Origin of the sequence: Pandoraea sp. PE-S2R-1 (assembly GCF_002179865.1) — a bacterium.
GTDB lineage: Bacteria > Pseudomonadota > Gammaproteobacteria > Burkholderiales > Burkholderiaceae > Pandoraea.
The window spans coordinates 402,146-789,884 of the sequence record NZ_NGUR01000009.1; the positions used below are offsets into that span (position 1 = coordinate 402,146).

Below are 387,739 nucleotides of genomic sequence, written 5' to 3' on the forward strand. Positions count from 1 at the left end.
AAGTCATGCGTGAAGTGATTCTGCCCGCGAGCCTGCCGCAGATTCTCTCGGGCATGAAGATCATTCTCGGCCTGTCGTGGACGTGCGTGATCTCCGCCGAACTCGTCGCCGCGCGCGAAGGGCTGGGCTTTCTCATCATGAACGGCAAGGAGTTCTTCCAGACGGAAGTCGTCGTGCTCGGCATGGTGATGATCAGTGTCACCGTGTTGGTGACGGACGTGGTGTTTCGCGCCATCGAGCGCAAAGTGTTGAGGTGGCAGGCATGAACGATCGCATCGATTCGAAGGTTTCTCCGTCCCCGTCCCCATCCTCGCCCGCCATCGATCAAGGGCAGACGATGATCGCCATCGAAGGGATCTCCAAGCGCTATGGCGACTTTCAGGCGCTGGAGCGGGTGGACATGAACATTGCACGCGGCGAGTTCGTGGTGCTGCTCGGTGCCTCGGGTTGCGGCAAGTCGACACTGCTCAACCTGATCACCGGTTTCGACGAACCGACCACCGGGCGCATCGTCGTCGCCGGGCGTGAGGTCAAGGGCATCGATCCGCACTGCGGCATGGTCTTTCAGCAATACGCCCTGTTCCCGTGGCTCAGCGTGCTGGACAACGTGGCGTTCGGCCTGAAGATGAAGGGCATCGACAAGGCCACGCGCTATGCCACCGCGCGTCGCTATATCGAAATGGTCGGCCTCACCGGCTTTGAAGATCGTTACCCCAAGGCGCTGTCTGGCGGCATGCGCCAGCGTGTGTCGATTGCCCGCGTGCTCGCCAACGACCCCGACGTGATTCTGCTCGACGAGCCGTTTGCCGCGCTCGACGCGATGACGCGTCAGGTGTTGCAGGAAGAGCTGTTGCAGATCTATCAGAAGAGCGGCAAGACCATCGTGTTCATCACGCACTCGATCGACGAAGCGCTGATGCTCTCGACGCGCATGGTCATCATGAGCGCACGCCCCGGGCGTGTGGCTTGCGATCTGCCCAATGACCTGCCGATGCCGCGCAACGCGCAGGTGCAGCTTTCGCCCCGTTACAACGAACTCAAATCACAAATCTGGAACACCGTGCAAACGGAGGTCATGCGCAGTCTGGAGAGTCGCGCCGCCTAGGCGGCCTACCCTCACAGGCCTATCCGGCCAATCCTGCCAGTCTGGCCTGCCGCGAGAATCCCCATGCATGCCCGCATACGTATAGTCATGTCTAATCAAGTCAACGCCTCCCGATCCGCTCGCAGCAGCTTTCCCGCCTATCAGGCGGGTGCCGGCTGGAATGCTCTGCTTCCCGCCCGTGTCCCGCGCACGCAACCGCCCGTCGGGCGCAGTTTTGACGTCATCGTCATCGGCGCCGGGTTCACCGGTCTGGCTGCCGCCCGGCGCGTGGCCGAACTGCGGCCCGAGGCCAGCGTGCTGGTAATCGACGCCACCACGGCCGGCAACGGTTCGTCCGGGCGCAACTCGGGCTTTCTCATCAACCTGCCGCACAACACCGGCATGGGCGGCCACGGCAGCCCGGTGCAGGTGGCGCGCAAGCAGATCCGGCTTTACGACATCGGGTTGAAGTGGTTGCACGAGTTGATCACCACGCACGGCATTGATTGCGGCTGGAACCCGGTCGGCAAATATCACGCGGCAGCGACGCCCGACGGCGAGCAACGTCTGCGCGACACGCTGGCGCAGTATCGCGAGTGGGGCGTGTCGTTTCGCGAACTCTCTCGCGACGCACTGCAAAGCGAGATCGGCACCGACTATTACGGCTACGGCTATCACTCCGAGAACAATGTGTTCGTGCAGCCTGCGGCGCTGGTGCGCGGGCTGGCCGACACCTTGCCCGCGAATGTGCGTCTGTGGGAGAACGAGCCGGTGGTGGCACTCGACGGCAACGGGCCGTTCACGGTCACCACAGCAACGACCCAGTTGAGCGCGGGACAGGTGATCGTGGCTAACAACGGCTTTGCGCGAAAGCTGGGCTTGGCGCGCGACCGTGTCTTCACCATCTACACCTATGCCGCGATGACCCCGGCGCTGGCGGCGGACGAACTGGCAAAGCTCGGTCCGGCGCAGGAATGGGGCGTGATTCCGGCCAATCGTCTGGGCACGACCTTGCGCAAAACGCTCGGCGGCCGCTTCGTTGTACGCAGTGCCTATTCGTACGAGAAGGAACGGCCGATGGCCGATATAACGGCCATGCTGACCGACGCCTACCGTCGGCGCTATCCGCAGATGGCTTCACACAAATTCGAACACGTGTGGGGCGGCGTGACAGCGCTCACCCGCAACGGTGCGCTGTACTTCGGCGAAGTGCGCAAGGGGTTGTTCACGTCGCTGGGTTGCAATGGCGCGGGCGTGCTCAAGGGCAGCATGTTCGGCAAGCTGCTGGGGGAGATGGCATGCGGACACCAATCGCCTGAGCTTGCCGACGCGTTGGGGTTCGAGCGTCCCTCGTGGCTGCCGCCCGAGCCGATCCGGCGCGTGGCGATTGTCTCGGCGATCCAGTATCAGAAGCATCGCGCCGGGCTGGAGCGGTAATCGAGCATTGGCGTTCGGCGGTTGCCCGAACGGGGCAACCGCCGGGCCTGCGCGACCTCCAGGCCGCGGTGAGCGTTACGCCACTTATAAAACGTTGCGTCCGAAACGTTGCGTTTCCGCAAAGATTGGCGACCGTCTCGCCTGCGCCACTTTTAGCGCAACATTAATTTTCATCCCGTCAAATTACGACCCTTTTACAACACTACTTTTCCCATATGGCTACCACCATATTTCCAGCCAAATCATTGCAATTACAAAGGCAAATTTCACAAGATAGATCAAAACCACGATATAGCGTTGACTCAATCAACCGGGCTCCAGTAGCCTGAGTTCGCCGGATCCATTTAAGGCAATACGCTTCTGGTGCGATTTGGCGGTCGCCGCTGTCGACATTGATGGCGGATCATGGTTTTATTCTATGAGGTGATTTATGAATGGAATTATTTCCCTTGACACTCTGCGTTCGGCCCTAGCCCAAAAAGAAGTTCTTCAGAAGATCTTCGAATACGGCAGCATGTCTGACTGTGATTTCCCCTCGTGCGCGTATCACCCGCCCCAATAATTTAGAAAATAAAGGCTGCCAAATTGGCAGCCTTTTACTTTTTTCATCTCAAAGGGATCTATGGCGATCAATAAAAATGTTCGAGAATTTCCCTCGGCATCTCTTACGAATCATCTTCATGCCAAGCTAGCGCATCTACCTGATATTGAGCAGAACATTCGCATTGATGAATGCTTGAAATTTTTATTTCTCGCATCAATTCGGATGAAAAATCATAAAACCACATATGCTATCGTCAGTAAATCTATTGACGAAGTATGGCATGAATGTATTCTTCAAACTCAAGACTACGCGCTTTTATGTGAACGTCTTCCGGGGAAATCCTTTATCCATCACAGCTCATCGCCGGGCGGGTACCCGGACCACGTAATGAACTACGGAGCGGATGCCGCGGCGGATGAGCAAGTGTGGTGGCTCAAATACTACTATCTCCACTTTGGCGAGCAGACGGCCGCGTCGGCCAAGCACTGGATCGGGGTGGCATTTCTGATGGATACGTTTGACCTGTCAATTGACGACATCAATCGCGTCGCCAGCGGGGAAGTAGTTCAGAAATCGGGGATCCCGTGAGGCATATCTGCCTTGGGCCGTTCGCTGTTCATCCCGATCGTCCCGATCATCTGGGAGTGGGTTCATCCATACGGCGATGGACCGTTACAAGACTCAGTCATGTGTATGGGGCAGACATTGTCTTGGTCGGACGCGTGCATCTCCGGGAGCTTCATGACTTGCTCAGCGCCTGCACTAGCGTGTTGCCAAAAAGCGTGAGCGATACCCCGACGAGCATCACCGCTGCGCCCGCGAGCTTGATCGCCGACACCTGACGCGTTACCACGCCGATGAGTCCGAAGTGGTCGATGGCGAGCGACGACAACAACTGTCCGGCGATGACGAGCGCCAGCATGTTCGCCAGCCCGATGCGGGGCGCGAGCAGCACGGTGCAGAAGATCGCCCCCGCACCCAACAGCCCGCCAGCGAAACGCCACACGGGTTGCGACGGCACGCTCGCAATGGCAGCGGCAAGGCCGCCTTTGCCAATCGCAATCGCGGCCAGCGCCACCGTGCCGATGGCAAACGAGACGAGCCCCGCTGCTACCACGTTGCCGCCAAGCCCGCCGGCAAGCTGGCTGTTGACGGCTGCCTGCACGGAAATGGCCGAGCCCGCAGCAAACGCCAGAAGAAACAGAATGAGGTTCATAGTCGCTGACTCGTTTGCCTGACGCTCATGCCTGCACCAGTTGCGGCGGCGTATCGGCAAAGATGTCCGGCGCGTAACCGACGCGTGCGAACAAGTGCGTGCGCGACGCTTCCGTCGCGTGCTTGAGCGCCTGCATGTCGAGTCCCAGCAGCTTGCCGCCCGACTTGCGAATCCGGCCACCAACGATGACTGTGTCGACGTTGCTGCGCTCCGCCGCGTGAACGATGGTCCCGATGGCGTTGTTCGACGGATAGAGATTGATGTCGTCGGTGCGAATCAGGACAAGGTCCGCCTGCTTGCCCGGAGCGAGTGAGCCGGTCGCGTGCGACAGTCCGGCGACGCGGGCGCCGTTGATGGTGGCGGTCTCCAGAATGCTGCGCACCGACACGGGGGCCGGCGCCGAGGCATCGCCTTGATATCGACGGTGCTGCGCCAAGCCGCGCTGCATGACATAGGCGGCACGCATTTCACCGAACATGTCGCCACCGTACGACGCCTCGACGTCGATGCTGATGGCGGGCGCGATGCCGTGATCGACGGCGCGCTGATAGACCGTCAGCCCTTCCTCAAGACCGTACTGTGCGTCGGAGCGCGGGCAGACGTTCACGTTCACACCGGTCTCGCGCAAGATTTCCCATTCTTCGTCGGTCAGCCCGGTGCAGTGGTTGAAGATGTTGTCCGGCCCGAGCAGACCTTCGTCACGCAACTCCGGCAGCAACTTGCCCATGTCCGCCCCCAGAAACTCGGTGACGATGCGCAAGCCCAGACGGCGCGCTTCGGCCCATGTGTCGCGATCCCATTGCGACATCATCGCCATGGTGACCAGCGCGTTGTCGTCTTCGAAGCGCTCCTGCTTGAGTCGTGCAAGGTCCTGCGGCCAGTGTTGCGCCCATGCGCCGGCCAACGGTTTGCCCGGGGCATAGACGGCGCGAATGCCCGCATCCTGAAGCGCGTCGATGGACGCATCGGAATGCGCCGGGCTGCGCGCGTTGTGCGAGTTGTCGACGAGTGTCGTGATGCCTGCATCCAGTGCGCCGAGCGCCGTCAGGAGATTGCCGACGTACATGTCTTCCGGGCGGTAATGCGTCGCCACGGAGAAATGGGTCGAGCGCAGATAGTCGAGCAGCGTCGGTGAGTTCGGATCGAGACGACGCAACTGGCCTTCCCACGCATGGCGGTGCGAGTCGACGAAACCCGGCATCGCGATCATGTTCGACGCGTCGATGACCTCGGCGCCCTCGACCACCTCCCCGCTCAAGTCGGCCCCGATGGCGGCGATGCGTTCGCCTTCGATCAACACATCGCCGCGCGCCAGATCGCCCACGGCGGCATCCATGCTGACGATGGCGGCTCCCTTGATCAGAAGGCGTTTACCGGCAGCGACCGGCGCGAGCGGTGCCACGATGTGACGCAAGACATCCCACGACGTCGAAGGGTACGAATTGGCTGACATTATTCTTCCTGAGCGAATAATCGGCACGAGAGCGATTTCATCGTCAGGCGGTGGCACCCTGTGTGACTGGTGGCGGCCTGCCGGAAGCGAAACCCTGTCTTGCCTTTGAAGGAGGGCGCCACCGGGAATCGGACGGCGGCCCGTGATGGCGACAGGGTTCAATGTAAAGACCGGCGTGTGGCGCGACAATCACCTATACTTTTCATACTTTGTGAAGCTAGGAATACATAATGCGAGGCAGCGAATTTGCGGACATCCGGGCGTTTGTGACGGTCGCCGAGCAAGGCGCGTTTGCTCGGGCGGCGAATGCGCTGGCCGTCTCGCCGTCGGCGCTCAGTCAGACGATCCGGTCATTGGAGGAGCGTCTGGGCGTGCGTCTCTTCAACCGGACAACCCGCAGCATCAGCCTCACGGAGGCGGGCAACGCCTTGTTCGAGCGCATGCAACCGTTGCTGGCCGAGTTCAACGCTGCGCTCGACGAGGTGAATCACTATCGCGACAGCCCGGCGGGCACGCTCAAGGTCTGCGCGCCGCAAATGGCCATCATCCATTTGCTTCAGCCGATGCTCGGCGTGTTTCAGGAGAAGTACCCCGACGTCGTGCTCGATCTGACCAGCGACGAGAGCCTCGGCGACATCGTTGCGCGCGGCTTCGACGCGGGGATTCGACTCGGCCGGCACGTGGATCAGGACATGGTCGCGGTGCGCGTTGGCCCGGACCTGCGGCAAATCGCCGTCGCCTCACCCGAGTATCTGAGCAAGCATGGCCGCCCGGAAACGCCGCAAGACCTGCACCGGCACAAGTGCATCAACTGGCGTCGCGCAGGTCAGAGCGGTGTGTACAACTGGGAATTTGCGAAGGACGGGCAATGGTTCGACATTTCCGTCAAAGGCACGCTAATCGTTAACGACTGCGCGGTCGCCCTGCAAGCGGCGCTCGACGGTCTTGGCGTGACCGTCTGGACCGAAGACTGGATGAAACCGCATTTGCAGTCGGGCCGGTTGGTGCCGCTGCTTGAGGCGTGGTCGCCGCTGACGCCGGGCTTCTATCTCTATCACCCGAGCCGCGTGCGCATGCCGGCGGCACTGCGCGCATTCATCGATGTCGCGAAGACGGTGTCGATGGAAATGGCGCAGGCCAACCGGGCGCCGGTCGCCACCCCCTGAAGGCTTCGCGACCGGATCGCTTATAGCGACATCAGGAATCGCAACAGATCGGCGCGTGCCTGCGGCAACATGGCGCGAAACCGCTCTCGTGCGACCTGCCCTTCGCCGCCGTGCCACAAGATGGCTTCCTGCACCGTACGGGCGCGGCCATCGTGCAAATAGGTCGCGTCGGGATTCACCAGCGCCGCCAATCCCAGTCCCCACAACGGCGGCGTGCGCCAGTCACGCGGCCCGGCGAGAAAGTCCGGACGGCCATCTGCCAGCCCCGGCCCCATGTCGTGCAACAGCAGGTCGGTGTAAGGCGATATCTCGCGATTGGCCATGGCAGCCAACGGCGGGAACGCCCCCGTGCGCACGCTGGGCGTGTGGCATGCGGCGCATCCGTTCTGCGCGAAGAGCCGCTCGCCGCGCTTGACCTGCACGTCATCGATATCGCGACGCGGTGGCACTTCCAACGTGCGCTGGAAGTATTCGATGGCGTCGAGTTGCGTGGCGGTCAGATCGGACTGGCCATCGGTCGGGGCCGCACGGCACGCGGTCTGCACTGCGGGACAAGTCTTCTCGGGAAACAGTGGCGACGTAATGCCCAGATCGCCGACGAAGGCGCTTGCGATCTGTTGACGTATCGACGGCTGATTGGCCTTCCAGCCGAAACGCCCGACGACCAGCCGCTTGGCGGCCACGTCCCACACGCGATTGACGCGCCCACGCACGCTATCCGGCAAACGGCGAGCGGCCAAGGCGTGCAGTGTCGCGTCGTCGATGGCTTCAAGCCAGCCGAGTCCGTAGACCGGAGAACCCACCCGCGCCGATGTCATCGTGCCGTGCCCGAGCGGTCCGAACGCCAGATCGCTGAACACGAGTTGCGGCACGCGCAGGCGAACCGTTTCTCCGCCAGCCAGCCGCTCGATCCGCTCTGTGTAGCGCACGCGCACCTGCCCTTCTGCGGGTACGCCCGGAATGGCCTTGTCGCCGAGTTGATCGCCGTAGTTTGGATGCTCGCGCGGGGCGCCCGTCGGCGTACTGCCCGGCACGCTCAAACGTACGAGCAGGCCACGAGGCGCTTCGTCCGGGCCAAGCGGCGCGTTGCCGCGTCCGAACTTCACGTGACACGCGATGCACGATATCTGGTTGTAGACCGGACCGAGTCCGGCAATACGTCGGTCGGCTGACGGATATACCACCCAACTCTGCCGGAACTGCGAACGCCCTTCGGCAAATTGCGCGAGTGACGCGTCGTCGTCCACCACGGACGCCATCGGCATGCCGAACGCTTCGCGTGTCACGGGTGCCGCCGTGGGCGCTGTGATGGGCGCGGCAACGGATTGCGACGCGGCATCGAGCGGCGTCAGACTGCCTGCAACGCCCGTCACACTCACCATGCTCGCCACAATTGCCGACAGACGTCCTCGCCACCGGCGTTGCCCTGCCTGCGCTACTTGCCTGAACATACTGCCCCGTCGGCGAGCCATTCACGCACGTGTGCCGTGCGAGCGTTCAATGCCTGCGACCAAGTCGCCTCCAGCGCACTGGCCTTCGTCTGTGCAGCGGGGTCTTGGCGTCTACGGTCGAACGTTGATCGCAGCGCCGGATCGGCGGCCGTGCTGGCGTCGATCGGCGGCTGCGTCAGCAACGCGCGCGCCTTCTCGAGACACACGGCATCGACGCCCGCCACCGGCTTCACGGTACCGTTGCCTTCCGTGCCGGCGAGTTGATGCCAGCGTGTCCAGAGTTCGGTCAGTTCGGCCTTGCGACGCGTGAGGAATACGTCGAACAGCGCGTTGTCGAGTGAATAGCGCGCGAGGCCCAGCGTCTCCTCATACGTCACGCCTGCTGTGGCCGCGTTGGCGGCAAACGGGTCGTACGTCCCCTTCGGGGCATCGCGATACACGCTCGGGCGTACCGGGAGCTTGCGCACGTCCGGTGCGAACAGCAGCCGTTGCCCGGCGTCGGATAGCACGAAGCTGACAAACGTGCGCGCCGCGCCGAGGTGCGGCGTATCTCGAAGAATGCCGATGTGCGCCGGCGAATAGCCCGTGCCCGGCGGGTACACAAAGGTCAGCGGCGCACCATTCGCAATGGCGGAACTCGCGAAAAAGTCGATGGTGACCGCTACCGAAATCGGCGTACGCATGCCATGCGACAAGCTGGCGAACGCGCCGCCTGTCTCCGCGAAGACGAAGTTCGCCCCCGCCTCAGAGAGCAATGCCCAGCCCTTGTCCCAACCTTCGGCTTGCAGCACGACGTCGAGCAACGTGGGCGCGAAACCCACACGGCTCGGCACCGGGAACATGATGTGTCCGCGATAGCGCGGCTGCGTGAGGTCCTGCCACGTTGTAGGTGCGGGCAGGCCCTGACGGGCGAGCGCCGCCGGGTCGAGCATGAAGCCAAACCCGGCAATTTCCGACGCGACGAATCGCCCGTCCGGATCGGAGATGCGGAACTTGCCGACGTGAGACGGCAAGCCCGTGAGATCGACGTCGAGCTTGCGCAGGGAACCTTCCTGCCCGAGATCGGCGAAGTTGCGCACGGCGGGTGACCAATAAACGTCGACCCCGCCCTGCTTCGGGCCTTGCAGGTAATCGTAGGCATCGCGATGCTGACGCCACAGAATTTGCAGCGCGATCTCCGGATGCTGCTTCTCGAATGCACGCTCGAAGGTCGCGACCACCTCCTCCGGATAGCTCGTGAGCACCGTCAGGGTTTCGCGTTGTGATGCACTCGCGGCCTTCGGTGGCGCGACTGTCGCCGGGGCGTCGGCCGCATGGGCCGTTGCCATGACGCCGCCCGACGTCGAGAGTGTTGAAAATGCCGTGATCGCCGCGAATGCTGCCAATGCGAACGTTCGAATCGTCTTGCCTGCCACTGCCTGCATACCCTGCTCCATCAGAACGCGTAATTCAGATTCACGTAGTAGTTACGACCGGCTTCCGGGTATCCCTCGGTGTAGGCGTAGTTGCGATCGAAGATATTGCGCACGCCGAATTCCGCCGTCACGTTGTGCACCACTTTCCACGCGAGTTTCGCGTTGGCGATACCGAACCCGGCGGCCACGCGACGCCCGTCGCTCGAGCTGACACGCGACGATGTGAATTCCGTATCGCCGCTCACCGCGACCTTCGAGGTGATGTTCCACTTGCCATACAGGAACAGCTTATGGCGCGGCACATCGGTCAGCACAATCGACGGATCGCTGCGGTTCTGACGATTGATGTACGTGTAGTTGCCGCCGACTTCGATGTCGTCGCCGATCTGACTATTCACCGAGGCTTCGATACCCTGCGCCACCACATGCCCGACGTTCTGCATCTGCGTGCACGGCGGGCTGCTGCAAGCGCTGGCCGGAAGCGATGCGGCCTGAATCAGGTTACGGATATCGCTGTAGAACAAGTTCACCGCCCCTGTGGTGCCCGGCGCGATGCGCTCGCTGTAGCCGATTTCCACGTTGGTGGCGTGCTCGGGGCGCAGGCTGGCATTCGGGATAGCCGTGCCCATGCGATACGAGTAGCGATCCTTGATCGTGGGGAAGCGGCTCTTCTCAGCGACGCCGAGGTGCAGCTTGCCGGTCGGCGAGGTCTTGTACACCATGCCCAGTTGCGGATTCCACGCGTCGACGTTGTCTTTCGGGAACCCGATGATCTGGTTCGCGGCATTGACGTCTTCAGCACGCCGCGTGATGCGCTTGTCGTAGCTCACGCCGCCTTGCACGGCAAACCGGTCGGTGAATTCGTGGGTGTCTTCCAGACCGAACGACAGCGTGGCGTCTTCGAAATGCTGGTCCGGTTTGCCCGGATTGATTTCGTGGTGGAAGTCGTTCTTGATGTGCGCCGCGAACTTCACCGTATTGGCCGTGAAGAGCTTGGTGCCGACTTCGGCGCTTGCGCCCCACGTGTGATCGTCATACGACGAGTTGGACGACGACTTTTTGAGCTGCGTCGAGTACGTGGCGTCGTCGTACATGCTCAGACCGTTTTTGTAGCGGTCGTAATAGGCACGCACTTTCAGGTAGCTGTCGCTGCCCAGTTGCGTGCGCGAGATGTAGTAGAGGCTTTCCTTGTCCCAGTACGGCCAGCGCCAGTAGCGCACGTTCTGCGTGGGGTCAGTGCCGGCGTAAGGCGGGTTGCCCTTGCTGCCGACCTGATTGATGTAGTTCAGCGAGTATTCGTCGGTCGCGTTCGGCGTGAAGCCAATTTTGACGTTGATCTTCTTGTCGCGATTGTCCGAGTTGTTGCGACGCCCCGGGGCTTGCGCGGGGGCACCCTTGAACGCATCGGACAGCGTGTAGAAATCGCGCTCCAGATAAGAGCCGCTGACTTGGAAGTACCACAGGCCTTGATTGCTGCCGAGGTTGAAGTTGCCTTGATAGCCGTTGTTGGCGAACTTGCGGTCGAACACGAGGCCGCCGCCGATGTTGCCTTCGAAGGTGCTTTGCGGACGGCGTCCGACCAGATTGATCACGCCGCCCAGCGTGTTCGGACCGGCCAGCACGGTACTGTAGCCCTTCTGGACTTCGATCGCGCCGATGTCGAAGGTGGTGAAGCGTGCGAGATCGACGTAGCCGTCGTACGAGACATAGACGGGGATGCCATCGATGAGCACCGGCACCTGACGCATGTCGAAACCGCGCACGTACACCATCTCTTCGTTGCGCGGCCCGACCTTCGAGATATTCACGCCGGGCATCATGTCGAGGGCGGCGCCAACCGTGACGCGGTTGGCCTGCTCGATCTGGTCGGCGTCGAGCGTTTGCGTGCCGATCGGCATGCGATCACTTTTCGCGGTCACGTCGACGCGGCCCAACTCGAATACCGGTTCTTCTGCGGCATACCCTATGGTCGACGACATCGCTGCCGCCACCATCAACGGAAGCTTACGCTTCGACAACTTCTTCATCGTAAAACGCACTGCTTTGTCCCCTCTTCGTTTTGTTGTTAGTCGTTATATATCGACTTATATAACGATAGTCGCGCGAAATGCCGGACGCGAAACGACGCGCCAGAACCCTTCAGGGTCCGGTGGTGGCAAATCGGGAGCGGATCGCGCGGACGCGGTTGCGCCGTATGAAACAAACAACGGCGGAGGCAGCGTAGGGGAAAGTAAAAATCTTGGCAAGCGAATGACGACCTATGTTCATCATTCATCCGCCGTGATAGTGGTTTTCGGGACGGTCGTCAGGCATGCCAAGTAATTAACAAGGCAAGGCGGTCCGAGGTGCTGAGGCGATGGCTCGGGCGATGCAACCGGCTCATGGGGTGGATGACGCCCGGGTTGCACGCGTTGCAACCCGGCTTGATACACTGGCCGACTGCGGCGCCATGCCGCACTTCACTCCCCCACTCGGACAGGATCACAGGATGTACATCGTCGAACTGACTTACCTGCAACCCACGAGCGCGATCGACGTGCAACTCGTAGCGCATCGTGAGTTTCTTGCCACGCAATATGAGCGCGGGTTGTTCATCGCGTCCGGTCCCAAGAACCCGCGCGACGGCGGCGTGATCGTCGTCTCCGGCAAGGTGTCTCGCGCCGAGCTCGATGCGCTCATCGCGCAGGACCCGTTCCACATTCACGGTCTGGCGGACTACCGCGTTATCGAATTTTCGCCGGTCAAATCGCACCCGCAAGTAACCGACCTGCTGTGAGGCAGCCCCGCTGACCCTGCTGAGTTTGTATCGCTATGTATCCGACGCGGGCACGGACACAAAGCGTTGCCTGCGAGCGCTGTGCAGACACATGGCCGATACAGCCGCTTAGTTCAATGCGAGAAGTCGATGTTGCAAGGGCCGGGACGTTCCCGGCACGGACATCGTTTTCGCGTCGATCCATGGCGCATTACTCGTTACTCAGTACTTAGTACTCAGCGGAGGCACCTCATGACCCAACTCGACAAAGTTCTCTACACCGGCCGCACCCACACCACCTCGGGCGGCCGCGACGGCACCGCACGCAGCGACGACGGACGGCTCGATATCGCCCTGTCGTCCCCCGGCACCAAGGGCACCGGCACGAATCCCGAGCAATTGTTCGCGGCTGGCTGGTCGGCATGCTTCATTGGTGCCATCGGGTTGGCGGCGCAAGCTGCCAAGGTGGCGCTGCCGGAAGATTTGTCGGTCGATGCCGAGGTCGACCTTGGCCGTGTGGGTGATGGGTATGCGCTGCAAGCGCGTCTTAATGTGAGCATGCCCGGCGTGCCGCGAGACACGGCGCAGGCTTTGGTGGATGCCGCGCATAACACCTGCCCGTACTCGAAGGCCACGCGCGGGAATATTGGCGTGACGATTACGCTGGTGTGATGTGGGATCGTTCGGTGCTGTTTCCCGTTGAGTGGTTGATGGGGAGGTGGCACCGGACGGTTTTATTGCGGCGTTGTTAGAAACACAAAGGGCGGGACGACATGAAAAATATGTCGTCCCGCCTTTTTTGTTTCGGGTGGCTGCCGCGTGAGCGACAGCCATGTCTTGCGTTTCGAAACCTTTGGTTGCTCACGCACCCTTATACAGCGTCATGTTCAGGTGATCGATCTGACCTGACGTTTCAGCAGCCACGAGCTGGTTGTGGACCTGCGAAGCGCTCAGTGCCGGACCGTTTTCCGGCGTCCAGTGTGCCGCTTGCACAGCATTGCCAGTGCTCGTGAGTACGTCGTTCGTGCCAGCAGCAAACGCCACACCTGCGGTGCCAAGGGTAGCGAGGGTAACAGCGATCATCAGTGCTTTCATGGTGATTCTCCAAAAGGTTCAAATAGGGCAACGCGCGGATCGTGGGCTGCTTTGCGATGCCACCGCATCGATCCGCCGTTGTTGCTATTTAAACTTCGGGAGGTATCTGCCGTTTGTCTGGGAAGGTGTCGGGTGTGATTGTATGTATCGCCGAGGGGTGGGATACGTGGAGATACAAAGTTGGGGGAGATTGCTGTCAGGCTTAAAGTGCTGGAATGGCAATGGAGTTCGACCGGTTGAATCCACAACCAAGAGCAGTCCTCCAACAGCGCCCTCCATGTTACGCGATGTACTCTAATCCTGAGGACGAACATAGAGGCGAGCGGACACTGAGTTCCCCCGGTGCTCGAAGCGAATTTAGTCTCGGGTGGGGAAATCTGAATTCCGTAGCACCATGCTCTGTTGAGTGCCGTCGCTCCGTTACAAAACAATCATCTTGCGGACTGTAGTGACGATCTCATTGATCCTCTCTCGATTCTCATCGACCCAGAAGGCTATACGATTCATTCGCCACTATTACATAACGAAGAAGGATCCGAAGTTTGGATTCAACAGATGGACTCGACCGAACTCGTTGCATACAGCCTGAATTTCCTCATTTGGCCAGCACTCCATCTCGTTTACTCACGCGACACATGTCCGGCGCAAAGCCTCGTCGGCAGTGTATTCGTCGAAATGGTCGAAAACATACGTGTCGTCTCGCTCTTCGTGGTCTTCCAGCATATTACATAGCCGGTTGTGCACCTTGTTTTACGAAAAATGGCTGCCACATCGGGAAATCAACGGATTGCAGCCGTCCCGACTATCTCCTGTCTTCCCTACGTAAAGTCGCATGCGCGCTTCCGCTTTTTCGACCACAACGCACACAGCCAACCGTAGTTTAATAGTATATTTTTCACTGAGAAAGAAAAAACCATTATTTATACCCCTTATCGGAACCGCATTAGATCCATACGGAGAGTCGGATCCGCTTGACAATGATTTCTCCGAAACATGCATGGTCAGCCGTTGGCTCGCCGCCAAACTCTAGGGTTGCAGAGAAGCTCCGTTCACGCGAGTAGGAAACAGGAGATCATCGCATTGACGCGCAAGGTGTGTGCATGTGCACTCCAATTTATTCGGAACCCTATCCACCCAGAAAAGCCACATCGTCATCAAAGTTGCTTGGTACGCCGCGTCAACGTACAATGCTCAAAAAATTTTCGCACAGAATAATTTTCGTGTTTTCGGGGACGTTATGGACTGGCTTACTCACGTCGTTGCATTTCTCGCCGGGTTAGGTGGTGGATGGAAGTTGAAATCGGTCATTAAAAGTAATTCATCAAAATCGCGCCGAACGACTATTGTTTCCCAAAAATATAATCAGGCTGGGGGCGATATCGTCGGCGGCGACAAAACCACGAACAGCCGCGAGTAGATGTCGTGAACTTCGTACGCCAAAACAATAACTCTGTTGACGGCGATCTGGTTGCTGGCAACAAATCAGAAACAACCTTCAACTTCATCAACGCGCAGACCATCGACGAACTCACGCGTCTCTACGACACGATGAAGGGCGACGGCGTCGGCGAATCTTCCGGTGGAACGTTTTGCGAGCAGCTCGAGCATTACCTTGCCGCCAGCACCGACGGCGACGTGCGTGGGCTTGAATCCAAGCTTCGAGAAAGCGGGAGAGAGGACCAAATCTCAGCCGCGATGCGGATGAAGGAGCAGGCCACTAAGGCAGTTATGCGACATCAAACGTCGCGGACGGCCCAACGCATTTACACCATCATTCTGGACGAGTTGTACACAAATTTCTCGCTCACGGTGGCCCCTATAATTCAAGCGGGGGCAACCAGAGTTGACGTGGACCAGCGCATCCACCACCTATTGCAAAACACGAAGATAATGCTAGGTGAGAATGTGCTGGAAATCAGTGTGAGGGATCTATGGGCCCTTCTATACTTTCTCGGCGGAAATTGTCACATTAGGTGGGATAAATGCTAATTTATCACCCCGCGTATGACGCCTACCACTGCGTCTTCCGCATGCTCGCCGTAGCGGAGAACGTTCCAGAACTGGAAGTGGAAAAAGCTCGACTACTCGACTTCTATCTGCTGTTCCCGTCCGCCGTCAGTGCCGTACGACTCCCTCCCGTTCTCAGAGAAGCGCGCAAGGCTGCAAAGTCATTTGCCAACGAGTACCACGACCCCTTGAGTCCGGCGACGACATTCCGCGAGTTGCGTCACATTCAGGAATCCGCACTCAAATGCATAGCGGCGTCCGGACTGATTGAAGTGAGTCGACTCGAGGCCGGATTTGTTAGGCGTACCGAGATACCGCTTCCCGATGAGCTTCAATTGCGCGTTGAAGAGTTCTTGGAACAACGTCAGCCACTTGCCCAAACAATACTTTACGGCCTGAGCGCGATCCCGCTGCGCGGACATGATGGCCTAAAGCACCGTACCGCGCTCATGGAATACAGATATGACGTTGCTTAAACCGACTCTGCAGGTCAAGCGCCTTGTCGTACTTCAAGGGGGACACCACGCATTTGATTGCGAGTTTCACCAAGGCGTAAATGTACTTCGCGGTAGAAACAGTTCCGGCAAGACCACAATCATGGATCTGTTGGCATTCTCCCTTGGCGCCGAGAACATTCGGTGGAAGCCGGAGGCGCTACTCTGCACTCAAACCATTGTTGAGGTGCAACTGAACGAAGGAGTCGCGTGTCTTGGTAGGGAGATCAGCGAAGAAGCTGCGCGTCCCATGTACATTTTTTGGGGACCAATGGAGGCAGCCCTTAGGGCGGGAGGCCACCAGTGGGAACGCTACTCCTTTCGACGAACAGAGAGTCAAAGTAGCTTCTCACAAGCCATCTTGACCGCGTTGGAGATGCCCCTGGCCAAGGGCGACGGGGCGTCCAATCTAACCCTTCATCAATTGCTGCGCGTTCTGTACGCGGACCAGCCCTCGATTCACAGTCCAATCTTTCGTGACGACGTGTACGATAGCGCCCTCACGCGGGAGATGGTCGGTGGCTATTTGTCAGGAGTATATGACGATGAGCTCTATTCCTCTCAACTCAAGGTTCGCGAACTCGAAACGCAACTAAGCAAGTATGAATCTGAACTTAGGGGAATCTACAAAGTGCTTGGGAAGTCCGGTCAGACTCCCGACCTTCAGTTCTCCAGAGACCGGATTGAGGAACTTAACGTCGTACGAGACAAACTAACTGCGGATATTATCAAGCTAAAAGAAGAGCGGACTCTGCCCCGAAAGGAGTCGAACCAGGCGCGCACGAAGGCCGACGATCTTCGCGCCAAGATGAATGCAGCTCGGAAAATGCAGTCGTTGCTCAACGACCAACTCGCGTCGGTCGAACTCGATCTGGGTGACTCACTGCTGTTTGTTCGAGAACTCGAGGCAAGAATCCTGAATCTCGACGAATCGAAGGAAACCCGAACTTACCTTGGCAACCTGAAATTCAGGTTCTGTCCAAGCTGCCTCACTGAGCTAACCGATGAGCGCGTGGCGCAACATCACTGTCACCTTTGCACAAGTGCACTCGGAGATGGCCGCGCAGAAAGTCAGTTGTTGCGAATGCGGAATGAACTCTCGATTCAGTTGAAAGAGTCAAAGACATTAATTGAGACCAGGACCGCAAAGGCCGACGAACTACGACGTGAAATCCCTGCCCTTACGGAACAGATTAAACGTTACGAGCGCGAATATGCGACGGTGGCCTCTTCTTGGTCCAGCGACGTCGAGACCGTTATTGAAGAAATGTCGCGCAAACTTGGCGTACTCGACGAAGAAATTCGACAAGCACACGAGCACCAGAAACTCGCGGCGGTGATCGCTGACTTACAAGCGAACCGCGACACGTTGATGTCCGATCTAGCAAAATTGGAGGACCGCATATCCTCGCTGAAGCAGCGGCAGGTGGCACGGCAATCGGAAGTTGATAGAGCTGTGGAAAACAGCATGATTCGCTTGCTTAAGCAAGATTTGCCGTTGCAGCCAGAATTCGTGAACGCGAGGAAGGTCACATTCTCGTTCCACAACAACACGGTTTACGTGAACGACACACGCAATTTTTCCGAGAGTTCGGCTGTTGTCCTGCGGCACATCTTTCATTTGGCCCTCCTCACCACAAGTACTCAAAAGGACTACATGCGCGTACCTCGCTTCATGATGCTGGACGGGATCGATGACGGAGGCATGGAAAAGAACCGAAGTCATAAACTGCAGGAAATCATCGTGAACGAGTGTGCGAACTTCAAGGTGGACTTCCAACTTATCTTCGCCACATCCGACATCAGCCCCGAACTCGAGGGAACGGACTTAGTTGTAGGCCGACCGTTCAACCCCCAAGCTCGCTCCCTCGAAATCAAAGCTCCTTAATATCCCGCAGAACTCCGACCACTTGAAACCGATTGATCGACGGGGATAATCCGTATATGTTTGGTTCCATGAGCGGGGATGCCATCAAGTGGGGCGCGTCCCCGAGCGGCAATCTCATGAGTTCCAAACCCTGCTTTCTCTTACGGGTACTTTCACGAATACGACGAAGGATCCGTATTAACCTAATAGTTTAAAACCATCACGTTAAGTCGCTAAGTTGGGGGCCATCTTTTGCTTCCCCTCGCCTTCATGCTGCTTTGTGTGGCAGTCGAGTTGCACCTCCACTTTGTCGCACAGGCTATGAGCGTGCCCAATCCGTTGATGTTGGGCACGCTCATAGTGCTATGTCTAATGCCGACAACCACCGTTGCCCGCTTTGACGCTCGGAACGTGTCGCGCCCCTACTCCACCCTCAACCCATGCCTCAACCGCCCGGCACGCTTATACGCTTTAACCACCGTACTCACATCACACGACAGCACACCCTCCAGCGCGCCAATTCGCTCGGTCGACACCGTCCACAGGTCATGGATGTCGTGGCACAACACGTGCCAGAACAACTGCGTGTTGCCACTGGTACCGAACAAGCAACGCGTGTGCTTATCCTTCGCCAGTTCCATCGCGATGCATTCAGCTTGCCCGGGACGTGTCTGCACCGACAAGATCGCTTCAACACCGTAACCCACAAGCGAAGGCTCAAGCTCAACGCGGAACGTCAGCACATGGCGTTCAACCAACCCGCTGATCATTCGCTGCACCTTGGGCTCGCTAACACCGCAGGCTTCCGCCAGCACGCCCAAACTGGCCCGTCCGTCTGACGCCAGCACCGCCAGCAAACGTGTCTCTTCGGCATTCAGCTCGAAGCGTCCATCACCCGGCGGCACAGGTTCCACTGGTACCGAGCCGTCAATGCGCCAGCGGCTTGCGCGCCGGAACGAACGCAGCACGATGCGTGACTCCACCTGCCTTAATCCCGGCACCTGCGGCAGCACCCGCACCACCAGATCTGACAACTGGTCCTGACTCTGCGTATTGATCTCAGCGAACAAGTCCGACGCGCCAGTCGTCGCCAGCACCACCTGTGTCTGCGGCAGACTCGCGAGATGGCAGGCGACCTGCTGCTCCTTGCCGTTTTCCACCTGTAACCAAGCGTGCAGCACCGGGCCGCTGCCGCCCGCCACCGGGTCCAGTTCGCCGATCACCTTGGCATAGCCACCTTCCATCAGTCGCTGCAACCGACGCGACAGCGTGCGCTCCGGCACGTCGCAGGTAGCGCTCAGATCGCGCCACGTCCCGCGCGGGTTGACCTGCAACGCCGCCAGACACGCCAGATCGGTGGCGTCGATCTCGACATTCCCTTCTTCTGACAAAGTCTCCACACGATTGTCCATATTCGATGTAGCATTCATACTAAATGTCGATATTAAACGTAATTTGGCATTTCAAAGACAAAATTCAACAACCGAACAGAGACAAGGGCTCCTTCCATGACCCAAGCAACCTCGATGGCTCCCCCGGTGCGGGCCGAGGCATCCAACGCACGCAAGATTGCCGCGGGCAGCATCGGCAACGCCGTGGAATGGTTCGACTGGACCATCTATGCGTCTTTCGCAGTGTTCTTCTCCGGGCAGTTCTTCCCGAAGACCGATGAGACAGCCTCGCTGCTCGCAACCTTCGCCATTTTTGCCGTGGGCTTCTTCATGCGCCCCGTCGGCGGCTGGGCACTGGGCATCTTCTCGGACCGCTACGGTCGTAAGGCTGCGCTCGCGGCCACCATTCTAATGATGGCCGGCGGCTCGCTGATCATCGGCATCACGCCGACCTACGAAACCATCGGCCTCGCCGCGCCTGTGCTGCTCGTGATCGCGCGACTGATCCAAGGCCTGTCGCTGGGCGGTGAGTATGCATCGGCTTCGACGTTCCTTGCCGAGATGGCGCCCAACCACCGCCGTGGTTTCTTCTCCAGTTTCGCGTTCTTCAGCTCGGCAGCCGGCATCCTCATTGCCTCGGCCATCGGCTGGGCGCTCACTACCTATCTCTCCATCGATCAGATGAAGGAGTTTGGCTGGCGCATCCCGTTCCTGCTGGGCGCGCTGGGTGGCTTGGCCGGCATGTGGCTGCGCACCTCCATCCCTGAGACGGAAGCCTCCGCCGAGCAACTCAAGCAGCAACCCGTCAAGCAACCGCTGCGCACGCTGCTGCGCGAGTACCCGCGCGAAACGCTGCGCATCATCGGTTTCTCCGTGCTGACGACGTTCGCGTTCTACTTGTTTGTCGCCTATGTGCCGACCTATGCGATCCGCGCGTTGCACGCCGACTCCCGGGTCGCCTTCGGTGCCAACACCATCGCGATGATCGTGTTCATGCTGCTGCATCCGCTGCTCGGCATGCTCTCCGACCGCATTGGCCGCAAGCCGCAGCTCATCGTGTTCGCCGCTGGCTACCTGCTGTTCTTCTACCCGGTCATCACCAGCATGCAGCCGACGTTCGCCTCGATCTTGGCGGTGGAGTTGTTCGGTCTGGTGTTGTACGCACTGTATACGTCGATCGCGCCCGCCATCATGTCGGAACAATTCCCGACCCGCGTGCGCGCCGTCGGTATTGGCGCCCCGTACAACTTCATGGTGGCCCTGCTGGGCGGCACGACGCCTTACCTGCTGACGTGGCTGCAAAGCATCGGCCAAGAACGCTGGTTCTTCTACTACGTGCTGGCAGGCGCAGTCATCACGCTGCTCACGTTCATCCGCATGCCGGAAACCAATGGCCGGCCGCTGAAGTAACGCGACCATCGCGAATATCGCGACGCCAGCCTTCCGCCCGTCGCCCCGCTACACCGGGGCGGCGGGTTCCGATTTCATGCCAATTGTTATGCGCGAAACCTCCGCCCCCCTTCATTTCCAAAGCGCCCTGTCGATCGCCAGCCAAATCGCCAGCGGACAAGTCACTTCGCGTGAAGTTACACAGCACTTCCTTGATCGCATCGCTCGCGCCCACGGACTCAATGCCTTCACGGTGGTATTCGCCGAACAGGCACTGGCCCAAGCCGATGCCGCCGACGCAGCGCTGCGCCCCGGCGGCCCCGGCCCGAGCAGCGCGCTGCACGGCGTACCGGTCGCGATCAAAGACAGCATCGAAGTCGCTGGCAGCACGGCCTCGGCCGGCTCGCTCAGCCGATTGAACATTACCAGCGACATCACAGCTACCGCCGTGCAGCGCATGAGCGCCGCCGGCATGGTCATTCTGGGCAAGACCCACATGACCGAGTTCGCCTTTGGTCTTGCCGGGCAGAATCCCACACGCGGCACGCCGTGGAACCCGTGGGACGCCACACAACATCGCGCGCCGGGCGGCTCATCGTCCGGCTGCGGTACCGCAGTCGCGGCGGGTCTGGCGCCCATTGCCGTCGGCGGTGACACTGGCGGCTCAGTGCGCGCACCCGCCACGCTCAATCATCTGGTTGGCTTCAAGCCGTCCAGCGGCGTGATCAGCGGTGCGGGCGTCGTGCCGCTCGCACCAACATTGGACGTGCTCGGACCGATCGCACGCAGCGTCGCCGATGCACACGCACTCACCGCCATTCTGGCTGGCCCGGACGCCGACGATGCGCTATCGCAGCAGATTCCCTCAGCCATCAGCGAAGGCCTGCGCGACGCGTTGCCCATCGTCACACCACAAACGCTTCCCGTGCTGTATGTACTAGACCCACGCGCCTTCCCGGCAACGCTGTCGGGGGGTGCGCAGCGTGTCTGGGACGATGCGCTCGCCCGCTTGACCTCGGACGGATGGACGTTGCAATTCTGGACGCCACCGGCAGGTCTGGACATCGGCGATCTCTCCGAAGCGAACTCGGTGATCCTCGGCTACGAAGGTTTTCAACTGCACGGCCATCTGGCGGAAGACGCCACGCAGCCACTGTGGGACGTGGTACGCCAGCGCATTCTGGCGGGCGGGAAGATTCCCCGCGCCGAGTACGAACAGGCGCTTGCCCGCCGCGCGCGGGTGGTTGCTGCATTCACCGAGGCCATCGGCCCCGAAGGGATGCTGCTGCTTCCGGCCACTGGCCACGGTGCCCTGCCACTCGACCCGGCCGATAGCGCCCACGTCAGCATCGGCCGCTTCTGCCGCGCGGGCAATTTCCTTGGTACGCCCGCCATTGCGCTCCCCGCGGGCTTTGACGACAGCCGCATGCCCGTCGGCGTGCAACTGATGGCACCGCCACTGGCTGACCGTCAGTTGTTGGCTGCCGCCGCCGCGCTGGCACCCGCATTGCAAGCTCCGGGGCCGGTCAATCCCGACTTGGGGCACTGGGGGCTGTAAAGAGAACCACTGATTCGATCCAAAACCGGTCGAAACCAGCGCACCGAGGATCCGGACGACGGTAGGCGTCAACAGACGGAACACTCGGTGCGCCAGTCTCCACGGGGCCTTCCGGTCGATCGACAGCGCAAAATACCCCCCGGCTCGTCACTCGCACGACCACAAAAGCAGCGCCCTGCACGTCCAGTCGGCTATCATGCCTATCCTCTTCGAAGTAGCCCCCTATGATTTCCGTCCGTAATGTCACGCTGCGCCGCGGCGTCAACGTCGTGCTCGACCGCGCGTCCGTCACCTTCACCCCCGGGGAAAAGATTGGCCTTGTCGGCCGCAACGGCGCCGGCAAATCGTCCTTTTTCGGCCTGCTCAACGGCACGCTGCACGAGGACGGTGGCGAGTTTTCGATCCCCGCCGCATGGAAAATGGGGCAGGTCGCGCAGGACATGCCCGAGACCGAGCAGAGCGCGACGGACTTCGTCATCGAGGGAGATACCGTACTGCTGGCCGCGCAGACCGAAGTCGCCGAGGCGGAAGCCAGCGACGACGGCATGCGCATGGCGCACGCCTACATGGCGCTGCACGACGCTGGCGCACACGATGCGCCTGCACGCGCCCAAGCACTGATCCTTGGCCTCGGCTTCAGCGATGCGCAGCTCAGCCAGCCGGTGAACAGCTTCTCCGGCGGCTGGCGCATGCGTCTGCAACTGGCGCGCGCACTCATGTGCCCGTCCGACTTGCTGCTGCTCGACGAACCGACCAACCACTTGGACCTCGACGCCCTGGTCTGGCTGGAAGCGTGGCTCAAGCGCTATCAAGGGACGTTGGTCGTGATCAGCCACGATCGCGAATTCCTCGACGCGGTGACACAAGTGACGGTGCACGTCGATAACGCCAAGCTCGTGCGTTACGGCGGCAACTACAGCAAGTTCGAAGACATGCGCGCCGAGCAACTGGTGTTGCAGCAGGCTGCCATGGCCAAGCAGGTGGAGAAGATCGCCCACCTGCAAAAGTTTATCGATCGCTTCAAGGCGCAGGCCTCGAAGGCGAAGCAAGCGCAGAGCCGTGTCAAGGCGCTCGAACGCATGGAGAAGATCGCGCCGGTGCTCGCCGACGCCGAGTTCACCTTCGAGTTCAAGGAACCGCTCAACGTCCCGAACCCGCTGCTGTCGATGATGGACGCGAGCTTCGGCTACCCGGCACCGACCGACGCACCGGCCAACACGCCGCCGACGGTCATCGTCAAAGGCATCAACCGCTCCGTGCTGGCCGGGCAGCGCATCGGCATTCTGGGTGCCAACGGCCAAGGCAAGTCCACGCTGGTGAAGACGGTGGCGCACCAACTGGCCCCGATTGCCGGCGAAATCAGCGAAGGCAAGGGCCTGAACATCGGTTACTTCGCCCAGCAGGAACTCGACGTGCTGCGCCCGCTCGACACGCCGATGGAACACATGATCCGCCTCGCCCGGGATACGCCATCGCACATGCGCGCCCCCGGCCAGAGTGGCACCGAGCAATCGCTTCGCACGTTCCTCGGCACGTTCAACTTCAGTGGCGATATGGTCCATCAGGCGGTCGGCACGATGAGCGGTGGCGAAAAGGCACGCCTCGTGTTGTGCATGATCGTGTGGCAGCGCCCCAACCTGCTGCTGCTCGATGAGCCGACCAACCACCTCGACTTGGCCACACGCGAAGCGCTCGGCATGGCACTCAACGAATTCGAAGGCACGGTGCTGCTGGTCAGCCACGACCGGTCGCTGCTGCGTGCGGTGTGCGACGAGTTCTGGCTCGTGACCAAGGGCGGCGTCGAACCCTTCGACGGCGATCTGGACGATTACCAGCAGTTCCTGCGCGACGAAGCCCGCCGCATGCGCGAAGAGGCAGCACTCGCCTGAGTTATCACGCCGCTGGCAGCTTCCGCAAGGAAGTTGCCAGAGCGCTCGCCCCCACGACTAACCGCTAGAATTACGGTTTTAGCCGGAAATACGTCCATGTCTTTTGCCTCACTTGGCCTGATCGATCCGTTGCTGCGCAATTTGCAGGAACGCAACTACCAGACACCTACGCCGGTGCAGGCCAAGGCGATTCCGGCTGTGCTCAGTGGCAGTGATGTCATGGCTGCGGCACAGACGGGCACGGGCAAGACAGCAGGCTTCGCACTGCCGCTGTTGCAACGGCTGGTGCAACACGGCCCGGCTGTCGCAAGCAATCGCGCGCGTGTTCTGGTGCTGGTGCCCACGCGCGAACTCGCTGAACAAGTGCTGCAAAGCTTTGTTGAGTACGGCAAGGGCCTCGATCTGCGATTTCTGGCGGCTTATGGCGGCGTGAGCATCAACCCGCAGATGATGAAGCTGCGTAAAGGTGTGGACGTACTCGTCGCCACGCCCGGCCGTCTGCTGGATCTGAACCGCCAGAACGCCGTGCAGTTCGATCAGGTGCAAACACTCGTGCTGGACGAAGCCGACCGCATGCTGGATCTGGGCTTCGAGCGCGAACTCAACGCTGTCTTCGCTGGCCTGCCGGCGAAGCGCCAGACGCTGTTGTTCTCCGCCACGTTCAGCGACGAAATTCGCACCATGGCGGCCGGCATTCTGCGCGATCCGATCAACATCAGCGTCAGTCCGCCCAATGCAACGGCCAGCAAGATCAAGCAATGGGTCGTGCCGGTCGACAAGAAGAACAAGCCGGACCTCTTCATGCATCTGGTGGCGGAGAACAACTGGCAGCACGCGCTGGTGTTCGTCAAAACCCGCAATGGCGTGGATTATCTGGCGGCCATTCTGGATGAGGCGGGCTATTCAGTGGACACCATCCACGGCGACAAGCCGCAGCCCGCGCGCATGCGCGCGCTGGAGCGCTTCAAGACAGGTGAAGTGTCGATGCTGGTGGCCACCGATGTGGCCGCGCGCGGTCTGGATATCGATGACCTGCCGCTGGTGATCAACGTGGATCTGCCCATCGTCGCGCAAGACTATGTGCACCGTATTGGCCGCACCGGCCGTGCGGGCGCCAGCGGCGTGGCGGTGTCCCTCGTGTGTGCCGATGAAGCGCCGCAACTGGCTGCGATCGAAGCATTGATCCGGCAGACTCTGCCCCGCGAAGAAGAACCCGGCTTTGAAGCCGAACACCGCGTGCCGCAAACCAGTGCGACGGGCGAGATCATCAAGAAACCCAAGAAGCCGAAGAAGCCCAAGGTGCTGCAACCGCTGCCGAGCGCCAAAACGGCGCCGAGTAAAAAGCCGCGACCACAACTTGGTCAGGGTCAACGCAAGCCGGGCGCAGGTCCACGCAAACCGGCTGGCAAACCCGCAGGCGGCCGCGGCAAACGCTAACGCCCCGACCACCGAATACCCTGACTAACGCAACGAAAGCCGCGCTTCCAGCCCCCCGCCTTCGCGATTGCGCAACGTGAGCGTCGCATCCATCGCCTGCGCCAACTGCCGGGCGATGGCCAGTCCCAGCCCGGTGCCCCCCGTACTCCGGTTGCGCGACGTCTCGATCCGCACGAACGGCGCGAACACGGCTTCGAGCATCTCGTCCGGAATGCCGGGGCCCTTATCGCTGATTACGATGTCGACACCCTGCGCATGCGTCGAGACTTCCATCTGCGCGTCACCGCCATACTTCAGCGCGTTATCGATCAGATTGCCGACGATGCGGCGCAACGCCTGCGGCCGCGTCACCATCGGCCGGCCAATCTGGCCAGTTAGCGTGACAGGTTCCCCCGCGTCGACGTAGTCGTACACGAGACTTTCCAGCAACGCATCGAGGTCGACCTTGCACGGCGCTTCCGACGCACCATGCAACGTGCGCGCATACGTCACGCCTTCCTTGACCAGTGTTTCCATCTCGCGCAGATCTTGCTGCAATCGCACGGCTGACGTCTGATCGTCCATCGTATCCACACGCAAGCGCATGCGAGTGATCGGCGTCTGCAAATCGTGCGAGATCGCCGCGAGAATCTGCATGCGCTCGGTCATGTAACTGCCGATGCGGTCCTGCATCGCATTGAACGCTCGCGCCGCACGTGCGACTTCAGATGGGCCCTTCTCGCTCAATCGGTCCGCGCGCAAATCGGGCCCTAACGTGTCCGCCGCTTTTGCGAGCGCGTTCAACGGCCGTGTCGCTACGCGCACCGCCATCCAGCAACATGCGGCAATCATGAGCAGTTGCAGCACCAGCACCGCAGGCAACCAACCGGAAAGCGGCATCGTTGGCATCGGCAGCACGTCAATGGTCAGCGGCGAGCCATCCGTCAGACGCAGATGCACTTGCAGCCGGTCCGGGTCGCCGGGCACGCTATTGACCGTCAGCGGATACGAAACACCAATCGCATCGTCGATGACGCGCGCGACCTGCGCAGCCAGTTCGCTATCCGGATGACCACCCGGCACACCCTGCCCCAACTCGAACTGATAGCTGCGGCGAGCCAGTCGCGGCAACCACTTCGCACGTTCTGCCGGGGGCAAATGATCGAGCAGCGCCACCGAGCTGGCCACTTCGCTCTCGATGTAAATGCTCATCATGTTGTTCGTCACGCGATTGCGCTCGGTCATCGTCAGCCAGAACGAAAGCCCCTGCGCCAACGCCAGCCCGACAAAGAGAATCAGCGCAAGGCGCGCGAACAGCGAACGCGGCCAATGCCAGACGGCATGGCGAATCGAAGTCGTTTGGGTCATTCCGGGGCAGAAACTACAGTGACGTTCGCGCAGAATACATAGCCTTCGTTGCGAAGTGTCTTGATATAGCGGGGCTCACGAGCACCGTCACGCAAGCGCTGCCGCAAACGGCTAATCAGCAGATCGATCGAGCGGTCGAAGGCATCGGCTTGCCGCCCTTGCGTGAGGTTCAGCAACTGGTCGCGCGTCAGCACACGTTGCGGGTGATCGAGCAACACGCGCAGCAGCCGGTACTCCGCGCCGCTGAGCGCCACCTGCGTGCCGTCGGTATCGAGCAGATGGCGTGCCGTGGTGTCGAGTTGCCACTCGCCGAAGCCCAACACTTCAGCCGTCTCGGTGATCTGCATGCCCGGCGGCAGCATGCGCGTGCGGCGCAGCACCGACTTGATGCGGGCCAGCAATTCGCGCACGGCAAACGGCTTGGCCAGATAGTCGTCGGCCCCCATCTCGAGCCCGACAATGCGGTCGGTCTCCTCGCTGCGCGCCGTGAGCATCAGCACCGGCACGGCGCGAAACTTGCCCGCGCGCAGTTCCCGGCACAGCACGAGGCCATCTTCGCCGGGCAGCATGAGGTCCAGCACGATGAGGTCGGGTGCGCCATCGGCCAGCACCGTGCGCATCTCGCGCCCGTTGGCGGCGACACTCACGCGCATGCCGTTCTTTTCGAGATAGTCGGCGAGCAGCTCTCGAATACCGCGATCGTCGTCGACGATCAACACATGATCGATCTTGTCCATGCGGGCGATTATAGCGACGAGTTTTCGGCCGGGTTGCCGTCGGCATCACCGGTCGGATCCAGCGGCAGACGCCGACGACCGCGCTCAGGCACCGGCTGCATGCCCCGGCTCGCGGGCGCAAGGTCACATTGCAGCGGATGCGCAAGTTCCGCGCAAACGCCACCCGCCAGAAACGCGAACAGACTCAGCAAGCGTCTCATGCGTCCTCCACCACCGAAAGCGATTGGCCATCGGCTACGGACGCATCGAGCGCGTACGGATCGATCCCCTCCAAGCATCCGATGTTCACCCGCCACATGCCGGGCATTGTGCGCGACGCATGGAAAGTGTAGATGCCGCAGTGCTTGCAGAAATAGTGACGGGCCACGCGGGTGTTGAACTGATAGCAGGTCAATGCATCCGCGCCGCTGAGAATGCGCAGGCTCGCTTCGGGAAACGCCGGCGACATCAGAGCGCCCTTGCGACGGCAAAGGCTGCAATTGCAGCGGGCGGCCGGCTCGACCGGTGTTTGGACTTCAAAACGGACGGCCCCGCAGTGGCAGGACCCTTGCAGCGGTTGGGACGACATCTCTTGCCTCCTTACATTGAATGGGGAAGGTGCGCTCGCAGCGCACTCGATGTCTGCTTTATAGCCCAATCGGAAAACCGGTTTGTATCTCTGTGTATCTGGCCTGTATCCCGATACATGACATTGCAGGAACGTGGTCTGACGCACACATGCCGGATACGCCCGGGCGGTGAAATGGCGTCACTGATTCTTCTGAATCGATGCGCTGCCATCCACGGTGGCAGTCACCTCATCCCGACTTACCCCGGAGACTCACGCCATGCTATCCCTGCTCAGAAGCGCCTTTGCCGCCCTCGCCCTCACCGGCCTCGCCGCCTGCACGCCCTCGGTTGCGGGCCCCGCACGCAACACCGTCGCGCCGGAGTTCACCGGCATCGACACGTGGCTCAACAGCCCGCCGCTCACGATGTCGCAACTGCGCGGCAAGGTCGTGCTCGTCGATTTCTGGACCTACTCGTGCATCAACTGCATCCACACGCTGCCGCACGTGCAGCAGTGGTATCAGAAGTACAAGGATCAGGGGCTGGTCGTCGTCGGCGTGCACACGCCGGAATATGCGTTCGAGCGCGACACCGGCAATGTGCGTGATGCCATTCGCCGCTTCGGCCTCACGTACCCGGTCGCGCAAGACAATCGCTATGCAACCTGGAAAGCCTACGACAACCTGTACTGGCCGGGCTTCTACCTCATCGACAAGACGGGGAAGATCGTCTACACGCACTTCGGCGAAGGCGATTACGACAAGACCGAGGCGGCCATCAAGGCGCAACTCGGCGCAGCGCAGTAAGTCGCACCGCGCCGATGGTCAGGCGGCGGGTCCCTCGGCCGGCCAGCCGCCGTCACGGCACATGGCGTCGAAGTTCTGCGCCAGATCGGCGAGTGTGATCGCGCCAAGGCGCGCAATCAGGATGGCCTCCGCGTCGCGCAATGCGCCGTCGAGCGCCGCATTCACGGCACGCTCGACGGCGCATTCGGGGTTGTCGCTCTCGACGCCGATGGCGAACAGGTGCGGGCCGCCCACGGCGCGGTGAATATCGAGCAGCGTGATGTCGCGCAAGTCGCAGGCAATCGACCATCCGCCGCCGTGACCTTTGCCCGAGCGAACGTAACCGGCGTCGCGCAGACCTGCCATCGTCCGCCTGACCACCACGGGGTTCGTGCGCAACATCTGAGCGAGTTGCTCGGACGTGAACGGCGCGTCGTGCCGTGCCATGTGCAACAGCACGTGCAACATGCGGGAGAGTCGGCTATCGCTTCTCATCGTGCCCTCACGCGTCAAGTGCCTGACGGGCGTACCAGCCGTGAATCAAGCCGCTTTGGAAACACCGCACCGGCGCGTCGAAGCCGCCCGAGGCAATGATCTCGCTCACCACATCGGGCGGCACCACCGCCACCTGCCGGCCGTACATTTCGCGCGAGCGCTCACGCATCTCCGGCGCCACCGACAACATGTTGAACCACACATCCAGCAGGCTTCGGCCGGGGTCGGTGGTCATGTCGCAAGCCAGATCGGCACTGGCCAGATAGCCCCCCGGGCGCAGCCGCTCGGCAATGCCACGGAAGAACCCCTGCCGCGCCGTGGGGTCGGTCACGAACTGCGACACCAACAACGATGTAGCCGCGTCAAAAGGCTCACTCGGCGGCAACGTGTCGAGATAGCCACGGTGAAAGACGCATCGATCGGCTATGCCCGCCGCTTCCGCCTTCTGACGAAACACATCGAACATCGGCCCAGACGGCTCGACCGCCGTAAAGCGCCAGCCGGGATTGCGCTCGGCCAGATGAAGAATCTCGGCGCCAGTCCCCGTGCCCACGCTCAACACATGCGCATCGGCGGGGAGCCCGGCAAACACGTAGCCGATGACCAGTTGCATCGCCTCTCGCAACGGCAACATGGCGCGCCAGGTGTTGTCGTAGTTCGCCGCGTGCTGATCGAACATCGCAATCGTCGCTTCCTGATTGGCCTTGTGATCCACGTCTTGCTGCATTGTCTGGTCCATTTCGCCCTCGCCGTGCGGTTTACGTAACTTCTAATGTTGCATAATGCCACGCACCGATCATCCGAAGCAAGCGCGCCGTCCATCAAACGTCATGCAAAGGATTCACGCGCAAGTGAATCGATTTCATCAGGCGAACCCTAAATAACGACTGCGAGATGTCGATAAACCGTATGGGCGCTCCGTTTCCTTACCGGAGCTTACGAAAACCGCACCATCACGGTGAGGCGCGCTGAGACGAGGCGCTTCCGACGATCCCCCCCAGATGACGTCACTGACTTCCCTTTCGGGGCTGAATGCCACGAATGCACTGAACACCCTGAATATTGGCGCAGTCGCTTCCCGCTCGAACGCGGCCGCCGTCACGGCGGGCCCTCAGGATGCCAACGCGTCTTCCGTGCCCGAATCGACTCGCGTCACCATTTCCCCTCCCCCGTCGGCGGCCAACTGGCCGACCTACAGCCAACCCGTCGCCAATGGCGCAACGCTGCTCTGGCAGCAGGTGCCCTCCGATTCGCTTTCCCTGCTGATGTCGGGCAACGTCACCACGTCCGCGTTGGGCAATCGCCTCGAAAAGTTGGGTTCGGGAATGTTGAATGCCATTGCGAAGGGCACCACGTCCTACACGCAGACGGTGATCCGTTCGACCTCGGCCGTACCGCCGAGCGACACCGATCTGGCCGTGCAGCAAGCGCAATTGCAGGCCAACGCCGACAATCGGTTCGCGCTGACCATCACGACCGCAAGCGGCGCCAAGGTCTCGGTAAGTCTGGGCAGCAACGACGACGGGTTGTCGGCGACGTTCTCGGTCGCCAACGGCACGCTGACCGACACGGAGCGCGATGCCATCGGCAAACTCGCCGACGCGTTCCAGAGCGCCGTGACCGGTCTGGCCAAGCAACCGCCTACGGTGGATTTCAGCGGACTGACAGGTTTCGACACCTCGGTGCTGACGTCGGTCGATCTCAACGCAACACTGGACGCGAACCGTACGCCGCAAACCTTCGCGTTTCATGCCGACGCGACGCAGCGCTCGCTCAGCGCAAGCGGCGCGGTGGGCACGTTCGATGTGAAGGTCGACCTGACGAATCTTCAGGTGATCGGCAGCAAGCAGGCTCAGGCCGAAGCGATCGACGCGTGGCTGACCCGCTTCGACACGGCACAGACGCGCGGTAACGGCGACGCGGCCACGATGGCCATGTTCAAGTCGGCCTTCTCGGCGATGAACAGCAACTACCCGCCTGCCCCGCCCCTGCCGCGCATTCCCCTGAGCGGCACCGATCGCGCCACATTGAGCGGCTTGGCCGACTTCACGGCATCGATCTCGCAAACGCAGCACTCGCCCAACCCGCTGCACCGTAACGAGGTTGACGGCTTCGATTACAAGATTTCGCAGCAGACGGCGATCGGCGGGAAGGACATGCTCAACCGCACGATCAAGCAGCAGACACAGGCCGATTTGAGCGCGAGCTACCATCGCTCGTTGTGGGTGGGCGTGCCGCTGAACCTGACGACGGACCCGAAGACGCAGAATTACGAATACGTGACGGTGAAGGATTCGGCGCAGAGCGTCACCGACATCGGCTATCGCGACGGCTTGCTCGACCACGCGACGGCCAGCCGCTCGGCCAGCCAGTCGAAGAACGTCAAACGCTATGAACTGGCCAAGCTGGTCAGCGACGTGACCACGCCCGCATCGGCATCGCACATCAGCAACCTGACGTCGTTGCTGCAATCGGCCATGCAGCGCGAGGCAGGCAAGTCGGCAAATGACGTAGCCAACGTCGAGAATGACAACGCCTCGCGTCGGGCAGCTCAGGCACTCATCTCGCTCGAAATCGACCCGGCGAAGATCTCGTAAGACCTGCCGGGTCTGTCTGATGCAGTAGCGGACGAAGGGAAAACAGGGGAACGGAAATCGACTTCCGTCAGTTCCCCTGCCCTTGAATCTCCGCAGCAGGCGCGGCTGCCACGGCACGTCCGCGATACCACACGAAGTGCACCACCGACAGCGCGATGATGAACGGCACGCCGTAGACCAGCGTCATGCGGAACTCGTCGGTGAAATACGTCGTGACGAGCGTCGCCAGCATCAACACCGCCCCCGTGAGACTCGCATACGGATAACCCCACATGCGAAAGCTCAGCGTCTTCGCCTCATGACGGCGGCGGAAGTACAGGTGCGTGACGAAGATCATCAGCCACGTGAACATCGCGCCGAACATCGACACCGACATCATCAGCGTGAACGATGCCTGCGGCGCCATGACGTTAAGCGCAACGGCGAGCGCAATACCGATGGTCGAGAGCAGGAGTGCGGCCACCGGCACACCGTTGCGGCTCACTTCACCGAAGCGGCGCGGTGCATAACCGGCACGCGACAGGCTGAACATCATGCGCGTGGTGATATAGAGCTGACTGTTCATGGCGGAGAGCGCCGCGACCAGAATCACCAGATTGATCACCCCGGCGGCACCCGGGATATGCGTGGCGGCCATCACCTTCACGAACGGGCTGCCATCTTCACCCGCAGCGCTCCACGGCACAATGGCCAGCGTCAACGCCAGCGTGAGCAGATAGAAAAACACCAGGCGGAACATGGTCGCGCGAAATGCCTGCGTGATCGCGCGCTGCGGATCCTGCGCCTCGCCCGCCGCCACCGCAATCATCTCGATGCTCAGATAGCTGAAGATCGACACGATGACGGCCACCCACATGCCCCACGCCCCCTTCGGGAAGAACCCGCCGTGCGACGTGTAGTTGGCGATACCGATGCCGCTCTCGGCCGGTGCGCGAAACACCACGTAAGCGCCCAGCATCAGGAAAGCGACGATGGCCACGATCTTGAGCATCGAGAACGCATACTCGACCGCGCCGAACACTTTCACGCTGGCGGCATTGATGCCGATAAGCCCCGCCGAGAAACCGACGATCCAGTACCAGCCCGGCACTGCGGGAAACCAGTACTTCATGTACACGGCGATCGCCGTGACTTCCGTGCCCACGGCGAACACGATCGACGACCAGTACGCGTAACGCACCAGAAAGCCGGCCAGCGGCCCGATGTAGTGTTCCGCGTAAGCGCCGAACGAGCCCGACGTCGGGTGCGCCACGGTCATTTCCGCCAGACATCCCATCAGCAACAGCGCAATCGCACCGCCGATGGCATAACTGAGCAGCACGCTCGGTCCGGCGAAGCCGATGGCAAACGCGCTGCCGAGAAACAGCCCCGTGCCGATGGCGCCGCCAATGGCGATCATCGACAACTGGCCGCTCGTCAGGCCGCGGTGCAGGCCCTTCTCCCGCTCGACAATGCTGTCGAAGCCCGGTTTGGTTGTACTCAATTTCGTCTCCTGTTCTTCTGTCTTTCAGTACTCACGCCAGTGCGGCGTCAGGTTGTTGCGTGGCGGGCTGTCGCATCATCGCTAAGGAATGCGAACAAAATTCACCCACTACCGTGCTGGCAAGTCTAGTCAGCCGTTTTCGCTATGTACAATCAAGAAATCATCGGTGGGTATGGGGTTTGGGAATAGCTGAACGCCATGGTTTTCGTGGATGAAACTCCGCCATCAGAAGCTGTGCTCGATACCCACACCCACGCCGCGATAATGCGTGCCCGGCGGTGCGTTGCCGCCGTTGCCGGAGATCGGTCTCGGTGAGAATCCGTAGCTGCCCCACGCGCGGTTGATCACCTGGTAATACGCCACGTACACATCGGTACGACGCGAAAAGTCGTAGCGATAGCCCAGATTCATTTGCGTGGCCCCCAACCCGTCGGTACTGCACGCCCCGCCGCCGCTGCGCGAACACGCGCCGTCCATCGCATAGCCCCCGCCGATCCAAACGGAATGCTGGCCGCCGCCGAACCAGTGCTGCACCATCGCGTAGACCGCATCGCGCCGGTAGCGATTCAGGTTGCCGACGGTGCCGTCGTCGGTGCGATACGTCAGGCGGTCCCACCCGGCCACCCATTTCGTTCCCGCATAGGTGAACGTGATGAGCACCTTGTGCGCGTCGTCGGTCGAGCCCGTCGCGCGCGAACCTGCGTTGGACGGATTGCCCGATGCCGGAGCGCCCAGCCATGCCAGCCCGAAATAGTCCTTGTGCAGCTCATAGGCGTAGCGCACACGCAGCGGACCATTCAGGTATTCGAGACCGGCACCGAAGACCTGTGGCGAGATCTCGCCCGCAGGCGTCGTCACCTTGCCCTGCGACGGCGAGTACGAAAATCGCAAATGCAGCCCGGCCCAATCCGGCGTCCAGTACTGAATGCTGTTGCCCTGACGACGGTTGAACGTCGCATCGGCCGCGTTGTTCACGCGCCCGGATTGCGTGGTCGTGTTGGGCACGTTGAACCCGGGATTGCTCAGAATCGTGCTCAGATCGCCCGTGTACGGATTGCGCACGGGCGAGCCGACCGACAGCGTGGACCATTGATACGGCGTATCCCAGTTGCCGAGAAACGCCGTGCCGAACGGCCCCGCCAGCCCCACGTTCGTATTGCGACCCGCAATGGAGACGCCCGCCGCTTTGCCGTCGATGGCGACCGGCGTCTCGATCTGCCAGATCGCCGAATACCCGTCGCCAAGATCTTCCTTGCCGCGCATGCCGAAGTACGAAATGCTCGACATCATGCGTGTGCTGGTCGCCTCGCCGACATTGATGGCCCCCGCCGGCGCTTGCGTCGGACGTGGCGTCCCGGCGGGCACATGGCGCCCGCTCACGCTGACCCCATCGGTCATGGGCGTGAGTAGCCCGTAAATCTGCACCTGCGCGTGCGACATCTCATACACGCTCATGCCGAGCACGACACCCAGCACACGCGCCCCCGCGTGCCCGGCCATGGCCCGTCGCCGCGTCGACTGCCGGCCCGGCCTTTGAGAAAACCGCAACGCGCCGCGCATCGCCGGTCAGCCCGGCAGCGCGAAACCGCACGCCGCCAATTGCGCGTGCAAGGCCGCGTGTTGTGCTTCGCTCAACGGCGAGAGCGGCGGGCGCAGTTGGGCCCACGCGGCATCGTCGCGCTGTGACGCGAGCACGGCTTTGAGCGCCGGAATCATCGGGAACGATTGCACCACGCTGCGCACGGCATCGGCTTGCGCCTGCAATGCCGGACCGTTGTCGCCGGACCATTCGCGGCACAGTTGGCCGATGATGGCCGGATTGATGTTGACCGTTGCCGAAATGCAACCCTTCGCGCCCTTCGCGGAAGCGCGCGAGACCAGCGACTCCGACGCGGGGAAAATGCCGAAGCCCGGGAAGGCATCGAGCATCGCGCTCAGGTTCTGCCAGTCGCCCGAGCTGTCCTTGATGCCGACGACTGTGCTCGGGAAATCACGAATCAGGCGCTCGATGACCGGCAGCGTGATCGGCACGCCCGACAGCGCGGGGATGTGATACAGGTACAGCCGCAAACGGTCGTCGGCCACGGCGTCGATCACGCGTGCGTAGTAGCTGTACAGACCGTCGTCGGTAATGCCCTTGTAGAAGAACGGCGGCAACATCAGCACGCCGGCGCAACCGCGCGCCACGGCGTGACGCGTCAGCGCCACCGTTTCCGGCAGTGCACAGCAGCCGGTGCCCGGTAGCATGCGTCGCGGGTCCAGCCCCGCATCGATCAGATGATCGAGCAAGGCCATACGCTCTTGCGTGCCCAATGAGTTCGCTTCGCTGTTCGTGCCGAACGGGGCGAGCCCGACGCCGTGAGACAGCAACCATGCGCAATGCGCGAGAAAACGGGGGGCATCCGGCGTCAGATCCGCGTGAAACGGCGTGACGACGGGCGCAAACGCCCCGGTCAATGCTTGATCGACCATGACAGTTCCTTGGAGGTAGGGAGAGAGGTGTTGCGCTGCCTGTGTGCTTGCTACCGCTGTTTCATCACGTCAGGCAGACGCGGACCGCATCAAGGCGATGGGTTGAGTTCGTGCAGGAATTGCAGAATTTCGCGACCGAGGGCGTCATCCCCCGTATCGATGTGGGCAACGACCGACGTGTGGTTGTGATCGCGCACCTGAACAAAACGCGGTGCGCGCTTGTCACGTTGCGACAGTCGATGGCAGAACTCGAGCGCGTAGGTATCGAGATGGGGATTCTCGAATTCCGCGACGACAACCATCACGGGCACCGGCAGTGCATCGGCATGAGCCATGGGCGCGTCCGCCTCATGACGCGCCGCGTCAGCGCCGTAGTACGCCACCACACCCGGCGCATTCGGGTTGTCGGGCAACACATCGGCACGCAGGCGCGCACTGATCAACACCGTGCCCGCCACTTCCGGTTGGGCCGGACGCAGACGCGGATCGCACAGATAGCTGGCCACATGCGAGCCACCCGCCGAATGGCCGATAAGCAGAATGCGCGACATATCGGCACCCGCTGCGCCCGCGTACTCGCCGATGTGACGATGCACCCAGCGCATGGCGTCGGCCACGTCCTGCGCGCCACCCGGGAATGCGGCTTCCGGCGCCAGCCGGTATTCCACATTCACCGCCAGACAGCCATGACGCGCGAAATAGCGCGGTACGTTGCCATAGATCTGCGTGTTGGCATTCATGTCCCCTCGCACGAACCCGCCGCCGTGCACGAAGACGACGATCGGCATCGGCGCATCGGGCATCGGGTTCGGCCGATACACGTCGAGCCGATGCCGGGCATGCGCGCCGTAAGCTACGTCGCGTACGACGTCGTAGCCATCGGTCGCTGCGGCGTCGGCTTTTTCAAGCAGCGGCGTATAAGCGTCGAGTACCGCGCGGCGGCCGGCAGCAATATCGTTTGTCCACACAGGCCCAAGCGCGCGCATCACCTCGCGCGCGATCTGCCAGTCGGCCACCGGGGGCGTTGCCTGCGACATCAGTAGACTCCCATCAATTGCGAGAGCTGCGCGATGTAGCCGGCGTAGCGCGGGTGCTGTTTGATCGTCTGCGGTGCGCGCGGGCGCGGCAGATCGATCGTCACCTCTTCCACGATCTTGCCGGGACGCGCCGACATCACGATAACGCGATCGGACAGGAATACCGCCTCTTCGATGCTGTGCGTGACCAGCAGCACCGTCTGCCGGTGCTCCTGCCAGATGCGCAGCAGCTCGACGTTGAGGTTGTCGCGTGTGAGGGCGTCAAGCGCGCCGAACGGTTCGTCCATCAGCAGAACCTTCGGCTCAAGCGCGAGAATCTGTCCAATCGACGCACGCTGGCGCATGCCGCCCGACAGTTCGTGCGGATGGTGATCCGCGAACTGCGACAGGCCTAGCATTTCCAGCAACGCGGCCACGCGCGGCTCGCTCTTCTCCTTCGGAATCTTGCGCAGGCTCGTACCAAGCAACATGTTTTGCCGCACGGTCAGCCATGGCAGCATGTTGCTCGTCTGGAACACCACGCCGATCTCCGGCACCGGGCGCGTCACGCGCTGCCCCGCCACGCGAATCTCTCCGCCGTCGTGCGGCACCAGCCCCGCGACAATGCGCAGCAGCGTGCTCTTGCCGCAGCCGCTCGCGCCGAGAATCGACACGAACTCCTGATCGGCGATGGACAACGACACGTCGTCGAGAATCCGGACCGGTGCCGATTTGCGCGCCTTGCCCGCGAAGGTCTTGTCGATGTGGCGAATCTCGATCATCGCCTCATCGGTTTGGGCCGCCGGTGCGCGACCGGCATCCACCGAAGGGGCGGCCTGCGCCGCCGTGTGCAGTTTCGTCACGGTATTCATACGTTGATTCCTCGCCACCAGACCATGCGTGCCAGACGCTCGATCACCCAATACAGCACCACGGCCAGCAGCGTCACCATCAGGATCGCCGCGAACATCACATCGGTACGGGCCGCCGCCGAGGCGAACACGATCAGATGCCCCAGCCCTTCTTCCGAACCGATGAACTCACCAACGATGGCGCCGATCACCGCGAGCGGCATGGCGATCTTGAGACCGTCGGCAAACGCGGGCAGCGCCGCCGGCAGATACAGCCGCCAGAAGGTGTCCCACGGGCTGGCACCCAGTGCCCGGAAATGCTCATCGAGGTTGCGCGCGACCGAGGCAAGGCCACCCATGGTGGCGACCACCACCGGGAAGAAAGCGAACAGGAACGTGGACGCCAGCTTGGACGCGAAGCCGTAGCCGAACCACACGATCATGAGCGGCGCGAGCGCGATCTTCGGCATGCTTTGCAGCGCCGTGACGAGCGGGTAAAGCGTGCGGCGCGCGAAGGCGCTGTAGCTGATCACCACGCCAATCAGCAGGCCGCCCGCCACCGCCGCCACGAAGCCCGTCAGCACTTCAACGGTGGTGACCCACGTATCGGCCAGCATCTGCGGATGGATTTCCCAGGCGGCGCGAAAGATCGCCGACGGTGGCGGCATCAGGTACGACTGCACCTTGAAGTACGACACGGCCAGTTCCCACAGGGCGAGCAGTACGCCCCAAAATACGATCGTCTGTGCGATGCGTTTCATGTGATGTCTCCTCCAGATTGCCGGCGCGTTACGACTTGCCGCCCGACTTATCCTTGACCATCCCCGGCGGGGGCGGCACCACAAAACGCTCGAAACGGAACCGGTCGAAGCTCTCGATATTGCGCTCCCACACCTTCGCTTCGTACGGATGCTCGGCGTCGATCTGGGTCATCTCGCAATACAGCTCGACGTTGTTGCCGTCCGGGTCCTTGAACACGAGGAAGTAGTTCGCGCCCGGGCCGTGACGGCCGATGCCGCGCACGATTTCGACGTTGTGCGCGCGCAGCACGTCGACGGCTTTCTCCATCTCTTCCACACTCTCGACGAGGTACGAGAAGTGCTCCATGCCCGGGCGGCTGTAGCGCGGCAGGTCATCGATGTCGGGCGAGTTCTTCGGAATCTGCGAGAGCGCCAGATCGTGGTGATCGCTGCCGGCACGCAGAAAGACCATCTGATCGTCGATCCAGTCGGACACGGTCAGGCCCAGCACTTCGGTATAGAACTTCACCGACTTCTGGATATCGCGCACGACCAGCACCAGATGGCCGAGACGCTTGGGTTTGAGGCTTGTCATCTCCACTCCTTGCTTTGCTTCTAATCGGGGGCTTGCGAAGGGTATTACGGTGTTACGAGAGGCTTTCTGCGGCGCCTCACTCGACGAACTGATTGGTGTAGATGTCGGTGGCCTTCAGCGTGGGCGGCAGGTTGAACGCGTCGCGCACGAACTTCGCGGTGGCCTCCATGCGCGGCACGGGCACCCAGCCGGGCTTGTGGCCCTTGGTTTCCGCATCGCTGCCCAAGCCGTTGATCTGCTTGACCTGTTCGAGCATGACCTGCTTGTCGAGCATCGGGTATTGCGACGCGATGATGCCGGCGGACTCTTCCGGGTGCTCACGCAGCCACGCGTAGCCGCGATACGTCGCCTGCACGAAACGGCGCACGACGTCGGGCTTCTGCGCAATCATCTTTTCGGTCGTCACGAGGCCGTTGCCGACCATGTCGAGACCGAAGTCGCGATAGCGCAGCATGCCGATCTCGCGGCCCTGTTTGGCTGCCAACGCGCGCAGCACGGGCAGGTTCGCCCCTTCCCAGCACTCGGTCAGGTCGATTCGGCCTTGCAGGAACGACGGATTGATGGTCGACGGATCAAGGCGCAGCAGCTTAACCGACGTCGGCGGCAAGCCATTGGCCTTCAGCCATGCCGGTACGATGTTTTGCAGCGGCGATGCCCCGCCGCCGCCCATCGTCAGGCCCTTGAGGTCAGCCGGTTTGGTAATCGTGCGGCCGGGTTTGACGAGATAGCAGATCGCCCCGGGCCAAGCCACGTTGACCGAACCGACCATCACCGTCTTGCCACCCTGCGCGCGATTGAGCATCACACTGATCGGGTCGCCATAGCCAAAGTCGAACAGTCCCTGATCGACTTCGTTGACGGTGCGCTGACCGCCATGACCGGCGATGGCCGAGACATCGAGCCCGGCCTCGCGGTAAAAGCCCTTGTTGATGGCGACCAGCACGCCACCGGTACTGCCTTGCGGCAGCCATGAGAGGTTGAACTTCACTTTCTCCTGCGCGGCGACCGGCGTCGCCCACAGGGCGCCAGCGCCCACGGCACCGATGGTTCCGATGGATCCGAGAGTTCCGACGCACGCGAGCGCCGTCCACCAACGCTTTGCCCACTGCCACTGCTGCATTGCTGCCTCCTCCTGGCCGCCGCTCTAGCGGCCTTTGTTATTTGCGCTGTGCCACGACGCGGTTCTCGATAGCGCCAATGCCCTCGATGCCCGCCACCATGACGTCACCCGCCTTGAGATACACGCCACGCCCCATGCCCACGCCGGTCGGCGTGCCCGTAGCGATCAGATCGCCGGGCTTGAGCGTGAGGATGCCGGACAGGTAAGCGATCTGCTCCGCAATGTTGAAGATCATCCCTGCCGTCGTGTCGTCCTGCATCGACTCGCCGTTGACCGACAGCGTCATGCGCAGGTTCTGGGGATCGCGAATGACATCGCGCGGCACAAACCACGGCCCCAGAGGAGCGAAGGTATCGAAACTCTTGCCGCGAAACCAGTCGTGCGTAAACGGATAGTCGGTGCGGCGGTTGAGATCTCGTGCGCTCACGTCGTTGATCACCGTGTAGCCCGCGATCCACTCGTGGGCTTGTTCCACCGGTACGTGGCGGCCCGGACGGCCAATCACCACGGCCAGTTCGACCTCCCAGTCGACGCGCTCGGCATTGGGCGGCAGCACCACGTCGGTGTTGGTGGCCGTCACGCTGGTCTCGGCTTTCATGAACATGTAGGGCGAGCTTTCGCTGCGCGGCGCGAGCTTCGTGCCCATTTCGGCCGCATGTTCGTAAAAGTTCGACGCGGTGGCGAAGATCCGGCCCGGCTGATACGGCACGCACAGGCGGTATTGACTCGTTTCCAACGCGCTGACCTTGTTCACCACACCAGCATCCAGCGCCTGACGTACAGCCGTCATCACGGTCTCGCCATGCACATACCAGTCGGAGAGCAGCGCCGTCAGATTCTGCGCCGCCAGTGCGCCGTCGTCGTTACCTGCGCCCGTGTGGCGCAGCACGGCTTCCAGATCGTACAGGCGGCCATGTTGCACCAGTGCCGTACGGCGATCAGCACCGGCTCCCGGTGCCAGCGATTCATAAGTTGCGATACCAAACCAAGTCACACCTTCCTCCTATCTCTTTACTGAAATTCGATGTCGCTTACGCGCATCGGTTGTCTTTTTGATTGCTCTATGAACATACAATACATAGCATATGTATACATGGCAATTAATTTGTATTTTATTTTTCAACTCTTCCCGACGCAGCAACCAAGCAGCGATTAATTAGCGAACAAGGCACCCATGAACGACGCTCCCCTGATGCTCAATCTCATCGCACTGGCCCCGCAGGCACGCGCGCAATTGCTGGCCGCCGGCGTGCGGCTGCACGACGTGAACCCGCGTGCGCTGGCGGCTTCAAGTGCGCTCGCCCACGCCACCGATGCCGCCGATCGCGCTGCCATCGCCTCGGCGCGTCTGGTGCTCACCAACGGCACGACCGGACTCACCGCCGCACAGATGCAGGCGCTGCCGCAGCTCGAACTCGTTTGCGCCTTTGGCGCCGGGTTCGAAAACATCGACGTGACCGCCGCCACGGAACGCGGCATTGCCGTCGCCCATGCGCCCAACACCAACGGCGAGACGGTGGCCGATCACGCCTTGGCCCTGATGCTCGCCGTGTCGCGCGGCCTCGTGACCCTCGACCGCGCCGTGAAAGCCGGTGGCTGGGAGTCGCATCGCGCGCCTCGTCCGACGCTCAACGGCGCGCGACTCGGCGTCGTCGGTCTCGGCAACATCGGTCAGGCGATCGCCCTGCGCGCGGCAGGCTTCGGCATGTCGATCAGCTATCACACCCGCACGCCACGCACGGACGGTCCAAGCCACGCATGGCAGCACTACGCCAACGTCAGTGAACTGGCCCGCGACAGCGACTTCCTCGTACTGGCCTGCCCCGGCGGCCCCGCCACGCATCATCTGGTCAGCACCGAGGTGCTGGCGCAACTCGGCCCGAAAGGCTTTCTGGTGAACGTGGCGCGTGGCAGCGTGGTCGATACCGTGGCGCTGATCGAAGCGCTGTGCGACGGCGTCATCGCCGGTGCCGCGCTCGACGTCTACGAGACCGAACCCGAGGTGCCGTCGGCACTGCGCATGCTCGAGAACGTCGTGCTCACGCCGCACATCTCAGGCCGCTCACCTGCGGCGTTGCAAGCGCAGATCGACGTCCTGCTGGCCAACGTGCGCGCCCATCTCTCTCGTCTGCCGTTGTTTGCTGCGGTGAACACCGTGCGCGGTAACAGAACGTCCGGATAAAAAAATAAGCGGGCAACCGGGAGACCATCGGAGGTTGCCCGCCTCAACACTTCACCTTGGAGGTCCTGTGAAGTCGCCAGCGGTGGCGGCACGCATTGGCAGACTTCGCCAGCGCGTGCCGCAGCGTCACGCCAAATCACACCAGTTCAATCAAACTGCGCTTACCGTGCCGGCCAGGGTTTGGCCGGGGCACCCATCACCGGCTCGCCCAGCAGCGGGCTCGACAGTGCATATGCGCCGTTTTCGGTGAAAGCCCACATGATGTTGCGGTCGTACTCGGTGTACATCGCGAACACGCCCTTGCCCAACGTGTACACAGGCAGCTCGGTTTCATCGGCCAGGCCCGGCACGAAGTAGCCCGCGATGGTCGGCTTGGCCGGGTCCTTCACGTCGAAGATCTGCACGCCTGCGCTATAGAACGAGTACGGCACGATGCCCTGACGCCACGTCCCCGGTTGCCCGATGGAGTTCGAACGCTTCGGACCGTAGTTGCCGCCGCGCTGGCAGAAGCTGGTGAACGGTGCGCCTTCGGGCACCTCCGGCTCCGGCAGCTTGGCCGCGACCTTCATCTTGGCGGGGTTACGCGCGTCGACGACGAAGATGTCCTTGTACGGCTCGTAGCAATCGCGGTTCATCGGGTAGCCGCTCGTGAGCACGTAACCGGTGCGCTCGTACTGGCTGACGTCCGCGTTGTCGTATTCGGTGCCTGCGAAGCTCGGGGCCGTATTCACGTTGCCGAGTACCTTCGGATGCGCCGGATCGGCGAGATCGAACGACCACAGTCCCAGACCACCCATCGCACCGAAGCCCACCTTGCCGCCCTGCTCCAGCGGTTTGGGCAGGAAGATCGGCATACGCGAGCCCATCCACGACGTGCGATTGCCTGCGCGCGCATTCTGGAGATATGCCTGCTCATGCTCGGCGTTGCCGAGGATCTGGCCGGGCACCGAAATCTGCGAGACGAACTTCGGGTTGGCCGGGTCCGACATATCCCACACTTGATAACCCGGCGAATACAGATAGTTCGGGTATTCGGAGAGCGCGTAGCTGTCGTCGGGTGCCGCCGACAGAATCATGTACTTGCCGCCGTAGAACTCCGGCGAATCGAGCGAGCCCGAACCGCGTTGCTCGCCCACCGGCGCATTCGGACGCGTGTAGTCGGTGGTGCGCGTGGCGATCAGCTTCCAGTCGGACGGCAGCGGGCCGTTCATCTCGAAGACCTTGAAGCCCTTCAGATCGTTGTAATTGCGCTGTGCGGCAACCTTGTCCGGCTGCTTCGACTTGTCGGTCATCAGGCCATAGCGGCCGATTTCGAACGACGCGACGAGAATCGGCTTGCCGAGCTTCTTGTTCCAGACGATGGTCGCGCCGCCCAGATAGTCGTGCACGTTGTTCGGGTCGAACTTCTCGCTCGAACCCTTCGGGCCCCACACGCCACCCTTCGAATACACGACCTTGCCGTTGGCCGGATCGGTCACGTCCATGATGCGCAGGTAGTCGCGGTCGTGGATGTACAGATAGCGCTTGCCGTTGAAGTCGGCGATGTTGTTCCACGCATGGAACGGCGAATCCACGCCCGGGTAGAAGGCGAGCACCTTCACGTTCTTGGTGTAGCTCTTTTTGTCCCAGTACGGCAGCTCACCCGGGAATTTCTGACCGGTGTGCACTTCGGGCGTGGCCTTCGGCCAGATGAACTTGCCGGTGGCCGGGTCCATGCCGTAGTCGACGCCGGGCTTGAGCGGCTTGGGGGAGCGATCCGGGGTCAGGCGCAGCCAGCCGGCCAGATACGGGTCTTTCACGTTCGGCGTGCCGGGCGTGCCCGACGGTTGCGCGTCGGCTTGTGCTGCGGGGGCTGCATTGGTCGCGGCAGGTTCGGACTCCGGTGCCGATGCGTGGGCAGCGAGCGTCATCGTCAGCGCAGCGAGTACCGCCGTGGCGGTGAGCGATACGCCGAGTGTGGGCTTGCGAAACATGTCTTCCTCCTTCGTTTCAAAGTCTTCTCGCCGGCACAGCGCGTGCCGGCGGCGTGGATTCTGGTGAATTCAGATACGTGGATCAGAATGCGTGGCGGATACCCAGTTGCACACCCGACGGATTCTGATTGCCGTTCGGCGTGACCTGGAACGTCACCGGGTAATGCACCGTCGTGTCGTTGCTGTGCTGCACGTGCGCGTAGGTCGCGTAAAGCGTGGTGCGCTTGGACATGCCGTACATGTAGCCGATCACGAAACCGTTGGCGTTCGAGAGCGCCTTGTTGTCGTCGTCCTGACGGTGGACAAAGCTCGCGTAGAAGCGATGACGGTCGGTCAGCGCGTAGCGAACCCCGGCCTGTACGTCCCAGCCGCGCACGTTGAACGCGACGTACGGCGGGTACGCGTAGTAGCCGTTGTACGTGTGATAGATCAGGGTCGGCTCGACACTGCCGAATTTGTAGGTCGCGGCAAAGTAGTTATCGCGCGACGAGTGAATCTGGCTCGGCGAGTAGATGTCGCGCGTGTATTGCAGCTCGCTCACGGCGCCGAGGAAGATGCCGCCGTTGCGGTACTCGACGGCGGCCGACAGGAAGCGCCCGGCGCGCGTGGTATCGCCCACGCCCGTGGTCGCCATGAAGCGCGCCATCAGGCCGTTCCAGCGCGGCGTGTTGTACGAAATGGCGTTGTCCACGCGGTACGACGCGTAGAAGAACTCCATGTTGTTGACCATACTGAAGTCGGCCGCCCAGCTCGGGTCGGCATAACCGGCAATCCAGTACGACGGCGTGAATTGGCGGCCCAGCGAGACTTCACCCCACGGGCCCTTGAGGCCGACAAACGACTGACGCGCCTGTGCCGATTGGGTGCCGTTGTTCGCCGAGAACATCGGCTCGTAGGTGAAGAAGGCGCGATTACCGCCGCCCAGTTCTTCAAAGCCGCTCAAATTGAAGCGAGAGTTGTTCAGACCGCCGCTCGACATGCGGGTGACCTTGCCGCCATTAGCGCCCGATTGCCACAACTGCTCGATGTTCAAGTCCACAAAACCCGAGAGCGTGACGCCTCCGGAAGATTGCGCGTATGCGCCCCCTTGCATTGCGCCCAGTAGCAATGCACCTAACACTCGCTTCTTCATGCCGTCTCCTGAGAATTCTCGTTTTATTTGCGGCGCCCCTTGTTGGGTGTCTGCCGCTCGCCCGTTGTATGTATACAATCTTTCGAATGATTATACATAGCAAAGAAATTGAATTTCTACCGCTATTTGTTTATACAAACGAGCTGTTTTTTTATAGCGGGTTACCCCTGATATGCGGTGTCCACCGCCGGCACACCGTGGCCGGCGGGGAAATGGCGCCCCAAAACAAGCGGCGCGTGATGCGGATCAAAGACCCTTGCGGTCGGCTTGCAGACCCTCGTGACGCAGCTTGGGCGCGTCGTCTTTGCCCGTGCCGTCCTTCGATGCACCGCCCCAGCCGTGGGCAGTCACGTCGAAGATCACCCCGTTCGTGTCGAAGAACTTGACCTCGTAGAAGATGTTGCTTTTCACCGGCACTTCGCCCATGTAGTAACGCCCGCCGGCCGCTTCGATCTTGGTGCGCGTGGCTTCGACGTCGTCGACCCAGATGCCGATGTGATGCAGGCCAACGAACTCGCGGCCGCGGTCGCCGGCGGCTTCATCGTTCTTGTAATTGAGCAACGCGAGGTTGATGACGCCGTCGGACAGGTACACGCCACGGGCGAGCGACGAGTCGGTTTCGCCAACTTTCTTGAAGTCGAACGCCTGCATGTAGAACTCGGCCGCCTTCCAGGGGTCGGGCACGGAAAGCGCGATATGACGCAGTTTGGCCATGATGGAATGTCTCCTTCGTATCGATAGGTCACGTGTGTGACGAACAGAGGCTTGCCGGGGGCCGGCAAACTCACATGTATACTATCTCAGTGAATTGCATTCCAAAATGCATTTTTGAATACAACATTGCGATACCGATCAACAAAATCTCCTGCCATTCCCTTCGAATGGGGCGTCAGGCCACAACTTCGGGAAAAAATACCCTTATAATCCGCATGTATACAATCCGAGCCAATTCAAGTCGATTCAAAAAATAATGCACGTCCACGCAACGAGATAACTAACCATGGCCGAAACCATTGCCGCCCGAATCTGCCGGGAGTTGACCGACGAGATCATCGACGGTCGCCTGCCGCCAGGACGGAAGCTGGAAGAAGTTGTGCTGGCCGAACGTTTCAAGGCCTCGCGCACGCCCATTCGCGAAGCCCTGCGCGAGTTGAACGCGCGCGGCCTGATTGAACTCACGCCGCATAAGGGCGGGGTCGTCGCCAGTATCAGCGTCGACGATCTGTCCGACATGCTCGAAGCGATGTGCGAACTCGACGCGCTGTGCTGCCGTCTGAGCGCCCAACGCATGAGCGCCATGCAGAAGAAGCAGTTGGAAATGCTCCACGTTCAGAGCAAGCAATGCATGGATGCCGGTGACGAAGCCGGGTATCTCGCGCTCAACCGCGAGTTTCACCAGTTGCTGAGCGCCGGTACGCAGAACAAGACGCTGATGGCACTGATCGACAGCCATCGCGAACGTCTGGCGCCGTTCCGCGCCGCGCAATCGGATGTCGAGGAACGTTTCACCGTGTCCTTCGACGAGCACGAGAAAGTCGTCGAAGCGGTGCTCGCCTCCGATGCCGAGGGCGCCTATAACGCCATGCGCAGCCACACCGCGCGATTGAGCATTCATGTGCTCGACCGCCTGCAACACAACCGTAATTCGTAAGCCTTCATCCATACCCGCCCGGGCCGCATCGGTCCGGGCGGCGTCGTTTCAATCCGCCGTTTTGTAGTTTTTGACGGATCGCACCTCACGACGCGCGAAGCCAACGTTCTCAACGTATTGCTCGCAAACGTCGCCTATGAGTCTCAGCGCAGTGCAACGCCGATAGGTTGTCGCGCCCTTTCCCGCCTTCTAGCTTCCACAAATGAAACGCGAGGCATCGCTTTTCGCCGCGCGTCGTGCCCGTCGCCTCTCGGACTGACGGCATCTCGCTCTACCCATTTGTGGAGACTTATATGTCTGAAGTTACTGATGTACTCGTCGCGATCGACACCAAGGCGGTTCTCGATCGGTATGGCCGGAACAGCAGCATGTCGAATCCGCCGTTGATCGACGCCAAGCACGTGTTCATGATCGTCACGCAGAAGAACGTTGTCAGCGGCCAAGCCGGCGGCGAGCTTGATGTCGCCGCACGTATCGGCGACGTGATTCGCTGGCGGGAAAATTCGCTCTCGCTGGGCTTCGAAGAGTCGTGCATCTTCTACAAATTCGTGAGCACTCAGGTCAAGTTGATCTCCGATCCCTCGCCGCGCGAGGCCGAAGTCAAAATTCCCGTGCCCAATCCGGACGACCCGTCCAAGCCGAAGAAGCAACAGGTCTCGAACTACTTCTGGTCTTGCGAAACGCTCAAGACCGGCCGTGTGACGTATCACTTTCAGTTTCAAATTCTGGATCGCAGCGGCAATCTCTGCGGCTGCTATCAATGGGATCCGTTCATCAGCATTCGTAACGACTGAGCGCGCTGACTGAACCCCCGCTCCTCATTTGGCGGCGATCCACCGCTCGGTGGATCGCGCGACCTCACGCCCCACGGCAAGGAATTCACGATGACCAAAGACAAGCCGCCCCACGCGCGCGAGGCGAACGCCGCCGGTGCTAACGTATTGCTCGTCATCGATACCGGCGCGCTGCTCGCCGGGGAATCCGAGCCCGCTTGTTGCTACGCACTATGCAACGGCCTGGACTCGCTACTGACAAGCAACGACGGGCAACTTCATCTCAATGCCGTGGCCGGCGCACAGGTACGCGTCAGGTGGTCGCCGACCGCCGTACGCGGCGAGCACGCCGTACTGCTCAACTTGCAGTTGGCCAACGATGACGTGCTGACGAATCTGACACTGCAAAGTCACCCCGAGGCCACCGTCCTAGTGCCGCAGATGGGAGAACCGGGCGAAATTGAGGCGCGTCCCGCACACGATGCGTTCTGGCAACTCGACGTCGCCGCCGAAGGCAGCGTGGAACTGACGCTAAAGGCCATCGTGACGGATCGCGACGCGGAAATCGCCGGTGCGTTCGAATGGCCACTGAGCATCGTCGTCGGCTGAGGTCATCGCCCGGGAGGTCCGGGCATCACTCAACTATTTAGAAATCGAATGCCCTGCATTTTGATATTTAATTTGTCGATGCGCGGTCCGTTCGCTATCTTGTAAGTCTTTCCCCGCACTTCACGCCCCCACGCGACCCCGCGGCGCTATTGCGCCAACCCCAGCCAACCTGAAGGAAGGCAGCGCCAGCGAGGCCCCGGGCAGCATAGAGGCCGCTCCATGACTCACCGCGTTTTCGTCGGCGCCGTTGGTGCCGACGGCAATCCCCTCCACCTCGCCACTCGCGACGGACGCTTCACGTACGTCGGCCCGCAAGCCCCCGACACCGGCGGTGCTCAAGTCATCGATCTGCAAGGCAAGCTGGTCTTGCCCGGCTTTGTCGACGGGCATATCCATCTCGACAAGAGCTTTCTCGGTGACCGCTGGCGACCGCATCGTCCGGCCGCCACGCTGCGCGACCGGCTGGCCGCTGAAAAAGAGGAAATCGCCGCCGCCGCGCCGATGACCCAACGGGCCGACGCGCTCATGCGCCAGTGCGTCGCCTTCGGCACCGTGGCCATGCGCTGCCACGTGGATGTCGACGCCAGCACCGGCCTCACGCATCTGCAAGCCGTCATGGCGATGCGCGATCAATGGCGCGATCTGCTCGACATCGAACTCGTGGCCTTCCCGCAAGCGGGCGTCATGACCTGCCCCGGCACGGCCGAGGTTCTCGAAGCCGCCGTTCGTGAAGGCGTGCAAGTCGTGGGCGGTATCGATCCGACCACGCTCGATGGCGACGCTCAAGGGCAACTGAGCGTCGTGTTCGGCATTGCCGAGAAGCACGGCACGAAGATCGACATTCATCTGCACGAACCAGGTGAGACGGGCCTCGCGCAACTGCATCGCATCGCCGCCCGGACGCAGGCGGCAGGCTTGCAAGGCCGTGTGTCGGTGAGTCATGCCTACGGGCTGGGCGATATCGGCCCCGCAGAACTCGACGTGATCGCCCGTGCGCTGGCCGATGCGGGTGTCTCGATCATGACCAACGCCCCCGGCGACCGCGCTTTCCCGCCGATTCTGCGGCTGCGCGAAGCGGGCGTGCGGGTGTTCACCGGCAACGACAATATTCAGGACAGCTGGTGGCCGTACGGCAACGGCGACATGCTGCAACGCGCGATGCTGATCGGCTATCGCTCGGGCTTCTATACCGACGAACACCTGCAAGTCGCACTCGATATGGGCACGTCTGCCGCCGCCGCCGTGATCGGCAAGGCCGACTACGGTCTTCGTGTGGGCAGTGAAGCGAGCTTCATCGTGTTCGACGCACCCAACGCTGCCGCCGCCGTTGCCGCCGCACCGGCTGCCCGCGCGGTGATTCGTCACGGACATTATTGGGGCGGCCCGGCGCAACTCGCGCTGGACGCCGCCCTGTTGAAGGACACAGCAGGGTCCACCCCGACCTGACTGTCATGCGCGGTGCCGGGCCTGCGCGAGGTCATGGCACCGTTGGCGTTCGTCGCGCCGAGGTGAAGCACACTGCGCGCGCCCCCAGGCGCAGGGTGTAGCCGAGGCAGTCGAAGACGAGCGATGGGGAGAAAAACTAGCGTTATCAGGAGCCACTAGCAATGTCGAAGACCACGTATTACGCGCCGCACGGCGGGCATCCGGCTCAAACGGAACTGCTCACCGACCGCGCCATGTTCACCGAAGCGTATGCCGTCATCCCCAAGGGCGTGATGCGCGACATCGTGACGAGCCATCTGCCGTTCTGGGACAACACGCGCCTGTGGGTGCTGGCCCGTCCGCTCTCGGGCTTCGCCGAGACGTTCGCGCAATACATCATGGAAGTGGGCGCCGGTGGCGGCAGCGACAAGCCTGAGCAGGACGACAAGGCCGAAGGCGTGCTCTTCGTCGTCGAAGGCGAGATCACGGTGACGATTCAGGGCAAGGCGAACACGCTCACGCCGGGCGGCTACGCATTCATCCCGCCCGCCACCGACTGGCAACTGCGCAACCAGAGCCAGAGCACGGCGCGCTTCCACTGGATTCGCAAGCACTATCAGGCCGTGGAAGGTCTGCCGTATCCGGAGCCGTTCGTGAAGAACGAGCAGGACGTGGAACCGATTGCCATGCCGGGCACCGACGGCCGCTGGGTCACCACGCGCTTCGTCGACATGCAGGACATGCGCCACGACATGCACGTGAACATCGTCACGTTCCAGCCGGGCGGCGTGATCCCGTTTGCCGAGACGCACGTCATGGAGCACGGCCTGTACGTGCTCGAAGGCAAGGCCGTCTACCGTCTGAATCAGGACTGGGTGGAAGTGGAAGCCGGTGACTTCATGTGGCTGCGCGCGTTCTGCCCGCAGGCTTGCTACGCCGGTGGCCCCGGCCCGTTCCGTTACCTGCTGTACAAGGATGTCAACCGTCACATGAATCTGACGCTGGGCGCACAGCCGCGTTAAGGATCATGCGGGATGGAGCCGTCGCAAATTAGCGGCACATCGCGATGGATCAGGCCGGTCGGCGACACGCCGCACCGGCCTTTTTTCATGCATTGCGGCACTACTTCGCGGATCGTGTTTTCGATTCCAGCATACCGACCAGCACCTTGGCGAGTGCCTTGACCATCGCGTCCGCCGTGGGTCGATGAAAGATCGCCAGCTCGAACGTGTCGACCACCGGCAGCCCCTGTGCGCGCCCCAGCACGACGTGGCCCGGCAACACCGCGCGCGGCGGCACCAGACTGACGCCCATACCGTCGGCCACCGCCCCCTGAATGCCGCTCAGGCTCGAACTCGTGAAGCTGATGCGCCAGTTGCGGCCCATGGCTTCGAGTGCGTTGATCATGTCGTCGCGATACAGGCCACGCGTCGGAAACGTGACGAGCGGCACGGGGTCGAGTTGAAACGAGGGATGGGTCGCACTGTCGATCCACGCCAGCTTTTCCGGCCGGCATGCCACCGATTCCCGGCTGTTGCGCCGCTGTTTGACGAGCACGAGATCCAGCTCGCCGTGATCGTAGCTGCCGAGCAGATCGCGGCTCAGGCCGCTCGTAACTTCGAGTTTGACTTGCGGATACTGCCGGTTGAAACCCGCAAGTACCTGCGTCGTCGCCCCCGTCGCGAAATCCTCCGGCACGCCGAGGCGCACCGTCACGGCAACCACGGCCCCCGAGAGCGCTTCGAACATCTGATCGTTGAGCGCAAGCATCTGACGCGCGTAGCCGAGCAGCATTTCACCGGCATCGGTGGCGTGGACTTCGCGGTTGCCGCGATCCAGCAGCTTGTGTCCGACCATGTCTTCGAGCCGGCGCACCTTCTGACTGACGGTGGACTGGGTCGAGTGCAGCCGTGCGGCAGCCGTCGTAAAACTGCCGCAGTCAGCCACCATGATGATGGAGCGCAACAGATCCAGATCGAAAAGCGGTCGATTCGATTTCGCACTGCCGGGCATAGTTACTATTTGAATTGTCGATGGGCAGTCGATCTTGTATCACGCACGACAGGTGCCCGACAACTGGGGTTTCACGGCGTTGTCGGGCACCCTTTCCTGCGATTTCCGCTGAATTTCGAATCGTACGGCGTTACACCCCCAAGGCACGCCCGTCGCTGCGCGGGTCGTGCGCCCCGCTCATCTGCCCTTGCGCGCTGATACGAATGGCGCCGGGGTGCCCGGCCAGTTGGCTCTGCGCGGGCAACGGACTCATCTCATGCCCACGCGCAGCAAGGTCCGTGAACACGCCCGTCCCGGCATCCTGTTCAAGCTTGAGGCTATCGCGGCTGTCCGAGAACGTTTTGCCCAGCAGAAAGCGCGGGCGGCCGAGCGCGGTCAGCGGGTCCATGCCGTAGTCGATCAGGCGGGTGAGCACTGCGGCCAGCGTCTGCGGCTGACCGTCGGCACCCTGTGTGCCATAGAGCAGGTGCGGCCGCCCCTGCTTGAGATACATGCCCGGATTGAGCGTGTGGAACGGGCGCTTGCCGGCACGCAGCACGTTCGGACTGCTCTCGTCGAGACTGAACGACGCGCCCCGGTTGTGCCACAGCACGCCCGTGTCACCCAGCACCACGCCGCTGCCCCAGTCGAAATAGACCGTTTGCAGCATGCTCACGCAGTTGCCCTCACTGTCTGTGGCGCCGATGTAGACCGTATCACCCGTCTTGTACACATGCGGCCAAGGCATCGCGCGATCCATGCGGATGCTTCTCGCGTGGGCGTCGAGCGTCGCACTTGCCAGCAAACGATCGACCGGCACATCGACAAAGTCCGGGTCGGCGACATACCGGTTGCGGTCGATGAAGGCAAGCTTCACCGCTTCGACCAGCACGTGGTAATAGTCCGCGCTCCCCTCCGGCATCGATGCCAGATCGAAGCGATTGAGAATGCCCATGATCTCGAGCGTCGTCACCCCTTGCGTGGGCGGACGCAGTCCAAGCAACTCGCCGTCGCGATACGCCACGCGCAGCGGCACTTCCTCGCGCGCCTGCGTCTTGGCGATATCGTCGAGTGTGAGTGGTGAGCCGACGCGTTTCAGTCCCGCCGCGACGCGCGCGGCCAGATCGCCCTCATAGAATTCGCGTCCACCGTGGGTCGCAATGCTGTCGAGACTGCGCGCCAGTGCGGGCTGAACAAACTGTTCTCCGGCTTGCGGAATGCGGCCATTCGGCATGTACACCGAGGCGAAGCCTTCCCAGCCCGACAGTTCGTTCGCACGCAGCGTCTGCCAGAATTGCTGCGACGGCGTGACCGGAAAACCATTGGCCGCGTATTCAGTCGCACGCGAGAACAACGACGACCACGCCTGCTTGCCGCCCCATTGCGTGCGGCCGAATTCGAACGCCTTCTCCCAGATCGCGACGGTGGCGGCCGTCGTCAGTGCCGCGCCGGGGCCGCGCACGGGGATCTCCCCGCGATAGGCCGGCAGCTTTGCCGCCGATTGCCCGATGCCGGAGAGCGTGCGCACGTTGCCATCGCGATCGCTGATGACCATGAACGCGTCACCGCCCAGCCCGGTGAAATGCGGATATGTCACGCTCAGCACGGCACCGATGGCAATGGCGGCTTCGATGGCGTTGCCGCCTGCGCGCAACACTTCAAGACCGGCCTCGCTGGCCAGTTCGTGCGGGCTGGTGACCATGCCGCGCGTCGATTGCGCGAGACGCGGATCGCCACGTGTGGCGGATGCTGCGGACGCCGCAGTTGCCGGTGCTGCCGTAGCCGCCTCGGCGGTCGCAGCGGTCGCAGCGGTCGCGGCAGTTGCGGCATTTGCGACGGGCAACACTGCGCTGCCGGCCAGTGCCGCCGTGCTCATCAGAAAATCGCGGCGCGTGGTCCCGCCGTCCCCCGTCATGCCCGAATGTGTCGCTGACAGCCCTGCGGCCGTTGCCTGTGTCGTCGACGGCCTGGCGGCCGTTTTTCCTGCGAACGTCATACCCCCTCCCTGCGTGGTGTTATCTCGCGGCGAGACGCGCCCGACACCGGCAAGCGCCCCGCCGCCACATGCGATGGCATGCAGACTGATGTGCTTCAGTCGTCTGCCTCAGTCGTGGGCTTCAGACTTCGGCCTTCCAGCCCTTCCAGTTGCGGTGATGCGTGACTTCCGGGGCCGAGTAGCGCTCCTTCACCCACGCGTACACCGGGCCGAGCGCGTTCATGGCGATGGCCGCACCGAGCGCCGCCATCGGGTCTTGCGGCACGGGACCGAAGCCGCCGAACAACGTGGCGAAGTACGTGGCAAAGCCGAAGAACATGCCCGGAATGAAGTTCAGGCCCGGGAACACGCGAGCGAGCGCCATCATCGTGCCGTTACCGGTGAAGAGAATCACCATCTCGGCCAGCACGAGCGTGTTGCCGGTGAACTGCGTCGAGGCCTGTTTGAAACCGAGCACGATCAGGAACGCGAAGAACGACCCGACCGGCAACGTGGCCCAGATGCGTTTGAGATTGACCAGACTCGGCCCGCCCATGGCGAACGTGGCGGCCCAGCTGATGAAGATCGCCCACGGCGGCAGGTGCAGCGGCAGCATGGCAATCGGGATGGTCGTGACAGCAAGTAGCGAGGCAACAACTTCCGCAGGCAGCTTCTTCATGATTGTCTCCTTGAGTTTTATAAGCACTTCATTGCGCACAACAACATGAATGGCGGTGGATTTCGCAGCGATGCTCCGTCACCACCGTGATGCGCCCGCGCTTGATCACCCATGAGCGAGGCGGGATATCGAGCAGCGCGTCGGCAACTTTGTAGGTATCGAGAATGACGAGGTCGGCCTGCTTGCCCACGGCAATGCCGTAGTCGTGCGACAGACCGATGGCGCGCGCGGCGTTATGCGTGCCCATGTCGAGGATGGCCTGCTGATGCTCCGGCACCCCGAACTGCGCCACGTGGGCGAGCAGGTTGCCGATGAGCAGCATGTCGGCCTTGCCGAACGGCGTGAACGCGTTGCGCACGTTGTTCGACGAATACGCGACGTTCACGCCTGCGCTGTGCAGTGCCTTGACCGGCGTGAGCCCGCGACGCTGGTTCTGCTGGTCCTTGCGGCCGCCCAGATAAAGGTCGGTGGCCGGCAGCGTCACGATGCTGATGCCGGCGAGCCGGATCTGTTCGATGACGGGCGCGAGCGTGTCGTTGTCGAGCGCCCCGAGACTCGTCACGTGACCGAGTGAAACGCGCCCCTGATAGCCCGTCTCGATGGTTTTCTGCGCGATGTAAGAGATGGCGGCGAAGCGCTGATCGCTGGTGTCGTCGGCAAAATCGGCGTGCATGTCGACGGGCGCATCGAAGCGTTGCGCCAGCTCGAACACGATGTCGATGTGGCGCTTGGTGTCGTCCCAGTTCAGTTCGTTGTACGGGCACCCGCCGACCACGTCCGCCCCCATGCGCAGCGCGTCGATCATCAACTCGTAGGTGCCCTTCGACTTGAGAATGCCCTCCTGCGGAAACGCCACGATCTGCAAATCGAGCAGGCTGTTGTACTCGTCCTTGAGCGCAAGCAGCGTCTCCACGCCGATCAGACCCTGAATCAGATCGACGTCCGGGTGAGCGCGCACGGCCACCGTGCCGTGCTTCACCGCCATGTCGAGCACCTGACGCGAGCGGTCGAGCACGTCTTCGCGCTCTTGCTTGCTCTTGAGAATGCCGGTCACGCGAATGGCTTCGTCGAGCGTGCCGAAGCGCGCCGGCAGGCGGCGGTGCAGCAGCGCCTTGTCCAGATGCAGGTGAGCTTCGATGAGACCGGGGATCGCCGCCCGCCCCTGTGCATCGATGATCTCGTCCGCCGAGGCGTCGATACCGGGCTCCAGCGCAACGATGCGCCCGCCTTTGATTGCTATGTCCACGAGCGGCGCTTCATCGCGCACGCACACGTTGTTGATCAGCAGGTCCACATGCATGGTGCGGTCTCCTCAGGTCTCGAATGTTGTCGATGTTGTTGTTGATAGGGATGCAAGTGCGGTGTAACGGCGGCCGGGGTGGCATTCGGCATTCGCCCCGCGGGGCGGGACTGGACTGGCCTTGGTTGGTTTGTACTGATACTCAGGTTATGGGAGTGCCTCGACGCGGGGCATCGGGATTTGCTGGTTTTCGTCTAAGAATTTCCCTAGACGCGGTGCAGCATTGGTTTGCGAGGGCGTTTGCGAGGCAAATGGGCGTGCATACGCTGGCCGCCGACGGAGGTCGGGGCAACGTAGCAATGCGTTGGAAACGTACGAACAACGCCCTCAGGCGTCGGTGCCGGCGACGATCAGCCCGTGCTCGATGGCGTAGTGCACGAGCCCGGCGGTGGAGGCGATGTCCATCTTGGTCAGTATGTTCGCCTTATGGGTACTGACCGTCTTGCTGGAGAGCGACAGGCAACGCGCAATGTCGTTGATGCCGCTGCCCTCGACGAGCATCTGGAATATCTGGAATTCACGCGCGGTGAGGCGCGTATGCGGCAGCACTTCCGCCGGTTGCTGCAACTGGCGCACGAGCTTGTCGGCCACCAGCGGCGAGACGACGGTGCCACCGCGTGCCACGCGCCGGATCGCTCCCATCAGTTGCTCCGACTCGGCGTTTTTCGTCAGATAACCGGCGGCGCCCGCCCGGATGGCCTGCACCGCGTATTGCGACTCCCGGTACATGCTCAACACCAGGATCGGCAATGCCGGATAGGTCGCCTTGATCTGCTGGATCAGCGCGATGCCGCTCTTGCCAGGCATCGACATATCGAGCAGCAATACATCGACGGTGGTCAGACGCAGGCGGTTGAGCACGTCGGTACCGTCGACGGCTTCGGACACCACGCACATGTCGGGTGAGGTCGAGATGATCTTTTTCAGGCCGTCGCGAATGATCGCGTGATCGTCGGCGATCATGATGCGCATTACCGTGGCACTCCGTCAGCGCCTGCCGGATGCTGCGGGATGCGCGCAACTACACGCGTGCCCTGCCCCGGCTGACTGTCAATCTCGAACGCCCCGCCGAGCATCAGGGCGCGCTCACGCATGCCCATCAGGCCCAGTCGCTGGCCATGCCCTGCGAGAGCGGTGTCCATACCGCGACCGTCGTCCGCAATGGTGACGTGACAGTGGCCGTCGCGCATATCCAGCGTGACCGTCACCTGCGACGCCTGTCCATGGCGGCTCGCGTTGGTCAGCGACTCCTGCACGATGCGGAAGATGGCCGTGCTGCATTCGCTGTCGAGCCCGGTCGTCACGTCTTCGGCCATATGCAGCGCGCATGGCAGGCCGTGGCGCTGCGTGAACGATTCGGTGAGCCATTCCAGCGCGGCATGCAGGCCGAGTTCGTCGAGTACGGCCGGACGCAGGTCGGCGGCAATGCGATGCACCGCGTCGATGGTGGCGTCGACCAGTTCCTTGAGCATCTGCACATGGGCCGGTTGATCGGGCGGCACGGTGCCCGGCTGGGCTTCGAGGTAATTGAGGCCGAGACGCAGTCCGCCCAGCCATTGCCCAAGTTCATCGTGCAGCTCGCGCGATAGCCGGGTGCGCTCGGCTTCCCGCACCGATTGCAGGTAGGCCGAGAGTTGCCGCAGTTGGGCGCGGGAATCCAGCAGCGCCATTTCGGAGCGCTTGCGGTCGGTGATGTCGCGAGAGATGCCGACGGTGCCCACAATGCGGCCCTGTTCGTCGCGCACGGGCATCTTGACGGTATCGAACCAGCGCGGGGCGCCATCGGCACCGGGGCGGCTTTCCTCGTAACGGCGCCGCACGCCGCTCACGACGACGGCCCGGTCGGTCGACAGATAGACGCGCCCCCAGTCGGACGACCAGACTTTGTCGGGGGTGCTGCCGATGATGTCCTTCTCGGGACGGCCGCAAGCGGCCATAAAGGCGTCGTTCACGAGGATATATCGCGACTCGGTGTCTTTGAGCCACGCCTGATCCGGGATATTGTTCAGTATCGCCCGGTGCAGTTCGCCATGCGTTTCCACTGCGTCTCCTCGCCGGGCCGCCCTCATGGCGGCCACTCGTCTCCTGTGGGAGCGTCCGGGCGCTGGCTGAGGGGCTTGCGAGAGCTGGCCGTCATGCCGGCGCCGGTCTGGCTTCAATATATCCAGACCCGCGCTCGCGCGCGCCTCTAGTTTTCCCGCATATCAGGATGTTGCGGTGTTTCATGACTTATTGTCATGAGCCGTAAAGCGGTATCCAATCACCGCTGGCGATGCATTGCCAGACGCCCAACGGAGGCAAACGATGACGAAAGTTCGCGTTAACGGTTTCACCATTTCGCTCGACGGCTACGGCGCCGGGCCCGATCAGGACATCAACAATCCGCTCGGTATCGGCGGGACCGACCTGCACCAGTGGCTGTTGCCGACACGCACCTTCCAGCAGAAGTTGTTCGGTAAGGACGGCGGGACCACCGGCGTCGACGATGAATTCGCCGCCCGAAGCTTCGAGAATGTCGGCGCATGGATTCTCGGGCGGAACATGTTCGGCCCGATTCGTGGCGACTGGCCCGATCTGAACTGGAAAGGCTGGTGGGGCGACAGCCCGCCGTATCACGTGCCGGTTTTCGTCCTGACCCATCATGCCCGCCCGTCGCTCGAGATGGCGGGCGGCACGACATTCCACTTCGTCACAGGCGGCATTCACGAGGCACTGGATCGTGCACGCGAGGCCGCAGGCGGCAAGGACGTGCGCATCGGCGGCGGCGCGGACACCCTTCGGCAATATCTTCGCGAGGGTCTTATCGACGAGCTTCACATTGCCATCTCGCCGATCTTGCTTGGCCGTGGCGAGGCGCTGTTCGAAGGCCTTGATTTGCGAGCGCTGGGCTACGAATGCGTGAAATCTGTCGCCTCGGAGAAGGCCACGCACGTCGTGCTTCGGCGACAGACGCCCGCGAAAGGCTGACCGGTTGAAGGCGGACGTGCGGGCCTGATGCGCGGTCAGCGAGACTCACGCGCCTCTCGTCCGCTGGATCCTTACCCGGGATATCCCCGGAACAGCCCGCATAGCCGGAACACATCCTCCGTGTACGGCAGGTCTCGGACCTTGCAATAGCGGCTCGCGAGTTTCATCAGTTCCTTGATGTCGCGCCCGCTCGCATCGGGATATCGGCTGGCCAGCACTTCAATCAGCCCGTCGTCGAGATACGCACCGACCTGATCCGCCTGCATGCGCCACAAACGCCGCGCGTCGGCGGGCGATGGTGTCTCGTAGTGAATCGTCGCGATGCAGCGCGAGAGAATCGCGTCGTCCACGTCGCCGATCCGGTTGGTCGTCATGAACAGCAGGCCGTGGAAGTACTCCAGCGAGCGCAGAAACTCCGCCACGATGGCGTTGTGTTCGAGATCGTTATCGCGGCGGCGAATGTAGACGTCGGCCTCATCGAGCAACAGGATCGCGTTCCAGCGCATGGCGCGGCGCAGAATGCCCATGAGCGTGGCGCCCACCGACGCCGCCGTCGTGCCCAATTGCCCCGAATGCACGCGGTACAGCGGCTTGCCGACGACTTCCGAATAGATCTCGGCGGTGAGCGTCTTGCCCAGCCCCGGCGCGCCTTGGCACAGGATCGTCGCGCCGCCCGATTTGCCCGGCACGAAGTCGGGCATCATCGTGTCCATGTTCGACGTGAGGATGTCGATCAGATCGTGATGATGCGCGGGCAGGACCAGCTTGTCGCGCAATGCCGGCTGGTATTCGTACTCGGTGATGTTCTGCACGTGCACCCAAAGATTGCGGTGCCAGTCCAGATGGAAGACGTGCACATAGCAGTGCAGCGGAATGGTCTCGAACGCCGAGGCGATCTCGGCATTGCGCCAGAAATCCGCATCGCAGGCCATTTCGAAATTCCGCTCCAGCCGCTCCTCGTCGTTCACGCATTTGGCCGTCACGCCCTCGACCACACGCACCAGTTCGGTGACGCCTTTCGGATCGACGGAAAACGCCGCACGGCGCATTACGAACTGCGCACCGAATGCGCGCTGCAACTTGAGAAAGCGCTGCGCGTGCTGCTCGTATTCGTGTTTGAACTCCGCACATTCCTTGTAGAAGCCGAACTCGGCAAGCAACTCGGGAATGGTTCGATTGACGATGTCGTCGCGCGTGAACACGAGCGAGGTCGTCATGCCCGAGCGACGCGGACGATGTTCCGACGCATTCAAATTGGCCGATTGCATCGTGTTGGCCAGCATGTCCAACACGACATACGGCGAGCCCTGCTCCGGCTCGACATAACGCAGGCGGCGCACCAGCCACGGCAACAGCGCACCGTCTCGATGCCGCTGATACAACCAGCCGTCAATGACGTCACGTGCGAGATAGGCGACGAGCCCCGGCACCAACTTGTCGAGGCTCGGAATCACGCGTGCCTGCGGGGCGTTGTAGACGTTATCGAGCGCCAGCATCTGGAACATCAGGGCGCGCTCGTTCTGCGATTTGCAGAGCACGTAGAGCGTGTTGAGCGACTTGGCGTCGAACCATTCGCTCGACACCAGAATGTTGCCTCGGCACACGCCATAGGCGGTCATCTGTTTGCCGAGCGGTGAGTCGGTACCGATCAGTTGCAACAGCGGATGAATCAACGACTCCGGAATTTCGAAATCCATGTACGGCACTCCCCGTAATGCGTGGAGCCCGCGCCCGCATGGCCTGTCGGCCGCGTGCGATCAGGCGAGGAAGAAGTCGATGGCGCGTGCCACCACACCCGGTTCGATGATGTGCAAGCCATCGAATTCGACATACTCGACGTCGTAGCCTGACGCCTTGAGCTTGTTGGCGTTGTTGCGCCCGCTCGTGGCGATCGGCAGTTGTTCGTCGATCAACCCGTGGGCGATGAACACGCGCGGCTGCCCTTCCTGCACGAAGATCGACATGAAGCCGCCGGAGAACGCGATGACGTGACTCGCGATATCGCCATTGGTGACGCCGATGGAAAGCGCGTAGCTTGCGCCGTCCGAAAAGCCCGCAAACGCGACGCGCGAGGTGTCGATCGAATAGCGTGATGCGACGATGCCGAGGGCTTGCTGCAAGCGTTCGAGATCGGGGCCGTTGCCGCCGATCACGATGTCCCATGTCGGAAACGTGGAATGCGGCGCGAGCACGAGAAACCCGTGACGGTCGGCATGCGGCTCGATGAACGGCAACACCTTCTCGGGAAAGCCACCCGCGCCGTGGAACATCACGAAGAGCGCAACGGGTTTATCCTTCGGCAGATTGGGTGGCACATACAGCACCGCGTCACGCACGTCGCTCAACCCAAGGGGATGACGCCCGGGCGGTAATGATTCAGAGGGTGATGAAGACGCGGCGAGTGCCGACGCCGGGGTGGCTGAATTGGCTGAAGTGGCGTCGTCTTGCGCTGACGCCGCCAAGGGACGCCCGGGCGTGAATACCCCGGGCGACATCCGACCGAACAATGCGGGATCGAACATGGCGCAGTGAGTGTCTCGTGATCGTTAAAATTATTGATATATTGTATATCATCAAATTTAACGGCTGACACGCGATATTTGGGCTCAAACGGCCATGTAGGCGGACAATCCGGCCACTAATGCGTCGAACGTGACCTTGCAACGCGGGCTCTGGCGCAGGTCTTCGTGCATGGTCACCCAAGTGACGAGCTTGAAGCGGAAAGCGTTGGGCAGCACGCGCACCAGTCGTGTATCGCGCCGCGCAATGGGCACCTGACAACCGCCGATGCCATACCCTGCCCGGATCATGGCCAGTTGGGCCAGATCGTTGTCCGCGCGAAATGCAAACGCGTCGCGAGACCATTCCGGCACCCCCGCCGTCGCCGCCCGGATGAACGGCGTCACGCTATCGAAGCCGATCAGCGTGTGGTTGGCCAGATCGGCCAGCGTGGCCGGCGCACCGTAGCGGGCCAGATAGTCGTCGCGCGCATGCAGGCCGATGTCGATGCTGCCGACGCGACGCGCAATCAAGGCATCTTGCTGCGGCGGCGCCATGCGCACCGCAATGTCGACCTCGCGGTGCAGCAGATCCTGTATCCGGTTGGTCGGCACCAGTTCGACCGACAGCAGCGGATGCGCGCGACGCAGCGCCGTCAGCATGGGCGGCAGCACTTCTACCCCGACCACTTCGCTCGCGGAGATTCGCACTACCCCGTTCACGCCATCGTCGCGACTCGCCGCCGCGCGTGCGAAGGCCGACGCCGTGTGCTGCATAGCCTGCGCATGCGGGCGCAACGACTCTGCCGCGTCGGTCGGCATCAACCCCGTTTGCGAGCGCGTGAACAGCGTCTGGCCCAGCGCCTCCTCCAGCGCAGCAATGTGACGGCCGGCAGTGGGTTGCGTGATGCCGAGTGCGCGTGCGGCGCCCGAGAGCGACCCTTCGGTCAGCACGGCAAGAAACGTCCGGCAGAGATCCCAACTGAGATTTGATGTCATACAAAAATGTATAGCCGATGGACGGATTTAGGCAATTTTATTTGAATCCGTTCGCGCGGAGAATGGCTCCATCGACAACGTTTTGGGAGCGACATCATGAACCACGAGAAAGCGTCACGCGCATTGGTGCTGGGGGCAACGGGCGGAATCGGCGGCGAAGTGGCCGTGCAATTGCTGGCGGCCGGCTGGCGCGTTCGGGCCATGCGCCGTGGCGGTGCGCCGCGCAACGATGCGCCGGATATCGGCATTGAATGGACCGATGGAGACGCCATGAATGCCGAGGACGTGCTGGGTGCCGCGCGGGATTGCGACGTGATCGTGCATGCCGTCAACCCGCCGGGCTATCGCAACTGGTCGACGCAGGTGCTGCCTATGCTCGACAACACCATCGCGGCTGCCACGGCGCATGGCGCGACCATCGTGCTGCCGGGCACCGTCTACAACTTCGGGCCGGATGCGTTTCCGGTATTGCGTGAAGATGCCGAGCAACACCCGCTGACGCGTAAGGGCAAGATTCGCGTGGAAATGGAATCACGTCTGCGGGCTGCCAGCCGTCAGGGTGTGGCGACGATCATCGTACGCGCCGGTGACTTCTTCGGGCCGCACGCAGGCAATAGCTGGTTTGGTCAGGGGCTCGTCAAGCCGGGGCAGACAGCCAAGATCGTGCAAGTGCCGAACGCGCCGGGTGTGGGTCATCAATGGTCGTATCTGCCGGACGTGGCACGCACGATGGTTGCGCTGATCGAGCGCCGGGACACGTTGCCGACGTTTTCCAACTTCCATATGGCCGGCCATTGGGATAGCGACGGTTCACAAATGGCGGGAGCGATTACACGCGTGATGGGACGGTACGGCGTCGACGTCAAATCACGCCGCTTTCCGTGGTGGGTCGTGTGGGCCGCCGCGCCGTTCGTCACGACGCTGCGCGAGTTGCTGGAGATGCGTTACCTGTGGTCGCGCCCGGTGCGCATGGACAACACGCACCTTCTCAATGCGCTTGGGCGTGAACCGCATACCCCGCTCGATGAAGCGGTGCATGCGACGCTCAAGGGGTTGGGGTGTTTGCCGAAGAATCACCGGTCGGCAGCCGCTTGAATCTTCAGACGCACTTGTACAAAGGCGGTACTCGATTCGCCGGCACAGGCTCGTTGAGTACCGATATTCACTCCCCATCAATTATCCAAGCATCATATTGCATAATTTTCCTCACTCCCCTATGCTTTGGCCTACCCACAAAAGCCGAGCCTTTTCCGCCGCAGGAGTGATTTGGATGTTTGATTCGGTCGATGCCTTTGTCGTCTTCAAATGCGTAGTGATCCTCGGCCTCGCGCTCTGGTCAGCGATCGCGGCACTCAATAATCTCGTCGCATTCGGCGCATCCAGCGGGGCCATCGGCAGAACCCTGAGCATGGCGCCACTGCGCGAGGCGCCCGCCATCGACATCCCCATAGTGCGCCGCGCAGTCGATGCCAAAGGGCTGGCCGTAATGGCCCTGATCGTGATGATTGTCTTGCAGGGGATGGCGGCGATCTGCCTCGCCTATGGCGGCATGCAGCTGGCCGTTGCGCTGGCGTCCGGAGGGTCGGACGCCGCTGGAATGCATTGGGGAATGTTCGGACTCACGGCACTGGCTGCCGCTTGGCTGCTGATGATGATCGGCGGCCTGTGGTTCGGGTACTGGATTCGTCAGGAAGGGCTGCAACTCACGCACATGATGTTGCTCGTGCTGACGATCGCCGCCGCTGCCCTGCTGCGGATGTAAGCGACAGCGGCGCCAGCTGCGCGCCGCATCACTGCCGTATCTTCAACCGCCCCGCTCACCACCCAGCAATCGCGAGATGCGTTTGGCGGCGTCGGTCAACGCGGCCACCGTCTGAGGATTCGGGTGCGCCGGCAGATAGTGGATCGAGCCCACGATCGCGAGCGTGCCGAATAGCGACCCATCGTCCTGCACGATCGGCGCGGCCAATGCATTCACGCCCAGAAAAACCTCTTCCGGCGCATCGGCCCAGCCGCGCTCGCGCACCAACGCCAGCTCATGCGAGAGCCGCATCGTGTCGGTGATCGTATGCGGCGTGCAAGCATCGAGCGGCCCGGCCAACACGGCATCACGCCGTTCGGGTGCACCAAACGCCAGCGCGATCTTGCCCTGCGCCACGCTGTGCAGTTTGAACTGCGTGCCCGGGTGCAACAGAATCTCCAGCGGACTGCGACCGCGCATCACGTCGAGCACCACCACATCGGTCTCGGTGAATGAGCTGATGACGATGGTCTGGCCGACCGCATCGCGCAATTCCTCCATGACCGGACGCGCCAGCCCGACTACGTCGAACTGTTTGACCAGTTTCTGACCCAGCAGGAACAGACGCCAGCCAATGCGATAGCGGCTCGAGCGCGGGTTCTGCACCACATAACCCTCTTGCCGCAATGCCGTCAGATGCCGGTGCACGCGCGCCTTGGGTACACCGAGCGCTTCGGCGAGATGCGTCACGCCGCACTCGGCGTTGCGCTCGGCCAGCAACTCCAGAATGCGCAGCGAAATGACCGAAGTCGACGACGTGTTGGGTTCATCGCCGGCAACACCCGTCATCGCACCGCCCTGCTCGGGCGGGCGCGTCGATTGCGTGCTGCGCGGCGTCGACATGACGTCTGCCGGAGTGTCCTTCGATCGTTTCACTGCGTGTCCTTTGTCACTGTCGCGTAGCGGCTATTGCGCGTCGAGCGAGATGAAACGCTCGCCGAACACGTGATAGCGCTGCGGCTTGTTCTTGTTCGCGTCTTCGGGGCGCACGTACCGGATCGAACTGCGATTGCGGCACGCGCGCGGCAGGATGAAGCAGCGGATGAACGTCGTATCGCGCGCTTCGGTCGTCGGTGCCAGCACCGGTGCATGGCCAAGTTCCAGCCAAGCCTCGCCCGCCTTGTGCGTGTGCGACGCACCGAGCGTCTCGATCGTGATCTCGCCTTCGAGCGTGCATCGCACACCGGGGCCCTGATGCACGTGCGTATGTGCCACGCCGCCGGGGGGGAATTGTACCTTGTCACAGCGCATGAGCCAGCGTTGGCGCGGGTCCAGCTCGATCGGCGCATCGAGCTTGAGCGTCGACGACGCGCCCGGTGCCGAAGCGATTTCTCCCGGTGTCGGCGCGTCGCCCGACATCAACTCCCAACGCCACAACGTCACACCCTCGCCACCCGCGATCAGCGCGACATCGTCCTCACCCAGCCACGCGGTTTCCGCCACGTGATGCTGCGCGCCCGTGTCGAACTCGATCGCCACATCGCCACGCACGACGTAAATCGCCCGACGGGCCGCCGGCAGATACACCGGGGGATGGTTCGGCGCAATGACATCCTCATACAAACGCAATTGAAACGGCTTCACTTCTCAATCTCCTAAGACCTGCCCGCCAGACAACCCGTCCGCGTGGCGCTGAATTTTTCTGAACCCTGACTGCTCCACTTTCGGAACAATCTTCGCATTAAGTATCGATTATCGATACGCAAAGCACTATTTATGGTTTACAACGAGACACCACGTCGAAGCGACCTGCTACCATTCAAACGAAATCATATCCATGCGTATCGATAGTCGATACACGAGACATGACATTAGGATGAGTTTCATGAAGGAGACAAGAATGGACACTGGTACGACCGCCCTGAAACCGGCGGGCGCAGCGGGCCGGGCGTGGTATCGCGGCGCTAGCCCGGCGCAATGGCGGGCATTCGGTTCGGCCTATATCGGCTGGATGCTCGACATCATGGATCTGATGCTTTTCGCGATGGTGATTCGCTACATCAGCGTCGATCTGCATTTCGACAAAGGCGTCGCGGGCATGATTGCCTCGCTCACGCTGCTGGCAACAGCGTTCGGCGGCCTGTTCTTCGGCTTTCTCGCCGACCGTATCGGCCGCACGCGCTCGATGATTCTCTCGATCCTCTGCTACTCCATCGGCACCGCGTTGTGCGGCTTCGCCGATTCAGTCACGCAGTTGCTCGTGTTCCGCTTTCTGCTGGGATTGGGGATTGGCGGCGAATGGTCGGCCGGCGCAGCGCTCATTACCGAAACGTGGCCTGCCGAGCATCGCGCCAAAGTCATGGCGTGGGTGCAGAGCGCGTTTGCCGTCGGGTATGCGGTGGCGGCCATCGTCGCGGCGGTGATCCTGCCGCACTTCGGCTGGCGCTGGGTGTTTGCCTTCGGTCTGTTGCCGACGGTGCTCGCGTTCTGGGTGCGCCGCCATGTGGAAGAGCCCGCGATCTGGCGCGAACAGCGCGTGCGTCTCACGCTCGGTCAGACGCTCAGCATGTTGTTCGGCCCCTATGCCCGCAGCACTTTCGTCGGACTCGCCTTCACGGCGGCTGCCATGTGCGGCTACTGGGGCTTGTTCACGTGGATTCCGGCGTATCTGTCGACGCCGATCGATCAGGGCGGCCCGGGCTTCGACCTGATGCGCTCGACCACGTGGATCGTGATCATGCAGATCGGGGCGGCAGCGGGCTTTGTGTGCTTCGGCTACATCGCCGACCGCATCGGTTGCCGCAAGTCGTTTCTGCTTTTCTTCCTGGTGTCGGCGGTGACGGTGCCGCTGTACGTGGCGATTCGCGAACCGATGCTGCTGCTCGCCTTCGGCCCGGTCGTAGCGTTCTTCGGAACGGGGTTCTACAGCGGCTTTGCACCGACCTTTGCGGAGATGTTTCCGACGCAAGTGCGTGCCACGGCGCAGGGCTTCATCTACAACACCGGGCGCGCGGCCAGTGCGCTGGCGCCGGCTGCCGTCGGTCTGCTGTCGCGCGGTGAAAACGTGAGTGCGGCCCTCGGCGCGACGGCCGGGTTCTTCCTGCTCGCGGCCATCATCGTCTACTTCTTCCTGCCGGAAAGTCACGGCGAAGCCTTGGCCTGACAAGTTTCGTCTATTCAACTTCAAGCGACTTCGCGCGCCGACGGCTCAGATTGCCGTCGGCGCGCTGCCGCTTCTGCACCACTTCCCCCAACCTTGCTTCACACCGATAGTGGCACCGGCAGATGGATCACCGATGTGCAATCGGAATACAGCCGTGCCACATCCTCGGCACGCAGATTCAGCACCGCGCGCTGATTGACGTAGCCCTTGTCGGTAATCTCCCCTTGCTCCAGCGACGGCGGCGACGAAAGAATGGCGGCGCGTGCGGCACGTTGCGACGTGCCGGTGTCCTCCGCGAGTCCCGCAAGCGCCTGCTGTATCAGCGCACGTACCGCTTCGTGTGACGCCAGCGACTTGCCCGTGTGCTGCGCCGTCGCATCGCCTGCGGTCTTGCGCAGCGCGGGGGACGGGAAAATCAGCAGACCGATTTCGTCGCGGTCGTGACCGGTGATCACGACGTCCGAGGCAAACGGCGCGAGTGCGGTCACGGCGCGCAACCGCAATGCGCCCACCGACACCCACGTCCCGCTCGTCAGCTTGAAGTCTTCCGACACGCGGCCATCGAAGATCACGCCCGCGTTTGGATTGCCCGGGTCGCTCAAACGCCCGGCATCCCCTGTGCGATAGAAGCCCTCGTCGTCGAACGCGGCGGCGGTGGCTTGTTCGTCGCCTGCATAGCGGCGAAACACCGACGGGCCGCGCACGCGCATTTCCAGCTTGTCGCCATTAGGCACGAACTTGAGTTCATTGCCCGGTGCCGGGACACCGATGTTTCCCGCCCCCGGAATCGGGAAATGCACGCTGGTGATGAGCGGTGCGGTTTCTGTCGCGCCCCACGCCGAGGTGAAGAACGGCAACGCGCTGCCTTCGCGGCAATGCCTTGCCGCCAGCCGCTCGAAACGCTGCCACACCGCAGGCGGCAGGCTCGCCGCCGCGTAAAACAACACTTGCAGGCGATCGAAAAAGCGCGCGGCGAAATCGTCGTCGCTTTCCAGATACGGCGCGAGCGCCTCAAACCCCTTGGGCACGTTGAAGTGCAGCGTCGGCGATACGTCGCGCAGACTCTCCACCGAACGGCCGATCAACTCTGGCACAGGGCGGCCATCGTCCACATAGAACGCCCCGCCATTGCGCAGCGCCATATGAAAGTTGTGATTCGCGCCGAACGTGTGACTCCACGGCAACCAGTCGACCACCACCGGTGCGGCGTTGTCGATGAACTGCCAGCACTGCGCAATCATCTGTTGATTCGCCGCGAGCATGCGGTGCGTGTTGACAACGATCTTCGGCTTGCCGGTCGAGCCCGACGTCAGCAACAACTTGGCGGTATCGTCGGGCGTCACTTGCGCGAAGGCGGCGTCGAGTGCGGCAGTGGCGTGCGTCGACGACAGATCGTCGAAGCGCAGCCACCCCGGGCGCGCGTTGTGGGTGGCGACCACCGGGCAGCGCACCGGTGCGCCGTCGAGCGCACGGGCGTACGTCTCGCCATCTTCGACATAGATCAGTGCCGGGTCGAGCCGCGCCAGAATGCCGTGCAACTTGCTCATGTCGCGGGCGATGCGCGAGTACGCCGACGACACAATGGCTGTCTGGCGCCCCGCCATCATCGCGCCCAGCACCAGCAGGGCATGGTTCACGCTGTTGTCCGACAGGATCACCACCGGCCGGTCGCGGGGCACGTCGAGATCGAGCAGCGCCTGACCGATACCCCGTGCCGCCGTGAGGGCTTCGCCGTACGTCACCCGCCGCCACAACCCACGCGCGGCATCAGCGCCGCCGAACCATCGCTCCGCCACGAACGTCGCGTCTGGCGTGCGCCCGGCCCATTGCACGAGCCAGTCGGCCGGGCTGCGCGAGAATTCGCCCAGCGTGGCGCGTGAGCGGATCACGAAGCTGCCGTCCGCCCGCATGTCGCGCTCGATGTCCGGCGCGGCGAGCCGGCGCTGCTGCACGTTCAGTCGATCGTCCACTTGCCGCCCTTGACCGTAACCAGCACGCGACCGTCTTCGCCATACGCCGAATGGTCTTGTGCGTTGATGTTGATCATGCCGTGCGTGGCCGCCAGCCCGCGCGTCTGTTCGATGGCCGTCACCAGTGCATCGCGGAACGCCTGCGTGCCCGGTTGCGCCTGCTTGGCCGCCATGGCCACCGCGTGATCGAGCACCAGATAAGCGTCGTATGCGTAGCCCGCAAACAGGTTGCGCGACCCGGCCCCGTATTGCGCTTCGTAGCGCTTGGCGAAGTCGGTCGCCACGGCCTTGCCCGGGTGATTGCCGGGCAGTTGTTCGGCGACAAGGATATTGCCCACCGGCAGGATCACGCCTTCGGCACTTTTGCCCGCCACGCGCAGGAAGTCGTTATTGGCGACGCCGTGCGTCTGATAGATCCGTCCCTTGTAGCCGCGCTCGCGCAAGGTGCTCATCGGCAACGCGCCGGGCGTACCGCTCGCGGCGATGATCACGGCATCGACGTTGGCCGCTTGCAGCTTGAGCACCTGCGCCGTGACCGACTGGTCGTTGCGGCCATAGCGCTCAACCGGCGCCACCTGAATCTGCCGCGCCGCCGCCCGTGCCTGAATGTCCTTCAGCCACGCTTCGCCATACGAATCGGAGAAGCCGATGAAGCCGAGCGTCTTGACCTTGTGTGCCTTCATGTCGTCGAGCACGGCATCGGCCATCACGGCCACCGACTGCGGCAGCGAAAAGACGTAGCGCATCTGCGCTGCACTCGGCACGAACGGGCACAGCCCCAACTGCGGCGTGCGCGTGTCCAGCGCCACGGCCGCCACCGCCAGACACGCGGGCGTCGTGGACGAGCCGATGATGGCGTCCGCCTTGTCTTCGGTCGCCAGACGGCGTGCGTTCTTCGTCGCCATGGTCGGGTCGGTGGCGTCGTCGAGCACGATATAGCGCGCCGGCACACCGCCCAATGTCTGCGGCAACATGCTGATGGCCTGCTTCTCGGGAATGCCCAGCGATGCGCCCGGCCCCGTCGTCGACAACGTCACACCAATGGTGACGGCGGCCGGTTGTGCATGCGCCAGCGTCGGCGCAGCCAACGCGGCGACGCATAGCGACAGTGCGCTCAGCGAGAACGCCAACGAGAACGCCGACGAAAACGAGTAACTGCGTGTGAACCTGTTTGCCGCCATGTGACATGTCTCCTTGTCTTGTATTTTTGGGGCCGTACAGCGTGCGACGCGCGACGAAACATCAACGCACGGCAAACTCCGGCAACACTTCGCGATTGCGCGGCAGGCCCATGATTTCGCGGGCTTCGGCCGGGGTCGCCGGTTCATAGCCCATCTCGCGAACGAGACGCACGACGCGCTCGGTCAGTTGCTGGTTGGTCGCGACCACGCCTTGCTCGTAGTACAGGTTGTCTTCCAGTCCCACACGGACATGGCCGCCGAGCAGCAGCGAATTCATCGCCGACGGCAGTTGCGCCGGACCGATACCGCTCACGCAGAAGATGCTGCCCTTGGGCAACAGATCGACCATCGACTGCAACACGCGCGGCGTGTACGGCATGGCGTTCTGGAAACCGCGATGCACGCCCAGCACCAGATTCACGAAGAACGGCTCATCGTCGAAGCCGGCTGCCGTGAGCGTGGCCAGATCCTGCACGATGTGCGTCGGGCTGAAGACTTCCCACTCGGGTTTGATGCCGCGCTTCTTCATCTCGATGGCGAGATGCTTCGAGCGCTCGGGCGAGGTATGCATCAGCAGCTCTTTGCCGCCGAAGCTCGCGATGATCGTGGTGGCGTCCAGCGTGCACATCTCGGCGCCGGCATCCATGCCCTTGAGGCGCTCTTCCCAGAGGATTTCCCAGTAGCCGCTGTCGTGCTGGCCGATCATGTCGCCGTGCACGCCACCGCCGGTGGAGTTGTTGATGACGATGTCGCACTTGTCGCGAATGCGGCGGTTGATGTCGCGATAGATCGCCGGGTCGCAGGTAGCGCCGTCGTCGCCCGGACGCCGCGCATGGATCGCCACGACGCTGGCACCCGCGTTGTAGCAGTCGTAGACATCGCGCGCGATCTCGTCGGGCTGCGTGGGCAGATGGGGGTTCTGCGATTTGTACGCCATGCCGCCCGTGGGCGCGATGGTGACGATGACCTTCGGTTTGCTCATGCCTGTCTCCTGATGTGTACGGGCGCGACGGCTTCGCGAGGCAGCCCGGTTTACGGCTTATCGTTTTTTGACCGACGACGTTCGACTTGCGACTTATGGCTTGTTGGCGAGAATGCCGAGAATGACCGCGTCGCGTTGCGCTTCGATGCGCGCGTTGCCGCGTCCGGCCAGTTCGGCGTCGACACCAGCAACGATGCGGGCCTTGAGCTCGTCGGTCAGCGTTGGCTCGCCCAGATCGGCCCACCATGATTCGATCGGCGGCCCGAGATGTTCCAGCAGATGACCGATGCCGCCTGCGCCGCCCGAGAGATGCAAGTTCAGGAACGGACCGAACGCTGCCCAACGCAGCCCCGGGCCGTAGGCGATGGCGTCATCGATGTCGGCCACCGACGCCACGCCGGTATCGACCAGATGAATCGCCTCGCGCCAGAGCGCCGCCTGCAAGCGATTCGCAATGTGGCCCTTGACCTCCTTGCGCACGTGGATCGGACGCTTGCCGATCGCGAGATAGAACTGCATTGCAGTAGCGATGGCCTCGGCCGACGATTGCTCTCCGCCAATGACCTCGACCAGCGGGATCAGGTGCGGCGGATTGAACGGATGGCCAAGCACTACACGTCCGGGGTGCTGACACACCGACTGCACGCGACTCATCAGCAAACCCGACGAACTCGATGCGATCATCACCGACGGCGGCAGCGCCGCGTCCATGCGGCGAAAGAGATCCTGTTTCAGGTCTTCGCGCTCCGGGCCGCTCTCCTGCACGAAGTCCGCGCCTTGCAACGCCCCTTCGAGGGTGTCGTGAAACGTCAGGGCGTCGCGTGACGCGTCGGCGACGAGGCCGATGCGAACCAGCGTCGGCCAATGCGCGTCGACGGTCTCGCGAAGCCGCTCGCGCGCGCCGGGCGCCGGGTCCCAAGCCGACACGCGCAGGCCGCGCGCGAGAAAGTAAGCCGCCCAGCTCGCACCGATCACACCGGTGCCGATGACGGCGACCTGTTCAATGCTGTCGTATTTCACATTCGTCTCCTGAAGGCATGCCGCCCGGGTTTGGGCGGCTCGGCAGGCGTCAGCGTCATGCGCCGCCGAGGAATCGTTCCATCCGCTCGCGCGCTTCCGGCGTGGCAAGCATCAGCGCACTGGTGACTGACTCGGTGAACAAGCCGTCGGCCATCGACATGTCGTGAATGCGCGAGAGTGCGTGAATCGTCGCCCAGTTCGACAGCGGGCTGTTGGCCGCCGTCTCGCGGGCGAGTTGCGATGCGAGCGCGAGTCCTGCTCCCGCATCGACCAGATAGTGGCCAAGGCCAAGCCGTTCGCCGTCCACGGCGTCGTAGCGGCGGCCGGTCAGCATCATTTCCGTCATCCGGTCAGGACCAAGAATACGCGCGACGCGTACCGACGCGCCGCCGCCGACGAAGATGCCGCGCTTGCCTTCAGGCAATTGGAAAAATGCGCTGCGCTCGATGACACGCACATGGGCGGCCAGCGCAAGTTCGAGGCCACCGCCGATCACCGCGCCTTGCAGCACCGCGACGATCGGACGGCCACCGAACTGCATGTCGTGAAAGACCTTGTGCCAGCGCTGGGAGACACGCAGTACGTCAAGCGGATCGCGGGTGCTGTTCTCCGCCAGATCGAGCCCGGCACAGAAGTGTTCGCCGGCGCCCGTCAGCACAACGGCACGCACGCTGTCGTCGAAATCGCGAAAGGCCGCGTCCAGCGAATCGATGGCGGCATTGCACAAGGCGTTGCGCTTGGCGGCGCGGTCGAGTTCGACATACGCGATGGCGTCGTCGACGCGCACTCGCAGGTGGGGATAGGTCATGTTTTGCATCAGCTCCAAATCGTGAAAAGTATCTTATAAGATATTTTTCATCTTGCGCGACTTGTGCAATGCAATTCAGGGTTAACAGGGATCATTTCGCCTATTAGGCAATTTAATGCATTTTCAGGCAACGTATGCACGTCTTTGGGCAACATCACGCATCGCCAGCGTGATATCTCATAGTATATTTATCGGAAATTCCCAGAGGGGCTATCGCCCCCTTATCTAGCCATGGTCAAACGCCTGTCCGACGCTGCCGAAACTGTTGATGCCAGTGACGCCGCTGTCGACGCCACCGTCGCGTCGCGGCTGGCTTCGTTGGCGCAGCGGGTGCGCACGTTGCGCGCCCAGCGCGGCATGACGCGCAAACAACTCGCGGCGCAATCGGGCGTCTCGCTGCCCTATCTCGCGCGCGTGGAAGCCGGCACGGGCAATGTGTCGCTCACCGTGCTGCACAAGCTGGCCGACGCCTTGAACGTCGCCGTCGAAACGCTGGTCGCCGAGCGCATGGCCTACGACGGCGATCTGTTGATGCTGGTTGAGTATCTTCGCCAGCAATCGCCCGAGGCACTGTCCCGCCTGCGACGCCAGATTGTGACGCCCGGCGCTGTCGGCGTGCCCGCACGCGGCCACCGTATCGCGCTGATCGGCTTGCGCGGCGCGGGCAAATCCACACTCGGGCCTCGACTGGCAGCGTCCATTGGGGCACCGTTCATCGAACTGGATAAAGAAGTTGAGCGCGAAGCGGGCATCGCCATCGGCGAAGTCATCACGCTGTACGGTCAGGCGGCCATGCGCCGCATCGAGCGCCAGTGCATCGAGCGAATCATTGCCGGGCACGAGCATGTGGTGCTCGCCACCGGCGGCGGCATCGTCTCCGAAGCGGCTACATACGAGCGGGTGCTGCGAACATTCAGAACGGTATGGATGAAGGCCCGTCCCGAAGTGCACTTCCAGCGCGTGATGCAGCAGAACGACGCCCGTATCGCCACCGAAGCCCTGCGCAAAGAAGCGCTCGACCATATCCACCGCATGCTCGACGCCCGTGAGGCCCTGTACCGGCTGGCCGATGTCACGGTGGATACGTCAGACCTCTCGCAAGACGACGTGCTCGCAACGCTCACGCAGCAGTTGGCACCGGCGCGGGCGGCGTGACGCGCAGAAACGAAACATTCATCGCGAAAATTCTTCCGCTTTTCTCCCGGCACGCCGAATAGAGGGTATCGACACTCTCTGATTCGTGAGACGCCATGACCGACGGCCTTCGCAAGACGCTTCGCCAACAACCCCAATACCGCCTGCTCGACACCGCCATCGACAAAGCCATCGCGGCGTTGGCGCGTGAAACGTCCGGCGTCGCCGAGGCACCCCATAGCGCTGACGCGCCCGCCCTTGCACTCGCACAACTCGCTCTCCTCACGCTGGTTCGCCTTCAGGACATGATCGGCTCCAGCGCCAGTGCACCGCCCGCGATCCACCTCACGCCCCGCGAAACCGAATGTCTGCAATGGGCCGCTGCGGGCAAGACCGCTTGGGAGACCTCGCGCATTCTCGCCATTTCCGAGCGCACGGCGACCTTTCATCTCACCAATGCGGTCAAGAAGCTCGGCGCCACCAATCGCCGCGCCGCCGTCGCCCGCGCCATCGGGCTTGGCTTGATCGCGCCGTAATGTCCCACGCGCCGCGCCCGCCTCACCCGTATCGCCTGTCACGCCTATTGCGTCGCCCCGTCATTCCCGATTAGAATAAATAAGAATCATTATCATTCGCAGAGAAGCGCAATCCCGCCGTTGGCTGGCCGCGCAAGCGGTCTGTCCCGAGCACGCTAAGGCGTTGTCCGAGGCATTCGCGCCATGCGAACACGGGGAATCATGGAAAGTCATTTTCAGCGCGAGGTGAGTGCGCTCTATAGCGATCATCACGGCTGGCTGCGTGGTTGGTTACGCAAGAAACTGGGCAGTACGCTCGACGCGGCCGATCTGGCGCATGACACCTATCTGCGCGTGCTCTCGAGCGGACGCGCGCCGCAACCCGAAGACTCCCGCCGCTATCTCGCCCGCATCGCCAACTGTCTGGTGATCGACCTGTTTCGCCGTCGGGATATCGAAGCGGCCTATCTGGAAACGCTGGCCGCCCTGCCGGAGCCAGTGGCGCCCTCGCCCGAGACCCGTGCGCTCGTGCTCGAAGCCCTCATTGAAATCGACACCCTGCTCCACCGCCTGCCGACCAAGGCGCGCACTGCCTTTTTGCTGTGCAAGCTCGAAGGGCTCGAATACCGCGAGATTGCCGAACGGTTGCAGGTCTCCGTTTCCTCCGTGGAGAAGTACATCGCACACGCCCTGCGCGAATGCTATGCCGTGCAATACGGGAGTGACACATGAGCGCAGGCCGCCCGGCTTCTCCAGCATCCGCCTCGCAGCAAGCACCTCAGGCACCGCTCTCCCCCGAAGTGATTGAACGGGCCAGTGTCTGGCTGGCGCGGCTCTGGTCCGGTTCGGCAAGCGCCGACGATGTTGCCGCGTGCGACCGCTGGCGGGCCGCACATCCCGATCACGAGCGCGCCTGGCAACGGCTCGGCGCCATTGGCCGCAAGTTTGAGACGGTGCCGTCACGCGTCGCGTTCGACACGTTGACCGCCCGCCCCACGCCACGCGTCTCATCCGCCGGACGCCGTCGCGCACTGCGCGTGTTCGGCGGTTTCCTCACGCTCGCGGGCGCCGGTTATGCGCTCCAGCGGTCTTCCGTCTGGGAATACGCCGCCGCCGATTACGCCACCGGGGTTGGAGAAGTTCGCAGCCTCGTGCTCGCCGACGGCACGCGTTTGTGGCTCGACACCGCATCGGCGGTCGACGTTCGCATGACGCCCGGCGAACGGCGTATTACGTTGCGACGCGGACAAATCTGCATCGAAACCGCCTCCGGCGCTTCGCACGTGCCACTGATCGTCGCGACGCGCCAAGGCGAAATTCGCGACATCGGCACCCGCTTCTCGGTACGGGACGAGGGCGAGCGCACGCAGGTCGCCGTCTATGACGGCATCGTGCTCGTGCGTACCGCCGAGACCGGTCGCACGCAGCGACTCGATGCCGGACAGCTCGCACGGTTCTCGGCGGATGCGATCGACCCGCCCGAAGCCGCCAACGCCGACGCAGACGCATGGACGCGCACCCAGCTCATCGTCGAGCGCATTCGCCTTGGCGATCTCGTCGACACGCTTGCCCGCTACCGGCATGGCGTGCTGCGCTGCGACGCCGCCGTCGCCGATCTGCGCGTGAGCGGCGTGTTCTCGCTGGCCGATACCGACCGCGCGCTGGCCAGTCTGGCTGTCGGCCTGCCGGTCGAAACGGTGTATCGCACCCGCTACTGGGTGACCGTCAAGGCGAAGTAGCGGGTACAGCAGGCGGTGCAGCAGCGGGAGCGCCGCCTCTCAAAAAATATTTCAACTTTTTTGCATTTTCGATTGCGGGTTTGCCGATCTCGTTCGGAATACCAAGCATGCACCGGCGCCAACGTGTGACTTCGTGTCACCGCAACCGCCGCCGGTATCCCTTGATCCGAACCAACAGGCATGCCGATGTTGATTTCCGAAGCCGTTCCCTTGCGCCCTACCGCCTCTGCCGCCGCTCTGCGTCCGGCGATTGCTCTGCTCATCGCCTTTGCCGCCGCCGGTGCTGCCTCACACGCAAACGCCGCCCCCGCCGCGGCGCCGTCGGCTCAAGCCGCCTCCGAGGTGCGACGCGCTTGGCAAGTCGCCCCCGGCACGCTCGACGCGGTGCTGAACCGCTTCGCCAACGCAGCCGGCATCGAACTGGCCGTGGACGCCTCACTCACGCAAGGACGGCAAAGCCCGGGCATCAACGGCGACTACACGCTGAACGACGCGCTGCATCAACTGCTCGCGCCGCATCAGTTGCAGGCGATGCGCGGCAGCAACGGCGTGTACACCCTGCGCGCCGCTGCGCAAGACAGCGCCGCCGCGACGCCCGGTGCCGAAGGCGGCGTGCTGCTGCCGACCACTCATGTCGTGGCGCAGGCGGTCGGACTCCCGGAAGCCTATGACGGCGGTCAAGTCGCGCGCGGCGGCCGCCTCGGCCTGCTCGGCAACAAGGACTACATGGACGTGCCGTTCAGCATCACGTCCTACACCGCGAAGACGATTCAGGACCAGCAGGCGACCACGCTCGCCGATGTGCTCGATAACGACCCCTCGGTGCGCTTCACCACGTCGAGCGGCCACATGTACGAGAACTTCAGCATTCGCGGCTTTCCGCTGACGGCCGACGAAGTCTCGCTCAATGGCATGTACGGCGTGTCGCCTTACGGCCACCTGCCGGTCGAATTCATCGAACGCGTGGAAGTGCTCAAGGGCCCAAACGCGCTGCTTAACGGCATGTCGCCGTCGGGCGCTGTGGGCGGCGCCATCAACGTGGTGACGAAGAAAGCCGAGAGTGCGCCGCTGGCGCGCATCACGGCCGACTATCTGTCCGACTCGCAGTTCGGCGTGCAGGCCGACGTCGGGCGCCGCTTCGGCAACAACGAGGAGTTCGGCATCCGCTTCAACGGCTCGCTGCGCGACGGACGCACCACGCTCGACGGCCAGAACAAGCAACGCCAGTTCGGCTCGCTGGCCCTTGACCTGAAAACCGACCGCGCGCGTTTCGGCCTCGATGTCTACACCGACACGGAGAAATTCAGAGGCGGCAGCCCGTGGATGGCAACGTTCGCGACCAAGGTTGTTGCCCCGCCCTCGGCCGGCACCAACGTGCTGCGCGGCGAGTTCGGCGATATCGAAAGCACCGGTGTGCAACTGCGCGGTGAAGTGGACGTGACCGACGCCATCACGGCATACGCCGGCATCGGCGCGCTCAGCTACCGCTACTCCGGGTTCATTACCGGTACGCGCACGGGCCCGATCAAACCGGACGGCAGCTACACCGGCGCCACGTATTTCCAGCGCGGCTGGACCGACACGCTCTCGCTCGATGCCGGTGTGCGAACCAAGTTCCGCACCGGGCCGGTCAAGCACGAACTGACACTCTCGGCGACCTCGCTCGATATCACGAGCGGCAACGTCTTCACCACGAGCGCCAACTACAACTCGAACATCTACGCGCCAGTCAATCCGGCGCTGGCCAAAGACCCGGGCAGTGCGCCCAAGACGTCGACCACCACGCTGTCGAGCTTCGGGCTGGCCGACACGATGTCGTTCTGGCAAGACCGCGTCACCTTGATCGCCGGGGTGCGCAGTCAGCGCGTGCGGGCGCAGGCGTTTGCGGCCGCTACCGGCAAGCAGACGTCGAGCTATGACGAGAACGCCATCACCCCGGCGTTCGGTGTTGTGCTCAAGCCATTCGGGCCGAATGTGTCGCTCTACGCCAATTACATCGAAGGTCTCACGCAAGGCGGCATGGTCACCGACGTGAGCGCCGCCAACTACGGTGAAATCTTTGCGCCGTACCGCAGCAAGCAGGCGGAAGTCGGCGTGAAGTGGGATGCCGGCAGCTTCTCGAACACGCTGTCGTTCTTCCAGATCACCAAGCCGAGCATGATCAAGGACGTGGCGACCAACACCTACAACCCGGACGGCGAACAACGCAACCGGGGCGTGGAATGGAATCTGTTCGGAGAATTCACGCCGCACTGGCGTGTGCTGGGCGGCGTGGCGTACACCCGTGGCGAGCTGACCAAGACAGCCGGCAATCTCTACAACGGCAACACCCCGTACGGCGTGCCCAAGTGGACCGCAAACCTCGGCACCGAATGGGACCTGCCGTGGGTGCCCGGCGTAACGGTCTCGGGCCGCATGATCACGACCAGCGCCCAATACGTGAACTCGTCGAACACGCAGCGCATCGGCGGCTTTACGCGCTATGACATCGGCGCGCGCTATGCCACCCGCGTGTACGGCAAGGCCGTCGTGTTCCGTGCTGCCGTTGAAAACGTGACCAACCGCATCGCGTGGTCGGGCACGTTCAACGACGGTTACGTGATTCAGAACGCCCCCCGCACGGTCAAGCTCTCGACCAGCATCGACTTCTGAGGTTCGACATGACTCATCCGACACCTTCGACACCTCAGACACCTCGTGCAGCGCAGGCCGCCAGCGCCGCTGCCGCACTCTTCCTCTCGCTCGCTGTCCATGCGACGCATGCTGCACCAGTGAACGTGGCACCAGCCCCGCCGCAAGGCGCCTGCGCGGGCGACCCGGCAGCGCCCAAGTATCGACTTGGCCTTGTGAGCCCGCGTCTGCTGGCACTGAATGCGACGCTATGTGCTGGCGGCTCCGGCGCCAATACGGATGCCTTCTGGCAGGACGTGAGCATCAAGGGAACGCCACTGATCGAGACCGTGCCTGCCGGTGCAGTCACCGGCGACGAACCCGCCTCGCTGCTCGGCCGCGAGACCGAGAACACATCGCTGGTCACGTTCCTCTGGCGCGGCCACCCGCGCAGCGTACGCATTCTCGGCGCGCCGTCGGGTGATTACGACGACATGCGTCAACTCGGCAGCAGCGATGTCTGGTATCGCAGCTACGTCGTGCCCGCCAGCACACGCCTCTCGTATCAGCTCGCGCCCGACGTGCCGGACATCGAGGGCACGGCCATGGAACGCCGTCGCGCCATCCTGAAGACCTTGCAGGTCGATCCGCTTAACCGTCATCCGTTCGAAGTCGAGAGCTTTGACGGCAAGCGCAACACCAAGTCGTCGGTCACCCTGCCCGGCGCGCCGCCGCAACCGTGGATCGCACGGCGTGACAACGTGCCGGCCGGCACGGTGCAGGCGACACGCTTCACCAGCGCAGCACTCGGCAACACACGTGACGTCTACGTGTATCGGCCGGCAGGCTATCGCGCCGGAGATGAGGCGCAAGGCCTGCTCGTCGTCTTCGATGCGCACGCCTATGTGAACACCGTGCCCACGCCGGTGATTCTGGACAACCTGATTGCCGAAGGCCGGATTCCGCGCACGGCCGCACTGATTGTCGGCGTCATCGATGGCAACACACGCGGCAAGGAACTGCCACCCAACCCGGCGTTTGCCCGCTTTCTCGCCGATGAGTTAATGCCGTGGGCGAAGGCGCAAGGCGTGTCAGCACCCGCAGCGCGCACGGTGGTGGCCGGATCGAGCTACGGCGGCCTCGCGTCGGCGTGGGCGGCGTCACAGGCACCGCAGTGGTTCGGCAACGTGTTGTCGCAGTCGGGTTCGTACTGGTGGGCGCCGTCGCAGGGCGATACGGCCACGCGCGAGACGGGCTGGCTGATTCGTCAGTATGCGAATGGGCCGAAGCTGCCGGTGACGTTCTATCTGGAGTCGGGGCAATTCGAAGACCGGCGTGGACCGACCGGCATCGGCACTTCAGGCCGGCACATGCGCGACGTGTTGCGCGCCAAGGGCTATCGCGTGATGTATGCCTCGACGCCCACGGGCCACGACTATTTCCACTGGCGGGGGTCGCTGGCCTGCGGGTTGATGGCGCTCATCGGCACACCGGCCACGCAAACGGCATTGCATGCCGCGCCGGAAGCACCGGGGAGTCTCTCGGCGGTCTGCCCGATGCAATAAGGATGCAAGCACCGGGGCGATCAATCGCCCTTGGTGCTTGTCGCCCGGGAGGAAACGCGGGGCTTGGCGCGTGCCAGTACCTGCGGCTCATGTGCCACGCGCCGCGTGCCTGCCAGTTTCATCAACCGCCGGAACTGCGGGCACGCCAGATGCTCGGTCGCCGGGCATTGCGCGGCGTGACGCAAGCCGTCGCGCAACGCGCTCAGCCGCCGGATCGTGCGGTCGATCTCGTCGGCTTTCTCTTGCAACCGTATCCGGTCGATGCTCGCCTTTCCCTTGGGCATCAACATGCCTGAAATCTCATCCAGCGAGAATCCCGCCGTGCGGCCCAGTGCGATCAGCGCCAGCGTCTGAAGTACCGAGTCGTCGTACTGACGGCGCAAGCCGTGACGGCCCGTCGCGGCGATCAATCCCTTCTCTTCGTAGTACCGCAAGGTCGACGGCGGCACGCCCGCACGCTCGACCACTTCCCCAATGTCCAGTGTCATGTCAGTCACTCCGCTTGACCTCAAGTTGACTTGAGTTCGTATAGTGCCTCAATCACGGCGCGCAGGTTGCCGCCGTCTCAACGCCTACGAGAGAGAGATTTCAGACATGACTTCAACTTGGCTTGCGCTGGCTGTCCAAGCCGCAGCGATCGGCGTGCTCGCCACGGTGGCGGTGGACTTTTGGGCATGGCTGCTGCGCCGCCTGTTTGGCATGGCATCGCTGGATTACGCCATGGTTGGGCGCTGGCTGGGGCACATGCCCGCAGGGCGATTCGCGCACGCGGGTATCGGGCGAGCTACACCGGTTGCCGGGGAACGCGCGCTAGGCTGGTTCGCGCATTACGCCATCGGCGCGGGCTTTGGCGTGTGCCTCGTTGCGCTGACCGGGCCGGGCTGGCTTCAGGCGCCGACAATCTTGCCCGCACTGGCTTTCGGCATCGCTACCGTCGCCGTGCCGTTCTTCGTCATGCAACCCGCCTTCGGCGCTGGCGTGGCCGCATCGAAGACACCCGCCCCTGCGCAGGCACGTTTGCGCAGCCTGATGACCCACGGCGTATTTGGCGTCGGGCTGTATCTTGGGGCGCAAATCGTTTCGGTCGTGGCGGGCAACTGATGGGAGAGCGCCGCATCGAAATAAGGCGACGCGCTTGAGCTGTCACACGCGCCGTACTATAGTGGCCGACGCTATGTCCCGCTTGCCGGGGGCATGGCGCTTCACCCCAATAAGAAGGCCACTACAAGGATTGCGTCCGCCATGGAAACCACCGTCATTTCGAGCTGGAAGGATTTCATGGAGTTGTCCTCCCGTTTCGAAGGGTGGGCCTTTCGCGGCCAGCAGGACGCCCGCTGGCATCCGCAAAGCTCGCTGTCGCGGTATCTGCACGCCTATGTCTCCGACAAGGAGCAATGGCGCAGCCGCGAAGCCCGGGCGATTCGCATCTTCCGCCGCAAGGCGCTCAACCACGTCAAGCTGCCGGAGATGCTGCACGACGACCTGCGTTGCCTCGGCCTGATGCAGCACCACGGTGCGCCGACACGCATGCTCGACTTCACCAAATCGCCGTTCGTGGCGGCCTTCTTCGCACTGGAGCGCGCGACGAGCGACGCGGCCATCTTCGCCCTGAACACGCCCGCGCTCTATGACGACAGCGCCCGGCCGCGTCATGCCCCGTGGCTCACCCGCGACACGATCGACCCGCGCGTGAAGGGGAATATGGAGAAGTACTTCCTCAGTAACGACAACGAGGTGGTGTGGTTCGGCGAGCCCGAAGAGATGGATGGACGGCTGATCGCGCAATCGGGCACGTTCGTCGTGCCCGGCGTGATCGACCGCCCGCTGCATCGCATTCTCGATGGTTACGAGAGCGAAGAGCCGTTGCTGCGCAAGATCGTGCTGCCCGTTGCACTACGGGCCGAAGCGATGAAGTGGCTGTACCGCATGAACGTCACCAACGCCTCGCTATTCCCCGATCTCGACGGACTGGCCCGCTCCATCGCCATCGAGATCGAGATGGTCTGGCCGACGCAGACGCTGGGGTAAGCCGCCTCACTTACTGGCGCATACCGATCGCCAGACGGTTGAACGCGCTCATCAGCGCAACGGCGAAGCTCAGATCGGCGATTTCGGCATCGCTGAAATGCGCCTTCAGCGGCGTGAAATCTTCATCCGGCGCATGGGTATGCGCCACATCCACCAGCGATTCGGTCCACGCCAGCGCGGCACGCTCGCGCGCGTCGAAATGCGAACTCACACGCCAGCCGGCCAGACTGTCGATCTTGGCATCGGCCATGCCGTCCGAGCGCAGCGCCTTCGAATGCATCTCCAGACAGAACGCACAGCCGTTGATCTGCGAAATGCGCAGGTAGACCAATTCGACCAGCGGCTTGCCCAGCGTGCTTTTCGACAGCGCTTTCTTGGTGGCGGCGAACCCCTGATAGGCTTCGGCGGACAGGGTGTAATACGGCAAACGAAGGGTGCTCATGACTGACTCCAAGTGGAATTTGCTTGTCGCGGTACCCATACTTTAGGAAAATCATGTCCCATCGAACAGATACAAGAATTGACTGATCGACTAGGACATCGCACATGGAACTGCATGAGCTGACTGAGCTGACGCCGAGCCGGGAGCAGGACGCCCCGATTTATCTGCAACTCTACCGGCGCTATCTCGACGTGATTGCGGCTGGCAAGCTGCGTCCGGGTGAGCGCGTGCCTTCCGTGCGCAGCCTCGCCAGCGAACTGAATCTGGCGCGGGGCACCGTCGAGCTGGCCTATCAGATGCTCACCAGCGAAGGCTATTTCACCGCGCGCGGCGCCGCGGGCACTTTCATCTCGCCCCGCCTTGAAAGCCTTGGCGAGCCCGGGCCAGCCACCGCGCCACCGCCGCCCGCCACTGCTGCCAACACCGCGCCACGGAGCGCACCGGCGGTCGCGACACCCCGCCCGTTCCAGTTGGGCTTGCCCGCGCTCGATGCCTTTCCGCGCAAGACGTGGTCACGACTGGCAGCCCGCAATGCGCGGGTCATGGATACCGCCGCACTGATCTACCCGGATATCACCGGCTACGATCCGTTGCGCCGCGCCATTGCCACCTATCTGGGCATCTCGCGTGGCATTGCCTGCACACATGAGCAGGTCTTTGTCACCGCAGGACACCTTGGCACGCTCGAAATGGTCTGCCGCACGCTGCTGAGCCCCGGCGATACCGGCTGGTATGAAGACCCCGGTTATTTATTCGCGTGGCATTTTCTCGAACGCGCCGGTATGCGTCTGGCGCCAGTACCGGTCGATGAGGAAGGTCTCGACGTGGCCGCAGGCCTCAAGCACGCGGGCAACGCGCGCTTTGCCGTGGTCACGCCCACGCATCAGAGTCCGACGGGCGTCACGCTGTCGCTGCCGCGTCGGCTCCAACTGCTGGAGTGGGCCAGCCAGCGCGACGCGTGGATCGTGGAAGACGACTACGACAGCGAGTTTCGCTACCACGGCCGCCCCCTGCCCGCACTCAAGAGTCTGGACCGCGACGACCGTGTGCTCTACACAGGCACCTTCAGCAAGGTGTTGTTCCCGGGGCTTCGGCTGGCGTATCTGGTTGTGCCTGCATCGCAAATCGACCGGTTTCGCGATGCGGCGAGGCACCTGCCCGGCCCGGGCTCGATTCTGTTGCAGGCCACTGTCGCCGACTTCATGGCACAAGGCCACTTCGCCCGGCACTTGCGAAAGATGCGTGCGCTCTACGGCGAGCGGCGCGGCTTTCTCGTCGACGCGCTGTCGCACGTGTTTGACGACACGCTCGGCGTTGCGCCGCAAGCGGGCGGCATCCATGCCTTGGCCAGCCTGCCACGCGGGCGCAATGACAAGGCGCTGGTGGCCGCCGCACAGCAACACGGACTCGCGGTACAGGCTGTCAGCAATTGGCAGATGAGTGCGGTATCAGGGACCTCACGCGCCCGTCTTCCGACGCGCTCGGGTCTGCTCCTCGGCTTCACCAACATCACCGGCCGCGATGTCGCGATGCAGCTGTGCGGGCAGTTGCTGGCGGCCACCCGGGGTGTCTGACGCAGCGACATCGCCTTATTTCCCCATTTCGACTTTTGCGGAAACTTCGCGGGCTTCGCTGAGATGGTGGCGAATTGTAGGCAACGTCTGACGTGCGAATCCGCGCAAGTCTGAGTCCTGTCCCTTATCCGCTTCGAGCGAAAAAAGCTGGACGGCCTGCTCGTGCGCATCCGGCCCCGCCAGCGCCATGTAGGCCACATCGAACGCGTGTCCCTTCTTCTGCTTGAGCGCCTCGATGTCGGGATTGACGGCGGTGTCGTTGGGAACGCTCACGCCCTTCTTCGCGGCGAGTTGCCGCAGCGCTTCATTCGCCTTGCTATGGTCGGAGACCATCTGCTGCGCGAAACGTTTGACGGCGGGGTTGGTGGAGCGCTGCACCGCGACCTGACTGGCCTGCACTTCGGCCTTGCCTGCTTGCTGCGCCTTGTCGACAAACTCGGCGTCAAGACCGGCGGGCGGCTGCGCGGTGCGTTGGGCTTGTGCTGCGGCGTGTGTTACGTCGACGCCGCCACCAGCGACGCCAATCTCATCGCCGCCGCCCTGTGCGGGCTCTCCTTTCGGTAGTTCCTGCGCAAACGTCCACGTACTGAACAACAAGGTTGCGGCGGCGAGGCACGCGCCGGACATGTTGAGGTGTCGTGTCTGCATTCTGTCCTCCCAAGGTTGACGACAACGGATGGCGACGATAGATGCCCGTTCGACTACGTATTCAACGGCACCGTTCGTCATCACGTGATCGAACTTTTCTATGCAGTGCCGCCCGCCGCTACAAAGTTTCAATGCCGGGTCGTGCCGGCGCTGGTTGCCGGGAGACGCGTCGCGCACTGTGATCTTTTACGACGACGCGCTTGACGTCACACGCGCGCTGCGTATAGAGTCACCGCATGACGAATTTCAGCGCCCTTCTCTTGAACGCAGTAAGCGTTGCCGCCACGCGGCAGCCGGGCGCGTTCGTCAAAGCTAAAAAACAGTCGCTCAACTGACCGGAGCGTGCTGTTCCGTCAGTTGAGCGACGGAATAGCCACGTGGACCCGGCAGTCCCGCCCGCGCCCTTGCGCACCCCGCCCGCCTGCCCTGTAATTCCCCACGCGTCTCGCGATTCACGTCGTCCTGCTGAACGGTTTGCCGTACAGGTCATCACACGTTTGTCGTTTTGGAACTGTCAGGAGACATTCATGCAGGACACGCCGTCACACACATCGCACGCCGCTACCGGGTCGGCTTCAAATCCGGCTTCACATCCGGCCTCGCAATCCACGGCACAACTCGCATCACGCGGCCAAACGCCGGCGTTTCGCGGGATCTGGGTGCCGCTCGTCACACCTTTTCTGCCCGGTAGCGCGAACACCGCCGACGCGCCGGTCGACCACGCCGCGCTGCGCCGGCTGGTCGCCCACTATCGCCGCTCGGGGATTGCCGGTCTGGTGATCTGCGGCACGACCGGCGAAGCTGCCGCGCTTGACGACGCGGAGCAACTCGCCGTGTTCGACACCGTGCTGACCGAGGCGGGCGACCTGCCCGTGATCGCCGGACTCGCGGGCAATCACCTGGGCCACACGCTGGCACGGCTGGATGCCTTCAATGCGCTGCCGCTCGCGGGCGTGCTGGCGCCTGCGCCGTATTACATCCGGCCGTCGCAGGCGGGGCTCATCGACTGGTTCCACGCGCTGGCTGACCGCTCGCGTGCGCCGCTCGTGCTCTACGACATTCCGTATCGCACCGGCTCGACGCTAACGCTCGACACCCTGCTGACGCTGGCGGGGCATGGCAACATTCGCGGCATCAAGGACTGCGGTGGCAATGCCGCCACGACGCAGGCCCTGATCGCGGACGGACGCTTGTCGGTACTCGCTGGTGAAGATCACCAACTGCTCTCGACCCTCTCGATGGGCGGCCACGGCGCGATCATCGCGTCGTCGCATTGCCGTCCGTCGCATTTCGTCGCGCTATATCGTGCCGTGCAGGCGCAGCAACTCGATGTAGCGCGGGTGCTGTTTCATGCATTGATGCCGGTGGTGCGGCTGCTCTTCGCCGAGGCGAATCCCGGTCCGGTGAAGGCGTGGCTGGCGCGCGAGGGCTTGCTGGCCGACGTACTGCGTGCGCCGATGACCAGCGCGTCGCCCGCACTGGCACAGCAGTTGGTGGATGCCGTGGCGGCCGTCGATGCGCAGTTCGGGGCAGGCGCTGCGAACGCTGCATGACGGCGGGTGAGTGACCACGGACAGGTGAGCGGCGGCAGGCGGGCTTACGAGCCGACGGCCTGCCCGGCCATCGACTTCACCGGCGCGCTCGTGCCCCACTGCACCACGAGCATGCCGGCGACGATCAAGCCAACGCCGGCGATACGGGCAAGGTTGGCAGGTTTCTGCGCCAGCCCCATCAGTCCGAAGTGATCGATGACGAGCGACGCGACCACCTGCCCTGCCACCACACAGACGATGAAATTTGCCGCGCCGAGCCGGGGTGTCAGGATCAGTGCTGCCGTGATGTAAGCCACCCCGGCGATGCCACCGATCCACAGCCACCACGGCCCGCCGGCCGCCTTGCCGAGATCGGGCACGCCGGCGCGCATGCCGATCAACACCGGCAGGATGACGATCAGGCTGACCAGCAACGATGCCACCGTGGCCCACAACGGATGACCCAGCGCGCGGCCGAGCGCTGCATTGCTGCCTGCCTGAAACGGCACGACGGCACCCGCCAGCATGGCGACGACCAGCGGCAACAAGACCGCAGGCGATAACGAGGGAGCGAAAGATGCGTTCATGAAGTGACCTCCTTTGGCGTAAATCATGACTTGCCTTGAGGGTGCATCATCCATTCCAATAATGGAAATTCGAAATTCGTACGCAAACTATTCGCCATATGGATAGCCAATGGATGACTTGCGCAGGATCGACCTCAACCTGTTGTTGACGCTGCACGCGTTGCTCGCGGAGCGCCACGTATCGCGCGCTGCGGTTCGGCTGCACCGTAGCCAGCCAGCGGTCAGCCATGCGCTCGGGCAGTTGCGCGTGATCTTCGACGATCCGCTGCTGGTGCGGCGCGACGGTGCTCTGGCGCTGACTGCCCGCGCGCAGGAACTGCAACGGCCACTCGATGGCGCACTTGCCCAGTTGCAGGGGCTATTGCACGCCCCCGCATTCGACGCCCGGCGCGCACGCCGTACGTTCCGTCTCGCGTTGTCGGATTACGGTGCCCGGGTAGCACTCCCGGCGTTGACGCGTTGCCTGCGTGAGCAGGCACCCGGAGTCGATCTGGCGGTCTCGCAGACGAGTCGCGAGGCGATGGTGACCCAGTTGCTCGATGGTGAAATCGATCTGGCGCTCGGGGTGTTTCACGATCTGCCGGACGAGTTGCTGGCGCAGACGCTGTTCGACGAATCGTTCGTCTGCGTGGCCGACCGGGCCACCCTGCCAGCGCGCGGCGCACTCACGCTCGATGCGTGGCTGGCACGGCCTCATGTGCTTGTAGCGATGCGCCCGGACACCGCCAACGAAATCGATCTGGCACTCGCCGAGCAAGGGCAGACTCGCCGCGTCGCCGTCGCGATGCCGCATTGGAGCGTTGCCACCGAATTGATCGCCGGTACGGATCTCGTGCTCACCGTCGCCGAGCGGGCCGTCGCACATCTGCGTCACGACCGGCAGTTGAGACGCTTCCCGCCACCGTTTCCGATTCCGGCCTTCGCGTTTCAGGCGGTCTGGCACACACGACGCGATGTCGACCCCGCGCATCGCTGGCTGCGCGAGCAGATCGCGACGATTTGTGGCGACAACGCTTGATCCCTGAGGTCAGGCTTGCGCTGTCAGCGAGGTCACAAGATCGAGAAACGCCCGTGTTTTGGCGGGCGGATGATGACGCGACGGATGGTAGGCATACAGCGGAAACCGTTCATCGGGCCAGTCGGGAAACAGGTCGACCAGTTCGCCGCTCTGAAGCCAAACGTCGGTGCCGAACCCCATGACCTGTGCAACGCCGTAACCGGCAAGACATGCACTCAGCAGCGTGCCGGCATCGTTGACGACGAGTCGGCCGTGCGTCGGAACCACTAGCTGTTTGCGCTTGCGGTGAAATTCCCACGGATACGGCCGGCCGGTTTGCGGGTCACGGAATTCGATACACGTGTGCGCATCGCCCGACAGGTCTTCCGGTTTGAGCGGACGGCCACAACGTTTCAGGTAACTCGGCGCGGCCACCGTTCGAATCGGCGTATCGAGCAGCTTGCGCGCCACGAGCGTCGAATCGGGCGGGACACCGAAACGCACGGCCAGATCGAAGCCGTCGGCGATCAGATCGCCCAGACTGTCGCGCGTGATCAGTTCAAGGCGAAGCGCTTCGTGCTGCGCGAGGAACGCCTCAAGGCTCGGCCCAAGGATCAACCGCGAGAAGAACGGGTCGATGTTCACGCGCAATCGCCCGCGCACGGCAGTGGCCCCGCCCGACGCGGTTGCCACTGCATCCTCCAGCCCTGCCAGCAACGGCGTGACCTGCGCATAGAAGCGCCGCCCTTCGTCCGTCAACGAGACCACCCGCGTCGTTCTGTCGAATAACCGGATGCCCAGCCGCGCTTCGAGTCGTGCCACCGCACGACTGACGCCCGGCTGAGACATATCGAGACGTTCGCCCGCGGCGGCAAAGCTCCCCGCCTCCACGATCGCTACGAAAACGCTCATGCCGTTGAGCATGCGTTCGTCGAATCCTGTCATGTCGTGGCGCCTCCACCTGTCGCGTTTCATGCCATTTTGGCATGAATCAAATGACACTCATGTTATCGCGAAATGTTATGCAGGTACCGACAATGGCGTCCAACGCGGTGTGGACCGCAGTTTTCAGAGGATTTGAGATGTACGCCATTACAGGAATTACCGGACAAGTCGGCGGTGCCCTCGCCGAAACGTTGCTGGCCCAAGGCGAGGCAGTGCGCGCCGTGGTGCGCAATGCCGCCAAGGGGGCGGCGTGGCAGGCGCGCGGTTGCGATGTCGCACTTGCCGATATGACGGACGCCAATGCGCTCACCCGGGCCTTTACCGGTGCAGAGGCGGTGTTTGTGCTGCTTCCGCCGACCTTCGATCCGTCGCCCGACTTTGCCGAGTCACGTGCCGTCATTACTGCGGTATCGAAGGCGCTGCAAGCGGCGCGTCCCGCGCGTGTCGTCTGCCTTTCGACCGTGGGCGCGCAAGCCACGCAAACCAGCCTGCTCTCCCAGTTGTCGGCATTGGAGCAACACCTCGGTGCCCTGCCCCTGCCGATCACGTTCCTGCGCGCGGCATGGTTCATGGAGAACGCCGCGTGGGATGTCGCGCGCGCCCGCACTGACGGTGTGCTCGAGAGCTATCTCACGCCGCTGGATCGCGCGATCCCGATGGTGGCGACCGCCGACGTCGGCAGCACGGCGGCTCACCTGCTGTGCGAGCCGTGGGAAGGCAAACGCGTGATCGAGCTGGCTGGCCCCGCGCTGGTATCGCCAGCGATACTGGCCGACGCGCTGGGTCTTGCACTTGGCCGCCCCATCGAAGCCCGCGAAGTGCCGCGTGCCGAATGGGAAGCCCGCTTCAAAGCGCAAGGCATGCGCAACCCGATTCCGCGCACGCAAATGCTCGACGGCTTCAACGCGGGCTGGCTCAGTTTTGAAGGCACGCCGCGTCAAGGCACCACAACGCTCGCCGATGTGGTGAATTCGCTGGTGACTTGCCACTGAGTTGCCATTTCGCTGACACTGAGGGCACTGCAACGCCGCGCGGGACCAGGATTCAACACCGTGGCCCGCGCGGTGTGCGCTCAGGGAGCTGACGATATGGCAAACGGCAAGCACCGCAAAAAGCACAGTTGGGCCACGCCGGACGAGCGAATGGCGCGTCTGACCAGCGAACGGGCGCGCAAGATGGCGCGCTCGCCTCACGCTTACGTCCGTGGCAGTACGATCCGTTTTTATGAGTGGCTAAGCAACGCGGACGTCAATTTGCCGCAGGGGCCGGCCATCTGGATCTGCGGTGACTGCCACACTGGCAATCTCGGGCCGCTGGCCAACGCACGCGGTCATGTCGAAATCCATATTCGCGATCTCGATCAGACCGTCATCGGCAACCCGGTTCACGATCTCGTGCGGCTGGCGTTGTCACTGGCGAGCGCCGCACGCGGCTCGTCCCTCTCCGGCCTTACCGTCATCCATATGCTCGAAGCGCTCACGCACGGCTACGAGTCGGCGTTCGAGCGCGGTGATGCCCCGGATGACGAGAGTTCGAACGGGCGCAAGCGCAACGGGAAGCGCGCAGGCAAGGCGAGCAGCAAGTCCGCCAAGGGCACGAAGAACGCCGCCGCCGAAGATGACTACGAACGCCCGAAAGTGGTCGATTTGATCTTGCGGCAGGCAACCAAGCGCTCGTGGAAACATCTGGCACTGGAGCGCATCGAGGATATCCGTCCGACGATTCCGCTCGGCCGGCGATTCTGGCCACTGAGCAAGACCGAGAAGAACGAGATCGACGCGCTCTTTCAGCGGGAAACCATCGCGCGTCTCGCGACCGATTTACGCGGGCGCCCAGACGACGGCCATGTCGAAGTGCTCGACGCCGCGTATTGGGTCAAGGGGTGCAGTTCGCTGGGACGGCTGCGCTACGCGGTACTGCTGGATGTGGACGGTGGTGTCGTGCAAGGCGACGACCTCTGCCTGATGGATCTGAAGGAAGGCGTAAAAGCCGCCGCGCCGCGCTACCCCGGCGTTCGCATGCCGCGCGACAACGCCGAGCGGGTTGTCAAAGGGGCGCAGCATCTCTCGCCGTTTCTCGGTGACCGCATGCGCGCGGCGCGCATGATGGATCGCTCGATCATCATTCGCGAGTTGCTGCCGCAGGATCTCAAGCTCAGCATCGAAACGCTCACCGTCAACGACGCCGCCGAAATCGCGTACTACCTCGCGCACGTGGTCGGACAAGCCCACGCGCGGCAAATGGACGATGCCACCTGCCGCTCGTGGCTCACTGAACTGCAACGCAACCGCTCGAAGTCGATCGACGCGCCCGTGTGGCTTTGGAACAGCGTCGTGCAACTGATGAGCGAGCACGAAGCCGCCTATCTCGAACACTGCAAGCGGGTGATTTCAGGCGAGACCTGATGCATCACGGCAAGCCGTGATACGGATCAGAACATCGGGTTGCCGCTGACCGTCTTGGCGGGCACCTGCTGCGACACGTCCCAGTGTTCGACGATCTTGCCCTTGTCGAGCCGGAAGATGTCGACGATGGCAATCGGCGCGTCGCCCGGGTGCGGCACCTTGCGCACGTGCAGAATCACGTAATCCCCGTCGGCGAAGGCGCGCACGATATCGCTATGCGAATCGGGCTGGTTCTTGCGCAGGAAATCGAGAAACTTGCCGAAGCCTTCCACGCCGTCGGCCGCGTTCGGATTGTGCTGAATGTACTGCGCGCCCAGATACTGGCGCGCCGCCTCGAAGTCCTTGCGATTCAGACCCGCCTCGTAGAACGCGAGGACGGCCTGTTTGTTAGCGGCCATCTGGGCAGCGGACACCGTGGGGACCGGCGTAGCAGACGGGTTGAGGCCTTCGGCACCGGCCGCCGACAACGCGGCACCGGGCACGGGCGGCATGCCTTCTGCGGCGTGGGTGACAGGCGTCAGAACGACGGCGGCAGTGGCGAGCAACGAAGCGACAATGGTTTTCATGATGTCGTGTGTGGCGTAGGACGTCAGTGATGTCGTGATGTCAGGGGTGAAAGAAGCTAACGGATTCGGGCATGACTGACACGGCTTGGCGTGGCCGCGTCAACTCAACAGTTCATAGGGGCCGCCACGCGCGAGTGCTCGCTGGTAAGCCTCACGTGAATGAATGCGCTTGAGAAAGTCTTCGATGGCCGGCCAACGGCCCTTCGCGTCGCCGCGCGCGGCCGCAGCCTCGAGCGGGAAGCTCATCTGGACATCGGCCGCGCTGAAGCTGTCGCCGACGAACCAGCCGGTCTTCGCCAGTTCGTCGTTCACATAGCCGAAGTGCAGCGCCAATTGCGGATCGACAAAGCTCGACTGCAACGTGCCGCTGATCTTGCGGGCGATGGGACGGACGAAAAACGGCATGGGCGCGCTTGCGATGCGCAACGCCACGAGCTTGAGCAGCAAGGGCGGCATGGCGGAACCTTCGGCGTAGTGCAGCCAGTAGGTCCAGCGCAGGCGTTCGGGGGTATCGCGCGGCGGGGCCAATCGCCCTTCGCCGTAACGATCGACCAGATACTCGATGATGGCGCCCGACTCGGCCAGGGTCAGGTCACCGTCGGTGAGAACCGGCGACTTCCCGAGCGGGTGGACCTGCCGAAGCTCCGGTGGCGCAAGCATCGTGTTGGGGTCGCGGGCGTAATGGCGCAGTTCGTACGGCAGGCCAAGCTCTTCGAGCAACCAGAGCACGCGTTGCGAGCGGGAGTTGTTCAGGTGATGGACGGTGATCATACGTTCGGACTCCGGCGGTTGATCCGAACGCCATTGTCGCCGTATTGGCGGATTTAGGGGTAATCTTGCCCATCGGCTCCGTTGCTGGGCCACACACAGCCTTACGGAACCCGGTCAAACGCTCTAAACGCTCTAAACGCTCTACTAGCACTATTCGCCCTGTTCGGGCTATTCGAGCTATTCGAACCGTTCACCCGCGTTCAAGTCACTACCAAACCGTCATCCCACCAAGCTCATGGACAGAATCGATGCGATGAAGGTCTTCGTCGCGACCCTCGACGAAGGAAGCCTCGCCGGTGCCGCCCGCCGCCTGGGGCGCTCGGCCGCCGCCGTGAGCCGCGCCATCGCGTATCTTGAAGCCCATACCGGCACGGCCCTGTTACATCGCACCACGCGCACCATCCGGCTGAGCGCCGCTGGCGAGCGCTACGCCGCCGCCTGCCGGCGCATTCTGCTCGATCTGGACGAAGCCGACGTGCTCGCCGCCGGCGAGCGCTCCGCCCCGCGCGGCTTGCTCACCGTTGCGTCGCCCTTGGCCGCCGGCGAGACGCTGATGCGGGAGATCGTCGATGCCTTCATCGAACGGTATCCGGCCGTGACCGTGCGGCTTGCGTTGAGCGACGTTCCGGTCAGCCTGATTGATGAAGGCATCGACGTGGCGCTACGCGTGGCGCATTTGCCCGACTCATCGCTCGTCGCGACACAGGTTGGCGAAGTCCGACGGGTGATTGCCGCGTCGCCTGACTATCTTGCATCGCACGCGCCTATCGAGACACCCGCCGATCTAGCGAAGCATCAGATCGTGTCGATGACCTACTTCGGGATCGACTCGTGGCGTTTTCCGGCGAGCGGGCGGGCGTCGGTGCCGCAGGTGGTGCAGTTCACGCCGCGACTGATCGTCAATTCGATTCGTGCGGCAATTGCGTCGGCCGTGGCCGGCCACGGTGTGGCGCGGATGCTGACTTATCACATGGTCGACGAGATCGAGCGCGGCACGTTGCAGATCGTGTTGCGCGAGTATGAGCATCCTCCAATGCCCGTGCACGTCATCACGCCGCAGGGGCGCCTCGCCGTCCCAAAAGTGCGCGCGTTCGTCGACTTCGCCGTGCCGCGCCTGCGTAAGCATTTCGTGCGCGTGCACAAGGTGGCGGAGAAAGCGTAACGGCGATTCGTACGCCGCGCGGAAGAATGACTTCCGACGCGCGGCCGTTCTCCGTCGGGCTCGCGGCACCTACACTGACTCCATCGCTTTTGCGCGTGGTCCGGCATGGGACATGAGCCACGCGCGCCCCGGAGTCCACATGCAAAACGCAACGCTTGGCGGCACGTCAGCCGCCCCCTTCAATGCGTGGCGTGCCACGTTGTCTGCCGCCAGCGCAAGTCTGATCGGCATCGGCTTCGCCCGCTTCGCATACACCGCCCTGCTTCCTGCGATTATTGGCGCGCACTGGTTTGCTGCGTCGACGGCCGCTTATCTTGGCGCGGCCAATCTCGGCGGCTATCTCGCGGGGGCGCTCGGTGCACGGGCGCTTGCGCGCTACGCACCGACCGTCACGATCCTGCGCGCGATGATGCTGCTCACCGCTGTCGCGTTTCTCGCGTGTGCGTGGCCGCTGTCGTTTCTGTGGTTCTTCTCATGGCGCTTCGCATCGGGTTTCTCCGGCGGCGTGCTGATGGTGCTGGCGGCACCGACGGTGCTGGGTCATGTACCGCCGTCGCGGCGCGGCATCGTGAGCGGCGCAATCTTTGCAGGCATTGGGCTGGGGATTGCGGCGTCGGGCACGTTGGTGCCGCTATTGCTGCGACAAGGTCTGTCGCAAACGTGGATTGGGTTAGGCGTCGTCTCGCTCGCGCTTTCTGTTGTGGGATGGCGCGGATGGCCGTCGGGAACGCCCGCCGTCGCGGTGGCTCCCACTGCGCATGCACATCGTCGGCCGGCTAGTTCACTGACACTGCGCGCGTTGTATCTGGAATACGCGCTGAATGCCGTAGTGCTGGTGCCGCACATGATCTTTCTTGTGGATTACGTGGCACGGGGTCTTGGCAAAGGGCTGGATGCCGGGGCGCACTTCTGGGTGCTGTACGGGCTGGGTGCGATCCTTGGGCCGATCTTTGCGGGGCATCTGGCGGACAGGATCGGGTTTGGACGAGCGCTGCGGGTCGCTTACGTTTCGCAGATTGTTGCGGTGTTGCTGCCGGTGTTGGGGCTTGGGTTGCCGGGGTTGATTGTGTCGAGTCTGGTGATGGGCGCGTTCACGCCGGGCATCGTGCCACTTGTGCTGGGCCGCGTGAATGAGCTGCTGGTACACCACCCTTCTGCGCAAAAGGGCGCGTGGAGTACGGCGACGACGAGCTTCGCGACGTTGCAGGCCGGGGCCGCTTACGGGATGTCGTTTTTGTTTGCCGCGACGCGGGGCAACTATGCGGTGCTGTTCGTCGTGGGGAGTGCGGCGATGACGGTGGCGTTGGTCGTGAATCTGGTGGCTGCGCGGCGGGATGGCAGATGAGGTATCTCGATCGTCCGGCATTCGTGCAAATCGTGCGTACGTCGGTATAGCCGAAAAAAAAGCCGCTCACGGGAGCGGCTTTCAAATGAATTTGTACGATACGGTCGAACCGCAATCTGTCGATCACGCGCTCTCACTGACAATGCAGATCATCGCGTGGCGCGCCTGCGGTACGGCAAAACATGATGACGTTGGGCGGGTCGCCTTGCGGCGTATCGAAGGTGATCCCTACGGCCACGTTCTGACGCGGCTGGGCAAGACCAGCGTTATGCCATTGCCCCTGATGCTTCACCCAGACGAAAGAAACGAACCCGCAGGCGTTGTGATACCCGTAGACGAGAATGAACTGGTTCGAGCCCGTGTATTTATAGCTGGCGCTTTCCATACCGGGCTGAATACATACCGCAGCTTCACCCGTACTGTTGGTTATCGGAAGGATGGTATTTCTTTCGCAGTTGGGGCTGGTGCAGCCTTGATCCATCTGCGGAATAATGCCCGCGTCATCGACGCCGTAACTGGCACCGGCCCAAGCTTGGCCAGACAAGCCGAGTCCGGCAGATAAAACCAACACGACGAACACCCGCAATAGATATGCATTCATGTGACAAGGGCTCCAAAGGTGGATTGCCTGTCGCAATTCTAGTCGCGAGTTTCGGGGCGATGTATCACCTAATTGGGTGACGTTAATCATCGCATCTTTACCGTATGAATCGAATGCTTTCGGTTCGTCAGTCGCGATTAACCGAGCATTTTTTCGACAGATGAAACACTAGACGTATCTGCTCGCATTGCTACGTTTTGATCGATAAGACCATTCATTTATTAACCGCTAGTTGGCGTGCCATGAAGCAAAAAATAGTAGCATCCCGAATCCCGTTAGGAGGAATGCCCCAACAAACTGAGATTGGATGATAGCTCGCCATCCCGGGTAGCCATATAGTACCGACTGAGAAAATCGAGTCTTTCCAGGCAGGCGAAAGAACCAAGTTCGCCATGTATCTGTGATCAAGAGCAGGCCACCAGCAATGAGAAATAGCGAAGCAACACGAATCCCATTGAACTGAATCGGGATATCAAATACACGCGCAACAACAAGCGCGAGTAAGCTTATCAGTAAAAATCCGAAGAGGAATCGACAGAGCAACGTCAGGCTCGTCTTGAGCCACTTTGGTGAGTTTCGCTCACCTAGAGGCAGGGGTGTCCATTTCATTTTCTTCTATCAAACGTTTAAGGGCCACTAGCTTGACACTAACCGGACGCTTTGTTACCGAAATGCCTGCCGGATTCCCAGCGCGATCATGAGTCCTCCACATGTGAGGTCGATCCATGCCTTCGCGCGGCGATACGCCGTCGCAATCGTCGCATGCGATAGCACGAGCGCAACGGCGCCGTACCAGCACGTCGCTGAAACACCGACCGTCACCAGCATCGCGAAGAACGTCTGCGTGGAAACGTGGGCGGGCACCGCTGAGGAAAACACCGCCGCATAAAAAGCGATGGACTTCGGGTTCGCGATATTTGTCGCGACACCTTGCAGGAACGCGCCGCGAAACCGAGGCATCTTCGGTGGGTGACGTGCTTCCGAGGGAGTTGCCCGCGCAGACCCAACGAGCCGCAGCCCGAACCAGATCAGATAGGCCGCGCCAACAAGCCTGACGCCGACAGCAAGCCATGGGAACATCGCGAACACCACGCCGATACCAAGAATGGCGCATGTCGCCCAGAACAGATTCACCGTCACGATTCCAGCGACAAGCGCGAGTGCATCGGAGCGTTTGCCGGTTACCGCCTTGTGCGTGATTGCGACGAAGTTCGGCCCGGGGATGACGGCGCTAGCCGCATAGACAGAAAAGACTGTCGCAATAACAGACCAATCAACCATTTGTCGCCTCAGTGGTTTGTGGTTGTGTAAAACGCGGTGCTGCTGCTTCAGCCCGTATTCTGCGTCAATTCACAACTGGCCGCTCTTTGCCGATCTTTGAGCGCAATCCCCTCATCAACGCCTACTCGGATCGATCACTCAAGCTCGCTCACGGCAAGGTCGAAACCTTCGTCGAGCCATCCGGTAACACCGCCGATCATCACCTTCACTGGCCGTCCCAATTGCGCCAGCCGAATGGCGCCTCGTGTTGCGCCATTGCAGTGCGGTCCCGCGCAGTAGGTGACGAAGAGTGTGTCGTGCGAATAATCGGCGAGCTTCGACTCGATGATCTTGCCGTGCATTAAGTTCACGGCGCCAGGAATGTGGCCGCGAGCAAACAGCGCCGGACTTCGAACGTCGAGCAACACGAAACCGGGTGATCCGCTGGCCAGTGCACTGGCAACATCGGAGCAATCGGTTTCAAATTGCAGTGACGCGCGAAAGTGGGCAAGTGCCGCGGTGCTCTCGGCGGCGGGGATGGCAGTAACGGCGTTATTTTCGCTGAGGGTGGACATAGGTTTTGTCGAAGGAGGATGCGGTACCCGTGATGCCCGGGTAGCGCGATTTGGGAACCCTCATTTTGCCGTCGCACTATCAAGCCGATAAGTGTCGCAAATGACAATATCCGGTAACATTACGCCATGGAAAATCGTCTCGTCGTTGCGTTGGCTTATGACCGGCTCTGTACTTTCGAATTTGGCTGCGTCACCGAATTGTTCGCACTGGAGCGCCCCGAACTCGGCGTCGACTGGTACCGCTTCAGCGTTTGCGCTATCGAGCCCGGACCGCTGCGTGCGGCCGGCGGCATCACCGTCACCGCGCCCTACGCGCTCAAGCGACTCGACAGTGCTAACACGATCGTGGTGCCCGGTTGGCGTGACCCGGACGAAGTGCCGCCTGAGGCGCTGCTGAAGAAGATTCGCGCAGCCCATCGGCGCGGCGCACGTCTTTGCTCGATCTGTTCGGGGGTATTTGTATTGGCGGCGGCCGACGTGCTCGACGGCAAGACGGTGACGACCCACTGGCGCTACGCCGAGAAACTACAGCAGCGCTACCCGAAGTTGCGCGTGCAGTCGGATGCGCTGTATGTCGACGAAGGTCAGATCATTACGTCGGCAGGATCGGCGGCGGGACTCGACATGCTCCTCCATCTGGTGCGACGGGATTACGGAAGCGCAGTCGCCAATCGTGTTGCCCAGCGGCTGGTGGTGCCCCCGCACCGCGAGGGCGGTCAGGCACAGTTTGTACCGCGACCAATGCCGCGCGACGAAAGCGGTCGTCTGGCGAAGTTGATCGACTGGGCACGCCAACATCCGGCCTTACCGCACACCCTGCGCTCGCTTGCCGAACGTGCGGCGATGAGTCCACGCACCTTGCAACGGCATTTTCAGGACGCTACCGGCATGGCACCCTACGAATGGCTGACGCACGAGCGCGTGGCAGTGGCGCGAGAGTTACTCGAAGCGCAACCGTCCATGCCGATGCTGCGCATCGCCGAGCTAGCAGGCTTTGGGTCGGAAGAATCGATGCGCAGACACTTCCGACGTATCGCCCATACGAGTCCGGCCGCCTATCGGGAGAAGTTTGGTCATGACGCGCGGACGCGGAAGGTTTGATGGGTAAAGGCGTACGTTGTCCGGCGGGCGATTCCGACCCAAAGCTTCCTTTCGGCGAAGCCGAAAACTGCCATTCAACGCTTGCGTCATGGGCGTCCTTGCGAAGCGGGCGCATCCCCTTCAATCGATTGTTGGGCGGCTGCTGGAATCGGAGGGCTAGGAACGAGCCCGTGGCGGGACATGACTGCCAACAACTTCTGGCGGTCTGGCGGCCCGCCGGCATTCACAACTCCCTGTACATCCAGAAAGTATTGCGCACCCAGGTCAGGGGTAAGGACGATGAGTGCCTTGGCAGTGGCTTGATGAGGGTTGCTGAACGCATGGACGGAGCCCTTGGGTGTATGCATCCACTCACCCGGTGCCAGATCCCTGACTACACCGTCAACGGAATAGCGGATGAGCCCCTCCAGGGCGTATACGCATTCTTCATTGTGGGTGTGACTATGTGGCGGCGGAACGTTTGCTCCCGGGGCGATAGTCAACTCGAAGACGCCCATACCCCTCGTGGCGGATCCGTCTATGAGATAGCGTATTGTCAGGCCACCAATTGTGATTGGCTCAAGAGTGGATGCGTCTGTGCTCATCGCGAATACTCCGAACAGGAAAGGTGTCATCTGCGGAGGCGCCGGGGCAACAATTCGGAGATGCCTGGCTACCAAACTTGGCGCGCACAGCGGACTCGATAGGGCAATCATACTGTCTGTAGCCTAGCGCACAAGTATGTGCGACTGCCCTCGGAAGAGACACCCCGACTCCGCTACGCCGTTACCGTTTTTATTCCCGGTAAGCACGAGGGTCAGGTCCAGATCCGACTGCCCCGGTACTGCGCAGCCACGTGCGACGCTACCGTAGAGATATAAACCATCCAGCAGGTCATCCAGTGCTGATGGAATCGATTCACAAGCATCCGCGACAAGGGCTTCGAACGCCGGTTGAATCGGACTATCGCCAAGCACTCCGATTGTCAGTACGGGATGAGCGTCTTTCACGTTTTCCATTGGTATTGATCAATGCCTTAGTCCAAAAATCCTACTCGCGCCGAAACCGGAGGATCCCCCTTCCAATGGGATTGCCCTCCACCATCGGGTTCGGCATCCACGCCGTCCAAACTTCGAGCGTATCGCCAGTGAGCTTGTACAAGCGCTCCTGCTCGGTGCCGTTCCACGCCTCATTCCAAGATGCGTCAATCTTCGTGATGAACCGGTCCGCTTCCACCCGATACCGCCCGGTATAAGCCATCGCCGTAAGGAAGAGCCCGGCCAGTTTTTCATTGGAAGTGCCCGGCTCCCGCGACTTTGCCGTGATCAGCACCATCATTCGCCCATCGGCACCGAACATTAAGTACCCATTCGGATCGGCGCCCCACGGTTGAGCGCGTTCTCTTGAATCCTGTAGTTCAGTTTCAAATGAAACCAACTGCCAAGAACCGTGAAGCTTGGTGTCGAACTCAGACATATTCCCTCCCATAGTCACTCGCTCAATTTACTCACCCGTCGAACGTTGGGCAAGTTGCCACGCGAATCGGTAATCTATAGGCCTTCAACGACCGATAAAGCCCCAACAGTCTGCTTCCATAGAAGCAAACCACACCATGACAGAGCCTCGTCTGACATTCCTTGACCAGAACGAATGGGAACATTGGCTGACGCAGAACGGCGACACCTCTGCCGGGATATGGCTGCGCTTCGCCAAAAAGGGCGCCGGCCGCCCTACCGTGACTTACGAACATGCGCTCGAAAGCGCCCTTTGTCATGGTTGGATCGACGGTCAAAAGCAGACGGAAAGTGATGAGTATTGGCTGCAACGCTTCACTCGACGCACCACAAAAAGCATCTGGTCGAAGATCAACACAGCGCGAGCCGAAGCGCTGATCGCCGCAGGCAGAATGCTCCCTGCGGGCATGCGCGAAATCGAGAAAGCAAAAGCGGATGGCCGCTGGGAGGCTGCCTACACGTCGGCCAGAAACTCCGTCGTGCCGGACGACTTGCAAGCCGCATTGGATGCCAACCCCAAGGCCAGCGCGTTCTTTGCGACGCTGAGCGGCCAAAACCGCTACGCCATTCTGTTCCGGATACAGAACGTCAAAAAACCCGCAACACGCGCACGCAAGATCGACGAGTTCATCGGGATGCTGAATCGCGGTGAAACCATTCATCCGTAAGTCAGAATCCCGGTCGCCGCGTTTATTCTTCTAAACAACGCTCACCGCCACGCCGCACTCAACATCACCGCCCCCGACACCACCAGCATCGTATCGAGCAACCGTTGAAACACCTGCGGCGACAAACCCAGCACGAACCGCTTGCCCAGCAGCGTCCCAGCCATCAGCGCCATGCCGACGATCAGGCCGTTGGCCCACGCCTGCGGCGGCAGCGCGCCAAGGTCGGAGAACATCAGCACCTTCGCCACGTAGATCAACATCGAACTGGCGGCCTCCGAGCCTAGAAACCCTCCCCCCGACAAACCGTACGCCGCAAACGCCGGCACACTCAATGGCCCCGTCGAAAGCACGATGCCGGTGAGAAAGCCAATGACCGCGCCAACCACAGCCAATTGCCAGACGCCCAGCCTGAACTGCCGCCGACGCAGCCAATGCCGCACGGGCACCATCGCAATGAAGAACGTGCCGAGCGCGATATCGACAGCGGTGGCCGGCAAACTCCACAGGGTGCGCGCACCCAGTGCCGCCGCCGGGGCCCCCGGCAGGGAATAGGCCAGCACAGCGCGCCAGTCGATCTCCCACCACCATGCAAGCACCTTCGAGACATTGCCGATAATCGCCGCCACGGCCATGATCGGCACGGCCTGCTTCGGGCCGTACGTGTACACCAGCACCGGCAGCAACATCATCGACGAGCCCGTGCCCACTACCCCGCTCACCGCCCCAGCCAAGGTGCCGACCAGTGCCACCATCACCATGCCCCACGCGTGTCCTGCCACGAGTCCTTCGAACATGCCCGCTGCCATCCGTGTCTTGTTGTTCGCAATCCGGTAACGATAAAGCATGATGATTCATCACACCATCGACAAAATGACAGCATTTCCGTGATAAAAAGTCACAGTTCGGCCCGATGGCTACCCTCCTGTGAGCTCACGATGTCTCGCCGCCAATTGCCCCCGTTGAATGCCCTGCGCGTTTTCGAGACCGCCGCCCGCGCACCCAGTCTGAGTGCGGCCGCGCAGGAGCTGTCCATCACGCACGGTGCCGTGAGCCGCCAGATTGCCCTGCTCGAAGACTGGCTCGGCCAGCAGTTGTTTGTGCGGCAAGGCCAGCGCAACGTCGCCACCGATCACGCCCGTGCTTTCGCCGCTGAAATCAGCGCAGCGTTCGACCGTATCGGCGACGCCGCGCTGCGCTTCGGCAAAGCACCGCAGACCCGTACCGTTCGTGTGAATGCGCAGACGACGCTCGCGATGCATTGGCTGATGGCGCGGCTGCCCGCCTTTCATGCCGCACACCCGGACGTGCAAATCGTCGTGACGACGTCGAGCAGTGCCGATCCTGCGTTCCGGAGCGGTTTCGACGTGGCCATCCGGCGTGATCCACCACCGGGGGCTGAGTGGCAGCCTTACGAGAAAACACCGTTGTTCACCGAGCGCGCAAGTGTCGTCGCGTCGCCGTCGCTATTGCAGACGCAGCCGCTTCGACGGCTGAAGGATCTCGCGAAGCACGCATTCGTCGCCACGCAGACGCGGGTCGGGGCTTGGGAGGATTGGTTGAATGCGGCGGGTGTGCCGGAGGTGCGTCCGGTGCGCTTTCATCGCTTCGATCACTACCACGTGAGCTTGCAGGCAGTGATCGACGGACTGGGTATCGGCATCGGTTGCACCCCGACACTCGACCGGGAACTGGCCAGCGGCCGGCTCGTCATGCCGTTTCCGGAGATTCAGGCCGGAGGCGCAACCTACGTCACGCTCGTGCCGCGCGATGCCGATAAGTCACGGCCGTTGCACGACTTTCTCGCGTGGGTTCATGACGCCGCCGCAGGACAACCGGCGGCGTGAGCCCCCCGCGCTCCCACGCCAAAGTCCAAAGCGCGCAACCTTACGTCCCATCCCCTTCACGCCATTTTCCGGGCGACACCCCGAAGGCGCGCCGGAAATATCGGGTGAAGTGAGACAAATCGTTAAACCCCTGCGCGAGCGCGACTTCCGTTGCAGAAGCCCCGTTACGCAGCGCCGGTAACGCACGCGCGACGCGCAGTTGATTGCGCCAGGCATGCGGCGCCAACCCCGTTTCCCGCGAAAACAGACGCGCCGCGTGAAACGGTGAAAGCTCCACCGCCTCGGCGAGTGCAGTCAACGTCAGCGGTTCCGTCAGGTCAGCCGACAGCCGAGCCTTCATCGTCTCGACACGCACGGCGTCACGATGAACCGGCAGGGTCGGAATCCGCAACTGCGCATGGCGCGAGAGCATCATCGACACCGCGTCGACCAGCGCATGTTCGGCGGCGAGTGGATCGGCCTGTGCCTCAAGCAGACGATGCGCCGCCAGCAAGCGCTGCATGGCCTGCGCATCACGCACGACGTTCTCCCCGAACCACGGCAGCGCCTCGTCAGGCGAGGCCAGCCCGGCAACCGGACTCGCCAGTTGCTGCTGCACCCCCTTCACGAAACCGACCGGCAGATAGAACACGCGATAACGCCAGCCGAAGTCGGTCTCCCGCGCGCCGGTATGCACTTCGCCCGGGTGAATAATCGCCACCGAGCCGGCATCGGCCACGTGCTCGCCGCCCAGATAGTCATAGCGTTCGGCGCCCGCCACGATGCACGCGAACGTGTACGCATCGTGCCAGTGCGGCGCGAAGGTGTGGTCGTTGTACTCGGCCGTCACCATATCGCCATCGGGCACGAGCGACGAGCGCCAGTACACCGGGGCATTGCGAAATGGCTTGGTGGGCCGAGAAGGCGGGACGGAGCGGAAATCCATCCCGCTACTTTACACCGGAGAGCGTCGACCTCGCCCGTATGACCCCGTCGCCATCAGCAGCTCAGAACGGGCAAATAACACCCCCGGATTGCCTGCCCCAACAGGCCGTCCGATCAGACGTCAGCCCACATCCGCAGCAGGTTGTGATAACTGCCCGTCAGTTGCACGAGCGAATCGCCGTCAGCGCCCTGCTGGGTGAGCCGCTGGATCGCAATGTCCATGTCGAGCAGCACGCTGCGTTGCGCGTCGTCCCGAATCAGGCTCTCGATCCAGAAGAACGAGGCGAGCCGCACCCCTCGTGTCACCGGATTGACCTTGTGTACGCTCGTCCCCGGATACAGCACCATGTGACCGGCCGGGAGCTTGACGGCGCGCTCGCCGAAGCTGTCTCGTACCACCAGTTCGCCGCCATCGTAGCTGTCCGGTTCCGCCAGAAACAGCGTCGCCGACAGATCGGTGCGTACCCGCTCGCGCACGCCCTTGATGCCACGCACGGCATTGTCGACGTGATAACCGAACGCCTCGCCGCCTTCGTACCGATTGAACAGCGGCGGATAGATGCGGCGCGGCAACGCCGCCGACATGAACACCGCGTCCTGACTCAGGCGGCGCAGTATCTCCTCGCCGATACGCCGCGCCCACGGGTCGTCTTCGGCCAGTTGGCGGTTTTCCTTTGCCTGCGCCGACTGCATGCCGGCTGTGGCCTTGCCGTCCACCCACGACTGCGCCTGCAATTGCTCGCACAACTGGCGCGCTTCGTCACGGCTGAAAACGCCGGGAATCTCGATCATCATGTTGCTGCTCTCCTGCTATCCCACGCGATGGCCCCCGCCGCTAGGCAAGCGCCATCGCACTCACTACGTGGTCAAAACACGCTCAAAACGCAATATCCGCGCTCACCGTCACCGTGCGCCCTGCCCCGGGCACGCCGTAAAGCTGGAAGCCGTCGAGCGACGCCCCGATGCGCGAGAAGTAGAACTTGTTGAACACGTTGTCGAGATTCACATTCACGTGCACGTGACGGTTCACGCGATAGCGCGCCGCCAGGTTGTGCACCCAATAGCTCGGCGCCTTCTCGCCATCCTTCACGTAGATGGCATATACGCCCGACGGCCCCTGCGCGTAGCTGCTGTTGTTGTTCTGACCGCCCACGTAAGCGTTGTCGGTGTAACGGCGACGGCCCACATACTGCACGCCGTAGCTCAGCGACAGATCCGGCGTGACCTTGTATGACGTCCACAGCGAGCCGCTCCAGTCCGGCACGTTGGCCGCTTCCGCGCCCTCGTTCGCCCCCTTGGTGATGCGGCTCCACATGCGCGTCACGCCCGCAAACACCGACCACTTGTCCGTGATGTTGCCCTGCATGCCGAGCTCGATCCCGTCAACACGCTTAGCCGGCAATGCGCGCACCGGCGACGTGTCGTCGCTCGTGTATTCCCATGAATTGCTCAACTCCGTGCGGAAGAGCGCCGCCGTCACACCCAGCGCACCGCCCGCCAGATCCCACTTGGTCCCCAGCTCATAGGTCTGCGACGTGGCTGGGGTGTAGTTGTTGGTCGTGGCAGTCCCGTAGATCAGGTTGTTCGTGCTCGCGCCAATGGCCGTGGGCTGGGTGGCGCGGCTGTACGACACATAAATGCTGCCCGGCTCCACCGGCTTGTAGACCAACCCGGCACGCCCGCTCCACGCGCCGTCGGTGCTCGACGTGGTGGCGCCACCGCTCGCTGCCGTGGTTTCGGCGCGCCAGCGGTCATAGCGCAACGAGGTCAGGACCTGCCAATGCTTCGAGAGCGTGATGGTGTCGCTCGCAAACAGGGCGGCGTCGTTCACGACCGAGCGGGACTGGTTCGTGCCTTCCATCGACCACGTGCCGGCGAATGCATTGGACGGGTTCGCCATATTGAAGAACATGTCGCCCGCCGGCACGTACGCCGCGCGCGGCAAGCCGCCATAAGTCTCGCGATAGAACTCGAAGCCGGTCACGACGTCATGCTTTAACGGCCCCGTGTACGCGGTGAAACGCAGATCGGTCTGATTGTCGAGAATCTGATACCGCGTGGAATTGCCGAAGTTGCTGCCGCGCAAGATGCCGTAGCCCGGCGACGTCAGCCCGTAGTTGGTATAGGCGTTGACCCCGCCGATGTTCGACAACGGGCCTGCGCCGCTGTACCCGAGCGTGGCGCAGCGCGTGCCCGTGCAGGTCTTGCTGCCATCGGCATTCGCGGCGAAGAATCGGGCGGGCGAAAGCACCGAGAAGTTGTCGGTCTGCTGCCAGCGCAATTGGCTGCGCACGCGCGTGGTGTCGTTGAAGTCGTGCTCCACGCGCCCCGACAGCGACGTGCTTTCCGTTTGCTGGGTGTAGATACCAGCGGCACCGTACCAGTTGCTGGTTTTCACCCCCGGCATGACCTGCCCGCCCGTGCCGCGCTGAATCGGCAAGCCGGTGTCGGGCACGTTGTTATCCTTTTGATGGAATACGTCGAGGAACACGCGGGTGCTCGTGCCCAGCCCCAGACCCAGCGACGCGGCAAGGCCGTAGCGGTCGTTGTTCACCTCATCGCGCCCGGCCACGCCGTTGTGATGCGACATCAGGTTCAGGCGCAACGCCGTCGAGTCACCCAACTGCTGGTTCAGATCCGCCGTCATGCGGCGGTAGCTGTCGCTGCCCAGTCCGAACGACGAGCGGTAGAAACTACCCAGTTCGGCCTCTTTCGTCACGAGATTCACCGAGCCGCCGAGCGCCGCCACGCCCGACTCCACCGAGCCGGTGCCTTTGTAGACTTCCACCCGGTCGATGTCGAAGGTGTCGTTGCGACTCGATAGCCCTGCGTCGCGCACGCCATCGATGGTGATGCTCTGCTCTCCCGAAAAACCGCGAATCGAGAACAGATCGCCCCAGCCCAGATTGCCCTCGCCCGACATGAAGGTGATGCCGGGCACGTTCTTGAGAATGTCTTGCAGCGACTGCGCGTTCTGCTCGTCGAGCACGGCTTTCGGCACGACAGTGATGCTCTGCGGAATATCGCGCAGCGGTGCGGTGTACTTCGACGACGAGACGGATTCGGCCTTGTAAGGGGCATCGACGGTCGCAGTGACCGACGTCGCGGGCAACATGACGCCGCCGACGGCCGCCGGCAGAGTGGCAGCAGGCGCAGCAGGTGCCGACGTGCTGGCGTTGCTACCGGCCTGCGGTGTCGGCGACGCTGGCGATGTTTGTGCGGCAGCATGGAGCGACGCGACGGCGAGTGCCGCGGCTAGTGTTAGTCGCGTATTCAGACGGGAATTCGACGGGTTCAGGTACTTCATCTGGTGTTGTGCGTTATGAGATGAACAGGCAAAAAGCGTCCCCGCCCGCGAGCGGCGCGAATCAGGTATCGCGCCTCAAGCGGGTTTCTGACCCTCTGGGTCAACATTGGACAGACAGGAAAGATCGACGCGGCCGGCGTGGCGCTATGGCTGGGCAGGCGTGAGCCGGACACGCCGGTGCGAGAGACCGGCGGGCCGCGTCGGGGTCACGGATGCGCGTCTAGACCGGCGTCACGACGTCATCCACGATCAGTTGCGGCAACCCGCGCGAGCAGCGCTCCACGCGCGCTTGCACGTCGAACACTTTTGCGATGGCCTCGGCAGTGACGACATCGCCGACGTCCCCGGCTGCGACCACGCGCCCCTCGCGCAGCAACACGGCGGCATGCGCGTGACGCATCGCAATCGACAAGTCATGCATGACTACGACGGTCACCATGCGGCGCGCTGCCGTCTCCCGTGCGATCAGCCGCATGACTTGAAACTGGTGATGCAGATCCAGCGCCGAGAGCGGTTCGTCCAGCAGCAAGATGCGCGGCGCGCGAATGAGCGCTTGCGCCAACCCGACCAATTGCCGCTGACCGCCGGAAAGTTCGTCGAGAAAGCGCATTGCGAGCGCCTCCACGCCGAGTTGCGTGAGCAATGTCATGACGACGGCCGGCGTAGGCGCCATCGCACTCGTGGATTCTCGCGACGCATGACGCGCACCATGCCCAGCTGCGAGTACTGATTCCAGCACGCGAAGGTGCACGCCAGCTGGCAACGCCTGTGGCAGATAGACCACGTCACGTGCCGGTGCGCGGCCGGTGCATCGATGTAATACGTCATTGCCGAAGGTCACTTCGCCGTGCCCCGAGACCAGCCCGGCCAGCGTGCGCAGCAACGTCGACTTGCCTGAACCGTTGGGACCGAGCAACGCCGTGACCGAACCCGCCGCCAGCGCGGGGAGCGACACGCCGTGCAGGATGTGACGGCGGCCGATCGACACGTCGATATCGCGCGCCGACAGCGCAAGAGACTGCGCGCTCGCGTTCATAACGACCTCCCGCTGGCACGCACGACAATCACGAGGAAGAACGGGATACCCACGAGCGCCGTGACGATGCCGACCGGGATGATCACGCCCGGCAACAGCGTTTTCGATGCAATCGACGCGAGCGACATGACGAGTGCGCCGACGATCACGCAGCCCGGCAAGTAGAAGCGATGGTCTTCACCAAATAACCCCCGCGCGATATGCGGTGCCACAAGGCCGACGAAACCAATGGTGCCAACGAACGAGACCGTCAACGCCGAGAGCAGCGACACGCGCATGAGCGTCATGAGACGCAGACGTCCCACACGAATGCCGAAACTCGCCGCACGCTCCTCGCCCAATCGCAGCGCGGTCATGGCCCATGACTGACGCCACGCGAACACGGCCATGATCGCGAGCACGGCGGCAAGCACGCGCACCTGCGTCCAGTCGCTGCGCGTGAGGCTGCCCAGCGTCCAGAACACGAGGCCCTGCAACGCGTCTTCTGTCGCCACAAACTGCATCAGCGACACCAGCGCATGGAACACGAACACGAGCGCAATGCCCATGAGCACCACACCGGACGTCGGCAGCCCGCGCCAGCGCGCGACACCGTCGAGAATCAACGCCGACGCCAGCGCAAACAGAAACGCGTTGACCGGCACGACCCAGCTATCCGGCACACCGGGCACATGCAGATTGAGCACGATGGCCAGCGCCGCACCGAACGCGGCTGCCGCCGACACGCCCAGCGTGTATGGGCTCGCGAGCGGGTTGTCGAGAATGGTCTGCATCTCGCCGCCCGCCAGCCCCAGCGAACCGCCGACGAGTACCGCCATCAACGCGTAGGGCAATCGGATTTGCCAGACAATCACCTGCGCATCGGGGCTCGCCGTCGCAGGTGCGACAAGCGTGCGCCAAAGATCGCGCCAGCCCAGTGCCGACGGCCCGTGCGTGAAGTCCATCGCCAGCGCCAGCACGATCAATCCTGCGAGCGCGACCAGCCACAGCGCGCGGCGCAGATTGAGCTGGCGATAGCCGCTTGCGATACGGGCTTGCAGCGCGTCTTCCGCGGCCAGCTTTGCCGAGGTTGCGGGCACGGGCGCCACGTTCATCTCATTCGCCACGTTGGACATCTCTCCGGCCAGACTCACGGCTTGTCTCCGTCGACCCAGTACGTGCCGTGATACGGCACCGCCAGAAAGCGCTGGTGAATTTCGGTGAACGTGGCGTTGGCGTCGATCTGCGGGAAGCGTCCCGGGTAGAACCAGTTGAGCATCGCCTCCACGGCCACGATGTTGTACGGCGAATCGTAGAAGTTGTGCCAGAGGCCGTGCGTGCGGCCTTCGCGCACTGCCTTGATCGACGCGATGCCCGGTGTCTTCACGAACGCATCGAGCGATGCCCGGGCGTCGGCTGCCGTCGTCTCGGCGCCTACGTGAATGCGCAACTGGCTCGCATTGCCGCGCGTGCCCGTGCCGATGTAGACATCAGGCTGGGCCGCCAGTACGTGTTCCAAGTTGAGGTCGCCGATCACACCCGGCAGGAGATCGCCCGCAATGTTCTTGCCGCCGGCGGCATCGACGAATTCGCCGATGTTGCCGCGTCCGACCGTATGGCAGCAGCCCGGCCACACCCCCGCGAGCATCTGCACGAATACCTTCGGGCGCGCGTTCTCCGGAATCGTCGCCACCGCGTCGCGCACGGCCTTCAGATGCGACTGGTAGAGCGAGATGTACGCCTCGGCCTGCGCCTCGCGCTGCATCGCCTTGCCCATCAGGCGCAGGCTCGGGACGGTGTCTTCGAGCGGCTGCTGACGGAAGTCCACGAAGATGACCGGCACCCCGGCGGCGGCGAATTCTTTCACCAGCGCGTTGTGACGCCCGGGGCCATGACCGCCGATGCTGAAGATCGCAAGATCGGGTTTGAGGGCCAGCGCTTTTTCCGCACTGACGGTTGCCTCGGACGACTGGCCGATCTTCGGAATCGTGTCGATCTGCGGGAACACCTTCTCGTACTGCTGCCACGTTTGCGGGTCGAGCGACTGCAACTCCCCCTGCCAGCCGACAATGCGCGCCAACGGCTGCTTGCCTTCGAGCAATGCCACGGCGTAGAGCAAACGCCCCTCGCCCAGCAAGATGCGGTTGACGTGGTCGGGCAGTGTGACCTGACGCCCCGCCATGTCGGTCACGGTCTCGCCAGCCTGCGCGGGGGACGCAATGACCATCGCAGCAAACGCCGTGGCAAGGGTTGTAAGAAGGGTCGAGGCAAGCACAATCGTCGCAGCGCGCAACGAACGCATGAACTCAAGGGAAAACTTCGGCATAACGGTGACACCTGGCGTTGAATTAATAACAATTCTCATTTCCATTAAAATGTAGCGCCGGGGTGTGTTGGCTTCGTGTTGACGGGATGTCGTTATGTATTGGTTTGTATTGAGATGTATCGGTGTGTGGGCGGTGAGCGCAAAGACAGCGCGCGCCGGTAGACTGCCATTCTTTGTCGTGTTGCCGTGATGCCCTCCGCTCTTCCGCCCAGCGCGACCTCGCGCCCTGCCGCCCCCGCCCCCCGCTCCCGTTTGCTGGTCGTTGACGACGATCCGCAGATTCGCGATCTGCTCTCCGATTACCTGCGCGAGTCAGGCCTCGATGTGCTCACCGCCGCCGACGGGCAACAAATGTGGGATCAGTTGGCGCAGACCAGCGTCGACGTGGTCGTGCTGGATCTGATGCTGCCCGGTGAGGACGGCCTGTCGCTGTGTCGTCAGTTACACGCGCGCGGCGATGTCTCGGTGATCATGCTCACGTCGCGCGGCACCCTGCTCGACCGCATCGTCGGCCTCGAAGTCGGTGCCGACGACTACCTGCCCAAACCCTTCGACCCGCGTGAATTGCTCGCGCGCGTAAAAGCCATCTTGCGACGGGGGCCGCGTTTGCCTGCGGGCGGTGGGGGTCATGCGCCGGCGTTGCCGCAAGCCTCGGCGAGTGGCGCAGGCCTCCAAACGACGCCCGTTGGCGCACCCGCCGCTCCTGTACCGCCGCGCGCGCAAGCCGCGTTCTTCGATTTCGACGGCTGGCGGCTCGATACGCTCGCGCGTCAGCTCATCTCGCCCGAGGGCCGCGTGATTACGCTGGGTGGCTCGGATTACCGCACGTTGCAAGCGCTCGTAATGCATCCGCATCGGCCGCTCTCGCGCGACTTTCTGCTCGATTGCGCCTTCGGGCGGCACGGCGCGGCCAACGACCGCGCCATCGATGTCTGCATCAGCCGCCTGCGCGCGCATCTCGATACCCGCGCGCGGCCTTCGCCGCTGATTCGAACGGTGCGCAACGAGGGCTACATGCTCGCGGCAGACGTGGTGAGTGCCAGTGTCTGACTTGCCACACAAGACGTCTGCCCTGCGCGACACGCCCACGCTTGGCCGCGCACGCCGCTATTTCCACTGGCTCGGCTGGCCGCGCACGCTCTCCGGCCGGCTCGCGCTGATTCTGGTGGTCGGCATGCTCGCGACGCAGTTGGTGACGGGCACGGTCTGGTTCGACGCCCGCTATGGCCGCGTTGCCGAAGTGCCAGTGCGGACCGGTGGCGCGCGCATCGCCGACGCGGTCAAACTGTTCGACGTAGTGCCGGTGACCGAGCGTGTCGCGCTGGTGGAGCGTCTGCGCGCAGCGGGTATCGACGTGCGGCCGATCGATGTGCCCACGCCCGCGCACGCCATGGAGCATTTCTCGGATGATTTGTTCGACGGTGTACTGCGGGCGCAACTCGGCCCCGATCACCCGTTCGTTGCACGCCCTGTCGTGCTCTACGACGACGCGAGCGAACCACTCACGCTCGCCACCCTGCTGCGGGCGCACGCCCCGACCGCGCATCTCGCTGCCGACGTGAAACTTCGCGACGGCCAGTGGTTATCCGTTGCCGTCGTGGCCGGACAAGCGGGTCTCGATCTGCGCCCGGGGGCCGCGTTTGCCGATTACTTCGTGCGTATCTATCTGATGCGCATTCTCGCGGTGGTACTCATCGCCGTGGTGGCCGTGCGGATCGCCCTGCGACCGCTCGCCCGCTTGTCGGCCGCCGCCGACCGGCTTGGCCGGGACATCCACAGTCCGCCGCTCGACGAGACTGGCCCCGCCGAAGTGCAGCGCGCAGCGCAAACGTTCAACGCCATGCAGCGCAGCCTGATCGACGCCATGCAGGCTCGTACGGCGTTTCTCGCATCGGTGTCGCACGATCTGCGCTCGCCGCTCACGCGATTACGGCTGCGCGCGGAAACGCTCGCCGAACCGAAGCAACGCGAACGCTTTCGTCACGATCTGATGGAGATGGAAGCGATGATCGCCGCGTCGCTCGATCACGTGCGTGGCGTGCCGAGTGGCGAGGCGTTGCGCGATGTCGATATCGACGCCCTGCTTCGCGCCGTCGCCGAAGACGCCCGCGAGACGGGTGGCGACGTGCGGGTGCGCGAGCAAAGCACAGCCGGTGTCGCGGGGCTGGTGCGCGGCTATCCGCGCACGCTGCGCCGTTGCTTGCAGAATCTGGTCGATAACGCCGTGCGTCATGCCGGCGGGTGCCGGCTCTCGGCCGATCTGTCGCCGCAAGGCACACATCTGGAAATCGTTGTCGATGACCGGGGGCCCGGCATTCCGGAGGCGGAGCTGGCCGCAGCGGTTGAGCCGTTTGTCCGGACCGGTGCGGCGCGCCATGACACGTCGAGCGCCGATGCCGCGACGCTCGCACCCGGCGTGCAGGAAATGCCGGAAGGCGTCGACGGCGTGGGCCTCGGGCTGGCCATCGCCCGCACCATTGCGCAAGCCCACGACGGCACGCTCATGCTCTCCAACCGTCCCGGCGGCGGACTGCGCGCCGTGTTGAGTCTGCCGATCAACGGACCTGACGCGGGCTGATCTGTGCGCGACAGCACGCGCGTTCAGAACTGAATGGTTGCCGTGATGGTGTCCTTGTAGGTATCCGGCGCGGGTGTCGACGGTTGCGGAAGAATTCGGCCGTAGATGGGAATCGATACCAACGCCCCGGTGCCGGTGCCAAGATATGTCGACGTACCGCCCGTGCCATCACCCCAAGCCGCGGCATACGTGTTGTCCGTATATAGCTGGTACGGAATGGTCGCGCCCAGCGACTGACCCTTCATGGTGCGCGCCCCGACTTGCCCGCTTACGCCGCTGCTCAACAGAATCTGATAGGCGTCGTTATTGGTGCACTGGACGCCGAGTGAGCCTTGCGCGGTCAGCGTGTTGCGCAACGTGGAGGATGGCCCGAATGTGAGGCCCGTCGCGTTGATCGTGCAGTTGTTCACGACCGTGACGTTGACGGTGAAAGCGTTGGTGGTGCCGTTCGAAAAACCCGTGCCGCCACACGCCGGTGCAAACAGCAGGTAGAACTGATAGGTCATCGTGACATCGCTGCCGGGATAGGTGGTCGAGTAGACGGTGTTGCTGTTTCCCGTCGTCGGCACGGTGGTCTGGTTCGCCCCGATTCTGGCGTAGATGTTGATACTGGTGCTGCCCGTATAGCCGAGGATCGAGTTGCTGTAAGTGGTCGATAACGCGGTGGATGGCGTGTTTCCCCACGGTGTGGCGTAGCCGCTGTCGGTATACAAGTCGTAGGCGATAGTGTTGGGTACGTTGCTGTTCGACAGCGACCGCGGCGTTGCCGCCGAAAAATTCACGCAGATTTTTACGTTCGGCACCAGATTCACGGTGGGCCACGTGCACGTGACCAGCACCGTGCCGGTCGTCGACACGGCGGCACCCGTGATCGGACTGAACGGCGTGAATGCGACGCTCGGCGCGCCCAACGAGCAGCTCTGTGCTTGCGCCGACGGCGATGCGAACAGGGCCGTCATGATCAGGATCGTGAGCAGGAGAAAGCGCTTCATCGGGCTCGCCTCGGCAGTGTAGGGGGCGCAACGATGGCCTCGGGGGTGCAGACCAGCGGTCCGATACGGGCCATGGCGCCTTGCGCGACAGGGTCGTAAGTGAAGGTCACGTCGCATGCGCCGTTATCCTGCGACACCACGAGCGTGTTCTCAGGCAGCAAGCCGTCGATGAACGTCTGGCCGTCGTAGCCGACGATCATCTGCGCACCGGTCTCGCGGTGCGTGACCCGCGCGCCCAATTGCAACGGCGCGCCATCCGGGCGCACCAACGTGATGAGTGCAGCACGGTAGCGATGGACCGGGAACGAGACCAGCACGCCGCTGCCCGTCTCAGGCACCACCGAGCGCGCCGTGGGCATGATGCGCATGTCGGCCGGCAAATCGGTCGTGTCGACGCTGAGGCGATTGGTCTGATAGCCGTTGAGATCGGGAATAACGAGACTGCCGCCACTGTTGGTTCGTCCGACGGGTAATTGTTCGCGCAAGACGGGAACGTCGGCATCCGCATCCGTCTTGACCAGCGCAAAGCTGTCGAAGATGCGGCGCGCCGGGTAGACGCCACCGTCCATGGCAACGAGAGCACCGGTCAGCCCGACGCCGACGCGCGTCTGGCCGTCGTAGGTCTGTGCCAGCGCCGACGCCTGCCCGTAGCGGCCCAGATACTGCGCCTGGGCCTGCCCGATGCGCACACTGTCGTTGACACCCCCGAGCACGTTCCACCCCCACCCGCCGCCGTAGTCAGGCGTATGCGTCGCGCCGGCAAGCGCCTGCGTCGCGCCCTGCTGGCGAGCCAGCGACACGGAGCCCACGGTGTTCGGGCCCAAGGTGAAGCTGAACATCGCAAACACGCCGTAGCTGCGACGGTTGGCCATATCCCGATACGCGCCGACATTGAGCGAGCCCGTCGAGCGCACCGGCCACGAGACGTTCGCCGAAATCACCCGGGACGTCGGGAAATCGGGGCCGCGCATGCCGATGTAGCTCAACGACAATGTCCGGTTCTCCCAGAACGGTGACGACACCGTGACGCGATCCATCGCGGTCGGCACGGCGGAGCCGCCCAGTGTGGCGAGGTCTCGGAAATCTCCGGCGGTGCGCTGGAACAATGAGTCGAACGAGAAATTGCGCGACAGATACTGGTAGCCGATGCCGAACTGGCCACCGTTGCGCCGCCCCGTCGATCCCGACAGCGACCCGCTCAGCACACCGTAGCCGGAGAGGGAAACCAAGGCACCCACCCCCGCATTCGCGAGGCCGGAAGACCCTTCCGCGTGATATTCCGTTGTCAGGAGATCCGACACGCCGTAGCGATACGCGGCCGACGCCGCAACGCGATGTTCATAGCCCCATGAGCGAAAGCCGTAGTCCGCACGCGGGGCGCCCACTTCGAATGAGTAACTCGACAGGCCCGCCGAGAGCATGCGGGTATCGATGTACAACGGCACGTTGACGACGCTCTCGCGCCCGAGCGCGTCGCGCGTGACGACGCTCGCCTGAAGGTTGCCGATCAGCCCCGGCGCTTCGCGAATCACGAAGGGCCCCGCAGGCACGTTGCCGCCAAAGCGCCGGATGCCGTCGAGATAAACGTCGACGGACGACGGGACTGCGGCCGATCCGCCAAGGGACGGCACCGGGAACGTGACGAGGTCGGGCCGCAAGGCGAAGTTCTTGCGCCATTGCACGCCCGCCAGACGAACCGAGCGCGACCAGGCGAGCGAGCCGGAGATCGTGTCGCCGAGTTGCAAGGTCGTCATCTCGATGGGATTGTCGTGACGCCAGTACGTGTCATAGCGCAGGTAGGTCTGACTTTGCGGCCAAGTGTCGAACACGCCCGTCTGACTGAATACGCCGCCCGGATGAAAGAACCGCAACTCCGTCCAACTGGACGCACGTGTCATGCGGTCGCGCTCGACCAGCGCGTCATAGTTCAGCACGAAGCCTTTCGACGTCATCGCATTCGCGGCGCGCGGCGTGACACGTCCGATCTGGAACGGCACGCGCAGGGCATCGGGCACGGCGATATCGATGCTTTGCCGCGACGCGTCGTAGCGATATTGAACGCCGCCAATCGTATCGAGCGGCACCTGTGTGTCGCCCGAGATGCTCAACTGGCTAACGTCGATGCCGAGCGACTGCAAGTCGTCGGCCGCCGCGCTCAGACGCCCGTCGCGCATGATGAAGTGGGCGATGGCGCCGGTGGCGGCGCCGTTGACCGACACGTCGAGATAGTAGTCACCGGGGGTACCGTCAGTTGCCGATGCCGGGGCCAAGGGTGCCAGTGCACCCGCGAACAGACTTGCCACCCACAGGGCGGCCTGCCGCTTGCGACGCAGGAGGCTCGCGCGATTGCCGCATCTCGCGAATAGGCGTGACGTGGCAGCCTGTACTGGCGACACAGCGGCAAGGGTCGAGACCGTGGCCGGGGCAGTCGTGAGGGCGTTCGCGTCAAGACGCGCGCGCTCACGGACCGCCATCGATTTGGACGACGAAGCGTGTGGGAACCGTATTGATCGCGGCGTCGATCGCGAGCGGCTGCGCCGGCGCTTTGTCGACCGGCCACGTGACGTTGAACACGCGCCGCTGCCCCGCAAGTGCATAACCGAGCAGACCATCGGTCACGGGGTGCGATTTGCCGGCGGCATCGACAAGCCGGGTCGCACCGATCTGCGCGCGCGTGCCGCCTCGGTTATCTGCTTCCAACTGCCACTTGCCGTCGATGCGCTTGAGTGTGAAGCGCAGGTCGGGCTTCGGGGGGGATGTCGCCGGAACCACGAATACAGGGATCGAATAGCGCATGCGGATCGAGATGCCGCTCTGGACCGGCTGTCCGGGCTCGGGTAGTTCATCGACGAGCAGCCGGAAATTCTGTTCGGCTTGGGGTGACGCGTTCGCCACACGCACCAGCCGAATGATCTGCGAGCTGCCGCCGTCGATGCGCAGAATCGGCGGACTGGCGGCGATGGCATCGGTTGGCGTGAGCTTGTCTTCCCCGTCTTCCTGCGTCCAGGCATAGATCCGAACCTGTCCGTAGACGGGCGTCTCGCCCGGATTGCTCAACGTCATGCCGATGGCATTCTGCTTGGCCGAAAACTCCACAGTGACGGGGGAAATTTGCAGCGTGGCAGAGGCCGCGGACAGCGAGACGAGCGCGGCGGCACACCCGCCGGCGAGCATCGCGCCCCAGCGCAGGCGGAAACCTGTCATCGACCGTCCTCCGCTAGAAGTAGACGGTCGCGGTGATCGACGAGCTGTACGTGTCCGGCTGAGGGATTGCGCCCGCTGACACCGGCAACTGGCCATAAACGGTAAATGCCTGTGCACTACCGTTGCCGGTGCCTGCCTGCGTATTGGTGCCTTGCGTGGTACCCCAGACCGTCGCATGCCCCGAGTCTTGATAGAGCCCGTACGCGATGGTTGCCGCGTTGCCGTTGATAGCCCCGGAGAGTACCCGTGCAGTTACTGTCGAGCCGGTACCTGAACCCGCGCTTAACCCGACGTTGTACGGCGTGGTGTTCGTGCAGGTCACAGAGACCGTCGACGTGGCGGTCTGCACGGTGTTCAGATTGGATAGCGACCCGAAGCTCATTGGCGTGGCAGTAACCGAGCAGCCCGCCGTGATGATCAGCGTGACGGTAAACGTGGCGGTAGCGGTGCCTGTGCTGTAGATAGCCGCTTGCGCAGGCAGCGGCGGGACAAGCAAAAGGCTTGCCATGAGAAGGGTAATGCGCGCAGCTGGTTTATTCATCGTCGGTTTCTCGCAAAACGTCGGAAGTACCTAGCGGGCACAAGGCGATGCAGCTGCCGATGCCGCACACCACTTGTCACACATTGTGTATCGCACTACGTAACGCATAGTGTACATCGCACTACTTAATTTGTGTCACTTGATCATTTGACGTATTTAAATCGCGACGAATTACACGTACAAAATCTGTCGGTTGCTGATCCGAAATTCCAAATCACGCGTTGGGAATACACGCTCTAGAATTTTTTATTCTCCGATTAAATTCCGAGACAGTTAAAAGTCCAAAAGGCGATAAGCGTTGAGGAACATTTCGAGTTCCTCTTCCAGCGTCTCCCGTCGGCGGTGAGACGACCTGATCGAGTCAACACGCCCCGTTTGCTTACGTATTGACCTGCCGCCAACTCATACGAAATATTCATAAATTACAACGTAACATTCATTTCACTTATGCTGCGTCGCGCCATAAACTCCGGGTATTCCCTCACCCCCAAGCGGAAGTCGCAGCATCATGAATTCGAGGCAAGTCGCCCAAACCCCCGCCCATACGCCGCCTCCGGCCATGCATCGGGTCACTGAGCCCCATCAAGTCGCCGCCCCCTCACTCGCCACGCTCGCCGCCGTCACGTTGCTGACCGGTGTCGGTGCGGGCGTCGCGGGCACCCTGCTCGCCGCCCTGCTCCACGTCGTTCAACACTTCGCGTTCGGTTACGCGACCGACACCGTTTTTGGCGCGCAGAGCTTTTTGAGCGGCGTGAGTGAGGCGTCTCCCGAACGTCGCTTTGCCGTGCTGACACTTTGCGGCGTCGTTGCCGGTCTCGGCTGGTTCGCCGTATATCGGTTCGGCGCCAAACTCGTCTCGATCAAGGAAGCCGTATCACGCGGACGAGCCATGCCGGTCGGCAGCACGCTGGCGCATGCGTTGCTGCAAATCGTGACCGTCGCGCTGGGCTCGCCGCTCGGGCGGGAAGTTGCACCGCGTGAGCTCGGTTCGCTCATCGGCGATCAGTTGGCGCGTCGCGCAGGCCTCACGCCCGAACAATGCCGCCTCATGGTGGCTTGTGGCGCAGGCGCAGGTCTGGCTGCCGTGTACAACGTGCCGCTCGGCGGCGCGATCTTCGTGCTCGAAGTGCTGCTTGGTACCTTTGCGTGGCGCGCCGTGTTGCCCGCGTTCGCGACGTCGGCCATCGCCGCCGCTGTCGCATGGATCGGCATGGGCGCCGAGCAGCAATACACGATTCCGGTATTCGATGTGAGCGCTCCGCTGATCGTCTGGGCACTCGTTTGCGGCCCGCTCGTCGGTGTCGCCGCGTGGGCTTACGCCCGGCTGACCGAGAACGCACGCGCAACGGCACCGCGTGACTGGCGTCTGCCGGTGTTCGCGCTGGCGAACTTCATGGTGTTGGGATGGGTGATTGCGTGGTATCCGCAGTTGCCGGGCAACGGCAAGGGACCGGCCGGTCTGGCGTTTAATGGCGAACTGACGATCGCGCTCGCGTTCGCTCTGCTCGCACTGCGGGTGGTCTTCACGTGGAGCAGCCTGCGCGCTGGCGCAGCCGGTGGCTTGCTCACCCCGGGGCTGGCCAACGGCGCATTGCTCGCCGTGGTGCTGTGCGGCGTGTGGAATGGCGCGTTACCCGAGGTGATGACCGTGCAGTTAGGCGCGGCGGCATTAATCGGTGCCACGGCATTTCTCGCCGTCTCGATGCGCATGCCGATCACGGCCGTGGTGCTCGCCCTCGAATTCACACACGTGAATCAGGACTTTCTCGCCCCGATGTTACTGGCCGTGGCCGGGGCCGCTTGCACGGCCCGCTGGATCGATCAGCGCGTGGCCACCACGAAGAGCCGCGGGAACGGCAGCAGCACCGTGCCGTCGGCGAGCGCCGGGTAAGCCTTCGCAATCTCGTCGGTGTAGCGCGCGAGAAACGCCTCGCGCGATGCATCGTCGAGTTTCGCGAGGAACGGGCGCAGCGCACTGCCCTTGAACCACTCCGCTACCGCCGGTGCCCCGCCCGCCAGCGGGTGGTAGTAAGTGGTGCGCCATACGTCCACGCGCGAGCACATCGCCTTGAGCAACGGGTAATAGAACGTCGCACCATTGCGCGCGGTACGCTCCACCCCCTTCAACGTTGCTGCCCACGGGCCGTCTGCGGCCACTTCGCGCATCAGACGGTGCGCAGGCTCATCGAGATTGTCAGGGGTCTGCACGGCCAGTGAACCACCCGGGGCGAGGCGCTCGATCAGGTGCGGATACAGCGTCTCGTGATCGGGCAGCCATTGCAGCACGGCATTGGCGAGAATCACGTCGAACGGGCCATCCTGCCAGCCCGCAATATCCACCACGTCGAATCGAAATTGCGGCAGGCGTTTGCGTGCGGCGTCGACCATGTCCTGCGAGCTATCGAGCCCCAGCACGTCGGCCGTCGGATAGCGCTCAGCCAGCACTTCGGTCGAATTGCCCGGGCCGCAGCCGATATCGGCCACCTTGCCGGCTTGCGCATTCGGAATGGCGGCGACGAGGTCGCGCACGGGGCGCGTACGCTCGTCTTCGAACTTCACATACTGCGAGGCTTGCCACGCCGGATTCACGGGTTTGGCCGAATCCGGCGAGGTATTGGACGACGAGGCTTGCGTCATGACTCACTCCATCAGAGACACAGAGAACAGGTCGTCACGATATCAGTTTGCCGCCTGCAACGCCTCCACAAACACACGCAAATGCGATGCCTCGGCGTCGGTGATCGCCCAGTACGTCATGCCGTCCCGGCGCCAGCGCGCGATGGTGTAACCGTCGGCACCGGTCAGGCTCGGTGCGGTGGCTGTCTTGTCGCGCGCGGGGAAGACGTACAGATCGATCGGATGCTTGTCGGTGTGATACACGAGCACGGCAACTGTGCGGCCGCCCACGTAATCGAGCCGTCCGCCCGCGAGCGGGAACCCCTTCTCAGCAAGATCGACAACGGGCGGTGCGTAATCGAGGCGGCCGTTGAACCACGGTTTAACCGTGTGCTGATCGGTCGAGATCACATCGATCGGATGCTGCGAAAGCAGCGCGCGCACATGGCTCGCGACAATCTCCTGCGGTTGCAGCCCCGTGGCGGTCTGCACGCTTGCCGGTTCCGGCGGCGCAGGCGGACGCGCGACGAGCAACGCCATCGCCACAGCCATGCCGCCAAGAATCGCCCCGCCCGCACCGCCGAAGAACCAAGGTGCAAGTCGAAAACCCCACCCCGCATCGGAGGTGTCTCGTGGACGCGCCGGTTTCGTTGGTGTCTGCGATGACGGGGATGCATGCGGCGATTGTGGTGAAGGCGATGGCTGAGCCGCCTTGGGGGATTGCGGCGGCGACACACGCGCATCGGCACGCTGTTCCGCATGCGCCAGATCCGCCTGAATACGCGCACGCAGCGACGACGGCGCGGCATGCCGCAACGAACCGTCGCGCAGCACGTTGCCAAGCGTGGTCTCTGCGCTCTGCGCCGACGTGCGTTCCGAGTGGGTACCACTCACGGAACCCGCCGGATCGGTGCGCTCCGCAGGATCGCTCGGATGGGTAGGATCGTCAGGCTTGTTCATCGCGTCCTCCGCGTGGATTGCCGCCCAGGGGCAGACGTGTGACTTGTGCGGTCGACCGGGATGCCGCGGCGCGTCCGGCGTCCTGCTTTGCGCGCACGGCAGCGGCCAGCATGTGCCTGCCCCGCGCGAGCCGCGACATCACGGTGCCCGCCGGTACGCCAAGAATGGTTTCGATCTCCCGATAGCTCAGGTCCTCCATCTCGCGCAGCACGAGTACCTCGCGAAACACGACCGGCAACGCCGCCAGCGCGTCGCGCACCATCGCACAATCGTCGCGCCGCACTGCCATCAACTCCGGGTCGGTGCCGCTGGCGTCGTCCCATCCCGGCAACCGGGTATCGCCATGCAGACCGTGCAGCGTCTCGTCGAACGGTGTGCCATCCGCCGCATCGGAGCGCCGCCGCCACTCGGTGAGCCAAGTGTTGCGCACAATCGCCAGCAACCACGCGCGGGCATTCTCGCCCCGAAAGCCGTCGAAGAACCGCAACGCGCGCAGATACGCCTCCTGCACGATGTCGTCGGCGTCGCTCGCGCTGCCCGAGAGCCAGCGGGCAAGGTTGTATGCCGCATCGAGATGCGGCAACGCCAGCGCTTCGAAGCGGCCCGCAGGATTGGCGGCGCGCCCATCCGACGGATTCAGCGAGTCTGACGGGTCTGGCAGATCGGTGTTCGGGGCATCGCTCACCGGGGTCTCCCGAAGTCGGGCACGTTTGTCATGATCCCTATGACCGGCGTGTCCGGGTTAGCCGCTTTGGCAAAGGACGCATCTGCTGGATGGCATCCATGGCATCCATGGCGTCCATTGAAACACATCTGCGCTACGCCGCTCGCGCAGCGCGCCAGCAGCTCATTTCACGACGATCACGCCAGTCATGTGCGGATGGATCGCGCAGTAGTACGCATACGTGCCCGGCTTGTCGAACGTGCGCACGAACGTGTCGCCAGTGTCGAGCGCTGCGGAGGCAAACTCGCGCGGATTCGCCTGACTGGTGACCGTGTGTGGCTCGTTGTCGCGGTTGACCCACGTGATCTTGGTGCCCACGGGAACGGTCAGCGTGGCGGGTGCAAACGTGAAGTTGTCGATACGCACCGTGTTGGGATCCGATGTTGCCGTCGTGGCGCCCGCTGACATCGCGGGACTTGCCGGCAAGCCGACGACGGCGCAAACGGTGACGAAGCCCGCACAAAAACGGCGCATGGCATGGGATGGCAAACGCATGATGGCTCTCCTGAATCGATAAACGGACACTGCCCGGGCAGTGTCACGACGCCAATGTCGTGTCGGCAAGCAACGGCGTGCCGTCGAGCGCGGTGAAGTCCACGCGCCGGATACCGAGGGTCTGCCGCAACTGCGCAGGGTCGACCTGCTTGGGGCCCGGGCCGGGGCCGTCACCCGGCGCAGGCTGCGGGAACGCGGTCGACATGGCGGTCTGCATGCGCACGTTGCCTTCCACTTTCTGCAACACCTGATGGATATGCCCGTTAAGCACAGTCACGGAGCCAAACGGCCGCAGCAGCGCCAGCGCGCGATCGCCGTCGTCGGTGCCCCAGCCCCACGCCGGATAGACCGTCCACAACGGCATATGGGTGAACACGACGAGCGGGGTACTGTGCGAGCGGCCCTTGAGATCATTGGCGAGCCACGCCAACTGCGTGTCGCCCAGATACCCCATGCCCCCGGCTTTCAGGTTGAGCACGTTCACGAGCGCGACGAAATGCACGCCGTTCTGATCGAAGCTGTACCAGCCGAGGCCACGGGTATCGGGGGAGAAGCGCGCGAAGAATGCGCGGCCATCGTCGCCGATGACGTCATGCTCGCCGGGCACGTAATGGGTCTCGAGGCCGGCGCCGGTCACGATTTGCTGTGCGGTGTCGAACTCGGCGGGGCGGGAGAGATGACTGACGTCCCCGGTATGCAGCATGAAGGCCGGACGTTGCGGCGCGCTGCGAATACGATCGATCGCCGACTGGAGGGTCGACGCGGGGTCCGGGTTGGGTGCCTTGTTGAAACCGATATGACTGTCGCTGATCTGCACGAACGACAGCGCGTTGCCCGCAGGCGCATCGGTCGCGGCGAGCGCCTGCGTTCCGAAGGAAACGCCGCGTGGCACGCCGCCGTCGAGCGTCCACAGAATGCCCGCCCCGGCCCACGCGAGGCAGGCCATCGCACGGCGACGGGACATGCCCGGCGCATCCGATGGCGCGGCAGGCTGCCCGTTACGTGTGGCCGCCGCTGCCGCGCCGTCGGCGCGGGTGATGCTCGTTGGGTCCGCCGTCTCGGCGTTGCCGTCATTACCGGCCCCTTGGTTCGCTTCGTCCGTCGTTCGATCGCTCATGACGCACCTCCCTCGCAATACTGGCCGGGGCGCATCCATCACGATGACGGACATTCGCAAGTGCCGGCACCTGTATTACGGGTTGACGCGTCGATTTATTCCCGAGAATCCTTCTTCGAAGAACCTGGCCCCGCCGTGCGGGCGTCCGGGAGGCTCGGGTTGCACCGGTGACGCGGGCAACAATGCCGCGCCACGCTTGGCGTGCGGCACCAGTGTCTGCGCAAACGCCACCGTCAGACACGCCTCGCTCGGTCGCAGCGGCATGTGGTCCTGTTCGTCGGCCACCGCCTCACGCAACAGCGGCATGGGATCGACCGACCGGCCATGACGGCGCAGTTCGAAATGCAGATGCGGCCCCGTCGCCATCCCAGTACTGCCGACTGCCCCGATCACCTGCCCCGCGTTCACCTTCGTGCCGACACGCAGATCGCGCGATGTCGACGACAAATGGCCGTAGATGGTCTCGCTGTTGTACCGATGGTCGATCACGACATAGCGGCCGTAACCCCGGCGCTCGAAGCCGATGAATTTGATCACGCCCTGCGATGCCGCCTTCACCTGCGTGCCCGCGGGGGCGACCAGATCGACTCCCGTGTGACCGTGCCAGACACCGCGCACCGGATGACGACGGTAACCGAACGCCGACGAGACGCGCACGTACGACACCGGCATCATGAACTTCCTGCTCGCGGGCGTGGCATGCGCATGCCCCTTGTGCAGCGCGGATGCGGCATGCACGGATGTCGCCGAGACAAGCTGATGGCTCACCCCGCTCGCCGGCGGTCCGAAAAACATGGACATCGCCTTGTGGCACAGGGGAAGCTGCGCACGCCCGGCAGCGACCGCATGCGGCATCGGCGTGGCGTGCGCAGTCAGCCGCTGATGCCAGGGCATCGCGGGAATGTCGCCAGCATCAGCCAGCACGGCACCCGGCAAAGCGAGCGTCGCGCACAGGCCAACGCCCACGGTCAAACGGCCAAACAGTCCGAAATCCATAGCATGCGGTCTGAGAACAGTAGCAGCGCAGTCTACGAGGGCTGTTGGCGAGAAATGATGGGAAAAGACTCAAATGGCACGCAGGTTGCGTGCCATTCAGTGATATTTGGGACAATTCGCGCGCGATGAGTGACCTAACGCGAGTGCCGGGGGAAAGGACAGGTCAGCGGCGGGTGAGTGACGAATGACGGGCAGGTTAGCCGCGTGTCGTCGTGCGAGTTCGTTTGACGGCGTACATCGCTTCGTCGGCGCGGTCCATCAGTGCCGTCATTTCGGTGCCGTCGTCAGGCAGGATGGCGATGCCGACACTCACGCCCAATTCGAGCGCATTGCCTTCGAATTCGAACGGCGCACCGACTTGCTGCATCAGACGCTGCCGATGCGCCTCGGCATCTTCTCGCGAATGCAGACCCGGCAAGATCATGCCGAACTCGTCGCCACCGACGCGGGCCACCGTGTCCGAGCGGCGAGCCGATGCATGCATGCGCTCGGCGGCCGTACGAATGGCCGCGTCGCCCGCGCGATGGCCATACCGATCGTTGATCGGCTTGAGGCCATCCATGTCGATATTGAAAATGCCCAGCCGCTGCGACGAGCGCATGGCCAGATGAATCGCCTGACGCAAGCGATCGTAGAACAGTGCGCGGTTGGGTAAGCCGGTAAGTGCGTCGTGCGTGGCTTGCAGGTAGAGCTGACTCGTCTCGTAGCGCGCCGCGTGGAACATGGCGGCCGCGATGAGCTCGCTCATGAGTTCGAGCGTGCGCACATCGGCGTCGGGAAATGCACTCGGCGTGGGCGCGAATACCTTCAACACGCCCACGGTGGTGTCGAGGTGTCGCAACGGCGTGACGATCATCGAACGCAACCCCACGCGACGGCAGGCCTCACGGTCCACGCGGGGGTCAGTCTCCGAGTCGTCACAGCGCAGAATGCTGCCGGTCTTGACGCATTGACCGGAGAGCGAGCCGTCGCGAGACAACCGCATGCCGAGCAGATCCGAGGCCACGCCCGACGCGGCGCGGTACACCATGTCGTCGCCCTCGGCCAATTCGACCACGGCACCGTTGGCCTGGGTCAGGTCCTGCACACGCTCGGCAACAAATGACATCACACCACCGAGGTCGAGGCCGAGCTTGGCGATCTCTGTCTGCGCACGCACGATCTCAAGCAGGGTGGCACTCTCGGGCATCACATTGGCGACGGTCTGGCTCACTACGCGTCCTGTTCATCAAAGTACGGGAAACCAAGAATGTACCATCGGGCCGCGTGCTTACCCAATCGGTTCGGCTCGAGATATTACGAAGGTTTACGCCGCGCCCGAGGCGATTTGCGACGGCGTGCGCCCCAGAATGCGCCGCGCGGCGGGACCGCTCACGTAACGGTGCAGCCACGCCCCGAGGCCGGTGCAAATGGCCACGACGGGCACGTAGACGAGGAACGTCCAGCGCATGTCGCCGCCCATCAGCGCGAGATACGCCGGCGTGACGGCCAGCACCACGAACATGTGGCTCAGATAGATTTCATAACTCCATCGACCCATCGCCGTGAGCCAGCCAAACCCGCGCGGCATGGCACGGGTCGAGCCATGTGCGGCGGCAAGCCAACACGCGGCGCTCGCGCAGAGCAGCAACATGATGTGGTCGTGCAGCAGCCGCCCCAACACGTCGCCATAGAACACCACCGCGAGCAACCCCGCTACGGCCAGTCCTCCCACGACGCGCGCCAACACGCGTGGCAGCGTCACGCGCTGCATGAGCAGTGCCGTCAACACCCCCCACGCGATCGCCGCCATACCGGGCAGGTACGCCTTCTCCTGCCAGATTTCGTTGCCTTGCAATGCCGCACGGGTCCACGGCAATGACAGGGCCAGTACGATCAGTGCCAGCACACGCCACGGCCCGCGAACGACCAGACAAAACAGCGGGAAGGCCAGATAGAAACACTCTTCGATCGACAGCGACCACAGCACATCCCACGCGCCGGGCAGCCAGTTGGTGCGCCCTTCGTACCAGTTCAGTGTCATGGTGAGCGCCGAGGCCAGCGCGCCGCCCAGCGTCTGACCGGGCTTGTTGATGATGAAACCGGGCACCGCGAGCCAGTGCATCACGGCAAGGACCGCCAGCAGCAACAAGAGCAGCGGGAAGATGCGCACCGCGCGCAACGCATAGAAATTGCGCCAGCGAAAAGCGTCGAGCGAGCCGTAACGCTCCAGTGAACGCCGCGTGATCACGAAACCGGAAATCACGAAGAACACGAACACGGCCTCGTAGCCGTTGAAACTCAGACCGTCGATGATGCGCTTGGGTAACACGTCGCCCAACAGGCTCGGACCGAGCGGCAGGCGAAATCTAAGCGCGAGGTGATGCACCACGACGAAGAGGATGGACAAGCCGCGCAAGAGGTCGATGCCATCGTTGCGGCTGCGCAGCGGCAGCGGTCGCGAGGGCGGCGGAAGTGCCGTCTTGCTCGCTTCGTTGAACATCATGAAGTCTCCTGATTCGATGCGTCGGGGGCCACATCAGCGGGCATCGTACTATGGCCGCTGATGCGCTGAAACCCGTCGGATTCATGAGGTTGCCACGACCGCGCGGCCGATCGCCGTAACATTCGCAACCTGCCTGAGTACGAATCCGTATCGGCGTTCGAACGAATTGATCTGCGACGAGTCGGACGCGAAGCCAGCTGCCTTGACCGGCGGCACTGTGGTCCGAGCGCAGCGTCACGCGTAAGATAATGTTTTTGCCCGAAGCCCCCTGCTTCCGGGCCGCTTTTTGGTCGTCAAGTTGAACTTCTGGATCACCATCACCAATTTCGGTAGCGCCGCAGTGACCGTGCCTGCGGCGGCCGCCCTCACCGTCTGGCTGCTCGCGGCGCGCGCGTGGCGCACCGCATTCATCTGGGTCGCGCTGTTCGGCGCGGGCGCACTCGTCGTGGCGGCATCGAAGGTCATGTTTCTCGGCTGGGGGCTCGGGGTGCGCGAGCTCGATTTCACCGGCGTGAGCGGCCACACGATGCTGGCGGCGACGGTTTATCCCGTGATCGCGTGGCTGTTGCTGCGCCGGCTCGCGTGGCCGTGGCGCGTGCTCGGCATGGCGCTCGCCAGTGCCGGCAGTGTGGCCGTCGGGGTGTCGCGGGTGGCGCTCTCGGCGCACTCGGTGTCGGAAGCCGTCGCGGGCTGTGTCGTGGGCTTCATCGTCTGCGCAGCGTTTGCCTGGCTGACCCGCCACGACGACGCCCCCAATCTCAAGACGTTGCCGATGGCCGCGAGCCTCTTCGTACTCGTGATGTGGCTGCACGGCGAGCGCGTGCCGACGCAGCGCTGGATTACCCACATTGCACTCAATCTGTCGGGACGCGATCACCCGTTCCGCCGGGCCAGTTGGCACGCACGCAAGCCGGTCGTGCCGCCGGTGACGCCGTCGATTACACCGTCGACTGCGCCATCCACCACGCCGGGGAAAACCTCGACCCCTGTGGCGCCTGCGGCCGCACGCTAACGCACTCGCGGCCTTGCATTGCTCGTCGGAAAGGAATTCACTATGGCCGTGGACCGCGTGTGGCGGCAGGCATGGCAGGTGTGGCGGAAGTGGCGGGCGTGGCTACTGGCGCAGGACAGCGGCGAGAGCGTCGCCGCGTCCTGACCACCGGGGCACGATCTTGGCGATGCGCCCGGAACTTACGTGCTCGAACGATGAGCGTGGCCGCCGCGCTTGGGCGGCACGCGCCCATTGAGCGGCGACTGACTCGACACTGCCGCTTCGGTCGCTTGGGCGGCTTCCGTCGACATGCGGCGCCACGCGTCCATGGTGCCCTGCGTGGCCTCGTTGAAGGCCTGGAACCACTTCTGTAGCGGCGCCTCAACGGCCTTGGCCGCTTCGCCGGCGGCGGTCCCCGCACCGATCAGATCGGGCAGCGTCATCGCGCCGGCCATGCCGTGCTGCAACTCCTCGCCCGTGGTACGGCAATGCTCGGCCCACAGCAGTTGATTGTTGGCACATACGGCCAGCCACTCGCGCCAGAACTCGTTCTGTTGCGCGAGCTGGCCGTTAAGCAGTTGCAGATGCGCGGTCATCAACGTGTTGAAATCCTGTGCGCCGCCGAGCGTCTTGGCGGCTTCGGCATGGGCCTTGAGCAACTCGGTATCGCGCTGTGCCTGCAATTGGTGCATGCGCTGCGCAGCTTCCAGCATGATGCCGTAAGCCCCCAGCGTGTTTGCCGTGCCGAGTTTGACCAATGCCAATGCCGGGTTTGTTTCCTTGGACATCTTGACTCTCCTGAATAAACACCTGTGAATGTGAGCACGGCGCGTGCGCGACTCACTCCATGTGCATACCGCCGTTGATTGCCAGATTGCTGCCAGTGATAAAACCCGCGTCGTCGGACACGAGAAACGCGACCAGCGCCGCCACTTCATCGGGACGCCCGAGCCGGCCCACCGGAATTTGCGGCAGGATGCGCGCTTCGAGCACATCTTGCGGCACCGCCGTGACCATCTTGGTGGCGAGATACCCGGGCGAAACCGTGTTGACCGTCACACCCGACTTCGCGACTTCCAGCGCCAGTGACTTGGTAAAACCGTGCATGCCCGCCTTGGCGGCGGCGTAGTTCGCCTGACCAAACGCACCACGGCTGCCGTTCACCGATGAAACATTGACGATGCGGCCCCAGCCGCGCGCGACCATGCCGCTGAAGAGCGGGCGCGTCATGTTGAATACGCTGTCCAGATCGGTGCGCAATACCGACTGCCAGTCTTCCGGCGTCATCTTGCGCATCGTGCTGTCACGCGTGATGCCCGCATTGTTGATGAGAATGTCGACCGGACCGGTGTCGGACTCCACCGCTTTCACGCAGGCCTCGCACGACGCGTAATCGGCGACATCGACACGATAGGCTTCAAAATTCCGCCCGATTTCCCGCATCCGGGAAACCCAGCCCTCGCAATCGTGATTCTGGGGAGAACAGGTGACTGCCACGCGATATCCGGCGTCTGCCAGACGCAGGCTGATCGCTTCACCCAATCCGCCCATGCCGCCTGTCACCAAAGCAATACGTGTTGTCATAGCTATCCGTCTCTCGTTAACGTTGTGGATCGTTAAACTTCGGATACATTCAGCATAGCCGGGAAAAACCGGCCCGCTGGCGCATTCGACGCCTCGGCGTGCCCTGTGCTTGACCTCGCGCAAAGCCGCGAAAAATGGTGATCAAGCGGTATTGCCGACTTCTCGGCATGCCGGTCTTCGTGATTCGCCGGACCGCCGCATCTCGTGACGTCGCCAGTCGTTGCAACTGGCTCGAGTGCGACTCATCGCATGTGACAACGTTCCTCGATTGCGACAATTTGTCTCCAACCGGGGGCCCGCTCGGGGGCCTCGCTGCGGCTCGCCATCATCAGCTTTTTTGCATACGATGAGTGACCGCGCCTTAGTGCTCGTACGAGTGATCGTACTCCAAAACAATTCGCCGGTTGACCTTTCACCGGCCCCGGTCAACATTCCCAATGGGCGCTCCCTATCGATAGTCACAGGGGGCACCGACGCCCGTTGCAGGCCGCTCGCAATCCATATATCATCGCCCGTAGATTTAATTTGGATCTTGCTGATTTGACTGGTGATTTGCCCGTGCGAGCCACGGGCGGCGCCGGTCGGACGGTCGACGACCGGCCTGAATTCACGCCAGATGCCCCCGGATTCCTCACCTTGTGACACCTTGTGAGTTACGCGCGCATGTTGCCTTCTCTGCCTGCCAACGCTTCTCGTCGCCGCCGGTTTGCCCTGGCGCTCACCACCACGGCCATTGCCGTCGCCGCGCTGGCCGCCTGCTCGCGCAAGGCGCCGCCCGAGCCACCGCCGCGTCCGGTGGTCGCGATGGCGGCGAAAACCGCCGAGCAGACGCCCATCGCGTCGCTCCCCGCCCAGATCGAAGCCCGCTACGCCACGCCGCTGTCTTTTCGCGTGGCCGGCAAGATCGTTGACCGCTCGGTACGGCTCGGCGATGCGGTGAAAGCCGGTCAGGTCGTCGCGCGTCTCGACCCGGCAGATCTGTCGAAGAACGCCGCCAGCGCGCGGGCCCAGCTCGACGCCGCCCAGCACCAGCTCGACTATGCGACGCAGACCGTCACGCGTGACCGGGCGCAGGCGAAAGAAAGCCTGATTGCCCCCGCCCAGTTGGAACAGTCGGAAAACGCTTACGCGAGCGCACTCGCGCAGCGTAATCAGGCGACCCAGCAGGCCGCTTTGGCCGGTGACCAGTTGAGCTACGGCAATCTCAAGGCCGATCGCGACGGCGTGATCACCGCTGAGCAGGCCGATACCGGACAGAACGTCAGTGCCGGCCAACCGGTGTATCAACTCGCATGGACGGGCGACGTCGACGTGATTGCCGACGTGCCCGAAGTCGCGCTCGGTGCATTCCGCATCGGTCAGATGGCGACCGTCTCGCTGCCGGCCATGCCGGGCAAGACGTGGCAAGCCCGGGTGCGCGAAGTCGCCCCGGCGGCCGACCCGCAAAGCCGCACGTATCGCGCCAAACTTTCGCTGCTCTCCCCCGGCCCCGATGTGAAGCTCGGCATGACGGCGAACGTCGCCTTTGCCCAGCCGCTGCCGGGTAGCGGCGCGGCACCTGCCGCTGCGGCAACGCAGGCGTCTGCACCGGCGGCTGCCGCGCCGTCCACGGCCAGCGGTGCCGCTGCGGCCGGTAGCGCCGATACGGCCGCTGCCACCGCCGCCATCCCCGCAGGACCGGCGATCACGCTGCCATCCACCGCCCTCTTCCACGATGGCAATCTGCCCGCGGTCTGGGTGGTCAAGCAGGACGACACGCTGGTGCTGCGCCGCGTGAAGGTCGCCCGCTACGGCGAGCGCACGGTGACGGTGGCCGGTGGCATCCAGCCGGGCGAGCGCGTCGTCTGGCAAGGCGTGCATACCGTGACGGCCGGCGAAAAGGTTCGCGTGGTGGCACCGCTGCACCCTGAGGACTTCGCGTCATGAGCGCGCAGGACGGGAAGCCGCCCGTGCCCCAGACACCCGACACCCCGCCGCCCGCCGAGCCGCACGATTTCCGCCACGAAGAAGGGAGCTTCAACCTTTCGGCGTGGGCGCTGCGTCACCGTGCGCTCGTGGTGTTTCTCATCGCGATGGCGACGATCTTTGGCATTCTTGCCTACTCGCGTCTCGCGCAGTCCGAAGACCCGCCATTCACCTTCCGTGTGATGGTGATCCGCACCTTCTGGCCTGGCGCCACCGCCAAACAGGTGCAGGAACAGGTCACCGACCGCATCGCCCGCAAGTTGCAGGAGATGCCGTCGATCGACTTCCAGCGCAGCTATTCGCGCCCCGGCGAGTCGTTGCTCTTCTTCTCGATGAAGGACTCGGCACCCGCCAGCGAAGTGCCGGAGGAGTGGTATCAGGTTCGCAAAAAGGTCGGCGACATTGCCTACACGCTGCCGCCCGGCGTACAGGGGCCGTTCTTCAACGACGAGTTTGGTGACGTCTACACCCACATCTTCACGCTCGAAGGCGATGGCTTCGGCCCTGCCCAACTGCGCGACTACGCCGACGCGCTGCGCACCGTGCTGCTGCGCGTGCCCGGTGTTGCCAAGGTCGATTACTTCGGTGATCAGGACCAGCGCATTTATGTCGAAATCAGCAACACTCAGCTCACCCGCCTCGGTATCTCGCCGAACCAGATTGCCGAAGCGGTCAATGGCCAGAACGCCGTCTCGCCTGCGGGCACCATCGAAGCCCCCAATGATCGCGTCGTCGTGCGTCCGAGCGGCCAGTTCCGCAACGTGCAAGAGCTCGCCGACACGCTGATCCGCGTGAACAACCGCACGTTCCGGCTCGGCGACATTGCCACGATCAAGCGCGGTTATGTCGACCCGCCGGTCACGGAAATGCGCTTCGCCGGCAAGCCCGTGCTCGGCATCGGCATCACCATGCAGAAGGGGCAAGACGTCGTCCACCTTGGCAAGGCGCTGGCCAGCACCATGACCGATCTGCGGGCGCAGTTGCCCGCCGGGCTCAAGCTCACCGAAGTGGCGAGCATGTCCCAATCGGTGTCGCACTCGGTCGACGACTTCCTCGAAGCCGTGGCCGAAGCCGTGGCCATCGTGCTGGTCGTGAGTCTGCTGTCGCTGGGATTCCGCACCGGCATGGTGGTGGTGATTTCGATTCCGGTCGTGCTCGCCGTCACGTCGCTGTTCATGTACATCTTCGACATCGGCCTGCACAAGGTGTCGCTCGGCACGTTGATTCTGGCGCTTGGCCTGCTGGTCGACGACGCCATCATTGCCGTCGAAATGATGGCCGTGAAGCTCTCTCAGGGCTGGAATCGCAAACGCGCCGCTGCGTTTGCCTACACCAGCACCGCGTTCCCAATGCTCACCGGCACGCTCGTGACGGTGGCGGGCTTCCTGCCGATCGCGCTGGCGAAGTCGAGCACCGGCGAATACACACGCTCGATCTTCGAAGTCTCGGCCATTGCGCTGCTGGCGTCGTGGCTCGCGGCCGTGGTGCTGATTCCGCTACTCGGCTACAAGCTGCTCCCCGAGCGCAAGCGCGAGGCGCATCATGGCGACGATCACGAGCACGAGGTGTATGACACCAAGTTCTACAACCGCCTGCGCGGCTGGCTGACGTGGTGTATCGAGCGAAAAATTGTCGTGCTGGTGATTACCGTCGTGCTGTTCCTGATCGCGATGGCGGGCTTCTCGCTGATTCCGCAGCAGTTCTTCCCGAGTTCGGACCGGCCCGAGTTGATGGTCGACCTGCGCTTGCAGGAAGGCGCGTCGTATCAGGCCACGCTGCGCGAAACCGAACGCCTCGAAAAGCTGCTCGAAGGCCGCAAGGAAATCGACCACACAGTCAGCTTTGTCGGTACGGGCGCGCCGCGCTTCTACCTGCCGCTCGATCAGCAACTGCCCACGCCCAACTTCGCGCAACTGGTCGTCACGGCCAAGTCGGTGGAAGACCGCGAGGCCTTGGCGCAGTGGCTCGAACCGAAATTGCGGGAAGCCATGCCGGGCGTGCGCACCCGCCTCTCGCGTCTGGAAAACGGGCCGCCGGTCGGCTTTCCGGTGCAATTCCGCGTGAGCGGCGACGACATCGGCACCGTGCGCAAGATCTCCGAGCAGGTGGCCGACGTGATGCGCGCCAACGGCGATACCGTCGACGTGCAATTCGACTGGGACGAGCCGTCGCAACGTTCGGTACGCTTCGAAGTCGATCAGCAGAAGGCACGCGCGCTGGGCGTGAGTTCGTCGGACATCGCCAACTTCATCGCCATGACGCTCACCGGCTACGACATGAGCCAGTACCGTGAGCGCGACAAGCTGATCGCGATCACGCTGCGCGCACCGAAGACCGAACGCATGGACCCCGCCAAGCTCGCCACGATGGCAATGCCGACGCCGAACGGTCCGGTGCCGCTGGCGACGCTCGGCCACGTGGTCGACGATCTGGAATACGGTGTGATCTGGGAGCGCGACCGTCAGCCGACGATCACCGTGCGCTCGGACGTTCGCGCCGGCAAGCAAGGTATCGATGTGACCGAGGCGGTCTACAAGAAGCTTGGCGACATTCGCAAAGCCCTGCCCGTCGGATATCGCATCGAAATCGGCGGCTCGGTGGAAGAGTCGGGCAAGGGGCAGTCGTCGATCATGGCGCAAATGCCGATCATGATCATCGTCGTGCTCACGCTGCTGATGATTCAGCTTCAGAGCTTCGCACGCACCATGCTGGTGGTGCTCACCGCGCCGCTGGGCATGATCGGGGTGGTCGCTACGCTGCTGCTGTTCGGCAAGCCATTCGGGTTTGTGGCCATGCTCGGCGTGATTGCGATGTTCGGGATCATCATGCGCAACTCGGTGATTCTGGTCGATCAGATCGAGCAGGACGTGGCGGCCGGCCATCCACGCTTTGACGCCATCGTCAGCGCAACGGTACGACGCTTCAGGCCGATCACGCTGACCGCTGCGGCGGCCGTGCTTGCCCTCATCCCGCTGTTGCGCAGCAACTTCTTCGGCCCGATGGCGACCGCGCTGATGGGCGGCATTACCAGCGCCACCGTGCTGACCGTGTTTTTCCTGCCGGCGTTGTATGCCACGGCGTTCCGCGTGCGGCATGACGAGCGCGCCTCGCATGCGCCGGCGGGTTCGAATGGCCCGAATGGTTCGAATGGCCCGGGTAGCCCGCCCGCCAGTGCGCACGACAACGGCATTCCGCAAGGAGACCGCTCATGACCCCGCGATTCACTTTGCGATCGACATTGCACTCGGTATCGCGCCCTGCATTGCGCCGATATGCCCCCCTCGCCGCCCTGCTCCCGTTGTGGCTCGGTGCCTGCTCGTTCGCGCCGAGCGACAAGCCGCCCGTCATGCCCTCGCCTGCGCAATACGGCACCAACACCTTGCCTGAGCGCACGGTAACGGCGCAGGGCACGTCGCAACAGTTCGACGTTGGGGCGGCACCGGTCAAGGCCTGGTGGCAGGCCTACCGCTCGGACAAGCTCAATGCGCTGGTGGAAGAAGGCTTGCGCAACAGCCCGAATCTGTCGGCCGCCGATCATGCGTTGCAGGCCGCACGCGAACAGTTGAAGGCGCAGATCGGCTCGTCGCTGTTCCCGTCGATCGACATCGGTGGCGAGGCGGCGCGCGAGCGCAATCTCGGCATCCCGACGTTCGGGCCGCCCACGGCGCTCTACAACATGTTCGTGGGTCAGATTCAGGCGCGCTACACGTTCGACTTCTTCGGGGCGTCGCGCTTTGCCAATGCGTCGCTGGCAGCGCAAGTCGATCAGCAGGCATTCCAGTTGGAAGCGTCGCGTCAGGCCTTGGCGGCCAATATCGTTGCCGGGACCATCAGCGCGTCGGTGCTCGGTGCGCAGGTCAAGGCCACGGAACGGCTGGTCGATCTCGCACAGGCCGATGCCAACGAGATGGCACGCCGCGAAGTCCTCGGTGCCGTGTCGCGTTCCGACGCGTTGTCGTCCGCCCAGAATGCCGAGTCGCTTGCGGCGTCGCTGCCGGGCTTGCGGGCGCAGTGGCAATCCACCCGTCATGCGCTGGCCGTGCTGCTGGGCCGCACGCCTGATCAGGCACCCGATGATTTGCCGTTGGGCGAACTGCGCGTACCGCAATCGGTGCCGGTCGCTGTGCCGTCGACATTGCTGCAAACGCGTCCGGACATTCAGGCGGCGGAAATGGCGCTCAAAGCCGCATCGGCCGAGGTTGGTGTGGCGACGGCGCAGATGTTCCCGAGCCTGTCGCTGACGGCGTCGATGGGCAAAGGCGGCTTCAACTGGCCGACGGTGATGTCGAACGCCGGGTCGCTGTGGAGCATTGCCGCGTCGATCTCGCAGCCAATTTTCCATGGTGGCGCGCTACTCGCCCAGCGTCGCGCGGCACAGGCCACGTATGAGGCCGCCGTCGATCAGTACAAGCAGACAGTGCTCACCGCGTTCAAGAACGTGGCCGACACCCTCGCCTCGCTCGACGCGGACAACACGTCGTTGCGGCATGCGGATAACGCGAGCGCTGCGGCCGAGCAGGTGTACCGCGACACGGCCGCGCGCGTCAGGCTGGGCGCGTTGCCCACGTCGGCGGCGCGGGGCCGGGAGCAGCAGTACTGGAACGCCTATATGACGACAGTGCGTGCAACCGGCGCGCGTTTGTCGGATACTGCGCTCCTGTTTTATGCGATGGGCGTGCCGCCCGAGCCAACGGCCGACGCTGCCAAAACTCCCGCTTCCCCGACACCGGTGGACGGGGCAAAGGCTGGCGCGGTGGGACAAGCCGAGGGACAGGCACGCACGTCGCAAGACGTTGCGAGACGATGACTGCCACACCCATAACGCGGGGCCGACGCCCCAAACACCTGCCCGATGGCCGCGCGGCGCTGCTTGCCGCCGCCATCGAGGCTTTCGCGCAGCTTGGCTACGACGGCGCGAACCTGCGCGGGATTGCCCGGGCAGCGAAGGTCGACGCCAGCCTCGTGCGCGTGCATTTCGGTTCGAAGGAACAGTTGTGGCGCGCGTGCGTGGACACGCTCGAAGCGGCGCTCACCGAGCCGGCCGAACAGATGCGCGCACTGTCGCTCGACATGTCCCGCCCGGTCACCGACCGGCTGAAGGAAGCGATTGCCATCGTTGCCGCGCACGCGGTTAGCCATCCCGAACACAAGCAGTTCATCGCGCAGCACGCGGCGGAAACCGGTGAGCGCGGTGCGACGCTGCACCGCCAGTTGGTGATGCCGGTCTACGACTGCATGGAGCCGCTGATCGTGCAGGGCATGGAAGCGGGTGTGGTGCGTGCCGAGCATCCGGCCATGTACTTCTGCCTGCTGGTGCACGCGCTGCACCCGCCGCCCGGCTCGCCCGTGCTGATGCAACTGATCGCGCCGCAAGTGGGCGGCGAGGCGTTCGGCCCGGCACTGATCAATCAGGTGGAAATGTTGTTCTTTGCGACGCCGAATGCTGCCACGCCGTCAAAGGCGTAATCCGGTCAGCCGACGCCAACTGGCATCGGCTGACGGTTCTCACTGAGTACAACGCGCTACCGCACCGCCGCCCCCGGCGGCAAGCCGTCCGCTGGCGCGTCAGCCGTGGTTGTCAGCACCACGCCACGGCGCTCTCGGCCAAAGCCGATCATCACGGCGATCACCACCGCCACCGTCCCCGCGACAATTGCCATCGCCAGACCGAAATTGCCGTCGTGCGCTTTCGCGATGGAGGTCTGCAAATTGGCATTCACCGACGCAAACAGATTCCCCAGTTGATACACCAGCCCCGGGAACGTCGCGCGGATCTCGTCAGGCGACAGCTCGTTCAAGTGCGCCGGAATCACGCCCCACGCGCCCTGCACCGAAATCTGCATCAGGAATGCGCCGACGGCGAGCAACACTGCACCGCTGGAGAACGCCCACAACGGCAGCACCGGCAGCGCAATGAGCGCGGCAATCACGATGGCGCGCCGCCGTCCGATCTTCTCCGAAATGGCCCCGAAAAAGAGCCCGCCGATAATCGCGCCGATGTTGTATGTGATGGCGATCCAGCTCACCGTGTGCGGCAAGAACTTGTGCTGCACTTGCAGGAAGGTCGGATACAGATCCTGCGTGCCGTGCGAGAAGAAGTTGAATGCCGTCATCAGCACGATGGCGTATAGCGCCAGCTTCCAGTCCCTCGCCAACACCTGAAGCAGGTTTGCGCGTGGCGTCGCCGCCTGTGTCGTGCCCTTCTGCCACGCAGGCGACTCGGGGACATGCCGCCGGATATAGAACACCAGCAATGCCGGCAACACACCCACAAAGAACATGCCGCGCCACCCGATGCTCTCGTAGAACAAGCCGTAGACGACAGACGCGAGCAGATAGCCGCTCGGATACCCCGCCTGCAACAACCCCGACACAATGCCGCGCGAATGCGTCGGCACACTCTCCATCGTCAGCGCCGCGCCCACGCCCCACTCGCCGCCCATCGCGATACCGAAGAGCGCGCGCAGTATCAGCAGTACCGTGAGACTTGGCGCGAACCCCGAGGCCAGCTCCAGCAACGCATATAGCAAAACGCTCGCCATCATCGCCGGGCGTCGGCCGAACCGGTCACCCAGCCGCCCGAAGATCAGCGCCCCCACCGGGCGCATCGCCAATGTCAGCAGCAGCGCAAACGCCACACTGCCAAGTTCGGTGTTGAACTCCTTCGCGATGTCCTTCAACACGAACACCATCAAAAAGAAATCGAACGCGTCGAGCGTCCACCCCAAGTAGCTTGCCGTTACCACATGCTTCTGTTGACTCGTCCAGGCCATGGTGTCTCCTTCGTCGGCGGCAATGTGTGCGACGAAACCCACTCTACTCCTCAATTTGCGGACACGTAAAAGACCCCCTGCGTCGCTTCGGAACCCGCATGAATACGGGCTCCAGCCTTGATTGACGGGGGTTTCACCTGTTGTAACGTTTTGCTGTGCAGCGCAGCAAATTGACGTGATTTCAGCGCAACGCGCGCTGCACCACAGCGATGATGGCGACGCCCGCGCAGACGAAAGCGAGCAGCGCAAACAGGTTGCTCGCCGCAAGCAGTAACGACTGCTGATCGATGAGTTGCGAGAGCCGTGCGAGCTCAGCCGCATCGGTATCGGGGGGCAGGGAAAACGGCGTGATGTTGCCGACCAGTTGGGTGCGCGCCATCGCCTCGCCGTACTGCAACCAGAGACTCGCCACGCCGGTGCCGCCCGCCGTCACGATCTGCCGCACGATGTTCTTGAACTGATAGGCATGAGCAAAATCGTCGACGGTGAACTCGCGATACGTGAGCCCCGCGACCAGCGCCAGAATGAACGGCGTGGTCATCTGTTGCAGCAACATTGCTTCGAGCACGAGCGGTAACGACACGCCCGGCATCATGCGCTGCGACGCCAGCCACGCGGCCGCAGCAAACATCACGTAGCCGAGCGCAATCCAGCGCCGCTGTCCGACCAGATGCTGGTTCCCATAGGTGAACGCCGTCATGGCGGCAAAGCCGATAAGCCCTGCCACCGTAATCGCCGTCCCGGTCGACTGAAAGGTAAAGCCGAGCCCCGTCTGCAACGTGGTCGGCAGCACGTAGTTCCAGAGTCCGTTCAGGAAGTAATACAGCGCATAGAAGCCCAGACCGACCAGATAGCGCCGACCGATCAACCGCTTCGGATCGAGCCACGGGTCGGGATGGCGGTGCTGATGCAGAAACACGCAACCAATGAGCGCCAGTCCGATGATGGGCGTGAGCGCCACCGACGGTGAGCTGCGAATCTCGTAAAAACGCAGATCACCAAGGCCGTGCAGCAGGACCAGCGCGCCCGCGCCGAGAAACACCACGGTGACCCAGTCCATGCCGCCCACATCGAGCTGCCATGGCGCGAGCGACGCTTCGAGCCGACGTGGGTAAGTTAGCGCCACGAGCAGCAGCGTCGCCAGCGCAAGCACGACCTGCACCACGAAGATGACGCGCCAGCTGACATCCTGCATCAGCATCGACGTGACCCACGGCGCCAGCGCGGCAAGCCCGATACCGCCCGTATTGAAGCCCATGAACAGCGGCTTGCGCTCTTCGCGCTCGGCGGCCAGTTGGATGATGATGCGCGAGGCGGAAAACAGGCCCCCTGCGCCGAGCCCTTGCACGGCTTTGGCCAGCGCCAGTTCGGTTGGGGTATTGCTGAGCGCGCACAAACCGGCGCCAATGGCCGCAATGATGAGCCCCAGCAGTGTGAAGCCGCGATAGCTCAGGTCGCGTGCAATGCGGCCGAGCACCAGATTGGCGACGGTCGCGGCTGCCGCGTACGCGGTCAGACTCCAGAGAAAGTCTTCCGGCGATGCGTGTATGCCGCCCCGGATGTGCGTGCCGCCAATGCCCATCATCGACGAGGCGACGAAATCGACACCGGTCGAACAGCCCAGCGCGAACGCAAACAAATACACCTGCGGCGCAGAAAGCTCGGGGTGCTTCGACAACAGCGGGCGGCCGGCACGGTCACTTGCCATCGCAGCTCCTGGGGCCTGTTCCGGAAGGGGGACGCAACGTCATCTTACCGGTATCGGACGGCCCGCAGACGGTGGAATGCGGGTGGAATACGCGTGGAATGCGGGGGCAATGCCGGTGCAATGCATTACACTGGCGGCCAAACTCCAACGCTACTTCCACATGTCCGAAGCAATGACTCCTACCACTGTCATCCTCGGCGCCGGTCAAGCCGGCGGCGAAACCGCGCTCGCGCTGCGTGCGCTTGGCTACACCGGCCGCATCGTACTCGCCGGCAGCGAGACCCATCTGCCCTATCGCCGCCCGCCGCTCTCGAAGGCGTTTCTGGCCGGTCAGGCCGACGAAGCCAGCTTGCTGATCCGCCCGGCCGACGCCTGGGAGAAGGCAGAGATCGACGTGCGTCTCGGCGTCACGGCCACTGCCATCGACCGCGCGGCACGCACCGTGACGTTCGACGACGGCCAGACGCTTGGCTACGATCATCTGGTACTGGCACTGGGCGGTCGCGTGCGCCGTCTGCCGATGCCGGGCGGCGACGCCGCCAACGTCTACTACCTGCGCGACATCGCCGACGCCCAGCGTCTGCGCGAAGCGCTCACCCCCGGCAAGCGCGTGATCGTGGTCGGTGGTGGTTATATCGGTCTGGAAGTGGCGGCAAGCGCCGTCAAGGCTGGCACGACAGTCACGGTGCTCGAAGCCGCGCCGCGCCTGCTCGCGCGTGTGGCCGAAGCCGATCTGGCCGACTTCTTCGCGACGCTGCATCGCGAGAACGGCGTGAACGTGCAAGTCGGTGTCGGTGTGTCTGCGCTCGAACAAGACGCGAACGGTCAGGTCGTGGCCGTGGTCGCCGGTGAGCAGCGTCTGCCCGCCGATGTGGTGGTGGTCGGCATCGGCGTGCTGCCGAACGCCGAACTCGCGCAAGCCGCCGGCCTCGCCGTGGACAACGGCATCGTGGTCGACGAATTCGCCCGTACGAGCGATCCGGCCATTCTGGCCGTGGGCGACTGCGCCCATCACGAACACCCGGCGCTGGGCCGCCGTATTCGTCTGGAATCGGTGCCGAGCGCGAGCGAAATGGCCAAAGTGGCCGCGAGCGTCGTGCATGGCGATGCCCCGAAGGCCGTCGCCACCGCACCGTGGTTCTGGTCGGATCAGTTCAACGCGAAGTTGCAGATGGTCGGGATGACGGAAGGCCACGACGCCGTGGTCGAGCGCCGCCTGCCGGACGCTCAGGGCGCGGCCGTGTTCATGCTGTTCTATCTGCGCGACGGCGCCGTCGTGGCCGCCGCCAGCATCAACCGCGCGCAGGAATTCCTCGCCGCCCGCGAGCTGGTCGGCCGCCGCGCGGTGATCGACCCGGCCCGTCTGGCCGATGCCGCCACGCCGCTCAAGACACTCGTCGCCGAGTTGTCGACGGCCGGCAATTCAGCCGCCTGACCTGAATCGCTTCAGGTCTGCGCGGCCGGGGCAACGTGCGGCGCTTGCGCCGGCAATAGCAGGACCGGCCTGCCCGCGTGGCGGGCCGTATCTTCCGCCACGCTGCCTAGTGTGAAGCGCCGAAAACCACGTCGGCCGTGGGTGCCGAGCACGATAAGATCCGCATCGGCGTCCCGGCCCGCCGCGATGATCTGATCGGCCACCCCTTCGCCCACCGGCTCAATCTCTCGCATTTCCACTTCCCCCGGCACTTCCGCTTCATGCATGCGCTGCGTAGCCCACACACGCACCTGCTCGCCCACCGCGCGCACGGCTTCGAGCATCGGTTCGGGGTCGAAGCCCGCCAGAAACGGTCCGGGCAAGTCCAGTACGTGCACCACGCGCAATGTCGCGCCATGGGTGCGCGCCAGCGTCAGCGCATAGTCGAAGGCACGCCGCGATGTCTCGCTCGCGTCGAGCGCCACGAGCACGCGCTCGTAATGACCGCCCGCGCGTAGCGGCAGATGCGCGCGCGCTTCACCCGCGACCAGCATCACCGGCACCAACGCATTGCGCAGAATTTGTTCGGCCACGCTGCCGAGCATGGCGCGTCGCACCCCGCTACGCCCGTGCGTGCCGACGATGATGATGTCGGCCGCCCATTCGTTGGCCTCGCGCGTCATCGCTTCGGGCACCGTTTCGCCGGTCGTGCGCAGATCCAGCAGATGCGCCTGCGCATCGAACCCTTCTTCACGCAGGTAGAGCACGGCGCGCGCCAGATGCTCTTCACCCTCACGTTGCATGTCGCGGCGCACCTGTTCCAGATCGATGAGTTTGCCGAACGCAGACGTCAGCAGATTGACCGGATCTTCCACCGTGTGAATGACGCGGATCGCATCGCCGCTACGCGCAAAGGCTGCCGCCTCGCGTAGCGCGCGACGCGACGACTCGCTGCCGTCAGTGGCAAGCAGAATGCGTTTGGTCATGAGCAGCCTCGCTGGAAAAGAGAGAGGGGACGTCGTGTGGCGCCCGCCGTTTCAGCAGGCAAACCACGCGACGTCCCCTCCACTATACCGCCCGATAGGTGACGAATACCACCCGTTACGGCTGCGTCACCGTGCCGCATCTCCCCAGCGATAGGCCAGCGAGGTGTCGTCGAGTTTCGCCTTGAGATCGGCGTCGAGCTTGTAGTCGATGGTGCCGAGCGTCTCGGTCAGTTGGTCCACCCGGCTCGCGCCGATGATGGCGGAGGTGACGATCGGATTCGCCAGCACCCACGCCAGCGACAGACGCGTGAGCGATTCGCCCGATTCCTTGGCGATGCCCTTGAGCGCTTCGATGGTCGCGAACTCCCGCTCGTGCCAGTAGCGCTGCTGGTACATCGCGCCCGCCTTGCCGACCTTCTCCGTGAAGCGCCCTTCGCTCGGCGTAGCGCCGTGCTGGTACTTGCCCGTGAGCAGACCACCTGCCAGTGGGTTGTAAGGGATCACGGCGAGGCCTTCTTCGCTGGCCAACGGCAGCAATTCGCGCTCGATCTGGCGGAACAGCAGGTTGTAACGCGGCTGCACCGACACGAAGCGCGCCACGCGCAGCACATCGGCACGGCCCAACGCCCGCGCGAGCCGGTACGCCAGATAGTTCGACACACCGATGTAGCGCGCCTTGCCCGACTTCACGATGGTGTCGAGGGCTTCGAGCGTCTCGTCGATGGGGGTGTCGGTATCGTCCGAGTGCAATTGGTAAAGATCGACGTAATCGGTGCCCAGACGGCGCAGCGACGCGTCGATGGCATCGAGCAGGTGCTTGCGCGACGCGCCCCGGTCCCACGGCGACGGCCCCATGGACCCACACGCCTTGGTCGCGACGATGAAGCGGCTGCGGCGGCCCTTGAGCCAGCGCCCGACGATCTCCTCGGTGCGCCCGCCCAGCGTCTCGTCACTCCCCAGCGGGTAGACGTCGGCGATGTCGATGAAATTGACACCCGCCTCGGTGGCGCGATCGAGAATCGCGTGGCTCGCATCCTCTTCGGTTTGCAAGCCGAAGGTCATGGTGCCCAGACAAAGGCGGGAAACGTTCAGGCCGGTGCGGCCAAATTTGGTGTATTGCACGGTAACTCCCGGAAGCATCGGATCGAGGGGTGACGCGAGACTGCGCTGCCCGCCCGAACGGGCCAGACGGACAAGACAAACAAGACGCACAGTATGCGCGATTCCGCTAAAACACGTCAGGCCACCTGTCGGGTGGCCTGACGTGTCCTGCACAAGCGCGCATGCCGCGTTCCCGCGACGCTCGCACCACCCGCACCGATGCCCGGCGGCTACTCCAGCGACTTCAGATCGAGCCAGACACCATCGGCACCGCGAATCAGCATCTTGCTGTCGTACTTCATCACCGTCGTCTGCTCGTTGGCCGACACGAAGGCGGTTTGCGGCAAATCGTTTGCATATTGCGCGAGGTCTGGGGTGCCGGCGAACGGGTTGGTCGCCACCAGATGCGAGACCAGCGTCATCAGCGCGAGATAGCTCGTCGGCGTGGAAATCGTCACGGGGGTATGCGGCCCCGCACCGCCCGCCGTGGCACTGTCGCCGAAACCGACCAGCTTCACGGCGACCGGCACATGCGTGATCTCCGGCAGTGGAATTTCACGCATGCCCGAGATTTGCAGCTTGCTGCCCCGAATCGCCGCACCGTGTTCCGGCACGAACACCACCACGGCCTTGCGACCCGACTGCGCAATGGTGTCGATGAACTGACTGAAGTCGTCGAACATCGCCTTGGCGCGCAGCGGGTAGCTCTGCACGCTGGTGAGTTTGGAGCCCTCCAGCCGGTTGCCGTCGTGCAGCGAGATCGTGTTGTAGTACAGCGCCACGCGCTTGTCGGGCATGGCCGTACGCTGTTTCCACCATGCTTGCAGCACATCGCCGTCAGAGTGGATCGGCGTCTCGTCGAAGGCGCGCATCGACACGCGCGCATGCGTGTTGTCGAACGGCGTGATGCCCTGCACGTTGAAGTTGTCTTTGACTTCCTGCATGAAGTTGTCGAAGTGCCCGTCGTGATTCATCGCGAGCTTCGGCGTAAAGCCGAGGTTCTTCAGATCGCTCATCACGTAGCACTGCGGACCGGCCGGATCGTACAGCGCCTTGTGCGTCGGCTGGCCGCAGCCTGCGCGCAACACGCGAATGGCCGCCGGGCCGCTATAGCTCGCCGCCGAGTTGAAGTTCTTGAACACGAAGTCAAAGCGCGAGAGCAGCGGCTGGTTGTCGAGATTGTCGACATCGAGATCGTCCTGCGCGAGCGAGCAGATGTGCAGGAAGATGATGTCGAAGTCCGGCCCTGCCCCCGCTTGCGCGGGCAACGAGACCGAACGCGTCAGCTCGCGCGCGTAGAACGAGTTGAGCGCCGCGTTCGGGTTCGCACCCGGCGGCACCTCGCCATCGCCCACTACCACGTCGTTTGCACTGCCACCGGCGGCACCGGCGGCTCCCCCGCTGGCCGTGGCACCTGCGCCCACCGCCGTGGTACCGCCCTGCGCGGCGACGACCGGCGCCACCGACACCAGCGTGCCCACACGCAGCACCCCCGGCACGATCAACAGCGCCAGCAGCACGAACGTGGTCACGCGCACCCATCGGTTCACGATCCAGTACGCCAGCACCAGAATCGCGAGCAGCAACCAGTCGCGGGTGGACACAAACCGGCCCAGCAATTCGATGATGTACGAGAAGCGAAATTGCAGCAGCGCGGGCAGTTGCTCGATGAACCGTGCAAACGGCGGCAGGTTCGAGTCGTAGTACAGCAGACCGGCACCGACCGGCACGGCGATCACCTGTCGCAGGATACGTGCCCATCGCGGGCGCAAGCGAATCGCCAGCAACACCGCGAAGATGAAGTTCGGCACCACGTGGAAGCCGATGATGCCAGCCCACAGCAGCGCCAGTTTCAAGATGAAGTAAAGATTCCAGATGCCCATTGTCAGGTTCCGTCCCTAGGTTCTTTCTTCGCTCGATTAGGCATGCATTACGCCTGCGGCGTGCTCTGCTGCGAACGCGTACGTGCACCGCGCAGCCGGTTCTGCCAGCGCGCCACGAGCTTGCCCAGCAAATAGTTCGCCAGCACCTGATAGCCGCGCAGGCCCATCGCCAGCATTTCGAACAGTGCCTTGATCGGTTCGTCGCGCGTGCGCTCGGCGTCCCAGTCGCGCCACGCGTCGGCGCGCCCGAAGGTGAATTGCACGAGATGCTTGTCCTGCTCCGCCGTGAGCGGCATGAACGACAGGAAGAGGTCTTGCGAGAGCGAATTCACCACGCTCACCGGAAACCCGTATTCGTGCTCGCCGCGCGACAACGCCACCTGCGCCTCGGTGCCGACCGGCAAATCCAGCGCCACAGGCATGTGCAGGGCCAGACCGCCGCCGGAAAAGTCGCGCGTGTGGCAGGCCAACGTGCGGCCGTCCGGCAGATACAGCACGGCAGGAATGCTCATCGTCACGCGGTGCGTGCGGCGCACTTGCCGCACTTCCGTCGCCACGGCCACCGCAGCGCCAAGCACCGCCAGATTGAACGACACCCATGCCAGATTGAAGACCAGCGCGCCGGTCTCATGCGACGGGCCATAGAAAAAGCGCAAGATGCCTGCGAGAAAGCCCAGCACGTTGAAGGCGAGCAGCACCATGTACGGCTTCGAGATGCTCCAGTCGAAGAAGCTCTGCTCGATCAGCCCGCCCTTGGCCGTCACGTTGAACTTGCCGTAACGCGGGTTGATGAACGCGACCGTCGTCGGCAGCGCCACGTACCACGCAAGCACCGCTTCGTAGACATCCGACCAGAACGAATGACGGTACTTGCCCTGTATTCGCGAGTTGGCGATGTTGGCGTGGGCAATGTGCGGCAGCACGTAGGCGCAGATGCTGAGTGCCGCCGCCTGTACGATATGCAAGCCGAAGAACAGGTAGCAGATCGGCGCGAGCAGAAACACGATGCGCGGAATGCCGTAGAAGAAGTGCAGCATCGCGCTCGCATAGCAAATGCGCTGACCGAACTTCAGCCCACGCCCGAACAGCGGATTGTCGACGCGGAAAATCTGCGCCATGCCGCGCGCCCAGCGAATGCGCTGGCCCACGTGACCCGACAGCGATTCAGTGGCCAGACCCGCCGCCTGCACCACCTTGAGGTACACGGTGTTCCAGCCGCGACGGTGCATCTTGAGCGCCGTGTGCGCGTCTTCGGTCACGGTCTCGATCGCCACACCGCCGACTTCGTTCAACGCGGTACGGCGCAACACGGCGCACGAGCCGCAGAAGAACGCCGCATTCCAGAAGTCGTTGCCGTCCTGCACGATGCCGTAGAACAGGCGGCCTTCGTTGGGCACCGCTCCGCGCGTGGCGAGATTGCGCTCGAACGGATCGTCCGAGAAGAAATGGTGAGGCGTTTGCACGAGCGAACAACGCGGGTCTTTGATAAATGACCCCATCGTCGTCTGCAAGAACGAGCGCACGGGAATGTGATCGCAGTCGAAGATCGCGATGAAGTCGCCCGTCGTCTTGCCCAACGCGTGATTGATGTTGCCCGCCTTGGCATGCTTGTTGTCCGGGCGGGTGACGTAATGCACGCCCGCCTGTGCGGCGAACTCGCGCATTTCCTCGCGCCTGCCGTCGTCGAGCAGGTAGATGTTGATCTTCTCGGGCGGCCAGTCGATGCCACACGCGGCGTAGACCGTCGGGCGGACCACATCGAGCCCTTCGTTATACGTCGGGATGTAGACGTCGACCGTAGGCCATTCGCGCATGTCGGGCGGCAGCGGCGTAATGCGCCGCTGCAACGGCCAGATCGTCTGGAGGTAACCGAACAGCAGAATCAGCCACGTGTACATTTCCGCCGCGACGAGGATGTAGCCGACCGTGGCCTCCGCCACCGTATCGAACGCCAGCGACTGAGTCAGGCGCCACCACACGTAGCGCACCGTCGAGATCAGCGACAGGCCGATGAGCACCAGCACCGAGTACTGGCTGTCAAGCCGGCGGAACACGAGCGCGAGCGTCAGCGTGCAGATCGAGAACAGCAGCTGCTCGAACGGATCGAACGGCGTCGTCACGATCCAGAGCACCCCGAACAGGCCGAGCAGCGCCACCACGGCCGACGTCACCCGCCACTCCATCACCGTTTCGAGTTGCTTGTCGAATCGGTGCGCCAGTTGCGCGGGCGTGTCGGGGGGAATGCCGAACAGTGTTTGCACCAGCCATAGCCGGAAGCGCTCGTTGTTGTTCCGAAACGCGAGCCACGCGACATAGGGCGGAAACGCCGGGCGCTGGTCGGCGCGCCGCCACAGCATTGCCCGGACAAGTTGCCAGAAGGTGGCATCGGCCGGTACCCCGACGCGACGCGTCAGACGCTCGTTGCCCCACGCGAAAGCCCGGCCGAAATAGTCGGCCCTGCCCTTGCGCGCCGGCTGAAACAGGATGCGCAGCCACCAGTCGCGCCATTGGTCGAGCTGGCGCACGTCGAGCCGCATGGCGAGGCGCGCGATGACGTGATCGGCCATCTGCGATACCCGCAGTTGCTGACGCGGCGAACGCAGGGTGGCAGCGAGCATCCACTGCATGGGCCCCGGCTCACGCCCGTCCGGGCGGCGCGGCAGCCGCAAGCGAATCGCGAGCGTCTCGCGCCCCAGCCGGAACAGCGTTTGCAGTGCGTCGCTGATCATGGCGAACCCTCCTCCACGCCATCGCTCGTACGCGCCGTTGCGCGCAGCAGCCATGCGGCCAAGTGCAGGATGTCGAGCGCCGCCTGCGAGCCTTCACCGTGCGTGAACAACGGCAGACCGCCCGCGGCCGCCGTGCCGACCGCATCGTCCCGGTGAATTCGCACCGGCACGATCGCGTCGCCGCCACGCGACTGAATCATCTGCATCAGGTCGGTGCCCAACGCCGAGTTGGCCGCAGCAAAATTCGCCACCATCTGACAGCCGGGGCCGCCTGCGGTCATGAGATCGGGTTGTGTGACATAGCCCGTCGTCGTGACCGGCACCACGCCGAGCACGAGATCGGACGCAGCGATGGCGGCCTGCGCCGTGACGCCCGGCAGGCGCGATGTATCGATCAACACGCGGGTGCCATCGGGCAAGCCGAGTGCATCGAGTTGGCGGCGCAGCCCGGCAGGCTCACGGCGCAACCACTCGCCAAACGCGGCCACCTGCGCAGCAGACGCCCGGCCTGCGGGCAGCAACGGCACTTTGGCCGGCGTGTCGGATAGCAGCGAACGCCAGCCCGCCGGCGCTTCACCGAGCGTCAGCACACCTTTTTCGCTCGCAGCGCTCAGCCCGAGCAGTGCGCCGAGACTGTTTTGCGCATCCAGTTCGATGACGGCGACCGGGTGTTCGCCCTGCGCGAGTTGGGCCGCAAGGTGAGCGGTCACCGTGCTGCGACCGGCGCCGCCCGCGCTGGAGACGACGGTGATGAGCGTCAGCATGCCGCCCCCTTTGCCGAGCGGGCCGCCGGGTTGGATACCAGTGCGGGCAGAGCGATGTCGCTAGAGAAGTTGACCATGGCTCAATAGCTCCAGATCGGGCGCACCGGCGACGGCGGCATCGGCACATCGCCGCGACGCGCATCGAAGTGATAGCGCATATAGAGGAGGAAGCGATTTGGCGCGTAGTAATCCGAGCGCTCGAACTGCACCTGTCCACCGATGACCCAATGGCGGTTGATCCAGTATTCTGCGCGCCCCAGTATCGAGAAGCCCACGCCGAAGCCGCCGCCCGAGCCGTAAGTCAGATTGCCGCTGGCGGCCTGAATGGCACCGTCGGTCGGGAAGTACGGCATCGACTTTTCCTGACTCTGCGAGAACGAAACCGAGCCGCGCAGGTAGTACGACCAGCGTTGCGTGCGGCCATACCATTCGAGCGGCAACGTGAGCGAGACGTAGGTCTGCGGGCTGTAGTAACCGCCCATGCCGTACGTGTAGAAGCGTTCGTTCTGCGCGTAGCTGTCGAAGAACAGCGTGAGGCCGGTGTTCATGCGCATGTCGCGCTTGTAGATCAGCGGCAGATCAACCCCTGCGCGCGCCGATACCTCGGAGTTGTTCAGCACGTTCTCGCCGGTGAGCCGCGCGACGCTCGCTTCGCCGAACACGCCCCACTTCGCAAAGTCACGCGAGGCGTGGAAGGTAATGGCGTCGCGCCGCACGCCGCCCCATTTACCGTCGCCGAAAATCTCCGGCAACGGCAGATACGAGCCCGCATACGACACCATGCTGCCCGTGACCGGACGGCGCGACACATCGACCCAGTAGTTGTAGCGGCCGAGATTGCCGAACAACCGCACGCCACCGGTCACATAAGACACCGGAAAGCCGATCGGCGTGTGCCCGATGTCGGCACGAATCCAGTCGTTCTCATAGCCCAGCATCAGCGCTTGTCCGTGCGCCTTTTGCCGCTTGCTGCCGTAATCGGTCAGCAGCCCCGGGTTCGCGTTGCGGAATGGCGTATTCCCCAGCAGCGGCAGCGTGCCGATCTCGGATGTGCCATTGAGCGGCAAGTCGCCAGAGTCGGCGCTGACGTAGTCGGTCTGGGCGAACACGTGGCCGTCGTAACCCACAGCGTACTGACCGTACAGCGGCACGGCGCGGGCATTGAACATCGAGATGCCGCCGTCGCCCTTCTTCGTGTCGATTTCGTACCCGGCCGCGACGTAGCTGTTGCGCCGCGATTCCAGCGAATCCATGCCCGACTCTGCCGACGTCATGCCGTCGTAGCCCGGCAGCGCCCCTTGCACGATCTCTTCCTTGCGGGCCTCGTCGTACCAGCCCTTCGCCTCGTTGTAATGGCGTTGCGACTGCGCGATGCGCCCGCGTTGCACTGTCACGGACGGGTTGTCCGGGAATTGCGTGCGCAGTTTGTCGTTCAGGGCGATGGCCTCGTCGTAGCGTTCCATCGCCGTCAAACGGCGCACGGCGGCGAGTTGCGTCCAGACATCGTCGGGCGGTGCCTCGGCCAATGCGCGGTCGAGTTCGCGGTTCGCCGCGTCGTCGTCCTGCATTTCGTAAAGCACGCGCACCAGCGACAGCCGGGCGTCCTGATTGGTCGGGTCTTGCCGGATCTGTTCTTCGGCGATCTTGCGTGCCTCGTCGAAGCGCCGTTCGTCGAAATAGATATCGCCCAGCGTCGACAAGGCGCGCTTGTCGGGCGGGTTACGGGCGAGCAACGGTTCGAGTGCCTTCTGCGCGGTGTCGAAGTCGCCGAGTGCGCGCGCACGGTCCGCCGTACGCAGGGCCAGACGGTCCTGCAAGTCTTGCCACTCTTCGCGTTGATCGGAACCCAGTGTTGCCGGGTCGATGCCTGCGAGAAACGTGCCGAGCTCGGTGTCGCGCTCGGCGGTGTTGAGCAATTCGGCATAGCGCAGCTGTGCATCGGGTTGCGGCTTGTCGGCGTGTGCCGCCAGCCACTCGCGCATGAGCGCCAGCCCCTGCTCGGGCTGTCCGGCAGCCACCCGCGCGCGCGCCACTTCGCCAATCAACTCGGGATCGTCGCCGGCCATCGACAGGGCTTCGCGATATTGGCGCTCGCTCTCGTCGTCGTTGCCGGCAGCATGCGCTTCGCGCGCGAGCCGGGCGGCGTCGCGAATCGCGAGGGTCGTCTGAAGGCGGCGAATCGACGGCGACGCATCGGCGGCAGGAATCTGCGCCAGCGCCGCGCGGGCGCCCGCCTCGTCGTCGATCACATTCAGATAGATCGCCGTCGCGTAGTGCATCTGCGCGTTGTCGTCGGCAGACAGTGTCTGGCGCAGCCCCTCAGCCATAACTTCGCGACCGATTTGGGGCAGGCGCAGCTTGCGATACAGGCTGGCGAGCGAATAGCGCGTCCACGCGTTGGTTGGGTCGAGAGCCACGGCGCGCTCCAAGGCCGCCAGCGCCGGGCCGTTGTGCCCTTCGGCGATAAGTCGCTCGGCGTCGTCGGACAGCGCGGCCGATTCGGCTTTGTCGAAACGTGCAGCGTCTTGCGGAAACCGTCGCCGCAGATCACCCAGCAGTGTCGCGAGTTCCGTACGGCGTTGCTGCCGCGAGTACAGCGTAATCATGCCCCGCAGCGCCGTGTCGTTATCAGGCTCGATCTTCAGGGCCTGCTGAAACAGCCGCTCGGCATCGTCGTCGCGTTTCGCGTCGAGTGCGATGTCGCCTAGCAGAGCCAGCCCGTCCGGGTTGGCCGGGTCCGCGGCCAGCGCGCTGCGCACCAGCCGGTCGGCGTCGTCGAGCCGCCCGGCATCGCGTGCATCGCGCGCGTCGGACATCGCGCCCCAGAACTGCGAGGTCTTCAGCAGACTGCGCCATTTGCCCGCGTTATCGGGGTCTTTGCGCATCGCCTGTGAAAACAAGTCCTGCGCGGCCTTGTGATCGCCCTGCCGCATCTTCACGAGGCCGAGCGAGCCGAGCAGTTCGCCATCATTGGGACGCTTGGCGCGCGCCGCATCGAGTGACTTCTGTGCGTCGCCAAGGCGGCCTTGATCGAGCGCCGCGATGCCCGCCTGACGCGCCTTGTACGACGGGTCGTTGAGCATGCGCTGGCGAGCAGTCTGTTGCGCCCCGAGCTTGTCGTAGGCGGCGCGGATATCGGCGTCGTTCGGTGCCAGCGCGAGATAGCGCTGATAGAGCGGCAGCCATGCAAGGTTGCCGTCCGCTTTGGACAACCCCTTCTGCCAGAGCGGCAGCAACGCATTCAGATCGGCATCGGGGCGCGCGGCCAATTCGGCCACCATGCGCGTGCCGGCCAACCGGCTCGCCGGGCGGTCGATCAGCAACTCGGCCAGCGACTGCGATGCGCGGGTGTCGTCGGGCGATGCTTTCGCGAGATTCGCCAGCCCCTGCTGGGCGGCCGGCCAGCCATTGGTGGCGTTGGCCTGCGCACGGTAGTACTCCACGCCCAGATCGCCCGTCGGCGGACCATCGGGGAAGAGCGCCTTGTACTCGGCAAACGCCGCGTCGGCCTGACCGCTGCGTTGCAGCAACCGGGCACGGGCAATGCGCGACTTATCAGTTGTGTTGATGCGAATGACGTCGGCGAGCGCCTTGGTGGCGGGCGCGTTCGGGTAGCGCGCACGCAAGCGTTGCAACGCCTTGTTCGCCTCCACCGCGTGGTTCTCTTCGATATCGATCTGACCGAGCAACGAGAGCGCGTCCGGTTGATCGGGCTGCACGAGCAACGCCTTTTCGAGCGCTGCGCGCGCCAGATCGTTGCGATGACGGGCATGCCAGAGCGTCGCACTGGATAGCAGATTACGGACGTCTCGATTGGCCGCTACCGGCGGCGTCTTGCCGGGATTGTTCGGGGCCGGCGCAGCGCGCACGCCAGCGTCTGCTGCCATCAGCAGACAAGCCAGACAGGCGGAGCGAATCAGCGTGTCGCGCAAGCGCCCTCCCATGGCAATTGCAGCGTGCCGTCGGCAGCAAAACGGAAATGCCCGGCCTGCCAGCCAAGACCGAACAGGGTCAGCACCGAGCCGTAGTAGCCCGCCGGCGATTGCGCGTCGAGCGATTGCACCCGCGCGATCTGCGCTTGTGCACCGGCCGTGTCGCCCACCGCCTGAAGCAACGGCACGAGCGCCGCCGAGAAGCCGCTGGGGCCATCCTGCTTCGCCGTGCCGTCTCGCGTGTTCACACGCTCGGGCGGCGCCCCATGCGTGGCGACGTACTTCAACATGCCGCCGAACGTGTTCTGCAACGCGCGAAAATCTTCGCTGCCCGGCGCGAGCATGCCTGCCCACAGATACACGCGGATGGCGTTGTAGCTGCCCTCGCCCTGCGTTTCCGGATCGATCTGGAAACCGTGTCCTGTCCGGTACATCGCCCATTCGGGCGCGAAGCCCAGCGGCGGTGCCGTCAGCGTGATCTGCTTGAGCGACGAGGGAATCAACTGCGGCCAGCCGCTGTCGGGGAACATCCCCGCAAGACGCCGAACGACCTGCATCGGCACGTAGCTCGGGTTGAGCCGCCACAAGTCCTTTTCGGGATGGAAGCCGACCGGCGCGGGCAACAGCGTGCGGCCGAGACCGGGCACGAAGTCGGTTTCCTCCGCCGCAATGCGCCGTGCGACCAAGGCACCGAGCGCGGTGTACCGGCGAACGTTCCACAGGCGTCCCGCTTCACCGAGCGCGTAGGCAATCCACATGTCGGCGTCGCTGGCGGGGTTGCTGTCGAGCACGCCCCATTGGCCGTCGTCCTTCTTGCCCCAGAGCCATGCAGGCAAGTGCGCCGTGAGGTCGCCCTGCGCGAGGTTGTTGATGGTCCAGTCGACGACCTTGTCGAACGTGGCACGGTCGTTGGCGATGAGCGCGAACATCAACGCGTACGCCTGCCCTTCGGAGACGGTGCGCTGATCGGCCATGCTGTGATCGACCACGCGGCCATCGTCGGAGAGGAAGCCGGCTTTGAAGCGCGTCCATGCGGGCCAGTCGACCGGCGGGCAAGCGCGCGACGCGGCGGGGGCGGACGCGGGCATTGTGCTGCCCGCCTTGCCAGTCTTGGCCGGTGCAGCACTCGCCACGCCGGGCAACGCCGCGACCAGTGGCAGCACCTGCGCCACACCGCCGGCCGCGAGCGCGCGCAGCACGGCGCGACGGCGCCGGCCGTGGGCTTCAGCGCGTTTCATTTACTTCTCCAGCCGGCGTGCGGCGCGGCGTTGCAACCACCCGAAGCATTTGAGTGCGATCGCAAACGCCGCCAGCAGCGCCGCAATACCCACGAGAATCGGATGGCTCGAGAGGTGGTAGCGAATACGTGTCCACCAGCTCACGTCGCCGACAAAATACGTCTGCCCCAGCCGGAACGACTCGACGCGCGAGCCATTCACCACCGCGAGGTCACCATGAATCGCCGCGCGCTGCACGTCGTCGTCCACCATATCGACCACGCCGAGCAGCGCCTTGTTGCTGGTCGCATTGATCGCCACCACCGAACGCGACGCGCTCACCGGCGATTCGAAACCGACCAGCGCCGCGAGCGGTCCGTCGGATTGCGCATCCATGCGTGCCGGGCCGACGCGGCTGGCCGCCAGCGCCGAGCCGGTGGCGCCGTCACCGCGATAGCCCTGCCCCTGACTCGTCATCAGACGGCGCGACTGATCGATGAGCAGCGGGAAGCCCTTGCCCCATTTCGCCAGCAAATCGCCCGCGTCCTTGCCGCCCACGATCAGCAGATCACGGTCCTTGAAACGATCGGTCTGCGTGGTATCGAGCACTTCGAAGCGGTCGGCATAGACACCCGTCGAGCGGCCGAACTGGCCGAGCGTCGTGAACACGGTTTCAAGCTCAGATGCATCCGGCGTCTTCGACGTGATGATGGCCGTCTGCGCCAGATCGGCGTATTTGGTGAACGGGAAACCGCTGCCGACGAAGAAGCTCAGATTCGGCATCTCGGCGTAATGCGGCAGCCCGCTGAAGTCGATGGTCGAATCGGCATCGATGGCCGAGCGCGCGGCGTTGGTGATCGTCTGCGCGCAAATGCCTTCCTTGTGCGGCTCCATCGCGAACTGGAACGACAGCGAGTTGCGCGAGGCCACCTGGAACGCGGGGATACGCACGTCCTTGCGATCGGCCATGGTGCCGTCGGAGAGCAACTCGACCAGCATGTGGCTCTTGTCGTTACTTGCACCCGCGGAGCGCAGGCGGTAGGCACGCACGAACTGGTCGTTGATGGCCACGCTCATCGACGAGTCATCGGGCTTCACCGGCGGCGTGTAGCGATACTTGAGATCGAGCGGCACGCCCGTGTTCTGCCACGTCAGCAAGTCGGCCGGGAGATTGAGCTGAACGCGGATCGGCCACGGCATATAGCCGTTGCCTTGCAGATCGGCTGGGTTGTCGACCAGTTCGCCAAGCTTGACCGGACGGTCCGTGCGCACCCAGCGCGGTGCGTCGTAAGCCGGACGCGGCGGCAGCGGTTCGAGCGCCGTGATGCGCGCCGATTCGCCGGAGAGCGCCGCGCGGCCGGAGACCAGCGCCAGCGCGGCCGTCTCCAGATCCTTGGCGTCACGCCCCTGTATGACCAGCAGCTTGAGCGACGGATTGTTCGGGTTCGACATCATGCGCAACGTCGGCGCATCGACCGTCGGCAGATTCAGCGCGGCCGGGCGCGTGTCGTTGGTTGCAAAGACGATCGCGTGCTTGGCCGGCAACTCGTTGATGTCGACCGGGAAGCGCGTACGGCGATAGTCGCCCAATGCGCCCGCCCATGAGGCCACCACGCCGGCGGCATGTACGACGGCGAGCGACGGCGGTGCGCCGAACATGAACGGGATCGAGAGATCGCGATTGTCGTGGCGATCGAAGAACGGCGTGGGCAGCGTCGAGAGGTCGTTGCGCAACGTCAACGGCTGCGTGCTGGTGACGACCTCGCTTTGCGGACTGATATCGGTCCACAGGCTGGAGTGCATCGGATCTTCGCACTCCATCGTGTAGTGACCGATGAGTACGAGCCGCACACGATTGAAGCCGGAGAGCAGACGCGGGTCGAGCGGGATCTCGCGCACCAGATTCTTGCCGCCGTCCTGCTTATTGAAAGGCAGCGTCGCGATCAACTCTTCGTTGAGATATACCTTGAGTTGCGAGAGATCGGGAATCAGTGCGGGCGAGTAGGTATAGCGAAGTCGAAGCAATGCGGACGCGACCGTCTGATCGAGTCGAATGCCGAAGTTCACGTCGCCCGAGCCTTCGGTGCCGCGCAAGCGCAAGCCGGTACGCTGCCCGAGCTGAGCGAACGTCACAGTGCGCTCGCTCGTTCCCGGCGCCGGTGGCGCGAGCACGACCGATGCAACGGAGGTATCGGCGGCCGTTGCCCCTGAAGCCGGGGCTGGCGGCGATGCAGTACTAGTTGGCGTTGGGGCGTTTTTACCCCGCGTTGCCGGTGTTACGGTGGGTGCAGCTCCCGCAAGCGTGATACCACCGGGATCCATGGTTGCCAAGACGAGCAAACCGATGGTTGAGACTTTCCAACGAAGCGACCAAGACCGACGAAGTTGCATGTTAGATGCCTCATCTGTTTCTTGTTCTGTGATCGCCAATTCACAACGAACCTCGCCCGGTCGACCCGACGTCTCACCACGTCGTTTTCGAACAATCCACCTACCACGGATTGCCAGGGTCTCGGCGGGACAGCGCAGCCCGTCTTTCTGGAAATGGCACGTTGCGTCATGCTAGCCTGCCTCGGTGCCGGTTACAAGCTGGCGTCACTCCACGGGTGTCGTGTCGCAGGCACAGGCACTGGTCATCGCGGACGGCCGGTCACCATGGCAATTGCGGTTCTCGCAATGCACCGTATAGAATGCCCGGCATGAGCCAGATCGATACTTCGCCCTCCACTGCAATGTCCGAAGCGGCCGATGCGCTGATCGAGCGTCGCAATCCGTCCGACATCGATCGGTTGCGCGAGACGATCGGGTTCGACGTGCTGCCCGCCTATCGCGACGAACAGGCCGTTGTGGGCGCTCAGCAAGCCCGCGCCCGCTGGCCGCATCTGGTGGCCTTCGCCGATTCGCGCGCGGCCCCTTCGTCCGCACACCCGGCACACGCACTGCCCCCGTCTTCCCCGCCGCCGTCCTCGCCCTCGTCAGTTTCACCGCTCAGCGCGGGCTGATCTGACATGCGAGACGCCTCCATCGTTGCCGCGTTCGACTTCGACGGCACGATTTCCACGACCGACAGCCTGCGCGTCTTCGTACGCCGCACGGTAGGCACACCCCGCTTCGTGCTCGGCGCCCTGCTCGCTTCGCCATGGCTCATCGGCGCGGCACTCCATCTGATCGATCGCGGCACGGCCAAGGCGCATTTTCTGCGCGCCGCGCTCGGTGCCCGCCCCCAGACGCAACTCGACGCGGAAGCCAAACGCTTCGTCGCCGACGGCTTGCCCGCGCTGGTGCGCCCCGAAATGCTTGCCCGCGTGCGCCAGCATCGTGCGATGGGGCATCGCGTTGTGCTGGTGAGTGCGTCACCCAGCCTTTATCTGCGCCCGTGGGCCGCATCCGTCGGCTTTGACGCCGTATTGAGTACCGAGCTGGCGTTCGATGCCAATGGCCGGTTTGCCGGTGAATTCGCCAAGCCGAATTGCTGGGGGCCGGAGAAAGTGCGCCGTCTGGAAGCCTGGTGGGACAATGCACCGCCACGCGTCCTCTTCGCCTACGGCGACAGCCGCGGCGATAAAGAGATGGCCGAGCGTGCCGACCACGCGTGGATACGCGGGCAAGGCAAGCTCATGCCGCTCATGGACGACGACACGCCGCCCGGCGTGGCCTGAGCGCGTCACCGCCTGCCGACGCGCCCACTCATGCCGACGACACCCGAACCCGGTCGCCGCGTCGCGTGGATTTCACGGCTTGCGCGGCTCGAGCCCGTTGCTTTTTCCCGCTGGGACGCCCTGCATGCGGCGCTGTCCGTGGCCATTCCGACGGTCGTGGGGGTTGCGATCGGACAGGGCGCCAATGCCTCGCTGTTTGCACTAGGTGCCCTGCCCGCCATCACCGGCGACCGCACCGGTCCATACCGCGCCCGCGCCCGTTCGATTCTGCTGACCGTGGCGACGGGCGTTGCCGGGTTCTATGCGGGCATGCTCATCCACAACGTCGGCTTGCAAAGCCATTGGCTTGCACATGTCTTGCTGCAAGTGGCCATTCTGCTGCTGAGCTTTATCGGCACGTTCGGTAATGTGGCGTCCGCCGCCACCCTTCAGGGGGCGGTCTATCTGATCGTCGGCTGGGGACTCGCGCTACCGCCGCCCGAGTGGCGCGCACCGTTATTGCTGGCGGCGGGGGGCATCTTCAGCGTGATGCTGATGGCGGTTCACTGGTTACGGCACCCGGGCGCCGCCGAGCGCGACGCCGTGGCCGCCATCTATCAGCAACTGGCCAACGTGCTTGATGCGAGTGGCACGCCGCGCGTACGACTCGCCCGGCGCTCACTCGAGAATGCGATTGCGGCGGCCTACGACACCTTGCTGACGGCCAGTGCGAGCACCACCAGCGGTTGGGATGTGCTGGAGCGGCGTGCCGCGCAGATACTGGCAGCAGAACCCATCACGGCAGCGGTGATCGGGCTGGCGCAGGGCGGTCAGCCGTTGCCGGCGCCGCTCGGCCGTGCCCTCTATGCGATGGCGCGCAGCATTGCCGGCGACCGGCCGGTCAACGTGAATGCCGCAGCCGATGCCGCGACTGACAATCATGCGCCTACGCTGGCGGCTGCACTGCATCGCGCCGAACCCTTGCTGACCGGCGCCGTCCACGCCGCCGAGCCGCCGCTCGTGGCACTTGCGCGCCATCAGGCGCGGGCGCCCGCACATCCGCGCTGGATGCCGAAGTGGCCGTGGCCCGACGTGTGGCGCTATCTCGTGCGCATCGGGTTGTGCGTGCTCGTCGCGCAGATCTTCATTGCCGTGGCCGAGTTGCCACGCTCTTATTGGGTGCCGCTGATCGTCGTGGTGATCTTCAAGCCCAACTACGGCTCGGTGTTTGCGCGTGCGTTGCAGAGCGGCGTGGGCAGCATCGTCGGGGTCGCGCTGTCGGCGGCGGTCGTCGCGATTGACCGCAACGGTCTGGTGAGCTTCGCCGCATTGATTCCCCTCGCGGCATGTCTGCCCTGGGCATTGCGTCGCAACTACGGATTGTTCAGCGCACTGCTGTTGCCCATTCTCATGCTGGTGATGGGTGCCTTGCAGCCGGGGAGTCAGGACATTGCGCTCGCGCGCTTCATCGACGCCGTGGCCGCGTGCGGCATCGTGCTGCTCGTGGGCTATCTGCCGTGGGCGAAGTGGGAGCGACGCCAGCTCGACGAACGGGTTGCCATTGCACTCGACGCGCTGGGCCGCTATGCCGCGCTGGCCGATACGCAAGATGCCGACGCCGCGTTTGCCGCCAGGCGCGCCACTTACAAGGCGCTCGACGATGCCCGCGTCGCACTGCAACGTGCGTTATCCGAGCCGCCGCTGGTGAGCCGTCGTGCCGCGCGTTGGTGGCCGGCGCTCGTCTCGCTGGAACGGGTGGCCAATGCGATCACCGATACCGTCCCGCATGGCGACGATCACGACGCGGCGGTCCATCCGGCGGCGGCCGTGCTCACCCATATGGCGGCGGTACTTCGCCACGGTGGGCCCGCGCCAGACCTGCCGGCCGCCCCGGTGCCGGGTATCGACCGAATACTCGATGAGGCGCTGCGCGAGGCGATCGGGCTGCTGTTCACCCCGCCTGCCGACGGGAAAACTGCGTCATAAGCGGGGCATGCTGGCGCGTCGCTTTGACCGGCGAATCGCCAACGCAGGCATAATGCGCACTTCCGGCGCGTACCTGCGTGGCCTCAGAAGGCGCTCGTGCGATGTTCCACAGCGCCCTGTGACACCCCCGCCGCACCCCCGCCACGCGCCGCCACGCTTTTCAGAAGACTACGCATGAACACTACCCCGACGCTCGCCTGGACCGAAGACGGTCGCCCCGTCACCGCCCGCTGGCGCTCCGAAGCCGGCGTGATGCCGCCGCGCCGCGTCGAAGTCGTCGACGACACCGTCAATGCCGACGATGCCTACCACTTGGCCTGCGGCGGTACGGCCCTGCTGTATCGCGGCGATTACCAGAACGCGCGTCAGTTGATGCAAGCCATGGCGCGCCGTGTCGACCGCCCGGCACATCGCCCACGCCGCAAGCCGTCTGCCAAGGACGCCGCACCCGTCGTTGCCAGCCCGGCCGACGCGTTCCACAAGCACCGCATGGCACAGGCTCAGCGCGCCCGCATTCTCGGCATGGTGCTGATTCCCCTCGACGCCGACTACGGCATTCCGTTGCGCCGCGCGCCCGATGTGCGCGAAGCGTGTGCCGAAGCCTGGGGCGCGCCCGACGAACAACCGTCCGTGGCGTCGCTGCGCGAGGTGCTCGGCCTGATCGGTGCCCATGAGTGGCGCAAGAAAGGCGTGGCCATCCCTGCGCTGGGCAACACGATTCACCCGTGGTACGGCGTGTTCTCGCCGGTGCGTGGTGAATACCTTCAGTTGATCGAACAGGCACCGCTGCCGAACACGACGCTCGCGTTCGACATCGGCACCGGTACCGGCGTGATCGCCGCGTTGCTGGCACGCCGTGGCGTGCAGCAAGTGATCGGCACCGATCGCGATCCGCGTGCACTGGGTTGCGCGCGCGAAAATATTGCGCGTCTGGGGGTGGAGCGTTCGGTGAAAATCGCCGACGTGGATCTGTTCCCGGAAGGCCGCGCGCCGTTGGTCGTCTGCAACCCGCCGTGGCTGCCCGCCAAGGCCAATGCACCGATCGAGCATGCGGTCTACGACCCGGACAGCCAGATGCTCAAGGGCTTCCTGAACGGGCTCGCCGCCCATCTGAGCCCCGGCGGTGAGGGCTGGCTGGTGTTGTCCGATCTGGCGGAACATCTGGGACTGCGCACCCGCGAGACCTTGCTGTCGTGGATTCACGGCGCCGGTCTGGTCGTGCTGGCCCGTCACGATATTCGCCCGAAGCACCCGAAGACGGCCGACGCCAACGATCCGCTGCACGCCGCGCGCCGCGTCGAAGTGACGTCACTGTGGCGTCTGGGCGTGCGTCCGGCCTGAGTGTGAGTGTGATGCTGCCCGCTCCTGCGAGATCGGGCATGCCATCAACGCGTGGGCGTGACGATCAGGGCGTTGGGGATGTCTTCAGCGACTTGGGAGACTTTAAATAGGCGGCAGCCCCGTCGCCCGCCACGCAGGCGCTGGCAAAGCAAGCCGTGAGGAGATAGCCCCCCGTGGGGGCTTCCCAGTCGAGCATTTCCCCCGCGCAGAACACCCCAGGTAACGCACGCACCATCAGGTGATCGTCCAGCCCTTCGAGGCGGACACCGCCTGCGCTGCTGATCACTTCCGCAATCGGCCGCGGGCGCAGCAGCGTCAGGGGTAATCGTTTGATACCGGCGGCGAGCGCCGCCGGATCGTTGAACGTCTCGCGCGGCAGGCACTCGCGCAACAATCCCGCTTTCACCCCCGCAATGCCCAGCCGGCTTTGCAGATGACTCGCCATCGAGCGCGAGCCGCGCGGGTGCGCCACTTCGTCGGCAACGCGTTGTGCCGTCCAGTCGGGCAGCAGGTCGAGAAAGACCTGCGTGCCATGCGTCCCGTCAGTGCCGTCGTTCGTGAGGATGGCATCGCGAATCGGAGCGGACAACGCGTAGACCAGACTGCCTTCCACGCCGTGTTCCGAGATCACAAACTCCCCTTGGCGAGTGGTGCCATCCGGCAGCGTCATCGTCACCGACTTGACCGGTTCCCCTGCGAATTTGCTGCGCATGTGCGGCGTCCAGTCCGCTTCGAAACCGGTATTGGCCGGCAGTAACGGGGCCACGTCGACGTGGCGATCGCGCAGCCACGGCACCCAAGCGGCATCGGAACCCAGTTGCGGCCAACTCGCCCCGCCGAGTGCCAGCACAACGGCGTTGGCGCTGACATGACGCTCGCCATCGGGCGTGGCGAAACGCAGATGTTGCAAGCCTGTCGCAGCAGCGTCGAGCGTGTTGTCGACTCCGTTGTCGGTCTGCCACCCCAGCCAGCGATGCCGTACGTGCAACCGCACGCCTGCGGCCCGCAACCGTGCCAGCCACGCGCGCAACAACGGCGCGGCCTTCATATCCACCGGAAACACGCGGCCAGACGTGCCGACAAACGTATCGATGCCCAAGCGGTGTGCCCACGTGCGCACATCGTCGGCGCCGAAGCGTCGCAACCAACTGCCGACCGCGTCGGCGCGAGCGCCATAACGAGCCACAAACGGCTCGGCGGGCTCGCCATGCGTGAGGTTCATGCCACCTTTGCCCGCCATCAGAAACTTGCGGCCTACCGAGGGCATGGCGTCATACACGTCGACGCGAAAGCCAGCCGCCGACAACACCTCCGCCGCCATCAGACCCGCCGGACCTGCGCCGATCACGGCAACGTCGACTGCGTCGGCAAGCTGCGCGCCGGAGGCAGGCAAAGCAGCGGGGAATGTCGTCGGGTCGGCAGGTACAGTCATGCGGAATCGGTCGGTTGGCGAAGGAAAGTGGAACGCGAAGTGCGGCGAAGGTCGGCATTGTCCCATATCGAACCACTGCGCTGAAGGCCGCCGGCGTGTGCTGCGAAGTCGATCAACCCGCGATCAACCCGTGATCAACCCGTGATCAGCCCGTGGGCGACCGGCTTCACCGGGCGACTCGCATCGCGTTACAATCGCTCCCCCGCCGTTGCTCCACCCCGCGCTACCGGTCGCTATCCGTCGTTACTCATCGATATCCGCCGTTATCAGCCTTTCCCAGCCCGCCGTTTACCGTTGCGGGATGTCATTGCAGTCATCGGAGCCCCCACATGTCGTCTGACGATCAAGCGTCCATGGGACGTACCTCCTACGCCAGCTTCGCCAAGCGTTACTCGGAAATTGCCGTCGCCAAGCCGCACAACGCCTTGTACGAGCGCCCTGCCACGCGCGCATTGCTCGGCCCCGTTACCGGTTTGCAGGTACTTGACGCGGGGTGTGGCCCCGGCATCAACAGTGCGTGGCTGGCCGAGCAAGGCGCGACCGTGCATGGTTTCGACGTCACGCCGGAAATGATCGAACTGGCGCGCGAGCGTTGTGCCGGGTTGCCAGCCACGTTCGAGGTGCAGGATCTGGGTACACCGTTCACCGGCATTGCCGATAGCCGTTTCGATGCCATTGTCAGCGCGCTGGCGCTGGATTATGTGGAAGATCTGGCGCCGACGTTCCATGAGTTTGCTCGGGTTGCCCGGCCGGGTGCAACGCTGGTCTGGTCGATGGGGCATCCCATGCGCGACTGGATCGACGAGCGGACGCGCCGCAACCGGCCGTACTTCGACATCACAAAGTTCGGCATGTACTGGAGTGGTTTTGGCGAGCCGAAGCCGTACGTCGAGTCATATCGCCGCCCGCTGGCGGGCATTCTCAATGCAGCCGCCGACGCGGGCTGGCGAATCGAGCGCATGGTTGAGCCGCTGCCGCAGCCGGAAATGGCGGCGGTCGATAAGCGATTGTTTGACGAACTGTCGGAATCGCCGGCGTTCATGTGCCTGCGGGCACGTCTGGGCGAATAACACGCTCGTGCCGCGTCCCGAGCGGGTGGCGGCTTCTCACCTTCAGGCTGTGATCGATCAGCGCGATATCAGCGCGATATCAGCGCGATTCAGGTTGTTCGTCGCGTGCGCCCCAAGGGATGAGCATGGTGGCCATCAGGGTCGCGCCGACGATGACCGAAGCAACGCCGTAGTGGGCGATGTTGGGGAGATCGAAGAGCAGACCGTGGATCGTAGCGAACATACCGCCAAGCATCACGAACGCTGAGATAGCGGCAATGACGACGCGGGTATCGGAGCACATACGTCACCTCACAGCGAGTCCACGCCCGTTGCGAAGCGAAGAGGATCCGGCGATCGTGCTGCCCCGGGGGCGATAAACCGTTTCCGAGGAGTGGGTAGCGTCGGAGGGCTTCGACGGCGTCCCTCGTTTCCAGTGTAGGACGCCGAACGCCAAATAGTTAACCGCCCTGAAAGGGACATCCAATGATTGGAATGTCAACTGCCGTTGGCGAAGCGCTAAGCGCTAGGACGGCAGTGCAGCCGCAGGAATCTGGGCTTGCACGGCAGTTGTCAGGGGGTGAGGAACCGAGCGCAGATCAGGCGCTATTGCCCTTGCTTCTCGCGTTCCTCGTCGCGCGGCCACGGCGTGAGCATGACGACGATGAAAAGGATACCGAACAGGACGGTCACAACGCCGCCGTGCATCACGTGCGAGCGGTCGTAGAGCAGACCGTGGATGGTGGCGAATGCGCCACCGAGCGTCATGAAGGCGGCGATAGAGGCAATAACGACGCGGAATTCGGAACCCATGGCGACTCCTTAGGGTGATCGGCGATGGCACCGCGGATGTAACGCTTTTAGCGGCAACACCAGTGTACGCCGAACCCGAAAGCAAGCCTATTGAGTCGTACGCCTATACAAATCCGAATTTGACCGGGATCAAGGTCACTGGCCGGCATTGCCGTGAGTGACCTTGCCGGGCGCGGCTGCCGAACCCGCCACCGGTGCGCCGAGGTGAGCGCGATGGCGTGGGCAGCCGTTCGCCCTAGCGGCGAGCCTCTTGCCGCTTGGCTTCCCTCACCCAGCGAAAGTGGCCGCTGCGCAGCAGCACCGGGCCGACGAGGCCCATCGAGAGATAGCGCCGGGCCAGCGCTTCGATATCCGTTCGCCCGTGTTCGAATGCATGCAACAGGTCGTCGGCCCGTGCCGAGTAGGCACCGAAGTGGTCTTCGAGGGCCTCAGCCGACACCGCGCAATCGATCTGTCGCCCGTTCACCCGTACGGCGAACTCGATCGTCAGATCTTCGTAATTGAACACGGGGCCGTATTCCGGAAAATTGATTGGCATGGCGGCACCCCTGGTTGGCGAAATGACGCGATTGACGTGTCGGCCGACACGTTGCATCCAGCATAGTGCATCGCTGGCCAATGCGCGAAACGTCTCGCTTATCGGTTCGTCACTTCCGATTTAGGAAGGTTCAGGCCCGTCTTCCCTTGAAGTAGTTACATTAAATCATCGACTTAATTCTCTGATTCAATGTAACTATCCGCCGCACCCCTCGTCCGCGTTATTTGCCGGACTTCACCCCATCCACGAAGGCGACGAAGCCCGCGAGGAAGTCACTCAACTGTTTGCGCACCGCGTCGTCCTGCAAATTGCCGTCGGCATCCACCACCTTGTTCGCGTGCGAGACCAGCAATCGCCCTTGCCACCATGGCGTGGTTTGCAGGGTGCGCAGTACCGGCAACCAGGCGTTCTGACTCAGGATCGTGCCAAAGCCGCCGGGGGACGCGCCCATCAGTGCCACCGGCTTGTTGCCGAACACCCGTGCACTATCGGCAGGTGGCCGCGATAGCCAGTCGATGCCATTCTTGAACACCCCGGGAATGCCGTTGTTGTACTCCGGCGTGACCAGCAGCAGACCATCGGCTTGCGCGATGGCGTCCTTGAGCGCGGTGACGGCCGCAGGAATGCCCTCGCTGGCTTCGACATCGCCGTCGTACAGCGGAATGCCGTGCAGTGTGTGGACGTCGAGCGTAACGCCGGCGGGCGCCACCGCTTTGGCGGCATGCAACAGCGCCGTGTTGTATGAGCCCTTGCGCAGGCTGCCGGACACTCCAACGATTTTGGTCATCAACGCGACTCCTTGGTCTGGGGGAGAAATGCGAAAAAATACGTCAAGCGTTCCGCTGGAACGCGTAGAGACTGCCAACGCCGAGCAGCGCGGTGAGTTCATCGAGCGCCGTACGGCATTCGTCAAGCAGCGCCGGGTCGGCGAGATCGCCCACAGCCAGCCGGTCACGGTAGTGGCGCTTGACCCACTCGGTCAGCACCGCGTAACGCGCGTCGTCGATCCAGAGTGTCGGATGCGTCGCCGCGCGCTCTGCCTCCGTCAGCACCACCCGCAGACGCAGACACGCCGGTCCGCCGCCGTTGCGCATGCTTTCGCGCAAATCGAACACATGCAACTCGCGAATCGGCCCGCCTCTCGCCACCAGCGATTCGAGATAGCGCCACACGGCCGGACGCTCCCGGCACTCTTGCGGCACGACCAGCCGCATGCCACCGCCCGCCTCCGGCGAACGCGCGAGCAATTGGCTGTTGAACAGGTAGCTGCCGACCGTGTCGTCCATCGACACGTCGCCGCTCGACACTTCCACGACGTGAAGCTCACTGCCCTGCGCGGCAAGCCGCGTGCGCAGCGTCGACAACACCGCCGCCTGATCGAGGAAGGCCCGTTCGTGACAGAACAGCACGTTGCCGTTACCCACGGCAATCACATCGTTATGGAAGACGCCCGCATCGATCGCGTCCGGGTGTTGCTGGGCGAACACCACCGCATCGTCAGCAAGCCCGTGCAAACGCGCAATGGCCTGACTCGCCTGCAACGTCTGCCGTGCCGGGAATCGCTGTGGTGTGGGGGCGCTGGCGAGATCGTCGCGACCGTAGACGAAGAACTCGACGCCACGCTCGCCGTAAGCCCCGCACAACCGCGTATGGTTGGCCGCCCCCTCGTCGCCCAGCGACGGCCAGCCCGGTAATGCGTCGTGATGCGCAAAGCGGCGCTCATCCGGAAACGCGGCACGCAGAATGCGCGAGGTGGTCTCGTGCTCGATCGCGCGATGCAATTTGCTGCACAGATTGGCCGCCGTGAAATGCACGCGCCCATCCGCCGTGTCGGCCGACGGGCTCACCGTGGCCGCGTTCGCCGTCCACATACTGGCCGCGGAACAGGCCGCCCCCAGCAACCCCGGCGCGGTCCTGGCCACTTCGTGAATCACCGAGTGGTCATCGCCGGAGAATCCCAACGTGCGCAGCAACGCCACCGACGGACGCTCCTGCGGCAGCAACACACCCTGTGCGTAGCCAAGATCGGCCAGCGCCTTCATCTTGGCCAGTCCCTGCAATGCGGCCTCACGCGGATTCGAGACCCGGTTGGCGTTGTTCGCCGACGCCACGTTACCGAACGACAATCCCGCGTAGTTATGGGTGGGGCCAACCAATCCGTCGAAGTTGGCTTCGATGGCAATGCGCGTCATGAGCAAGTCCTGAAGAGGCAAGAAGCGTGAAGAGAATTCGAATTTGCGAAGATTGTCGCCCAGCCAAAATCACGCGGCCGCAAAGTCCAGCCCGGGGCTCAACTGCGCGGGCAGGATCGCTTGGGTGGATTCCATCGACGCCATCGGATACGCGCAGTAGTCGGCGGCATACCACGCGCTCGGCCGATGATTGCCCGAGGCACCGATGCCACCGAACGGTGCGGCACCTGCTGCCCCCGTCGTCGGACGGTTCCAATTGACGATGCCCGCGCGAATCTCGGCAAGAAACTGGGCATAGCGTGCCGGATCGTCCGACACCAGCCCCGCGGCGAGCCCATATCGCGTGCGATTGGCCAGTGCGATGGCCTCGTCGAACGTGTCGTAACGCAGCACCTGCAACAGCGGACCGAAGTATTCCTCGTCCGGTAATGCGTCACGGGCCGCCAGCGCCGTTACATCGATGAGGCCGGGCGTGAGACGCGCGATACGACTGTCGGGCTGCGCCAGCGGCAAAATGGCCTTGGCCCCCAACGCCATCAGGTCGGCTTGCGCGGCCGTCATCTGCCGCGCGGCCGCTAACGACACGACAGCGCCCATGAACGGTTGTGGCTCGGCGTCATAACGTCCCACGCTGATGCGTCGCGTGACAAACGCCAGACGCTCGATGAGCGCGTCGCCAGCTGCCCCCTGTGGCACGAGCAAACGCCGCGCGCAGGTGCAACGCTGCCCGGCGGAGAGAAAGGCCGACTGGACGGTGATATGAACGGCAGCATCCTGCTGCTGTGCCTCAGCGGACACGTCGACGATCAGCGGATTATTGCCGCCCATCTCCAACGCCAGAATCTTGTCGGGTCGACCGGCGAATTGCCGATGCAGCGCGCGCCCGGTGGCCGAACTGCCCGTGAAGCAAACGCCATCGATGCCCTCATGCGCGGCGAGTGATATGCCCGTGTCACGACCGCCCTGCACCAGATTGAGAACGCCGGCCGGCAGCCCCGCGTCGATCCAGCAGCGCAGCGTGCGCTCGGCGACACCCGGGGCCAGTTCACTTGGTTTGAAGACGACCGTGTTGCCCGCCAGCAGCGCGGGCACGATATGGCCGTTGGGCAGATGGCCCGGGAAATTGTAGGGCCCGAAGACTGCCATCACGCCGTGCGCGCGATGACGCACCACGTTCTCGCCATCCGGCGCAGCACTGCGACGCTCGCCGGTACGCTCGAGATAGGCCTTCGCCGAGTGACCGACCTTCGCTGCCATGGTCGCTACTTCGGTGCGGGCCTCCCACAAGGGCTTGCCGGTCTCGCGGCCGATGGCGTCGGCCAAGGTTTCAGTCTGTGCGGTGACATTGGCGGCGAACCGCTGCAACACCGCCAGACGGTCATCGACACTGCGCCGCGACCAGTCGCGTTGCGCGCTTCGGGCGGCGTGTACGGCGGCGTCCACGTCAGCGGCGTCAGCAGCGTTGCCGCGCCAGACAACATCGCCCGACATCGGGTCCAGTGACCGGAATTCAGCGCCGTTGCCCGCACGCCAGACACCTTCGAGATACAGATCCGCCATGAGCGACATTCCTCGATGCGACGCCCGATCGTGCGGCGTGCGATGCGGATCATGATGACACGGATTCGTCTGCCGGAACACTGCGCACGGCGCGCAACATCGCGCAAAGCCGCGTCGCACGGGCCTGTACGATGTCACACTGCCGACACGGAATCGACACGCATAGAATACGAATCTGTTGAAAGCCGCCTGCGCTGCGTCTGCTCGTTTGCCCGTTTATTCGTTAACCCGGTGATGGCGACGTTTCGCCGCGAGTGGCTGTTATTCGTTGTTACCGAGGAGATTTTCCCTATGACCGACGCCAATCGCTCCGCCCTGCGCCATTGGCTCAGCGACATTCGCGACGACGCCCCCGCCGCGCGTGAATCTCGCGAGACACCGACCGAAGGGATCGATGCCAGCGGCGTGCGCTGGAAGCGGCACGCCGAAGGTGTGCTCGAACTCATCCCCGCCGACGCCCACGCTGCGGCAGCCGTGCGCTTCGACGCGGTGCTCTCGTGCGGAATTCACGGTGACGAGACGGCGCCGATCGAAATCGTCGACGGCATTCTGCGCGACATCGCCGATGGCCGGCTCGCGCTGCGCGAGCGCGTGCTCGTCATTCTCGGCAACCCCGACGCCGTGCGCGCCGGTAAGCGTTATCTCGAATACGATCTGAATCGCCTGTTCCAGGGCGCCCACGCCAAACGTGCCGAATCGCCCGTCGTGCAGCGAGCCCGCGAACTCGAAGTGATCGTCGCGCAATATTTCGCGGGGGATGACGAAGGCACCGCCACGCGTCGCCCGCGACGCCACGTGGATATGCACACGGCCATCCGTGCTTCGCTGTTCCCGCGCTTTGCCGTCGTACCAGGCACGGTTGACGTGCCGCATACCGACGCATGGATCGATACGCTTGCTGCGGCCGATATCGACGCGGTGATGCTGACCGATCAGCCGTCGGTCACGTTCTCGTACTTCACATGCGCAAGCTTCGGCGCTGAGAGTTGCACGTTGGAACTGGGCAAAGTCGAGCCTTTCGGACAGAACCGTCTAGCGGATTTCGCAGGCATCGATGCCGCGCTGAGACGCTGGCTTTCGGGGGGCGAGATGGACGCGCGCGACGACGGCGAAACCAAGCAGGCGCAGCGCTTTCGCGTGGCGGCGGAAATCGTGCGCCGGACCAATGCGTTCGTGCTCGACGTGCCCGCCGACACGCCCAACTTCACGCCCTATACGGCGGGGACTGTGCTGGCGCGCGACGGCGAAAACACCTACACGGTGTCACATCCTGTCGAGCGCATCGTCTTTCCCAACCCCAACGTCGCCAATGGGTTGCGCGCGGGGGTGATGGTGGTGCCTGCGTAAAACGATGGCGGCGTGATGCCTTGATAGCGTGATCACACGATCGCGCAGTGTCGTGACGGGTGACACGCGCCGCCTACGCAGACACGCGCATTAACGGTTTTAAACGCCTGTCCGGCTGTCGTCGCGAGGAGCGGTTCCGCGTAGCATCGCCCGCTTCTCGTCTTTTACAGGGCCTGACGGCCGGTGCGGCCCGGAGTGCCGGGCCGGTGACGTCGGCCGCCGACTTCATGCCCTACACAGCGCCGTTCCCCACACAACCCTACCGGTCGTCCGCCACGTCCCGCGCAGAGCTACGAATTGCGATGCCACCGGAAGGACACGCCGTGTCGCTTTTGGCCGAAGACTTGTGCGAAACGCTGAATGTCCCGTACCCCCGATACCACGCCGCGCAGAGCGACGCACGCTTTGTTCAACTCGACTTCGATGTGTGCGGAACGCTGAAACCGGTGCCCGGTAACGCTTTCTCCGCGCCCGGACAGGCAACCCTCAAAGAGGCCGATCGGATTTTCCAGTTTTTCTGGAAATACGTGGACGAAATGCTGAACGAGAGCACAGGCGAAGCCGCACCTTCGCGAACGCCGAAGCCTCCCTGGGAGAGTGCCAACCGTATTCATTTGCAGAACACCGCTCTGCTATTGGCGAAACGCGGCGTGCGTTGCGAGCAAGTGGCGCCCAAGTTTCTGGCACTTCTTAAGAACATCCGGTCCGACAGTTTGTGGCTGTGCCTGGCCCGGGGCATCGGTCGCGATGCCGCCCCCTTTGCCGTGGGGTCCGTGTTCGCCTCGATACTCGCGACGGCTATTGGCCCCTACGTGGGTTCCGTCCTCGCCGGAAGGCTGGCGATGCACGTTATCAGCGGTCTGGTCATCATGCTGACCAATACTGCCGGTGCGTCCCTGTTCGATACCGCCTGTCCATCGCTGCGGGAAAAGCTGGCGCGAACGACACCGGCCCCCGGACTGGAGCATCTGAATTCGTCCCTGCACGCCCCATTGCGGGAACTCATTGTGTCCTGCGCGTCGTACGCGGGCTGCTATGGCCTGATACGCAATCCGCTGCGGTTGCTTATCGAGAGTCAAATTCCGAGTGTCATGGCGGGACCATGGAAAGATATCGTTCACGCAACGATGGAACTCGCGCTCGCGATGGTAGGGGTGCCGCTGCGTGCAAGTCTCGATCACTTTCGGGTGTCGAAGAACGATGCTGCGATGGAGCTGCTGTTGCAGGCCGATCTCGCCGATTTGCTGATGGATCGGGCGGACGACACGCAAACCGCGTCGTTCTGCGCGGCACTCAGAGAGCGCTTCTCCAAAAGCTTCTGCTCAAGAACGACTGCGCTGCTCGGCGCGCTTCTCACCTTCGCGTTTGCCGGCATCGAATGGAGCGACGATGTGACGGCGCGTGCCAAGACTATCAACGGCGAGCGCACGCTGCTGAATCAGATGGACTTCGTCTACCTCTACGCTGCCATCGGCGGGCTGCTTCAGGTCGCGCTGGGCGAAGCGAGAAGCAACGACATCAAGACAGCCTACTTGCAGCGCGCGCCCGATCAGCGCAGCCAAGCGGCCGACGTCGAACACGGGCCCTCCCCTGCGGTGACCGGTTCACAGGAGCCGCCGCGAACCAGCACCGGATCGCACGACTCAGGCATTCAATGCTTCCAGTGCGAACTGCAAGCCGCGGCCCGGCGAGACGGCAACTGGCCGCCGCAAGGCAGTCGGCAGCGAAGCAGCCTGTCGTCCAATTCGGTGTTCGAATCGCCGTCGGCCACGCCACCGGACTCCCCCCACGATGTGCCCTGGCGCAGCGCTGCGCCGCTGCCATCACCGCACCCGAACCACCTGGCCCACGTACGACGCGCCAGCGTCATGACGGCCCCGCGCGTCCAACCCGTACGGGAAACCGTAATCTCCATTCCGGACAGCCTCGGTCACGACAACCGATCGCATTGCTGATGACACGGCAAGTGCGTTGCGCAACAGAAACTTCACGCGCCCTCGCCGCCCGAGGCGCGGTAGACTGGCGCCAAGTCACGCACGCGCAACGCACTTGCCGTACCTTTGCCCGCGTGGCATCTTGCTTCCAAGGCGTACAGTCTGCGTATGACATCAATGCCTGACGCGCCAGACGGCGCGGTTTCCCCCACCCCGGAGTGCTTATGCTATCCATGACGCCGAGCGAACTCGCCCGAAATCTGTTGATCATCCTGGTACTCAGCCTGCTGATGATCGGCACGTTGTGGGTACTGCTACCTTTCCTGCCCGCCTTCATCTGGGCCGTGACCATCGTTGCGTCGACATGGCCGATGCTGGTCGGCCTGCAACGCCGGCTCTGGGGACGTCGCTGGCTGGCGACCACGGTCATGATCTTCGGCATGTTGGTCATCGTCGTGGCGCCACTCACGGCCGCCGTCGGCACGCTCATCGGCCATGCGTCCGATATCAGCGAGCAGGTGCAATCCATCGGTGCGCGCGGGTTGCCGATGCCGCCGGACTGGCTGTCGCACATTCCCGTCATCGGGCAACGCGCCAGCGAAGAGTGGCAATCGCTGGCGGCCGCCGGTCCCGGCGGGTTAGTGGCAAAGGTGCAGCCCTATGCCGTCAAAGGGGCAACCTGGGCATTCTCGAAGCTCGGTTCGGTCGGCCTGCTGTTCGTCCACCTTGGCTTGACGCTCATCATCTCGGCCATCCTGTTCATGCAGGGTGAACGTGCCGCGCGGGCCTTGATCCGTATTGCCCGCCGGCTGGGTGGTGATCGCGGCGAAGAGGCCGTCAGGCTCGCCGGCATGTCGATTCGCGCGGTGGCGCTGGGTATCGTGGTCACGGCGGTGACGCAGTCATTGCTGGGAGGCCTCGGCCTGTGGGTGACCGGTGTGCCGTTGCCGGGCTTCCTGACCGCGCTGATGTTTGTCTTCTGTATCGCGCAAATCGGCCCGTTCCCGGTGCTGCTGTCGAGCGTGGCGTGGCTCTACTGGCAGGACAGCCCGACGCTCGCGACGCTGTTGCTCGTGCTGTCGGTCATCATCGGCATGCTGGACAACGTCATGCGCCCGATGCTCATCAAGCGAGGCGCCGATCTGCCGATGACGTTGATTCTTGCCGGGGTGCTGGGCGGCATGCTCAGCTTCGGTATCGTCGGGCTCTTTGTCGGCCCGGTGATCCTCGCCGTGACCTACACGCTGCTGATGGCGTGGATTAACGAAGGGCTGAATCGTCCGGCTACGGCCCCCAGCGGCGCACCGCTGAAATCGCCCGCTGCGGACGCCGACAAGCCCGCGTGAAGGCGTCGGAAGGTGCCCTCGACAGCCGTCGGGTGGCACCTTTGCGATGACACTTGAGTCACCGGTTTTTCGGACGGCTTAACCTGTCGCGACGCCCATGTTCATGGCTAAATGTCTCCCATGCACCTTCGTCGGGAGACACCAGATGGGCAACGCTTCGCCAACTACCCCAATCCCCAGCAACACAACCCGCACGCCCGCAAAACGATCGCTGCGCGTGCCACGGCGCGCGCGGCTGGGCGATATGCCGCTGCTGCGGCGCGTCGGCAACGAGCTGGCCTACACGCCGACGCGGTGCCGCATTCAGGCTAGCGGCATTCCGCTACGCCGCGACCCGTGGTGGGAGCGGTTGCCCTCGGCAGCCGCCCTCGCCGCTGCCGCGGAAGCTCAGCGGGCCTTTGCCGGCAAGATCTTGCCGGAGACTTCGCCGAAGCCGACGCGGTAGCCGTCGCCCTGACACCAACCCGCCATCACGACCGTATCGCCGTCTTCGATGAAGCTGCGCTTGGCACCGCCGGCCAGCGTGAGCGGGTTTTTGCCGTTCCACGTGAGCTCAAGCAAGCTGCCGAACGAATCGGGCGTGGGGCCGCTGATCGTGCCGGAGCCCATCATGTCACCCACGCGCACGTTGCAACCCGACACCGTGTGGTGTGCGAATTGTTGCGCCATGCTCCAGTACATGTAACGGAAGTTGGTACGGCAGATCGTCGTCGCCTGCGTGTCGGTCTCGGCTTGCAGCAGCACTTCGAGTTCGATGTCGAACGCATGCTTGCCTTGCTGTTGCAGATACGAGACCGGCTGCGGATCCTGCTCGGGGCCTGCGACGCGGAACGGCTCAAGCGCTTCCATCGTCACCACCCACGGCGAAATCGACGTGCCGAACGTCTTCGCGTTGAACGGGCCCAGCGGCACGTATTCCCACTGCTGGAGGTCACGCGCCGACCAGTCGTTGAGCAGCACCATGCCGAAGATGGCGGCTTCGGCGGCTTCCACGTCAAGCGTGTCGCCGAGTGCCGTCTCGCGACCGACGATGAAGCCGGTTTCGAGTTCGAAGTCGAGCTTGCGGCAGGCGTCGAAAATCGGACGCGGCTGGTCCGGCAGCTTGATCTGTCCGTTCGGGCGATGAATGTCCGTGCCACTGACCACGATCGAGCTGGCGCGGCCGTTGTAGCCGATCGGAATTTCGAGCCAGTTCGGCAGCAGCGCGTTCGCCGGGTCACGGAACATGCTCCCCACGTTGGTAGCGTGCTCTTTCGACGAGTAGAAGTCGGTGTAGCCCGGTACCTGCACGGGCAGATGGAGCGTGGCGTCAGCGAGCGGCACCAGTGCCTGTGCACGCAGGGCGGCGTTATCGCGCAACGCGGCATCGCCGTCGGCCGACAGCAGTGCGCTCAGGCGCGCACGCGTGGCTTGCCACGCCGGGCGGCCGAGGGCCACGAACGCGTTGATCGACGGCTGCGAGAACACCGGCGTGGTGTTGCCCGGCATCGCGGGCGTCAAGAGACCGGCGGCCTCGAGTGCGGCGAGATCGAGCACTTGATCGCCGATCGCGACGCCGACGCGCGGGGTGGGTTGCGCCTGCGTGCTGAACACGCCGTACGGCAGGTTTTGCAACGGGAAGTCCGTCGCGCCGGTGTTGGCGGACGCGACCCAGCTTTGCGGGAGATTCGACATGAGGCAATCCTTATTCGTGGTAATGCGCCGGCCCACAGCCGCGCAGTCGTGCGCGGCGTGGGCCGTCTTGGGGTTTGGCGAAGTCGCGACGCGGGTCCGCTTACTTCTGATTCGGGTTGAAGTGCTTCTTCAGACCTTGCCAGCAGGTGTAGTAGTTGTCCTGCAACTGCTTGGTCTCCAACGCAAAGCGCGTGGGGCGAATGACGGCAGGTGTCTCGAACATGAACGCCATCGTGGCATCGACCTTGTGCGGTTTGCTCGTGTCGGCGGCCGAGGCTTTCTCGAACGTATCGGCATCGGGGCCGTGGCCCGACATGCAGTTGTGCAGGCTCGCCCCGCCCGGCACGAAGCCTTCCGCCTTCGCGTCGTACACGCCATGGATCAGGCCCATGAACTCGCTCGCGATGTTGCGATGGAACCAAGGCGGACGGAACGAGTTTTCCATCGCCAGCCAGCGCGGCGGGAAGATCACGAAGTCGATGTCATCCACGCCCGGCGTGTTGCTCTGCGATTGCAGCACCAGGAAGATCGAGGGGTCCGGATGGTCGAAGCTGATCGAGCCGATCGTGTTGAAGTGACGCAGATCGTATTTGTACGGTGCGTAGTTACCGTGCCATGCCACGACGTCGAGCGGCGAGTGGCCGATATCGGCGCGCCAGAGTTCGCCGCCGAATTTGGCGACCAGTTCGAAGTCGCCTTCCACGTCTTCGTACGCCGCTACGGGCGTGAGGAAGTCGCGCGGATTGGCCAGACCGTTCGAACCAATCGGGCCCAGATCGGGCAGGCGCAGAAGTGCCCCATAGTTTTCGCAGACATAGCCGCGCGCAGTGCCGTCGAGCAGCGTCACGCGAAAACGCACGCCGCGCGGCACGACCGCGATTTCGTACGGCTCGACGTCCATCACACCGAATTCGGTCGCCAGACGCAGACGGCCTTCCTGCGGCACGATCAGCAACTCGCCATCGGCGTTATAGAAGAACCGGTCGTCCATCGACTTGTTGGCGGCATACAGATGGATGCCGCAGCCGCGTTGGGCGTCGGGGCTGCCGTTGCCGCCCATCGTGACCATACCGTCGACGAAGTCGGTCGGCGTAGCGGGCATCGGCAGCGGGTCCCAGCGCATCTGGTTGGGCGGTGCCGGCACGTCGTCGAACCGGCTCAGCCAGCGCGATTGCTCGATTTCCGTGAACGGCTTGTGCATCGCGGCCGGGCGAATGCGATAGACCCACGAGCGGCGATTGTGGCCGCGCGGCGCCGTAAATGCCGTGCCGGAGAGTTGCTCTGCGTAGAGCCCGTAGGGCGCGCGCTGCGGGGAGTTCTGCCCCACGGGGAGCGCGCCAGGCAGTGCCTCGGTCGCGAATTCGTTGAGAAAGCCGGACAGGTAACCCAACTCCCCCTGAATCTGGTCTGCCCGCTTAATGGAATGGATGGAATGCATGAAATGCCTCGTCTCCTGTTATCGAATGGGGCCATTTTCCGACATGCGTTCGTCTTTTGCGATATAAATAGGCGAATCCACTATATTCATAACGCGAATACTGTCATCTCATCATGATTTCTTTGCGCGACGTCGATCTGAACCTGCTTGTCGTCTTTCATGCCGTGCTCACGCATCGGAGCATTTCGCAGGCCGCCCGCGAACTCGGCCTGTCGCAGCCGGCTGTCAGCAACGGACTCGCCCGGCTGCGCCACACGTTCGACGACGAACTCTTCACCCGAACCGGCAACGGCATGCAGCCCACGCCGTTTGCGGAGGCGCTGGCCGAGCCGGTGTCGGCAGCGCTGGCCGGGATATCGCGCGCGATCAATCACCGAGAGGCCTTCGACCCCGCGACGAGCCAACGCGAATTCACGTTGGCAATGACCGACGTCGGCGAGGTGTACTTCATGCCTACGCTGATCGATCTGTGCACGCAGTTGGCGCCCGGGGTGCGGTTAAGCACCGTGCGTACGGCGCTGCCCGATCTGAAAGAAGCCATGGCGGCTGGACGGATTGATCTCGCGGTGGGGGCATTCGACGACCTGACCGGCCCGTTCTTCCAGCGGCGGCTGTTTCGCCAGCAGTACGTGAGCATGTTCCGAATCGGCCACGCGCTGGACCGCCCTGATGCCGGATTGGCAGAGTTTCAGGCCGCGCGCCATCTCTTCGTCACCACCGGCGACAACCCCTACGCGCGCGTCAACCAGTTATTGGCGCAAGCGGGCTTTGGCGCCGACGCCAACTTCTGGGTGCCCCACTTCATCGCCGTACCCTATGTCGTGAGCACCAACGATCTCGTCGTCACTGTGCCGCAGAAGTTCGCCGAGCGGGCCGCCGCGCCCTTCGGGCTGCACTTCGTCAAGCCGCCCGTGCGTCTGCCGGCGTTGCAGACCAATGTGTTCTGGCATCGCCGCTACCATCAGGACGTCGGCAATCAATGGCTTCGTCAGCTCATCTCGGAGCACTTCGTCGAGTAGAGAGAAGCGTGGGCTGACGAGCCGGCCATCAGGCGTCGTCGACAATCGCATGGCCTTGTGCGCGCAACCAGTCGTTCCACGCGGTTTCCAGCACTTCGAACGAAGCGCCGATCTGCCCGGCCGATGCTTGTGGCGCGAGGTGTTCGAGTTGCGCTGCGTGAGCTGCCAGCGAGGCCAGCCCGAAGGACATGAATCCGCCCCGGAGCCGGTGCGCAGAGTGGCGCAGTGCATCGCGCGACACATTGGCCAGCGCCTTACGGCAGTCCTCGATGTCCTGATCGCTGATGCGGACGAACGCATCGAGCATGTCCATCAACGGCACGCCCGTGTCCTTCGGAAACGTGGCGGGGACTACCTCAATGGGTGTTTGCGCGGTCGTCAGCACCGACGAATCGACAATCGCAGGCAGCGGTTCGATCTCGCCACGCAACGACGGGTAGCGGGCACGCACGAGATCGATCACACGCAGCAGCGAGCCCGAGTCGACCGGTTTGTAGACCACGGCATCGAACGGGGATTTCGGGTCGCGGTCGATGCGCAACGTCACGTCGGCCGTCGCGACAATGACCGGCACTTGCGGCGCGCGCGCCTTGATTTCCGTGGCCAGCGTCTGGCCGGAAATGTGCGGCATGTTGGCGTCGGTGATCACGAGCATGTGCGATTCGCTATCGAACGCATCGAGGGCTTCGCGCGGGTCGTTATAGCAATCAACCATCGCACCCAGCCCTTCCAGTTGCCGCGAGAGCAGCATGCCACTGATCGGATGATCGTCCGACACCAGCACATACCACCCCGCCAACGGACGCGCCCCCGGCTGTGCGCTGGTGCTGCGCGGCAGATCGGCCGACGCGGCAAGCCCGGGTTCCGGCGAGACGCCGAGGGCTTCCCACAGACCGGCCTGATGCAGCAACGCGACATCGCGCGGCCAGGCGCTTGCCTTGCTCGCCGGGCCCTCGTGCGGGGTCGGCCGCAGCAGATAGACTTCGGCGCCGGCCATGCCACGTACCGGCCATTCGTCGGCAAACATCAGCAAACCGGCATCGCGGGCGCGGCCATCGCCGGTCGACCACGCCACCGCGTCGTCGTAACGCACAGGCGTGTGGCCGGCAAAACGGATGAGCGCTTCGAGATACGCGTGCCGGCGCGCCAGCCCGCTCACGTAGGCAAACGTCTTGCCGGTTTCCGCCACGATCGGCGGCTCGGTGTTCGGTGCCCACGGCAGATGCAGCGTGAAGTGCATCGTGGTACCCCGTTCTTCCACGCTATCGACCTGCAAGGTGCCGCCGAGCATCGCGACGAACTGGTACGAAATCGCCAGCCCGAGCCCCGTACCGTGCTGCATGCCGGGTTCGTTCGTACTTTTGCCGAACGGGCGGAAGAGATCCGGCAGGTCGCCCGCAGCAATCCCCGCGCCGCTGTCACTGACCGAAAACGCCACATCACATCCCTGCGCATCGGCGCGTGTCATCTGTGCGCTGAACGCGACATGACCTTGCGTCGTGAACTTGATCGCGTTGCCGACGAGATTCGTGATGACTTGTCCGAGGCGGAGCGCATCGGTGTGCACGGCGCGCGCGAGTTGCGGATCGATCATCCAGTCGAGCGTCAGGCCCTGCAAACGTGCCCGGCCGGTGAACGACAGCCCGACCGCCTCAAGCTCCTTGAGCAGCGAGAAGTCGCGCGAATTCAGTTCGAAGCGCCCCACTTGCATGCGCGAATAGTCGAGCAGATCGTTGATCAGGTCGAGCAGATTGCGCGTCGAACTCTCCATCACGTCGACGTAATAGCGATGCTCGTCGCCAAGCTTCTGCGCACTGAGCAACTCCAGCGATGCAAGCGTGCCGTACAACGGCGTGCGCATCTCGTGACTGACCGTCGTCAGGAATACATCCTTCGCCTTGTTCGCGTTCTCCGCGGCCAACCGCGCTTTACGCTGTTCGAGTTCAAAACGGCGTTGCTCAGTCACATCGGAGAGTGTGCCGATCAGCACCGATTGTTCGCGAAACACGGTGTCGACAAAACTGACGGCGTAGTGGCGCTCCCCGGCATCGTCCGAGACACTCAACAAACGCCGCACCGGACGTGACACTACCCCACTGTGCAGTTGGCGGTACATCCGGGTGAGTTCGCCGTCGCCGAGCTGCCGCAGCAGATCGACCGTGCCGGCGTAGGCCGGATTGCTCATCACAACAGCCGGCTCGAACGGATCGATGATCGCCATGCCCACCGGCGCCGTCTCGATGAGCGTTTGCGTGAACGCATCGCGCTCCAGCAGCGCCGTGGTGCGCTTGCGTGCCGGCTCGATCACACGCTTGCGGATATAGCGCATGGCGGTGCAAACCCCTGCCGTGTACAACAGCAGCAGTAACGTTGCGACGATCAGCAGCGTGGCGTTCCCGAACAGCAACTCGGCGGGCGCCACGGCATAGCGCACAAACCACGGATTGAACGGGAGATGGCGTTCAAAAACGATGCGTTGCCCGTCGGTGCGAAGCGTCATCTGCGAGCCGCCGAACAGCGGCAGCGTCGCGAGCGTTCTCATATGACGAGGTGTGGGCAGCGGTGTGCCGGCACTGGCGACGATGATGCCTTCCACGGAGACGAGTTGAAGCGTTTCACGCGTCTGATCGAGATTGCGCATGCGCGGCGGAACAATCAGTTCCGGCGACATGCTGGTGCCCACGTAAAGCACCACGTGCCCTTCCAGATCGCGGATGGGCACGAAGCTCGACACCGTCTTCACGTGTGTCACCGGGTGTTCGTAGTTGTAGGTCCAGAACGGACCGTCCTCTTGCCCCAGGGCTCTCGCCTGATAGCGCTCGACCTTGTTCATCTCTGCGAGCATGATCTTCGTGTCGCGTTCCAGATCGGCAGCACCGAACGATTCACGGCCGAGCGAGGGACGATACGCGGCGAAAGCGCCATCGGGAGAGATCAGGAACGTCTCGTCCTGCGAGTCGAACGGACTCCAGAAATCGGCATCGAGCACCATCAGCCGTGCCGTCAACCGGGACAGCATCTGAGCGCGTTCCGGAGAAATCTCGGCCAGCTTGACGATTTCGAAATCGCCATCCCACGCCACCCCGCCGATGCGTGTCGCCGTGCCCGGCTTCAACCCGTTGAGCGGTTGCAGCACGCGATCCGCCAGCAGGCGTGTGGTGCCGCCGGCGGGTGCCGAACTGGCCTGTACCGTGCGCGACATCGAGCGCGCTTGTTCATTGAAGACTTCGAGATCGCGAATCTCACGCGAGACCGCCGCGAAGAACGACTCCGTCTTCTGGCCGCCCTGCCAGAGCGCACCAAAGACGGCGTAAGAGATCGCCGCCGCCCAGACGGACAACCCGAACAGCAATGCGAGCACGCCCCCAATACGCAGCAGGCGGCCCGCGACGGCAATATCACGCGTCATCGTCTGAATAGGCATGGTCGCGAATGCTCGACGTCGCACGGACTCAAGCGGCAGTGGGCGCGTCGACCTCGCCTTCACGCGTGAGTTGCAGCGGACTCGACGCGTGCAACTGGAACAGTTCCATGTCGTTGCGACAACCCAATTTGCACATTGCCATTCGCTTCTGGTTGTTGATCGTCTTGGCCGAGCGCTTGAGCGCTTCGGCAATTTCGGAGACGTTATTGCCGCTCAGGTACATACGCAGCACCTCCATTTCCTTCGGTGAGAGCGGACGGCGTGTGGTCGGTTTGCGGCGCGACTGCTCTTCCAGAATCTGCTCGGCACGCCCGCCGAGATAGCGCATGCCGCGACGGCAACGCTCCACGCACACCGTGATTTCGCGCAGATCGTCCGACTTCGTCATCACACCCAGCACACCGCAATCGTTCAGCGCGTGAATGATCGCCGGCTGCTCGATCGACGTGAACACGATGATCTTGATGTCCGGATATTTGCGGCGAACCCGCTTGATCATGCCCAGCCCATCACCAAACACACCCCCGGGCATGCAGTAGTCGGTGATCAGCACGTCGACGGAATTCGTCTCGAGCGCCTCGAACAACTGCGTTGAATTTGCGACCGGCGGCAACACGTGGAAACCGGGATCTGGTGCGAGCATCTCACGCAGCGTCGAGGAGACGATCGGGTGATCGTCGGCAATCAAAATTTTTACCATCATGTGCGGAATCCTTTTAAAAGAAGTCAGCCGTGGGCGCGCGCGATCGAGCGCCGCGTGTCTACGCGTCATGGCTTCCCAAAAGAGGAATGTGTGACGAAGCGGCACACAAAAAGATGACAGAAGCGTCACCGCAATGCAGTTGACGAAGGTCAGGTGCGGTGGCCGGTACCGGGGTGTGCGTCCGGCGATCCTTCGGCTCCCCCGCGATCCTGCTATCCCGCAGTTGCCGCCGCAGGGGCCGGTGTTACCGACGTGCCATCGACCGTCGTCCACGACGAGCACGTCTTGTATCCCGTAAGCCGCATTTCACCGCTGCCGATTACCGGCTTGATGCAGTACCGGATACGCACGCCACGCAGACCGGCGGAAGGCATCATGTCTCGCGCCCGGCCGACAACGCGAATACGTGTCGGTCCGGCCGCGGCTTCCCACAGATGCACACTGTCGGTCTCAGGCCAGTCCGCCATCCAGCGGTAGGTGCCGCTGACAACGCGCCCCACCTGCGGCGTGCCGGTCATGCCAACCGCTGCGGCAACGGGGCGCATGCGCGCCGTCACCTCACGCGGTGCCGTCTCGGCGCGCGACAGCGTCGCGCCTTCGAGCGTGTCATGGTCGGCATAAGCCTGACTGACACCTGGCGGTTGATGCTCGCTACACCCTGTCAGCAGCACAAACAACAACGTTCCGGCCAGCCCTGTCAGCGTGCGCCGAATCGGCACGTTGCATTCGCGGCGTTCCGGCGTGAGCGCAAAGCCAATCCGTTGCGTCGTTGTCATTAATTCAATCCCCCGTCGTGCCGTCGGCAAGTGGCTCACCTTTTGCCCCCGTCGACGACCGGGAGAAATATAGGATAAGTCCACAATGTTCGGACGTATTAGCATTAGTTATAGGAAACATCCCAAGGCCAAATAGGCGGACAACCCCGCGACGCCCAAATAAAGCCCGCACAGTGCGTCAGACCGTATGCGGCAATGACGCACCCCACGTAGCGCGAGTGCTTACCGGACGCTGTGATTGACAGGCGTGCGCCGTAAAGATTCACTCTGACGCACTACACGAGACAGGATCGCCATTCGCGTACGCCGATGAAGCGTCGCTTCCGGACAACGAAAATTCACTCGAAAAGCGTTGCGATTTTCGAGGGATCCATAAGCAACGATATCGCGGCACCCAGATGTGACGACTTGTGCCGATGAGGGGACTGTCGATGATGTTCGCGAGCGCACGCACGGCAGAGTGCGACCGCCCTCGCGAACCGGCCGCAAGAATCAGCCGCCGAATGCCTTGAAGAACATGCCGGCAGCGACGAGGGCCATCAGCACCGAGAAGAGTTGTTGCAGCCGGGCTGCGGCCAGACGGGGGGCGAGCATGCGGCCGATCACCATCCCGGCGACGGCACCTGCCACAAACAGCCAGCCTTGCGTGCCCGGGTGCATGCCATGCCACCACGCGTTCGCGACCGTTCCCGCAGAGATCAGTGCGATGACGAACAGCGACGTCGCGACGATGCCGTGCACCGTGATATCGGAAAAGCGGCGCAATGCCGGAACGATCACGAAGCCGCCGCCCACGCCGAGCAATCCGGACGCGAATCCCGAGACCGCCCCGATGGCGCCAAGCGTGCTGGCAACACGGCGAGTCCAGTGCAGTCGTCCCGTTGCCGGATCGAGCCGGCACGGTGGTGGCAACACCACGCTGCCCGCAACACCGCCTTTGCCTCGGGAGGCACGGTACATACGGGCGGCCACGATCAGCATGGCGAATGCAAAGAGACCGACAAGCCAGTGTTCGGGCAGCCGATGCGCGACCCAAGACCCCAGCGGGGCGACACAAACACCGATGCCGGCCATCAGCAGCGCGGCCCGATATCTCACAAGACCGGCGCGCAGCCCTTGAGCGCTGCCGACGGCTGCACTGGCACCGACCGCCAGCAACGCCACGGGGCCTGCCTGAGGCACCCCCCATCCGAGGCCGAACACTAGCGCAGGGACGGCAAAGATGCCGCCGCCTGCGCCGGTCAAACCGAGCACGAGCCCTACGGCGGCGCCAAGGATGGCGGCCGTTGGTGACGAACTCATTGAGGCGAGCAGCATGGGGTGGATTCCGGCGTCGGCGATCTGGATCGCATCCAAATCACTATTGGTCATATGCTTATGACCAATGATTATATAGAAGCCGCCGGGTAACGGAAAGTGCGGCGATGCGCAGTGAACCGCGAGGGAGAAGGCAAGCGGGTGCTGCGTGATCCGAGAGGTGTGGGGGGGATGGGGGGATGCGGGGGATATGGGGGTGGTGCGAGGGGTTAGGTGGGAAGTGCGAATGGCGGTGGTGGGGAGTGACCGGAGCCCCTCTCCGAGGCGAGTTGAACACTGTCTGAGCAGCGGAGAGGGGCTTCGGTCGGTCCTGGGGGGAGGTGTTGGGGTGTTGAAGGGGGAAGGAAATCAGGCGATGCGAAATACGGAAAGAAAATCAGGCGGCTGAAGCGCCCAGCGGTGCCGAAGCGGACGAACCGGAGGCCGAAGTCCATTGGGCGGCCAACACGCGAATACGAGAATCCGGGGCTTGGCTAAGGAATTCAGCGGCTTTGACGAGAAAAGCGGGTGTCGCCGTCTCCGGCACGTGGACAAGCCAAGCCAGTGCCTGATCGAAAGCGCCCTGCCCGATCAGTAGACGCGCGACGTTGAACTGTCCGCGAAAATCACCGCCTTCGGCGGCCTTCCGGTACCAATCGAACGCGCACGCGATATCGCGTGGCACTTCCCAACCGTCCTCGTGAAAACCACCTAAAAGATTCTGCGACTTGGCGTGCCCCATCGCGGCGGCCTTCTGAAGCCACTCAAGCGCAGCCCCGCGGTCTTGCGGACCGCCACGCCCGAGACTCAGCAGCGTCGCGAGGTTATACATGCCCCACGGCTCATCGCGGCGGGCCGACTGACGGTACCAATACAACGCCACCTCGTCGCTCGCCGGAACGCCCCAACCATTCTCGTAGCAGCGCCCGGCCATGTTCGCGGCCATGCCGTGCCCGGCGTGTGCCGCGCGCTTGAAGCCTTCGAGCGCGGCCGCCGCATCACGCGTCACGCCGCGCCCATCGAGCAGCCACTGTGCATAGACCACCTGCGCATCGACGTGCCCCGCCTGCGCGGCCGCGGCCAGCCAGGCGGCCGCCGTTTCTGGCGGCCCCGCGAGAATGTCGCGAACCTGCGCAGGCGTGAGCGACGCAATCTGCGCCGGTTCAATACGCATCATTAATAGCGTGCCGTGAGCGAGACAATCGCGCTGCGGCCCGGCGCCATCGACGCATAGTGCGCCGGATAGGCCTGATCGAAGTAACGGCGATTGAACAGGTTCTGCACGTTGAGCTGTGCCGACAGATGCTTGTTGACGCGCCACGACGCCATCGCGTCAAAACGCCAGTACGCCGGAATCTCGCGCAGGTTCGCCGGATCGCCAAACACGCTCGACGTGTAGAACGCGCCGCCACCCACCGTCACCGACGGAATGATGTCGTACGTCGTCCACAGGCTGAAGCTGTTGCGCGGCGTGTTCGGGAACTGGTTGCCGTTGTTCGAGATCGCCGTGCCCGTGCCGTTGTCCGTCAGCTCGCTCTTCATGTACGTGTAGCCGCCGAACACCTGCCACTTGTCCGTCAGCTTGCCCGCGAAGCCCAGCTCAAGGCCCTTCACGTTCTTGCCGCCCACCATGGCATACGTGTTGTCGGCCATCGTCACGCGCGCATTGCTCGTCTCGATGTAGAACAGTGCCGCCGTCAGCAGCAGACGCTCGTTCAGCACATTCCACTTCGTACCGATTTCATACGAACGGTTCTTCTCCGGGGCGAGATCCGCCGCGTTCGGGCCAACACCGCCACGGCCCGGCGTCAGACCTTGCGTCTCGCTGCCTTCGCCCAGCAACGCGCCGGCCGGCGTCGACGACGTCGCGTACGACGCATACACGCTTGCGTAAGGCAGCGGCTTGTACACCACACCGGCCTGCCAGTTGAACAGCGTGTCGTCACGCGACACCGACTTGCCGCCGTTGGCGCGCGTATCGGTGAAGTCCGTCGAATAGCGGTCCACGCGAGCGCCGAGGTTGATCTGCCATTCCTTCGACAGATCGATCGTGTCGAAACCGTAAATCGCCGCCGTCAACGTGCGCTGGAATGCCGGGTCGTCATTCAGACGAATGCTGCCGGTCCACGGATCGTACGGATTCGGGTTGTACAGACTCGTGCAGTTGTAGCCCGATGCTGCACCCACCCCGCGCAGGCACGAATTGCCCGTGCCCGAACCGCTCCCTGCGGCCACCGTATAGGCGTCCTTACGGCTCGATTCGCGCGAGAACTCGGCGCCCACGTTGAAGCTGTGCTTGAACTGCCCCGTATGGCCTTCGCCGAACAGTTCCGTCTGGTTCGCAATGCTCCACACGTTGCTGTCACGCGTGTTCGCGCGGCGCCAGACCTTGCCGTTGGCCACGTTGCCCTGGCTGTCGTCCGGCTGCGTCCAGATGTAACTTTGCGACGACTTCGTGTAGCGCGTCATGTTGCGCAGCGTAAGCGTCGGCGTGATGTCGTGCTCGATCTTGATCGTGCCGATGTCCGACGACGTCGTGCGGAAGTCGCGATTGTCCAGCCCGTAGAAATTGTTCGGATTGACCGAAGCCGGCCCCGTGCGGCGCCCCGGTGCGTAGTTGTACGGAATGCCCGAATCCGGCAGACCGTCCGATTGCATGTGGTAGTAACTCGCGACAATGCGTGTGGGCGTACCCAGTCCGAAGGCGACCGACGGTGCAATCCCCCAACGCGAGTCGTAAATCGCATCGCGGCCGGCCACACCGGCGTCGTGACCCATCAGGTTCATGCGGAATGCCGCGTGATCGCCGATCTGCCAGTTGCCGTCCGCCGTCATACGCTTGTACTTGGCGTTGCCCAGGCCCACCGTGCCTTCCGCAAAGTTGCCCAGCTTGGCTTCCTTGCTGACGATGTTCACGCTGCCGCCCGCACCGCCGCGACCGCCGTAGGCGCCGCTCGCGCCCTTCACGACTTCCACCGACTCGGTGTTGAACATTTCGTGCGTCGTGGCGCCCACGTCGCGCATGCCGTCGACGAACAGGCTGCCTTGCGTGTCGTAGCCGCGCAGGAACGGACGGTCGCCGAGCGGGTTACCGCCCTCGCCCGCGCCGAACGTGATGCCGGGCACCGTACGCAGGGCTTCCGTAAGCGTGCTCGACCCCGTGCTTTGCAGCAGAGTTTCCGGGATGACCGTGACCGAACGCGGCGTGTCGACAATCGGCGCCGTGAATTTCTGCGACGACGAGTAATCGACCTTGAAATTGTCGCGATTGCCTGTGACGTTGGCGCTCGGGAGTTGCACGTCAGTCGACGTGCTCTTGGCGTCGGCATCTGCGGCCATGGCGCCTTGCGCACTCAAAATTCCCACCAATGCTGCGCTCAACTGCGAGCGACGCAGCGTCATCGGTCCCACTTGCATCTTGGATTCCCCCCTGGAGATCGCTGGTTGTCCGCGATCCGTCTCCCAGTCTTGCTTTGTCGTTGTTCTGTACTTGCCAGGTGCCTGAAAACGCGGACGACGTTGCGTCACCCCCGCCTGATCCACTGCCCACTACCAATTACAGCCATCGAATCAATGCAATACCGACCACGAATCGCATTTCGTAAATACGAATTATTCCTATTTTTAACACCAGTTGCAAATGATTTGTAATATTTCCTGTAATACGCGTTACAACTGTTGCATCAGGAACAAATGAGCGCAGAAGGCGTGGACACGCCGGCGATCAGGCGATATGGGCCCGCAAGGGGCCGGAGGAAGGTCTGCGGAGGAAGAACGCGCAAAGCGATGGACGGCAAGCGAAGCGGGCCGCTGGAACCTCAGCGGCCCGGGGTGAGCCGGGTCAGTCGAGTCAGTCGAGTCAGTCTTTCGGCAGCGGCTCGGTGAGCAATGTGCCGGCCGGCGGGACAGTGGCGCCCTCGCCGGTTACGGTGGCCGCCGCCGACTCTGCGTCGAGTTCGGCCAGAATGTCACCGGTGTGCTCCCCCGGTGCGGGCGGCTCACGATGCGTCACCGGCCCATGGCCATTCATGCGGACCGGCGAAACGATCGTATGGGTGGTCTCGCCGCTGGGCAGCACCATCGGCCGAACCCAGCCCATATGCGCAACTTGCGGATCGGCGAGCACGCGCGAATACGTGCTGATGGGGGTGCACGGCACGCCGACAGCGCTCAGACGGGCAAGCCAGACCGCACGATCGTCGTGCATGAAGACAGGTTCCAGCACATCGCGCAGCACGGCCTGATGACGGGCGCGCTCCCGTGCGTTGGCAAAGCGCGAGTCGTCGAGCAGGTCCACGCGATGCACCAGCGCACAAATGGCCCGCCAATGTGCCTGACCGTCGAGATCCATGCCGAAATACCCGTCTTTCGCACGGAACGTCGGCCAAGGTGCCGCCGGGCCGCCAAAACGGGCATCGTCGGCCGTTCGCGGAATACCGCCAACGGCTTCCGGTTCACTCGCGGCGTTCGCTGCTTCTTCACCCGCCCGCAAGGCAGCGATCGCGAGCGTGGCACCCAGCATCGGCACGTCGATATGCACGCCGCGCCCATGCTGTTGTGCGGCCACCAGCGCCGCCGAAACAGAAAACGCGGCATACAGCCCCGCCGCCAAGTCCGCGACAGGCAAATCGCGCGGCGCCTGACGCCCGGGTGTGGCACCCAACATGCCGCGCAAGGCGTCAATGGCAGGCACGCCGGGATGACCGGCCGAGCGCGGGCCATCTTGCCCGAATGCGGAAATGGAAACGTAGACCAGATGCGGCTGCACGACCGACAGCGCTTCATAGCCGAGCCCGGCACGCACGAGCGTGCCTGCGGGCAGGCATTCGATGACCACCTGCGCCCCACGCACCAGCGTATGAGCGAGGCTGCGGCCTTCCAATGTGCCGAGGTCGAGCGCTACAGAACGTTTGTTGCGGCGTAACCCCGTCTGCGCGGTCGCACCGAGCGGACCGTGCTGGCCTTGGCTTTCGTTGGAAATGTCGTCGACCGGATCGTCGACCATGATGACGTCCGCGCCCATGTCGGCCAGCAGCATGCCGCAATAAGCGCCCGCCGCGCCCCGACAGAACTCAATGACGCGGATCCCCGTGAGTGGTGCGTTCAATGTCTGACCCCTATTTGCCTGGTGTTTGTTGTAGTTCTCAACCTTGGCAACCGTCTGACGCGGTGTTGACGCATTCTAGTGCAATTACTCGACGCCGGTCACTGCGGAAAAAAGGGGGTGCTACCGCCCCGTTGCCACCGGGCAACAGGGCAAGGCGCGCCGGGTCGTAACGACATCCGCATGACACGGAAGACTGCCCCGCCGCGCACGTTACAACCAGCCCGCCTTCCGGAATTTCAGGAACAGCAGCAGATCGATGATGATCATCACGCCGACGCAGACCGGATAGCCGTACTGAAACTTCAACTCGGGGATATCGGCGAAGTTCATGCCGTAGATGCCCGCAATCATCGTCGGCACCGCGAACAGTGCGGCGAACGAGCCGAGCCGCTTGGTCGTCTCGTTCTCGGTGAGCGAGATCATGCCCAGATTGACCGAGAGCGCGGTGGTCACCATTTCACGCAGCATGTCGATGTTCTTCGTGATGCGCTGCAAATGGTCGTACACGTCGCGGAAGTATTCCTGCATGCCGCCGCAGAGCTTCGGGGCCATTGCGCCGAACAGCTTGCTGACCGCTTCCATGAGCGGCACGCACGCGTGTTGCAACGTGATGAGCCGCCGCTTGAGCTGATACAGATCCTCGATGATCTCGCGCCCCTTGGCCGGCTCGTTGCGCGCGAAAATCTGCTCCTCGATGGCTTCGAGTTGCGCTTCGAGATCGTCGAACACCGGAAAGTAGCTGTCGACAATGGCATCCATGAGCGCGTAGAGCACGAAGATCGCGCCTTGCTTGAGCAAGTGCGGCTCTTTCTCCGCACGCGCTCGCACGGCCCCTAACCCCTGCGTCGCGTTCGAGCGCACCGAGAGCACGTAGTTGTGCCCCGCGAAGATGGCGACCTCGCCGATGGAGAAGTCACCGTCGGCGTCCTTGTTGAGCACGTGAAGCACGGCAAAGAGCGAGTCGCCGTACTGTTCGATCTTCGGGCGCTGATGACCATGCTGCGCGTCTTCGACCGCGAGATCGTGCAGGCCGAACTCGTGCTGCATCTGCGCGAGTTCTCCGGGCCCGGGGTCTTTGAGCGCGACCCAGACGAAGCAATGCGGACGTTCGAGATAGTCCGAGATTTCATCGGGGTGCAGGTCGGCGATCTTGCGGCCATCCTCATAGGCCACGCAGTTCACTAGCATTCGAATCCTTGGTCGAGGCGGCTACCCTGCCTCGCGGGCAAGCGACAAGCACAGCGTTCGCGCCACCCTCGACTGACGACGCGAACCGTGTCTCCTGGAGCCCTGACAGGCCCTACGCCTGCGCCGTCTGTTGCAGCGGCAGCCGGATATGAACAATGCCCGCTTCCATCTCCTTGTCTTCGACAAAGCCGAGATGCCGGGCGAGTGTCAGCATACGCGTATTTGCCGTGAGTACATAGCCGATGAGTTCCCCCGTACCGCGCTTGCGGCTGTAGTCGACGATGTGCTCCATCAGCGCCCTTCCCAGCCCCCTGCCCTGTGCGGCAGGACTGACCGTCACGGCAAACTCGGCCACAGTGTTGTCGGGGTCGGCCAACGCCTGCACCACGCCCAGCAGCCGCGTGTTCCCCTCGTCATCCTTTTCCGTCGCGACAAACGTCATCGAGCGGTCGTAGTCGATCTGCGTCACGCGCGCCATCTGCGAGTGCGACAGCTCCTTGATCAGTCCGAAGTAGCGGAACTGCACATCCTGCGGCGTGAGCGTGTGGAAGAACTGGTTGTAAGCAGGTTCGTCTTCCGGGCGGATCGGACGCACGCGCACCGGCTTGCCGCCGGCATCGACCGTGCTTTCGAGCTCTTGCGGATACGGCCGAATGGCCAGACGGGCATGGCCCGGCGCCACCGGTTTGCGCGCCACGATGCGCGCGTCGAGCGCCAGCACGCCGTGCGAATCGGCGAACAGCGGATTGATGTCGAGCTCGGCGATCTCGGGTACATCGCACACCAGTTGCGAGAGCTTCACGAGCGTGAGATAGATCGCCTCATGATCGGCGGCGGGTCGATTGCGATAGCCCGCAATCAGTTTTGACACACGGGCACGCGCCACCATATCGCGCGCCAGATTCAGGTTCAGCGGCGGCAGCCCGATCGTGCGATCGGCGATGACTTCCACCGCCGTGCCGCCCTGCCCGAACAGCAGCACCGGACCGAACACGCTATCGGTGGCCACGCCGACGATCAGCTCGAAGGCTTCGGCTCCATTCGCCATGCGCTGCACCGAGTAGCCGGTCACACGCGCATCGGGCTTGGCGGCCAGTGCCCGTTTGCGAATCTGGCGAGCGGCGTCCAGCGCCTGCTCTGCCGTTTCGATATTGAGCACCACGCCGCCGACGTCCGACTTGTGCGTGATGTCCGGTGAAATCAATTTGACGGCCACGGGGAAGCCGAGGCCCTGCGCCAATTCGGCGGCGTGCTCGGGGGTGTCGGCCACCACGGTCTCGACGACGGGAATGCCATACGCGGCAAGCACTCCCTTCGCCTCCGGCTCGGTGAGTAATTCGCGCCCCTCGCGCATCGCGTCGCCGAGGATGGCACGCACCCGCGCCACATCCGGTGAGAAACCGGGCGGAATCGACGGCGGTGTTTCCATCAGCAACGACTGATTGCGGCGATAGTTCACCGCTTCGAGGAACGCGCGCGCCGCATTCTCGGGTGTGTCGTAGGTCGGCAACCCGGCCTCGCGGCAAATCCGTCGTGCACGCTCGGCGGTCTCGCCGCCCAGCCAGCACGTGAACACGTTCTTCGATGGCCGGGGCAACGCCGCCAGCGCGTTCGCCACGTCCACACTTGGCATGACGGCCGTGGGGGCCTGAATGAACAGCACCGCCGCCGTCTCCGGGTCTTCGCACAACGCGGCGAGCGTCGCCGTATAGCGCGCGAGATCCGCGTCGCCACCGATGTCCACCGGATTCACGCGGCCCACGGTTTTCGGCAGCGCCGCGTCGAGCGCGTCGCGGGTCTTGTCCGACAGGTGGGCGAGCTTGCCGCCGTCGAGCACAAGGGCGTCGGTGGCCATCACCCCGGCGCCGCCGCCGTTGGTCATGATCGACAACTTGTCGCCGTAGAACGGTCGCAAACGCGCCAGCGTCTCTACGGCGGCAAACAGTTCGTCGGTGGTATTCACGCGCAACATGCCCGCGCGGCGAATGGCGGCGTCATAGACGTCATCGGCCCCGGCCAGCGCTCCCGTGTGCGACGCGGCGGCCTGCGCCCCTTCCGGCACCCGGCCCGACTTGATGACGACCACCGGTTTGTTGCGCGAGGCGGCGCGCGCGGCGGACATGAATTTGCGCGCATCGCGAATCGATTCCATGTACATCAGGATGGCGTCGGTGCGCGGATCGCTCGCGAGGTAGTCAAGCATGTCGCCAAAGTCCACGTCGGCGCTGTCGCCCATCGAGACGAAATGCGAGAAGCCGATTTCGCGCGCGTCGGCCCAGTCGAGCACGGCGGTGGTCAGCGCGCCCGATTGCGACACGAAGGCGAGGTTGCCCGCCCGCGCGCCCATGTGGGCAAAGCTGGCATTGAGCCCGATGCCGGGGCTCAGCATCCCGATGCAATTCGGCCCGAGAATACGCAGCACGTGCGGTTTGGCGTTCCTGAGCATGCGATCTTGCAGCGTCACGCCATCGCGATCGCGCTCCCGCGCAAGCCCCGAGGTGAGCACCACCACGGCACGCGTGCCGCGCTCGCCGAGGTCGCGAATCAGGTCGGGCACCGTCGCGGGCGGCGTGCAGATCACCGCAAGATCAGGGGCCTGCGGCAGGTCGGCCACGTCGCGATAGCACTTGCGTCCCGCGAGCGTCGAGTACTTCGGATTGACCGGGTAGATCGCGCCCTCGAAGCCACCGTCGATCACGTTTTGCAGCACGGTCGTGCCCACACGACGCTCACGGTTGGACGCCCCGATGACGGCGACCGACTTCGGCTGGAACATTTGGCTCAGATTGCGGGTGGTCATAACGGCTCCGAGGGGAGTAGCAGAGAGAGAATCGGGCGGGAGAAGTCAGGCAAAGATGACAAATGCGCGCCCCGGACCAACGCCGGTGCGCGCATTCACGATGGATCGGCCGCCAGCGGGGGCCGGCGGCCGGATGGCGCTTACTCGCCGCGAAGGTGAGCCTCGACCTTCCAGAGGTGATCGTCGACGCCGCGCGAGATTTCAGTAAAAACGTCTGACGTGGTGGCATCGCCGATCTCGGCCGATGCGTCGATCAGACCGCGAATGATTTCGCCATAGCCGGCCAGCGCCTCGGCCAGCGCGGCAGCGTGATCGAGCCCGCGCTTGAACTCGTTCTTGTACTTCGGCAGTTCGGTCTTTTCAGCCACCGTCTGCACGCGGCCGTCGGCCACGCCACCGAGCGCCACGAGACGCTCGGCGCACAGGTCGGCCCATTCGATCGCGGCGTTGTACACGTCGTCAAACAACAGATGCAGCTCGATGAAGCCCGGGCCGTGCACGTTCCAATGCGCCTGCTTGGCCTGACGCTGGACGTCGATGCCGTTGATCAACCCGCGATTAAGCAGATTGACCGACTCGATCCGGATCTTTTCACCGAGGGTGTTACGCGTATGGTTCAGAGCCATTTCACACTCCTGCTGACGTCTGGCAGCACAGCGGCTGCCGGGGGGAGGAATCCGCCGGCATCAGGCAGCCGGGGCCACCTGGGCGGACGAACGGAAACGCTGATCGGGGCATCGTATCGCGCAATGCAACGGCATCAAAGCCGCGCATGCCCCGAATTCGAAGACTATGTCGCGGCGGAAGTGGACGACGCGCCGTGCGCCACGCCACGCAATTTGAAGCCGGCCAACACGAGCAGTACGCCCCACACGATGGCCCATGCACCGATGGCCCAAATGAGCGCCAACGCGCCGGCACCCGGCTGCCACATGATGAACGCGGCAAACAGAATGCTGAACACGCCGGAAAGAATGATCCACAGCTCGCCCTGGATCTCGCGCCGCAACGCGATACCGGCCGCAATTTGCAGCACGCCGGTGACGAAACTCCAGGCAACGATATAGATGAGCAACGCAACGGCGGTCAACGCCGGGTTGAGATAAGTCAGGACACCGATGATGATGCCGACGACGCCTTGCAACAGTGGCAGCCACCATTCGGCGTGCTCCTTGCGGGCGCTCCAGGCACCGGAAAGAGAAAAGACCCCGTCGACAAACGAAAACGCGCCGAAGCACAGCACTAGCACGGCAAGGGTCACACCGGGCAGCGCAAACGCCGCGATCCCGAAGACAACGGCGAGTACGCCGCGCAAAACAAGCAACCACCAGTATTTCGACAGAAGTCTGAGCATGGCATCCCTCTCGTGAAATATCCGCAGGCAGCGAACACAGGCGGCGGGCGGCGTACAGCGCGGGTAGCGCAGACGACGCCCGATACGCGTCAAGAAGTCATTCTAGAGACGGCGACGTAACGAGAGCAAGTGAAATATGCGCGAATGCTTGTGCCGCGTGCGCAGGCTTTGATCGCCGTCATATCGCCCTGCGACACGGTGTCGCAAAGCGTACGCGCCGGTCGGCACGCCTGTTGCGCCACATCCACGCGTGCGCACTGCGTCTCGCCAAAACATGCGCGTTGCGCGTATGCCAGTGACACGGGAAGCGCGGCCTCTCGTCCCATTGTTGGGAACATTCCGAAAGCCTTGAAAGCGCGCCCATTCCGCGCAAATGCCTTAATAAACTACGTAGACAGCGTCGGTAAAACAGGTGTCACGAACGCTGTCCGCGTAGTGCCCTGCCGCGCCTCCTAGTGCCTGAATGCGCTTCGAATGGCCTCACTTTCAAATAGGACTCCGAAGGAGAACGACGATGAAAAAATCGCTGCTGTGCCTGACCCTGTCCGGGGCTGCCGGATTGCTCGCACTGAATGGCCCAGTACAAGGCGCCACTTACTCCAACGGCTCGGCGACGGCAACGATGCTGGTGTCGCTGACCATTTTGCCGGGGTGCACGATTGCGGCAACGCCGATGACGTTCACGCCCGTGCAAGGGTCGGCCACCGGGCCGGTGTCAAGCACCTCGACGCTGACCGTCATCTGCACCTCGTCCACCGGCTACAACATTGGCCTGAACGCCGGCACGACGGCCAGTTCCACCGAGACCAGCCGTCTGCTCGCGGGCACGCTCACTGGCAACACCACGACCATCCCGTTCGGGCTCTATCAAGACTCGGGTCACGCCACACCGTGGGGCAACACCCAAGGCACCAATACGTTGGGCGACTCGGGGAGCGGCGTGCTGAAAACGTACACCGTCTACGGGCAGGCAACGCTCTCGGCCACCATGCCGACACCGGACGTCTACACCTCGACGGTGACGGCGACGGTGTATTTCTGAGGCCATCGCGATGACGACTCCATCGAGACCCGACGCCCGCCGTCATGCCGCCCGCGCGGCCAGCGGTGCCTTTGTCGCCCTGTTGACGCTGGGCGTCACCGACGGCCATGGCGCGAGCCTTCAGGTCTCGCCCGTGATCGTCAGTCTTGCGCCGACGCAGCCCGCGACCACGCTCACACTGGGCAACACCGGCGATTTGCCGATTCACGGGCAACTGCGCCTGTATGCCTGGACGCAGCGAGACGGCGAGAACGTGCTCACGCCGACCGATGCACTGATCGCCAGCCCGCCGATCTTGCGCATCGAACCGGGTGAGCAGCAGATCGTACGGCTCGTGCGACTGACCGCCGAGCCCACGCAGGGTGAGCAAAGTTATCGGCTGCTGGTCGACGAACTGCCGGCTGTCGCGGAGGCACCGGCGGAAGGCGTCACCATCCGGCTGCGCTATTCGTTGCCGGTCTTCGTGCAGGCAAATGACTTGCAGGCACCCTCGCTGCGCTTCGACGTGCACTGGCTGCGGGGCGAGCTGGAAGTGCACAACGACGGGGAGCAGCACGCTCAACTGGGCGCCACGCGGGTGCTCGACGCCACGGGCCGAAGTGTCGAGCTCACCCACGGGTTGCTGGGCTACGTACTGGCCGGCCAGACGCGGCGCTTTGCCGCGCGGTGGCCGTCAGGCGCGCCGCCGATCCCCCCGTTCACCGTGGAGTCGCGCATCGATACGGTGCCGATGCGGTTTGCTGCCAGCCCGGCAACGGACGGTGCCCGGTAACCGTCGCCATGCGCCCCTCGCGCCCGCTCCCCCCCACTGCCGCGCCCTCGGCCGCCCCGAGCGGCGCGGTGTGGTGCGCGTGGTGCGCGTGGTGCATCTGGCATCGGGTGCCATGGCCAGCGTCATGGTGTCGACGATGGCCCTGAGCGGTCCGGCGTCGAGCGCGACGGCATCGGCCACCCCGCCCGCAGCGGTGTCGTCCCCATCGTCCCCATCGTCCAAGTTGTCCATGTCATCGGCTTCCGAAGACGGCGCCGATGTGCCCGCACCGATGGCACTGCCGACCCGATCGCCCCCGGATCTCCCCGACGGGCGCTACGTTCTCGACGTGCTAATCAACGGCCAAGCGACCGGGTTGCTGGCCCCGTTCACACAGCGCAACGGCCACTGGCTCGTCAACGCCGGCGACTTGCGCAGACTCGGCCTCTCTGCCAACGCGCTGCCACGCGACGACGCGCGGGAGGTCGCGCTCGATAAGCTCGACGGCGTGCAGGTCAACTACGATGCCACGCACCAGCGCATCGATCTGCTTCTGGGCGACGCCTGGCTCACGCCCTATCGCGTCGGGGGCATGCTCGCCGAGGCCGTCACCGCCACCGCAGACCCCGGCCTGATCGTGAACTACGACGGCTACGTGCAACGCGACAGTCAAACACAGGCATCGGTGTGGAGCGAAGTCCGGGGCTTCTGGTCCGGCGCCACCCTGTCGCAAACCGGTCTGGTCGAACACTCGCCATGGCGGCGCGGTTACTTGCGCTATGACACCGCGTGGCAGCACAACAATCCGGCCACGCTGACCAGTTGGACAGCGGGCGATCTCATCACGGGCTCGCTGTCCTGGAGCCGCTCCGTGCGGATTGCCGGGCTGCAATGGCGGCGCAACTTCAGCTTGCGCCCCGATCTCGTCACGTTCCCCGTGCCCGCGTTGCGCGGCAGTGCCGTCGTGCCGTCATCCGTCGATCTGTATCTCGATGGCGTGCGGCGCTTCGGCAGTCGCGTACCGCCGGGCCCGTTCGTGATTCAGGAAGCGCCGGGGCTGACGGGCGATTTGCAAGCGAGCGTCGTCACACGCGACGCACTCGGGCGCGAGCAGATCACGAACGTGCCGCTCTACATCGATCCGCGTCTGCTGGCCAAGGGACTGTCGAGCTTTTCGCTCGAAGCCGGTTTGCCGCGCGACGACTACGGCGTGCGGTCGTTCTCGTATCGGCATCATCCCGTCGCCTCGGTGGCGGCGCGTTACGGGGTCACTGACACGCTGACGCTGGAAGCGCAGGTACAAGCGGGGCGACGTCTGGCCATGGGGGGCGTCGGCGCGCTAATGGCGCTGCGCAGGGCCGGGGTGGTCAGTGCCGCCATGGCGGCGTCCGGCGGACGTCGCACCGGTGCGCAATGGAGCGCGGGCTATCAGTACATTTCGCGGCATGTGAGCGTCGATGCGCAGATCATCCGCACGGCGGGCCGATATCGCGACCTCGCGTCGCTCGACGGGTCGCCCGCCGCCAGCGCCAGCGAGCGTGTCAGCGTCTCGGTGCCGTGGGGACGCGGCGGCACGGCGTCGCTCGCCTACTTCGGGCAGCGTGCGCCGCGCCAGCCTGCCACACGCGTGCTGTCGGCCAGCCTCAACGTGCCCGCCAGCTCACGCGGCATGCTCTCGATCGGCGGCTTTCGCGACCTCGCCCGACGCCGCTCGCACGGCGTGTTTGCCATGTTGAGCCTGCTGCTGGGGAACGGCGTGCTGGGCAGCGCCTCCGTCACACAACAGGACGGTCAGACACAAGCGTGGGCCTCAGCGGGCCGCACACCGGACTATGGCGGCGGCTGGGGTTGGCAGGTCCTCGGGGGGCGGGCCTTCTCGCAGCGCACGGCGCAAGGTGAGCTGCGTTATCTCGGACGTCATGGTGAAGTCTCGGCACTCGCGCAGCAAGTGGGCCATCAGCGCGGCGCGGCCCTCGGCATGACCGGTGCACTTGTCGCCATGGATCGCAGCCTGCACGCCACGCGGCGCACTTACGACGCCTTCGCCCTCGTCAGCACCGACGGCCACGCCGACGTGCCCGTGCTGCGCGAATCGGTGCCGATCGGACGGACCGATGCGCGCGGCTACTTCCTCGTGCCGGATCTCAACGGGTTCGAGCCAGCGCGTATCGGCATCGATCCCGTGCACCTGCCCGCCGATCTGGAAGTCGTCGCGACCGAGCGGCGCATTGCGCCGCAAACCGGTGCCGGCGTGCTCGTACGATTTCCCGTGCGGCGATATCAAGCGGCGCTGATCACGCTCGTGAGCGCCGCCGGTGTGCCGCTCAAGCCCGGCGTGTCGGTGCGTCATGTGCAAAGCGGCTTCGTCACCGTGGTGGGCTACGACGGCGAGGCATTCATCGACACGCTCGCCCCGCGCAACACACTTGAATCGCACGACGGTGTGCAACGCTGCCGCGCAACGTTCGACTGGCGAGCCCCGCCCGATGGCGAGATTGCCCGCGTCGGCCCGCTCGTCTGCATTCCCTTTGGCGCGCTGGCACGCGATGCCAAGTCGCGTCGCCCGAGTGCGCAGGCGTCGTCATCCCGGGGGGACGGTTCATGAGGTTCATGACCTTGCCCGTGCCCGTCTGGGTCGCCGCGTGCCTCTGCGCCTTCAGTACGGTTGCTGCGGGGCAAACTTGCTCGATCGGTACGCCCACGCTGGCGTTCTCCGCCTTCAGCCCGATCTCCGGCGCGGCGCTGTCGGCCACCGGCACGATTCCCGTGTCATGCACGTTTCCGCTGCTCGGCGGCAACCCGAATGTCAAACTCTGTCTGGCCCTCAACGCCAGCCAGCCGCTCACGCTCGTGAACTCGGGCAACGCGATCAACTTCGGACTGTTCATCGACCCGGCCTTCTCGACCGCCTGGGGCAACAGCACGGCCAACGTCATCACCGTCACGCTGGCGCGCAACATCCTCGGCGGCACCGTCACGCAGAACGTCAACCTCTATGCGCGCATTACGGCGTCGCAGACCACCGTGCCCACGTCATCGAACGGCAACACGGTGTACACCCACGCGTTCGCCGCCACCGACGCCACCCTGCAATACGCGTCATACGCTGCGCTCTCCCCCGTGCCAGCCTGCGGCAGCGCGATGACAGCCGCCGCCGGCGTGCCCTTCAACGCCAATGTCACGGTCATCAACAACTGCACGATTGCGGCAGCCAACATCACCTTCGCCACGCAATCCACGCTCAGCAAGGCAGTCACGGGCAGCAGCACGCTCACCGTGCAATGCACGAAGAACGACGCTTTTCGCATCAGTCTGTCGGGGGGATTGGCGGGCACCGTGGCGACGCGCTCGATGACGGGGCTCACCGCGTCACGCGTGAGCTATCAGCTCTATCTCGATAGCGGTTACAGCACCATCTGGGGCGATGGCACGTCCGGCACGTCGCAGCTCACCGGCATCGGTACCGGCGTCGTGCAGGCCGTGCCGATCTACGCGCGCGTGCCCGTGCAGACGACACCCGCACCGGGCCTCTATACCGATACGGTCACGGCGACGATTCAGTTCTGACGTCAGAGGACTGAGCGCTCAGATGGCGTCCGCACGTGGCGGCTTGAGCGGCAATACCTGCACACGATCGCCCTGCTTGACGCCGAGTGCCTTCGCCGCGAGCGGGCTGAGCGTGAACGCCCGTCGCTCCGGACGCCCGGTGACGAGCGTGGCGCGAAACCCGGCAAGCCCCAGACACGCCACGAGATAGGGCTCGGCATTGGCCACCGGCGGCACGCTCCCGTCGTCTGCGCCGATGTTCACGCTCAGATACCGGCTGTCGCGTGCAGCACGCAGATCGGCCACGCGGGCTTCGAGCACGGGGCCACTGTCGAAGATGTCCACGTGTGCCCCTGAGCGCAGCCCTTCCTGCTCCAGCAGACGCCGCGCCGGCAAGGTGTCGCGATGCGTCACACCGATGGCGGCCTGCGCCTGCGGCGACAGAAAGTCGACGTAGATCGGGTACTTCGGCATCAATTCGGCCACGAACGACTTTTTGCCGATCGAGGTCAGATAGTCCGCCTGATCGAAATCGATTTTGAAGAAGTGTTGACCGAGCGACTGCCAGAATGGACTCTGGCCGTTGTCGTCGAAGAACCCGCGCAATTCGGCACAAACGTGCGGGCCGAAACGCTCCGGGAACTGCGCCATGAACAGGAATCGTGTCTTCGAGAGCAATGCGCCGTTGCCATGACCGCGCCACGCCGGGTCGAGCAGCAACGAGCACAACTCGCTATAGCCGGTGAGATCGTTCGAGAGCGATAGCGTGAGCATGCGCGACCACACGTTCAGCTCGCGGCTCGCGTGCACGATCGTATCTTTTCGGTACGTGTAGAACGGCTGTTCCAACCCCACGGCCGCTTCAATGCCGCACACACCGGCGATGGTGCCGGTCGCGACGTCTTCCATCACGAACAGATAGCCCTGCTCGGCCGTCGGGGCGCGGTCGTCCAGCGTGGCAGTCACGCGCTCGAGACGCGCTTCGAGCGCTGCCGGATCGGGCTTGAACGACGTCATGCCCGGGCCCGCCAGCGCGGCCAGCTTCAACAATGCAGGCAGGTCTTCCCGCCGCGCCTGACGTACGACCCGAAGCGATGTGGCCTCGGACGTGCTGTCGTTGGCGCTGGTGCTTGCTCCCGCGCCCGTCAGTGCCGCCGCAGCGGTGCCCGGCGCTCCGCGATTCGCCGCTTCGTCGTGCATTGGCGAGACTTTCACCGCTTTCGATTGACGCGTCATGGCATATCCGGTGGACAGACGTTGGGACCGCTAGTTGCTGCTACTTGCCGCTAGTTGCCGCTAGTTGCAATAAGGGCCGGAGCGACGTTCCCGTCGGTCCGGCCCGAAGTCATACAGGCAGACGAATGAACACGCGCGCGTGCTCAGTCAATCGGCGGCCGTTCAGGCAGCCTTTGCCGTGGCTGCCAGTGTCGCAACCGCCTTCTCGAGCGAGGCGAGGCCTGCGTCGATGTCGGCGAACGGAATGTTCAGCGACGGCGCGAAACGCACCACATCGCCACCGGCGATCAGCAGCATCAGACCGTTCTTCTCCGACTCGGACACGATTTCCTTGGCACGGCCCGCGAAGGCCGGCTTGAGTACGGCACCGATCAACAGGCCCATGCCGCGCACGTCGGCAAACACGCCGTGACGCGCGTTGATCGCTTCGATGCCCTTGATGAAATGATCGTGACGCGCTTTCACGCCGTTCAGCGTCTCGGCGTTGTTGATCAGTTCAAGCACACGGCCGGCGATGGCCGTCGCGAGCGGATTACCGCCGTACGTGCAGCCGTGCGTGCCCGGCGAGAAGCTCGCGGCAATCTTGCTGGTGGTGAGAATGCCGCCAATCGGAAAACCATTGCCGAGCGCCTTGGCGGTCGTCAGGATGTCCGGCGTCACGCCATATTGCTCGTAAGCGTAGAGCGTGCCCGTGCGGCCGACGCCGGTCTGCACTTCGTCGAAAATCAGCAGCGCGCCGTGCTTGTCGCACAGCTCGCGCAGGCCCTTGAGGAATGCCGGGTCAGCCGGCAGCACGCCGCCTTCCCCTTGCACCGGCTCGACGATGACGGCAGCCGTCGCGTCCGAGATGGTGGCCTCGAACGTCTTCAGATCGTTGTACGGCAGGTGCATGATGCCGGCCGGCAGCGGACCGAAACCTTCGGTGTACTTGGCCTGACCACCCACGCTCACGGTAAACAGCGAGCGGCCGTGGAACGAGTTGAAGAACGAGATGATTTCGCTCTTATCCTTGCCGCCGCGTTCGGCCGCATGATCGAACGCATAGCGACGGGCCAGCTTGAGTGCGGCCTCGTTGGCTTCGAGCCCCGAGTTGCAGAAGAAGGCCTTGTCGGCGAACGTGGCGTCGGTCAGCGCCTTGGCCAGACGCAGCACCGGCTCGTTGGTGTAGCCGTTGCCGATGTGCCAGACCTTGCGTGCCTGCTCTTCGATGACCTTCACCAGCTCGGGGTTCGCATGACCCAGCGCGTTGACCGCGATACCGCCGGTGAAATCGACATACTCACGACCCTGCTGATCCCACATGCGCGAGCCTTCGCCGCGCACGGGCACCATCTGGGCAGGAGCGTAATTGGGCACCATTACGTCGTCGAACGTCTGGCGGGTCACAGCGATTGGCTGGCTCATGACTACCTCGTGAAATCTGGGTGCAATCGGGGATTGCGGAGCAGGCCCGGACAACGGTCACTGCCCTGTAAAAGAAGACCTGGCTGGGGGCTCAGGGCGCCGGCGGCGCGCGGGTGTCTTATGGCACCTGACGCGCGTACCCTCGCATTGTAATCAGATGCGGCGCGCGGATACACCATCGCGCGCATCGGAATCAAACGAATGACAAGAATTACAAGACTTTGCGCAAGAATTCACGCGTGCGCTCGTGCTTCGGCGCCGAGAAGATCTGCTCCGGATGGCCTTCTTCCATGATCACGCCCTGGTCGATGAAGAGCACGCGATCGGAGACTTCCCGCGCAAACCCCATTTCGTGCGTCACCACCACCATCGTCATGCCTTCTTCGGCGAGCGACTTCATGACTTCCAGCACTTCGCCCACGAGCTCGGGGTCCAGCGCCGAGGTCGGCTCGTCGAACAGCATGACGGTCGGCTGCATGGCCAGCGCGCGGGCAATCGCCACGCGCTGCTGCTGGCCGCCGGAGAGCTGGTTCGGGAACGCGTCGATCTTGTCGATCAACCCGACCTTGCGCAGCAGTTGCTCGGCGACCGTCACGGCCTGATCGCGCTTCAGGCTGTTGACCTGCATGGGCGCGAGAATCAGGTTCTCGAGCACCGACATGTGCGGGAACAGGTTGAAGCGCTGGAACACCATGCCGACGCTTGCGCGCATGGCATTCATGTTCGTCTTCGGGTCTTCGACGTGGAAGCCGTTGACGAGCACTTCGCCGCCGCTGACGTCTTCGAGTCCATTCAGACAGCGCAGGAACGTGCTCTTGCCCGAGCCTGACGGCCCGATCACGCACACGACTTCGCTTTCTTCGATTCGGCAGGTAATGCCGCGCAGCACGTGCGTCTCGCCGTACTGCTTTTGCAGGTTGTTAACGACGATCACCTTGGCCGTACCTCGTTTCCAGATGTTGAACAAATGCCGACAGCACCAGCGTGATCACCCAGTAGATGAGCGAAATCGTCAGGTACGGCTCCCAGTAGCGGGCATAGGCGCCCGATACGGTCCGTGCGGCATACGCCAGTTCCGCCAGCCCGATGGCCGACGCCAGCGACGAGTCCTTCACGATCGCGATGGCGTTGTTGCCCAGCGGGGGCAGCATGCGGCGAAACGCCTGCGGCAGTACCACCTTGCGCAGCGTCTGCATGTAGGTCATGCCGAGCGAGCGGGCCGCTTCGGCCTGACCGCGATCGATCGACTGGATACCGGCGCGGAAGATTTCCGACACGTAGGCACCGGCGTTGAGCGAGATCGCCAGCACCGCCGACATGAACGCACCGTACTGCGAGCGGATTTCACGTGCCAGATCACCGCTGATGAGCAGACCTCCCGACGGGTTGATCAGCATCGGCATCAGCGCGAAGTGGATCAGCAGAATCTGCACGAACAGCGGCGTGCCACGGAAAAAGCTGACGTAGAAGCGCACCGGGAGCTGCACACCGTAGCGCAGAAAATACTTGTAGAAGCCGTGACGCGCTTCGGCCAGACGGCCGACGCCGAGCACAAGCCCGAGTAACGTGCCGGCGATCACACAGATCACCGTGCACTTGAGCGTCATCAGCGTGCCTTCGACAAACAGAGGCATGTACTCGCTGATGATGTTCCACTGGAACCCACCCATGAAGCACCTTTATACAAAATGAAACGAACCGGCTTGCCGGCAGAAAAACGCTCGCGGCCCGGGGGTTGACGTCGATGTCCTGACGATCAGCTCACGGGCCGCGAGAGGCCAGATGACTGGCGCGCGTGGCGCGAATCTTACACGCGTTACTTATTGTTGCGGCAGCGCCGGCACGTCGGCGTCGAACCACTGCTTGTAGATCTTGGCGTAGGTGCCGTCAGCCACGATCTTCTTCAGACCGGTGTTGATCTTGTCGAGCGCAACCTTGTTGCCCTTCTTCACGGCAATACCGAAGTACTGGCGCTTGAACTTGCTGTCGTAGACCAGCTTGAACGGCTTTTCCGGATGGCTCTTGATGTAGAACTTGATCACGCCCACATCGCCCACGGCAGCATCCACACCACCGCGATACAGCTCTTCGAGCATGAGCGGCGTGTTGTCGAAGCGGCGGATCGAGGTGCTGGCACGGCCGAGTTCTTCCGAGACGGCGATGTCGCCGGTGCTCGAATTGACCACACCGACTTGCAGCTTCTTCAGGTCGGCCAGATTGGCGACCTTCGAACCCGGCGACGTGATGATGACCTGATCGGCCGGGAAGTACGGGGCCGAGAAGTCGACCATTTCACGACGCTTGTCGGTGATGGTGATGCCCGAAATGATGATGTCGCGGTCGCCTTGGTCGAGCGTGGCGAAGATGCCTTCCCACGGCGTGCTGACCAGCTTCACGTTGAACCCGCCAGCCTTGCCGATCGCCTTGATGACGTCGATATCGAAGCCGACCAGCTCTTTTTGCGGCGTTTCGAACTCGAACGGACGATAGGTACCGCCTGCGCCCACGGTGTACGTGGGATCGGCAGCTTGCACTGCCGGCACGGCGGCGAAAGTCGTCAGAAAACAGGCGGCGGCCAGCACAAGGCGCTTCGTCAACATGTTGATTTCCTAGGCGAGAATTCGTAAAAGAGCGCAATGATACTCCTCGCCGACCCCGAAACGAAAAAAACCCGCCGAAGCGGGTTCTCTCGTTGCGATCTCGCGACGTGGGACGCAATTCCCATGAAATGGGAACGCTGCAAGCGCCGCCGTTCAGAACGCGCCGGCCGCAATCGGACCGGCACTCTCGCCCGGCCCGAACACCACGTCCCGGTACGATTTACCCGCCGGGATCATCGGGTAGACGTCGTCTTCACGCGCCACCAGCACATCAAGCAGATACGGCTCGCTCGGGTCGGCCAGCATGCGGGCCAGCGCCGCCGGCAGTTCCTCGGCACGCGTGACGCGGGCACCGGCCACGCCGTAGCCGGCAGCGATGGTCACGAAGTCCGGGTACGGGCGGCCATCGTCGGCGCCTTCCGGCGCGTTCGGATCGGCAAGCGACGAGGCGACGCGGTTGCGGGCATAGATCATGTCCTGCCACTGACGCACCATGCCCAGCCACTGGTTATTGATCACGAGCACCTTCACACCCAGTCCGTAACGGCGGCAGGTCGACAGCTCGTTGACGGACATGTTCAGGCTGCCGTCGCCATCGATATCGATCACGGGCACGTCAGGCAGCGCGACCTTTGCGCCGATCGCCGCCGGCAAGCCGAAGCCCATGGTGCCGAAACCGGCGCTCGACAGGAACGTTCGCGGCTCGCGCAAGCGCAGGTGCTGCATCGCCCACATCTGATGCTGGCCAACGCCCGTCGTCACCACCGCCTCCGGCGGGAGCAGCGCAGCGAGTGCTGCAATCACGTCTACGCCGGTCAGCACGCTGGCGTCACCGTTCTCGCCTGACACCGGCGACACGGGTGCCCGCAGCGGGTGAGCGGCACGGCGCTCGCCCAGATAAGCGTGCCAGTCGGGCACGTCGCGGCGGGTCGCATGGGCGAGCAAGCCGCTGAAGGCGTCGCGCAAATCGGCGTGCACGCCCAGCGTCACTGGCTTGTTCTTGCCGATTTCGGCCGCGTCGACGTCGATATGGACGATCTTGGCGTGCCGGGCAAACAACGTCGGATCGCCGACCACCCGGTCGTCGAAGCGCACACCGAGCGCCAGCACCAGATCCGCTTCGTTGACGGCCACGTTGGCCGCATAAGCGCCGTGCATGCCAAGCGGCCCGAGCAGCAGCGGATGATCGTCGGGCATCGCACCGAGCCCCATCATCGTGAGCGCCACCGGGCAATTGAGCGCTTCGGCCAGTGCCTTGAGCCGGTCGCTGGTGCCCGAGGCGATCACCCCGCCCCCGGCGTAGATGACCGGCCGCTCGCTTTTCGCCAGCAAGGACGCGATGCGTTGGGCCGTCTCGTCGCTCATGCCGGCCGGCACCGGCGCGGTAAAGCGCTTGTCGGTCGGTTGGTCGGGGCGAGCCTGTTGAATGTCTTTCGGAAAATCCACCAGCACTGGGCCGGGGCGTCCTGCCAGCGCGCAAGTCGCGGCTTCGCGCAACGCCGCCGGGATGTCGCGCGCCTCACGCACTTGCCGGGCGAGCTTGGTCACCGGCTTGGTGATTGCGACGATGTCCACTTCCTGAAAGGCATTCTTGCCGAGCCAGTGCGTGGCGACATTGCCCGTGATGGCGAGAATCGGCACGGAATCGCTGGCGGCGTCGGCGATGCCGGTGACCAGATTGGTCGCCCCGGGGCCGGACGTCGCCAGACAAACACCGAGCTTGCCGGTAGCACGCGCATAGCCCTGCGCGCCAAATACCGAGCCTTGCTCGTGTTCGGTACGCACCAGCGTGATGGACACGCGTGAAAGCGCATCGAGCATTTCCAGGTTGGCGCCGCCCGGATAGCAGAACACGGTATCGACACCAATCTCTACCAGCGTGCGCGCAATGAGGTCCGCCCCCTTGGCGGACAACGGGGCAACGGGCTGGGCGACAGCGCCGGTGGCGGCTTCGGCGGCAGGCAGAGACAGGTCGAGTTTCATAGGTACGTGGTTTTCCGGCTGTTTCAGAAAAACTGTTGCGATAGCTGCAACAAACTAGGGTCAATCTTATGACGGGGCGCAGGTAATTGCTTCGCGTAACATTGACAGATTCGCGCCAATTTCACATGATTTATTCGAAATATAAAATTCCGAGGAATTGATTATGCAACTTGACGCTTTTGACGAGAAAATTCTCGCGATCCTACAAGTCGATGCTTCGCTATCGGCGGCCCAGATCGGCGAGCAGATCGGCCTTTCACAGTCGCAGTGCTGGCGACGCATCGACCGGCTGGACGCCGAGGGCATCATCGAGCGGCGCGTCGCACTGGTCGACCGCAAAAAAGTCGGCTTGAACGTGATGCTGTTCGCCCACGTAAAACTCGCCGGTCACAATCGCAACGCCCTGCCTGAGTTTTCGAAGGCAATTCAGGATTTTCCGGAAGTGCTCGAATGCCATGTGCTGATGGGCAACGTCGACTTCCTGCTGCGCATCGTCACGCGCGACGTCGACGCCTACGAACGCTTCTTCTTCGAACGGCTGTCGCAGTTACCCATGGTGCAGGAGGTCAACTCGATGATCGCCCTCTCGCAGATCAAATCGACCACCGTTTTGCCGATCGGATCGCAGGCCGCGGGCAGTTAGTTCTCATCGCTGCACCTCGCTACACCTCACTACCCTGTCGTTGCAACGTCGCAATGAATGACCCGCATGACAGCGCAATGCCCTGTTCGTGTCACGAACCCGACAGTAGACTGTCACCCGCGTCACAGACGTTGGACAGTGCCCTCGCAAGCCTCTATCCTTAAGCATTCACTTAGGCATCCACTTTGGGAGCTCTGCATGAAACGTTGGATCGGAGTGACAGCCGCAGCCGCTATTCTCGGCGTGACGGCCTGGTGTTTCATCCCCGCACATGCGGCCCTCAAGACTGGCGCCACGGCACCTGACTTCACGGCGCAGGCCTCGCTTGGCGGCAATGTCTTCTCGTTCTCGCTGGCCGATGCGCTCAAGAAGGGACCGGTCGTCCTCTACTTCTATCCTGCCGCCTTCACCACGGGCTGCACGATCGAAGCGCACGACTTCGCCGAAGCCACCGACACGTTCAAGTCGATGGGTGCCACGGTGATCGGCGTCTCGCACGACAACATCGACACACTCAACAAGTTCTCGGTGTCGGAATGCCGTAGCAAATTCGCCGTTGCCGCCGACACGGACCAGCACATCATGCGCGCCTACGACGCCGTGCTTGCGCTCAAACCCGATCTGGCCAATCGCATCTCGTACGTCATCGCCCCCGATGGGAAAGTTATCTATAGCTACGTGAGTCTCGATCCGGACAAACACGTCGCCAACACTCTTGAAGCCGTACGCAAATGGCGAGCAGCCCATCCCGCATGAAGTCGCAAGCACGCGCTCAGACGCGCAGCGAAGAAGTCGCCAATAGCATCAGCCACGGACTCGCGTGCCTCGCAGCGTTGGCCGCCATTCCCTTTCTCTTCAATGCGGTACGCCCGCCGTCGGCCGTAGGCCCGAGCGCGGCGCAGCAGATCGGTATCGGCGTGTTTGCCGCCACGATGGTGGTGGTCTACCTGTCTTCTGCGCTCTACCACGGCCTGCCCGACGGACGCGCCAAGCGCGTGTTCATGCGGGTCGACCACTGCGCCATCTTTCTTTTCATTGCCGGGACGTACACCCCTTTCACGGTCAAGATCCTGCATGACCCGTGGGGCTGGCCGCTGCTCACCGGTGTCTGGGCCATGGCGCTCGCTGGCCTGATCGCCAAAACCCTCGGCCTGCTCGACCGGCCGCTCGTCTCGACAACCCTGTACATCTGCCTCGGCTGGGTGGCAGTCCTCGTCGCTGGGCCCGTGCTCGCCGCCATTCCCGGGCCCGGTGCCGGCTGGCTGTATGCCGGTGGCGTTGCCTACACCGTCGGCGCGATCTTCTATTCGCTCGACGGACATATCAAATTCGGACACCTGGTCTGGCACCTGTTCGCCATTGGCGGCACGGCCTGCCACTACCTTGCGGTCTGCCGCTACCTCTGAGGCAGGGTCTGACACTGAACGTGTCAGGCCGCGCGTAGCGGGAGCACCTGCCGAATGATGTCCGCGCCGGCGGCCTGCAACGCAACACGCAGGTCGTACGACGCCTGGAGATTGGTCCAGAACTCCGCCGAGGTGCCGAAGTAGCGCGCAAGACGCAGGGCCGTGTCGGCCGAAATACCCCGCTTGCCGCGCACGACGTCGTTGATGCGCGGTGCCGGCACATGAAGCGCCAAGGCCAGCGCGTTCGCCGACATGCCGCCCGGCACCATGAATTCCTCCCGCAGAATTTCCCCCGGATGAATCGGCGCCAGCGACTGCCCGGTGACCAGCCCCGCAAAATCGGTCTGGTCAATCTGATCTCGTCTGATGCTCATCGCAAAACCCCATTTCAGTGATAGTCGACGATACCTACGTCGTAGGCATCGCCCTTGGCAAATCGGAAACACACGCGCCATTGCTGATTGACGCGAATGCTCCACAAATCCACTGGCTTTCCGTGCAAACCCTCCAATCGGTTGCCCGGCGGCACCAGCAAGTCCTCCACACAAGTCGCGGCGTCGATCATCAACAACTTGCGTAACGCAGCGCGCTGAATCGATTTCGGAAACCTGCGTACGTAGCAACCGGTGAAGAGTGCCGCGGTCACCTTGTCCGAGAAGGTTTGGATCATAGGTTTGAATTTATAACACATATCGTTAAACGAGCAACGTTATATGAGTGACATTAAGTGTCACGTCAGATCGAGGACACGGCCGCCAGCTTCGCGGCCAGCGACGCGCAGCGCGCCAGCAACTCGGGATCGCCGAACATACGGCACGCCCCCTGCATGCGATGCAACACCGCCTGCGCCGCAGCGAGATCACCGTTATGCCGACGCCTGAGCAAACGGCGGAACTGGGCAATGTCTTTCGCCATCTCTGCGCGCATCACGCCCCTCGCCACGGCATCCCTGTAAAGCGGCAATTTCGGATTGATCTGCGTGACCTGTATGGCATGCGGGACTTCCAGCATGGAGGCGCCAACCGGTGACAATCCAGCGTCGTGTCTGAGCGCCACCGGCCGTGGCCAGCGCGCCGCGAGCGCCTGTTGCAACCGCCGGCGAGAGACAGGTTTCGGCAGCACCGTGTCGATACCCGCGTCCCTCGCCATGCGCGCGTCGAGCACCGATCCGGTCACGGCAATCACGACCGGGGGCAGGCGATGCAGCGCCGTTGCCGTTCGCTGCAAATCCCCCGCCAACCTCAGCCCGCAGGCGTGCCCGAGTTGCACATCGGTCAGCACGACATCGACTTCGCACGCCGCCCATTGGGAGAGCGCCTCTGCCGCGTCGCCCACGCCCTGCACCACGCACCCCAGCGCCCCCAATTGCTCGCACAGCACGAGGCGGTTGATCGGGTGGTCCTCCACCACGAGTACGCGCAGGCCTTCCCGAACGGGCACGATGGCGACCGGCGACGCTTGCCCTGTGCTCTCGAAGTGGCCGGCGCCGCCGGACGCGCCACTGAGCGATATCAGGCCACGGTCCGCCGGTGGTGAAAGCGGTGAAAGCGATGGAAACGGTGCAAGCGGTGGAAACGGCAACGACAAGCGCAAGTGCGCACCTCGCGCCGGCGTCTCCGCGAGCAGCGCGCCGCTCATCCGATGCGCCCAACGGCGTGCGATCCATAAGCCCAGCCCCGTGCCCGGGATCGTCGGCTGCCCCCGAAAAAACGCATGGAAGACAGCTTCCCGGGCCCCTTCGGGAATGCCCGGCCCGGTGTCGGTCACGCACACCGTCAAATGTTCCGTCTGCGCCCGCCAGGAAGCCCGAACGCAAACTTCCCCCTCGGCGGTGTACTTCAGCGCGTTGGCAAGCAGCGTTCGCACGATCTGCCGCAGCCGCACGGCATCGCCTCGCAACATGACGGGTACCTCGTCGTCGATATCGCAGCGCAGCGCCAGGCCCTTCGCCCGTGCTTCAGCGGCAAAGAGCGCCACTTCACCGTCCAGTTGCGCCCGCACTTCAAAGGGTTCGTCGCGCAGCGGCATCTCCAGGGCATCGCCCTGCCCGAGCTGCAACACATCGTCCACGACACGCACGAGCACATCGAGCGCCGCTCGCATGGTGTCGAATCGCGCACTGCCTGCGCCTCCGCCGCGTTCGGAAGGGAATCCGGCAGCGGGCGCGGTACCGGTCAGGTCCGCCCCGCTGGCGTCGCCGTCCCCGTCGCCATCACCGGCCAACGCATCCAGTTGCCCTTGCAGCACCTGCAACGGCGCGCGCAGTTCGTGCACCAGTGCCATGCGGAATGTGCCGGCTAAATCGACGCCGCCTTCCTCCGTAAGGGAGGGCAACGCGGCCAGCGCGGCATCGATTTCGGTAGCGGCCGACTCCGTTCGCATCACCGCGTCATCGCGGCAACCGTCGAGGCCATCATTGGGGAGATCATTGAAAGTCATCGTGTGAAGACGCGTCACTGCGCTCGTGAGCGCTTCGGCGTACTGAGGAACTGGACAGCCTTGAGTCTGGCGTCTGGCGAGCGTTTTGCGGCTGCGCAAATTCCGAACTTCGACACGATCAGGCGGGCTTTCGGATTTCGCCGGACAAAACGGCTCAAGTTCCGTGTCTTATCTGCCGATAATCCCTATGACCCGCTTTGTTCGAAGCATCCGGCGGGGGAGGCCGCGTGTTTCTCTTTCCGCGACCCGGGCACACATTCCATCGATAAATATGTATAAGAACATGACGATTCGGACCAGCCTGACACTGGTCCTTGGTTTGCTTGGTGCAGTTCTCGTCCTCGTTAGCGTGCTGGGCTTGCAAGCGCTCAGCTCCAGCAACGAGTCCCTGAGCAAGATGGCCACGGACGACACCCCCGCGCTGGCCGAACTTAAGGGCACTGGCGAGCAGCTTCTACGGACACGCCTCTCGATGGCGACGTTCGCCTCCTATGTCAGCCTCGGCGCTGACCCGGACGAGTCGGAAAAGGTGCTCAAGCGCGGCAACCAATACATCGCCGCTTCCGACGCCCTCTGGAACGACTATCTGAAACGTCCCAAGGAAGACACGCACGAAGCGGAGTTGGCCAAGGCCGCCGACGCCAAGCGCCGGAATTTCTTCGAGAACGTGATTACCCCGGCGATGAACGCCCTCAAGCAGGGGGATGTGGCGGGCTTCCACCAGATTCAGGCACGCGTCGCGCCGTCGGCTTACAACGCCGTCGACAGCGCCATCCGCGAGTTGCAGGACATTCAGATTGCGCGCCAGAAAGACCGCTTCGAGGCCGCCCAACAGCGCTACAACATCATGCGCATTGCGCTTGGCGTCACGTTGGTGATCGCCTTGCTCGTCGCTCTGTGGGGCCGCGCCATGCTGGCCCGCGCCGTGCTGCGTCCGATTCGCGAAGCCATCGGGCACTTCGAGCGTATGGCAGCCGGTGATCTGAGCCACCGCGTGGAACAGCGCACCAACAACGAGATGGGCCAGTTGTTCGGCGCCCTCGGCCGCATGCGCGACGGCATTGCCGGCACCGTAGGCACCGTGCGCGAAAGCACGGAAGCCATTCACGGCAGCGCCCGCGAAATTGCCGACGGCAATGCCGACCTGTCGGCACGCACCGAATCGCAGGCGTCCTCGCTGGAGCAAACCGCTGCGAGCATGGAGGAACTCACCGCCGTCGTGAAGCAGAACGCCGAGAACGCACGCGCCGCAAGCCAATTGGCCGTGACGGCGTCGGAGACCGCCTCACGCGGCGGCGAAGTCGTGCAGGAGGTCGTCACGACCATGCGCGATATTTCCGAAGCCTCGCAAAAGGTCAACGACATCCTGACCGTTATCGACGGCATCGCCTTCCAGACCAACATTCTGGCGCTCAACGCCGCCGTCGAAGCCGCGCGGGCCGGCGAGCAGGGTCGCGGTTTTGCGGTGGTTGCAGGCGAAGTGCGCACGCTTGCCCAACGCAGCGCGGCAGCCGCCAAGGAAATCAAGGGATTGATCGACGCGTCGGGCAGCCGTGTCGAGACCGGCACCCGTCTGGTCGAACGGGCGGGCGCGACGATGATTGAAGTGGTGCAGTCGGTCAAGCGCGTCACCGACATCATGGGTGAGATTTCGGCCGCCAGCGTCGAGCAGTCGAGCGGCATCGAGCAAGTCAACGGTGCCGTGACGCAGATGGACGAGATGACACAACAGAATGCGGCGCTCGTGGAAGAAGCTTCCGCAGCCGCTGCCGCCTTGGAATCGCAAGCCGCACGCTTGCGCGAGTCGGTCGCGTTGTTCCGGCTGTCGGCGCACGATTCGACGCACGCCTCGATCGGTATGCAGGGGGTTGCGGCCGTTGCCCCGTCGCACGGGACGCTGGCGCTCGCCGCCTGATCCTGCCGCACGCCCTTTCACAACACGCAACATTCACCGGCGTCGGTTCTCGACGCCGGTTCGCCGATCCCCTACTCCACGGAAAATCAGACGCTCGCGCGCTGCTCGAAACCCTTGAGCGGCGTCTCGGCAATCCATGCCTTGTCGACTTCGCACGACGTGACCTGCGCCCCGGGTGGCCCCTGCCGCATCCATTCGCAGAACGCGAGCAACTGATCGGCGCTGCCTTGCGCAATCGCCTCGACCGTCCCGTCGCGCCGATTACGGACCCAGCCATTCACGCCGAGCCTGTGGGCAGCCACGACACACGAGGCCCGGTAGCCGACGCCTTGCACCACCCCATGCACGATGATTTGCCACGTTGTCGTCATTGCCCCCTCCTGCAAGACCGGTTGTCATGAAGCTCATGGAAAAAGGGCCTGATGATCATCAGGCCCTCGCAACAAGTTAGCACACCGCGCGTGAACGCTTAATAGATGTCGCGACGATACCGTCCTTGTGCCGACAGATCGAGCAATGCCTGCGGGCCGATGGCCTCGGCCAGTGCCGCATCGACCGCGGGAGCCATGCCGGACAAACTGCCGCAAACATAGATCGACGCGCCCTGCTGTACCCATTCGGCGATGTCAGAAGCGACTTCCCGCACGCGATCCTGCACGTAGATACGTGCGGCCTGATCGCGCGAATACACACGGTCGATGCGGGCAATGCCACCCTGCGCCTGCCAGTCACGCAACGTCGCATCGTGGAAGCTGTCATGCGCCGCCTGACGCTCGCCGAAGATCAGCCAGTTGCGACGGCGTCCCTGAGCGATGCGCTCGGACAAGTGCGCGCGTAAGCCGGCAAGTCCGGTACCGTTGCCGATAAGGATCACGCCGCGATCGTCTTGCGGACCATGGAAGCCCGGGTTCGGACGCACGCGCATCATGACGTCGCCGCCCAGCGCCACGCCGTCTGTCAGCCAGCCCGAACCCAAGCCGAGCGAGCCGTCGGGATTACGTGCCTGACGCACCAGCAGCGCCAACTGGCCTTCCGCCGGCGTCGAGGCAATCGAATACTCGCGCTCGGGCAGCGTCGCCAACGGTGCGAGCCACGCCTGCAAGTCGATGCCGGCAGGGGGTGCCGCATCGGGCAGAACGCGCTCGCGCAGCGCTTCGCCCAGCGTCACTTCACGCCCGGCGACCGTCACCCGGACGTCCGACGCCCAGACACTGCCCGCCAGCCACGCGTCGATGCGTGCTTGAGGATGACGCGGCAACACTTCCACCAGATCGCCCGCCACCCACTTGACGCCCGGCGGCGGCGTAAAGGCCACGTGATAGGCCGGCAAGCCAGTGCTGCCGGGGTTTAGCCACGTGCGTTCGGCAAGTTGCCACGATTGGAAGACAGGCGAGTCATCGGACTTCGCTGCTGAGAGCGGGCGGCCGAGCCACTCACCCAGTCGCTCCTGCCACCGCGCCCATGCGCCCGGATCTCCCCGGTCGACTTCAATGGGCTCGAACGCCGCTACGCCGCCTTGCGCGCGCAGCCAGCCGTCGAGGGTGCGCCCGAAACCGCAGAACCGGTCGTACTGACTGTCGCCCAACGAGAGCACGGCAAAGCGCAGCGTCGGCAACGCCATCGCCTGATTCATCAGTTGCTGTGCGAAGCGGCGAGCGCTGTCGGGCGGCTCACCGTCGCCGAACGTGCTGACGATGAAAAGTGCGCGCTTGGCGGTGCCAAGTTGCGCTTCGCCGATGCGTGCGAGCGGTTGAATCTGCGCCGGCACACCGGCGCCTTGCAACATGCCAGCCGTCTGCCACGCGAGACCTTCCGCCACGCCGCTCTGGCTGGCAAAGCCGATCAGGACGCCCTCTTCGGCTATCGCCCCGCCCGCGGACGGCTTGTCATTGCCGGCAACCACCGGCCGCGACGCCGCCAGCGCCCGTTTCTTCTTGCGACGATCAAGATAGAGCATCCAGCCGGTGACGAAGAACACCGGCATCATCAGGCTCGACAGCATCATGACGACGATGCCCACCGGCCCGAAGAAGCTGCCGCGATGCAGTGCGTAAATGCTCGTCATCAACTGGCCGCCGACGGTCTTCTGGCCGTAACGCTCCACGTTGCTGACCTTGCCCGTCACCGCATCCACGTCCAGACGGCTGAAGGCGCGCTCGTGCGGCACCGAATCGTCGAGCCACGTCATCTGGAGCGGGCCACCCGTTTTTTGTGCCGGGCGCAGATAGACCTTGGTGTAGTTCGGGACTTCGGCCTTGAACGCTTCCCACGCGACGTTCACGTCGGTGTCGGCCAGATTCGGCAGCGCGGGCTTCTTGCGCTCACCGCCCTCGGCACCGGCGCCCTTTGCGTCCTTCCCGCCCTTCGCCATCTTCGGTTGTGCCGCCGGCTTGTTGCGCACCGGCTGCTGAACCCCAGCGATGGAAAACAGCATGCCGCGCCACCAGTCGTACGACCAATAGAGCCCGGTCGTGGCCGACAACAGATACGGCACCAGCACCACCGTGCCGATCACCGCGTGCAGATTCCAGAGGAACGGCCGGCCCTTCTTCTTGAAATCGATGTGAAACCACGCGCGCCAGTTGCCCAGACGGCGCGGCCAACGCAGATAGAGGCCGCTCAGCGCGAGCAGGAACAGCAGCAACGTGGCCGCGCCGGTGATCTGCTTGCCGATGCCTTCCACCGTTAGAAAGCGGTGGATGTCCATGATGAAACGGAATACGACGTCGGCCTTCGAGCGGCCGAGCATTTCACCCGTGTACGGATCGACAAAATAGGTCTCGCCGCGCGGGCCGTCACCGGTCGACAGACGCACGCCTACCGCGTCTTCCGGGGTACGCACCACCGTCATCAGCAGAATGCGGCGATCAGGGACGGCGTCATGCACGCGTGCGACCAGTTCGGGCACGGGCAGCCGGCCGCCGTCGCGCACAGGCACGGTCATCACGCCCGAGCTGAAGGCTCGCGTGAGTTCGTCATCGTAAGAGAGGAGCGCGCCGGTCAGGCCGACCACTGCCAGCACCAGCCCGGCAGTGATACCGAAAAACCAGTGCAGTTGAAACCACAGTCTTTTCATCATTGTGTTATCCGGCGCAACTCTGGGCGCCTTTGGGCGGCACAACCGATGTGCGCCGCAACCCCGTTTCCGGAGGTGTGCCATACCGCAAATGCCCTCCGGGCGCTTTGCGGCAATATCGAATGTTATTGCAAACGATTCTCAGTTTCAATCTTTACCCGATCGCCGACTTCTGGCCCCGAATTTCACTGTCTGTCAGGCGCCTGTCAGTTATATCCCACAAGAATTTCATAGAACGGACGACGCCCTGTCGGTTTTTGAGCGGTTAGGATGGATTTATCCCGCGCGGAAGTTCGCGCTCCCGCCCCACCGAACCGCCGTCATCGTCGCACTTTCCCCTTCCCCTGCGCCCACCCGCTCGGCCCCGGATTCGACCTTACGGCACGACAGCGACGGAGTGCCATGGAACAACCTACGTTAACCACGTCCGCCACCACGCCGGCCGACACCTGTGTCGTCGACGTGCACAACACGGCGTTCTTCTTCGATCTGGATGGCACGCTGGCGCCACTGGCCGCGAGGCCTGACGCCGTGAAGCTGCCTCGCGACACGGCCAGCGTGCTCGCCCGGCTGACGGAGCGTGCGAACGGCGCGCTGGCGGTGGTCTCGGGCCGTCGCATCGACGACATTGACGGTCTGCTCGCCCCGCTGCACGTGCCCGCCGCAGGACTTCACGGGGCGGAGATCCGCTATGCCAATGGCGATTTCCAGCGTGCGGAGGGTCTCGTCCGCGACACGGAACGTATCGCTGCCATCGTTGCGCCGTTGCGTGCCCTCGTCGAACAACATCCGGGGCTGCTGCTGGAAAACAAGGGCAGCGCACTCGCCCTGCACTATCGTGGTGCACCGGAACTGGCGGGAGTGGCACGCGACACCATGCGTGCCCTCGCCGAACTGCACGCGGACACCTTTGCCTTGCAGCCCGGCAAGATGGTGTTCGAACTGCGGCCGCGCAATGTCAGCAAGGGCCGCGCCATCTCCCTCCTCATGCAAACCCCGCCTTTTGCCGGGCGCACGCCCCTGTTTGCGGGCGACGACCTGACCGACGAGGCCGGGTTTGCCGATGTCAATGCGCACGGCGGTATCACGATCAAGATCGGCGAAGGCGAGACCTGCGCCCGTCACCGCCTGCCGTCCCCCGAGGCGCTCACAGCCTGGCTGTTGACCCTGCGCCCGCCTACACAGGAGAAAGACGTATGAGTCGCTTAGTCATCGTGTCGAACCGGGTCGCCCCGATCACCGAGGGCAAGCCCACCGCCGGCGGGCTCGCCATCGGCGTGTTCGATGCGCTCAAAAACACCGGCGGCATGTGGTTCGGATGGAATGGCGAGATCGATGCGGTGCCGGCGACGGCCCCGGACATCGCGCATCGCAACAACGTCACGTTCGCCACGGTGCCGCTCACGCGCCGCGATTACAACACCTACTACCGCGGTTTCTCCAACGCCACCCTCTGGCCGACGTTTCACTATCGCGACGACCTTACGCGCTTTCAGCGCGACGACTACAACGGTTATCGCCACGTCAATGCCCGCTTTGCGTCGCTGCTCGCGCCGCTGTTGCAGCCGGACGACCTGATCTGGGTGCATGACTATCATTTGCTGCCATTTGCGCAGGCCTGCCGGCATATCGGCATCAAGCAGCGCCTCGGCTTTTTTCTGCACATCCCGTTTCCGTCGCCGCAGGTGCTGATGACCGTGCCGCCGCACGAAGCGCTCGTGCGCGCGATGTGCGAATACGATCTCGTCGGCTTTCAGACCGAGCCCGACCGCACGGCTTTCACCGACTATCTGGTGCGATACGCGGGCGGCACGCTCCATGACGACGGCACGGTCACCGCGTATGGCCGCACGTTCCGCACGGGCGTTTATCCGATCGGCGTGTATCCGGACGAAATTCAGCAACAGGCGACCGCGCGTGCCACGGTCAAACACATCCTCGATCTGAAACAGGGGTTGCAGCAACGCAAGCTGATCATGAGTGTTGACCGGCTCGACTACTCGAAGGGGATGCTGGAGCGCTTTCGCGCGTTCGAGCGCCTGCTGGAGCTTTGGCCGAACCAGCAAGGGACCGTGAGCTTCGTGCAAGTTGCACCGCCCAGCCGGTCGGACGTGGCCGGGTATGGCGAGATCCGGCGTCAGTTGGAAACCGAGGCGGGGCATATCAATGGCCGCTTCTCCGATCTCGCGTGGACGCCGCTGCGCTATATCAACAAACGCTACGATCACGAGGTGTTGATGTCGTTCTTCCGCGCGTCGCAAGTGGGCTACGTCACGCCATTGCGCGACGGTATGAATCTCGTCGCCAAGGAATATGTGGCGTCGCAGGACCCCGCCGATCCGGGGGTGCTCGTGCTCTCATGCTTTGCGGGCGCGGCACAGGAGCTTGACGGTGCGTTGATCGTCAATCCGTATGACATCGACGAAATGGCCGAAGCGCTGCGCTCGGCGCTGAACATGTCGCTATCCGAGCGACAGTCGCGCTACGAGAGCATGATGGCGACGTTGCGCGAACACAATTTGTCCACGTGGCGCGACCGGTTCATGACCGATCTTCGTACGCCAAGCGCGACAACACCCGCCACCCCGGTGCTGTTGCGCTGCGCACAACCTGCGGCGGCCTGACGGACGCTTCGAGGCGCCGAGGCGTTCAGGCTCAATGCTTTGACGCCTCGACACCTCAACACGTCGACGCTTCGGCACACATCGACGCGACTCGGGAGTGCGATGCAAAAGCGCGCCCCGCCTGACGTTCCCGGAACGCGCGCATCGAGACAAGGAGACACGCCATGAGCCAAAGTCAGAACGACAGCTCGGCGCCCAGCGTGAGCGTCGAAAACGATGGACCGGTGACGATCATCACGCTGGCCCGCGCCGCGCGCCGCAATGCCGTCGACCGCGAGATGGCCAACGCCCTGCGTGATGCCCTGCTTGCTTTCGAGCGCGACAGCAACGCGAGTGTGGCCGTGCTGTGCGGCAAAGGCTCGACGTTCTGTGCCGGCGCCGACCTCTCGGCGTTCGACGATCCCCAGCGACGCAATGTGGTCACGCCTGATGGCACCGGCGACGGCCCGATGGGCCTGACGCGCCGACATCTCGACAAACCCGTGGTTGCCGCCGTCACCGGCCACGCGGTGGCGGGCGGGTTGGAACTGGCGTTGTGGTGCGACTTGCGGGTGGCGGACGTGTCAGCGACGTTCGGCGTGTTTTGCCGGCGCTTCGGCGTGCCGCTCATTGATGGCGGCACCGTGCGTTTGCCGCGTTTGATCGGCATGAGCCGTGCGCTCGACATGATTCTGACCGGGCGCGCGGTCGGTGCACAGGAAGGTTTCGAGATTGGGTTGGTGAACCGGCTCGTGCCGGAGGGCATGGCGCTCCAAGGTGCCATTGCCTTGGCGCAGCAGCTCGCCGCGTTGCCGCAGGGGGCGTTGCGCGCCGACCGACGGGCCGCTTATGCGCAGTGGGATTTGCCGCTGGAAGATGCGCTGCGCCAGGAAGGCGCAGCGGGACACGATGTGGTGTTCTCGGAAGGTCTCGAAGGGGCCCGCGCCTTCCTCTCCGGTGCAGGCCGTCACGGGGCGCCGCGAAACTAGGTGCAATAACGCACTGCCCTTCGCGGCACCTCGCGGCACTTCGCGGCCCTTCACGGCGTTTCGCGGCATCTCGCCGCGCCGCCGGTTCCGCCTTACTTCCCTGCCGGACGCGACTGCTGCACTTGTTCCAGACGCTTGCGCAAACCGTCCGCGATTTCCTTCTGATTCGACTGATTGGCAAAGTCGATGGCGGTGAACCCCAGTTGGTTCTTCAACCGCACATCCGCACCGCCGTCGAGCAGCACCTTGCAGGTCGTGATGTGACCACCGCGGGCGGCCATCATGAGCGGCGTGGTGCCGTTGGGCGATTCGGCATCGACATACGCCGAGGCATCGAGCAGCAACTGCACAATCTCGTCGTTGCCGCTGGTCGCCGCGTAATGCAGCGGTGCCCAGCCCTTCTTGTTCACTTCGGCTTCCTTGTCGATCATCAGCTTGACCATCGGCGTGAGGCCTTGCAGCGAGGCGAGCATCAGCGCGTTTTCGCCGGCGGCATTGGTCGCATCGAGATCCGTCTTGTCGTTGTTGATGAGCAGTCGCGCGACATCGACCGACTTCTCGCGCATCGCGATCACCAGCAACGGGTTGCCCTTCTCGTCACGCGTGTTCGGATCGACGCCGGCCTTGAGGGCTTCGGCCACAGCCTTCGTATCGTTGAACGTGACGGCCTTGAACAGCGCCACATTCGACGTCGCCGCCGTGGCACACGCCGTCAGCCAAAGCACGCTGAGCAACATCAAGGCTCGGATCATCGGGAATTTGCGCATCGGTGGACTCCTGTCGGTAGACCGTTGAAATTGAGTAACGCTGGGGGCAAGGCGACGAAACCGCGCAAGTCGTACGGGTCTTGGCGCGGTGAGGCAACTCGCTTCACTGTTTTGCGGTGGCAAACAGGCGGAAGAAATTCTCCGTTGTCACCTCGGCAATCTTCTGTACAGGCTCACCGCGCAAGTCGGCAATGAATTCGGCCACATGGCGCACGTAGCCGGGCTGGTTCAGCTTGCCGCGATACGGCACCGGCGCGAGGTACGGCGAATCGGTTTCGATCAACATGCGCTCAAGCGGCACGCGGCGTGCGACGTCTTGCAAATCGCGGGCACTCTTGAAAGTGACGATACCCGAGAACGAGATATAGAAGTTCTGATCGAGCGCGCCTTGTGCCACATCCCAGCTTTCGGTGAAGCAGTGCATCACACCGGCCGGCTCGCCCGCATTTTCTTCACGCATCAGGCGCAGCGTGTCGTCGGCGGCCGAGCGCGTGTGAATGATGAGCGGCTTGCCCGTCACGCGCGCCGCCCGAATGTGGGTGCGAAAGCGCTCGCGCTGCCATTCCATGTCTTCGATGGAGCGCCCTTCCAGCCGGTAGTAGTCGAGACCGGTCTCCCCGATGGCCACCACCTTGGGCGTGGCCGCGAGGCGCACGAGGTCGTCGACGCTAGGCTCGGGGGTGTCCTCGTAGTCGGGATGCACCCCCACCGAGGCGTAGACATTCTCGTGTTGCGCCGCAATCTCCAGCACTTGCGGGAGCGTGGGCAGATCGACCGACACACACAAGGCGTGACTCACCTTGTTCTCGCGCATGCGGGCCAGCAGGTCGGGCATCTGCTCGGCCAGTTCGGGGAAATTGATGTGACAGTGCGAATCGATAAACATGATGGACGATCGGGTTCCGGTGTCGGAGTCAGAGCGACGCCGGTGCGCCGAACAACTGTTTGTATTGCAGAAAAAGGGCTTCGAGCAGCACGCGGGTGTTAAGCGGGTGGTTCTGCACCTGACGCTGTTGCGCAAGCTCGCGCAGGAAGCCGAGCAGGCGCACGTCGTCGGTCGCATCGCCGCACTGGCGCAGTGCCTTGGCGTGGGCCGGGTAGAACCGCGAGTTGCCCGTCATGCGTTCGGCGAGCACGTCGAAGCACCAGCGTTGCAGTGTTTCGAGAATACCCGGCAGGTTGCCCTTGTGCAGTTGCTCGGCACAGGCGAACGCGTCGACCGCCCCGCCCTGCGCCAGTTGCCCCAGCAGCCAATCACGCCAGCTCCGCTCCTCGGGCTCGGCCAGCGTGCGGGCCGACAGGGGTGCGCCACCGGCTTCCGCCAGCACCGCCGCCGCCGTCGCCGCGTCGAGGCCCGCTTCGCCCATGAGCCACTGCGTCGACTGCTTGTCGTCGGGGCGCGTCAGCACCACACGGCGGCAGCGCGACAGAATCGTCGGCAGCAAGCGATCGGGTTGCGTCGTCACCAGCAGGAACACGACACCTTCGGGCGGTTCTTCGAGCGTTTTGAGCAGCGCGTTGGCGGCGTGCACGTTCAGCGCTTCCGCCGGGTACAGCAGCACGACACGGCGCCCCTGACGATGCGAGCCCAGGCTGGCAAAGTCGATGACCTCGCGCACCTGCTCGATCTTGATTTCCTTGCTCGGCGTCTTGGTCTTCTTGTCGGCGTCGGCCTCGGCGCGGTTCTCGGCGCCGGGTAGCGTATCGGCCATGATTTCCGGGCAGATGGCACGAAAATCGGGGTGATTGCCGCTGGCAAACCACTGACAGGCGCTGCACGTGCCGCACGGCGACAGGTCGTCGCGCGGGGCTTCGCAGAGCAAACCCTGCGCGAATGTGCGCGCAAGCGCGAGCTCGCCGATGCCGGGTACGGCCTGCAACAACAGGGCGTGCGGCATCTGGCTGCGCAGATCGTTAAGGCGCGTCCAGTCCTGCGACTGCCACGGATACAGCATGGGGGCTCCTTGGCCTGAATTTTCGCCAGCATGGGCGCTGGCATGACACATCAGCGCGGGGGACGTCGTCGGCTCGCGCCTGATTTCGGGCGGGAGACCGAACGAATACCCGGATTATGGCCCCATTCGCGGGGCGCTTCAGCAAGTGCCGCCGTCAGTGCCCGGGCACGCCCAACCGCGCAAAGACGCCGGCGAGTTCTGCGGCAATCGCATCGATGCTCTGGGCGGCGTCGATCACGACGAAACGGCCCGCCGACGCCTGCGCACGACGCAGGTACTCTTCGCGCACTCGCGTGAAGAAGGCGGCCGACTCGCGCTCGAACTTGTCCGGCGCGCGGGCACCGGCCAATCGGGCCGCCGCAATCGACGGATCGAGATCGAACAGAATCGTGAGGTCGGGCTGGCGGGTGCCCTGCACCCACTGTTCGAGCACCGACAGCTTGTCCAGCGAGAGGCCGCGACCGCCGCCCTGATAGGCGAACGTCGCATCGGTGAAACGGTCGGAGACCACCCAGTCGCCACGGGTCAGCGCGGGTTCGATCACTTTGACCAGATGCTCGCGGCGGCCGGCAAACATCAGCAGCGCTTCGGTTTCGATATCCATCGGCTCATCGAGCACGAGCTTGCGCAACGATTCGCCAAGCGGCGTGCCGCCCGGCTCACGCGTGGCCACGACGTTGCGGCCATCGCGGGCGAGCCCCTGACGCAGCGTATCCACGAAGGCATTCACGTGCGTGCTTTTGCCAGCGCCGTCGATGCCCTCGAAAGTCACGAACTTGCCCGGCACGGCGGCCGGTGCGGCGTTAGGTTGGGTCATTGATCACCTCGCTGGTATTTGTCCACGGCGCGATTGTGCTCCTGGAGATTGGTCGAGAAATGGCTCGTGCCATCGCCCCGCGCCACGAAATAGAGCGCATCGCTCGGGGCGGGATTGAGCGCCGCCGCCAGCGATGCCACGCCGGGCAGCGCAATCGGCGTCGGGGGCAGCCCGGCACGCGTGTACGTGTTGTATGGCGTATCGGTCTGCAAGTCACGCTTGCGAATGCGTCCCGTGTAGAGGTCGCCCATGCCGTAGATCACCGTCGGATCGGTCTGGAGCAGCATGCGCTTCTTCAGGCGATTGACGAACACGGCGGCGACTTGCCCCCGCTCCACGGCCTGCCCCGTCTCTTTTTCCACAAGCGATGCCATGATCAGTGCTTCGTACGGCGTGTTGTACGGCAAGCCCGGCGCACGCGCGGCCCAGGCTTCGTCCAGCCGCTTCTGCATCAGGCGATAGGCGCGCTTGTAGATGTCGACGTCGCTGGAGCCCTTCGGAAAGAGATAGGTGTCCGGGAAGAACATGCCCTCGGCTTCCGCACGGTCGGCGCCCACGAGTTGCATGATGTCGGCGTCGGGCAGCCCGGCCGTATCGTGGCGCAGCGCCGGGTTGAGATCGATCTCGGCGCGCATTTTCTTGAAGGTCCAGCCCTCGATGATCGTCACCACGTACTGGTTGACGTCGCCGCGCGCGAGTTTCTCCATCACGTCGATGGGCGTCACGCCCGTGGCGAACTCGTAGTTGCCGGACTTGAGCTTGGTGCCCACGTCCATGATGCGGGCGAGCAGATTGAACAGCAGCGGATGCACCGGCACGCCGCCCGTGCGAAGCTGGGTCGCGACGCTGCGCACCGAGCTGTAGGGTTTGATCGTCACGTCGAGCGTCGGCTTGACGAGCTGCATCGGGGCTTGCGCCCAGTAATAGAAAGCACCGCCTGCCGCCAACGCGACGACAATCAACAGCACGAACAAGCGTTTGATGAAGGACATGTATTGCAGAATAAGTCGCGCTCGGACGGCAGCGGGTTCGGGGGACTCGGTCAACCCGGGCATACATGGATAACGGCGGTTCGTGCTGCGCGTTTTGCGCGTCGAACCGGGCTCGCACGCCCAAGCGGAAGACCCAATATAATACTTTGACTTGCCGAACCCTCAAAGATAGACAGGCACTCCTGTATATGAATTCCCATTGGCGTGAACTTCTGCCGCAAGCGGCAGCCGCATCTTCTTCCGATCCCGATGCGCGTGCGGCGCAGTTTGCAGCACTCCAATCGGGCAGTTTCGCCGCGCTGGCACACGACACGGGCCTCATCGCCGTGACCGGGGCTGACGCCGCGAGCTTCCTGCACGGGCAACTGACCAACGATGTCGAACACCTCAAGCCCGCCCAGGCGCGGCTCACAGGCTATTGTTCGGCCAAGGGGCGGCTGCTCGCCACGTTCCTGATGTGGCGCGACGCCACCGCCGACGCCACGATCTATCTGGCCGGCGCCGCCGATGTTCAGGCAGCCGTGCAGAAACGCTTGTCGATGTTCGTGCTGCGGGCAAAAGCCAAGCTGACCGATGCCACAGCGACGCATGTGCTGCTTCAGGTTGGCGGCCCGGCAGCCGAAGGTGTCCTCTCGCAAACGTTCGCCACGCTGCCCGCCGCGCCGCTCGCGGCGGTGCAAGGCACGCTTGGTGACGCGCCGACGAGCCTGATTCGCCTGCCGGATGCCGGTTCTGCCCGATCGCTGCCCCGCTATCTGTGGAGCGTGCCGGTCACGCAAGCCGCGCAGGTTTGGGCGGCGTTGCAAGCCGCACCGGGACTTGTCGTTGTCGACCCGGCCCTGACGGCGTGGCTCGATGTCCATAGCGGCGTGGCCAATGTGGTCACCGCAACCCAAGAACAATTCGTGCCGCAAATGGTGAATTGGGAAGTCGTGGGCGGCGTGAGCTTCCGCAAGGGTTGCTATCCCGGTCAGGAAGTGGTCGCGCGCAGCCAGTATCGCGGCGTCATCAAGCGCCGCTTGCACCTCGCCCATGTGGCCGACGACAGCGCCGTGCCGGTACCGGCACAGGCGTTGGTCGAAGTCAGCGACCCGGATCAACCGTGCGGCATGGTGGTGCAAGCTGCCGCGGCACCGAGCGGTGGCTATGACGTTCTCGTTGAACTGAAACTTGCCGCTCGCGAAGCCGATGACGTTCGGCTTGGCACGGCCGAGGGCCCTGCGCTGCAATTCCTGACGATGCCGTACGGGATCTTCGATCCGACCGAAACGCCTGCCGCGTCGGCTTCGGCAGCGTCCTGAATGGACTGTTACGTCTATTACCGCGTCACACCCGCCAACGCAGAGGCCGCCGCGCAAGCCGTCGTGCGGCTCTTCGCGTTGGTCACGACACGCTTCGGCGTGTCTGCGCGCTTGCAACGGCGGGCAGAAGCGTCCGCCAGCGACGCGCTCACCGGGGCGATGACGTGGATGGAACGGTATGACGACGTTCCGCCAGCGTTTATGGACGCCCTGCCCGCGATGGCGACGCACTGCGGTCTGGCCACGCTCGTCGAGGGTGAGCGCCACGTGGAATGCTTCGAGGACATGCCAGCCCCATGTGCCTGATCGTTTTCTCGTGGCAGCCTGACGCCGACACGCCGCTCGTGCTGCTCGCCAATCGCGACGAGTTTTTCGAGCGCCCCACCGAGCCCATGCATTGGTGGCAGGACCACCCCGATGTGCTGGCTGGGCGCGATCTGCGCGGCGGCGGCACATGGATGGGTATCAACCGTGCGGGACGTTTCGCCGCACTCACGAACTTCCGCGATGGCCGCGCCCCGATGGCGCCGAAAAGCGCGCCGTCGCGTGGCCTGCTGGTCTCGGCCATGCTCGACGCCACATCACTCAACGACGATCTTTCGCGCGTCGAGCGGCATGCACATGAGTACGCGGGCTTCAACCTGCTCGCGGGTGACTTGCCAGCGGGCAAGCTGTTCTGGCTGGGAAATCGGTCCGATCATGTCGGTGGCAAAGACTCGGCGCCACCGGCAATCCCCGTGGCTGACGCCATTGCGCCCGGCCTCCACGGCCTTTCGAACGCCGTCATCGATACTCCGTGGCCGAAACTGCTCAGTCGTCGCGACGCGCTTGCGAGTGCGCTGTTGCACAACGCCGACGACGATGCGCTATTGCAGATCATGCGCGACCCGGCCGAAGCGCCTGATGACGCCTTACCTGACACCGGCGTCGCGCGGACATGGGAGCGCTCGCTCTCAGCAGCATTCATTGCATCGCCCGCCTACGGAACCCGCTGCACGACGCTACTGCGCTACCACCGTGACGGCCGCGTCGACATAATCGAAGCGACAGTAACCCCCGGGCAGCCGCCCAACGTGCTAACCGGTCGCCGAAATTTCACGTTCAGCGTCGATATCTCGCGCACTTAACGCCCCTCCTCCGTCGTCCGCCCCAACCCGATTTACACGTTTCTCAAATTCGGCATTTAAATTGGGAAACTCGCCGATGCGTGTTGTGGCACTCTGCTTCACTTGGCGACAAGCAATGTTCAGCCGATCTGTCCAGTAGGCATTTTCTGCTTTCCTGCAAAAACGCCACATTCTTCGCCATACGAACATTTCACCGCCTTACATTTGGCTATAATTGCACGCCAAACTTTTTGGGATGCTATGGAAAGCACGACGCGAGACAGCGTCGGCCTTCTCGCCATATCTGGTCATATAGGACTTTGGCCGGGAAAACGCATAAGACGTCACTGGCGCGTGGCATAGCAAAGCGGCAATCGCTTCATTTCCACTTATTAGTCATGCCAGATAACATCGACGCGCAAAAGATGCGTCGCGCGCCGCAATGGACTTCGGGGGAAGTTTGCATTGTGGGATCCTCGCCGGAACAGCCGATCTCCGCATCCGTGGAGGCCGCCGCATTGGCGAGCGCCGTTGCGCGCTGGGACCTACCGGTCCGCCGATGGGCGTACCGCCAAATGGGTGCGGCTTCGGCGGGCAAACCGGACGTCGACGTCATCGATCCAATGCTACGGCGCCGGCTGAGCCCGCTTGCCCGGCTTGCGCTATCGGCCGCCGTGGCATGCGGCCCGTTGCCGCCCGCCTGCCGTGTGGTGTATGCCTCCCAACACGGTGAAATTCAACGAACGACGCAAATGCTAGAGGCGCTCGTGCGCCGCGAGCCGCCATCGCCTACCGCGTTCAGCCTGTCGGTTCTCAATGCCACGCCGGGCGTTCTCAGTATCGCGCGCAACGACCGCTCCGCCATCAATGCTGTCGCGGCGTCCGACGACACGCTCGGCTATGCATTGCTCGACGCATGGACTCAGCACCGCGAAACCCCTGACACGCCGCTGCTCGTGATTTTCGCGTTCGACGCACCACCCGCCTGCTATGGCCCCACCGCAGGCCAACCCGACGACAGTGCGAACGCTCTTGCATTTCTGATCGCATCCGACGCGACGGCCCACCTGACTTGCACGATGCATTTGCCCGTCGGACGCGATACGTGCGCGGAGCCCCGCTCGCAAAGCAGCAGTCTGCTCACGTCGCTGATGGGGGGTGGCAGCGACATCTGGCGCGGCGAGCGTCACGACTGGCAGTGGGAATGGCGGGAGGAGCCTCAGCATGCGTCTGTCTAGCATTTCTCCCCGATGGGAGCCGTTGCGCCGCCAGGCGGCATCGCTGCTGCTATGGTCCTGCTTTGCCGTCGGCGGTCTCGTGTTCTCGCTGATCGTCTTTCCGTCGCTGCTCTTGCTGCCGGTGCCCGTGCGCCGTCGCCGCCGCTACGCGATGGCCATGGTGCATCGTTGTTTTGCATCACTGGTCGCGGCATGCCGTGCTTTGGGCGTTATGCGGTTCGAGATCGAGAATGCCGAGAGACTGCGTCATTTGGGACGCGTCGTCGTGATCGCCAATCACCCGTCGTATCTGGACGTTGCCGTGTTGCTCGCGCTCATGCCGCGTGCGTGCTGCATTGTCACGAGCCGTCACTGGCGCAACCCATTTTTCGCGGGCATCGTGCGCTCGGCCGGCTATCTGCGCAATGACGGCGGCCCTTCTCTGGTCAGCGCCAGCGAGGCCGCGCTGGCCGACAACGTCCCGCTCATCGTCTTTCCCGAAGGCACACGCAGCCCGTCCCGGGGACGGCTCGGGAAGTTCTCGCGCGGCTTCGCGCACATCTCGCTGGCCCATGGCTGCCCGATTCTGCCCGTCCTGATCGACTGCGACCCGCCCGCCTATACGAAACAACACCGCTGGTACTCCGTACCGACCGCACAGCCGACCTTGCGCGTTCGCGTCCTGGATGCAGACCTGAGCCCCGACGTTGCGCTACCGCCCGGCAGCCACGTGAACACCCCGGTCATCCCCGCGCAACGCGACGCCTGCGGCGAAACGAATGGCACACAGATGCCTTTGGCAGCGAGACGTCTGACCACGCTCGCCGAACATTTCTTCATCGATCAGATTTCTCAACATGGCCTCTCTAGAACTTGAGATCAAGCAATTGATCGTCCAGGCGCTTGAACTGGAAGACATCGGCGTGGACGACATCGTCGACGACGTCCCCCTTTTTGGCGACGGCCTCGGCTTGGACTCCATCGACGCACTTGAACTGGGCATTGCCCTGCGCAAGCGCTTTGGTCTGCAAATCGAAGCGAACGATGAGGCAGCGCGCGCGCAGTTCCGCAGCGTTGCCACCCTGGCGCAGTTGTTGCGCGAACGCGGTTGCGCCCAGTAAGGAAACCTTGCGATGAGCACCTTGACATTACCCCTGTCCGACGACGAAATCCTGACGCGTCTGCGTAGCATCCTGCATGACACGTTCGAGATTGCGCCCGAACGCATCACGTTGCAGGCCCATCTGTTCGAGGAGCTGGATCTCGACAGCATCGATGCCGTGGATCTCGCCATCCAGCTCCAACGCATGACCGGCAAACGTATCAAGCCCGAAGAATTCAAGAGCGTGCGCACCGTCGAGGACGTGGTGTCCGCCGTACGTACCTTGCTCAACGACTGACCCGCACGCATGTCCCGACTTCATGCCAACGCCTCAGGATCGCTGCCGCACGCTCCCCAGACGCGCGTGCGCTGGCAATCCGTTATCGCTGCACTCGCCTATCCGTTGCTGATCCTCGTAGGGATCTCGCTGCTGGCGCCGCGCTATCTCGCGTTGCTACTGCTCGTCGGGATCTACCTGCGTTACCGTCGCAATCTGAAGTCGCACCGGCTCCTCATGCCTGTCGAATGGGCGGTTGCCGGTGGGCTGGCAGCGCTCGCATGCGCCACAGCGCTGAGCAACAGCGAACTACTGCTGCGCTGCTACCCCGTTGCCGTGAATGCCGGCATGGGACTGACGTTCGCCATGTCATTGCGCTCCCCCATACCCATGGTCGAGCGCATTGCCCGGTTGCATCAACCCGATTTGCCGACGGACGCCACGCCTTATCTGCGCAACGTCACGCGCGTATGGATCGTCTTCTTCGTCTTCAACGGCGCCGTCGCGCTCGCCACGGCACTTTGGGCATCGCGAGAGATTTGGTCGCTCTATAACGGTGGAGTCGCCTACGTGCTGATCGGATTGCTGTTTGCGGCCGAATGGCTTTGGCGTCGTCGCATGCTCGCGAAACAAGCCTGCGCAGACGCTCGGAACACCCAACATCCGGGGCCGTCGGCATGAATGGCATGAGCGTCATGAGTGAGCGCGTCGCCATCGCGTCACCGGCCAGTGCCGTCACCCCGCAAGCCATCGACTGCACGCCGCTGGCCGAGATGTTGTGCCAGCCGCGCGCACCATCGCTCGTCGTATGCGTGGACGGCCGTTCGTCCGCAGACGACGCCGCGCCGCTGACAGCGCACGCGTGGCATGCCCGAGTTCAGTCGCTGCGGGCGGCATTTTCGGCACGTCCTGCACAACGGCTCGCGCTATGTCTGGACGATCCGTTCGACATAAGCTGTGCCCTATTCGCTGCATGGGCGGCGGGCAGAACGCCCGTCGTGCTGCCCAACGCCCTGCCCCAGACACGCCGAGACTTTGCTTTCGCCTTCGACGAAGCCATCGATACGGACATGCTGGCGCGCGATTCGGCATGCCGAGACGCCGCGACCGTCGCGATGAATCACGACGCGCCGGAAGCCCGCAACGCGCTCCCCTCGTCGTGCCAGTTGCTCATTTACACGTCGGGCAGCAGCGGCGAGCCGAAGGCCATCACGAAAACGCTGGCACAGCTCGACGGCGAGGTGCAGGCGCTTCACCGGCATTGGGGCACGCAGCTTCAGAACGCTCTGGTGGTCGCGAGCGTGCCGTGCCATCACATTTATGGACTGTGGTTTCGCGTGCTGTGGCCGTTGGCCGCAGGGATTCCATTCGCTCGACACACTTTTGCGGAACCTTCGCAAGCCCGTGCGTGGCGCACTTGGCCAGCCGTGGTGTGGATCGCAGGCCCCGCACAGTTGACACGTTGGCCGGCATTGCTTTGCGACGGCGTCTGGCCCGACGCGCCCCGCCTCACGTTCTCATCCGGTGGCCCGTTGCCCGCTGATGCCGCACGCCAGTGCGCCGAACTCGTTCGGGCCACAGGTGCACGAGCAGCCGTGGGCGATGCCTGGGCACCAGTGGAGGTCTTCGGCAGTACCGAAACCGGTGGCATCGCATGGCGCCAACAGGACCGCATGTCGCACTGGACACCGTTCGATGACACGACGGTGCGAGTCTCTGACCATGGCGCATTGGAAATCTGCTCGCCGCGCGTCAATGACGGGCGTTGGTGGCCGACCGACGACGGCGCCATCGTGAACGCCGACGGCTCGTTCACCATGACGGGCCGGCTCGACCGCACCGTGAAGATCGAAGGCAAGCGAGTCTCGCTACCGGCGGTGGAGGCGGCACTCTTGCGCCACGAATGGGTCGACGACGCAGCAGCCGTCGTAATCGCCGGCCGCCTTGCCGCCGCCGTCGCACTGAGCCACGCCGGCCGACGCGCCTGGCGCGAACAATCGCTGGGGACCGTTCGCGCCGTCATGCGCGACGCGCTGGCCCAGACGTTCGATGCGACCGTACTCCCGAGACGCTGGCGTTTTCCCGCAGCCCTTCCCCTGAATGAACGAGGCAAGCGCGCGACGTCCGACGTTGCCGCGCTCTTTGCGCCGGCATCGCCGTGGATGCCGTCGGTAATGGGTGTTCGGTTGAACTACGCGAACGACTCTGACGCCCCCGGCACGCCGTCGGATAACCCGCAGGCTGTGGTGCTGTCCTTGCGAGTGCCGCCCGATCTGGCACATTTCGAGGGTCACTTCCCGGGACTTCCGCTACTGCCCGGTGTCGTTCTGATCGACTGGGCCAGCCGGTTCGCTGCGGAACACGCGGCGCGCGACCCCGCGCTGCGTGCATGGGTGAGCACGCCGAGCACGTTGCAGCAAGTCAAATTCTCCGCACCGGTACTGCCGGGGACACGGTTCGATCTCACGCTGACGTACGATGCTGCCCGTCGTCGCGTGCACTACGCCTACGAAGGAATACGCGGCATGGCCGCCACCGGCTATCTCGCCTATGCCGCCGGAGACGTGTCGCAATGACGACACGCCTTGACTCCCCGCCGCTGCACGACGGCTTTGTGCCCTGCGTCCTGATTCCGGTGTACAACCACCCGGCCCATATCGCACGTATCGTCGAGACGTTGCTTGCACGAGGCCTGCCGGTGCTGCTGATCGACGACGGCAGCGATGCGCCAACGCGCGCCGTACTTGATGCCATTCATGGCGCACATCCCCAGACGGTTACGCTTGAACGCCTGCCGCACAATCTCGGCAAAGGCGGCGCCGTCTCTCATGGATTACGCATCGCGCATGCACTCGGCTACACGCACGCACTGCAAGTCGACGCGGACGGTCAGCACGATCTCTCGGATGTCCCCGCTTTTTTCGATGACGCCAGGCAGCGCCCCGACGCCGTGATCTGCGGAACACCACGTTACGACGCTTCGGTGCCCAAGGGGCGTTTGTACGGACGCTACATCACGCACTTCTGGGTGTGGATCGAGACGTTGTCGTTCGATATCGCCGATTCGATGTGCGGATTCCGTGTGTATCCGCTTGCGGCCACCGCCGCCCTGCTGGCACGGCACCGGCCGCCGCCGCGCATGGCGTTCGACACGGACATTCTGGTGCGCCTGTATTGGCGGGGTGTGCCAGTCCAGAATCGGCGAACACGCGTGGTCTATCCGGACAACGGGGTATCGCACTTTCAAATGTTCCGCGACAACGCCGGAATTTCTTGGATGCATACGCGACTTGTTTGCGCGATGCTGCCCCGCATACCGACGCTGTTACTGCGAAAACTGCGCCGTACAGAGACATTGCCAACGCCCGCCTCGCTCGCTGCGCCCGGCGCTACGGCCGCCCTGCCATGGTGGCGCCGCCCCGAACGCGGCAGCCTGCTGGGCATGAACCTTCTGGCGTTTGCCTGTCGCTGGTTCGGCTTGCGTATGGCGCGCGCTTGCCTGATTCCCGTGGCGGCTTACTTTGCGCTGAAAGACACGCAAGCCTGCGCCGCCTCGCGCGACTATCAACAGCGGCTTGGCGTGGCAGCCCCCGAACTCGGCTGGGCGGTCCCGACGCGCTGGCGCACTTTCCAGCATCTTCTTGCATTCGCCAACGCCGCACTGGATAAATTCGCCGCCTGGCGCGGGCTGCTCGGTGAGCGCCACGTCCGGGTAGAGGACGATGCCACGCTCGACGCGGCCGCCAACGATGCCCGTGGCGCGCTTGTCATCGGCTCGCATCTCGGCAATCTGGAGATGACACGCGCGCTCGCACGTTCGCGGGGCATTGATCGCATTCATGCGGTCGTCTACACCCGCCACGCCCAGCGCTTCCGTTCGATGCTCGCCGGGTCAAATCAGGCTTTTGCGGAAAACTTGATCGAGGTGGACGACATTGGCCCGGCCACCGCCATCATGCTTCGCGAGCGCGTCGATCGTGGCGACTGGCTCGTCATCGTGGGAGACCGCGTGCCGTCCGCCGACGGTGGCCGTGTCGTACAGGCCCCCTTCTTTGGCGAATCCGCCCCCTTTGCACAAGGCCCGTTCATTCTGGCAGCGTTGCTCGAATGTCCGGTGTATCTGCTCTTCTGCCTGCGCGACAAAGCGTCTTACCGGCTGTATTTCGAACGGTTCGCCGACACCGTCGAATTGCCTCGGGCCAGACGCGAAGCCGCATTACGCAGCTACGCCGAACGCTACGCACGTCGGCTTGAGCACTACTGCCGGCAATACCCGATGCAGTGGTTCAACTTTTTCGATTTCTGGCAAGGCAAGCCGCCACCGTCATGATGGAACTCCCGATTTCACTCTCCGGCCCCGCTGACGGCGTCGGCAATCCCGTACGCCACGCGGTCCACGACGACCGCCTCGAAGACACCACGGGCCGAACCCACGCTTCGGCCGTGGTGTTCGGTCAAGGGCGCTTGACGATCGAGGACATTCTGGCGCTGGCGCATCGCACCCGCGTCGCAAGGTTGTCGAACGACACTGCGTGGCAAGACCGCATTCGTCGCAGCGTGAACGCGCTGCAAGCGCACCTCGCGGCCGGGCGCCCCGTCTACGGCGTGACCACCGGCTACGGCGACGCCTGTGTCGTCGACGTCCCCGCATCGCTTATCGAAGCGCTGCCCGCCCAGCTCACCCGTTACCACGGCTGCGGCATGGGGGAATGGCTCGACGACGACGCCGTACGTGCCGTGCTCGCATGCCGTCTGGCATCGCTGGCTCAGGGGTACTCGGCCGTCCGTCCGGAACTGCTGGAGGCACTAGTCCATCTGCTCGCGCACGACGTGCTGCCGCGCATTCCAGCAGAAGGCTCGGTCGGCGCAAGCGGCGACCTCACGCCACTGTCGTACGTTGCGGCAACGCTCATCGGCGAGCGCGACGTCATGTATCGCGGCCGCCTTTGCGCCGCCGCTGAGGCCTTGTCGGCGTCCGGCGGCGCGCCGATCCGGTTGGCCCCGAAAGAAGGCCTTGCGCTCATGAACGGCACGGCGGTCATGACGGCATTGGCCAGTCTCGCGTTCGCGCGGAGCCGGTCGCTGGCACGACTGGCGTCCCGTCTGAGCGCACTCACGACCGTCGCGCTCGATGGCCGCGCCGCACACTTCCACCCCACGCTTTTCGACGCGAAGCCGCACGAAGGGCAACGCGACGCCGCCCGTTGGATCCGCGAGGATCTGGCCGGCCGCACAGAGCCCCCGGAAGCGCGGCTTCAGGACCGCTACTCGCTTCGATGTGCGCCGCATGTGGTCGGCGTGCTCGTCGACGCGCTCAGTTGGGTGCGTCGCGATGTCGAAAACGAGATCAACAGCGCCAACGACAATCCGCTCATCGACCCGGACACCGGTGAGGTGCATCACGGCGGCAACTTCTATGGCGGGCACATTGCATTCGCCATGGATAGCCTGAAGACAGCCGTCGCCAACATCGCCGATTTGATGGATCGCCAGTTGGCGCTGCTCGTGGACGACAAGTTCAACAACGGCCTGCCCCGCAATCTCAGCGGCGCAACGGGGCCTCGGGCGCCGATCAACCACGGCTTCAAGGCCGTGCAGATCGGCGCGTCGGCGTGGACGGCCGAGGCACTCAAGCACACCATGCCGGCCAGTGTGTTCTCGCGCTCCACCGAGTCGCATAACCAAGACAAGGTCAGCATGGGGACGATCGCCGCGCGCGATTGTCTGCGCGTGCTGATGCTGACCGAGCAGGTTGCCGCAGCGCACACGCTCGCCGTGGCGCAAGCGGTGAAACTGCGCGAACGCCTCTCGCCCGGCGGCACGGCGCTGCCCGACACGTTGCGTCAGTGGCTCGATGCCGTTGCCGCACAGTCGCCATTCGTCGACGAAGACCGTGCGCTTGAACACGAGTTGCGTGCCGTACGGGCGTGGATTGCCGAAGGAGCGGACCTGCCCCATGACGACTGATACCCTCACCTGCCGGCCGGAAAAGGCGCCCTGGCTCGTCGCCACGGCCGACGTCGATATTCCCTTCCATGACGTCGATGTGATGCAAGTGGCGTGGCACGGCCATTACGTCAAATACTTCGAACTCGCTCGTTGCGCGTTGCTGCGCCGGTTCGACTATGACTACCCGCAAATGCAGGCGTCCGGCTACCTGTGGCCGGTCGTCGAGTGCCATCTCAAATACGTTCGCCCGGCGCGTTACGGACAGCGTGTGCGTGTGAGCGCATCGCTGACCGAATACGAAAACCGGTTGCGCATTGCTTACGAGATTCACGACATCGCCACCGCAGAGCGCATCACCAAGGGGTACACCGTGCAAGTCGCCGTCGACGCGCGCAACGGCGAACTCCAATTCGTGAGCCCACCCGTGGTCGTTGAGAAGCTGGAGGCCGCATGGGCAGCCGGCTGATCTGGCGCGCGGCAGGCGCGCTGCTGAGTGTCGTGTTCACTTTCATCGGGGTGGCTTCGGCGACTGCGGCCATGGCGGCTGAGTCCGTCGCAGCACAGGAATCTGCCGCAGCCGATCTGACGTTGCTCAAGCGCATTCTTGCGCAGATTGGTGCCTATCCCGTGGTGCATGCCGATTTCCTCCAGACGCGTACGTCGGCTTTGCTGTCGGCGCCCGCCCTCACCCGAGGGTCGCTGGTGTTCGTGCGTGAGCGAGGTGTGGTGTGGCAAGTGCGCTCGCCTCAGGCGCAAGGCTATGTCTACGGCCGGCAGCGCAGCGCACGTCTCGATGCCGATGGCAACGTGCTGTCGCTCGATACGCAACCGTCAGGGGTCACGCAGCAGATCAACGAATGGGCGAATGCGTTCATGCACGGCGATACCAGCGGGCTGGCTTCACAGTTCTCCGTGGCCGTCACGGGGACGGTGAACCGTTGGCAGATCGTGCTGACACCGTCGCAGCCGCAGATCGCTCAGGTGATGCGGCGCCTCACGCTCAACGGCGATACCGTCGTACGCGGCGTCACACTCGAGACCCGGCGCGGGGAGTCCGTTCGCTGGCAGTTCGAGAAAGTGCGGACAGGCGAAGCGCTCGACTCGAACGAACAACGCTTGCTGCGAACGGTCGAATGAACGCGCGCACCCGGGCATTTCGCCGCACGCTCGCCTTTGCCTTCACGGCGGGCGTCCTGCTGCTGGGCATCTGGCTGATAGCGGTGCGCCACCTGCCACTCCAGACCAACGTGCTTTCGTTGTTGCCGGCAACGGAGCGCAATCCGGTTGCCGAGCAGGCCGTCGACCATCTCGCCGGAAGCGTGAGCGACCGCATCGTGGTGTTGATCGGTGCCGCAGATGCAACCTCAGCGCGCGCGGCAGCAGCCCGTTTCGATGCAATGGCACGGACCAATGACGCCTTTTCCAGCGTACAAGGCAAAATCCCACCGTTCGATCCGGCATTCCTCTCGAATTTCTACCTGCCTCACCGCTTTCAACTCCTCTCCCATGAGGACCGGGCCGCGCTCGAGGCACAGCTTCGCCGCAGTCCGTCCGACGCCACGGCCCCGTCCTCGTTGTCGTCGCTTTCGTTGGCAAACTCACCGTTTGGCATGACAGACGCTGCCGATGACCCCTTCGGCTGGCTCGACCGCTGGCTTATGCGCCTGCCGTTCGGTCAGCTACGCATGTTGCCCGACGCCGGTTGGCTGAGCGCCCGTCACGACGACAAAACGTGGGTGCTCCTGCTGCTGCAAACGCGTGGCGCCGCGTTCGACAGCGACGTTCAGCAACGCGTCATTCGATTCTTCAATGCGGCGCAATCACAAATCGTCGACGCGTCCCCGGGCGTGGAGATGCTGCGCAGTGGCGCTGTGTTTCACGCCGCTGGCGCGAGAGCGCAGGCCGAGATGGAACTGCACCGGATCGGCATCGTTGCAACCTTGGGCATCGCACTGTTGACGCTCTGGGCCTTCCGTTCGGGCCGCTTGCTCGCCATGGGACTGGCGACCGTAGCCTTCGGCACCCTGTGCGCGGCCGTCGCCACGCTGGTGATCTTCGGCGAGTTGCATCTGCTCACTCTCGTATTCGGCGCAGCCCTGATTGGCGAGACGGTCGACTACGCGATCCAGTACTTTGTCGGGGTCGGCGGGCTGAATCGCGATGCCGCCCAGCGAACCTTGCCCGTCATCCGCCCGGCGCTGCGTATTGCGCTCGCGACCAGCGTGCTGGGCTACGCAATTCTCGGTGCGGTGCCGTTCCCGGCATTGCGCCAGATCGCCGTCTTCGCGCTCGCCGGACTTCTCTCGTCATACGCATTTGTCGTATGGGCATTGCCTGCCTTCCTTCCCCGCGACGTACCGCCCCTTCGCGCGCCGGTCATCCGGCTGGCACAACGTTGGCTTCGCGTCTGGGGCGCGGCGCTCGCCGGACGGCAAGGCACAGTGGTCGGATGTCTGATCCTGCTGGCGTGCCTGCCCGGATGGTGGCGGCTGGGTGCTGACGACGATATTCGCCGACTGATTTCCCGTGAACCGGCACTGGTCGCACAAGAACAAGCGATCGCGCGGATCACCGGCATCGACGGCGCGACACAGTTCTGGCTGGTGCAGGCCGACAGCGAGGAAGCGCTGCTACGTCGCGAGGAGCAGCTTGGCGCACGCCTCGATCAGGCGGCCGCAGGCAAGAACGCACCCTTCAGCGGCTGGACGGGCGTGTCACAGTTCGTCCCCTCGGTGCAGCGGCAACTCGACAATCGCGCCTTGTACGGCGCTGCCCGCTTCGACTCGCCCGGCACACTGGCCGCCGCCATGACGCGCGCCGGGTTCCGGGCTGAATTCGCACGGCAATACGCCAATGCGTTTGCCACCGAGGGCGACACGCCGCCGCTTCGCGTCGCCGACTGGCTGGCCTGGCCCGGCGCGACCCCCTACCGCATGCTCTGGTTAGGACAAGTCGACACCTCATCCTCGTCGCTGAGCGGCCCGGCGAACGCCGTGGGATACGCAAGCCTCGTACGACCACAGGGACTGCGCGACAGTGCGGCGGCCGCGCGTGTGGCGGTTGGCTTGCCCGGCGTGACCTATGTTGATAAAGCCGCGTCCATTTCCGGCCTGTTCGCGCGTTACCGGCATGCGAGCGGCCTATGGTTCGCCGCAGCACTCGTGGTGGTCGCTGTCTTGCTCGCCCGTCGATACGGATGGCGCGGCGCCATCGCCACGCTCATGCCTACGTTGCTCGCGACCGCCGTGGTTTTCGCGACGTTCGGCTACCTCGGCCTGCCACTCACCTTATTCGCACAGATGGGTCTGATGCTCGTGCTCGGCGTCGGCGTGAACTACGCCATCTTTCTGCGCGAAGGCGAATTGCGCGCGGGTGAAGATGAACGAATGGCCGCGATCGCCGTAGCCGGCACGCTGATGTCCGCGGCCACCACGTTGCTGTCGTTCGGTCTGCTCGCTTTCAGCGGCATGCCAAGCCTGCACGCGTTCGGTCTGACCTTGACGATCGGCATTGCCCTCTCACTTTTGCTCGCACCCTACAGCTTGCGTTTTCCGGAGTTGCGTTCATGAAGCCCCCTGTCTACCTCCACGCGCTCGGCATGATCAATGCGCTGGGCCATGATTTGCCCGGTATCGCCGAACGTCTGTTTGCCGGTGATACGACAGGCATGCAACCTCGCGAAAACTGGCACGCCGCAGGTACGGCGCCGGCCCCTGTGGTCGGTGCGGTGCGGCTCTCCGATCACGAACTGCCTCGGATTCCAGAACGGTTAAAACGCTACGACTGCCGCAACAATCGGTTTTTGGTCGCGGCAGCAGAACCCTTGCGTGCCGTGCTTGCACAACACATTCAACGCCATGGCGCGACGCGCATCGGCGTGGTCATCGGCACGAGCACCTCGGGTATCGCCGAAGGCGAGGCGGCCCTGTGCTCGCTTGCGGCCAACGGCGCGTTGCCGGACAACTATCACTACATCCAGCAGGCACTCGGCGCCCCCGCGCAATTTGTCGCCGAGTTGCTCGGGATTCGCGGCCCCGCCTACGCGATTTCGACGGCCTGCACGTCGAGTGCGAAGGCATTCGGAGCGGCACGCCGCCTCATCGACAGCGGCGTGTGCGATGCCGTGGTAACCGGGGGCGCGGACGCGCTCTGCGCACTCACGCTCGGCGGCTTCGGCGCGCTTGAGTCGCTATCGCAAGGCCTGTCGCGCCCGATGAGCCGCCACCGCGACGGCATCAACATCGGCGAAGGCGCGATGCTCTGCCTGATGTCGCGTACGCCGGGGAACATCGTTTTTTCCGGCATTGGCGATTCGAGCGACGCCCATCACATTTCGGCACCGGCCCCCGACGGCGCGGGTGCCATCGAAGCGATGCGCAGCGCCTTGCGCGACGCGAGTCTTGCCCCCTCGCAAATCGAGTACGTGCATCTGCATGCGACCGGCACCCCGAAAAACGACATCATGGAAAGTCTCGCCACCCATACCTGTTTCGACGCGTCGCCGTGGGTAAGCGGCACCAAACCCATGACAGGACACCTGCTCGGTGCCGCAGGTGCGACGGGCATCGGCATTTGCTGGCTCACGCTGGAAGGCGATGGCCGATTGCCACCGCATCTCTGGGACGGCGCCACTGACCCGGCGCTCAGCCCGTTGCGGCTCACCACGCGCGGCACCACCCTCGGCCGACCGCCCCACCACGTGATGACAAACGCGTACGCATTCGGCGGCAACAACGCCAGTGTGATTCTCTCGCGCGCGGAGGCCCTTCGATGACGACGTCAACTCACTGGCCGCCCATCGAGACCTTGCTGCCACACCGTCCGCCCATGCTGCTGATCGACGCCGTGTGCCAATACGACCCCGAGTCGATCAGCGTTCAGGCAACGCCCGACGCTCAAGCGTGGTACGCCGACGGGAACGGCAACATGCCTGTTCACATCGTGATCGAACTCATGGCTCAGGCGATTGCCGCGCACGAAGCGCTGACGCGCCGAAACAGCGGGCTCCCACCGGCCCCCGGGGTGCTGCTCGGCACGCGCCGGCTCGAAACGAGCGTCACGTCGCTGTGCGCGGGCGTTCCCCTTCTGGTGCATGCGGCCTGCGTGTTGCGCGACGACACCGGCAACGGCGCCTACGACTGCCGTGTGGACGTCGACGGTGAGACCGTGGCCAACGCGACGATCAAGGTTCACCAACCGACCGATTTTTCTGCCTTTTTGTTGGAGCATCTATCATGACCCGACGTGTTCTCGTCACCGGTAGCAGCCGGGGCATCGGGCGGGCGATTGCCCTGCGTCTCGCTCGGGACGGCTTTGCCGTTACCGTCCATTGTCGCGAACAGGTCGCCCCCGGCGAAGCCACCGTCGCCGACATCCGCGCTGCGGGCGGCATCGCCCATCTCGTGCAATTCGACGTGCGCGACAGGCAGGTCTGCCGCGAGATGCTCGAAGCCGATGTTGCCGAACGTGGTGCCTATTACGGCATCGTTTGTGGCGCCGGCATTACGCGCGACAACGCCTTCCCTGCCCTGTCCGACGACGATTGGGACAGCGTTCTCGACACGAGCCTCGATGGCTTCTTCAATGTCGTTCACCCGCTCTCCATGCCGATGGTTCGTCTGCGTGCTGGCGGACGCATTGTCACCGTAGCCTCTGTCTCCGGCGTCATGGGCAATCGTGGCCAGGTGAATTACAGCGCCGCCAAGGCGGGTTTGATCGGCGCCAGCAAGGCGCTGGCCGCCGAGCTCGCATCGCGCCGAATCACCGTGAACTGTGTCGCTCCGGGGCTGGTAGATACGGGCATGCTCGAAGGCGTGGCGTTGGACGAAGCGTTGCGCATGGTGCCGATGAACCGCGTAGGCACACCCGACGAGGTTGCGCACGTGGTGTCGTTCCTGATGTCGGATGGAGCAAGCTATGTGACCCGTCAAGTGATCGGTGTCAACGGAGGGATCATCTGATGACGCGTGTTGTCGTGACCGGATACGGCGGTATCACAGCGCTGGGCAGCCGCTGGGAGGACATCGAGGGTGCGCTGCGCGCAGGCCGGAACGCCGTGCGTCGCATGCCCGAGTGGGATTACTTCGAGATGCTCAACGGACGCCTCGCCTGTCCCGTCGAAGACTTCGCGCCGCCGCCCCACTGGCCGCGCAAACAACTACGCTCCATGGGGCGTGTCGCCCAACTCTCACTTCGGGCAACGGAACACGCCCTCGCCCACGCCGCGCTTGACGTGACGGCTGGCGATCCTGGCGACATCGGTGTGGCTTACGGATCGTCGTCCGGCAGCATCGCTCCCATTCAGGCGTTCGGCGTGATGGTCGAGACCGGATCAATGGCGGGAGTGACATCGACGAGCTATATCCAGATGATGCCGCACACCACCGCCGTCAATATCGGTGTGCACTTCGGACTGCAAGGGCGGATCATTCCCACCTCGAGCGCTTGCACCTCCGGCAGTCAGGCGATCGGATACGCGTACGAGGCCATTCGCTTTGGCCGCACGAAAGTGATGCTCGCGGGCGGCGCCGAGGAATTGTCTGGCCCCGGCAGTGCGGTGTTCGACACGCTCTACGCGACGAGCACGCGCAACGACGAACCGAAGCTTACGCCGCGCCCGTTCGATGCCGCACGCGACGGCCTCGTGGTCGGTGAAGGGGCGGCCACTCTGGTACTCGAATCGCTCGACCACGCGCGAGCGCGTGGCGCCACGATTCTGGCGGAAATCATCGGGTTCGGATGCAACACCGACGGCAATCACGTCACGCAACCCACCGCTGCCACCATGGCGCGCGCCATGCAACTGGCGCTGAACGACGCCGGACTGGCACCGCACGCCATCGACTACATCAGCGCACATGGCACGGCGACGGACCGGGGCGATATCGCCGAGAGCGAAGCCACGGCCAGCATCTTCGGAGGCACCGTGCCGATCAGCGCCATGAAGAGCTATCTCGGTCACACGCTTGGCGCATGCGGTGCTATCGAAGCCTGGTGGGCCATCGAAATGATGCGCCGCGACTGGTTTGCCGGCACGCTCAATCTCGATAGTCCGGACCCGGCTTGCGCCTCGCTCGATCACATCGCGGGAGCCGATGGCCGGCAACTGGAAACGCAGCGAATCATGAGCAACAACTTTGCGTTCGGTGGCATCAACACGTCGCTGATCTTTCAGCGATTTGTGGATTGACAGGGTTGGATTTTTCAGCAAATCAGTCACTCAATGACAGCGCGTGGTAACTGCCAAGCCCGACAGGCGAAGTGCCACACAACGTCGCTCACAAACCAAATGGAGAAAACATGCAGACTCGTCGACGCCTGATCGCCGCTTCGCTCGCCGTCACCGTGACGGCGATGTTCGGTCCCGCCGCCCACGCTGCCCGCCCGCCCGTGCCGATCGTCCCGCACGACAACATGCCTATCGTCTCGGGTAGTGGCAATACGTTGTCGCTCGAAGAGATCCGCGGCGCCATCACACGCGGCGCGGCAACTCACGACTGGGTCGCCACGCAGGGAAAACCGGGCGAACTCGTCGCCTCGATCAACGTGCGCAACAAGCACTACGCCTCCGTGACGATCAAGTACAGCGAAACGACGTATTCGGTAACCTATCGCGACAGCACCAATCTCGAGTACGGGCTCTCGAGCATTCCCAGCGTTTCGCCGCGTCGCGAGGACTTCAGCAATACCGCGATGCCCGCCAACACGCCCGTGATTCACCCCAACTACAACCGTTGGGTCGACACGCTCATCCGCGACATCAACGCGGAACTGCGCCGCCTCTGATGTCTCGCTTTCATCGCCCCGATGGATTGGCCAGAGTCGTCGTCACTGGCCTCGGGATGGTCTCCGCCGCCGGTCACTCGCGCGAAGCCGTCGTCGACGCGTTACGCCGCCAGAAGAGCGGCGTGCATGAGGCTCCGGATTACGTCGCTCATGGCTTGCGCAGCACGATCACCGGGCGGCCGCACGCCGGGTCGCTCGATGACGCTGTTTTGCCTCGCAAGCTGCGGCGTTTCATGGGCGACACGGCGCTGTATGCCAGCCATGCAGCCCTACGCGCCGTCGCAGACGCCGGCCTGGACGCCGCGACGTTGAGCAACGGCAGATGTGGCGTCGTCGTTGGCTCCGGCACCGGAGCGATGAAAGATTTCGAAGACGCGCTGGATGTCGCGCGGGAAAGCGGCGCTACGCGGGTATTGCCATACGTCGTACCGCGCGCCATGTCGAGTACCGCGCAGGCAGCGTTATCCGCCCTGTTCGATCTGCGCGGCGTTGGGTACGCCATTTCGTCCGCATGCTCGACCTCGATCCATTGCGTCGGACATGCCGTCGATTTGCTCCGACTCGGACGACAGGATGTGATGCTGGCGGGCGGCAGCGAGGAAGCCCCTTGGGGTGCAGCAATGTGTTTCGACGCCATGGGGGTCCTCTCCCGTGGACACAACGCCACACCGGCGAAGGCCTCCCGGCCGTTCGATGCTGGACGCGACGGGTTTGTGCTTGGGGGCGGTGCGGCGATTCTCGTTCTGGAAACCCTCGCTCACGCCGAGGCCCGTGGTGCCCCTCCCCTCGCCGAGATTACGGGGGTGGGTGCTGCCACTTGCGCATCGCACGCCTTCGGTGTCGACATCGCGACCATGAGCGGCGTCGTCAAAGCGGCATGTCAGGATCTTGTGGCACCGCCCAGTTTTATCAGCGCACACGCCAACGGCTCGATTGAGGGCGACACGGCGGAGTTGGCGGCATTGGCCGATGCCTTCGGAGGATTGACCGAGGTGCCCGCCATCACTTCGATTAAAGGCATTACCGGCCACACGGTTGCGGCCGCGGGTGCGATGCAGATCGCCTGCGCGATCTGGGCGATGCACGAGGGATTTGTCCCGGGGGCAGCCAACATTGACCGCCTGCCCCCGGAAGCCGCGTCCTATCCGATCTGTAGAGAAAGCCGTGCTGCTGATATCAGCAGCAGCCTGATCAATACCTTCGGCTTTGGCGGCACCTACGGCGCGCTCACGCTGGCGCGCATCTAAGGCTGAAAGATCAAGTCCAACGGCCGCCCTGAGTGGGTTACGCCCTTGGTTTCCTCGCGACAACGTTCACCAACGTCTCTTCGCGCTCGCCAAACACTCGGCGTCGCTGCAACCTCAGGCGTTCGAGCAGCCCGAAGTCCTTCGCCCGACTCCACCACAGGTACGGGTAAGAGACATTGTCTCGCTCGAACGTAAATCCCGCCTCGCGAATCATGTCAAGGTAACCCTCGGCGCTGCGCTGAACGTGCATCGGATGGCGGAACAATAACCTGATCACCCACGACCGAATGTAGGCCTCTGTCGACTCGGCGAAGCACAGCAAACCACCCGGCTTGAGCACACGATGGAATTCGGCCAGCGCCGCTTCCTGATAGACGAGATGGTGGAACGTCTGATGGCAGAAGACGATATCGCAACTGGCATCGGGCAAAGGAATCGCCGAACAATCGCCCGAATGCAGCTCGACCGGGACCCCGGCATTTCGCGCATGGACTTGTGCATCCGTCAGCGCCGGTGCGAAACAGTCGAGCCCGATCAGACGTGACGGCTTGAAATAACGATGCAGGAGCGGCAACGACTGACCGTGGCCGCATCCGGCATCGAGTACGACGGGTGCCTGAGGCATCGTGCCGTCTGCCAGTTGCAACAAGTCCTCGATGGCCACGCGCAGCACGTGATGGCGCCAGGTATATGTCTTGAGAAACCAATTCCCGAAGCGGGTTTCGGGAACGAACGCCTTTGCAGACGATACGGAAGACGAATTGGCAGCAGTGGTCACAATAGCGAGTACCGTTCGGGCGGCTTATCTGTAGGGATTCCGCTATTGTGCCAACTGCCTCCTTCCATGGAAAGGACGTGAATAACAATACTCCTGAAATTCAGGGGTACTTGATAAACTTGGGAAGAATCCCGCCCTATACCAACCGCACGATCTGCTTCCCGAAGTTCTCCCCCTTGAGCAAACCGAGAAACGCAGCCGGTGCACTCTCCAGCCCCTGCGTCATCGTCTCGCGGTAGTGCAACTCGCCAGCGGCGATGGCGTCGGTCAATTCCGCCAGCGCCTGCGGCCAGATATCCAGATGCTCGGTCACGATGAAGCCTTCGAGCTTCACGCGGTTCGTCAGCAGCAACGCCGGGTATTTCAGCGGCGCCGGCTGGCCGTCATAGCCGGCGATCATGCCGCACAACGCGATGCGTGAATGGGCGTTGATATTGCCCAGCACGGCATCGAACACCGCGCCACCCACATTCTCGAAGTAGCCGTCGATACCGTCGGGTGCGGCCGCACGCAGCGCCTCGTAAAGATTGCCCGCCTTGTAGTCGACGCACGCATCGAAGCCCAGCGTTTCGGTGACATAGGCGCACTTCTGCGGACCACCAGCGATACCCACCACGCGACAACCCATGCGCTTGGCCAGTTGGCCCACCACACTGCCCACGGCGCCGGATGCCGCGCTCACGGCTACGGTCTGCCCCGCCTTGGGCGCGATGATCTTGTTCAGGCCGTACCACGCAGTGACCCCCGGCATGCCGGCAGCCCCCAGATACACACTCATCGGCACGCGCACGGCATCAACGCGGCGCAGATTGCTGCCGTCGGAAATGCCGTACTCCTGCCACCCGAACATCGCGGTGACGGCATCGCCCGGTTGCCAGTCGGGATGGCGCGACTCGATCACCTCGCCGACCGTTGCACCGACCATAACGGCATCGAGCGGCTGCGGTGGCGCGTACGACTTGGTGTCGTTCATGCGGCCACGCATGTAGGGGTCGAGTGACAGATAGAAGTTGCGCACCAGCACTTGCCCGTCACCGAGTTCGGGGAGTTCGGGGGCGGCAAGGTGGAAATTGTCCAGCGTGGCCTCGCCCTTGGGACGTGAGACCAGCAAAATCTGGCGGTTGATCGTCATGACATACGCTCCGGTTAGTCGCCCTGCGGATCGTCGGGACGTCGCTGCTGGCGAACCTCACGGCCCACCGCCAGACGACGCAGATACTTGAACGTGCCCATAGCCTTTGCAACGAGCTTGCCGTTGGCGTCGCGCACTTCGCCTTCGCAATACGCCATCGTCGTCGAGCGATGCAGCACGCGCCCGAAAGCGCTCATTTCGCCGGAACCCGGCTGCATGAAACTCGTCTTCATTTCGATGGTGACCACTCCGCTGCCTTCCGGCGCGGTGCTGCGGCTCGCCGTGCTCAACGCCACGTCGAGAAGTGCCATCGTGACCCCGCCATGCATCACCTCCCAACTGTTCAGATGCTGGGGCGCGAGCTTGAGTCGAAGTTCCGATTCGCCACCCTCGGCGCGCAGAAGTTCGATGCCAAGGTGATCGATAAACCCGGAGCGAATCGATAGCGTGCTCATCGCATGTTCTCCCGGCTCGTACGGCGGGCGCCACGTTGGCGCGCCGCAAGTCGATCAAGTGTTCGGTAAAACGTGTCCATCGTCATTTCGTCAGCTAGGGACGCAAGTCAGTGTCATTGCGCCCGGAATGGGTGATTCGTTGAATTAGTGCACATCGTGCGCATAGGTGGCGCTCACGGCATACGTGGGGTGTCGGTGCACAACGCGCTCATTCGCGCCCCACGCCCGCTTCGGCCAGTGACGTCCATGCCTTCGCAAGCGACCCATTCAGGTCGATGGCGCGACAGGCATGCTCGATCAAACAGACATCGAAGCCTGCGGCCTTGGCATCGAGCGCACTCCACGCCACGCAGAAGTCGGTCGCGAGGCCCACACAGTGCACTCGCCGGACACCTTTGTCGCGTAAATAACCGGCGAGTCCCGTCGGCGTCTTGCGATCCGCTTCCAGAAATGCGGAATAGCTGTCCACCCCCACGTGATAGCCCTTGCGCACGATCGCCTGCGCCTGCGGAATGTGCAGTCCCTCGTGCAACGCCGCGCCACGGGAGTCCTGCACGCAATGCGTCGGCCACAGGACTTGGTCGCCGTAGGGCAGCGAAATGGTCTCGAACGGCTGGCTGCCGGGGTGATTCTCCGCAAACGAGACGTGCCCCGACGGATGCCAGTCCTGCGTGAGCACCACGTGCGAGAAGCCCCCCGCCAGTGCGTTGATTGCCGGCACGACCTCGTCGCCGTGCGGCACCGCCAGCGCACCGCCCGGCATGAAATCGTACTGCACGTCGATCACGAGCAAGACTTCGTCCATCGGTTTCATTGCATTCTCCTGCGGGTTCGCCACCTACCGGGCTCACCCGTTAAAGCGCTTGCCGCTCTCGGCCAGTTCGACGAGGCGCGCCGCGGGCGTCCAGTCTTCACCGTGAACACCGGCTTCGAACTCGCGCACGCGCGCCAGCACCTTATCGAGTCCGACGGTATCGGCATAAAGCATCGGCCCGCCCCGCCACAACGGGAAACCATAGCCGTTCAGGTACACCATATCGATATCGGACGCGCGCGCCGCCGTGCCATCGGCCAGCACCTTGGCGCCCTCGTTGACCAGCGCGTAGACGAGTCGTTCGACAATCTCGTCATCGGTGAACGAGTGCGGCACGATGCCGTGCTCGCGACGATAGTCGTCAATCATCTGTCCGACTTCGGCTGACTCACGCGGCGTGCGGTCGCTATCGGCGTAGTTGTACCACCCCGCATGCGTCTTCTGACCATATCGGCCCGCTTCGCAAAGCACGTCGGCAATTTTCGGATAGACCAGCCCCGGCTGCTCGGCATGGCGCCGCTTGCGAATGGCCCAGCTCACGTCATTGCCCGCCAGATCGCTGGTACGGAACGGGCCCATCGCGAAACCGAAGCGCTCGATCGCGGCGTCGATTTGCGCGGGCGATGCACCCTGCTCCACCATCCATTGCGATTGCTTGAAATACGGCTCAAGCATGCGGTTGCCGATAAAGCCGTCGCAAACACGGGCCACCACCGCAAGCTTGCCGATGCGCTTGGCCAGCTTCATGACGGTCGCCAGCACGTCGTGGCCGGTGCGTGCGCCACGTACGACTTCGAGCAGCCGCATGATGTTTGCGGGGCTGAAGAAATGCATGCCGATGACGTCTTGCGCACGGCCCGTGGTTGCCGCCAAGGCGTCCAGATCCAGCGTGGAGGTGTTGGACGCAAGAATTGCGCCCGGCTTTGCCACCTTGTCGAGCTCGCGAAACACCACCTGCTTGATCGACATGTCTTCATAGACAGCTTCGACAATGAGATCAGCGTCCGCCACAGCGTTGAAGTCCGAGCTGCCGTGAATCCGTGCGAGGCGCTTCTGCGCCTCGTCGGCCGCCAGCCTGCCTCGCGTCACCGCGCGCGCGTAGTTGCCCCGCATCGCGTCGAAACCGCGCGCAAGTGCGCTGTCAGTCGTGTCGACCAGCGTCACGGGGATGCCCGCATTCGCAAATGTCATCGCGATACCGCTGCCCATGGTGCCAGCGCCAATCACCGCCACACGATCAATGGTGCGCAGCGGCGTGTCGTCAGGCACATCGGCGATCTTGGCCGCTGCACGTTCGCCCAGAAAGGCGTGTCGCAGGGCCTTGGACTCCGGCGATGTCACCAGTGAAACAAAGCATTCCCGCTCGAACTTCACGCCCTCGTCGAACGGACGCGCGAGCGCGGCTTCAACGGCTGCCACACATTTCTGGGGCGCGGGGAAATGCGGTTGTTCGCGCAGCACCTTCTCGCGTGCGGCGTCGATAGCCGTTTGTGTCGAACCGTCGGCGTCGTCGATCTCGACGTCACGCAGGCGCGGCAGGGCCTCGCCGCGTGCCGCCACATCGTTCGCGAAGGCAATCGCACCCGTCAGAAGATCGTCGTGAGTGCCTTCGAACATCTTGGCAAACAGCGAGCCGACGAGCGCTTCCGACTTGACGACCTTGCCCGTGACCACCATATCGAGCGCGCGCGTCACGCCGATCGCACGCGGCAGGCGCTGCGTACCGCCCGCGCCGGGCAGCAGCCCGAGCTTGACCTCGGGCAGCGCGATTTGCGCGCCGGGCAGCGCCACGCGGTAGTGGCACGCGAGCGCGAGTTCCAGCCCGCCGCCCATGGCCACCGCATGCACGGCGGCAACCACCGGCTTCGCGCAAGCGTCCAGCGCATTGATCACATCGACGAGCAGCGGGCTTTGAGTCGCTTTCGGTGTGTTGAATTCACGAATATCGGCACCGCCGGAGAATGCCTTGCCGCCGCCGATCAGCACGATGGCACGCACTTGTGCGTCGGCCTGTGCATTGGCCAGCCCTTCGGCGATACCGGCGCGCGTTGCGTGTCCCAGCCCGTTGACCGGGGGATTCTCCAGCGTGATGACGGCTACGCCATCACGGACTTCATATGCCGTGCTCATCGTTGTCTCTTTCCTTATTGTTGGTGTCGTTGGGGGTACCGCCAGCGCGTGATTCAGCGCAGTGCGGCGAAACGATCGTTCGATTCTAGCGCAGCTAGACTTCAAGCCATTCGGCACGAATGTCGTGTGCCCGTGCGAGTTCGTCGGGCGTCCCCTCGAACACCAGTGCCCCGCGCCCCATCACCGCCACCCGTTGTGCGCAACTGAGCGCGAGCGACAGCTTTTGCTCGATCAGTAATATGGCAACACCCGAAGCGCGGAGTTCGGTCAGAATTCGGCCAATCCGCGCCACCACACGCGGCGCCAGCCCTTCGGTCGGCTCATCCACGATCAGCAAATCGGGGCCGGCCATCAACGCGCGGCACAGCGACAGCAACTGCTGCTCGCCCCCCGAGAGCGACGCCGATGGTGCGTGCCGGCGTGGCGCCAGTTCCTCGAAGCGCTCGAAGGCTTCTTCCAAGGTCAACGCACGGTTTGTCCGCATGGGCGCCGGGGAATGGCCATGTTCACGCGCATTGCCACGCACGGAGGCGCGTCCTGCCTGCGACCCTCGCTGGCCAAGCAGCAAATTCTGCGCCACCGTCAGCGGCCCGAACACATCGCGTGTCTCGGGCACGTAGCCGATGCCGAGCCGGGCGATCTGGTGCGGCGCCAATGACGTGAGCGACTGGCCCTGCCAGCGGATGTCGCCCTGCCGGGGAAGCTGCCCCATGACGGCGCGAGCGAGCGTCGAGCGTCCCGCCCCGTTGCGCCCCAGCACGGCGAGGATCTCACCCGGGGCAACGTGCATCGTCACCCCATTGAGCACGCGGGCGCCCCCATACCCGGCAGTCAGGTTGATCACCTCAAGCATCGTGCCTCCCCTCGGTCGACGACGCGCCGAGGGTGTCCGCATACTCGCCGAGATAGGCCGTCCGCACGTCCGGGTGCTCACGAATACGCGCCGGCACATCGCACGCGATGATCTTGCCGCGTGCCAGCACCGCGATTCGGTCAGCTAGCGAAAACACGACCTGCATGTCGTGCTCGATCATCAATAACGAACGTCCACGACTGAGTTCGGCAATAAGGGCCACCACCCGCGCCGATTCGGACTGACTCATCCCTGCGGTCGGTTCGTCGAGCAACATCACCTGCCCTGCGGCCGCGGCGCACAAGCCGATTTCGAGAACCCGTTGTTCGGCATAGCTCAATGCACCTGCGGGGTCGTCGCGGCGCGTGTCCAGCCCCAGCCGGACCAGCCAGTCTTCACTGATTGCCGTGACATCGCGCAACCCTCGCATGCTTCGCCAGAACGTGTAGCGGTGCCCGCTCGGCCACAGTGCCGCACAACGCAAGTGGTCGACAACGCTCGTCTCCAAAAACAGTTGAGATGTCTGAAAACTTCGCGACAAGCCCAGTCGGCTAATGAGGTGAGGCGCCCGGCCGGTCACGTCACGCGCCCCCAGCAAAACGCGACCGCTATCCGGCGACGTGCGCCCTGAGATCACATCGAAGAGCGTGCTCTTGCCCGCGCCGTTCGGGCCGATGATGGCCAGCCGCTCGCCGGGGGCCAGCGTGAGATCGACTTCGTCGAGCACCTGCGTGCGGCCAAATGATTTACGCACGCCGCGCACGCTGAGGATCGGCTGCGCTCCCGGGCTCGCGCTCCCCGCACTCCCCGCACTCATTTGCCTGCGCCTCATGGCTGATCTCCGGCGCCGCGGGCTAACCGGCCGACTTGGCCGGCGACCTGACGAACGGCGCCAATCAGGCGAGGCCACGCGCGATACAGCCACGCCGCCCCCAGCATCAGGCTCAGCATTGCAACGCCCCATCGCGCCCAGACGTTCGACGCGCCCGCGCTGCCCAGCCATGATTGTCCGGGGTCGATCGCACTGGCGACGGCGAGTCGAATGCCATAGGTCATTTCGACCACGGCGATCAAACCGCCGACAGCCATGGCTAACCCCGCGCATACGGCCAGATACGGTCGCCAAAGACGTCGTACCGTGTCTTGACGAAGCGTTTGCAACACCCGCATGTGTCCGGCCACCAACCCGGCCACACCGCCCGGCGCAAACACCACGACAGCGAGAAATCCCAGCCCCAGATAAAGCTGCCACGCCCGTGTCATCGTCGCCAGTACGACCGTCGCGAATACGCCGATCACCGCGCCGACCATCGGTCCGGCAAAGTAGGCCGTGCCGCCCAGCACGGTGAATACCAGCACCACGCCGGAACGTTCAAGACTGAAAGTGTCTGCGCTCGCCAATTCGAAATTAAGCGCCCCAAGCGACCCTGCCACGCCAGCAAACGCAGCGGCAATGATCTGCATCCGGTAGCGGACCGCTGCGGGCGATTGCCCCAGAAACGCGACTCGCCCCGCGTTATCTCTCACAGCGCGCGCGAGAAAGCCCAAGGGGGTACGGGTGACGCCATACATCAGTGCCGCGCAGATGAAGAGCCAGACGGCGACGAGTCCGTAGACCTCGCGTTGCGAGCCGAACGTCAGCCCCAGCCACGGCGCACCCAGTGTCCGGTCGGTGGCAATGCCGCGTTCGCCGCCGAACCACTCGGGCAACATCGCCGCGACGACCCAGACCAACTCGGCAACGCCCAGCGTGATCATCGCGAACGTCATGCCTGCGCGGCGCGTGGTGACAAAGCCAAGCGTCGCGCCCGCCAACGCCCCGGCTGCCGCCCCGGCCAGCGGTACGACGAACATCGAGACAGGCAACGCGCCCGCCCCGATGCGGTTCATGCACCAGACGCCGGCGTACGCGCCGATACCCGCGTAGGTCGCATGGCAAAAGCTCAGCAACCCCGTCGACCCCAGCAACAAGTTGAATGACAACGCCAGAATGGCTGCGGTGCCCATCTGCGTCATCAGCGTCAATGCCGCCTCTGACGGAAAGCACCACGGCAAGAGCGCGAGCAGCAACGCAAAGCCTGCCCAGATCGCAATGTTCTGGCCCGCCGACAAATGCAACGTCGGTGGTCCCGGTGGCCTCGGTGACATCGGCGACATTGCTGCCCTCGGTGCCCTGAATACGGTCGCCACCGATGCGTTCGGCGAGTCGGGCAAATCGGGCGAATCGGACGAATGGGGCGAATCGGACGTATCGCCTTCCACCGGGCGGCGGGACGGGTTATCTGCGGCGTCGCGCATCATCCCTCCCGCACGCCGAGCAGCCCGCGCGGACGCCACAACAGCACCGCCACCATCAGCAAGTACGGCACCGCCGGGGCCAGTTGCGCCAGTGTCAGGCGGGCGACCGGCGACAGCACGTCAAAGATCGCGCCCTGTGCGGCCGATGGCCACCATGGCGCGAGACTCGCGTCGCTCGTGACTGCCCACGTCTGCAAGATACCAATCAGCAGCGACGCGGCAAACGCACCGCTTAGTGAACCGAGCCCACCGACCACCACCACAACGAATACCACGCTGCCAACCGTTGCGGCCATGCCCGGCTCGGTCACCAGCACATTGCCGCCCGCCGCGCCTGCCAGCGCCGCCAACGCGGCCCCACAAGCGAATACGCCGGTATAAAGCGCTGGCACGTCGTAACCGAGTGCCTGTGTCATGGCCGGTTGTGCCAACGCGGCCTGCAACACGAGCCCGGCACGCGTGGCACGAAACGCCCCCCAAACCAGCGCGGCCACCGCGCACGCGAGCGCCATCAGAAACAGTCGATAAGCGGGGATGGCAACGCCCAGCACCTCGACCAACACGCCCTCGAACGCCGTCGGCACCGCGTAGTCAACGGGCCCGCGTCCCCAGACGAGTTGCACCAGTTCCACAACGATGTACGCGAGACCGAAGGTCGCCAGCAGTTCGGCCAACGCGCCACGCGTGCGCAGCCGTCGCAAGACGCCTCGCTCGAACACCGCCCCGAATACGCCGACGATGACGGGCGCCAACACCAGCGCCGGCCAGAAACCCAGCGCGGACGACAGTGCGTAGGCAAAGTACGCCCCAAGCATGTAGAAACTGGCATGCGCGAAGTTCAGCACGCCGAGCATGCTGAAGATCAACGTGAGCCCGCTCGAAAGCATGAACAACAGCAAGCCGTAACTCACGCCGTTCACGAGGACGAGGCCAGCCGTGGCGCTCAGAAAATGCACTGCGACTCCTTGGTCAATTTCTTACTTCGAGGCAAACGAAAGACGAACGAAATACGAACAAAACACAAACGAAATACGAACGAAAGACGCGGCAAACAGGGCCGCGTTGAACGAAAATCTGGCTGACATTATAGGGGGCGCAGGCCGCTGGAATAGCGGCCGATCTGCCGGAAAATGGCGTCGTGACTTGCTTTTGAGGTGGCACCTGCACCCCGCTTCGGAGTTTTCCGAGAGGGGTGAGGTCATGGCGCGTGCCGGCCCCCTATGGCGCCGCCTGATAGTCCCGGAATCGCTCCCGCAACTTGAGCTTGAGCATCTTGCCGGTGGCCGTGTGCGGAATCTCGTCGACAAACACGACATCGTCGGGAATCCACCACTTCACGACGCGCCCTTCGTAGAAGGCCAGCACATCTTCGCGTGTGAGCGAAGAACCCGGCTTGCGCACGACCACCAGCAGCGGGCGCTCCTCCCACTTCGGATGGCGCACGGCGATACAGGCCGCCTCGTGAATCTCGGGGTGTGCCATCGCGATGTTCTCGACGTCGATCGAGCTGATCCACTCGCCGCCGGACTTGATCACATCCTTGCTGCGGTCGGTGATCTGTACGTAGCCCTCGGGATCGATGGTGGCCACATCGCCCGTCGGGAACCAGCCGTCGACCAGCGGCGACGTGTCGGCACGGAAATAGCGGTCGAGCACCCATGGCCCCCGCGTATACAGATCGCCGAACGCCTTGCCATCCCACGGCAGTTCCTCGCCCTCGGGCCCGACGATCTTCAGATCGACACCGTAAATAGCCGTCCCCTGCTTCTCCAGAATGTGTTGCTGATCCTCGGCCGGCAGTTCGCGATGGTGCTTGCGCAGATGGCAGAGTGTGCCGAGCGGCGACATCTCGCTCATGCCCCACGCGTGGATGACACGCACGCCATAGTCCTTTTCGAACGTGGTCAGCATCGCGGGCGGGCACGCCGAGCCGCCGATCACCGTGCGCTCCAGCGTCGAGAATCGCGCACCGATCGATTTCACGTACGTCAGCAGCCCCAGCCAGACCGTCGGCACGCCCGCCGAGAAGGTCACGCCCTCGGCTTCGAACAATTCGTAAATCGACTTGCCGTCGAGGTCTTTACCGGGGAATACGAGCTTCGCGCCGACGAGTGCGCTCGAGTACGGCATGCCCCACGCGTTGACGTGGAACATCGGCACGACGGGCAGCACGGCATCGCGCGCCGACATGGCCATGGCGTCGGGCAGCGACGCACCGAACGCATGCAACACCGTCGAGCGGTGACTGTAGAGCACGCCCTTGGGGTTGCCGGTGGTACCCGACGTGTAGCACAGCCCGGACGCCGTTTTCTCGTCCATTTCGGGCCAAACGTAGGTGTCGGCATCTTCGGCGGCCAGCAGGTCTTCGTAGCACAGCAACGGTAGCGTCGACGCAGGCAGATGCGCGCGGTCGGTCATGGCGATCCAGCCCTGCACGCCCGGGCATTGCGGCGCAATGGCTTCGACCAACGGCATGAAGTTGATGTCGAACGCCACGTAGCGGTCTTCGGCGTGATTGACGATGAACGCAATCTGCTCGGGAAACAGGCGCGGGTTGATCGTGTGGACCACGCTGCCCATGCCCGAAACGCCGTAGTAAAGCTCAAGGTGGCGATAACCGTTCCATGCCAGCGTGCCGACGCGCTCGCCGTCACCCACGCCGAGCCGGCGCAGGGCAAGGGCAAGCTGTCGCGAGCGGCGCTCGGCGTCACGCCATGTGTAGCGATGGATGTCGCCTTCCACGCGACGCGAGACGATCTCGGTGTCGCCGTGGTGGCGCGCGGCGTGAGTCAGCAACGAAGAAATCAGCAGCGGCGCGGCCATCATCTGGCCGAGGAGCGGTGGTGCCATGCGTCGAATCTCCAGAAAAGTCGGGACTACCGGAATATCGGGATACGTCTGGGCTACGGCTATGAGCTGTGAATATGTTCGATGAGCACGGCGCGTGACAGGCTGGCACGTCTGATGCGTGCATTCATGGTGCCACGCAGCCCGATTCTTGACGCGCCCGAGCCATCGGTCAACGCCGATCGCTTGTGCGGCGCAGCACGGCGGCTCGCCTCGCACCCTCGCCGTTCTCGCCAAAGTGCGCTGGCAAAGCCCTCGCAGCGCGGCAGCAAGCGCCGGACACCTCAAGTAGAATGTTTGTTCACCATCAGGAACGTCCCCAATGTCGGCATCAGACCGCCCCGCAAGCGCTTCTCCGGCTTCACCAGCCGCACCGGCCGCCCCTTCGTCGCTCAGGAATTTCGGCCCGCTGAATCTCGCGAACCGGTTTGCGTCGCTTGGTCCGAACTTCTACACCCGCCTCTCCCCTCAGCCGTTGCCCGAGCCCTATCTGGTCGGCTTCTCAGCCGATGCCGCCCGCCTGCTGGGCTGGTCGCCCGACGCAGCGCGCGATCCGGAGTTTCTCGCGACGTTTGCCGGCAATCAGCCGCTCGCCGGCGGTGACCCGCTCGCCAGCGTCTACTCCGGGCATCAGTTCGGTGTCTGGGCCGGCCAACTCGGCGACGGCCGCGCGCTGCTGCTGGGCGAAGCCGATGGCGCCGGTGGCCGTTGGGAAATCCAGCTCAAGGGCGGCGGGCTCACGCCTTATTCGCGCATGGGCGACGGCCGCGCCGTCCTACGCTCGTCGATTCGGGAATTTCTCTGCTCGGAAGCCATGTTCCATCTGGGCGTGCCGACGACACGCGCGCTGTGCGTGGTCGGCTCGGACGCCCCGGTGCGCCGCGAAACGATCGAGACGGCTGCGGTCGTGACGCGTCTGTCGCCGAGCTTCATCCGCTTCGGTCACTTCGAACACTTCTGGGCCGCGGGTCAGCACGACGCGCTGCGCCAGCTCGCCGACTTTACGATCGATCACCACTATCCGCATTGCCGCGAGGCCGCCAATCCCTATCTCGCCTTGCTCGAAGCGGTGTGCGAAGCGACGGCCGAGCTCATCGCGCATTGGCAGGCCGTCGGCTTCTGTCATGGCGTGATGAATACCGACAACATGTCGATTCTCGGCCTGACGATCGACTACGGGCCTTTCGGCTTTCTCGACGCGTTCAACGCGCACCACATCTGCAACCACTCGGACACGCAGGGCCGTTACGCCTATCAGGCGCAGCCGAACGTGGCGTACTGGAACTTGTTCTGCCTCGCGCAAGCGCTGCTGCCGCTGTTTGGTGAAGGCGACGCCGCCATCGAGCTGGCGCAATCGGCGTTGCCCGTGTTCAAGACGCGTTTCGCCGAAGAAATCGACCTGCGCATGCGCGCCAAGCTCGGGCTGCGCGAGTCGCACGCTGACGACGAGGTGCTCATCAATCGCCTGTTCAAGCTGATGCACGAGGGACGCGTGGACTTCACGCACCTGTTCCGCACGCTTGCCACGCTGCAACTCGACAATCCGGCGGCCGATGCGCCGTTGCGTGACATGTTTATCGACCGGGCGGGCTTCGACGCGTGGGCCGTCGACTATCGCGCTCGTTTGCGGCATGAGGCCAGTGCCGATGCCAAGCGCGCCGTTGCGATGCGTCTGGTGAATCCGAAATACGTGCTGCGCAACCATCTGGCCGAAGTCGCCATCCGACGGGCCGATGAGAAGGATTTCTCGGAAGTGGACACGCTGCTGCGCGTGCTCTCGCGGCCGTACGATGAACAGCCGGAATTCGAGCGCTACGCCGAACTGCCGCCCGACTGGGCCGGTCAGTTGGAAGTGAGCTGTTCCTCGTAATTCACACCTCACTAGAATTGACGGAAACAAGCATCGATCACTGACGCATTGCGATCGGGGGAATTATCCCAATATGCAACTCGTCAGATGACACCCGGATCATAGAAATCCGGGTATCAAAACTCAGGAGAATTTCATGAGCAAAGTGGAAAAGAGCGATGCCGACTGGCGCGCCCAACTCGATGACGTCGAGTATCAGGTCACCCGCAACGCCGCGACCGAACGCGCCTTCACCGGCCGTTACTGGGATCACTGGAAAGACGGGACGTATCGGTGCGTTTGCTGCGGTGAACCGCTCTTCCAATCGACGGACAAATTCGACGCAGGTTGCGGCTGGCCCAGCTACAGCAAGCCGGTCGAGGGTGCCGGCGTCGACGAAATCATGGATTACAGCCACGGCATGGTCCGCGTAGAAGTGCGCTGCCGTAACTGCGACGCCCATCTGGGTCATGTCTTCGAAGACGGCCCGGCGCCGACCGGTTTGCGGTACTGCATCAACTCGGCATCGCTGAATTTCGATGACAAGGAAGGCAACCCGGCGCCGGATGACAAGGCTGGAAAAAGCGACTGACGCGTGAGCGCCGCAGCGGACGTTGGCTCGTCGGCGCGGTTCAGGGAAGTCACCGATTGCGGTTCGGTATTCTGCTATGCTGAGTTTCCTCTATCAACAACAAGGAACGCCTCTCATGTCCGTGCAAAAGACTCGCTTCGCCATGCTTCTCGCCTCGGCAGCCGCTCTCGGCGCGCTGTCGGCCACGCCGGCTATCGCGCAGTACACGGGCCCCGGCGCCCCGCCCGCAGCGGCTGTCGCCGTGCCGTCGGTCATGCCGAGTGTCGTCTCTGTCCAGCAAGCGTTGTCCGCCCCTGACGACGCGCAAGCCGTCATCGAAGGCTTCATCGTCAACCGCATCAAGCACGAGCACTACACGTTCCGCGACGACGCGGGTCACACCATCGAAATCGAACTCGACGACAAGTATCTGCCGCCGGGCGTCAAGATCGACGACAAGACCCGCGTTCGCATCACGGGCGAAGTGGACCGCCACCGTCATCGTCCGAGCGACATCGACGTCAAGCGACTCGAAATCATTCGATAAGCGCCGTCTTCCGGCTGCCATCCGCGCCCGGAAAGCGGTGCTTTGAAAACAGGGGCTTTGAAATATAATGCGGGTTTGCCGCCCGGTGAGATTCAACGGCGCGCGTTCAAGGCGCGTTCGACGTCCACACCTCAGGCCGGCAAGCCCGTAGCCCCCAAGTCGAGACCTCATGAAATTTCTGTTCGACCTGTTACCGGTCATTCTGTTTTTCGTCGCCTTCAAGTTCGCCGGCATCTACATCGCCACGGGCATTGCGATCGCCACCACGATCGTGCAAGTTGCCTGGATGTGGCTGCGTCACCGCAAAGTCGAGCCGATGCAATGGGTCAGCCTCGCCATCATCGTGGTGTTCGGCGGCGCCACCATCTGGCTGCACAACGACACCTTCATCAAGTGGAAGCCCACCGCGCTTTACTGGATGTTCGGCATCACGCTGTTCGTGGCTGAACTCATGTTCGACAAGAACCTGATTCGCGCCATGATGGAAAAGCAAATGGCGCTGCCCGAGCATCTGTGGCGTTCCGTGAATTTCAGCTGGGCGCTCTTCTTCCTCGCGATAGGTGCGCTCAATCTGGTGATCGCCTATCAGTTCTCGACCGACACCTGGGTGAACTTCAAACTCTTCGGCGGCATGGGCCTCATGGTGGTGTTCATCGTCGTGCAGAGCCTCTGGCTCGCGAAGTACATCAAGCAAGACGAGTAACCTGCGACCGGAACCGACACCATGACCATGGAACAGCAAATCGAGGCGCGCCTCACGGCCGCCCTCACCCCGATCGAGATGGTTCTCGAGAACGACAGCGCGCGTCACGCCGGCCATGCCGGTGCGGCGTCCGGCGGGCATTACAACCTTCGCATCGTCTCGCCCGCCTTTGCCGGTCGCAACCGCGTGGCGCGGCATCGGCTGGTGTATGATGCGCTTGCCGATTTGATGCAGAACGGCATTCACGCCCTCGCCATCGTCGCGCTCGCCCCTGGCGAAGCGTAAGAACGCGTGCGACGCGTCCCCCGTCGATTAACCTTGCCTCCGTCATTCGTTAGGAAAAACAGCATGGCATTGAAACTCGCCCGCACGGCATTGGCGCTCGCCGCCACCGTGTCGCTGACCGCCGTATCCCTTCCCGCACTTGCCCAGAATGTCGCCGTCGTGAACGGCACGCCGGTGCCCGTCAAGCGCGCCGATGCGATGGTGCGTGAAATGGTCCGTCAGGGCCAGCCGAACTCGCCGCAACTGCAACAGCAAGTGCGCGAAGAGCTGGTCAAGCGCGAAATTCTCGCGCAGGAAGCCGTGCGCCAGGGTCTGGCAAGCGACGCCGACGTGAAGGCTCAGGTCGAACTGGCCAAGCAAGGCGTGCTGATCCGCGCACTGATCACCAACTTCCAGAAGACGTCGCCGGTCACCGATGCCGATGTGCAGGCGCGCTATGACCAGTTGAAGAAGCAGTTCGGCGACAAGGAATACCACGCTCGTCACATCCTCGTGCCGAGCGAAGATACGGCCAAGGAAATCATCGCCAAGCTCAAGGCCGGTGCCAACTTTGCCGATCTGGCCAAGCAGTACTCGAAGGACCCGGGTTCGGCGCAAAACGGCGGTGACCTCGACTGGTCGCCGGCCAATGCCTACGTGCCGGAATTTGCCGACGCGCTGCAAAAGCTCCAAAAGGGTCAGTACACGCAGACCCCGGTGAAGACCTCGTTCGGCTATCACGTCATCGAACTCGACGACTCGCGCGACGCGCAGATCCCGCCGCTCGCCGACGTCAAGCCGCAGCTCGTGCAGCAAATGCAGGAAGAGAAGCTTCAAAACTTCATCGACGGTCTCGAGAAGAAGGCCAAGATCCAGTAAGGATCGCCGGCGTCTTGTCAGACATGCGTCAGATACGAAAAACCCGCCAGCTGGCGGGTTTTTTGTTGATGCGCGAAGACAATCTCCACATCGTCCCGTCACTGCCCGTTCCGCTTCAATCCTTCGGGACCGGAGTTGCCGGTTAGCGCGCCGCCACGCGGGGCACTCGATAACGCGCCTGTCGGTGGCGACACCGGTGTCGATAAGACGGCAATCTGGTCATCCGGCACGTAGACGAAAACGCCGCCCGCTGCCGCGGTCGGATTGACACGAATCACAGGGAGAAAGCGCCCCGTCTGTGTCAGATAGTCCTGTTGCAGATAGCGCGCCTGCGCCACACCATCATCCACCGAGATGAACGCTTCGAGCGGCAAGCTCAGCGGAATATTCTGCGGCCACGGCCGGATCACCAACTCGTTGTAGGCGTGCCGAAGTGGATTCTCGTTCGGGAAATGCCGACGTGCCTCGATACTCAGTTGGAAACTCGCTGCATCGGGGCGAAACGGACATTGCGTGCCAAGCGACGTGGTCAGATAGTGGGCCTGCCACGCCGCAATCGTGGTCACGCCCATCTCGTCACAGAACCGGTGATCGGCGTTGCTGTAACAACTCTCGTAACGCGACCCTGTCCATCCATCAGAAGGAAATTCACAGCGCACTGTCAGCGGGTATCCCGTTGGCGCAGCGGCCTCTCGCATGATGAACCCCGTGCCACCGCGCGCGTCGATCAGCGACGTCACCCCCGCGTCCGCCCGCATATAGGAGAACGGAACCCCATCTCGCCCCACTGAACTGGGACTCGGGTTCCATGCATGAAATTCCGCCGAAGCCGCAGCAATGCGTACGATCACGCCATTGCAGTAGAACGCCGGCCGCCCCCCGGGACACGTCGAAGACACATCGGCATAGCGCGCGTTCAACCGCGCGGCGACGCGAAACCCCTCATCGAGCTGATCGGTTTCATCAAAGCCATAGGTGGCGCCCTGCGGTGGCCCAAACCCCATGCGCAAGATCGGCACCCACGCGCCGGTCGCATCGAAGTATTGCTTTTGGTAACGCTGCGCCTGAATGAGTTGTCCACCGTGACTGACGTCGTAGAAGAACGCCTGCACGGGAATCGTCTCCGGTTTTGCCGGGTCCCATGCCGCGACGAGTACGTTGTTCGGCCCCGCTGCCAGCGCATCGGTCACCAGTGCATGCGCGTCGAGCGACGCCTTGAACTGTTTCGCCACAATCGCACTGAACGAGCACTGCCGGTTGACGTCGCTGCCGTTGCCAGCGAATAACGTCATCCAGCCCGGCGCATCCGTCACGCCGTTGGGCAGGCAAGAACTCAGGTCCGGCGGTGACGCTGCGGCCGTCGCCAGCAAATCGCAGCCGTGCGACGCCGTGTCCGCTGCGGGCGTTACCGCCACCGGGTAAGCACAGCGCACATCGAGCGGCTTGCCCCACCCCGCCGCCGTCAATCCATCTGCGAGAATAAAACCCGCGCTCGTTGCCAGCCCGCTGGTACGCAAATCATGTCTCACGTAGGCAACGTTGGCCGATTGCGACGCCAACTCCTCTGCCGTCAGTTGTGCAAACGGCTGCGAAGCGTCCCCCGGCAGCGCGCGCATCAGCACGCCAGAGCACATCCATGCGGGACGATTGAGCGCGCACTGCGTCACGCTCGACTGATAGCGCTGGTTGACCAGATACGCAACATCGGCGCCGGTGAGCGCGTGAACTGGCAGCGCCCACAATCCGGCAAGCACAAGGGCGATGACCATCACGGCACTGCGTGCGCTGCGTATGTTGAGTAGCCGAGCGCTCAACGTGCGGCTGCCGGCGAAACCAGCGAGGTGCCACATGACAAGACTCCCTTACAACGCCACCCTCAACACTCTCGAGAACAGATACGGGTCACTCGCCGTCGTGCCGATCGCGTACGTGATGAATACCGTCGTCCCGGCGCTCTCGCTCACCCACCCTGCGGGAATGTTGAACGTGTTCGCCAGTCCGGGCACGACCGCCTGAAGTTCGGTATCGCGAACGACGCGCCCTTCCCAGCGCACCCGAGCGGTTTGCCCGACCACTTGCGTGCCATACAGGACGGTGACTTGCGTGCGACCGGCATTGATGGTCGGCATGGGTAACGGCGTCCCCTGAACTCGCAGGTTCAGCGCGTCGGAGATTTCGATGGGGCTGCTTCCGCGCTTGACGCTGAACGTGACCGCCACGGTATTGCCAATGGCGTCGAGCACTTCGCGGCGCGGCACCCGCAACGCGACGCGCGCGGGAATCGTGACCGTCCAGATTGACGTGTCGTAGACGGACGACGGTCCTCGCCACCGACCGCCAACCGTTTGCCCGGCGGCCATGCCGTCGTATTGCGGGACTTCGATGTGCACGAATTCGCGATCGTAAAAATCGTCGACCAGCAGTAGGTCGCCGTTACCGCCCGTGGCTTCGAGTATGCCGGGCTTGAGGTTCACGATCGATTCGATTTCCATGACACGCTCCTGAAGGTTCACGCTCGTATCAGGCCACGCGCACCACGGGCGCAACAACTGTCAACGTTGACAGGCGCACACTGAGCGCACGCCCAATAAAAAAACCGCCTGCCCCGTGACAGGACAGGCGGTTTTTACGTCACCGACGCCGTAGCGCCGTCAGACGAAATACAACGTTTTACGCAACCCAGCGACGTGCGTTGCGGAACATGCGCATCCACGGGCTGTCTTCGCCCCACTGCGCCGGTGCCCAGCTCATCTGCACGGTGCGGAACACGCGCTCGGGGTGCGGCATCATGACCGTGAAGCGGCCGTCGGCCGTCGTCACCGACGTGAGACCGCGCGGCGAACCGTTCGGATTGAACGGATACTGCTCGGTCGGCTGTCCACGGTGATCGACAAAGCGCATCGCGGCGATTGCCTGATCGATGTTGCCCTGCTGACCGAAGTTGGCGAAGCCTTCGCCGTGCGCGATCACGATCGGCAGTTGCGAGCCGGCCATGTCCTTGAAGAACAACGACGGCGAATCAAGCACTTCAACTTGCGTCAGACGCGCTTCGTACTTCGACTGGTTGTACGTGAACTTCGGCCACGCACCCGCGCCCGGAATCAGGTTCGACAAGTTGCTCATCATCTGGCAACCGTTGCACACGCCCAGCGCGAACGTGTCGGCACGGTTGAAGAAGCCCGCAAACTGCTCGGCCAGTGCCGGGTTGAACAGAATCGTCTTCGCCCAACCTTCACCCGCACCCAGCGTATCGCCGTACGAGAAACCACCGCAGGCGATAAAGCCCTTGAAGTCTTCCAGCGCCTGACGGCCTGCCAGCAGGTCGCTCATATGCACGTCGTACGCTTCGAAGCCGGCCTTGTCGAGGACATAGGCCATTTCCAAATGCGAGTTCACGCCTTGCTCGCGCAGCACGGCCACCTTCGGGCGCGCACCGGTCGCGATGAACGGCGCGGCGATGTCTTCGTTCGCATCAAACGTGAGCTTCGGCGAGAGGCCCGGATCGCTGGTGTCGTTCAGCGCTTCATATTCCGCATCGGCGGCAGCCGGGTTGTCACGCAGACGCGCAATACGCCAGCTCACTTCCGACCACAGGCGTTGCAGTTCGGCACGCGGGGCACCGAATACTTTCTTCGCATCGCGATAGATTTCGATGACGTCGTTCGGGTTCGGCTTGCCGATCACGTTCGTGCAGGCCGACAGACCGGCTTCGCGCAGCGCTTGCAACACCGCGTCGCGATCGCTCGCGCGCACCTGAATCACACCGCCGAGCTCTTCGGAGAACAGCGCACGCAGCGTCTTGTCTTCGCGACGGCCAACAGTCTGCTTCGCCCAGTCCTTGGCGTCGCCGTAATCCGACTCGAAGCCCTCGTCCAGCGTGAGCATGTCGACGTTGAGCGATACGCCCACGTGACCCGCAAACGCCATCTCGGCCACCGTGGCGAACAGACCACCATCCGAGCGGTCGTGGTAAGCGAGCAGCTTGCCGTCGGCATTGAGCTGCTGAATAGCGTCGAAGAAGCGCTTGAGATCAGCCGGATCGTCAAGATCCGGCGTGACGTCACCGATCTGCTGCGTCACCTGCGCGAGAATACTGCCGCCCAGACGATTCTTGTTGTGCCCCAGATCGATGGCAATCAGCACGGTCTCACCGGCTTCTGCGACCGAGCGCAGTTGCGGGGTGAGGTGGCTGCGCACGTCTTCGACCGGCGCAAACGCCGACACGATCAGCGACACCGGGGAGACCACGTCCTTGTTGCGGCCGCTGTCTTCCCACTTGGTACGCATCGACAACGAATCCTTGCCGACCGGAATCGAGAGACCCAGCGCCGGGCACAGTTCCATGCCCACGGCCTTGACCGTATCGAACAGCGCAGCGTCCTCACCCTCGGTACCGCAAGCCGCCATCCAGTTGGCCGACAGCTTGATCTGGTCGAGCGACTTGATCGGCGCAGCAGCGATATTGGTGATCGCTTCGCCCACGGCCATACGGCCCGAGGCCGGCGCGTCGATCACGGCGAGCGGCGTACGCTCGCCCATGGTCATCGCTTCGCCACGGAAACCGGCGTAATCCATCAACGAAATCGCGCAATCGGCCACCGGCACCTGCCACGGACCAACCATCTGGTCGCGTGCGGTCAGGCCGCCCACAGTACGGTCGCCAATGGTGATCAGGAACGACTTGCTCGCCACCGTCGGGTGACGCAGCACGGCGCGCGCGACTTCATCGAGCGACAGGCCGGTCACGTCGACCGGCGGGAATTCCGCCGTCACGCGCGTGACATCGCGGTGCATACGCGGCGGCTTGCCGAGCAGCACGTCCATCGGCATATCGACCGGGTCCGGCGATTCCGGATGCATCGGGTCGACCAGCTTCAGTTGACGTTCGTCGGTCGAGACACCGACCACGGCTACCGGGCAACGCTCGCGCTGGCAAACGGCCTGAAATGCCGGGAAGCTGTCCGGGGCGATGGCCAGCACGTAGCGCTCTTGCGCTTCGTTGCTCCAGATTTCGGCGGGCGACATGCCCGACTCTTCCAACTGCACCTGACGCAGATCGAACAGCGCACCCTTGCCTGCGCCGTCCACCAGTTCCGGGAAGGCGTTCGAGATACCGCCCGCGCCCACGTCGTGAATCGACAGGATCGGGTTGGCCTCGCCCTGGCGCCAGCACCAGTTGATGACTTCCTGCGCGCGACGCTCGATTTCCGGGTTGCCGCGTTGCACCGAGTCGAAGTCGAGTTCGGCCGTGTTGGTACCGGTCGCCATCGAGCTGGCAGCGCCGCCGCCCATCCCGATACGCATGCCCGGGCCGCCGATCTGAATCAGCAGCGTGCCGGCCGGCAGGTCGTTCTTGTGGGTGTGTTGGGCCGCAATGTTGCCCATGCCGCCGGCAATCATGATCGGCTTGTGATAGCCGCGCACGCGGCCAGCCACGTTTTGTTCGTAGGCACGGAAGTAGCCGCCGATGTTCGGACGGCCGAATTCGTTGTTGAACGCAGCGCCGCCGAGCGGGCCGTCGATCATGATTTGCAGCGGCGAAGCGATACGGTCCGGGCGGCCATAGTCGGCGCCGGTGTCATCGGGCTTGCGCAGCGACGGCGGCACGGCGACGTCGCGGTCGTTTTCCCACGGCTCACGCGCGTCCGGCAGGACCAGATTCGACACGGTGAAACCGGTCAGGCCCGACTTCGGCGTCGATCCACGGCCCGTCGCGCCTTCGTCGCGAATTTCGCCGCCCGCGCCCGTCGAAGCGCCCGGGAACGGCGAAATGGCCGTCGGGTGGTTGTGCGTCTCGACCTTCATCAGCGTGTGCGTGAGCTCGACGCTGCGGCCGTACTTGGCGTCGGCGCCGCGCGGATACCAGCGCTCGACCTCGGCACCTTCCATCACCGAGGCGTTGTCCGAATACGCGACCACCGTCCCTTGCGGGTGCAGTTGGTGCGTGTTCTTGATCATCTGGAACAGCGACTTGTCTTGCGCCTCGCCGTCGATGGTCCACTGGGCATTGAAAATCTTGTGACGGCAGTGCTCGCTGTTGGCCTGCGCGAACATCATCAATTCGACATCGGTCGGGTTGCGCTTCAGGGCGACGAAGGCTTCGACCAGATAGTCGATTTCGTCTTCGGCGAGCGCCAGACCCAGATCGCGGTTGGCCGCTTCGAGGGCGCTACGGCCGACGCCGATCACGTCGATCGTCTGCAACGGCTTGGCCGGCAGTTCGACGAAGAGCACTTCGGCGTCTTTACGGGTGGCGACCACGGTTTCGGTCATGCGGTCGTGCAGCACGTCGGCCACGCGCGCCAGCACGTCGGCGGGCAGCGACTTCTTGCCGCCCAGCAGGCCCGACTTCACGCCGACGGTGTATTCAACGGCGCGCTCGATACGGCGCACATCGGCAATGCCGCAGTTGTGGGCAATGTCGGTGGCCTTGCTCGCCCACGGCGAGATCGTGCCCAGACGCGGGATCACCAGCAACTGATCGCCGACCGGCTCTTCACGCACCGGTTCACCGTAGGTCAGCAGGCCGGCAACACGGGCCACGTCGTCGCTCGATAGCGGCGCGGCGCTGGCCACCAGATGCACGTAGCGCGCGTCAATACGCACGATCGAGCTGTCGATGGCTTGCAGGGTCTGCAAAAGACGTTGCTGGCGGAATTCGGAGAGCGCCAAGGCGCCGGCGAAGCAGGCAATGTGAGTCATGGAAGGACGGAAGGCGAGGCGTTCAAAACGCGGGGGAACGACAAACCGGGATTATACCCTGCTTACCCGGGGTTATACCCGAGTGAGAAACGTCTTCGCGCCCCGCCGCGGTCGCTCTCTGGTAACCTATGCCCCCCGTGACGAACACGCGCTGCCCAAGATTTATGGCACGCGGTCGGTTCAGTCAGGAGACACAGAACTACACTAACAAGCGGACGTACGGGCGTTCGCCACACACCAGACGGTTGGGAATGAAGGTCATCGTTATCGGCGGCGGGGTTATCGGCACTTGCACCGCCTACTATCTGGCCGCCGCGGGGCATACGGTTACGCTCGTCGAGCGCAACAGCACGGTCGCGCAGGAAAGCAGCTTCGGCAACGCCGGCGTCATTGCGCCCGGCTACGTGACGCCGTGGGCCGCCCCCGGCATGCCGCGCAAGCTGCTCGGCTACATGTTCAGTGCAGCGAGCCCCCTCATCTTCCGTCCCGGCCTGTCGCGCGGTACGTGGCGCTGGGCGTCGCGCTGGTTGCGCGAATGCAAGCTCGAGCGCTATCGCGCCAATCGCGAGCGTATGCAACGCATTGCGTTCTACAGCCAGCGCTGCCTGCACGAGCTGCGCGAGCAGCATCTCTTCGAATACGAACAAACGCAGGGGTACCTGCAACTGTTCCGTTCCGAGCGCGAAATCAAGATGAACGAACCGGCGCGCGCCATGCTCGCCGAGAACGAGGTGCCGCACCGCCTGCTCACGCCCGAGGAGTGCCGCAAGCTCGAACCCTCGATTTCGACCGATGCGCCGCTGGCTGGCGGGCTGCATCTGCCGCGCGACGAAACCGGCAACTGCCCCCTCTTCACCAAGCGCCTCGCCCAGATCGCCCGCGATATGGGCGTGACGCTCGCGACCGAAACGACCGTGCTGGCCGTGCGTCCGAATCTCGGGCGCGCCGGTGTGACCGTCGAGACCGCCAGCACCGCGCAGCCGCTGCAAATCACGTCGATGGAAGCCGATGCCGTGGTCATTGCGGCCGGCGTGGCAAGCACGGCGCTGCTGAAGCCGCTCGGCATCGATTTGCCGCTCTGGCCGATCAAGGGCTACTCGCTCACCGTGCCCGTGAAGAACGAAATGTTCAGCCCGCGCATCGCCGTGATGGACGAGTCCTACAAGACGGCCATCACCCCGCAGGGCAACCGGTTGCGTATTGCCGGTACGGCCGAGCTGGGCGACACCCAGTTGGTGCTGCGCGAGCGCGCCATCGCCACGCTCTACAAAGTGGCGACGGACTGGTTCCCGGGCGCCGGCAAGTACCGCGAGGCCCGTGCCTGGGTCGGTGCGCGTCCGATGCTGCCCGATGGTCCGCCGCTGCTCGGCGCTACGCACTTGCCCGGCATCTACCTCAATCTCGGCCATGGCTCGACCGGCTGGGCGATGGCCTGCGGCTCCGGGCGCGTGCTGGCCGACGTGATCTCCGGCCAGACGCCTGACATCGACCTCGACGGGCTTACGCTGGCCCGCTACGCTCACTAGGCTCCCTAGGCTCCCTAGGCTCACTGGCCCCACTGACTGCATCGATCGCCCGATCGTCCTGATGGCGCGCGCACCGAATGTGCGTGCGCTGTCAGTGAATGCCGACAGCCCATCGGGGAATGCGCTGGCAGGCACCCCGCTGCATTCACGGCATAATCGTCGAATTGCCGTCTGATTCGCTTCATTCGCTTGATCCGCCCGTTCTGCCGAACCATCCGTCGAGTGCTCCGCCGCCACGCGCGACGAACGCATCGGAACGCATCGTTTTCGCAGAATCCCGGGGGGAACAGGCTCACCGCCATCGACGCCGCCGTGGCTTTCCGGGAGTTGTGCCTGTCATGACCGATCACCTGCGTGTCGACGATTCTGCCGCCGCCCCCGCGAGCCCGAGTCCGCTCGCGAGGCCGTCCCGATTGCCTCAGCCGTCCGACATCGTCGACGGTCCGCTCGCCGACACACCGCTCCCCCTGTATTTCCCTGCCGATTTGCGTGAGATCGAACGCGCAAGCGCCGCACACTCGCCCCCTCACACGCTGATGGCGCGCGCGGGCGCGGTCGTCGCCGACTGGCTCTACGGGCAATTACCGGCACTCGCGACAGCCGGACGTCAGCCCGTGCTTCTGCTTGCCGGTCCCGGCAACAATGGCGGCGATGCCTATGTCGCCGCCCGCGAACTGCATCGTCGCGGCGTGCTGGTCGACGTCTGGCAGCTCGCGCCGCCCGTCGCCGACGACGCGAAATGGGCGCATGCCGAAGCCCTCGCCGCTGGCGTGCCGATACACCCCGCGCCGGACGTATGGCCGCAGCCTTCAACCTATGCGTGGATCGTGGATGGCTTGTTCGGTATCGGCTTGTCGCGCCCGCTAGATGGTCCGGCGGGCCGCCTCGTCGAGAATATTGCCTACGCGCATGCCCAAGGCACGCCCGTGCTCGCGATCGATATCCCCAGCGGCCTTGGTGCTGCGACCGGCGTCGCCAGTGGCCCTGTCATCCGCGCCAACGTCACCATCGCCATGCTGGGCGCCTGCCCGGGGCTTTTGACCGGCGAAGGACGCGACATCGCCGGCCGCGTGCTGGTGGCCACCTTGGGCGCCGATGACGCCTTGGTCGCTGCGGCAGCGACCTCATCGTTGTCAACCAACACGCCGGCCGCCTTTCTCGCGGACCTGCCACAACGTCATCACGCCACGCACAAAGGCAGCTACGGCTCCCTCGCCGTGCTGGGCGGCCATGACGGCATGATCGGTGCGCCGCTACTCAGCGCACGCGCGGCGTTGATGAACGGCGCCGGGCGGGTCTACGTCGGTTTCGTCGCACACGATGCCCCGGCGTGGGACCCGGTTCACCCCGAACTGATGCTGCGTCACGCAGAGGGCATCGATCTCGCCGCCATGCAGGCCGTCACTATCGGCCCCGGGCTGGGCACCTCGGCCGCATCCTCTGCATGCCTCTCTCGCGTGCTGGCGCTGGAAGACACCCCGCTTGTGCTCGACGCCGACGCCCTCAATCTGCTCGCGGCAGAACCGGCGCTCGCCGAGCGGGTGCGCGGCCGTACCGGCCCCACGGTGCTTACGCCTCACCCGCTTGAGGCCGCGCGGCTCGCCGGCTGTGACGTGCAGCGCATTCAGTCGGACCGGCTCACGTCAGCGCGCACGCTCGCCCGATATTTTGGTGCCACGGTAGTGCTGAAGGGGTCTGGCAGCATCATCGACAACGGCACGCACGCGTGGGTCAACACGACCGGCAATGCAGGGCTTGCGACGGCAGGCACGGGCGACGTGCTGACCGGCATGATCGGCACGATGCTGGCGCAAGGCATGCCTGCCGCCACCGCGGCGCTGGCCGGCGTCTGGCTGCACGGACGTGCCGCCGAGAGGTGTGTGAGCGAGGGTACGGGCCCGGCGGGCCTGACCGCATCTGAACTTTTACCGGCCATGCGCGCCGAACTGGCAGTGGCGCTCAGGCGAGCGCCGTCATGAATGCGGCGGGGTGAGCGATCGATGGCGGACTTCAACGATCGCCGCCAGCCCCGCAAATCGCCCCGCAAACCAGCGCAGGAACCGGTTTTCGGCGTAAATTCACGGAGACTCCCGTTATACTTCGTCCTACCGAAAAGAACATATTGCACATGTCGTCGAAGCCGTCCTTTCGTCTGGATCAAACTCCCGCCTGGCGCACCCTGCTCGAACACCGTGACGAGATCGCCAGCCAGCATATGCGCGACTGGTTCGCGGGTGCTGGCGCGAGCTCGCGCGTTGAACAATTCTCGCTGCGCGCCGCCGGCTTATACCTCGACTATTCGAAAAATCGCGTTACCGAAAAGACGCGCACCCTGCTCGCCCATCTCGCCCGCGAATGCGACGTGCCCGGCAAGCGCGATGCGATGTGGGCCGGCGAACACGTCAACGTCACCGAAGACCGTGCCGCCCTGCATATCGCGCTGCGCGCGCCGAAAGGCGTCACGTTCCGTGACACCACGGGCGACGTCAGCACCGGCGTGCACGCGACGCTCGCGCGCATGCGCAAGTTCAGCGACGAGGTACGCGATGGCCGCTGGCTGGGTGCCACGGGCAAGCGCATCCGTCATCTGATCAACATCGGCATCGGCGGCTCCGATCTCGGGCCGCGCATGGTGTGCGACGCCCTTGCCGCGTATGGGCGGGCCAATTTGTCGGCGCACTTCATCGCGAACATCGATCCGACAGAACTCGCACGCACCCTGCCCACGCTCGACCCGGAAACCACGCTGGTCGTCGTCTGCTCGAAGACGTTCACCACGCTCGAGACGATGACCAACGCGCGCACCATTCGCGCGTGGTTCATCGAACATGGCATTCCTGAGTCTGAACTCGGCAAGCATTTCGTCGCCGTCTCGACGAACGTCGAAGAAGCGACGCGCTTTGGCATCGGGCGGGAGAACGTTTTCGAATTCGGCGAGTGGGTCGGCGGGCGGTATTCGCTGTGGTCGTCCGTCGGATTGATCATCATGCTGTACCTCGGCGCGCAGCATTTCGACGAAATGCTGGCCGGTGCGCATGCCATGGACGAGCACTTCCGCACGGCCCCGCTCGAAGCCAATATGCCGGTGCTGCTCGCGCTGCTGGGCATCTGGTATCGCAACTTCTTCGACGCGCAGACGCTGTCGATTGCCCCGTACACCGACGCCCTCCAGAAGCTGCCGCCGTATTTGCAGCAACTCGACATGGAGAGCAACGGCAAGTCAGTGCAGATCGACGGCACGCCGGTAGCATGGCAAACCGCGCCGATCATCTGGGGCGAGCCCGGCACCAACGGCCAGCACGCCTATTTCCAGATGCTGCACCAAGGCACCACGCTCGTGCCGGTGGATTTCATCGCCGTACTTCAGCCGCAGTATTCGCAGCCGGTCTACCTCGATCATCATCGCAAGCTGCTCGCCAACTGCTTTGCGCAGAGCGAAGCGTTGCTGCAAGGGGGATCGATGGCGACGCCGGAGCAGGCTGGCGGCCCGCTGGGTGCCCAACGACGTTTCGAAGGCAACCGGCCGAGCAACACGCTGGTGATCGACAAGCTCTCGCCGGAACGTCTGGGTGCGTTGATCGCGCTTTATGAACACAAGGTGTTCGTGCAAGCAGCGATCTGGAACATCAATCCGTTCGATCAATGGGGCGTCGAGTTGGGCAAGACGCTCTGCCGCGCCATCGAGCCCGAGCTGGTCGATCCGTCGACGCTCACGCCCGATGCGCACGACGCCTCGACGGCATCGTTGATTCGACTGGCGGGTGAGGCGTTGAAGCCCAAGCGCTGATCGTGATTTGCTCTCACCTGCCAGTGTTTGCTGGTCGGTGCGTGCAAGCACAGGCGGCGCGAGCACATTGCGTGCATCGCGCCGCCAGTCCTTCAGAAATATCGCCTGTCAGGCAGCCACACCATCGACCAGACGGCCGCCAGCGAGTTGCACCGTCGCGTCGCAACGCTCGGCGATTGCCAGATCATGGGTCACGAGCACGAGCGTTGCGCCGCTTGCCTCGTTGAGCGAGAACATCAGATCGATGACACGCTCGCCGGTCGCCGTGTCGAGACTACCGGTCGGCTCATCGGCAAACAGCACGACCGGTTGGGTGACAAACGCCCGGGCAAGCGCCACGCGCTGCTGCTCGCCGCCGGAAAGCTGTTTCGGATAATGCGTGAGGCGCGAGCCCAAGCCCACCTGTTCGAGCAACTCGATCGCACGATTGCGTACTTCCCGTGTCTCACCCAGCAGTTCGAGCGGGAGCATCACGTTCTCGAGCGCCGTCAGGTGGGGCATCAACTGGAATGACTGGAAGACGAAGCCGATCGCGCCGCGTCGCAAGGCGGCGCGCCCCTCTTCATCGAGCTCGCCGAGCGACTTGCCGAGGAGCGTGACGCTACCGTCGGTTGCTGTATCGAGTCCGGCCATCAGGCCCAGCAACGTCGATTTGCCCGAGCCCGAGGCCCCGACAATCGCTACGCTCTGGCCTTTTGCGACGGAAAAATCGATATCCTGCAAAATGACGAGCTCACCGGTGGCATCGCGCAACCGTTTGCCCAGACCCCGCACTTCAATTACGTTTTCGGAAAACGACATGGCAAGAAGACAGTTCTTGAAATTGGCCGCCTCAGCCCTCGTAGGCTGCTGCATCCTGACAGGGACCGCGGCGCACGCGGCAAGTTCTGGCGCGCCGACAATTCTGGTCGTGGGCGACAGCCTGTCCGCCGAGTACGGCATCGCTCGCGGCGCAGGCTGGGTGAACCTTATGCAACAAAAAGTTGCGCAAAGCGGTTTCGATTATAACGTTGTCAACGCCAGTATCAGTGGCGATACCACAAGCGGCGGCCGGGCACGTCTGGCGCCGTTGCTCGATCGCTATCATCCCGCGATCACGATTCTGGAGCTGGGCGGCAATGATGCCTTACGCGGCATTTCACTGGATCTCACGCGCGCCAATCTGCGCGAGATGATCGAGTCGTCGCGCAAGGCCGGCAGCCGGGTGATCGTGGTCGGCATGCGCATCCCGCCGAACTATGGCACCGAGTATGGCGAGCAGTTCTTCTCGATGTTCGCCACGTTGGCCAAGCAGGAGAAGACGGGCTATGTGCCGTTCCTGCTCGATGGTGTGATAGAGCATCCCGACTGGTTCCAGCAAGACCAGATCCACCCGCTTGCCAAGGCACATCCGCAAATTCTGCAAAACGTCTGGCCAACGGTCGCGCCGCTGCTCAAGCCTGCCGGCAAAGCGCCGCCGCGAGCCGCGAGCGGACGGGCGGTGAAACCGGGGGCGTGACCCTCCGACGTTCCGCAAGGCGCGCCGTCAATCGAAACTCGGAAGCGCCCCAAAGACGCTTCGCTCGTTTCCCGATAGCCTGATTCCCTAACACCGACTACCGAATCGCCGCATTCGTCGCTCGCACGAATGCGGCGTAATTTTTGCGTATCGGAGAACTCGGGAGACACGGTATTCAACTTGGTCGAACTATCTACCTACTGGCAACAGCCTGCCTGTTACCCGTTTCCACCGCAGTCGCGAGTGCGGCGACTTGCGCGTCACCTTGGCCCTCGGCAAACGTGTCGTTTGAATCCAAGATCGGTTATTTGAATCCGGAAACCAAAGCCGCGCCATTTATCACGGTGGAAATTGACGGGCAGCCTCGCCGCCTCCTTCTCGATACCGGCACCAATCTCAATGTGCTCTGGGACACGTCTCTTCCCAGCAAGGCTGCCTCCGGCCCGAAGATGATCGTCCAGACCGAGGTGGCGCAAGCGCAGTCCACGCAGGCATCCCACCGCATGAGCGATGGTCTTCACGACACATTCGACTCACTGTTTCACTGGATTCCACCGTCAATCCTCGCCGACGACGGTCTGTCCGGCATTCTCAGCCCACAAGTTACTGCCCATGAAATCGCGGGCAGCCGTCGATCATTTGCGGTGCTTGATTTCGATCGGGATTGCTTCTTCGTCAGCCCGGCGTTTGACATCGACGAAACGCCTGCCTACCGGCTTGCACGAGGACGCGGCATACCCACCCCCCATCGCGTCATGGCGACCACGCTCGGCCTCTATGACGCGAAGATTCCCGTCACGGTGGATTCCGGAGCGGAGCAGTCCAACCTTCTCAGGACGCTCGTGTCGGCGCTGCCGAAGGCACCCGCGATCACGCGAACCACAGACCTGTGGGGCAACGTGCTGACCAACAAAACGTATGTGCGTCGCGTCAGCTTCACGTTGAACGGGATCGAGCACCGAAACGTTCTCGTGGCCGAAGCGGATGCCGTCCAAGAAGGAGGATCAACAACGCTTGGCACGATTGGCATGGATATTCTGAGGAATCGCGTTGTCATCCTAAGCTCGGATACCCGCGAGTTTTACCTGCTGGTGCCGGCCAGAAAACAGTGAGTGCGTCCGACCGGCGACGCCATAAAAAAGCGCGGCTATCGAGCCGCGCTTTTTCTTGCTACCCGGCCTGCGCCGGTGGTCGTGCGTTGGATCGTGAGATCCGCCGTGGAATCCGCTGAATCAGGTGCCCGACTTGGTCACGTCATTGACGACCTTGACCTTAGAACGAGCCCGCAGATCGCCAACCCACGCATTCCACTCGGCTTGTGCGGCCAACTGGTTCAACTGCTGCGTTTCTGCGGCCAGACGCTGCGGATCTTGCGCGGTCGGTTGCGTGACCTTGCTGATGCGGAACACCGCGTAGCCCTGACCGTCGCCCAGATCGACACCCACGTAAGCCGGCAGCTTCGCCGTATCGGCACCGAAGATTGCCGTCAGGGCGTTCGGCGGCAGCTTGCCCGGGTTGTCACGCGAGATCGTCTGCGTGGCACTGAACGCGCCATCGCCGCCCTTCTTCAGCGCATCGAGCTTGGCCTCGCCGGCCTTCTTCGCTTCCTGCGCCGCCATGTCAGCCACCAACTGCTGCTTGACCTGCGCTTCCACCTGCGTGAGCGGCGGCGTCGCGGCCGGGTGATAGGTCACCACGTGCGCCGATACCAGCACGCCCTGCCCCACGTCCACGGCTTCCGTGTTGCGCTTGTTCTTGAGCGATTCATCTGCAAACACGGCCTTCAGCAGCTTCTCGTTGCCGATCGGGCTCTGCGCCTGCGCCGGGTTTGCCGTGCGCGTGACCTGCGCCGTCTGCACCTTGATGTTCAGCTTGTCGGCGACCGGTTGTAGGCTGTCAGGTTGTTCGTACACAGCGTTGGTGAACTGGTCGGCGAGCTTGGCATACGCCTTGGCCGATTCCTGCTGGCGATACTGATCGGCCAGTTGCGCCTTCACGTCTTCAAACGGCTTGGTCGTTGCCGGCTTGATGCCCGTCAACTTGATGATGTGATAACCGAAGTCGCTCTTCACCACGTCGCTTACGTCACCTTCGCTCTTGAGTGCGAACGCAGCATCGGCGAACGGCTTGACCATCGCGTCACGCGTGAAGAAACCCAGATCGCCGCCGTTGGCCTTCGAGCCCGGATCTTCCGAGTTCTGGCTGGCCAGCTTGGCAAAGTCGTTCGGGTTCTTCTTCAGTTGCGCGAGCAGGTCGTCGGCCTTGGCCTTCGCTTTCGCGTGATCGGCAGGCGAAGCGTCCGCCGGCGACGCAATCAGAATGTGCGAGGCACGGCGCTCTTCCTGCGTCGTGTACTGCTTCAGATTGTCGTTGTACATCTTGCGCAGCACGTCATCGCTCGGCGCTGCCAGTGCCGATGCCGGCATGGCTTTCGGGTCGAGCACCACGTACTGGATCTCGGCCGACTCGGGCGTCTGGAACGCCGCCTTGTGGGCGTCGTAATACGCCTGCACCTGCGCTTGCGTCGGCGTGACCTTGCCGGCGAAGTCAGACACCGGGAACGTCAGTGCGGCGACATCACGCTGTTGCGCGCGCAGTTGCGCGAAACGATCGATGACGGCCTTGGGGAGCATGGCGCTCGCCTGCACGCTGGCCGGCAGCTGGTTCGATGCGAGTTCGTAGCGAATCTGCGCTTCGAGACGCTGCGGTGTGAGGTTCTGTGCCGCCAGCAGTTGTTCGTAAGCGACGTCGTCGATCGAACCATCCGCGCGGCGCAGTTGCGCAATCGCGGGAATCGCGAGCAGCGCTTCGCGCACTTGCGTGTCGGGCACCGACAGATTCTTCTTGAGGGTTTCCTGCGTGAGCAGCTTCTGCTGGATCAGGTTGTCCAGCACGGCGCTACGCATTTCAGGCGTGTTGATTTGACTGGCATCGACGGCACCGCCGAACATCTGCTGCATGCGCTCGGTTTGTGCTCGCAGCACGCTGTCGTACTCCTGGCGCGTCACGGTCTGATCGCCGACCTTGGCGATCGTGCCTGCATCCGAGGTGTACTCCTGCAAGCCGTGAACGCCAAACACCACAAACGACGGCACGATCAACACCGTCAGGAAAATGAGAACCAATCGTTGGTGGCGCCGAATGAAGTCGAACATACGAAATCGGAAGAGTCGTCAGGAAGCGTCTTTGGGACGTCCATATGGCAAAAAAGGCGAACCGAAGTTCGCCTTTTCACAATTTGGCGGAGCGGACGGGGCTCGAACCCGCGACCCCCGGCGTGACAGGCCGGTATTCTAACCAACTGAACTACCGCTCCCCAAGATCTGGAACTGGTGGGTGCTGAGGGGCTCGAACCCCCGACCTACGCCTTGTAAGGGCGCCGCTCTACCAACTGAGCTAAGCACCCGTTCCCGATTCTAGTTTTGTTCTTACTGCTGCTCCCTGCCTAGGCAGGAAAGTCGATCAGTTTACTGTATCTTTCAGATTTTTGCCAGGGCGAAATTTCGGAACCTTCGCTGCCTTGATCTTGATCGCTGCGCCAGTGCGCGGATTGCGCCCCGTGCGTCCTGCGCGCTTCGTCACGTGGAAGGTACCGAAGCCCACCAACGTCACATCGTCACCCTTCTTCAACGCTTTCTTTACTGCACCCACAAAAGCATCGAGTGCACGACCGGCAGCGGCTTTCGAAATGTCTGCCTCACCCGCGATATGATCGATCAGTTCCGTCTTATTCACTGTAACCCCCTTGCAAGGATAGTAGGCGATTGAGCCGCGGAGGCGCTCTTAACGCGCCTTGACATTGATCTGCGAAGGTCCGCTGGCTTTGCCATTAGACAAGCCGCAAACCCTGATGTCAAGCCGTTTTGCGCTGTTTTGGCGGCTTAGGAAGCACTCCTGAGTCATCACTTCCGGACGCTATTTTCGACCACTTTGCGTGAATAAAAAAAGCCCGGGGAAAACCCCGAGCTTTTTGCAGACTTTCGGTTCGGCGAACGACATCGACATCGATATCGATGATCGTCGTTCGCCGTTCCTCGTCACATGCTGACGTCAGTGCTTGATGACTTCCTGCTTGCCGCTGCCATCGGCATTCGGCGTCACCGGTGCTGCCTTCGGCTCTTCCTCGGGTAGCGGTGCCGGTGCATGTTCCAGCGCCAGCTCCAGCACTCGGTCGATCCAGCGCACCGGCATGATCTCCAGCGCGTTCTTGACCGTATCGGGAATCTCGGCGAGATCCTTCACGTTCTCTTCCGGAATCAACACGAGCTTGATGCCGCCACGATGCGCTGCGAGCAGCTTTTCCTTGAGACCACCGATCGGCAGCACTTCACCGCGCAGCGTAATCTCACCGGTCATCGCCACATCTGCACGCACCGGAATACCGGTGAGCACCGAAACGAGCGCCGTGGTCATCGCGATACCGGCGGACGGACCGTCCTTCGGCGTCGCACCCTCGGGCACGTGAATGTGGATGTCCTTCTTCTCGAACTGCTCATCGGACACACCCAGACGACGCGAGCGCGAACGCACCACCGAACGTGCAGCTTCGACCGACTCCTTCATCACGTCGCCGAGCGAGCCCGTGCGAATGATGTTGCCCTTGCCCGGCATCACGGCGGCTTCGATGGTCAGCAAATCGCCGCCCACTTCCGTCCACGCAAGCCCCGTGACCTGGCCGATCTGGTTTTCCTTCATCGCCAGACCGAAGTCGAACTTGCGCACGCCGAGGAAGTTGTCGAGGTTACCTGCGTCAACCTTGATCGACGTACCGTCGACCTTCTTGAGCAGCAGCATCTTCACGACCTTGCGGCAGATCTTCGAGATCTCGCGTTCCAGCGAACGCACACCGGCTTCACGCGTGTAGTAGCGAATGATGTCGCGAATCGCGGCTTCGGTCAGATCGATCTCGCCTTCCTTCAACCCGTTGTTCTTCTTCTGCTTCGGCAGGAGATAACGCTGGGCGATGTTGACCTTCTCGTCTTCCGTGTAACCCGACAGGCGAATCACTTCCATACGATCGAGCAGCGGTGCCGGGATGTTCAGCGAGTTCGACGTCGCCACGAACATCACATCCGACAGATCGAAGTCGACTTCGACGTAGTGGTCCGAGAACGTGTGGTTCTGTTCCGGATCCAGCACTTCGAGCAGTGCCGAACTCGGGTCGCCACGGAAGTCCATGCCCATCTTGTCCACTTCGTCGAGTAGGAACAGCGGATTGCGCACAGCCACCTTCGACAGGCTCTGCAAAATCTTGCCCGGCATCGAACCGATGTACGTCCGGCGGTGACCGCGAATCTCGGCCTCGTCGCGCACGCCACCCAATGCCATGCGCACGAACTTGCGGTTCGTTGCACGAGCGATCGACTGACCAAGCGACGTCTTACCGACACCCGGGGGCCCCACCAGGCACAGAATCGGCGCCTTCACCTTGTCCACGCGCTGTTGCACAGCAAGATACTCAAGGATGCGTTCCTTGACCTTCTCGAGACCGAAGTGGTCTTCGTCGAGCACCTTCTCGGCGTTCGTCAGGTCATTGTTCACCTTGCTCTTCTTGCGCCACGGCAGACCGACCAGCGTGTCGATGTAGTTGCGCACGACAGTCGCTTCTGCCGACATCGGCGACATCAGCTTGAGCTTCTTGAGTTCGGCGTCGGCCTTCTTCTTGGCTTCCTTGGGCAGATGAGCGCCCTTGATGCGCTTCTCGAGTTCTTCGAGATCCGCACCTTCTTCGCCTTCGCCCAGTTCCTTCTGAATGGCCTTGACCTGTTCGTTCAGGTAGTACTCGCGCTGACTCTTCTCCATCTGACGCTTCACGCGGCCGCGGATACGCTTCTCCACCTGGAGAATGTCGATCTCGCTTTCGAGTTGCGCCAGCAGATGTTCGAGGCGCTCGATGACCGGGAACATTTCGAGAATCTTCTGCTTCTGCTCGAGCTTGAGCGGCAGGTGCGCTGCGATGGTGTCAGCCAGACGACCCGCTTCGTCGATGCCCGACAGCGAGGTCAGGATTTCCGGCGGAATCTTCTTGTTGAGCTTCACGTACTGATCGAACTGCGCCACGATGGCGCGACGCAGCGCCTCGGATTCCGGCGAGTTGCCATCATCCGGTTCGAGCGGCATGACTTCAGACGTGAATTGTGTCTCTTCTTCGTCCACGCTGATCGTGCGTGCACGCTGAATGCCTTCGACGAGCACCTTGACGGTGCCATCGGGCAGTTTGAGCATTTGAAGGATGTTCGCCACGCAGCCGATCTCATAGAGATCTTTGGCCGTGGGCTCATCCTTGGCGGCCGCTTTCTGGGCGACCAGCATGATGTGCTTGCCGCCTTCCATGGCGGTTTCAAGCGCTTTAATCGACTTCGGACGCCCCACGAAGAGGGGAATCACCATGTGCGGAAACACGACCACGTCGCGCAGAGGCAACAGGGGCAGTTGAATCGCTTCGGGCGGGAGGATTTGGGTGCCTGACATCTCGTTCCCCATAATTAACGATACCGTTGTGTTCCAGCTAATTGAGGCCGCCGGCAGGAATTACAAGGGGGTGAAACAACCCTTCTGCCGGTAAGGTGCACCACTCGGGGTTTCATTGCCCGTGGCACTAGTATGAAGGAAAAAAAGCCGTCCATGTTTCCATGAACGGCTTTGGGTATCACTGAGTTGACCGTTCAGTTAGAGCCGGCAACCTTGGGCGACTCCTGGTAGATCAAGAGCGGTTTGCCGTCGCCGCTGATCGCGTTATCGTCCAGAATCACCTTGGTCACCCCTTTGAGTGACGGCAACTCGTACATCACTTCGAGCAGTGCCTGTTCGATGATCGAACGCAGGCCACGCGCGCCCGTCTTGCGCTTGATGGCCTTGCGGGCCACCGCATGCAGCGCTGCCGGGCGAATTTCCAGCTCGACGCCTTCCATCGCAAACAGGCGCTGATATTGCTTGAGCAGTGCATTCTTCGGCTCGATCAGGATCGTGACCAGTGCGTCCTCGTCAAGCTTACCCAACGTGGCAACCACCGGCAGACGACCGATCAGCTCCGGAATCAGACCGAATTTGATCAGATCTTCCGGCTCGGTTTCGAGCAGCAGTTCGCCGGCGTCACGCTCTTCGCCCGTTTTGACAGTCGCACCGAAACCGATACCCGTCTTCTCGGTGCGGTTCATGATGATCTTTTCGAGACCGTCAAACGCGCCGCCGCAGATGAACAGGATGTTCGTGGTGTCGACCTGGATGAAGTCCTGGTTCGGGTGCTTGCGCCCGCCTTGCGGCGGCACCGAAGCCATCGTGCCTTCAACCAGCTTCAGCAGCGCTTGCTGAACACCCTCGCCCGACACGTCGCGCGTGATCGAGGGGTTGTCCGACTTGCGGCTGATCTTGTCGATTTCGTCAATATAAACAATGCCCTTCTGCGCCTGCTCGATCTCGTAATTGCAGTTTTGCAGGAGCTTCTGGATGATGTTTTCGACGTCTTCACCGACGTAACCGGCTTCGGTCAGCGTGGTGGCATCGGCAATCACGAAGGGCACGTTGAGCAGACGGGCGAGCGTTTGCGCGAGCAGCGTCTTGCCCGAGCCGGTCGGCCCGATCAGCAGGATGTTGCTCTTGGAGAGTTCGACCTCGTCGCGCTTGTCGCCGATGTGCTTCAACCGTTTGTAATGGTTGTAGACCGCGACCGCCAGAATCTTCTTGGCGCGATCCTGACCGATCACATACTGATCGAGGCTTTCGCGAATCTCCTGCGGCGAGGGCAAATCCGACTTGCCGCCACTACCGCTCTCGTCTTCGGCCGCAGCGGCCTCGTCGCGAATGATCTCATTGCACAGATCAATGCACTCGTCGCAGATAAACACGGACGGACCTGCGATGAGCTTCTTGACCTCATGCTGACTCTTTCCGCAGAAGGAGCAGTAGAGTAGCTTTTCGCCGTTGGAAGTGCTTTTTTTTATCCACCATATCTGTGTCAGCCTGCTAGCAATTTGCGCCCCGGTCGTCCCCCGATGGGGGCGGCAAACGCGGCATAGTGAATTCCATTGTAACGCCATGCCGCGCGGGCGTGTGGCCCACCCGCGACAGCGATAATTTTCCTTTTACGACAAAGACTTGGCGCGAACATCCGGACTTTCACGTCGAAAAACCCGATGTCGCGCCAATTTTGCCGTCAGGCGCCCGGGCCGGTTATCGGCCCAGGGACGCCTCAGGGACGCTTTTCCAGCACGCGATCGATGAGCCCGTACTCGACGGCATCCGCCGCCGACTTGAAGTTATCGCGATCGGTGTCGCGCGCGATGACTTCCAGCGACTGGCCCGTGTTCTCGGCGAGCAGCTTGTTGAGGCGTTCCTTGAGCAGCAGGATTTCGCGGGCGTGGATTTCGATGTCCGACGCCTGACCACGTGCACCGCCCAACGGCTGGTGAATCATGATCCGGGCGTTCGGCAGCGCGAAACGCTTGCCCTTCTCGCCCGCAGCCAGCAAAAACGCGCCCATGCTGGCAGCCATGCCCATGCACAGCGTCGAGACGGCCGGTTTGACGAACTGCATCGTGTCGTACATTGCCAGGCCGGCCGAAACCGAACCACCCGGCGAGTTGATGTACATCGAGATTTCCTTGTCCGGATTTTCGCTCTCGAGGAACAGCAACTGGGCGACAACGAGGTTGGCGGTCTGGTCGTTGACCTCGCCCACCATGAAAATAATGCGCTCCTTGAGGAGTCGCGAGTAGATATCGTATGCGCGTTCGCCACGACCACTTTGCTCGACGACCATCGGCACCAGGCCAAGGGCCTGCGATTCGAGAGCGGAGTTGTGCGTCGGGGAAGCGAGTTGGGCGAGCAATTCGGAACGGGTAATCATGACGGTTCGACCCTTCTATCGAGATGGTTTTGCGCGCCGCAGGGAGGAGGCCCAAAAAGGCCGGTTGGAAACACTGCTGCGGCCTTGCGGCCGCAGCAGGTCAAACGCGATGTATCGAGGTCGATCAGTTTTGCGTGTTGCCAGCCAGCTCTTCGAAGCTGACTTGCTTGTCCGTCACCTTCGCTTTGCTCAGGACGAACTCAACAACGTTGTTCTCGACGACGAAACCTTCCATCTCCGCCATGCGCTGCTGATCGCCATAGTACCAGCGGACGACTTCTTGCGGGTCTTCGTAGCTCTTTGCGAACTCTTCGACTTCGGCCTTGATTTGTTCCGGCTTGGCTTGCAGGTCGTTTTGCTTGACCAGCTCGGCCAGAATCAGGCCCAGCTTGACGCGGCGTTCAGCTTGTTCCTTGAACATTTCAGCCGGGATCGGCACGTTGCCGGCGTTCGGCACGCCACGTTGTGCCAGATCCTGACGGGCCATCGCCACCAGACGTTCCTGATCTTGTTCGACCAGTGCGTTCGGCACGTCGAGTTCCGAGACCGAGATCAGTGCGTTCATCACTTGATCTTTAAGGAGCGCCTGCGTGCGACGCTTCACTTCGCGCGACAGGTTTTCCTTGATGTCGGCGCGCATCTTTTCGATGCTGCCGTCAGCGATGCCGAGCGACTTGGCGAACTCGGTGTCGACTTCCGGCAGATGTGCCCACTCAACCTTCTTGAGCGTCACGGTGAACGTTGCCGTCTTGCCGGCGACTTCCTTGCCGTGGTACTCGTCCGGGAACTTGAGTTCGAATTCCTTCGACTCGCCAACCTTCAGACCCAGCGTCGCCTTCTCGAACTCCGGCAGCATGCGGCCTTCGCCGAGCACGAACACGAAGTCTTCAGCCGAACCGCCAGCGAACACTTCGCCGTCGATCTTGCCGACGAAGTCGACCGTCACGCGGTCGCCTTCCTTGGCTTCCACCGTGCCGCCGTCGCCGTGAGCACCGGCTTCGCCGCGCACGTGGTAGTGCACGCGTTGCTTGCGCAGAATGTCGATCGTGCGATCGATTTCGGCTTCCGAGACGTCGGTCGTCGTGCGGTTGACTTCGGCCGTGGCCAGGTCACCGATCTTCACTTCCGGGTAGATTTCGAACGTGGCGTCGAATGCGTATTCGGTGTCGGCACCGTCAGCCTTCGGCGCGAAGCGCGGCTGGCCGGCGACGCGCAGGTCTTGCGCCTTGCTGACTTCGAAGAATTGCTGACCGACCTTGTCGCTGACGACTTCGGCTTCGACCTGACCACCGTACTGCTGGGTGACCATCTTCAGGGGCACCTTGCCCGGGCGGAAACCCGGCATGCGCACCGTCTTCGACAGCTTCTGAATGCGAGCTGCAACTTCTTTCTCGACTTCCTGCTTGGGCAGGGCGATGGTAAAGCGACGCTCGAGCTTGCCGAGGTTTTCAACAGAGATAGTCATGAGGATATTCATCCATCCAGAGGGTCGTTCTGTGTTGCGGCGAGGGAAATGCCGCAAGCGGACCCAGTCAGTTAATCAACCTTGGGCCGGAACCGGCAATGACTTGCCGGCTTCCCTCCGCCCCCGACGAATCGGGGTAGCGCCAAATGGTCTTGCACGTAAAGCGGGACATTTTAGCAAACTATTGCCACGCCTCCAGACTTTCGGCCCGAAATCGGAGAAATCGGGCAAAGCCGCCTATTTCTCCCCCGATTTCGTGCACCAAATGCGCTTCTGCGTACGCCAGCACGCCTGTCCACGGCCCAGGACTGAACATTAGAGGGCCACGCCCAGAAAAAGATCTTGGGAGATGGGCATTCCCCGCCTACGATTCAATCGAACGTTTGAATGAAACGAAAGTTCATCTAGATGACGCGGCGCTGTGTCGCGTCCCAATGGAGGTTCGTCGTGAGCCCTCGCCCGTCGGCCGGCCGACAAGCCGGTGATACCAAACTGCGCATTCTCGATGCCGCAGAAGATCTTTTCATCGAATACGGCTACGAAGCCATGTCCTTGCGCCAGATCACATCGCGCGCCGAGGTCAATCTGGCAGCCGTGAACTATCACTTCGGCAGCAAGGAAACGCTGCTCCAGGCCATGCTCTCGCGCCGGCTCGACCGGCTCAACGACGAGCGTCTCGCCCTGCTCACGCGCGCCGAGTCCGCGTGGCCCGCGCCCAAGCTCACTTGCGAGCACGTGCTAGGGGCAATGTTCATCCCTGCGTTGGCCATTTCTCATCATCGTGACATCGGCGGCCCGGCATTCCTGCGCCTGCTCGGGCGCGTCTACGCCGACCCGTCGCCGTTTATTCGCGACTATCTGCAACAGCACTACGCGCCGGTCTTCGAGCGTTTCTTCGAGGCCTTCGCGCGTGCCCTGCCCGAACTGCCGCGTCAGGAATTGGGCTGGCGTCTGCATTTCGCGTTACAGGCCCTTTCCGGCGTGCTCGCCAGCAGCGACACCACACGCCTGATCGACACGTTTGCCCAAGGGCAGCCGATGGGCGATCTGCAAGTGGTGGCCCGCCTGACCGCACTGATGGTTGCGGCGCTCAAGGCGCCGATGCCAGGGGAAGAGCAACTGGCGAGCTTCGCTGCCGTCTTCGCGCTCGCAAAGGATGCCGACGTCACGCCGCCCCGGGAAGCCGGTCATATCGAACCCAGTGGATCCGGTGACGATGGGTCGAACGCACGTCCCGAGAACGGCCAGACGCAGAACGAAAACGACATGGCGCACCAATAACGCGCCAGATGGTCTGACAAGAAGCCGTCGCCGGCGCGCCACACACCGCGCGCCGCCAGACAGCTCAACGATGACAGCCCCCGCGCTAGCGCGCCCGCTCCGGCGGGCCCATTTCCGCAGGAAGGCCGTACCGAAAGGGAGGAAGACATGATGATCCTATGGATTCTCGCGTTTGTCGCCGGAGTGAGCGCCCTGCTCCTCTATCGTGCGCACGCATGGCAGTGGCTGATCGCCACCGCCGTCTGGGTGGGCGCCGGTGCCGTCGCCGAACTGACCGGCCCGATCGCCACCGTTATTCTGGCCGTCGTGTTCATCTTGCCGTCGCTCGTACTGAGCATCGGACCGCTGCGCCGTGCATGGGTCACCGCCCCCATGCTGGCCAAGTTCCGCACCATCATGCCGGAAATGTCGGACACCGAAAAAGATGCCATCGAAGCCGGCAGCGTCTGGTGGGATGCCGACCTGTTCTCGGGCCGTCCCGACTGGCAGAAATTCTCGGCGTTCCCTGCCCCCAAGCTTTCCTCGGAAGAACAGGCGTTCATGGACGATCAGGTCGAGCATCTGTGCGATCTGTCCAACGACTGGGAGAGCACACAGGTCTGGCAAGACCTGCCGCCGAAAGCATGGCAATACGCCAAGGAAGCCGGCTTTCTCGGCATGATCATTCCCAAGCGCTACGGCGGCCTCGAATTCTCCGCATACGCGCACTCGCAGGTCGTGATGAAACTGGCGTCGCGCTGCTCGGCGGCGGCCGTCTCGGTCATGGTGCCCAACTCGCTCGGCCCGGCAGAGCTGCTGCTCCACTACGGCACTGAAGCACAGAAGAACTACTACCTTCCGCGTCTGGCGAAGGGCGACGAAATCCCCTGCTTTGCTCTCACGAGCCCCTATGCCGGCTCAGACGCCGCAGCCATCCCCGACGTCGGCATCGTCTGTCGCGGCACTTTCGAGGGCCGCGAAACGCTCGGTTTTCGCGTGACGTGGAACAAGCGCTATATCACGCTCGGGCCGATTGCCACGGTGCTCGGCCTCGCCTTCCGCGCGCTCGACCCCGATCACCTGCTCGGCAGCGATGACGAGCCCGGCATCACCTGCGCGCTGATTCCGACGAATCATCCGGGCGTGGTCATCGGACGCCGTCACTGGCCGCTCAACGCCGTTTTCCAGAACGGCCCGAATTCCGGCAAGGATGTGTTCATTCCGCTCGACTGGGTCATCGGCGGTCAGGCACAGGTCGGCAAGGGCTGGCGCATGCTCATGGAATGTCTTGCGGCCGGTCGCGCCATCTCGCTGCCGTCGTCCAACGTCGGCTACTCGAAGATCGCCGTGCGCGCCACGGGCGCTTACGCGGCCGTGCGCCGCCAGTTCCGCACGCCCATCGGCAAGTTCGAAGGCGTGCAGGAAGCGCTCGCACGCATGGCCGGCAATCTGTACGCGATGGACGCCGCACGCCGCATGGCCGCGCTCGCCGTCGACCTTGGCGAGAAGCCGTCCGTCATCTCGGCCATTGCGAAATACCACGTGACCGAGCGCGCGCGCAAAGTCGTCAATGACGGCATGGACGTCGTCGCGGGCAAAGGCATCTGCATGGGCCCGAACAACTTCCTTGCCCGCGCCTATCAGCAGATTCCAGTGTCGATCACCGTCGAGGGCGCCAACATCATGACGCGCTGCCTGATGATCTTCGGTCAGGGCGCCATTCGCTGCCATCCGTATGTGCTGAAGGAACTCGCCGCCGCGCAGACGCAAGACCACACTGCCGCCGTGCGCGCGTTCGACGACGCGCTGTTCGGGCACCTCACGTTCGTCACCAGCAACATCGTGCGCGGCGCGTTGCAGGGCATCACGCACGCGCGCTTCTCGGCCGTGCCCTCGGCCGCCGCACCGGAACTGCACGCCTACTACCGGGGCGCGAACCGTATGTCCACGCTGCTGGCGATTGCATCGGACGTGTCGATGGCCGTGTTGGGCGGCTCGCTCAAGCGCCGCGAGAGCATCACGGGCCGTCTGGGCGACATCCTCTCGCAATTGTTCCTGCTCACGGCAACGCTCAAGCGCTTCGAGGACGAAGGACGCCCCGAGGCCGACCTGCCGCTCGTGCACTGGGCCGCGCAGGACGCCCTCTGGCAGGCTCGCGAAGCCTTCGAGGGTGTGCTGGCGAACTACCCGTCGCGCCCTGTTGCGTGGTGGATGCGCTGGAAGCTCACGCCGCTCGGCCTGCCGTATGCCAAGCCTTCCGACGCGCTCGCCGCCAAGGTGGCCGAGCTGATGCAAACGCCGGGCGATGCCCGCGAGCGCCTGATTGCGGGCAGCTACTCGCCGCGCCCCGAGATCGATGAACTGGCGTACGGCGAGATTGTTTTCAAGATGACGCCGCAAGTCACCGTCATCGAACAACGGCTGCGCACCGCCGTAAAGGAAGGCCGCTTGCCGACGATGCCGCAGAGCCTGCCTGAGTTCTCCGAGTGGGTGGAAAACGCCGCACGGCTGCAACTCATCACGGCGCAAGAACAGCGCACGCTCGCGCAATACGCGGACTACGCCGCGCGAGCAGTGGCGGTCGATGACTTCCCGGCGGACTTCGGCCGTGCGGCCGACGTACGCCAGTCGAAACAGAATGATGATGCTGGCGAAGCCGTAGCGCACGAGGCGACGACATAGTCGCCTGCGCGCTTGCAGGCTTGTGCAATGGCACTGTGGAACCGATGCGTCGATGCCTCAACGTAGCCACATATCGACGCCTCACCGCACCGACGCCCCCGAAAGACGCTGACCAACATCGCCAAAGGATCTTAGCGCCGTGACGACGTCCGACCGATACCTCGCCTTTGCCAACTCCGCTGTGGGCAGCAAGCTAGCCAATGCGCTTGGGCTGCCCCGCCCTGTTCCGCTTGAGCGCATGCCCGCCTACGGCGAACCCGATGCCGACGCCTCGGCGCACGCCATCTCGCCGCCACTGGCCGTTGTGGGTGGCGCGGGCGATGCGCCGTTGTTACCCACGCTCGCGCGCGAATTGCACTGGCTGGGCGTGCCGAGCCTCGCGCATGCCGATCGACTCGACTGGATTGCGCGCGCCAATCAGGCCGGCACCATGAGCGGGCGTTTCAATCCGGCCGAGGGTGTGCGTCCGAAAGCCCTGATCTTCGACGCCAGCGCGATCGCCAGCACCGATGAGCTCACCTCGCTCTACACCGTCTTCCACGACACCCTCGCCTCGCTGGATCGCTGCGCGCGCGTGCTCGTGTTCGGACTGCCACCGCATCTTGCCGCGACACCGCAAGCCAGCACCGCCCAGCGCGCGCTCGAAGGCTTCGTCCGCTCACTGGCAAAGGAACTCAAACGCGGCGCCACCGCGCAGTTGCTCTACGTCGCGCCAGCCGCCCGCGAGTCGCTGCACTCGACGCTTCGCTTCTTCCTCTCGCCACGCGCGGCGTACGTCAGCGGTCAGGTCGCCACTTTGCAAGACCCCGTCTTCGACACGCCACCCATGCGCGACCAGCGTCCGCTCTCGGGGCAGACCGCCGTCGTCACCGGCGCCGCGCGCGGTATCGGGGAGGCCATTGCGACCGTGCTGGCCCGCGACGGCGCGCATGTCGTGTGCGTCGACATCCCCTCGGCGCAGGAAGCCCTGAGCGCCGTCGCCACAAGGTTAGGCGGCAGTCCGCTGAGTTGCGACATCGCCGCGCCGGACGCCGCAGCCATCCTCAGGGCGCATCTGGCCGTCGTCGCCCCGGCAGGCCTCGACATCCTCGTGCACAACGCCGGCATCACGCGCGACAAAACGCTTGCCCGCATGAGCGAAGCGCAATGGCAGAGCGTGCTCGACATCAACGTCGGCGCACCGCAGCGCCTGAACGCTGCGCTACTGGAAGCTGGCACGTTGCGCGAGCGGGCCCGCATTGTCGGCGTGGCGTCGATCAGCGGCATTGCGGGCAACCGTGGCCAGACGAATTACGCCGCGTCGAAGGCGGCCGTCATCGGCATGGTTGAGGCGTGGGCGCCTTTGCTTGCAGAACGGCACATGAGCATCAACGCCGTTGCGCCCGGATTTATCGAAACCCAGATGACCGCCGCCGTACCGTTCGCAATTCGCGAAGCCGGCCGGCGTATGAATTCGCTGGGGCAAGGCGGTCAGCCGGTCGACGTTGCCGAGACCATCGCGTGGCTGGCCCATCCGGCATCGGGGGCGCTGACCGGACAGGTCGTGCGCGTGTGTGGCCAAAGTCTGCTGGGAGCGTGACGATGCCGGACGACCATTTGTCATCGCAAGACGCGGTAGCTGCGGCGGATGTCCCCGCCGAGTCGGCCACTTCATCACGAGCGCAGGCAGGCAGCGGCGCCGGCGGCACCCCGCCTGACACTTCCGCTGCGCGCGTCGGGGCGTCCCCCGGCCATGGCTCGCCGTCACAAATCACGCCGGCGACGCTGTGGTCCGCCATCTGGCCCGACACGCCGCCTGCGCGGGAGGTCCGCCACGTCACCCGCCCGCCGTCGCCGCTGATGCTCTATCTGCGCGCGCTGGGCTCGTCGCGAAAGCCCGCCCGCCCACAACCGATGCCGTCGATTGCCTTCGAGCGCCGCGATGTGCGGCTCGACGCCGACGACATCGCGCGCTACGCGAGCCTCTGCGGGTTTTCGCCCGCACACGGCGTGCCGCCCACGTGGCCGCATCTGCTCGCGTTCGCCCAGCACATGCTGCTGATGACCGACCGCGCGTTTCCGTTCGCCATGCTCGGCATGGTGCATCTGGCGAACCACAACCGTCAGTTCGCCCGCTTGTCGGTCGGCGATCGTCTCGATCTGCACGTGCAGTGCGGCGCGCTGTACGCGCACGATAAGGGCCAGGTGTTCACGGTGCTGACGACCGCGCGCCGCGACGGCAATATTGTCTGGACGGGCGAAAGCCTCTACCTGCGCACCGGCGTCAAAGACCCGCTCGGTGCAACGTATCGAAGCGAACTCCGCGCAGATGCGACGCTGGTGACTTCTGAGAAATTTTTGGCGCCTGCTGATCTCGGCCGCCGCTACGCGCGAGTCTCCGGCGACTACAACCCGATTCACCTGTGGCCGCTGACCGCGAAACTGTTCGGCTTCGAGCGACCGATCATCCACGGCATGTGGAGTTTTGCGCGCTCGCTCGCCACCGTATTGCCCGCGCAGGCAGGCGACCAACTCGACCTGCTGGTGGAGTTCAAGACACCCTTGCGGCTGCCCGGTGAAGCCACGCTCTGGCGTGAGCGCAGCACCGCCACCAAATGGGTCAGCGCGCTCGATACGCCCCACTCGGCGGGCAATGTGTTCGAACTGCGCGACGCCACCGGCACCGTGCCGCATCTACGCGGACGCTGGCAGTCGTTCGACGCGGCACCCACGACAGCACACACAGAGAGCACAACGGACGCAGCGGAAGCAGCAGACGCAGCAGACGCATCAAACACCGCCGCCACCAGCCTTCCCCCGACTTCCCCGACCGCATCGCTAACCCCGGACCGTTCATGAGCGCCTTCAAACCCACCGCGCCTGCCCCTGCCTTGCGCCGCGTCGCGATTCTCGGCGGCAACCGCATCCCGTTTGCGCGTTCGAACACTGCGTACGCGACCGCCTCGAATCAGGACATGCTCACCGCTGCCATTCAGGGCCTCGTCGACCGCTTCTCGCTGCATGGTCAAACGCTTGGTGAAGTGGCCGCCGGCGCCGTGCTCAAGCACGCCCGCGACTTCAACCTGACGCGCGAATCGGTACTCTCCACCACGCTTGCGCCACAAACCCCGGCCTACGACGTGCAGCAAGCCTGCGGCACCGGGCTGGAGACAGCGATCCTCACCGGCAACAAGATCGCGCTGGGTCAGATCGACGTGGCCATTGCGGGCGGCGTCGATACCGCGTCCGACGCCCCTATCGGCGTGAACGAGCAGTTGCGCAAGATTCTGCTGGAAGCGAATCGTCAGCGCAGCACCGGCGGCAAGCTCGGGGCATTTGCCAAAGTGCGCCCGGGCATGTTGTTCAGCCCCTCGCTGCCTCGCAACGGCGAGCCGCGCACGGGTCTGTCGATGGGTGAACACTGCGAGTTGATGGCCAAACGCTGGCAGATCGAACGCGCGGCGCAGGACGCGCTCACGCTGGCGAGCCATGAGCATCTGGCCGAAGCGTACGAACGCGGCTTCTTCCTCGATCTGATGACGCCGTTCCGCAACTTGCAACGCGACAACAATCTGCGTCCCGACCTGACGCTGGAAAAACTCGAAAGCCTCAAGCCGGTCTTCGACCGCAGCGCGACAGGCACGCTGACCGCCGGCAACTCCACGCCACTCACCGATGGCGCGTCATGCGTGCTGCTGGCCAGTGAAGACTGGGCGCGCGCGCACGACATTCCGGTACTCGCCTATCTCACGTATTCGCAAACCGCCGCCGTCGACTTCTTCAACCCCGACGAAAGCCAACGCGAAGGCCTGCTGATGGCCCCGGCCTATGCCGTCCCGCGCATGCTGGCGCAAGCCGGACTCACGCTTCAGGACTTCGATTTCTACGAGATTCACGAAGCCTTCGCCGCGCAGGTGCTCTGCACCCTCAAGGCGTGGGAAGACCCGCAGTACTGCCGCGACAAGCTCGGCCTCGCAGCGCCGCTCGGCAGCATCGACCGTCAGCGGCTCAACGTGAATGGCAGTTCGCTCGCCTGCGGCCATCCGTTTGCGGCAACCGGCGGACGCATTCTGGCTACGCTCGCCAAGCTGCTCGCGCAGCGCGGTGGCGGGCGCGGGTTGATTTCGATCTGTGCCGCCGGCGGTCAGGGCGTGGTCGCGATTCTGGAGCGCTGAGCGAGGTAGGAGACAACCTCTGGGAGGAGGAGACGATGGACCAAGCTGTGCAACAAGACCGCGAAGACCGCGTGTGGCTGAACACCTATCCGGCAGGCGTACCGGCGGAAATCGATGTCACGCGCTACGAATCGCTCGTGCAGGCTTTCGACGAGTGGATCGGCAAGTACCGTGAACGCGCCGCGTTCGTGAGCCTCGGCAGCGACATCACCTATGCACAGGTGGAAAAGCAGGCGCGTGCGTTTGCCGCGTGGCTGCAATCGCGAGGCGTGCGCAAGGGCGACCGTGTGGCGCTGATGATGCCCAACTGCCTCCAGTACCCGATCTGCCTGTTCGGCACGCTGATCGCCGGTGCCGTCGTCGTGAACGTCAACCCGCTTTACACCGTGCGCGAACTCTCGCACCAATTGCGCGACAGCGGTGCGCGCACGATTGTGGTGTTCGAGAATTTCGCGAAGACGTTGCAGGCATCACTCCCCGGCACTGAAGTGCGCGATGTCGTCATCACGCAGATCGGCGACCTGCTCGGCGAGGGGCTGAATGCCAAGGGCCGCCTCGTGAACTTCATCATGCGGCGCGTGGCGAAACAAGTGCCGCCGTACGATCTGCCGCAAGCCATCTCCCTCAAGCATGCACTGGCCGAAGGCGCCAAGGCACGCACCGCACAGCGGCTCACCCCGGTGCCGCTGACCCGCGACGATCTGGCCTTTCTGCAATACACCGGAGGCACGACCGGGCTCGCGAAAGGCGCGATGCTCACGCACGGCAACGTGCTCGCCAACCTGCTGCAAGCCGAAGCGTGGATTGCCGATCAGCTCACCGACGAGATTGAGACGAACCTGTCGCTGCTGCCGATGTATCACATCTTTTCGCTGACCGTGAACTGCCTGATGTTCATGAGTCTGGGCGGGCGCAACATCCTGATTGCCAACCCGCGCGATGTGAAGAAGGTTGTGTACATCATTCGCAACGAGACGTTTTCCGGCGTGGCGGGCGTCAACACGCTGTTCAACGGACTGCTCGAAGACGAAGGATTCCGCGCCCGCGATTTCTCAAAGCTCAAGCTCTCGCTCGCGGGCGGCATGGCGACACAACGCGCGATTGCCGAGCGCTGGAAGCAGGTCACCGGCAAGCCGATCATCGAGGGCTACGGCCTTACGGAATGCTCGCCGATCGTCACGATGAATCCGATCGATCTCGCCCACATCGACGACATGGAATTCTCCGGTTCCATCGGCCTGCCTGCACCGTCGACCGACGTACGCTTCAAACGCGACGACGGCACGTGGGCCGATCTCGGCGAGCCGGGGGAGCTTTGCGTGCGCGGGCCGCAGGTCATGCGCGGCTACTGGCAGCGTCCCGAAGATACGGCGAAGACCTTCGACGCCGACGGCTGGCTGCTGACCGGCGATATCGGCGTGATGGACCCGAACGGGTTCGTGCGGCTCATCGATCGCAAGAAAGACATGATTCTCGTCTCGGGCTTCAACGTCTATCCCAACGAGATCGAGGACGTCGTGGCGCTGCACCCCGGCGTGCGCGAGGCCGCCGTCGTCGGCGTGCCCGACCCGGTGGCCGGCGAGCGCGTGAAGCTCGTCGTGGTCGCCAAGGACTCTCAACTCACGGCCGAGGCACTGCTCGCCCACTGCCGCGAGCACCTGACCGCTTACAAGGTGCCGCGCATCGTTGAATTCCGTCAGGGCGAACTGCCCAAGACGACCGTCGGCAAGATCCTGCGGCGCGAACTGCGCGAGCCGGGACCGGCCGAGGCCACGCCTGCGGCGCCCCCACCCCCGCACGCATGACCGGTGTCGCGCGGCGCACGCAGGCAACCCCTGCGTACGCCGCGCGGCCTGCCCTGTGTCATCTCGGCACAGGCTACCGTCGATTCAGGGAGACAAAACCCATGTCCACGTTTCACGCCCCCCGCTTGCGGCTGGGCACTGCCCTCGCACCGCTTGCGATTGCCATTGGCATGCTCACCGCGCCCCACATCAACGCACAGACCAGCGATGCGGACGTCGCCAAACTCGCCGCGATGCCCGTCGCACAGCAAACGCAATGGCTCTCGCAAACCATCAAGAGCGGCGAACTCGCGAAGATGAGCGACGACGCCATCGTCGCCGGCATGCAGGCGCTCAACCCCGAAGCCCTCGTGCGTTTTCTCAAAGCCGAGTCGGCCGCGATGCCCGAGTACCAATACGAGCTGACGCGACACGAACGCATCAACAACCAATGGCAAACCACGCCCGACCGCATGCTCGTGAAAATTCGCGAGAAGCCCTTGCAGATCTATACCAAGTGGCTGCCTGACGGTGCCCACAGCGGTCAGGAAATCATCTACGACGAGAACAAAAATCCCAAAGAGATGTACGGCCATCTGGGCGGCATTCTCGGATTCACGTCGATCTGGAGCAGCATTGACGGCACACTGGCGCGCTCGCAGTCGAATCACACCGTGCGCGATCTCGGCTTCGGCTTCATCGCGGAGCAGATTGCGCATGATGGCCGCAGCTTCCGCGCCGCAGGGCTGCCGGAGAAGCCCGCTAGAATTTCGGTATCCGAAGTGAATGGCGTGCGCATGCTGGCACTGGAATGGGATGCCCCGTCCGGGCCGCCGCAACACTATGCCAACAAGTCGCGTGTACTCATCGATCTGAAGACGGGGCGCCCGCGCGGCATCGAGGCGTGGGATGCCGCAGGGCAGAAAACGGAGGAAATGCGCTTCGAGAAAGTGCGCAAGGAACAATGGACTGACGCCACCTTCGATCCGAAGAACCCGGACTACAAGTTCTGACCGGGCTGACTGGCCTCGGCCGATACGCGGAAGTCTCGACACACTAACGCGCAAACGCGCAAGCAACGACGAAAGCCCGCCACCCTGCGATAGGGTGGCGGGCTTTCGCTTATCCGGCGATCAGCGGCCCGAGGGCCGCGGGTCAGTGCGTGAGAACCGAAAAACGGCGGACGCTCAGGTCTGCGGCAGTTCGATCTTCACTTCGAGCACTTCCAGGTTGTCCTGGTGCTCGACGCTGACTTTGATGTCGTCTTGGGCGATCTTGACGTACTTGGAGATGACGGCAACCAACTCACGTTGCAGCGCCGGCAGATAATCTGCCGGCGGCGACGAGCCCGAGCGTTCGTGCGCCAGAATAATCTGAAGGCGCTCTTTAGCGACGGAAGCGGTCTTTTTCTTCTCCCCCAGGAGGAAAGACAGGAAGGACATGGGCGCGCTCCTTACTTCGAGCCGAAAATACGCTGCAACAGCCCCGGCTTTTGATAGTCGGTAAAGCGCATGGGCTTGTCTTCGCCCTTGAATCGGCTCACCACGTCGCGATAGGCGTCGGCCACGTCGGTGCCTTCCAGATGGATGGCAGGCGTACCCTGGTTCGACGCGTGCAGTACCGATTCCGACTCCGGAATCACGCCGATCAGCTTGATACGCAGAATCTCCTGAATATCTTCCAGCGACAGCATCTGGCCGTCGCTCACGCGCTTGGGGTTGTAGCGGGTAATCAGCAGGTGCTCCTTGATCGGCTCGCCGCCTTCGATGGCCCGTTTCGTCTTCGACGACAGGATGCCCAGAATGCGGTCCGAATCGCGAACCGACGACACTTCCGGGTTGGTCACCACCAGCGCTTCGTCAGCGAAGTGCATGGCGAGCAGTGCGCCCGATTCGATACCGGCCGGCGAATCGCACACGATGTACTCGAAGCCCATGTCGGTGAGGTCCTTGATGACCTTCTCGACGCCTTCTTGCGTGAGTGCATCCTTATCGCGCGTTTGCGAGGCGGGCAGGATGAACAGGTTCTCGGTCGCCTTGTCCTTGATGAGAGCCTGGTTGAGGTTTGCTTCGCCCTGAATCACATTGATCAGGTCATACACCACGCGGCGCTCGCAACCCATGATGAGATCGAGATTGCGCAGGCCGACGTCGAAATCGATGACTGCCGTCTTGTGCCCCTGCAAGGCGAGGCCGGCGGAAAAGCTGGCGCTGGTTGTCGTCTTGCCGACACCACCCTTGCCAGAGGTCACCACAATCACTTTTGCCATCTGTCGATGCCTTCCCAAACTTGAGGATGAAATTAGCTACGAATCATTTGAGCCCGAGGGGCTCGAAAATCAGTTTGTCGTCTACCAGCCGCACCTGCACCGAGCGCCCCTGAACATCGGGCGGCAGTGCATGTTCGCCGGTACGGTAAATACCGGCGATGGAAATCAGCTCAGGCTCCAGACAGGTACAGAAGATGCGCGCATCAAGCTTGCCCTTCACCCCGGCCAGCGCCCGCCCCCGAAGCGGCGCGTAAATGTGAATATTACCTTCGGCGATCACCTCGGCCCCATAACTGACCAGATCGAGCAAAATCAGATCGCCCTTTGCGTAGACCTGCTGGCCCGAACGCAACGGCTTGTCGATGATGGTCGAGGGGATTGCGGAAGGCTCCGGCAACGTCGCATTTGCCGCATTCGCAACGGCGTGGGCCGCAGCCGCAGACGTCGCGGCGTCGCCGGAAGTCTCGCCCGCCGCGTCGGTCTCGCGCCCATTGCGCGGGGCACGGCGCTCATGACTGTCCAGGCGCGGCAGGCCATCCACCACAGCCCAGTCGGCTTGGTCGGCATTGGCCACCACGCCGATCGGCTTCATCCGGAATTCCGCCAGCATTTCAGCCAGCGCAGGGACGGCGACTCGCTCGGCCCCGGTCAGACGCCGCACGTCGATCGCGACGGTGTCTCCCGCGAAGAACTCCGGGGTGGCTTCGAAACGTTGCGCCAATTCGGTGCGCAGCGTATCCAGTTGCGGCGTCTTGACAACGAAATGCAGGGTATCCACGGCACCGCTGCGTAACTCGAAGTACGGCGTTTTCTTTTGCGGCATGTCAGGTCGATGAGCGCGTTGCTGGCAGCGTGTTGCTGGCAAATTGGGCCATTCTACCGTCCCTCGGCCCCAAGCAAACTCAAAATAAGCGGGCGAACCCCGCGATTTGCGCTGTTTTGGTCACTATTGCACCGCAGCAAATCAATGCATTATGAATACGCTATTGACGTATTGAATGACACACCAGTGTCATCCTGAACGCCTATGCTGGCGGTGGGAAAGTCCACCAAAAGAAATGCTGCATAGCAGCATCGAAAGTGCGAATTCTGTCGCGCAAGTGCCATATTCGTGACCTATCCTTAAAGTCCCTTGAGTTGGGACCCCTGTTGAAACCGTAAACCGGGAGACGAAGATGCTGAGTCATCATGAATTTGCCACCCTGATGTTGGTCAAGGACGCTCCGGAGCAAGTGGAGCTTGACCGCCCGGACCTCGAATCGTTGCTTGATAGCAAACTGATCGAATGGGAAGAGTTGGCGCCGGGTGTGAAGTCCCCGCGCCTCACTGTCCAGGGCAAGTACGTCCTTCAGGCCGTTGCCTGAGCGTCCAGCCAGAAATTAAGGTGTCTAGCAACAGAAAGCCCGCCGAAAGGCGGGCTTTTTATTTGGGTGACATCTGGCGGCTGGTTCCATGCCGCCAGTCAGACGGGTGAATCAACCGTGCCGGATATCACGACGATGACGTCGCCAAGTGGTGTGCCGCGCAGCCGGATGCTCACGGCACCAGTTACGGTCCGCGAGCCAGGCGACGGCAACGCCGACGACCAGCACAATCACCAACATTGCAATCAGGCTCCCTGTAAGCATCGCGGCCTCCTTACTTCGTAATGGCGGGATGGCACGCTTTCATTCTAGGCAATCTCTATCGGGATAGGTACCCAAATGTGATTCGGGTATACCGCTCTCGAGTGCCACAGGGAAATCTGCCGGAGATCCCCCGGCATCATGCAACGTCTTTGCGGCAGCGCAGCAGCGCGTCGTCTGGCCGCTGCCTGACGCGCGCCTGACTGCCGCCTGTCCTGTGCATTCCTACGAATGCATTAGAGCGAATCTACGACACCGCCATCGACACGCAGCGCAGCCCCCGTGGTGGCCGATGCCTGCGGCGATGCAACATACACCACCATGTTCGCCACCTCGGTGGTGCTGGCCGCGCGGCCGATGATCGAACTGGGCCGATGTTCCTGCACGAAGGCTGCGGCCGCCTGCGCCATGTCGGCATCGGCGGGCACGCCGGCCTGATGCAGCATCTCCGCCATGCCATCGGAGAGCGTCGGCCCCGGCAGCACCGCGTTGACCGTCACCCCGGTGCCCCGCATGCGTTTGGCCAGCCCTCGCGATACGGCCAGTTGTGCGGTTTTGGTCATGCCGTAGTGAATCATGTCCTCGGGAATATTCAGTGCGGATTCCGACGAAATAAAGATGACACGCCCCCACTCACGCGATGCCATGCCCGGCAGATAGGCCCGGGAGAGTCGCACTCCCGAGAGCACATTGACGTCATAAAAACGGGTCCAGTCGGCGTCCGGAATCTCGAAGAAGTCCTGCGGCCCGAAGATACCGGCGTTGTTCACGAGGATATCCACGTCGGGCACCTCGGCGACCAGCGCATCGCAGCCACTCGCCGTGGCGAGATCGGCGGCGACACCGCGCACCTGCGCACCGGGCACGGCCTCGCGTAGTTTCGCGACTGCGGCGTCGACGCCCGCTTTCGAGCGGCCATTGACGATCGTCGTCGCACCGGCAGCGGCCAGCCCTTGTGCAATCGCGAACCCGATGCCCGCCGTCGACGCCGTCACCAGCGCCACTTTTTCTTTCAGATCGATATGCATGTCCGAGACTCCAGAGATTTTTCGTTAGGACAACTTGTTAAGCGACGCTGCGCTTGCACCATCACGCGATCACGTCAGGCAATCGCGCCACCCGCATCGATGAGTACCGTCGAACCGGTCGCGCTGGGCGTGCCGGCGAGATACAGAATGCTGTTGGCCACGTCCTCGGCGGCGACCACACGGCGTGCCGGCAGCCGTTGTGCCGCACTGGCGTACATCGCCTCGCGATCCGCTTCCGGCAGCTTGTTCCACAACGGCGTCGCCGTCAGCCCGGGCGAGACGGTGTTCACTCGCACCGGCGAGAGTTCGAGCGCGAGGCCTCGCCCCAGCGCCTCGACGGCCGCATTGATCGCGCCCTGCACGACCGACGACGTGCTCGGGCGCACGCTCAGATAACCGGACGTCAGCGTGAGTGAGCCGCCGTCCCCGATCTTGGCAAAGCGGGCGACGTGAAAAGTGCCCCAGAACTTACTGTCGAACGCGGCGTGCGCATCGGCGAGCGAGAGCTTTCGCACGGCGCCGGTCGGCGTCTGCGCGGCCGAGATCACCACGTGCTGCCACGGCGCGTGATCGGCGAAAAACTGTTCAACGGCCGCCGCATCCCCCGTATCGAGCACCACCGCTCGTGCTGTGGTGCCGATGGTCGCCAACGCTTCGTCGAGCTTGGCCTGATTGCGCGACGCGATCGTGACCGCCGCGCCCGCCTTCGCAAACGCTTGTGCCGCCGCGCGGCCAATACCGGAACTACCGCCAATCACCAGCACGCGCTGGCCTTCGAAATTGAACATGCCGAATCTCCCGAGAATGGAAAAGGACGAAGCAAAGCATGCGTCTGCGCCAGCCTTGGCCTGTCACGCGACGTCATGGACGCATTGTCGTCCTCATTCCAAAAGAAGATAATCCCCGGGAAAACTGAATGACTCTCTTCAAATAATTGAGAATCTGCCGCCGATGATCGATCAGACGCTGGACCTCACCTTGTTCGACCGCATCGTCGCGACGGGCAGCATGTCGGCCGCCGCACGCGAGTTGGGTCTCTCCTTGGCCGTCGTGAGCAAACGGCTCGGCTTGCTTGAGCAGCGCCTCGGCGTGCGTCTGCTGAACCGGACGACGCGACGGCAGGCCCTGACCGAGGAGGGACAGGTCTTTCATGCGTGCTGCCAGCGGATATTGGGAGAGATTGCCGAAACCGAGCGGTTGATGACACGGCAGGCGGGCACCGTGGGCGGCGTCTTGCGCATCAGCGCGCCACGCGCGTTCGGGCGGCGGCATCTCGCGGCACTACTGGTAGCGTTTCGCGAGCGCCATCCCGATCTGAAGGTGCATCTGGAATTGAGCGATCTCTGGGTCGATCTCGTCGCCCACGGCATCGACGTGGCCATTCGCGTAGGCACCCTGCCCGACTCCAGTCTTGTGGCGCAGGAGCTTGCCCCGAACTACCGGGTGCTCGTCGCCTCCCCCGAGTATCTGGCCCGGCGCGGTACACCGCGTGAAGTGGGCGACTTGCAGCAACACGACTGCATCCTGTTCGGCAATGCAGCGCATGGCGACTGGCGGTTTGTGTGGGCGTCGGAAACGCTGCGGGTGCAGGTGCAGAACACCTATGTGGTCGATGACGGCGACACGGCGCACGAGTTGGCGCTGCACGGTGCCGGCATCGCACAGAAATCGATCTGGGATGTGGGCGACGACATCAACGCGGGCCGGCTCGTGCGCGTGCTGCCTGCGCTGCCGATTCCCGCCTCGCCGTTGCATGCGGTGTATCCGCATAGCCGTCATCTGGCCCCGCGCACCCGGGCGTTCGTCGACTTCCTGCGTGATCGCCTGCGAGCGGCGTGGCGTTGGCCGCCGCATTGACGTAGGCCGCCGCTCGCGCCCGCTCGTGCACCCTCTCACGCGCTCTTCATGCAACCCTTCAAGCGCCCTTCGCTCGCCCTGTCAATGCCTGACGTCCGGCCGCCAGCAACGCTTCCGAGAGCACCGGATCCGCGCCTGCGACGGCCCGAGACAGCACCAGCGTGCCGACCATCTGCGAGAAGCGCGCCATCGCGGCTTGTGCAGCGTCTTGCGCGGTCATTCCCTGCGCCAGACCAGCGCCGGTCAGCGTGCCGATGACATCGGCGAGCCCTTGTGCATAGCAGGCTTGCGCTTCCGGGCCGATGCGAGGCGCATCGCCCGCAAATCCGGCCATCGCACAACCGCACGCCACGTCGTCGCGATGCGCGGGCGACAAATAGCGCTCGACGCGTTCTTCCGGCGACATCGCCGCTTGCAACGCCACGTCGCCACCGGCGAGCACCCCGCCCGTCCCCTCGACCGCCCGCGCCAGCACGGCCGCCACCAGCGCGTCCTTCGACTTGAAGTGGTTGTAAAACCCGCCCTGTGTGAAGCCTGCTTCCTTCATCAGTGCCGTCAGGCCGACCGCATCGACACCATGCTCACGAAACAGCCGCTCGGCGGCGGCGACAATGGCCTCGCGGTTCTCCGCGGCCTTTTCTCTCGAAATTCCCATATTGGCTCCTGCGACGCACGACCCACGTCGAACCCGCTAAGGTGGCGACACCAGATCAGCGACATCGCATCAATCGATGCGATCGAAAAAGACAATGTTGATCACCATTGACAAAGTGATGTGCAGCTCGGCACAATGCCTCTCAATGACGATGGCGATCACAATTGTCATGAAGTATAGCTGAAGCCATGCCGCACTGCGCGGCTTACCTACTCCGCTGGAGCGCTGCAATGAACATCAAGGATGCTGTCGTATTTGTGACCGGTGCCAACCGGGGTCTGGGGCTGGAATTTGCCAAACAGGCCCTCGCCCGTGGGGCGAAGAAGGTGTACGCCGGGTCGCGCGATCCGGCCAACGTCACGCTGCCGGGCGTGATTCCCGTCAAGCTCGACGTGACCAACCCCGAGGAAGTCGCCGCTGCCGCGCAACTGGCAGGCGACGTGACGTTGCTCATCAACAATGCAGGCATTGCGCGCGTGACCGAAGGTCTGACACGCCCCGGTGCCGACAAGCTGCTGCGCGACACGTTTGAAACCAATGTCTTTGGCATCCTCTCAACGACGCAGGCGTTCGCCGATACCCTCGGGCGTAACGGCGGCGGCGCGATCCTGAACGTGCTGTCCATCGTCAGTTGGATCAGCTCAAGCGTCATTCCCGAATACGCGATCTCGAAGGCAGCCGCGTGGTCGCTCACCAATGGCACGCGTCTCGCATTGCGCGCCCAGAACACGCAGGTCGTCGGCCTGCATGCGGGCTTCATCGATACCGATCTGACGCGCGGCTTCGACGCCGAAAAACTCTCCCCGGCCGAAGTGGTCCGTCAGGCCTACGACGCCATCGAAGCGGGCGAAGAAGAAGTGAGCGTCGACGAGCGCACGCGCGAAGTGAAGCAGGCGCTCTCGCAGGGCGTCTACCTGATCGATCCGGCGTCGCAAGCGAATCAGGAATAACGCCGGACGGCGGACACGCCAACGAAAAAACGCCGCGCCCCGGTTACCGGGGTCGCGGCGTTTCCTATGTCCTTTCAGACATCAGGCAGCGTCAAATCACCTCACGCAGCCTTATCCATCTCGCGCTCACCGCCCACGGCTTCGATCAGATCGTCGAGCAGTTTGGCAAGCTCACCGGTCATCAGCGCCACATCGGCGTCGAACTTCTCGGCTTCCCCTTCGGCCGTCGGATCGGCGGCGTCCTTGATGATGTCGAGCGGCGTCACGCGTTTGATCGCGAACGCATCGGTGAGCACGAAAGAGATGCGCTCGTTCCACGTCATCGCCAGCTTCGTGCAGCGCTTGCCGGCTTCGATGTGCTGACGCACGTCGGCACCGTCGAGCGGGTGACGCACGTAGCGCACGGCGGCCTTCTCATCCGTATTCGAGCGCAGTTCAACGTCCTGATCGACGGTGAAGCCGCCCGGCGCTTCATTGCCGGCCAGCCAGGAGGTCATCACGGCGACCGGGGCTTCGTTGAGTTCCACGTTCTCGAGCGTGATGTCGAGCGTCTTGAGCAGCAGGCTGCGCACTTCATCGGCCTTGGCGGGCGATGCAGCGTCGATCACGAGCCAGCGGTTGACCGGATCGATCCACACGCGCGTGTCGCGACGAATGCCGAACGCACGCGGCAGCAATTCGTCGGTGACCTGCTCCTTGAGCTCTTTCATCTGCTTGCGGCCCGGCTTGAAGCCTTGCTGCTCTTCAAGCTCGACGGCCTTGGCGCGCGTGACCTGATTGACGACGGTCGACGGCAGCAGTTTCTTTTCGGCGCGATAGGCCAGCAGAAACTGACGATTGATGCTGTGAACGAGCTCACCGCCTTCACGCGGCGGGGCCCAGCCCTGCACTTGCATTTCGAGGCTGCCGCCCTCGCGGAACGCGTGCTTCTCGAGCGCGTCTTCCATTTGCGCGACGCTCATGGACCAACCGGCAGGAATTCGGTGCAACTGAAGATTCTTGAACCACATCGGCATCACCGCAAAAAGCAAAAGCGCGATTTTACCAGTGACGCGATGGGCGGCGCGACCGATCTTCGAAAATCAAAGGAATCGGTCGAGAATTTTCCGGCTCGGCTTGTCGAGATTGCCCGAATCGCGAATCAGAAAGTGAATGCCGTGGCTGTCCGTGATGAGCAGCGTCTGACCGCCGAGACGGCGGATGTCTTCTTCGCCGCGCAGCACGAACGACGCTTCGCCGCGATTCGTCTCCACGGTCCACGTGCTGGGCGTGGCAAACGTCGACACGCCCTTGATGCGATGCACTTCCGGCATGAATTCGCGTGTGGCGAGTTCTTCGCGCACCAGCGTCTGCATGCTCACCGGCAGCACGTCGAGCGAGTCGAGCCAGACGAGCTCACGCCCTTCCGTACTCACCAGCGCCAGCCCGTCGTCGGGGGCAGCAATCGGAAACGCGCGCACGGGCACCACGCCTTCGTGCGCGACGCCGTCGGCATCCGTCAGGACCAACCGGCCAAAAACATTACGCGACAGGGTGAAATCGATCTGCATGACTATCCTCGCGTCGATCAGTTGGCCGAGAGCGGCTGTGCCGGCGCGGCGGTCACGGCGGCAATCGCGGCGGCGGCTTCGGCGGTGTCGACGGCATCGTCGATATCCGTATCGACGTTACGTTGCTGCGCCTGATACAGCTTGTAGTAGGCACCTTCGCGGGCAATCAACTCGTCGTGGTTGCCCACTTCGACGATCTTGCCGCGATCGAGCACCACAAGGCGGTCAGCCTTGCGCAGCGTCGAGAGGCGGTGCGCAATGGCAATCGTCGTGCGGCCTTGCACGAGGTTGTCGAGCGCTTTCTGAATTTCCTTCTCGGTGGCCGTATCGACGGACGAGGTGGCCTCATCGAGAATCAGGATGCGCGGGTCGATCAGCAGCGCGCGTGCAATCGAAATACGCTGACGCTCGCCGCCCGACAGTGCCTGTCCGCGCTCGCCGACGAGCGAGTCGTAACCATGCGGCAAACGCAGAATGAACTCATGCGCATGCGCGGCCCGAGCGGCAGCTACCACCTCGGCACGCGTGGCGTTCGGCTTGCCGTAGGCGATGTTATCGGCAATGGTGCCGAAGAACAGGAACGGCTCCTGCAACACCAACCCCACGTTGCGGCGGAATTCCGAAACCGGCAGCGCACGAATATCCACGCCGTCGATCTGGATCGAGCCTTCGGCCACATCGTAGAAGCGGCAGATCAGGTTCACGAGCGTGCTCTTGCCCGACCCGCTGTGGCCAACGAGACCGATCATCTCTCCCGGCGCGATGCGCAAGTCCATGCCGCGAATCACCGAACGGTTGCCGTAGCGGAAGCCGATATCGCGCAGATCAATGGCGCCCTTCACTTCCTTCAGATGCACCGGGTTGACCGGCTCCGGCACATTCGACACGTGATCGAGCACGTCGAAGATGCGCTTGGCACCGGCGGCGGCCTTCTGCGTGACCGACACGATGCGGCTCATCGAATCGAGACGCGTATAGAAACGGCTGATGTACGTGAGGAATGCCGCCAACACCCCGACCGTGATCTCGTGCTTCGAGATCTGCCAGATGCCGAAGATCCACACCACCAGCAGACCGACTTCGGTCAGGAACGTGACCGTCGGCGAGAACAGCGACCACACGCGGTTCACGCGGTCGTTGACGACGAGGTTATGGCGGTTGGCTTCCTTGAAACGCGCGACTTCGCGGTTTTCCTGCGCGAAGGCCTTGACCACGCGAATGCCCGGAATCGTATCGGCCAGCACGTTGGTGATTTCCGCCCAGATCCGGTCGACCTTCTCGAAACCGTGACGCAGACGGTCGCGCACCAGATGGATCAGCCATGCGATAAACGGCAGCGGCACGAGCGTGACCACGGCCAGCCACGGGTTGATCGACACAAGAATGACCGCCGTCATGACGATCATCAGCACGTCGGTGGCGAAGTCCAGCAGGTGCAGCGACAGGAACACGCAGATGCGGTCGCTCTCCGAGCCGATACGCGCCATCAGATCGCCCGTGCGCTTGCCGCCGAAATACTCCAGCGACAGACGCAGCAAGTGGGAATACGTCTCCGTGCGCAGGTCGGCGCCGATGCGCTCCGACACCTTGGCGAGCAGATACGTCCGCGCCCAGCCCAGCAACCAGGCCACGAGGCCTGCGCCGAGCAGCCCCGACAAATACATTCCCACCAGGTGGTAATCGATGGGCTGACCGTTCTGGAACGGGATCAGCACGTTGTCCATGAGCGGCATCGTCAGATACGGCGGGATCAACGTGGCGCCGGTGCCGCATAGCGTGAGCAAGAAGCCCGCGAGCAACTGAAAGCGGTACGGCCGGGCAAAGCGCCACAGGCGCAGCAATGCCCATGTCGACGGTGGGGCTTCCGTTTCCGGGTTGCACTGCGGACACTCGTCGACGCCGGCCGGCAGCTCGGCCTGACAGATGGGGCACGTGCCGACTTCCACCACTTCGTCGGCCAGCACCCGGCCAGCGGCAGCGGCCACGGCGATATCGCGCATGCGCACCACGGCGTCCATCAGTTGCAACGCAGCCGGGTTATGACCCAGCGTGTACCGCCAGCTCGCGAGCTTCTGGCGGGCGTCGCACAGTTCCAGCGACCCCACGCCTGCATGATCGGTATGCGTGAGCACCAGATCCTCGCGGTACGGCCACGACTGCCAGCCCCCGGCATGGGCCGAGGCCCCGCCGGCGGTCGCCTCGCGCGCCAGAATCCGGCGATCGGTCACCACGACCACGCCTCGCGCAAAGTGCAGATGCGCGTCGAGATCGACCGTCAGCCAGGCGAGTACGGCTTCCCCATCGGCCAGTTGTGCGGCGGCGTCCGGGTACCAGGACTCGGCGGTGGCATTGCGAACACCGGAAAACGGAGCAGACGAGGTGGTAGCGGCGGAAGACGGGCCACTGTCGGATGAAGCGGTGGGACTGGCGGCGGAAGTGTCGGTCATTGCTGCGGCGAGCGTGTCCTCAAGGGGCGGACATCGGTGCAAACGAAGAGAAATCGACGCGAACTTTCCCTGTCAGCCCGCGAATTTGCCGCAAGTATAACCACAGCGACGCCTTTTGCGGCGGGGAGTTCCCCGATGACACACCGCAACATTGAAATATTGTTGCGCCGGTCAACCGTTTCCGCGATCTCACGTTAAGTAACCAGTTAACTGTACAAGCGCGACCGGCTGTGCCGCCCGAAATCGGCCTCGCCGGCTTCACCGAATCCAGCCTTGACGCGTGAATTAGCCTTAGATGAAAAAGAAAGACATTGAGATTTTCGATGTCCTGTCGCTGCGCGGCCCGAATATGTGGACATATCGGCCGGTGCTTGAGGCATGGGTCGATATCGGCGAACTCGAGGAGTTCCCGTCCAACAAGATCCCGGGGTTCCCCGAGCGGCTGTCCGAGTGGCTGCCGACCCTCATCGAGCACCGATGCAGCATCGGTGAGCGCGGCGGCTTCCTGCAACGCCTGCGCGAAGGTACGTGGCCCGGCCACATCCTCGAACACGTCACGCTCGAATTGCAGAACCTCGCCGGCATGCCCGGCGGCTTCGGCAAGGCCCGTGAAACCCCGATCAGCGGTGTTTACAAGGTGATCGTGCGCGCCTGGCACGAAGACGTGACCCGCGCCGCGCTGTTCGCCGCCCGCGATCTGGTCATGGCCGCCATCGAAGACCGCCCGTACGACGTCGAAGCCGCCGTCGAAATGCTGCGCGGTCTGGTCGACAAGCACTGCCTGGGACCGAGCACCGCCTGCATCGTCGATGCAGCCGACGACCGCGACATCCCGCATCTGCGTCTGTCCGACGGCAATCTGGTGCAACTGGGTTACGGTGCCGCCGCCCGCCGCATCTGGACTGCCGAGACCGACCGCACCCCCGCCATCGCCGAAAGCATCTCGCGCGACAAGGACCTGACCAAGCAACTGCTCGAATCGTGCGGCGTGCCCGTACCGGAAGGCCGTCTGGTCGAGAGCGCCGACGACGCCTGGGAAGCCGCTGAAGACATCGGCCTGCCCGTCGTGGTCAAGCCGTACGACGGCAACCATGGCCGCGGCGTGTTCATCAATCTCACCACGCGAGACGAAGTCACCACGGCGTTCGACGTCGCCCTCGAAGAAGGCAACGGCGTGATCGTCGAGCGCTTCGTACAAGGGCTGGAGCACCGCCTGCTGGTGGTGGGCGGCCGTGTGGTCGCTGCCGCCATGGGCGAAATGGCCTCGGTGGTCGGCGACGGCAAACACACCGTCTCGGAACTCATCGAGCTGCAAATCAATAGCGATCCGCGTCGCGGCAGCGCTGAAGACCAGCCGCTCAACCGCGTGCGGATCGACTCGTCGGCCCGGCTGGAACTCAAGCGCCAGGGCTTCGACGCCGATTCGGTACCGCCCGAAGGCAAGAACGTCCTGATCCAGCGCAACGGCAACGTGGCGTTCGACGTCACCGACCGTGTGCACCCGAGCGTGGCTGCCCATGCGTCGCTGGCGGCGCGCATCGTCGGGCTGGACATCGCCGGCGTCGATCTGGTCGCGGAAGACATCTCCCGCCCGCTCGCCGACCAACGCGGTGCCATCGTGGAAGTCAACGCGGGCCCCGGCCTGCTGATGCACCTGAAGCCGGCCTCGGGCGAAGCCCGTCCGGTCGGCCGTGCCATCGTCGACCACCTGTTCCCGCAAGGCGATGCCGGCCGCATTCCGGTCGTGGGCATCACCGGCACCAACGGCAAGACCGTGGTCGGCCGCCTGCTCACGCATCTGCTGCAACTGGCCGGTGAGCACACCGGTCTGGCGTGCAGCGACGGCCTGTTCCTCGACAAGCGCCTCGTGCAAAGCGGCGACCGCGCCAACTGGGACGCCGCTCACCGCGTGCTGATGAACGCCAGCGTGACCGCTGCCGTGTTCGAGAACGACAGCGGCGCGATCCTCTCCGAAGGCCTCGCCTACGACCGTTGCCAAGTCGGCATCGTCACCAACATCGACCGCCCGGACCATCTGGGCCAGTACTTCGTCGAAGACGTCGACCGCATGTACAACGTGCTGCGCACGCAAATCGACGTGGTGCTGCCGGAAGGCGTCGCCGTGCTCAACGCGCGTGACCCGCTCGTGGTCGAAATGGCCGAGCTGTGCGACGGCGACGTGATCTTCTTCGGTCTGGACGAACAACTGCCGGCCATCGTGGCGCATCGCGCCGCAGGCAAGCGCGCCGTGTTCGTGCGCGACGGGCGCGTGGTGCTCGCCACCGGCGCTGAAGAAACCGTCGTGGCCGCCACCGCCGACATGCCGCTGACCTATGCGGGCCGTGTCGCCTTCCAGGTCGAGAACGTGCTGGCCGCCGTGGCCGCAGCATGGTCGATGGGCGTGAAGCTCGACATCCTGCGCGCTGGCGTGACGACGTTCGACGTCGGTCAGGTCGATGCCCCGGGCCGCTTCACCGTGTTCGAAAAGCAAGGCGCGACCGTGGTCGTCGACGACGCGCACAACGCCCCGGCGCTGACCGCGCTGGCGGCGGCACTGGCGACGTTGCCGGCCGAGCGCCGCGTTGCCGTCTACGGCCCGGGCCTCGACCGCATGGACGAAGACCTGCAAGCCGAAGGCAAGCTGCTGGCCGAGATGTTCGACCGCGTGGTGCTGTGCGACGACCTGAGCGTGTCGCGCAAGCGTGCGTTGCCCGAGTCGCGTGCGCAACTGCGTGCGGGTATCGACGCAGGCATCGACGCCGCAGGCAAGAAGGTGCAGGTGGTGGATGCCGGTGAGCGCCGCAGCGCCGCCGAGGAAGCCCTTGCGCAACTCGTGCCGGGCGACGTGCTGGTGCTGCAAGCCGATGAAGGCGGCGCAACGGCCATGCTCGACCTCGTGCACTTGTGGATGGGTCAGCCGATCCGTGCGCTGGCAGCCTGATCGCCAAAAGCATTGAAGACAGGCGGCGTTCGGGGAAGTCAAACGTCGCCTGATCTATATAGATAGCTATCGAATACCCAAGCCACAGTCGTTTTTCTCGCAAACCACCAGCCATACAGGGACGCGAAGTGGACAGACAGGGATTGCAATTTATGGAAGTCTCCCGCATCCGCGCATTGCGCGGGCCGAACCTCTGGAGCCGTCACACGGCCATCGAGGCCATCGTGACGTGTACCGATCTCGAGTACTCGATCGGCAATCTGGCCGGTTTCGAGGCCCGCCTGCGCGCGCGCTTCCCGGAACTGACGGCGCTGACGCCCGACGCGGAAGAGCGTCCGGTCTCGCTCGCCGACGCCCTCGCTACCACGGCCCTGCATTTGCAGGCGGCCGCCGGTTGCCCGGTTACGTTCAGCCAGACCACGCAAACCATTGAGCCGGGTACGTTCCAGGTGGTGGTGCAGTACAGCGAAGAGCCCGTCGGGCGTCTCGCGTTCGAACTGGCCCAGCAGTTGATCAACGCCGCGCTCGAAGACAGCCCGTTCGATCTGGCCGATGCCCTGTACCGCCTGCGCGACCTCGACGAAGACGTGCGACTCGGCCCGTCCACCGGTTCGATCGTCTACGCTGCCGTGGCGCGTGGCATCCCCTACCGCCGCCTGACCGAAGGCTCGATGGTGCATTTCGGCTGGGGCAGCAAGCAGCGCCGTATTCAGGCCGCCGAAACCGACCGCACGTCGGCCGTGGCCGAATCGATTGCGCAAGACAAAGACCTGACCAAGACGCTGTTGCACGCGGCCGGTGTGCCGGTGCCGCAGGGTGGCACCGTGCGCGACATCGAAGACGCGTGGAAGCTGGTGCAGGAAATCGACGCCCCGGTGGTCGTCAAGCCGCGCGACGGCAATCAGGGCAAGGGCGTTGCCGTGCGTCTGCGCACGCGCGAAGAGATCGAGAAGGCGTTCGAGGCCGCGCAGGACATCAGCCGCGACGTCATCATCGAGCGCTACATCCCGGGCCACGACTTCCGTCTGCTGGTGATCGGCAACAAGCTGGTCGCCGCCGCGCGCCGCGATCCGCCGCAAGTGACCGGCGACGGCGTGCACACCGTGCGCCAACTGGTCGAGACGGTCAACGCCGACCCGCGCCGTGGCGAAGGTCATGCCACCTCGCTCACCAAGATTCGTTTTGACGATATCGCCCTGGCGACGCTCGCCAAACAAGGGCTGAACGCCGACTCCGTGCCCGAAGCGGGCGCGCGCATCGTGCTGCGCAACAACGCCAACCTGTCGACGGGCGGCACCGCCACCGACGTGACCGACGACGTGCACCCGGAAATCGCCGCGCGTGCCGTAGCGGCAGCGCAACAAGTCGGTCTGGACATCGCGGGCGTCGACGCCGTGTGCGAAACCGTCATCCGTCCGTTCGAAGATCAGGCCGGCGGCATCGTGGAAGTCAATGCCGCACCGGGTCTGCGCATGCACCTGCAACCGTCGTACGGCAAGGGCCGCGCGGTCGGTGAAGCCATCGTCTCGACCATGTTCGAAGATGGCGACGACGGCCGCATTCCGGTCGTGGCCGTGTCGGGAACGAACGGCAAGACGACGACGGTGCGCCTGATTGCACACCTGATCGCACAGCGTGGCCTGCGCGTCGGCATGACCGGCACCGATGGCATTTACGTGAGCGGTCAGCGTATCGACACCGGCGATTGCAGCGGTCCGCGCAGCGCGCGCAACGTGCTGCTGCACCCGGACGTCGATGCGGCCGTGTTCGAAACCGCGCGCGGCGGCTTGCTGCGCGAAGGTCTGGCCTATGACCGTTGCGACGTCGCCGTCGTGACCAACATCGGCATGGGCGACCACCTTGGCCTGTCGTACATCAACACGGTCGAAGATCTGGCCGTGCTCAAGAGCGTGATCGTGCGCAACGTCGCGCCGAACGGCATGGCCGTGCTCAATGCCGCCGACCCGATGGTCGCGCGCATGGCCGACGCCTGCCCGGGCAAGGTGACGTACTTCGCGATGGACGCCTCGCATCCTGTGCTCGCCACGCATCGTGCCAAGGGCAAGCGTGTGGTGTTCGTGGACGGTGGCAACATCGTGACGGCACAGGGCACTGAAGAAACGCGTTACGCACTGTCGGCGATTCCGCTGACGCGCGGCGGCGCCATCGGCTTTCAGGTCGAGAACGCCATGGCAGCGATTGGTGCCGCTTGGGCACTGGCGATTGACCCCGCGATCGTGCGCGCCGGTCTGGCCACGTTCGTGAACGATGCCGGTACGGCACCGGGCCGCTTCAACGTGTTCGACTACAAGGGTGCGACCGTGATTGCCGATTACGGTCACAACCCGGACGCGATTCAGGCCCTGACGCAAGCGGTCGAAACGATGCCGGCCAAGCGCCGCTCGGTGGTGATTTCGGGTGCGGGCGATCGTCGCGACGAAGACATCCGCCGTCAGACCGAGATTCTGGGCGACGCATTCGACGACGTGCTGCTCTATCAGGATCAATGCCAGCGCGGCCGTGAAGACGGTGAAGTGCTTGGCCTGCTGCGTGCAGGTCTGGTCGACGCACGCCGTGCCAGCCATATCGATGAAATCCGCGGCGAGTTTGCCGCAATCGATACGGCACTGGCGCGTCTGCAACCGGGCGATCTGTGTCTGATCCTGATCGATCAGGTGGACGAGGCGCTTGAGTACATCGGCAAGCGCGTGGCGGAAGCCTGAATGCACTGAACGCAAGATTGAAGGCATCTGAGATGCCCCCGGAAGTTGGTGAGCTCACCAATCTCCGGGGGCATTTTCATTTCAGTACCGGTGTGAGCCCGAGACGTTTGTCGAAGCCGTCGCCGTAGTCGTACGCGCCGCCCACTGATCCGGCGTCATCACCAGCCGAAAGCCGATGTGCGACATCGGATTGCTCGGGTCGGTGCCCCGCCGCGCGCTCGTGCGATAGCCGCTGCAATACGTATCCGTACAGAGAAATGAACCGCCGCGTGTCACACGCTTCGGCGCGTCGGCTGGTGTCGCGCCGTCGTCGGGATCGAAACTCTGCGCCGGGCCTTGCGGATCGATGACGCGCTCACCGCGATTCGTCTGGGCGGCCTGCCGCGCAAAGTAGTCGGCGCGATACCAATCCCCCACCCATTGCCAGACGTTACCGGCCATGTCGTACAGACCATAGCCATTCGGCGCGTAGCTGCCGACCGGACGCGTGCCGACTTCGATCTTGGTGGCACGGGTGACCGGGAACGGCTGAGTATCGTCGTCCCAGATATTGGCCATCGGCCTCCCATCCGGCGTCTTGCTGCCTCCCCAGACGTAATCGGCCTGCGTCAGCCCGCCGCGCGCGGCTACTTCCCACTCGGCTTCGGTCGGAAGACGCTTACCCACCCAGTCGGCATACGCCCGCGCATCGTCGTACGACACCTGCACGACAGGATGGTCCTCCTTGCCAGCCAGATCACTGCCCGGCCCCTGCGGATGACGCCAGTTGGCACCGGGCACGTATCGCCACCAGCGCGAGGCATCGAACAGCGGCACACGTGTATCCGCGCCCACGAACACCATCGCGCCCGGCACGAGCGATCCGGGGGCAGGCGCCGGTGTACCCGGTGGCAACTGCACCTTCAAATCGTCCCAGCGCGGCACCTGCTCGGCGGTGGTGACGTAGCCGGTCGCGGCAACGAAGCGGGCGAACTCGGCATTCGTCACGTCGTGCACGTCCATCCAGAAGCCGCTGACCCGCACCTCGTGCGCTGGCCGCTCATTGCGCTGCGAGAGGCGGCTATCCGTGCCCATGAGGAAGCGCTGCGCGGGAATCCACGCCATGCGTTCGGGACCGTTGCGCCCGTCGCCGATACGCGGAACCGATGTTCTTGGAGACACCCACGGCTGCGCGCCACCGTGCGCCGACAGCCACGCGCCCGCACCACCGGCCAACGACACGACGATCAGTGCCGACAAAGCCGTGCGACGTGAAAACCCGCGCATCACTCGTTCACGCCCGGCGCCAGCACTACGCCGACACGCGCCATGTACTCACGCCAGCCACGCTTCAACCGGTTCACGATGTCCGGATTGCCGGCGGCGACATCCTGTGTTTCGCCGCGATCCGCCGACATGTCGTAGAGCTTCCAGTCGGGCGGCCCCGCGACTGGCTGCGGACCTTGCTTCATGTGTACCGACAACAACTTCCAGCGGTTGTCGCGGATGTACCGGTTGCCCGCAAATTCCTCACCGACCAAGGCGTCGTCGGGCAGATGCGTCGTCGTGCTGCCGGTCAGCAACGGCAACAACGAACTGCCTGTCATCGGATTGACCGCCTCACCGCGATAGCGACTCCCCGGGTTTTTCACGCCCGCCAGTTGCAGGAACGTCGGCGCGAGATCGAGCACAGACGCGAGTTGGTTCGCCTGCGTCTGACCGACGGACTGCCGGGGCAACCGCACGATCGCGGGCACGCTCACGCCCCCTTCCGCCGGGTAGCCCTTGAACAGGCGGAACGGCGTTGCACTGACCTCGGCCCAGCGCGTGCCTAACGCGATGTTCGAGCGGCGACGGCCCATGTTCGCGTAACTGTTGTCGTTATCCGGACCGTCCGGATAGAACACGTCGACACGCTCCCCCGAAGGACCGTTGTCCGAGGCGAAGAACACGAAGGTGTTGTCGTACTGCCCGGTGCGCTTCAGGTAGTCGATGAGCCGTCCGATGTTCGCGTCGAGACTCTCGACCATCGCGGCGTACACCTCCATCTTGCGGGCTTCGGTCTTGCGTTGATCGGGCGTTAGTTGCTCCCACGCGGGGTTCGCCGGTGACACAGGCAATTGCGCCGCCGGTTTGAAATCGCGCGGCACGATGCCCAACGCTTTCTGCCGTGCGATACGCTCGTCGCGAATCGCGTCGTAACCGGCATCGTATCGGCCGCGATAGTGATCGATCGTCTCGTCGGGCGCTTGCAGCGGCCAATGCGGTGCCGTGTACGCGGCATAGGCGAAGAACGGCTTGCCGTCCGCCCGGTTGCGCTCGATGTAGCCGATCAGCTTGTCGGTGTAGCCAGTGCTCGAATAGAAGGTCTCCGGCAGGCGCACGATGTTGCCATTCTCACGATACGACGCGCGATCGGCCGACGTGATCTTTCCCGGCGTCGGTCCGAAGTGTGCGGCGCCGCCTTGCAACAGGACGAACGACGACTCGAAGCCGCGCGCCTGCGGGCTCTGCCCGGGCGTGAGCCCGAGGTGCCACTTGCCCACCATGTACGTGTGATAACCGCCATCGCGTAGCAGGCTGGCAATCGAGAGCGAGCGCTCGTTGAGATAGCCCTCGTAGCCCGGTTGCCCGACCTGATAGATCTGCAACGTCTCGGCCATCGTGCCCAATCCGGACAAATGGTGATCGGCCCCGGAGAGCAGCATGGCGCGCGTGGGCGAGCAACTGGGTGCGACGTGGAAGTTCGTCAGAATCCGGCCCGACGCGATGAGCGCATCGAGATTCGGCGTGCGAATCTCACCGCCGAATGCGCCGACGTCGGAATACCCGAGATCGTCGGCAAGAATCATCAGGATGTTCGGGCGTTGCGCAGGGGCGGCCCATGCGCTCACGCCTATGCTCGCCGTGATGCACGCGGCGAGCACCGAGCGCACCGCCACGCGCAACGTACGGCGGCACACGGTCATTCGATCGTTCACGTTCAGGCTCCCATCAGAAGGCATGGCTGATCCCCAGTGCCACGGCGCTCGTGTTTTCACCGGGCAGCGGCGTCATGTCGAACGCCAGCGCGTACCGGCTGTTGCCGCGATTGTTGATGCGCGCATAGCTCGCATACAGGCGTGTGCGCTTCGACAGGCTATGTTCGATGCCCACGTATAGCCCGGTGGCATCGCCGTTCGAGCCACCGCTCTCGTTGCGATTGACCAGCGACACCACGAGTTCGTCGGCGGCCGTGAGTTGGTAGCGTCCACCGAGCTGCCAGTCGAACCCCTGCTGCGACGGCTTGCCCGACGTATAGATGCCGGAATAGCGATGCACGGCCGCCGTGAATTTGTACTGCCCGCGAACCCAGTACTCGCCGACGAGCCACACGTCTTGCATGCTCTCGCCCGGCCGCGCATTGTTGAAGTTGTCGTAGACCACCGATGCGAACCAGGGCCCGGTCGAATAGCGCAGACCCGTGCTGGTCCCCTGCCCGCTGTTGCGGCGCTCACCGGTCGCGAGGTTCTCCCCCTGCTTGCCCAGCGACAGTGACGAGATCACCTGAAAGCCGTTCCACTTCGGCGTCTCGTACTTGATGGTGTTGTTCTCGAGCCAGCGCTCGTACGAGGCGATGACGTTGGTAATGACGCTGTAGTTGCCGGTGTAAGTCGGGTCGATGCGGCCATAGGTGGTCGCTGACGTCACGCGCATGCGCCCGAGCAGCAAGCGTCCGAAGTCGCCTTTGAGCGCGACGTAGGCATCGCGCGCCGGCGGCACCGGCGTCGTGCCGTTGTTGACCCGAAAGCGCCACTCCAGCACCGCTTGAGCTTCCAGCGTGTCGGTGATCTTCTCGACATCGCGAAAGACGAATCGCGAGGTTTGCAGGCCGCCGCTTTGCATACGCGGTGTGGTCTGATTCTGCGCCCGGATGGTCTCGAAATAGCTGTCGACGATACCGGACAGTGTTGGTCCCGTTTGCGCAAACGACGCGCCGGAACAATGCGCCAGAACCAGCGCAGCGCAGGCTTTCTTGTACATGTCTCCTCCTGTGCGAGCGCCGCCTCGTCATGTCGCGGGCAACGTCAGGGCACGGTGGTCCGGTGGCCCGGCAACGTGTGCGGGGTCCGGTTGGGGGTGTTCGTTCGTGTGGGTAGCGGCGGGGGATGCGGGACAACGCGGGGTAGCGCACCCGCAAAGGACTACTTGTTGAGACTCATGACCCACGCGGCAAAACGATCCGCTTCGCCATCGGCGAGCGCGTTCGGTGGCATCGGGATCGAGCCCCATTTGCCGCTGCTGCCTTCGACAATGCTTTTCTTGATTTTCGCCAGCGCCGCCGGGTCGTCGCGATACGACGCCGCAATGGCGCGAAACGCCGGGCCTACCTTCTTGTCGTTCATGTCGTGGCAAGCACGGCAAGTCTGTTCGCTCGCCGAAGGCGCAGCGGTTGCCGTATTCGTCAGTACGCCGAACATGCCGGACGCACTCAGCGTTAGCGCAACGCTGAAGACAGCGCGAAGTTTCATTGAAAACCCCTCAAAAATGTGCGATCCCCCGACAGCGGCATCGCTGAATTGTGACTTTTATATGTATACGTATCGTTACAAAAGAATACATTGTAAAAAAATAAAATACATATCACTCTTTCGGGATGCACATCATCGATTGGTTATAGCTGGGTGGTTCCGTTTTCCGGGATCTCGGGCAAGATGCGGGATCTGCCATTTCTGCTGATCACGCGATGTCTCCTCTCCCGCCGATTGCCCCGATTTCCCCCTTCCCCGACGATGCCTGGAACGCATGGACACCCAACGATCTCGCGCAGCGATTGGGCGCGACATCGGCGCACTGGTATGTCGTGGGGGGATGGGCGCTAGATCTCTGGCAGGGCACGCAGACGCGCGAGCATGAAGATCTGGAGTTCTCAGTGCTGCCCGAGGACGTGAGTCACTTCCGGGACATGCTGGCGGAGTTGGTGTTCTTTACCGTGCGCGATGGCGTGGTCGAGTACCTGCCTGCGTCCGAGTCTCCGGCGGCAGACATCACACAGTTGTGGGGCGGGGATCTGGCTGAGCGTTGCTGGCGCGTCGACATGATGGTCGAGACGCGGGGCACACGAGACACGTGGGCGTATAAGCGCGCCCCGGACCTGCGGCGCGCGCGCATCGACGTGATCCGGAAAACCGGCGACGGCGTGCCCTATCTGTGCCCGGCGGCGGTGTTGCTCTTCAAAGCGAAACACCGCCGCGAGAAAGACGAACGCGATTTCCGTCTCGCGTTGCCCAAGTTGCCGCCGTCCGAGAAAGACGATCTGCGGCAGTGGTTAGCCACACTGCATCCCGGGCACGACTGGCTTCAGGCACTTTGAGGCGCACTCGCATGCGCATGGCATGCGGCGTTCACGCGTACTGCGCGAGTCCGTTGCCGAACGACCAATTTTCCTTGGCGACCTCGACAAGACTGATAAAGACATCGTCGGGCCGCACGCCGGGGCGCTCGCCCAACAAGTCCACCAAGCGGCGGTAGAACGCCTTCTTTTGGTCCAGCGTTCGCGTGTTGTTCGCGGTGATCTGGATGAACATGACATCGTCGCTACGCGAGACGCCCTGATACGTCGGGTCGTACCGGAAGTTGGCAGCGTCGTGCTCCGTGATGGTCATGAACTGATCGTTCTCGGGCACGTTGAACGATTCGCGCATGGCCTGATAGACGCTATCGAAAATCGCCTGACGGTACGCTTCCGGCTTTCCGGCACGAAGGGAAATGCTGACGAGTGGCATGGCTCGGCTCCTTGGGAAATGAGCGGTAGAGATAAGCAGTAAAGATAAGTAGTAGAAGCAACGTCAGATTATCTATTTTGATATGCTATCGCCAATTATTTCATTGATAAGCATTGAATATGATTGGACGCCCGCTGGACCTCGATGCTGTCGACGCTTTCGTGCGGATTGCCGAATTCGGCAGTTTCACGCGTGCGGCCGAAGCGATGCTCACCACACAGGCCGCCGTGAGTCTCAAGCTCAAACGGCTGGAAGACCGGCTCGGCTTTCGTCTGTTCGAGCGCACGCCCCGGTATGTTGAGCTTTCCGTGCAAGGCGCGGCATTTTTGGCGCATGCGCGCGAATTGCTCAAGGTGCACGACCGGGCGCTATCGTCGGTCGCCGGTACGCGACAGCGTCTCACGATCGGCATCAGCGATCACGTCGCCGGCCCGGAACTGCCCGCCCTGATCGCCCGCATGAATGCGCAAGACCCGAAGCTGTTGATCGAGCTACGCATCGGGTCGTCGTGCGACCTGCTTCAGAGCTTTGACCGCCGCGAATTCGATACCGTGATCGTGCGCCTGCACGACGGACGCAGCGACGGCGAAGTACTGGCGGAAGAGAAATTCGGCTGGTTTGCGGCGCCAAGTTGGCAGCATCGCAGCGACGAGCCGCTGCCGGTGGCGACACTGGCCGAGCCCTGTGGCGTGCGCGTGATGGCCGGCAAGATGCTCGACGCCGCCGGAGTGCCATGGACTGAGATTTTCGTGGGCGGCGGTGTGGCTGCCGTCACAGCCGCCGTCATGGCCGGATTGGGGGTGGCCGCGCTGGCACCGCGCATGCTGCCGTTCGGTGCCGTCGATGTCGGCCCGCGCCTCGGGTTGCCTGACTTGCCGCGCTTGCCTGTACTGCTCCACACGCGCATCAAGGACGGGCGCGCACGCGAAACGATTGCCGCCCTCTCGGCGGCCTTTCGCGCGGCGGTGAGAAACTGATTGGCGCTGTGGCCGCGAGCCGCAGGCGCCAGTAGAATGAGCCACCTTTCTCACGTCACGACTCGGCTGCCGATTCCCATGCGAACCCTCATTGCTTCCGCTCTGCTCTGCGCGCCGTTGCTCGCGCACGCCGATTGCCAAGACAACTTCAAGACATGGGCGCAGACGTTGCAACCCGGCCGCACGGTCGATACCGAGGTGGCGGCCTGTAAGGTCTGGCCCGCGAACCCCGCACAAACGCTAGCCGTATTGCCACTGCCGCAAAAGGGCAGCACTGACGACGAGAAAGTCTACGACGTCGAAGTGCTGGTCGCCGATAGCCAGACGGGCAAGATCCTCGCGCACCACTTCGAATCGTCGGCGATCACGTCGGACGCCGTTCGACTGCGCAGCCTCTCGCTCGACACCGCGCCGTGGCGGCTCACGCCGCAGGTCGTCGCCTTTGGCGTTCGCGCGACGTATGAAGGATCGTCGCGCGTGAATCCGTTTTCACAAACGACGGTCAGCCTGTATGTCATCGACGGCGCGACGCTGCGCAAAGTCGTCGACAATCTGGCGACGCAACAAGGCGGTGGCGAGTGGGACGGCAACTGTGCAGGCAGTTTCTCCGATACATCGCGTGCCGTATCAGTCGGTCCGGCCGGCAAAGCCGGTTACGCGAAACTGATCGTCAGCGAGAAGACCGTCACGACGACGAATAAACCCACGCGTAACGACTGCGCGAGCAAGGACAGCACGGCTAAGCGCCCCAATGTCACGATCGAGTACGACGGTTCGCGCTATAACGTTCCGAAAGCACTCTCGGGAACTTGAAAGCGATGCAGCGCATGAGCGCGAACGAACCCGCCGCTGAATCCACCTCCGAGCCGGAGTGGATGCGCATTGCCGATGCCGAGCGCGGCATCCGGCGCTATGCGCAGGGCGACACGAATCCCCGGATCGTCGAATACAACAACACCACGAATCTGGTCGGCTACGACGACAAGATCTCGTGGTGTTCGTCGTTCATCAACTGGTGCATGGGTGGTGCAGGGCTTGCCGGGACGGGATCGGCGTTGGCGCGTTCGTGGCTGGAATGGGGCACGGTCATCGACGCCCCCGTCTATGGCTGCGTTGTCGTGCTCACGCGCGACGACCCGACGAGTTGGCGCGGGCACGTCGGCTTCTATTTGCGTCACGACGAGACGACGATATATCTGCTCGGCGGTAATCAGTTGGACGAAGTGCGCGAACTCGATTATCCGATCTCGTCGGTGCTAGGTTACCGGTGGCCTGCGGCGGAGTAACGGAGTAACGGTGAAACGGTGAAACGGTGTAACCGAAACGCGTCACAAGTGCCCGATATTCAACCACTGGATGCACGGATGTTCGCCCGCCACGGATAACGGCACCACCGTGTGTGCGAGTCGCAAACCGCGTGCGGAATTTGCGAACCAGACGATGGCATCCCGGGTCTGGCGATTCGCCAGCACGAGTGCGCGAAAGCCGGGACTGTTGCCCCAGTGGAAGCAGCATTGCTGCGCGATTTCGATCCCCCAGCCCAAGCCCCATCCAACAGCGGGATCGGCAGGAAACTCACCGCGCAGATCCTCTACCTCGACCTGCCGGGTGTTCACCCGGGGCTCGAACCACGCCGCATGGCGCTCTTCCGACAAACCGCGTCCGGCCAAGACCGCCTGAACAAACACAATGTAGTCAGAGGCTGTCGTCAGCAGCGACCATGACGCCTGCGCCGTCGGCAACCGGCGCTTGGGCACCGGCTCACCTTCCCACTCGTGGCCTTGCGCATGGTTTTCCGCAAATCGATCCTGCCAGTGCAAGCTTGAGTGATGCATCCCCAAGGGCGCGAAGACGCGAGCGCAGGCGAGTGTTTCCAACGAAGCGCCGCCGACTGTTTCCATTGCCCGCTGAAGCCACGCGAATGCGCTGCTGCCGTAACTGAAACGTTCACCGGGTGTGAAGTAAGTGCGAAGCGGTGCCTCGTCGCGAACGATGTTCGGCAGGCCACTGGTATGCGTGAGGACGTGAAACGCCGTGATCGCGCGAGCGCGCGGATCGTTCGCGACGTATTCGCCGCAGATGTCGATCAAGGGACGATGCAGATCCAGCCGCCCTTCTTCGATCAATTGAAGGGCGATGAACGCAACGAGGGGTTTGGTAAGCGAAGCGGCTTCGAACACCGTCTGCGCATCGACGGCGGCAGGATCATGCGAGCCCCGGATGCCGGCATATCGCTCGATGCCCCGCTCGCCCGCGCGTAACGTCGCGAGCGAGACGCCCGCGATGAGGCCGTCCGATGTGACCTGCGCCAGAAAATTGTCGAGATCCATCGGCGGCACCACGGGAAGGACTGTCGGGGAAAGTGATTCTACAGAATGCGCCGCATTGCGCAGCGCCGGTCTTTCGGCAATCCGCCCGCCACTTCGTCGGCCAAGACTTGCCTGAGCCTTGCACTCAGCCCGGATGGCGCGATTGCCGCAAACCCCAGACGCTCGTAAAACGGCCCGTTCCAAGGCACGTCGCGAAACGTTGTGAGGGTGAGCGCCGTCAGCCCCGCGCGTGTCGCATAGGCGCTGGCTGCCGCCATCAACGCCCGGCCAAGACCACGCCCTTGCCATTCGCGATGCACTGACATCTCCCACACGTGGAGTTCGCCGCCAACGACCTCCGCGTCGAGAAACCCGACCGGCGTATTGTTTTCGTCGACGCCAACCCACGCGGCGCCCTTCTCGATGAACGCACGATGGCGCTCAACCGGCATCCCTTCACCGTCCGCCAGCCACGCAAGCTCGGGAAATTGACGGAATATCTGTCCCGCGTCGCGGTCGATCGGCGGAAGCGCCACGGCGTCGACAAGCGTCGCCGGACGCACCTTCACGACTGACATTGGCGACGCCGATGACGTCACAGCCAACGTCAAACGACCACCTCCTGCGGCGCCATTTCTGTGCCGTACGACGTTGCCCAACGGCCATCCGCATCGGGTGCTGCCACCGTCGGTTTGCACTGCACGGCCGTCTCGTCGAGCCCTTGCAACAATGGGCAACGCTCAAACAATTCGGCGATGAAGTCGACAAATACGCGCACCTTAGGCGACAAATGACGATTATGCGGATAGACCGCCGAAATCGGCATGGGCGGCGGTTTCCACTGATGCAGAATCTCCACCAACTGCCCCGATTGCAGATACGGGAGTGCCATGAAGCGTGCCAACTGCACCGTGCCGAAGCCCGACAACCCCAGTTGCAGATACGCCTCCGCGTCGTTCACCGCGACCGACCCCTGCATGTGGATGTCGACCTCTTTGCCGTCGACCAGAAACTGCTCTTCGATCACACGCCCGGTGCGGCTCGAGAAGTAGTGCACGGCCGTGTGCCGTTGCAGATCGTCGAGCGTATGCGGCATGCCCATGCGCTCAAGATACGTCGGCGACGCACATGTCACGCTCTGGAACAGCCCCACGCGCCGGGCCACCAGACTGGAATCCTGCAACGTGCCCACACGCAGCACACAATCCACCCCTTCCTGAATCAGATCGACGGGCTTGTCGCCCATGCCGACCATCAATTCGATCTCGGGATAACGGTCGTGAAATTCGCACAATGCCGGCAGCACAACCAGCTTGCCGAGCGAGCCCGGCATGTCGATGCGCAGCTTGCCACGCACGCGCTGGCTGCTCTCCCGGAACGACGATTCCGTCTCTTCGATGTCGGCCAGAATGCGCAGGCAGCGCTCGTAGTACGCCGCCCCGTCGGGCGTGAGGTTCAGCCGCCGGGTCGTGCGCTGCAATAGCCGCGTGCCCAGATGGGCCTCGAGATTCTGAATGATCGTGGTCACGGAGGTGCGCGGCATGCCGAGATTGTCGGCGGCGCGCGAGAAGCTGTTCGCCTCTACCACCCGCGTAAAGACCTGCATCGCTTGCAAGCGATCCATGATGTTTCCCCATTGAAAACGCTGTCGCACTGGCCAATCCGACGAATTCACGCCAATCGTACGGATATAAGCATATTGGTCGGCGGCATAAGCCAATACGGGCAAGGCAGGCGCCGATTAGTCGAACTGGCCGAACAGTGTTGCCAAATTATAGGCGTTTATCCCAATGTGCGTGGCCTCTAGACTTCGGTCCATCGAAAGTCACCAGAGGGGTGTCGCTCACGCGAGCCCAAAGCGAATATGTCTGCCAACGCCAAGCCACAATCGGGCCACGCCAGCCAAACCGGCGACGGACTGCGCATTGAAGACGTCAGCATTGCCGGCCACGTCGGCCCGCTGACGCTGCGCCTGTACCGTCCCGTGGCCAAGCCCGGCCAGTCGGCGAAAGCTGCCAAAGCCGGCCAAGCGGGCCATCCCGCCCAGACGGGCGAACCCGGCGTCGTCGTGCCGCTCGAAGCGCACCTGCCTACCGTGCTGTATTTCCACGGCGGCGGTTTCTGCACGGGCACGCTCGACGACGGCGACGCCGCCGCCCGCTACCTCGCCACGCACGTGCCCGCGCTGGTGGTGTCGGTCGCCTACTCGCTCGCCCCCGAATTCCCGTTTCCCGCCGCGCCGGAAGATGCTTGGTGCGCCGCCCTCTGGGTGCAGCGCCACGCCCGCCGCTACGGCGCCAGCCCGCGCCGCCTCGCGGTGGCCGGTCACGACTCGGGCGGCAACATTGCCACGTCGCTCACGATGATCGCCCGTGATCGCGGCGAAATCACGATCTCGGCGCAGGCCTTGCTGGCCCCGCTGCTCGATCCGAGCATGACGCGTCTGGCCAATGCCCGCACGCCCAGCGATATCGAAGCGAGCGAATGCGCCAAGTGCTATCGCGCGTATCTGCCGCATGCCACGCAGCGCCTGCATCCGTACGCCGCGCCGCTGGAATCGCGACGCCTGGGCGGGTTGCCGCCCACGCTGATCGCCTCTGCCGAACACGACCTGCTGCACGTCGAAGCCGAAAAATACGCTGCCGAACTCATCGCGGCCGGCGTGCCGACGCAAGTCACGCGCCATCGCAGCGCGTCCCATCACGGCCTCGCCGCCCTGCCCGCTGCATTGCGGGAGGTGGCCGCCTTCCTGACACGCCGGCTGGCACCGCCTGCCGCTGGCTCTACCCAGTGAGTCCATCCGTTCCGGAGATTTGAATAATGACCACCCTCGCTCGCAAACCCGTCATCATCGCCGCCGCCGCCACGATCGCGCTCGTGGCTCTCGGCACACTCACCGTCGTGCGCGTGGACGCCAGCACGCCGCCGGCCTCCCAAGTCATGCCGGCCGCAGAAGTCGATGTCGCCAACGTGATCTCACGCACCGTGACCGACTGGCAAAGCTACTCCGGCCGTCTCGACGCGGTGGATCGCGTCGATATCAAGCCGCTCGTGTCAGGCACCATCACCGCCGTTCACTTCAAGGACGGCCAGCTCGTGAAGAAAGGCGATGCGCTCTTCACCATCGACCCGCGCCCGTATGCGGCCGAAGTCGATCGCACCGCCGCGCAACTCGCCTCGGCACAGGCGCGTGACGTCTTCACCAGCACCGACCTCGCCCGCGCAGAACGCCTGATCGCGGATAACGCCATCGCGAAGAAGGATTTCGACCAGAAGGAAAACGCGGCACGCGAAGCCGTCGCCAACGTGAAGGCCGCGCGCGCCGCGCTCGAAACCGCACGCATCAATCTGGGCTACACGCAGATCGTGGCACCGGTGGCCGGCCGCGTTTCCCGCGCGGAAATCACCGTCGGCAACACCGTGTCGGCCGGGGCACAGTCGCCCGCGCTGACCACGGTGGTGTCGGTCTCGCCGATCTACGCGTCGTTCGATGTGGATGAGCAGACCTACCTGCGCTACCTCTCGCGCGACACGGCCAAGCCGAGCGGCGTGCCCGTCGATCTGGGCCTCGCCAACGAGTCGGGCTACTCGCGTAAGGGCACGGTGTATTCGGTCGATAACCGCTTCGACACCACGTCGGGCACGATCCGCGTGCGCGCTCGCTTCGACAACGCCGACGGCGCGCTCGTCCCGGGCCTTTACGCCCGCATTCGTGTCGGTGGCGGCGAGCCGCACCCGGCCCTGCTGATCGACGAAGCCGCGGTCGGTACCGACCAGAGCAAGAAGTTCGTGCTCGTGGTCGACGCCGGCAACAAGGTGCAGTACCGCGAAGTGCAACTGGGTGAGCGCCATGGCGGGCTCGTGGAAATTGCCGGTGGCCTGAACGACGGCGAGCGCATCGTCGTCAACGGTCTGCAACGTGTGCGCCCGGGTGACCCGGTCTCGCCGAAGACCGTGAAGATGGCTGCCGACAAGGGCGACGCGCACGACATCGTCGCTCCGGCAGTGGCCGCCAACCCGGCCACCACCCCGGCTGCCAGCCAGACGACTTCGCAGAACGACGCCAGCGGCAAGACACCGGCGACGGCCAAACCGGCCCAATCAGCCCAGTCGGCGGCGGTCAACGCAACGGCGAAGCGTTCGTAATGGTCGCGATGGTGACGATGCACTCGCACGCAGCCTCACGAATCACACGCTGAACGACACCTCAGAGTTTCGTAATGAACATCTCAAAATTCTTTATTGACCGGCCCATTTTTGCGGGGGTTCTTTCGGTCATCACGCTGCTGGCCGGCCTGATTGCCGTGTTCCAGTTGCCGATTTCGGAGTACCCGGAAGTGGTACCGCCGTCGGTCGTGGTGCACGCCCAGTACCCCGGCGCCAACCCGAAGGTGATCGCTGAGACGGTGGCTTCGCCGCTCGAAGAGCAGATCAACGGCGTGGAAAACATGTTGTACATGCAGTCGCAGGCCAACAGCGACGGCAACCTGACCACGACCGTGACCTTCCGTCTGGGCACCGACCCGGACAAGGCGCAGCAGCTCGTGCAGAACCGTGTCTCGCAAGCGCTGCCGCGCCTGCCGGACGACGTGCAGCGCCTTGGTGTGACGACCATCAAGTCGTCGCCCACGCTCACGATGGTGGTGCACCTGATCTCGCCGAACGATCGCTACGACATGACCTACCTGCGCAACTACGCGCTCATCAACGTCAAGGATCGCCTCTCGCGTATCAAGGGCGTCGGTGAAGTGCAGTTGTGGGGCGCAGGTGACTACTCGATGCGTGTGTGGCTCGACCCGGCCAAGGTCGCTCAGCGCGGCCTGACCGCGTCGGACGTGGTGAAGGCCATCCGCGAGCAGAACGTGCAGGTGGCTGCGGGTGTGATCGGCGCAACGCCGGCCGGCCCGGATACGCCGCTGCAACTCAACGTGAATGCGCGTGGCCGCCTGAACACGGAAGAAGAGTTCCGCGACATCATCCTGAAGACCTCGCCGGACGGCGCCGTGACGCACTTGGGCGATGTGGCCCGCGTGCAACTCGACGCGTCGTCGTACAGCCTGCGCTCGTTGCTCGACAACAAGCCGGCCGTGGGTCTGGGTATCAACCAGTCGCCGGGTGCGAACTCGCTGCAAATCTCGGACGACGTCCGTGCCGCGATGGCCGACCTGCAAAAAGACATGCCGCCGGGCGTGGAATACCGCATCGAGTACGACCCGACGCAGTTCGTGCGCTCGTCGATCTCGGCCGTGGTGCACACGCTGCTCGAAGCCATCGCGCTGGTGGTGCTGGTGGTGATCGTGTTCCTGCAAACGTGGCGTGCGTCGATCATCCCGCTGCTTGCCGTGCCGGTCTCGATCGTGGGGACGTTTGCCCTGCTGCTCGGCTTCGGCTACTCGATCAACGCGTTGTCGCTGTTCGGGATGGTGCTGGCCATCGGTATCGTGGTGGACGATGCGATCGTGGTGGTGGAAAACGTCGAGCGCAACATTGCTGCCGGGCTGACACCGAAGGAAGCGACGTATCAGGCCATGCGGGAAGTGAGCGGTCCGATTGTCGCTATCGCCCTCACGCTCGTGGCCGTGTTCGTGCCGCTCGCGTTCATGTCGGGTCTGACGGGTCAGTTCTACAAGCAGTTCGCCATGACCATCGCCATCTCGACGGTGATCTCGGCCTTCAACTCGCTGACGCTCTCGCCGGCCATGGCCGCCCTGCTGCTCAAGGACCATCACGCCAAGCCGGACTGGCTGACGCGTCAGATGAATCGCTATCTCGGCGGCTTCTTCGGTGCATTCAACCGCGTGTTCCATCGCGGTTCGGAAAAGTACGGTCAGGGCGTGACCCGCGTGATCGGCCGCAAGGCCGTCATGATGGCGCTGTTCGCGGTGCTGCTGGGTATCACGGTGTTGCTGGGCAAGGTAGTGCCGGGCGGTTTCGTGCCGGCGCAGGACAAGGAATATCTGATCGCCTTCGCTCAGTTGCCCAACGGCGCGTCGCTTGAACGCACCGACAAGGTGATTCGCGACATGTCGGCCATCGCACTGAAGACGCCTGGCGTGAAGAGCGCCGTGGCGTTCCCGGGGATGTCGGTCAACGGCTTCACCAACTCGTCGTCGGCAGGCATCGTGTTCGTCACGCTCAAGCCGTTCGACCAGCGCAAGGACAAGTCGCTGTCGGCGGCCGCCATCGCGGCCAAGCTCAATGGCGAGTACTCGAAGAACAAGGACTCGTTCATCGCCGTGTTCCCGCCCCCGCCGGTGCTGGGTCTGGGTACGCTCGGCGGCTTCAAGCTGCAAGTGGAAGACCGTGGCGCACTCGGCTACGAAGCCCTGAACGATGCAACGCAAGCGTTCATCAAGAAGGCCTCGCAGACCAAGGAACTGGGCCCGACGTTCTCGTCGTACCAGATCAATGTGCCGCAACTGAACGTGGACCTCGACCGTGTGAAGGCCAAGCAGCTCGGCGTGCCGATCACCGACGTGTTCGACACCATGCAGATCTACCTCGGTTCGTTGTACGTGAACGACTTCAACAAGTTCGGTCGCGTGTATCAGGTGCGTGTGCAGGCCGATGCACCGTTCCGTGCCCATGCCGAAGACATCGGCTTGCTCAAGACGCGTAACTCGTCGGGCGATATGGTGCCGCTGTCGTCGCTGGTGAAGGTCACGCCGACGTACGGTCCGGAAATGGTGGTGCGCTACAACGGCTATACGGCTGCGGACATCAACGGTGGTCCGGCCCCGGGTTACTCGTCGGGTCAGGCACAGGCTGCGGTGGAGAAGATTGCCGCCGAAACCCTGCCGCGTGGTGTGAAGTTCGAATGGACCGACCTGACGTATCAGCAAATTCTGGCGGGCGATTCGGCGATGTGGGTGTTCCCGATCTCGGTGCTGCTGGTGTTCCTGGTGCTGGCTGCTCAGTATGAAAGTCTGACGCTGCCGCTGGCCGTGATCATGATCGTGCCGATGAGCATCATGTCTGCCCTGTTCGGGGTGTGGCTGACGCGCGGTGACAACAACATCTTCACGCAGATCGGTTTGATGGTGCTGGTGGGGTTGTCGGCGAAGAACGCGATTCTGATCGTGGAATTTGCCCGGGAACTGGAAATGCAGGGCCGTACTGCCGTGGCTGCCGCGATCGAAGCCAGCCGCCTGCGTCTGCGCCCGATTCTGATGACGTCCATCGCGTTCATCATGGGTGTGGTGCCGCTGGTGATGTCGACCGGCGCAGGTTCGGAAATGCGTCATGCCATGGGCGTGGCCGTGTTCTTCGGCATGATCGGCGTGACCGGCTTCGGTCTGGTGCTGACGCCGGTGTTCTACGTGCTGCTGCGCACCTTGGCCGGCAAGAAGCCGCTGCATAGCGCTCACGCGTCGACCATGCCCGCCAACGTCAAGGCCGAAGTCTGAAGGATGCCAATCATGCAATCGCAATGGATCAAACGCAGTCTGGGTGTCTCGAGCTTGCTCGGTGCCCTGCTGGTGGTGGCGGGCTGCTCGATGGCCCCCACTTACGAAGTACCGACGGTGACCGACAAGGGCACGCCGACGGCGTTCAAGGAAGCCTCGCTGTCGGCCGCCGACGCGGGCACATGGAAGACCGCGCAGCCCTCGGAAGCGGTGGCGCGCGGTGAATGGTGGAAGGTGTTCGGTGACGCGACGCTCGACAAGCTCGAAGACGACGCGCTCGCTGCCAACCAAAGCCTGAAGGCTGCGGCGGCGCGCGTGCAGGAAGCGCGCGGCGTGCAGCGGCAGGCACGTGCCGCCCTCTTCCCGACGCTCGACGCGGGCTTCGGCCCGACGCGTCAGAAGATCTCGCCGGCGTCGCAATTGCAGCCGGACGGCGGGAATATCGCGCCGTACACGCTGTGGCGTGCGCAGGCGAGCGTGGGCTACGAAGTGGATCTGTTTGGCCGCGTGTCGGATAACGTGGCCGCCGCCCGCGCGGATGCCGAGCAAAGCGAAGCGTTGTACCGCTCGGTGCAACTCGCGTTGCAGGCCGACGTGGCGCAGAACTACTTCAACCTGCGTGAGCTCGACGCCGAACAGGCGCTGTACACGCAGACCGTGAAGCTGCGCGAAGACGCACTCAAGCTCGTGCAGCGTCGTTTTACGGAAGGTGACATCGACGAGCTGGATGTAGCGCGCGCCAAGGCCGAGTTGGCCACGGCGCAGTCGGATTCGCTGGCGGTGGCGCGACTTCGTGCCGCGTCGGAGCATAGCCTCGCGATTCTGCTGGGCAAGACGCCGGCGGAGTTCACGTACACGCCGACGCCGCTTCAACCGGTGAAGGTGAGCATTCCGGCGGGACTGCCTTCAGCACTGCTGGAGCGCCGCCCGGATATCGCCGCGGCTGAGCGCGCGATGGCTGCCGCCAACGCCCGTATCGGTGTGGCGAAGGCCGCGTTCTTCCCGTCGCTCTCGCTCACGGGCTCGGGCGGCTTTGAAGCGGCCACGTTGGGCGATCTGTTCAACTGGTCGAGCCGGACGTTCTTGCTCGGCCCGGCAGTGGGCGGCTTGCTGGCGTTGCCGATCTTCGACGGCGGTGCACGCAGCGGCAACCTGTCGCGGGCACGCGCGCAGTACGAAGAAGATGTCGCGAACTATCGCCAGCAAGTGCTCGTGGCGTTCCGTGAAGTCGAGGACAACCTGTCGAACTTGCGCCTGCTTGCCGACCAGACGCGCGCTCAGGACGATGCCGTGAAGGCGTCGAGCCGCGCAGCGCAACTGTCGCGCACCCAGTACAAGGAAGGCTCGATCGCTTATCTGGATGTCATCGACGCCGAACGCACGGTGTTGCAGGCGCAACGCAGCGCGGTGCAGTTGGCCGGTGCGCAAGCCGTGTCGACCGTCAACCTGATCCGCGCGCTGGGTGGCGGCTGGGGCGACGTACCGGCAGCAGCGGGCACGCCGGCGGCGGGGTCGGCAGGTACGCCTGCGGCCACCGCCAATGCACCGGCTGTCGGTGTGGCGACGAGTTCGGCAACGGTTGCCGCTCGATAAGTGATGAAAAGACGTAAATAACAGTGAAGTGAATTAGCGTTGTAGGCACCGAAAGCATCGGGCCGGCGGCCGCCCTCGTGTCCCCCAAGGCGAGCGGCGCGTGGAGTTGCCCCCTCCCCTAGCGCGCCATGCGCGCCGCCGGTTTCGATGCTCCCTCGGGATGCCGCAACGGGAGTGTTTCACCCCGCTTCACCCTGATTTCAACCGGTTTCTTCCCTGCGTCCCTGCTTGCCCGGAGTCTGTCCGACGTCAATCGACGTCCGACATGCCCGGGCTTTTTTTTGTGCTGCGATGGTAGGATTGCCCTACGGTTGCCGTCATGTGCAGCGCACCTGTACGGTGATCGTTACTGGCAAGTCATCTCGAATGCTTCCCCCGCGTGCGGTCGCCAGACCTTACGAAAAGGAGTGCAAAGAATGAAGATGCACAAGACGTTGTCGATTGTTCTCGCCGCCGGCATGGCGGTGTCATCCACCCTCGCGTTCGCTCAGGGCGGCCCGCCGCCTCAAGGTGGTCCCGGTGGCCCGGGCCGCGGCGATCAGGGCGATCGTGGCGACCACAAAGGTCCGCCCCCCGGCCATGGCGGCCCGCAACACGGTGCGCCGCAAGGACACGGCCCACAACACGGCGGCCCGCCGCCTCGCGGCCACGCAGGCCCCGGCCCTGTCGAAGATACGTGGCAACACCCGGATTGGCGCAAAGGGGACCGTGTCCCGCAGCAGTATCGCGACCGTCAGTATGTCGTCGAGAATTATCGCGACTACCGTCTGCAACCGCCCCGTCGCGGATATCAATGGGTTGGCGTCGGCGGGGACTTCCTGCTGGTGGCCATCGCGACCGGCGTGATCGCGGACATGGTGGTCGGCGGCGGACGCTGACCGCCCCACGCCACTGACCGTGGCGAATTCCCGCTGACTTGCCAAACGGCGGCAGGGCCCCAAAGCCCTGCCGCTTTTGCATTCCGCTTTGCCACCTCGCAAGACATCCCGCCTACATCGTCTCGTTTTCTTCCTTTTGGTGCATCGCGTTGCCAGCGCGTGGGGCAATGCCGGGATTTCGCTGCGCCGCAGCACTAAAATCACGCGCTCATGCTCTCCCAATCCATCGATATACGATATATCATGCACAAAATATCAATCGATTGCCCCACTTCGGTGCGGTCGGCGGAGGGGACGACATGGCAATGACGCAACGTGATGTAAGGCAGTGGTTGACCGGTTTTCTGCCCGCCGTGGTGGCGGTGCAATGGCGCGAGCGGTTACGCGCCGGGGTGGGTGCCCTGTGTGGCATCGCCTTCACTGGCGGCCTGATGCTCTGGCTGCTCGGCCCCGCGACCTATATTCCGTGGCTGGTCGCCCCGATGGGTGCCTCCGCAGTCCTGTTGTTCGGCGTTCCTGCCAGTCCCCTTGCGCAGCCGTGGTCGATCCTCGGCGGCAATCTCGTTTCGGCGTTTGTCGGTGTGACGTGCGCCATGTTCATCCCGTCGCCCGTCGTGGCGGCGGCGACCGCTGTCGGTATCTCGATTGCGCTGATGTTTACGCTGCGTTGCGTGCATCCGCCTTCAGGCGCGGTGGCGCTGACAGCCGTCCTCGGCGGCCCCGCCGTGCACTCCCTCGGTTACGGTTTCCTGCTTGAGCCGATCGCGGTGCAGTCCGTGGCCTTGCTGGCTGCGGCCATTGCGTATCATGCGATCACCGGCCATCGGTATCCGCACGTGGCCCGCGCTCAGGCGGCGGCACGTCCGGCCACCGACGCCACGGCCGGCGTTCAGGTCACCACGGCCGATGCAGAGAAGGCGCTCGCCCGCCATAGCGAACTGCTCTCCATCTCGGCCGACGATTTGGCCGATCTGCTGCGCGATACGCAGCGCGAAGCCTATGCCCGGCGGGCGCGTGAATTGACCGTTGGCGACGTGATGACGAAGTCGCCCGCCCATGTGAAGGCCTACGACGAGGTGCCGACGGCTTGGCGTTTGTTGCAGCGTCACGGTCTCGACGCTCTGCCCGTCGTGGATGCCGATGCCCGGGTGATCGGTCTGGTTACGCGTCACGATCTGCATACCCGGCGCGCCCGCGCGCAACGCTGGCCTCGCTTTGGCGTGGCCTTGAGCGCGGGTCCGCGTCCGTCCGTGCGCGAACTGATCCAGCCCGGCATGAAGTCGGCCACTACCAGCATGCCGCTCTCGGAAATCGTGCCGCTGCTTGCCACCCAGCGTCACGGCACGGTGCCGGTGCTGGACGAAGCCGCGCGACTCGTCGGCGTCATCACGCACGCCGAAGTGCTTCGCAAGGTGATGTCGGCTTGAATGATTGGTGACGGGCGCGCGGCGACAGCAGCGCGCTTGCCGCCCCGTCATTTGATCTTTGTTTTTCGCACACCAAAACACGTCGACCGCTCGTGTCGACGCTTCCCTCCAAACACCCTCCTCCCCCGCCGCCCGCTATTTGTCAGCCGTTCGCCGATCTGTGAGAATGGCGGCGTCGTGACATGCAGGTTGCGCGCCACATAACGTATTCGATCAACGGGCGCGTATCTCCATTGCGGACATGCCACGACGGGTGCGCTCACGGCCAAACCACCCCGCGCTCCTCAGAAGCTCCGGGACGCGTCATCGCCGTACAGCTTCGGATCACGAAGCGACACACGCTCAGGGGAATCATGGAACCGATCACGTTCAAGCAGTGTTTCACGGGAGCATGGCGCGACGGATTCAACGCCTTGCGCAGTCGCCCCTTGCTGAGTATTACGATTGCGGTCGTCATGCTCGTCGCGACCGCCCTTAACGCGTCAGTCAAACAACTGATGCTCATGACGGCGCAAAGCGGTGGCTCACCGGGGCTTCGTCTGGGTCTCGGTGCACTGGCACTGCTTCTGACGCTTGTGATCTTGTTCTCGTTCGCGGTGTTGGCCGTGCACGTGTATCGCCACACGATTCTCGGTGCCGATGCCGCGCGGCAAACGCCGTGGTACGGCAGAGACCTCTGGCGCTATATATGGGCGGCGATCCAAGTCGGCTTCGTGCTCAGCGTCATGCTCACGCTTGCGCTTCTGGTTGCCGTGTTCGCGTTGCGCGCCGCCAGCATGAGTAACTCACGCCCAGCCATGGCGACGTTCACGGCACTCCTGCTTTGCGCCTTGGTGTTTTTTATGGTGCGCATATCGCTCATCTTTGGGCAGGTCAGCGTGGGCAGAGCCAAGCGCTGGCGGGCGGCTTGGAACGACACGCGCGGTCATTTCTGGGTGATGCTCGGCACCGGTATCGTAACGGTGCTGCCGCTGATGGGCGTTGGCTTGCTGCTGACGATCGCCTTCGGGCTACTGCTGCACGTCATGCCCGGCGTTACGACCGTCCTGCTCGGCGCCCTGATCTTGCAGACCCTCGTGACGGTGGCCTACATTGCCGTGGGAACGAGCCTGCACGGCTGGTTCTACCTGCGTTACGCAGACCGCCTGCTCGCCCTCGATGACGCACCGGACGACGCCTGAGCCTCGCCTGGCTACCGTCACCCCTTCGAAATCACCAGTTGCGTGGCCAGTCCGTGCTGCACTTGCGGCACGACGGCCAGGCGCACTTCGATGACCTCGGCTTCGCCCTGTCGAACGGCCATTGGCATCGCATAGACACAGGCGTGCACACGCTGCACGAGCAGCGCGCCGTTGGGCTTTTCCTGGGGAGTGAAACGCATGCTCGCCAGACGGTCGAGCAGGAAATTGGCAACATCGCCATCAGCGAGCACTTCCACACCGATGATCCGGGCAAACTCGTCGTGGGCGAAACGGCACGCCAAGGCTGCCGTTTCTACGAGATTCCCTTCGTCCGCTATCACTTTCATGATGTCTCTGGGAGGTCCGTCGGATGTCTGTAGCAGGCAGGCGAACGGCGCGAAGCCGCCGCCTCGATGCCTCATGACGAGAAATCCTAGCATGCGAAAGCCCCCATTCGCATCATCCGAATGGGGGCTTTCGTTCGTCGGTACCTCGGCGGTTATCCGCGTCGGCAACGCACCGGCGCTCGACCTCGATCCACCCCGGTCAAGCAGCGTTTGCCGTGGCCGGGCTCACGCCGAGCGCACCAAAACGCTCGTACTCGCCAAGCCCGTCGGGCCACTGCGTGAGCACTTCGAAACCGGTCTCGGTCACGGCCACCATGTGTTCCCACTGGGCGGAAAGCGAGCGATCGCGCGTGACTACGGTCCAGCCGTCACCCAACTGCTTGGTGTCGGACTTGCCCGCGTTGACCATCGGCTCGATCGTGAAGATCATGCCCGGCTTGAGCGTCAGCCCCGTGCCCGGACGGCCGTAATGAAGCACCTGCGGATCATCGTGGTACGTCGTGCCGATGCCGTGGCCGCAATAGTCGCGCACGATGCTGAAGCCTTCGCGATGGGCGACGGTCTGGATCGCATGGCCGACGTCACCCAGCGTAGCGCCCGGACGAACGGCACGAATGCCCGCGACCATCGCCTCATACGTGGTGTCGACCAGCCGCTTGGCCAGAATGCCCGGTTTGCCCGCGTAGTACATGCGGCTCGTGTCGCCGAACCAGCCGTCCTTGATCAGCGCCACGTCGATGTTGACGATGTCGCCGTCATGCAGTCGCTTTTCACCGGGAATGCCGTGGCAGACCACGTGATTGACCGACGTGCAGACCGTCTTCGGATACCCGTGATAGCCGATGTTGGCCGGTACGGCCTTCAGCTCATGCACGATGAAATCGTGGCAAATACGGTCAAGCTCATCGGTCGTGACACCGGGCTTGACGTGCTCGCCGATCATGTCGAGTACTTGTGCGGCCAGTTGGCCGGCACGGCGTGAGAGGGCAACTTCTTCTTTCGAGCGGATGACAACGTGTTCGCGCACCATTACGCCACCTTGTTGAATGCGGTGACAGGTGCACCGGTTACGGGAGTAACAGCACTCGCTGGCAGCGTGGCCGAGGCCACCGATGCCGCAGACGCGCCGTCGGATTCGATGAGACGGCGGCAGATTTCGCCGTAACTCAGGGTCGGGTTCAGTTCGGCGAGCATGCCGACGCGCAGCCAATGTTCCGCCTGCGCATTGATCGAGCGGCTGAGTGCGCCGCTGGTATTGCGCAGCGCCTCATGCATTTGCTCCGATATCTTGACGATACCCATATTGCGGACCTCTTATATACGAAGTAGCTACGAAACGTATATTAACAGGCCAAAGGCGTCTTGTCAGTCCCCTACGTCTGCCGCGCCCGTCGCCATAGGCCGGGCGTGCAGCCGGTCATGGCCGAGAACACGCGGGTGAAGTGGCTCTGATCGGCGAAGCCGCAGGCGTAGGCGATGTCGCTCAGTTCAAGCGAGGTGGTCTGCATCAACCCCTTGGCGCGCTCGACGCGAAACGCGCGCAACCAACGGTACGGCGACATGCCGGTCGACGCACGGAACGCATCGACAAACTGCCGCGTCGGCAACCCGCAGGCGGCGGCGACTTCGGCAAGCGAAGGCTCGCGCTCAAGATCGGCTGTCATCAGGTCGGTGGCAATGCGTTGTTCGCGGCGGGTCAGGACGCGGCGGCGATACGTTCGCGTTTCCACCGGCGATCCGTACGCCGAGCACAAACGCGAACCGATGGCGAGCGAGAGTTGATCGAGCAGCAGCGACCCGGCGATATCGGGTTGGCGCATCGCCAGCTTGAGCGCCATGCCCAAGTGAAACAGCACGGCGTCTTCGCCGTGGTCCACGTCGCGCAGTTCGACGTAAGCGCCGCCGGGCTGGTCCTGACAGATTTCCATGAGCGACACCTGCGGGATCATCAGAATCACGCATTCGAACTCGTTGGGCATGTAGGCCGTGGGCTCGTCGGCGAGATGACCGAGAAAGAAGGTGCCCTTGTGGAACGCCTCTGTAGGGACATGGTGACCGTGCTTCCAGACTTCGGCACCAACGGTCGAACGCAGCTGAATCGAGACCACGTTGGCGTTGCCGACGGGAATCTTCTGGCTCATGCCGGCCTCTCGCGCGATGCCGTGCAAATGGGTCGCGAGAATCTGATCTGTCTTCAACATCGTGGTGCTCAGCGATGTGGCTGGCACTGTCGGATACAGAAACGAGCGGCTGTTCGCGGCATCTTGTACGGATGGTGCGGAAGTGTCGGCGACAAGCGGAGATCGGTGCATGGCAACCTGCCTGTTGAAAGCACGCAGCGCTCACCCGATGCCGTCAGACGCTCATCTGGCCGGCAAATAACCGAACATCGGTCGCTTTCGAAACAGGCTCGCACGTAGCTTCAACGTAGCAAAATTCGCCAAGCGCCGTCACCGCGTTTGCCCCTAGGCCATGCATCGCCGAAGTCCTTTATGGCGCGGAAATGACGGCAGACTGTCAGTGCCGTGGCAACACGCCGATATGTCATGCGATCGCCTGTGATGACGCAAGACACGTCCTGTCGCTACGGCTTCAAGGCAAGACAGAACGCCGATAACCCGAACGCGCGGTTGTGCGCCATCCACGGGTGTTCCCAACGGCACAGCGCGTACAACGTGGCGTTCATCCACGGCGAGTGCCGCTTGAGTTGCGAGCGCGCAGGTGTCCCGGCAGCCGTGGCCACGCGGGCCACAAAGCGCGTCGCAGCGGCGACAGGAAACAAGGTGCTGAAACCGTAGCATCCCGTCGTGACGACGAGACCCGCCTCGGTGGCGACCTGTTCGATCTGGCGCAAACGGTAGCGGCGACGATGCTCGAGAAAAACATCGTGCGGACTCCACAAGCTTTGAAACGCCGGTACCGAGATGACGAAGCGAGTCCCCGAACGCACACGCGCCACGTATTCACGCAGCAGGCCGACATCGTCGTCGACATGCTCAAGCACATCCATCAAGAGAACGACATCGGCGTTCGATTGCCCGATGCTGCGCCGGAACAGGATCGGTTTGCCAGCGGCCGTCTCCTCGTAGTCGTTCGCGTAGAAAGGATCGACGCAGCAGGCGCGCTGCGCGAGTCCCGCTGCCAGCAAGTGGCGAGAGAAGAAACCGGAGCCCGCGCCGATGTCCAGCACCTCATCCGCCGGTGCCCCGAGCAACGTCGTCAGCGCGTGCGCCTTGGCGCGGTAGTACCAGTGATCGGCGACGCCGTCGCCGAGAATGTCCAGTTCTTTGAGATCCAAGCCCAGCCCCGATGGTTGGTCGTGCCAAGACGCCAATACCCTGAGCGTCCATGGGAACCGCGTCATCGTGTCATCGCGGCTGCGTGGAAAACTCCGGCTATTGTGGGCGAGCCACGACACCGGCGCAATGCCGCCAGTGTCGTGACGACATATTTCGATGCCCATTGGATTGGCCGGTTGATTTTGAGAATAAACAGTCCTATTATCGCGTTCATGACGACTGCTACTACCCGTTCGCAAAAGCCGCGCGTCGCCGAGCGGGGGCGACCACGAGAGTTCGATATCGATCAAGCCGTCGAGGCAGCAGCACGCGTGTTCTGGGAGCATGGCTACCACGCCACCCCCGTGGATGCGCTGTGCGACGCGACGGGCGTATTCCGGGGCAGCCTGTACCGGACGTTTGGCGACAAGCACGGCTTGCTGGTCGCGGCGTTCGAGCAATATGCGGAAGGCGCCGTCGCGCGACTGAAGGAAAGACTGGCGGCCGACTTACCGCCTGAAACGGCCCTGCGCGAAGCCCTGCTGCACTACACGCGCGTGAACTTGAGCCTTGCCGACCGGCACGGGTGCTTCATTACCAATACCGCGCTCGAACTGCTGCCTGATGATCGGGTGCTACGGCCCTACGTGGAATCCGCGTTACAACGCATCGCGACCCAGTTCAGCCTTGCCATTGCGCGGGGCCAGCAAGCCGGTCAATTCGATCGCGCACTGGATGCCGAAGACGTCGGCCGCTTTTTGCTGTGCATGGTGCAGGGCATCCGCGTGCTCGGCAAAACCGACATGGACGAGGCCGCCCTCGCCTCGATCGTCGATATGGCGTTGCGTGCCCTGCGATGACGTTGCAACGAATTTGAAGTGAAGCCAGCGCATTGCGGCAACCGACACGTGTGAATGCCACATATGCCGGTTGCCGCAAAAATTTCCCTATTTTGAGAACGATCATTCACGAATATGGCACCCCAACTTTCTTCGTCATCCGGATACTGGAAAGGCATCGCGTCATGCCTCGTCGCGACGGTGCTGATCGGCGCCATGTTCCCCGTCATGACCGACGCGCTCCGGTACACCGATCCGTTCACATTCACGTCGCTGCGCTACCTGATCGCGGGTGTGGCATTCGCCCTCTTGTTGCTGCGTCGAGAAGGCGCGGCCGGATTTCGTACCAATGGCGAGTCGTTGCCACTGGCGTGGCTGCTCGGGTCCGTCGGCTTCTGCGGCTTCGGTTCGTTTGTCTTCCTCGGCCAGCAATTGAGCGGCGATGAAGGCGCGCTCAACGCGTCCGTCATGATGGCGACGCAGCCGATGATGGGCCTGGTCGTCAATGCCCTGTTGCGGCGATCAATGCCGCCGTTGCCTTCACTGCTGTTCGTGGTGGCGTCATTCACCGGTGTGGCACTCGTCATCACACGTGGGGATCTGCACGCCGCATGGCTTGCGCCGCAGCACTTCGCGGCCAGCGGTCTGATCTTGCTGGGCGCTCTTTGCTGGGTCGTGTACACGTTCGGCTCGGCCCATTTCACCCGTTGGTCGGCGCTCAAATACACAGCGCTGACGACATGGCTGGGGCTGACGACGATTGTCGGCGTGAACGTGGTCTTGATCATGGCGCACGTCATCGCGACGCCTGCCTTGACGTCGCTCGGCGCAGTAGTGCCGCACTTGATTTACATGGGGCCAATTGCGGGCTTTGTCGCGATCCTTTGCTGGATCTCCGGCAACCGGACGCTGGGGCCGATGAACGGGGTGCTGTTCATGGATGTGGTGCCGGTGACGGCCTTCGCCGTCTCGGCGTTGACAGGCACGGTGCCGAATGGCGCGCAGATCGCCGGCGTGGCCGTGACGGCGTCTGCGCTGGTGCTGAACAACATGTATCTGCGGCAGTTGGCGCGACGCGCGCAGGTCGCTGCTCCCGCCTGACGCTTAAAGCCGCGCCGTCGATGCGTCGCCGTCGGGTTAGCGCGTGCCGCTATCCGCAGGAAACCGGCTGCCCAGCACGTACCGATTCGCCGGATGGTAACAACGCACCATCGTGACGACCTTGCCCTTGGTCCACGTTCTGCGGAACAACACGAGGCACGGTTGCGTCGGGTCCATTTGCAGCAGCGAGGCTTGTTTCTTCGTGGGCAACGTCGCGTCGACGATGTGTTCGATCTCGTCGACAGGCACCGCACGCAGGAGGAACGCGGCGGGGGTTTCGTTCGTGAATGTCTGGTTGACGAAATCCGGCGCCATGAACTGATTGACGTAGCGGTCTTCCAGTTGCACCGGCACTTCGTTCTCGAGGTGGACGCAGATCGAATGGGCGATCAGTTGTCCCGTCGGGAGGCCCATGGCACCGGCAATTTCCGGGGTGGCGGGAACGCTTTCCACCGAAATCACGTGGCATTGATAGCGATGCCCGCGCCGCCGAATTTCCTCGGCGATATTCGCGATATGCAGCAGCGTGGATTGCGGACGAGGTTCCGCGACGAACGTCCCGACGCCGGCCACGCGCTCGACGCGCCCTTCTTTCGCGAGCTCGCGCAACGCGCGGTTGACCGTCATTCTCGAAATACCGAACAGCTCGACCAGCTCCTGCTCGGAGGGGACGCGGTCGCCCGGCACCCACTCCTTGGCAGCGATCTTGCCTTCAATGTAATTTCGCACCTGCTGGTAGAGCGCGGACGGCTTTCCGCTAGTGAACGAGGTCGGCACAGTATTCGCGTTGGATTTCGACGGAGGCATGGACGGGAACGGCAAGGATTGTGTGCACATGATAATTCATGTCTATATCACCTTTCGTCCCGATACCGTGTCTTTCATGAATCGCTCATCCAAGCCATTCAGCTATGCAGTGACTCCGTGGCTTAGCGCCCTTCCACAAAATCGAGCATGGCTTCGAGCATTCGGCGCAAGTGCGGCGTAATGTCTTTCGCGATCTCTGGTGCGTATTCGAACGGCGCGTGCTCCTCCATGTAGCAGGACCACGTCATTTCGAGCTGTACCGCATGCACATTGCGCGCAGGCTGTCCGTAGTGGCGCGTGATATAGCCGCCGGTAAAACGCCCGTTAAGCACGCTGGTAAAGCCGGTGGCCGCCTTGGCTTCGACCAGCAAGCGCTCGCCCAATCGCTCTGCACAACTGCTGCCCTTGCCGGTACCGAGGTTGAGATCCGTCAGTTTGCCGTCGAAGAAACGGGGCACGACGGAGCAGATGGAATGGGCGTCCCACAAGCCGGCAACGCCATGCACGGTGCGGATGCGCGCGAGTTCGGCGGCGAGTTGCCGGTGATACGGCTCCCAGATGGCTTTGCGCCGTGCGTCGATTTCCGCCTCGTCGGGTTCATCGCCGGGTTTGGCGTAGATCGGCGTGTTGTCGAAGATGTCGGTCGGGCAAAGGCTCGTCACGCTTTGGCCGGGGTACAGGCTGGCGTTATCTGGCGGGCGATTCAGGTCGATCACGTAGCGCGAATGCGTGCCGACCAGCACGGAAGCCCCGAGTTCGTCGGCGAAATCGTACAAACGCTCAAGGTGCCAGTCGGTATCCGGTACGTGCCGGGCTGCATCGGTAAAACGCGCCGCCAGATCCGGCGGCACATACGTTCCCACATGCGGCATCGAGATCAGAAGCGGCCGGGTGCCCTGCCGGAATCGGAAAGGAGGTTCGTTTGTCTGCATGATGTCGGATTGGGTAGGTGCTGGGTCACTCTGCTAGCGAAAGACGCCTCCGTCAAGCACGACGAAATAGCCCTCTCCAGGCAACTGGCCATTTATCCCCTCGAAACATCGCCATTCGCAGCGTTGCACGCGTGGCGCTATGAATCCCCGATGCACTGGCTCTCGTCGGCACGGGCTTCCACTTTTACACTCGGAGTCATCATTCAACTAGGTGCGCGAATCATGAAAGAAGCATTGGAAGTGCGTTACGTGGCGCCAACGGATTTCGACGCTTGGCTGCCGCTTTGGCATGGTTATAACGAGTTCTACGGGCGTGTCGGCAAGACAGCGCTTCCGCAAGAAATCACCGAACTGACATGGCGACGCTTCTTTGACGGCTATGAGCCGATGCACGCCTTGGTGGCAGTGTCGGACGGGCAAATCGTCGGGTTGGTCCATTTTCTGTATCACCGCCATACGACCATGGCGGGACCGATATGCTATTTGCAGGACCTTTTCACGCTGGATTCAGCGCGTGGCAAAGGCGTGGGCCGCGCGTTGATTGAAGCGGTTTACAGCGAAGCGAAGAAAGCGAAGGCGGAGCGCGTCTATTGGCAGACGCATGAAACGAATCAGACCGCAATGCGCCTCTACGACCAGGTTGCGGAGAAATCGGGGTTTGTCGTGTATCGAAAACCCCTGTAAATCAAGACGTTTTCTCGTCGTAACGCTGCCGCGCATCACGAAAGTCTGCCGCATTGTCAATGACCCACCGCCAAAGCGGCAGCATTCCTACCAGCAGCCCCTGCCCCAACGCTGTCAGACGATAATCGACGCGTGGCGGCACTTCGCCGTAGTCCTGCCGCGCGATCAAGCCATCGCGCTCTAACTGACGCAGAGTGCGCGTCAGCATGCGCTGCGTCACGCCATCGAGCCTGCGCGCCAGTTCAGCATGTCTCAACGTGCCGGCCACGCCCAAGGCATGCACCACCCCCAGCGACCAGCGATTTCCGGCGTGCGAAAGAATCTCGCGTTTGAGCGTGTCATCCACGTCGCTCAAGGCGTCGCAGGCGGCTTGCGACTGCTGCACAGCTTCATCGAATGAGGGGGACGGCGGCAGTATCACGGGTGTGCCTTCTTCTCGCGGGTTCATAACGCTCCTATTATTCGCAACTCGACAGGAGTTGCAAATGACCATTCAAAACGCGGCAAACGGCGGCGTCCTCGTGCTGGGCGCCGGAGAACTCGGTGCATGCGTATTACGTGAGCTAGCCAAGCTTCGCGATGCCGGACAAGTGGCCTCCGTTTCGGTGCTGCTGCGCCCGGGTTCCGGTAGCGCCGCGATGATGCGCGAACTTGAGATAACCGTTGTCGAAGCCGATCTCGCCCTCGCTACCGAAGACGCTTTGGCGACGATCTTTTCCGGCTTCGATCAGATCATCTGCTGCACCGGTTTCGTCGGCGGTCTCGGCACACAACGCAAGATCACGGCCGCCGTATTGGCCGCTGGTGTTGCGCACTACATCCCGTGGCAATTCGGCGTGGATTACGACTTCGTTGGCCGAGGCAGCGGTCAGGATGTGTGGGACGAACAACTGGACGTTCGCGACATGTTGCGCAGTCAGCGCGATGTGCACTGGACCATCGTCTCGACGGGAATGTTCACGAGCTTCGTGGTACTCCCCGAATTTGGTCTGGTGGATCTCGAACAAGGCGTCGTACGCGCGCTCGGCGACTGGGACTACGCGCTCACCGTCACCACGCCGCAAGACATCGGCCGATTGACCGCACTCATCGCGGCCTCATGGCGCGACTTCGACAATCAAATTGTCCATGTGGCAGGCGACACGTTCACGTACAGCGAACTGGCCGACACGTTGACGACCGTCCTTGACCGCCCCTTCACGCGCGAACGCCTGAGCGTGCCGCAACTGAAAGCCGATGCCGCCGCACACCCCGACGACATGATGGGCAAGTACCGGCTCGCCTTCGCCCGCAAAGATGGCGTTGCGTGGCCGAAAGATCAGACGCTTAACAGCAAACTGGGGATGAACGTTACCGATCTCGCGGCGTGGTTGTGCGAGTGGCGTGATAGAAAATCGTCGGGTAAAACGCACGGGGTGCATTGAACATTGCAGGTCGAGGCTATGTGATGGGGACTGGCTGCATCGTTCAGGAGGGCGATGCCGGGGGGACTTGCTGACCCGCGGTTGGTTACATTTGTGCGGGATCATCGCGGCCAACTCTGCACGCCCTCTTGTGAGCGTGTGAACGTGGGGATAGCAGCAAACGAACAATTCGCTTTTCAGACACCGCCAATACTGCGCGTCCATTGATTTGCAGTGCAGGTTCAAAAGCCGGGGGCAAAGCGCAAATGCACAAATGGCGGGTACGGTGTTCCATTGATGAACGCAAGGAACACCGCAACGACTTGGTCGGCCATGAACCATTCATATGAGCTCATCCCAAAGCTGCCACCACCGACGACCAAGAGCGTCCATCTAGGCGCACCGGCAAAGGCTTGTCATGGAAGGCCCGCAATCGCTCGTTTTCGATTTCAAAACGCGCGATCATACAACTGACGCCACCGCCTGCGACCTGTAGATAATTGCCAGTTCCGTCTGTCAATGACGCATAGGACCGACTTGCCGTAACTGCGCAGCGCTTTGAGCACGCGAGCGATCTGGGCGGAATTCGGTACGGCATTCACCGGCCTCCCCTCGACGTCCAGTTTCATAACTCGGTGAAGGCATCCATCAATCATGGCTTTTCTGTTTCTGGCCCCACAACCGTAAGTGGGGCGGCCCCAATGGAACCATTGAATTGGCCAATTCTCTCGCCATACTTGCGCCGCAAGCAGTTCAAGTCATTGCCGCACGCGTCTCGAGATGACAACCAATCCAACTGCGATCGCTTGAGAGCACTTGGATCCTGAATGGACGTGAGTGCTGCGCGATACATTTGCCCCAACTCAACGTCCATCGCAGCCAGCCCCGGATCTGCACAAATCAATAACTCAACGCTGGACGAAGCGCGCACGCAATCAAAACTCGTAGTAAATGTCTGCCGCCCGCTATCCATGTGGGCCCGCAGCGTTTCTGTCTGCGGTGGGGCGGAGGACGTCACAACACGCTCGTTCACCGACGGTGTGCCTTTAAAAGGCCGCTCTTGCTCAGAATCGGAAACCTGCCTTACAGCTTCCATTGACTGCGAGATCGTTTCACCCTCATCTTTTCGTTCGGGCGCTCCAGCAACCTGCACCGTATTTGGTTGTACAGGTGCGCCATGGGACCCCGTCAGGTTATTCACCGCCGCGCCAACAATGCAAAACCCTACCCCCCACAGCACTCGCCTGCCTGCTCGCGGAAAATTTCTCGTATCTGGCTCGTTGTGCTTGTAGCCAGTCTTGTATCGACGATCTACCTTTCGCGTGTCGACAAACCCAAAGACACCAATCACTATCGCCAGCAGTCCAATAGCAACCAAGATGCTTCCCAACGAATCCATACATAATCCCCGATTAACGCGGTCTTTTTGCCGCACATCTAGATTCAAAGTTTTAAGTTAAATACGTAAAATCATTGGCTCTATGCTGTTAGCATGCCGATGTTTAGCAGCTATCATAACGGTTTATGTTATTTCCAAGCGATTAACAAAACCATGCCTGACTACGAAAAGCCTCGCTGGTTGAGGGACTTGCTGCGATTCCTGCCGTTGAAAAGCCAGTTTGTGCTCTCCGGGAATGTCCGCGATCTACAAACTTGCGAAGTCGCGCCGGGGATGATCACTGCGCAGTCGCTCGTAAACACGCTGACCGATACTCTTGGAGAAGCCGGCTACGCCCGATTGGTCGTCTGGAATCCGTTGTCCGGATTTTCCGTTTCGGAAGGCCGCATGGTCCCCGTTGAGCAAGGCGACGAGACATTACAACGTCTTGGCCTGACCCCGGTTGGGAATGCGGCGCCTGGCGGAATCGATGCCCTCACGGCGTGTCTTGAGCGCTTGACCGCGCTAGACGGCCCTCCGGTAGCGCTTGTTGTGGACTTTGCATCTCGACTTACCGTCCGGACGGAGTCCCTTAGTGCCGCGGAGCACAATCTCTTTACACGTGCGCTGGTCCTCGCACACACGGCCAGTCCTCGCCCGGCAGGCGAACAACGCCGCCCCTTCTTCAACACGGTGATCTGGGTTGTTGAGAAGGAGGGCGACCTGCCCGACTGGTTGCTTATCGGCAATCCAAGAATCAGGCACGTCCCGGTATCCAGACCCGACAGCGCGTCACGACGTGCGCTTTCGCCCGCGCTTTTGCGTGGCGTTCCGGGCTCCCAACAGGCATCCGCCACAACGCTTGAGGATGCTGAGTCAGCATTTGTTGACGGGACTGAGGGGCTGTTGTTATCGGATATGAATGCGATCGCCACCCTCGCACGCGTCGAAAACGTCCCGATCGGAAAGATCTCCGATGCGGTTCGGCGCTATAAAGTTGGCGTTACGGAAGATCCATGGCTTCGTATCGACCGCGAAAAGATCCACAACGCCGAGCCCACGATCCGAAAGCGGGTAAAAGGGCAAACTCACGCGGTGACGCATATGCTTGACCTGATCAAGCGTGCAATGACTGGCGTGGGGGCGCAACGCAAGGGCAACCGACCGCGCGGCGTTGCGTTTCTCGCCGGACCGACTGGCGTGGGGAAAACTGAGCTCGCCAAAACCCTCACCAGCCTTCTTTTCGGCGACGAGAGCGCTTATATCCGCTTCGACATGTCCGAATTCAGCTCTGAGCACTCGGATCAGCGGCTTATCGGCGCACCGCCTGGGTACGTTGGTTATGACGTTGGCGGAGAGTTGACGAATGCGATTCGAGAGCGACCATTCAGCGTTGTGCTGTTCGATGAGATTGAGAAGGCACACCCACGGATTCTCGATAAATTCCTCCAGATTCTCGACGACGGTGTGCTGACCTCCGGTCGAGGCGACAGAGTCTACTTCTCAGAGGCATTGATTGTTTTTACCTCCAACCTGGGAATCTTCCGCGAGGACGAACTCGGACAACGCGTGCCCAACGTTCTACCCTCAGATCGTTTCGAGGAGATCGGCGGCAAGGTGCTTGCCGAAATACAAAAGCACTTCAAGCTGGTGCTTAACCGTCCTGAGATTCTCAACCGAATCGGCGAAAACATCATCGTTTTCGACTTCATCAGGGAAAACGTCGCGCAGGAGATTTTTGATCAGATGGTCAGCGCCGTCCTCGAAGACATCGCTTCGCAAGGAATGTCCGTCGCGCTCGACGAACCGTCGACGATTGCACTTAAGCACCGTTGCCTCAGTGACCTTTCAAATGGCGGCCGGGGAATACGCAACCAGATCGAGGCGCACCTGATCAACCCGCTTGCGCGCGGTATGTTCGACCAAAACGCAACAACCGGCGACCGCTTCCTCGTTACGGATATTGATACGGGCGAGCTACGCCTGCGCAAGCTCTAATGAAATGAACATCCGCCTGTCTCGCTTACATTTCCCCGTCACGTCATTAGGTCCCCAAAAGCGGATCGGCATATGGTTTCAAGGCTGCAGCATTCGATGCCCGGGATGCATCTCGGCCGACACGTGGGCCACGCAGGGTGGGGAATCGACACTGGAGCAGGTGCTGGGGCAAATACGCACATGGCTGCCACACGCCGAGGGCTTCACTATTTCGGGCGGTGAGCCATTTGACCAGCCTGATGCTCTCATCGCGCTTGTCCATGGGCTCCGGGAGATGTCCGCCGGAGATGTTCTTGCATATAGCGGCTACCCCTTTGAGGCACTTTCCGGCACCCTCGAAAAGGTTGACGGCGCAATCGATGCACTCATTACCGACCCGTTTGAAATCAATACGTCGCAAACCCGTCCGCTTCGTGGCAGTGACAATCAGCGACTGCACTTGCTTACTGATCGCGGACGGGCACTTTATTCGTGCTATGAGCGCGATCTGAACGAGAGCGACAAATCGCTGGACGTGATGTTCGATGACGACGGTAGCGTCTGGTTCGCGGGGATACCGAGCCGGAACGACTTTGAGCGTTTAAGAGACCTATTGACCGATCAGGGCCATCGAGTCCAAATCAGCGCTGACAAAGCGCAAAACCGATAAGACAGGAAATGTCAGCAATGATGCGCTTTTGCCCGAACTGCAAGACCGAGCGGTCTGTAGAAGAATGGTTCTGTGTTGGCACTGTGGCCGGTGCCGAGTGCGACTGGGACTTGTCTAGCCTGCCAATTCGGGCGCCTGGATGGCGACCTCAGGAGATTGTCACCACTGAGAGTCAGAGCAACAACGATATCGAGCGCAGTTCAGAGCGGTCTCCCCAACGCCAATGCACGAACGGGCACCCGATGAATCAAGGTGATCTGATGTGTCTTGAGTGCGGGGGAGATCAAGCTGATACGGAAACACCAAGTCACGACCTTCGTCCGGGCGAGAGTATTGCCAACAGCGGCACAACCGCGTTGCCCGAAACGGCAGAGACTCAAATCGACGGATGGCTCCTGCTGCGACAAATCTCAAGTACCGACGGCGTTCGGGAACGTTATGTCTCTCAGCACTGCGATTCCAACCAACAGGCCATATTGACGCTATATCGAGATGGTGCCGAACCAGACACATCCGTCTACGACGTTATCCGTCGCCTTCCGCGCGAACATGTTCCAGAGATCATCGCGACCGGACGGTGGAACACACGTGCATATGAAGTAGCAGAAGAGCTTAGCGGTGGAACGTTAGCCGACGTGGGCATTGCCATGTGGGACCTCACGGCCATTCGTCACGTCGTGGACGAGTTGGGGCAAGCACTCAACGCGTTCTCTGAAGCAGGTTTGCGACATCGCGACTTACGACCGGGCACGCTACTCGTGCGCAGCCGGGAACCACTAGATCTGGTTATCAGTGGCTTCGGGTCGGCTCGCTTGTCGGAATTTGACCTCGATATCGTGTCACCGCTTGAAACGACGCGTTACATGGCACCTGAAGCAATAGCCGGGGGTGTTGCGGCCGCGTCCGATTGGTGGAGTCTCGGGATGATCCTGCTTGAGCAGCTAACCGAAGGGAAGTGCTTTGAGGGAGTCAATCCGCGGGCGTTTCTGATTCATGTCCTGGCAAACGGCGTAACGCTACCGAACGATCTGGACCCAACACTCCACCTGCTTCTACGAGGCCTGCTGGCACGCGATCGACATCAGCGCTGGCAATGGACTCAAGTCAAAGCGTGGCTTGACGGTAAGCCTGTCGATGCGCCAGTCGCGCAGACCACCGAGACTGACGCAGCAGAAGGTGCAAGTATCGCACTCGCCTCTCGACAATATCGCAAGCCCAGTGTGTTCGCGCTCGCTGCGGCCGAACGTGAGAACTGGGACGAAGCCCGCGACCACCTAAGTCGCGGTGTAGTCGTTACCTGGGCTGAGCAAGCCGGCGTTTCCGCGAAGTCTCTCGCAGGCCTGCGCCAAGCAGTGCAGCTTGAAAACATGGACGACGACTGTCGTCTGATGATCGCACTAAAGCTATTGAATCCCGAGATGCCGCTAATCCTGCGCGGCGAAATCGTCACACCGGGTTGGCTGCTTAGAAATCCGCTCGAGGGCTATGACCTCGTAACCGGGCCTGTTCCCTCGTTCCTCGAGCGGTTGCAGACAGAATCGTGGCTCTCGCGTCTCCAACGCCGCGCAGATGAGGTCAGAACGCGCGCCCACAATCACGCGATCGAGCTTGATGAGGACATGTTGCGCATTGCAGTGCTCTCCACATCAAGAGCTCAGTTGGCCGCCCAGTGGGAAGAGAGGCGCATCCTTTTGCCCGATTCAACTCATCCGGGCTTGCTATCGCTCTCGGAACGTCGCGTTATCTGTGAAGAAGACCTTATTGTCCTTCTGAGCGCGAAGATCTCTCAATATCGCAGCGTCGACGAAATTCTGAACCAAGCCGCCGATATTGCGGAACGCGAACGGATACTCGCATTTGACCGGGAAGCGGCTCGCGCCGAGCTCTTACATCCTCGCGCCGAGCTCTTTCGCAAGGTTGACGACCGGATCGCCGGCTTCGCACGAACCGGCAATGATTCAGTCGACGACTGGGCAGAGCATTTTCGGCTTGAGCGCCGCCTGCAGTTGCATGAGGTGCTTGTTTTGCTTTCCGTGCCAGCCGAACAGTGGCTGGAGCCACAAAAGCAGCAGTACGTCTCGCAAATCCTGGAATTTTTCGAAAAGAAGGTCGCCACGACTGTGTTGCGCGGGCCGTTGGTGCGAATGACCATCGGCAAGACAACCGGACGGATTGACATTCACGAGCTGAATGGTGAGCGCTACTCAAGCTCCGCATTGCTCGAACACTTGCTTCAGCGAAACGCGCAGTCGGTCCCGATGGATCCGTCCGTTTTCGGCGCGAATACGACACTGGAAAACCGGCTACATACCCTGCATCGTCAAACGTCGTTATACAAGCGAGATACTGGGATTGACGGACTCTATCTTGGCTTCCCTTTCCTGCTCTACAAGGATGGCCGCAGTGGCTCGCGCCCGCGCATTGCGCCGGTCCTACTTTGGCCGGTCAAGCTACTTATGGAGCTTGGCGCTCGTGGTCAGGTTGCATTGGCTTTTGACGGGGAGCGTGAGGAGGTCCGCCTGAATCCTGCAATGGAAGGCCTACTCGGGCGGGAGGCGGTCAAGGCGTGGCGAGCCGCTGCGGACGACGTGCTCGGACGCTCTTCGCTCAAGATTGCAGACGTCATGGACGCATTCGGGTTACTGGCAAGCTTGGAACGCCGCCAGTTGGGTGTCCTGCCCTCACCCACGGTTGACGTACCCGCCGGCGAGTTTCGCCTCGCATGCTCCGGGGTCTTCTTTCACGTGGACTTCGCTGGCCAGGCCATCGGTGAGGATCTACGCCAATTGAAGGCACTGTCTCCGTCAGGAACCGCACTTGCTTCGATGCTACGACTGGAGGACAAATTCGCACACGAGGCCTCCGAGGAACCTGCTGCCGAGATCGAACGGTTCTTGACCGTATCCAGTGATCCTTCGCAGGAATCGGCGATTGTGAAAGCCCGTCAAGGTCCAGGTCTCCTCGTGGAAGGACCGCCTGGAACTGGCAAGAGTCAGACTATCGTCAACATGGTTTCAGATGCCATCGGGCGCGGCAAAAGCCTGCTCATCGTCTGTCAGAAGCACGCTGCCCTGGAGGTGGTGCACAAGCGCCTTGTCGCGGAGGGGCTAGGAGACCGCATCGTGTTGGTCAATGATGTGAACAAAGACCGCGAGCCCACCATTAGAGCCGTTCGGGAACAGCTTGACGCCACCATTCGGGGCTCAGCGTTTGACAACAACTGGACTCGCCAGCGTGAGCGCATGGCTGCCAGGATTGAAACACTTGAAGGAGAACTCGACCGCCAGCATCAAGCGCTGCACCGAGTTGACGAGTCAACCGGGTTAAGCTATCGGGCCCTGCTTGGAGAATTGATCCAGCTAGAGGCAGACTCTGTGCCGATCAGCATTCCGCAGCTCAGAGCAAAATTAACCGGGCTGGACATTTCTGCTCTGACGACACTTGAGGAGCAGTGCGCCCCGCTGTCGCGCTATTGGCTTCCAGCTAAATTTGAAAGCAGTGCGCTGGCTCAACTGAAGTCTTTCGCCACCGACCCCGCAACAATCGAAGAGTTTACCGAGCTCTTCACCCGATTCCTTGAAGCGGAGCAGTTGCGTGTCGACACCCTCGCTGCGCACCCGGCTCGGTTCGATGTCGAAGACCCAGCGCCATATCGAGCCTGGCTAGACACCAATGCTGGCCGTTTGGTGAGCCTCGACGAGACGCAGCGCAAGCGCCTTGCCCAATGGTTGCCACTGTTCCGACCTGCCGATAAGGCAGATGCTCCGGGACATCAGCATTACGCGTCGCTAAGGCAGCTTCATCAGGACCTGCTTTCCATCGACGGCGGCGCCTGTGACAAAACGCTGTCGCCTGCGCTAGCCCTTCTAGCCGCTTCCGAGCTCAGCGACATCGAAACACGTGCCGCACGAGCAACAAGTGCGCCGACGTTCCTCAGCCGTATCAATCCGGCAACGTACGTCAGACGAAGTGGCCTGAAAAAGTATCTTGTAGGCTGCGGTGCTCCCGCGACGGACGATTCAATGCGCACGCTTCTGGCAGCAGCGCGTCTCGAGCAACAATGGCGACCGAAGCGAGAAGCGCTGAACGCCACCTGCAAATCGCTGCAGCTGGACACTGTAGAGCCGACGTGTGGCCCAACCCTCGTCGAGGAATGCCTCATCCGTTTGCGCCGACTCGAAGAGATACGCGAGCTATCACAGCATCTCTCAGTCGCGCCCCGCGGCGACGAATTCGATTCTGCGGTAATGACAGGAAATCAGGCGCCAGTGAAACAACTGTTAGACGGGTTTGAGACCGCGTTCATTCGCTACAACGCTCGTCAGCATAGTCTGCGGGCGTTGAGTGGGATTGAAGAGTGGATCTCTCCCGAGCTTGCCGACGCATGTCGTGGCGCCATCGCCGACAACATTTCCTATCAAGCGCCGCTTAACCGTATCAGTGATGCGCTACCGACACTCGCCCCCTATCAGCAGTTTCGAGCGCGGGCGAAGCACGTCAATACTCAAGCTCTCGAAGTGTTCGCTGTCATGCGCCCCCACGAGACAGCCATCGCGAAAATCCCCCCTGAAGCCCTCGATTGGGAGGTGCGTCGCATTATTAACCGTGAGGCTCGACTGGGTTGGAAACGCCGATTTGAACAGGACAATCCGGAGCTCCTGCTCGATCACGTCGAAACCGCCACAAAGGTGGAGGCGCTCGCGAGCGCTGATGAAGAGATGCGCCAGCTCAATCGCGAAGTGCTGCGCAATGGGGTCGACCGGAGCAAGCTTGGCTCTGCCCGAGAATGGGAGGACGTTACACGCCTGAAGGGCCGTCGTTCCCGGCGGCTTCGTGAGTTTATCGAGCTCGGCACCGGCCTCGGACTGATGGCACTGCGTCCGGTCTGGATGATGAACCCAGACGTAGCAAGCCGGGTGCTGCCGCTTAAATCGAACTTATTCGACACTGTTGTCTACGATGAAGCGTCGCAGATGCCAGTCGAGTATGCAATTCCGACACTCTTCCGCGGCGTCGTCTCCGTTGTGAGCGGGGACGAAAAGCAGATGCCACCAGCCAACTTCTTTTCCGGGCGAGTGGATAGCGATGAGTCCGAAATTTACGACGGCGAACAGCCAGACCAGGACGCCACAGAGGAAGAGCGCGAACTCTTCGAAGACACTTGGAATCGACGCGAAATCAAGGACTGCCCCGACCTCCTCCAATTGGCACGGACCTCCCTACCCGTTACGACGCTACAAATACACTATCGCTCCGCATACCGTGAATTGATTGGCTACTCGAACGCTGCGTTCTACGACAACGAACTCAGCGTCCCCGTACGACATCCTGAAACAACGATTCGCGGGGTCAAGCCACTTGAGTTGATTTCGGTGAACGGTATCTATGAGCACCAGACAAATTCCGATGAAGCGGACCGCGTAGTCGAATACCTGGCGGAACTCTGGAAGAAACCATATGACGAGCGCCCGTCAGTCGGTGTCGTCACGTTTAACCTCAAGCAGGCCAATCTCATCGAGGAACGCCTGGAGATACGTGCTGAAGAGGACGAGGATTTTCGAAACGCATATCGTGAAGAAAGCGATCGTTCCGACGACGGGGAAGACATGGGCGTATTCGTCAAAAACGTGGAGAATGTTCAAGGTGATGAGCGGGACTTTATCGTCTTTTCGACTACATTCGGTCGCAATGGCCAGGGTGCCTTCAAACGCTTCTTCGGCGTACTTGGACAAAAAGGCGGCGAACGACGCCTGAACGTTGCGGTGACACGCGCTCGACAGAAGGTCGTACTTGTCACATCAATGCCCATCCGCGAGATTTCAGACATGCTGAACACCAAGCGAAAACCCGCTATTCCGCGCGACTACCTCCAGGGCTATCTGGAGTACGCGCGTGCTATGTCGAATGGGGAATTCCCTGGCGGCCGAGCACTTCTCGGACGGATGAGCAGCGAACGCGCGCATGCGAAGCTGCACGAAACGGGCGAGAAAGACGGCTTTGCATTGAACGTTCTCGAGTTTCTTCGCGAGCAGGGTCATTCGCCGGTTAATGCTCAAGAGGGCGATGCGTTTGGACTGGACTTGGCAATCGCGGACCCACGAACCGGCTTGTACGCCATCGGAATCGAATGTGACGCCCCACGCCATCCATTGCTACACCGGGCTCGAGCACGTGAAATCTGGCGCCCCTCCGTCTTGCGACGCACTATTCCGACCCTACATCGAGTTTCATCACAAGGTTGGTATCACAACCCTGATGCGGAAAAAGCTCGCCTAAAAGCGGCAATTGACGCCGCACTGCGTACGGAGGTGGCGGCATGAGTGGTCCGAAGGTGGTTCGCATCGTTACTCGAGAAGAGGTGCTTGCTATCTGCGAAGCGCATCTCCAACGGCTTGATCAGGCGATCGCCTCGTGGATCGCGTCGGGGCAGCGCATAGGCGAGCTTTCCGTCAAGGAGATTGCTGCGACGCACGAGCGTCGAAAATCCCTTGCTGCCTTGATTGCGACGGACGCATTCATGGAACTGCAGAAGACGGTTCCCGACGAAATCGCTTTTCTCAAGGCAGACGGAATACGACGTCAAAGTGTTGCGATCGACAAAGCGGAACGTGCGTTGAAGCTTAGGCGGCAGGGACGCGATGGTGCCTCAACCCTATTGGGTGCATACAAATCGAAAGGCATTAAGCCACCGCAAGACCTCGTATCAGAACTTGATCTGCTCGCTTCAGGTGTGGAGGTCAAGTCTGCGGATGCCCTGCTCGCTCGTGGATTCAGCTTCCTAGTTCCGGAAACGTCACGGACTATCAGCGAGGCTCAAAAATATCTCGCCAACCAGTTGCTGGGGGATGATAGGCCTCAGGACTTTGACGAATGGAAGGCCTCCCATGTACCCCACGCGAACAACTACCTTCTCGAGCGGGTCGACCGTCAAATTGCGGAAGCGCAGGTGTTCCTCGACGATTCCGACGTTAGCGCGTTTTCTGCGAGACTTCGCTCCATCGAGGCCGGGGCAAACGAACAACGCCGGAACCTCCTGCTCGACAGCTTGATACTTGATCTCGCTCATGCCGTAGAAACATCACGCAAACATCGCGAGGCTATTGACGAATTGCGAGAGCTCGCCGCGGAGATTAGCATCGACGCATCCACCGAGGCGCAATCTCTTTTCGATCGAGTCCAGCAATGTGGATCAGCGACGACGCTCCATGAGATTGCTCAACTTAGGGATGCATGCCAGGGCTTAATCACACTGAGCCAACAGCGAAAAGCTGCACAGGCGCGGCGAGATGCAATCCTGCACGGCCTGGCTCATCTCGGCTATGAAGTCAACGACGGAATGGAAACGGCATGGGCCCGCGATGGCCGCGTCGTCGTCAAGAATCCGGCTGTTCCCGGCTACGGTGTCGAGGTCGGCGGACACGCACAGACAAGTCGGCTCCAAGTGCGAGCAATATCACTGACCGCCAACCGCGATGTCTCTCGCGACAAAGACGTCGAAACACTCTGGTGTGGAGATTTCGGCAAACTTCAAACAATGCTGGCAACAAGGGGGGATCACTTGCTCATTGAGCGCGCACTCGGAGTAGGCGAGGTGCCCCTTAAGGTTGCCGACGACACACCAACCGAATTTACGTCCATTGACAGGCAACGATCGTTGTAATCTTTCGGAAACGGATGTCGGAAATGGACTTAACGCACGCCGCACTGGATTTTCGGCAAGTGGCCACGCCGCAAGTTCAGTGGCCGGCAATGACCAGTGCGCATCGAAGCATGGCTCAATTCTCATCCTTCGAACACACGACTTGCGCTGCATCACCCTCGGCGGCAGTCAATAGACGCCACTGACTCCGTGAATTCCAACGTCTATACCCCCCTCAACTGCTCAACCAGTGGGTTGGCCGCGCCCTCTCATTCGGCAAAAACCCTTCTCAACGCGAGCAGATCCAAGTCCGAGCCTGACAAAAACAGCGTTGGTTGGCAAACGCTTATTCCGGCCAAAATCCCAGCGCGACGATCGCTCGACGAGCCGATGGCGTAGGTTGTCAGGTCGTGCCCTCTCCATAGACATCAAGCGCCAAATCGATCCCAAGCTCGCCAAGCTTCTTCAATAACTCGAAATCCAGTGTCTCCCCGGTGTTGCCTGTCGAGAACCACCCAATGAAGAATTCCACCCTTCCTCCTTCACGCCTTATCGATTGAAAAATACTTTTACTATTTTCAAGACCAATCACAACTCACCCAAGCATTTCACCCAGCAACTCATTTTCATTGGCCGAGAAATCTACGCAACAATAGCTAACTTCGTAGACTCCTCCAAGGTCCATCCCCTTGAGACTGATTCTGGGCGCCCCCATTTTATTCAGCCATTTAGGGCGTAGGCCTAGCAGCTCACACACCGCCTCTAAATCAGCAGTCTTGCTGAAGATCCTCGACGAAACCTTGTATCTAAACTCATTCACTTTCCACCTCTCTCAGGCAAAAATACATGACAGTTATGCCGCTTCGGTCAGGAGATCCGAGGCTGGCCAGATGGCCCTCAGCCACGTAACTTTATACGATTGTTTGAAATTTAATTCCCTCCTCACTTGTTTAGTTTCGTTGTAATTTTCACTCGCAATATTCGAAATAGAATTTGCAAATTTTCACTCTGGTAGCCTCCGAATGTATTCCGCCTGGCATGACGCGCTCGCCCCGGTCGCCGTACTTACCAATTGTCACCACTTCCGGAGGTGTCGCATGCGCAGCCGAACGCGTCGCGTTATCGCATTCGCTGTAGGCATTGCTGCGTCGTCAAGCGGTATTGCCCAGTCCGATCCTCCCAGTGCCAACGCGATACCGGGTGCGACCGAACTCGTTTTTTCTCGAATGCGAACGGTGAGTTCACCGTGCAGTGCGTCGCGTGTTGCTTGGTCGCCGGACAGTCGACATTTTTCCGTGCTCGGCAGTAAGCGAAGTGTTTGCCTACATGAAGAGAGCGATGCGCGACTTGTCCGCGAAATACCTTTGCCTTCGGGGACATTCATGGGCGGGCTGGCCTATGCACCAGACGGAGACCGTCTGTATGTGGGGGTTGATCAGGTTCACGAATTTCGAGTCAATGATGGCCAGGAACTCAGGACATTTGGCGGCATAGCCATAGGGAACGACAAATATGTCCCCATCAAACAATTGGCTCTCAGCCCCAACGGAAAGGAACTGGTTGTCGACTATTTGCCGCTGGCCAATTCACAGATTCACACGCCGGAACGTTTACTGACGCACGACACCCTCGCCGACAAATCACCTCGAGAAATCGACCTCAAGGGCGCAGGAATTTCAACCGCCATCGTGTTTTCTTCTGACGGAACAAATTTGTATTTCGCTGGCAGCGATCAGCTTGTCGACAGCCACGGCGTGAGGAAAGTTGGTGCGCTGGCAACGAGAACCCTGCTCCGCAAGGTGAGCTTAAGGACGGATGAACAACAGGACATCGCACGCGACATTCACATCATGCGGCCGACGGCGCTTGCGATAAGTGGTGCAGATCGGTTCGCGTTTACCGGCACTAACACCGGCGGAATCAGCGACGATCTGGATACCAGTTCCGGACAATGGGTACACACCGTCAATGCCGATCCGATTCGCATGTATTCGCTTGCGGACGGAAGCGTCGTTCAGACATTTTCGCCGGTCTCCGGGAGGGTCGTCTCGTTGATGCCAAGTGCGAGCGGCAACACGTTAATTTCCTGTCAGGCCGATGTGGTGTCCTCACGCACCATCACAATATGGGACATCAAACGCCACACTGCGCGCTACTCGATCGAAACACCCGGCAGCAGTCGCGGGCCGTCAATTTGTGCGCTAAGTCCTGACGAGAAGCATCTGCTGTATGCCATCGGAAGCGATATCCGCATCATCGATTTCGAGTGATCACGCGATGACGTGAAGTGCAACATCACAGCACATCGGAGATAGCATCGAAAACCCGACGACACCAACGCCCTCGCGCAATCAAAAAAACAGCCGCCAGCATGCCGCTGGCGGCTCCTCACATAGCACCTCAAACGTCAAAGGTGTGACTTCTCCTCGCGCGTAAGCTCCATCTTCTGCGCCTCCGTAAGCACCCCATTGCCAACCAGTTGAAAAGCGCTCGACGCATCGTAAGCCCGCGCCTGCGGCGGGAGCGCAGTCCCCTTTGCGTCGGCTTCCGGTGCATTCGTGTCGGTGCCGCCCAGCATGCGGATGGTGAAGATCGACGGTGTGTTCTGACGCTGTGCCGCCCGCTCACGTGCCATCGCATCCTGTGCCGCAGTGGCAGCCTGCGCAGCCGTCGCGCTCGCGTTGGTCAGCGCACCGACGTTGACCGCTGCAATGGTGGGCAGGCCAGTGGACTTCCCCTGCACCTGCACGTTCGCGGCGTTCACTACCTGAAGCGCGGCGAAGTTCACGTTCCCCGACACGCGAATCCCCGCCTCGCCCGCATCGATCGTGCCCAGCGGCGCAACGAGGTCGATATCACCCGGCGGCACTTCCGGTAGCGGCGCCAGTGTGGCGATACCCGCACCGCTCGACGGCACCGACGGCGAGAGCGTCACGTCGCCCACGTTGTCGTACACGCGCTTGGGCGGCGTGTAGAGCACGGTGGTCTTCGCCCCACGCCCCGCGTTGATGTCGCCCGTCGCCGACCACGCCTGAATGCTGCCGCCGAAGGTCGTCATGATGCGCGACAGGCCGAGCAGAATGCTGTCGCGGCTGTACAGCTGAATGTCGCCCTCGCCCTGCGTCACGATGCCCGCGCTCGCCCCCGGCGTGACACCTTCCACGCCAACCAGCGTGCGGCCGCCCGGGTTGAGCATCTGGATGTTGCCGCCGAAGTTCGTGCGCACGCCGGCGTCGGTCGTCACCGGGATGTTCACGCCGTTCACGTTGTTCATGCCGGTGATGCTGCTGAACATCGTAATCGCACCGTTGTAGTTCACCGCATTACCTTGCGTATCCGTCGCCGGGAACAACGTGGCGATGGCGTCGCGACCGCGCAGATAGCTGCCGTAGCGCGGGCTGGCCGGGTCGTTGTACTCGCGGCCGCCCAGCAGCAACTCGGTGAAGTACACCTCACGCACGAACACGCCTTGCTGCGTCTTCGGCAATGCCAGGAAGTAGCCCAGCGCATCGGCCGACGTGCCGGTGTAGCCGAAACGGCGCTTGAGCCATTGCGTGAGTTCGTCACCATAGGCATGCACCACCTTGCCGCTGCCGGCTAGCACCGTGCCACTCGCCAACTGGTTGGCCGGGTCGAAATACAGCTTGCCGAAGCTCGCGTAATCCGGGCCGTTCGCGCCGACACCGGCGAGCACCGAAATGTCCGCGCCACCGCTCGTATTGGAAGGATGCACCACGTCGCCCGCGCTGGAGAGCGCACCGTAGTAGCCCTGATACAGATTGCGTCCCGCCTGCATTTGCAACAGGCCCGGGCCAACAATATTGGCCGACTGATAGATGATGTCGCGCCCGGCCTGCATCAACGTGATGTCGCTATCCGACACGTTCAGGAACGTATCGGGTACCGTGCCGACGCCGACGATATCTCGCCCGGCGATCACCTGAAAAGGCTTGCCTGCCACGTACCAGACGCTGTGCGTCGGGAAGAATTGGCGAACGCTATCGACCATCGGCTTGAGCGTCTGGCCGATGCTCAGATCGTCGATATCCTTGCCCGCGAAGACCAGCGCGGGCAGCGAGTCATTCGCATGAAGCAGCGTAGAGACGTTGTCCTCGCCAAAAGCATACGGGCTGTTAGCGATCAGGCGAATCTGCGCATCTGCCGACGCGTTGGAGGTGCCACCGCTGATGGTCTGGAAGTACGGACGCTGTGGCGTTGCAAGGCTGCCCATGTCAGCCCCCGACAGCGAAACCGTCGCCCCTTGCCCGTAGATCGAGCCTGCGGCCAGAAGCTGCAACTGACCGACGGGTGACGAGATCAATTCGATGCTGGAGTTCGGATCCGAGGGGCCCATCGGCGTCGCGAACCGCACATCGCCGTTGGCGGCCACCACGCTCAGGCTGCCCGGGAAGTAGCCTGAAGCGCTATTGGTCGTGGCATTACCCTGTTGGTCGCCCTGAAGCGGCATCACGTCGCCGCCTGCGGTGAACAAGCGAATACCCGATGTCGGTGTCCAGAGCGTGAATTGCGTGGCACCGCCCTTGCCGATCGCCCCCGTGCTGTTCGTGAAGTAGGCACCGTCGATGTTCGGATTTGTCGACATGCCCGCATCGCCCACACCACCGATCACGAGATCGCCACGCGTGGTCACGCTCACGGTGCCGTCGCCCGGAATGATCGTCGGGCCGCGCGTCTGCGTTACCCCCTTGATGACGCTCACATCCATCGCACGCGGATCGAAACTCTTCCAGTAGCTGCCGTTGCCAAACGGCGCGGTCGCGCCGACAGAACCCGCATCGATCGTCGTGTTTCCGCGCAAATCGGTGATCGAGCCGAAATAGTCCGACACTGCGTCGGCGCGCCCCGTCGACGGGCGCCCGTTGAGCATGCCGCCGACCTTCACCGTCAGATCGCCGCCGCCCGTCTGCACAACGGTGCCGTCGGCCAGCACACGGCCAGTCGATGCCACCGCCAGATCGAGCCCGGGCGAAGTCGTCGGGCTGTTCGACGACATCACCCCGGCGTTGCGGCCTGCGATCACGCTCAGATTGCCGCCGCCGAGCGTGCCGATCCCCTGAAAACCCAGCAGTCTCGGCACGCGGTCCCACTGACTCATGACCGCCATCGAACCGAAATTGATGCCCCATGCGCCCAAATCGCTGGTCACCCCGCTGCCGCCCTGACGCCACAGCCAGTTCGCCGTGTAGTTGCTGTCGTCGTATCGCTGACTGTTGTCGGCAATCTGGATGTTGCCGGTGATGTCCTGCTGTGCGGCGATCAGCACGTCGCCGCCGTGCTCCGGATACCAGACATGAAGGCCACCACCGCTCACCGCGCCCGGCAGGTCGTACGGATTCGAGCCGTCGGCGGCGAGTACCGGCGCAGAGGTGGTGCCGGCCGTGTAGACGCCATACGGTGTGGCTTCGCTGAAACTGCCGCCCGCGAGAATATCGAGCGTGCCCGTGCCGGTACGCAGCACGCTGAAATACTTCCCCGCGAGAGAACTGTTGTACGCCGGATCGCTCAGCGTGACGTTACCTTGTCCGGCCAGCGCGCGCGTGCTCTGGCGTGCGCGTTGGTCGGCCGACGTGAGGTCGGCACCGCCCACCAGCCGGATCGACGCCGAGCGCGAGCCGGCGGCGAGCATGGTCGCCTGCGACGATGTCGCCGGGCTGGGTGCTACGGCCGGACTGCTCATCGCATAGAGCTGCGGCAGGTTGCTCGCGTCGAACCCAAAACCGTAACTGTTCTGCGCACTGATCGTCGTGCCTGCCGGAATGGTATCGCCCGGGTTGTACGACACGCCGTTACTGTCGACATACGGGCCCCACCAGTTCTGCGTCCACCAGTTGTAAAAGGCGGTATTGGGCACGGTCCATGCGGTGGCGAAGTAGACGTCGCTCGTCTCGTTGAACCAGTACGTGAACGCATGGCTGCCATCGCTGCCCGTCTGTTTCGCAAACCCGTTTGCCGTCGTCACGTCGATCAGCGAATACGTGGCCGGTGCGCCGCTCGATGCTTGGAACCCGTCGGAGATGCTGCCCTTGACCGTCAGGTTGCCGCCCGCGCGCACGACCAGTGCCATCGGCTCACCCGCGCCGTAAGTCGGCGAATTCGGATTCCGGTCCGCTCCGGGTCCATAGCGGTACTTCGACAGATCGATGTCGCCAATCGTCGAGAGATCACCGACAGACGCGATCTGCACGCCCGGGCGCAGGTGGTAGGCGCTGCCATACGCCGACAGACCCGCCGTGCGCGCTGAGAGGGCACCATTGCCGGCCGCCGCGTTCATGAACGTCTGGCTGGCAGTGTCGTAGGTGTCGAGCGTGCCCTGCGAAATGGTGCTGCCGGCCGGCAGGTTGTACGTCCAGACACCGTTGAGGGCGATGCTCTGCGCACCGCGAATCGTGAGCGGGCCCGGTGCGTTGATCGCGATATCACCCGATGTCTCGCCCGTGCGCATGGCATTGAGGACGATGTCGCCGTACGCGCGGCCGTCCGGCGTGCTCAGGTCGAGCGTGGCGCCCGGCGAGAGCGTCAGGGTACCGCCAGCGGCGCTCAGCTCGATATGCCCCCGGTTCTTCGCCTCGATGGGCGCACCGTAGCTGTCGACCTGCAACGTCTTGCCGTGTGCGTCGAGCACGGCGCTGCCGCCCAACGTGAGCCCATTGCCCGCCGACAGTCGGATCGTGCCCGGCGACGTCCCCGACGCGTCGATCGTGCCGTTTACCGTCAGGCTGCCGGCGTCCACCGAGATGCCGACGTTGTGCGCCCTCACCCCGTCGCCGACCACGAGATCACCCTGCTTCTGGACGAAGCTGCGACCGTCGAAGTAGCCGCCGCGGTTGAGCGAGGCATTCAGCCCGGCGAAGTCCGCGAACGTGCCCGCGGACGCATTGAAATCGCCACTGAGGAATCCCGCGTTTGCGCTGCCGCGCAGTGTGCCGTCGAGTGTCAGCGTTCCCTGACTGGCGTTCATCGTCACTTCACCCGCGTTGGCGTTTTGCGCCGACACATCGAGCGTGCCGCCCGCCGCCTGCGAGAGGCTGCCCTGCGCGCTGGAGAAGATCGCCGTACCGCCGAAACCGTAGACGGTAGCGTTCTGAATCTGCACCGGTTGCCCGCTCAGATCGATGCGGCTGTTGCCGTCGAGCATGATGTCGTGCGTGGCATCCACGACGAGCTTGCCGCTCGGGAGCAGCACGGTGCTGCCAATGCGAACACTGTCACCGGTGAGATCGATTTCCGCCCCGGCAATGGTGGACGTCGCGGCGCTCGGCGCGCTCCCTTGGGGAGCGACGATGTTCAAGGCCCCGGCAGTCGCATAGCGCATGATCGACTTCGGCGAGCCGGTCACGAGCGGTGTGACGAGGGTGAGATTGCCGCCCGTGCCGCTCTGTCCGAAAACATCGCCGCTCTGCGTGCTCGGCGCCTGATAAACGAAGAGCGCGCTATTTCCGGCAGACACGATCCGGTCGCTCGCCGTCAGGTCGACGTTGTTGAAACCATAGATCGTGCGCGTCACGCTCGTCGCGTCGGTGGACACGTACGTGCCGAGGTCGATCTCTTTCGCCACGAGGCTCAGGCTGCCCGTTCCGGTGCCCGGGCCACCGGCAGCGATGGCAGGTGCGTTCGTGCCTGATACACCGTTCCATGTGATCTGGTCGGCAGCAATCGTCGCGTGATCGCCCGACGCGCCATAGCCATAGATGGCCGGGGCCTTCAGCACCAGATTGACGCCCGAACCACGGGCATCGAGTCCGCTGCTGCCGAACACGTTGATCGCGCCTGCCGCGCCCAGTGTGAGCTTTTGCAACGCGGGCGCACCGCTAGACGGATCGCCTTGCAACAACGTCGTCAGCATCGCCTGATTGAACAGCACGCCTGCCGGATTCCCGGCGGCTGCGACTTGTGCGGCGTCGCCGACGTTTAACGATCCCACGGCCAACAGGATATTGCGTGCGCCGAAACGGGCGCTCGGATCGAGCGTCGACGCACCATTGGTCGAGAACGCCAGCGTGCCCTCTGCGAACAGGCCCGAGCCGCTGCCAATGCTGATGGTGCCGGTGCTGCTCTGTGAGCCCGAGAACTCGACGTCGCCGTTAGACAGACCGAGCACCGTATAGCTGGACGTGTACGGCGCCCCTGTCGACGCCGTGTCGAACGGCGCCGTGCCCTTGCCGATGGTGCTTAACGTCACGTTGTTGCCCACGCGCACGTTGTTGCCGACGAGAAAGATCTCGGCGGCCGAGAGGTTGACGCCGTCGCGAACGTAGAGATCCGCAGGCGCGCCGCCAGTGCTCGCGAAGAAGAAGTACCCGGTGCTGGACAGGAATGCGGGATAGCCATTGATACTCAGACGCGGGGCCCCCATGGCGGTCAGGTCACCGGCGGCCACCGACACGCCCGCAAACCCGGCCGTGCGCGTGCCCGTGGTGATTTCACCGACCTGCTCCACCGCCGCCTGCCCGGCGATTCCCCCCGGCGCCGCATTGAATCGCGCCGTGCCGTCGAAGGTGAAGACCGGCCCCGTCGGTATCGTCGCCGGCGTCGCGGGCATCGTCAGCACCACGTCGAGTGCTTTGCCGTCGCGCGGCAGCATCGGCGCCAATCCGCCAAACTGCGCCGCCTGACTCGTCAGGAAGTCGCTGTAGCTTTGCTCGTTGAATTGCGAATACTTGCGCACCGACGTGCCGGGCGTCACCAGCAACGTCGACGGCAACTGACTGCGCACCGAGGTGTTGGCAATGCCGGTATAGCCGGCGACCAGATAGGTGCCGTTGCCCGCCGCCGTCGCGCTCGTCGGAAGATTCTGCCCGGTGCCGCCGATCTCGACCCGGTAAGCCCCCGGCAGCAGCGCATAGTTCGACGGCAGCAGCGTGTACGTGCCTGCGGGCAGGCCCGGTACGCCATCGCCGATGGTGATGCGTTGCCCGATGGCCGGATCGCCCGCCCCGTTCTCCGGCGAAACCGGTGCATAGGCCGACGTGTAGCCGGGCACGATGGCATAGACCTTGTCGCCCGCCTTGCTGAGCGTCATGGTCGGGTTGGCGTTGACGAGCGGCGTGTTCAGCACGTTGACCGAACCGCCGCGCCCGGAGACGAAGCCCGCGCCGGTGAGTGAGCCCCCGCCAGAGAGATCCAGCACCGCGCCACTGTCGACGTTGATCGAACTGCCCCGGATGCGAATGCCGGACCCGATGCCGTAACCTCCGAACGTGAAGCCCCCGGCCACTACCGTCGACGCGGCGTTGAGGGCCGCGCCGTTGTAGTTGTAGGTCACACCGTCGAACGTGCCGCCGTAGGGCATGGTCAGACCGTCGGTTGAGACCGACGTCACGCTGCCCGGCAGAAAATCGATTTGCTGAGGGAGGATCGCTCCCCCTCGCCCCGACGCCATGAGTTGGCCGATAAAGATTTTGCCGAACGGGGCGCGCAGAACGCCGCCTTGTTCGATGGTCGGCGCAGTCATCATCAACGTGCCGAACACGGACATCGGCTGATCCGGCAAGGTGTCGGTCGTGCGACCGAACCGGATCGTACCGTTGTAGTTCGGGTTGCTGTTGGCCGCCGTGATACTCGCAACGGCCCCTGTCCCCGGATACACCTGCGCAGCTTCGAAATCGAAGTCCCACGACGTGACGAGCGAAGTGCCTGAGTCCAGCGACGGCGTCGGCAGGAACCGGATATCGCCCTGACTGACGAAACGCGCCGTGCGAAAGCCTGCGGCAGGCGTCGATACCCACTGATACGACGCATCCAGGTACCGGGTATTGGCCGAGAACGATATCGGCCCCTGAAAATCGATGAGATTGGCATCGACCTCGAACGTCGCCGTCGTGGGCACATTCGTCGTATCGGGGTTGCCGATGGAGCCGGTACGGTAACCGTCCTGATAGATCGCCGGTGTGCCCGATAGGCTCACATAAGGTGCGGCGATGCGCACGCTGTTGCTGGTGGCTGGCTGCGTGCCCGCGAACGGCGCGGACGACGTGATGGCATTTGCCATGAGCTTCACACTCTTGTCGAGCGAAAGCGTCACGTCTCCTTTGAAGATCAGGTAGTCGGTGGTGAGCAGCGACGCGGCACTGAAACCGCCGTCCTTGATCTGATCGGCGCTCACCGTGGCATAACCGAACGGGAGTGCCGCCAACGATTGCGGACCGGCGAGGACGACAGGCGTGCTGCGTGCCTGCGTCACCGTGAATTGGCTCGCCACCAGCGCACTGTCGGGAATCGCGTTCGACCTGTCCTGAAACGTTGGTGTGAGCAGTGAAAGCGACAGATCGCCGCCGGACGCCCCCGCACCACCGGACTTCGCATGCAAGTTGCCGTCCACCAGCAGCCCGCTGGTCGAGGCGAGCGAGATGGCCCCGCCGCTGGAGACGCGCATCATGCTGCCCGCCGCATTCGACGGCTGGCCGGACACGGTCGCCGTATTGACGGTGACGGCGTTGCCGTCGGCGTTCAACTCCGCCCCCGGGCGCACGATGACGAACGACGGGCCGCCGTTGAGCGCGATGCTGCCGCCATCGAGTACCGTGCCGTAAGTGCGGCCCGAGGCGTCGGTCGCCGTGTAGCCGAGGCCCGAGACGTCAAGGCTCGCCGTCGGTCCAAGCCAGATCGCCCAGCCGAGGTTGTTGCCCGAGTTGTCGAAGTTGCGCGCCGAGGGCAGCACGTTGTCGGCTTCGCTTGTGAGGGCGATTTTGCCGCCGTGAGCCACCAGACTGCCGTCGACCGTGATCTTGCTGAACGAATCGAGCGTGATGCTCTGCCCCGGATCGACGACGATCGACGCGCCCTTCGAGATCGAGACTTCCGAGCCGGTCGGATTGCCCTGATAGTCGCGCCCGAGCGAGCGAAGTGCGATGCTCGCTCCACCGCGTTGCGTGAGCGTGTCGGTCTGCGCGTTCTCGGCAAAGAGCGGCGGCAACACCAGATCCATCACCTTGGACGGATCGCTGCCAGTGCGTGCATTCACGCTGGCCGCATTGAAGCGATAGACGGGCATGGTCGGCGCGAGCGTCACGCCGTTGTCCACCCGCACGCCCTGACCGCCGTTGATGTCGTAGCTGGCAAAGCCTGCGTTGAAGAACGTCGCGCCACCGGTCGAACCGCCCGCGTTGAATACCGGCACCGGCAACACGGCAACGTCCTGAGCGAAAACCGTGCCTGCGGGCACGATGGCACCGGCCGGATACGTCACTGCCACATTGCTGACGGTGCCTGCCGTGTAGACCACCTTGTACGGCAATACCGGCAAGGGCGACGTGAAGACATTCGACGGAATCACCGTGCCGGTGGGAATCGTTCCATTGAAGCCGAAGACATCTTTGCCGGCAGGCACGGTCTGGCCTGTGGACCAGTAGTCGTATCCGAACTGTCCGGGCGGACGCCGCGTCATGAGCGTGACTCCCGCGGGCACGACCCAAGCGGCACCAGTAATCACGCCAGTGAAGCCGCTGTCCACGTCGATGGGGGCCGGCGTCGGTACGTCGAACACGAGCCTGAGGTGCATGTCGATCGTCGAGAACGGCAGCGGTGTGCCGGCGGGGACGGTGTACGGCTGCGCGAGCTTCACCGAGACATTGGCTGACGTGCCTGCCGCCAGCGTGCCACCCGACAGGCTCGCGTTGTTGCCGATCAGGATGCCGTCCGGCGTGGAGACGGTGAGCTTGCCGCCGCCATTCACGCCATACGCCACAATCTGGCCGTTCAGATCGAGCGCGCCCACGGTAATGGGGTGATTGCTCGCCGAATCGCCTGCAATCAGCGTCACGTTGCCGCCTGTGCCGCCGCGCGTTTTGCCGTTCGCCAGAATCGCGCCGCCCGACGACACATCGATCACGCTGCCGTCGGCAATCGTCACGTCGCCCGTCGCGTCGAACGTCACATTGCCGCCGTTCAGGAACGCCGCCCCAGACATCGCGCCGGGCTCGGTCGTGCCGTTGATCCACAGCCCCCGTGTGTCGATCTTCGCGCCGGAGGCCAGCGTGAGGCTCGACGTATCGTCCGGGCGCATCAATGCGACGGGATACAGATTGCCTGCCTGATTGAACAGGTTCGAGATGTTGACGGTGCCACTCGGCACGGTGACGTTGCCGCTGATGTCGACCTGCGGCGCCACCAGACTCAAGCGGCCGCCGTTGGCAAGACGCAGATCGCCGTTCACAGCGATATCGTCGCGCGTCACGAGATCGATCTCGCCGAGGCCGTAACCGTTCAGGCGTGCCGCGTCGATCCAGACCGTATTCTTGCGAGCGGCGTCGAGTGCATCACCGGCCTTCATGGCTGAAGTGATGTCGTCGACCGCACCGATCACGACATCACTCGCGAAGGCGTCGGTGCGTCCCACACCGGTGTACTGGCCAAGCGTGAACGAGCCGCTGCGCGCCACCGCAAACTGACTGAGCGAATAGCCGTCAGTGAGGCCCGCCGGACGCGCCTGCGTCTGCACCGGCCCCGTGTACACGTTCGAGATCACATTGCCTTCGAGCACTGCGGTAGGCGCGGAGATCGTCAGACGGCCCGCGTCGCGCCCCACGGTGTAGCCGTTTTGCAGCACGCGTTGCGGCGCGATCAGCGGGTTGGCGTAGCTTTCCGTCGCCGTGGTGCCCCAGCGCGGGTGCTCCACGCTGAACCCGGTGTACACGCCCGTGTAAATCAGGTTCGCGGGCGCGGTATTGACGTTGTAAATCTGACCGTCCGAGCCTTTGAGCCACGACTGGTTCAGATACCCCGTTTGCACGTTCAGCGAGCCGCCCGAGAGATTGATCGACGCGCCCGTCTGCGTCACCACCTCGTTGCCGCCCAGCGTTACGGTGCCGCCCTGCGCCGCCCATTCGCCAATGCCGTGCGCCACGTTCGACAGATAGCCGCCCACTTCGAGCAAGCCCCCGCCCGTGTACCAGCGTTGGTTGGCATACCCTCCGACGGACGGGGGAACATAAATCAAACGTCGGCGGTCGATGTACACGTTCGCGTTGTTCAGCGCGGTGTTGTCGCGGTTGCCCGGTGCGTCGCGCTGTTCGTTGCCCTGCACGTTCACCTTGACGTTGTTGCTGTCCATCGACAGCGATACGCCGACTGCGCCCGACACATCGAGTTGTGCCCCTGAGCCGACAAAGCTGCGGTTTGTCGCGCTCACGGCGATCTGACCGCCCGTGGCAAGCGTCAGCGAATTTCCCTGAAATTCGACGTTGCCGCCACTCACGATCTCCACACGCGATTGATCGCGGCGGTCAGACAGTTTCGACAGGTTGTCGAACAATCCCGTCGAGGCGCCCGCGCGCAGCAAATCCTGTGCGGCGGAGTCTTGAATCATGGCCGTGCGTTGGCTGTCGAGCGCCGTCGCACCGTTATCGCCGATGAGCACCGACGTGAGCGCCCCGCTGCCCATCGTCACCTTGCCCAGCGTGTCGCTCGCCGAATTCAGCAGGTGAATCGTGCCGCGCGTGTTCACCGTGGTCGTCGCGACTGCCACGCCCAGTTGCTGCACGTCCCGCCCCGCCATCGTCACGTCGCCCTCAGGCGCCATCAGCAAGCCCGTGTTCACGACCTTGCCTGCCGTGCTTTGCGTCACAAACTGCGGCGAGACTTCGTTGCCGCGCGTCGTCGATGCCGTATTCGCGTCCGTGCCTACGCCCTTGCGGATTACGAAGCTGTCGCCTGCGGCCATCGCCACCTGCCCTTGCGGCGTGATGATCGTGCCCGCGTTGCTCACTTCCTTGCCCAGCAGCAGCACGTACCCGCCGCCCTGCGTGACCGACGTCGGGGTGCGCGTCGTGATCGTGGCCCCGGCCTGCACTTCGACCTTGCCCAGTGCATCCGTGAAGCTCGGCGTGGTGCCGTTCGCACCGTAGAGGCCGCTCGTGAACTGCGCGTCGCTCATGCGCGCTGCCGCCACCACGAGGTTGCGCGTATCGACCTGACTCGTGCCACCGAAGATCACGCCGTTGCGGTTCAGAATCAGCACCGTACCGTCGCCGTGAAGCTGCCCCTGAATCTGGCTCGGACGCGCCTGCGGATCGTTCACTCGGTTGAGCACCGCCCAGTCGCTTTGCTGTTGGAAGTTCACCGACGTGTTGCGCCCGACGTTGAACGTCTCCCAGTTCAGGATCGCCTTGTCGGCCGTCTGCTGAATGTTGACGTTGGTCTTGCCGTTGGCCGCCGTCTGCGTGGGTGCGTTGGCGTTGATCCAGCCTTTGGTCAGGCTGTTGGTGTCGACCTTGAGGCCGCCCTCCGACAAGCCGTCGGGAACCGTGGTGTTGGTGTTGGCTGCTGCGGCGCGCGCCGTCGCCTGCGCGGCCTGCATCGCGGCGATGCTTTGTGCTGCCGTGCTCAGATTCGCAATCGACGTCTGCAACTGCGCGTTGGCTTGTTGCTGCTGCGCCGACGGGTCCATGAGCGAACTCACCGGGGCACCGTTGGGTAGACGTCCTGTCTGCGTGGCGGTCGCCTGCGCGGCACCGCGTGCGCCAAACCATGCGTTGCTGAAGGCTTGCTGGGCGTGCGCGGCCGAGGATGCCAGCAACGTGAGCGCCGCCGCCTGAACCAACGGTTTGCGATGCAGGTTGAGGATCACACGGCCAAGGCGACGGCGCGGTTGCGCACGTTGCGAATCACGGTCTTGTGAGCCAGAAGAAGCAGGAAGAAGCGTCGGTTGCGAGTTCGATGGCATGTCGGGTTTGCAGTGGCAATCGGTTAGCAGACGCCCTCCCGTTCACGGGGACAAGCGCCCTTCCCTGTGATGACGACGCTCGTCGCCCAATCCCGCAAACCTCACGCGAACTTTTTGCGTTCGCTTATGCAAACAAGCTCACCCCACCAACACGATACCGCCCGGCAAGTGCGTCACCCGGGCACCGAGCACCTCTTGAATCTGCGCGAAGATTTCGCCAAGACGGTCGATACGGTAACGTCCACTCAGACGGCTTTGCGCCAGCCGGTTGTCGAATACCACGACACGCCCGTTGCGATAACGATTGATCTCGTCCGCGACCTGCGCGAGCGGCGTATCGCGGAACACGAGTACGCCGTTGCGCCACGCCGACGTCGCCGTCGTGTCCACCGATGTCACCGCACCGAGACGCTGCCCTTCGTACACCACCTGCTGCTGCGCGGCGAGCGCCACATGCTGGCTGCCCAGCGACACACCGACATTGCCCGAGACACAGGTCACGCAGACCTGCGAAGCCAGATGCCGAACTTCGAAGTTCGCCCGGGTGCCCGTCACGCGTCCCTTACCGGCCTCGACCACGAACGCTGCCGCGCTGCCGGCGCTCCCCGTGTTATCCACGGCAATCTCGCCATCGAGCAGATCCACGCCTTGGCGTGAGCCCGCGCTGGTCAGCATGGCAATACTCGTGCGCGTGTTCAGGTCGAGCGTCACCCCCTCGCCCATGGCAATCTGGCGCTGCTCTCCCGTGGCCGTGTGATAGTCGGCACCGGCCATGGCGGTCATGCTGCCCCAGAAGCCCGCCGGCGCGACGACAGCCGCGCCTACCCCGGCGGCGGATGCCAGCGCGCCGCCCAAAAACCATCGGCGGCTCATGCGCGTCATGCGCGGCGAGTGAGCCGCGGCCGATGCCGCGCGTGCACGCACCATCTCTCCCGCTGGGCCAAGGTCGCGCCACAGGCGTCGTGCTTCGGCAAACGCGCTCGCATGCTCGGGACTCGCCTCGCACCAGCGCTGAAGCGCCTGCGCATCGGCAACGGTGGCCTCACCGGACGTGAGCCGTCGCACCCACGCGTGGGCGTCCTGCTGCAAGGCGCGCGCGGTGGCGGGCCGGGTGGAAGTGTCGGGTGCTGCCTTCATGTGCGATGTGTCTGCCAATCCTTTGCCAATCCTCTACCAGCGGTCTGCCGTCGCTCGGCCGCCTTGGGGGCGACCGAATTTCGGCGCGTCATAATGACATGACGGATGAGACCGCCGAAAACCGCAAAATTTCTGAATATTTTTTTATCGACGTCGCACGATTGTCATGATTTCGTGCCACAGCGCGCGTCGCTACCGGTCCATGTGTTCCAAGAAGAATTCCTGCGCCCGCTGGAGTTCCAGTTCCACGAGTCGAAGCGAGATGCCGAAGCGCTCCGCCACCTCGCGCTGCGCGAGGCCGTCGAGCCGTACCGCGAGCAAAATGTCGCGGCGGCGCGCAGGCATGCGCTCCAGCAGGCGCGCCAGCTCGCCCAGATCGGATTGCGCTTCCACGATCTGATCCGGCCCGGGTGCCGGACTCACGAGATCGAACATGGTCTCGATCTCCCCCGTGCTCAGACGCCGGTCTTCCGCACGCTGCTTGTCGATGGCCGCGTGGTACGCCATGCGGTACAGATACGCGCCGGGGTTTCGCACCGAATCGATGTTCTCGTTGTTCTCCAGACGCAACCAGGTGTCCTGTAGCGCGTCGCCCGCCAGATCGGACGAGCCGAGCTTGCGCGAGAGCATTGTCTTCAGTTGCGCGTAGCGCTGAACCAACAACTCGCGAAGGGTAGCGCGGCTGCTATCGGCCATGCGACCTCCCCGGCTTCGGCGCATCCGTCGCCGCCTCACAGCCCCAGTTACGCCCGGAGGCGCGGGGCTGCACCACGAACGTAAAGGGCTGCGCCAGTGCAGGCGGCGCAGGCTCGCCCACGCTCGCCCCCTGAAGTGCGCTCACGACCGCCGCGTCGGTCGCCGGGTCGCCGCTGGACCCGAGCAGTGCCACCGGCCCGATCACACCACTCGTGCCGACCCATAGCCTGAAGGCGACGCGCCGCGCGCCCTCCGCCAGAAGCGGCTGCGCACAGAAGGCGTCGTGCACGCGGGTCTGTATCAGTCCGAAGTAGCGGCGCGCGGCCGCCGGATCGATCGCGGCATCGCCATCGGTGTCGGCGCTGTTTGTGCGACCGGCGACCAGCGTCACCGTTTTCGATCCCGTGTAGCGGGGCACGAGACCGCTGCCGTCGAGCAATCGGGCAAGTGCCGCGCGCGCGGTCATTTCCCCTTGCACCGGCGCGGAAACACGGCCCGCAGTGAGCGAACTGTCGTAGAGCAGCGAGACGTCGGCGAAGGCGCCGTAGGATTCCAACGCGGATGGCAGCGACTGCGACGGGATGTCGAAACGCAGCAACGCTTCACCCGATGCGTCGGCATCGGCGACGATGCCGGTGACGGCAGTCGTCTCCCAGACACGGGCAGGGCAAGCGCTAATGCTGATCATCGCGAGACACAGTAGCAATATCGGCCGCGGAACGCTTGTCGCTATGGTTCTGAGCATGTCCGCTTCGTTGGGCGCACAACGGGCCCGGGCCGATAGCGGCCGCTATGGGTAGCGTGCGAAATAGAAGTCACCGCGCAGGCTAGCAGTCCGATATGAATTTTTTGTTACATAGCGAGCGATCCGATGTAAGAAGACGTCTGACAGTGGATCGGGGCGCACGCGGCGCCCCGATCCGTCCGGCTCATGACCGACTTACTGCGCCTGTGCCAGCCGCCCTCGCTCGGCAGGGGTCAGCAACGACATGGCCTGCGGGCTCAGATCCGCCCCATGCCCGACAATCTGCACGCGATTGCGGCGGTCGTAGGCGGGCGAATTCGCCGCCGCGTCGCCGCTCTGCCACGCACTGCCGTCCTGCCGGCCGCCCTGTGTGTCCGCACCACCTGCCGGCGCCACACCGGCACCCAGCATGCGAATGGTGAAGATCGACGGCGTGTTCTGACGCTGCGCCGCCCGGTCACGCGCCATGGCGTCCTGCGCGGCAGTGGCAGCCTGCGCAGCCGTCGCACTCGCGTTGGTCAGCGCACCGACGTTGACCGCGGCAATCGCGGGCAGGCCAGTGGATTTGCCCTGCACCTGCACGTTCGCGGCGTTCACCACCTGAAGCGCGGCGAAATTCACGTTGCCCGACACGCGAATCCCCGCCTCGCCCGCGTCGATGGTGCCCAGCGGTGCCACAAGATCCACGTCGCCCGGTTTGACCTCGGGAATCGGGTTGAGCGTGGCAATGCCCGCCCCCGAACTCGGCGCATTGGGCGAGAGCGCGACGTTTCCCCACGCGTCATAGACACGCCTTGGCGGCGTGTACAGCACTGTGGTCTTCGCGCCGCGCCCCGCGTTGATGTCTCCCTCGGCAGACCACGCCTGAATATCGCCGCCGAACGTTGTCATCACGCGCGAGAGGCCCAGAAGAATGCTGTCGAGGCTGTAGATCCGGATACTGCCGTCGCCTTGCGTGAGCAGTCCGGCGGGCACGGTGGTTGCGGCATTCGACGGCGCCACACCTTCGATACCCAGCGTCACGCTGCCGCCCGGGGACAGCAGTTCGATGTCGCCGCCCGCGATGGTGCGCACACCGCCGTTGGTCGTCTTGCCCTGAAACAGCGTGAGCTTGCCGTGGCGCGAGATCGACGAGCCGTCGGCCGCCACACTCGGGAACAGCGTATCGATGGCCTGACGTCCCCGCGCATAACTGCCGTAGCGCTTGCTCGACGGGTCGTTGTACTCGCGGCCCGCAGCAAGCAGTTCGGCGTAGTACGTCTCACGCACGAACACGCGTTGCTGCTCCGAGGGCAACGCGAGGAAGTCGGCAAGCGCATGGGCGAGGTCGCCCTGATAGCCGAAGCGTGCCTGCAACCAGGCGAACAGCTCGCCATCGTAGGTTTTGGCAACCTTGCCCGGCTGCGACGTCAGCGGCTGGTTCGGGTCGGCCAGATTGGCCGGATCGAGATAGCGGCGAGCAAAGTCGGCCACATCGGTCTGCCCTTGTCCCGGCGTGCCGGCGCCAAGCCCTGTCTGCACGACGATACCGGCCCCGGGGCGGTGGTCGCCCGGCACGATGGCCCCGTAGCTCGTGAGGTTCGCCACGTTGCCCATGTAGATGTCGCCGCCCGCCGAGACTTCCAGCGTGCCCGGCCCCATGACCGTGAAGCCGCTGGCGTTCGCGCCATTGAAATCGATGTTGCCGCCGGCCGCCACCATCGAGATATCCGACGGGTCCGTGTTCTTGATAAGCCCCCCGCTGTTGACGATGTCGCCCCCTGCGATCAGCCGCACCGGCTTCGACGCCCAGTACGACGTGACCGGCGCCCCCGTGCCGGACGTGGCGGTACGGCTCTGCCCGATGCTCACGCCTTGCAGGTCGCCACCGAGCGCGTAGACACGCGAGATCTGGCCACGGCCGTCGGCGCTCGCATCGGTCACCGTATTCGGGCCGAACATGAACAGCGTGCCGCCTCCGCCCCAGTACATGCCCGAACTCAACTGGTACTGGGTATCGTAGATAGTCGAAAAATCCGTGGGGTCGATCGACGTCACGCCACCGTTCCAGTAGTTCGAGACGGTCGGTGTCTGCCACGCGGGCTGGAACGGCGTGGCGATCGACGAGAGCGACGTGCCGAGCGTGCCGAACGGACTGCTGGAATTGCTGGCGTTGTTGGCCCCCACGCCGGAGACGCCACCAGCCGCGAGGAACTGGAAGTAACCGGTCGGCGACGGCATGAGATAGTCGACCGACTGGCGCGGCGCGTAATAGATGCTCCCGCCCGCTGCGGTGACGTCGAGCACTGGCGGCAGGTACATCGCATTATTGGTGAGCTCGTTGATGACGCTGCCGAATGGCGATGCGTTGCCGCCTGCGGAGAACAGCATCAGACGGGTGGCATCGGTCCACAACGTGAACCAGCTTGTGGCGCTCGTGGGCACGCCGTTCAACACCCCCTCGGTCAACACGCGCGACTCCGCGCGGCCCGGGTCGATCACCTTGCCCATGACGAGGTCGCCCAGCGTATTGATCGTCACCGTGCCGTCGCCCGGGGCCAGCCCCACCCCTGCACGGCTGAGTGCCGAGTAAGCCGTGTGACTGCTCAGCCCTCGTGGATCCTGTTCGAGTGACACCCCATAGTTGCGCAGCAGTATCTCGCCGATATTGCCATCGGCCTGCAACGACGTGTTGCCGCGCAGATCCGCGTAAAGGCCGCCGAAGATGCTGCCGCCCGCACGCACGTTGAGCGCACCGCCGCCCGTCTGCACAAGCGTGTTGCCCGACACGCGGCCGGAGCCACCCACGGCCACGACGACGTTTCGCTGCGACGTGCCGGTGTCAGCGCCGATATTGCCGCCTGCGCTCACGTTCACGCGCCCGCCACCGAGGGCGCCCATCCCCGAGAAAGCCGCCAGCCCGAGCGCCGACGATGAGGCAACGCCGTTGCCGTCGAGTACATAGGTGCCGAAGTTAATCCCCCACGCCGTGGCCTGCCCCAGCGCCGCACCGCCCTGACGCAGCAACCAGGTGCCGACCATTTCCGAATTGGGATCCTGCCAGCCGAGGATATTGCCGCCCGCCGACAGCGTGAAATCACCGCCGTTCTGCGTGAACCACATGCGCTGCGCGTTGAGCGCGGCCTCGTAGTCGGTCCGCGCCGCCACGATATTGCCCAGATACGTGCCATCTGCGAGCTTGCCGCGCGCCGCATTCCATTGGGTGCCTCCGCCCGTGCCCGGCACCGAGGTGCCCGCCGTGTACACACCGAACGGCGACGATTGCTGATAGTCGCCCGCCGCATAGAGTTCGAGATCGCCCGTGCCCGTTCGCAGCACGCTGATCCCGGCGGCAGGCGTGCCCACGCCTCGCCCGGCCACGTTCACGGTGAACGGATTGTTCAGCAGCAGATCGCCGTTCTGCGTTGCCGTGAGGACCGCACGGCTGTCGACCCCGGTGAGATCGCTGCCGGCCACCAGGCGCATCGACCACGATGCGGTGCCCGGATCGAGCATGGGTGCCAGCGCCCAGATCGGACGGCTGCCCACTGCCGCACTTCCCGTCGACACGTACATACCCGAGGGCAGGACACTACCTTGTGCAAGATCGACCGGGACCGCGAACGTGTAGCCCTTGATGACCGAGATGTCCGTCCCCGCCGGCCACGTCATGGCCCTGACCTTCATGGCATAGGCCGCCGCGTCGTTGAACTGGATTGCGTTCATGCCGGCCTTGAGAATCGTGCCGGAGGGCAACACTAGATTGTTCGTCGTCGTGCCGACGATCCCCACGAGCGACGTGGTGTTGGTGCCCGCGGGAATGGTGTAGCCGCCCGCCCCGACCACCGTGCCGTTCTTCAGCACATAACCGGCCGGCAGAATGATGTCCGCCGTCGTGACGACCCCGGCCTTCAGGCGGTTCGCATTGCCCAAGCCGCCGAGCAGCAGATCTATCGGCGTATGCGCAGTATTCGAGAGGTAGATCTGCGTGTTCGCCGGCAGCGCGACGTCGAAATTCAGCCGGCCGCTTTGCGGCAACTGCGTGCCTGCGCCAAGCGTCATGCCGCCCGTGCCCACGGTGTACGGAGTGGCGAGCGTAACCGCCGAGAGTACCGTCTGGTAAATCGTGCCATCGGGCGACGCCGCAGGCAGCGCGAAGCCGTCGGTCACATTGCCGTTGATCTTCAGATCGCCCGCAGCGCGCATCACCAGCACGCCGGGTTCGCCCGATCCACGAACGCCCGCGACGACACCGGGGCCATAGCGCAGCCCCGACAGATCGAGGTCGCCCTTCGTGTTCAGGTCGCCCGGACTCGTCACCGCGACGCCGGGGCGCAGGTGGAAGGTGCCGCCGTAGCCCGCGAGACCTGCAAGCCGCGATTGCAGGCTGGCGTTCGCCCACGCGCTGTCGATGAACTGGCGGTTGCGTGTGTCGATCTGGTTCAGGCCGAGTACGCCGTCTGCGCCGACCGGGTTACCGGACACGTCGCCATTGTCCTGTGTGATCGTGTGGCCGACATCGAGCGGCGTGTAGGTCCAGAAACCATTTACGGCGATGCTCGCCGCACCACGCACGTCCGGGCGGGCCGACGCGTCGATACGAATATCACCGCTCGTCTCGCCCGTGCGCGGCGCGTTGATCTCCAGATGCCCGCGCGCGATGCCGTCCGGCGAGCGCATGTCGAAGCGCGCGCCGCCACCGAGACGCACGGTGCCAGCGGTCGAGGTGAGTGTGACGTTGGCACGGTTCTGCGCGTCGATGGGCGCGCCATAGCTATCGGTCGCCAGTTGCGTCGCGTGCGCATCGAGGACGGCGGCGCCGTCAATGGTCAGATCGCCTAATGCAGACAGCACGATAGCGCCCGGCGTCGCGCCCGACGCATCGATGGTGCCCAGCACGCGCAGGCTTCCGTTGTCGGTCGAGATGTTCACGGTGCCTGCGCGCACGCCATCGCCCACATTCAGATCGCCGTGTCGCACCCGGAATGTGCGCGCGCCGAAGAAGCCGCCATCGTTGAGCGACCCGTTGAGGGCAGAGAAACCCGCGTCGCTCACCTGCGCAGCGTCGAGCGAGAACTGCCCGTTCGCCTGTCCCGTGCCCCCTGCGCCCCTCAGCGTGCCCGCGAGACTCACCTGTCCCTGCGGTGCACTCACGCTCAGCGAGCCGCCATCGGCGTTCGCGGCGGACACATCGATGCGTGAGCCTGTCTGCTGGGTGATATCGCCACTGGTGCTCGCGAGCACGACCTTGCCACCCCAGCTCGACTTCGTGACGTCGTAGAACACCTTGTCGCGGCCGGAGAGATCAAGTTGGGCATTCGCGCCCAGCGCGATCGTGCCGTCGGCGTTGACGGTGAGCTTGCCGCTGGGCAGCGCCACGGCCGTGTCGAGTGCCACCGAGCGGGCGTTCAGTGTGAGCGCCGCCCCGAGGTCGGTCTCGCTCGTGGTGCTCGCTGGACTGCTGCCCGACGGCGCGCTCACAGAGAGCGTGCCGACCGCCGTATAGGTCATCGCGGACCCCGCCTTGCCCGTGAGCAGCGGCGCCACAATCGTGAGGTCGCCGCCGCTGCGCGAGCCGTTGGGCGCTTGCGTGCCCGCCACGCTCAGCGTGCCCAGATGGTTAGCCGTCACGCGTTGCGATGCTTGCAACGCCACACTGGAAAAACCCAACGCGAGGCGATCGAGCGCCACCTGGCTCTGGGGCTGCGCGAGCGCGTCGTAACCGAATTCGATGGTCTTCGCGTCGATCACGAGCTTGCCGGTGCCGGTGCCCGGGCCACCCGCAAGCACGGTCGACGGTGCCTGGCTCTGGTAGGGCTGCGCCGCCGTGCCTGCCCCGGTGGCAATGCCGCTCCAGAGGAAATTGGCGGTGGCAATGCGCACCACGTCGTTGCTGCCGCCAAGGCCATAGAACGCCGGCGAGCTGAATACCATCTGCACCGGTGAATCGCCCGTGTCGAGCGTGGTCGACCCAAAGAAGTTGAACGCACCACCGGCCGAGAGCGTGAGCCGCGCCAGCGCGGGCACACCCGACGTGGCGGAAGGGTGCAATAGCTTGTCGAGGACGTCCTGCGTGAGTTGCCAACCCGAGGGCAGTACCCCGGCGGCGTTGGCATTGGCCATCGCCGTCGCGTCGCCGAGGTTGATCTGGTTCTGCGAGACGGTCAGATACCGTGCGCCGAGGTTCACGTTACCGAGCGACAACCCGCCCGGGGCGGCGAACGCAATCGTTCCCTGCGTCAGCAGCGACGCCCCGTCGGCCACATGGATCTGGCCATACCCTTCCGAGGGCAGGAGATCGAGCCAGCCGTTACCGACGGCCAGCAGTGCCGGATTCGACGTGAGGTTCTGACCGGCCTTGGTTCCCGTGGCATAGACATAGCCGAGCGATGAATCGATGACGTTACCGCTGAAGCCCCGTGTGTCGACGCTCGCGCCGGTCTGCACGTCGATCGCCGGGCCGACGAGAAACACCTGCCCTGCCTTGAGCGTGGTGCCCTGACCCAGCGTCACGCCGCCATGTTCCTTGCCGTCCAGACCGAAGTAGAGTCGCGCACTGTCGCCCAGGGACGACTGGCCGTCGAAGTACGTCCAGTTGCCGCCCAGCGAGAGCGAGGGCGCGCCGAACGCGTTCAGATCGCGGTCGACAAGCGAGACGGTGCCCGTCGTCGGCGTGGCCGACGCCGTGCGCACCTCGATCGGCGTGGCACCGGCGTTGATGAACATGGCCCCGTCGACGCCGGTCACATTCGACGTGCTCGTGCCCCCGAATCGCACCGTGCTCGCAAAGTCGAGCGGGCCAGTCGTCGGCGATCCCGTCACGAAGTTGATGCTGAGCAGCTTGCCGTCTTCCGGCAGGCGCGGGCGTACCGCACCGAATTGCGACGCTTGTGCGAGCAGAAATTCGCTGAACGTCGTTTCGTTGAACTGCGAATACTTGCGTACCGTGTCGCCCGGCGTGACGATCAACCGCGTGAGTTCGCTGTCACGCTGCCCGGTGCCGGCGACGCTCTGCGTGCCGGTGGCTGTCCACGAGCCGTTGGTGGTGAGCATGGCGGGCACATCGCTGCCCTGGCGCAGCGCGACACTGCCCGCGAGTTCCACGCGATAGGCCCCGGGCAAGAGCGCAAAGCTCGACGGCAGCAGTGTGTAAGTGCCCGCAGGTAGCCCCGGCACGCCCGCGCCGAGGGTGATCTGCTTGCCCACCGCCGGATCGCCCGCTCCCTTGTCGAGCACGACTGGCGCGTAGGCGCTCGCGTAGCCGGGCAGGATCGCATAGACCTGATCGCTGGCGCGGCTGTTGGCGTTGAGCACGGGATTGGCATTCACGAGCGGCGTCGTGAGCACGTTGACCGAGCCGCCGCGCCCCGAGACGAACCCTTCACCTCGCAAGGTGCCGCCGCCGGACAGATCGAGCACTGCACCGCGCTCGCCGACCAGACGCGACGCCCCAATGTTCACGCCCGTGCTCAGCACCCACGAATCGGGGGACTTGGCGCCGCTGCTGTCACCGCGCGTGACAAACGTGTCGGCCAGATTGAACTGCGTGGTATTTCGCCCAGTGGTGTTCGCGCCGCTGTAAGTAACGCCATCGGAGGTGCCGCCATACGGCATGTCGAGTCCGGCACCGCTCACCGACGTGAGGCTGCCGCTGCGCAGAATGACCGCCGGGTCGGTCTGTATCGCCGCCGTGGTGCTCTGCCCGAGCAGCACGACGCTCTGCCAGTCGGTGCCGAGATTACCGCCCGTCGTGTTGAGCGAAATGGTACCCAGCGGCGCGCGCACCACGCCGCCCTGATCGACTGTGCCGCCGAGCAGCACTAACTGGCCAAAGGCCGAATACGGCACGGTGGGCACGCCACTGCCGTTCGAGCGGATCGTCAGACGACTGCCGGGATCGATGCCCGCGTACTGGTCGCCCGCTATCACCGCCGCATAGGCCGACGATACGGGATAGATCTGCGCCGCCGTCATGTCGATATTGCCCGCGACGTTCAGACCACCGTTCAAGCGAATGTCGCCCTGACTGTTGAGTACCACGTCGCTGAATCCGTTCTGCACAACGTAGGTCGCCGGGAACGTCACGCCCCCTACGCCGCCCACGCCGACGAGCGCACTCGCGCCCGACACCACCTTCCCGGCGACGTCGATCAGCTTGCCCGAGAACGTCAGCGTGCTGTCGCCGACGGGTGCCTGCCCCGCGCGCAGGCTGTAAAGGCCGGGCAAGAGCACGGTGCCCACGGTTGCCGGAGAATCCCACGAGCCGCCGTCGAGGCGGATGTAGGGTGCGGCAATACGCACTTGTGCGTTGGGTGTGGCATCGGCCACGCTGAGCAAACCGCCCTTCAGATTGATGCTGCCCGCCAGCGACAGATCGAGATCGCCCTGAAACACGAACCGGTCGTGCGTGGAGAGCGTGAGGTTGTCGAAGCCGCCCGCATGCAGCTTGTCCACGCCGATAACGGCGTTGCCGAACACGAGTGCCGGACTCGCCGTGCCCGGTGCCATGTCACTGGCCGCATTGCTTGCGGGCGCCTGCTGCACCAGCGTGATGTCGTGAAGCTTGTTGAGCAATGCGGCGGTAGCGGCGTCCGGATTGACGTAGCTCCGCGTGTCGAAGTACACGCCGAGCGAGCCGCCGGTAGCGCCGTCGCCGCCGCGCGCGAGCAGCGTGCCGTCCAGCAGAAAGCCATTGTTCGAGTGCAGCGCGATGCTGCCCCCGGTCCCCGCCAGCGTGACCGGCCGCGCCGGACCGCTCGTTGCCGTGCCGGCGTTGGCATCGACCACCGCCGTCGCCCCGGAGGCGTCGAGCATCGCCCCCGGGCGAATCACCACGAAGGCGTCGCTCGGGTCCACGGTGATGGTGCCGCCGTTGCCCGCTACGCCATAGGCACGTCCGAGCGAGTCGTAGGCGACATACGGACGTGCCGCAACGTCGAGCTTCGCGTGGTCGCCGATCCAGACTGAACGGGTGAGCGAGTCGCGATAGCCCGATACCGTCGCACCCGTGGCCGCGAGCTCAATGCTCCCGCCCCAGGCGTTGAGCGTACCGTCGATCGTCAACTGGTCTTCGCTCTTCAGAACAATGGACTGACCGGGATCGACGCTGACCACAGCCCCCTGCCCGATGGTGAGTGGCGCCGAGCCGTCCGAGAGCACATAGCCGGCGGTCAGTGACACGCTCGCGCCACCGCGCGGCGTAAGCGTCGCGTTCTGCACCGATTCCGTGTAAAGCGGCGGCGTCCAGACCATTAGCGCCGCGCGCGGATCGCCGCCGGTCGCCACCGACGTGAGTGTGCCCGGGACGATTCGCAGTACCGGCATGCTCACGTCGAGCTGCGTGCCGGGGGTAATCGCGAGGCCGTTATGCGCATTGACGACATAGTTTGAGAAACCGGTGTTGAACACGCCGGGATCGAGTGCGATCGGTGCCGCGTTGCCGGTGAGCACCGAGGCATCGTTGGCCGCCTTGCCGATAAGGATATTGCCGCTGGTCTCGATGGTCAGCGTGCCGCCGCCCGCTACGCCATAGCCGCGCACATCGCCTTGCAGGTCGAGACGTCCCTGCCCGCCCACGTTGTCGACGATGTGACCGGCGGCGAGCGTCACACTGCCCCCCTGTGCGGCGTCGGGCACGCCGCTCGCACGCAGGACTGCACCCGACGACACGTCGATCTGCGCGCCGCTGCCGACGCTGACGTCGCCCGTGCTGCTGATGCGCACGCTGCCCCCGCTCGCAAACGGCACGAGTGAGGCGTTGTCTGCGTCTAGCGACAGGTTGCTCAACAGTCCACTCGTGTCGAGCCTAACGCCCGGCGCCACGGTCACAGTGGCGTTGCCCTGTGCACTGCGAATTGCCGTCTCTACCGTGACGCCCGTCTGCGAAACCGTGTTGAAGACGTTGCCCAGCAGAATGTTGCCGCTGTGCGCGGTGAGGTCTGCACCGACGACGAGCTGCGGCGCGTAGAGCGCAATCGTGCCGCCCGGCATGACGGCTAGCGAACCCGTCAGGGTGAGTGTCTGTCCCGCCGCCGCGAGTATCGAGCCGAAGCCGATGCGGCCCAGATATTGACTGTCGAGCGAGAGCACGCCGGGCGTTGCCACCGCATCCACCGGCGATGGCCCGTCGGTGAACACGATGTTCTGCGCGACTGGCGAGGGGTTGTAGAAGACGCCGGTCGGTCCGAGCGTTGCATCCCAGTTGGCGGCGGAAGTGTAGTTACCGAGTACCAGTTGGGCACCCCGTGCGACCGCCCCCTGCCCCTGTAGATATCCGTCCAACCCCGGCTGCGCAGCCTTGACCTGCGATGGCCCCTGATACGTGGCGCTCACCACATCGCCCGCCAGCGATGCGTTCGGCGTGGCGAGGATCAGTTGCCCGGCGTCGCGCCCCACGGTGTAGCCGTTTTGCAGCACACGTTGCGGCGCGATCAGCGGGTTAGCGTAGCTTTCCGTCGCCGTAGTGCCCCAGCGCGGGTGCTCCACGCTAAATCCGGTGTACACGCCCGTGTAGATCATGTTCGCGGGCGCGGAATTGACGTTGTATATCTGACCGTCCACGCCTTTAAGCCACGTCTGGTTCAGATACCCCGTCTGCACATTCAGCGAGCCGCCCGAGAGGTTGAGCACCGAACCGGCCTGCGTGACGGCATTGCCGCCGCTCAGTGCAATGGTCCCGCCTTGCGCCGCCCACTCGCCGATGCCATGCGCGACGTTCGACAAATAGCCACCGACTTCGAGCAAGCCCCCGCCCGTGTACCAGCGTTGGTTGGCATACCCGCCGACGGACGCGGGGACATAAATCAAACGTCGGCGATCGATGTACACGTTCGCATTGTTCAGCGCAGTGTTGTCGCGGTTGCCCGGTGCGTCGCGCTGCTCGTTGCCTTGCACGTTCACTTTGACGTTGTTGCTGTCCATCGACAGCGACACGCCCACCGTGCCCGAGACATCGAGTTGTGCACGCGTGGCCACGAGGCTTCGCCCGGTAGCGCTCACGGCGATCTGACCACCGGTGGCAAGCGTCAGCGAGTCGCTCTGGAATTCGACGTTGCCGCCGCTGACGATTTCTACGCGTGACTGGTCCCGGCGGTCGCCCAGACGCGAGAGGTTATCGAACAGGCCGGAGACCGTTTGCGTCCGGATGAGGTCTTGCGCTGCCGAGTCCTGAATCATGGCGGCGCGCTGGCTGTCGAGCGCCGTCGCACCGTTATCGCCGATGAGCACCGACGTGAGCGCACCGCTGCCCATCGTCACCTTGCCCAACGTGTCGCTCGCCGAATTCAGCAGGTGAATCGTGCCGCGCGTGTTCACCGTGGTCGTCGCGACTGCCACGCCCAGTTGCTGCACGTCCCGCCCCGCCATCGTCACGTCGCCCTCGGGCGCCATCAGCAAGCCCGTGTTCACAACCTTGCCTGCCGTGCTTTGCGCCACGAACTGCGGCGAGACTTCGTTACCGCGCGTGGTCGATGCCGTATTCGCGTCCGTGCCCACGCCCTTGCGAATCACGAAGCTGTCGCCTGCGGCCATCGCCACCTGCCCTTGCGGCGTGATGATCGTCCCCGCGTTGCTCACTTCCTTGCCCAGCAGCAGCACGTACCCGCCGCCCTGCGTGACCGACGTCGGAGTGCGCGTCGTGATCGTGGCCCCGGCCTGCACTTCGACCTTGCCCAGTGCATCGGTGAAGCTTGGTGTCGTGCCGTTGGCGCCATAGAGACCGCTCGTGAACTGCGCGTCGCTCATGCGCGCTGCCGCCACCACGAGGTTGCGCGTATCGACCTGACTCGTGCCACCAAAGATCACCCCGTTGCGGTTCAGAATCAGCACCGTACCGTCGCCGTGCAACTGGCCCTGAATCTGGCTCGGACGCGCCTGCGGATCGTTCACTCGGTTGAGCACCGCCCAGTCGCTTTGCTGTTGGAAGTTCACCGACGTGTTGCGCCCGACGTTGAACGTCTCCCAGTTCAGGATCGCCTTGTCGGCCGTCTGCTGAATGTTGACGTTGGTCTTGCCGTTGGCCGCCGTCTGCGTGGGTGCGTTGGCGTTGATCCAGCCTTTGGTCAGGCTGTTGGTGTCGACCTTGAGGCCGCCCTCCAACAAGCCGTCGGGAATCGTGGCGTTGGTATTGGCTGCTGCGGCGCGCGCCGTCGCCTGCGCGGCCTGCATCGCGGCGATGCTTTGTGCTGCCGTGCTCAGATTGGCGATTGACGTCTGCAACTGCGCGTTTGCTTGTTGCTGCTGCGCCGACGGGTCCATGAGCGAGCTCACCGGGGCACCGTTGGGCAGACGCCCCGTCTGCGTGGCGGTCGCCTGCGCGGCACCGCGTGCGCCAAACCATGCGTTGCTGAACGCTTGCTGGGCGTGTGCTTGCCCCCAGATGCCGCCGGTCGCGAGCATGACGGCGACCGCTTGCATCACGGGCGACATCGGAAGGAAGCGCCGCGTGCTTTGCGTGCGGCGTCGTGAAAACCTCGTTGCTGCGCCCTGATGCCCGACTGTGTTCATTTCGATTCAGCCCATGGTGGATTCGTCTTCCTAAAGACACGTGCACTGCACAAAAACCACCAACTTTTTTCGACGAACCCATCGTGGCGCGCTTGGGCGCATCAACTCAGAATCAGCAGCCCTCCCGGCAACGCACGCGAATTCAGCCCGAACGAGCGTTCGATCTGAAGCAGCGCCTCGTCGAGAATCGCGATGGCGAAGCGCCCGCTCACCGGGTTATTGCGACGAGAGTCCGCCATCAGCACTACCCGGCCCGGGCGATACCGGTTGATCTCTTCCACCACCTTCACCAACGGGGTTTCACGGAACACGAGTTCGCCGCGTCGCCATGCCGACACGGCTGCTGGCTCGATGCCTGCCACGCCACCGATGGCGTCGTCGCGATAGACCGTTTGCTCGCGCGCAATCAATCGGCGCTCGCCAGCCGGGTGCATCACCCGTACCGTGCCTTCGAGACAGCTCACACAGACGCGGCCGTCAAGGTTGCGGACTTCGAACCGACCCGCCGTCGCCACGCTGCGCCCAGCCCCCGCGACCACGACGAACGGGTCACGCGCCGCGGTCATGTCCACTGCGAGTTCCCCGGTGATCAGCTTCAGACCACGTGCGCCATCGGCGCTCGCCTGCTGACGAACGCTCGTCTGCGTGTTCAACACGACATTGACTCGCCCGGCCAGCGCAACGTCTCGCTGCTCACCCGTCGCCGTGCGGTAATCGGCCCCCCAGGTCCGCAGCGCGGGCCACAGCCCCAGCGGCGGATAGACGGCGGCCACGCCCGCGACCGCCGCGACGCTCGCACCGGCGACCAGGAAGGCACGGCGACCGGCGGCAACGTCCCCGCCGATCAGCCGCCGGTGACGCGCCGCCACCGCCGGGTCCTTGCGCAGCAGCTCGCCGATGGCAGGACGCATGGCATGCCACTGGCGCTTTACCTCGTCGAAGGCCGCGGCGTGCGCAACACTTGCCCCCTGCCAGCGGCGGAACGCGTGCAGATCGACCTGACGCACGTCGCCGCCCGCGAGCAGTGCGAGCCAGACGCGGGCCTCCTGACGGAGTACGTCGTCGCGCGAACGTCCCGGTTCGGCCGGGCCGTTCGAATCAGTCGGATATCCAGGTGGCAATGGTGTTCTCATGGTGATGCATGTCGCGTGTTCGGTTTTGTAACCCCGTGCTTTCGGGTGCCCATGCTTTTCTCATTCGCCGGGCATAATTTTTTTTGGCCTTCATATGGATGACATTTTTCGTCACACTTTTCCGCCAGATTTTTTTGACGGCCGTGGGGGTGGCGTTCGCGCGGCCATGTGCTCGGCACAAAATGCCTGTGCCCGCCGCAACTCATGCTCGACAACGCTCACCGACACGCCGAGGTGTGCCGCGACGTCCTTTTGCGGCATGCCCTCCCAGCGCACGAGCAACAACACGTCGCGCCGGCGCTGCGGCAATCGGCCGATGACACGCATGAGCGCTTCCATCTCTGCGCGCGCATCGGCGGTCTGCTCGGGGCCCGGCGCGGGGTCCGGCATTTCGAGAATTTCGTCGATATCGCTCGCACTCGCCTGTTGGCTATGGCTGCGCAGATGATTGATGGCGATGTTGGTTGCCATGCGCAGAAGGAAGCCGTGCGGATTGAGCACCGTTTCCTGATCCTCTAACCGCGTGAGCCGCAGCCAGGTGTCGTGCAGCGCGTCTTCGGCAAGCTCCGGGTTGCGCAGCGAACGCACGAGATGACGCTTCAGATCGCCATAGCGCTTTGACAGATAGGCCATCAGCGCCAGCCGGACTTCCTCGGTCATGGCTGATGCCCCCCGGGGCGGCAGGCAGGCCCGTCGGGCGATTCGGGCAGGATCAGCATGGCGATGGGCTGCGGGAGGCCGGGCATCGGCGGCTGCGAGATACGCACACGCGATAGCGTGTCGATCAGCGGCCGGCTCATGGGTGGCCCGCTTTTGGCCGATGAGGCCGATGGAGTCGATTGGGCCGACAGGATCGTAACGTCGACAACCTGCCCGTCCGGTGCGACCCGAAAGCGCAGCAGCGCCCGGTAGCGCGCGAGTGCCGTGCGTGGGTTGTCGCAAATTGCCTGCCAGACTTCGGACTGCACCAGCGCGTCGTAATCCGCCAGACGCGCTCGCTCGGCGCGCTGGCGCGCCTCCCGTTCGAGTGTGGCCGCGCCGCCCGGCACCAGCACGAAGGTGGTCACGCCCTGACTGCTGGCAGTCTCCACGACAAGTCCCGTGCCGCTGACCAGTTGACGCAGCGCTTCGAGCGGTGTGAAGCGCCCCGACACGGCGGTGGCGGTGCGCCCGGCGACAAGCGCGCTGCTGAACACAGCGGCGCGGCCCGAAACCGTGGAAAACCTGTCCAGTGCCATATCGAGGGGTTGTGCGGGAATATCAAACGTGAACCGTCGCTCGGCGGTGTCTTCGGACGCCGATGCGGCGGCCTCAGGCGATTGCGCGAACGCGCTCCCGAATGCGCACAGGAAACTCAAGCCGCACATAACGCCGGCCAGCACTAGCCCACTGGCCGATGGCGGATTGCCTCTCATTTCGGTGGCACGATTGTCGG

The 387,739-nt window shown here is 63.4% G+C and carries 313 protein-coding genes and 2 tRNA genes (1 of these 315 only partly in view); 137 read left to right on the forward strand and 178 right to left on the reverse strand.

All coding sequences use genetic code 11. The features are described 5' to 3' along the window. The 4 genes from CDV44_RS08860 to CDV44_RS27770 all read left to right on the forward strand — a co-directional run. Positions 1-266, forward strand: the 3' end of a protein-coding gene (locus tag CDV44_RS08860; RefSeq protein ID WP_170935915.1) for an ABC transporter permease. 502 nt of this gene lie to the left of the window's left edge; the window shows 266 of its 768 coding nt (coding positions 503-768); its start codon lies beyond the left edge, outside the window; it ends in the stop codon at positions 264-266. 71 nt (positions 267-337) lie between these two features. Next, positions 338-1,105 (forward strand): ABC transporter ATP-binding protein, encoded by a 768-nt coding sequence (locus tag CDV44_RS08865; RefSeq protein ID WP_058380264.1) that lies wholly within the window; start codon positions 338-340, stop codon positions 1,103-1,105. An 87-nt stretch (positions 1,106-1,192) separates the two neighbouring features. Continuing rightward, on the forward strand, positions 1,193-2,521 hold the full coding sequence (locus CDV44_RS08870) for an FAD-binding oxidoreductase (RefSeq protein WP_087687694.1): 1,329 nt from the start codon (positions 1,193-1,195) through the stop codon (positions 2,519-2,521). A 622-nt stretch (positions 2,522-3,143) separates the two neighbouring features. Beyond that, positions 3,144-3,653, forward strand: coding sequence for a hypothetical protein (locus CDV44_RS27770; RefSeq protein WP_141118700.1), 510 nt, complete (start codon positions 3,144-3,146; stop codon positions 3,651-3,653). 151 nt (positions 3,654-3,804) lie between these two features. On the opposite strand, the gene CDV44_RS08880 is transcribed toward CDV44_RS27770, so the two are convergent. Next, positions 3,805-4,281, reverse strand: coding sequence for a DMT family transporter (locus CDV44_RS08880; RefSeq protein WP_087687696.1), 477 nt, complete (start codon positions 4,279-4,281; stop codon positions 3,805-3,807). 25 nt (positions 4,282-4,306) lie between these two features. Next, a complete protein-coding gene (locus tag CDV44_RS08885) occupies positions 4,307-5,734 on the reverse strand; it encodes an amidohydrolase family protein (RefSeq protein ID WP_087687697.1) in 1,428 nt (475 codons plus the stop codon). 230 nt (positions 5,735-5,964) lie between these two features. Between CDV44_RS08885 and CDV44_RS08890 the strand changes: the two genes are divergently transcribed. Beyond that, positions 5,965-6,900 (forward strand): LysR family transcriptional regulator, encoded by a 936-nt coding sequence (locus tag CDV44_RS08890; protein ID WP_087687698.1) that lies wholly within the window; start codon positions 5,965-5,967, stop codon positions 6,898-6,900. 20 nt (positions 6,901-6,920) lie between these two features. On the opposite strand, the gene CDV44_RS08895 is transcribed toward CDV44_RS08890, so the two are convergent. Genes CDV44_RS08895 through CDV44_RS08905 form a run of 3 tightly spaced genes read right to left on the reverse strand, consistent with a single transcriptional unit; the run spans position 6,921 to position 11,745 of the window. Continuing rightward, positions 6,921-8,351: a di-heme oxidoredictase family protein gene (locus CDV44_RS08895; protein ID WP_249277466.1), complete on the reverse strand. Its 1,431-nt coding sequence runs from the start codon at positions 8,349-8,351 to the stop codon at positions 6,921-6,923. Continuing rightward, positions 8,336-9,775, reverse strand: a complete 1,440-nt coding sequence (locus CDV44_RS08900; RefSeq protein WP_170935916.1) for an ABC transporter substrate-binding protein — start codon at positions 9,773-9,775, stop codon at positions 8,336-8,338. Before CDV44_RS08900 ends, CDV44_RS08895 begins: the two co-directional genes overlap by 16 nt. An 11-nt stretch (positions 9,776-9,786) precedes the next feature. Beyond that, complete coding sequence (locus CDV44_RS08905; RefSeq protein WP_249277467.1) at positions 9,787-11,745, reverse strand: TonB-dependent siderophore receptor; 1,959 nt, start codon at positions 11,743-11,745, stop codon at positions 9,787-9,789. Here CDV44_RS08905 and CDV44_RS28005 point away from each other — a divergent pair. From CDV44_RS28005 to CDV44_RS08915, 3 genes are all read left to right on the forward strand, one after another. Next, positions 11,732-12,088 (forward strand): hypothetical protein, encoded by a 357-nt coding sequence (locus CDV44_RS28005; RefSeq protein WP_170935887.1) that lies wholly within the window; start codon positions 11,732-11,734, stop codon positions 12,086-12,088. The two genes, CDV44_RS08905 and CDV44_RS28005, sit on opposite strands and share 14 nt — an antisense overlap. A 166-nt stretch (positions 12,089-12,254) precedes the next feature. Further along, the gene (locus CDV44_RS08910) at positions 12,255-12,542 is read left to right on the forward strand and encodes a YciI family protein (protein ID WP_087687702.1); all 288 of its coding nucleotides are present in this window, start codon (positions 12,255-12,257) and stop codon (positions 12,540-12,542) included. 231 nt (positions 12,543-12,773) lie between these two features. Further along, positions 12,774-13,193, forward strand: a complete 420-nt coding sequence (locus CDV44_RS08915) for an organic hydroperoxide resistance protein (protein WP_087687703.1) — start codon at positions 12,774-12,776, stop codon at positions 13,191-13,193. 189 nt (positions 13,194-13,382) lie between these two features. Here CDV44_RS08915 and CDV44_RS08920 read toward each other — a convergent pair whose 3' ends face one another. Next, the gene (locus tag CDV44_RS08920; protein WP_087687704.1) at positions 13,383-13,616 is read right to left on the reverse strand and encodes a hypothetical protein; all 234 of its coding nucleotides are present in this window, start codon (positions 13,614-13,616) and stop codon (positions 13,383-13,385) included. Between the two features lie 1,422 nt (positions 13,617-15,038). Here CDV44_RS08920 and CDV44_RS08930 point away from each other — a divergent pair. The 3 genes from CDV44_RS08930 to CDV44_RS08940 are packed head-to-tail and all read left to right on the forward strand — an operon-like array spanning position 15,039 to position 18,005. Beyond that, a complete protein-coding gene (locus tag CDV44_RS08930) occupies positions 15,039-15,605 on the forward strand; it encodes an ABC-three component system protein (protein ID WP_087687705.1) in 567 nt (188 codons plus the stop codon). Next, positions 15,599-16,099, forward strand: a complete 501-nt coding sequence (locus CDV44_RS08935) for an ABC-three component system middle component 5 (protein ID WP_087687706.1) — start codon at positions 15,599-15,601, stop codon at positions 16,097-16,099. The genes CDV44_RS08930 and CDV44_RS08935 overlap by 7 nt, the downstream gene beginning before the upstream one ends. Beyond that, positions 16,086-18,005, forward strand: a complete 1,920-nt coding sequence (locus CDV44_RS08940) for an ATP-binding protein (protein WP_087687707.1) — start codon at positions 16,086-16,088, stop codon at positions 18,003-18,005. Before CDV44_RS08935 ends, CDV44_RS08940 begins: the two co-directional genes overlap by 14 nt. 401 nt (positions 18,006-18,406) lie before the next feature. Here the strand turns inward: CDV44_RS08940 and CDV44_RS08945 are convergent, their stop codons facing one another. Continuing rightward, positions 18,407-19,384 carry an Lrp/AsnC family transcriptional regulator gene (locus tag CDV44_RS08945; RefSeq protein WP_237172124.1) on the reverse strand — a complete coding sequence of 326 codons (978 nt, stop codon included), beginning with the start codon at positions 19,382-19,384 and terminating at the stop codon, positions 18,407-18,409. A 108-nt stretch (positions 19,385-19,492) separates the two neighbouring features. Between CDV44_RS08945 and CDV44_RS08950 the strand changes: the two genes are divergently transcribed. From CDV44_RS08950 to CDV44_RS08965, 4 genes are all read left to right on the forward strand, one after another. Then, positions 19,493-20,785, forward strand: coding sequence for an MFS transporter (locus tag CDV44_RS08950; RefSeq protein WP_087687708.1), 1,293 nt, complete (start codon positions 19,493-19,495; stop codon positions 20,783-20,785). Between the two features lie 88 nt (positions 20,786-20,873). Continuing rightward, on the forward strand, positions 20,874-22,322 hold the full coding sequence (locus tag CDV44_RS08955; protein WP_087687709.1) for an amidase: 1,449 nt from the start codon (positions 20,874-20,876) through the stop codon (positions 22,320-22,322). A 224-nt stretch (positions 22,323-22,546) separates the two neighbouring features. Beyond that, positions 22,547-24,211, forward strand: coding sequence for an ABC-F family ATP-binding cassette domain-containing protein (locus CDV44_RS08960; protein WP_087687710.1), 1,665 nt, complete (start codon positions 22,547-22,549; stop codon positions 24,209-24,211). A 96-nt stretch (positions 24,212-24,307) separates the two neighbouring features. After that, on the forward strand, positions 24,308-25,648 hold the full coding sequence (locus CDV44_RS08965) for a DEAD/DEAH box helicase (protein WP_087687711.1): 1,341 nt from the start codon (positions 24,308-24,310) through the stop codon (positions 25,646-25,648). Positions 25,649-25,672: 24 nt separating this feature from the next. Here the strand turns inward: CDV44_RS08965 and CDV44_RS08970 are convergent, their stop codons facing one another. Genes CDV44_RS08970 through CDV44_RS08985 form a run of 4 tightly spaced genes read right to left on the reverse strand, consistent with a single transcriptional unit; the run spans position 25,673 to position 28,300 of the window. Continuing rightward, positions 25,673-26,995 (reverse strand): ATP-binding protein, encoded by a 1,323-nt coding sequence (locus CDV44_RS08970; protein ID WP_087687712.1) that lies wholly within the window; start codon positions 26,993-26,995, stop codon positions 25,673-25,675. Then, positions 26,992-27,732, reverse strand: a complete 741-nt coding sequence (locus tag CDV44_RS08975) for a response regulator (protein WP_087687713.1) — start codon at positions 27,730-27,732, stop codon at positions 26,992-26,994. Before CDV44_RS08975 ends, CDV44_RS08970 begins: the two co-directional genes overlap by 4 nt. Positions 27,733-27,740: 8 nt before the next feature. Further along, a complete protein-coding gene (locus tag CDV44_RS08980) occupies positions 27,741-27,932 on the reverse strand; it encodes a hypothetical protein (protein ID WP_087687714.1) in 192 nt (63 codons plus the stop codon). Then, positions 27,929-28,300 (reverse strand): GFA family protein, encoded by a 372-nt coding sequence (locus tag CDV44_RS08985; RefSeq protein ID WP_087687715.1) that lies wholly within the window; start codon positions 28,298-28,300, stop codon positions 27,929-27,931. Before CDV44_RS08985 ends, CDV44_RS08980 begins: the two co-directional genes overlap by 4 nt. A gap of 259 nt (positions 28,301-28,559) precedes the next feature. Between CDV44_RS08985 and CDV44_RS08990 the strand changes: the two genes are divergently transcribed. Then, complete coding sequence (locus CDV44_RS08990; protein WP_087687716.1) at positions 28,560-29,087, forward strand: thioredoxin family protein; 528 nt, start codon at positions 28,560-28,562, stop codon at positions 29,085-29,087. Positions 29,088-29,105: 18 nt separating this feature from the next. Here the strand turns inward: CDV44_RS08990 and CDV44_RS08995 are convergent, their stop codons facing one another. After that, entirely contained in the window at positions 29,106-29,561 is a 456-nt protein-coding gene (locus CDV44_RS08995) for an Rrf2 family transcriptional regulator (protein WP_087687717.1), read from the reverse strand. A gap of 7 nt (positions 29,562-29,568) precedes the next feature. Continuing rightward, a complete protein-coding gene (locus CDV44_RS09000; RefSeq protein ID WP_249277468.1) occupies positions 29,569-30,300 on the reverse strand; it encodes a class I SAM-dependent methyltransferase in 732 nt (243 codons plus the stop codon). A gap of 262 nt (positions 30,301-30,562) precedes the next feature. Here CDV44_RS09000 and CDV44_RS09005 point away from each other — a divergent pair, with 262 nt between their 5' ends. Continuing rightward, a complete protein-coding gene (locus CDV44_RS09005) occupies positions 30,563-32,158 on the forward strand; it encodes a hypothetical protein (RefSeq protein ID WP_087687718.1) in 1,596 nt (531 codons plus the stop codon). Between the two features lie 67 nt (positions 32,159-32,225). On the opposite strand, the gene CDV44_RS09010 is transcribed toward CDV44_RS09005, so the two are convergent. From CDV44_RS09010 to CDV44_RS09050, 9 genes are all read right to left on the reverse strand, one after another. Then, complete coding sequence (locus CDV44_RS09010; RefSeq protein WP_087687719.1) at positions 32,226-33,641, reverse strand: amino acid permease; 1,416 nt, start codon at positions 33,639-33,641, stop codon at positions 32,226-32,228. Positions 33,642-33,866: 225 nt separating this feature from the next. Next, entirely contained in the window at positions 33,867-35,141 is a 1,275-nt protein-coding gene (locus tag CDV44_RS09015) for a porin (RefSeq protein ID WP_170935917.1), read from the reverse strand. Between the two features lie 66 nt (positions 35,142-35,207). Beyond that, positions 35,208-36,113 (reverse strand): dihydrodipicolinate synthase family protein, encoded by a 906-nt coding sequence (locus CDV44_RS09020; protein ID WP_087687721.1) that lies wholly within the window; start codon positions 36,111-36,113, stop codon positions 35,208-35,210. 89 nt (positions 36,114-36,202) lie between these two features. Next, positions 36,203-37,150 carry an alpha/beta hydrolase gene (locus CDV44_RS09025; RefSeq protein ID WP_087687722.1) on the reverse strand — a complete coding sequence of 316 codons (948 nt, stop codon included), beginning with the start codon at positions 37,148-37,150 and terminating at the stop codon, positions 36,203-36,205. Continuing rightward, positions 37,150-38,001, reverse strand: coding sequence for an ABC transporter ATP-binding protein (locus CDV44_RS09030; RefSeq protein WP_087687723.1), 852 nt, complete (start codon positions 37,999-38,001; stop codon positions 37,150-37,152). Before CDV44_RS09030 ends, CDV44_RS09025 begins: the two co-directional genes overlap by 1 nt. Beyond that, the gene (locus CDV44_RS09035; protein WP_058378496.1) at positions 37,998-38,741 is read right to left on the reverse strand and encodes an ABC transporter permease; all 744 of its coding nucleotides are present in this window, start codon (positions 38,739-38,741) and stop codon (positions 37,998-38,000) included. The genes CDV44_RS09030 and CDV44_RS09035 overlap by 4 nt, the downstream gene beginning before the upstream one ends. A gap of 28 nt (positions 38,742-38,769) precedes the next feature. Beyond that, positions 38,770-39,315 (reverse strand): VOC family protein, encoded by a 546-nt coding sequence (locus tag CDV44_RS09040; protein WP_058378495.1) that lies wholly within the window; start codon positions 39,313-39,315, stop codon positions 38,770-38,772. Positions 39,316-39,391: 76 nt separating this feature from the next. Beyond that, positions 39,392-40,435, reverse strand: a complete 1,044-nt coding sequence (locus CDV44_RS09045; protein WP_087687724.1) for an ABC transporter substrate-binding protein — start codon at positions 40,433-40,435, stop codon at positions 39,392-39,394. Positions 40,436-40,472: 37 nt separating this feature from the next. After that, entirely contained in the window at positions 40,473-41,429 is a 957-nt protein-coding gene (locus CDV44_RS09050) for a fumarylacetoacetate hydrolase family protein (protein ID WP_087687725.1), read from the reverse strand. Positions 41,430-41,609: 180 nt separating this feature from the next. Between CDV44_RS09050 and CDV44_RS09055 the strand changes: the two genes are divergently transcribed. Next, entirely contained in the window at positions 41,610-42,617 is a 1,008-nt protein-coding gene (locus CDV44_RS09055; protein ID WP_087687726.1) for a 2-hydroxyacid dehydrogenase, read from the forward strand. Positions 42,618-42,778: 161 nt separating this feature from the next. Here CDV44_RS09055 and CDV44_RS09060 read toward each other — a convergent pair whose 3' ends face one another. From CDV44_RS09060 to CDV44_RS09070, 3 genes are all read right to left on the reverse strand, one after another. Further along, positions 42,779-44,590, reverse strand: a complete 1,812-nt coding sequence (locus tag CDV44_RS09060) for a hypothetical protein (protein ID WP_087687727.1) — start codon at positions 44,588-44,590, stop codon at positions 42,779-42,781. An 82-nt stretch (positions 44,591-44,672) separates the two neighbouring features. Continuing rightward, positions 44,673-45,722, reverse strand: a complete 1,050-nt coding sequence (locus CDV44_RS09065; protein WP_087687728.1) for a porin — start codon at positions 45,720-45,722, stop codon at positions 44,673-44,675. Between the two features lie 246 nt (positions 45,723-45,968). Next, complete coding sequence (locus CDV44_RS09070) at positions 45,969-46,436, reverse strand: VOC family protein (RefSeq protein WP_246185658.1); 468 nt, start codon at positions 46,434-46,436, stop codon at positions 45,969-45,971. 286 nt (positions 46,437-46,722) lie between these two features. On the opposite strand from CDV44_RS09070, the gene CDV44_RS09075 reads away from it, so the two are divergent. The 5 genes from CDV44_RS09075 to CDV44_RS09095 all read left to right on the forward strand — a co-directional run bounded on the left by CDV44_RS09075 (position 46,723) and on the right by CDV44_RS09095 (position 51,202). Then, positions 46,723-47,373, forward strand: coding sequence for a GntR family transcriptional regulator (locus CDV44_RS09075; RefSeq protein ID WP_087687730.1), 651 nt, complete (start codon positions 46,723-46,725; stop codon positions 47,371-47,373). A 293-nt stretch (positions 47,374-47,666) separates the two neighbouring features. Next, the gene (locus CDV44_RS09080; protein ID WP_087687731.1) at positions 47,667-48,167 is read left to right on the forward strand and encodes an inclusion body family protein; all 501 of its coding nucleotides are present in this window, start codon (positions 47,667-47,669) and stop codon (positions 48,165-48,167) included. A gap of 90 nt (positions 48,168-48,257) precedes the next feature. Beyond that, on the forward strand, positions 48,258-48,755 hold the full coding sequence (locus CDV44_RS09085; RefSeq protein ID WP_087687732.1) for an AidA/PixA family protein: 498 nt from the start codon (positions 48,258-48,260) through the stop codon (positions 48,753-48,755). A 219-nt stretch (positions 48,756-48,974) separates the two neighbouring features. Continuing rightward, on the forward strand, positions 48,975-50,201 hold the full coding sequence (locus tag CDV44_RS09090; RefSeq protein ID WP_087687733.1) for an amidohydrolase family protein: 1,227 nt from the start codon (positions 48,975-48,977) through the stop codon (positions 50,199-50,201). A 161-nt stretch (positions 50,202-50,362) separates the two neighbouring features. Beyond that, complete coding sequence (locus CDV44_RS09095) at positions 50,363-51,202, forward strand: bifunctional allantoicase/(S)-ureidoglycine aminohydrolase (RefSeq protein WP_087687734.1); 840 nt, start codon at positions 50,363-50,365, stop codon at positions 51,200-51,202. 100 nt (positions 51,203-51,302) lie between these two features. Here the strand turns inward: CDV44_RS09095 and CDV44_RS09100 are convergent, their stop codons facing one another. The 6 genes from CDV44_RS09100 to CDV44_RS09125 all read right to left on the reverse strand — a co-directional run bounded on the left by CDV44_RS09100 (position 51,303) and on the right by CDV44_RS09125 (position 58,168). Next, positions 51,303-52,193: a LysR substrate-binding domain-containing protein gene (locus CDV44_RS09100; RefSeq protein ID WP_087687735.1), complete on the reverse strand. Its 891-nt coding sequence runs from the start codon at positions 52,191-52,193 to the stop codon at positions 51,303-51,305. A gap of 130 nt (positions 52,194-52,323) precedes the next feature. Next, positions 52,324-53,874: a gamma-glutamyltransferase family protein gene (locus tag CDV44_RS09105; RefSeq protein WP_371328747.1), complete on the reverse strand. Its 1,551-nt coding sequence runs from the start codon at positions 53,872-53,874 to the stop codon at positions 52,324-52,326. Positions 53,875-54,289: 415 nt separating this feature from the next. After that, positions 54,290-54,826, reverse strand: coding sequence for a DUF1097 domain-containing protein (locus CDV44_RS09110; protein WP_058378482.1), 537 nt, complete (start codon positions 54,824-54,826; stop codon positions 54,290-54,292). Between the two features lie 28 nt (positions 54,827-54,854). Beyond that, positions 54,855-56,126 (reverse strand): amidohydrolase family protein, encoded by a 1,272-nt coding sequence (locus CDV44_RS09115; RefSeq protein WP_058378481.1) that lies wholly within the window; start codon positions 56,124-56,126, stop codon positions 54,855-54,857. 327 nt (positions 56,127-56,453) lie between these two features. Then, positions 56,454-57,098 carry a response regulator transcription factor gene (locus CDV44_RS09120; RefSeq protein ID WP_087687736.1) on the reverse strand — a complete coding sequence of 215 codons (645 nt, stop codon included), beginning with the start codon at positions 57,096-57,098 and terminating at the stop codon, positions 56,454-56,456. Next, positions 57,098-58,168, reverse strand: coding sequence for a PAS domain-containing protein (locus CDV44_RS09125; protein WP_087687737.1), 1,071 nt, complete (start codon positions 58,166-58,168; stop codon positions 57,098-57,100). Before CDV44_RS09125 ends, CDV44_RS09120 begins: the two co-directional genes overlap by 1 nt. A gap of 262 nt (positions 58,169-58,430) precedes the next feature. Between CDV44_RS09125 and CDV44_RS09130 the strand changes: the two genes are divergently transcribed. Further along, the gene (locus tag CDV44_RS09130) at positions 58,431-59,093 is read left to right on the forward strand and encodes a dihydrofolate reductase family protein (RefSeq protein ID WP_087687738.1); all 663 of its coding nucleotides are present in this window, start codon (positions 58,431-58,433) and stop codon (positions 59,091-59,093) included. 71 nt (positions 59,094-59,164) lie between these two features. Here CDV44_RS09130 and CDV44_RS09135 read toward each other — a convergent pair whose 3' ends face one another. From CDV44_RS09135 to CDV44_RS09145, 3 genes are all read right to left on the reverse strand, one after another. Then, the gene (locus tag CDV44_RS09135; RefSeq protein ID WP_087687739.1) at positions 59,165-60,790 is read right to left on the reverse strand and encodes an ATP-binding protein; all 1,626 of its coding nucleotides are present in this window, start codon (positions 60,788-60,790) and stop codon (positions 59,165-59,167) included. A 60-nt stretch (positions 60,791-60,850) separates the two neighbouring features. Beyond that, positions 60,851-61,615, reverse strand: a complete 765-nt coding sequence (locus CDV44_RS09140) for an alpha/beta hydrolase (protein ID WP_249277469.1) — start codon at positions 61,613-61,615, stop codon at positions 60,851-60,853. A gap of 84 nt (positions 61,616-61,699) precedes the next feature. After that, positions 61,700-62,590 (reverse strand): LysR family transcriptional regulator, encoded by an 891-nt coding sequence (locus CDV44_RS09145; protein ID WP_087687740.1) that lies wholly within the window; start codon positions 62,588-62,590, stop codon positions 61,700-61,702. 96 nt (positions 62,591-62,686) lie between these two features. Between CDV44_RS09145 and CDV44_RS09150 the strand changes: the two genes are divergently transcribed. After that, the gene (locus CDV44_RS09150) at positions 62,687-63,685 is read left to right on the forward strand and encodes an NAD-dependent epimerase/dehydratase family protein (protein ID WP_087687741.1); all 999 of its coding nucleotides are present in this window, start codon (positions 62,687-62,689) and stop codon (positions 63,683-63,685) included. Between the two features lie 175 nt (positions 63,686-63,860). Beyond that, positions 63,861-64,352, forward strand: a complete 492-nt coding sequence (locus tag CDV44_RS09155) for a DUF2165 family protein (protein ID WP_087687742.1) — start codon at positions 63,861-63,863, stop codon at positions 64,350-64,352. Between the two features lie 42 nt (positions 64,353-64,394). Here the strand turns inward: CDV44_RS09155 and CDV44_RS09160 are convergent, their stop codons facing one another. Beyond that, positions 64,395-65,267, reverse strand: a complete 873-nt coding sequence (locus CDV44_RS09160) for an IclR family transcriptional regulator (protein WP_140413477.1) — start codon at positions 65,265-65,267, stop codon at positions 64,395-64,397. Positions 65,268-65,297: 30 nt separating this feature from the next. Then, a complete protein-coding gene (locus tag CDV44_RS09165; protein ID WP_087687744.1) occupies positions 65,298-65,975 on the reverse strand; it encodes a hypothetical protein in 678 nt (225 codons plus the stop codon). 256 nt (positions 65,976-66,231) lie between these two features. Between CDV44_RS09165 and CDV44_RS09170 the strand changes: the two genes are divergently transcribed. Next, positions 66,232-67,494, forward strand: a complete 1,263-nt coding sequence (locus CDV44_RS09170; RefSeq protein WP_058378468.1) for an MFS transporter — start codon at positions 66,232-66,234, stop codon at positions 67,492-67,494. 98 nt (positions 67,495-67,592) lie between these two features. Here CDV44_RS09170 and CDV44_RS09175 read toward each other — a convergent pair whose 3' ends face one another. From CDV44_RS09175 to CDV44_RS09195, 5 genes are all read right to left on the reverse strand, one after another. Beyond that, positions 67,593-69,464: a feruloyl-CoA synthase gene (locus CDV44_RS09175; RefSeq protein ID WP_087687745.1), complete on the reverse strand. Its 1,872-nt coding sequence runs from the start codon at positions 69,462-69,464 to the stop codon at positions 67,593-67,595. Further along, positions 69,449-70,645 carry an ABC transporter substrate-binding protein gene (locus CDV44_RS09180; protein ID WP_087687746.1) on the reverse strand — a complete coding sequence of 399 codons (1,197 nt, stop codon included), beginning with the start codon at positions 70,643-70,645 and terminating at the stop codon, positions 69,449-69,451. The genes CDV44_RS09175 and CDV44_RS09180 overlap by 16 nt, the downstream gene beginning before the upstream one ends. A 61-nt stretch (positions 70,646-70,706) precedes the next feature. Beyond that, positions 70,707-71,627, reverse strand: coding sequence for a 3-keto-5-aminohexanoate cleavage protein (locus tag CDV44_RS09185; RefSeq protein WP_087687747.1), 921 nt, complete (start codon positions 71,625-71,627; stop codon positions 70,707-70,709). A gap of 93 nt (positions 71,628-71,720) precedes the next feature. Beyond that, positions 71,721-72,647, reverse strand: coding sequence for a 3-hydroxyacyl-CoA dehydrogenase NAD-binding domain-containing protein (locus CDV44_RS09190; protein ID WP_087687748.1), 927 nt, complete (start codon positions 72,645-72,647; stop codon positions 71,721-71,723). Between the two features lie 55 nt (positions 72,648-72,702). Continuing rightward, on the reverse strand, positions 72,703-73,455 hold the full coding sequence (locus tag CDV44_RS09195) for a crotonase/enoyl-CoA hydratase family protein (protein WP_087687986.1): 753 nt from the start codon (positions 73,453-73,455) through the stop codon (positions 72,703-72,705). Between the two features lie 231 nt (positions 73,456-73,686). Here CDV44_RS09195 and CDV44_RS09200 point away from each other — a divergent pair, with 231 nt between their 5' ends. From CDV44_RS09200 to CDV44_RS09225, 6 genes are all read left to right on the forward strand, one after another. Beyond that, the gene (locus tag CDV44_RS09200; RefSeq protein WP_087687749.1) at positions 73,687-74,610 is read left to right on the forward strand and encodes a helix-turn-helix transcriptional regulator; all 924 of its coding nucleotides are present in this window, start codon (positions 73,687-73,689) and stop codon (positions 74,608-74,610) included. Positions 74,611-74,705: 95 nt separating this feature from the next. Then, a complete protein-coding gene (locus CDV44_RS28660) occupies positions 74,706-75,125 on the forward strand; it encodes a helix-turn-helix domain-containing protein (RefSeq protein WP_087687750.1) in 420 nt (139 codons plus the stop codon). Positions 75,126-75,326: 201 nt separating this feature from the next. Then, positions 75,327-75,836 carry a sigma-70 family RNA polymerase sigma factor gene (locus tag CDV44_RS09210; RefSeq protein WP_087687751.1) on the forward strand — a complete coding sequence of 170 codons (510 nt, stop codon included), beginning with the start codon at positions 75,327-75,329 and terminating at the stop codon, positions 75,834-75,836. Next, positions 75,833-76,843, forward strand: a complete 1,011-nt coding sequence (locus CDV44_RS09215; protein ID WP_087687752.1) for a FecR domain-containing protein — start codon at positions 75,833-75,835, stop codon at positions 76,841-76,843. Before CDV44_RS09210 ends, CDV44_RS09215 begins: the two co-directional genes overlap by 4 nt. 180 nt (positions 76,844-77,023) lie before the next feature. Beyond that, positions 77,024-79,495, forward strand: coding sequence for a TonB-dependent receptor (locus CDV44_RS09220; protein WP_249277470.1), 2,472 nt, complete (start codon positions 77,024-77,026; stop codon positions 79,493-79,495). 8 nt (positions 79,496-79,503) lie between these two features. After that, positions 79,504-81,018, forward strand: coding sequence for an alpha/beta hydrolase-fold protein (locus CDV44_RS09225; protein ID WP_087687753.1), 1,515 nt, complete (start codon positions 79,504-79,506; stop codon positions 81,016-81,018). A 20-nt stretch (positions 81,019-81,038) separates the two neighbouring features. On the opposite strand, the gene CDV44_RS09230 is transcribed toward CDV44_RS09225, so the two are convergent. Next, positions 81,039-81,506, reverse strand: a complete 468-nt coding sequence (locus tag CDV44_RS09230; protein ID WP_087687754.1) for a helix-turn-helix domain-containing protein — start codon at positions 81,504-81,506, stop codon at positions 81,039-81,041. A 106-nt stretch (positions 81,507-81,612) separates the two neighbouring features. Here CDV44_RS09230 and CDV44_RS09235 point away from each other — a divergent pair, with 106 nt between their 5' ends. Both CDV44_RS09235 and CDV44_RS09240 read left to right on the forward strand, forming a co-directional pair. Continuing rightward, the gene (locus tag CDV44_RS09235; RefSeq protein WP_087687755.1) at positions 81,613-82,119 is read left to right on the forward strand and encodes a DUF2938 domain-containing protein; all 507 of its coding nucleotides are present in this window, start codon (positions 81,613-81,615) and stop codon (positions 82,117-82,119) included. 141 nt (positions 82,120-82,260) lie between these two features. Continuing rightward, positions 82,261-83,046, forward strand: coding sequence for an FRG domain-containing protein (locus tag CDV44_RS09240; protein ID WP_058378458.1), 786 nt, complete (start codon positions 82,261-82,263; stop codon positions 83,044-83,046). Between the two features lie 10 nt (positions 83,047-83,056). On the opposite strand, the gene CDV44_RS09245 is transcribed toward CDV44_RS09240, so the two are convergent. Next, the gene (locus CDV44_RS09245) at positions 83,057-83,488 is read right to left on the reverse strand and encodes a carboxymuconolactone decarboxylase family protein (RefSeq protein WP_087687756.1); all 432 of its coding nucleotides are present in this window, start codon (positions 83,486-83,488) and stop codon (positions 83,057-83,059) included. Between the two features lie 104 nt (positions 83,489-83,592). On the opposite strand from CDV44_RS09245, the gene CDV44_RS09250 reads away from it, so the two are divergent. Next, complete coding sequence (locus CDV44_RS09250; protein ID WP_087687757.1) at positions 83,593-85,062, forward strand: PLP-dependent aminotransferase family protein; 1,470 nt, start codon at positions 83,593-83,595, stop codon at positions 85,060-85,062. A gap of 15 nt (positions 85,063-85,077) precedes the next feature. Here the strand turns inward: CDV44_RS09250 and CDV44_RS09255 are convergent, their stop codons facing one another. Next, positions 85,078-85,887, reverse strand: coding sequence for a DUF4142 domain-containing protein (locus CDV44_RS09255; RefSeq protein ID WP_249277471.1), 810 nt, complete (start codon positions 85,885-85,887; stop codon positions 85,078-85,080). 350 nt (positions 85,888-86,237) lie between these two features. Here CDV44_RS09255 and dapA point away from each other — a divergent pair, with 350 nt between their 5' ends. Next, a complete protein-coding gene (gene dapA / locus CDV44_RS09260) occupies positions 86,238-87,263 on the forward strand; it encodes a 4-hydroxy-tetrahydrodipicolinate synthase (protein WP_087687759.1) in 1,026 nt (341 codons plus the stop codon). Between the two features lie 44 nt (positions 87,264-87,307). On the opposite strand, the gene CDV44_RS09265 is transcribed toward dapA, so the two are convergent. Then, the gene (locus CDV44_RS09265; RefSeq protein ID WP_087687988.1) at positions 87,308-87,829 is read right to left on the reverse strand and encodes a DMT family transporter; all 522 of its coding nucleotides are present in this window, start codon (positions 87,827-87,829) and stop codon (positions 87,308-87,310) included. Positions 87,830-87,938: 109 nt separating this feature from the next. On the opposite strand from CDV44_RS09265, the gene CDV44_RS09270 reads away from it, so the two are divergent. Further along, positions 87,939-88,847, forward strand: a complete 909-nt coding sequence (locus tag CDV44_RS09270; protein ID WP_087687760.1) for a LysR family transcriptional regulator — start codon at positions 87,939-87,941, stop codon at positions 88,845-88,847. A gap of 9 nt (positions 88,848-88,856) precedes the next feature. Here CDV44_RS09270 and CDV44_RS09275 read toward each other — a convergent pair whose 3' ends face one another. Next, positions 88,857-89,771 (reverse strand): LysR family transcriptional regulator, encoded by a 915-nt coding sequence (locus tag CDV44_RS09275; protein ID WP_087687761.1) that lies wholly within the window; start codon positions 89,769-89,771, stop codon positions 88,857-88,859. Positions 89,772-89,908: 137 nt separating this feature from the next. Between CDV44_RS09275 and CDV44_RS09280 the strand changes: the two genes are divergently transcribed. Further along, complete coding sequence (locus tag CDV44_RS09280) at positions 89,909-90,763, forward strand: NAD(P)H-binding protein (RefSeq protein WP_087687762.1); 855 nt, start codon at positions 89,909-89,911, stop codon at positions 90,761-90,763. 96 nt (positions 90,764-90,859) lie between these two features. Then, entirely contained in the window at positions 90,860-92,176 is a 1,317-nt protein-coding gene (locus tag CDV44_RS09285) for a DUF2252 family protein (protein WP_087687763.1), read from the forward strand. A gap of 26 nt (positions 92,177-92,202) precedes the next feature. On the opposite strand, the gene CDV44_RS09290 is transcribed toward CDV44_RS09285, so the two are convergent. Beyond that, positions 92,203-92,667: a nuclear transport factor 2 family protein gene (locus tag CDV44_RS09290; protein ID WP_087687989.1), complete on the reverse strand. Its 465-nt coding sequence runs from the start codon at positions 92,665-92,667 to the stop codon at positions 92,203-92,205. A gap of 174 nt (positions 92,668-92,841) precedes the next feature. After that, complete coding sequence (locus CDV44_RS09295; protein ID WP_058378450.1) at positions 92,842-93,513, reverse strand: glutathione S-transferase; 672 nt, start codon at positions 93,511-93,513, stop codon at positions 92,842-92,844. A gap of 235 nt (positions 93,514-93,748) precedes the next feature. On the opposite strand from CDV44_RS09295, the gene CDV44_RS09300 reads away from it, so the two are divergent. Beyond that, positions 93,749-94,675, forward strand: coding sequence for a LysR family transcriptional regulator (locus CDV44_RS09300; RefSeq protein WP_087687764.1), 927 nt, complete (start codon positions 93,749-93,751; stop codon positions 94,673-94,675). Between the two features lie 139 nt (positions 94,676-94,814). After that, on the forward strand, positions 94,815-96,020 hold the full coding sequence (locus CDV44_RS09305; protein ID WP_087687765.1) for a YbfB/YjiJ family MFS transporter: 1,206 nt from the start codon (positions 94,815-94,817) through the stop codon (positions 96,018-96,020). A 133-nt stretch (positions 96,021-96,153) separates the two neighbouring features. Here CDV44_RS09305 and CDV44_RS09310 read toward each other — a convergent pair whose 3' ends face one another. The 3 genes from CDV44_RS09310 to CDV44_RS09320 form a co-directional block, all read right to left on the reverse strand. Next, positions 96,154-96,621 (reverse strand): hypothetical protein, encoded by a 468-nt coding sequence (locus CDV44_RS09310; protein ID WP_087687766.1) that lies wholly within the window; start codon positions 96,619-96,621, stop codon positions 96,154-96,156. A 663-nt stretch (positions 96,622-97,284) separates the two neighbouring features. Next, positions 97,285-97,902: a LysE family translocator gene (locus CDV44_RS09315; protein WP_087687767.1), complete on the reverse strand. Its 618-nt coding sequence runs from the start codon at positions 97,900-97,902 to the stop codon at positions 97,285-97,287. A gap of 134 nt (positions 97,903-98,036) precedes the next feature. Then, positions 98,037-98,456, reverse strand: coding sequence for a rhodanese-like domain-containing protein (locus CDV44_RS09320; RefSeq protein ID WP_087687768.1), 420 nt, complete (start codon positions 98,454-98,456; stop codon positions 98,037-98,039). 126 nt (positions 98,457-98,582) lie between these two features. On the opposite strand from CDV44_RS09320, the gene ftrA reads away from it, so the two are divergent. Next, the gene (gene ftrA, locus CDV44_RS09325; protein ID WP_087687769.1) at positions 98,583-99,557 is read left to right on the forward strand and encodes a transcriptional regulator FtrA; all 975 of its coding nucleotides are present in this window, start codon (positions 98,583-98,585) and stop codon (positions 99,555-99,557) included. An 86-nt stretch (positions 99,558-99,643) separates the two neighbouring features. On the opposite strand, the gene CDV44_RS09330 is transcribed toward ftrA, so the two are convergent. The 3 genes from CDV44_RS09330 to CDV44_RS09335 are packed head-to-tail and all read right to left on the reverse strand — an operon-like array spanning position 99,644 to position 101,012. Further along, positions 99,644-100,252 (reverse strand): cupin domain-containing protein, encoded by a 609-nt coding sequence (locus CDV44_RS09330; RefSeq protein WP_371328744.1) that lies wholly within the window; start codon positions 100,250-100,252, stop codon positions 99,644-99,646. Between the two features lie 12 nt (positions 100,253-100,264). After that, entirely contained in the window at positions 100,265-100,555 is a 291-nt protein-coding gene (locus CDV44_RS28720; RefSeq protein ID WP_371328745.1) for a nucleotidyltransferase domain-containing protein, read from the reverse strand. A gap of 31 nt (positions 100,556-100,586) precedes the next feature. Next, on the reverse strand, positions 100,587-101,012 hold the full coding sequence (locus tag CDV44_RS09335; RefSeq protein WP_087687990.1) for a lipocalin-like domain-containing protein: 426 nt from the start codon (positions 101,010-101,012) through the stop codon (positions 100,587-100,589). A gap of 136 nt (positions 101,013-101,148) precedes the next feature. On the opposite strand from CDV44_RS09335, the gene CDV44_RS09340 reads away from it, so the two are divergent. Beyond that, complete coding sequence (locus CDV44_RS09340) at positions 101,149-101,718, forward strand: YdeI family protein (RefSeq protein ID WP_087687771.1); 570 nt, start codon at positions 101,149-101,151, stop codon at positions 101,716-101,718. Positions 101,719-101,759: 41 nt separating this feature from the next. On the opposite strand, the gene CDV44_RS09345 is transcribed toward CDV44_RS09340, so the two are convergent. Next, positions 101,760-102,476, reverse strand: a complete 717-nt coding sequence (locus CDV44_RS09345) for a sulfite exporter TauE/SafE family protein (protein WP_087687991.1) — start codon at positions 102,474-102,476, stop codon at positions 101,760-101,762. 177 nt (positions 102,477-102,653) lie between these two features. Here CDV44_RS09345 and CDV44_RS09350 point away from each other — a divergent pair, with 177 nt between their 5' ends. Further along, positions 102,654-103,562 carry a LysR substrate-binding domain-containing protein gene (locus CDV44_RS09350; protein WP_087687772.1) on the forward strand — a complete coding sequence of 303 codons (909 nt, stop codon included), beginning with the start codon at positions 102,654-102,656 and terminating at the stop codon, positions 103,560-103,562. A 40-nt stretch (positions 103,563-103,602) separates the two neighbouring features. Here CDV44_RS09350 and CDV44_RS09355 read toward each other — a convergent pair whose 3' ends face one another. From CDV44_RS09355 to CDV44_RS09380, 6 genes are all read right to left on the reverse strand, one after another. Continuing rightward, on the reverse strand, positions 103,603-104,487 hold the full coding sequence (locus CDV44_RS09355) for an AraC family transcriptional regulator (RefSeq protein WP_087687773.1): 885 nt from the start codon (positions 104,485-104,487) through the stop codon (positions 103,603-103,605). Between the two features lie 113 nt (positions 104,488-104,600). Next, positions 104,601-105,281: a Fe2+-dependent dioxygenase gene (locus tag CDV44_RS09360; RefSeq protein WP_087687774.1), complete on the reverse strand. Its 681-nt coding sequence runs from the start codon at positions 105,279-105,281 to the stop codon at positions 104,601-104,603. A gap of 82 nt (positions 105,282-105,363) precedes the next feature. After that, positions 105,364-107,793, reverse strand: a complete 2,430-nt coding sequence (locus CDV44_RS09365) for a TonB-dependent siderophore receptor (RefSeq protein WP_087687775.1) — start codon at positions 107,791-107,793, stop codon at positions 105,364-105,366. Between the two features lie 220 nt (positions 107,794-108,013). After that, on the reverse strand, positions 108,014-108,829 hold the full coding sequence (locus CDV44_RS09370) for an ABC transporter ATP-binding protein (protein ID WP_087687776.1): 816 nt from the start codon (positions 108,827-108,829) through the stop codon (positions 108,014-108,016). Next, positions 108,826-109,923 carry an iron ABC transporter permease gene (locus CDV44_RS09375; protein ID WP_246185696.1) on the reverse strand — a complete coding sequence of 366 codons (1,098 nt, stop codon included), beginning with the start codon at positions 109,921-109,923 and terminating at the stop codon, positions 108,826-108,828. The genes CDV44_RS09370 and CDV44_RS09375 overlap by 4 nt, the downstream gene beginning before the upstream one ends. A gap of 35 nt (positions 109,924-109,958) precedes the next feature. After that, positions 109,959-111,134 carry an ABC transporter substrate-binding protein gene (locus CDV44_RS09380; protein ID WP_212677091.1) on the reverse strand — a complete coding sequence of 392 codons (1,176 nt, stop codon included), beginning with the start codon at positions 111,132-111,134 and terminating at the stop codon, positions 109,959-109,961. A gap of 189 nt (positions 111,135-111,323) precedes the next feature. Here CDV44_RS09380 and CDV44_RS09385 point away from each other — a divergent pair, with 189 nt between their 5' ends. Next, positions 111,324-112,184, forward strand: a complete 861-nt coding sequence (locus CDV44_RS09385; RefSeq protein ID WP_087687778.1) for a response regulator — start codon at positions 111,324-111,326, stop codon at positions 112,182-112,184. Then, positions 112,177-113,712, forward strand: a complete 1,536-nt coding sequence (locus CDV44_RS09390) for an ATP-binding protein (protein ID WP_087687779.1) — start codon at positions 112,177-112,179, stop codon at positions 113,710-113,712. The genes CDV44_RS09385 and CDV44_RS09390 overlap by 8 nt, the downstream gene beginning before the upstream one ends. A 23-nt stretch (positions 113,713-113,735) precedes the next feature. Here CDV44_RS09390 and CDV44_RS09395 read toward each other — a convergent pair whose 3' ends face one another. Genes CDV44_RS09395 through CDV44_RS09410 form a run of 4 tightly spaced genes read right to left on the reverse strand, consistent with a single transcriptional unit; the run spans position 113,736 to position 118,449 of the window. Next, positions 113,736-114,704 (reverse strand): spore coat U domain-containing protein, encoded by a 969-nt coding sequence (locus CDV44_RS09395; RefSeq protein WP_170935918.1) that lies wholly within the window; start codon positions 114,702-114,704, stop codon positions 113,736-113,738. Continuing rightward, positions 114,701-117,178: a fimbria/pilus outer membrane usher protein gene (locus tag CDV44_RS09400; RefSeq protein WP_170935919.1), complete on the reverse strand. Its 2,478-nt coding sequence runs from the start codon at positions 117,176-117,178 to the stop codon at positions 114,701-114,703. Before CDV44_RS09400 ends, CDV44_RS09395 begins: the two co-directional genes overlap by 4 nt. Then, complete coding sequence (locus tag CDV44_RS09405) at positions 117,165-117,908, reverse strand: molecular chaperone (RefSeq protein ID WP_249277473.1); 744 nt, start codon at positions 117,906-117,908, stop codon at positions 117,165-117,167. The genes CDV44_RS09400 and CDV44_RS09405 overlap by 14 nt, the downstream gene beginning before the upstream one ends. Before the next feature lie 13 nt (positions 117,909-117,921). After that, the gene (locus CDV44_RS09410; RefSeq protein WP_087687782.1) at positions 117,922-118,449 is read right to left on the reverse strand and encodes a spore coat U domain-containing protein; all 528 of its coding nucleotides are present in this window, start codon (positions 118,447-118,449) and stop codon (positions 117,922-117,924) included. Between the two features lie 559 nt (positions 118,450-119,008). Between CDV44_RS09410 and CDV44_RS09415 the strand changes: the two genes are divergently transcribed. Next, positions 119,009-120,340 (forward strand): chloride channel protein, encoded by a 1,332-nt coding sequence (locus CDV44_RS09415; protein WP_087687783.1) that lies wholly within the window; start codon positions 119,009-119,011, stop codon positions 120,338-120,340. Here the strand turns inward: CDV44_RS09415 and tam are convergent. From tam to CDV44_RS09455, 8 genes are all read right to left on the reverse strand, one after another. Next, the gene (gene tam / locus CDV44_RS09420) at positions 120,271-121,086 is read right to left on the reverse strand and encodes a trans-aconitate 2-methyltransferase (RefSeq protein WP_087687784.1); all 816 of its coding nucleotides are present in this window, start codon (positions 121,084-121,086) and stop codon (positions 120,271-120,273) included. The genes CDV44_RS09415 and tam overlap by 70 nt on opposite strands. 42 nt (positions 121,087-121,128) lie before the next feature. Then, complete coding sequence (locus tag CDV44_RS09425; protein ID WP_087687785.1) at positions 121,129-122,025, reverse strand: anti-sigma factor; 897 nt, start codon at positions 122,023-122,025, stop codon at positions 121,129-121,131. Continuing rightward, positions 122,012-122,686 (reverse strand): RNA polymerase sigma factor, encoded by a 675-nt coding sequence (locus CDV44_RS09430; protein ID WP_087687994.1) that lies wholly within the window; start codon positions 122,684-122,686, stop codon positions 122,012-122,014. Before CDV44_RS09430 ends, CDV44_RS09425 begins: the two co-directional genes overlap by 14 nt. A gap of 186 nt (positions 122,687-122,872) precedes the next feature. Next, on the reverse strand, positions 122,873-123,244 hold the full coding sequence (locus CDV44_RS09435) for a cupredoxin domain-containing protein (protein ID WP_212677092.1): 372 nt from the start codon (positions 123,242-123,244) through the stop codon (positions 122,873-122,875). Positions 123,245-123,287: 43 nt separating this feature from the next. After that, positions 123,288-124,208, reverse strand: coding sequence for a metallophosphoesterase (locus CDV44_RS09440; RefSeq protein WP_087687995.1), 921 nt, complete (start codon positions 124,206-124,208; stop codon positions 123,288-123,290). Positions 124,209-124,436: 228 nt separating this feature from the next. After that, positions 124,437-125,357 carry a M23 family metallopeptidase gene (locus CDV44_RS09445; RefSeq protein WP_087687787.1) on the reverse strand — a complete coding sequence of 307 codons (921 nt, stop codon included), beginning with the start codon at positions 125,355-125,357 and terminating at the stop codon, positions 124,437-124,439. Between the two features lie 196 nt (positions 125,358-125,553). Further along, complete coding sequence (locus tag CDV44_RS09450; RefSeq protein ID WP_087687996.1) at positions 125,554-126,546, reverse strand: sensor domain-containing diguanylate cyclase; 993 nt, start codon at positions 126,544-126,546, stop codon at positions 125,554-125,556. A gap of 117 nt (positions 126,547-126,663) precedes the next feature. Then, a complete protein-coding gene (locus CDV44_RS09455) occupies positions 126,664-127,842 on the reverse strand; it encodes an acyltransferase (RefSeq protein WP_212677093.1) in 1,179 nt (392 codons plus the stop codon). 298 nt (positions 127,843-128,140) lie between these two features. Between CDV44_RS09455 and CDV44_RS09460 the strand changes: the two genes are divergently transcribed. Next, positions 128,141-128,854, forward strand: a complete 714-nt coding sequence (locus CDV44_RS09460; protein WP_141118702.1) for a phosphatase PAP2 family protein — start codon at positions 128,141-128,143, stop codon at positions 128,852-128,854. Positions 128,855-129,033: 179 nt separating this feature from the next. Here CDV44_RS09460 and CDV44_RS09465 read toward each other — a convergent pair whose 3' ends face one another. Both CDV44_RS09465 and phbB read right to left on the reverse strand, forming a co-directional pair. Beyond that, positions 129,034-129,621 carry a hypothetical protein gene (locus tag CDV44_RS09465; protein WP_058378428.1) on the reverse strand — a complete coding sequence of 196 codons (588 nt, stop codon included), beginning with the start codon at positions 129,619-129,621 and terminating at the stop codon, positions 129,034-129,036. A 52-nt stretch (positions 129,622-129,673) separates the two neighbouring features. Further along, positions 129,674-130,417 (reverse strand): acetoacetyl-CoA reductase, encoded by a 744-nt coding sequence (phbB, locus tag CDV44_RS09470; RefSeq protein ID WP_087687789.1) that lies wholly within the window; start codon positions 130,415-130,417, stop codon positions 129,674-129,676. A 663-nt stretch (positions 130,418-131,080) separates the two neighbouring features. Here phbB and CDV44_RS09475 point away from each other — a divergent pair. From CDV44_RS09475 to CDV44_RS09490, 4 genes are read left to right on the forward strand one after another with little or no spacing between them, the layout of a single operon-like run. Then, positions 131,081-132,343: an efflux RND transporter periplasmic adaptor subunit gene (locus tag CDV44_RS09475; RefSeq protein ID WP_087687790.1), complete on the forward strand. Its 1,263-nt coding sequence runs from the start codon at positions 131,081-131,083 to the stop codon at positions 132,341-132,343. Then, positions 132,340-135,594, forward strand: coding sequence for an efflux RND transporter permease subunit (locus tag CDV44_RS09480; protein WP_249277474.1), 3,255 nt, complete (start codon positions 132,340-132,342; stop codon positions 135,592-135,594). Before CDV44_RS09475 ends, CDV44_RS09480 begins: the two co-directional genes overlap by 4 nt. After that, positions 135,591-137,189, forward strand: a complete 1,599-nt coding sequence (locus tag CDV44_RS09485; protein WP_087687791.1) for an efflux transporter outer membrane subunit — start codon at positions 135,591-135,593, stop codon at positions 137,187-137,189. Before CDV44_RS09480 ends, CDV44_RS09485 begins: the two co-directional genes overlap by 4 nt. Continuing rightward, a complete protein-coding gene (locus tag CDV44_RS09490; protein WP_087687792.1) occupies positions 137,186-137,848 on the forward strand; it encodes a TetR/AcrR family transcriptional regulator in 663 nt (220 codons plus the stop codon). Before CDV44_RS09485 ends, CDV44_RS09490 begins: the two co-directional genes overlap by 4 nt. Before the next feature lie 56 nt (positions 137,849-137,904). On the opposite strand, the gene CDV44_RS09495 is transcribed toward CDV44_RS09490, so the two are convergent. Both CDV44_RS09495 and CDV44_RS09500 read right to left on the reverse strand, forming a co-directional pair. After that, the gene (locus CDV44_RS09495; protein WP_087687998.1) at positions 137,905-139,155 is read right to left on the reverse strand and encodes an MFS transporter; all 1,251 of its coding nucleotides are present in this window, start codon (positions 139,153-139,155) and stop codon (positions 137,905-137,907) included. Between the two features lie 181 nt (positions 139,156-139,336). Beyond that, complete coding sequence (locus CDV44_RS09500) at positions 139,337-140,863, reverse strand: MFS transporter (protein ID WP_087687793.1); 1,527 nt, start codon at positions 140,861-140,863, stop codon at positions 139,337-139,339. Between the two features lie 172 nt (positions 140,864-141,035). Here CDV44_RS09500 and CDV44_RS09505 point away from each other — a divergent pair, with 172 nt between their 5' ends. Beyond that, positions 141,036-142,298 carry an NAD(P)/FAD-dependent oxidoreductase gene (locus CDV44_RS09505; RefSeq protein ID WP_249277475.1) on the forward strand — a complete coding sequence of 421 codons (1,263 nt, stop codon included), beginning with the start codon at positions 141,036-141,038 and terminating at the stop codon, positions 142,296-142,298. Between the two features lie 11 nt (positions 142,299-142,309). Here the strand turns inward: CDV44_RS09505 and CDV44_RS28010 are convergent, their stop codons facing one another. The 8 genes from CDV44_RS28010 to bcsB form a co-directional block, all read right to left on the reverse strand. After that, positions 142,310-143,263, reverse strand: a complete 954-nt coding sequence (locus CDV44_RS28010; protein WP_170935920.1) for a universal stress protein — start codon at positions 143,261-143,263, stop codon at positions 142,310-142,312. A 126-nt stretch (positions 143,264-143,389) separates the two neighbouring features. Next, positions 143,390-144,385 carry an aldo/keto reductase gene (locus CDV44_RS09515; RefSeq protein ID WP_087687794.1) on the reverse strand — a complete coding sequence of 332 codons (996 nt, stop codon included), beginning with the start codon at positions 144,383-144,385 and terminating at the stop codon, positions 143,390-143,392. A gap of 209 nt (positions 144,386-144,594) precedes the next feature. After that, entirely contained in the window at positions 144,595-146,247 is a 1,653-nt protein-coding gene (gene bcsG, locus CDV44_RS09520; protein WP_087687795.1) for a cellulose biosynthesis protein BcsG, read from the reverse strand. Between the two features lie 47 nt (positions 146,248-146,294). Beyond that, complete coding sequence (gene bcsA, locus CDV44_RS09525) at positions 146,295-148,976, reverse strand: UDP-forming cellulose synthase catalytic subunit (RefSeq protein WP_087687796.1); 2,682 nt, start codon at positions 148,974-148,976, stop codon at positions 146,295-146,297. After that, positions 148,973-149,740 carry a cellulose synthase operon protein YhjQ/BcsQ gene (locus tag CDV44_RS09530; RefSeq protein WP_087687797.1) on the reverse strand — a complete coding sequence of 256 codons (768 nt, stop codon included), beginning with the start codon at positions 149,738-149,740 and terminating at the stop codon, positions 148,973-148,975. The genes bcsA and CDV44_RS09530 overlap by 4 nt, the downstream gene beginning before the upstream one ends. An 80-nt stretch (positions 149,741-149,820) precedes the next feature. Then, positions 149,821-153,672 carry a cellulose synthase subunit BcsC-related outer membrane protein gene (locus CDV44_RS09535; RefSeq protein WP_170935921.1) on the reverse strand — a complete coding sequence of 1,284 codons (3,852 nt, stop codon included), beginning with the start codon at positions 153,670-153,672 and terminating at the stop codon, positions 149,821-149,823. Further along, on the reverse strand, positions 153,657-154,910 hold the full coding sequence (bcsZ, locus tag CDV44_RS09540; RefSeq protein ID WP_170935922.1) for a cellulose synthase complex periplasmic endoglucanase BcsZ: 1,254 nt from the start codon (positions 154,908-154,910) through the stop codon (positions 153,657-153,659). The genes CDV44_RS09535 and bcsZ overlap by 16 nt, the downstream gene beginning before the upstream one ends. Then, entirely contained in the window at positions 154,911-157,022 is a 2,112-nt protein-coding gene (gene bcsB / locus CDV44_RS09545; RefSeq protein WP_170935923.1) for a cellulose biosynthesis cyclic di-GMP-binding regulatory protein BcsB, read from the reverse strand. It lies immediately after the preceding gene. 566 nt (positions 157,023-157,588) lie between these two features. On the opposite strand from bcsB, the gene CDV44_RS09550 reads away from it, so the two are divergent. From CDV44_RS09550 to CDV44_RS09565, 4 genes are all read left to right on the forward strand, one after another. Further along, positions 157,589-157,891 carry a hypothetical protein gene (locus CDV44_RS09550; RefSeq protein ID WP_140413472.1) on the forward strand — a complete coding sequence of 101 codons (303 nt, stop codon included), beginning with the start codon at positions 157,589-157,591 and terminating at the stop codon, positions 157,889-157,891. Between the two features lie 6 nt (positions 157,892-157,897). Continuing rightward, positions 157,898-158,548, forward strand: a complete 651-nt coding sequence (locus tag CDV44_RS09555; RefSeq protein WP_087687801.1) for an HAD-IB family hydrolase — start codon at positions 157,898-157,900, stop codon at positions 158,546-158,548. A 30-nt stretch (positions 158,549-158,578) separates the two neighbouring features. Next, positions 158,579-160,513, forward strand: a complete 1,935-nt coding sequence (locus CDV44_RS09560; protein ID WP_087687802.1) for an FUSC family protein — start codon at positions 158,579-158,581, stop codon at positions 160,511-160,513. 174 nt (positions 160,514-160,687) lie between these two features. Beyond that, the gene (locus CDV44_RS09565; protein WP_087687803.1) at positions 160,688-161,854 is read left to right on the forward strand and encodes a class I SAM-dependent methyltransferase; all 1,167 of its coding nucleotides are present in this window, start codon (positions 160,688-160,690) and stop codon (positions 161,852-161,854) included. 64 nt (positions 161,855-161,918) lie between these two features. On the opposite strand, the gene CDV44_RS09570 is transcribed toward CDV44_RS09565, so the two are convergent. After that, entirely contained in the window at positions 161,919-163,286 is a 1,368-nt protein-coding gene (locus CDV44_RS09570) for a TIGR03862 family flavoprotein (RefSeq protein WP_087687804.1), read from the reverse strand. 329 nt (positions 163,287-163,615) lie between these two features. Here CDV44_RS09570 and CDV44_RS09575 point away from each other — a divergent pair, with 329 nt between their 5' ends. Continuing rightward, positions 163,616-164,356 (forward strand): class I SAM-dependent methyltransferase, encoded by a 741-nt coding sequence (locus CDV44_RS09575; protein WP_087687805.1) that lies wholly within the window; start codon positions 163,616-163,618, stop codon positions 164,354-164,356. Positions 164,357-164,435: 79 nt separating this feature from the next. On the opposite strand, the gene CDV44_RS09580 is transcribed toward CDV44_RS09575, so the two are convergent. The 6 genes from CDV44_RS09580 to astD all read right to left on the reverse strand — a co-directional run bounded on the left by CDV44_RS09580 (position 164,436) and on the right by astD (position 169,438). Continuing rightward, positions 164,436-164,639 carry a DUF2964 family protein gene (locus tag CDV44_RS09580; protein ID WP_058378411.1) on the reverse strand — a complete coding sequence of 68 codons (204 nt, stop codon included), beginning with the start codon at positions 164,637-164,639 and terminating at the stop codon, positions 164,436-164,438. A gap of 302 nt (positions 164,640-164,941) precedes the next feature. Next, on the reverse strand, positions 164,942-165,148 hold the full coding sequence (locus tag CDV44_RS09585; RefSeq protein ID WP_087687806.1) for a DUF2964 family protein: 207 nt from the start codon (positions 165,146-165,148) through the stop codon (positions 164,942-164,944). 235 nt (positions 165,149-165,383) lie between these two features. Next, on the reverse strand, positions 165,384-165,686 hold the full coding sequence (locus CDV44_RS09590) for a DUF1488 domain-containing protein (protein ID WP_087687807.1): 303 nt from the start codon (positions 165,684-165,686) through the stop codon (positions 165,384-165,386). Between the two features lie 220 nt (positions 165,687-165,906). Beyond that, positions 165,907-166,473 carry an NADPH-dependent FMN reductase gene (locus CDV44_RS09595; protein WP_087687808.1) on the reverse strand — a complete coding sequence of 189 codons (567 nt, stop codon included), beginning with the start codon at positions 166,471-166,473 and terminating at the stop codon, positions 165,907-165,909. Between the two features lie 43 nt (positions 166,474-166,516). After that, the gene (astB, locus tag CDV44_RS09600; RefSeq protein ID WP_087687809.1) at positions 166,517-167,878 is read right to left on the reverse strand and encodes an N-succinylarginine dihydrolase; all 1,362 of its coding nucleotides are present in this window, start codon (positions 167,876-167,878) and stop codon (positions 166,517-166,519) included. 69 nt (positions 167,879-167,947) lie between these two features. Continuing rightward, positions 167,948-169,438, reverse strand: a complete 1,491-nt coding sequence (astD, locus tag CDV44_RS09605; protein WP_087687810.1) for a succinylglutamate-semialdehyde dehydrogenase — start codon at positions 169,436-169,438, stop codon at positions 167,948-167,950. 282 nt (positions 169,439-169,720) lie between these two features. Between astD and astE the strand changes: the two genes are divergently transcribed. From astE to ydiK, 3 genes are all read left to right on the forward strand, one after another. Then, on the forward strand, positions 169,721-170,785 hold the full coding sequence (gene astE / locus CDV44_RS09610) for a succinylglutamate desuccinylase (protein WP_371328748.1): 1,065 nt from the start codon (positions 169,721-169,723) through the stop codon (positions 170,783-170,785). 323 nt (positions 170,786-171,108) lie between these two features. Beyond that, positions 171,109-172,740, forward strand: coding sequence for a hypothetical protein (locus CDV44_RS09615; protein WP_141118704.1), 1,632 nt, complete (start codon positions 171,109-171,111; stop codon positions 172,738-172,740). 203 nt (positions 172,741-172,943) lie between these two features. Continuing rightward, positions 172,944-174,065, forward strand: a complete 1,122-nt coding sequence (ydiK, locus tag CDV44_RS09620) for an AI-2E family transporter YdiK (RefSeq protein ID WP_087687813.1) — start codon at positions 172,944-172,946, stop codon at positions 174,063-174,065. Between the two features lie 387 nt (positions 174,066-174,452). Here the strand turns inward: ydiK and fahA are convergent, their stop codons facing one another. Both fahA and hmgA read right to left on the reverse strand, forming a co-directional pair. After that, positions 174,453-175,739 carry a fumarylacetoacetase gene (gene fahA / locus CDV44_RS09625; protein WP_087687814.1) on the reverse strand — a complete coding sequence of 429 codons (1,287 nt, stop codon included), beginning with the start codon at positions 175,737-175,739 and terminating at the stop codon, positions 174,453-174,455. Positions 175,740-175,839: 100 nt separating this feature from the next. After that, positions 175,840-177,177, reverse strand: coding sequence for a homogentisate 1,2-dioxygenase (hmgA, locus tag CDV44_RS09630; protein WP_087687815.1), 1,338 nt, complete (start codon positions 177,175-177,177; stop codon positions 175,840-175,842). Positions 177,178-177,290: 113 nt separating this feature from the next. Between hmgA and CDV44_RS09635 the strand changes: the two genes are divergently transcribed. Further along, positions 177,291-178,196, forward strand: coding sequence for a LysR family transcriptional regulator (locus tag CDV44_RS09635; protein WP_087687816.1), 906 nt, complete (start codon positions 177,291-177,293; stop codon positions 178,194-178,196). Between the two features lie 28 nt (positions 178,197-178,224). Here the strand turns inward: CDV44_RS09635 and CDV44_RS09640 are convergent, their stop codons facing one another. The 11 genes from CDV44_RS09640 to CDV44_RS09690 form a co-directional block, all read right to left on the reverse strand. Beyond that, positions 178,225-181,620, reverse strand: coding sequence for an ATP-binding protein (locus CDV44_RS09640; RefSeq protein ID WP_087687817.1), 3,396 nt, complete (start codon positions 181,618-181,620; stop codon positions 178,225-178,227). A gap of 28 nt (positions 181,621-181,648) precedes the next feature. Beyond that, positions 181,649-182,323 (reverse strand): response regulator transcription factor, encoded by a 675-nt coding sequence (locus CDV44_RS09645; protein ID WP_058378399.1) that lies wholly within the window; start codon positions 182,321-182,323, stop codon positions 181,649-181,651. 212 nt (positions 182,324-182,535) lie between these two features. Beyond that, positions 182,536-183,099, reverse strand: coding sequence for a hypothetical protein (locus CDV44_RS09650; protein WP_087687818.1), 564 nt, complete (start codon positions 183,097-183,099; stop codon positions 182,536-182,538). A 492-nt stretch (positions 183,100-183,591) separates the two neighbouring features. Further along, on the reverse strand, positions 183,592-184,416 hold the full coding sequence (locus tag CDV44_RS09655) for a sulfite exporter TauE/SafE family protein (RefSeq protein WP_249277476.1): 825 nt from the start codon (positions 184,414-184,416) through the stop codon (positions 183,592-183,594). Positions 184,417-184,792: 376 nt separating this feature from the next. Then, positions 184,793-185,572 (reverse strand): tetratricopeptide repeat protein, encoded by a 780-nt coding sequence (locus tag CDV44_RS09660; protein ID WP_087687819.1) that lies wholly within the window; start codon positions 185,570-185,572, stop codon positions 184,793-184,795. Then, the gene (locus CDV44_RS09665; protein ID WP_087687820.1) at positions 185,572-187,812 is read right to left on the reverse strand and encodes a TonB-dependent siderophore receptor; all 2,241 of its coding nucleotides are present in this window, start codon (positions 187,810-187,812) and stop codon (positions 185,572-185,574) included. Before CDV44_RS09665 ends, CDV44_RS09660 begins: the two co-directional genes overlap by 1 nt. A gap of 442 nt (positions 187,813-188,254) precedes the next feature. Continuing rightward, a complete protein-coding gene (locus CDV44_RS09670) occupies positions 188,255-189,502 on the reverse strand; it encodes a CaiB/BaiF CoA-transferase family protein (protein ID WP_087687821.1) in 1,248 nt (415 codons plus the stop codon). 210 nt (positions 189,503-189,712) lie between these two features. Next, the gene (corA, locus tag CDV44_RS09675; RefSeq protein ID WP_087687822.1) at positions 189,713-190,690 is read right to left on the reverse strand and encodes a magnesium/cobalt transporter CorA; all 978 of its coding nucleotides are present in this window, start codon (positions 190,688-190,690) and stop codon (positions 189,713-189,715) included. 112 nt (positions 190,691-190,802) lie between these two features. Next, a complete protein-coding gene (locus CDV44_RS09680; RefSeq protein ID WP_087687823.1) occupies positions 190,803-193,490 on the reverse strand; it encodes a bifunctional acetate--CoA ligase family protein/GNAT family N-acetyltransferase in 2,688 nt (895 codons plus the stop codon). A 140-nt stretch (positions 193,491-193,630) separates the two neighbouring features. Further along, on the reverse strand, positions 193,631-194,116 hold the full coding sequence (gene dps, locus CDV44_RS09685) for a DNA starvation/stationary phase protection protein Dps (RefSeq protein ID WP_087687824.1): 486 nt from the start codon (positions 194,114-194,116) through the stop codon (positions 193,631-193,633). 164 nt (positions 194,117-194,280) lie between these two features. Then, positions 194,281-194,844: an HdeD family acid-resistance protein gene (locus CDV44_RS09690; protein WP_087687825.1), complete on the reverse strand. Its 564-nt coding sequence runs from the start codon at positions 194,842-194,844 to the stop codon at positions 194,281-194,283. A gap of 514 nt (positions 194,845-195,358) precedes the next feature. Between CDV44_RS09690 and CDV44_RS09695 the strand changes: the two genes are divergently transcribed. The 4 genes from CDV44_RS09695 to CDV44_RS09710 are packed head-to-tail and all read left to right on the forward strand — an operon-like array spanning position 195,359 to position 200,204. Beyond that, positions 195,359-195,886, forward strand: a complete 528-nt coding sequence (locus tag CDV44_RS09695) for a spore coat U domain-containing protein (RefSeq protein WP_087687826.1) — start codon at positions 195,359-195,361, stop codon at positions 195,884-195,886. A 10-nt stretch (positions 195,887-195,896) separates the two neighbouring features. Continuing rightward, a complete protein-coding gene (locus CDV44_RS09700) occupies positions 195,897-196,658 on the forward strand; it encodes a molecular chaperone (protein WP_087687827.1) in 762 nt (253 codons plus the stop codon). After that, complete coding sequence (locus CDV44_RS09705; protein ID WP_170935924.1) at positions 196,648-199,242, forward strand: fimbria/pilus outer membrane usher protein; 2,595 nt, start codon at positions 196,648-196,650, stop codon at positions 199,240-199,242. The genes CDV44_RS09700 and CDV44_RS09705 overlap by 11 nt, the downstream gene beginning before the upstream one ends. Further along, positions 199,239-200,204 carry a spore coat U domain-containing protein gene (locus CDV44_RS09710; protein ID WP_087687829.1) on the forward strand — a complete coding sequence of 322 codons (966 nt, stop codon included), beginning with the start codon at positions 199,239-199,241 and terminating at the stop codon, positions 200,202-200,204. Before CDV44_RS09705 ends, CDV44_RS09710 begins: the two co-directional genes overlap by 4 nt. Before the next feature lie 18 nt (positions 200,205-200,222). Here the strand turns inward: CDV44_RS09710 and astA are convergent, their stop codons facing one another. The 6 genes from astA to ilvB all read right to left on the reverse strand — a co-directional run bounded on the left by astA (position 200,223) and on the right by ilvB (position 207,406). Continuing rightward, positions 200,223-201,419 carry an arginine N-succinyltransferase gene (gene astA, locus CDV44_RS09715; RefSeq protein ID WP_249277477.1) on the reverse strand — a complete coding sequence of 399 codons (1,197 nt, stop codon included), beginning with the start codon at positions 201,417-201,419 and terminating at the stop codon, positions 200,223-200,225. 162 nt (positions 201,420-201,581) lie between these two features. After that, entirely contained in the window at positions 201,582-202,823 is a 1,242-nt protein-coding gene (locus tag CDV44_RS09720; protein ID WP_087687830.1) for an aspartate aminotransferase family protein, read from the reverse strand. Between the two features lie 211 nt (positions 202,824-203,034). Beyond that, positions 203,035-203,757, reverse strand: a complete 723-nt coding sequence (locus CDV44_RS09725; RefSeq protein ID WP_058378385.1) for an amino acid ABC transporter ATP-binding protein — start codon at positions 203,755-203,757, stop codon at positions 203,035-203,037. Further along, positions 203,744-204,493: an amino acid ABC transporter permease gene (locus CDV44_RS09730; RefSeq protein ID WP_058378384.1), complete on the reverse strand. Its 750-nt coding sequence runs from the start codon at positions 204,491-204,493 to the stop codon at positions 203,744-203,746. Before CDV44_RS09730 ends, CDV44_RS09725 begins: the two co-directional genes overlap by 14 nt. Positions 204,494-204,643: 150 nt before the next feature. Then, positions 204,644-205,423 (reverse strand): basic amino acid ABC transporter substrate-binding protein, encoded by a 780-nt coding sequence (locus CDV44_RS09735; RefSeq protein ID WP_212677094.1) that lies wholly within the window; start codon positions 205,421-205,423, stop codon positions 204,644-204,646. 153 nt (positions 205,424-205,576) lie between these two features. After that, positions 205,577-207,406 (reverse strand): biosynthetic-type acetolactate synthase large subunit, encoded by a 1,830-nt coding sequence (gene ilvB, locus CDV44_RS09740; protein ID WP_087687831.1) that lies wholly within the window; start codon positions 207,404-207,406, stop codon positions 205,577-205,579. A gap of 157 nt (positions 207,407-207,563) precedes the next feature. On the opposite strand from ilvB, the gene CDV44_RS09745 reads away from it, so the two are divergent. The 3 genes from CDV44_RS09745 (at position 207,564) to CDV44_RS09755 (ending at position 209,455) form a co-directional block, all read left to right on the forward strand. After that, a complete protein-coding gene (locus CDV44_RS09745) occupies positions 207,564-208,049 on the forward strand; it encodes an Lrp/AsnC family transcriptional regulator (RefSeq protein ID WP_087687832.1) in 486 nt (161 codons plus the stop codon). Between the two features lie 198 nt (positions 208,050-208,247). Then, complete coding sequence (locus tag CDV44_RS09750) at positions 208,248-208,805, forward strand: peroxiredoxin (protein ID WP_087687833.1); 558 nt, start codon at positions 208,248-208,250, stop codon at positions 208,803-208,805. Beyond that, on the forward strand, positions 208,802-209,455 hold the full coding sequence (locus CDV44_RS09755; RefSeq protein WP_087687834.1) for a hemolysin III family protein: 654 nt from the start codon (positions 208,802-208,804) through the stop codon (positions 209,453-209,455). The genes CDV44_RS09750 and CDV44_RS09755 overlap by 4 nt, the downstream gene beginning before the upstream one ends. 23 nt (positions 209,456-209,478) lie before the next feature. On the opposite strand, the gene CDV44_RS09760 is transcribed toward CDV44_RS09755, so the two are convergent. The 3 genes from CDV44_RS09760 to CDV44_RS09770 form a co-directional block, all read right to left on the reverse strand. After that, complete coding sequence (locus tag CDV44_RS09760) at positions 209,479-209,829, reverse strand: HigA family addiction module antitoxin (protein WP_058378379.1); 351 nt, start codon at positions 209,827-209,829, stop codon at positions 209,479-209,481. Between the two features lie 14 nt (positions 209,830-209,843). Next, positions 209,844-210,125 carry a type II toxin-antitoxin system RelE/ParE family toxin gene (locus CDV44_RS09765; RefSeq protein WP_087687835.1) on the reverse strand — a complete coding sequence of 94 codons (282 nt, stop codon included), beginning with the start codon at positions 210,123-210,125 and terminating at the stop codon, positions 209,844-209,846. A 65-nt stretch (positions 210,126-210,190) separates the two neighbouring features. After that, entirely contained in the window at positions 210,191-211,894 is a 1,704-nt protein-coding gene (locus tag CDV44_RS09770) for a hybrid sensor histidine kinase/response regulator (protein ID WP_087687836.1), read from the reverse strand. Between the two features lie 271 nt (positions 211,895-212,165). Here CDV44_RS09770 and CDV44_RS09775 point away from each other — a divergent pair, with 271 nt between their 5' ends. After that, positions 212,166-213,809 carry a methyl-accepting chemotaxis protein gene (locus tag CDV44_RS09775; RefSeq protein WP_087687837.1) on the forward strand — a complete coding sequence of 548 codons (1,644 nt, stop codon included), beginning with the start codon at positions 212,166-212,168 and terminating at the stop codon, positions 213,807-213,809. Between the two features lie 86 nt (positions 213,810-213,895). Here CDV44_RS09775 and CDV44_RS09780 read toward each other — a convergent pair whose 3' ends face one another. Further along, on the reverse strand, positions 213,896-214,180 hold the full coding sequence (locus CDV44_RS09780; RefSeq protein ID WP_087687838.1) for an acylphosphatase: 285 nt from the start codon (positions 214,178-214,180) through the stop codon (positions 213,896-213,898). Between the two features lie 98 nt (positions 214,181-214,278). Next, complete coding sequence (locus CDV44_RS09785) at positions 214,279-216,888, reverse strand: PepSY domain-containing protein (RefSeq protein WP_212677095.1); 2,610 nt, start codon at positions 216,886-216,888, stop codon at positions 214,279-214,281. A gap of 399 nt (positions 216,889-217,287) precedes the next feature. On the opposite strand from CDV44_RS09785, the gene otsB reads away from it, so the two are divergent. The 3 genes from otsB (at position 217,288) to CDV44_RS09800 (ending at position 220,477) form a co-directional block, all read left to right on the forward strand. After that, complete coding sequence (gene otsB / locus CDV44_RS09790; RefSeq protein ID WP_087687839.1) at positions 217,288-218,085, forward strand: trehalose-phosphatase; 798 nt, start codon at positions 217,288-217,290, stop codon at positions 218,083-218,085. Further along, positions 218,082-219,509, forward strand: a complete 1,428-nt coding sequence (gene otsA, locus CDV44_RS09795; protein WP_087687840.1) for an alpha,alpha-trehalose-phosphate synthase (UDP-forming) — start codon at positions 218,082-218,084, stop codon at positions 219,507-219,509. The genes otsB and otsA overlap by 4 nt, the downstream gene beginning before the upstream one ends. 164 nt (positions 219,510-219,673) lie before the next feature. Then, positions 219,674-220,477: a crotonase/enoyl-CoA hydratase family protein gene (locus tag CDV44_RS09800; RefSeq protein ID WP_087687841.1), complete on the forward strand. Its 804-nt coding sequence runs from the start codon at positions 219,674-219,676 to the stop codon at positions 220,475-220,477. A gap of 92 nt (positions 220,478-220,569) precedes the next feature. On the opposite strand, the gene CDV44_RS09805 is transcribed toward CDV44_RS09800, so the two are convergent. From CDV44_RS09805 to mltG, 5 genes are all read right to left on the reverse strand, one after another. Next, positions 220,570-221,244, reverse strand: a complete 675-nt coding sequence (locus CDV44_RS09805) for an ankyrin repeat domain-containing protein (protein ID WP_087687842.1) — start codon at positions 221,242-221,244, stop codon at positions 220,570-220,572. 103 nt (positions 221,245-221,347) lie between these two features. Next, the gene (locus tag CDV44_RS09810) at positions 221,348-222,130 is read right to left on the reverse strand and encodes a TatD family hydrolase (RefSeq protein WP_087687843.1); all 783 of its coding nucleotides are present in this window, start codon (positions 222,128-222,130) and stop codon (positions 221,348-221,350) included. Positions 222,131-222,158: 28 nt separating this feature from the next. Next, the gene (holB, locus tag CDV44_RS09815) at positions 222,159-223,199 is read right to left on the reverse strand and encodes a DNA polymerase III subunit delta' (RefSeq protein WP_087687844.1); all 1,041 of its coding nucleotides are present in this window, start codon (positions 223,197-223,199) and stop codon (positions 222,159-222,161) included. A gap of 154 nt (positions 223,200-223,353) precedes the next feature. Then, positions 223,354-224,016 (reverse strand): dTMP kinase, encoded by a 663-nt coding sequence (tmk, locus tag CDV44_RS09820; RefSeq protein WP_087687845.1) that lies wholly within the window; start codon positions 224,014-224,016, stop codon positions 223,354-223,356. Then, on the reverse strand, positions 224,013-225,008 hold the full coding sequence (mltG, locus tag CDV44_RS09825) for an endolytic transglycosylase MltG (protein ID WP_087687846.1): 996 nt from the start codon (positions 225,006-225,008) through the stop codon (positions 224,013-224,015). The genes tmk and mltG overlap by 4 nt, the downstream gene beginning before the upstream one ends. Positions 225,009-225,196: 188 nt before the next feature. On the opposite strand from mltG, the gene CDV44_RS09830 reads away from it, so the two are divergent. The 20 genes from CDV44_RS09830 (at position 225,197) to CDV44_RS09925 (ending at position 244,992) form a co-directional block, all read left to right on the forward strand. Beyond that, entirely contained in the window at positions 225,197-226,309 is a 1,113-nt protein-coding gene (locus CDV44_RS09830) for a folate-binding protein YgfZ (RefSeq protein WP_087687847.1), read from the forward strand. After that, positions 226,310-226,615 (forward strand): DUF4936 family protein, encoded by a 306-nt coding sequence (locus CDV44_RS09835; protein ID WP_087687848.1) that lies wholly within the window; start codon positions 226,310-226,312, stop codon positions 226,613-226,615. It begins immediately after the preceding gene. After that, positions 226,606-227,436 carry an NRDE family protein gene (locus CDV44_RS09840; protein ID WP_170935925.1) on the forward strand — a complete coding sequence of 277 codons (831 nt, stop codon included), beginning with the start codon at positions 226,606-226,608 and terminating at the stop codon, positions 227,434-227,436. The genes CDV44_RS09835 and CDV44_RS09840 overlap by 10 nt, the downstream gene beginning before the upstream one ends. A 404-nt stretch (positions 227,437-227,840) precedes the next feature. Then, a complete protein-coding gene (locus tag CDV44_RS09845) occupies positions 227,841-228,653 on the forward strand; it encodes a beta-ketoacyl synthase chain length factor (RefSeq protein ID WP_254916239.1) in 813 nt (270 codons plus the stop codon). Further along, on the forward strand, positions 228,640-229,509 hold the full coding sequence (locus CDV44_RS09850; protein WP_087687851.1) for a 1-acyl-sn-glycerol-3-phosphate acyltransferase: 870 nt from the start codon (positions 228,640-228,642) through the stop codon (positions 229,507-229,509). Before CDV44_RS09845 ends, CDV44_RS09850 begins: the two co-directional genes overlap by 14 nt. Further along, a complete protein-coding gene (locus CDV44_RS09855; protein WP_087687852.1) occupies positions 229,490-229,753 on the forward strand; it encodes a phosphopantetheine-binding protein in 264 nt (87 codons plus the stop codon). The genes CDV44_RS09850 and CDV44_RS09855 overlap by 20 nt, the downstream gene beginning before the upstream one ends. A gap of 33 nt (positions 229,754-229,786) precedes the next feature. Beyond that, positions 229,787-230,032: an acyl carrier protein gene (locus CDV44_RS09860; protein WP_087688006.1), complete on the forward strand. Its 246-nt coding sequence runs from the start codon at positions 229,787-229,789 to the stop codon at positions 230,030-230,032. Between the two features lie 9 nt (positions 230,033-230,041). Further along, entirely contained in the window at positions 230,042-230,692 is a 651-nt protein-coding gene (locus CDV44_RS09865; RefSeq protein ID WP_249277479.1) for a hypothetical protein, read from the forward strand. Between the two features lie 5 nt (positions 230,693-230,697). Beyond that, a complete protein-coding gene (locus CDV44_RS09870) occupies positions 230,698-232,587 on the forward strand; it encodes an AMP-binding protein (protein WP_170935927.1) in 1,890 nt (629 codons plus the stop codon). Then, a complete protein-coding gene (locus CDV44_RS09875; protein WP_087687854.1) occupies positions 232,584-234,341 on the forward strand; it encodes a glycosyltransferase in 1,758 nt (585 codons plus the stop codon). The genes CDV44_RS09870 and CDV44_RS09875 overlap by 4 nt, the downstream gene beginning before the upstream one ends. After that, on the forward strand, positions 234,338-235,978 hold the full coding sequence (gene hutH / locus CDV44_RS09880) for a histidine ammonia-lyase (protein ID WP_249277480.1): 1,641 nt from the start codon (positions 234,338-234,340) through the stop codon (positions 235,976-235,978). Before CDV44_RS09875 ends, hutH begins: the two co-directional genes overlap by 4 nt. Continuing rightward, positions 235,968-236,426, forward strand: coding sequence for a thioesterase family protein (locus CDV44_RS09885; protein WP_087687856.1), 459 nt, complete (start codon positions 235,968-235,970; stop codon positions 236,424-236,426). The genes hutH and CDV44_RS09885 overlap by 11 nt, the downstream gene beginning before the upstream one ends. Further along, entirely contained in the window at positions 236,411-237,097 is a 687-nt protein-coding gene (locus CDV44_RS09890) for an outer membrane lipoprotein carrier protein LolA (RefSeq protein WP_087687857.1), read from the forward strand. The genes CDV44_RS09885 and CDV44_RS09890 overlap by 16 nt, the downstream gene beginning before the upstream one ends. Further along, the gene (locus tag CDV44_RS09895; protein WP_087687858.1) at positions 237,094-239,529 is read left to right on the forward strand and encodes an MMPL family transporter; all 2,436 of its coding nucleotides are present in this window, start codon (positions 237,094-237,096) and stop codon (positions 239,527-239,529) included. The genes CDV44_RS09890 and CDV44_RS09895 overlap by 4 nt, the downstream gene beginning before the upstream one ends. Further along, positions 239,526-240,734 (forward strand): beta-ketoacyl-ACP synthase, encoded by a 1,209-nt coding sequence (locus CDV44_RS09900; protein WP_087687859.1) that lies wholly within the window; start codon positions 239,526-239,528, stop codon positions 240,732-240,734. Before CDV44_RS09895 ends, CDV44_RS09900 begins: the two co-directional genes overlap by 4 nt. After that, on the forward strand, positions 240,731-241,198 hold the full coding sequence (locus tag CDV44_RS09905) for a beta-hydroxyacyl-ACP dehydratase (RefSeq protein ID WP_087687860.1): 468 nt from the start codon (positions 240,731-240,733) through the stop codon (positions 241,196-241,198). The genes CDV44_RS09900 and CDV44_RS09905 overlap by 4 nt, the downstream gene beginning before the upstream one ends. After that, positions 241,195-241,920, forward strand: coding sequence for a 3-ketoacyl-ACP reductase FabG2 (locus CDV44_RS09910; RefSeq protein ID WP_087687861.1), 726 nt, complete (start codon positions 241,195-241,197; stop codon positions 241,918-241,920). Before CDV44_RS09905 ends, CDV44_RS09910 begins: the two co-directional genes overlap by 4 nt. Beyond that, complete coding sequence (locus CDV44_RS09915) at positions 241,920-243,149, forward strand: beta-ketoacyl-ACP synthase (protein ID WP_087687862.1); 1,230 nt, start codon at positions 241,920-241,922, stop codon at positions 243,147-243,149. The genes CDV44_RS09910 and CDV44_RS09915 overlap by 1 nt, the downstream gene beginning before the upstream one ends. A gap of 110 nt (positions 243,150-243,259) precedes the next feature. Continuing rightward, the gene (locus CDV44_RS09920) at positions 243,260-243,745 is read left to right on the forward strand and encodes a hypothetical protein (RefSeq protein WP_087687863.1); all 486 of its coding nucleotides are present in this window, start codon (positions 243,260-243,262) and stop codon (positions 243,743-243,745) included. Next, positions 243,745-244,992, forward strand: a complete 1,248-nt coding sequence (locus tag CDV44_RS09925) for a beta-ketoacyl synthase (protein WP_087687864.1) — start codon at positions 243,745-243,747, stop codon at positions 244,990-244,992. Before CDV44_RS09920 ends, CDV44_RS09925 begins: the two co-directional genes overlap by 1 nt. 37 nt (positions 244,993-245,029) lie before the next feature. Here the strand turns inward: CDV44_RS09925 and CDV44_RS09930 are convergent, their stop codons facing one another. The 10 genes from CDV44_RS09930 to CDV44_RS09975 all read right to left on the reverse strand — a co-directional run bounded on the left by CDV44_RS09930 (position 245,030) and on the right by CDV44_RS09975 (position 256,302). Beyond that, positions 245,030-245,770, reverse strand: a complete 741-nt coding sequence (locus CDV44_RS09930) for a class I SAM-dependent methyltransferase (RefSeq protein ID WP_087687865.1) — start codon at positions 245,768-245,770, stop codon at positions 245,030-245,032. 136 nt (positions 245,771-245,906) lie between these two features. Beyond that, positions 245,907-246,902, reverse strand: a complete 996-nt coding sequence (locus tag CDV44_RS09935; protein ID WP_087687866.1) for an NADP-dependent oxidoreductase — start codon at positions 246,900-246,902, stop codon at positions 245,907-245,909. 14 nt (positions 246,903-246,916) lie between these two features. Then, a complete protein-coding gene (locus CDV44_RS09940) occupies positions 246,917-247,357 on the reverse strand; it encodes a PaaI family thioesterase (protein WP_058378362.1) in 441 nt (146 codons plus the stop codon). 208 nt (positions 247,358-247,565) lie between these two features. After that, on the reverse strand, positions 247,566-248,171 hold the full coding sequence (gene pncA / locus CDV44_RS09945; protein ID WP_087687867.1) for a bifunctional nicotinamidase/pyrazinamidase: 606 nt from the start codon (positions 248,169-248,171) through the stop codon (positions 247,566-247,568). Positions 248,172-248,204: 33 nt separating this feature from the next. Further along, complete coding sequence (locus CDV44_RS09950; protein WP_087687868.1) at positions 248,205-250,301, reverse strand: 3-hydroxyacyl-CoA dehydrogenase NAD-binding domain-containing protein; 2,097 nt, start codon at positions 250,299-250,301, stop codon at positions 248,205-248,207. 94 nt (positions 250,302-250,395) lie between these two features. Beyond that, positions 250,396-251,154, reverse strand: a complete 759-nt coding sequence (locus CDV44_RS09955) for an ABC transporter ATP-binding protein (RefSeq protein WP_087687869.1) — start codon at positions 251,152-251,154, stop codon at positions 250,396-250,398. Further along, entirely contained in the window at positions 251,147-251,971 is an 825-nt protein-coding gene (locus CDV44_RS09960; protein WP_087687870.1) for an ABC transporter ATP-binding protein, read from the reverse strand. The genes CDV44_RS09955 and CDV44_RS09960 overlap by 8 nt, the downstream gene beginning before the upstream one ends. A gap of 11 nt (positions 251,972-251,982) precedes the next feature. Next, positions 251,983-253,311, reverse strand: a complete 1,329-nt coding sequence (locus CDV44_RS09965) for a branched-chain amino acid ABC transporter permease (RefSeq protein ID WP_249277482.1) — start codon at positions 253,309-253,311, stop codon at positions 251,983-251,985. Positions 253,312-253,451: 140 nt separating this feature from the next. After that, the gene (locus CDV44_RS09970) at positions 253,452-254,408 is read right to left on the reverse strand and encodes a branched-chain amino acid ABC transporter permease (RefSeq protein WP_087687871.1); all 957 of its coding nucleotides are present in this window, start codon (positions 254,406-254,408) and stop codon (positions 253,452-253,454) included. A gap of 262 nt (positions 254,409-254,670) precedes the next feature. After that, the gene (locus CDV44_RS09975) at positions 254,671-256,302 is read right to left on the reverse strand and encodes a 3-(methylthio)propionyl-CoA ligase (protein WP_087687872.1); all 1,632 of its coding nucleotides are present in this window, start codon (positions 256,300-256,302) and stop codon (positions 254,671-254,673) included. 319 nt (positions 256,303-256,621) lie between these two features. Here CDV44_RS09975 and CDV44_RS09980 point away from each other — a divergent pair, with 319 nt between their 5' ends. The 6 genes from CDV44_RS09980 to CDV44_RS10005 all read left to right on the forward strand — a co-directional run bounded on the left by CDV44_RS09980 (position 256,622) and on the right by CDV44_RS10005 (position 261,112). Further along, complete coding sequence (locus CDV44_RS09980; protein WP_087687873.1) at positions 256,622-258,169, forward strand: YdiU family protein; 1,548 nt, start codon at positions 256,622-256,624, stop codon at positions 258,167-258,169. A 136-nt stretch (positions 258,170-258,305) separates the two neighbouring features. Beyond that, positions 258,306-258,740, forward strand: a complete 435-nt coding sequence (msrB, locus tag CDV44_RS09985) for a peptide-methionine (R)-S-oxide reductase MsrB (protein WP_087687874.1) — start codon at positions 258,306-258,308, stop codon at positions 258,738-258,740. 115 nt (positions 258,741-258,855) lie between these two features. Continuing rightward, complete coding sequence (locus CDV44_RS09990; RefSeq protein ID WP_150684331.1) at positions 258,856-259,266, forward strand: YgiW/YdeI family stress tolerance OB fold protein; 411 nt, start codon at positions 258,856-258,858, stop codon at positions 259,264-259,266. Between the two features lie 169 nt (positions 259,267-259,435). Beyond that, on the forward strand, positions 259,436-259,969 hold the full coding sequence (locus CDV44_RS09995) for a septation protein A (RefSeq protein ID WP_087687876.1): 534 nt from the start codon (positions 259,436-259,438) through the stop codon (positions 259,967-259,969). Positions 259,970-259,990: 21 nt separating this feature from the next. Further along, complete coding sequence (locus CDV44_RS10000; RefSeq protein WP_087687877.1) at positions 259,991-260,254, forward strand: BolA family transcriptional regulator; 264 nt, start codon at positions 259,991-259,993, stop codon at positions 260,252-260,254. Positions 260,255-260,317: 63 nt separating this feature from the next. Next, a complete protein-coding gene (locus CDV44_RS10005; RefSeq protein ID WP_087687878.1) occupies positions 260,318-261,112 on the forward strand; it encodes a peptidylprolyl isomerase in 795 nt (264 codons plus the stop codon). A gap of 98 nt (positions 261,113-261,210) precedes the next feature. Here the strand turns inward: CDV44_RS10005 and CDV44_RS10010 are convergent, their stop codons facing one another. The 3 genes from CDV44_RS10010 to purL form a co-directional block, all read right to left on the reverse strand. After that, on the reverse strand, positions 261,211-262,962 hold the full coding sequence (locus CDV44_RS10010; protein WP_087687879.1) for a hypothetical protein: 1,752 nt from the start codon (positions 262,960-262,962) through the stop codon (positions 261,211-261,213). A gap of 12 nt (positions 262,963-262,974) precedes the next feature. Then, positions 262,975-263,604, reverse strand: coding sequence for a hypothetical protein (locus tag CDV44_RS10015; protein WP_087687880.1), 630 nt, complete (start codon positions 263,602-263,604; stop codon positions 262,975-262,977). 178 nt (positions 263,605-263,782) lie between these two features. After that, complete coding sequence (purL, locus tag CDV44_RS10020) at positions 263,783-267,814, reverse strand: phosphoribosylformylglycinamidine synthase (protein ID WP_087687881.1); 4,032 nt, start codon at positions 267,812-267,814, stop codon at positions 263,783-263,785. Between the two features lie 251 nt (positions 267,815-268,065). Between purL and CDV44_RS10025 the strand changes: the two genes are divergently transcribed. From CDV44_RS10025 to pgi, 3 genes are all read left to right on the forward strand, one after another. Next, entirely contained in the window at positions 268,066-269,340 is a 1,275-nt protein-coding gene (locus CDV44_RS10025; protein WP_087687882.1) for a D-amino acid dehydrogenase, read from the forward strand. 338 nt (positions 269,341-269,678) lie between these two features. After that, positions 269,679-271,319 carry an NAD(P)H-hydrate dehydratase gene (locus CDV44_RS10030; protein ID WP_087687883.1) on the forward strand — a complete coding sequence of 547 codons (1,641 nt, stop codon included), beginning with the start codon at positions 269,679-269,681 and terminating at the stop codon, positions 271,317-271,319. Positions 271,320-271,468: 149 nt separating this feature from the next. Then, the gene (gene pgi, locus CDV44_RS10035) at positions 271,469-273,127 is read left to right on the forward strand and encodes a glucose-6-phosphate isomerase (protein WP_170935928.1); all 1,659 of its coding nucleotides are present in this window, start codon (positions 271,469-271,471) and stop codon (positions 273,125-273,127) included. Between the two features lie 108 nt (positions 273,128-273,235). Here pgi and CDV44_RS10040 read toward each other — a convergent pair whose 3' ends face one another. Then, complete coding sequence (locus CDV44_RS10040; protein WP_087687885.1) at positions 273,236-273,928, reverse strand: ABC transporter ATP-binding protein; 693 nt, start codon at positions 273,926-273,928, stop codon at positions 273,236-273,238. On the opposite strand from CDV44_RS10040, the gene CDV44_RS10045 reads away from it, so the two are divergent. Further along, positions 273,927-274,625: an arylesterase gene (locus CDV44_RS10045; protein ID WP_087687886.1), complete on the forward strand. Its 699-nt coding sequence runs from the start codon at positions 273,927-273,929 to the stop codon at positions 274,623-274,625. The two genes, CDV44_RS10040 and CDV44_RS10045, sit on opposite strands and share 2 nt — an antisense overlap. Positions 274,626-274,906: 281 nt before the next feature. Continuing rightward, positions 274,907-275,737 (forward strand): hypothetical protein, encoded by an 831-nt coding sequence (locus tag CDV44_RS10050; protein WP_087687887.1) that lies wholly within the window; start codon positions 274,907-274,909, stop codon positions 275,735-275,737. A 120-nt stretch (positions 275,738-275,857) separates the two neighbouring features. Here the strand turns inward: CDV44_RS10050 and CDV44_RS10055 are convergent, their stop codons facing one another. The 8 genes from CDV44_RS10055 to tig all read right to left on the reverse strand — a co-directional run bounded on the left by CDV44_RS10055 (position 275,858) and on the right by tig (position 284,935). Further along, on the reverse strand, positions 275,858-277,780 hold the full coding sequence (locus CDV44_RS10055) for a SurA N-terminal domain-containing protein (protein ID WP_087687888.1): 1,923 nt from the start codon (positions 277,778-277,780) through the stop codon (positions 275,858-275,860). An 84-nt stretch (positions 277,781-277,864) separates the two neighbouring features. Next, positions 277,865-277,941: transfer RNA gene (locus CDV44_RS10060), tRNA-Asp, on the reverse strand. 14 nt (positions 277,942-277,955) lie between these two features. Then, positions 277,956-278,031, reverse strand: a tRNA-Val gene (locus tag CDV44_RS10065). Between the two features lie 56 nt (positions 278,032-278,087). Beyond that, positions 278,088-278,360 carry an HU family DNA-binding protein gene (locus tag CDV44_RS10070; RefSeq protein WP_058378343.1) on the reverse strand — a complete coding sequence of 91 codons (273 nt, stop codon included), beginning with the start codon at positions 278,358-278,360 and terminating at the stop codon, positions 278,088-278,090. A 315-nt stretch (positions 278,361-278,675) separates the two neighbouring features. After that, positions 278,676-281,096, reverse strand: coding sequence for an endopeptidase La (lon, locus tag CDV44_RS10075; RefSeq protein WP_058380233.1), 2,421 nt, complete (start codon positions 281,094-281,096; stop codon positions 278,676-278,678). 194 nt (positions 281,097-281,290) lie between these two features. Continuing rightward, a complete protein-coding gene (gene clpX, locus CDV44_RS10080) occupies positions 281,291-282,565 on the reverse strand; it encodes an ATP-dependent Clp protease ATP-binding subunit ClpX (RefSeq protein ID WP_087688008.1) in 1,275 nt (424 codons plus the stop codon). Between the two features lie 248 nt (positions 282,566-282,813). Next, complete coding sequence (gene clpP / locus CDV44_RS10085) at positions 282,814-283,467, reverse strand: ATP-dependent Clp endopeptidase proteolytic subunit ClpP (RefSeq protein ID WP_170935944.1); 654 nt, start codon at positions 283,465-283,467, stop codon at positions 282,814-282,816. Between the two features lie 127 nt (positions 283,468-283,594). Continuing rightward, positions 283,595-284,935: a trigger factor gene (gene tig / locus CDV44_RS10090; RefSeq protein WP_058378340.1), complete on the reverse strand. Its 1,341-nt coding sequence runs from the start codon at positions 284,933-284,935 to the stop codon at positions 283,595-283,597. Between the two features lie 447 nt (positions 284,936-285,382). Here tig and CDV44_RS10095 point away from each other — a divergent pair, with 447 nt between their 5' ends. From CDV44_RS10095 to CDV44_RS10125, 7 genes are all read left to right on the forward strand, one after another. Continuing rightward, positions 285,383-286,216: a TetR/AcrR family transcriptional regulator gene (locus CDV44_RS10095; RefSeq protein WP_249277483.1), complete on the forward strand. Its 834-nt coding sequence runs from the start codon at positions 285,383-285,385 to the stop codon at positions 286,214-286,216. A gap of 150 nt (positions 286,217-286,366) precedes the next feature. Then, positions 286,367-288,877: an acyl-CoA dehydrogenase gene (locus CDV44_RS10100; protein WP_371328749.1), complete on the forward strand. Its 2,511-nt coding sequence runs from the start codon at positions 286,367-286,369 to the stop codon at positions 288,875-288,877. 139 nt (positions 288,878-289,016) lie between these two features. After that, the gene (locus CDV44_RS10105; RefSeq protein ID WP_087687890.1) at positions 289,017-290,456 is read left to right on the forward strand and encodes a 3-oxoacyl-ACP reductase; all 1,440 of its coding nucleotides are present in this window, start codon (positions 289,017-289,019) and stop codon (positions 290,454-290,456) included. Positions 290,457-290,458: 2 nt separating this feature from the next. Then, entirely contained in the window at positions 290,459-291,715 is a 1,257-nt protein-coding gene (locus tag CDV44_RS10110; protein WP_249277484.1) for a MaoC/PaaZ C-terminal domain-containing protein, read from the forward strand. Further along, positions 291,712-293,031, forward strand: a complete 1,320-nt coding sequence (locus tag CDV44_RS10115; RefSeq protein ID WP_087687891.1) for an acetyl-CoA C-acetyltransferase — start codon at positions 291,712-291,714, stop codon at positions 293,029-293,031. The genes CDV44_RS10110 and CDV44_RS10115 overlap by 4 nt, the downstream gene beginning before the upstream one ends. A 35-nt stretch (positions 293,032-293,066) precedes the next feature. Beyond that, on the forward strand, positions 293,067-294,836 hold the full coding sequence (locus tag CDV44_RS10120; protein ID WP_087687892.1) for an AMP-binding protein: 1,770 nt from the start codon (positions 293,067-293,069) through the stop codon (positions 294,834-294,836). 101 nt (positions 294,837-294,937) lie between these two features. Next, positions 294,938-295,828, forward strand: a complete 891-nt coding sequence (locus tag CDV44_RS10125) for a DUF1571 domain-containing protein (RefSeq protein ID WP_249277485.1) — start codon at positions 294,938-294,940, stop codon at positions 295,826-295,828. Positions 295,829-296,002: 174 nt separating this feature from the next. Here CDV44_RS10125 and minE read toward each other — a convergent pair whose 3' ends face one another. Genes minE through minC form a run of 3 tightly spaced genes read right to left on the reverse strand, consistent with a single transcriptional unit; the run spans position 296,003 to position 297,907 of the window. Next, positions 296,003-296,257 (reverse strand): cell division topological specificity factor MinE, encoded by a 255-nt coding sequence (gene minE / locus CDV44_RS10130; protein ID WP_058378334.1) that lies wholly within the window; start codon positions 296,255-296,257, stop codon positions 296,003-296,005. Positions 296,258-296,268: 11 nt separating this feature from the next. Then, positions 296,269-297,084, reverse strand: a complete 816-nt coding sequence (gene minD / locus CDV44_RS10135) for a septum site-determining protein MinD (protein WP_058378333.1) — start codon at positions 297,082-297,084, stop codon at positions 296,269-296,271. Between the two features lie 43 nt (positions 297,085-297,127). Next, positions 297,128-297,907 (reverse strand): septum site-determining protein MinC, encoded by a 780-nt coding sequence (gene minC / locus CDV44_RS10140; RefSeq protein WP_087687893.1) that lies wholly within the window; start codon positions 297,905-297,907, stop codon positions 297,128-297,130. A 352-nt stretch (positions 297,908-298,259) separates the two neighbouring features. On the opposite strand from minC, the gene CDV44_RS10145 reads away from it, so the two are divergent. Further along, positions 298,260-298,448 carry a hypothetical protein gene (locus tag CDV44_RS10145; protein WP_058378331.1) on the forward strand — a complete coding sequence of 63 codons (189 nt, stop codon included), beginning with the start codon at positions 298,260-298,262 and terminating at the stop codon, positions 298,446-298,448. A gap of 497 nt (positions 298,449-298,945) precedes the next feature. Here CDV44_RS10145 and CDV44_RS10150 read toward each other — a convergent pair whose 3' ends face one another. Together CDV44_RS10150 and CDV44_RS10155 are read right to left on the reverse strand one after the other, a co-directional pair. Next, a complete protein-coding gene (locus CDV44_RS10150; RefSeq protein ID WP_087687894.1) occupies positions 298,946-299,737 on the reverse strand; it encodes an SDR family NAD(P)-dependent oxidoreductase in 792 nt (263 codons plus the stop codon). A gap of 74 nt (positions 299,738-299,811) precedes the next feature. After that, positions 299,812-300,525, reverse strand: a complete 714-nt coding sequence (locus tag CDV44_RS10155) for an SDR family oxidoreductase (RefSeq protein ID WP_087687895.1) — start codon at positions 300,523-300,525, stop codon at positions 299,812-299,814. Between the two features lie 163 nt (positions 300,526-300,688). Here CDV44_RS10155 and CDV44_RS10160 point away from each other — a divergent pair, with 163 nt between their 5' ends. After that, a complete protein-coding gene (locus tag CDV44_RS10160; RefSeq protein ID WP_087687896.1) occupies positions 300,689-301,594 on the forward strand; it encodes a LysR family transcriptional regulator in 906 nt (301 codons plus the stop codon). Positions 301,595-301,652: 58 nt separating this feature from the next. Here CDV44_RS10160 and CDV44_RS10165 read toward each other — a convergent pair whose 3' ends face one another. Beyond that, entirely contained in the window at positions 301,653-302,249 is a 597-nt protein-coding gene (locus CDV44_RS10165) for a TetR/AcrR family transcriptional regulator (protein ID WP_087687897.1), read from the reverse strand. A gap of 230 nt (positions 302,250-302,479) precedes the next feature. Here CDV44_RS10165 and CDV44_RS10170 point away from each other — a divergent pair, with 230 nt between their 5' ends. Next, positions 302,480-303,199 (forward strand): SDR family oxidoreductase, encoded by a 720-nt coding sequence (locus CDV44_RS10170; protein WP_087687898.1) that lies wholly within the window; start codon positions 302,480-302,482, stop codon positions 303,197-303,199. Positions 303,200-303,300: 101 nt separating this feature from the next. Here CDV44_RS10170 and CDV44_RS10175 read toward each other — a convergent pair whose 3' ends face one another. The 3 genes from CDV44_RS10175 to CDV44_RS10185 form a co-directional block, all read right to left on the reverse strand. Beyond that, a complete protein-coding gene (locus CDV44_RS10175; protein WP_087688010.1) occupies positions 303,301-304,209 on the reverse strand; it encodes a recombination-associated protein RdgC in 909 nt (302 codons plus the stop codon). Positions 304,210-304,281: 72 nt separating this feature from the next. After that, positions 304,282-304,749 carry a DUF1854 domain-containing protein gene (locus tag CDV44_RS10180; RefSeq protein ID WP_087687899.1) on the reverse strand — a complete coding sequence of 156 codons (468 nt, stop codon included), beginning with the start codon at positions 304,747-304,749 and terminating at the stop codon, positions 304,282-304,284. 17 nt (positions 304,750-304,766) lie between these two features. Further along, the gene (locus CDV44_RS10185; RefSeq protein WP_087687900.1) at positions 304,767-307,196 is read right to left on the reverse strand and encodes an ABC transporter ATP-binding protein; all 2,430 of its coding nucleotides are present in this window, start codon (positions 307,194-307,196) and stop codon (positions 304,767-304,769) included. 295 nt (positions 307,197-307,491) lie between these two features. Here CDV44_RS10185 and cphA (CDV44_RS10190) point away from each other — a divergent pair, with 295 nt between their 5' ends. Both cphA (CDV44_RS10190) and cphA (CDV44_RS10195) read left to right on the forward strand, forming a co-directional pair. Beyond that, positions 307,492-310,137 carry a cyanophycin synthetase gene (cphA, locus tag CDV44_RS10190; RefSeq protein WP_087687901.1) on the forward strand — a complete coding sequence of 882 codons (2,646 nt, stop codon included), beginning with the start codon at positions 307,492-307,494 and terminating at the stop codon, positions 310,135-310,137. Between the two features lie 152 nt (positions 310,138-310,289). Then, positions 310,290-312,860 (forward strand): cyanophycin synthetase, encoded by a 2,571-nt coding sequence (gene cphA / locus CDV44_RS10195; protein ID WP_087687902.1) that lies wholly within the window; start codon positions 310,290-310,292, stop codon positions 312,858-312,860. An 81-nt stretch (positions 312,861-312,941) separates the two neighbouring features. On the opposite strand, the gene CDV44_RS10200 is transcribed toward cphA (CDV44_RS10195), so the two are convergent. The 4 genes from CDV44_RS10200 to CDV44_RS10215 all read right to left on the reverse strand — a co-directional run bounded on the left by CDV44_RS10200 (position 312,942) and on the right by CDV44_RS10215 (position 317,350). Continuing rightward, positions 312,942-314,126: a formylglycine-generating enzyme family protein gene (locus tag CDV44_RS10200; RefSeq protein ID WP_087687903.1), complete on the reverse strand. Its 1,185-nt coding sequence runs from the start codon at positions 314,124-314,126 to the stop codon at positions 312,942-312,944. Beyond that, positions 314,126-315,820: an arylsulfatase gene (locus CDV44_RS10205; RefSeq protein ID WP_249277486.1), complete on the reverse strand. Its 1,695-nt coding sequence runs from the start codon at positions 315,818-315,820 to the stop codon at positions 314,126-314,128. Before CDV44_RS10205 ends, CDV44_RS10200 begins: the two co-directional genes overlap by 1 nt. 13 nt (positions 315,821-315,833) lie before the next feature. Next, the gene (locus CDV44_RS10210) at positions 315,834-316,862 is read right to left on the reverse strand and encodes a porin (RefSeq protein ID WP_058378321.1); all 1,029 of its coding nucleotides are present in this window, start codon (positions 316,860-316,862) and stop codon (positions 315,834-315,836) included. Between the two features lie 161 nt (positions 316,863-317,023). Beyond that, on the reverse strand, positions 317,024-317,350 hold the full coding sequence (locus CDV44_RS10215; protein ID WP_170935930.1) for a c-type cytochrome: 327 nt from the start codon (positions 317,348-317,350) through the stop codon (positions 317,024-317,026). A 215-nt stretch (positions 317,351-317,565) separates the two neighbouring features. Here CDV44_RS10215 and CDV44_RS10220 point away from each other — a divergent pair, with 215 nt between their 5' ends. Continuing rightward, complete coding sequence (locus tag CDV44_RS10220) at positions 317,566-318,192, forward strand: nucleotidyltransferase domain-containing protein (RefSeq protein WP_087687905.1); 627 nt, start codon at positions 317,566-317,568, stop codon at positions 318,190-318,192. Between the two features lie 31 nt (positions 318,193-318,223). On the opposite strand, the gene CDV44_RS10225 is transcribed toward CDV44_RS10220, so the two are convergent. Next, positions 318,224-318,604: a tautomerase family protein gene (locus CDV44_RS10225; protein ID WP_087687906.1), complete on the reverse strand. Its 381-nt coding sequence runs from the start codon at positions 318,602-318,604 to the stop codon at positions 318,224-318,226. 119 nt (positions 318,605-318,723) lie between these two features. On the opposite strand from CDV44_RS10225, the gene CDV44_RS10230 reads away from it, so the two are divergent. From CDV44_RS10230 to CDV44_RS10240, 3 genes are all read left to right on the forward strand, one after another. Next, the gene (locus tag CDV44_RS10230) at positions 318,724-319,581 is read left to right on the forward strand and encodes a LysR family transcriptional regulator (RefSeq protein ID WP_087687907.1); all 858 of its coding nucleotides are present in this window, start codon (positions 318,724-318,726) and stop codon (positions 319,579-319,581) included. A 78-nt stretch (positions 319,582-319,659) separates the two neighbouring features. Beyond that, positions 319,660-320,394, forward strand: coding sequence for a hypothetical protein (locus tag CDV44_RS10235; RefSeq protein WP_087687908.1), 735 nt, complete (start codon positions 319,660-319,662; stop codon positions 320,392-320,394). 62 nt (positions 320,395-320,456) lie between these two features. Next, positions 320,457-320,867, forward strand: a complete 411-nt coding sequence (locus tag CDV44_RS10240) for a TIGR02594 family protein (protein WP_087688012.1) — start codon at positions 320,457-320,459, stop codon at positions 320,865-320,867. A 42-nt stretch (positions 320,868-320,909) separates the two neighbouring features. On the opposite strand, the gene CDV44_RS10245 is transcribed toward CDV44_RS10240, so the two are convergent. The 3 genes from CDV44_RS10245 to CDV44_RS10255 are packed head-to-tail and all read right to left on the reverse strand — an operon-like array spanning position 320,910 to position 323,514. Beyond that, positions 320,910-321,911, reverse strand: coding sequence for a serine hydrolase (locus CDV44_RS10245; RefSeq protein WP_087687909.1), 1,002 nt, complete (start codon positions 321,909-321,911; stop codon positions 320,910-320,912). 38 nt (positions 321,912-321,949) lie between these two features. Then, positions 321,950-322,468, reverse strand: coding sequence for a GNAT family N-acetyltransferase (locus CDV44_RS10250; RefSeq protein WP_087687910.1), 519 nt, complete (start codon positions 322,466-322,468; stop codon positions 321,950-321,952). A 29-nt stretch (positions 322,469-322,497) separates the two neighbouring features. Then, entirely contained in the window at positions 322,498-323,514 is a 1,017-nt protein-coding gene (locus CDV44_RS10255) for a LysR family transcriptional regulator (RefSeq protein ID WP_087687911.1), read from the reverse strand. 240 nt (positions 323,515-323,754) lie between these two features. On the opposite strand from CDV44_RS10255, the gene CDV44_RS10260 reads away from it, so the two are divergent. The 7 genes from CDV44_RS10260 (at position 323,755) to CDV44_RS10290 (ending at position 334,375) form a co-directional block, all read left to right on the forward strand. Beyond that, positions 323,755-324,684, forward strand: a complete 930-nt coding sequence (locus CDV44_RS10260) for an alpha/beta hydrolase (RefSeq protein WP_087687912.1) — start codon at positions 323,755-323,757, stop codon at positions 324,682-324,684. A 26-nt stretch (positions 324,685-324,710) separates the two neighbouring features. Next, entirely contained in the window at positions 324,711-326,036 is a 1,326-nt protein-coding gene (locus CDV44_RS10265) for an efflux RND transporter periplasmic adaptor subunit (RefSeq protein WP_087687913.1), read from the forward strand. Between the two features lie 74 nt (positions 326,037-326,110). Next, positions 326,111-329,296, forward strand: coding sequence for an efflux RND transporter permease subunit (locus CDV44_RS10270; RefSeq protein ID WP_058378310.1), 3,186 nt, complete (start codon positions 326,111-326,113; stop codon positions 329,294-329,296). Positions 329,297-329,308: 12 nt separating this feature from the next. After that, on the forward strand, positions 329,309-330,889 hold the full coding sequence (locus CDV44_RS10275) for an efflux transporter outer membrane subunit (RefSeq protein WP_087687914.1): 1,581 nt from the start codon (positions 329,309-329,311) through the stop codon (positions 330,887-330,889). Positions 330,890-331,305: 416 nt separating this feature from the next. Continuing rightward, positions 331,306-331,767 (forward strand): RcnB family protein, encoded by a 462-nt coding sequence (locus CDV44_RS10280; RefSeq protein WP_087687915.1) that lies wholly within the window; start codon positions 331,306-331,308, stop codon positions 331,765-331,767. Between the two features lie 305 nt (positions 331,768-332,072). Further along, positions 332,073-333,194: an HPP family protein gene (locus tag CDV44_RS10285; RefSeq protein ID WP_058378307.1), complete on the forward strand. Its 1,122-nt coding sequence runs from the start codon at positions 332,073-332,075 to the stop codon at positions 333,192-333,194. A gap of 353 nt (positions 333,195-333,547) precedes the next feature. Continuing rightward, positions 333,548-334,375, forward strand: a complete 828-nt coding sequence (locus tag CDV44_RS10290) for a hypothetical protein (protein WP_087687916.1) — start codon at positions 333,548-333,550, stop codon at positions 334,373-334,375. A gap of 17 nt (positions 334,376-334,392) precedes the next feature. Here the strand turns inward: CDV44_RS10290 and CDV44_RS10295 are convergent, their stop codons facing one another. From CDV44_RS10295 to CDV44_RS10315, 5 genes are all read right to left on the reverse strand, one after another. Next, positions 334,393-334,722, reverse strand: a complete 330-nt coding sequence (locus CDV44_RS10295; protein WP_087687917.1) for a hypothetical protein — start codon at positions 334,720-334,722, stop codon at positions 334,393-334,395. A 199-nt stretch (positions 334,723-334,921) separates the two neighbouring features. Next, entirely contained in the window at positions 334,922-335,752 is an 831-nt protein-coding gene (gene map, locus CDV44_RS10300) for a type I methionyl aminopeptidase (protein WP_087687918.1), read from the reverse strand. Further along, positions 335,752-336,024: a ParD-like family protein gene (locus tag CDV44_RS10305; protein WP_087687919.1), complete on the reverse strand. Its 273-nt coding sequence runs from the start codon at positions 336,022-336,024 to the stop codon at positions 335,752-335,754. Before CDV44_RS10305 ends, map begins: the two co-directional genes overlap by 1 nt. A 71-nt stretch (positions 336,025-336,095) precedes the next feature. Continuing rightward, positions 336,096-336,923, reverse strand: coding sequence for an AraC family transcriptional regulator (locus CDV44_RS10310; protein ID WP_170935931.1), 828 nt, complete (start codon positions 336,921-336,923; stop codon positions 336,096-336,098). Between the two features lie 383 nt (positions 336,924-337,306). Then, entirely contained in the window at positions 337,307-338,020 is a 714-nt protein-coding gene (locus CDV44_RS10315; RefSeq protein ID WP_087687921.1) for a class I SAM-dependent methyltransferase, read from the reverse strand. Between the two features lie 213 nt (positions 338,021-338,233). On the opposite strand from CDV44_RS10315, the gene CDV44_RS10320 reads away from it, so the two are divergent. Continuing rightward, the gene (locus CDV44_RS10320; RefSeq protein ID WP_087687922.1) at positions 338,234-338,860 is read left to right on the forward strand and encodes a TetR/AcrR family transcriptional regulator; all 627 of its coding nucleotides are present in this window, start codon (positions 338,234-338,236) and stop codon (positions 338,858-338,860) included. Positions 338,861-338,974: 114 nt separating this feature from the next. Continuing rightward, positions 338,975-339,940 (forward strand): DMT family transporter, encoded by a 966-nt coding sequence (locus CDV44_RS10325; RefSeq protein ID WP_087687923.1) that lies wholly within the window; start codon positions 338,975-338,977, stop codon positions 339,938-339,940. Between the two features lie 36 nt (positions 339,941-339,976). Here CDV44_RS10325 and hutC read toward each other — a convergent pair whose 3' ends face one another. Beyond that, complete coding sequence (hutC, locus tag CDV44_RS10330) at positions 339,977-340,747, reverse strand: histidine utilization repressor (RefSeq protein WP_087687924.1); 771 nt, start codon at positions 340,745-340,747, stop codon at positions 339,977-339,979. 122 nt (positions 340,748-340,869) lie between these two features. Further along, positions 340,870-341,679 (reverse strand): N-formylglutamate deformylase, encoded by an 810-nt coding sequence (hutG, locus tag CDV44_RS10335; RefSeq protein ID WP_087687925.1) that lies wholly within the window; start codon positions 341,677-341,679, stop codon positions 340,870-340,872. 222 nt (positions 341,680-341,901) lie between these two features. On the opposite strand from hutG, the gene CDV44_RS10340 reads away from it, so the two are divergent. Next, a complete protein-coding gene (locus CDV44_RS10340; RefSeq protein WP_087687926.1) occupies positions 341,902-342,363 on the forward strand; it encodes a GNAT family N-acetyltransferase in 462 nt (153 codons plus the stop codon). Between the two features lies 1 nt (position 342,364). Here the strand turns inward: CDV44_RS10340 and CDV44_RS10345 are convergent, their stop codons facing one another. Continuing rightward, the gene (locus CDV44_RS10345; protein WP_249277489.1) at positions 342,365-342,709 is read right to left on the reverse strand and encodes a helix-turn-helix domain-containing protein; all 345 of its coding nucleotides are present in this window, start codon (positions 342,707-342,709) and stop codon (positions 342,365-342,367) included. A gap of 139 nt (positions 342,710-342,848) precedes the next feature. Between CDV44_RS10345 and CDV44_RS10350 the strand changes: the two genes are divergently transcribed. Continuing rightward, positions 342,849-343,787 carry an aromatic alcohol reductase gene (locus CDV44_RS10350; protein WP_087687928.1) on the forward strand — a complete coding sequence of 313 codons (939 nt, stop codon included), beginning with the start codon at positions 342,849-342,851 and terminating at the stop codon, positions 343,785-343,787. Between the two features lie 631 nt (positions 343,788-344,418). On the opposite strand, the gene CDV44_RS28435 is transcribed toward CDV44_RS10350, so the two are convergent. After that, positions 344,419-345,165, reverse strand: a complete 747-nt coding sequence (locus tag CDV44_RS28435; protein ID WP_249277490.1) for a lysozyme inhibitor LprI family protein — start codon at positions 345,163-345,165, stop codon at positions 344,419-344,421. Positions 345,166-345,318: 153 nt separating this feature from the next. Between CDV44_RS28435 and CDV44_RS10365 the strand changes: the two genes are divergently transcribed. From CDV44_RS10365 to CDV44_RS10380, 4 genes are read left to right on the forward strand one after another with little or no spacing between them, the layout of a single operon-like run. Then, the gene (locus CDV44_RS10365; RefSeq protein WP_087688013.1) at positions 345,319-347,142 is read left to right on the forward strand and encodes an AAA family ATPase; all 1,824 of its coding nucleotides are present in this window, start codon (positions 345,319-345,321) and stop codon (positions 347,140-347,142) included. A gap of 4 nt (positions 347,143-347,146) precedes the next feature. Further along, entirely contained in the window at positions 347,147-347,791 is a 645-nt protein-coding gene (locus CDV44_RS10370; protein ID WP_087687929.1) for a 4Fe-4S single cluster domain-containing protein, read from the forward strand. 17 nt (positions 347,792-347,808) lie between these two features. Further along, positions 347,809-354,111, forward strand: a complete 6,303-nt coding sequence (locus tag CDV44_RS10375; protein ID WP_087687930.1) for an AAA domain-containing protein — start codon at positions 347,809-347,811, stop codon at positions 354,109-354,111. After that, complete coding sequence (locus CDV44_RS10380; protein WP_087687931.1) at positions 354,108-355,451, forward strand: hypothetical protein; 1,344 nt, start codon at positions 354,108-354,110, stop codon at positions 355,449-355,451. The genes CDV44_RS10375 and CDV44_RS10380 overlap by 4 nt, the downstream gene beginning before the upstream one ends. 382 nt (positions 355,452-355,833) lie before the next feature. On the opposite strand, the gene CDV44_RS28610 is transcribed toward CDV44_RS10380, so the two are convergent. Further along, positions 355,834-355,962 carry a hypothetical protein gene (locus tag CDV44_RS28610; protein ID WP_256388442.1) on the reverse strand — a complete coding sequence of 43 codons (129 nt, stop codon included), beginning with the start codon at positions 355,960-355,962 and terminating at the stop codon, positions 355,834-355,836. 565 nt (positions 355,963-356,527) lie between these two features. Here CDV44_RS28610 and CDV44_RS10385 point away from each other — a divergent pair. Then, entirely contained in the window at positions 356,528-357,700 is a 1,173-nt protein-coding gene (locus CDV44_RS10385; protein WP_170935932.1) for a WD40 repeat domain-containing protein, read from the forward strand. Positions 357,701-357,837: 137 nt separating this feature from the next. Here the strand turns inward: CDV44_RS10385 and CDV44_RS10390 are convergent, their stop codons facing one another. From CDV44_RS10390 to CDV44_RS10425, 8 genes are all read right to left on the reverse strand, one after another. After that, on the reverse strand, positions 357,838-370,110 hold the full coding sequence (locus tag CDV44_RS10390) for a filamentous haemagglutinin family protein (protein ID WP_087687933.1): 12,273 nt from the start codon (positions 370,108-370,110) through the stop codon (positions 357,838-357,840). Between the two features lie 138 nt (positions 370,111-370,248). Further along, complete coding sequence (locus CDV44_RS10395; protein WP_087687934.1) at positions 370,249-371,247, reverse strand: FecR domain-containing protein; 999 nt, start codon at positions 371,245-371,247, stop codon at positions 370,249-370,251. A gap of 192 nt (positions 371,248-371,439) precedes the next feature. Beyond that, positions 371,440-371,943 (reverse strand): RNA polymerase sigma factor, encoded by a 504-nt coding sequence (locus CDV44_RS10400; RefSeq protein WP_087687935.1) that lies wholly within the window; start codon positions 371,941-371,943, stop codon positions 371,440-371,442. Continuing rightward, a complete protein-coding gene (locus CDV44_RS10405; protein ID WP_170935933.1) occupies positions 371,933-372,631 on the reverse strand; it encodes a secretin and TonB N-terminal domain-containing protein in 699 nt (232 codons plus the stop codon). Before CDV44_RS10405 ends, CDV44_RS10400 begins: the two co-directional genes overlap by 11 nt. A gap of 252 nt (positions 372,632-372,883) precedes the next feature. Then, the gene (locus CDV44_RS10410; protein WP_212677096.1) at positions 372,884-385,093 is read right to left on the reverse strand and encodes a filamentous haemagglutinin family protein; all 12,210 of its coding nucleotides are present in this window, start codon (positions 385,091-385,093) and stop codon (positions 372,884-372,886) included. 179 nt (positions 385,094-385,272) lie between these two features. After that, a complete protein-coding gene (locus CDV44_RS10415) occupies positions 385,273-386,292 on the reverse strand; it encodes a FecR domain-containing protein (protein WP_170935935.1) in 1,020 nt (339 codons plus the stop codon). Positions 386,293-386,415: 123 nt separating this feature from the next. Then, a complete protein-coding gene (locus CDV44_RS10420) occupies positions 386,416-386,964 on the reverse strand; it encodes an RNA polymerase sigma factor (RefSeq protein ID WP_087687939.1) in 549 nt (182 codons plus the stop codon). Continuing rightward, positions 386,961-387,739, reverse strand: a 779-nt coding sequence (locus CDV44_RS10425) for an STN domain-containing protein (protein WP_212677097.1), incomplete at its 5' end; no start/stop codon positions are given. The genes CDV44_RS10420 and CDV44_RS10425, both read right to left, overlap by 4 nt.

What these genes read in the sequence shown, in the direction of transcription:
- CDV44_RS08920 (WP_087687704.1), bottom strand. Translation starts at nt 13,616, where the DNA reads ATGAAAGCACTGATGATCGCTGTTACCCTCGCTACCCTTGGCACCGCA.
- CDV44_RS09065 (WP_087687728.1), bottom strand. Translation starts at nt 45,722, where the DNA reads ATGAAGAAGCGAGTGTTAGGTGCATTGCTACTGGGCGCAATGCAAGGG.
- CDV44_RS09080 (WP_087687731.1), top strand. Translation starts at nt 47,667, where the DNA reads ATGTCTGAAGTTACTGATGTACTCGTCGCGATCGACACCAAGGCGGTT.
- CDV44_RS09720 (WP_087687830.1), bottom strand. Translation starts at nt 202,823, where the DNA reads ATGAGCCAGCCAATCGCTGTGACCCGCCAGACGTTCGACGACGTAATG.
- dapA (WP_087687759.1), top strand. Translation starts at nt 86,238, where the DNA reads ATGCAGGACACGCCGTCACACACATCGCACGCCGCTACCGGGTCGGCT.
- CDV44_RS09110 (WP_058378482.1), bottom strand. Translation starts at nt 54,826, where the DNA reads ATGAAGAAGCTGCCTGCGGAAGTTGTTGCCTCGCTACTTGCTGTCACG.
- CDV44_RS09585 (WP_087687806.1), bottom strand. Translation starts at nt 165,148, where the DNA reads ATGGGTTCCGAATTCCGCGTCGTTATTGCCTCTATCGCCGCCTTCATG.
- CDV44_RS09105 (WP_371328747.1), bottom strand. Translation starts at nt 53,874, where the DNA reads ATGGTCACCAGCCCGCACGAACTGGCCAGCGAGGCCGGTCTTGAAGTG.
- CDV44_RS09695 (WP_087687826.1), top strand. Translation starts at nt 195,359, where the DNA reads ATGAAAAAATCGCTGCTGTGCCTGACCCTGTCCGGGGCTGCCGGATTG.
- CDV44_RS10295 (WP_087687917.1), bottom strand. Translation starts at nt 334,722, where the DNA reads ATGAAAGTGATAGCGGACGAAGGGAATCTCGTAGAAACGGCAGCCTTG.
- CDV44_RS09290 (WP_087687989.1), bottom strand. Translation starts at nt 92,667, where the DNA reads ATGCCGCCCGTGCCCGGTGCCGCGTTGTCGGCGGCCGGTGCCGAAGGC.
- CDV44_RS08990 (WP_087687716.1), top strand. Translation starts at nt 28,560, where the DNA reads ATGCTATCCCTGCTCAGAAGCGCCTTTGCCGCCCTCGCCCTCACCGGC.
- CDV44_RS09555 (WP_087687801.1), top strand. Translation starts at nt 157,898, where the DNA reads ATGCGAGACGCCTCCATCGTTGCCGCGTTCGACTTCGACGGCACGATT.
- CDV44_RS09855 (WP_087687852.1), top strand. Translation starts at nt 229,490, where the DNA reads ATGGCCTCTCTAGAACTTGAGATCAAGCAATTGATCGTCCAGGCGCTT.
- CDV44_RS10120 (WP_087687892.1), top strand. Translation starts at nt 293,067, where the DNA reads ATGGACCAAGCTGTGCAACAAGACCGCGAAGACCGCGTGTGGCTGAAC.
- CDV44_RS08940 (WP_087687707.1), top strand. Translation starts at nt 16,086, where the DNA reads ATGACGTTGCTTAAACCGACTCTGCAGGTCAAGCGCCTTGTCGTACTT.
- CDV44_RS08905 (WP_249277467.1), bottom strand. Translation starts at nt 11,745, where the DNA reads ATGTCGTCGACCATAGGGTATGCCGCAGAAGAACCGGTATTCGAGTTG.
- CDV44_RS08960 (WP_087687710.1), top strand. Translation starts at nt 22,547, where the DNA reads ATGATTTCCGTCCGTAATGTCACGCTGCGCCGCGGCGTCAACGTCGTG.
- CDV44_RS09250 (WP_087687757.1), top strand. Translation starts at nt 83,593, where the DNA reads ATGGAACTGCATGAGCTGACTGAGCTGACGCCGAGCCGGGAGCAGGAC.
- CDV44_RS09070 (WP_246185658.1), bottom strand. Translation starts at nt 46,436, where the DNA reads ATGGCCAAACTGCGTCATATCGCGCTTTCCGTGCCCGACCCCTGGAAG.
- CDV44_RS09735 (WP_212677094.1), bottom strand. Translation starts at nt 205,423, where the DNA reads ATGTTGACGAAGCGCCTTGTGCTGGCCGCCGCCTGTTTTCTGACGACT.
- CDV44_RS09980 (WP_087687873.1), top strand. Translation starts at nt 256,622, where the DNA reads ATGTCGGCATCAGACCGCCCCGCAAGCGCTTCTCCGGCTTCACCAGCC.
- minE (WP_058378334.1), bottom strand. Translation starts at nt 296,257, where the DNA reads ATGTCCTTCCTGTCTTTCCTCCTGGGGGAGAAGAAAAAGACCGCTTCC.
- otsA (WP_087687840.1), top strand. Translation starts at nt 218,082, where the DNA reads ATGAGTCGCTTAGTCATCGTGTCGAACCGGGTCGCCCCGATCACCGAG.
- corA (WP_087687822.1), bottom strand. Translation starts at nt 190,690, where the DNA reads ATGCTAGTGAACTGCGTGGCCTATGAGGATGGCCGCAAGATCGCCGAC.
- CDV44_RS09780 (WP_087687838.1), bottom strand. Translation starts at nt 214,180, where the DNA reads ATGACGACAACGTGGCAAATCATCGTGCATGGGGTGGTGCAAGGCGTC.
- CDV44_RS09530 (WP_087687797.1), bottom strand. Translation starts at nt 149,740, where the DNA reads ATGCTGACGCTCATCACCGTCGTCTCCAGCGCGGGCGGCGCCGGTCGC.
- CDV44_RS10250 (WP_087687910.1), bottom strand. Translation starts at nt 322,468, where the DNA reads ATGTCAGTCGTGAAGGTGCGTCCGGCGACGCTTGTCGACGCCGTGGCG.
- CDV44_RS10210 (WP_058378321.1), bottom strand. Translation starts at nt 316,862, where the DNA reads ATGTACAAGAAAGCCTGCGCTGCGCTGGTTCTGGCGCATTGTTCCGGC.
- CDV44_RS09100 (WP_087687735.1), bottom strand. Translation starts at nt 52,193, where the DNA reads ATGCCCGGCAGTGCGAAATCGAATCGACCGCTTTTCGATCTGGATCTG.
- CDV44_RS09890 (WP_087687857.1), top strand. Translation starts at nt 236,411, where the DNA reads ATGGGCAGCCGGCTGATCTGGCGCGCGGCAGGCGCGCTGCTGAGTGTC.
- CDV44_RS09710 (WP_087687829.1), top strand. Translation starts at nt 199,239, where the DNA reads ATGAGGTTCATGACCTTGCCCGTGCCCGTCTGGGTCGCCGCGTGCCTC.
- CDV44_RS09475 (WP_087687790.1), top strand. Translation starts at nt 131,081, where the DNA reads ATGTTGCCTTCTCTGCCTGCCAACGCTTCTCGTCGCCGCCGGTTTGCC.
- CDV44_RS09500 (WP_087687793.1), bottom strand. Translation starts at nt 140,863, where the DNA reads ATGGCAAGTGACCGTGCCGGCCGCCCGCTGTTGTCGAAGCACCCCGAG.
- CDV44_RS28010 (WP_170935920.1), bottom strand. Translation starts at nt 143,263, where the DNA reads ATGACCAAACGCATTCTGCTTGCCACTGACGGCAGCGAGTCGTCGCGT.
- CDV44_RS09655 (WP_249277476.1), bottom strand. Translation starts at nt 184,416, where the DNA reads ATGCTGCTCGCCTCAATGAGTTCGTCACCAACGGCCGCCATCCTTGGC.
- CDV44_RS09375 (WP_246185696.1), bottom strand. Translation starts at nt 109,923, where the DNA reads ATGAACGTGGCGCCCGTGCCCGCAACCTCGGCAAAGCTGGCCGCGGAA.
- CDV44_RS10115 (WP_087687891.1), top strand. Translation starts at nt 291,712, where the DNA reads ATGAGCGCCTTCAAACCCACCGCGCCTGCCCCTGCCTTGCGCCGCGTC.
- CDV44_RS09570 (WP_087687804.1), bottom strand. Translation starts at nt 163,286, where the DNA reads ATGACTGTACCTGCCGACCCGACGACATTCCCCGCTGCTTTGCCTGCC.
- hmgA (WP_087687815.1), bottom strand. Translation starts at nt 177,177, where the DNA reads ATGCATTCCATCCATTCCATTAAGCGGGCAGACCAGATTCAGGGGGAG.
- CDV44_RS09830 (WP_087687847.1), top strand. Translation starts at nt 225,197, where the DNA reads ATGAATTCCCATTGGCGTGAACTTCTGCCGCAAGCGGCAGCCGCATCT.
- CDV44_RS09700 (WP_087687827.1), top strand. Translation starts at nt 195,897, where the DNA reads ATGACGACTCCATCGAGACCCGACGCCCGCCGTCATGCCGCCCGCGCG.
- pgi (WP_170935928.1), top strand. Translation starts at nt 271,469, where the DNA reads ATGTCGTCGAAGCCGTCCTTTCGTCTGGATCAAACTCCCGCCTGGCGC.
- CDV44_RS09750 (WP_087687833.1), top strand. Translation starts at nt 208,248, where the DNA reads ATGAAACGTTGGATCGGAGTGACAGCCGCAGCCGCTATTCTCGGCGTG.
- CDV44_RS09910 (WP_087687861.1), top strand. Translation starts at nt 241,195, where the DNA reads ATGACCCGACGTGTTCTCGTCACCGGTAGCAGCCGGGGCATCGGGCGG.
- CDV44_RS09885 (WP_087687856.1), top strand. Translation starts at nt 235,968, where the DNA reads ATGACGACTGATACCCTCACCTGCCGGCCGGAAAAGGCGCCCTGGCTC.
- CDV44_RS09245 (WP_087687756.1), bottom strand. Translation starts at nt 83,488, where the DNA reads ATGAGCACCCTTCGTTTGCCGTATTACACCCTGTCCGCCGAAGCCTAT.
- phbB (WP_087687789.1), bottom strand. Translation starts at nt 130,417, where the DNA reads ATGACAACACGTATTGCTTTGGTGACAGGCGGCATGGGCGGATTGGGT.
- CDV44_RS08970 (WP_087687712.1), bottom strand. Translation starts at nt 26,995, where the DNA reads ATGACCCAAACGACTTCGATTCGCCATGCCGTCTGGCATTGGCCGCGT.
- CDV44_RS09435 (WP_212677092.1), bottom strand. Translation starts at nt 123,244, where the DNA reads ATGCGTTTGCCATCCCATGCCATGCGCCGTTTTTGTGCGGGCTTCGTC.
- CDV44_RS08865 (WP_058380264.1), top strand. Translation starts at nt 338, where the DNA reads ATGATCGCCATCGAAGGGATCTCCAAGCGCTATGGCGACTTTCAGGCG.
- CDV44_RS08950 (WP_087687708.1), top strand. Translation starts at nt 19,493, where the DNA reads ATGACCCAAGCAACCTCGATGGCTCCCCCGGTGCGGGCCGAGGCATCC.
- CDV44_RS10325 (WP_087687923.1), top strand. Translation starts at nt 338,975, where the DNA reads ATGGCACCCCAACTTTCTTCGTCATCCGGATACTGGAAAGGCATCGCG.
- CDV44_RS10320 (WP_087687922.1), top strand. Translation starts at nt 338,234, where the DNA reads ATGACGACTGCTACTACCCGTTCGCAAAAGCCGCGCGTCGCCGAGCGG.
- CDV44_RS09785 (WP_212677095.1), bottom strand. Translation starts at nt 216,888, where the DNA reads ATGATGAAAAGACTGTGGTTTCAACTGCACTGGTTTTTCGGTATCACT.
- CDV44_RS09760 (WP_058378379.1), bottom strand. Translation starts at nt 209,829, where the DNA reads ATGAGCATCAGACGAGATCAGATTGACCAGACCGATTTTGCGGGGCTG.
- CDV44_RS09150 (WP_087687741.1), top strand. Translation starts at nt 62,687, where the DNA reads ATGAACCACGAGAAAGCGTCACGCGCATTGGTGCTGGGGGCAACGGGC.
- CDV44_RS10245 (WP_087687909.1), bottom strand. Translation starts at nt 321,911, where the DNA reads ATGGATCTCGACAATTTTCTGGCGCAGGTCACATCGGACGGCCTCATC.
- CDV44_RS09485 (WP_087687791.1), top strand. Translation starts at nt 135,591, where the DNA reads ATGACCCCGCGATTCACTTTGCGATCGACATTGCACTCGGTATCGCGC.
- CDV44_RS10000 (WP_087687877.1), top strand. Translation starts at nt 259,991, where the DNA reads ATGACCATGGAACAGCAAATCGAGGCGCGCCTCACGGCCGCCCTCACC.
- CDV44_RS09315 (WP_087687767.1), bottom strand. Translation starts at nt 97,902, where the DNA reads ATGGTTGATTGGTCTGTTATTGCGACAGTCTTTTCTGTCTATGCGGCT.
- CDV44_RS10240 (WP_087688012.1), top strand. Translation starts at nt 320,457, where the DNA reads ATGCGCATTGCCGATGCCGAGCGCGGCATCCGGCGCTATGCGCAGGGC.
- tmk (WP_087687845.1), bottom strand. Translation starts at nt 224,016, where the DNA reads ATGACCCAACCTAACGCCGCACCGGCCGCCGTGCCGGGCAAGTTCGTG.
- CDV44_RS10380 (WP_087687931.1), top strand. Translation starts at nt 354,108, where the DNA reads ATGAGTGGTCCGAAGGTGGTTCGCATCGTTACTCGAGAAGAGGTGCTT.
- CDV44_RS10420 (WP_087687939.1), bottom strand. Translation starts at nt 386,964, where the DNA reads ATGACCGAGGAAGTCCGGCTGGCGCTGATGGCCTATCTGTCAAAGCGC.
- CDV44_RS10165 (WP_087687897.1), bottom strand. Translation starts at nt 302,249, where the DNA reads ATGGGAATTTCGAGAGAAAAGGCCGCGGAGAACCGCGAGGCCATTGTC.
- CDV44_RS09425 (WP_087687785.1), bottom strand. Translation starts at nt 122,025, where the DNA reads ATGAACAAGCCTGACGATCCTACCCATCCGAGCGATCCTGCGGAGCGC.
- CDV44_RS09915 (WP_087687862.1), top strand. Translation starts at nt 241,920, where the DNA reads ATGACGCGTGTTGTCGTGACCGGATACGGCGGTATCACAGCGCTGGGC.
- CDV44_RS09990 (WP_150684331.1), top strand. Translation starts at nt 258,856, where the DNA reads ATGTCCGTGCAAAAGACTCGCTTCGCCATGCTTCTCGCCTCGGCAGCC.
- CDV44_RS10180 (WP_087687899.1), bottom strand. Translation starts at nt 304,749, where the DNA reads ATGCAGATCGATTTCACCCTGTCGCGTAATGTTTTTGGCCGGTTGGTC.
- CDV44_RS09360 (WP_087687774.1), bottom strand. Translation starts at nt 105,281, where the DNA reads ATGATGATCGAGATTCCCGGCGTTTTCAGCCGTGACGAAGCGCGCCAG.
- CDV44_RS09210 (WP_087687751.1), top strand. Translation starts at nt 75,327, where the DNA reads ATGGAAAGTCATTTTCAGCGCGAGGTGAGTGCGCTCTATAGCGATCAT.
- bcsA (WP_087687796.1), bottom strand. Translation starts at nt 148,976, where the DNA reads ATGATCAGCGACGCACTGCAAACGCTGTTCCGGCTGGGGCGCGAGACG.
- CDV44_RS10235 (WP_087687908.1), top strand. Translation starts at nt 319,660, where the DNA reads ATGCGAACCCTCATTGCTTCCGCTCTGCTCTGCGCGCCGTTGCTCGCG.
- CDV44_RS09955 (WP_087687869.1), bottom strand. Translation starts at nt 251,154, where the DNA reads ATGCTTGAGGTGATCAACCTGACTGCCGGGTATGGGGGCGCCCGCGTG.
- CDV44_RS09040 (WP_058378495.1), bottom strand. Translation starts at nt 39,315, where the DNA reads ATGACAAGCCTCAAACCCAAGCGTCTCGGCCATCTGGTGCTGGTCGTG.
- CDV44_RS09925 (WP_087687864.1), top strand. Translation starts at nt 243,745, where the DNA reads ATGTCTCGCTTTCATCGCCCCGATGGATTGGCCAGAGTCGTCGTCACT.
- CDV44_RS28005 (WP_170935887.1), top strand. Translation starts at nt 11,732, where the DNA reads ATGGTCGACGACATCGCTGCCGCCACCATCAACGGAAGCTTACGCTTC.
- CDV44_RS09810 (WP_087687843.1), bottom strand. Translation starts at nt 222,130, where the DNA reads ATGTTTATCGATTCGCACTGTCACATCAATTTCCCCGAACTGGCCGAG.
- CDV44_RS10160 (WP_087687896.1), top strand. Translation starts at nt 300,689, where the DNA reads ATGATCGATCAGACGCTGGACCTCACCTTGTTCGACCGCATCGTCGCG.
- CDV44_RS09370 (WP_087687776.1), bottom strand. Translation starts at nt 108,829, where the DNA reads ATGAACGCGAGCGCGCAGTCTCTTGCGCTGTCGGCGCGCGATATCGAC.
- CDV44_RS08895 (WP_249277466.1), bottom strand. Translation starts at nt 8,351, where the DNA reads ATGTTCAGGCAAGTAGCGCAGGCAGGGCAACGCCGGTGGCGAGGACGT.
- CDV44_RS10305 (WP_087687919.1), bottom strand. Translation starts at nt 336,024, where the DNA reads ATGGGTATCGTCAAGATATCGGAGCAAATGCATGAGGCGCTGCGCAAT.
- CDV44_RS10395 (WP_087687934.1), bottom strand. Translation starts at nt 371,247, where the DNA reads ATGAAGGCAGCACCCGACACTTCCACCCGGCCCGCCACCGCGCGCGCC.
- cphA (WP_087687901.1), top strand. Translation starts at nt 307,492, where the DNA reads ATGAAAAAGAAAGACATTGAGATTTTCGATGTCCTGTCGCTGCGCGGC.
- CDV44_RS08935 (WP_087687706.1), top strand. Translation starts at nt 15,599, where the DNA reads ATGCTAATTTATCACCCCGCGTATGACGCCTACCACTGCGTCTTCCGC.
- CDV44_RS09580 (WP_058378411.1), bottom strand. Translation starts at nt 164,639, where the DNA reads ATGTGCTCCGATACCCGCGTCGTCATTGCCGCTATCTCAGCGTTCGTG.
- CDV44_RS10390 (WP_087687933.1), bottom strand. Translation starts at nt 370,110, where the DNA reads ATGCCATCGAACTCGCAACCGACGCTTCTTCCTGCTTCTTCTGGCTCA.
- CDV44_RS09095 (WP_087687734.1), top strand. Translation starts at nt 50,363, where the DNA reads ATGTCGAAGACCACGTATTACGCGCCGCACGGCGGGCATCCGGCTCAA.
- CDV44_RS10285 (WP_058378307.1), top strand. Translation starts at nt 332,073, where the DNA reads ATGACGCAACGTGATGTAAGGCAGTGGTTGACCGGTTTTCTGCCCGCC.
- CDV44_RS09000 (WP_249277468.1), bottom strand. Translation starts at nt 30,300, where the DNA reads ATGGACCAGACAATGCAGCAAGACGTGGATCACAAGGCCAATCAGGAA.
- CDV44_RS09490 (WP_087687792.1), top strand. Translation starts at nt 137,186, where the DNA reads ATGACTGCCACACCCATAACGCGGGGCCGACGCCCCAAACACCTGCCC.
- CDV44_RS08885 (WP_087687697.1), bottom strand. Translation starts at nt 5,734, where the DNA reads ATGTCAGCCAATTCGTACCCTTCGACGTCGTGGGATGTCTTGCGTCAC.
- mltG (WP_087687846.1), bottom strand. Translation starts at nt 225,008, where the DNA reads ATGTCCTTCATCAAACGCTTGTTCGTGCTGTTGATTGTCGTCGCGTTG.
- otsB (WP_087687839.1), top strand. Translation starts at nt 217,288, where the DNA reads ATGGAACAACCTACGTTAACCACGTCCGCCACCACGCCGGCCGACACC.
- CDV44_RS09385 (WP_087687778.1), top strand. Translation starts at nt 111,324, where the DNA reads ATGCCCTCCGCTCTTCCGCCCAGCGCGACCTCGCGCCCTGCCGCCCCC.
- CDV44_RS09560 (WP_087687802.1), top strand. Translation starts at nt 158,579, where the DNA reads ATGCCGACGACACCCGAACCCGGTCGCCGCGTCGCGTGGATTTCACGG.
- CDV44_RS09310 (WP_087687766.1), bottom strand. Translation starts at nt 96,621, where the DNA reads ATGAATGCATATCTATTGCGGGTGTTCGTCGTGTTGGTTTTATCTGCC.
- CDV44_RS10005 (WP_087687878.1), top strand. Translation starts at nt 260,318, where the DNA reads ATGGCATTGAAACTCGCCCGCACGGCATTGGCGCTCGCCGCCACCGTG.
- CDV44_RS09440 (WP_087687995.1), bottom strand. Translation starts at nt 124,208, where the DNA reads ATGTCCCGTCGCCGTGCGATGGCCTGCCTCGCGTGGGCCGGGGCGGGC.
- CDV44_RS09480 (WP_249277474.1), top strand. Translation starts at nt 132,340, where the DNA reads ATGAGCGCGCAGGACGGGAAGCCGCCCGTGCCCCAGACACCCGACACC.
- CDV44_RS09450 (WP_087687996.1), bottom strand. Translation starts at nt 126,546, where the DNA reads ATGCCCGAGAGTGCCACCCTGCTTGAGATCGTGCGTGCGCAGACAGAG.
- CDV44_RS09300 (WP_087687764.1), top strand. Translation starts at nt 93,749, where the DNA reads ATGGACAGAATCGATGCGATGAAGGTCTTCGTCGCGACCCTCGACGAA.
- CDV44_RS09870 (WP_170935927.1), top strand. Translation starts at nt 230,698, where the DNA reads ATGAGCGTCATGAGTGAGCGCGTCGCCATCGCGTCACCGGCCAGTGCC.
- CDV44_RS09835 (WP_087687848.1), top strand. Translation starts at nt 226,310, where the DNA reads ATGGACTGTTACGTCTATTACCGCGTCACACCCGCCAACGCAGAGGCC.
- CDV44_RS09355 (WP_087687773.1), bottom strand. Translation starts at nt 104,487, where the DNA reads ATGGATTTCCGCTCCGTCCCGCCTTCTCGGCCCACCAAGCCATTTCGC.
- CDV44_RS09155 (WP_087687742.1), top strand. Translation starts at nt 63,861, where the DNA reads ATGTTTGATTCGGTCGATGCCTTTGTCGTCTTCAAATGCGTAGTGATC.
- minD (WP_058378333.1), bottom strand. Translation starts at nt 297,084, where the DNA reads ATGGCAAAAGTGATTGTGGTGACCTCTGGCAAGGGTGGTGTCGGCAAG.
- CDV44_RS10100 (WP_371328749.1), top strand. Translation starts at nt 286,367, where the DNA reads ATGATCCTATGGATTCTCGCGTTTGTCGCCGGAGTGAGCGCCCTGCTC.
- CDV44_RS09975 (WP_087687872.1), bottom strand. Translation starts at nt 256,302, where the DNA reads ATGGCACCACCGCTCCTCGGCCAGATGATGGCCGCGCCGCTGCTGATT.
- CDV44_RS09285 (WP_087687763.1), top strand. Translation starts at nt 90,860, where the DNA reads ATGGCAAACGGCAAGCACCGCAAAAAGCACAGTTGGGCCACGCCGGAC.
- CDV44_RS10155 (WP_087687895.1), bottom strand. Translation starts at nt 300,525, where the DNA reads ATGTTCAATTTCGAAGGCCAGCGCGTGCTGGTGATTGGCGGTAGTTCC.
- CDV44_RS09405 (WP_249277473.1), bottom strand. Translation starts at nt 117,908, where the DNA reads ATGACAGGTTTCCGCCTGCGCTGGGGCGCGATGCTCGCCGGCGGGTGT.
- ilvB (WP_087687831.1), bottom strand. Translation starts at nt 207,406, where the DNA reads ATGAAACTCGACCTGTCTCTGCCTGCCGCCGAAGCCGCCACCGGCGCT.
- CDV44_RS08900 (WP_170935916.1), bottom strand. Translation starts at nt 9,775, where the DNA reads ATGCAGGCAGTGGCAGGCAAGACGATTCGAACGTTCGCATTGGCAGCA.
- CDV44_RS09380 (WP_212677091.1), bottom strand. Translation starts at nt 111,134, where the DNA reads ATGCCGAAGTTTTCCCTTGAGTTCATGCGTTCGTTGCGCGCTGCGACG.
- CDV44_RS09905 (WP_087687860.1), top strand. Translation starts at nt 240,731, where the DNA reads ATGACGACGTCAACTCACTGGCCGCCCATCGAGACCTTGCTGCCACAC.
- CDV44_RS10220 (WP_087687905.1), top strand. Translation starts at nt 317,566, where the DNA reads ATGTCTCCTCTCCCGCCGATTGCCCCGATTTCCCCCTTCCCCGACGAT.
- CDV44_RS09295 (WP_058378450.1), bottom strand. Translation starts at nt 93,513, where the DNA reads ATGATCACCGTCCATCACCTGAACAACTCCCGCTCGCAACGCGTGCTC.
- CDV44_RS08870 (WP_087687694.1), top strand. Translation starts at nt 1,193, where the DNA reads ATGTCTAATCAAGTCAACGCCTCCCGATCCGCTCGCAGCAGCTTTCCC.
- CDV44_RS09410 (WP_087687782.1), bottom strand. Translation starts at nt 118,449, where the DNA reads ATGAATAAACCAGCTGCGCGCATTACCCTTCTCATGGCAAGCCTTTTG.
- CDV44_RS09130 (WP_087687738.1), top strand. Translation starts at nt 58,431, where the DNA reads ATGACGAAAGTTCGCGTTAACGGTTTCACCATTTCGCTCGACGGCTAC.
- CDV44_RS10265 (WP_087687913.1), top strand. Translation starts at nt 324,711, where the DNA reads ATGACCACCCTCGCTCGCAAACCCGTCATCATCGCCGCCGCCGCCACG.
- CDV44_RS10385 (WP_170935932.1), top strand. Translation starts at nt 356,528, where the DNA reads ATGCGCAGCCGAACGCGTCGCGTTATCGCATTCGCTGTAGGCATTGCT.
- CDV44_RS09730 (WP_058378384.1), bottom strand. Translation starts at nt 204,493, where the DNA reads ATGGGTGGGTTCCAGTGGAACATCATCAGCGAGTACATGCCTCTGTTT.
- CDV44_RS09680 (WP_087687823.1), bottom strand. Translation starts at nt 193,490, where the DNA reads ATGACCACCCGCAATCTGAGCCAAATGTTCCAGCCGAAGTCGGTCGCC.
- CDV44_RS09895 (WP_087687858.1), top strand. Translation starts at nt 237,094, where the DNA reads ATGAACGCGCGCACCCGGGCATTTCGCCGCACGCTCGCCTTTGCCTTC.
- CDV44_RS09415 (WP_087687783.1), top strand. Translation starts at nt 119,009, where the DNA reads ATGCATCGGGTCACTGAGCCCCATCAAGTCGCCGCCCCCTCACTCGCC.
- CDV44_RS09845 (WP_254916239.1), top strand. Translation starts at nt 227,841, where the DNA reads ATGCGTCGCGCGCCGCAATGGACTTCGGGGGAAGTTTGCATTGTGGGA.
- ftrA (WP_087687769.1), top strand. Translation starts at nt 98,583, where the DNA reads ATGGAAAATCGTCTCGTCGTTGCGTTGGCTTATGACCGGCTCTGTACT.
- CDV44_RS10045 (WP_087687886.1), top strand. Translation starts at nt 273,927, where the DNA reads ATGGCAAGAAGACAGTTCTTGAAATTGGCCGCCTCAGCCCTCGTAGGC.
- CDV44_RS10170 (WP_087687898.1), top strand. Translation starts at nt 302,480, where the DNA reads ATGAACATCAAGGATGCTGTCGTATTTGTGACCGGTGCCAACCGGGGT.
- CDV44_RS10110 (WP_249277484.1), top strand. Translation starts at nt 290,459, where the DNA reads ATGCCGGACGACCATTTGTCATCGCAAGACGCGGTAGCTGCGGCGGAT.
- CDV44_RS09645 (WP_058378399.1), bottom strand. Translation starts at nt 182,323, where the DNA reads ATGATGGTAAAAATTTTGATTGCCGACGATCACCCGATCGTCTCCTCG.
- CDV44_RS09005 (WP_087687718.1), top strand. Translation starts at nt 30,563, where the DNA reads ATGACGTCACTGACTTCCCTTTCGGGGCTGAATGCCACGAATGCACTG.
- CDV44_RS09075 (WP_087687730.1), top strand. Translation starts at nt 46,723, where the DNA reads ATGGCCGAAACCATTGCCGCCCGAATCTGCCGGGAGTTGACCGACGAG.
- astD (WP_087687810.1), bottom strand. Translation starts at nt 169,438, where the DNA reads ATGGCGGATCTGTATCTCGAAGGTGTCTGGCGTGCGGGCAACGGCGCT.
- CDV44_RS09455 (WP_212677093.1), bottom strand. Translation starts at nt 127,842, where the DNA reads ATGATGTTCAACGAAGCGAGCAAGACGGCACTTCCGCCGCCCTCGCGA.
- CDV44_RS08975 (WP_087687713.1), bottom strand. Translation starts at nt 27,732, where the DNA reads ATGGACAAGATCGATCATGTGTTGATCGTCGACGACGATCGCGGTATT.
- bcsG (WP_087687795.1), bottom strand. Translation starts at nt 146,247, where the DNA reads ATGGGCATCTGGAATCTTTACTTCATCTTGAAACTGGCGCTGCTGTGG.
- CDV44_RS09465 (WP_058378428.1), bottom strand. Translation starts at nt 129,621, where the DNA reads ATGTCCAAGGAAACAAACCCGGCATTGGCATTGGTCAAACTCGGCACG.
- CDV44_RS09995 (WP_087687876.1), top strand. Translation starts at nt 259,436, where the DNA reads ATGAAATTTCTGTTCGACCTGTTACCGGTCATTCTGTTTTTCGTCGCC.
- CDV44_RS09350 (WP_087687772.1), top strand. Translation starts at nt 102,654, where the DNA reads ATGTCTCGCCGCCAATTGCCCCCGTTGAATGCCCTGCGCGTTTTCGAG.
- CDV44_RS09920 (WP_087687863.1), top strand. Translation starts at nt 243,260, where the DNA reads ATGCAGACTCGTCGACGCCTGATCGCCGCTTCGCTCGCCGTCACCGTG.
- CDV44_RS09305 (WP_087687765.1), top strand. Translation starts at nt 94,815, where the DNA reads ATGCAAAACGCAACGCTTGGCGGCACGTCAGCCGCCCCCTTCAATGCG.
- CDV44_RS08955 (WP_087687709.1), top strand. Translation starts at nt 20,874, where the DNA reads ATGCGCGAAACCTCCGCCCCCCTTCATTTCCAAAGCGCCCTGTCGATC.
- CDV44_RS09280 (WP_087687762.1), top strand. Translation starts at nt 89,909, where the DNA reads ATGTACGCCATTACAGGAATTACCGGACAAGTCGGCGGTGCCCTCGCC.
- msrB (WP_087687874.1), top strand. Translation starts at nt 258,306, where the DNA reads ATGAGCAAAGTGGAAAAGAGCGATGCCGACTGGCGCGCCCAACTCGAT.
- CDV44_RS10015 (WP_087687880.1), bottom strand. Translation starts at nt 263,604, where the DNA reads ATGGAAATCGAATCGATCGTGAACCTCAAGCCCGGCATACTCGAAGCC.
- CDV44_RS10280 (WP_087687915.1), top strand. Translation starts at nt 331,306, where the DNA reads ATGAAGATGCACAAGACGTTGTCGATTGTTCTCGCCGCCGGCATGGCG.
- cphA (WP_087687902.1), top strand. Translation starts at nt 310,290, where the DNA reads ATGGAAGTCTCCCGCATCCGCGCATTGCGCGGGCCGAACCTCTGGAGC.
- CDV44_RS09225 (WP_087687753.1), top strand. Translation starts at nt 79,504, where the DNA reads ATGACTCATCCGACACCTTCGACACCTCAGACACCTCGTGCAGCGCAG.
- CDV44_RS10255 (WP_087687911.1), bottom strand. Translation starts at nt 323,514, where the DNA reads ATGGATCGCTTGCAAGCGATGCAGGTCTTTACGCGGGTGGTAGAGGCG.
- CDV44_RS09180 (WP_087687746.1), bottom strand. Translation starts at nt 70,645, where the DNA reads ATGGCGGCAAACAGGTTCACACGCAGTTACTCGTTTTCGTCGGCGTTC.
- CDV44_RS09960 (WP_087687870.1), bottom strand. Translation starts at nt 251,971, where the DNA reads ATGAGTGCGGGGAGTGCGGGGAGCGCGAGCCCGGGAGCGCAGCCGATC.
- CDV44_RS10410 (WP_212677096.1), bottom strand. Translation starts at nt 385,093, where the DNA reads ATGTCGCCCGTGATGCAAGCGGTCGCCGTCATGCTCGCGACCGGCGGC.
- CDV44_RS09595 (WP_087687808.1), bottom strand. Translation starts at nt 166,473, where the DNA reads ATGACCAAAATCGTTGGAGTGTCCGGCAGCCTGCGCAAGGGCTCATAC.
- CDV44_RS09665 (WP_087687820.1), bottom strand. Translation starts at nt 187,812, where the DNA reads ATGCAAGTGGGACCGATGACGCTGCGTCGCTCGCAGTTGAGCGCAGCA.
- CDV44_RS09445 (WP_087687787.1), bottom strand. Translation starts at nt 125,357, where the DNA reads ATGGATTTCGGACTGTTTGGCCGTTTGACCGTGGGCGTTGGCCTGTGC.
- CDV44_RS10225 (WP_087687906.1), bottom strand. Translation starts at nt 318,604, where the DNA reads ATGCCACTCGTCAGCATTTCCCTTCGTGCCGGAAAGCCGGAAGCGTAC.
- CDV44_RS10375 (WP_087687930.1), top strand. Translation starts at nt 347,809, where the DNA reads ATGATGCGCTTTTGCCCGAACTGCAAGACCGAGCGGTCTGTAGAAGAA.
- CDV44_RS09045 (WP_087687724.1), bottom strand. Translation starts at nt 40,435, where the DNA reads ATGCAGCAGTGGCAGTGGGCAAAGCGTTGGTGGACGGCGCTCGCGTGC.
- CDV44_RS10185 (WP_087687900.1), bottom strand. Translation starts at nt 307,196, where the DNA reads ATGACCGACACTTCCGCCGCCAGTCCCACCGCTTCATCCGACAGTGGC.
- CDV44_RS09335 (WP_087687990.1), bottom strand. Translation starts at nt 101,012, where the DNA reads ATGTCTGAGTTCGACACCAAGCTTCACGGTTCTTGGCAGTTGGTTTCA.
- CDV44_RS09650 (WP_087687818.1), bottom strand. Translation starts at nt 183,099, where the DNA reads ATGACAACGACGCAACGGATTGGCTTTGCGCTCACGCCGGAACGCCGC.
- CDV44_RS09115 (WP_058378481.1), bottom strand. Translation starts at nt 56,126, where the DNA reads ATGCATGTGGACCTGCTGATCAACAACGTGTGCGTGCGCGATGAAGCG.
- hutC (WP_087687924.1), bottom strand. Translation starts at nt 340,747, where the DNA reads ATGCCTCCGTCGAAATCCAACGCGAATACTGTGCCGACCTCGTTCACT.
- CDV44_RS10040 (WP_087687885.1), bottom strand. Translation starts at nt 273,928, where the DNA reads ATGTCGTTTTCCGAAAACGTAATTGAAGTGCGGGGTCTGGGCAAACGG.
- hutG (WP_087687925.1), bottom strand. Translation starts at nt 341,679, where the DNA reads ATGCAGACAAACGAACCTCCTTTCCGATTCCGGCAGGGCACCCGGCCG.
- CDV44_RS10055 (WP_087687888.1), bottom strand. Translation starts at nt 277,780, where the DNA reads ATGTTCGACTTCATTCGGCGCCACCAACGATTGGTTCTCATTTTCCTG.
- CDV44_RS09850 (WP_087687851.1), top strand. Translation starts at nt 228,640, where the DNA reads ATGCGTCTGTCTAGCATTTCTCCCCGATGGGAGCCGTTGCGCCGCCAG.
- purL (WP_087687881.1), bottom strand. Translation starts at nt 267,814, where the DNA reads ATGACTCACATTGCCTGCTTCGCCGGCGCCTTGGCGCTCTCCGAATTC.
- CDV44_RS09340 (WP_087687771.1), top strand. Translation starts at nt 101,149, where the DNA reads ATGACAGAGCCTCGTCTGACATTCCTTGACCAGAACGAATGGGAACAT.
- CDV44_RS09365 (WP_087687775.1), bottom strand. Translation starts at nt 107,793, where the DNA reads ATGAAGTACCTGAACCCGTCGAATTCCCGTCTGAATACGCGACTAACA.
- CDV44_RS09120 (WP_087687736.1), bottom strand. Translation starts at nt 57,098, where the DNA reads ATGCGCATCATGATCGCCGACGATCACGCGATCATTCGCGACGGCCTG.
- CDV44_RS08890 (WP_087687698.1), top strand. Translation starts at nt 5,965, where the DNA reads ATGCGAGGCAGCGAATTTGCGGACATCCGGGCGTTTGTGACGGTCGCC.
- CDV44_RS09400 (WP_170935919.1), bottom strand. Translation starts at nt 117,178, where the DNA reads ATGGCGGTCCGTGAGCGCGCGCGTCTTGACGCGAACGCCCTCACGACT.
- CDV44_RS09550 (WP_140413472.1), top strand. Translation starts at nt 157,589, where the DNA reads ATGAGCCAGATCGATACTTCGCCCTCCACTGCAATGTCCGAAGCGGCC.
- CDV44_RS10030 (WP_087687883.1), top strand. Translation starts at nt 269,679, where the DNA reads ATGACCGATCACCTGCGTGTCGACGATTCTGCCGCCGCCCCCGCGAGC.
- astB (WP_087687809.1), bottom strand. Translation starts at nt 167,878, where the DNA reads ATGACGCGCATTGCCATCGAAGCCAACTTCGACGGATTGGTTGGCCCC.
- CDV44_RS10125 (WP_249277485.1), top strand. Translation starts at nt 294,938, where the DNA reads ATGTCCACGTTTCACGCCCCCCGCTTGCGGCTGGGCACTGCCCTCGCA.
- CDV44_RS09900 (WP_087687859.1), top strand. Translation starts at nt 239,526, where the DNA reads ATGAAGCCCCCTGTCTACCTCCACGCGCTCGGCATGATCAATGCGCTG.
- hutH (WP_249277480.1), top strand. Translation starts at nt 234,338, where the DNA reads ATGATGGAACTCCCGATTTCACTCTCCGGCCCCGCTGACGGCGTCGGC.
- CDV44_RS09575 (WP_087687805.1), top strand. Translation starts at nt 163,616, where the DNA reads ATGTCGTCTGACGATCAAGCGTCCATGGGACGTACCTCCTACGCCAGC.
- CDV44_RS09330 (WP_371328744.1), bottom strand. Translation starts at nt 100,252, where the DNA reads ATGATTGCCCTATCGAGTCCGCTGTGCGCGCCAAGTTTGGTAGCCAGG.
- tam (WP_087687784.1), bottom strand. Translation starts at nt 121,086, where the DNA reads ATGACGCAAGCCTCGTCGTCCAATACCTCGCCGGATTCGGCCAAACCC.
- minC (WP_087687893.1), bottom strand. Translation starts at nt 297,907, where the DNA reads ATGCCGCAAAAGAAAACGCCGTACTTCGAGTTACGCAGCGGTGCCGTG.
- CDV44_RS10200 (WP_087687903.1), bottom strand. Translation starts at nt 314,126, where the DNA reads ATGCGCGGGTTTTCACGTCGCACGGCTTTGTCGGCACTGATCGTCGTG.
- fahA (WP_087687814.1), bottom strand. Translation starts at nt 175,739, where the DNA reads ATGTCGAATCTCCCGCAAAGCTGGGTCGCGTCCGCCAACACCGGCGCG.
- CDV44_RS09220 (WP_249277470.1), top strand. Translation starts at nt 77,024, where the DNA reads ATGCCGATGTTGATTTCCGAAGCCGTTCCCTTGCGCCCTACCGCCTCT.
- CDV44_RS09230 (WP_087687754.1), bottom strand. Translation starts at nt 81,506, where the DNA reads ATGACACTGGACATTGGGGAAGTGGTCGAGCGTGCGGGCGTGCCGCCG.
- CDV44_RS09590 (WP_087687807.1), bottom strand. Translation starts at nt 165,686, where the DNA reads ATGCCAATCAATTTTCCGGAATACGGCCCCGTGTTCAATTACGAAGAT.
- CDV44_RS09635 (WP_087687816.1), top strand. Translation starts at nt 177,291, where the DNA reads ATGATTTCTTTGCGCGACGTCGATCTGAACCTGCTTGTCGTCTTTCAT.
- CDV44_RS08880 (WP_087687696.1), bottom strand. Translation starts at nt 4,281, where the DNA reads ATGAACCTCATTCTGTTTCTTCTGGCGTTTGCTGCGGGCTCGGCCATT.
- CDV44_RS27770 (WP_141118700.1), top strand. Translation starts at nt 3,144, where the DNA reads ATGGCGATCAATAAAAATGTTCGAGAATTTCCCTCGGCATCTCTTACG.
- bcsZ (WP_170935922.1), bottom strand. Translation starts at nt 154,910, where the DNA reads ATGAAACGCGCTGAAGCCCACGGCCGGCGCCGTCGCGCCGTGCTGCGC.
- map (WP_087687918.1), bottom strand. Translation starts at nt 335,752, where the DNA reads ATGGTGCGCGAACACGTTGTCATCCGCTCGAAAGAAGAAGTTGCCCTC.
- CDV44_RS09055 (WP_087687726.1), top strand. Translation starts at nt 41,610, where the DNA reads ATGAACGACGCTCCCCTGATGCTCAATCTCATCGCACTGGCCCCGCAG.
- CDV44_RS10010 (WP_087687879.1), bottom strand. Translation starts at nt 262,962, where the DNA reads ATGTGGCACCTCGCTGGTTTCGCCGGCAGCCGCACGTTGAGCGCTCGG.
- CDV44_RS09765 (WP_087687835.1), bottom strand. Translation starts at nt 210,125, where the DNA reads ATGATCCAAACCTTCTCGGACAAGGTGACCGCGGCACTCTTCACCGGT.
- CDV44_RS09025 (WP_087687722.1), bottom strand. Translation starts at nt 37,150, where the DNA reads ATGTCGCAGGCAACGCCCCCGGTGGCCGACTGGCAGATCGCGCGCGAG.
- CDV44_RS10365 (WP_087688013.1), top strand. Translation starts at nt 345,319, where the DNA reads ATGCCTGACTACGAAAAGCCTCGCTGGTTGAGGGACTTGCTGCGATTC.
- dps (WP_087687824.1), bottom strand. Translation starts at nt 194,116, where the DNA reads ATGGCTCTGAACCATACGCGTAACACCCTCGGTGAAAAGATCCGGATC.
- CDV44_RS10350 (WP_087687928.1), top strand. Translation starts at nt 342,849, where the DNA reads ATGACCATTCAAAACGCGGCAAACGGCGGCGTCCTCGTGCTGGGCGCC.
- CDV44_RS10230 (WP_087687907.1), top strand. Translation starts at nt 318,724, where the DNA reads ATGATTGGACGCCCGCTGGACCTCGATGCTGTCGACGCTTTCGTGCGG.
- CDV44_RS09185 (WP_087687747.1), bottom strand. Translation starts at nt 71,627, where the DNA reads ATGAGCAAACCGAAGGTCATCGTCACCATCGCGCCCACGGGCGGCATG.
- CDV44_RS10260 (WP_087687912.1), top strand. Translation starts at nt 323,755, where the DNA reads ATGTCTGCCAACGCCAAGCCACAATCGGGCCACGCCAGCCAAACCGGC.
- CDV44_RS08965 (WP_087687711.1), top strand. Translation starts at nt 24,308, where the DNA reads ATGTCTTTTGCCTCACTTGGCCTGATCGATCCGTTGCTGCGCAATTTG.
- CDV44_RS09020 (WP_087687721.1), bottom strand. Translation starts at nt 36,113, where the DNA reads ATGGTCGATCAAGCATTGACCGGGGCGTTTGCGCCCGTCGTCACGCCG.
- CDV44_RS08910 (WP_087687702.1), top strand. Translation starts at nt 12,255, where the DNA reads ATGTACATCGTCGAACTGACTTACCTGCAACCCACGAGCGCGATCGAC.
- CDV44_RS10270 (WP_058378310.1), top strand. Translation starts at nt 326,111, where the DNA reads ATGAACATCTCAAAATTCTTTATTGACCGGCCCATTTTTGCGGGGGTT.
- CDV44_RS09565 (WP_087687803.1), top strand. Translation starts at nt 160,688, where the DNA reads ATGAACACTACCCCGACGCTCGCCTGGACCGAAGACGGTCGCCCCGTC.
- CDV44_RS09145 (WP_087687740.1), bottom strand. Translation starts at nt 62,590, where the DNA reads ATGACATCAAATCTCAGTTGGGATCTCTGCCGGACGTTTCTTGCCGTG.
- CDV44_RS10405 (WP_170935933.1), bottom strand. Translation starts at nt 372,631, where the DNA reads ATGATCAGCATTAGCGCTTGCCCTGCCCGTGTCTGGGAGACGACTGCC.
- CDV44_RS09875 (WP_087687854.1), top strand. Translation starts at nt 232,584, where the DNA reads ATGACGACACGCCTTGACTCCCCGCCGCTGCACGACGGCTTTGTGCCC.
- CDV44_RS09235 (WP_087687755.1), top strand. Translation starts at nt 81,613, where the DNA reads ATGACTTCAACTTGGCTTGCGCTGGCTGTCCAAGCCGCAGCGATCGGC.
- CDV44_RS09090 (WP_087687733.1), top strand. Translation starts at nt 48,975, where the DNA reads ATGACTCACCGCGTTTTCGTCGGCGCCGTTGGTGCCGACGGCAATCCC.
- CDV44_RS09265 (WP_087687988.1), bottom strand. Translation starts at nt 87,829, where the DNA reads ATGAACGCATCTTTCGCTCCCTCGTTATCGCCTGCGGTCTTGTTGCCG.
- astA (WP_249277477.1), bottom strand. Translation starts at nt 201,419, where the DNA reads ATGACGCGTCAATCGAAAGCGGTGAAAGTCTCGCCAATGCACGACGAA.
- CDV44_RS09200 (WP_087687749.1), top strand. Translation starts at nt 73,687, where the DNA reads ATGGTCAAACGCCTGTCCGACGCTGCCGAAACTGTTGATGCCAGTGAC.
- CDV44_RS09345 (WP_087687991.1), bottom strand. Translation starts at nt 102,476, where the DNA reads ATGGTGATGGTGGCACTGGTCGGCACCTTGGCTGGGGCGGTGAGCGGG.
- CDV44_RS09805 (WP_087687842.1), bottom strand. Translation starts at nt 221,244, where the DNA reads ATGCGCAAATTCCCGATGATCCGAGCCTTGATGTTGCTCAGCGTGCTT.
- CDV44_RS09775 (WP_087687837.1), top strand. Translation starts at nt 212,166, where the DNA reads ATGTATAAGAACATGACGATTCGGACCAGCCTGACACTGGTCCTTGGT.
- CDV44_RS09965 (WP_249277482.1), bottom strand. Translation starts at nt 253,311, where the DNA reads ATGTCGCCGATGTCACCGAGGCCACCGGGACCACCGACGTTGCATTTG.
- CDV44_RS09800 (WP_087687841.1), top strand. Translation starts at nt 219,674, where the DNA reads ATGAGCCAAAGTCAGAACGACAGCTCGGCGCCCAGCGTGAGCGTCGAA.
- CDV44_RS09770 (WP_087687836.1), bottom strand. Translation starts at nt 211,894, where the DNA reads ATGACTTTCAATGATCTCCCCAATGATGGCCTCGACGGTTGCCGCGAT.
- CDV44_RS09275 (WP_087687761.1), bottom strand. Translation starts at nt 89,771, where the DNA reads ATGACAGGATTCGACGAACGCATGCTCAACGGCATGAGCGTTTTCGTA.
- CDV44_RS09395 (WP_170935918.1), bottom strand. Translation starts at nt 114,704, where the DNA reads ATGAAGCGCTTTCTCCTGCTCACGATCCTGATCATGACGGCCCTGTTC.
- CDV44_RS09640 (WP_087687817.1), bottom strand. Translation starts at nt 181,620, where the DNA reads ATGCCTATTCAGACGATGACGCGTGATATTGCCGTCGCGGGCCGCCTG.
- CDV44_RS09505 (WP_249277475.1), top strand. Translation starts at nt 141,036, where the DNA reads ATGACTCCTACCACTGTCATCCTCGGCGCCGGTCAAGCCGGCGGCGAA.
- lon (WP_058380233.1), bottom strand. Translation starts at nt 281,096, where the DNA reads ATGTCAGGCACCCAAATCCTCCCGCCCGAAGCGATTCAACTGCCCCTG.
- CDV44_RS09030 (WP_087687723.1), bottom strand. Translation starts at nt 38,001, where the DNA reads ATGAATACCGTGACGAAACTGCACACGGCGGCGCAGGCCGCCCCTTCG.
- tig (WP_058378340.1), bottom strand. Translation starts at nt 284,935, where the DNA reads ATGACTATCTCTGTTGAAAACCTCGGCAAGCTCGAGCGTCGCTTTACC.
- CDV44_RS09690 (WP_087687825.1), bottom strand. Translation starts at nt 194,844, where the DNA reads ATGCTCAGACTTCTGTCGAAATACTGGTGGTTGCTTGTTTTGCGCGGC.
- CDV44_RS08915 (WP_087687703.1), top strand. Translation starts at nt 12,774, where the DNA reads ATGACCCAACTCGACAAAGTTCTCTACACCGGCCGCACCCACACCACC.
- CDV44_RS09320 (WP_087687768.1), bottom strand. Translation starts at nt 98,456, where the DNA reads ATGTCCACCCTCAGCGAAAATAACGCCGTTACTGCCATCCCCGCCGCC.
- CDV44_RS10145 (WP_058378331.1), top strand. Translation starts at nt 298,260, where the DNA reads ATGCTGAGTCATCATGAATTTGCCACCCTGATGTTGGTCAAGGACGCT.
- CDV44_RS09240 (WP_058378458.1), top strand. Translation starts at nt 82,261, where the DNA reads ATGGAAACCACCGTCATTTCGAGCTGGAAGGATTTCATGGAGTTGTCC.
- CDV44_RS09270 (WP_087687760.1), top strand. Translation starts at nt 87,939, where the DNA reads ATGGATGACTTGCGCAGGATCGACCTCAACCTGTTGTTGACGCTGCAC.
- CDV44_RS09085 (WP_087687732.1), top strand. Translation starts at nt 48,258, where the DNA reads ATGACCAAAGACAAGCCGCCCCACGCGCGCGAGGCGAACGCCGCCGGT.
- CDV44_RS10290 (WP_087687916.1), top strand. Translation starts at nt 333,548, where the DNA reads ATGGAACCGATCACGTTCAAGCAGTGTTTCACGGGAGCATGGCGCGAC.
- CDV44_RS09215 (WP_087687752.1), top strand. Translation starts at nt 75,833, where the DNA reads ATGAGCGCAGGCCGCCCGGCTTCTCCAGCATCCGCCTCGCAGCAAGCA.
- CDV44_RS10025 (WP_087687882.1), top strand. Translation starts at nt 268,066, where the DNA reads ATGAAGGTCATCGTTATCGGCGGCGGGGTTATCGGCACTTGCACCGCC.
- CDV44_RS09660 (WP_087687819.1), bottom strand. Translation starts at nt 185,572, where the DNA reads ATGATGCGTATTGAACCGGCGCAGATTGCGTCGCTCACGCCTGCGCAG.
- CDV44_RS10275 (WP_087687914.1), top strand. Translation starts at nt 329,309, where the DNA reads ATGCAATCGCAATGGATCAAACGCAGTCTGGGTGTCTCGAGCTTGCTC.
- CDV44_RS09140 (WP_249277469.1), bottom strand. Translation starts at nt 61,615, where the DNA reads ATGTTCGATCCCGCATTGTTCGGTCGGATGTCGCCCGGGGTATTCACG.
- CDV44_RS10340 (WP_087687926.1), top strand. Translation starts at nt 341,902, where the DNA reads ATGAAAGAAGCATTGGAAGTGCGTTACGTGGCGCCAACGGATTTCGAC.
- CDV44_RS09135 (WP_087687739.1), bottom strand. Translation starts at nt 60,790, where the DNA reads ATGGATTTCGAAATTCCGGAGTCGTTGATTCATCCGCTGTTGCAACTG.
- CDV44_RS10310 (WP_170935931.1), bottom strand. Translation starts at nt 336,923, where the DNA reads ATGTTGAAGACAGATCAGATTCTCGCGACCCATTTGCACGGCATCGCG.
- CDV44_RS09940 (WP_058378362.1), bottom strand. Translation starts at nt 247,357, where the DNA reads ATGAGCACGCTATCGATTCGCTCCGGGTTTATCGATCACCTTGGCATC.
- CDV44_RS09170 (WP_058378468.1), top strand. Translation starts at nt 66,232, where the DNA reads ATGGACACTGGTACGACCGCCCTGAAACCGGCGGGCGCAGCGGGCCGG.
- CDV44_RS09865 (WP_249277479.1), top strand. Translation starts at nt 230,042, where the DNA reads ATGTCCCGACTTCATGCCAACGCCTCAGGATCGCTGCCGCACGCTCCC.
- holB (WP_087687844.1), bottom strand. Translation starts at nt 223,199, where the DNA reads ATGCTGTATCCGTGGCAGTCGCAGGACTGGACGCGCCTTAACGATCTG.
- CDV44_RS10150 (WP_087687894.1), bottom strand. Translation starts at nt 299,737, where the DNA reads ATGCATATCGATCTGAAAGAAAAAGTGGCGCTGGTGACGGCGTCGACG.
- pncA (WP_087687867.1), bottom strand. Translation starts at nt 248,171, where the DNA reads ATGAAACCGATGGACGAAGTCTTGCTCGTGATCGACGTGCAGTACGAT.
- CDV44_RS08995 (WP_087687717.1), bottom strand. Translation starts at nt 29,561, where the DNA reads ATGAGAAGCGATAGCCGACTCTCCCGCATGTTGCACGTGCTGTTGCAC.
- CDV44_RS09495 (WP_087687998.1), bottom strand. Translation starts at nt 139,155, where the DNA reads ATGGCCTGGACGAGTCAACAGAAGCATGTGGTAACGGCAAGCTACTTG.
- CDV44_RS09755 (WP_087687834.1), top strand. Translation starts at nt 208,802, where the DNA reads ATGAAGTCGCAAGCACGCGCTCAGACGCGCAGCGAAGAAGTCGCCAAT.
- ydiK (WP_087687813.1), top strand. Translation starts at nt 172,944, where the DNA reads ATGCTATCCATGACGCCGAGCGAACTCGCCCGAAATCTGTTGATCATC.
- CDV44_RS09015 (WP_170935917.1), bottom strand. Translation starts at nt 35,141, where the DNA reads ATGGCCGGGCACGCGGGGGCGCGTGTGCTGGGTGTCGTGCTCGGCATG.
- CDV44_RS10175 (WP_087688010.1), bottom strand. Translation starts at nt 304,209, where the DNA reads ATGTGGTTCAAGAATCTTCAGTTGCACCGAATTCCTGCCGGTTGGTCC.
- CDV44_RS28720 (WP_371328745.1), bottom strand. Translation starts at nt 100,555, where the DNA reads ATGGAAAACGTGAAAGACGCTCATCCCGTACTGACAATCGGAGTGCTT.
- CDV44_RS09935 (WP_087687866.1), bottom strand. Translation starts at nt 246,902, where the DNA reads ATGACGATCAACCGCCAGATTTTGCTGGTCTCACGTCCCAAGGGCGAG.
- CDV44_RS09195 (WP_087687986.1), bottom strand. Translation starts at nt 73,455, where the DNA reads ATGACCTATCCCCACCTGCGAGTGCGCGTCGACGACGCCATCGCGTAT.
- CDV44_RS28660 (WP_087687750.1), top strand. Translation starts at nt 74,706, where the DNA reads ATGACCGACGGCCTTCGCAAGACGCTTCGCCAACAACCCCAATACCGC.
- CDV44_RS08980 (WP_087687714.1), bottom strand. Translation starts at nt 27,932, where the DNA reads ATGAGACGCTTGCTGAGTCTGTTCGCGTTTCTGGCGGGTGGCGTTTGC.
- CDV44_RS10400 (WP_087687935.1), bottom strand. Translation starts at nt 371,943, where the DNA reads ATGGCCGATAGCAGCCGCGCTACCCTTCGCGAGTTGTTGGTTCAGCGC.
- CDV44_RS08985 (WP_087687715.1), bottom strand. Translation starts at nt 28,300, where the DNA reads ATGTCGTCCCAACCGCTGCAAGGGTCCTGCCACTGCGGGGCCGTCCGT.
- CDV44_RS09840 (WP_170935925.1), top strand. Translation starts at nt 226,606, where the DNA reads ATGTGCCTGATCGTTTTCTCGTGGCAGCCTGACGCCGACACGCCGCTC.
- CDV44_RS28435 (WP_249277490.1), bottom strand. Translation starts at nt 345,165, where the DNA reads ATGGATTCGTTGGGAAGCATCTTGGTTGCTATTGGACTGCTGGCGATA.
- CDV44_RS09950 (WP_087687868.1), bottom strand. Translation starts at nt 250,301, where the DNA reads ATGAGCACGGCATATGAAGTCCGTGATGGCGTAGCCGTCATCACGCTG.
- CDV44_RS09035 (WP_058378496.1), bottom strand. Translation starts at nt 38,741, where the DNA reads ATGAAACGCATCGCACAGACGATCGTATTTTGGGGCGTACTGCTCGCC.
- CDV44_RS10215 (WP_170935930.1), bottom strand. Translation starts at nt 317,350, where the DNA reads ATGAAACTTCGCGCTGTCTTCAGCGTTGCGCTAACGCTGAGTGCGTCC.
- CDV44_RS09060 (WP_087687727.1), bottom strand. Translation starts at nt 44,590, where the DNA reads ATGTTTCGCAAGCCCACACTCGGCGTATCGCTCACCGCCACGGCGGTA.
- CDV44_RS10370 (WP_087687929.1), top strand. Translation starts at nt 347,147, where the DNA reads ATGAACATCCGCCTGTCTCGCTTACATTTCCCCGTCACGTCATTAGGT.